Origin of the sequence: Streptomyces sp. NBC_00353, assembly GCF_036108815.1 — a bacterium.
GTDB lineage: Bacteria > Actinomycetota > Actinomycetes > Streptomycetales > Streptomycetaceae > Streptomyces.
Window position 1 is genome coordinate 5494528 of sequence record NZ_CP107985.1, and the last position, 459089, is coordinate 5953616.

Annotated in this window: 394 protein-coding genes, 14 tRNA genes, 6 rRNA genes, 1 other RNA gene, 5 pseudogenes and 2 riboswitches (1 of these 422 running past the window's edge); of the genes and pseudogenes, 238 read left to right on the plus strand and 182 right to left on the minus strand. The window is 69.9% G+C overall.

Annotated elements, in window-relative coordinates; all coding sequences use genetic code 11:
* Positions 1-6: 6 nt before the first annotated feature.
* From OHA88_RS24880 to OHA88_RS24890, 3 genes are all read right to left on the minus strand, one after another.
* A complete protein-coding gene (locus OHA88_RS24880) occupies positions 7-300 on the minus strand; it encodes a Dabb family protein (RefSeq protein ID WP_328627130.1) in 294 nt (97 codons plus the stop codon).
* Between the two features lie 10 nt (positions 301-310).
* On the minus strand, positions 311-475 hold the full coding sequence (locus tag OHA88_RS24885; RefSeq protein ID WP_328627131.1) for a hypothetical protein: 165 nt from the start codon (positions 473-475) through the stop codon (positions 311-313).
* Positions 476-675: 200 nt separating this feature from the next.
* The gene (locus tag OHA88_RS24890; protein ID WP_328627132.1) at positions 676-1242 is read right to left on the minus strand and encodes a nucleoside deaminase; all 567 of its coding nucleotides are present in this window, start codon (positions 1240-1242) and stop codon (positions 676-678) included.
* A 107-nt stretch (positions 1243-1349) separates the two neighbouring features.
* Here OHA88_RS24890 and OHA88_RS24895 point away from each other — a divergent pair, with 107 nt between their 5' ends.
* Together OHA88_RS24895 and OHA88_RS24900 are read left to right on the plus strand one after the other, a co-directional pair.
* Positions 1350-2327 (plus strand): antibiotic biosynthesis monooxygenase, encoded by a 978-nt coding sequence (locus tag OHA88_RS24895; protein ID WP_328627133.1) that lies wholly within the window; start codon positions 1350-1352, stop codon positions 2325-2327.
* A 42-nt stretch (positions 2328-2369) separates the two neighbouring features.
* Positions 2370-3779 carry an FAD-binding oxidoreductase gene (locus OHA88_RS24900; RefSeq protein ID WP_328627134.1) on the plus strand — a complete coding sequence of 470 codons (1410 nt, stop codon included), beginning with the start codon at positions 2370-2372 and terminating at the stop codon, positions 3777-3779.
* Positions 3780-3906: 127 nt separating this feature from the next.
* Here OHA88_RS24900 and OHA88_RS24905 read toward each other — a convergent pair.
* The 4 genes from OHA88_RS24905 to OHA88_RS24920 all read right to left on the minus strand — a co-directional run bounded on the left by OHA88_RS24905 (position 3907) and on the right by OHA88_RS24920 (position 5577).
* Positions 3907-3991 (minus strand) — tRNA-Ser (locus tag OHA88_RS24905).
* A 91-nt stretch (positions 3992-4082) separates the two neighbouring features.
* Entirely contained in the window at positions 4083-4511 is a 429-nt protein-coding gene (gene tadA / locus OHA88_RS24910; protein ID WP_389735527.1) for a tRNA adenosine(34) deaminase TadA, read from the minus strand.
* 81 nt (positions 4512-4592) lie between these two features.
* Positions 4593-5162, minus strand: coding sequence for a tRNA adenosine deaminase-associated protein (locus tag OHA88_RS24915; protein WP_267008050.1), 570 nt, complete (start codon positions 5160-5162; stop codon positions 4593-4595).
* A gap of 187 nt (positions 5163-5349) precedes the next feature.
* Positions 5350-5577: a hypothetical protein gene (locus OHA88_RS24920; RefSeq protein ID WP_267004282.1), complete on the minus strand. Its 228-nt coding sequence runs from the start codon at positions 5575-5577 to the stop codon at positions 5350-5352.
* 103 nt (positions 5578-5680) lie between these two features.
* On the opposite strand from OHA88_RS24920, the gene upp reads away from it, so the two are divergent.
* Positions 5681-6316 carry a uracil phosphoribosyltransferase gene (gene upp / locus OHA88_RS24925; protein ID WP_326604676.1) on the plus strand — a complete coding sequence of 212 codons (636 nt, stop codon included), beginning with the start codon at positions 5681-5683 and terminating at the stop codon, positions 6314-6316.
* Positions 6317-6377: 61 nt separating this feature from the next.
* Here the strand turns inward: upp and OHA88_RS24930 are convergent, their stop codons facing one another.
* Together OHA88_RS24930 and OHA88_RS24935 are read right to left on the minus strand one after the other, a co-directional pair.
* Complete coding sequence (locus OHA88_RS24930; protein WP_267004284.1) at positions 6378-6995, minus strand: LytR C-terminal domain-containing protein; 618 nt, start codon at positions 6993-6995, stop codon at positions 6378-6380.
* Positions 6996-7099: 104 nt separating this feature from the next.
* A complete protein-coding gene (locus tag OHA88_RS24935) occupies positions 7100-7396 on the minus strand; it encodes a type II toxin-antitoxin system VapB family antitoxin (protein ID WP_003955420.1) in 297 nt (98 codons plus the stop codon).
* Between the two features lie 145 nt (positions 7397-7541).
* Here OHA88_RS24935 and OHA88_RS24940 point away from each other — a divergent pair, with 145 nt between their 5' ends.
* Positions 7542-9131, plus strand: a complete 1590-nt coding sequence (locus tag OHA88_RS24940) for a helicase HerA-like domain-containing protein (protein WP_328629786.1) — start codon at positions 7542-7544, stop codon at positions 9129-9131.
* 86 nt (positions 9132-9217) lie between these two features.
* Here the strand turns inward: OHA88_RS24940 and OHA88_RS24945 are convergent, their stop codons facing one another.
* From OHA88_RS24945 to OHA88_RS24955, 3 genes are all read right to left on the minus strand, one after another.
* Complete coding sequence (locus tag OHA88_RS24945) at positions 9218-9817, minus strand: HhH-GPD-type base excision DNA repair protein (protein ID WP_328627136.1); 600 nt, start codon at positions 9815-9817, stop codon at positions 9218-9220.
* A 161-nt stretch (positions 9818-9978) separates the two neighbouring features.
* Positions 9979-10998, minus strand: coding sequence for an LLM class flavin-dependent oxidoreductase (locus OHA88_RS24950; RefSeq protein ID WP_328627137.1), 1020 nt, complete (start codon positions 10996-10998; stop codon positions 9979-9981).
* A gap of 290 nt (positions 10999-11288) precedes the next feature.
* A tRNA-Ser gene (locus tag OHA88_RS24955) sits at positions 11289-11376 on the minus strand.
* A gap of 110 nt (positions 11377-11486) precedes the next feature.
* Here OHA88_RS24955 and ffs point away from each other — a divergent pair.
* The 6 genes from ffs to OHA88_RS24985 all read left to right on the plus strand — a co-directional run bounded on the left by ffs (position 11487) and on the right by OHA88_RS24985 (position 19990).
* Positions 11487-11581: signal recognition particle sRNA small type (gene ffs, locus OHA88_RS24960), an RNA gene on the plus strand.
* A 114-nt stretch (positions 11582-11695) separates the two neighbouring features.
* Positions 11696-13876: a DNA polymerase III subunit gamma and tau gene (locus tag OHA88_RS24965; RefSeq protein WP_328627138.1), complete on the plus strand. Its 2181-nt coding sequence runs from the start codon at positions 11696-11698 to the stop codon at positions 13874-13876.
* 93 nt (positions 13877-13969) lie between these two features.
* Positions 13970-15220: a phosphoribosylamine--glycine ligase gene (purD, locus tag OHA88_RS24970; RefSeq protein WP_328627139.1), complete on the plus strand. Its 1251-nt coding sequence runs from the start codon at positions 13970-13972 to the stop codon at positions 15218-15220.
* A 316-nt stretch (positions 15221-15536) separates the two neighbouring features.
* Positions 15537-17297 carry a hypothetical protein gene (locus OHA88_RS24975; RefSeq protein ID WP_328627140.1) on the plus strand — a complete coding sequence of 587 codons (1761 nt, stop codon included), beginning with the start codon at positions 15537-15539 and terminating at the stop codon, positions 17295-17297.
* Positions 17298-17518: 221 nt separating this feature from the next.
* Positions 17519-18979 (plus strand): N,N-dimethylformamidase beta subunit family domain-containing protein, encoded by a 1461-nt coding sequence (locus tag OHA88_RS24980; protein WP_267004311.1) that lies wholly within the window; start codon positions 17519-17521, stop codon positions 18977-18979.
* Positions 18980-19090: 111 nt separating this feature from the next.
* Positions 19091-19990, plus strand: a complete 900-nt coding sequence (locus tag OHA88_RS24985) for a phosphoribosylaminoimidazolesuccinocarboxamide synthase (protein ID WP_267004312.1) — start codon at positions 19091-19093, stop codon at positions 19988-19990.
* A 44-nt stretch (positions 19991-20034) separates the two neighbouring features.
* Here OHA88_RS24985 and OHA88_RS24990 read toward each other — a convergent pair.
* From OHA88_RS24990 to OHA88_RS25010, 5 genes are all read right to left on the minus strand, one after another.
* Positions 20035-20110, minus strand: a tRNA-Gly gene (locus OHA88_RS24990).
* 22 nt (positions 20111-20132) lie between these two features.
* Complete coding sequence (locus OHA88_RS24995; protein WP_328629787.1) at positions 20133-20735, minus strand: response regulator transcription factor; 603 nt, start codon at positions 20733-20735, stop codon at positions 20133-20135.
* A gap of 340 nt (positions 20736-21075) precedes the next feature.
* Positions 21076-21148 (minus strand) — tRNA-Gly (locus OHA88_RS25000).
* Positions 21149-21229: 81 nt separating this feature from the next.
* Positions 21230-21301 (minus strand) — tRNA-Gly (locus tag OHA88_RS25005).
* 126 nt (positions 21302-21427) lie between these two features.
* Positions 21428-21763: a histone-like nucleoid-structuring protein Lsr2 gene (locus tag OHA88_RS25010; protein ID WP_328627141.1), complete on the minus strand. Its 336-nt coding sequence runs from the start codon at positions 21761-21763 to the stop codon at positions 21428-21430.
* A gap of 381 nt (positions 21764-22144) precedes the next feature.
* Here OHA88_RS25010 and purS point away from each other — a divergent pair, with 381 nt between their 5' ends.
* From purS to OHA88_RS25035, 5 genes are all read left to right on the plus strand, one after another.
* Positions 22145-22405, plus strand: a complete 261-nt coding sequence (gene purS / locus OHA88_RS25015; protein WP_030929711.1) for a phosphoribosylformylglycinamidine synthase subunit PurS — start codon at positions 22145-22147, stop codon at positions 22403-22405.
* Complete coding sequence (purQ, locus tag OHA88_RS25020; RefSeq protein WP_030929707.1) at positions 22402-23082, plus strand: phosphoribosylformylglycinamidine synthase subunit PurQ; 681 nt, start codon at positions 22402-22404, stop codon at positions 23080-23082. Before purS ends, purQ begins: the two co-directional genes overlap by 4 nt.
* Positions 23079-25328 (plus strand): phosphoribosylformylglycinamidine synthase subunit PurL, encoded by a 2250-nt coding sequence (purL, locus tag OHA88_RS25025; protein WP_328627142.1) that lies wholly within the window; start codon positions 23079-23081, stop codon positions 25326-25328. The genes purQ and purL overlap by 4 nt, the downstream gene beginning before the upstream one ends.
* A 204-nt stretch (positions 25329-25532) precedes the next feature.
* Positions 25533-26333 carry a maleylpyruvate isomerase family mycothiol-dependent enzyme gene (locus tag OHA88_RS25030; protein WP_328627143.1) on the plus strand — a complete coding sequence of 267 codons (801 nt, stop codon included), beginning with the start codon at positions 25533-25535 and terminating at the stop codon, positions 26331-26333.
* A gap of 61 nt (positions 26334-26394) precedes the next feature.
* Entirely contained in the window at positions 26395-27195 is an 801-nt protein-coding gene (locus OHA88_RS25035) for an META domain-containing protein (protein ID WP_328627144.1), read from the plus strand.
* Between the two features lies 1 nt (position 27196).
* On the opposite strand, the gene OHA88_RS25040 is transcribed toward OHA88_RS25035, so the two are convergent.
* Together OHA88_RS25040 and OHA88_RS44665 are read right to left on the minus strand one after the other, a co-directional pair.
* Positions 27197-28681 (minus strand): sulfatase family protein, encoded by a 1485-nt coding sequence (locus tag OHA88_RS25040; protein WP_328627145.1) that lies wholly within the window; start codon positions 28679-28681, stop codon positions 27197-27199.
* Positions 28682-28882: 201 nt separating this feature from the next.
* Positions 28883-28975, minus strand: a complete 93-nt coding sequence (locus OHA88_RS44665) for a putative leader peptide (protein WP_443044291.1) — start codon at positions 28973-28975, stop codon at positions 28883-28885.
* A 512-nt stretch (positions 28976-29487) separates the two neighbouring features.
* Between OHA88_RS44665 and purF the strand changes: the two genes are divergently transcribed.
* Positions 29488-31014 carry an amidophosphoribosyltransferase gene (gene purF / locus OHA88_RS25045; protein ID WP_030979951.1) on the plus strand — a complete coding sequence of 509 codons (1527 nt, stop codon included), beginning with the start codon at positions 29488-29490 and terminating at the stop codon, positions 31012-31014.
* Positions 31015-31074: 60 nt separating this feature from the next.
* Entirely contained in the window at positions 31075-32148 is a 1074-nt protein-coding gene (gene purM / locus OHA88_RS25050) for a phosphoribosylformylglycinamidine cyclo-ligase (protein ID WP_267004320.1), read from the plus strand.
* A 164-nt stretch (positions 32149-32312) separates the two neighbouring features.
* On the opposite strand, the gene OHA88_RS25055 is transcribed toward purM, so the two are convergent.
* Together OHA88_RS25055 and OHA88_RS25060 are read right to left on the minus strand one after the other, a co-directional pair.
* Positions 32313-32570 carry a DUF3073 domain-containing protein gene (locus OHA88_RS25055; RefSeq protein ID WP_030929682.1) on the minus strand — a complete coding sequence of 86 codons (258 nt, stop codon included), beginning with the start codon at positions 32568-32570 and terminating at the stop codon, positions 32313-32315.
* Positions 32571-32906: 336 nt separating this feature from the next.
* Positions 32907-33989, minus strand: a complete 1083-nt coding sequence (locus tag OHA88_RS25060) for a Leu/Phe/Val dehydrogenase (protein WP_326604656.1) — start codon at positions 33987-33989, stop codon at positions 32907-32909.
* 175 nt (positions 33990-34164) lie between these two features.
* On the opposite strand from OHA88_RS25060, the gene OHA88_RS25065 reads away from it, so the two are divergent.
* Both OHA88_RS25065 and bldC read left to right on the plus strand, forming a co-directional pair.
* Positions 34165-35010: a hypothetical protein gene (locus tag OHA88_RS25065; RefSeq protein WP_326629071.1), complete on the plus strand. Its 846-nt coding sequence runs from the start codon at positions 34165-34167 to the stop codon at positions 35008-35010.
* 537 nt (positions 35011-35547) lie between these two features.
* On the plus strand, positions 35548-35754 hold the full coding sequence (bldC, locus tag OHA88_RS25070; protein ID WP_003949541.1) for a developmental transcriptional regulator BldC: 207 nt from the start codon (positions 35548-35550) through the stop codon (positions 35752-35754).
* 478 nt (positions 35755-36232) lie between these two features.
* Here bldC and OHA88_RS25075 read toward each other — a convergent pair whose 3' ends face one another.
* The 3 genes from OHA88_RS25075 to hrpA all read right to left on the minus strand — a co-directional run bounded on the left by OHA88_RS25075 (position 36233) and on the right by hrpA (position 40830).
* Positions 36233-36568 (minus strand): DUF6274 family protein, encoded by a 336-nt coding sequence (locus OHA88_RS25075; RefSeq protein WP_328627146.1) that lies wholly within the window; start codon positions 36566-36568, stop codon positions 36233-36235.
* Between the two features lie 139 nt (positions 36569-36707).
* A tRNA-Asp gene (locus OHA88_RS25080) sits at positions 36708-36782 on the minus strand.
* Positions 36783-36897: 115 nt separating this feature from the next.
* Complete coding sequence (hrpA, locus tag OHA88_RS25085) at positions 36898-40830, minus strand: ATP-dependent RNA helicase HrpA (RefSeq protein ID WP_328627147.1); 3933 nt, start codon at positions 40828-40830, stop codon at positions 36898-36900.
* A gap of 422 nt (positions 40831-41252) precedes the next feature.
* Between hrpA and OHA88_RS25090 the strand changes: the two genes are divergently transcribed.
* Together OHA88_RS25090 and OHA88_RS25095 are read left to right on the plus strand one after the other, a co-directional pair.
* Positions 41253-42023 (plus strand): DsbA family protein, encoded by a 771-nt coding sequence (locus OHA88_RS25090; RefSeq protein ID WP_328627148.1) that lies wholly within the window; start codon positions 41253-41255, stop codon positions 42021-42023.
* Entirely contained in the window at positions 42020-42868 is an 849-nt protein-coding gene (locus OHA88_RS25095) for a cytochrome c biogenesis CcdA family protein (RefSeq protein WP_328627149.1), read from the plus strand. Before OHA88_RS25090 ends, OHA88_RS25095 begins: the two co-directional genes overlap by 4 nt.
* 41 nt (positions 42869-42909) lie before the next feature.
* Here the strand turns inward: OHA88_RS25095 and OHA88_RS25100 are convergent.
* The 4 genes from OHA88_RS25100 to OHA88_RS25115 all read right to left on the minus strand — a co-directional run bounded on the left by OHA88_RS25100 (position 42910) and on the right by OHA88_RS25115 (position 44930).
* Positions 42910-42983: transfer RNA gene (locus OHA88_RS25100), tRNA-Phe, on the minus strand.
* Between the two features lie 22 nt (positions 42984-43005).
* Positions 43006-43080: transfer RNA gene (locus OHA88_RS25105), tRNA-Asp, on the minus strand.
* A gap of 38 nt (positions 43081-43118) precedes the next feature.
* A tRNA-Glu gene (locus tag OHA88_RS25110) sits at positions 43119-43191 on the minus strand.
* A gap of 170 nt (positions 43192-43361) precedes the next feature.
* Positions 43362-44930, minus strand: a complete 1569-nt coding sequence (locus OHA88_RS25115) for a metallophosphoesterase family protein (protein WP_328627150.1) — start codon at positions 44928-44930, stop codon at positions 43362-43364.
* Positions 44931-45022: 92 nt separating this feature from the next.
* Between OHA88_RS25115 and OHA88_RS25120 the strand changes: the two genes are divergently transcribed.
* On the plus strand, positions 45023-45373 hold the full coding sequence (locus tag OHA88_RS25120) for a metallopeptidase family protein (RefSeq protein WP_030929660.1): 351 nt from the start codon (positions 45023-45025) through the stop codon (positions 45371-45373).
* 169 nt (positions 45374-45542) lie between these two features.
* Here the strand turns inward: OHA88_RS25120 and OHA88_RS25125 are convergent, their stop codons facing one another.
* Entirely contained in the window at positions 45543-46091 is a 549-nt protein-coding gene (locus tag OHA88_RS25125) for a hypothetical protein (RefSeq protein ID WP_328627151.1), read from the minus strand.
* Between the two features lie 249 nt (positions 46092-46340).
* Here OHA88_RS25125 and OHA88_RS25130 point away from each other — a divergent pair, with 249 nt between their 5' ends.
* From OHA88_RS25130 to OHA88_RS25145, 4 genes are all read left to right on the plus strand, one after another.
* Entirely contained in the window at positions 46341-48623 is a 2283-nt protein-coding gene (locus tag OHA88_RS25130) for a DEAD/DEAH box helicase (RefSeq protein WP_328627152.1), read from the plus strand.
* Between the two features lie 268 nt (positions 48624-48891).
* A complete protein-coding gene (locus tag OHA88_RS25135; protein ID WP_328627153.1) occupies positions 48892-51945 on the plus strand; it encodes an FG-GAP-like repeat-containing protein in 3054 nt (1017 codons plus the stop codon).
* A gap of 124 nt (positions 51946-52069) precedes the next feature.
* Positions 52070-53590 (plus strand): amino acid permease, encoded by a 1521-nt coding sequence (locus OHA88_RS25140; RefSeq protein WP_425900790.1) that lies wholly within the window; start codon positions 52070-52072, stop codon positions 53588-53590.
* Between the two features lie 91 nt (positions 53591-53681).
* Positions 53682-53754, plus strand: a tRNA-Lys gene (locus tag OHA88_RS25145).
* A gap of 123 nt (positions 53755-53877) precedes the next feature.
* On the opposite strand, the gene OHA88_RS25150 is transcribed toward OHA88_RS25145, so the two are convergent.
* Positions 53878-55509 carry an adenosine deaminase family protein gene (locus OHA88_RS25150; protein ID WP_328627154.1) on the minus strand — a complete coding sequence of 544 codons (1632 nt, stop codon included), beginning with the start codon at positions 55507-55509 and terminating at the stop codon, positions 53878-53880.
* 182 nt (positions 55510-55691) lie between these two features.
* On the opposite strand from OHA88_RS25150, the gene OHA88_RS25155 reads away from it, so the two are divergent.
* The gene (locus OHA88_RS25155) at positions 55692-56813 is read left to right on the plus strand and encodes a lipid II:glycine glycyltransferase FemX (RefSeq protein WP_328627155.1); all 1122 of its coding nucleotides are present in this window, start codon (positions 55692-55694) and stop codon (positions 56811-56813) included.
* A gap of 36 nt (positions 56814-56849) precedes the next feature.
* On the opposite strand, the gene cobN is transcribed toward OHA88_RS25155, so the two are convergent.
* A complete protein-coding gene (gene cobN / locus OHA88_RS25160) occupies positions 56850-60449 on the minus strand; it encodes a cobaltochelatase subunit CobN (RefSeq protein WP_328629789.1) in 3600 nt (1199 codons plus the stop codon).
* A gap of 92 nt (positions 60450-60541) precedes the next feature.
* Positions 60542-60638: riboswitch (cobalamin riboswitch) on the minus strand.
* Positions 60639-60720: 82 nt separating this feature from the next.
* On the opposite strand from cobN, the gene OHA88_RS25165 reads away from it, so the two are divergent.
* The 3 genes from OHA88_RS25165 (at position 60721) to OHA88_RS25175 (ending at position 64249) form a co-directional block, all read left to right on the plus strand.
* A complete protein-coding gene (locus tag OHA88_RS25165) occupies positions 60721-62037 on the plus strand; it encodes a cobalamin biosynthesis protein CobG (RefSeq protein WP_328629790.1) in 1317 nt (438 codons plus the stop codon).
* A gap of 68 nt (positions 62038-62105) precedes the next feature.
* Entirely contained in the window at positions 62106-62732 is a 627-nt protein-coding gene (locus OHA88_RS25170) for a precorrin-8X methylmutase (protein ID WP_328627156.1), read from the plus strand.
* Between the two features lie 2 nt (positions 62733-62734).
* Positions 62735-64249, plus strand: coding sequence for a precorrin-2 C(20)-methyltransferase (locus OHA88_RS25175; RefSeq protein WP_328627157.1), 1515 nt, complete (start codon positions 62735-62737; stop codon positions 64247-64249).
* A gap of 9 nt (positions 64250-64258) precedes the next feature.
* On the opposite strand, the gene OHA88_RS25180 is transcribed toward OHA88_RS25175, so the two are convergent.
* Positions 64259-65005, minus strand: coding sequence for a cobalt-precorrin-6A reductase (locus OHA88_RS25180; RefSeq protein WP_328627158.1), 747 nt, complete (start codon positions 65003-65005; stop codon positions 64259-64261).
* 15 nt (positions 65006-65020) lie between these two features.
* Between OHA88_RS25180 and OHA88_RS25185 the strand changes: the two genes are divergently transcribed.
* Complete coding sequence (locus tag OHA88_RS25185; protein ID WP_328627159.1) at positions 65021-66136, plus strand: cobalt-precorrin-5B (C(1))-methyltransferase; 1116 nt, start codon at positions 65021-65023, stop codon at positions 66134-66136.
* A 32-nt stretch (positions 66137-66168) separates the two neighbouring features.
* Here the strand turns inward: OHA88_RS25185 and cobM are convergent, their stop codons facing one another.
* The 5 genes from cobM to OHA88_RS25210 form a co-directional block, all read right to left on the minus strand.
* Positions 66169-66918, minus strand: a complete 750-nt coding sequence (gene cobM, locus OHA88_RS25190) for a precorrin-4 C(11)-methyltransferase (RefSeq protein WP_267004339.1) — start codon at positions 66916-66918, stop codon at positions 66169-66171.
* The gene (gene cbiE, locus OHA88_RS25195) at positions 66915-68204 is read right to left on the minus strand and encodes a precorrin-6y C5,15-methyltransferase (decarboxylating) subunit CbiE (RefSeq protein ID WP_328627160.1); all 1290 of its coding nucleotides are present in this window, start codon (positions 68202-68204) and stop codon (positions 66915-66917) included. Before cbiE ends, cobM begins: the two co-directional genes overlap by 4 nt.
* 206 nt (positions 68205-68410) lie before the next feature.
* Positions 68411-68818: an SSI family serine proteinase inhibitor gene (locus OHA88_RS25200; protein WP_328627161.1), complete on the minus strand. Its 408-nt coding sequence runs from the start codon at positions 68816-68818 to the stop codon at positions 68411-68413.
* A gap of 336 nt (positions 68819-69154) precedes the next feature.
* On the minus strand, positions 69155-69403 hold the full coding sequence (locus OHA88_RS25205) for a hypothetical protein (RefSeq protein ID WP_328627162.1): 249 nt from the start codon (positions 69401-69403) through the stop codon (positions 69155-69157).
* Between the two features lie 67 nt (positions 69404-69470).
* On the minus strand, positions 69471-70856 hold the full coding sequence (locus tag OHA88_RS25210) for an FAD-binding oxidoreductase (protein WP_328627163.1): 1386 nt from the start codon (positions 70854-70856) through the stop codon (positions 69471-69473).
* 149 nt (positions 70857-71005) lie between these two features.
* Here OHA88_RS25210 and OHA88_RS25215 point away from each other — a divergent pair, with 149 nt between their 5' ends.
* On the plus strand, positions 71006-72169 hold the full coding sequence (locus OHA88_RS25215) for a sulfite oxidase (RefSeq protein WP_328627164.1): 1164 nt from the start codon (positions 71006-71008) through the stop codon (positions 72167-72169).
* A 36-nt stretch (positions 72170-72205) separates the two neighbouring features.
* Here OHA88_RS25215 and OHA88_RS25220 read toward each other — a convergent pair whose 3' ends face one another.
* Positions 72206-72622: an SHOCT domain-containing protein gene (locus OHA88_RS25220; protein ID WP_267004345.1), complete on the minus strand. Its 417-nt coding sequence runs from the start codon at positions 72620-72622 to the stop codon at positions 72206-72208.
* A 161-nt stretch (positions 72623-72783) separates the two neighbouring features.
* Here OHA88_RS25220 and OHA88_RS25225 point away from each other — a divergent pair, with 161 nt between their 5' ends.
* From OHA88_RS25225 to OHA88_RS25250, 6 genes are all read left to right on the plus strand, one after another.
* Positions 72784-73005 carry a hypothetical protein gene (locus OHA88_RS25225; protein WP_326604632.1) on the plus strand — a complete coding sequence of 74 codons (222 nt, stop codon included), beginning with the start codon at positions 72784-72786 and terminating at the stop codon, positions 73003-73005.
* 88 nt (positions 73006-73093) lie between these two features.
* Complete coding sequence (locus OHA88_RS25230) at positions 73094-74290, plus strand: SPFH domain-containing protein (protein WP_267004347.1); 1197 nt, start codon at positions 73094-73096, stop codon at positions 74288-74290.
* A gap of 117 nt (positions 74291-74407) precedes the next feature.
* Positions 74408-74481 (plus strand) — tRNA-Met (locus OHA88_RS25235).
* Positions 74482-74719: 238 nt separating this feature from the next.
* The gene (locus OHA88_RS25240; protein WP_328627165.1) at positions 74720-75904 is read left to right on the plus strand and encodes a PP2C family protein-serine/threonine phosphatase; all 1185 of its coding nucleotides are present in this window, start codon (positions 74720-74722) and stop codon (positions 75902-75904) included.
* A 248-nt stretch (positions 75905-76152) separates the two neighbouring features.
* Positions 76153-76305, plus strand: a riboswitch (cyclic di-AMP (ydaO/yuaA leader).
* Positions 76306-76316: 11 nt separating this feature from the next.
* Positions 76317-77435 (plus strand): M23 family metallopeptidase, encoded by a 1119-nt coding sequence (locus tag OHA88_RS25245; RefSeq protein ID WP_328627166.1) that lies wholly within the window; start codon positions 76317-76319, stop codon positions 77433-77435.
* 167 nt (positions 77436-77602) lie between these two features.
* Positions 77603-78547 (plus strand): aldo/keto reductase, encoded by a 945-nt coding sequence (locus OHA88_RS25250; protein ID WP_328627167.1) that lies wholly within the window; start codon positions 77603-77605, stop codon positions 78545-78547.
* A 4-nt stretch (positions 78548-78551) separates the two neighbouring features.
* Here the strand turns inward: OHA88_RS25250 and OHA88_RS25255 are convergent, their stop codons facing one another.
* The 4 genes from OHA88_RS25255 to OHA88_RS25270 all read right to left on the minus strand — a co-directional run bounded on the left by OHA88_RS25255 (position 78552) and on the right by OHA88_RS25270 (position 84065).
* The gene (locus tag OHA88_RS25255; protein ID WP_328627168.1) at positions 78552-80153 is read right to left on the minus strand and encodes a PrsW family intramembrane metalloprotease; all 1602 of its coding nucleotides are present in this window, start codon (positions 80151-80153) and stop codon (positions 78552-78554) included.
* 96 nt (positions 80154-80249) lie between these two features.
* A complete protein-coding gene (trmB, locus tag OHA88_RS25260; protein ID WP_328627169.1) occupies positions 80250-81059 on the minus strand; it encodes a tRNA (guanosine(46)-N7)-methyltransferase TrmB in 810 nt (269 codons plus the stop codon).
* The gene (gene lhgO / locus OHA88_RS25265) at positions 81052-82308 is read right to left on the minus strand and encodes an L-2-hydroxyglutarate oxidase (protein ID WP_328627170.1); all 1257 of its coding nucleotides are present in this window, start codon (positions 82306-82308) and stop codon (positions 81052-81054) included. Before lhgO ends, trmB begins: the two co-directional genes overlap by 8 nt.
* Positions 82309-82469: 161 nt before the next feature.
* Entirely contained in the window at positions 82470-84065 is a 1596-nt protein-coding gene (locus tag OHA88_RS25270) for a sporulation protein (protein WP_328627171.1), read from the minus strand.
* A 1144-nt stretch (positions 84066-85209) separates the two neighbouring features.
* On the opposite strand from OHA88_RS25270, the gene OHA88_RS25275 reads away from it, so the two are divergent.
* On the plus strand, positions 85210-87321 hold the full coding sequence (locus OHA88_RS25275; protein WP_328627172.1) for an asparagine synthase-related protein: 2112 nt from the start codon (positions 85210-85212) through the stop codon (positions 87319-87321).
* 51 nt (positions 87322-87372) lie between these two features.
* Here the strand turns inward: OHA88_RS25275 and OHA88_RS25280 are convergent, their stop codons facing one another.
* Positions 87373-89370 carry a sigma-70 family RNA polymerase sigma factor gene (locus OHA88_RS25280; protein ID WP_328627173.1) on the minus strand — a complete coding sequence of 666 codons (1998 nt, stop codon included), beginning with the start codon at positions 89368-89370 and terminating at the stop codon, positions 87373-87375.
* A 378-nt stretch (positions 89371-89748) separates the two neighbouring features.
* Positions 89749-90630, minus strand: a complete 882-nt coding sequence (locus OHA88_RS25285; protein ID WP_328627174.1) for a TetR/AcrR family transcriptional regulator — start codon at positions 90628-90630, stop codon at positions 89749-89751.
* Positions 90631-90969: 339 nt separating this feature from the next.
* On the opposite strand from OHA88_RS25285, the gene OHA88_RS25290 reads away from it, so the two are divergent.
* Both OHA88_RS25290 and OHA88_RS25295 read left to right on the plus strand, forming a co-directional pair.
* The gene (locus OHA88_RS25290; protein WP_328627175.1) at positions 90970-92376 is read left to right on the plus strand and encodes an NAD(P)/FAD-dependent oxidoreductase; all 1407 of its coding nucleotides are present in this window, start codon (positions 90970-90972) and stop codon (positions 92374-92376) included.
* A 245-nt stretch (positions 92377-92621) separates the two neighbouring features.
* The gene (locus tag OHA88_RS25295; protein ID WP_328627176.1) at positions 92622-94391 is read left to right on the plus strand and encodes an ATP-binding SpoIIE family protein phosphatase; all 1770 of its coding nucleotides are present in this window, start codon (positions 92622-92624) and stop codon (positions 94389-94391) included.
* Positions 94392-94407: 16 nt separating this feature from the next.
* Here the strand turns inward: OHA88_RS25295 and OHA88_RS25300 are convergent, their stop codons facing one another.
* The gene (locus OHA88_RS25300) at positions 94408-95706 is read right to left on the minus strand and encodes an MFS transporter (RefSeq protein WP_328629791.1); all 1299 of its coding nucleotides are present in this window, start codon (positions 95704-95706) and stop codon (positions 94408-94410) included.
* A gap of 133 nt (positions 95707-95839) precedes the next feature.
* Here OHA88_RS25300 and OHA88_RS25305 point away from each other — a divergent pair, with 133 nt between their 5' ends.
* The 4 genes from OHA88_RS25305 to rrf (OHA88_RS25320) all read left to right on the plus strand — a co-directional run bounded on the left by OHA88_RS25305 (position 95840) and on the right by rrf (OHA88_RS25320) (position 102221).
* Positions 95840-96397, plus strand: coding sequence for a MarR family winged helix-turn-helix transcriptional regulator (locus OHA88_RS25305; protein ID WP_267004360.1), 558 nt, complete (start codon positions 95840-95842; stop codon positions 96395-96397).
* A gap of 680 nt (positions 96398-97077) precedes the next feature.
* Positions 97078-98603: ribosomal RNA gene (locus OHA88_RS25310) — 16S ribosomal RNA — on the plus strand.
* A 296-nt stretch (positions 98604-98899) separates the two neighbouring features.
* Positions 98900-102025: ribosomal RNA gene (locus OHA88_RS25315) — 23S ribosomal RNA — on the plus strand.
* 79 nt (positions 102026-102104) lie between these two features.
* Positions 102105-102221: ribosomal RNA gene (rrf, locus tag OHA88_RS25320) — 5S ribosomal RNA — on the plus strand.
* Together the 16S, 23S and 5S rRNA genes form the textbook arrangement of a ribosomal RNA operon.
* Positions 102222-102269: 48 nt before the next feature.
* On the opposite strand, the gene OHA88_RS25325 is transcribed toward rrf (OHA88_RS25320), so the two are convergent.
* Positions 102270-103088 (minus strand): GNAT family N-acetyltransferase, encoded by an 819-nt coding sequence (locus OHA88_RS25325; protein WP_328629792.1) that lies wholly within the window; start codon positions 103086-103088, stop codon positions 102270-102272.
* Positions 103089-103180: 92 nt separating this feature from the next.
* Between OHA88_RS25325 and OHA88_RS25330 the strand changes: the two genes are divergently transcribed.
* Entirely contained in the window at positions 103181-103741 is a 561-nt protein-coding gene (locus OHA88_RS25330) for a GNAT family N-acetyltransferase (RefSeq protein ID WP_328627177.1), read from the plus strand.
* A 104-nt stretch (positions 103742-103845) separates the two neighbouring features.
* Here OHA88_RS25330 and OHA88_RS25335 read toward each other — a convergent pair whose 3' ends face one another.
* The 10 genes from OHA88_RS25335 to OHA88_RS25380 all read right to left on the minus strand — a co-directional run bounded on the left by OHA88_RS25335 (position 103846) and on the right by OHA88_RS25380 (position 113663).
* On the minus strand, positions 103846-105372 hold the full coding sequence (locus OHA88_RS25335; RefSeq protein ID WP_328627178.1) for a type VI secretion protein: 1527 nt from the start codon (positions 105370-105372) through the stop codon (positions 103846-103848).
* Between the two features lies 1 nt (position 105373).
* Positions 105374-106792 carry an ATP-binding protein gene (locus OHA88_RS25340; protein WP_030924913.1) on the minus strand — a complete coding sequence of 473 codons (1419 nt, stop codon included), beginning with the start codon at positions 106790-106792 and terminating at the stop codon, positions 105374-105376.
* 19 nt (positions 106793-106811) lie between these two features.
* Positions 106812-108362 (minus strand): SCO6880 family protein, encoded by a 1551-nt coding sequence (locus OHA88_RS25345; protein ID WP_328627179.1) that lies wholly within the window; start codon positions 108360-108362, stop codon positions 106812-106814.
* Entirely contained in the window at positions 108359-109738 is a 1380-nt protein-coding gene (locus OHA88_RS25350; protein WP_328627180.1) for a hypothetical protein, read from the minus strand. The genes OHA88_RS25345 and OHA88_RS25350 overlap by 4 nt, the downstream gene beginning before the upstream one ends.
* Positions 109728-110597 (minus strand): hypothetical protein, encoded by an 870-nt coding sequence (locus tag OHA88_RS25355; RefSeq protein ID WP_328627181.1) that lies wholly within the window; start codon positions 110595-110597, stop codon positions 109728-109730. The genes OHA88_RS25350 and OHA88_RS25355 overlap by 11 nt, the downstream gene beginning before the upstream one ends.
* Before the next feature lie 188 nt (positions 110598-110785).
* The gene (locus OHA88_RS25360; RefSeq protein ID WP_030924923.1) at positions 110786-111100 is read right to left on the minus strand and encodes a hypothetical protein; all 315 of its coding nucleotides are present in this window, start codon (positions 111098-111100) and stop codon (positions 110786-110788) included.
* A gap of 303 nt (positions 111101-111403) precedes the next feature.
* Entirely contained in the window at positions 111404-112060 is a 657-nt protein-coding gene (locus tag OHA88_RS25365; RefSeq protein WP_328627182.1) for a DUF402 domain-containing protein, read from the minus strand.
* 307 nt (positions 112061-112367) lie between these two features.
* The gene (locus tag OHA88_RS25370; protein WP_328627183.1) at positions 112368-112619 is read right to left on the minus strand and encodes a DUF397 domain-containing protein; all 252 of its coding nucleotides are present in this window, start codon (positions 112617-112619) and stop codon (positions 112368-112370) included.
* Positions 112612-112800: a DUF397 domain-containing protein gene (locus tag OHA88_RS25375; RefSeq protein ID WP_328627184.1), complete on the minus strand. Its 189-nt coding sequence runs from the start codon at positions 112798-112800 to the stop codon at positions 112612-112614. Before OHA88_RS25375 ends, OHA88_RS25370 begins: the two co-directional genes overlap by 8 nt.
* An 11-nt stretch (positions 112801-112811) precedes the next feature.
* Complete coding sequence (locus OHA88_RS25380) at positions 112812-113663, minus strand: helix-turn-helix domain-containing protein (RefSeq protein ID WP_328627185.1); 852 nt, start codon at positions 113661-113663, stop codon at positions 112812-112814.
* Positions 113664-113875: 212 nt separating this feature from the next.
* On the opposite strand from OHA88_RS25380, the gene OHA88_RS25385 reads away from it, so the two are divergent.
* Positions 113876-114349, plus strand: coding sequence for an ATP-binding protein (locus OHA88_RS25385; RefSeq protein WP_328627186.1), 474 nt, complete (start codon positions 113876-113878; stop codon positions 114347-114349).
* 43 nt (positions 114350-114392) lie between these two features.
* Here OHA88_RS25385 and OHA88_RS25390 read toward each other — a convergent pair whose 3' ends face one another.
* Complete coding sequence (locus tag OHA88_RS25390; protein WP_328627187.1) at positions 114393-115895, minus strand: MFS transporter; 1503 nt, start codon at positions 115893-115895, stop codon at positions 114393-114395.
* A gap of 123 nt (positions 115896-116018) precedes the next feature.
* Between OHA88_RS25390 and OHA88_RS25395 the strand changes: the two genes are divergently transcribed.
* Complete coding sequence (locus tag OHA88_RS25395; protein ID WP_328627188.1) at positions 116019-116768, plus strand: TetR/AcrR family transcriptional regulator; 750 nt, start codon at positions 116019-116021, stop codon at positions 116766-116768.
* Positions 116769-116879: 111 nt separating this feature from the next.
* Here OHA88_RS25395 and OHA88_RS25400 read toward each other — a convergent pair whose 3' ends face one another.
* The 4 genes from OHA88_RS25400 to OHA88_RS25415 form a co-directional block, all read right to left on the minus strand.
* The gene (locus OHA88_RS25400) at positions 116880-117473 is read right to left on the minus strand and encodes a DUF4328 domain-containing protein (protein WP_328627189.1); all 594 of its coding nucleotides are present in this window, start codon (positions 117471-117473) and stop codon (positions 116880-116882) included.
* 212 nt (positions 117474-117685) lie between these two features.
* A complete protein-coding gene (locus OHA88_RS25405) occupies positions 117686-118750 on the minus strand; it encodes a type III polyketide synthase (RefSeq protein ID WP_328627190.1) in 1065 nt (354 codons plus the stop codon).
* A gap of 623 nt (positions 118751-119373) precedes the next feature.
* The gene (locus OHA88_RS25410; protein ID WP_328627191.1) at positions 119374-120579 is read right to left on the minus strand and encodes a cytochrome P450; all 1206 of its coding nucleotides are present in this window, start codon (positions 120577-120579) and stop codon (positions 119374-119376) included.
* A 251-nt stretch (positions 120580-120830) separates the two neighbouring features.
* The gene (locus tag OHA88_RS25415) at positions 120831-121835 is read right to left on the minus strand and encodes a DUF1259 domain-containing protein (protein WP_328627192.1); all 1005 of its coding nucleotides are present in this window, start codon (positions 121833-121835) and stop codon (positions 120831-120833) included.
* Between the two features lie 277 nt (positions 121836-122112).
* On the opposite strand from OHA88_RS25415, the gene OHA88_RS25420 reads away from it, so the two are divergent.
* From OHA88_RS25420 to OHA88_RS25450, 7 genes are all read left to right on the plus strand, one after another.
* Positions 122113-122514 carry a hypothetical protein gene (locus tag OHA88_RS25420; RefSeq protein WP_328627193.1) on the plus strand — a complete coding sequence of 134 codons (402 nt, stop codon included), beginning with the start codon at positions 122113-122115 and terminating at the stop codon, positions 122512-122514.
* The gene (locus OHA88_RS25425) at positions 122511-124301 is read left to right on the plus strand and encodes an alpha/beta hydrolase (protein ID WP_328627194.1); all 1791 of its coding nucleotides are present in this window, start codon (positions 122511-122513) and stop codon (positions 124299-124301) included. Before OHA88_RS25420 ends, OHA88_RS25425 begins: the two co-directional genes overlap by 4 nt.
* A gap of 83 nt (positions 124302-124384) precedes the next feature.
* A complete protein-coding gene (locus OHA88_RS25430; RefSeq protein ID WP_328627195.1) occupies positions 124385-124840 on the plus strand; it encodes a hypothetical protein in 456 nt (151 codons plus the stop codon).
* A gap of 228 nt (positions 124841-125068) precedes the next feature.
* Positions 125069-127357: an alpha/beta hydrolase gene (locus tag OHA88_RS25435; protein ID WP_328627196.1), complete on the plus strand. Its 2289-nt coding sequence runs from the start codon at positions 125069-125071 to the stop codon at positions 127355-127357.
* Complete coding sequence (locus tag OHA88_RS25440; RefSeq protein ID WP_328627197.1) at positions 127354-127920, plus strand: hypothetical protein; 567 nt, start codon at positions 127354-127356, stop codon at positions 127918-127920. The genes OHA88_RS25435 and OHA88_RS25440 overlap by 4 nt, the downstream gene beginning before the upstream one ends.
* Before the next feature lie 90 nt (positions 127921-128010).
* The gene (locus tag OHA88_RS25445) at positions 128011-129039 is read left to right on the plus strand and encodes a C40 family peptidase (RefSeq protein WP_267004381.1); all 1029 of its coding nucleotides are present in this window, start codon (positions 128011-128013) and stop codon (positions 129037-129039) included.
* A 320-nt stretch (positions 129040-129359) separates the two neighbouring features.
* A complete protein-coding gene (locus OHA88_RS25450) occupies positions 129360-130082 on the plus strand; it encodes a phosphatase PAP2 family protein (RefSeq protein ID WP_328627198.1) in 723 nt (240 codons plus the stop codon).
* A 60-nt stretch (positions 130083-130142) separates the two neighbouring features.
* On the opposite strand, the gene OHA88_RS25455 is transcribed toward OHA88_RS25450, so the two are convergent.
* Together OHA88_RS25455 and OHA88_RS25460 are read right to left on the minus strand one after the other, a co-directional pair.
* A complete protein-coding gene (locus OHA88_RS25455; RefSeq protein WP_328627199.1) occupies positions 130143-131741 on the minus strand; it encodes an FAD-binding oxidoreductase in 1599 nt (532 codons plus the stop codon).
* Between the two features lie 103 nt (positions 131742-131844).
* Positions 131845-132039: a hypothetical protein gene (locus OHA88_RS25460; RefSeq protein ID WP_328627200.1), complete on the minus strand. Its 195-nt coding sequence runs from the start codon at positions 132037-132039 to the stop codon at positions 131845-131847.
* A gap of 134 nt (positions 132040-132173) precedes the next feature.
* Here OHA88_RS25460 and OHA88_RS25465 point away from each other — a divergent pair, with 134 nt between their 5' ends.
* The gene (locus OHA88_RS25465) at positions 132174-133094 is read left to right on the plus strand and encodes a hypothetical protein (RefSeq protein ID WP_328627201.1); all 921 of its coding nucleotides are present in this window, start codon (positions 132174-132176) and stop codon (positions 133092-133094) included.
* A 153-nt stretch (positions 133095-133247) separates the two neighbouring features.
* Positions 133248-133448, plus strand: a complete 201-nt coding sequence (locus OHA88_RS25470; RefSeq protein ID WP_267004386.1) for a hypothetical protein — start codon at positions 133248-133250, stop codon at positions 133446-133448.
* A 68-nt stretch (positions 133449-133516) separates the two neighbouring features.
* On the opposite strand, the gene OHA88_RS25475 is transcribed toward OHA88_RS25470, so the two are convergent.
* Positions 133517-133882: a metal-sensitive transcriptional regulator gene (locus OHA88_RS25475; RefSeq protein ID WP_267004387.1), complete on the minus strand. Its 366-nt coding sequence runs from the start codon at positions 133880-133882 to the stop codon at positions 133517-133519.
* A gap of 201 nt (positions 133883-134083) precedes the next feature.
* Between OHA88_RS25475 and OHA88_RS25480 the strand changes: the two genes are divergently transcribed.
* Both OHA88_RS25480 and OHA88_RS25485 read left to right on the plus strand, forming a co-directional pair.
* Entirely contained in the window at positions 134084-134704 is a 621-nt protein-coding gene (locus tag OHA88_RS25480) for a DUF47 domain-containing protein (protein ID WP_030924980.1), read from the plus strand.
* A 5-nt stretch (positions 134705-134709) separates the two neighbouring features.
* Positions 134710-135708, plus strand: coding sequence for an inorganic phosphate transporter (locus OHA88_RS25485; RefSeq protein ID WP_328627202.1), 999 nt, complete (start codon positions 134710-134712; stop codon positions 135706-135708).
* Positions 135709-135990: 282 nt separating this feature from the next.
* Here the strand turns inward: OHA88_RS25485 and pstB are convergent, their stop codons facing one another.
* From pstB to mshD, 11 genes are all read right to left on the minus strand, one after another.
* Positions 135991-136767 (minus strand): phosphate ABC transporter ATP-binding protein PstB, encoded by a 777-nt coding sequence (pstB, locus tag OHA88_RS25490; protein ID WP_267004389.1) that lies wholly within the window; start codon positions 136765-136767, stop codon positions 135991-135993.
* A gap of 27 nt (positions 136768-136794) precedes the next feature.
* The gene (gene pstA / locus OHA88_RS25495) at positions 136795-137880 is read right to left on the minus strand and encodes a phosphate ABC transporter permease PstA (protein ID WP_328627203.1); all 1086 of its coding nucleotides are present in this window, start codon (positions 137878-137880) and stop codon (positions 136795-136797) included.
* On the minus strand, positions 137877-138875 hold the full coding sequence (gene pstC / locus OHA88_RS25500) for a phosphate ABC transporter permease subunit PstC (RefSeq protein WP_328627204.1): 999 nt from the start codon (positions 138873-138875) through the stop codon (positions 137877-137879). The genes pstA and pstC overlap by 4 nt, the downstream gene beginning before the upstream one ends.
* Positions 138876-139032: 157 nt before the next feature.
* Positions 139033-140172 (minus strand): phosphate ABC transporter substrate-binding protein PstS, encoded by a 1140-nt coding sequence (gene pstS, locus OHA88_RS25505; protein ID WP_328627205.1) that lies wholly within the window; start codon positions 140170-140172, stop codon positions 139033-139035.
* A gap of 343 nt (positions 140173-140515) precedes the next feature.
* The gene (locus OHA88_RS25510; RefSeq protein ID WP_328627206.1) at positions 140516-140929 is read right to left on the minus strand and encodes an NUDIX hydrolase; all 414 of its coding nucleotides are present in this window, start codon (positions 140927-140929) and stop codon (positions 140516-140518) included.
* Positions 140926-141972, minus strand: a complete 1047-nt coding sequence (locus OHA88_RS25515; protein WP_328627207.1) for a CHAD domain-containing protein — start codon at positions 141970-141972, stop codon at positions 140926-140928. Before OHA88_RS25515 ends, OHA88_RS25510 begins: the two co-directional genes overlap by 4 nt.
* Entirely contained in the window at positions 141959-144205 is a 2247-nt protein-coding gene (locus tag OHA88_RS25520; RefSeq protein ID WP_267004395.1) for an RNA degradosome polyphosphate kinase, read from the minus strand. The genes OHA88_RS25515 and OHA88_RS25520 overlap by 14 nt, the downstream gene beginning before the upstream one ends.
* A 270-nt stretch (positions 144206-144475) precedes the next feature.
* Entirely contained in the window at positions 144476-145468 is a 993-nt protein-coding gene (locus tag OHA88_RS25525; RefSeq protein ID WP_328627208.1) for an ABC transporter permease, read from the minus strand.
* A complete protein-coding gene (locus OHA88_RS25530) occupies positions 145465-146361 on the minus strand; it encodes an ABC transporter ATP-binding protein (protein ID WP_328627209.1) in 897 nt (298 codons plus the stop codon). Before OHA88_RS25530 ends, OHA88_RS25525 begins: the two co-directional genes overlap by 4 nt.
* Positions 146358-146765 (minus strand): GntR family transcriptional regulator, encoded by a 408-nt coding sequence (locus tag OHA88_RS25535; protein WP_030925008.1) that lies wholly within the window; start codon positions 146763-146765, stop codon positions 146358-146360. Before OHA88_RS25535 ends, OHA88_RS25530 begins: the two co-directional genes overlap by 4 nt.
* A 131-nt stretch (positions 146766-146896) precedes the next feature.
* Positions 146897-147820, minus strand: a complete 924-nt coding sequence (mshD, locus tag OHA88_RS25540) for a mycothiol synthase (RefSeq protein ID WP_267004398.1) — start codon at positions 147818-147820, stop codon at positions 146897-146899.
* Between the two features lie 233 nt (positions 147821-148053).
* Here mshD and OHA88_RS25545 point away from each other — a divergent pair, with 233 nt between their 5' ends.
* From OHA88_RS25545 to OHA88_RS25555, 3 genes are all read left to right on the plus strand, one after another.
* Positions 148054-149883, plus strand: a complete 1830-nt coding sequence (locus OHA88_RS25545; protein ID WP_328627210.1) for a bifunctional metallophosphatase/5'-nucleotidase — start codon at positions 148054-148056, stop codon at positions 149881-149883.
* Positions 149884-149978: 95 nt separating this feature from the next.
* Entirely contained in the window at positions 149979-150410 is a 432-nt protein-coding gene (locus OHA88_RS25550; RefSeq protein WP_037822716.1) for a DUF302 domain-containing protein, read from the plus strand.
* Between the two features lie 107 nt (positions 150411-150517).
* Positions 150518-151402 (plus strand): phosphatidylinositol-specific phospholipase C, encoded by an 885-nt coding sequence (locus OHA88_RS25555; RefSeq protein WP_328627211.1) that lies wholly within the window; start codon positions 150518-150520, stop codon positions 151400-151402.
* Positions 151403-151419: 17 nt separating this feature from the next.
* Here OHA88_RS25555 and OHA88_RS25560 read toward each other — a convergent pair whose 3' ends face one another.
* From OHA88_RS25560 to OHA88_RS25585, 6 genes are all read right to left on the minus strand, one after another.
* Complete coding sequence (locus tag OHA88_RS25560) at positions 151420-152829, minus strand: HAMP domain-containing sensor histidine kinase (protein ID WP_328627212.1); 1410 nt, start codon at positions 152827-152829, stop codon at positions 151420-151422.
* The gene (locus OHA88_RS25565; RefSeq protein ID WP_267004400.1) at positions 152826-153557 is read right to left on the minus strand and encodes a response regulator transcription factor; all 732 of its coding nucleotides are present in this window, start codon (positions 153555-153557) and stop codon (positions 152826-152828) included. Before OHA88_RS25565 ends, OHA88_RS25560 begins: the two co-directional genes overlap by 4 nt.
* Positions 153558-153596: 39 nt before the next feature.
* A complete protein-coding gene (locus OHA88_RS25570; RefSeq protein ID WP_328627213.1) occupies positions 153597-153773 on the minus strand; it encodes a hypothetical protein in 177 nt (58 codons plus the stop codon).
* Positions 153774-153784: 11 nt separating this feature from the next.
* Positions 153785-154909: a S1C family serine protease gene (locus OHA88_RS25575; RefSeq protein ID WP_328627214.1), complete on the minus strand. Its 1125-nt coding sequence runs from the start codon at positions 154907-154909 to the stop codon at positions 153785-153787.
* A gap of 103 nt (positions 154910-155012) precedes the next feature.
* Positions 155013-156059 carry a LacI family DNA-binding transcriptional regulator gene (locus OHA88_RS25580; RefSeq protein ID WP_328627215.1) on the minus strand — a complete coding sequence of 349 codons (1047 nt, stop codon included), beginning with the start codon at positions 156057-156059 and terminating at the stop codon, positions 155013-155015.
* Between the two features lie 24 nt (positions 156060-156083).
* Positions 156084-156899, minus strand: a complete 816-nt coding sequence (locus OHA88_RS25585) for a response regulator transcription factor (RefSeq protein ID WP_328627216.1) — start codon at positions 156897-156899, stop codon at positions 156084-156086.
* A gap of 306 nt (positions 156900-157205) precedes the next feature.
* Here OHA88_RS25585 and OHA88_RS25590 point away from each other — a divergent pair, with 306 nt between their 5' ends.
* The 7 genes from OHA88_RS25590 (at position 157206) to OHA88_RS25620 (ending at position 162684) form a co-directional block, all read left to right on the plus strand.
* Positions 157206-158099, plus strand: a complete 894-nt coding sequence (locus tag OHA88_RS25590) for an alpha/beta hydrolase family protein (RefSeq protein ID WP_328627217.1) — start codon at positions 157206-157208, stop codon at positions 158097-158099.
* Positions 158100-158140: 41 nt separating this feature from the next.
* Positions 158141-158395, plus strand: a complete 255-nt coding sequence (locus tag OHA88_RS25595) for a MoaD/ThiS family protein (protein WP_267004405.1) — start codon at positions 158141-158143, stop codon at positions 158393-158395.
* A gap of 10 nt (positions 158396-158405) precedes the next feature.
* On the plus strand, positions 158406-159710 hold the full coding sequence (locus tag OHA88_RS25600; RefSeq protein ID WP_328627218.1) for a hypothetical protein: 1305 nt from the start codon (positions 158406-158408) through the stop codon (positions 159708-159710).
* A 183-nt stretch (positions 159711-159893) separates the two neighbouring features.
* The gene (locus OHA88_RS25605; RefSeq protein ID WP_328627219.1) at positions 159894-160583 is read left to right on the plus strand and encodes an LmeA family phospholipid-binding protein; all 690 of its coding nucleotides are present in this window, start codon (positions 159894-159896) and stop codon (positions 160581-160583) included.
* A 452-nt stretch (positions 160584-161035) separates the two neighbouring features.
* Positions 161036-161881 (plus strand): sulfurtransferase, encoded by an 846-nt coding sequence (locus OHA88_RS25610; RefSeq protein ID WP_267004408.1) that lies wholly within the window; start codon positions 161036-161038, stop codon positions 161879-161881.
* A gap of 50 nt (positions 161882-161931) precedes the next feature.
* A complete protein-coding gene (locus tag OHA88_RS25615) occupies positions 161932-162219 on the plus strand; it encodes a DUF1416 domain-containing protein (protein WP_030925040.1) in 288 nt (95 codons plus the stop codon).
* Positions 162220-162426: 207 nt separating this feature from the next.
* On the plus strand, positions 162427-162684 hold the full coding sequence (locus OHA88_RS25620; protein WP_328627220.1) for a DUF3099 domain-containing protein: 258 nt from the start codon (positions 162427-162429) through the stop codon (positions 162682-162684).
* 9 nt (positions 162685-162693) lie between these two features.
* Here the strand turns inward: OHA88_RS25620 and OHA88_RS25625 are convergent, their stop codons facing one another.
* Positions 162694-163056, minus strand: coding sequence for a DsrE family protein (locus OHA88_RS25625; RefSeq protein WP_267004410.1), 363 nt, complete (start codon positions 163054-163056; stop codon positions 162694-162696).
* 105 nt (positions 163057-163161) lie between these two features.
* On the opposite strand from OHA88_RS25625, the gene OHA88_RS25630 reads away from it, so the two are divergent.
* From OHA88_RS25630 to ygfZ, 6 genes are all read left to right on the plus strand, one after another.
* Positions 163162-164112: a hypothetical protein gene (locus OHA88_RS25630; RefSeq protein ID WP_328627221.1), complete on the plus strand. Its 951-nt coding sequence runs from the start codon at positions 163162-163164 to the stop codon at positions 164110-164112.
* On the plus strand, positions 164109-164921 hold the full coding sequence (locus OHA88_RS25635; protein ID WP_328627222.1) for a hypothetical protein: 813 nt from the start codon (positions 164109-164111) through the stop codon (positions 164919-164921). Before OHA88_RS25630 ends, OHA88_RS25635 begins: the two co-directional genes overlap by 4 nt.
* The gene (locus OHA88_RS25640; RefSeq protein ID WP_328627223.1) at positions 164918-165889 is read left to right on the plus strand and encodes a hypothetical protein; all 972 of its coding nucleotides are present in this window, start codon (positions 164918-164920) and stop codon (positions 165887-165889) included. The genes OHA88_RS25635 and OHA88_RS25640 overlap by 4 nt, the downstream gene beginning before the upstream one ends.
* A 280-nt stretch (positions 165890-166169) precedes the next feature.
* Positions 166170-166742 (plus strand): FABP family protein, encoded by a 573-nt coding sequence (locus tag OHA88_RS25645; protein ID WP_328627224.1) that lies wholly within the window; start codon positions 166170-166172, stop codon positions 166740-166742.
* A gap of 81 nt (positions 166743-166823) precedes the next feature.
* A complete protein-coding gene (locus tag OHA88_RS25650; protein WP_267004415.1) occupies positions 166824-167285 on the plus strand; it encodes a Fur family transcriptional regulator in 462 nt (153 codons plus the stop codon).
* 21 nt (positions 167286-167306) lie between these two features.
* Positions 167307-168272, plus strand: coding sequence for a CAF17-like 4Fe-4S cluster assembly/insertion protein YgfZ (gene ygfZ, locus OHA88_RS25655; RefSeq protein WP_328627225.1), 966 nt, complete (start codon positions 167307-167309; stop codon positions 168270-168272).
* Positions 168273-168321: 49 nt separating this feature from the next.
* On the opposite strand, the gene dtd is transcribed toward ygfZ, so the two are convergent.
* Positions 168322-168771: a D-aminoacyl-tRNA deacylase gene (dtd, locus tag OHA88_RS25660; RefSeq protein ID WP_328627226.1), complete on the minus strand. Its 450-nt coding sequence runs from the start codon at positions 168769-168771 to the stop codon at positions 168322-168324.
* 116 nt (positions 168772-168887) lie between these two features.
* On the opposite strand from dtd, the gene OHA88_RS25665 reads away from it, so the two are divergent.
* The 3 genes from OHA88_RS25665 (at position 168888) to OHA88_RS25675 (ending at position 171871) form a co-directional block, all read left to right on the plus strand.
* Positions 168888-169508 carry an RsiG family protein gene (locus tag OHA88_RS25665; protein ID WP_328627227.1) on the plus strand — a complete coding sequence of 207 codons (621 nt, stop codon included), beginning with the start codon at positions 168888-168890 and terminating at the stop codon, positions 169506-169508.
* 54 nt (positions 169509-169562) lie between these two features.
* Positions 169563-170555, plus strand: coding sequence for an asparaginase (locus tag OHA88_RS25670; protein WP_326629224.1), 993 nt, complete (start codon positions 169563-169565; stop codon positions 170553-170555).
* 62 nt (positions 170556-170617) lie between these two features.
* On the plus strand, positions 170618-171871 hold the full coding sequence (locus OHA88_RS25675) for a GNAT family N-acetyltransferase (RefSeq protein ID WP_328627228.1): 1254 nt from the start codon (positions 170618-170620) through the stop codon (positions 171869-171871).
* Here OHA88_RS25675 and OHA88_RS25680 read toward each other — a convergent pair whose 3' ends face one another.
* Positions 171872-172039 (minus strand): hypothetical protein, encoded by a 168-nt coding sequence (locus tag OHA88_RS25680; protein WP_267004420.1) that lies wholly within the window; start codon positions 172037-172039, stop codon positions 171872-171874.
* 275 nt (positions 172040-172314) lie between these two features.
* Here OHA88_RS25680 and OHA88_RS25685 point away from each other — a divergent pair, with 275 nt between their 5' ends.
* The 3 genes from OHA88_RS25685 (at position 172315) to OHA88_RS25695 (ending at position 175330) form a co-directional block, all read left to right on the plus strand.
* Positions 172315-173262, plus strand: a complete 948-nt coding sequence (locus tag OHA88_RS25685; RefSeq protein ID WP_267004421.1) for a GntR family transcriptional regulator — start codon at positions 172315-172317, stop codon at positions 173260-173262.
* 59 nt (positions 173263-173321) lie between these two features.
* Positions 173322-174071: an HAD family hydrolase gene (locus OHA88_RS25690; RefSeq protein ID WP_328627229.1), complete on the plus strand. Its 750-nt coding sequence runs from the start codon at positions 173322-173324 to the stop codon at positions 174069-174071.
* Positions 174072-174178: 107 nt separating this feature from the next.
* Positions 174179-175330, plus strand: a complete 1152-nt coding sequence (locus OHA88_RS25695) for a phosphotransferase (RefSeq protein ID WP_328627230.1) — start codon at positions 174179-174181, stop codon at positions 175328-175330.
* A gap of 111 nt (positions 175331-175441) precedes the next feature.
* Here the strand turns inward: OHA88_RS25695 and OHA88_RS25700 are convergent, their stop codons facing one another.
* Complete coding sequence (locus tag OHA88_RS25700) at positions 175442-176428, minus strand: zinc-binding dehydrogenase (RefSeq protein WP_328627231.1); 987 nt, start codon at positions 176426-176428, stop codon at positions 175442-175444.
* 99 nt (positions 176429-176527) lie between these two features.
* Here OHA88_RS25700 and OHA88_RS25705 point away from each other — a divergent pair, with 99 nt between their 5' ends.
* A complete protein-coding gene (locus OHA88_RS25705) occupies positions 176528-177184 on the plus strand; it encodes a TetR/AcrR family transcriptional regulator (RefSeq protein WP_328627232.1) in 657 nt (218 codons plus the stop codon).
* Between the two features lie 55 nt (positions 177185-177239).
* Here the strand turns inward: OHA88_RS25705 and OHA88_RS25710 are convergent, their stop codons facing one another.
* From OHA88_RS25710 to OHA88_RS25720, 3 genes are all read right to left on the minus strand, one after another.
* Entirely contained in the window at positions 177240-178670 is a 1431-nt protein-coding gene (locus tag OHA88_RS25710; protein WP_328627233.1) for an FG-GAP-like repeat-containing protein, read from the minus strand.
* 582 nt (positions 178671-179252) lie between these two features.
* Positions 179253-179326, minus strand: a tRNA-Pro gene (locus tag OHA88_RS25715).
* Between the two features lie 111 nt (positions 179327-179437).
* On the minus strand, positions 179438-180376 hold the full coding sequence (locus tag OHA88_RS25720; RefSeq protein WP_328627234.1) for a metallophosphoesterase: 939 nt from the start codon (positions 180374-180376) through the stop codon (positions 179438-179440).
* Between the two features lie 79 nt (positions 180377-180455).
* Here OHA88_RS25720 and OHA88_RS25725 point away from each other — a divergent pair, with 79 nt between their 5' ends.
* Positions 180456-180920: a GatB/YqeY domain-containing protein gene (locus OHA88_RS25725; RefSeq protein ID WP_326604547.1), complete on the plus strand. Its 465-nt coding sequence runs from the start codon at positions 180456-180458 to the stop codon at positions 180918-180920.
* 97 nt (positions 180921-181017) lie between these two features.
* Here OHA88_RS25725 and OHA88_RS25730 read toward each other — a convergent pair whose 3' ends face one another.
* Positions 181018-183276, minus strand: a complete 2259-nt coding sequence (locus OHA88_RS25730; protein ID WP_328627235.1) for a transglycosylase domain-containing protein — start codon at positions 183274-183276, stop codon at positions 181018-181020.
* 397 nt (positions 183277-183673) lie between these two features.
* On the opposite strand from OHA88_RS25730, the gene OHA88_RS25735 reads away from it, so the two are divergent.
* A complete protein-coding gene (locus OHA88_RS25735; RefSeq protein ID WP_030925100.1) occupies positions 183674-184024 on the plus strand; it encodes a WhiB family transcriptional regulator in 351 nt (116 codons plus the stop codon).
* Positions 184025-184054: 30 nt separating this feature from the next.
* On the opposite strand, the gene OHA88_RS25740 is transcribed toward OHA88_RS25735, so the two are convergent.
* Both OHA88_RS25740 and OHA88_RS25745 read right to left on the minus strand, forming a co-directional pair.
* Positions 184055-185437 (minus strand): ArsA family ATPase, encoded by a 1383-nt coding sequence (locus tag OHA88_RS25740; protein WP_328627236.1) that lies wholly within the window; start codon positions 185435-185437, stop codon positions 184055-184057.
* Entirely contained in the window at positions 185434-186420 is a 987-nt protein-coding gene (locus tag OHA88_RS25745; RefSeq protein ID WP_328627237.1) for an ArsA family ATPase, read from the minus strand. The genes OHA88_RS25740 and OHA88_RS25745 overlap by 4 nt, the downstream gene beginning before the upstream one ends.
* A 71-nt stretch (positions 186421-186491) precedes the next feature.
* Here OHA88_RS25745 and OHA88_RS25750 point away from each other — a divergent pair, with 71 nt between their 5' ends.
* The 4 genes from OHA88_RS25750 (at position 186492) to OHA88_RS25765 (ending at position 189042) form a co-directional block, all read left to right on the plus strand.
* Positions 186492-186650, plus strand: coding sequence for a DUF4177 domain-containing protein (locus tag OHA88_RS25750; protein WP_003967454.1), 159 nt, complete (start codon positions 186492-186494; stop codon positions 186648-186650).
* A complete protein-coding gene (locus OHA88_RS25755) occupies positions 186650-187120 on the plus strand; it encodes a RidA family protein (protein WP_030925105.1) in 471 nt (156 codons plus the stop codon). The genes OHA88_RS25750 and OHA88_RS25755 overlap by 1 nt, the downstream gene beginning before the upstream one ends.
* Positions 187121-187324: 204 nt before the next feature.
* On the plus strand, positions 187325-188215 hold the full coding sequence (locus tag OHA88_RS25760) for an NUDIX hydrolase (protein ID WP_326817342.1): 891 nt from the start codon (positions 187325-187327) through the stop codon (positions 188213-188215).
* Positions 188212-189042 carry an MBL fold metallo-hydrolase gene (locus OHA88_RS25765; RefSeq protein WP_328627238.1) on the plus strand — a complete coding sequence of 277 codons (831 nt, stop codon included), beginning with the start codon at positions 188212-188214 and terminating at the stop codon, positions 189040-189042. The genes OHA88_RS25760 and OHA88_RS25765 overlap by 4 nt, the downstream gene beginning before the upstream one ends.
* Before the next feature lie 108 nt (positions 189043-189150).
* On the opposite strand, the gene OHA88_RS25770 is transcribed toward OHA88_RS25765, so the two are convergent.
* On the minus strand, positions 189151-189825 hold the full coding sequence (locus tag OHA88_RS25770) for a Crp/Fnr family transcriptional regulator (protein ID WP_030925113.1): 675 nt from the start codon (positions 189823-189825) through the stop codon (positions 189151-189153).
* Positions 189826-190138: 313 nt separating this feature from the next.
* Between OHA88_RS25770 and nth the strand changes: the two genes are divergently transcribed.
* The 3 genes from nth to OHA88_RS25785 all read left to right on the plus strand — a co-directional run bounded on the left by nth (position 190139) and on the right by OHA88_RS25785 (position 193213).
* The gene (nth, locus tag OHA88_RS25775; RefSeq protein ID WP_328627239.1) at positions 190139-191059 is read left to right on the plus strand and encodes an endonuclease III; all 921 of its coding nucleotides are present in this window, start codon (positions 190139-190141) and stop codon (positions 191057-191059) included.
* Between the two features lie 78 nt (positions 191060-191137).
* Positions 191138-191917 carry an NUDIX hydrolase gene (locus OHA88_RS25780; protein WP_425900376.1) on the plus strand — a complete coding sequence of 260 codons (780 nt, stop codon included), beginning with the start codon at positions 191138-191140 and terminating at the stop codon, positions 191915-191917.
* A gap of 90 nt (positions 191918-192007) precedes the next feature.
* Positions 192008-193213, plus strand: coding sequence for a MarP family serine protease (locus tag OHA88_RS25785; RefSeq protein ID WP_326604540.1), 1206 nt, complete (start codon positions 192008-192010; stop codon positions 193211-193213).
* An 86-nt stretch (positions 193214-193299) separates the two neighbouring features.
* On the opposite strand, the gene OHA88_RS25790 is transcribed toward OHA88_RS25785, so the two are convergent.
* The 7 genes from OHA88_RS25790 to OHA88_RS25820 all read right to left on the minus strand — a co-directional run bounded on the left by OHA88_RS25790 (position 193300) and on the right by OHA88_RS25820 (position 203358).
* Positions 193300-193503 (minus strand): hypothetical protein, encoded by a 204-nt coding sequence (locus tag OHA88_RS25790; protein ID WP_328627241.1) that lies wholly within the window; start codon positions 193501-193503, stop codon positions 193300-193302.
* Between the two features lie 169 nt (positions 193504-193672).
* A complete protein-coding gene (locus OHA88_RS25795; RefSeq protein WP_326604538.1) occupies positions 193673-194635 on the minus strand; it encodes an alpha/beta fold hydrolase in 963 nt (320 codons plus the stop codon).
* On the minus strand, positions 194632-195171 hold the full coding sequence (locus OHA88_RS25800) for a phage holin family protein (protein ID WP_267004439.1): 540 nt from the start codon (positions 195169-195171) through the stop codon (positions 194632-194634). Before OHA88_RS25800 ends, OHA88_RS25795 begins: the two co-directional genes overlap by 4 nt.
* Before the next feature lie 45 nt (positions 195172-195216).
* Positions 195217-196626: a Na+/H+ antiporter NhaA gene (gene nhaA / locus OHA88_RS25805; protein WP_328627242.1), complete on the minus strand. Its 1410-nt coding sequence runs from the start codon at positions 196624-196626 to the stop codon at positions 195217-195219.
* Between the two features lie 227 nt (positions 196627-196853).
* Positions 196854-198851: an acetate--CoA ligase gene (gene acs, locus OHA88_RS25810; RefSeq protein WP_328627243.1), complete on the minus strand. Its 1998-nt coding sequence runs from the start codon at positions 198849-198851 to the stop codon at positions 196854-196856.
* Between the two features lie 113 nt (positions 198852-198964).
* Positions 198965-201664, minus strand: a complete 2700-nt coding sequence (locus OHA88_RS25815) for a bifunctional SulP family inorganic anion transporter/carbonic anhydrase (RefSeq protein ID WP_328627244.1) — start codon at positions 201662-201664, stop codon at positions 198965-198967.
* Positions 201665-202362: 698 nt separating this feature from the next.
* On the minus strand, positions 202363-203358 hold the full coding sequence (locus OHA88_RS25820; RefSeq protein WP_328627245.1) for an ATP-binding protein: 996 nt from the start codon (positions 203356-203358) through the stop codon (positions 202363-202365).
* 102 nt (positions 203359-203460) lie between these two features.
* Here OHA88_RS25820 and OHA88_RS25825 point away from each other — a divergent pair, with 102 nt between their 5' ends.
* Positions 203461-204285, plus strand: coding sequence for an oxidoreductase (locus OHA88_RS25825; RefSeq protein ID WP_267004444.1), 825 nt, complete (start codon positions 203461-203463; stop codon positions 204283-204285).
* A 565-nt stretch (positions 204286-204850) separates the two neighbouring features.
* On the opposite strand, the gene OHA88_RS25830 is transcribed toward OHA88_RS25825, so the two are convergent.
* Positions 204851-205690, minus strand: a complete 840-nt coding sequence (locus OHA88_RS25830) for an HAD family hydrolase (protein ID WP_328627246.1) — start codon at positions 205688-205690, stop codon at positions 204851-204853.
* Positions 205691-206188: 498 nt separating this feature from the next.
* Here OHA88_RS25830 and ssd point away from each other — a divergent pair, with 498 nt between their 5' ends.
* From ssd to OHA88_RS25865, 7 genes and pseudogenes are all read left to right on the plus strand, one after another.
* The gene (gene ssd, locus OHA88_RS25835; protein WP_328627247.1) at positions 206189-207304 is read left to right on the plus strand and encodes a septum site-determining protein Ssd; all 1116 of its coding nucleotides are present in this window, start codon (positions 206189-206191) and stop codon (positions 207302-207304) included.
* The gene (locus OHA88_RS25840) at positions 207301-208449 is read left to right on the plus strand and encodes a TadA family conjugal transfer-associated ATPase (protein WP_328627248.1); all 1149 of its coding nucleotides are present in this window, start codon (positions 207301-207303) and stop codon (positions 208447-208449) included. The genes ssd and OHA88_RS25840 overlap by 4 nt, the downstream gene beginning before the upstream one ends.
* A complete protein-coding gene (locus OHA88_RS25845; RefSeq protein ID WP_425900366.1) occupies positions 208446-209327 on the plus strand; it encodes a type II secretion system F family protein in 882 nt (293 codons plus the stop codon). The genes OHA88_RS25840 and OHA88_RS25845 overlap by 4 nt, the downstream gene beginning before the upstream one ends.
* Entirely contained in the window at positions 209324-210127 is an 804-nt protein-coding gene (locus OHA88_RS25850; protein ID WP_328627249.1) for a type II secretion system F family protein, read from the plus strand. The genes OHA88_RS25845 and OHA88_RS25850 overlap by 4 nt, the downstream gene beginning before the upstream one ends.
* 58 nt (positions 210128-210185) lie before the next feature.
* Positions 210186-210386 (plus strand): DUF4244 domain-containing protein, encoded by a 201-nt coding sequence (locus OHA88_RS25855; protein WP_267004449.1) that lies wholly within the window; start codon positions 210186-210188, stop codon positions 210384-210386.
* Positions 210373-210783, plus strand: a complete 411-nt coding sequence (locus OHA88_RS25860) for a TadE family type IV pilus minor pilin (protein WP_328627250.1) — start codon at positions 210373-210375, stop codon at positions 210781-210783. Before OHA88_RS25855 ends, OHA88_RS25860 begins: the two co-directional genes overlap by 14 nt.
* 146 nt (positions 210784-210929) lie before the next feature.
* Positions 210930-211151 (plus strand): annotated as a pseudogene (locus OHA88_RS25865) (Rv3654c family TadE-like protein); the annotation flags it as partial.
* A gap of 40 nt (positions 211152-211191) precedes the next feature.
* Here the strand turns inward: OHA88_RS25865 and OHA88_RS25870 are convergent.
* The gene (locus OHA88_RS25870) at positions 211192-213768 is read right to left on the minus strand and encodes a DEAD/DEAH box helicase (RefSeq protein WP_328627251.1); all 2577 of its coding nucleotides are present in this window, start codon (positions 213766-213768) and stop codon (positions 211192-211194) included.
* Positions 213769-213846: 78 nt separating this feature from the next.
* Here OHA88_RS25870 and OHA88_RS25875 point away from each other — a divergent pair, with 78 nt between their 5' ends.
* The 15 genes from OHA88_RS25875 to OHA88_RS25945 all read left to right on the plus strand — a co-directional run bounded on the left by OHA88_RS25875 (position 213847) and on the right by OHA88_RS25945 (position 234264).
* Positions 213847-214200, plus strand: a complete 354-nt coding sequence (locus OHA88_RS25875) for an STAS domain-containing protein (RefSeq protein WP_003967428.1) — start codon at positions 213847-213849, stop codon at positions 214198-214200.
* 259 nt (positions 214201-214459) lie between these two features.
* A complete protein-coding gene (locus tag OHA88_RS25880) occupies positions 214460-214933 on the plus strand; it encodes an ATP-binding protein (protein WP_328627252.1) in 474 nt (157 codons plus the stop codon).
* A 284-nt stretch (positions 214934-215217) separates the two neighbouring features.
* Entirely contained in the window at positions 215218-217662 is a 2445-nt protein-coding gene (locus OHA88_RS25885) for a sodium-translocating pyrophosphatase (protein ID WP_328627253.1), read from the plus strand.
* A 321-nt stretch (positions 217663-217983) separates the two neighbouring features.
* Positions 217984-218589, plus strand: a complete 606-nt coding sequence (locus OHA88_RS25890; RefSeq protein WP_326604515.1) for a small secreted protein — start codon at positions 217984-217986, stop codon at positions 218587-218589.
* A gap of 82 nt (positions 218590-218671) precedes the next feature.
* Positions 218672-220180: a class I SAM-dependent methyltransferase gene (locus OHA88_RS25895; RefSeq protein ID WP_326629265.1), complete on the plus strand. Its 1509-nt coding sequence runs from the start codon at positions 218672-218674 to the stop codon at positions 220178-220180.
* Positions 220181-220240: 60 nt separating this feature from the next.
* On the plus strand, positions 220241-221248 hold the full coding sequence (locus tag OHA88_RS25900) for an ArsR/SmtB family transcription factor (protein WP_328627254.1): 1008 nt from the start codon (positions 220241-220243) through the stop codon (positions 221246-221248).
* A gap of 80 nt (positions 221249-221328) precedes the next feature.
* Positions 221329-222414, plus strand: a complete 1086-nt coding sequence (locus OHA88_RS25905) for an ABC transporter ATP-binding protein (RefSeq protein ID WP_328627255.1) — start codon at positions 221329-221331, stop codon at positions 222412-222414.
* Entirely contained in the window at positions 222411-223202 is a 792-nt protein-coding gene (locus tag OHA88_RS25910) for an ABC transporter permease (RefSeq protein WP_328627256.1), read from the plus strand. The genes OHA88_RS25905 and OHA88_RS25910 overlap by 4 nt, the downstream gene beginning before the upstream one ends.
* A 19-nt stretch (positions 223203-223221) precedes the next feature.
* Positions 223222-224037, plus strand: coding sequence for an ABC transporter permease (locus OHA88_RS25915; RefSeq protein ID WP_328627257.1), 816 nt, complete (start codon positions 223222-223224; stop codon positions 224035-224037).
* A 220-nt stretch (positions 224038-224257) separates the two neighbouring features.
* Positions 224258-224455, plus strand: coding sequence for a hypothetical protein (locus OHA88_RS25920; RefSeq protein WP_267004460.1), 198 nt, complete (start codon positions 224258-224260; stop codon positions 224453-224455).
* 347 nt (positions 224456-224802) lie between these two features.
* Positions 224803-227664 carry a type I DNA topoisomerase gene (gene topA, locus OHA88_RS25925; RefSeq protein ID WP_328627258.1) on the plus strand — a complete coding sequence of 954 codons (2862 nt, stop codon included), beginning with the start codon at positions 224803-224805 and terminating at the stop codon, positions 227662-227664.
* 243 nt (positions 227665-227907) lie between these two features.
* A complete protein-coding gene (gene tmk, locus OHA88_RS25930; RefSeq protein WP_328627259.1) occupies positions 227908-231057 on the plus strand; it encodes a dTMP kinase in 3150 nt (1049 codons plus the stop codon).
* Between the two features lie 161 nt (positions 231058-231218).
* Positions 231219-232424 (plus strand): DNA polymerase III subunit delta', encoded by a 1206-nt coding sequence (locus tag OHA88_RS25935; RefSeq protein ID WP_328627260.1) that lies wholly within the window; start codon positions 231219-231221, stop codon positions 232422-232424.
* 109 nt (positions 232425-232533) lie between these two features.
* Complete coding sequence (locus tag OHA88_RS25940; protein ID WP_328627261.1) at positions 232534-234063, plus strand: alpha/beta hydrolase; 1530 nt, start codon at positions 232534-232536, stop codon at positions 234061-234063.
* A 127-nt stretch (positions 234064-234190) separates the two neighbouring features.
* Positions 234191-234264: transfer RNA gene (locus tag OHA88_RS25945), tRNA-Thr, on the plus strand.
* Between the two features lie 483 nt (positions 234265-234747).
* On the opposite strand, the gene OHA88_RS25950 is transcribed toward OHA88_RS25945, so the two are convergent.
* Complete coding sequence (locus OHA88_RS25950) at positions 234748-235428, minus strand: phosphotransferase (protein WP_328627262.1); 681 nt, start codon at positions 235426-235428, stop codon at positions 234748-234750.
* A 398-nt stretch (positions 235429-235826) separates the two neighbouring features.
* Between OHA88_RS25950 and OHA88_RS25955 the strand changes: the two genes are divergently transcribed.
* Positions 235827-236102: a hypothetical protein gene (locus OHA88_RS25955; protein WP_328627263.1), complete on the plus strand. Its 276-nt coding sequence runs from the start codon at positions 235827-235829 to the stop codon at positions 236100-236102.
* A gap of 16 nt (positions 236103-236118) precedes the next feature.
* Here OHA88_RS25955 and OHA88_RS25960 read toward each other — a convergent pair whose 3' ends face one another.
* The 3 genes from OHA88_RS25960 to OHA88_RS25970 all read right to left on the minus strand — a co-directional run bounded on the left by OHA88_RS25960 (position 236119) and on the right by OHA88_RS25970 (position 240932).
* The gene (locus tag OHA88_RS25960) at positions 236119-237813 is read right to left on the minus strand and encodes a bifunctional 3'-5' exonuclease/DNA polymerase (RefSeq protein ID WP_328627264.1); all 1695 of its coding nucleotides are present in this window, start codon (positions 237811-237813) and stop codon (positions 236119-236121) included.
* Positions 237814-237969: 156 nt separating this feature from the next.
* Complete coding sequence (locus tag OHA88_RS25965) at positions 237970-240123, minus strand: ABC transporter permease (protein ID WP_328627265.1); 2154 nt, start codon at positions 240121-240123, stop codon at positions 237970-237972.
* Positions 240117-240932, minus strand: a complete 816-nt coding sequence (locus OHA88_RS25970) for an ABC transporter ATP-binding protein (RefSeq protein WP_328627266.1) — start codon at positions 240930-240932, stop codon at positions 240117-240119. The genes OHA88_RS25965 and OHA88_RS25970 overlap by 7 nt, the downstream gene beginning before the upstream one ends.
* A 106-nt stretch (positions 240933-241038) precedes the next feature.
* Here OHA88_RS25970 and OHA88_RS25975 point away from each other — a divergent pair, with 106 nt between their 5' ends.
* Complete coding sequence (locus OHA88_RS25975; protein WP_328627267.1) at positions 241039-242205, plus strand: DUF2786 domain-containing protein; 1167 nt, start codon at positions 241039-241041, stop codon at positions 242203-242205.
* Between the two features lie 140 nt (positions 242206-242345).
* Positions 242346-244478 (plus strand): FUSC family protein, encoded by a 2133-nt coding sequence (locus OHA88_RS25980; RefSeq protein WP_328627268.1) that lies wholly within the window; start codon positions 242346-242348, stop codon positions 244476-244478.
* A gap of 73 nt (positions 244479-244551) precedes the next feature.
* Here OHA88_RS25980 and OHA88_RS25985 read toward each other — a convergent pair whose 3' ends face one another.
* Positions 244552-245043 (minus strand): hypothetical protein, encoded by a 492-nt coding sequence (locus OHA88_RS25985; RefSeq protein WP_328627269.1) that lies wholly within the window; start codon positions 245041-245043, stop codon positions 244552-244554.
* A gap of 282 nt (positions 245044-245325) precedes the next feature.
* On the opposite strand from OHA88_RS25985, the gene OHA88_RS25990 reads away from it, so the two are divergent.
* Entirely contained in the window at positions 245326-245568 is a 243-nt protein-coding gene (locus OHA88_RS25990) for a DUF397 domain-containing protein (RefSeq protein WP_030972273.1), read from the plus strand.
* A gap of 58 nt (positions 245569-245626) precedes the next feature.
* On the opposite strand, the gene OHA88_RS25995 is transcribed toward OHA88_RS25990, so the two are convergent.
* Positions 245627-246130: an ATP-binding protein gene (locus tag OHA88_RS25995; protein ID WP_328627270.1), complete on the minus strand. Its 504-nt coding sequence runs from the start codon at positions 246128-246130 to the stop codon at positions 245627-245629.
* 327 nt (positions 246131-246457) lie between these two features.
* Between OHA88_RS25995 and OHA88_RS26000 the strand changes: the two genes are divergently transcribed.
* The 4 genes from OHA88_RS26000 (at position 246458) to OHA88_RS26015 (ending at position 250138) form a co-directional block, all read left to right on the plus strand.
* On the plus strand, positions 246458-247339 hold the full coding sequence (locus tag OHA88_RS26000) for a helix-turn-helix domain-containing protein (protein WP_328627271.1): 882 nt from the start codon (positions 246458-246460) through the stop codon (positions 247337-247339).
* A 54-nt stretch (positions 247340-247393) separates the two neighbouring features.
* On the plus strand, positions 247394-248851 hold the full coding sequence (locus tag OHA88_RS26005; protein ID WP_328627272.1) for an aldehyde dehydrogenase family protein: 1458 nt from the start codon (positions 247394-247396) through the stop codon (positions 248849-248851).
* A gap of 103 nt (positions 248852-248954) precedes the next feature.
* On the plus strand, positions 248955-249506 hold the full coding sequence (locus OHA88_RS26010) for a DinB family protein (protein WP_328627273.1): 552 nt from the start codon (positions 248955-248957) through the stop codon (positions 249504-249506).
* Positions 249507-249523: 17 nt separating this feature from the next.
* Positions 249524-250138 carry a PadR family transcriptional regulator gene (locus tag OHA88_RS26015; RefSeq protein ID WP_267004490.1) on the plus strand — a complete coding sequence of 205 codons (615 nt, stop codon included), beginning with the start codon at positions 249524-249526 and terminating at the stop codon, positions 250136-250138.
* Positions 250139-250155: 17 nt separating this feature from the next.
* On the opposite strand, the gene OHA88_RS26020 is transcribed toward OHA88_RS26015, so the two are convergent.
* The 3 genes from OHA88_RS26020 to OHA88_RS26030 form a co-directional block, all read right to left on the minus strand.
* Positions 250156-251580 carry a glutamate decarboxylase gene (locus OHA88_RS26020; protein WP_326814607.1) on the minus strand — a complete coding sequence of 475 codons (1425 nt, stop codon included), beginning with the start codon at positions 251578-251580 and terminating at the stop codon, positions 250156-250158.
* 58 nt (positions 251581-251638) lie between these two features.
* On the minus strand, positions 251639-252262 hold the full coding sequence (gene wrbA / locus OHA88_RS26025) for an NAD(P)H:quinone oxidoreductase (RefSeq protein ID WP_328627274.1): 624 nt from the start codon (positions 252260-252262) through the stop codon (positions 251639-251641).
* A 102-nt stretch (positions 252263-252364) separates the two neighbouring features.
* Positions 252365-253642: an ion channel protein gene (locus OHA88_RS26030; RefSeq protein ID WP_328627275.1), complete on the minus strand. Its 1278-nt coding sequence runs from the start codon at positions 253640-253642 to the stop codon at positions 252365-252367.
* Between the two features lie 148 nt (positions 253643-253790).
* Here OHA88_RS26030 and OHA88_RS26035 point away from each other — a divergent pair, with 148 nt between their 5' ends.
* The gene (locus OHA88_RS26035) at positions 253791-254549 is read left to right on the plus strand and encodes a MerR family transcriptional regulator (RefSeq protein WP_328627276.1); all 759 of its coding nucleotides are present in this window, start codon (positions 253791-253793) and stop codon (positions 254547-254549) included.
* Between the two features lie 44 nt (positions 254550-254593).
* Here OHA88_RS26035 and OHA88_RS26040 read toward each other — a convergent pair whose 3' ends face one another.
* A complete protein-coding gene (locus OHA88_RS26040) occupies positions 254594-254959 on the minus strand; it encodes a YbjQ family protein (RefSeq protein ID WP_267004495.1) in 366 nt (121 codons plus the stop codon).
* 157 nt (positions 254960-255116) lie between these two features.
* Here OHA88_RS26040 and OHA88_RS26045 point away from each other — a divergent pair, with 157 nt between their 5' ends.
* Positions 255117-255830: a DedA family protein gene (locus tag OHA88_RS26045; protein WP_328627277.1), complete on the plus strand. Its 714-nt coding sequence runs from the start codon at positions 255117-255119 to the stop codon at positions 255828-255830.
* A gap of 25 nt (positions 255831-255855) precedes the next feature.
* On the opposite strand, the gene OHA88_RS26050 is transcribed toward OHA88_RS26045, so the two are convergent.
* Both OHA88_RS26050 and OHA88_RS26055 read right to left on the minus strand, forming a co-directional pair.
* Entirely contained in the window at positions 255856-257559 is a 1704-nt protein-coding gene (locus OHA88_RS26050) for a threonine/serine ThrE exporter family protein (protein WP_328627278.1), read from the minus strand.
* Between the two features lie 225 nt (positions 257560-257784).
* A complete protein-coding gene (locus OHA88_RS26055; protein WP_003968257.1) occupies positions 257785-258279 on the minus strand; it encodes an inorganic diphosphatase in 495 nt (164 codons plus the stop codon).
* 86 nt (positions 258280-258365) lie between these two features.
* On the opposite strand from OHA88_RS26055, the gene dacB reads away from it, so the two are divergent.
* From dacB to folE, 6 genes are all read left to right on the plus strand, one after another.
* Positions 258366-259871, plus strand: a complete 1506-nt coding sequence (dacB, locus tag OHA88_RS26060; protein WP_328627279.1) for a D-alanyl-D-alanine carboxypeptidase/D-alanyl-D-alanine endopeptidase — start codon at positions 258366-258368, stop codon at positions 259869-259871.
* Between the two features lie 49 nt (positions 259872-259920).
* A complete protein-coding gene (locus OHA88_RS26065; RefSeq protein WP_267004499.1) occupies positions 259921-261048 on the plus strand; it encodes a zinc-dependent metalloprotease in 1128 nt (375 codons plus the stop codon).
* 198 nt (positions 261049-261246) lie between these two features.
* Entirely contained in the window at positions 261247-262374 is a 1128-nt protein-coding gene (gene tilS, locus OHA88_RS26070; protein ID WP_328627280.1) for a tRNA lysidine(34) synthetase TilS, read from the plus strand.
* Between the two features lie 99 nt (positions 262375-262473).
* Positions 262474-263013 (plus strand): hypoxanthine phosphoribosyltransferase, encoded by a 540-nt coding sequence (hpt, locus tag OHA88_RS26075; RefSeq protein WP_030972308.1) that lies wholly within the window; start codon positions 262474-262476, stop codon positions 263011-263013.
* A 228-nt stretch (positions 263014-263241) separates the two neighbouring features.
* Entirely contained in the window at positions 263242-265278 is a 2037-nt protein-coding gene (gene ftsH, locus OHA88_RS26080; protein WP_326817314.1) for an ATP-dependent zinc metalloprotease FtsH, read from the plus strand.
* A gap of 143 nt (positions 265279-265421) precedes the next feature.
* A complete protein-coding gene (gene folE / locus OHA88_RS26085) occupies positions 265422-266027 on the plus strand; it encodes a GTP cyclohydrolase I FolE (RefSeq protein WP_093777878.1) in 606 nt (201 codons plus the stop codon).
* A gap of 62 nt (positions 266028-266089) precedes the next feature.
* Here the strand turns inward: folE and OHA88_RS26090 are convergent, their stop codons facing one another.
* The 6 genes from OHA88_RS26090 to OHA88_RS26115 all read right to left on the minus strand — a co-directional run bounded on the left by OHA88_RS26090 (position 266090) and on the right by OHA88_RS26115 (position 271039).
* On the minus strand, positions 266090-266572 hold the full coding sequence (locus tag OHA88_RS26090) for a DUF3180 domain-containing protein (protein ID WP_328627281.1): 483 nt from the start codon (positions 266570-266572) through the stop codon (positions 266090-266092).
* A 96-nt stretch (positions 266573-266668) separates the two neighbouring features.
* Positions 266669-267280: a 2-amino-4-hydroxy-6-hydroxymethyldihydropteridine diphosphokinase gene (gene folK, locus OHA88_RS26095; RefSeq protein WP_326604472.1), complete on the minus strand. Its 612-nt coding sequence runs from the start codon at positions 267278-267280 to the stop codon at positions 266669-266671.
* Entirely contained in the window at positions 267277-267636 is a 360-nt protein-coding gene (gene folB / locus OHA88_RS26100) for a dihydroneopterin aldolase (RefSeq protein WP_030972318.1), read from the minus strand. Before folB ends, folK begins: the two co-directional genes overlap by 4 nt.
* A 191-nt stretch (positions 267637-267827) precedes the next feature.
* Entirely contained in the window at positions 267828-268310 is a 483-nt protein-coding gene (locus OHA88_RS26105; RefSeq protein WP_267004503.1) for a nuclear transport factor 2 family protein, read from the minus strand.
* Positions 268307-269167, minus strand: a complete 861-nt coding sequence (gene folP, locus OHA88_RS26110; protein WP_443044292.1) for a dihydropteroate synthase — start codon at positions 269165-269167, stop codon at positions 268307-268309. Before folP ends, OHA88_RS26105 begins: the two co-directional genes overlap by 4 nt.
* 30 nt (positions 269168-269197) lie before the next feature.
* Positions 269198-271039 (minus strand): phosphatidylglycerol lysyltransferase domain-containing protein, encoded by a 1842-nt coding sequence (locus OHA88_RS26115; protein WP_328627282.1) that lies wholly within the window; start codon positions 271037-271039, stop codon positions 269198-269200.
* 139 nt (positions 271040-271178) lie between these two features.
* Between OHA88_RS26115 and OHA88_RS26120 the strand changes: the two genes are divergently transcribed.
* Positions 271179-272300 carry an alpha/beta hydrolase gene (locus tag OHA88_RS26120; RefSeq protein WP_328627283.1) on the plus strand — a complete coding sequence of 374 codons (1122 nt, stop codon included), beginning with the start codon at positions 271179-271181 and terminating at the stop codon, positions 272298-272300.
* A 15-nt stretch (positions 272301-272315) separates the two neighbouring features.
* Here OHA88_RS26120 and OHA88_RS26125 read toward each other — a convergent pair whose 3' ends face one another.
* Positions 272316-273503, minus strand: a complete 1188-nt coding sequence (locus tag OHA88_RS26125) for an ABC transporter ATP-binding protein (RefSeq protein WP_328627284.1) — start codon at positions 273501-273503, stop codon at positions 272316-272318.
* A gap of 131 nt (positions 273504-273634) precedes the next feature.
* Here OHA88_RS26125 and OHA88_RS26130 point away from each other — a divergent pair, with 131 nt between their 5' ends.
* The 4 genes from OHA88_RS26130 (at position 273635) to OHA88_RS26145 (ending at position 277192) form a co-directional block, all read left to right on the plus strand.
* Positions 273635-274348, plus strand: a complete 714-nt coding sequence (locus OHA88_RS26130; RefSeq protein WP_328627285.1) for an ABC transporter permease — start codon at positions 273635-273637, stop codon at positions 274346-274348.
* Positions 274349-274351: 3 nt separating this feature from the next.
* Positions 274352-275026, plus strand: a complete 675-nt coding sequence (locus tag OHA88_RS26135; protein WP_326604466.1) for an ABC transporter permease — start codon at positions 274352-274354, stop codon at positions 275024-275026.
* A gap of 68 nt (positions 275027-275094) precedes the next feature.
* Complete coding sequence (locus tag OHA88_RS26140) at positions 275095-276072, plus strand: ABC transporter substrate-binding protein (RefSeq protein WP_328627286.1); 978 nt, start codon at positions 275095-275097, stop codon at positions 276070-276072.
* A 106-nt stretch (positions 276073-276178) separates the two neighbouring features.
* Entirely contained in the window at positions 276179-277192 is a 1014-nt protein-coding gene (locus tag OHA88_RS26145; RefSeq protein ID WP_328627287.1) for a hypothetical protein, read from the plus strand.
* Between the two features lie 53 nt (positions 277193-277245).
* Here OHA88_RS26145 and OHA88_RS26150 read toward each other — a convergent pair whose 3' ends face one another.
* The gene (locus OHA88_RS26150) at positions 277246-278388 is read right to left on the minus strand and encodes an NADH-quinone oxidoreductase subunit D (RefSeq protein ID WP_328627288.1); all 1143 of its coding nucleotides are present in this window, start codon (positions 278386-278388) and stop codon (positions 277246-277248) included.
* A gap of 125 nt (positions 278389-278513) precedes the next feature.
* A complete protein-coding gene (locus tag OHA88_RS26155; protein ID WP_328627289.1) occupies positions 278514-279545 on the minus strand; it encodes an SAM-dependent methyltransferase in 1032 nt (343 codons plus the stop codon).
* A gap of 96 nt (positions 279546-279641) precedes the next feature.
* Between OHA88_RS26155 and OHA88_RS26160 the strand changes: the two genes are divergently transcribed.
* Entirely contained in the window at positions 279642-280841 is a 1200-nt protein-coding gene (locus OHA88_RS26160) for a sensor histidine kinase (protein WP_328627290.1), read from the plus strand.
* Positions 280842-280883: 42 nt separating this feature from the next.
* Positions 280884-281561, plus strand: a complete 678-nt coding sequence (locus OHA88_RS26165) for a response regulator transcription factor (RefSeq protein ID WP_326604460.1) — start codon at positions 280884-280886, stop codon at positions 281559-281561.
* A 19-nt stretch (positions 281562-281580) separates the two neighbouring features.
* Here the strand turns inward: OHA88_RS26165 and OHA88_RS26170 are convergent, their stop codons facing one another.
* Entirely contained in the window at positions 281581-282693 is a 1113-nt protein-coding gene (locus OHA88_RS26170; protein ID WP_328629795.1) for a DUF5937 family protein, read from the minus strand.
* 104 nt (positions 282694-282797) lie between these two features.
* Between OHA88_RS26170 and OHA88_RS26175 the strand changes: the two genes are divergently transcribed.
* The gene (locus OHA88_RS26175; protein ID WP_328627291.1) at positions 282798-283058 is read left to right on the plus strand and encodes a hypothetical protein; all 261 of its coding nucleotides are present in this window, start codon (positions 282798-282800) and stop codon (positions 283056-283058) included.
* 36 nt (positions 283059-283094) lie between these two features.
* Here OHA88_RS26175 and OHA88_RS26180 read toward each other — a convergent pair whose 3' ends face one another.
* The gene (locus OHA88_RS26180) at positions 283095-284330 is read right to left on the minus strand and encodes a threonine aldolase family protein (protein WP_328627292.1); all 1236 of its coding nucleotides are present in this window, start codon (positions 284328-284330) and stop codon (positions 283095-283097) included.
* Between the two features lie 181 nt (positions 284331-284511).
* Between OHA88_RS26180 and OHA88_RS26185 the strand changes: the two genes are divergently transcribed.
* From OHA88_RS26185 to OHA88_RS26230, 10 genes are all read left to right on the plus strand, one after another.
* Positions 284512-285471 (plus strand): Rossmann-like and DUF2520 domain-containing protein, encoded by a 960-nt coding sequence (locus tag OHA88_RS26185; protein WP_326629332.1) that lies wholly within the window; start codon positions 284512-284514, stop codon positions 285469-285471.
* On the plus strand, positions 285468-286478 hold the full coding sequence (gene panC / locus OHA88_RS26190) for a pantoate--beta-alanine ligase (protein WP_328627293.1): 1011 nt from the start codon (positions 285468-285470) through the stop codon (positions 286476-286478). The genes OHA88_RS26185 and panC overlap by 4 nt, the downstream gene beginning before the upstream one ends.
* Complete coding sequence (locus tag OHA88_RS26195) at positions 286475-288259, plus strand: L-aspartate oxidase (RefSeq protein WP_328627294.1); 1785 nt, start codon at positions 286475-286477, stop codon at positions 288257-288259. The genes panC and OHA88_RS26195 overlap by 4 nt, the downstream gene beginning before the upstream one ends.
* 2 nt (positions 288260-288261) lie before the next feature.
* Positions 288262-289305: a carboxylating nicotinate-nucleotide diphosphorylase gene (nadC, locus tag OHA88_RS26200; protein WP_267004520.1), complete on the plus strand. Its 1044-nt coding sequence runs from the start codon at positions 288262-288264 to the stop codon at positions 289303-289305.
* Positions 289305-290102: a type III pantothenate kinase gene (locus tag OHA88_RS26205; RefSeq protein ID WP_030925312.1), complete on the plus strand. Its 798-nt coding sequence runs from the start codon at positions 289305-289307 to the stop codon at positions 290100-290102. Before nadC ends, OHA88_RS26205 begins: the two co-directional genes overlap by 1 nt.
* Positions 290103-290240: 138 nt before the next feature.
* Positions 290241-290831, plus strand: a complete 591-nt coding sequence (locus OHA88_RS26210; RefSeq protein WP_328629796.1) for a hypothetical protein — start codon at positions 290241-290243, stop codon at positions 290829-290831.
* 61 nt (positions 290832-290892) lie between these two features.
* Positions 290893-291072: a hypothetical protein gene (locus tag OHA88_RS26215; protein WP_267004522.1), complete on the plus strand. Its 180-nt coding sequence runs from the start codon at positions 290893-290895 to the stop codon at positions 291070-291072.
* Between the two features lie 154 nt (positions 291073-291226).
* Positions 291227-291643, plus strand: a complete 417-nt coding sequence (locus OHA88_RS26220; protein WP_326629338.1) for a BlaI/MecI/CopY family transcriptional regulator — start codon at positions 291227-291229, stop codon at positions 291641-291643.
* A 9-nt stretch (positions 291644-291652) separates the two neighbouring features.
* Positions 291653-292210, plus strand: coding sequence for an amino-acid N-acetyltransferase (locus OHA88_RS26225; protein WP_326604451.1), 558 nt, complete (start codon positions 291653-291655; stop codon positions 292208-292210).
* Between the two features lie 144 nt (positions 292211-292354).
* The gene (locus OHA88_RS26230) at positions 292355-292690 is read left to right on the plus strand and encodes a histone-like nucleoid-structuring protein Lsr2 (protein WP_267004524.1); all 336 of its coding nucleotides are present in this window, start codon (positions 292355-292357) and stop codon (positions 292688-292690) included.
* Here the strand turns inward: OHA88_RS26230 and OHA88_RS26235 are convergent.
* Complete coding sequence (locus OHA88_RS26235) at positions 292669-293283, minus strand: SCO3374 family protein (protein WP_328627295.1); 615 nt, start codon at positions 293281-293283, stop codon at positions 292669-292671. The genes OHA88_RS26230 and OHA88_RS26235 overlap by 22 nt on opposite strands.
* Positions 293284-293712: 429 nt before the next feature.
* Here OHA88_RS26235 and OHA88_RS26240 point away from each other — a divergent pair, with 429 nt between their 5' ends.
* Both OHA88_RS26240 and OHA88_RS26245 read left to right on the plus strand, forming a co-directional pair.
* Positions 293713-296241 (plus strand): ATP-dependent Clp protease ATP-binding subunit, encoded by a 2529-nt coding sequence (locus tag OHA88_RS26240; RefSeq protein WP_030925328.1) that lies wholly within the window; start codon positions 293713-293715, stop codon positions 296239-296241.
* A gap of 1041 nt (positions 296242-297282) precedes the next feature.
* Complete coding sequence (locus OHA88_RS26245) at positions 297283-297984, plus strand: M23 family metallopeptidase (RefSeq protein ID WP_328627296.1); 702 nt, start codon at positions 297283-297285, stop codon at positions 297982-297984.
* 36 nt (positions 297985-298020) lie between these two features.
* On the opposite strand, the gene OHA88_RS26250 is transcribed toward OHA88_RS26245, so the two are convergent.
* Entirely contained in the window at positions 298021-298605 is a 585-nt protein-coding gene (locus OHA88_RS26250) for a TetR/AcrR family transcriptional regulator (protein WP_267004527.1), read from the minus strand.
* 122 nt (positions 298606-298727) lie between these two features.
* Between OHA88_RS26250 and OHA88_RS26255 the strand changes: the two genes are divergently transcribed.
* Positions 298728-300365 carry an MDR family MFS transporter gene (locus OHA88_RS26255; protein WP_328627297.1) on the plus strand — a complete coding sequence of 546 codons (1638 nt, stop codon included), beginning with the start codon at positions 298728-298730 and terminating at the stop codon, positions 300363-300365.
* Between the two features lie 107 nt (positions 300366-300472).
* Here OHA88_RS26255 and cseC read toward each other — a convergent pair whose 3' ends face one another.
* The 6 genes from cseC to OHA88_RS26285 all read right to left on the minus strand — a co-directional run bounded on the left by cseC (position 300473) and on the right by OHA88_RS26285 (position 305697).
* Positions 300473-301876, minus strand: a complete 1404-nt coding sequence (gene cseC / locus OHA88_RS26260) for a two-component system sensor histidine kinase CseC (protein ID WP_328627298.1) — start codon at positions 301874-301876, stop codon at positions 300473-300475.
* Entirely contained in the window at positions 301873-302577 is a 705-nt protein-coding gene (cseB, locus tag OHA88_RS26265) for a two-component system response regulator CseB (RefSeq protein WP_267004530.1), read from the minus strand. The genes cseC and cseB overlap by 4 nt, the downstream gene beginning before the upstream one ends.
* Before the next feature lie 79 nt (positions 302578-302656).
* Positions 302657-303349, minus strand: coding sequence for a hypothetical protein (locus OHA88_RS26270; RefSeq protein WP_443044293.1), 693 nt, complete (start codon positions 303347-303349; stop codon positions 302657-302659).
* On the minus strand, positions 303337-303987 hold the full coding sequence (locus tag OHA88_RS26275; protein ID WP_267004532.1) for a SigE family RNA polymerase sigma factor: 651 nt from the start codon (positions 303985-303987) through the stop codon (positions 303337-303339). Before OHA88_RS26275 ends, OHA88_RS26270 begins: the two co-directional genes overlap by 13 nt.
* Positions 303988-304162: 175 nt before the next feature.
* Entirely contained in the window at positions 304163-305065 is a 903-nt protein-coding gene (locus OHA88_RS26280; protein ID WP_328627300.1) for an A/G-specific adenine glycosylase, read from the minus strand.
* Positions 305066-305190: 125 nt separating this feature from the next.
* Positions 305191-305697, minus strand: coding sequence for a phosphatase PAP2 family protein (locus tag OHA88_RS26285; protein ID WP_328629797.1), 507 nt, complete (start codon positions 305695-305697; stop codon positions 305191-305193).
* 220 nt (positions 305698-305917) lie between these two features.
* Between OHA88_RS26285 and OHA88_RS26290 the strand changes: the two genes are divergently transcribed.
* A complete protein-coding gene (locus tag OHA88_RS26290) occupies positions 305918-306727 on the plus strand; it encodes a hypothetical protein (protein WP_328627301.1) in 810 nt (269 codons plus the stop codon).
* 154 nt (positions 306728-306881) lie between these two features.
* Here the strand turns inward: OHA88_RS26290 and disA are convergent, their stop codons facing one another.
* Entirely contained in the window at positions 306882-308006 is a 1125-nt protein-coding gene (gene disA, locus OHA88_RS26295) for a DNA integrity scanning diadenylate cyclase DisA (RefSeq protein WP_030972387.1), read from the minus strand.
* An 80-nt stretch (positions 308007-308086) separates the two neighbouring features.
* On the minus strand, positions 308087-309499 hold the full coding sequence (gene radA, locus OHA88_RS26300) for a DNA repair protein RadA (protein WP_267004537.1): 1413 nt from the start codon (positions 309497-309499) through the stop codon (positions 308087-308089).
* 239 nt (positions 309500-309738) lie between these two features.
* On the opposite strand from radA, the gene OHA88_RS26305 reads away from it, so the two are divergent.
* A complete protein-coding gene (locus tag OHA88_RS26305; protein ID WP_328627302.1) occupies positions 309739-311523 on the plus strand; it encodes a BACON domain-containing protein in 1785 nt (594 codons plus the stop codon).
* Positions 311524-311554: 31 nt separating this feature from the next.
* Here OHA88_RS26305 and OHA88_RS26310 read toward each other — a convergent pair whose 3' ends face one another.
* A complete protein-coding gene (locus OHA88_RS26310; protein ID WP_267004539.1) occupies positions 311555-312424 on the minus strand; it encodes a hypothetical protein in 870 nt (289 codons plus the stop codon).
* A gap of 40 nt (positions 312425-312464) precedes the next feature.
* Between OHA88_RS26310 and OHA88_RS26315 the strand changes: the two genes are divergently transcribed.
* The 9 genes from OHA88_RS26315 (at position 312465) to proC (ending at position 321222) form a co-directional block, all read left to right on the plus strand.
* Positions 312465-313412 carry a Ppx/GppA phosphatase family protein gene (locus OHA88_RS26315; protein ID WP_326604436.1) on the plus strand — a complete coding sequence of 316 codons (948 nt, stop codon included), beginning with the start codon at positions 312465-312467 and terminating at the stop codon, positions 313410-313412.
* Between the two features lie 267 nt (positions 313413-313679).
* The gene (locus OHA88_RS26320) at positions 313680-314507 is read left to right on the plus strand and encodes a sugar phosphate isomerase/epimerase family protein (RefSeq protein ID WP_328627303.1); all 828 of its coding nucleotides are present in this window, start codon (positions 313680-313682) and stop codon (positions 314505-314507) included.
* Positions 314504-315145, plus strand: coding sequence for a TetR/AcrR family transcriptional regulator (locus tag OHA88_RS26325; RefSeq protein WP_328627304.1), 642 nt, complete (start codon positions 314504-314506; stop codon positions 315143-315145). Before OHA88_RS26320 ends, OHA88_RS26325 begins: the two co-directional genes overlap by 4 nt.
* A gap of 168 nt (positions 315146-315313) precedes the next feature.
* Positions 315314-317164, plus strand: a complete 1851-nt coding sequence (ilvD, locus tag OHA88_RS26330) for a dihydroxy-acid dehydratase (protein ID WP_326629362.1) — start codon at positions 315314-315316, stop codon at positions 317162-317164.
* Positions 317165-317318: 154 nt separating this feature from the next.
* Positions 317319-317855, plus strand: coding sequence for a hypothetical protein (locus OHA88_RS26335; protein ID WP_328627305.1), 537 nt, complete (start codon positions 317319-317321; stop codon positions 317853-317855).
* 24 nt (positions 317856-317879) lie between these two features.
* On the plus strand, positions 317880-318644 hold the full coding sequence (locus OHA88_RS26340) for a class I SAM-dependent methyltransferase (RefSeq protein WP_328627306.1): 765 nt from the start codon (positions 317880-317882) through the stop codon (positions 318642-318644).
* 100 nt (positions 318645-318744) lie between these two features.
* On the plus strand, positions 318745-319512 hold the full coding sequence (locus OHA88_RS26345) for an ABC transporter ATP-binding protein (RefSeq protein ID WP_030972406.1): 768 nt from the start codon (positions 318745-318747) through the stop codon (positions 319510-319512).
* Positions 319509-320336 (plus strand): ABC transporter permease, encoded by an 828-nt coding sequence (locus tag OHA88_RS26350; RefSeq protein WP_267004546.1) that lies wholly within the window; start codon positions 319509-319511, stop codon positions 320334-320336. The genes OHA88_RS26345 and OHA88_RS26350 overlap by 4 nt, the downstream gene beginning before the upstream one ends.
* A 76-nt stretch (positions 320337-320412) precedes the next feature.
* Positions 320413-321222 carry a pyrroline-5-carboxylate reductase gene (proC, locus tag OHA88_RS26355; RefSeq protein WP_328627307.1) on the plus strand — a complete coding sequence of 270 codons (810 nt, stop codon included), beginning with the start codon at positions 320413-320415 and terminating at the stop codon, positions 321220-321222.
* A gap of 3 nt (positions 321223-321225) precedes the next feature.
* On the opposite strand, the gene OHA88_RS26360 is transcribed toward proC, so the two are convergent.
* Positions 321226-321813, minus strand: a complete 588-nt coding sequence (locus OHA88_RS26360) for a cysteine hydrolase family protein (RefSeq protein ID WP_328627308.1) — start codon at positions 321811-321813, stop codon at positions 321226-321228.
* A gap of 74 nt (positions 321814-321887) precedes the next feature.
* On the opposite strand from OHA88_RS26360, the gene OHA88_RS26365 reads away from it, so the two are divergent.
* The 12 genes from OHA88_RS26365 (at position 321888) to OHA88_RS26420 (ending at position 335649) form a co-directional block, all read left to right on the plus strand.
* A complete protein-coding gene (locus OHA88_RS26365; RefSeq protein ID WP_328627309.1) occupies positions 321888-322904 on the plus strand; it encodes a GlxA family transcriptional regulator in 1017 nt (338 codons plus the stop codon).
* A 633-nt stretch (positions 322905-323537) separates the two neighbouring features.
* Positions 323538-325063, plus strand: a 16S ribosomal RNA gene (locus tag OHA88_RS26370).
* Positions 325064-325361: 298 nt separating this feature from the next.
* Positions 325362-328486: ribosomal RNA gene (locus tag OHA88_RS26375) — 23S ribosomal RNA — on the plus strand.
* A 79-nt stretch (positions 328487-328565) separates the two neighbouring features.
* A 5S ribosomal RNA gene (gene rrf / locus OHA88_RS26380) occupies positions 328566-328682 on the plus strand.
* A 72-nt stretch (positions 328683-328754) separates the two neighbouring features.
* Complete coding sequence (locus OHA88_RS26385) at positions 328755-329399, plus strand: HAD family hydrolase (protein ID WP_328627310.1); 645 nt, start codon at positions 328755-328757, stop codon at positions 329397-329399.
* Positions 329400-329440: 41 nt separating this feature from the next.
* Positions 329441-330652: an MFS transporter gene (locus OHA88_RS26390; RefSeq protein ID WP_328627311.1), complete on the plus strand. Its 1212-nt coding sequence runs from the start codon at positions 329441-329443 to the stop codon at positions 330650-330652.
* Complete coding sequence (locus OHA88_RS26395) at positions 330621-331793, plus strand: acetoin utilization protein AcuC (protein ID WP_328627312.1); 1173 nt, start codon at positions 330621-330623, stop codon at positions 331791-331793. The genes OHA88_RS26390 and OHA88_RS26395 overlap by 32 nt, the downstream gene beginning before the upstream one ends.
* A 142-nt stretch (positions 331794-331935) precedes the next feature.
* Positions 331936-332751, plus strand: coding sequence for a phosphatase (locus OHA88_RS26400; protein WP_267004552.1), 816 nt, complete (start codon positions 331936-331938; stop codon positions 332749-332751).
* Between the two features lie 128 nt (positions 332752-332879).
* On the plus strand, positions 332880-333092 hold the full coding sequence (locus OHA88_RS26405; RefSeq protein WP_014046653.1) for a helix-turn-helix domain-containing protein: 213 nt from the start codon (positions 332880-332882) through the stop codon (positions 333090-333092).
* A gap of 109 nt (positions 333093-333201) precedes the next feature.
* A complete protein-coding gene (locus OHA88_RS26410; protein WP_003948845.1) occupies positions 333202-333300 on the plus strand; it encodes a 30S ribosomal protein bS22 in 99 nt (32 codons plus the stop codon).
* 189 nt (positions 333301-333489) lie between these two features.
* Positions 333490-334584, plus strand: a complete 1095-nt coding sequence (locus OHA88_RS26415; RefSeq protein WP_328627313.1) for an NAD-dependent epimerase/dehydratase family protein — start codon at positions 333490-333492, stop codon at positions 334582-334584.
* A 15-nt stretch (positions 334585-334599) separates the two neighbouring features.
* Positions 334600-335649 (plus strand): lysophospholipid acyltransferase family protein, encoded by a 1050-nt coding sequence (locus tag OHA88_RS26420; RefSeq protein WP_328627314.1) that lies wholly within the window; start codon positions 334600-334602, stop codon positions 335647-335649.
* Between the two features lie 74 nt (positions 335650-335723).
* On the opposite strand, the gene OHA88_RS26425 is transcribed toward OHA88_RS26420, so the two are convergent.
* From OHA88_RS26425 to OHA88_RS26435, 3 genes are all read right to left on the minus strand, one after another.
* Entirely contained in the window at positions 335724-336914 is a 1191-nt protein-coding gene (locus OHA88_RS26425; protein ID WP_328627315.1) for a DUF5667 domain-containing protein, read from the minus strand.
* A gap of 208 nt (positions 336915-337122) precedes the next feature.
* Positions 337123-337899 carry an ECF subfamily RNA polymerase sigma factor, BldN family gene (locus OHA88_RS26430; RefSeq protein WP_328627316.1) on the minus strand — a complete coding sequence of 259 codons (777 nt, stop codon included), beginning with the start codon at positions 337897-337899 and terminating at the stop codon, positions 337123-337125.
* Positions 337900-338253: 354 nt separating this feature from the next.
* Entirely contained in the window at positions 338254-339210 is a 957-nt protein-coding gene (locus tag OHA88_RS26435) for an HAD family hydrolase (protein ID WP_328627317.1), read from the minus strand.
* A 158-nt stretch (positions 339211-339368) separates the two neighbouring features.
* On the opposite strand from OHA88_RS26435, the gene OHA88_RS26440 reads away from it, so the two are divergent.
* The 6 genes from OHA88_RS26440 to hemB all read left to right on the plus strand — a co-directional run bounded on the left by OHA88_RS26440 (position 339369) and on the right by hemB (position 345956).
* Positions 339369-339644 (plus strand): glutaredoxin family protein, encoded by a 276-nt coding sequence (locus OHA88_RS26440; protein WP_328627318.1) that lies wholly within the window; start codon positions 339369-339371, stop codon positions 339642-339644.
* Positions 339645-339916: 272 nt separating this feature from the next.
* Positions 339917-340684, plus strand: a complete 768-nt coding sequence (locus tag OHA88_RS26445; RefSeq protein WP_328627319.1) for a redox-sensing transcriptional repressor Rex — start codon at positions 339917-339919, stop codon at positions 340682-340684.
* Positions 340681-342177 (plus strand): glutamyl-tRNA reductase, encoded by a 1497-nt coding sequence (locus tag OHA88_RS26450; protein ID WP_328627320.1) that lies wholly within the window; start codon positions 340681-340683, stop codon positions 342175-342177. The genes OHA88_RS26445 and OHA88_RS26450 overlap by 4 nt, the downstream gene beginning before the upstream one ends.
* Entirely contained in the window at positions 342174-343157 is a 984-nt protein-coding gene (hemC, locus tag OHA88_RS26455; RefSeq protein ID WP_267004559.1) for a hydroxymethylbilane synthase, read from the plus strand. Before OHA88_RS26450 ends, hemC begins: the two co-directional genes overlap by 4 nt.
* Entirely contained in the window at positions 343154-344821 is a 1668-nt protein-coding gene (locus tag OHA88_RS26460) for a bifunctional uroporphyrinogen-III C-methyltransferase/uroporphyrinogen-III synthase (protein ID WP_267004560.1), read from the plus strand. The genes hemC and OHA88_RS26460 overlap by 4 nt, the downstream gene beginning before the upstream one ends.
* Positions 344822-344957: 136 nt before the next feature.
* Complete coding sequence (gene hemB, locus OHA88_RS26465) at positions 344958-345956, plus strand: porphobilinogen synthase (RefSeq protein WP_328627321.1); 999 nt, start codon at positions 344958-344960, stop codon at positions 345954-345956.
* Between the two features lie 27 nt (positions 345957-345983).
* On the opposite strand, the gene OHA88_RS26470 is transcribed toward hemB, so the two are convergent.
* The 5 genes from OHA88_RS26470 to OHA88_RS26490 all read right to left on the minus strand — a co-directional run bounded on the left by OHA88_RS26470 (position 345984) and on the right by OHA88_RS26490 (position 351986).
* Positions 345984-346514: a HEAT repeat domain-containing protein gene (locus tag OHA88_RS26470; RefSeq protein ID WP_267004562.1), complete on the minus strand. Its 531-nt coding sequence runs from the start codon at positions 346512-346514 to the stop codon at positions 345984-345986.
* A 94-nt stretch (positions 346515-346608) separates the two neighbouring features.
* Positions 346609-347415 (minus strand): DUF4253 domain-containing protein, encoded by an 807-nt coding sequence (locus tag OHA88_RS26475; protein WP_328627322.1) that lies wholly within the window; start codon positions 347413-347415, stop codon positions 346609-346611.
* Between the two features lie 406 nt (positions 347416-347821).
* Complete coding sequence (locus tag OHA88_RS26480; RefSeq protein WP_326629389.1) at positions 347822-349171, minus strand: MFS transporter; 1350 nt, start codon at positions 349169-349171, stop codon at positions 347822-347824.
* Between the two features lie 61 nt (positions 349172-349232).
* On the minus strand, positions 349233-350888 hold the full coding sequence (locus tag OHA88_RS26485) for an amidohydrolase (RefSeq protein WP_328627323.1): 1656 nt from the start codon (positions 350886-350888) through the stop codon (positions 349233-349235).
* A 198-nt stretch (positions 350889-351086) separates the two neighbouring features.
* Positions 351087-351986, minus strand: a complete 900-nt coding sequence (locus tag OHA88_RS26490; RefSeq protein WP_267004566.1) for an Lrp/AsnC family transcriptional regulator — start codon at positions 351984-351986, stop codon at positions 351087-351089.
* A gap of 218 nt (positions 351987-352204) precedes the next feature.
* On the opposite strand from OHA88_RS26490, the gene OHA88_RS26495 reads away from it, so the two are divergent.
* From OHA88_RS26495 to OHA88_RS26510, 4 genes are all read left to right on the plus strand, one after another.
* Positions 352205-353185: a C-terminal binding protein gene (locus OHA88_RS26495; protein ID WP_328627324.1), complete on the plus strand. Its 981-nt coding sequence runs from the start codon at positions 352205-352207 to the stop codon at positions 353183-353185.
* Positions 353182-353955 carry a class II aldolase/adducin family protein gene (locus tag OHA88_RS26500; RefSeq protein ID WP_328627325.1) on the plus strand — a complete coding sequence of 258 codons (774 nt, stop codon included), beginning with the start codon at positions 353182-353184 and terminating at the stop codon, positions 353953-353955. Before OHA88_RS26495 ends, OHA88_RS26500 begins: the two co-directional genes overlap by 4 nt.
* Before the next feature lie 595 nt (positions 353956-354550).
* Positions 354551-354991 carry a hypothetical protein gene (locus OHA88_RS44670; RefSeq protein ID WP_443044294.1) on the plus strand — a complete coding sequence of 147 codons (441 nt, stop codon included), beginning with the start codon at positions 354551-354553 and terminating at the stop codon, positions 354989-354991.
* Between the two features lie 3 nt (positions 354992-354994).
* Positions 354995-355789, plus strand: a complete 795-nt coding sequence (locus OHA88_RS26510; RefSeq protein ID WP_328627326.1) for a triphosphoribosyl-dephospho-CoA synthase — start codon at positions 354995-354997, stop codon at positions 355787-355789.
* Between the two features lie 154 nt (positions 355790-355943).
* Here the strand turns inward: OHA88_RS26510 and argS are convergent, their stop codons facing one another.
* Positions 355944-357719 carry an arginine--tRNA ligase gene (gene argS / locus OHA88_RS26515; RefSeq protein ID WP_328627327.1) on the minus strand — a complete coding sequence of 592 codons (1776 nt, stop codon included), beginning with the start codon at positions 357717-357719 and terminating at the stop codon, positions 355944-355946.
* 134 nt (positions 357720-357853) lie between these two features.
* Here argS and lysS point away from each other — a divergent pair, with 134 nt between their 5' ends.
* Complete coding sequence (gene lysS, locus OHA88_RS26520) at positions 357854-359614, plus strand: lysine--tRNA ligase (RefSeq protein WP_328627328.1); 1761 nt, start codon at positions 357854-357856, stop codon at positions 359612-359614.
* Positions 359615-359713: 99 nt separating this feature from the next.
* Here lysS and OHA88_RS26525 read toward each other — a convergent pair whose 3' ends face one another.
* The 3 genes from OHA88_RS26525 to OHA88_RS26535 form a co-directional block, all read right to left on the minus strand.
* Positions 359714-361057: a DUF2637 domain-containing protein gene (locus OHA88_RS26525; protein WP_328627329.1), complete on the minus strand. Its 1344-nt coding sequence runs from the start codon at positions 361055-361057 to the stop codon at positions 359714-359716.
* A gap of 208 nt (positions 361058-361265) precedes the next feature.
* Positions 361266-362057 (minus strand): DUF3558 family protein, encoded by a 792-nt coding sequence (locus tag OHA88_RS26530; RefSeq protein ID WP_328627330.1) that lies wholly within the window; start codon positions 362055-362057, stop codon positions 361266-361268.
* 152 nt (positions 362058-362209) lie between these two features.
* Positions 362210-363010: a DUF3558 domain-containing protein gene (locus OHA88_RS26535; protein WP_328627331.1), complete on the minus strand. Its 801-nt coding sequence runs from the start codon at positions 363008-363010 to the stop codon at positions 362210-362212.
* A 170-nt stretch (positions 363011-363180) separates the two neighbouring features.
* Here OHA88_RS26535 and OHA88_RS26540 point away from each other — a divergent pair, with 170 nt between their 5' ends.
* Positions 363181-364374 carry an RtcB family protein gene (locus OHA88_RS26540; protein ID WP_328627332.1) on the plus strand — a complete coding sequence of 398 codons (1194 nt, stop codon included), beginning with the start codon at positions 363181-363183 and terminating at the stop codon, positions 364372-364374.
* 94 nt (positions 364375-364468) lie between these two features.
* Here the strand turns inward: OHA88_RS26540 and OHA88_RS26545 are convergent, their stop codons facing one another.
* On the minus strand, positions 364469-365227 hold the full coding sequence (locus OHA88_RS26545) for an SDR family NAD(P)-dependent oxidoreductase (protein WP_328627333.1): 759 nt from the start codon (positions 365225-365227) through the stop codon (positions 364469-364471).
* A 150-nt stretch (positions 365228-365377) separates the two neighbouring features.
* The gene (locus tag OHA88_RS26550; protein WP_267004578.1) at positions 365378-365713 is read right to left on the minus strand and encodes a YnfA family protein; all 336 of its coding nucleotides are present in this window, start codon (positions 365711-365713) and stop codon (positions 365378-365380) included.
* A 157-nt stretch (positions 365714-365870) separates the two neighbouring features.
* Here OHA88_RS26550 and OHA88_RS26555 point away from each other — a divergent pair, with 157 nt between their 5' ends.
* A complete protein-coding gene (locus tag OHA88_RS26555) occupies positions 365871-366425 on the plus strand; it encodes a hypothetical protein (RefSeq protein WP_328627334.1) in 555 nt (184 codons plus the stop codon).
* Positions 366426-366493: 68 nt separating this feature from the next.
* Here the strand turns inward: OHA88_RS26555 and OHA88_RS26560 are convergent, their stop codons facing one another.
* Positions 366494-367981: an FAD-dependent oxidoreductase gene (locus OHA88_RS26560; RefSeq protein ID WP_328627335.1), complete on the minus strand. Its 1488-nt coding sequence runs from the start codon at positions 367979-367981 to the stop codon at positions 366494-366496.
* 107 nt (positions 367982-368088) lie between these two features.
* Here OHA88_RS26560 and OHA88_RS26565 point away from each other — a divergent pair, with 107 nt between their 5' ends.
* Complete coding sequence (locus OHA88_RS26565) at positions 368089-368664, plus strand: TetR/AcrR family transcriptional regulator (RefSeq protein WP_328627336.1); 576 nt, start codon at positions 368089-368091, stop codon at positions 368662-368664.
* A 39-nt stretch (positions 368665-368703) separates the two neighbouring features.
* On the opposite strand, the gene OHA88_RS26570 is transcribed toward OHA88_RS26565, so the two are convergent.
* Complete coding sequence (locus OHA88_RS26570; protein ID WP_328627337.1) at positions 368704-369456, minus strand: Mut7-C RNAse domain-containing protein; 753 nt, start codon at positions 369454-369456, stop codon at positions 368704-368706.
* A gap of 214 nt (positions 369457-369670) precedes the next feature.
* Between OHA88_RS26570 and OHA88_RS26575 the strand changes: the two genes are divergently transcribed.
* The gene (locus OHA88_RS26575; protein ID WP_267004583.1) at positions 369671-370111 is read left to right on the plus strand and encodes a GNAT family N-acetyltransferase; all 441 of its coding nucleotides are present in this window, start codon (positions 369671-369673) and stop codon (positions 370109-370111) included.
* Positions 370112-370124: 13 nt separating this feature from the next.
* Here the strand turns inward: OHA88_RS26575 and OHA88_RS26580 are convergent, their stop codons facing one another.
* Together OHA88_RS26580 and OHA88_RS26585 are read right to left on the minus strand one after the other, a co-directional pair.
* Positions 370125-370676: a GNAT family N-acetyltransferase gene (locus OHA88_RS26580; protein WP_328627338.1), complete on the minus strand. Its 552-nt coding sequence runs from the start codon at positions 370674-370676 to the stop codon at positions 370125-370127.
* 46 nt (positions 370677-370722) lie between these two features.
* Positions 370723-371529, minus strand: coding sequence for an AraC family transcriptional regulator (locus tag OHA88_RS26585; RefSeq protein ID WP_328627339.1), 807 nt, complete (start codon positions 371527-371529; stop codon positions 370723-370725).
* An 88-nt stretch (positions 371530-371617) separates the two neighbouring features.
* Between OHA88_RS26585 and OHA88_RS26590 the strand changes: the two genes are divergently transcribed.
* The gene (locus OHA88_RS26590; RefSeq protein WP_267004586.1) at positions 371618-372190 is read left to right on the plus strand and encodes a TIGR03086 family metal-binding protein; all 573 of its coding nucleotides are present in this window, start codon (positions 371618-371620) and stop codon (positions 372188-372190) included.
* Here the strand turns inward: OHA88_RS26590 and OHA88_RS26595 are convergent.
* From OHA88_RS26595 to OHA88_RS26605, 3 genes are all read right to left on the minus strand, one after another.
* Positions 372123-372476, minus strand: a complete 354-nt coding sequence (locus OHA88_RS26595; RefSeq protein WP_328627340.1) for a hypothetical protein — start codon at positions 372474-372476, stop codon at positions 372123-372125. The two genes, OHA88_RS26590 and OHA88_RS26595, sit on opposite strands and share 68 nt — an antisense overlap.
* Before the next feature lie 141 nt (positions 372477-372617).
* Positions 372618-373727 (minus strand): hypothetical protein, encoded by a 1110-nt coding sequence (locus OHA88_RS26600; protein ID WP_328627341.1) that lies wholly within the window; start codon positions 373725-373727, stop codon positions 372618-372620.
* Between the two features lie 190 nt (positions 373728-373917).
* Positions 373918-374502 (minus strand): hypothetical protein, encoded by a 585-nt coding sequence (locus OHA88_RS26605; RefSeq protein ID WP_267004589.1) that lies wholly within the window; start codon positions 374500-374502, stop codon positions 373918-373920.
* Positions 374503-374785: 283 nt separating this feature from the next.
* Here OHA88_RS26605 and hemL point away from each other — a divergent pair, with 283 nt between their 5' ends.
* The 8 genes from hemL to OHA88_RS26645 all read left to right on the plus strand — a co-directional run bounded on the left by hemL (position 374786) and on the right by OHA88_RS26645 (position 383103).
* Entirely contained in the window at positions 374786-376093 is a 1308-nt protein-coding gene (gene hemL / locus OHA88_RS26610) for a glutamate-1-semialdehyde 2,1-aminomutase (protein ID WP_328627342.1), read from the plus strand.
* The gene (locus tag OHA88_RS26615; RefSeq protein ID WP_326629425.1) at positions 376090-376776 is read left to right on the plus strand and encodes a histidine phosphatase family protein; all 687 of its coding nucleotides are present in this window, start codon (positions 376090-376092) and stop codon (positions 376774-376776) included. Before hemL ends, OHA88_RS26615 begins: the two co-directional genes overlap by 4 nt.
* 191 nt (positions 376777-376967) lie before the next feature.
* Positions 376968-378218 carry a hypothetical protein gene (locus tag OHA88_RS26620; protein ID WP_328627343.1) on the plus strand — a complete coding sequence of 417 codons (1251 nt, stop codon included), beginning with the start codon at positions 376968-376970 and terminating at the stop codon, positions 378216-378218.
* Between the two features lie 67 nt (positions 378219-378285).
* Positions 378286-378897, plus strand: coding sequence for a TlpA family protein disulfide reductase (locus OHA88_RS26625; RefSeq protein ID WP_328627344.1), 612 nt, complete (start codon positions 378286-378288; stop codon positions 378895-378897).
* Positions 378898-378928: 31 nt separating this feature from the next.
* The gene (locus tag OHA88_RS26630; protein ID WP_078852814.1) at positions 378929-379666 is read left to right on the plus strand and encodes a cytochrome c biogenesis CcdA family protein; all 738 of its coding nucleotides are present in this window, start codon (positions 378929-378931) and stop codon (positions 379664-379666) included.
* 5 nt (positions 379667-379671) lie between these two features.
* Positions 379672-381417, plus strand: coding sequence for a cytochrome c biogenesis protein ResB (gene resB / locus OHA88_RS26635; RefSeq protein ID WP_328627345.1), 1746 nt, complete (start codon positions 379672-379674; stop codon positions 381415-381417).
* Positions 381414-382505 (plus strand): c-type cytochrome biogenesis protein CcsB, encoded by a 1092-nt coding sequence (gene ccsB, locus OHA88_RS26640; protein WP_328627346.1) that lies wholly within the window; start codon positions 381414-381416, stop codon positions 382503-382505. The genes resB and ccsB overlap by 4 nt, the downstream gene beginning before the upstream one ends.
* 58 nt (positions 382506-382563) lie before the next feature.
* On the plus strand, positions 382564-383103 hold the full coding sequence (locus OHA88_RS26645) for an SRPBCC domain-containing protein (RefSeq protein ID WP_328627347.1): 540 nt from the start codon (positions 382564-382566) through the stop codon (positions 383101-383103).
* A gap of 163 nt (positions 383104-383266) precedes the next feature.
* Here OHA88_RS26645 and OHA88_RS26650 read toward each other — a convergent pair.
* From OHA88_RS26650 to OHA88_RS26660, 3 genes and pseudogenes are all read right to left on the minus strand, one after another.
* Positions 383267-383410: pseudogene (locus tag OHA88_RS26650) on the minus strand (2-oxoglutarate and iron-dependent oxygenase domain-containing protein); the annotation flags it as partial.
* Complete coding sequence (locus tag OHA88_RS26655; RefSeq protein ID WP_328627348.1) at positions 383403-383882, minus strand: nucleoside deaminase; 480 nt, start codon at positions 383880-383882, stop codon at positions 383403-383405. The pseudogene OHA88_RS26650 and the gene OHA88_RS26655, both read right to left, overlap by 8 nt.
* A gap of 150 nt (positions 383883-384032) precedes the next feature.
* Positions 384033-384437 (minus strand): PLD nuclease N-terminal domain-containing protein, encoded by a 405-nt coding sequence (locus tag OHA88_RS26660; protein ID WP_313937844.1) that lies wholly within the window; start codon positions 384435-384437, stop codon positions 384033-384035.
* A gap of 88 nt (positions 384438-384525) precedes the next feature.
* On the opposite strand from OHA88_RS26660, the gene OHA88_RS26665 reads away from it, so the two are divergent.
* A complete protein-coding gene (locus tag OHA88_RS26665; RefSeq protein ID WP_326604378.1) occupies positions 384526-385983 on the plus strand; it encodes a menaquinone biosynthesis decarboxylase in 1458 nt (485 codons plus the stop codon).
* Positions 385980-386897 (plus strand): menaquinone biosynthesis prenyltransferase MqnP, encoded by a 918-nt coding sequence (gene mqnP / locus OHA88_RS26670; RefSeq protein ID WP_328627349.1) that lies wholly within the window; start codon positions 385980-385982, stop codon positions 386895-386897. The genes OHA88_RS26665 and mqnP overlap by 4 nt, the downstream gene beginning before the upstream one ends.
* Here the strand turns inward: mqnP and OHA88_RS26675 are convergent.
* Positions 386887-387495 carry a rhomboid family intramembrane serine protease gene (locus OHA88_RS26675; protein ID WP_328627350.1) on the minus strand — a complete coding sequence of 203 codons (609 nt, stop codon included), beginning with the start codon at positions 387493-387495 and terminating at the stop codon, positions 386887-386889. The two genes, mqnP and OHA88_RS26675, sit on opposite strands and share 11 nt — an antisense overlap.
* Positions 387496-387635: 140 nt before the next feature.
* On the opposite strand from OHA88_RS26675, the gene OHA88_RS26680 reads away from it, so the two are divergent.
* On the plus strand, positions 387636-388298 hold the full coding sequence (locus OHA88_RS26680; protein ID WP_030928013.1) for a UbiX family flavin prenyltransferase: 663 nt from the start codon (positions 387636-387638) through the stop codon (positions 388296-388298).
* A gap of 23 nt (positions 388299-388321) precedes the next feature.
* Here OHA88_RS26680 and OHA88_RS26685 read toward each other — a convergent pair whose 3' ends face one another.
* A complete protein-coding gene (locus tag OHA88_RS26685; RefSeq protein WP_267004604.1) occupies positions 388322-388456 on the minus strand; it encodes a hypothetical protein in 135 nt (44 codons plus the stop codon).
* 132 nt (positions 388457-388588) lie between these two features.
* On the opposite strand from OHA88_RS26685, the gene OHA88_RS26690 reads away from it, so the two are divergent.
* From OHA88_RS26690 to OHA88_RS26715, 6 genes are all read left to right on the plus strand, one after another.
* Positions 388589-389044: an Lrp/AsnC family transcriptional regulator gene (locus OHA88_RS26690; protein ID WP_030928011.1), complete on the plus strand. Its 456-nt coding sequence runs from the start codon at positions 388589-388591 to the stop codon at positions 389042-389044.
* 101 nt (positions 389045-389145) lie between these two features.
* The gene (mqnE, locus tag OHA88_RS26695) at positions 389146-390309 is read left to right on the plus strand and encodes an aminofutalosine synthase MqnE (RefSeq protein ID WP_313937840.1); all 1164 of its coding nucleotides are present in this window, start codon (positions 389146-389148) and stop codon (positions 390307-390309) included.
* 140 nt (positions 390310-390449) lie between these two features.
* The gene (locus tag OHA88_RS26700) at positions 390450-390974 is read left to right on the plus strand and encodes a GNAT family N-acetyltransferase (RefSeq protein WP_267004606.1); all 525 of its coding nucleotides are present in this window, start codon (positions 390450-390452) and stop codon (positions 390972-390974) included.
* Positions 390975-391061: 87 nt separating this feature from the next.
* Complete coding sequence (locus OHA88_RS26705; RefSeq protein ID WP_328627351.1) at positions 391062-391358, plus strand: DUF4229 domain-containing protein; 297 nt, start codon at positions 391062-391064, stop codon at positions 391356-391358.
* A 434-nt stretch (positions 391359-391792) separates the two neighbouring features.
* Positions 391793-393142: a dicarboxylate/amino acid:cation symporter gene (locus OHA88_RS26710; protein WP_328627352.1), complete on the plus strand. Its 1350-nt coding sequence runs from the start codon at positions 391793-391795 to the stop codon at positions 393140-393142.
* 270 nt (positions 393143-393412) lie between these two features.
* On the plus strand, positions 393413-394048 hold the full coding sequence (locus OHA88_RS26715; RefSeq protein WP_328629798.1) for a TetR/AcrR family transcriptional regulator: 636 nt from the start codon (positions 393413-393415) through the stop codon (positions 394046-394048).
* Positions 394049-394059: 11 nt separating this feature from the next.
* Here OHA88_RS26715 and OHA88_RS26720 read toward each other — a convergent pair whose 3' ends face one another.
* Positions 394060-394929: a MaoC family dehydratase gene (locus tag OHA88_RS26720; RefSeq protein WP_328627353.1), complete on the minus strand. Its 870-nt coding sequence runs from the start codon at positions 394927-394929 to the stop codon at positions 394060-394062.
* A 5-nt stretch (positions 394930-394934) separates the two neighbouring features.
* Positions 394935-396263: a 3-oxoacyl-ACP reductase gene (locus OHA88_RS26725; protein WP_328627354.1), complete on the minus strand. Its 1329-nt coding sequence runs from the start codon at positions 396261-396263 to the stop codon at positions 394935-394937.
* Positions 396264-396349: 86 nt separating this feature from the next.
* Between OHA88_RS26725 and OHA88_RS26730 the strand changes: the two genes are divergently transcribed.
* The 3 genes from OHA88_RS26730 (at position 396350) to OHA88_RS26740 (ending at position 400755) form a co-directional block, all read left to right on the plus strand.
* Positions 396350-397618 carry an acetyl-CoA C-acetyltransferase gene (locus OHA88_RS26730; RefSeq protein WP_328627355.1) on the plus strand — a complete coding sequence of 423 codons (1269 nt, stop codon included), beginning with the start codon at positions 396350-396352 and terminating at the stop codon, positions 397616-397618.
* Between the two features lie 114 nt (positions 397619-397732).
* Positions 397733-399655 (plus strand): AMP-dependent synthetase/ligase, encoded by a 1923-nt coding sequence (locus OHA88_RS26735; RefSeq protein ID WP_328627356.1) that lies wholly within the window; start codon positions 397733-397735, stop codon positions 399653-399655.
* Positions 399656-399993: 338 nt separating this feature from the next.
* Entirely contained in the window at positions 399994-400755 is a 762-nt protein-coding gene (locus OHA88_RS26740) for a class I SAM-dependent methyltransferase (protein WP_328627357.1), read from the plus strand.
* Between the two features lie 11 nt (positions 400756-400766).
* Here OHA88_RS26740 and OHA88_RS26745 read toward each other — a convergent pair whose 3' ends face one another.
* Positions 400767-401204: a VOC family protein gene (locus tag OHA88_RS26745; protein WP_328627358.1), complete on the minus strand. Its 438-nt coding sequence runs from the start codon at positions 401202-401204 to the stop codon at positions 400767-400769.
* Between the two features lie 279 nt (positions 401205-401483).
* Between OHA88_RS26745 and OHA88_RS26750 the strand changes: the two genes are divergently transcribed.
* The 6 genes from OHA88_RS26750 to OHA88_RS26775 all read left to right on the plus strand — a co-directional run bounded on the left by OHA88_RS26750 (position 401484) and on the right by OHA88_RS26775 (position 409630).
* Positions 401484-402431 carry an LLM class F420-dependent oxidoreductase gene (locus OHA88_RS26750; RefSeq protein WP_328627359.1) on the plus strand — a complete coding sequence of 316 codons (948 nt, stop codon included), beginning with the start codon at positions 401484-401486 and terminating at the stop codon, positions 402429-402431.
* 11 nt (positions 402432-402442) lie between these two features.
* Positions 402443-403228 (plus strand): SDR family NAD(P)-dependent oxidoreductase, encoded by a 786-nt coding sequence (locus OHA88_RS26755; RefSeq protein ID WP_326604366.1) that lies wholly within the window; start codon positions 402443-402445, stop codon positions 403226-403228.
* Between the two features lie 114 nt (positions 403229-403342).
* The gene (locus tag OHA88_RS26760; protein ID WP_328627360.1) at positions 403343-404464 is read left to right on the plus strand and encodes an LLM class flavin-dependent oxidoreductase; all 1122 of its coding nucleotides are present in this window, start codon (positions 403343-403345) and stop codon (positions 404462-404464) included.
* A gap of 153 nt (positions 404465-404617) precedes the next feature.
* Entirely contained in the window at positions 404618-406357 is a 1740-nt protein-coding gene (locus tag OHA88_RS26765; RefSeq protein WP_328627361.1) for an N-acyl-D-amino-acid deacylase family protein, read from the plus strand.
* Complete coding sequence (locus tag OHA88_RS26770; RefSeq protein WP_328627362.1) at positions 406354-407817, plus strand: aldehyde dehydrogenase family protein; 1464 nt, start codon at positions 406354-406356, stop codon at positions 407815-407817. Before OHA88_RS26765 ends, OHA88_RS26770 begins: the two co-directional genes overlap by 4 nt.
* 247 nt (positions 407818-408064) lie before the next feature.
* Complete coding sequence (locus OHA88_RS26775; RefSeq protein WP_328627363.1) at positions 408065-409630, plus strand: APC family permease; 1566 nt, start codon at positions 408065-408067, stop codon at positions 409628-409630.
* Positions 409631-409670: 40 nt separating this feature from the next.
* Here OHA88_RS26775 and OHA88_RS26780 read toward each other — a convergent pair whose 3' ends face one another.
* Complete coding sequence (locus tag OHA88_RS26780) at positions 409671-410402, minus strand: siderophore-interacting protein (protein ID WP_328627364.1); 732 nt, start codon at positions 410400-410402, stop codon at positions 409671-409673.
* A 95-nt stretch (positions 410403-410497) separates the two neighbouring features.
* Between OHA88_RS26780 and OHA88_RS26785 the strand changes: the two genes are divergently transcribed.
* A complete protein-coding gene (locus OHA88_RS26785) occupies positions 410498-413173 on the plus strand; it encodes a GNAT family N-acetyltransferase (protein ID WP_328627365.1) in 2676 nt (891 codons plus the stop codon).
* A gap of 120 nt (positions 413174-413293) precedes the next feature.
* Here the strand turns inward: OHA88_RS26785 and OHA88_RS26790 are convergent, their stop codons facing one another.
* Positions 413294-413944 carry an endonuclease gene (locus OHA88_RS26790; protein ID WP_328627366.1) on the minus strand — a complete coding sequence of 217 codons (651 nt, stop codon included), beginning with the start codon at positions 413942-413944 and terminating at the stop codon, positions 413294-413296.
* Complete coding sequence (locus tag OHA88_RS26795) at positions 413941-414579, minus strand: DNA polymerase ligase N-terminal domain-containing protein (protein ID WP_267004623.1); 639 nt, start codon at positions 414577-414579, stop codon at positions 413941-413943. The genes OHA88_RS26790 and OHA88_RS26795 overlap by 4 nt, the downstream gene beginning before the upstream one ends.
* Positions 414580-414783: 204 nt before the next feature.
* On the opposite strand from OHA88_RS26795, the gene OHA88_RS26800 reads away from it, so the two are divergent.
* Positions 414784-416187, plus strand: coding sequence for an MFS transporter (locus OHA88_RS26800; RefSeq protein WP_328627367.1), 1404 nt, complete (start codon positions 414784-414786; stop codon positions 416185-416187).
* Here OHA88_RS26800 and OHA88_RS26805 read toward each other — a convergent pair.
* Complete coding sequence (locus tag OHA88_RS26805; RefSeq protein ID WP_328627368.1) at positions 416159-417703, minus strand: CehA/McbA family metallohydrolase; 1545 nt, start codon at positions 417701-417703, stop codon at positions 416159-416161. The two genes, OHA88_RS26800 and OHA88_RS26805, sit on opposite strands and share 29 nt — an antisense overlap.
* Positions 417704-417883: 180 nt before the next feature.
* Between OHA88_RS26805 and OHA88_RS26810 the strand changes: the two genes are divergently transcribed.
* From OHA88_RS26810 to OHA88_RS26820, 3 genes are all read left to right on the plus strand, one after another.
* A complete protein-coding gene (locus tag OHA88_RS26810; RefSeq protein ID WP_328627369.1) occupies positions 417884-418729 on the plus strand; it encodes an LLM class F420-dependent oxidoreductase in 846 nt (281 codons plus the stop codon).
* A gap of 420 nt (positions 418730-419149) precedes the next feature.
* Positions 419150-419596 carry an SRPBCC domain-containing protein gene (locus tag OHA88_RS26815; RefSeq protein ID WP_326604354.1) on the plus strand — a complete coding sequence of 149 codons (447 nt, stop codon included), beginning with the start codon at positions 419150-419152 and terminating at the stop codon, positions 419594-419596.
* Entirely contained in the window at positions 419593-419949 is a 357-nt protein-coding gene (locus OHA88_RS26820) for an ArsR/SmtB family transcription factor (protein ID WP_328627370.1), read from the plus strand. Before OHA88_RS26815 ends, OHA88_RS26820 begins: the two co-directional genes overlap by 4 nt.
* 126 nt (positions 419950-420075) lie before the next feature.
* Here the strand turns inward: OHA88_RS26820 and OHA88_RS26825 are convergent, their stop codons facing one another.
* On the minus strand, positions 420076-421668 hold the full coding sequence (locus OHA88_RS26825; RefSeq protein ID WP_328627371.1) for a phosphodiester glycosidase family protein: 1593 nt from the start codon (positions 421666-421668) through the stop codon (positions 420076-420078).
* A 261-nt stretch (positions 421669-421929) separates the two neighbouring features.
* Here OHA88_RS26825 and OHA88_RS26830 point away from each other — a divergent pair, with 261 nt between their 5' ends.
* On the plus strand, positions 421930-424512 hold the full coding sequence (locus tag OHA88_RS26830) for a bifunctional FO biosynthesis protein CofGH (protein WP_328627372.1): 2583 nt from the start codon (positions 421930-421932) through the stop codon (positions 424510-424512).
* Positions 424513-424734: 222 nt separating this feature from the next.
* Positions 424735-425850: an ADP-ribosylglycohydrolase family protein gene (locus OHA88_RS26835; RefSeq protein WP_328627373.1), complete on the plus strand. Its 1116-nt coding sequence runs from the start codon at positions 424735-424737 to the stop codon at positions 425848-425850.
* Between the two features lie 96 nt (positions 425851-425946).
* On the opposite strand, the gene OHA88_RS26840 is transcribed toward OHA88_RS26835, so the two are convergent.
* On the minus strand, positions 425947-427518 hold the full coding sequence (locus OHA88_RS26840; protein WP_328627374.1) for a sodium:solute symporter family protein: 1572 nt from the start codon (positions 427516-427518) through the stop codon (positions 425947-425949).
* A 351-nt stretch (positions 427519-427869) separates the two neighbouring features.
* A complete protein-coding gene (locus OHA88_RS26845) occupies positions 427870-428652 on the minus strand; it encodes an SDR family oxidoreductase (protein ID WP_328627375.1) in 783 nt (260 codons plus the stop codon).
* Between the two features lie 79 nt (positions 428653-428731).
* Between OHA88_RS26845 and OHA88_RS26850 the strand changes: the two genes are divergently transcribed.
* Positions 428732-429571 carry a hypothetical protein gene (locus OHA88_RS26850; RefSeq protein ID WP_328627376.1) on the plus strand — a complete coding sequence of 280 codons (840 nt, stop codon included), beginning with the start codon at positions 428732-428734 and terminating at the stop codon, positions 429569-429571.
* Positions 429572-429677: 106 nt separating this feature from the next.
* Here the strand turns inward: OHA88_RS26850 and OHA88_RS26855 are convergent, their stop codons facing one another.
* From OHA88_RS26855 to OHA88_RS26865, 3 genes are all read right to left on the minus strand, one after another.
* A complete protein-coding gene (locus OHA88_RS26855) occupies positions 429678-429884 on the minus strand; it encodes a DUF397 domain-containing protein (protein ID WP_078852813.1) in 207 nt (68 codons plus the stop codon).
* 290 nt (positions 429885-430174) lie between these two features.
* Entirely contained in the window at positions 430175-431044 is an 870-nt protein-coding gene (locus tag OHA88_RS26860; protein WP_328627377.1) for a helix-turn-helix domain-containing protein, read from the minus strand.
* A 214-nt stretch (positions 431045-431258) separates the two neighbouring features.
* Entirely contained in the window at positions 431259-431981 is a 723-nt protein-coding gene (locus OHA88_RS26865; protein WP_267004648.1) for a GOLPH3/VPS74 family protein, read from the minus strand.
* 194 nt (positions 431982-432175) lie between these two features.
* Between OHA88_RS26865 and OHA88_RS26870 the strand changes: the two genes are divergently transcribed.
* The 6 genes from OHA88_RS26870 to OHA88_RS26895 all read left to right on the plus strand — a co-directional run bounded on the left by OHA88_RS26870 (position 432176) and on the right by OHA88_RS26895 (position 439550).
* On the plus strand, positions 432176-434650 hold the full coding sequence (locus OHA88_RS26870; RefSeq protein ID WP_328627378.1) for a D-alanyl-D-alanine carboxypeptidase: 2475 nt from the start codon (positions 432176-432178) through the stop codon (positions 434648-434650).
* A gap of 184 nt (positions 434651-434834) precedes the next feature.
* On the plus strand, positions 434835-436718 hold the full coding sequence (locus tag OHA88_RS26875) for an MFS transporter (protein WP_328627379.1): 1884 nt from the start codon (positions 434835-434837) through the stop codon (positions 436716-436718).
* Positions 436719-436814: 96 nt separating this feature from the next.
* Positions 436815-437768: an adhesin gene (locus OHA88_RS26880; RefSeq protein ID WP_328627380.1), complete on the plus strand. Its 954-nt coding sequence runs from the start codon at positions 436815-436817 to the stop codon at positions 437766-437768.
* A gap of 66 nt (positions 437769-437834) precedes the next feature.
* Complete coding sequence (locus OHA88_RS26885; RefSeq protein ID WP_326629503.1) at positions 437835-438116, plus strand: hypothetical protein; 282 nt, start codon at positions 437835-437837, stop codon at positions 438114-438116.
* Between the two features lie 64 nt (positions 438117-438180).
* Positions 438181-438726: a hypothetical protein gene (locus tag OHA88_RS26890; RefSeq protein ID WP_443044295.1), complete on the plus strand. Its 546-nt coding sequence runs from the start codon at positions 438181-438183 to the stop codon at positions 438724-438726.
* Positions 438723-439550 carry an isocitrate lyase/PEP mutase family protein gene (locus tag OHA88_RS26895; protein ID WP_328627381.1) on the plus strand — a complete coding sequence of 276 codons (828 nt, stop codon included), beginning with the start codon at positions 438723-438725 and terminating at the stop codon, positions 439548-439550. The genes OHA88_RS26890 and OHA88_RS26895 overlap by 4 nt, the downstream gene beginning before the upstream one ends.
* A gap of 10 nt (positions 439551-439560) precedes the next feature.
* Here the strand turns inward: OHA88_RS26895 and OHA88_RS26900 are convergent, their stop codons facing one another.
* Positions 439561-441006, minus strand: coding sequence for an FG-GAP and VCBS repeat-containing protein (locus OHA88_RS26900; protein ID WP_328627382.1), 1446 nt, complete (start codon positions 441004-441006; stop codon positions 439561-439563).
* 266 nt (positions 441007-441272) lie between these two features.
* Positions 441273-444161, minus strand: a complete 2889-nt coding sequence (locus OHA88_RS26905) for an AfsR/SARP family transcriptional regulator (protein WP_328627383.1) — start codon at positions 444159-444161, stop codon at positions 441273-441275.
* A 237-nt stretch (positions 444162-444398) separates the two neighbouring features.
* Here OHA88_RS26905 and OHA88_RS26910 point away from each other — a divergent pair, with 237 nt between their 5' ends.
* Complete coding sequence (locus OHA88_RS26910) at positions 444399-444974, plus strand: hypothetical protein (RefSeq protein ID WP_328627384.1); 576 nt, start codon at positions 444399-444401, stop codon at positions 444972-444974.
* 145 nt (positions 444975-445119) lie between these two features.
* On the opposite strand, the pseudogene OHA88_RS44675 reads toward OHA88_RS26910, so the two are convergent.
* Positions 445120-445269, minus strand: a pseudogene (locus OHA88_RS44675) (chaplin); the annotation flags it as partial.
* 66 nt (positions 445270-445335) lie between these two features.
* Positions 445336-446529: pseudogene (locus OHA88_RS26915) on the minus strand (DUF7933 domain-containing protein); the annotation flags it as partial.
* Positions 446530-447155: 626 nt separating this feature from the next.
* Between OHA88_RS26915 and OHA88_RS26920 the strand changes: the two are divergent.
* Positions 447156-447518 carry a hypothetical protein gene (locus OHA88_RS26920; RefSeq protein ID WP_328627386.1) on the plus strand — a complete coding sequence of 121 codons (363 nt, stop codon included), beginning with the start codon at positions 447156-447158 and terminating at the stop codon, positions 447516-447518.
* 1966 nt (positions 447519-449484) lie between these two features.
* The gene (locus tag OHA88_RS26930) at positions 449485-450276 is read left to right on the plus strand and encodes a hypothetical protein (protein ID WP_328627387.1); all 792 of its coding nucleotides are present in this window, start codon (positions 449485-449487) and stop codon (positions 450274-450276) included.
* Positions 450277-450586: 310 nt separating this feature from the next.
* Here the strand turns inward: OHA88_RS26930 and OHA88_RS26935 are convergent, their stop codons facing one another.
* Positions 450587-450811 carry a cold shock domain-containing protein gene (locus tag OHA88_RS26935; protein ID WP_266984645.1) on the minus strand — a complete coding sequence of 75 codons (225 nt, stop codon included), beginning with the start codon at positions 450809-450811 and terminating at the stop codon, positions 450587-450589.
* A 361-nt stretch (positions 450812-451172) separates the two neighbouring features.
* On the opposite strand from OHA88_RS26935, the gene OHA88_RS26940 reads away from it, so the two are divergent.
* The 3 genes and pseudogenes from OHA88_RS26940 to OHA88_RS26950 form a co-directional block, all read left to right on the plus strand.
* Positions 451173-451847 carry an AAA family ATPase gene (locus tag OHA88_RS26940; protein WP_328627388.1) on the plus strand — a complete coding sequence of 225 codons (675 nt, stop codon included), beginning with the start codon at positions 451173-451175 and terminating at the stop codon, positions 451845-451847.
* Positions 451848-452351: 504 nt separating this feature from the next.
* Complete coding sequence (locus OHA88_RS26945) at positions 452352-454472, plus strand: SpoIIE family protein phosphatase (RefSeq protein WP_328629800.1); 2121 nt, start codon at positions 452352-452354, stop codon at positions 454470-454472.
* Positions 454473-454651: 179 nt separating this feature from the next.
* Positions 454652-454888 (plus strand): annotated as a pseudogene (locus OHA88_RS26950) (tyrosine-type recombinase/integrase); the annotation flags it as partial.
* A 55-nt stretch (positions 454889-454943) separates the two neighbouring features.
* Here the strand turns inward: OHA88_RS26950 and OHA88_RS26955 are convergent.
* Positions 454944-455019: transfer RNA gene (locus OHA88_RS26955), tRNA-Arg, on the minus strand.
* A gap of 181 nt (positions 455020-455200) precedes the next feature.
* Here OHA88_RS26955 and OHA88_RS26960 point away from each other — a divergent pair.
* Positions 455201-456955, plus strand: coding sequence for a class I adenylate-forming enzyme family protein (locus tag OHA88_RS26960; protein WP_328627389.1), 1755 nt, complete (start codon positions 455201-455203; stop codon positions 456953-456955).
* Positions 456956-456968: 13 nt separating this feature from the next.
* Here OHA88_RS26960 and OHA88_RS26965 read toward each other — a convergent pair whose 3' ends face one another.
* The gene (locus OHA88_RS26965; protein WP_328627390.1) at positions 456969-458246 is read right to left on the minus strand and encodes a M6 family metalloprotease domain-containing protein; all 1278 of its coding nucleotides are present in this window, start codon (positions 458244-458246) and stop codon (positions 456969-456971) included.
* Between the two features lie 276 nt (positions 458247-458522).
* Between OHA88_RS26965 and OHA88_RS26970 the strand changes: the two genes are divergently transcribed.
* A protein-coding gene (locus OHA88_RS26970; RefSeq protein ID WP_326629564.1) for a TetR/AcrR family transcriptional regulator crosses the window boundary here: on the plus strand, positions 458523-459089 show its 5' portion. Its footprint extends 108 nt past the window's final position; the window shows 567 of its 675 coding nt (coding positions 1-567); its start codon is at positions 458523-458525; the stop codon falls past the right edge of the window.

Genomic DNA, 459089 nt, shown 5'->3' on the forward strand with positions numbered 1-459089 from the left:
AGGGGGTCAGAACGGATAGTCGGCGATCACCCAGGTGGCGAAGGCCCGCCACTGTCCGGCGGCGGCCTGATGGGCCGGGTGCTCGACGTAGCGCTTCAGTGCGTCCTCGTCGGCGACCGCGGAGTTGATGGCGAAGTCGTAGGCGATCGGCCGGTCGGTGATGTTCCAGGCGCACTCCCAGAACTCCAGCTCGGGGATCTTTCCCGCCAGCTCCTGGAACGCCTTCGCCCCGGCGACGACCTGCGGATCGTCGCGCCTCACGCCGTCGTTCAGCTTGAACAGGACCAGGTGGCGGATCATGGGGATACTCCTACTTCACGAGCTCGGACATGAAATCACCGACGCCCTGTGCGGCACTCGAAACGCCCTCGAACCCTACCTGGACAAGATCCGCGGCCCGTTCCGGGGACGTGATGATCGTGTACAGCACGAAGACGACAACCATGTAGAGCGCGATCTTCTTCGCTTGCACCATCAGCCCCTGCCACCCCATTCGATCCCCTGTGCAGTCGGGCGATTCTATCCGCACAGATGGCCGTATCCGGTGGGGGTTTCCGACGGGGTTTGCGAGGGGCTTTCCGATCCGGCGCCTCGCGCACGTCTGTCAGGAGGGATGCCTCTTCGGCCCGCTCCGCCGCGCACACTCGCGGCGTGGATCTCCGGGCCCGGCCGACTTCAGTACGCGTGCCGGTCCGGCTTGCTCATCCATGAGTCGTAGGCCTGGGCGCCGATTTCGGGATAAACCTGTTCGATCCTGATCCTGCGTCGGTCGAGCGGCTTCTTGAAGTCCTCGTACTGGTAGGCGTCGTCGAAGCCGATCCGGGCGGTGTCGTCCAGGTCGCAGCTGAAGTACACCGCATCGATCCGCGACCAGTAGATGGCGCTCATGCACATCGGACAGGGGGCACCGCTGATGTAGATCGAGCAGCCTTGGAGCATCCGGGCCCGCTCGGGCACGGGATCCGGCGACCCGTCAGGACGGGGCACGTACTCCAGAGTGCTCTCGTTCTGGTGTTCTTCGGAGATCGACGGAGCCTCGGGGTTGAGTTGCTGCACGGCCTTGCGGATCGTTTCGATCTCGGCGTGGGCCGTGGGGTCGCCGGTGAGGAGCACCCGGTTCTGCCCGCGGGCGATGACGTGGCCGTTGCGGGTGATCACCGCGCCGAAGGGGCCGCCCCAGCCGTTCTCCACCGACTCGGTGGCCAGTCGAACCGCTTCGGTGATGAGCTCTTTGTGTTCCATCCGGGTCTCCGATCGGCATCGATGCCCTTGGCGAAACCAGCGCGTGGAAACGGGCAATCAAATGTCCGATTTGCCCCTAAAATAACGCATACATTAGGCTACTGCAGGTGAGCCCCCGTGCAAGCCGTGAGCCGCCGGCAGAGAACGCCACCGTGGTGACCACGCAGAAGGTGTGCGCGGGTCGCGCCGACGACTATCAGCGCTGGCAGCACAGGATGAACGAAGCGGCCCGCAAATTCGACGGGTTCGAGGCTGTCGAGGTGTACCCGCCCGCGGCAGGCGACGAGAACGAATGGGTGGCGGTCTTCCGTTTCGCCGGTGTCGACCACCTGACGGCCTGGCTGGATTCCGGCAGACGGCAGGAATTGCTCGACGAAGGGCTGGAATTCTTCGAGGGATCTCCGACGCAGGAGGTGCTTCGTGGCGGCGCCCCTGCCGAGCAGGCGCCGGAGACGATCACGGCCGTCGTCTCGCACGAGGTGAAGCCCGGGCGGGAGGAGGAATTCCTGCGCTGGCAGGAGAAGGCCTTCAAGGCACAGGCGAAGGCACCCGGATTCATGGGCTCCGAGCTGTTCAGGCCCGTGAAGGGTGTGCAGGAGCACTGGGTCGCCGTCTTCCGGTTCGACTCCCGCGAGCACCTCGACGACTGGCTCGCCTCCGATGTCCGCCAGACACTGTTGGAGGAGGGCCGCGCCTATTTCGCCTCCTACGACGTACGCAAGGTCCGCTCGGCGTTCAGCGGTTGGTTCCGGTTCGGCGAGGGCAAGCAGGACAGCGCACCGCCCAACTGGAAGCAGGCCATGACCGTGCTCCTGGCCCTCTATCCCACGGTGATGATCCTGAACCTGACCGAGGGGCGCTGGCTGGGCAAGCTCGGCGTCCCCGGGTACATCGGCCTCTTCATCGGGAACATGCTGAGCGTCAGTGCGCTGACCTGGCTGCTGATGCCTCTGGTGAACAAGGCACTCGCCTTCTGGCTGGTGCCCAGCCGCGCAACCACCTGCCGCGTGCACCTGACCGGTGCCGCGACAGTGGTGCTCTGCTACGCACTGGTCCTCGTCATCTTCGGCCTGACCACCCACTGACCGATCACCAGTCGGCGGCAGCCGTGACGCGAGGAGGTCGTGATGCCCGAACGGACGCACGCAGGACCGTTCGAGGGGGCCCTGATCCGACGGGGCGACCCCGGCTACGACCGTGCCCGGGCCGACGCGGTGTGGAACGGGCTGACGCCGGAACGGTTTCCTGAGGTCATCCTGCAGGGCGCCGCAGAGCGGGACATCCCCTTGGCCCTGGCCTGGGCACGCGCCGAGGGGCTGCGCGTCTCCACGCGCTCCGGCGGGCACAACTGGTCAGGTTCCCAACTCCGCGACGGGGGCCTGCTGATCGACCTGTCACGGCTGCGGCACTGCAGCGTCGACCCGGTGTCGGAGACGGCCGAGGTGGGGCCCGCAGTCACCGGGATGGAGCTGGTCGAGGCCCTCGCCCCGCACGACCTGGCCTTCCCCGTGGGGCACTGCCCCTCCGTCGCGGTGGGCGGCTATCTGCTGAGCGGCGGACTCGGCTGGAACTCCCGTGCGTGGGGACCGGCATGTGCCGACGTCCTGGAGATCCGGGCTGTCACCGCCGACGGCCGGACGGTCGTCTGCAGCGAGACCGAGAACGCCGACCTCTTCTGGGCCGCGCGCGGCGCGGGGCCGGGTTTCTTCGCCGTCGTCACCCACTTCCGGCTCGGTCTGCACCCTCACCCCGCGGCAATCACGACCACCGGCCTCACCTTTCCGCTGGTCGACGTCGAGCACGTGACGGGCTGGGCCGTCCGGACCGCACGTGACCTGCCGTCGAACGTCGAGACGGCTCTCGTCCTGGCAGCCTCCGGCGAGGCGACGGCCACGGCCCCGCCGGGGCCGCGGATCACCGTCGGTGCCACTGCGTTCGCCGCGACGTGGGACGAGGCGCTCGCTGCTCTCGAACCCCTGGGCGCCTGTCCGTTCGCCGAGCAAGCCCTGTCCCGGCAGCACCCCGAGCCGACATCCTTCGCCGCACTGCACGACGGCGCCGGTCGGGCGTGGCCGCCGGCGCATCGCTACGCGGCGGACACGCTGTGGTCGGCGGAGAGCTACGAGACTCTGATGACCCGCATCGCCGGCGTCCTCGCGCGGGCCCCCTCCGGCAAGTCCCTGGTGCTCGCGCCCGTGCAGCCGGTCTCCCCGGACCCGGCGCCGCTGCGGAACATGGCCTTCTCGGCGCCCGGCGACTCCTACCTCGCGTGTTACGCGGTCTGGGACGATCCGGCTGCGGACGAGGCGAACACCGGGTGGCTGCGGGAGACGATGGCCGCGGCTGACCCGTCGGGTCGCGGTGGTCACTACATCGCCGAAGCAGATCTGGAAGCCGATGCCGACCGGGCCCGGCGCTCGTACGCCGCCGCCGACTGGGTCCGCCTGCAGGAACTCAAGCTCAAGTGGGACCCGGACGACGTCCTCCACTCCTACCTCGCGCCCGTGTCACGGGGCGCTCGGCTCGAGCGTCCTTGATACGGATCCGGCGCCGATCACGGGGACCGTCACGACGGGTCCTCGCGCAGGGCCGGCGGGTTGCACGCAGGGAAACAAAAAACCGCCCCCGACCTGCTTTCGCAGGATCGGAGGCGGTCTTCCGAAGCGGTAGCGGAGGGATTTGAACCCTCGGTGAGTTTCCCCACACTCGCTTTCGAGGCGAGCTCCTTCGGCCGCTCGGACACGCTACCGAGAGAGAGCTTAGACCATCTCGGCCGTGGGTCGAAATCCGATTCTCCGGCGTACGCGGAAGCCGGGCCGGAGGTGGTGGGTGCCGCAGCGTCAGCGGTCGCGGAAGAACGCCGTCAGCTGGGCGGAACAGGCTTCCTCCAGGACTCCGTGGATCACTTCGGGACGGTGGTTGAGCCGCCGGTCCCGTACGACGTCCCAGAGTGAACCCGCCGCGCCCGCCTTCTCGTCCCGTGCCCCGTAGACCACACGGGCCACCCGGGACTGCACGAGCGCGCCCGCGCACATCGTGCACGGCTCCAGGGTGACCACCAGCGTGCACCCGGAAAGCCGCCATTCGCCGAGCGCCGCGGCGGCCCGGCGGACAGCGAGGATCTCGGCGTGCGCGGTCGGATCACCGGTCGCCTCGCGTTCGTTGTGTCCCGTGGCGAGCAGGGCGCCACCCGGGCCGAGGACGACGGCGCCGACCGGCACATCGCCGGCCCGCGCCGCGTGCGCGGCCTCGTCCAGGGCGCGGCGCATGGGCGCCCGCCACGGGTCCCGTACAGGATCGTGCGGTTCTGGCAGTCGGTGCGGGCCCGGTCGTTCGGTCACCCGCGGACCCTAACGGACGGTTTCCAGGACCTCGGCCGCTCCCAGCGCGTCCGCGATCTCCACCAGTGCGTCCGTCCGCAGCATCAGCAGCTCCTTCTCGGGGAGTCCGAGGTCGGCCAGGACCCCGGTGTCACCGAGCGGACCCGTCGGTACGGCGTCGGCGTCGAGCCCGTCGTCGTCGTTGTCGTCGAGGTCGGTGTCGTTGTTGTTGTCGGGGGTGTGGTCCGGCTCGCCGTCCTCCGTACCGTCGAGGCCGACGAGCTCTTCGAGGGCGGCAATCGAGTCCTCGGCCCCGGGTTCGCGGCCGAGCAGTTCATCGGTGAGCAGGATCTCCCCGTAGGAGGAGCGGGCGGCGGCGGACGCGTCCGAGATGTAGATACGGGGGTCCTCCTCACCGTCCACCCGGATGACGCCGAACCAGGCGTCCTCCTGCTCGATGAAGACGAGCACCGTGTCCTCGTCCACCGAGGCCTCACGGGCCAGATCCGTCAGATCGGACAGGGTCTCCACATCGTCGAGTTCCGTGTCGCTCGCTTCCCACCCGTCTTCGGTGCGCGCGAGCAGTGCGGCGAAGTACACCGTGACTCTCCCACTGGTCATAGGGGTGTCGGTCCGGCGGGAGGACAGTCGGTGATCCGGCTGTCCTGTGCCCCGCCCATCGGAATCGTGGCAGAAACCGAGCGTTCGTGAGAGGAGTTCGACCGTTGCGTCGTCCATGAGTTGTCGACAACACCGCTTCCAGGGGGCCGTCCGGCGGTCCCGGCGGCTACCAGCGGAAGGTCCGCATCCGCATGGCTTGGCGCATTCGGGCCGCTCTGGCCCGGCGTGGCTGGACCCGGTCGCGCAGCGCCTTGGCCTCATGAAGCTCACGCAGGAACTGGGCGCGGCGCCTGCGGCGCTCCTCGTCCGTCTCGGGCGCGTCCAGCGTGTCCCGGCGGCCCTGCGTGTCCTGCGGTTCCAGCTGGTCCCGCTTCTGCTGCTCCCCGTCGGGCATCGGCACATCACCCCAAGGCTGGGTCCGTATGCCCTCACCTTCCCTCCGAACGGGCGATTGATGCCAGCGCACGGGTGCGGGTGGCCCGGCTACTGTTGAGCCCATGCGGATCCACGTCGTCGACCACCCGCTGGTCGCGCACAAACTCACCACCCTGCGCGACAAGCGCACCGACTCCCCGACCTTCCGGCGGCTCGCCGACGAGCTGGTCACCCTGCTCGCCTACGAGGCCACCCGGGACGTGCGCACCGAGCAGGTCGACATCGAGACCCCGGTGACGCCGACCACCGGCGTGAAGCTGTCGCACCCGCGGCCCCTGGTCGTGCCGATCCTGCGGGCCGGTCTCGGCATGCTCGACGGCATGGTGCGGCTGCTGCCGACCGCCGAGGTCGGCTTCCTGGGCATGATCCGCAATGAGGAGACACTCAAGGCGGAGACGTACGCCACGCGGATGCCGGAGGACCTCTCGGGCCGCCAGGTGTACGTCCTGGACCCCATGCTCGCCACCGGCGGCACGCTGGTCGCGGCCATCCAGGAACTGATCAAGCGCGGTGCGGACGACGTCACCGCCGTCGTGCTGCTCGCGGCGCCCGAGGGCGTCGAGGTGATGGAGCGCGACCTGGCCGGTACGCCGGTCACCGTGGTGACCGCCTCGGTCGACGAGCGGCTCAACGAGAACGGCTACATCGTGCCGGGGCTCGGCGACGCGGGCGACCGGATGTACGGCACCGTCGACTAGGGGCTGTCCGGCCCGACGGTTCCGAAGAAGGCTCTCGGCCCTCGCATCCTGTACTGCGGTGTCACCCGCAGGAGGGTGCGGGGGCCGGCTTGTTCAGTGCGGCAAGGGCCGCGGCGGCGTCCTTCGGGGTGTTCAGCTTCTTGAACGCCGTACCGAGGATCAGATCGACATCCGCCGTCTTGCGGGTGTCGGTCTTCGGGGTGGCGCCCGTCAGTTGCGTACCGAGGACCGGGAACGTGCCGTTCGTGGCTGTCGGGGCGCCCAGCAGGATCCCGGCCCCGGGGACCTTCTTGTCGTACGCGGCAGAGGCGTTGCCCACCTTGCCGATGCGGAATCCGCGCTTCTTCAGCTCGTCGGCCGCGGCCTTCGCGAGCCCGCCGCGCGGTGTCGCGTTGTAGACGTTGACCGTGATCCTTGCCGGCTTCGGGAGCGCCTTCGCGGGCGCGGACGGCTTGACGGAGGGGCAGTCGGCCTTGCGGTCGGCGGCGCTGGCCGTCCGGTCGCCGGTGAAGACGTCGATGAGCTGCAGCGTCCCCCATCCGGCCAGCCCGAGGGTCACCACGGAGGCGAGGGACACGAGGACCAGTCTTCGGCGGTGCCGGGGACGCCGCATGCGCGGATATTTGTCGCCCGTGATGCGGTACTTTCCGCCCAGGCCGGGGGGAGTGAGCATGCTCATGGGCGCAGCGTAGTGCGACCCGGTGAAGATGCGTACTAAATGATCAACCGATGGCACCCGTCCGGGTGTGAATGCACCCGAAAGCACCCGATGGGTGCCGTTCGTCAGCCGAGTTCGAGGACCCGGGCGTGCAGCACCTGGCGCTGCTGGAGTGCCGCGCGGACCGCGCGGTGCAGCCCGTCCTCCAGATAGAGGTCGCCCTGCCACTTCACGACATGGGCGAACAAGTCGCCGTAGAACGTGGAGTCCTCGGCGAGGAGGGTTTCGAGGTCCAGCTGACCCTTGGTCGTCACCAGCTGGTCGAGGCGGACCGGGCGCGGCGCGACATCCGCCCACTGCCGGGTGCTTTCCCGGCCGTGGTCGGGATAAGGCCGCCCATTTCCGATGCGCTTGAAGATCACACGGAAAGCCTACCGGCCAAGAGCCTCCGGGCGCAGCCATGGAGCGGTACTGCGATGCTGGCCGGAGCGTCATAAATGCAGACATTCCGGAATAGAGGCCGTGATGAGTGGCAGCGACAGCACGGGCGGGAGCGCGGAATCGGGCATGGGAGACGGCGTCGGAGCGGGCGTGGGGGAGGGCGTCGGCGTGTTGCCGCAGCAGGCCCGGGAGATCGCGGACGGGTACGCCGTCGACGGCGCCGCCCTCGACCTGGGTGCGCTGCTCTGGGACGGTACATGCCTGCCTGCTGCGCAGATCCGGATCCCGCTGGCGATGCTCAACCGGCACGGACTCGTCGCGGGCGCCACCGGCACCGGCAAGACCAAGACCCTCCAGCTCATCGCCGAACAGCTGTCGGCCAACGGCGTGCCGGTCTTTCTCGCCGACATCAAGGGCGATGTGTCCGGCATCGCCGCTCCCGGCGCGCCGGGCGGCAAGGTTGCCGAGCGGGCCGGGCAGGTCGGGCAGCGCTGGGAGGCCAAGGGCTTCCCGTGCGAGTTCTACGCGCTCGGCGGCATCGGTCCCGGTATTCCGCTGCGGGCGACGGTCACCGACTTCGGTCCCGTACTGCTCTCCAAGGTGCTCCAGCTGAACCGTACGCAGGAGCAGTCGCTCGGTCTGATCTTCCACTACGCCGACGCCAAGGGCCTGGAACTGGTGGATCTGAAGGATCTGCGGGCCGTCGTCGCATTTCTCGTCTCGGACACCGGCAAGCCCGAACTGAAGGGGATCGGCGGGCTCTCCACGGCCACGGCCGGGGTGATTCTGCGGTCGCTCACCGTCTTCGAACAGCAGGGGGCGGGCGACTTCTTCGGTGAGCCGGAGTTCGAGACGGCGGAGTTCCTGCGGCAGGCGCCGGACGGCCGGGGGCTGGTCTCCGTGCTGGAACTGGCGGCTGTACAGGACAAGCCGCAGCTCTTCTCGACGTTCCTGATGTGGCTGCTCGCGGATCTCTTCCACGATCTGCCGGAGGCCGGCGACCTCGAGCGGCCCAAGCTGGTGTTCTTCTTCGACGAGGCGCATCTGCTCTTCAACGGGGCGTCGAAGGCGTTCCTGGACTCGATCACGCAGACCGTGCGGCTGATCCGTTCCAAGGGAGTAGGCATCTTCTTCGTCACGCAGACTCCGCGCGATGTACCGGGGGATGTGCTGGGGCAGCTCGGCAACCGGGTGCAGCACGCGCTGCGGGCGTTCACCCCGGACGACGCGAAGGCGCTGCGGGCGACGGTGAAGACGTTCCCGAACTCGTCGTACGACCTGGAGGAGTTGCTGACCCGGCTGGGCATCGGCGAAGCGGTGATCACCGTGCTCAGCGAGAAGGGTGCGCCGACGCCGGTCGCCGCGACCCGGCTGCGGTCGCCGCAGTCGCTGATGGGTCCGCTCGGTGCGGCGGAACTGGACTCGGCGGTGAAGGGATCGTCGCTGTACGGGAGTTATGCACAGGCGGTGGACCGGGAGTCGGCGTACGAGAAGCTCACCGCCGAGCACGAGGCGGAGCAGCGGGCTGTGGCGAAGGCTGCGGGCCGGCCGGAGAAAGGGCCGGCGAAGAGGTCCGGGCAGCCGGAGGACGACGCCTCGCTGGTGGAACAGGTGGTGGGGAGTGGAGTGTTCCGGTCGCTGGCGCGGTCGGTCGGGACGCAGCTGGGGCGGGAGATCTCACGCTCGCTCTTCGGTACGGCGCGCCGCGGGAGGTAGCGGAGGCGGTGGGTGGGAGCCGGACATCGATTCCCACCTGAGAGCAGCTGCCGTCCGCCGGTCGGCGGCATTGCGCCGCCACGGCCTCAGCTCTTCTTTGCTGCCGCCTTCGCCTCCTGTTTGTATGCGCGGACCTTGGCGAGTGAGTCGGGGCCGGTGATGTCGGCGACCGAGCGGTGCGACCCCGCTTCCCCGTACGGCCCTGCCGCGGCCCGCCAGCCGGTCGGCCGCACGTCCAGCTGCTTGCCGAGCAGCGCCAGGAAGATCTGCGCTTTCTGGGCACCGAACCCGGGCAGCGCCTTCAGCCGTTTCAGCAGCTCGGCGCCGGTTCCGGCGTCGCTCCAGACCGCGCTCGCGTCACCGTCGTACTCCGCGACCAGGAACTGGCACAGTTGCTGTACTCGTTTGGCCATGGAGCCGGGATAGCGGTGCAGAGCGGGTTTGGCGGTGAAGAGCTCGGTGAACGCCTCGGGGGCGTAGGCGGCGATCTCATGGGCGTCCAGGTCGTCGGAGCCCATCCGCTGCGCCAGGGTGAACGGGCCGGAGAAGGCCCATTCCATCGGGACCTGCTGGTCCAGCAGCATGCCGATCATGGCCGCGAGCGGGCTGCGGCCGAGAAGCTCGTCCGCCTCCGGCTGTTGAGCGATCCGCAAAGTGACGGCCTTGCTCTTGTTGCTCTGTGTCATGTCTTCGATCATCGCGACAGGGGCGGGCGATGGCGAGTCCAGGAGCCGCCGATGGCCGATCGCCGCCGCTGAAGGGGGACGCATGACGTGACGTCGGAAATCTCTGCTGCGGCAGGCGGGGACGGCTGCCGAGGTCCTCCGAGCACTCGCAGAGACCCGGATCAGACGGACGGTTGCCAGCCGAGAGCCGGGCCGAGCTCGGTGGCGATGTCGGTGAGGATCTGGACGTAGTCGTCGTGGTCGAAGGTGAAGGGCAGTGCGAACGCGACCTCGTCGACCTCCCGGAAGGCGGCGTGCGCTTGGAGCCGTTCAGCGATCTCGGCGGAACTTCCGACGAGGTCGGGCGCGAACATCATGCGGGCCGGCCCCTGCGGCGCGGTGGTGCGCGGCATCCGCTTGTCGGCGTACGCCTCGTACTTGGCACGCTGCTGCGCCGAGGCGGTGTCGGTGGGGATGACGACCAGCCCGTGGGAGACGCGGGCACGCTCGCCATCGGGGTGATGGGCGCGGAAGGTCCGGATGTGCGAGAGCTGGATCTCGGCGAAGTCCTCCGACTCCTCCGCCTTCACGACACTGCTGGTCAGGAAATTCATGCCCTGCTCCCCCGCCCAGCGGGCCGACCGCAGGCTGCCGCCGCCGTACCACATACGGCCGGCCAGGCCGGGTGAGTGCGGCTGGACGCGGTCGGAGTACGCCTCGAACCCCTCCGTACCGCTGAAGTCGGTGGCCGACTCCCCGCGCACGAATGCCAGGAGTCGTCGCACCCGCTCGTAACCGAAGTCCTCGGCGTCGGCGGTGTCGGGGTAGAGCGCGTGCTTCACCCGCTCGTACTGCATCGGTGGGCCGACGCTGACCCCCGGATTGAGGCGGCCCCCCGACAGGATGTCGACGGTCGCCAGGTCCTCGGCCAGCCGCAGCGGATTCTCCCAGCCCAGCGGGGTGACCGCGGTGCCCAGCTGGATGCGGCTGGTGCGCTGGGAGGCCGCCGCCAGAACGACGACGGGGGAGGAGATGCCGTACTGCAGATGCCGGTGCCGCACCCACGCGCTGTCGAAGCCCAGTCGCTCGCCCAGCTCGATGATCGAGAGGGTCGACTCGTGGCCCCGGCGCGGATCGGTCTCGTCGAACAGCCCGATGGTCAGAAAGCCCAGCTTCCGCAGTGGCTTCGAGGTCGGCGGCACAGCATTCCTCCATCGCTCACGGCAGGTACTGCCGTACACCGGCGTTGCCCCGATTGTGGCCGATGGCGAAAGGGCCCCACCGCTCGCGGTGGGGCCCTTCGTAAGGCGTCCGTGAGGTGATCCGGACGAGTCGGCCCAGCCGGAGAAGTGGCAGGTGCTTCCAGGACCCGTACGTCGTCGTGTTCACGTTGTCGCCGGACGAGGACCGGAGGCGGAAAGTGCGACGGACAACGTCGAAGGGCCCCACCGCAAGCGGTGGGGCCCTTCGACGTATTGCCCGGTGAGAGCAATGGCGGAGGATACGAGATTCGAACTCGTGAGGGGTTGCCCCCAACACGCTTTCCAAGCGTGCGCCCTAGGCCACTAGGCGAATCCTCCGCGGCAAACAATACAAGACGTTGAGGAGTGCTCGCGAACACGTTCCCCACCGACGGGGTCGGGACGGCAGCGGGTGGACTTGATCGGGGTGGGATCGGCTAAGGTAGGCATCAGCCCCTCACGTGGCGCTATCTGACTGAACTCCCCCAGGGCCGGAAGGCAGCAAGGGTAGGTTGGCTCTGGCGGGTGCGTGAGGGGCCCTTGCGTGTCCGGGGCCTGCGGAGCTTCCCGGTGTCTTCCGGTGGTGTGGGTTGCCCGGTCCCCGGTGGTGTGCCCGGTCCGGGGCCGGTTGTCAGTCCGCCCCGATAACCTCGTAGGTGTGTCGTCCCTTGCGCTGTACCGCCGCTACCGCCCCGAGTCGTTCGCCGAGGTCATCGGGCAGGAGCATGTCACTGACCCGCTGCAGCAGGCCCTGCGGAACAACCGGGTCAATCACGCGTACCTGTTCAGCGGTCCGCGCGGCTGCGGGAAGACGACCAGTGCGCGCATCCTCGCCCGCTGTCTGAACTGTGAGCAGGGGCCGACGCCGACGCCGTGCGGGGAGTGCCAGTCCTGCCGGGACCTCGCGCGCAACGGGCCGGGATCGATCGATGTCATCGAGATCGACGCCGCATCGCACGGTGGCGTGGACGACGCCCGTGATCTGCGGGAGAAGGCGTTCTTCGGGCCCGCGTCGAGTCGTTACAAGATCTACATCATCGACGAGGCGCACATGGTCACATCGGCGGGGTTCAACGCCCTGCTGAAGGTGGTCGAGGAGCCGCCGGAGCACCTCAAGTTCATCTTTGCGACCACCGAGCCCGAGAAGGTCATCGGCACGATCCGGTCGCGTACGCACCACTACCCGTTCCGCCTCGTGCCGCCGGGGACGCTGCGCGAATATCTCGCCGAGGTCTGCGGCAAGGAGGACAGCTACGTCGAGGACGGCGTGCTGCCGCTGGTCGTGCGGGCCGGCGCCGGATCCGTGCGTGACTCGATGTCCGTGATGGACCAGCTGCTGGCGGGCGCGGGCGACGACGGTGTGACATACGCCATGGCGACCTCGCTGCTCGGGTATACGGACCTGTCGCTGCTCGACTCCATCGTGGACGCGTTCGCCGCGGGCGACGGGGCCGCGGCGTTCGAGGTCGTGGACCGGGTGATCGAAGGCGGAAACGACCCGCGGCGCTTCGTCGCCGACCTGCTGGAACGGCTGCGCGACCTGGTGATCCTGGCCGCTGTGCCGGACGCCGGGGAGAAGGGCCTCATCGACGCACCTGCCGATGTGGTCGAGCGGATGCAGGCCCAGGCGTCCGTCTTCGGCGCTGCCGAGCTGAGCCGCGCCGCCGACCTGGTCAACCAGGGGCTCACGGAGATGCGCGGGGCGACCTCGCCGCGTCTCCAGGTCGAGCTGATCTGCGCTCGGGTGCTGCTGCCCGCGGCCTTCGACGACGAGCGTTCGCTGCAGGCCCGGCTGGACCGGCTGGAGCGCGGCGCCTCCTTCGCGACCGCCGGGTCCGGGCCCGCCATGGGGTACGTGCCGGGACCTCAGGCGCAGGCGCATGCGCCCGCAGCCATGGTTCCGCCGGGTGACGGGGTCGCTGCGGCGCGGGCGGCCGTGCGGGGGGACACCCCCGAGACCGTGCCCGTGCAGCCCGCACAGCCCGCACAGCCCGCCCAGCCCGCCCAGTACGTGGCCCCGGCAGCGCCCGCTGCGCCTGCCGCTCCTGCTCCGCAGCCGCCCGCCGAGGCTCCCACGGGTGGGCAGCGTCCCGGGGCCTGGCCCGCCGCGGCCGCGCCGGAGTCCGGGCGCCGCCCCGGTGGCTGGCCGACCGCCTCCGCCCCGGGTCAGGCACCGGCCCCCGTCGCCCCTGCGGCCCCCGCCCCGGCCCCCGCGGCGCCGGCCCCCGCCCCGGGTGCCGCCCCCCAGCCGAGCCCGGGCATGACACAGGGTGCCGCGCAGGTGCGGAACATGTGGCCGGACATCCTCGAGGCCGTCAAGAACCGGCGCCGGTTCACCTGGATCCTGCTCAGCCAGAACGCGCAGGTCACCGGGTTCGACGGCGCCACCCTGCAGATCGGCTTCCTCAACGCCGGTGCCCGCGACAACTTCGCGAGCAGCGGCAGCGAGGACGTGCTCAAGCAGGCGCTCGCCGAGCAGTTCAACATGCAGTGGAAGATCGAGGCGATCGTCGACCCGTCGGGCGGCGCGGGACAGCCCCCGCAGACCGGCGGTGGCCGGCCGTCCGCCCCGCCCGCACCGCAGCGCCCGGCCGCGCCCGCCCCGCAGCAGTACGAGTCCCGGCCCGCGCCGGCCCAGCATCAGCAGCCGGGCGCCGGCCCCGCCGCGGCCCCCGCCCCGCAGCCCCGGACCGCTCCCGAGCCGCCGCGTCCGGTCGCCCCGGAGGACGACACTCCGGAGGCGGACGACCCGGATCTGGTCGACTCGGCGCTCTCCGGTCACGACCTGATCGTCCGGGAGCTGGGGGCCACGGTCGTCGAGGAGTTCACCAACGAGTAGCGCGGGCCGGGCGGGGCCGCGGTACGCCTCACGGGCTGTCCACGGAGCGGCATCCGTCAAGGCCGCCGCGCCCCGGCGGTTAGGCTGCACCCCGTGAAGGTCCTCGTCATCGGCGGCGGCGCCCGCGAACACGCCCTGTGCCGCTCTCTCTCCCTCGACCCCGAAGTCACCGCTCTGTACTGCGCGCCCGGCAATGCCGGCATCGCGGAGGTGGCCGAACTGCACCCGGTCGACGCGCTCGACGGCGACGCCGTCGCGGGCCTCGCCACCGAACTGGGCGCCGAGCTGGTGGTCGTCGGCCCGGAGGCGCCGCTTGTCGCCGGGGTCGCCGACGCCGTGCGCGCCGCGGGCATCCCCTGCTTCGGCCCCTCCGGTGAGGCGGCCCAGCTGGAAGGCTCCAAGGCGTTCGCCAAGGACGTGATGGCCGGGGCGGGTGTCCCCACCGCCCGCAGCTACGTCTGCACCACCCCCGCCGAGATCGACACCGCCCTCGACGCCTTCGGTGCCCCGTACGTCGTCAAGGACGACGGTCTCGCCGCAGGCAAGGGCGTCGTCGTCACGGGCGACATCGAGGCGGCCCGCGCCCACGCGCTGGCCTGCGACCGCGTGGTCATCGAGGAGTTCCTCGACGGCCCCGAGGTGAGCCTCTTCGCGATCACGGACGGCACGACCGTGCTGCCGCTCCAGCCCGCCCAGGACTTCAAGCGGGCCCTCGACAACGACGAGGGCCCGAACACCGGCGGCATGGGTGCGTACTCCCCGCTCCCGTGGGCCGATCCCAAGCTGGTCGACGAGGTCATGGAGACGGTCCTCCAGCCGACCGTCGACGAGCTCCGCCGCCGTGGCACCCCGTTCTCCGGGCTGCTGTACGCGGGTCTCGCGATCACCTCGCGCGGTGTCCGTGTCATCGAGTTCAACGCCCGCTTCGGCGACCCGGAGACCCAGGTGGTCCTGGCCCGTCTGAGGACCCCACTGGCCGGTGTCCTGCTGGGCTCCGCCAACGGCACCCTCGACGAGCTGCCTCCGCTCAAGTGGCGCGACGATGCCGCGGTCACCGTGGTCATCGCCTCGCACAACTACCCGGACACGCCGCGGACGGGTGACCCGATCCACGGCCTCGACGAGGTGGCGGCGCAGGATGCCCCGCATGCGTACGTCCTGCACGCCGGGACCAGGCGCGACGGCGACGAGATCGTCAGCGCGGGCGGCCGCGTGCTGTCCGTGACCGCGACCGGCAAGGATCTCGCCAGCGCCCGTGAACGTGCCTACACGGCGGCCGCGCGGATCCGGCTCGACGGCTCGCAGCTGCGTACGGACATCGCCCGGAAGGCTGCCGGAGTCTGACCGGGCGGCTCCGGCCGGCCCTGCACATCGCGCCCCCTCAGGCCCGAGGCCCGAGGGGGCGCGGCACGTCCCCGGACGTCCCGGCCCGCTGCCCGAGCGCCTCTGCCCTATGGACACCGGTCCGTCAGCACCTTTGCCCAAAGCCATTCCATCGAGTGACGGCTGAGCCATCCGGATGACGCCCGCCGAGGCCCCAACTAGGGTGCGGCGCAAGCGTTCCGGCACTTGGCCCACCGGCATTGCGATGTCGGTGACGGGTGCCACAGTGGGGGAGTGAGCACTACCGCCGCGGGGGCAGAGGGGGTGACGTCCGGCCGTGTCCGGTACCGGTACTGGTGAGGAGCTGGGTGTGCAGGCTGCGCGCGCCCGAGCTCTTGCCCTGCTGCGCATCCGCAGCAGGGCAACGGCCGTGGCCCTGCTGCCGGCGGCGGTCGCCGTCGTGCTGCTCGTCGCGAGCGCGCAGGGCCGCATCGGCGGTGGCGGTTGGGACGCAGCGCGCTGGGCCGTGACGGCCTGCGCGGCGGTCGTGCTGCTGGGCGCCGCGGCGGTCTCGGTCGCGATCGTACGAGCGAGGCCGGCGGTCAGTCCGACGGTCCCGCTCACCGAGCAGGCCGCCCCCGATCTGTACCGGCTGGTCCGGGACCTCGCCGACCGGCTCGGCGTACCCGCACCGTCGGCCATAGCCCTGACGCCCGACTGCGACAGCTGGCTGGAGGACCGCACACACCCCTCAGCACAGCCCGCTGAGAGCTCGGCGACCCGGCCCGCCGCCTCCGGTGGCCGCCGTCATCGGGTGCCGGTGGCGCCCGTGCTGGTCATCGGGTCGCCGTTCCTGTGGTGGATGCGGGTTGCCGAGCTACGGGCGGTGCTCGCCCCGGTCGTCGCGGGTACGGGCCCCGCCGCCCACCCCGATATAGCCGCCGCCCGCCGTTTCGTACGAGGGCTGGACGGCGCGGTCGCCGATGCGGCCGTCCCCGCCCCCGGACGGTTCGCGCGGCTGCGCGGGCTGCCGCGCGGCCTCGTCGGCTGGATCGCCCGGCTGCTCCTGCGCAGCTGTCGCGGCCATGCCGCCGCGATGGAGCGGGGTGTCGCCGCCGCCGCGTCCGAGCGTGCACAGGCTGTGGATTACGGGCTGCGGATCGCGGCCCAGGAGCAGGTCGGCCTTGCCTACGCGGGCTGGGACCGGCTGCTCACCCGGGTCGCGCTGCCGGCCTGGCGGATGGGCCGCTGGCCGTCCCGGCTCGACGCGGGCGTCGTCTCCGCCCTCACCGAGCTCTCCCGGCGCGATCGCCTCGCCGAGGGCTTCACCTCCCGACTCGGCGAGCGCCCCGCCTGCGACCTCCTCGAGGAGCCGGGCGCGGCCGACGAGGCGGCCTCGCTGCTCGCCGCCCGCCTCTTCCACGGCGGCCCCGCAGAGACCGGTCCCGACTGGTCCCCGGTCGACTGGCAGCAGTACCCGGAAGAGGTTGTCGACCGGAAGTGGCGTACCGAAGCGGCCCGCCTGCTCCGCGTCCTCGATGCGATGGGTGTACGCCCCGCCCCGGCCGGAGGACCCGACGAGGCGGTCGGGGGTGCCGGGGCCGTCCGGGCTTTCGGGGCACACGGCGCCGGTGTCGCCGTGCCCACGCTGGCCCGGGTCGTCGAGCAGCTCTCCGGCCCGGACGGGCGGGGCGAGGAGCTCGCGGCCGGGATCAGCGCGGCGGTGGCCCGCGAGGAGGCCGCAGCCCCGCAGCAGCCCCCGGCAGGCTCGCCCGCGGGCGCCGCCTCCGACGGTGACGCCCTGGACTTCTGGGGCCCCGACCCCCTGCCGCTCTTCCCGCTCCAGCCGCCCCGTACCGGCACGGAGCTGCTCGCCGACCATGTCGCGGCGATGGTCTGCTGCGCCGCCGTGGACACGGCAGGCGCGGCGCCCGGGCTCGACTGGCTCGACGGGCCGGCCCTGCTGGTCGACGGCGAGCGCCGGGCCGATCTGGGCAGTCCCGTGCTCAGCCTGGTCGAGGACGGGGACGCCGGACCGCTGCGTTGCTGGCTCGCCTCGGTCGGCGTCCGTACCGACAAGCCCGTCCGCCTCGTGTGACCCACGGCCCACCCCGTCCCCGCCCGCCACCGGCGGCACGGGCGGGTATCCGGAAGGGTCCGTTCCATTCACGTCAATTCGCGACGAACGGTGACGGAGTGCATGCGTTATGTGATGTGCTGGGGATCGACGCTGACAGCCGTCGCACCACAGGCTGACACTCGGCGCACCACAGTCGGCACATCACCGTTGTCTCGGGGGATTCGAGGGAGGTAAGCGCTATGGGGGCGGAGCAGATTCGTCGGTGGGAATCGGGTGCCCTCGCGCATGCCGTCTCCGACCCCTTCGGCCAGGGCCCCCTGCCCTGGCTGCGCGGCAGTGAGAACTACTTCGACGACACCGGCCAGGTCGTCCCCTGGTACGCGGATCTCGCCCTGGCCCGCGGTACCGGAGGCGGCACCCGTACCGCCGACGACGTACACCGCCAGATCAAGGGCTTCATCTCGACCGGCGCCGCGGCCCCCGGCGAGGCGATCGACTTCCACATCACCGTGGACCCGCCCCAGCAGTTCTCCGTGGACATCTACCGGATCGGCCATTACGGGGGCGACGGCGCCGCCAAGATCACCACCAGCCCGCGGCTCTCCGGCATCGTCCAGCCGCCCCCGCTCACCGCCGACCGGACCGTCTCCTGCCACCACTGGTGGCAGTCCTGGCGGTTGCAGATCCCCACCTACTGGTCGATCGGCGCCTATGTCGCCGTGCTCACCACGGCCGACGGATACCGCTCCCACATCCCTTTCACGGTGCGTGACAACCACCCGGCCGATCTGCTGCTCGTCCTGCCGGACATCACCTGGCAGGCGTACAACCTCTACCCCGAGGACGGCCGCACCGGCGCCAGCCTGTACCACGCCTGGGACGAGCAGGGCCGGCTCCTCGGTGAGGAGGACGCCGCGGTCACCGTCTCCTTCGACCGCCCGTACGCGGGTGCCGGACTGCCGCTCCACGTCGGTCACGCCTACGACTTCATCCGCTGGGCCGAGCGGTACGGCTACGACATCGCCTACGCCGATACCCGCGATCTGCACGCGGGCCGGATCGACGTCAGCCGCTACCGGGGCCTGGTCTTCCCGGGCCACGACGAGTACTGGTCGGTCCCGATGCGCCGCACGGTGGAGGCCGCCCGGGACGGCGGAACCTCGCTGGTCTTCCTCTCCGCCAACACCATGTACTGGCAGGTCAGCCTCTCACCGTCGCCGTCCGGCGTGCCGGACCGGCTGCTCACCTGCCGCAAGCGCCGCGGCCCGGGGAAGCCCGCGCTCTGGCGCGAGGTCGACCGGGCCGAGCAGCAGCTTCTCGGCATCCAGTACGCGGGCCGGGTCCCCGACCCCCACCCCCTGGTCGTACGGAACGCGGAGCACTGGCTCTGGGACGCGACCGGGGCCGACGAGGGCGACGAGATCGACGGCCTGGTCGCGGGCGAGGCCGACCGCTACTTCCCGCGCACCACACTCCCCCAGCACGAGAACCGCATCCTGCTCGCCCACTCCCCCTACCAGGACAGCGAAGGCACGACGCGCCACCAGGAGACGTCCCTGTACCGGGCCCCTTCAGGCGCCCTCGTCTTCGCCTCCGGCACCTTCGCCTGGTCCCCGGCGCTGGACCGCCCCGGCCATGTGGACCCGCGCATCCAGCGCGCCACCGCGAATCTCCTCGACCGCATCTGCAAACACGCCTGAACGACACGTCACCGCCGCCACGTACTGCCGCTGCTCCACCCCGCTCCACCCCACCCCATCCGGATACGGGACAATCGGAACGACTCCTGGATCAACCTACGCGGAGGCAGCGTGTCCGGATTCGTAGAAAAGCCCGAGCCCGTGGTGGTCCCCGGACTCACCCACCTCCACACCGGCAAGGTGCGGGATCTTTACCGGAACGAGGCGGGCGACCTCGTCATGGTCGCCAGCGACCGTATGTCCGCGTACGACTGGGTCCTGCCCACCGAGATCCCCGACAAGGGGCGCGTCCTGACCCGGCTGTCGCTGTGGTGGTTCGACCAGCTCTCCGATCTCGTCCCGAACCACGTGCTGTCCACGGAGCTCCCCGCCGGGGCGCCCGCGGACTGGGCCGGCCGGACGCTGATCTGCAAGTCGCTGCGGATGGTCCCGGTCGAGTGTGTCGCCCGCGGCTATCTCACCGGCTCGGGCCTCGTCGAGTACAACGCGTCCCGTACGGTCTGCGGCCTCGCCCTCCCCGAGGGCCTCGTCGACGGCTCCGAACTCCCGGCGCCGATCTTCACCCCCGCCACCAAGGCGGCCGTCGGTGACCACGACGAGAACGTGTCGTACGAGGAAGTGGCCCGCGAGGTCGGCACGGAGACCGCGGCCCGGCTGCGCCGCACCACCCTCGACGTCTACGCCCGGGCCCGGGACATCGCCCGTGAGCGCGGCATCATTCTCGCGGACACGAAGTTCGAGTTCGGCTTCGACGGTGACGAGCTGATCATCGCGGACGAGGTGCTGACGCCGGACTCGTCGCGCTTCTGGCCGGCCGCCGCCTGGGAGCCGGGCAAGGCCCAGCCCTCGTACGACAAGCAGTTCGTACGGGACTGGCTGACCTCGCCGGCCTCCGGCTGGGACCGCAAGAGCGAACAGCCGCCCCCGGCACTGCCGCAGGAGATCGTCGACGCGACCCGGTCGAAGTACCTGGAGGCGTACGAGCTCCTCACCGGCAACACCTGGCAGTAGGAAACGAAGAAGGCCCCGGTCACGAGGACCGGGGCCTTCTTGCGTGGAGCGAACGACGAGGTTCGAACTCGCGACCTCAACCTTGGCAAGGTTGCGCTCTACCAGCTGAGCTACGTTCGCATGCGCCGAAGCGCGAGAACCACTATACCCATCCTCGTTCCCGCTCGAGACGCACTGCCGCGTGACAGTTTTCCGCGCCGAGCTTCGAGGCGGCCGCGGAGAGGTGGTTCCGTACGGTCCCCTGCGACAGGGGCGCCCGCTCCGCGATCTCCGCCACCGGCGCCCCGTCCGCCGCCAGTTCCCGTACCTCGGCCTTGCGCAAGGTCAGCGGCGAGTCCCCGGCGGAGATCGCGGCGGCGGCCAACTCCGGGTCCACATAACGGTTTCCGGCGTGCACGGTACGGATGATGCCGGCCGGCTGCCGGGCGCTGACCGCCTTCGGCACGAACGCCCGCACACCCGCCGCGAGCGCCCGCTTCAGATGTCCGGGGCGGCCGTGACCGGTCGCGATCATGGTCCGGCAGCCGGGCAGTTCGGCCCGCAGCGATGTGGCCACACTCACACCGTCCGCACCCGGCATCTGCAGATCGAGTACCGCCACGTCGGGGCAGCGGGCCCGCGCCATGGCGAGAGCCTCCGGACCGGCGGCCGCCTCCGCCACCACGACGAGGTCGTCCTCCAGCGCGATCAGCGCGGCGAGCGCACCGCGGATCAGATGCTCGTCATCGGCGAGCAGTACGCGTATCGCGGTCCCGCCGCCCCTCCAGGACCGCCGGACGGGCTTCCCTGCGGGCCGGCGGGACCTTCGCCGTCAGCCTGAACAGCCCGTCGACCCGCGTGCCACGGAGAAGGAGATCCCGGGCACGGCCTCGAAGCCGCCGGCGTGACGTCGCCGCATTCCGTCCGCCTCGATCACGCATTCATCGCCGGTATGCCTTCAGGCTTCCGCCGGATGGCGGCCGCAAGCAGTGCGAGCTGTCACCACTGCCCGTCACAAACGTCATGGGTAGTCACGGAGCAGGGCGCCGGAATACGCCGAAGGCCCTGGTCGATATCGACCAGGGCCTTCGAACAACACGATCAAGAGCGGACGACGAGATTCGAACTCGCGACCCTCACCTTGGCAAGGTGATGCTCTACCAACTGAGCCACGTCCGCATTGCTGCCGCTCAGCTTTCACTGGGCGGTGCGAACACCACTCTACCTGATCCACCGGAGTGGTCCATAAGAGTGATGCAGAGCGGGTGACAGGAATTGCACACTGCGCCTTCCCCCTGGAAGGGGGATGTTCTGCTACTGAACTACACCCGCACGCTGCGTGAGGTTCGGCCTTTTCGGCCTTGCCCCTCGGCGTGCTCCAGACTCTAGCCGACCTGATGGGGTGTCGCGCAAGTCGGTGCCTGCGGGGTGTCGTCGCAGGGTGCGTTCCGGTACCCCTCAACTCGCCTCGCGGAAGGCCTCGTAGACCTTCTTGGGGATCCGGCCGCGGGCCGGTACCTCCATTCGGTGGGACCGGGCCCAGGCGCGCACGGCCGCCGGGTCGGGCGCGAGCGAGGTGTGCCGGTACGACACGGGGGTCTTGCCGTGCTTGCTGGCATTTGTCTGCTTACGGCCGGCTGCCATGTACGGGGCCAGGGCCTTGCGCAGTTTCTTTGCATTGGACGGATTCAGGTCGATCTCGTACGACTTCCCGTCCAGGGCGAAGGCAACCGTTTCCGCCGCTTCTCCCCCGTCGATGTCGTCGGAGAGCGTGACCACTACGCGCTGAGCCACGGATATTGGTCCTTTCCTGCGGCATCGGCGCTTCTGACATGCGCTGATGCCGGCCTTCCGGCTGCTGGGCGGATGGGGCCGACATGTGTCGACTGTTTAGAGGCAATACTGCTTTCCCTGCTAATCATTTGTACAGCGGTAGGCACCGCATTGTGAAGCCCAGCCAATTACCTCCGCGTGTCCGCCTTCTATGCGCGATCCTGTGAGGGTTTTTTTTGCGGGACTTTTCCCGCACGTTGTCACGGCCGATATCTCCGCGTGATCAGGGCCTGGTGATATCTACCCGCGTAGAATTTCTGGCCAGGTAGGCTGAGGTCACCTGCGGGGGTCTGGGGAGCCCCCCGGAGAAACAGCCGCACCACACCACCACCGGGAGTGCCAGTGGCACGCGTCGTAGTCGACGTCATGCTCAAGCCCGAGATCCTCGACCCGCAGGGACAGGCGGTGCAGCGTGCACTGCCCCGTCTCGGCTTCGAGGGAATCGCGGACGTACGTCAGGGAAAGCGTTTCGAGCTCGAGGTCGAGGGGCCGGTCGACGACGCCGCCCTCACCCGCATTCATGAGATGGCCGAGACGTTCCTCGCCAACACCGTCATCGAGGACTTCACCGTGAAGGTGGAGAAGGCCGAGGAGTCGAAGTGACTGCTCGTATCGGAGTCGTCACCTTTCCCGGCACGCTCGACGACCAGGACAGCCTGAGGGCCGTACGCGTCGCGGGCGCCGAACCCGTATCGCTGTGGCACCGCGACAAGGACCTGCACCAGGTCGACGCGGTCATCCTGGCGGGCGGTTTCTCCTACGGCGACTATCTGAGGGCCGGAGCCATCTCCCGGTTCTCGCCGGTCATGGAGACCGTCATCGAGCAGGCGAAGGCCGGAATGCCGGTCCTCGGTATCTGCAACGGCTTCCAGATTCTGACCGAGGCACATCTGCTGCCCGGCGCGATGCTGCGCAACAACCACCTGCACTTCATCTGCCGTGACCAGAAGCTGCGCGTCGAGAACGCGGAGACGGCCTGGACCTCGGACTACTCCGCGGGCCAGGAAATCTCCGTACCGCTCAAGAACATGGACGGGCGCTACGTCGCCGACGAGCGCGTCCTCGACGAGCTGGAGGCGGAGGGCCGCGTCGCCTTCCGCTACCTGGACGTGAACCCCAACGGTTCGCTGCGCGACATCGCCGGCATCACCAATGCCGCGGGCAACGTCGTCGGTCTGATGCCGCACCCGGAGCACGCCGTCGAGCCGCTGATCGGGACCGGTCGCACCGACGGCCTCGGTTTCTTCACCTCGATCATCAAGAAGCTGGTCAACGCATGAGCCTGGATACGGTCAAGCACGCGGCCGAGACCCCGGACGTCGCGCAGCCCTGGAAGGAGCTCGGCCTCAAGGAGGACGAGTACGCCCGGATCCGCGAGATCCTGGGCCGTCGTCCCACCGGCGCCGAGCTCGCCATGTACTCCGTGATGTGGTCCGAGCACTGCTCGTACAAGAGCAGCAAGGTCCACCTCAAGCAGTTCGGCGAGAAGGTCCCCGCCAACGACGCGATGCTCGTCGGCATCGGCGAGAACGCCGGTGTGGTCGACGTCGGTCAGGGTTACGCGGTCACCTTCAAGGTCGAGTCGCACAACCACCCCTCGTACATCGAGCCCTACCAGGGCGCGGCCACCGGCGTCGGCGGCATCGTCCGCGACATCCTCGCCATGGGTGCCCGCCCCGTCGCGGTCGTCGACCCGCTGCGGTTCGGCGCGGCCGACCACCCCGACACCAAGCGGGTCCTGCCCGGCGTCGTCGCGGGCATCGGCGGGTACGGCAACTGCCTCGGTCTGCCGAACATCGGCGGCGAGGTCGTCTTCGACGCCTGCTACCAGGGCAACCCGCTCGTCAACGCCGGCTGCATCGGCGTGATGAAGCACGAGGACATCCACCTCGCCAAGGCCTCCGGCCCCGGCAACAAGGTGATCCTGTACGGCGCCCGCACCGGCGGCGACGGCATCGGCGGTGTCTCGGTCCTCGCCTCGGAGACCTTCGAGTCGACCGGCCCGGCGAAGCGTCCGGCCGTCCAGGTCGGCGACCCGTTCCAGGAGAAGCTCCTGATCGAGTGCACCCTGGAGATCTTCGGCGAGAAGCTCGTCGCCGGTATCCAGGACCTCGGCGGTGCGGGTCTCTCCTGCGCCACCTCGGAGCTGGCCTCCGCAGGTTCCGGCGGTATGCGCGTCGAGCTGGACACCGTTCCGCTGCGCGACTCCTCCCTCTCGCCCGAGGAAATCCTCATGAGCGAGTCGCAGGAGCGCATGTGCGCGATCGTCGAGCCGGACAACGTCGGCCGCTTCATGGAGATCTGCGAGAAGTGGGACGTCATCGCCACCGTCATCGGTGAGGTGACCGAGGGCTCGCAGCTGGAGATCTTCTGGCACGGCGAGCAGATCGTCGACGTGCCGCCGCGGTCCGTCGCCCACGAGGGCCCGACCTACCACCGCCCGTTCGCCCGCCCGTCCTGGCAGGACGCGCTGCAGGCCGACGACGCGAACAAGCTGGCCCGCCCGGCGAACGCCGCCGAGCTGCGCGAGCAGGTCCTCAAGCTGGTCGCCTCGCCGAACCAGGCCTCCAAGGCATGGATCACGGACCAGTACGACCGGTTCGTGCAGGGCAACACGGTGCTCGCGATGCCCGAGGACGCCGGCATGGTCCGGATCGACGAGAAGTCGAACCTGGGCGTGGCCATGGCGACCGACGGCAACGGCCGCTACGCGAAGCTCGACCCGTACACAGGCGCGCAGCTCGCACTGGCGGAGGCGTACCGCAATGTCGCCACCTCCGGCGCCAAGCCGCTCGCCATCTCGGACTGCCTGAACTTCGGTTCGCCCGAGGACCCGGACGTCATGTGGCAGTTCGCCGAGGCCACCCGTGGTCTCGCGGACGGCTGCCTGGAGCTCGGCACCCCGGTCACCGGCGGCAATGTGTCGCTGTACAACCAGACCGGTGAGACGGCGATCCACCCGACGCCGGTCGTGGCCGTGCTCGGTGTGATCGACGACGTGACACGGCGTACGCCGGTCGCCTTCAAGGAAGAGGGCCAGCTCCTCTACCTGCTCGGCGACACGCGTGAGGAGTTCGGCGGCTCGGCCTGGTCCGAGGTCGTCCACAACCACCTCGGCGGTCTGCCGCCCAAGGTCGACCTGGGCCGCGAGAAGCTGCTCGGCGAGATCCTGATCTCGGCGTCCCGCGACGGCATGGTCGACGCGGCGCACGACCTCTCCGACGGCGGCCTGATCCAGGCGGTCACCGAGTCCTGCCTCCGTGGCGGGAAGGGTGCCCGGCTGGTCGTGCCGGACGGTCTGGACGCGTTCACGTTCCTCTTCTCGGAGTCGGCGGGCCGCGCGGTCGTCTCGATTCCGCGCAGCGAGGAGCTCCGCTTCAACGACATGTGCGGGGCGCGGGGTCTACCCGTCACCCGGATCGGTGTCGTGGACGGCGAGGAGATCGAGGTCCAGGGCGAGTTCAGCATTCCGCTGAGCGAGCTCCGCACGGCGCACGAGGCGACGATCCCGGGCCTGCTCGCCTGAGTCGGTTCCGTGTCAGCGCTTTGAGCGAAGCCCCCGTCCGGTCCACCGGGCGGGGGCTTCGGCATCGCGTGCGTACCGGTGCCGGATCGGTCTTCGGTGGTGGTGAGCGGCAGCGCCGGTGCGGCTCGGAGTACCGCCCGGGCTCCTTCGCGACCGAGGCCGACCGGGGCACGGCGCCCGCCGACTGCCCGTAGGCTCGCTGCCATGCCGCCGTCCCAGAAGCGCGCCCGCCGCTACGACCTCGTCCGGACCCGCACCGCCGTTCAGGCACAGTTCTCCCATGTCCGGTCGGCAGTAAGTAGTCTGACGCCGGATCAGCTGGCTCTGCCGACCCGGCTCGGGGAGTGGACGGTGCGCGAGCTTGCCGCCCATCTGGCGATGGCTGTCTCGAACGTCTGCCGGAACCTGGAGCTGCCGGAGCCGCCCGGCGAGAAGCCCGACCTCACACTGCTGGAGTGGCCGTTCTCGACCGCCGGGCGGGCCGGCCGGATCGCCGATGACACCAAGGTGCTCGCCGCGGACCGCCCCGATCTCGACGCGTTGTACGCGGAGGTCGCCGACCGGTTCGAGGCGGTGGTGCCGGGCGCGGGCGAGGACCGGCTGCTGCCCACCCGGGTGGGCGTGATGCGGCTGGGCGACTTCCTCGTCACCCGCGCGGTCGAACTCGTCGTGCACACGGACGATCTGAACGCGGCGACGGGGCTGGACATCCCGTACGACCGGCAGGCCCTTGCCGCCTGCACCCGGTTGCTCACGGACGCCCTCGCGGAGAAGGCGCCCGGCGGTTCGGTCGAGGTGCGCGTCCCGCCGTTCGCCGTCGTCCAGTGCGTCCAGGGTCCGAAGCACACCCGCGGTACGCCGCCCAACGTCGTCGAGACCGATCCGCTGACCTGGATCCGGCTCGCCACCGGGCGTACCCAGTGGTCCCGGGCGCTCGACGAGGCGAAGGTCAGCGCGAGCGGCGAGCGGGCCGACCTGGGCGACCTGCTGCCACTGCTCGGCTGACGGAAGGCGGGGGAACCGGATCGGCCCCTCGTACCGTCACATGACCATGTTCGGACAACGTATGGCTGTCAGCGTCCTGGCCCTCCTCACCCTCGCCGCGTGCGGTACGGAGTCGGGTTCCGGCTCCGGGTCCGGCGACGGCAGCGGCACCGTACGGACGGACCTGCCCGTCACCGGCGTCCACTGGAACGTCGATTCGGTGACGGTCGGAGGGAAGAGGACCGCGGCCCCGGACGGAGCCCACGTCACGATCACGCCCGACGGCAGGGCCACCGGGAACTTCGGTTGCAACCACTTCACCGCCGCGGTCCGCGTGGACGGCGACACGGTCACCGTGAAGCCGGCCACGACCACCGAGATGGGTTGCGAGAAGGATCTTCAGCAGTTCGAGCGGGCCCTGTCCGGCACGTTCAGCGGCAGACTGACCGCCGCGGCGACGGAGAAGCACCTGACCTTGACCACGGCGAAGGGCGACTCCATCGCCTTCACCTCGGAGCCTTCTGCCCCGCTCATCGGCACCACCTGGACCGTCACCGCTCTGGTCTCCGGCTCGGCCGTCTCGTCGCTGCCCGCCGGTGCGGAGAAGAAGGCGCGACTGAGCTTCGGCAAGGACGACTCCGTGCAGGGCACCCCCGGCTGCAACCAGTTCCGCGGCGCCGCGAAGGTATCCGGCTCCGCCATCACGTTCGGCCGGATCAACGGCACCAAGATGATGTGCCCGGATCCGCAGATGAAGGTGGAACGCGCGCTGCTCGCGATCCTGGACGGGAAGACGACGTACAGGATCGATCACCGCACGCTGACCCTCACCGCAGCGAACGGAGAGGGTTTCAGCGCCACGGCACCCGCACCCGGGAAGTGAGTCAGGACCCTGTCGAGTACGGCAGCAGGCCGGCGTCCGTCTTCTCCCAGGACGCCCGCAGCTCGGCCAGCAGCTTCGGCTCGGCCTGTGCCCGGTCCGCCTGTTCCCGCTGGTCATGGGCGAGCTGGAACAGCTGGTCGGCCCCGCCCTTGCCCCGGTAGTACTTCCAGTCGCCGCGTCGCAGCGCCCGCTCCCCGCGTACCCGCCAGAACAGATCCCGCTCCTTCGGCTCCTCGCCCCTGAACAGGTATCCGGCGAGGCTGATGCCGTCCAGCGGGTACGCGGGATCCGGCCGCGCGCCGCCGAGCTCCAGCAGCGTCGCGGTCCAGTCCGGCGAGAACACCGGAAGTCCGCTCACCTGGTGCGGGTCGATCCTGGCCGGCCAGCGCAGCACCGCCGGGACCCGGATCCCGCCCTCCTGCAGCGAGGACTTGTTGCCGGAGAGCGGCCACTGGTACGAGAACCGCTCGCCGCCGTTGTCGCTGGCGAAGAAGACCAGGGTGTCCTCCTCCTGGCCGGACCGCTCCAGTGCCTTCAGCACCTCGCCGACCGAGCGGTCCAGGTCCTCCACCATCTGCTTGTACTTCTCGACCGAGCCGCCGTCCGCGTGGAACAGCCCCGCCAGGCCCCCGGCCCTGATCCTGCGGACGATCTCGGCGCTCTCGGCCGTGTCGCCCTCCGCGATCCACGGCCAGTGCGGGGTGGTGAAGTTGAGATTGAGCAGCCACGGCTTGTCGTGGTCGCGCTGTACGTACTCGCTCGCGCGCTCGGTCAGGATCCGCGTGTAGTAGCGCAGGTCCTTGTACTCGGCGTCCCCCTCGTACAGGTCGTACTCGCCGGCGAGGCCGAGCTTGGAGTAGTACTCCAGCGCCCCGCCGAAGTTCCCGAAGAACTCGTCCCAGCCGGACCTGGTGGGGCTGTAGTCCGGCAGATAGCCGCAGTGCCACTTACCGATCAGCGCGGTGGCGTACCCGACTCCGCGCAGCAGTGAGGCGAGCGTGGGATGGGTGGGTTCGAGACCCACCGACCGGTCCGCGATGGGCTCGGCGAGACCGCCCTTCGTACGGCCCGGGTAGCGCCCGGTGTAGAGGCTGAACCGGGTGGGGGAGCAGGTCGCGGAGCCGGCGTAGGCGTCCGTGAACCGCACACCCTGGCGGCCGAGGCGGTCCAGGTTCGGGGTGTGGATGTGCGGGGAGCCGTACGAGGAGAGGTCGGCCCAGCCGAGGTCGTCGCCGAGGATGAAGAGGATGTTGGGCCGCCGGGAGTGCTTGCCGCGGGCCGCCCGGAAGGGGCGCTCACCAGCGGCCTCGGCGGGAGCCACCGCAGCCGCTGAGAACGGCGTGGCGGCGGAGGCGGGCGTGGCGACGGCCGGGATTCCGACTGCGGCGGTCGCGGCGGTCGCGCCGACGGCGGTCCCGAAGGCGCGCCGGGTCAGCCGCATCGAATCCGTACTTTCGTTCGAACTGCTTGGGTCGCGAGAAGGCATGACTGCTCCAGGGCAGGGCTCGGCCGCGCACGGCGGGGCGGTGGAGGGAAGAGGCCCGGGTGGACCCGTCAGGCGTCACATGCGGACATGCGGACGCCTATGCGGGTACGGGCGAGGGAGAGCGGGAGCGGAGGGCGCCGACGTGGAGGCGGGCTCGGCACCGTCAGCAGGCGTGCGTCGACGGGGTGCGCGTCGCGGAAATCAGGCGCAGCGACAGATGGCGCTCGCGACACGTCCCAGATCGACGTGGCGGCGCTCCACGAGCGTGCCCGAACGGTCACCGAGAGGCTGCATGGGCCAGGAGCCTGCCAAGGGGGCATGCGCCTGTCAACGCCGGTCTCGCACTCCGGACGCCGGCCGATGCGCCGCGGGGCAGCGAGATCCCGAATCCGGGGGCGGCGTGATCCGGAACCTGGACCCGGCGCAATCCGAGAACCGGGGCGTGGCGACAGGGAAAGCCGCATACGGCCCCGTCGGCCCCTCGTCCGGTGTGAGGCTCACCACGAAACGAGCGTTCGGCCAGCGCCCTCCCCCGTCCGCCGGCCGACTCGCCGAGCGCGCGCCCGGCCCTGCAGCCGCCGTGACATCCCCATGGCCGGAACTGGCCGGTAACCCGCCCCCAGGCCGGTCCTCAACCGCCCCGTAGCCCTCCCGCGCCGCCTCCACAGCCCGCCCGCAGCCGAAAGCAATCACTGTCCGTGATCGCTCGATCAGCCCCGGGGACGACGTTTCGTCGCCCTTCCCAGGCGTTCCGGCGAGGTGTCCCCAATTCGGACCAGTGGTCGATCTCGCCTACACTCGGTGGCGTGCCCCGTGGTGATGGACGACTCAACCACGACCTGCTCCCCGGAGAGAAAGGCCCCCAGGACGCTTGTGGCGTCTTCGGTGTCTGGGCTCCGGGTGAAGAGGTCGCCAAGCTCACCTATTTCGGACTGTATGCCCTGCAGCACCGTGGACAGGAGTCCGCGGGCATTGCAGTGAGCAACGGGTCCCAGATCCTGGTCTTCAAGGACATGGGACTGGTCTCGCAGGTCTTCGACGAAACGTCTCTGGGATCTCTCCAGGGCCATATCGCGGTCGGTCATGCCCGCTACTCCACCACCGGTGCCTCGGTGTGGGAGAACGCGCAGCCGACGTTCCGTGCGACCGCGCACGGCTCGATCGCCCTGGGTCACAACGGCAACCTGGTCAATACGGCCCAGCTCGCCGAGATGGTCGCCGACCTTCCCCGCAAGGACGGCCGCGCCACCCAGGTCGCCGCGACGAACGACACCGACCTGGTGACCGCTCTGCTCGCCGGCCAGACCGACGACGACGGCAAGCCGCTCACCATCGAGGAGGCCGCCGCCAAGGTGCTTCCCGATGTGAAGGGCGCCTTCTCGCTCGTCTTCATGGACGAGCACACCCTCTACGCCGCCCGCGACCCGCAGGGCATCCGCCCGCTGGTTCTCGGCCGACTGGAGCGCGGCTGGGTGGTGGCATCCGAATCCGCCGCTCTCGACATCTGCGGCGCCAGCTTCGTCCGTGAGATCGAGCCGGGCGAGCTCGTCGCCATCGACGAGAACGGTCTGCGCACTTCGCGGTTCGCGGAAGCGAAGCCCAAGGGCTGCGTCTTCGAGTACGTCTACCTGGCCCGCCCCGACACCGACATCGCCGGGCGGAACGTGTACCTCTCCCGCGTGGAGATGGGCCGCAAGCTGGCCGCCGAGGCCCCGGTCGAGGCCGATCTGGTCATAGCGACCCCGGAGTCCGGGACCCCCGCCGCCATCGGTTACGCGGAGGCCAGCGGCATCCCGTTCGGTGCCGGTCTGGTCAAGAACGCGTACGTCGGCCGGACCTTCATCCAGCCGTCCCAGACCATTCGCCAGCTCGGCATCCGCCTCAAGCTGAACCCGCTCAAGGAAGTCATCAAGGGCAAGCGCCTGGTGGTCGTCGACGACTCGATCGTCCGCGGCAACACCCAGCGCGCACTGGTCCGGATGCTCCGCGAGGCCGGCGCCGCCGAGATCCACATCCGGATCTCGTCCCCGCCGGTGAAGTGGCCCTGCTTCTTCGGTATCGACTTCGCGACCCGCGCGGAGCTGATCGCCAACGGCATGTCGGTCGACGAGATCTGCACGTCGATGGGTGCAGACTCGCTCGCGTACATCTCGCTCGACGCGATGGTCGAGGCGACGACGATCGCCAAGCCGAACCTGTGCCGCGCCTGCTTCGACGGCGAGTACCCGATGGAGCTCCCGGACCCGGAGCTGCTCGGCAAGCAGCTGCTGGAGACCGAGCTGGCGGCAGGCCCCGCGGCCACCGCCGCGGCCGACGCGCTGCGTCGTCCGTGACCGGCCAGGCACACCGGCCCTGCCATCAGCCCCGTATTTCCACACGAAAGATCCCAGGCAATGTCTGAGACAACAGGTGCTTCCTACGCGGCAGCGGGCGTCGACATCGAGGCCGGCGACCGTGCCGTCGAGCTGATGAAGGAGTGGGTGAAGAAGACGCAGCGCGCTGAAGTCGCGGGCCTTGGCGGCCTGGGCGGATTCGCCGGCCTCTTCGACGCCTCGGCGCTCAAGCGTTACGAGCGTCCGCTCCTCGCCTCCGCCACCGACGGCGTCGGCACGAAGGTCGACCTCGCCCGCCAGATGGGTGTGTACGACACCATCGGCCACGACCTCGTCGGCATGGTCGTCGACGACCTGGTCGTCTGCGGCGCCGAGCCGCTCTTCATGACCGACTACATCTGCGTCGGCAAGGTGCACCCCGAGCGTGTCGCGTCCATCGTGAAGGGCATCGCCGAAGGCTGTGTCCTGGCCGGCTGCGCCCTGGTCGGCGGCGAGACGGCCGAACACCCGGGCCTGCTCGGCCCCGACGACTTCGATGTCGCCGGCGCCGGTACGGGCGTGGTCGAGGCCGACCGGCTGCTCGGCCCGGACCGTATCCGTAAGGGTGACGCGGTCATCGCGATGGCGTCGTCCGGACTTCACTCCAACGGGTACTCGCTCGTCCGCCACGTCGTCTTCGACCGGGCCGGCTGGGCGCTGGACCGCGACGTCGAGGAGTTCGGCCGCACGCTCGGCGAGGAGCTCCTGGAGCCCACCAAGATCTACTCGCTGGACTGCCTGGCGCTGACCCGTACGACCGAGGTGCACGGCTTCAGCCACGTCACCGGCGGCGGCCTCGCCAACAACCTCGCCCGGGTCATCCCGGACGGGCTGCACGCCACGGTCGACCGCTCCACCTGGACGCCCGGCGCGGTCTTCGACCTGGTCGGCAAGGCCGGTCAGGTCGAGCAGCTGGAGCTGGAGAAGACGCTCAACATGGGTGTCGGCATGATCGCGATCGTCCCCGCGGACTCGGTGGACGTCGCGCTGACGACGCTGGCCGACCGTGGAGTCGACTCCTGGGTCGCCGGTGAGATCACGGATCGCGGCACGCATGCGACGGGTGCCGAGCTCACGGGTTCGTACGCGCGGTAGCCGGGGTGGGGGCAGGACGCACCGGAGCCGTCCGGTGCGTTCGCTCTGCCCTCCATCGCCGGGCGGGCCGGGAACGAGCGCATCCCGGCCCGGCTCAGCCTGATCAGGACAGCACAAAACCCGGTCCGGGCAGGCCCGAACCGGGTTGTTGTGTCAGCGCGAGGTCAAGCGCCGCGGCGCTGTGACGACGGACCGGACTGATCGTCCTCGTCCTCGTCCTCGTCGTCGTTGTACAGATCCGCGTACTGTGCGTACGGGTCATCTTCCTCGTCGTCGTCCTCGAACGGCTCTGCGTTCGGTGGTTGACTCGAAGGCGATGCGCCCAGCTCATTGGCCAGACGCGACAGGTCAGTCCCGCCGCTGCTGTACTTCAGCTGGCGGGCGACCTTTGTCTGCTTGGCCTTTGCCCGGCCGCGCCCCATGGCTCGACCCCCTCGGTGACGGGGCTCGACGGCCCCAGAGTCTTGACACGCGTTCATGTTTCAGGACGGACTCTCGGCAGAGAGACCGTGCCCGTAGGGCTTTAACGGTACCTGCTTCCGTGGCCATACGGTACGCCGCCCGCATCACACGCCCCGGAACAGGACCAGCAAGAAGCCCTGTCCTCGCTGGTCAACTGCGATTTTAACCTCTTCTTGGCATGCGACCCGCCGACCGGCGTGAGTCTTGTCTCGCCGGTCGGCGGATCGGTGGGCCGTGAAGCGCCGAGGAGCAGGGAAGACGCCTGGTGAGGCACCTGGGACCCTCGGTTATGGATGTCAGCGGCGGCGCGCCTCGGACATCCGCTGCTCGGCGATCCGGTCGGCAGCCGCGGCCGGCGGAATGCCGTCATCCTTCGCACGTGCGAATATGGCGAGCGTGGTGTCGAAGATCTTCGATGCCTTCGCCTTGCACCGGTCGAAGTCGAAGCCGTGCAGCTCGTCGGCGACCTGGATGACACCGCCCGCGTTCACCACGTAGTCGGGGGCGTAGAGGATCGAACGGTCCGCGAGGTCCTTCTCGACACCCGGGTGCGCCAGCTGGTTGTTGGCCGCACCGCACACCACCTTGGCCGTGAGCACCGGAACGGTGTCGTCGTTCAGCGCGCCGCCGAGCGCGCAAGGGGCGTAGATGTCGAGGCCCTCGGTGCGGATCAGCGCGGCGGTGTCCGCGGCGACCGCGATCTCGGGGTGGAGCTCGGTGATCCGGCGTACCGACTCGTCGCGTACGTCCGTGATGACGACCTCGGCGCCGTCCTTCAGCAGATGCTCGACGAGGTGGTGGCCGACCTTGCCGACGCCCGCGACCCCCACTTTCCGGCCACGCAGCGTCGGGTCGCCCCAGAGGTGCTGGGCCGAGGCCCGCATGCCCTGGAAGACACCGAACGCGGTGAGGACGGAGGAGTCGCCGGCGCCACCGTTCTCCGGGGAGCGGCCGGTGGTCCACGGGCACTCGCGGGCGACGACGTCCATGTCGGCGACGTAGGTGCCGACGTCGCAGGCGGTCACGTAGCGCCCCCCGAGGGAGGCCACGAACCGGCCGTAGGCCAGCAGCAGTTCCTCGGTCTTGATCTTCTCGGGGTCGCCGATGATGACGGCCTTGCCGCCGCCGTGGTCGAGACCGGCCATGGCGTTCTTGTACGACATGCCGCGCGCCAGGTTCAGCGCATCCGCGACGGCCTCCTCCTCGGAGGCGTACGGATAGAAGCGGGTGCCGCCGAGGGCCGGGCCCAGAGCGGTGGAGTGGATGGCGATGACGGCCTTGAGGCCGCTGGCACGGTCCTGGCAGAGCACGACTTGCTCGTGTCCCCCCTGATCCGAGTGGAACAGGGTGTGCAGGACGCCGTCGGTCACATCGGTCACTGTGGTGACTCCCAAGTACGAAGCGGCGGGAGACCCTCCTGAAGGTGGGGAGGGCCCCGGACCGGCCCCACGGCCGGTCCGACTGGGCAAGAGCGTAAGTCCTGCGCGGACGGAGATCTGTTCCAGTGCCGAGGATCACCCCCCGGCGGAGTACGGGCGTGACACGATTTGCTGCATGTCGGTGGTGTCTTCGGTGCTCGTCCCTTACGCGTCCTACCTCCGGGTGTACGAACCGCTGGCCGCCTTCCCGGAGCCGGAACGCACCCACTGGGCCCGGTATGCGGGGCGCGCCCGTATCCCCACGGCCCAGGACGAACTGCGCCGTTCGCTGGCGGACTTGGTGGCCACCCCGCCGGTCGGGGTGCCGGTGCACGAGAGCGGGGACGCGTTCGTCGCCGAGGTGAACGGCGTGGTCTGCGTCTGCCCGTGGCGGACCCGGCTGCGCGGCTGGCTGGCACTGGGGGAGCTGGCGGAGATGTTCCCGGCTCCGGTGCTCGACGCGGTGCTGCCGCCGGTGGTGCGCGGGCAGGCGGTCGCGGACCACGAGCGGTGGGCGGAGCGCAATCCGGACGCCCGGCCGTGGATTCGAACCGCGGTGTGGCAGGTCCCGGTGCGCTGGTTCGTCCTCTTCGCCGACGAGGAGCGCGAGCACACCGGGGCGGCCGCGGACGGGGGAGCGCCGGTGCTGCGCTACCGGACTCCGATGGTGCAGGCGCGGCGCCGGCTGGCCCGGGCGCTGAAGACGCTGCGTGAGAGCGTCGACGAGGGTCCGCTGACCGAGGGGCTGGTGGACGTCGGGCGCTGGCTGGAGGAGTTCCATCCGCGTGCGCTGGTCGAGCTGGACTACGGCGGCCTGGTGCACGCGCTGTCGGCGAAGCAGCTCGCCGAGGACCGGTCGGCCCTGGATGTCGCCGAGGGCATCGCGGCGCTGCGGGCCGGTGACACCGAGGGCGCGGGCGAGGCGTACGGGCGGCTGGCCGAGCGGTGGCGTGCCGTGAGGGACCGTCAGTTCGCGAACTGATCCCGGCCGGTCGGAGAAGGCACTGAACCGCTGCCCCGTGTGACTCGTGAGACCAGTGAGGGCGAAGGGGCGGGAGCGAACTCCAGTGGCTCCAGGACCTACGTCCCGAACCGGGCCTTTGCCTCAAGGGTGACGGATAGCACTAACTGGGCCCTTGCGCCCTTCCCTACTCCTCGTGCCAAAATAGGACAAGGAGTCCGGGGAGGACTCCTTCCGCCCAAGTATGGGCGGAATGCTCAGCATTGCACGCTATGGGGGGTCTGGTGACTCCTGATCGCTCTGTGACTGATCGTCACGGTGGTGTGACTGTCCGCTATGGCATGGTCCATCGGCTTCCGTCGCTGATGAACACCTGGGAGGGCAATTCCATCGGTTTGGCCGACGTGGCTGGACGGATGGTGTAGTTGTAGTGCCGAGGACAAGCCGTTCGTCCTATAACCGACTCGGCCCGCGTCCGCCATTTCGGGCAACGTGGGTCAAGGTGCAGAATTTAGAGGAAAGAACCGAGATGGTTCGGTTCTCCCGAGGAGGCCGCTCATGACCGCTCGCACCCCTGATGCCGAGCCGCTGCTGACCCCGGCTGAGGTTGCCACGATGTTCCGCGTGGACCCGAAGACGGTCACCCGTTGGGCCAAGGCAGGCAAGCTCACGTCCATCCGCACGCTCGGTGGACATCGCCGGTACCGCGAGGCAGAGGTCCGCGCACTGCTTGCGGGTATTCCGCAGCAGCGCAGCGAGGCCTGACACACCCCTGTCGCCGCGCCACAACCGGGCTGCCCGGGTCCCCCAACCCGCGTTTGCCCACCCATAGCTCCACACGACGGGCGTCCGCCCCAACGGGCGCCATACCTATGTCATACGGGTGCGTCGTTCGATCGCGCTGGACTCCGCCGGGTCCAGCGCGATCTTTTTTGTGCCCGCACGGCGGGTGGTCGGTCCTGTGGGGTGACCCGGGATCGGCTGTGCGTCGGCTTCGGTGCCGGCTCGGTGCCGGCCGTCACGCGTCCCTGCCGGCCCTGCTGGACGGTCCCCTGAGTGCTCTTTCGGCGGTCCCACGGTGACCCCGCCCGAGTAGTGCAATTGCACATATTAAATTCGCCAGTTGTAGGAAGGGTGTAAAGTCACCCTTTCTCAAAACTCATGTAGTGACTCCCGTCACACGGTCCATGTCTTGCCGGGATCGAGCCTGCCACTGCCGAGAAAGGGAATTCCGCACCCTTGGTCATGGGGCGACGGGAGTTTCCTCCTCGGCCTTCGCCTCGCCGGCCGACGCGCTGGAGGCATGGGCGGGCGCGGCGACTGCGGCGGTGTCCACAGCGGCCGCTGACGCCTCGCCGGGCAGGACGGGTGGTTCCGGGGGGTGCGTGGCCCCGGAGGCCGTCACGTACTCCAGGAAGCCCGTAATGGGTTCCATGGAGTCGGCCGCGGGCTCCATGGCGAGCCGCAGGAGCCGATGGCAGATCGGGCAGTGCCGGGTGAGATGCCGGTAGCCGGAAGCGGCCGCCAAATGGGCGCGCAACAGTGCGCGGGTCTCGTGCCTCGCTGTGGATGCCGCCATCCGCGCCACCCCCCGGTGGAACGCGCTGCCCCGCGCTGTGGAACAGGGACAGTCCCTGTTGTCTGAGTACTCGTTGGCAGTTGCCGGAGTCAAGACACGCGAAAGCCCGGATCCTTGAGGATCCGGGCTTTCGTTACTGCGGTCCTGACGGGATTTGAACCCGCGGCCTCCACCTTGACAGGGTGGCGAGCACTCCAAACTGCTCCACAGGACCAGGTTTTCGCTGCTGCCTTGCGGCTGGCTGCGAAAACAGACTGTACAGGAGGTTGGAGGCTCTGGTCGACCTCACTCCTGGTGGTGGCTCGGTTACGCCCCCGAGGCCGCCCGGGTCACGGCGCCGCGGCGTCGATCGCCTTCACGATCCGCTTGTCGGAGACGGGGTACGCGGTGCCCAGGGCGTGCGCGAAATAGCTGACCCGCAGCTCCTCGATCATCCAGCGGATGTCCAGGACCTCCTGCGGAACGGGCCTGCCCTGCGGCATCTGTTCGAGCAGCCAGGCGTACTCGTCCTGCATCTCGTGGACCTTCTCCATGCGCGTGGTGTCGCGCTGGACGGCCGTCGGCATCTGCTGCAGCCGGCGGTCCGCGGCGACCAGATAGCGCATCAGGTCGGGCAGCCTGCGCAGCCCGGTCTTCGTGACGAAGCCCGGCGGTACGAGGGCCGCGAGCTGGTCCCGCACATCGGTGACGTTGTTGACCAGGACGAGGCTGTTGGTGGCCTTCAGGCGCCGCTCGCAGGCCTGCCAGGCGGCCAGCACCTGCTGCACCTGGGCGACGGTGTGCTCGGTCAGTGCGACGAGATCGGCGCGGACCTTGTCGTACAGCTTCCGGAACGACTCCTCGTCCCAGGCCGGACCGCCGTGGGCGCCGATCAACCGGTCCGCGGCCGCCGTCGCGCAGTCCTCGAACAGCGCCTGGATGGAACCGTGCGGGTTGCGGGACAGGGCCAGCTTCTGCTGGTTCGTCAGCTTGTCCGAGGCGAACTTGGCGGGGTTCACCGGGATGTTCAGCAGGATCAGCTTCCGGGTGCCGCGCCACATGGACTGCAGCTGCTCGGCCTCGGTGTCGAAGAGTCGTACGGCCACGGTCTCGCCCTGGTCGACCAGCGCCGGGTACGCCTTGACCGGCTGGCCGGCCCGACGGGTCTCGAAGACCCGGTTCAGGGTGCCGATCGTCCAGTCCGTGAGGCCCGACCGCTCGATGGACTCGCCCGACGGGCCCGCGGTGGCCGCAGCGGCCTTGGAGAGGGCCTGACGGGCCTTGGGGCGCAGCTGGAGCTTCAGCGCCTCCAAGTCCTTGTCCTCGGCCACCTTGCGGCGCCGCTCGTCGACGATCCGGAAAGTGATCTTCAGGTGGTCCGGGATCCGGGACAGGTCGAAGTCCTCGGCGGAGACCGGGACGCCGACCATCCGCTGGAGCTCACGCGCGAGTGTGACCGGCAGCGGCTCCTGCAGGGGCACCGCCCGGTCCAGGAACTTGCCCGCGTAGTTCGGCGCGGGTACGTAATGCCGGCGGATCGGCTTGGGCAGCGAGCGGATCAGCTCGGTGACGACCTCTTCGCGCAGACCCGGGATCTGCCAGTCGAAGCCCTCCGAGGTGACCTGGTTGAGCACCTGGAGCGGGACATGGACGGTCACACCGTCCGCGTCCGCGCCGGGCTCGAACTGGTAGGTCACCTTGAACTTGAGCTTCCCCTGCCGCCAGGAGTCCGGATAGTCGTCCTTGGTGACGGCCCCGGCCTTCTCGTTGATGAGCATCGAGCGCTCGAAGTCGAGCGCGTCCGGCTCGTCGCGGCGCTTGTGCTTCCACCAGGAGTCGAAGTGCGCGCCGGAGACGACGTGCTCGGGAATCCGCTGGTCGTAGAAGTCGAAGAGCGTCTCGTCGTCCACGAGGATGTCGCGGCGGCGCGCCCGGTGCTCCAACTCCTCGACCTCGCCGAGGAGTTTGCGGTTGTCGTGGAAGAACTGATGGTGCGTGCGCCAGTCGCCCTCGACCAGCGCGTTCCGGATGAAGAGATCGCGGGACGTCTCCGCGTCGATCCGGCCGAAATTGATCTTGCGCTGGGCCACGATCGGTACGCCGTACAGCGTGACCCGCTCGTACGCCATCACCGCCGCCTGGTCCTTCTCCCAGTGCGGCTCGCTGTACGTGCGCTTCAGCAGGTGCTGGGCCAGTGGTTCGATCCACTCCGGCTCGACCTTGGCATTGACCCGCGCCCACAGCCGGGACGTCTCGACCAGCTCGGCCGACATCACGAACCGCGGCTGCTTCTTGAAGAGCGCCGAACCGGGGAAGATCGCGAACTTGGCGCTGCGCGCACCCAGGTACTCGTTCTTCTCGGTGTCCTTCAGCCCGATGTGCGACAGCAGCCCGGCCAGCAGCGAGGTGTGCACCGCCTGCTCGGGTGCGGCCAGGTCCGCCGAGGGCTCCTCGAGATGCATGCCCATCTGCTTGGCGACCGTGCGCAGCTGCGCATAGATGTCCTGCCATTCGCGGATGCGCAGGAAGTTCAGATACTCCTGCTTGCACATCCGGCGGAAGCTGGACGAGCCGCGCTCCTTCTGCTGCTCGCGGATGTAGCGCCACAGATTCAGGAACGCCAGGAAGTCCGACGTCTCGTCCTTGAAGCGGGCGTGGTGCTGATCGGCCTGCGTCTGCTTGTCCGAGGGCCGCTCCCGCGGGTCCTGGATGGAGAGCGCGGCGGCGATCACCATGACCTCGCGCGTGCAGCCGTTGCGGTCGGCCTCGATGACCATGCGGGCGAGGCGCGGGTCGACGGGCAGCTGTGCGAGCTTCCGTCCCAGCTGCGTCAGCCGCTTCTTCGGATCCTTCTCGTCCGGGTCCAGTGCGCCGAGCTCCTGGAGAAGCTGCACACCGTCGCGGATGTTGCGGTGGTCCGGCGGGTCGATGAAGGGGAACTTCTCGATGTCGCCGAGGCCGGCCGCGGTCATCTGGAGGATGACGGACGCCAGGTTCGTACGGAGGATCTCCGCGTCCGTGAACTCCGGGCGGGTCAGGAAGTCGTCCTCGGAGTACAGCCGGATACAGATGCCGTCCGACGTACGGCCGCAGCGGCCCTTGCGCTGGTTGGCGCTGGCCTGCGAGATCCGCTCGATCGGCAGCCGCTGGACCTTGGTGCGGTGGCTGTAGCGGGAGATCCGGGCGTTGCCCGGGTCGATCACGTACTTGATGCCGGGGACGGTCAGCGAGGTCTCGGCGACGTTCGTCGCCAGAACGATCCTGCGGCCGGTGTGGCGCTGGAACACCCGGTGCTGCTCGGCGTGCGACAGGCGCGCGTAGAGAGGGAGCACCTCGGTGTGGCGGAGGTTCTTCTTGTTCAGGGCGTCCGCGGTGTCGCGGATCTCGCGCTCGCCGGAGAGGAAGACCAGGACATCGCCGGGGCCCTCCGCCTGGAGCTCGTCGACGGCGTCGCAGATCGCGGTGATCTGGTCGCGGTCGGAGTCCTCGCCCTCTTCCTCCAGGAGCGGCCTGTAGCGCACCTCGACCGGATACGTACGCCCGCTGACCTCGACGATCGGTGCATCACCGAAGTGCCGGGCGAAGCGCTCGGGGTCGATGGTCGCCGAGGTGATGACGACCTTCAGATCGGGGCGCTTGGGCAGCAGCCGGGCCAGGTAGCCGAGCAGGAAGTCGATGTTCAGCGACCGCTCGTGGGCCTCGTCGATGATGATCGTGTCGTACGCGAGCAGCTCGCGGTCCGTCTGGATCTCGGCCAGCAGGATGCCGTCCGTCATCAGCTTCAGATACGTGGCGTCCGGGTTCACCTGGTCGGTGAAGCGGACCTTCCAGCCGACCGCTTCGCCGAGCGGGGTCTTCAGCTCGTCGGCGACGCGCTCGGCGACCGTACGGGCCGCGATCCGGCGCGGCTGGGTGTGCCCGATCATGCCCCGGACGCCGCGTCCCAGCTCCATGCAGATCTTGGGGATCTGCGTGGTCTTGCCGGACCCGGTCTCACCGGCGACGATCACGACCTGGTGGCCGCGTATCGCCTCCAGGATCTCGTCCTTCTTCTGACTGACCGGAAGCTCTTCCGGGTACGAGAGAGCGGGCACCCGCGCGGCGCGCCCTGCGAGCCGCTCGGCTGCCTTCCCGGCCTGGGCGGCGATCTCGTCCAGCACGGTCTGCTGGGCCTCGGGCTTACGGATCCGGCGCGCCCCTTCGAGGCGGCGGCCGAGCCGGTGCGCGTCGCGGAGCGAGAGCTGTCCGAGCTGGGACTGGAGATCGGCAAAGGAAGTAGACATACGGGTCCCAGGATCGCACCCGGGCCCGAGGAACGGCGAACATATTTTGCGCGGTCTGCGTCACGGCCGTGGTGACCGTGGGGAAGCCCGGTGTCACAGCACGTACCATTTCGGGCAACCGATCTTCGTACCGCAGTCGAAAGCTGGTCCCCGTGTCCCGTGCGCAGTGGTGCTGCCCGGCGGCGGTGCTCGCAGTCGCACCGGGGTTCTTCTGCGGGGCTGCGACGGCGTCGGGCGGCGGGGCTTCGCAGGAGGCCGGGCCCGCCGGACAGGGGTCGGCCGAGCCGCCCGTACGCGTCGGGTTGCGGGGTCCCGGGCCTGCCGCGCCCACCCCGGTGGAACTCTCGGTACTGCGGGTCTAGACGGCCCTGCGTCGCCCGGTCGTCCCCTCACCACCCCGCATCACGAGCACGGAGCTTGCCATGCCCACGCCCAAAGCGCCCTCGCCGAAGCCGTCCTCCAGGAAGCCGCTGTTCTACGGCACCGGCGTCGTCCTCGCCGCCGCGCTGCTCGGCTACGCCTCCTACCGGGCCACCGCCCCCGACCACTCGGCCTCCGATTCCCCGTACGTCGCCGAGGTCACCGCCGACCCGGATGCCGGCGTCTACCCCGAGCTGGCGAAGCTCGCCCGCCGCGACCCCGGCGACAAACTGGCGCAGGGCCGGGCGGACGCGCCCGTCGTCCTCATCGAGTACGCCGACTTCAAGTGCGGCTACTGCGGCAAGTTCGCCCGCGACACCGAATCCGCTCTGGTGAAGAAGTACGTCGGCAACGGCACCCTGCGCATCGAATGGCGCAACTTCCCGATCTTCGGAGCCGAGTCCGAGGCAGCCGCGCGCGCCGCCTGGGCCGCCGGACAGCAGGGCCGCTTCTGGCAGTTCCACGCGGCCGCGTACGCCGAAGGGGTCAAGGAGAAGGGCTTCGGCAAGGCCCGGCTGAAGGCCCTGGCCCAGCAGGCGGGGGTGGCGGACCTCGACCGGTTCGCCCGCGACGCCGACAGTTCCGCCGCGTCCGCCGCGGTGAGCAAGGACCAGGAGCAGGGATACGGGATCGGCGCCACCTCCACCCCGTCGTTCCTGATCAACGGCCGCCCGATCGCCGGTGCCCAGTCGACGGAGGTCTTCACCCAGGCAATCGACGCGGCGGCAGACCGGGCCAGGAACACCAAGGATGCCAAGGGCGCCGACAAGTGACCCCGGGCATCGGCTACTTCGCCGCCCTGCTCGGTGGGCTGCTGGCTCTGGTCAGCCCGTGCAGCGCCCTGCTGCTGCCCGCCTTCTTCGCCTACTCCATCGACTCCGCCGCACGGCTGCTGGCCCGTACCGGCATCTTCTACGCCGGTCTGGCCACCACCCTTGTGCCGCTCGGCGCCGCCGGCTCGTTTGCCGGACGGCTCTTCTACAGCCACCGCGACCAGCTCGTCCTCGGAGCCGGCTGGCTGATCGTCGTCCTCGGCGTGGCGCAGATCGTGGGCCTCGGCTTCGCCTCGCGCCGGATCGCCGCGCTCAGTGGCCGGATCAGGCCGACGACCGCCGTATCGGTCTATGCCCTCGGCGCCGTCTACGGCCTGGCCGGCTTCTGCGCCGGGCCGATTCTCGGCAGCGTCCTGACGGTGGCGGCGGTCAGCGGCAGCCCCGTCTACGGCGGACTGCTGCTCGCCGTGTACGCCCTGGGCATGGCCGTTCCGCTGTTTCTGCTCGCGCTGCTCTGGGAACGCTTCGACCTCGGTCGCCGGGCGTGGCTGCGCGGTCGGACCTTCCGGCTCGGCCGCTTCGAACTGCACACCACGACCCTGCTGTCGGGGCTGCTCTTCATCGGGCTCGGTGCGCTGTTCCTGGCCTACGACGGGACGACCGCGCTGCCCGGGCTGCTGGATGTGGACGATTCGTTCGCCGTCGAACAGTGGGCCCGGCGCATCGGCGAGCAGGTGCCGGACACGATTGCGCTGGTGACCGCGGTCGCGGTGGTGCTGCTGGTTCTCGGGGTACGGACGTGGTGCCGCCGGGACGTGAACTCCGCGGACCGGGAAGAGGTCTGACACGACGAAGGCCCCATCCGGGGGACGGGGCCTTCGAGAGGTGGCTGGGGCCGGGATCGAACCGGCGACCTATCGCTTTTCAGGCGATCGCTCGTACCAACTGAGCTACCCAGCCACGCAGCACTTACGAGCTGCAGCGGTCCTGACGGGATTTGAACCCGCGGCCTCCACCTTGACAGGGTGGCGAGCACTCCAAACTGCTCCACAGGACCAAGCTGTTGTGCGACTAAGTGTCGCACAAGGTGGTGCGTGCCCCCAACGGGATTCGAACCCGTGCTACCGCCTTGAAAGGGCGGCGTCCTGGGCCACTAGACGATGAGGGCAGAACTGCTACTTCTGCGTCTATCGCCCCCCGAAGAGGGACGTGAGAAGCATCTGACTCCGCTTCCCCTCAAGAGGTTCCGCTTCTTCTTCAACCTCTGGGGTCTCGGAACGGTCAGGCCCTGACCGGCGCCCTTGGGCACGTCGGAGACTGTACTACGGCGTTTCGGTGTCAGCCAAACCGAATAGGCGAAGGGGTCGCTCCGGGTTGCTTCCCCTCCGGCAGATGGCGGCTGACCTCGGCCGTTGTCAGGCCGAGCCCGCCGAGTGTGATCTCGTCCCAGGCCTGCAGACGGCGGGTCGTGCGGTCCAGATAGAGCACCGAGGCGCGCACCTTTTCCGGCTTCTTGTTCTGCAGGGCGCGCAGGCCGCCGCCACCCGTGGAGCCCTCGACCTTGAGCCGGGTGCCGAATCTCATCAGCTCGTTCTGCCGGTGGTGCACATGGCCGGCGAGGACCAGCGGGACCGTGCCGTCCGTCTCGCGGGCCGCGTCCGGCTCGTGGGTGACGGCGATGTCGACCGGCGTGCCGGCCTGCTCCTGGGCGCGCAGCGCGGAGGCGAGCCGCATGCCCGCCATCTGCTCCGCGGCCGCGCCCTGGTCAGGCAGCGAGCGGTCCGGGGTGAACTGGGGGTCCCCCATGCCGGCCACCCGCAGCCCGCCGACATCCACCGCCCGGCCGTCGTCCAGCACGTGCACGTTCTTGAACCGCTCGAGATACATCTGGGTGATGCGCGAGTCGTGGTTCCCGCGGACCCAGACGTAGGGCGCGCCGAGATCGCGGATCGGGTCGAGGAAGCCGTTCTCGACCGCGGAGCCGTGATCCATCGTGTCGCCCGAGTCGATGATCACGTCGATGTCGTACTGCCGGACCAGCGAGCCGATGATCTGCCAGGACGCGGGGTTGAGGTGGATGTCGGAGACATGCAGGACGCGGAGGGTGGCGGGGTCCGGCCGGTAGACGGGAAGCGTCGACGTGGCGTCGTACAACTTGGTCACATTGGTGACGAGCCGGGCCAGTTCGCGCTGGTAGACGTCGAAGTCGGTGACGATCGAGCGGGCGTCACCGACCACCGAGGGAGCGCTGGAGAGCAGCCCGGAGAACTTGGGCTCCAGCACGGACTTCGGGTTCCAGGTGGCGTACGCGCTGACGCCGGACGCGGCCAGGAGCGCCAGCGCGAGCCCGCCGGCGGCCAGGGCGCGGCGCGGCCGGCGGTAGACGGCGAGGCCGAGCGCGGTGGCGCCGGAGACGACGGCTGTGCAGGAGCGCAGGGCGAGATCGCGGGCGCCGGTGGAGACGTCCTCGGTGACTTCCTGCTGGAGACCGGAGAGCCGTTCGGGGTGCTGGACCAGAGCCTCGGAGCGCACCGGGTCGAGGCGGTCGACATCGACGTCGAGACGGACCGGGGCTATGTGGGAGTCCAGTTCCAGAGCGCCGAGCGGGGCCACATTGATCTTCGTGCCGCCGGTGAGGGAGGGGCGCAGGGTCATGGTGGTGTCCATGGGCCCGACGGGCGTACGGACACTCCCGACGATCAGCAGCCCCAGCCAGGCACCGAAGACGACGACGGCGACCAGGCCCAGCGCGCGGGCGTAGGGGTGCGGGGCGCTGCCGAGGGAGGGTGCGAGGGCGGTGGTGTTTCCGGGGGCGGCGGGACGGGAGCGGTGCCGGCGCAGGGCGTCGGCCGCTGCGGTCACTCCGGCCAGGACGGCTGCTGCTGCGCGGAACGGGTCGCGGGGCATTGGGCGCGTATGCCCGGGGACCGGGGCGGCTATGCGGGGCGAGGATGGTGGGGCGCGGCCGCCGGGGGGCGGGGTTACGTGACAATGGCGGGGTGCTGGAGATGACGCGCGAAGAGTTCGAGGAACTGGTCGCCGAGGCCCTGGACCGCATTCCGCCGGAGCTGACGCGGCTGATGGACAACGTCGCGGTGTTCGTCGAGGACGAACCGGACCCCGGCGATCCGGAGCTCCTCGGGCTGTACGAGGGCACGCCGCTGACCGACCGCGGTGAGTGGTACGCCGGGGTGCTGCCGGACCGGATCACGATCTACCGGGGGCCGACGCTGCGGATGTGCGAGTCGCGCGAGGATGTGGTCGCCGAGACGGAAATCACGGTCGTCCACGAGATCGCCCACCATTTCGGCATCGACGACGAGCGGCTGCACGCGCTGGGTTACGGCTGAGCCGACGGGCGGACAGGGAGCGGCCGTTCGGGTCGGGCGGGGCGCAGGGGCGTCCGGGATCGAGGTTCGGGGCGTGTCCCTTGCGGGGGAACGGGAGTTGGGCACAGCGCCCCCTCCCGTCCGTTCCCGCCCCGCTTCGCTCCCCGCCCCGGAGGTGCCGCCCCGTGCGTCAGTCGCCCGCCTTGTCCGTCCCTGTCCGATGGGCAGCCGTCACCGCAGTGACGATCGCCGCGTCCACCGGCTGCATGAGCATCAGCGACGACGGGGGGAAGCCGGTCCCGTCGCAGTCGGCCCGGCCGAAGGGCTCGGTGGGTGAACCGGACGGTTCCACGGTGGCCGGTACGGGGCGGGCCCGTTCCGGAAGCGGCGCGGAGGCGCACTCCGACCGGGAGGCCCCCGAATCGCCGGACCCGAGCGTCTCCGTGGGCGCCTCGGCCGGTCCCGGCGGCGGGCAGACGGCCGCGGGGCCCAGTGATCCGCTGCCGACGCGGGGAGGACACCTGCCGATGCCCTCGCTGCCGGGATCCGGCGGGCCGCAGCAGCCGCCGGGGCCGTCGTCGGAGCCTTCGGGGCCGTCCGAACCGTCCGGGTCGGCCACCCCTGAGCCGTCGAGCACGCCCGATCCGGAGCCGTCGGATCCGCCGCCGGGGCCGTCCGAGTCGCCTGCCGCACAGTTCCGTAGCAACGCGATGAGCCTGCCGGACGGGCTGGAGGCCATGCGGACGCCGGAGGTATCACCGCAGGTGGGGCCGGTGTAGCGGGCGGTTCGGGACGCGCGGTTTGCGCAATGTGGGTGGGGGTGCGTATGGTAGTAGATCGTTTGATCCCATTGCCCGGCGCCGACACAGAAGAGCGCCGTGTGGCGCGTACTCTCCCTTGCCGTGGCTGGACCGCATTGAGGCGGTCGAAATTGCGAATCACGGAGTTATGGGCGCGTGCCGAGACTCCGGAAGGTTTCGCATTTCGCATGTCCAATTTCAGCTCTGACAACACCGTCATGCCCGAGAACGACGAGATTGTCACCGCAGCCGAGGCCGTAGTGGCCGAGGCCGCCGAGGTGTCCGAGTCGACCGAGACCGTCGACTCCACCGAGGCCACCACCACCACCACCGACACCACCTCCGCCGACGCCCCCGTCGACGCCGAGCCGACCGTCACCTTCGGGGACCTGGGCCTGCCCGAGGGCATCGTCCGCAAGCTCGCGCAGAACGGTGTGACCGCGCCCTTCCCGATCCAGGCCGCGACCATTCCGGACGCCCTGGCCGGCAAGGACATCCTGGGCCGTGGCCGTACCGGCTCCGGCAAGACGCTCTCCTTCGGTCTGCCGACCCTGGCCACGCTGGCCGGCGGCCACACCGAGAAGAAGAAGCCCCGCGCGGTCATCCTCACCCCGACCCGTGAGCTCGCGATGCAGGTCGCGGACGCGCTGCAGCCTTACGGCGACGTGCTCGGCCTGAAGATGAAGGTCGTCTGCGGCGGTACGTCGATGGGCAACCAGATCTACGCGCTGGAGCGCGGTGTCGACGTCCTCGTCGCCACCCCGGGCCGGCTGCGCGACATCATCAACCGGGGCGCCTGCTCCCTGGAGAACGTCCAGGTCGCCGTCCTCGACGAGGCCGACCAGATGTCCGACCTGGGCTTCCTGCCCGAGGTCACCGAGCTGCTCGACCAGGTTCCGGTCGGCGGTCAGCGCATGCTCTTCTCCGCCACGATGGAGAACGAGATCGGCACGCTGGTCAAGCGCTACCTGAACAACCCGGTGAGCCACGAGGTCGACAGCGCCCAGGGCAACGTCACGACCATGTCGCACCACGTCCTCGTCGTGAAGCCGAAGGACAAGGCGCCGGTCACCTCCGCCATCGCCGCGCGCAAGGGCCGCACGATCATCTTCGTCCGTACCCAGCTGGGAGCGGACCGCATCGCCGAGCAGCTCATCGAGTCGGGTGTGAAGGCGGACGCGCTGCACGGCGGCATGACGCAGGGCGCCCGTACCCGCGTTCTTGAGGACTTCAAGAAGGGTTACGTCAACGCGCTCGTCGCGACCGACGTCGCCGCCCGCGGTATCCACGTCGACGGCATCGACCTGGTCCTGAACGTGGACCCGGCCGGTGACCACAAGGACTACCTGCACCGCTCGGGCCGTACCGCCCGGGCCGGCAAGTCCGGTGTCGTCGTCTCGCTGGCGCTGCCGCACCAGCGCCGCCAGATCTTCCGCCTGATGGAGGACGCGGGCGTCGACGCCTCCCGCCACATCGTGCAGGGCGCGGGTGTCTTCGAGCCGGAGGTCGCCGAGATCACCGGTGCCCGTTCGCTGACCGAGGTCCAGGCCGACTCCGCGAACAACGCCGCCAAGCAGGCGGAGCGCGAGGTCGCCGACCTGACCAAGCAGCTGGAGCGCGTCCAGCGCCGCGCCGGTGAGCTCCGCGAGGAGGCCGACCGTCTGGTCGCCCGTGCCGCGCGCGAGCGGGGCGACGACCCCGAGGCAGCGGTGGCCGAGGCGGCCGCCGAGGCGGAGGCCGCGATCGAGGCCGCCGTCTCCGTGCCGGAGCAGCCCGCAGCGCGCGACGACCGTCGTGACGACCGCGGCAACTTCGACCGTCGCGGTGGCGACCGGGGCGGCGACCGCGGTGGATACCGTGGCGGCGACCGTCGGGACGACCGCGGTGGTGACCGCGGTGGTTTCCAGCGTCGTGACGACCGTTCGTCCGGTGGCTTCCGCCGCGACAACGACCGTCCGTCGTTCAACCGTGACCGTCGGGACGACCGCGGTGGTGACCGTGGTGGTTTCCAGCGTCGTGACGACCGTCCGTCGGGCGGCTTCCGTCGTGACAACGACCGTCCGTCGTTCAACCGGGACAACGACCGTCCGTCGTTCAACCGTGACCGTCGGGACGACCGCGGTGGTGACCGCGGTGGTGACCGTGGTGGTTTCCAGCGTCGTGACGACCGTCCGTCGGGCGGCTTCCGTCGTGACAACGACCGTCCGTCGTTCAACCGCGACAACGACCGCCCGTCGTTCAACCGCGACCGTCGTGACGACCGTCCGGCCGGTGGCTTCCGCTCCGGTGGCAGCGACCGTCCGTTCAACCGCGACCGTCGTGACGACCGTCCGGCCGGTGGCTTCCGTTCCGGTGGCAGCGACCGTCCGACCGGCCGCCGCGACGACCACCGCGGTGGCACGGGCACCGGCACCAACACCGGTACCTTCGGCCGTCGTGACGACAAGCCGCGCTGGAAGCGCAACGGCTGAAATTAGCTGATCTGTCAGACCGAAAGGCCCTGCCCGATGCACCGCATCGGGCAGGGCCTTTCGGCGTTTCATGATCAGGCCATGCCAACGCGTGCATCCACTGATAGCCTCCGCTTCTTATATACGTGGTTCTGACACACGTACCCACACACACGTACTTTCTTGTTTCCCGTGCCCACGCACGGGACCACCAGAGGGCCCCACACCTCTTCGCTGCCCGGAACGCGCCATGCAGCTTTCCGGCCTCCGCAGATTTGGGGGTCCCTCTATGGGCCGTCATGTCCTGGCACGCCCTCGTACGATCAGAAACGTCGCTACTGCAGTAGGCGTCGCAGCAGCTCTTGTCGGGACCCTGGGGCCGCTGGGCGGCCCGGCCGGCGCCGCCGTCCCGGCGCCCGAGGCGGTACTCGAGGCACCCACGAGAACGATCAGCCTCGTCTATCCCGTGGTCGCGGGACGCACCGGCTTCGCGTATCGTACGGCCGGCGGTGCCGGCTATCAGTGGACGGATTACGCGAGCGGTGCGACCTCCGAACTGCACCTGAAAGACAATTACGTCCAGCCCGTCAACACCATGTCGGACGTGATCGCCTATCCCGTCACCGCCGGCGCAGTCAATCTGGTCGATGCGCCGGGCGGCACCACACGGACCGTGCAACTACCCGCGGGATTCCGCTATCTGACGGTGCACGGTGAGACTGTTGTGGCCGCCGCGACGACGGGAGACGCAACAGGCGAGTGCCACCTGTTCCGCTTCGACGGTCCGGTTCTCACCGACCGCAAGGTGGTCGGGTTGCCCTCCGGTGCCGTCTGCACCGCTGCCTTCACGTCGGTGTACGGGGTCGGTGACCCTTCCAGCACGGTTGTCGGATATACGCTCGGAACAGTCCGTCACTACGGGCTCGTCGATCTGGATGAAGCCACGTTCACCGAGCTGCCGTTCACCGGCGCGCCGAAAGATCTTCAGGTCACCAAGGACTCCGTATCCTGGTTCGAAGCGTCCAAGAGCGTCAAGGTGCTCTCCCGTGCCGATCTGCAGGCAGCCCCTCGCAGCGTACCTATCGTCGGTCCGGTCTCGAATTCCTACGTGAAGACGTTCCTGGTCGGCGATCAGGTGGTCTGGGCGAACGGCGGGGGCGGTGCGCTTACGGCCATCGCCCCCGACGGCAAGACCACCACGTTGCTCTCCTACGCATACGCGGACCACGCGCTGTCCGGCCCGGACGGTAGCCTGCTCGTCCTGGGCAAGGACCCCTCGGGCGACTACGCAGTACACCGCTTCACCGCGGGCCCGGACGGCGCACCTCTGCGTAGCGAGGTACTCACCGTGCCGTGGCAGCCGTCTCGGAGTGCGAGGCTCGCTCTGAACGGGAACCGGCTCGTCACGTACGAGACGGATCCGACGGGCGCGGGCCTCGGCTTCTTCGAGCGGCAGCCGGCCCTGACGGGCACACCGACGGTGAGCGGCCAGACGTATCTCGGACCGGCGTCAGTCCAGTACAGCGCGGTATGCAAGGACGTGCAGAGCTGCCCGGAGCTGTACCCGGCAGCCGACGGCTCCGCCGTGTACACGACGCTCGAGGACAACGGATACCGGATCCACGTGGTCGACAAGGACGATCCCGCCCCAGGAAGTCAGGTAACCGTGGGCACCGCAGCGCCGAAGGTCTACGGCGTGTCCGGCCACTACATCGCTTACGGGACGGGGACCGGTACCGCGGCACGCACCGAAGTACGCGACCTGGACTCCCTCGCGGTGGTGCGCACAGCGCCCGCCGGGGCCTCCGCCCTCTGGGGCAACACGCTCTGGCAGCTGTCCGCCACGGGCAAGCTGACGGCCACCGACGTAGCGAAGGGCACGGTAACCCGCACGCTCACCACCGGGGCATCCTGCGCCGCTCCTGCCCTGCAGGCTTCCGCGCGGTACCTCTACTGGGAGTGCGGTGCAGCGCCGACCGCCGCCGGAGTCGTCGATCTCGCCGACGGAAGGGCCAGGACGATCGGCGTCGGCGTCACTCCCGGCCGACTCGGCGACGGTTTCGTCTCCCGACTGGACGCCGACGACCGGGTGGTTGTCACGGACCTCACTGGCGCGTCTCCCGCCGACCTGGTGATGGGAACAGCCAACTCATCTGTTCCTGGCGCCGGTTGGACGGCCGACCCGCACAGTGGCCTCGTGGCATATGCCGGCAAGGATCAGAAGGTGCACCTCGCCCCGACCGGGATCGGTTCGGCCCCGCTCGCCCAGATCGACTCATCGGTGCCGGCCACCAAGAATGTGGACGACGAGGGCCGTCGCTGGACCCCGAAATGGTGGCTGTCGAAGGCGGCGGCGTCGTGGAAGCTGTCGCTGAAGAACAAAGCCACGGGCATCACGGTGGCGACGCTCTCCGGAGGGGAAACCGGCGGGCTGATCGAAGCCTCTTGGGACGGTGTGCCATCGGCCGGCCACCCTGTGGCCAACGGTGCATACACCTGGACACTGACGGCGCAGCCCGCCGACGGTTCGGGCGCACCGCTGACGAAGTCCGGAACGGTGCAGGTGACAGGCGGTGGTGCGGTGCAACGCGACTACACCGGTGACGGCATCGGAGATGTACTGACCCTGAACTCCAAGGGCCAGTTCACCTTCCAGCACGGCGACGGGACGGGGAAGCTCTCCGGGAAGACCTCGGGCAGCGGCTGGTCGACGTCGGCGGTCGCGGTCCCGTTCGGGGACCTCAATGATGATCACTGCAACGACGTGCTGGTGCGCATGACGGACGGATCGCTGCGGGGCTACAAGCCTGCGTGCGGGAAGGCCGTGACGCCCACCACCTCCTACACGAAGCTCGGTACCGGCTTCCAGGCGTACAAGACCCTCACCACCGCCGGTGACCTGACCGGGGACGGCCGTGCGGATCTGCTCGGCTGGAAGACATCGACCGGTGACCTCTACCTCTTCGCGACGAAGAGCGACGGGACGATGGCGGCCGGGAAGAAGATCCGTTCCCACTGGACCTACACCAAGGTCATGGGGGTGGGCGATCTGAACGGCGACGGGTACGGCGACCTGCTGGCCAAGGACAAGTCGAACGAACTGTGGCGCTACAACGGCACGGCGTCGGGCCAGTTCAAGGAGCGAGTGCTGGTCTTCAAGGACTGGGGTGCCTCGTACAACACCGTTGTCGGAGTCGGTGACATCACCGGTGACGGCAAGGCGGACATCGTCGAGCGGGACGGCTCCGGCAATCTCTACCGCAACAACGGCGACGGCAAGGGATCGTTCGGCTCGCGCACGAAGATCGCCACCGGGTGGCAGGGCTACAAGGGAATCTTCTGACCCGGATGCGGGTGAGGGCAAGGGCGCGGCCTCCGGGCCGCGCCCTTGCGTCGTATGCCATGTTTTCCCAGTCGTAACCACGCCGGCGGCATGCGTACGCCGGGGCGAGGGCATCGCTGGGGTCATGACAACAGACATCAGCGAGGACAAGCCGCCACCGGGCGTTTCCGACGAGGAGCGTCTGGCGCAGCTCGGGTACACGCAGACGCTCGCCCGGCGTATGTCCGCCTTCTCCAACTACGCCGTCTCGTTCACGATCATCTCGGTGCTCTCCGGCTGCCTGACGCTGTATCTGTTCGGCATGAACACCGGCGGTCCCGCCGTCATCACCTGGGGCTGGGTCGGCGTCGGCCTCATGACGCTGTTCGTCGGGCTGGCGATGGCGGAGATCTGTTCGGCGTACCCGACCTCCGCGGGCCTCTACTTCTGGGCGCACCGGCTGGCTCCGCCGCGCTCCGCGGCGGCCTGGGCGTGGTTCACGGGCTGGTTCAACGTCCTCGGCCAGGTCGCCGTCACCGCGGGGATCGACTTCGGGGCGGCGTCCTTCCTCGGGGCGTATCTGAATCTCCAGTTCGACTTCGAGGTGACGCCCGGCCGCACGATCGTGCTGTTCGCCGCGATCCTGCTGCTGCACGGACTCCTGAACACGTTCGGCGTCCGCATCGTCGCGATCCTGAACAGTGTGAGCGTGTGGTGGCACGTTCTGGGGGTCGCCGTCATCGTCGGCGCGCTGACCTTCGTACCGGACTCCCATCAGTCGGCGTCGTTCGTCTTCACCGAGTTCGTGAACAACACGGGCTGGGGCAGCGGCTTCTACGTCGTGATGATCGGGCTCCTGATGGCCCAGTACACGTTCACCGGCTACGACGCGTCCGCCCACATGACGGAGGAGACCCACGACGCGGCGACGGCGGGCCCGCGGGGCATCGTCCAGTCGATCTGGACCTCCTGGATCGCCGGCTTCGTCCTTCTCCTCGGCTTCACCTTCGCCATCCAGTCGTACGACGGAGCCCTGAGCTCCCCGACCGGCGCCCCGCCCGCCCAGATCCTCCTGGACGCCCTCGGCGCCACCACCGGCAAGCTCCTGCTGCTGGTCGTCATCGGTGCGCAGCTGTTCTGCGGGATGGCGTCCGTGACCGCCAACAGTCGCATGATCTACGCGTTCTCCCGGGACGGCGCACTCCCGTTCTCCCGCGTCTGGCACACGGTCAGCCCCCGCACCCGCACCCCCGTCGCCGCGGTCTGGCTGGCCGCGACCGGCGCACTGGCCCTCGGCCTCCCGTACCTGATCAACGTCACCGCGTACGCCGCGGTGACCTCGATAGCGGTGATCGGCCTCTACATCGCGTACGTCATCCCCACCCTGCTCCGCCTCCTGCGCGGCGACGACTTCACCCCGGGGCCGTGGCATCTCGGCCGCTGGTCCCGGCCCATCGGGATCGTCGCGGTGGTGTGGGTGGCCGTCATCACAGTCCTCTTCATGCTGCCGCAGCTGTCCCCGGTCACCTGGGAGACGTTCAACTACGCCCCGATCGCGGTCCTGGTGGTTCTGGGGTTCGCGGCGACGTGGTGGTTCGCTTCGGCGCGCCACTGGTTCCTCGAACCGGATCACAAACGCACGAGCGCGGACATGTCGGCGGACTGACGACCTCCTGCTGACGGCTCGACGGGCCCGGCGGCCGATACCCGATCGGCGGCCGGGCCGCGGCGGGCTATGCTCAGGGGTGATTCGCCGAGGGCCGTTAGCTCAATTGGCAGAGCAGCGGACTTTTAATCCGTTGGTTGTGGGTTCGAGTCCCACACGGCCTACGTGTTGCGGGGCGAGGTTTCGGCCTCTGACCTGCAAAGGAGCGCCCCGCCCGGTTCCGACCGGGCGGGGCGCTCCGTCGTTGGCAGGCGCCCGTGGTGTCAGGACCGGGTGCCCCGGGTCCGTCAGTCTGCCCTGGTGGTGGCGAAACGCCGCTCGAAGGCCACGAACGCGGCCTCCTGACGCCACTGGACCTGAGCCTTGGCGCTGGTGTTCAGGAGTCGTCGGCACTGCTGCGGGGGGTTGTCCGCGCCGGGGCTGGTGTGGCGGCAGTGGCCGGTGAGCCGGTAGCCGTCGCGGGTCGGGTTGCCCTGCCAGAGGCCGGCACCCGGCAGGAAGGCGTACTCCAGGGAGGCTCGTGCGAGGTCCTTCAGTTCGCGGTAGCCGAGGTCGTACGTCCTGGCGGCGTACCGGTACTCGTGGCTGATGTCGATCCGGGAGACGCCGGGGTCATCGGTGGCCAGCACGACGGGCACACCGTAGGCGCGATAGGTCGTGAAGGGGTGGTCGGCGCCCTTGACCCCGAGAATCTGCGCGTTGCTGGTGAACGGCACTTCGACCGCGATCTGCCGGTCGGCCATGGTGCGGGCGAGCCGCTGCCAGTTGTCCTCGTGGACCAGGTCGACACCGTGGCCGATGCGCTCGGCGTGGCCGATGTCCACGGCCTCACCGATGTGGAAGGCCAGGTCCTCGGGCTTGACCAGGCCGGGCCACAACTCGCCTGCGTGCAGGGTGATGTGCGCCTTGGGATACACGCGGTGCAGGTAGTCGAGCATCCGCATCTGGAGGCTGTAGTTCCGCAGGGAGCTGTCCCAGTCCTCCGGCTGCACCAGATTCACGGCGACGAACCGCTTGTCCCGTTCGGCAAGGCGCAGTCCCAGGGCCACCTGGGTGAAGACCCGCTCGGGTGAACTGCCGCGCGACACCTGGGAGATCCACCGCACCGGCACCCGGCAGCCGGCCTCCGCGCGGGGCGTGCCGCACCGTGCCGCCGTGCGGAACTCGGCGTCGGACTCGTCCGTCTCCCGGCTCGCCTCGGCGACCAGCTCGTCCAGCTTGCCGCCGGCCAGCAGTTTGCTGTGCAGCTTCGCCAGGTCCTCGTCCCAGCCGACCGAGTCGGCCAGGATCCGCGCGCCGTCGGACGCCGGGGTCACCATCGTCTCCAGATAGAACTGGTTCTGCCGCGCGACGGTGTCGGCCACGTCGGCGAGCAGCTTGCCCCGGTGGCGCCAGGTGACCTCGCCGAACTTCCCGAACGTGTCGAAGAAGTGGTCGTGCCCCGACTGGCCCGGCGGGAAGTCCTGCATGGACCACGCCTGCAGCACCGCGCGGCGGAAAGCGGCATCGGTCAGGGCGTCGGACGCCGGTCGTCGGCCCGGACCGCACGGCGGCGGCACCGCAGTCAGCGTCTGTTCGTCGATGCACAGACCGTCGTCCGCGGCGAGCGAGATCAGGTACTCGGTCGAGACGGCGCCCGACAGGTGGTTGTGCAGGTCCCCTCCCTTCGGCAGTGCCGTGAAGAAGGCACTCAGCGCGGCCGGATCGTTCCGGATCGCGGTGAGCCGCGCGGAGGCCAGGTACTCCCCGCGGGTGGGCGGAGGCAGGGGCACGGCGGCAGGGGGCTGAGCGGCGGCCACCGGCTGCGCGGCGGCGGGCAGCGTGCCCGGCAGCAGGGACAGGACGGCGAGGGCCCCGAGACCGATCGGGGCCAGGGGACCGCGCGGGCGGCGCACGGAGCGGCGGTTCACGAAGATCACCTGCGCATGATCCCGAGTACCTCGGGCGCTCGACGCGCGACGGGCGGTCGCCCGGCCGGGTCCACCCGGCCGAGTGATCACACCTGCGTCCTGCTGCCTCTTCTCCGCGGCGGCGAGCCGGTTGCCGTTGATGTGAGGTGCATCTCAGTAGGCTGATGCGCCCGGACGAAGGAGCATTGCGCATGAGTCTGCGCCTGAAGGCGATCACCCGCGAGGAGCACCTGGCCTTCGTCAGCGACCGGCCCTCCGCGAGCCACATGCAGCTTCCGTCGTGGGGGGAGGTGAAGCCGGACTGGCGGGCGCGGAGCCTGGGCTGGCTCGACGAGAGCGATCGGCTCGTCGGCGTGGGGCTGGTCCTGCTCAGGCCGTTGCCGAAGCTCCGGCGATACCTCGCCTATCTGCCCGAAGGGCCGCTCATCGACTGGTCCGCGCCGGATCTGGAACGGTGGCTGCAGCCGATGCTCGACCACCTGAAGGCGCAGGGCGTGTTCTCGGTGAAGATGGGCCCGCCCGTCGTCGCCCGCCGCTGGAGCGCGGAGGCCGTCAAGGCCGCGATCGCCGACCCGCGGGCCGGACGGCTGGGGGACGCCGAGGCCACCGTCCGCGAGCCACGGGCTTTCGACGTCGCCGACCGGCTGCGTGCGATGGGCTGGCGGCAGACCGAGCCCGGCAGCGAGGACGGCTTCGCCGCCGGCCAGCCGCGGTACGTATTCCAGGTCCCGTTCGCCGGCAAGTCGCTGGATGAGGTCCAGCGAGGTCTCAACCAGCAGTGGCGCCGCAACATCAAGAAGGCCGAGAAGGCCGGCGTCAAAGTCGTCCGGGGCGGCTACGAGGACCTGCCCGCCTTCCACCGGCTTTACGTCGAGACCGCCCGGCGGGACCGGTTCATCCCCCGCCCGCCGGCCTACTTCCAGCGGATGTGGACCGCACTCACGGCCGAGGACCCGGACCGGATGCGGCTCTACCTCGCCCATCACGAGGGCGAGGTGCTTGCGGCGGCGACGATGCTGACCGTGGGCGAGCACGTCTGGTACTCGTACGGCGCCTCCACCGACCGCAAGCGCGAGGTCCAGCCCAACAACGCCATCCAGTGGCAGATGATGTCCGACGCCCACGAACTCGGTGCGAGCGTCTACGACCTGCGTGGCATCACCGACACCCTGGACGAGGGCAACCATCTGCTCGGCCTGCTCCGCTTCAAGGTCGGCACCGGCGGTGAGGCCGTGGAGTACCTCGGCGAATGGGACTTCCCTCTCAACAGGTTCCTGCACAAGGCACTCGACCTGTACATGTCCCGCCGCTGAGGCCGGGTCCGGGAAGTCCCACCACGCACGTCGGGGTCAGTCCTCGCCCTCCAGGTCCCCCTCCGTCTCCAGGAACACCTGGCGCAGCGCCTCCAGGACCGCCGGGTCGGGCTTGGACCACATGCCGCGGGACTCGGCTTCCAGGAGGCGTTCCGCGATGCCGTGGAGGGCCCAGGGGTTGGCCTGCTGGAGGAACTCGCGGTTGGTCGGGTCCAGGACGTACGTCTCGGTGAGCTTGTCGTACATCCAGTCGGCGACCACGCCCGTCGTCGCGTCGTAGCCGAAGAGGTAGTCGACCGTCGCGGCCAGCTCGAAGGCGCCCTTGTAACCGTGGCGGCGCATCGCCTCGATCCACTTGGGGTTGACCACGCGTGCGCGGAAGACCCGGGACGTCTCCTCGACCAGGGTGCGGGTGCGGACCGTCTCCGGGCGGGTGGAGTCGCCGATGTACGCCTCGGGGGCCGTGCCGCGCAGGGCGCGGACGGTGGCCACCATGCCGCCGTGGTACTGGAAGTAGTCGTCCGAGTCCGCGATGTCGTGCTCGCGGGTGTCCGTGTTCTTGGCGGCCACGGCGATCCGCTTGTAGGCCGTCTCCATCTCGTCGCGGGCCGGCCGGCCGTCGAGTTCGCGGCCGTAGGCGTAGCCGCCCCAGACCGTGTAGACCTCGGCGAGGTCGGCGTCGGTGCGCCAGTCGCGGCTGTCGATGAGCTGGAGGAGGCCCGCTCCGTACGTACCGGGGCGGGAGCCGAAGATACGGGTGGTGGCGCGGCGTTCGTCGCCGTGTTCGGCGAGGTCGGCCTGGGCGTGGGCGCGGATGTGGTTGTGGTCGGCGGGTTCGTCGAGGGACGCGGCGAGGCGTACCGCGTCGTCGAGCAGCCCGATGGTGTGCGGGAACGCGTCGCGGAAGAAGCCGGAGATGCGCAGGGTCACGTCGATGCGCGGGCGGCCCAGGTCGGCGAGGTCGATCGGTTCCAGGCCGGTGACGCGGCGTGAGGCGTCGTCCCAGACCGGGCGGATGCCGAGCAGCGCCAGGGCCTCGGCGACGTCGTCGCCCGATGTCCGCATCGCGCTGGTGCCCCACAGGGAGAGGCCGACCGAGGTGGGCCATTCGCCGTTGTCGGTGCGGTAGCGCTCCAGGAGCGAGTCGGCCAGGGCCTGGCCGGTCTCCCAGGCGAGCCGGGACGGGACCGCCTTCGGGTCCACGGAGTAGAAGTTGCGGCCGGTCGGCAGGACGTTGACCAGGCCGCGCAGCGGGGAGCCGGATGGGCCCGCGGGGACGAAGCCGCCGTCCAGGGCGTGGACGGTGTGGTCCAGTTCCGCTGTCGTGGCGGCCAGCCGGGGGACCACCTCGCGGGCTGCGAAGTCGAGGATGTCCCTGACCGGTTGAGGGTGGGCCGCGGCCACGGTCGCAACGGCCGACGGGTCCCAGTCCGCGTCCTCCATCGCCTGGACCAGGGCGCGTGCCTGCTCCTCGGCCTCGTCCGCCGTGGTGCGGGTGGCGGCGGACTCGTCGAGGCCCAGGGCCTCGCGCAGCCCCGGCAGCGACGCCGTACCGCCCCAGATCTGGCGGGCGCGCAGGATCGCCAGGACCAGGTTGACCCGGTCCGGACCGGCCGGGGCGCCGCCCAGGACGTGCAGCCCGTCGCGGATCTGGGCGTCCTTGATCTCGCAGAGCCAGCCGTCCAGATGCATGATGAATTCGTCGAAGCCCTCGTCGTCCGGGCGGTCGTCGAGCCCCAGGTCGTGGTCGAGCTTGGCGGCCTGGATCAGGGTCCAGATCTGGGCGCGGATCGCAGGCAGCTTCGCCGGGTCCATCGCGGCGATCTGGGCGTGCTCGTCGAGGAGCTGCTCCAGGCGTGCAATGTCGCCGTAGCTGTCCGCGCGGGCCATCGGCGGTACGAGGTGGTCGATCAGGGTGGCGTGGACGCGGCGCTTGGCCTGCGTACCCTCGCCCGGGTCGTTCACCAGGAACGGGTAGACGAGCGGGAGATCGCCCAGCGCCGCGTCCGGGCCGCAGGCGGCGGACAGGCCCGCGTTCTTGCCGGGCAGCCACTCCAGGTTGCCGTGCTTGCCGAGGTGGATCATCGCGTCGGCGCCGAAGCCGCCGTCGTCCCGGTCGGCCGCGATCCAGCGGTACGCGGCCAAGTAGTGGTGCGAGGGCGGCAGATCGGGGTCGTGGTAGATCGCGATCGGGTTCTCGCCGAAGCCGCGCGGCGGCTGGATGAGGATCAGGAGGTTCCCGCGGCGCAGGGCGGCGAGCACGATGTCGCCCTCGGGGTTGCGGGAGCGGTCCACGAACATCTCGCCGGGCGGCGGGCCCCAGTGCTGCTCGACGGCGGCGCGGAGTTCTTCCGGCAGCGTGGCGTACCAGCGCCGGTAGTCGGCGGCCGGGATCCGGACCGGGTTGCGGGCCAGCTGCTCCTCGGTCAGCCACTCCTGGTCGTGGCCGCCGGCCTCGATCAGGGCGTAGATCAGCTCGTCGCCGTCGCCGGAGACCAGGCCGGGGAGGTCGGCTTCGGGGCCGAAGTCGTAGCCCTCGGCGCGCAGCCGGCGCAGCAGGGCGACGGCGCTGGCCGGGGTGTCGAGGCCGACCGCGTTGCCGATCCGGGAGTGCTTCGTCGGGTACGCGGAGAGGACGAGCGCCAGGCGCTTGTCCGCGGCCGGGATGTGGCGCAGCCGCGCGTGGCGTACGGCGATTCCGGCGACCCGGGCGGCGCGCTCGGTGTCGGCGACGTACGCGGGCAGGCCGTCCTCGTCGATCTCCTTGAAGGAGAACGGGACGGTGATCAGCCGGCCGTCGAACTCGGGGACCGCGATCTGGCTGGCCGCGTCGAGCGGGGAGACGCCCTCGTCGTTGTCCTCCCAGTCGCTGCGCGAGCCGGTCAGGCAGAGCGCCTGCAGGATCGGTACATCGAGGCCGGTGAGCGCGCCGGCGTCCCAGGACTCGTCGTCGCCGCCCGCGGACGCCTCGGCGGGGCGGGTGCCGCCCGCGGCGAGGACGGTGGTGACGATGGCGTCGGCGGCGCGCAGTTCGTCGATGAGTTCGGGTTCCGGGGTACGCAGCGAGGCGACGTACAGGGGGAGGGCGCGGGCCCCCGCGTCCTCGACCGCCCGGCAGAGCGTGTCGATGAACGCGGTGTTCCCGCTCATGTGGTGGGCGCGGTAGTAGAGCACCGCGATGGTCGGGCCGTCGGTGGCGCGCGCGGTGCGCTCCAGGGGGCCCCAGGACGGGGCGGGCGCCGGGGGTTCGAAGCCGTGGCCGGTCAGCAGGACCGTGTCGGAGAGGAACCGGGCCAGCTGGTCCAGGTTGGCCGGGCCGCCGTGCGCCAGGTAGGCGTGGGCCTCGGCGGCGATCCCGATCGGCACGGTGGAGGCGGCCATCAGCTGGGCGTCGGGCGCCTGTTCACCGGTGAGGACGACAACCGGCCTGCCGGTGGCCAGGACTTGGTCGAGCCCCTCCTGCCAGGCACGGACACCGCCGAGGAGGCGTACGACGACGAGGTCGGTGCCGTCGAGGAGAGCCGGGAGGTCGTCGAGCGGCAGGCGCGACGGGTTGGCGTAGCGGTAGGTCACCGGACCGTCCGCGGCGCGGGCGCTGAGCAGGTCGGTGTCGGACGTCGACAGGAGCAGGATCATGCGGCGTCGGGCCTTCCTCGGGGTGTCCACGCCCCGGGCGGTGTCGGAATGGGGTCTCCCCTGCTCGAGCTGGGTCGAGAGGTCGGGGAAGGGAGTTCCTGACTCGCCCGGCCGTTGCGGCCGGACTCACAGTGGCGGGACCGCGCCGGATTCGCACCGGGCTTCCTCCCCTGTCGCCGTCTCCGGCGATGCCGGGCCGGGTGGCCCGCTGCTAGGCATAGTAAGGGTCATACATCGGATGGGATTCATACAGCTCAGGATGATGGTCGGTATGCTCGCCGCCATGTCCACTTCGCCCACTCCGCCGTCGGCCCCGGGGGAGCCCCCGTCCCGGGACCGTGGCGATGCCTGCCCGGGGTCGCTGCGGCTGCACCGGGCGGACGACGGCGCGCTGGCGCGGGTACGGATCCCCGGTGGTGTGCTGAGCATCGGGCAGGCGGACGTGCTCCTGGAGGCCGCACGGGAGTTGGGCGACGGTGAGCTGCATCTCACTTCGCGGGGCAATGTCCAGTTGCGCGGGCTCGGCCAGGAGTGCGGCGGACGGCTCGCCGAACTCCTCGGCGGGGCAGGGCTGCTGCCGTCCCGGCGCCATGAGCGGATACGTAACGTGGTGGCCTCCCCGCTCTCCGGGCTCGACGGCCGGGGCCGGTCGGACGTCCGGCCGTGGCTGACCGCGCTGGACGGGCTGTTGTGCGGAAGTGACAAAGCGGCCGGGTTGTCCGGCCGCTTTCTGTTCGCGCTCGACGACGGCCGCGGTGACGTGGATGCCCTGGGTGCGGATGTGACGTCGCTGGCGTGGAGCGACGGGAGCGCGCTGCTGCGGATCGGGGCCGCGGGTGCGGTTCTGAGGGTCTCCGGGGCGGATGCGCCCCGTGCCGCGCTCATCGCCGCCGAGACGTTTCTGGACGTGGCGCGGGAGACGGGCGCCTGGCGGGTGAGCGAACTTCCGCTCGCTTCCGAGGAGTTGCTGGGGACGGTGGAAACGGCGTTGCGTGCGGCCGGAGTTGACGCGGCCCGCCACGTGGAGCACGTACCACCGCCGATGGCGGCGCAGGAGCCCGGGTACGGGCTCGTCGGCACCTCCGGCCCGGCCGCGCTCTGTGTGGGTGTGCCGTTCGGACGCCTCACCGGTGCGCAGTGGGAGAGCCTGACCCGCGCGGGCGGTGAGGTGCGGCTGACCCCCTGGCGGAGCGTCGTCGTGACAGGTGTGGCACGCGGCGGGGCGGCGGCGCGGCTGGCCGAGTGGGGCGCGGCCGGACTGGTGGCCGGACCCGACTCCGCGTGGACCGGCGTCGGAGCCTGCATCGGCCGGCCGGGCTGTGCGAAGTCCCTGGCCGATGTACGGGGGGACGCGGAGGCCGCGGTGACGGCGGGGGAGCCGGGCATCGCGCGACTCCCCGTGTACTGGTCCGGCTGTGAACGCCGGTGCGGCCACCCCAAGGGCAGCTGGGTCGACGTCGTCGCCGTCCCCGGCGGGCACCAGGTGTCCCGGGTGCGCGGAGACGTGCGGGGCGCGCCGGCGACGGTCCACGGCAGCCCGTCCGACCTGGCCGCCGCAGTGACGGCCGCCCGCAGCACCTGTAGCTGAACCACCGGCCCCAGGGCCCCACCGTTTGTCAGCCCGATCACCCACCGACCGGAGAGAGCGAAACCACCGTGTTCCAGTACGAGAAGGACGGACCGGCGATCTACCGCCAGTCCTTCGCCACCATCCGCGCCGAGGCGGATCTCGCGGGCCTGCCCGCCGACGTCAGCCAGGTCGCGGTCCGCATGATCCACGCCTGCGGCATGGTCGACCTGGTACGCGACATCGACTTCACCCCGGGCGTCGTGGCCGACGCCCGCCGGGCGCTGCGCTCCGGCGCGCCGATCCTGTGCGACGTGGCCATGGTCGCCAGCGGTGTCACCCGCAAGCGGCTCCCCGCCGACAACGAGGTCATCTGCACCCTGTCGGACCCCTCGGTCCCCGATCTCGCCGCGAAGCTGGGCACGACCCGCAGCGCCGCCGCGATGGAGCTGTGGCGGGACCGCATGGAAGGGGCGGTGGTGGCCGTGGGCAACGCGCCGACCGCGCTGTTCCGGCTGCTCGAGATGATCGAGGAGGGTGCTCCCCGCCCGGCCGCAGTCATCGGTGTGCCCGTCGGCTTCGTCGGAGCAGCCGAGTCCAAGGACGCCCTGGCCGACCATCCGTCCGGTCTGGAACACCTGGTCGTACGGGGCCGTCGCGGCGGCAGCGCCATAGCCGCGGCCGCGCTCAACGCGATCGCCAGCGAGGAAGAGTAAGAGTGAGCGAACAGAACACGGGCCGGCTGTACGGGGTGGGACTCGGGCCCGGCGATCCGGCACTGATGACCGTACGCGCGGTGCAGATCATCGCCGAGGCCGATGTCATCGCCTATCACAGCGCCCGCCACGGACGGTCCATCGCGCGCTCCATCGCCGCCGAGCACATCCGCGCGGACCACATCGAGGAGAAGCTGGTCTACCCGGTCACGACGGAGACCACCGACCACCCCGGGGGCTACCGGGGCGCGATGGAGGAGTTCTACGGCGAGGCCGCGGCCCGGCTGGCGGTGCACCTGGACGCCGGGCGGACGGTGGCGGTGCTCGCCGAGGGCGACCCGATGTTCTACGGCTCGTACATGCACATGCACAAGCGGCTCGCCGACCGCTATCCCACCGAGGTGATCCCCGGGGTCACTTCGGTCAGCGCCGCCGCCGCCCGGCTCGGCACCCCGCTCGCCGAGGGCGAGGAAGTGCTGACTATCCTGCCCGGCACCCTGCCGGAGGAGGAGCTGACCGCCAGGCTGGCCGCCACCGACGCCGCCGTGGTGATGAAGCTGGGGCGTACGTTCCCCGCGGTGCGCCGCGCCTTCGAGGCGTCGGGGCGGCTCGACGAGGCGCACTACGTGGAGCGCGCCACGATGGCCGGGGAGCGTACCGGCGATCTGGCGGACACCGACCCGGACTCCGTGCCGTACTTCGCCGTCGCGGTGCTGCCCAGCCGGATCGACGCACCCCGCCCGGAAGCGAGTGCGGACGCGGCAGGCACCGGTGAGGTCGTGGTCGTCGGCACCGGTCCCGCCGGACCGCTGTGGCTGACCCCGGAGACCCGCGGGGCGCTGGCCGCCGCCGACGACCTCGTCGGCTACACCACGTACCTGGACCGGGTTCCGATCCGCCCAGGACAGGCCCGCCACGGCTCCGACAACAAGGTGGAGTCGGAGCGCGCCGAATTCGCCCTCGACCTGGCCCGCCGCGGCCGCCGCGTGGCCGTGGTGTCGGGCGGCGATCCGGGGATCTTCGCCATGGCGACCGCCGTGCTGGAGGTGGCCTCGCAGGACGTGTACGCGAAGGTGCCCGTGCGGGTGCTGCCGGGTGTGACCGCGGCCAACGCGGCCGCCGCCCGTGCGGGGGCACCGCTCGGCCACGACTACGCCACGATCTCGCTCTCCGACCGGCTCAAGCCGTGGGAGGTGATCGCCGCCCGGCTGCGCGCGGCCGCGGCGGCGGATCTGGTGCTGGCGCTGTACAACCCGGGTTCGCGGACCCGCACCGAGCAGGTCGGCAAGGCCCGTGACCTGCTGCTGGAGCACCGTTCGCCGGATACGCCGGTGGTGGTGGGCCGGGATGTGGGCGGACCTTCGGAGAGCGTACGGATCGTCACCCTGGCCGAGCTGGATCCGGCCGAGGTCGACATGCGGACGATCCTGCTGGTCGGTTCCTCGCAGACGCGGTCGGTGCGGCGGGGGGACGGCCGGCAGATCGTGTGGACGCCACGGCGGTACCCGGAGGCCTGAGGTCCGGCCTCAGCGACGCAGGCCGGCCAGCCAGTCCACGGCGAGTTCCGGCGTACCGACCACGGGTACGCCCTCCGGGACCGGCGGCCGGCGCACCACCACCACCGGGATGCCGGCCTCCCGGGCGGCGGCCAGCTTCGGTGCGGTGGCGTCACCCCCGCTGTCCTTCGTGACGAGGACATCGAGGCGGTGACGGCGGATCAGATCGCGCTCGCCGTCGAGGGTGAAGGGTCCCCGGTCCAGCAGGACCTCCATCCGCGCCGGGTGCGACCCGTCGGGGGCGTCCACGGACCGCATCAGGAACCACAGGGAGTCGAGGCCGGCGAAGGCGGCGAGTCCCATCCGGCCCGTGGTCAGGAAGACGCGGCGGCCCAGCCCGGGCAGGGCGGCGGCCGCCTCGTCCAGCGATCCGACCGGATGCCAGCGGTCGCCGTCGACGGGCACCCAGCCGGGCCGGCGCAGCGCGAGCAGGGGAACATGGGCGGCGGCGGCGGCCGACGCCGCATGGAAACTGATCGTCCCGGCGAAAGGATGGGTGGCATCGATGAGCGCGTCGACCCGGTGCGTACGCAGCCACTCGGCGAGCCCGTCGGCTCCGCCGAACCCGCCGACCCGCACCTCGCCGGGTGGCAGCTTCGGACTGGCCACCCGGCCGGCGAGCGAGCTGGTGACCCGGGCCCCGGCCGGGAGCGCCTCCGCCAGGCTCTCGGCGAGGCGGCGGGCCTCCGTCGTGCCACCGAGGACGAGTACGTGCATGGGATCGGTCCAGACATGAGTGAGGCGAAGGGCGGGCGCAGCGCCCAACTCAAACACACCGGTCTGCGGCCCGGCTGGACGACCGGCGCCTGTGCGACCGCGGCCACGACCGCGGCGTACACGGCCCTGCTGACCGGCGACTTCCCCGACCCGGTGTCGATCACCCTGCCGAAGGGCCAGACCCCCGCGTTCGCGCTGGCGGTGGAGGAGCTCGACGGGGAGCGGGCGACGGTCGGTGTGGTCAAGGACGCGGGAGACGACCCGGACGTGACGCACGGCGCGCTGGTGCGGGCCACCGTGCGGCGGCTGCCGCCCGGTTCGGGTGTGGTGTTCCGGGCCGGTCCGGGGGTGGGCACGGTGACCCGCCCCGGTCTGCCGCTCGACGTCGGCGAGCCCGCGATCAACCCGATGCCACGGCAGATGATGCGCGACCACATCGCGCGCGTTGCCGCGGACCACGGGGCTACGGGCGACGTCGAGATCACCGTGTCCGTCGATCACGGTGAGGAGATCGCCCGTTCCACATGGAACCCGCGCCTGGGCATCCTGGGCGGTCTGTCGATCCTCGGCACGACCGGGGTCGTCGTCCCGTACTCCTGCTCGGCGTGGATCGACTCGATCCGCCGCGGCGTGGACGTGGCCCGAGCGGCGGGACACACGCATGTGGCGGGGTGCACGGGGTCGACCTCGGAGAAGACCGTGGTCGCCGAGTACGGCCTGCCGGAGATCGCCCTGCTGGACATGGGGGACTTCGCGGGAGCGGTGCTCAAGTACGTACGCAGGCATCCGGTGGACCGGCTGACGGTCTGCGGCGGGTTCGCGAAGCTGTCGAAGCTCGCCGCGGGCCATCTGGATCTGCACTCGGCCCGCTCCCAGGTCGACAAGAGGTTCCTCGCCGAACTCGCCCGGCAGGGCGGCGCGGACGCGGCCCTGGTCGCCGAAGTGGCGGACGCCAACACGGGCCTGGCCGCCCTTCAGCTGTGCGCGGCGGCCGGGGTCCCGCTGGGTGACCTGGTCGCGGTGGCAGCGCGCGACCAGGCGCTGTCGGTGCTGCGTGGGGCGCCGGTGGCGGTGGACGTCATCTGTATCGACCGGGCGGGCGCGGTCGTCGGGCGCAGCGCAGTCCACTGACCGCTTGTTTTCCCGACCCCGCCCTTCCGGGGTCAGCAGGCGTGCCGGTCGCGCTCCGCCGAGTACAGGTGGCTGTCGCGGAACTGCTCGGCGCCCAGCGTGCGGCCGACCATGATGACGGCGGTACGGATCACTCCGGCGGCCTTCACCTGCTCGGCGATGTCGCTCAGCGAACCGCGCAGGATCAGCTCGTCAGGGCGGGACGCCATGGCCACCACGGCGGCCGGGCAGTCGGCCCCGTAGTGCGGCAGCAGTTCCTCGACCACCCGGTCCACGTACCGGGCGGCCAGGTGCAGCACGATCAGCGCACCGCTGCGCCCGAGCGTCGCCAGGTCCTCGCCGTCCGGCATGGCCGTGGCGCGGTGGGCGATCCGGGTGAGGATGACGGTCTGGCCGACGGTCGGCACGGTCAGCTCCCGCTTCAGCGCCGCGGCGGCCGCCGCGAACGCCGGTACGCCGGGCACCACTTCGTACGGCACGCCTGCCGCGTCGAGCCGCCGCATCTGCTCGGCGACCGCACTGAAGACGGACGGGTCGCCGGAGTGCAGCCTGGCGACGTCGTGCCCGTCCTCGTGGGCGCGTACCAGCTCGTCGGTGATCTCGTCGAGGTTGAGCTGCGCGGTGTCGACGAGAAGGGCGTCCGGCGGGCACTCGGCGAGCAGTTCGCGGGGGACCAGGCTGCCCGCGTACAGACAGACCTGGCAGGCGGCGAGCGTCCGGGCACCGCGCACCGTGATCAGGTCGGCGGCGCCGGGCCCGGCGCCGATGAAGTACACGGTCATCTGCTCTCTCCTGATGAGGACGGTGAGGACGGTATCGGGGAGGTGCCGACGGGCTTGCACACGGACCACTGGGTGACCGGCATGGCCTGCCGCCAGCCGGTGAAGCCGCCGACCGGCACGGCGTGCGCCACCGCGAGCCGCACCAGCTCGCCGCCGTGGCGCCGGTACCGCTCGGCGAGCAGCGCCTCGGACTCCAGCGTGACGGTGTTGGCGACCAGCCGTCCGCCGGGTGGCAGTGCGTCCCAGCAGGCGTCGAGCAGCCCCGGTGCGGTCAGCCCACCGCCGATGAACACGGCGTCCGGCACCGGCAGTCCGGCGAGCGCCTCCGGGGCCCGGCCGGTGACCACGCGCAGCGCGGGGACGCCGAGCCGGTCCGCGTTACGGGCGATGCGGCCGGCCCGTACCGGGTCGCGCTCGACGGTGACGGCACGGCAGGACGGGTGCGTACGCATCCACTCGACGGCGATCGATCCGGAACCGCCGCCGATGTCCCACAGCAGCTCGCCGGGCGCCGGGGCCAGTGCCCCGAGGGTGGCGGCGCGGACATGACGCTTGGTGAGTTGTCCGTCGTGCTCGTACGCGCCGTCCGGCAGCCCGGGTACGGCGCCGAGCCGCAGTGCGTCCGGGTCCCGACGGCACTCGACCGCAATGACGTTGAGCGGATCGCCCGCCGGATGCGCCCACCCGTCGGCCGTCCCCGTGACACAGTCCTCGGCCTCGCCGCCCAGCTGTTCCAGCACCCGCATAGGGCTGGGCCCGAAGCCGCGTTCGCGGAGCAGCACGGCCACTTCGCCGGGGGTTCCGGCGCCCGCGCTCAGCACCAGCAGCCGCCGGCCCTCGTGCAGGGCGGCGGCCAGCCGGGCGGTGGGTCTGCCCACCAGCGTGACGACCTCGGTGTCCTCCAGCGGCCAGCCGAGCCGGGCACAGGCGTAGGAGACGGACGACGGATGCGGAAGGACGCGGAGGTTCGCGGCACCCAACTCCTCGCAGAGCGCGCGCCCGATGCCGTAGAACATGGGGTCGCCACTGGCCAGCACGGCGACCCGAAGCCCCCGATGCGCGGCAAGGAGACCGGCCACGGCGGGCCGCAGCGGAGAAGGCCAGGGCACACGGCGCCCCGTACAGACCGGCGGCAGCAGGTCCAGCTGGCGCGCACCGCCGATCACCGCCTGCGCATCGAGCAGCACCGCGCGCGAGCTCTCCGGCAGCCCCGCCCACCCGTCGGCGCCGATCCCCACCACGGTCGGCGCAGGTGGCGGGGGTATTGCGGGCTCTGCGGGGATCACGGCCGGTACCTCGGTGTTCGGGGGCTGACGCAGCCGAAACTCTACTGTTCGCGCTGACCGGCGAGATCGTTCCGGCCGGGTGAGCATCGCCATACGTACGCCGGAACGCCCTCTGCCGGACGGGGCTTCTCCCCGGGCCGTAGGACAGCGGAACGCCCCCGCCCGGCGCGTCGGCCGGGCAGGGGCGTTCGGAGTCGAAGCCCGGGTCAGAATTCGAAGACGGGTCCCGCGGCCGCCTCCATGGCGCAGGCGTTCGGGTAGGTGCGCTGCCAGTCCACCGTGTCGCCGTCGTACATGCCCTTCGCGGTGACCGTGACGGGGTCGTGGATCAGCGGGCACAGGTGCGGGTCGCCGGGCAGATTGTCGAAGTCGCCCCCCGCCTCGTCCAGCGCGGCGCACGCCTCCGCCGCCTTCGGGTGGTGGCCCTGGGAGGTGGCCGGACACTGGAGGGCGATGCCGCGGATCCAGGTGTTCTCGCTGCCGGAGACGGTCAGGAAGAGGATGGATTCCGGCGAGTCGGCGTGCGCGGTCGGGGACATGAGCAGGGGTGCGGCCAGGGCGGCTGCTGTCAGCGAGGCGGCGGCCAGGCGCCCGGCGACGGTAGAGATGATCACGGTGGGGGTAACGAACCGCCGGTCACGAGGACACGAGCGGTGTTCCTTCCAGGTGGGGTGAACGGAAGGTTCCGGCATGCCGTTCGACCCGTCGGCGGCAGCTCGTGTCCGCAGGGCTGCCGCACTCCGCCCGTGCAGGACGGAAACTGCACGCCCGCGGAGCAGATCCTCATGGGCGTGGGCATCATCCCCGCACCACCGAGTTGATGCGGACATGGAAGCGGCCCCGATGGTCTCGCCACCGGAGCCGGCCCTTCCAGGGCGCCACACGTGAGAGTGTGCGTCCTTGCTCCCAGAATACACCGCAAATCGGTCTATAGCGGATTCTTTTTCCGTCTATTCCGTGCTGCCGTGCCACTGCCCCTCGACGCGGAACCACAGGTCCGGCGCGTACACCGCATGGACGACCGGCGCTTCTCCCCTCGCCACCTGCAGGATCCTCAAGGCGCCGCTGGGGAGCAGGTCGTACTCGTAGACCATCGCGGAGTCGCCCTCCGTGACGTCCGCGTACGAGATGTCCGCCACCCCGCGCTCCGCGTATTCCTTGGGAGGACGATCCTCGACCAACTTGACGAAAACACCCATACTTTGACGATAGGACCGCTGAAGCCGTCGCGCTCGCCGGACGTCACGACCGAGGAGCCGGGAGCGGTCAGTGCTGCTCGGCCGGCGTGATGTTCTGGTTGGCGTGGAAGAAGTTGTCCGGGTCGTAGGCGTGCTTGATCTTCGCGAGCCTGTCGTAGTGACCGCGGTAGGTGGCCTTCACCCGGTCCGGCGTCTCACCCGCGCCCATGAAGTTCACGTACGCGCCACCCATCGAGTGCGGATGCAGCTCCTCCCAGTAGTCCACGCACCACTGCCTGAGCTTCTCGGCGCTGTCCGGGTCCGGGTCGATGCCCGCGATGACACCGGACCAGACCGCGTCCCGGTAGGCCCATGCCGTGTCGTCGGGGCCGAGTCGGTGGGCGGCTCCGTCGACCGGGTACAGATGCATGGTCGACAGATCGGTGGGGAGGTTCTCGGCGTACTTGGTGTGTACGTCGATGGCGCCGTCCGTGATCCGGTCGAAGAGGTTGCCGCGCCAGTACCACTGCAGACCGGCCGGGAGTAGTTCGTCGAACATGCCCTGCAGTGCGGGGTACGGCATCGGTGCCGTGAAGTGGAAGGCCGGCGGACCCGGTTCGTTCACGACCTTGAGGGTCTCTTCGAGGAGTTCGGGGTCGCCGGTCCAGCACCAGACGACGCCGCACACCTTCTGGCTGTGCAGCTCCTCCGGGAACGGCGGTCCGGGCGGCACGCTGAGCGCCGCGAAGAAGCCGTTCAGCTTCTCGGGCGCCTGCGGCAGGAAGTCCCGGTACCACTCGAGGACTTCGCGGGTCCGGTCGACCGGCCACACGGTGATCGCCACACCCACGGTGTCCACCGGGTGCAGCCGGAAGCTGAACGAGGTGACGACGCCGAAGTTCCCGCCGCCGCCACGCAGCGCCCAGAACAGGTCGGCGTTCTCGCTCTCGTTCGCGGTGACGAAGCTGCCGTCGGCCAGTACGACGTCCGCCGCGAGCAGATTGTCCACCGTCAGGCCGTAGCTGCGGGTGAGATGACCGTGGCCGCCACCGAGGGTGAGGCCGCCGATGCCCGTGGTGGACTGGATCCCGGCCGGGGTGGCCAGCCCGAAGCCGTGGGCGGCGTGGTCGAGGTCGGCGAGCCTGCTGCCGCCGCCGACGCGGGCGGTCCGGGTGCTCGGATCGATGTGCGCCCAGCGCATCGGCGACAGGTCGAGGGTGACGCCGTCGTCCACCAGGCAGAGTCCGCCACCGCTGTGTCCGCCGCCCCGGACGGCGAGTTCGAGACCTTCGTCGCGGATGAAGCGGACCGCGGCCATGACGTCCGCCGCGTCCGCGCACCGCACCACGGCAGCCGGACGCCGGTCGATCATGGCGTTGTAGATCGTGCGGGCCTCGCGGTACTCCGGGTCCTGCGGACCGATGACCGGGCCGCGCAGCGCGGTTCGCATCGCTTCGAGAGTGGTGCCGTCCATGGTCGTCTCCTTGTCGGGCGCGCGGACCGCCGATGCATCCACGCTCCCGCCGGGCGGGGGGCGGTGCAATCGCGCAGGGCCGCGCAAAGAGCGACATGCGGTGTCGGGGAGCGGTGGGCGCCGGGCGCCGGCGGGCGCACCATGAAGCCATGGATGGAGGGCCAGGGCCTTTTGCCGGCGACATCAGCCCATCGGCGCGCCTCGCCGGGCCCGGCGAGGGAATCAGCCCGGAGGAACTCGCGCTCGCGGCCCGCAACCACGGACTGCCGCTGGAGGCGCTGCGCTACGACCTCACCCCGCCCGGACTGCACTACGTACTGGTCCACTACGACATCCCGTACGTCCCCGACATCTCCGGCGCGCGCTCCCACGGCTGGCAGCTCACCGTGCACGGCCGGGTCCGCAGACCGCTGGCACTGGACGTGGCGGCCCTGCGGTCGTTCCCGGCCGTCACCCTCCGCGTCACGATGGAGTGTGCGGGCAACGGCCGGGCCCTGCTCGCACCGCGCCCGGTCAGTCAGCCGTGGCTGGTCGAGGCGGTCGGTACGGCGGAGTGGACCGGGGTGCCGCTGCGGCTGCTGCTCGCCGAGGCCGGAGTCGAGCCGGACGCCGTCGAGGTTGTCTTCTGCGGGGCCGACCACGGGGTCGAGCGGGGCGTCGAGCAGGACTACCGGCGGAGCCTGCCGCTGGAGGTGGCCACCGGAGACGACCCGGAAGTGCTGGTGGCGTACCGGATGAACGGCGGGCCACTGCCGCCGCAGCACGGCCATCCGCTACGGCTGGTGGTGCCCGGCTGGTACGGCATGGCGCATGTGAAGTGGCTCCGCGAGATCCGGCTCACCGGCACCCCGTTCACCGGTTTCCAGCAGGCGACGGCCTACCGCTACCGCCAGGAGCCCGGTGATCCGGGCCAGCCCGTCACCCGTATGGCCCCGCGGGCGCTGATGATCCCGCCGGGGTACCCGGACTTCATGTCCAGGATCCGTTTCGTACGCCCCGGCCGCGTGCTGCTGGAAGGAAGGGCCTGGTCAGGGTGGCCGCCGGTCACCCGGGTCGAGGTGACCACGGACGACTGCCGTTCCTGGTACGACGCCGAACTCACCCCGCCGGACAGGAGCGGGGCCCACCTCTGGGCCTGGCAACGGTGGCAGTCGTTCTGGATAGCCACGCCCGGAGACCATGTCCTCGCCGCCCGCGCCACCGATGCGGCGGGCCGGGTCCAGCCCCTGACCCAGCCGTGGAACCGCGGCGGCTTCGGCAACAACCGCATCCAGCGGATCCCGGTCCATTGCGGGCCGGGACGGCTGGGATGAGGAGTACGCCCCCGGGGGCCGGAGGGGCGATGCGGCTCAGATGAGGAGCTTCGTCTTCGCCTGCCGGAACTCCTCTTCCGTGATGGCGCCCCGGTCCTTGAGGTCCGCGAGTTTCGCCAGCTCCTCGACGCTGCCGCGGCTCTTCGGTGCACCGCCACCCGTGTCACCGGGGCCTGCGGCCTCGCGTACGTACGCCTTGAAGGCGGCTTCTCTCTCCTGGGCCTCCTTGAGGTCGCGCTTCCCCATGGATTTGCCGCGCGCGATCACATAGATGAGGACGCCGAGATACGGCAGCACCAGGGCCAGGATCAGCCAGCCCGCTTTGGCCCAGCCGCCCAGGTCGTCGCTGCGGAAGATGTCCGCGATGACCTTGAAGAGGAGGAACAGCCACATGATCCAGAGGAAGAACCAGAGCATGGTCCAGAACAGATTGAGCAGGGGGTAGTCGTCCATGTTCGGCTCCCTGGTCGTCGCTGTGGCGCAGCGTCGAATGTCTGAATTCTGAATCAGTCATATCACCACATATAGACGCCTGCTCGTCGTCGTTCGTGGCCGTTCCCCCGGGGGTGGTGCGGAGTACCTTGGAATCATGAGGGAGGCGTGGGCGAGGGCGTATGAGAGCCGCAGATGAGTCCGCCCTGAGTCCGGTCGGGGCGATCGGACGCGTGACCGTGCCGATCCCGCAGGGCGGCCCGGGCGAAGTGCTGGTGGCCGTACGGGGTGGGTCGGAGGCCTACACCGCATGGTCGACGACGTCGATCGACAGGGACGAACGCGTGGTTGTCGTCGACTCGGTCTCGGCGCGCAGCGTGATGGTCGAACGGCTACCGGCCTGAACGCAGGAAACGGAGCCGAGACCCGACGCCACTGACCGACGCCGAGAACCGACGCCGAGATGAAAAGACGTACGGCAGGAGTTCGCTCATGTTGTTCTGGCACGTTCCCGCCCCCAACGAGGCGATGCTCATCTCCGGATCGAAGCGGCAGACACAGGACACCCAGTTCCGGATCGTCACCGGGCACGGCAGTTTCGTCGTACCCGTGAAGCAGAAGGCGCGCATGCTCTCCCTGGCGCTGCGCGAGGCGGAGATCACCGAGGACTGTGTCACCCAGCAGGGCATCCGTCTCAACGTCCGCGCAGTCGCCGTCTTCAAGGTCGGTGACGACGCCGTCTCCATCGCCAACGCCGCACGCCGCTTCCTGTCCGAGCAGGAGCAGATGGAGGAGCTCGCCGGCCGGATCTTCGCCGGTCACCTGCGTTCCATCATCGGCGGGCTGACCGTCGAACAGATCATCCGGGAACGGAACCGGGTCTCGCAGGAGGTCATCGCGGGCAGCCACGGCGAGATGGAGAAACTCGGCATCGTCGTGGACGCCCTCCAGATCCAGGAGATCGACGACGCCACCGGCTACATCAACAACCTCGCCGCCCCGCACGCGGCCGCCGTCGCCAGCCAGGCCCGGATCGCGCAGGCCCGGGCCGACCAGGAAGCGGCCGAGCGCGAGCAGCAGGCCGCGGCGCTCAAGGCCGAGTACGAACGGGACACCGCGATCAAGCGGGCCGGCTTCCTCGCCGAGACCGAGCAGTACAACGCCCGCGCCGCCCAGGCCGGACCGCTGGCCCAGGCCAGGGCGTCGCAGGAGGTCATCGAGGAGCAGACGGCTCTGGCGGAGCGGCAGGCCGCGCTGGCCGCACAGCGGCTGGAGGCGGAGGTCAGGCGTCCGGCGGACGCCGAGGCGTACCGGCAGCGCACGCTCGCCGAGGCCGCCCGGGACCGGGCGAAGTTCCAGGCCGACGGCAACGCGTACGCCGAACGGACCCTGGCCCAGGCGCAGGCCGACGCCAACACCGCCCGCGCCACCTCGCTCCGGGACGGCAACCAGGAACTGATCGCGGCCAATCGCATCGTGGAGAACCTGCCGACGCTGGCCGACGCGGCCGCCCGCGGGATGAAGGGGGCCAACCTCACCGTGCTCAACGGCACCAACGGGGTCAACGAGATGGCGGCCGGGGTGGTGGGCCAGGGGCTGGCCATCCTCCACTCGCTCCAGCGCAGCGCGAGCGCGGGGAAACCGGCGGTCGACGCGAAGCGGGCGCCGCACATCACCGACTCGAACTGACCTGCCCATGGCAGGTGCGGGAAAGGTGCGGGAAAGGCGTCGGGGCCGTTGGATCGGGCAGCCATTTCATTGGTGGTCAGCAGTCCGTTCCTGATGGCGTAGAGTTGTGTTTACCGACGCGGGGTGGAGCAGCTCGGTAGCTCGCTGGGCTCATAACCCAGAGGTCGCAGGTTCAAATCCTGTCCCCGCTACTGAAGAATCAGGCCCGGCATGCATTAAGCGTGCCGGGCCTGATTCGTGTTTTCCGTCCCCCCTTCGGCCGATGTGGAGTCGCCGCGCGACGCCGCTCCGGCAAGCCTGGGAAGCGGGCCCATGCCCGCAGCCGTGCGCGTGCAGGTCGGGACAGCCGTGCGTGCACGGGGCAGGAGACCACAGGGCGCACCGCCCAGGACAGCACAGGGCGCGCCGGGCAGGAGACCACAGGTGGGGATGGCGACGAAGCTGCGCGGGGGGCGGGTCAGGGGGCGGGCCGTGGTGCGCGGCTGGGCCTGGTGGTTCGTGCGTGCGCTGCCGATTCTGATGATCGTCGGTGGGTTCGTCTTCGACTACCTCAGCCCACCCCCCTTCACCGCCGTGCCGATGTTCGTGGCCGCTCCGCTGATCGCCGCACCGTTCTTCTCGCCGGCCAGCACCGTCCTTACGGGCCTCGCCGCGGTCTTCTCGATCCTCTCGCTGCGGTTGCCCGGCGACGGTCTGCTGCACGTCGTGCCGTTCATCGAGCTCGTCACCGTGTTCACGGTCGCGGTCCTTGCCGTCGTCATCAACCGGGTCGTACGGCGCAGCAACGAGCAGCTGGCTTCGGCGCGGGTCATCGCGGAGACCGCCATGCGGGCCGTGCTGCCGACACCGTCCGAGCGGATCGGGGGGCTCCATGTCGCCGCGCGGTACGAGGCGGCCCAGGCGGACGAATTCGTCGGCGGTGACCTGTTCGCCGTGGCGGAGAGCTCGTACGGGGTACGGCTCGTGGTCGGGGACGTGCGGGGCAAGGGGCTCGAAGCGGTCGGGACGGTGGCGGTGGTCATCGGCGCGTTCCGGGAGGCCGCCGAGCAGGAGGATTCGCTGGAGGGCGTGGCTCGGAGGCTGGAGCGGGCGCTGGCGCGGGAGGGGGCGAGGCAGGGCGGGATCGATCCGGTCGAGGGGTTCGTCACCGCCGTGCTCGCCGAGATCCCGCCCGGTGCGGCCGAGGTACGGATCGTCAACCGCGGCCACCCCGAACCGCTGCTGCTCCACCCCGACGGCTCACTGGAGGTGTTGTCGCCGACCGTGCCCGCGCTGCCGCTCGGCATGGACCTGGGGGTGTGGACGGACCGGGCCGACGTATGGGAGCTGGCCGCCGGGATGACGCTCCTCACGTACACGGACGGGCTCTCCGAGGCGCGCGACACCCAAGGGGACTTCTACGATCCGGCGGCCCGGCTGCGCGGGCGGATCTTTCCCGGGCCCGAGGAGCTGCTGTCCGCGCTGGCCGACGACGTACGGCTGCACACCGGCGGCAGGTCCACCGACGACATGGCGCTGCTCGCGGTCGCACGTCCCGCGCGGGGGCAGCCGAAGCGGCGCAGGACTGTGAAGATCGTGGGCCGGGACGCGAGTGAGGAAGAGCTGAGTCGGTGAAGGGGTTCTGCAGGGCGATGCCACCGTGCGTAATCGAAGGGCCTCGCTCCGCATAACATTTGATACAACGTCAGAAAACGGGTGGTGGCTGAGTGGCGATCAACTCGCCCGTTTCCGCCCGATTGTGTCCCGTAAAGTCCAGGCCAAGGCCGTTAACGATCAGTGGGAACGGCTTGGAATCGGACCCGTCCGTCTATTAACGTTCGATAACGCAGCGCGGTTGTCCCAGCCGTCGTCAGTGGCGGCACCGTGCGCGAGCGCCGAATTCCGCAAGGGAACCGGGGAACCACCTACATGGGGTGAATCGGACACCTGTGTCTCGTGAGAGGCAGAGGGATCCGTAGGAGACCTTCCTGCTCCGAACCCGTCAGCTAACCCGGTAGGCGAGAAGGAAGGAAAGGAGTGCGCCCCCGTGGCGTCCAACAAGCCTGCCCCCGAAGCCCCCTCCCGGTTCGGCTCCGACTTCACGACCGAGTACGGAACCGAGCAGCGGACCGATTTCGGCGCCGAGTTCACCACTGAGTTCGCGACCGACGGTTTCGGTGGGACCGAACGGACGTGGGAGGAATGGAACCCCACGGAGGAGTCCGTTCGCCCCGTACGCGGCAGGCACCGCGTCGTCAAGCAGCGCAACGGGCTGGCCCGCAGCTCCACGGTGCTCGGAGTCGGCGTCATCGCGGCCGTGGGCGCGGGTGGCATGGCCACCGCGCAGAGCAAGCCGCCGGTCTCCATCTCCCTTCCCGATTCCCTCGCGGACAACCTCCCCGACGCCAAGTCCCTTCCCGGCGTGGGCGCCCTGTTCTCCGACGAGTCCGCCACCGACCAGGCGAAGTCCGCGGCTGCCACCGCCCCGCTCACCAGCGCCGGCATCACCACCGCCGAGGCCGAGCAGGGCACCACCGACGCCGGCGAGGCGCTGCGCGCCCGCATCCTCCAGCAGGCCGAGCAGCAGCAGAACGCCGCCGACGCGGAGGCCAAGGCCGCTGAGGAGAAGGCTGCCGCGGAGAAGGCTGCCGCCGAGGCCAAGGCGAAGCAGGACGTCGCCGAGGCCAAGGTCGCCGCCGAGAAGAAGAAGGCGGAGGAAGAGGCGAAGGCGAAGGCCGAGGCCGCACGGCTTGCCAAGCTCGCCGCCTCCTACGCCATCCCCACCTCCTCGTACACGATCACCTCGACCTTCGGCCAGGCCGGTTCGATGTGGTCCTCCGGCTACCACACCGGACTCGACTTCGCGGCGCCGACCGGCACGCCGATCAAGGCCGTCCACAGCGGCACCATCAAGTCGGCGGGCTGGTCCGGTTCGTACGGCTACCGCACGGTCCTGGAGCTCGAGGACGGTACGGAGCTGTGGTTCTGCCACCAGTCGTCGATCGACGTCAGCGTCGGCCAGAAGGTCACCACCGGTGACACCATCGGCCGTGTCGGAGCCACCGGCAACGTGACCGGACCCCACCTCCACCTGGAGGTCCACACCCCGGACGGCACGGGCATCGACCCGATGACCTGGCTGCGCGACAAGGGCCTCACCGTCTGAGCCCGCGCCGGTTCTCCGGCCCCTCGAACCCGGCAGTCCTGACGCTCACCCCCCGACGTCAGGGCTGCCGGTCTGTTCATATCCCGGTCCTTGCGACGCCGGTGCGGATACCCGTGTGGACCCCCCGGTACGGAATAGCGGGCGCGGCGGAGTCCGTTGATCCATTTATGACTTCTCTTCGTAAGCTCGGCTCTTCCGACCTCCAGGTCTTCCCGCTCGCGCTCGGTGGCAACGTCTTCGGCTGGACCGCCGACGAGGCGCAGTCGTTCGCCGTACTCGACGCGTACGTCGCGGCGGGCGGCAACTTCCTGGACACCGCCGACGCGTACTCCGCGTGGATCCCCGGCAACGAGGGCGGCGAGTCGGAGACGGTCATCGGCAAGTGGCTCGCCGCACGCGCCAACCGTTCCGACATCGTCGTCGCCACCAAGGTCGGCGCCCACCCCGCGTACAAGGGGCTCTCCGCCGCCACCATCAAGGCCGCGGCCGAGGAGTCGCTGCGCCGGCTGGGCACCGACCACATCGACCTCTACTACACGCACTTCGACGACGAGACCGTTCCGGTCGAGGAGATCGTCACCGCCCTCGACCAGCTGGTGAAGGAGGGCAAGGTGCGCGAGATCGCCGCCTCCAACATCAGCCCGGAGCGGCTCCAGGCGTCCCTGGACTTCTCCGAGCGCGAGGGGCTCGCCCGTTACGTCGCCCTGCAGCCGCACTACAACCTCGTCTCCCGCGACACCTACGAGGGAGAGCTCCAGGAGACGGCCGCCCGCGCCGGTCTCGCCGCCGTCCCGTACTTCGCCCTGGCCTCGGGCTTCCTCACCGGCAAGTACCGCCCGGGCGCGTCGGTGGAGAGCGCGCGGGCCGAGAAGGCCGGCCAGCACCTGGCGTCGGAGCGCGGACAGAAGGTCCTGGCCGCACTCGACAAGGTCGCCAAGGAGCGCAGCGCCGAGATCGCGACCGTCGCCCTGGCCTGGCTCGCCGCCCGTCCGACCGTCGCCGCGCCGATCGCCTCCGCCCGTACGGTCGAGCAGGTGCCCGCCCTGGTGGCCGTGGCCGACCTTCAACTGACCGAGCAGGAACTGGCGGAGCTCACCGAGGCATCCGCCTGAGCCCTCACCAGGGGCGCGGAGGCGGGCCGCTGCCGTACGGCGGCCGGGCATACGGCTGCTGGGCATGGGGTGGCAGATACGGGTTCGGGCTGTAGCCGCCGTACTGCGGGTGCGGGGCCGGCCCCGCAGGTATGTACCGGGGGCGCAGGCGGCCCGTCGCCTGCGCCGCGTACGTCAGCGCGGGTCCGGCCACCTCCCTGCGCTGCCAGAGATGGTGCAGCAGCTCCAGCTCCCGCGCCACGAAGTCCGGGTCCGCGGCCCCGCGGCGGGCCCGGCGGCGCAGGAACGCCAGCGACGTCGCGAACGACTCGTACTCGGCGACCGCACGGGCGGCCGCTCTGCCGCGCGCCTTGGCCTGCGCCTTGGCATGACTGCGGACCTGCGCCACGACCCGGCTGCTGCCGTACGCCGGCGAGTGGGCCGGTGGCGGGCCGGGCGCGGGGTAGCCGTAGCCGGGGCTTGTGTACGGCACTCCGTACGAGGTGCTGTAGGCACTCGCGCTTCCGTGGGCACTCGCGTGCTGGTGGCGCGCCATGTCCCGGGCCATACCGCGGGCCCGCATCGAGGAGAGCGCGAGCGGCTCCGCCGGGGTGAGCCAGCCGGCTGCCGCATAGGCGGGCAGCTCGGTGGCCAGTGTCCGCAGCTCCCGCTGGCGCGACCAGATCACCAGCCAGGTGACCAGCCCGAAGACCGGGACCATGAACACGCCGTACACGACGTAGAAGCCGTACGGAACGAACGCCCCCGAGCCGTTCCACAGAGCGTGCATGCCCATCGCGAGGATCAGCCCGAGCAGCGGCAGCAGGATCCGGCGGAGGCGGTGGCGACGTGCGCAGAGCGCCGCGAATCCGAAACCCAGGCCGGTCAGCACGGTGAAGAGGGGATGCGCGAACGGCGTCATCACGACGCGTACGAAGAACGTCGCGGCCGTCACCGACGCGAAGCCCGAGGTGCCTATCTGCTGGTCCTCGCCGAAGGCATTGCCCAGATAGAGGATGTTCTCGGTGAAGGCGAAGCCCGTCGCGGTGAAGCCCGCGATGACGACGCCGTCGAGGATGCCGCTGAAGTGGCGCCCTCGGAAGAGGAAGATCAGCAGGACGGCCGTGGCCTTCGCGCTCTCCTCGACCACCGGTGCTATCACCGTGGCGCCGAGGGTGTCCGCGCTCGCCGGATCGGCGGTGGCCGTCGCGATCCAGCGGGTCGCGAACGAATTCGCGATGATCGCGATCAGGGCGGCGGCGCACGCGCCCCAGGCGAAGGCGAACAGGAGATTGCGCCAGGTCCACGGCTCGACCCGGTCCAGCCAGCGGAACGCCGCCATCAGCAGCGGTACGGGCAGTACCGCGAGGCCCAGACCGACCAGGAACCCCTCCGTACCCGTCTGATCGCGGACCAGCGCGAGGATCACCAGCCCGCAGAGAGCCAGCACGGTGAAGACCGCGCCGACACGGAACGTCTTGCTCCGCCAGACCAGGCCGACCCGGCGCGGCCGGTAGCGCCACTGGCCCCGCTCCGGTACGGCCGCCAGGATCTCGCCGACCCGCTGCTCCTGGAGAAGCGGGACGGCCGGCTGCGACTGTTGCTGCTGCACAGACCCGTCGGACACCCGATGACCCTAACGAGAGGGACTGACAACTGACCATGGGGCGACGGGGGATGTGTACCGATCCGTCAGCAAATCAGCAGCTCAGCGGCTCACGGCTCAGCGGCGGGCGAACAGCAGGTCGTGCACGACATGGCCCTTGTCCAGGCCCTGTCCCTCGAACCGGGTCAGCGGCCGGAACGCGGGCCGCGGTGCGTAGCCGCCGTCCGCCCGGGTGTTCTCGAAGCGGGGATGCGCGGTCAGCACTTCCAGCATCTGCTCGGCGTACGGTTCCCAGTCGGTCGCACAGTGCAGCACGGCCCCCGGCTTCAGCCGCTGCGCCACCAGATCGAGGAACTCGAGCTGGATCAGCCGCCGCTTGTGGTGGCGCTTCTTGGGCCACGGGTCGGGGAAGTACACCCGCAGCCCGTCGAGCGAGTCCGGCGGCAGCATCTCGCGCAGCAGGATGATCGCGTCGCCGTTGGCCACCCGGATGTTGGACAGTCCGTTCCGGTCCGCGAGACCGAGCAGGTTGCCCTGGCCCGGGGTGTGCACATCGACGGCGAGTATGCCGGTGCCCGGGTCGTCGGCCGCCATCCGGGCGGTGGCCTCACCCATCCCGAAGCCGATCTCCAGCACGACCGGGAGCCCGTCGAAAAGCTCCGGCAGGTCGAGGACCGACTGCCCGTCGATGTCCAGACCCCACTTCGGCCAGAGGCGCTGCAGAGCGTCCTCCTGGCCGGGTGTGACACGGCTGCGGCGCGGCTGGAAACTGCGGATCCGGCGCTCGTGGTGCGAGCCGGCCGGATCGGCGGCGGGCCCGCCGGGGAAGCGCGGCTCCTGACGCAGCCTGCGCTGCCGCTCGAAGGCGGCGGCACGCAGATCGTGGGACTCGTCGGTCTCGGGGGCGGGATTCAAGGACTCAGACACAATGCCCCGATTCTACGGCGGGCGGCTTCCATCCCGTCCCGCGTGCCCGGAGCAGCGCCCTGCGTGCCACCTCCTGCCCGATGGGCAGCGAGGCCGTGGCGGCGGGCGACGGAGCGTTCAGTACGTGCACGGTGTGCGGGGCCTCGCGGATCAGGAAGTCGTCCACCAGCGTGCCGTCGCGCAGCACCGCCTGGGCCCTGACACCGGCCGCGGCGGGACGCAGATCGTCCTCGGTGACCTCGGGCAGCAGCCGCCGCACCGCCGCCGTGAACGCGCGCTTCGACAGCGAACGGTGCACCTCGCCCGCCCCGTACCGCCAGTGCCTGCGTGCGATCCGCCAGGAGCCGGGCCAGGCCAGCGTGTCCAAGAGCTCGTTCGGGCGTACGACCGGCCAGCCGTACCCCTCGCGGGCCAGCGCCGGCACCGCGTTCGGCCCGACGTGGACGCTGCCGTCGTGGCCCCGGGTCAGATGCACCCCGAGGAACGGGAAGGCAGGGTCGGGGACCGGGTAGACCAGCCCGCGCACCAGTTCCGGCCTGGCCAGCTCGTAGTACTCCCCGCGGAAGGGCACGATCCGCATGCCCGGGTCGTCGCCCGCGAGGAGCGCCACCCGGTCGCACTGCAGCCCCGCGCAGTTGACCAGGACCCGGGCCCGCACCACCCGTCCGTCCGCCGTCCGCACCGCCACACCCCAGGGGCGGCGGTCGATCGCCGTGACCTCCGCCCCGAACCGGATCAGCCCGCCCGCGCCACGCACCTCGGCCGCGAACCGCTCGGTGACCGCTTTGAAGTCGCAGACCCCGGTCGTCCCGACCCGGATCGCCGCGAGCCCGCGCACCTGCGGCTCGTACTCCGCGATCTGCGCAGGTCCCAGCTCCCGCACCGGCAGCCCGTGATTGCGGCCGCGCTGCACCAGCGCGTGCAGCCGGGGCAGCTCGGACCGCTCGGTCGCGACGATCAGCTTGCCGGTCACCGCATGCGGGATGCTGTGTTCCGCACAGAAGTCGATCATCTCCGCGGCGCCGCGCACCGCATAGCGGGCCTTCAGCGAGCCCGGGCGGTAGTAGATACCGCTGTGGATCACTCCGCTGTTGCGCCCCGTCTGATGGCGCGCCGGGCCCCACTCCTTCTCCAGCACCGTGACCCGCGTGCCCGGAGCGGTCCGCGTGATCGCATACGCCGTCGACAGGCCGACGATCCCGCCGCCGATCACCAGCACATCGCAGTCGTACGCCGCGTGCGTCATCATCACGCCACCTCCCACCCCGATAGTGCACTGACCCACTGACAACGCACTCAAACCAGCGGGGCCCAGCGTGGCGCCGAGATTTCGGCCGGCGGCCGCCTGTGCGTCGCCCGGAGGACTCCGCGCAGGCATCCGAGGTGGCGGGCCTCGCCCGGGGGAGGCTGCTACGCGGGCGCCACCAGCAGCGGTCGCGCCCGCTCACGCAGCTCGGCGACGCGCGGCTCGTCCCCGTACGGTTCGAGGCGATGCAGCAGGTCCCGTACGTACTCGGTCGTGCGCGCCGATGAGATGCGGCCCGCCACCTCCACCGCCCGGGTGCCCGCCGCGCACGCCGCGTCGAGGTTGCCCGACTCCAGTTCGGCGACCGCCGAGACCACCAGTCGCAGCCCGTGCGAGCGGACGAACTCCTCGGTCGGCCGGGACAGCGCCTGTTCGGTGAAGCGCCGTACCTGCCGGGGCGCCTTCAGGTCGCGGTAGCACTCCGCGGCGTCGGCGGCGAACCTGTCGTACGAGTAGAAGCCCAGCCACGACGGGTCGGCGTCGCCGTCCCGGGAACGCTCCAGCCAGCTCTCGGCGGCCTTGAGCGCCGCCCCTGCGGCCGCTGCGTCGCTCGCCTTCGCGTGGGCCCGCGCCTCGACAAGACGGAAGAAACTCATGGTGCGGGCGGTGGCGAGCCCGCGGTTGCGTTCGACAGCGGCCTGCGCGAGGTCGACCCCCTCGTCGGCGAAGCCGCGGTAGGTCGCCTGCAGCGACATCGAGGCGAGGACATAGCCGCCGAGCGGTACGTCGGCGGCGGCCCGGGCCAGCCGCAGCGCCTGGATGTAGTACCGCTGCGCGGCTTCCTGCTGGCCGGTGTCGAATGCCATCCACCCGGCGAGTCTGGTCAGTTCGGCGGCAGCGCCGAATAGTGCCCGGCCCACCTCGTCGCTGTACGAACCGAGGAGCAGCGGCGCCGCGTCCACCCGTAAGCACTCCGGGACCATGGAGGAGCGCCAGTCGCCGCCGCCGTACTTGGAGTCCCAGCGGCGGGCGTCCTGGGCCGCCTCGCGGAGCTTGGTCACGTCGCTGTGGCCGACCCGGAGCGGCGAGATGTCGTTCACGGAGTCGGGCCCCGGCTGTACGGGAAGGGCGGGAGCACTCGGAGCGCCAGGCGCGCCCTCCGTGCTCGGAACGCCCGGTGCTGCGCCCGCTGATGCGCCCCGTTGCGCGCCCGGCGTACTCGGAGCGCTCTGTGCAGCCGGCGCACTCTGCGTGCCGAGGATCGCCGCCTCCGCGGCCGACGAGTCGCGTGCCACCGACGCGTCGGCGGGGGATATCAGCCAACGGGACGCGGGTGTCGCGTACGCGCTGACCGAGAACGAGCCCGCCAGCGACTGCCAGATCCCGCCGCCGCCCGCCCGCCGCCCGGCCAGATCCAGCCGGTACAACTCGGTTGCCGAACGCACCGCCTCACCCACATCGCGCGGGAAGGCAAGACCGACCTCCGGCGCCGGATCGGCGTCCGCGAGCCCGATCTCGTGCAGCGGGACCGGGCGGCCGAGTTTGGCGCCGATCGCCGCGGCGATGAGATGGGGCGCGGCGCCCTGCGGCACCATGCCCTTGGAGACCCATCTCGCCACCGAGGTCTTGTCGTAGCGAAGTGTCAGGCCGCGCTGCGCCCCGAGGTCGTTGACCCGCCGGGCGAGCCCGGCGTTGCTGATTCCCGCGAGGGCGAGAACGGTTCCGAGCTTCTCGTTCGGCCCGCGTTGCTCCCTGGACATGCGCCACCCCTCGACACACAGACGGCCGCCGCGTCACCCGTCGAGGCGCGCGGCATTCGTACCGTGTCCTCCCCAGGGACGGACCCCGGCACTCCGGCCGCACAGGCATGTGGCCGAGCCCCGAGGGATATGCCTCCTGCCGAGAACCTCAGTGAACCCAGCGTAGTTCGCCGCATCCCTACCGTTAAGGGGCAGACGTCCGTATGGCGGGATTGTTGCCCGTGCGGACGGTCGCGGACGGACGGTGGAGGGAGCGCGGCGGGACGGAGGGGAGGCGGGAGGGCCCGAGGGGCGGGAGGGGAGCGTGAGGCGGACGGCCGGTGGACGCGAGGCGGGCGGGGAGCGAGCCCGCCGTGACGATCCGGTCGCCCTGCCGGACCTGCCGGAATGCCGCTCCGGGCCCCGCGGGGGCTAGCTCCCTCGTGCTCCTGCCGTGTGGCCGTGCGCCCGGCCGTGCGCTGTTGTCCGGCCGTCGAGGGAGCGCTTCCATGGGTGCTGCGTGGGTCGGCCCACTGCACTGGACTCAGTGGGCTGGGGGACACTGCCGCCTCATTCCCCGCAGGCGGCGGACCGGTCCGGGAGGCGAACCGCGCCTCCCGGACCGTGCGCGGAGCCGATGGGCGGCCGGCGGGGGGAGCCGGTGGCGGAACCGGTGCAGGAGCCGGTACGCAGTGGGTGCGGATCCGGCCCGACAGCCTTGCTCCAAAATGGAATATAACGGTGTATTACATGCGACGCTCTTCGCGCCCAGCGGCCGATGCGCCCTCCGAGAATGGCCGAATGACGTCGGTCGGTCGGGGTTGGGCCGAGCGATTCGCGGACACCCGACGGGCTGTTGACGGGCGGACCGGAGGGTGGCCGGATTTCAGCCGGTACGGTCCGGGTGCGGCGGGGAACGCAACACGCGGAACCTTTGCGTCCGTTGCCCCGCAGTCCGCCACGCCGTCCGCGCGGCCGAGACCGGGCGCCCACCATCTGCCCTCCGGCCTTTGCCAGGGGCGCATGCGCTTCCGACGTGCGCCCTCCGTAGCCACTCCTGCGCGCCGTTGTCGTGGCAGCATGTTCGCAACGGCGCTGAATGCTCACGCAGTTCTCCCGGCATGTTCCGGGCGCGCCGTTTTGTCCACAGCCTGTGGAGGCGGCGATGCGTTGGTTGGTGGGGTGGAGCAGTATCGCCGCGAGTTTCGGCACGGTCGGCGCGGTCGGCGGGGGTGACGAGGGGCGCACGGTGCACCCCGTGGGCTCCCAGCTCCTGTGGGGCGACCCGGATCCGCTCTGGGCCGTCGGTGACTGGCGGCCCGACGAGATCCGGATCAGCACCCTGGAGACCGCCGAGGGCACACCCACCGCCCGCCTCGCCGTCCTCGGCTGCTGCGGCGCCACCGACGAACAGCTCCGGCTCGGCCTCCTCGCCGCCCGCGGCGGCGCGCTGCGCCATCTCACCGCCTGGGCGGGCAGTTACACGGCCGTCGTCCAGATAGGCCGACGGGTCACCGTCGTCGGGGACCTCGCCGGAGCCCGCCCGGTCTTCTACACACCTTGGGCCGGCGGCACGGCGTACGCGACCGCCGCACTCCCGCTCGCCGACCTGATCGAGGCACAGCTGGACATCGGCCACCTGGCCGCGCTGCTCGCCTGCCCCGAGACACCGGAGGCGCTGCGCGACGGCACTCCGTACGTGGGTGTGAAACGCATCCCGCCGGGGCACGCGCTCATCCTCCGCGAGGGCTCGCGCGAGATCACCGGGTACGAACCGGTGGCCTCCCTCGCTGTTGCGGCGCCCCAACTCGACCCGGTGAGCGCCGTGGACGGGGTGCGCGATGCGCTGGTCGAAGCGGTACGCGCCAGGCTCACGGCCCCGCGCCACGCCCCCGAGACCCTGCCGCCCGACCCGGGCCCGGTCCCCGGCATGGGCCCTGCCGAACGCCGCGCCGCCCGTGGCGCACCCGTCCCCGGCATCGGCGCCGACCTCTCCGGCGGCAGCGCCTCCGCCACCCTTGCCCTGCTCGCCGCGGGGCTGCCGGGGCTGCCCGGCACGCTCCTCGGCCACGGCACGGGAGCGGGCGAGCGGCTGCTCGCCGTCACCTTCAACGACCTCACCACCCGCGACCACGAGGACGAACTCGAACGCGCCGCGGTCATCGCCGCCAACCCGCGCCTGCACCACATCGTCGTCGCCGCCGGCGAGGAGGCCCTGCCCTACGCCGATCTGGGCAGCGGCCCGCTCACCGACGAACCGGCCGCATCCCTCGTCGTCGCCGAACGCCACCGCCGCCGGCTCGCCGCGGGCAGCGCCGACCATCTCGTCGGTGACGGCGCCCGGCAGGTCCTCGACGCCCACCCGGCCCGCCTCGCCGACCTCCTGATGGATCGGCGCCGACGCCACCTCCTGCGCCCGGTCGCAGCCCTGGCCAGAGCCGAACGGCCGTCGGCGCACTCGTTGTTCGTCCCGCTGACCGTCTACCGCGCCGCGCGCCGCCTGGCCCGTACGTCGTACCGCACCGGCCTCGAAGCGGCGGCCGACCGGCTCCCGGACGCCAATCGCCACACCCCCGGCCTCGACACCCCCGCCGACGCCTCGCTCGCCGCGCTCACCTGGTCGCGGCCCGGCCCGGCCGCACGCTGGCTGACGGGGGAGGCGCTCGCCGAGGTCTCGGTTCGTCTGCAGGAGGCGGCGATCCGCCCCACCTCCGTGCAGCGCCCCGGTGAGGCGCGCGCCCGGGCCGCGCTCGCCCGGCACGCCGCCGACCACCGGATCCTGGAGCAGGCCGCCGAGATCCGCAGCCAGCGGCTGCACGCCCCGTTCCTCGACAATCAGGTGGTGCGCGCCGCCCGTGCCCTGCCCGAATCGCTGCGGGTCCAGCCCGGCGCCCGCGCCGCGATCCTGCGCCGGGTCCTCGCCGGTGCGGGCATCCATGAACTGCCGCCGGGCTGGGGCACCCCCTCCCAGGCCACCTCGACCGCGGTCAGCCGCACCGGCCTGCGCACCGCGCTCCCCGACCTGATCGCGCTCTTCGACGCCCCGCTGCTCGCCGACGCGGGCCTGATCGAGGCCCGGGTCGTGCGGAAGGCACTGCGCGCGGCCTCCGAGGGCGAACCGCTGCCCCTGGACGGCCTCGCCGACCTGGCGGCCACGGAACTCTGGCTCCGCCGCCTCGTCTCGCGCCGCGGCACCTGCTGGACAGGCACGGCGGCGCCCCGACAGCGCGCGGTGGCGGGCGGGGTGGCACCGGCGCGACGCACCCTGCAACGCTGACAGCCGGCCGCCGGCGCCGTCACCTGCCGCCCGGCCCCGAACGGCCGCGCCTCAGCCGCAGCTGATTCTCGACTCCGCCCAGTCGGCCGGCGCCGCCCCGTCGAACGGCGTGTGCGGTTCGACGACGAGCCGGATCCGCTGCTGCCCCGCGATACCGAGGTTCACCGGCACGGGCGGATGGTTGCCGTTCAACACCGGGGAACGCCACAGCCGTGCCCCGTCACCGTCGAACACGGAGAAGCGCACCGAGCCGAGCCCCAGTGCCAGATCGTCGACGCCGACCATCGCTTCGTAACGGCTGCACGGCCGGTTCAGCTCGATGGTGACTGAGGACCTGCTCTGCACGGTCACCCCGTGCGCGTACCACGTACCGCCGATGGACATACCGGAGCGCTTCCAGACCCAGCTGCTCTCGCCCGTCACAATCTCAGGCTCGGTGTGGTCGCCGAGGACGGAGTAGCGCAACTCGCTGACCCGGTAGACGGTCGGCGGCGCGGGCGGCGGTGGCGGGGCAGGAGTGGCCGTCGCGGACGGCTCGGGCTTCGGCGGTGCGGGGACCGGGGGCTTCGGCTTGGGCTTCGGCGTAGGTGTGCGGGTAGGCGTGGGCGCAGGCGTCGGAGGCTGCGGGGACCCGGTCGGCGCAGTGGCCGGCAGGACGGGAGTGCTCGGCGGCTCGGGCGTGGGTGTCGGCTTCGAAGGTGGGGGCGACGGCACCGCGGGCGCCACCACCGGCGGCCTGGCCACAGGCCTGGCCTCCGGCTTCGGCGACTCGCCACCGGCCAGCGCCCACACCAGGCCGGCCGCGGTCGCGACGGCCACCGCTGCCGCGATCCCGGCCTTGACCGGCGCACCCAGGCCTTCCGAGGCCGCCGCGCCACCGGCCGAGCCGCCGGACGAACTTCCGCCCGTCGTCGCCGCGGCGGCACCCGCACCTGCCGCACCCGCGGCGCCACCCGCCACGATCCCGGCGGTCTTGAGCGCGTACCCGGCGGCGAACCAGCCGATGACCGCGACCGGAAGCAGTGCCGGAATCCCGGCGTTGACATGTGCCAGTTCGCCCGCGGCGACCCGGCACTTCGCGCACTCGTCCAGATGCTTGCGCAGCCCGCGCTCGGCCCGGATCCGCAGTCCGCCCCGGGCATACGCGCCGAGCCGGTCCGCGTAGCGGGCACAGTCGCCGCCGGAAGTGAGCGACTGGCTCACATGCGCCTGCAGATATGCCTGCTTCAGCCCTTCGCGGGCCCGGCTGGCCAGCACCGCAGTGGCGTTGGCGGTGAGCCCGAACAGCGGCGCGATCTCGCTCGGCGACTCCTCCTCGACGGTGGTGTGCCACAGCACCGCCTGCCAGCGTTCCGGCAGACTGCGGAACGCCTTCATGGCCATCGACTGCTCGGCCTCGTGCATCGCCAGGACGTCGGCGCCCAGATCCAGCGTGTCCGCGTCCGACACCTCGGAGAAGCCGGCCGCCTGCGCGGCGAACACAGCGAAGTCGTCGACCAGTTGCTCCCGTTTCGCCGTCTTTGTCCAAGCGGCTGCGACATGCCGGACGGCCGTCATCAGATACGCACGTACGGCTTCCTCGGGCCCCTTGCCGCCCCGAACCGCCTGCAGGGTGCGGGCGAAGACCTCGGCCGTCAGGTCGTCGGCGGTGTGGGCGTCCCGGCAGCAGCTCCGCGCGTAACGACGCACACTGCCCGAGTGGCGCCGGAACAGCTCCTCGTACGCGAGATCGTCGCCGCCCCGCATCTGCAGGATCAACTGAGCGTCGGAGGGGGCGAGTGCGGCGGTGCCGGAACCGCTGCCGCCCGCTCGCTGCATCGGTACGGCGGCTTCGGCTCCGATCCCGCCCTCCGGCTCCACCGGCCCGCTGCCGCCGGGCGCGGGCGGCCGGGGGCCGGGCAGCACATTGCCGCCTTCGGCGTCGTCGCCCGACCGCCCGGGGCCGGCCTGACTCGGCACCTGCCGGGCGGACGTCCCGCCGGCCTCCGTGCCACCGCCCACGGTCGAGATGCTGTCGAGCGACTCTTCCTGCTGCCCGTCACCGCTCATCGCGGAAGCCCCCGTATGCGCCTTCGGACCCGAACACCGGGCAAGAGTGTCACATGGCGCAATGACGACGGTCGTTCAGTTCCGGCAACCACTCATCCGGGGCGTTTTCCCGAAAGCGAGCACTAACAGCCACTCGAACAGGGAAGGAACAACGCGTCCGAGAGGCAGGTGAGTCGTCGAGCGCGACCCCGCACACACGGGTCGCACCGACTCCCCACACCACCCTCACCCGCCCGAGACGCCACCCTCACAGCGGCGAAGACCCCGGGCGCACAGAAGGCCGCCCGGTGGACGCACGGATCGTGCCGGAGCAGGCACTCGGTCCGCCGGAGCACGCACCGAGCCGACGGCCCCGCTCGAACAGCCCGAACAGCCCGCTCACGCCGGGCGTGAGCGCAGCCCCTCCAGCAGGATGTCCAGCAGCCGGGCCGAAGCGGCGGCCTGCTGAGCCGCATCCGGCAGCGAGGGTGCCGCCGTGGCGATGACGAGCAGCACGTCCGCCACTGTCACATCGCGGCGCAGTTCACCCGCCGCCCGTGCCCGGTCGACCAGCCGGCCCACGACCTCCAGCAGTTCGGCCGCGCCCATGTCGTCGTCCGCGAGCCCGTCCTCGTCGGTGGAGCGCCGGCCGACGACCCGGAGGTCGGCCTGCGCCACTCCCTGCCGCTGGTGAGGCACCCGAGCCTCATCCCGGACGTCACCGGAGCCGGAGCCCTGACCCGGGGCCGCGCCGCGTGCGGCTCCCGGCTCTCCGACGACGGTCGAGTCGTCCACATCGACACCGACCCGCAGCACCTGCGGCGGCAGCAGACGACCCGCGCCCGAGGACACGGACGTGCGCAGGAAGCGCGAGAGCGCCGACCACGGCTCGTCCTCCTGCCCCAGTGCGGCCCGCGCCTGGTCGGTCAGCCGGGAGGTCTCCTCCTCGGCTATCCGCCGCACCAGCACGTCCTTGCTCGGGAACCGCCGGTACACCGTGCCGACCCCGACCCGGGCGCGGCGCGCCACGTCCTCCATCGGGGCCCCGTACCCCAGCTCGCCGAACACTTCGCGCGCGGCGCGCAGCACATGCTCGAGATTGCGCTGTGCGTCCACGCGCAGCGGCGCCGAGCGGGCGCCGCCGCCGGACCCGACCGTGGTTCCCACCGCAGTTCCGGCTCCGGCGGAACCCACCGAGCCGACTGTCCCCACTGTGCCGATTCGTCCGTTTCCTTCGGACGAGACAGCAGCAGTCTGCCAATGCGATTCCTGAATGTGCATAACTTTTCCCCCGGTTATGACGTCTCCCCCCGGAGACTCCCGCCGTGTCAGCCGGGGAGTGGATCATCATCCCAACCCGACACCCCGACGACATACGAACATAGTTGAGCCCGGGTCAATTCAGAAGGGGGTAGTTCCGCACGGAGCGCCCCCCGATCGGAGCAAGGACCGGTTGGTTCCTGTTTCCGCCCCACCCCGCCACCCCCGCTGCAACGTCTGACCTGCGCGCCTTCCGTGCACCCGCAGGGATCGACGACACCGGTCCCTGGAAAACCTCCGGTCACACAATTTGCCGAGGCTGTGGACAAATATCGGAGCACGATGCGTCATGGGGAGGTGATGGCTTCAGATTCCCGGGGGACACCCCCCGGCCCGCCGCCGGGTGAGCGCATTCTCGTCATCGGCGGCGGCTACGTCGGGATGTACACAGCGCTGCGTCTCCAGCGGAAGCTGAAGCAGAGACTCAAGTCCGGCGAGACCGAGATCGTCGTCGTCACGCCCGAGCCCTATATGACGTATCAGCCGTTCCTGCCCGAAGCCGCAGCCGGCTCGATCTCGCCGCGCCATGTCGTGGTGCCGCTCCGTCGCGTCCTGGCGCACTGCACCATCGTCATCGGCGAGGCGCAGCAGATCGACCACGCCAAGCGCACCGCGACCGTCACCACCCTCGCCAGCGGTGAGGACGGCACGGGCGCCGTAGAGATCCCGTACGACGAGATCGTCATCGCGCCCGGTTCCGTCTCGCGCACCCTCCCCGTCCCCGGCCTCGCCGACCACGGCATCGGCTTCAAGACCATCGAGGAGGCCATCGGCCTGCGCAACCACGTCATCGAGCAGATGGACATCGCCTCCGCCACCCGCGACCCGGCCATCCGCGACGCCGCCCTGACCTTTGTCTTCGTCGGCGGCGGCTACGCGGGCGTCGAGGCGCTCGCCGAGCTCGAGGACATGGCCCGCTACACCGCCCGCTACTACCACAACATCAAGGCCGAGGACCTGAAATGGATCCTCGTCGAGGCCTCGGACCGCATCCTTCCCGAAGTCGGTGACGCGATGGGCACGTACGCCATCCGGGAGCTGCGTGGCCGCAACATCGACGTACGCCTCGACACCCGGCTGGACTCCTGCGAGGACCGGGTCGCCGTCCTCAGCGACGGCTCCCGCTTCCCGACCCGCACGCTCGTGTGGACGGCGGGCGTCAAGCCCGCCCCGATCCTTGCCGCCACAGATCTGCCGACCGACGAACGCGGCAGGCTCAAGTGCACGGCGCAACTCACCGTGGAAGGCGCCGAACACGCCTGGGCCGCCGGGGACGCCGCGGCCGTTCCCGATCTGACCGCGGAAGAACCGGGCAAGGAGACCGCTCCCAACGCGCAGCACGCGGTGCGTCAGGCCAAGGTCCTCGCCGAGAACATCCTCGCGGCGATCAGCGGCGAACCGCTCAAGGAGTACCGGCACAGCTACGCGGGCTCCGTCGCCTCGCTCGGCCTCCACAAGGGCGTCGCCCATGTCTACGGGCGCAAGCTCAAGGGCTATCCGGCCTGGCTGATGCACCGTACGTACCACCTCAGCCGGGTGCCCACGTTCAACCGGAAGGCCCGCGTCCTTGCCGAATGGACCCTCGCGGGACTCTTCAAACGCGAGATCGTCTCCCTCGGCTCACTGGAACACCCGCGCGCCGAATTCGAACTCGCCGCGGGGGGAAGACGTACCGACGGCGGCGGCCCGCCGAAGAAGGATGGCTGACTGTCAGTACGGTCGGTCACACTGGACGTGTGACCATAGGTGGGCTCACACCTGCACAGAGTGACCCGGCCGGCAGTGACCAACAGTGACCAGTACGACGAGGCCCGGCTGCGCCTCCCCGGGGGTCCGGCCCCCGGTTCCCCCGACCCCGGCGAGAGAGAACCGGTAGAAGAACCGGAAGCAGATCCGGCAGAGGAAGCAGCCCGCCCGAGCGGACCAGACCGACACACGAGGCCAGAAATTCCGTGAACTTCACGCGTTGGAGCGCCCGCCTACCAGGAACGCGCCGCGCCGCCGCCCGGGACGACCGCAGTTCCGTGCCCGCGGCCCGCGCCGAGTACGCCAGGCCCGAGCCCGGGTCCGGGCCGGCGGACGGCGACACCCCCGAGGCCTCCCCCGGGGCATCCGTAGAGATCTCCGAGGAGATCGCCGGCCTGACCTCCGGCCGGCCCGCCGAGCAACTCTCCGGCCCCGCCCTGCTGGAGGATCTCTCCGCCCGCGAGATCCTCGGCCGGCTGCCCGCCCTCGTCGCCCTCGTGCACGGCCCCGACCACCGCATCGCCTACGTCAACGACGCCTACGCAGCCGCCTTCGGCCCCAGACCCACGGGCGCCACCGCCGCCGAGGTGATGCCCGAGCTCGACGAGCTGAGCCTGCTGCCCCTCATGGACCAGGTCCTGCGCAGCGGCACGCCCCGCACGGTCAAGTCCCGCAAGGTCCGCAGCGGCAACTCGTACACCGTGACCTGCACCCCCGTCGCCACGCCCGCCGGTCTCCCCGCGAACGGCAGGAGCAAGAACAAGAACGGCAGGAACAAGGGGAGCGAAGGCGGTGTCCTTTTGTACGCCGCCGATGTCACCGACCACGCCGAAGCGGCCGAGCGCCTGCGTACCAGCGAACGCCGCCACCGCGAAACGGCCGTCACCCTCCAGCGCTCCCTGCTCCCGCAGGAGCTGGAGCAGCCCGACGACCTGCGGATCGCCGCCACGTACCAGCCCGGCGGCACGGACGCGGCGGTCGGCGGCGACTGGTACGACGTCATCACTCTCGGCGCGGGCCGCACCGCCCTCGTCATCGGAGACGTGATGGGCCGCGGGGTGCGCGCCGCCGCGGTGATGGGCCAGCTCCGCACGGCCGTGCGCGCCTACGCCCGTCTCGACCTCCCGCCGCACGAGGTGCTCCAGCTGCTCGACGGGCTCGCCGCGGAGATCGACGCCAGCCAGATCGCCACCTGCGCCTACGCGGTCCACGATCCGAACGAGGGCCGGCTCGTCTACGCCTCCGCCGGCCACCTCCCGATCCTCGTGCGCGACCAGGACGGCACGGTCCACCGTGCAGAGGACCCGACCGGACCGCCACTCGGCACCGGTGGCTGGATCCACACCTCCGGCACGATCGCGCTGCCGCCCGGCTCCACCGCCGTCCTCTACACGGACGGTCTCGTCGAACGCCGCAGCGAGGACATCGACGAAGGGGTCGCCGCCCTGGAGCGCGCCCTCTCCGGTGCCAAGGGGTCCCCGCAGGTGGTCTGCGACCGTCTGATCCGCTCCCTCGGAGTCACGGCCGAACACGACGACGACGTGGCCGTGCTGGTGGTCCAGCACCCGGCCCGCACAGGGACGAACGCGGAGCTTTTCCACAACGCCTCGCTCGATCTGCTCGGCGGCATCGAAGCGGCCCCGCGCGCCCGCGCCTTCGCGACCGGCGTCCTCACGTCGTGGCGCTTCCCGGTCGAGCTGTGCGATCTGGGCGTCCTGGCCGCCAGCGAACTGGTGGCGAACTCCCTCCAGCACGGAACCCCGCCGATGCGCCTGGGCCTGCGCCGCACCGACCGCCGCCTGATCATCGAGGTGACCGACGGCGACGACCACCTGCCGCGCCGCCGCCGCGCCGAACCGGCGGACGAGTCGGGCCGCGGCATCTCCATCGTCGCGACGATCGCCTCGTCCTGGGGCAGCCGCCGCACACCGGGCGGCGGCAAAGCGGTCTGGTGCGAGTTCGCGCTGCCTCAGTGAGCGTCAGCGGGTGACGTCACCGAGCTGCAGCGGGCTCGGCCACCATCCCGGCCTCCGGCAGTGACACGGCCACCACCCGCGACGGCGTCGCCGCGAGCGAAGGCTGGTCCTGTACGGGGGTGAGTTGGCGGCCCAGCCGCAGCGCGAGCACGGTGATGCCCAGCGAGAACAGCACGAACGTCACGATGTACGGCCCGTGCAGCGAAGCCCCCATCGGCCCGCCCACAGCCGGGCCGACCGCCAGTGCAAGCTGCTTGACCAGGGCGAACGCCGAGTTGTACTGACCGACCATCGACTCCGGGGCAAGATCGGCGACCAGCGGCGCCACCGTCGGCGACAGCATCGACTCGCCGAGTCCGAACAGTGCGTACGTCGAGATCATCGCGGCCGTCGCCATGGTCTGGCTGCCGTGCCCGAGCCCCGCGTACCCCGCCACGATCCAGGCGAACGCCCAGATCAGGCCGACCGAGGCGATGACCCGGCTGCGCTTGCGTCGCTCGACCAGCCGCAGCACGACGAACTGCGCCACGACGATGACCGCGGTGTTGGCAGCAAGGGCGATACCCAGCGTCGAGGGCTCGATCCCGGCAGCCTCGGTGCCGTACGCCGCGAGACCGGACTCGAACTGCCCGTAACAGGCGAAGAACAGCACAAAGCCCAGCACACACAGCTGAACCATGGCCCGGTGCGACAGCAGCGCCTGCAGCCCGCCCTTCGCGGTGGACCCGTCGGTGGGCCGGGCGTCCGCGATCGCAGGAGTACGAGGCATCCGCACCGTCACGGCTACGACGCCGAGCACGATGAACATCGCCGCCTCGATCAGGAACAGCAGCGTGAAGGTCTCCGGCCGACGCGTGTCCACGATCTGCCCGCCGACCAGTCCACCGATGCCGAGCCCCAGGTTCTGCAGAAAGAACTGCATGGCGAAGGCTCGTGTACGGGTGGCTGTGCTGGAGCACCAGACGAGCATGGTGGCGAGCGCCGGCGACATGACGGCCGTGCCCGCGCCGAGCACGGCCGCAGACAGCACGGCGGTCGTCACATTCGACGAAAGGCCGAGGGCCGCCGCCCCCACGGACGCGACCACGGCGGCGACGATCAGCACCGGCATCGGACCGCGCCGGTCGATGGCCCGTCCGGTGAACGGCAGGACAGCCAGCGCAGCCATGGCGAAGACCGCCAGCACGACTCCCGCCGTACCGGCGCCCAGATCCCGCACCTGCGCCACGTAGACGTACAGATACGGAACGGTGAACCCCACACCGAACGCGCTCAGCGCGCTCCCCAGCTGGATCCGCCGCAGCGCTGCGCCCATTTCCCTGGTCACACTCACCTACCTCAAGCTCACGAAGGACTCACGTCCAAAGACTTCAACAGTAAAGTTAGAGCTTCAACAGTACAGACCGAAGGACTTCGACGCCAATGAAAGGCGTGCCATACTGCCCGCCATGTCTGACACCACCGAGCCCTCCGGCCTCCAGGAGCCGAGCCTCGACGAGCAGATCGCGGCCTATCAGCGCGAGTTCCGGGACCTGGACCCCCAGGTCGAGCAGGTCGTCTCGGCCCTCGGCCGGCTGAACCGTCGGATGAACGTCGGCTACGGACGCCAGCTGGCCGACCTCGGCATCAGCAACGCCGAGTGGGAGGTCCTCAAGACCCTGGTCGTGGCGGGCTCCCCCTACCGGCTGGGCCCGGGCGAGCTGGCCAAGCGCCTCGGCCTCACCCCGGCCGCGATGACCCACCGCATCGACCGCATGGCGGGCGAGGGCCTGGTCACCCGGGACAGGGACGAGAGCAACCGGGTGCGCGTCATCGTCGAGCTGACCGACGAAGGCCGTACGAAGTGGCTGGAGGCGATGCGCATGGCGTCCGCCTTCGAGGAGGACCTGCTCCAGGACCTCTCGGGCGACGAACGCGGAGCCCTCGGCGAGATGCTGATCCGCCTGCTGCGCCGGGTGGAACATGCCCAGCCGGACGCCGGCGGCCGCCTCACCGACCTGGACTGAACCCACGCCGGGCGAGGGGGAAAACGGCTTGACCTGGCGGAGTTGACACACCCCCCGCCGATCCGTAAGGTTCTTCGAGTTGTCACGGAGCCGGAACGGTTCTGCGGCAGCCGATCCCGCCGCAAATGCGGCAACCAAAACTCTGCACGATCTCCCACTCGGGACGATTTCGGCATGCCGGAATTCATTTCGAAGGCTCGATTATGAGCCGCCGGGAAAATCCGCTAGAGTTTGGACGTCGGAACGGCCCAACAGCCGGGAAGACAAATCCCGCTGACTGGGAATCAGGCCCGAAAGGATCTGATAGAGTCGGACTCGCCGGAAAGGGAAACGCGAAAGCGAAAACCTGGAAAGCAGAACCCGCTTCGACCGGGAATCGGACACGAAAGAGTCTGATAGAGTCGGAAACGCAAGACCGAAGGGAAAAGCCCGGAGGAAAGCCCGAGAGGGTGAGTACAAAGGAAGCGTCCGTTCCTTGAGAACTCAACAGCGTGCCAAAAGTCAACGCCAGATATGTTGATACCCCGGCCTGCTTCGGCAGGTTGGTGGTTCCTTTGAAAGTCCTGCCGGGCTCTTGTGGTTCCGGTAGGCAATTACACAGCGAGGACGCTGTGGACGGTCGGTCTTATTCCGGCTGATCGTCCCGCTCTCGTGATGTGTCTCCCGATTACGGGAAAACATTCACGGAGAGTTTGATCCTGGCTCAGGACGAACGCTGGCGGCGTGCTTAACACATGCAAGTCGAACGATGAAGCCCTTCGGGGTGGATTAGTGGCGAACGGGTGAGTAACACGTGGGCAATCTGCCCTTCACTCTGGGACAAGCCCTGGAAACGGGGTCTAATACCGGATAACACTCTGTCCCGCATGGGACGGGGTTGAAAGCTCCGGCGGTGAAGGATGAGCCCGCGGCCTATCAGCTTGTTGGTGGGGTGATGGCCTACCAAGGCGACGACGGGTAGCCGGCCTGAGAGGGCGACCGGCCACACTGGGACTGAGACACGGCCCAGACTCCTACGGGAGGCAGCAGTGGGGAATATTGCACAATGGGCGAAAGCCTGATGCAGCGACGCCGCGTGAGGGATGACGGCCTTCGGGTTGTAAACCTCTTTCAGCAGGGAAGAAGCGAGAGTGACGGTACCTGCAGAAGAAGCGCCGGCTAACTACGTGCCAGCAGCCGCGGTAATACGTAGGGCGCAAGCGTTGTCCGGAATTATTGGGCGTAAAGAGCTCGTAGGCGGCTTGTTGCGTCGGTTGTGAAAGCCCGGGGCTTAACCCCGGGTCTGCAGTCGATACGGGCAGGCTAGAGTGTGGTAGGGGAGATCGGAATTCCTGGTGTAGCGGTGAAATGCGCAGATATCAGGAGGAACACCGGTGGCGAAGGCGGATCTCTGGGCCATTACTGACGCTGAGGAGCGAAAGCGTGGGGAGCGAACAGGATTAGATACCCTGGTAGTCCACGCCGTAAACGTTGGGAACTAGGTGTTGGCGACATTCCACGTCGTCGGTGCCGCAGCTAACGCATTAAGTTCCCCGCCTGGGGAGTACGGCCGCAAGGCTAAAACTCAAAGGAATTGACGGGGGCCCGCACAAGCAGCGGAGCATGTGGCTTAATTCGACGCAACGCGAAGAACCTTACCAAGGCTTGACATATACCGGAAAGCATCAGAGATGGTGCCCCCCTTGTGGTCGGTATACAGGTGGTGCATGGCTGTCGTCAGCTCGTGTCGTGAGATGTTGGGTTAAGTCCCGCAACGAGCGCAACCCTTGTTCTGTGTTGCCAGCATGCCCTTCGGGGTGATGGGGACTCACAGGAGACTGCCGGGGTCAACTCGGAGGAAGGTGGGGACGACGTCAAGTCATCATGCCCCTTATGTCTTGGGCTGCACACGTGCTACAATGGCCGGTACAATGAGCTGCGATGCCGCGAGGCGGAGCGAATCTCAAAAAGCCGGTCTCAGTTCGGATTGGGGTCTGCAACTCGACCCCATGAAGTCGGAGTTGCTAGTAATCGCAGATCAGCATTGCTGCGGTGAATACGTTCCCGGGCCTTGTACACACCGCCCGTCACGTCACGAAAGTCGGTAACACCCGAAGCCGGTGGCCCAACCCCTTGTGGGAGGGAGCTGTCGAAGGTGGGACTGGCGATTGGGACGAAGTCGTAACAAGGTAGCCGTACCGGAAGGTGCGGCTGGATCACCTCCTTTCTAAGGAGCATCTAGATTCCGCAAGGAATCCAGAGCCACTACGTCGGCAAATGTTCGACGGTGGTCAGCTCATGGGTGGAACGTTGACTATTCGGCACGACAGGTTTTTTTCACTAGTACTGCTTCGGCGTGGAACGTGAGGAATGGTCGGTCGTGTCGGGCACGTTGTTGGGTATCTGAGGGTACGGCCGTGATGGTCGCCTTCAGTTGCCGGCCCCAGTGAACTCGCCCTTAGGGGTGGGGTGATGGGTGGCTGGTCGTTGTTTGAGAACTGCACAGTGGACGCGAGCATCTGTGGCCAAGTTTTTAAGGGCGCACGGTGGATGCCTTGGCACCAGGAACCGATGAAGGACGTGGGAGGCCACGATAGGCCCCGGGGAGCTGTCAACCGAGCTTTGATCCGGGGGTGTCCGAATGGGGAAACCCGGCAGTCGTCATGGGCTGTCACCCGCTGCTGAACACATAGGCAGTGTGGAGGGAACGAGGGGAAGTGAAACATCTCAGTACCCTCAGGAAGAGAAAACAACCGTGATTCCGGGAGTAGTGGCGAGCGAAACTGGATGAGGCCAAACCGTATGCGTGTGATACCCGGCAGGGGTTGCGCATGCGGGGTTGTGGGATCTCTTTTTCACAGTCTGCCGGCTGTGAGGCGAGTCAGAAACCGTTGATGTAGGCGAAGGACATGCGAAAGGTCCGGCGTAGAGGGTAAGACCCCCGTAGCTGAAACATCAACGGCTCGTTTAAGAGACACCCAAGTAGCACGGGGCCCGAGAAATCCCGTGTGAATCTGGCGGGACCACCCGCTAAGCCTAAATATTCCCTGGTGACCGATAGCGGATAGTACCGTGAGGGAATGGTGAAAAGTACCGCGGGAGCGGAGTGAAATAGTACCTGAAACCGTGTGCCTACAAGCCGTGGGAGCGTCGCTGTTGTTCTTCGGAGCAACAGTCGTGACTGCGTGCCTTTTGAAGAATGAGCCTGCGAGTTTGCGGTGTGTTGCGAGGTTAACCCGTGTGGGGAAGCCGTAGCGAAAGCGAGTCCGAATAGGGCGTTTTAGTAGCACGCTCAAGACCCGAAGCGGAGTGATCTAGCCATGGGCAGGTTGAAGCGGAGGTAAGACTTCGTGGAGGACCGAACCCACCAGGGTTGAAAACCTGGGGGATGACCTGTGGTTAGGGGTGAAAGGCCAATCAAACTCCGTGATAGCTGGTTCTCCCCGAAATGCATTTAGGTGCAGCGTCGTGTGTTTCTTGCCGGAGGTAGAGCACTGGATAGGCGATGGGCCCTACCGGGTTACTGACCTTAGCCAAACTCCGAATGCCGGTAAGTGAGAGCACGGCAGTGAGACTGTGGGGGATAAGCTCCATGGTCGAGAGGGAAACAGCCCAGAGCATCGACTAAGGCCCCTAAGCGTACGCTAAGTGGGAAAGGATGTGGAGTCGCAGAGACAACCAGGAGGTTGGCTTAGAAGCAGCCACCCTTGAAAGAGTGCGTAATAGCTCACTGGTCAAGTGATTCCGCGCCGACAATGTAGCGGGGCTCAAGCGTACCGCCGAAGTCGTGTCATTCCAGCATTAAGGGCCAACGCCTGCTGGGATGGGTAGGGGAGCGTCGTGTGCCGGGTGAAGCAGCCGCGGAAGCGAGTTGTGGACGGTTCACGAGTGAGAATGCAGGCATGAGTAGCGATACACACGTGAGAAACGTGTGCGCCGATTGACTAAGGGTTCCTGGGTCAAGCTGATCTGCCCAGGGTAAGTCGGGACCTAAGGCGAGGCCGACAGGCGTAGTCGATGGACAACCGGTTGATATTCCGGTACCCGCTTTGAAACGCCCAGTACTGAATCAGGCGATGCTAAGTCCGTGAAGCCGGCCCGATCTCTTCGGAGTTGAGGGTAGTGGTGGAGCCGACGAACCAGACTTGTAGTAGGTAAGCGATGGGGTGACGCAGGAAGGTAGTCCAGCCCGGGCGGTGGTAGTCCCGGGGTAAGGGTGTAGGGCGTGTGATAGGCAAATCCGTCACACATTAAGCCTGAGACCTGATGCCGAGCCGATTGTGGTGAAGTGGATGATCCTATGCTGTCGAGAAAAGCCTCTAGCGAGTTTCATGGCGGCCCGTACCCTAAACCGACTCAGGTGGTCAGGTAGAGAATACCGAGGCGTTCGGGTGAACTATGGTTAAGGAACTCGGCAAAATGCCCCCGTAACTTCGGGAGAAGGGGGGCCATCACTGGTGATTGGATTTACTCCATGAGCTGGGGGTGGCCGCAGAGACCAGCGAGAAGCGACTGTTTACTAAAAACACAGGTCCGTGCGAAGCCGTAAGGCGATGTATACGGACTGACGCCTGCCCGGTGCTGGAACGTTAAGGGGACCGGTTAGCTGACTTTCGGGTCGGCGAAGCTGAGAACTTAAGCGCCAGTAAACGGCGGTGGTAACTATAACCATCCTAAGGTAGCGAAATTCCTTGTCGGGTAAGTTCCGACCTGCACGAATGGCGTAACGACTTCTCGACTGTCTCAACCATAGGCCCGGTGAAATTGCACTACGAGTAAAGATGCTCGTTTCGCGCAGCAGGACGGAAAGACCCCGGGACCTTTACTACAGTTTGATATTGGTGTTCGGTTCGGCTTGTGTAGGATAGGTGGGAGACTTTGAAGCAGCCACGCCAGTGGTTGTGGAGTCGCCGTTGAAATACCACTCTGGTCGTGCTGGATGTCTAACCTGGGTCCGTGATCCGGATCAGGGACAGTGTCTGATGGGTAGTTTAACTGGGGCGGTTGCCTCCTAAAGAGTAACGGAGGCGCCCAAAGGTTCCCTCAGCCTGGTTGGCAATCAGGTGTTGAGTGTAAGTGCACAAGGGAGCTTGACTGTGAGACCGACGGGTCGAGCAGGGACGAAAGTCGGGACTAGTGATCCGGCAGTGGCTTGTGGAAGCGCTGTCGCTCAACGGATAAAAGGTACCCCGGGGATAACAGGCTGATCTTCCCCAAGAGTCCATATCGACGGGATGGTTTGGCACCTCGATGTCGGCTCGTCGCATCCTGGGGCTGGAGTCGGTCCCAAGGGTTGGGCTGTTCGCCCATTAAAGCGGTACGCGAGCTGGGTTTAGAACGTCGTGAGACAGTTCGGTCCCTATCCGCTGCGCGCGTAGGAATATTGAGAAGGGCTGTCCCTAGTACGAGAGGACCGGGACGGACGAACCTCTGGTGTGCCAGTTGTCCTGCCAAGGGCATGGCTGGTTGGCTACGTTCGGAAAGGATAACCGCTGAAAGCATCTAAGCGGGAAGCCTGCTTCGAGATGAGTATTCCCACCCCCTTTGAGGGGTTAAGGCTCCCAGTAGACGACTGGGTTGATAGGCCAGATGTGGAAGCCCGGCAACGGGTGGAGCTGACTGGTACTAATAGGCCGAGGGCTTGTCCTCAGTTGCTCGCGTCCACTGTGTTAGTTCTGAAATAACGAACGGCCGTGTTGTTGCCCGGTGTTGGTTAATTTCATAGTGTTTCGGTGGTCATTGCGTTAGGGAAACGCCCGGTTACATTCCGAACCCGGAAGCTAAGCCTTTCAGCGCCGATGGTACTGCAGGGGGGACCCTGTGGGAGAGTAGGACGCCGCCGAACAATTATTCCGGGAAAGCCCCGCACCTCTGGTGCGGGGCTTTTCTGCGTTTACGGGCCGGCCGTTTCCCGCCGCGGCGACCATACATAAGGGGTCGTGGTGGTGACTGCGTGGAAGCCCAGGCGGCGCAGGATCGGTGCGCTGTCGCTGGACGCGTCCACTTGCAGATATCTGACTCCGCGGGCTGCGGCGATGTGGGCGCGGGCGGCGACCAGAGCGCGGTAGATGCCCCGTCCGCGCCAGGCGGAGAGTGTCGAACCGCCCCACAGGCCGGCGAATTCGGTGCCCGTGCGGAAGACCAGCCAAGCCGCGGAGACGACTTCGCCGTCCGCCTCGGCGACCAGGACGACGAGGTCGTCCGGGGCAGCAGCGACGCGGCCCGCCAGGTCGTCACCGATCATGGTCAGGTCCTGGCCCCAGACAGTCGTTTCCAGTGCCGCAATGCGGTGCGTGTCCGCGCGTTCCGTGACCTGGCGGAGTACAACGCCGTCCGGGAGTACGGGCGGTGATGCCATGTCCTTGGCGCGGCCGATGAGGACGGTCTCCTCCGCCTCCGCTGCGAAGCCCGCGGCGCGCAGGCGATCGGTGAGGTCGGACGGCAGGTCGTGGCCGCGTATCTTCCACTCCACCGCCTCTCCCCGGGCGGCGAATCTGTCACGCTGACGGGCGATCAGTGCGTCGAGTTCGGCGCCGCGCACCTGCACGTCGCGCGGGGCGCTGATGAAACCGCGGAACTGGCCGACGGTCCGGGTCAGGGGGCCGTCCTGTTCGTAGGTGACCCCCGATGGAGGGGTGGGCGGCACACCCCTCATCTGATCGTCATAGGCCGAGAGCAGGCCGGCCATCTCGTCGTCGAACTTGTCATCCATGTCTGTCACGGGAGTAGACGGTACGAGCCGAGGTGCGGGGCGGGGGCAGGAATTCGATTGCTGGGAGACACGGGGAGGGGCAGGATCCGTGTATGAACTATGCGATTCGGCCCGTACGCGCCGAGGAATGGGCACTCGCCAAGGAGCTCCGGCTCGCCGCTCTGCAGGATCCTGTGGCGCCGGTGGCTTTTCTGGAGACGTACGAGCAGGCCGTGGCCCAGCCCGACGAGTTCTGGCAGGGCCGCACGGCCGGTGGGGCCGAGGCCAGTGGTGACGAGGTGCGTCAGTTCGTCGCCGAGGCACCCGACGGGAGCTGGGCGGGGTCGATCACCGTGCTTGTCGAGCGGCCGGACGATGATCTGCGGTTCGGTGAACCGGCCAAGGTCCACCAGGCTCATGTGGTCGGTGTGTTCGTGAGGCCGGAGGCGCGGGGCGGCGGACTGGCCGAGCAGTTGTTCCGGGCCGGGGTCGAATGGGCGTGGTCACTGGGCGAGCCGCGGATCGAGCGGGTGCGGCTGTACGTGCACGAGAACAATCCGCGGGCCGCTGCCTTCTACCGGCGGTTCGGTTTCGCACCGAGCGGGGAGACCGTTGCCGTACCGGGCGATCCGACGGCGCTGGAGCTCGAGTACGAGATCGTCCGCCCTGTCTGACGTCCTCAGTGCTGGTTCGGCCCGCTGTCGCCCCGGACCGGATTCGGCCGGTTCAGGGGCTGCCGTCTGAAATCCCGGTCCTGGCCGCAGGTCCGGCCACCGTGTTACGGCTGGAGCGGGGACGTCCAGCGGGCTCGGGCCTGTTCCTGCGAGCGGAGCAGGACCAGCGTCGGGAGGGCCTGGTCCTGGTTCGTCGAGACCAGCTCCGGGAGCTGGGGGAGAGGCGCCACAGCCGCGACGTCGTCGAGGACGAGCGTCATTGGTGGGTCGAGCCGACCGTCGGTTGACCGTGCGGCCATGCGGCGGCCGTGCTCGACCACGTGTGAGGCGAGGGCGGTGAGCAGCGGCATCGCACCCGGTCCGGAGCGAGGATCCTCGATGGGTTCACCGACCACATAAAGAGTGCCCCCTTCGCCCGCAAAAGATTCCAGCGCGAGCGAATCGGATCGGTTCGGCGTGCAGGCGTCGCGGATGTGGACCGAGGAGAGTGCGGCGAACGCCCGTACCGTCAGCTCCTGTGCCATTTCCCGGCGTTCGGGATGGCCGGTGAGCGCGGACTCCAGCAGGCCGGCGAGTCCGGAGGCGGCCTTGGTGTGGGTGCGGAGGAGTCGTACCGGTTCATGGGCGTTGCCACCGAGGGCCCAGCGGTGGACCTGGCGGAACGGCCGACCGTCTATGGCGGCGGCGTGCAGCCAGCACTGGAGGAGGGTCTCCGCGGTCTCGGCCGTCATCGCGTCGATACGGGCCTGCGGCCGGACCGGGGCGAGGAGGGCGATGGCGCGGGCGGCTGCGGTGTCCGGTGCTTCGCACCCGGCGGTGGGGGACCAGTGGAGGCGGGCCGGGGTGTCGCAGAGGTGGCCCGGGTCGTAGACGAGGACCGGGCCGAGCTTGGCGCGGGCGTCCTTCGTCTCCTCCCAGACGGTGGGGTCGGATGTGACGACGAGGGCGGGTCCGTCGGCCTCCCGGATGGCCTGCACGACGGTGGGGCGACGGGTGGCGGCCGGGCCGTAGACGACGAGGGGCGTGCGCGGGGAGGGGACGACCGGGGTGAGGGGGAGGAGCTCTGTCCGGGGAGCGGCCTCGGTCGGCGCTTCTGTTGCTGTGGCCGTGGTCGCGGGGGCCGGCTCAGGGGCAGGGGCAGGGGACGGCATCGCGGGGGCGATTGCTTCCACCGATTCGACCGCGGCGGGCTCTGCGCGCTGAGCGTGCTCCGCGTAACGCTCGGCATGACGTTCCTGACGGCGCTCTTCCCGCCGACGTGCGCGTACCACTCGCCAGCGGGTCACCACGCCCATCACGAACACCGTCAGCACCATGAGCACCATGAGCTCGCCGATGAACAGGCCCCAGAACAGCCCGTATCCGGAGAGATCGCCCGCCGGTGTGCCGGGCCAGGCGGCGGTCATGTCGTGCGGGGACGCCGCCAGCCGGCGCATAGCCAGTGGGGTCTCGGTGAAGGTGACGCCCTTCGGCCAGGCGCCGTGCGTGAACAGTCCGGACAGGCCGGTGGCCGTCCAGACGAGGATCGTCAGCCCGAGCAGGAAGCCCAGCAGGCCGACCAGCAGACCGTCCGGGACACCGCCGGTGCCGCCGGTGCTCGTCCCGGCCTGCTGTTCTGTGCGTCCCGCCATGTCATGCCACCGTTGACTCGGACGACTCGTTCAGTCGTTGCTGGTGCTCGATGCGTGCCGCGCGCTGCTCCGCCTCCAGCTCCGCGGCTCGTACGTCCTCCGGCAGGAGATCTGCGGCCGAGGACTCGGTCATGGCGCGGTCGGTGTAGACGAGGGGGCGCTCCGCCTCGGTGATCAGGTGTTTGACGACCTGGACGTTGCCGTTGACGTCCCATACCGCGATGCCGGGGGTGAGGGTGGGAATGATCTCGACCGCCCAGCGGGGCAGGCCGAGTACGCGCCCGGTCGCTCTGGCCTCGTCGGCCTTCTGCGCGTAGATCGTCCGGGTCGAGGCCATCTTCAGGATCGCCGCGGCCTCGCGTGCCGCGGCCCCGTCGACCACGTCGCTGAGGTGGTGGACCACGGCGACGAACGACAGGCCCAGCCGTCGGCCGAACTTCAGGAGGCGCTGGAAGAGCTGGGCGACGAACGGGGAGTTGATGATGTGCCAGGCCTCCTCGACCAGGAAGATGCGTTTCTTCCGGTCGGGCCTGATCCAGGTGTGTTCCAGCCATACGCCGACGATCGCCATCAGGATCGGCATGGCGATCGAGTTCCGGTCGATGTGCGACAGGTCGAAGACGATCAGCGGAGCGTCCAGGTCGATGCCGGCCGAGGTCGGGCCGTCGAACATGCCACGCAGGTCACCGTCGACCAGCCGGTCCAGGACAAGGGCGACATCGAGGCCCCAGGCCCGTACGTCGTCTATGTCGACGTTCATCGCCTCGGCGGACTCGGGCTCCGGGTGGCGCAGTTGCTCGACAATGTCGGTGAGCACCGGCTGCCGGTCGGTGATCGTCTGGTTGACGTAGGCGTGCGCGACCTTCAGCGCGAAGCCGGAGCGCTCGTCGAGGCCGTGGCCCATCGCGACTTCGATGATCGTACGGAGCAGGGCGAGCTGACCGGTCGTGGTGATCGAGGGGTCGAGCGGGTTGAGCCGGATGCCGCCGTTCAGGGCCGCGGTCGGGTCGAGCCGGATGGGGGTGAGGCCGAGCTCCTGGGCGATGAGGTTCCACTCGCCGACGCCGTCCTCGCCCTGCGCGTCGAGGACGACGACCTGGCGGTCGCGGAACCTGAGCTGGCGGAGCACGTACGTCTTCTCCAGCGCGGACTTGCCGTTTCCGGACTCCCCGAGCACGAGCCAGTGCGGGGCGGGGAGCTGCTGTCCGTACAGCTGGAAGGGGTCGTAGATGTAGCCCTTGCCGGAGTACACCTCGCGGCCGATGATCACGCCTGAGTCGCCGAGGCCGGGGGCCGCGGTGGGCAGGTAGACGGCCTGGGCCTGCCCGGTCGAGGTTCGTACGGGCAGCCTGGTCGTCTCCACCTTCCCGAAGAGGAAGGAGGTGAAGGCATCCGACAACGCGGACAGAGGATCTCGCATGGCGTGACTGCCCTCTCGGTTAGCGACGGATGCCGGTGGCGAACGGCAGCGTGTTCACAAAGGCGCGGTGGTGCTCGCGGTCGCACCACTCCAGCTTCAGGTACGACTTGCCGGCCGAGGCCCGGATCGTCCGCTTGTCGCGGGCGAGAGCCTCGGGTGATCGCGACGACACGGTGATGTACCCCACGAGATTCACGCCGGCCGCGCCGCTCGCGAGATCTTCACCCCGCTGGTCGAGCCTGCCGTGGGCGGCGATGTCGCGCGGGTCGACGGTCCGGTTCATCTTGGCCTGGCGGCTCGCCTCGGCCTCGTCGTTCGTCTTCTCCGTGAGCATCCGCTCGATGGCGACCTCGGTGGGTTCGAGGTCCATGCAGACCGCGACGGTACGGATGACGTCCGGGGTGTGTACGAGGAGAGGGGCCAGGAAGTTGACGCCGACAGGCGTCATCGGCCATTCCTTCACCCATGCCGTGGCGTGGCACCAGGGCGCGCGGGTCGTCGACTCGCGGGTCTTGGCCTGCAGGAACGTCGGCTCGACGGCGTCCAGCTCGGCGGGCCAGGCGTTGCGCTTCGTCATCGCCTGGATGTGGTCGATGGGGTGGTCGGGGTCGTACATCGAGTGCACGAGCGAGGCGAGCCGGCTCTGGCCGAGCGGCTGGCGTACCCGGATGTCCGCCTCGGCGAGGCGGGCGCAGATGTCGGTCAGTTCGCGCGCCATGACGACGGCGAGGCCAGCGTCCCGGTCGAGCTTGCGGCCGGCCTGCGGGCGGGCGGCGCGGGCCATGGCGTTCGCCTCGGCGGCCAGTTCGCGGTTGAAGTGCATGCAGGCGACGAGGTAGGCACGGTGCTGTTCGCTGGAGGTGGAGACCATCGACTGGAGCTGGTCGTACGACTCCTGCAGCCAGCCCGGGGCCGCCTTGTCGCCGCGCTGGGCGACGTCCTTGGCGTGTGCGTCGGGGTCGGCGGGGAGGGTGCGGGCCAGCATCTGAATGCGGGTCACGAAGCCGTCGCCGTTGGCCACATGCTTGAGGAGTGTGCCGAAGCGGTCGACCAGTGCCTCCTGGTCCTCGCTGTCGCGCAGCCCGACGCCGGGCCCCTCGATCTCGATCGCCGCGGTGACGGTGCGGCGGTCGGCGTGCAGCAGTACGGCGATCTCGTCCGGGCCGAAGGGCGCGGCAAGCCAGTTGATCCGGCCGATGCCGGGGGGCGGCCCGATCTCGACCTCGCGGCCGTCGGCCCGTACGCCCGCTTCCATGGCGGCGGAACGGTATGTGGTGCCGCGGCGCAGGGACCGCTTGAAGCTGCGGTTGATCTCAAACCATTTGTAGAAGGTGCGGTGCTTGTACGGGACGTACACCATGGCCAGCGCCATCAGCGGGAAGCCCGTGAGCAACACGATCCGCAGGGACAGGACGGGGACGATCAGCCCGCTCATCATGCCGAGGAACGCGCCGACGATGATCAGCGCGATCTCGCCGGTCTCGCGGTTCTTGCCGACGATCGCGTTCGGCCGGGCCCGGCCGATGAGATACGTACGGCGAGGCGTGACCGGATGGGACTGGGTCGTCAACGCCCTCCACCTCCTGTGCGGTTGTTACCTGAGTTGCCTGTACCGCCGCCTCGGGTGGCGCGGCTGCTGTGTGGGGTGCCCGAGGTGGGTCCCGATCCGCTGCGGGGCGGAGGTGCGGCGGAGGAGACGGATCCGCCGCCGACCCCGCTCCCGGCGCTGTTACGGGAGCTGTGTGCGGCAACCCCGCCGCTGACCGGGTTGGCGGGCCTGCCACCACTGTTGCCGCCGCCCTGTCCACCGCCGTCTCCGCCGCTGCGGCTGCTGTGGGTCTTGATGCCCTGGGAGACGAGAGCGGCAGGGGAGCTGATCAGGGCGGCGGCCTGGGCGCCGTCGGTGGCCTGCTTACGGTTGGTGCGGGCGCCCTGGATCTCGTCGCCGAAGCCAGGGACGAAGCGGTAGATCATTGCCGAGGCGAAGATTGCGAGCAGGATGATGGCGAGGCCGGAGACGACGGCGGAGAACGCGTTCGGTCCCCCGTCGGAGGAGAGCGCGCCGGCCAGCCCGAGCACGATGACGATGACCGGCTTCACCATGATCACCGCGATCATGATGCCTGCCCAGCGGCGGACGTGGCCCCACATGTTCTTGTCGACGAGACCCGAATAGACGACTACGCCGAGCAGGGCGCCGACGTACAGCAGGGCTGCCCGGATCACGAGTTCCAGCCAGAGCACGCCCGCGGCGAGGATCGACACGAGCGAGACGACGATCAGCATGATCGGCCCGCCGCCGATGTCGGAGCCCTTGCTCAGCGCCTCGGCGAACGACCCGAAGAAGACATCGGTCTGCCCGCCGGAGGAGGACGCGATGACGTCGGTGACCCCGTCGGTCGCCGAGACGACCGTGTAGAGGATGAGCGGCGTGAACGCGGACGCGAGCACGGTCAGCCAGAGGAACCCGACAGCCTCGGAGATCGCGGTGGCCACCGGAACGCCACGGATGGCGCGCTTGGCGACGGCGAGCAGCCAGAGGACGAGGGTGAGCACGGTGGAGGCGGCGAAGATGACGGCGTACTGCTGCAGGAACTTGGGGTTCGTGAAGTCGACGTTCGCGGTGCCTTTGACTGCGTCGCTGAGCTTGCCGACGATCCAGGCTGCGGCGTCGGCGCAGCCGCGGGCGAGGGAGGACAGGGGGTCGAGGGCGTTGGCGGCGTCGTCGGGAGAGGTGGTGCTGGGGCTGCCGGCGTCGCCGTTTTCGCAATACTGCTTGGCAGGCCCGATGAGCAGGTCGCAGGCCTTGTTGCTCGCGCTTGGTGAAGGGGTCGGCGACGGACTGGGTGCCGCTACGGCGCGAGCCGAGAAGAGGACTGCAGCGGTCTGTACGGCCGTCAGCACGGTGATGAGGGAGCGGGCGCGAAGACGAGGCCTACCTGGCATAAGTGAAGCCCCCATACTCCTCGACAGCCTTGCTGATCTCGTCCGAACTGGAGGCTGTGACATCCCCTGGGACAGGGGCTGGGCCATCCTTCTGGGAGTCACTGGTCGCCCTCCAGCCGTCGGCCGTCCACGTCAGTTCGACGGTCCAGGTCTTCCAGGTAGTACTCACGGGATCTGTCGACCCGGGTCCGGACATACCGATCAGTCCCGTGTACCAGACGGCGACCTTGGCTGTGTCGTCGCTGTAGGACTCCAGCTTCGTACCAACGGGGATTGTTCGTGAGACGAAGGTGCTGCCCTGCGGCGCGTTCCCATCAGCATCGAGACCGAGCTTTGCGAGGAAGTCACCCGAGTACGCGGCATCCTGCGGGTCTCTGAGCTTTCCGGCTGCCTCAGTTGTGTAGATGGCGTCCACGATCGCGTGGCGACTGTCCTTCTTGAACATGTCTACGGAACCGAGCGCCACCGCGAAGTTGGACGCCGCGCTCTGCGCACCCTGCTCATCGTGCGCGAACCCCGAAGGGACCTCGCCGTTCTTCCCCGTTACCGGCTTCGTGCCCGTCGCCGCGGTGGGGGCCGCCCCCGCCTTGTTGCCTCCGCTCCTGCCCGAGGAGCCGCCGTCGTCACCGCCCCCGCCCCGGTTCGCGAACGCGATAGCCGCGACGAGCAGAACGACCACACCGACCACCGTGATCAGGGATCGCGAGCTGCGGGCCGGGCGGCGGCTGCCGTATCCGTCGCCGCCTGTGCCGTCGGCGAATCGGGTACGAGTCTGGCGCGTACCGCCGAGGGTGCTGTATCCATCATCTGTACGGCCCGAGCGCGAATCGCTGCCGTAGCCGTCGTCGCCGAGACTCATGCCGCGTAGGCCCCCTCAACCATGTGCGATTCCGCGTGGTACGACGGTAGCCGTACTGGTTCCCGCGTGGGCGCGGTGTGGTGACTCGACATCAGGGAGACGCAACCTTTGTCGGTGGGCACGACGGACGGGTGGTGTGGGAGCGGAACCGGGGCGAGGACGGAGCACCCGGGCAGGCTGACGGGTGGTTAGATGGCCATGCCGTAGACGATGGTGAACAGGGTCCCCAGCGATCCGATGATGAACACACCGGTCAAACCGGCAACAATCAGACCCTTGCCCTGCTCCGCGCTGAACGTGTCGCGCAGTGCCGTCGCGCCGATGCGCTGCTTGGCCGCTCCCCAGATGGCGATGCCGAAGCAGAGCAGGATGGCAACGGCCATGACGACCTCGATCATCACCTTGGCTTCGTCGCCCAGGGCTCCGAACGGCCCCCACTTGGGTGCGATGCCGTTGATGATGGTGCTGATACCGCCCTTATCAGTGTCAGCTGCCAGGACCATGTAAGTCACCGCCCCTGTTGGGTAGTTCACTGCCCCTGCCACATGGCACGGGTCGCTCTCTATCTTCGCTGATGAAACCGTCCTGGTACGACGACTTGGCGGCTCTCTTTCATGGGATCTCGCACGTTTGACCGGTCCGACCGCTCTGACCTGCGGATCGAATCCGTGTGTGACCACATATATATGGTTACTCTGTGTATCACGGAGGGTGACCCCGGGCAACGATCGGCATCCCGCCACCCTGGCCGAGGCCCCCCTCCCTTCCGTAACTGCACCCATCAGGGCAGGCAGTTTGAGGGGTGGTCAGAGAATGGGGCGGCGGGGACCCGGCGGACGGGGCGGTGTCGTCCAGGTCCTCGGCGGCCGGAAGTCGCACCAGGAGCCGTCGAAGGGAAAGGTTCCGGCCTCGGCGAGCCGTGCGACTCGTGTGCCCTCGGCGCGGATGGCCGCCGCTTCATCGGCCGACCAGTAGACGGGGTGGCCGGTCTTCTCGGCGAAGGACTCCTCGTCCTTCCACTGCCACGACCGGTCCGGCGCCACATTGATGTCGAGCTCGTGGTCGGCGATGTCGATGTCGTCGCCGTGGTGGACGCGGCGCTCCAGATTCACGTACCAACCACGGAACTTCCCCCTGCGGCCGAAGAGCCAGAGTACGGAATGTGCGGCTCCGGTGGGCTGGTAGAACAGGGCGCTGCCCATCGGCCAGCGGCCGGGGACCACTGGGTATCCGGCGGCGGGTCGGTCGTCCGGGGCGATGTCGCGAAGATGTGCGCCGCCCGGGAGCTCCGTGCGCCACATGGGCGCGCCTGTCTCCATCCACACCAGCTGGCCCTCGTCCGTGCGCTCGACGAGGCGTACGGGTACCGAGGCACTCAAGTGCCCGCCGATGAAGAAGTTCCAGTGCAGAATCTGGCCCGGTACGTCTTCCGTGATGTTTATCGAGCGCGCGAGACGGTTCATGGATCAGTCCTTGCTGCCGGGGCCTGACGGTGACGATGTGCTCTGTTGTGCCCGGACAGCAGCGAGTTCAATGCGCGGACGGGTTCGTTGCGTAGTGAATATGCGCTGGTCGGGCGAACAGGGAACAGTCCCGAACAGTTCCGGAGACGCAGCCAGTGGGTGGCGCATTGCCGTCAGGAGAAGTAACGCTCCTGGTACCACCGGTACCCCTGCCGCCGGGACTCGGCGATCGGACCCGGGCACGCTGCCACCCGGCAAGCTGTTCCGCACGCCGGTTCGCGCGGTCCGGCAGGCCGGCGCCGAGCAATCAGGACGGCTCGGCCGGGCCCTGGTTGTCGAGTGCGGCGAAGTGGTCGAACTCGCCGGCTACGACGCCCTTGGTGAAGGCCTCCCATTTCGTCCGGGTGGTCGTGACGATGTTGGTCGGGTCGCTGGTCTCTCGAAGGTGGACGAGCCCGTCGGGGCCGAAGGCGAGCTCGATCCAGGGGCCGGGGCCCTCTTCGCCCTCGGGGGCGGCGCGGACCCAGGCGAGTTCGGCGGGAATCGCCCGGTCAGTCATGGTGCGCGGTGTCCTTGACCGTCCGGACGAGGGCGGCCCAGGCGGCGGGGGTGGTGCGGAGTATCGCGCCGGTGGGGTCGCTGCTCTCCGTGACATTGATCGTGTCGTCGTGGGCGGCGACGTGTATGCAGGCCTCGCCTTGCGCGCAGTAGGACGACCTCTGCCAGGTGGATGTGGCCATCTCTGTTCCTTTCACAGGTCTTGGGCGATGTTGTGGACAAGTTCTCGCGACTGCTCAGGGCTCAGCGCAGCCGCGTCGAGCCGATCGAGTAGGAGGCGGTACTGCGACAGCTGGGCCTCGGAGTCGATGAACACCGGGCCGTGGGACTGGTCGAGCTGGGCGGTATCGAGTGCGGGCACCGGTCCGCGTACGTAGTACAGCGACTGTCCCGATCCGGGGTAGTACGTGGCTTCGAACGGGATCGCGCGCATGGTCACGTGGGTTTGTTCGCTCACCTTCAGCAAGTGCTGAAGCTGGGCGCGGGCCACATCTGGGCCCCCGAACCGCATGCGGAGCGCAGCTTCATGAATGACCGCGTGGTAGGGGGCGGCGTCCTGCCCGTACAGCACCGCTTGGCGTTTGATGCGGTACGAGACGCGGTGCTCGATCTCAGGCGGTGACATCTCGGGCACGGCCTGCCGGTAGATCTCCCGAGCGTGATCGACCGTCTGCAGCAGCCCAGGGATGTGGATGCTGTGCGCCGCGTGGAGGCTGGTGCCGTGGTGCTCGATCTCGGCGAGGTCGAGGAGTTTGGGCGGCAGGATGTCCCGGTACTCCTCCCACCAGCCACGTTTGCGGTCACCAGTCATGGCGACCAGAGCTTCGATCAGCGTTGGATCCGTGCACGAGTAGGTCTGGGCCATGACCCGTACGCGGTCGGCGCTCACCCCGAATCGCGCCACTTCGATGTTGCTCAACTGCCCGGAACTGGTGCCGAGGAGATCTGCTGCCTGCGTGGTGGTCATCCCGGCCCGCTCCCGCAGTTTGCGCAACTCGGCGCCGAGTCGGGTGCGGCGCGCGGTAGGGGCGGCCCTGCCTGCCATCTCGAACTCTCCTCAGAAATCTATCGAGTTGGTCTGTCACTCACACGAGTGGATCTCTTCAAGGATTCCGGTCAACGGGTGCAAAGAATCCTTGCGAAGCCTAGTCTCTGATCCAGGCCACCCGCCCGGAAGTACCCCGCTCGACGGAGCGGCCTCGTCACCGGGCAACCAGAAACGCACGATCCAACTTCCCTCCGCGATCGGAGACTTCCATGGTTCCGGCCACCGTAACGCCGCCCTGGACGTACACCCTGCAACTCCCACAGGATCCCCGTGCCCCCGGCGTAGCCCGCACCACCCTCCGTACCGTCCTGCGCGTGCACGGCATGAGTGAACTCACCGAAACTGCCGAGCTCCTGGCGAGCGAGCTGGTCACCAACGCGTACCTGCACTCCAAGGGCCCGTACTCCCTACGTCTGCGCGATGCCGGGCGGCATCGGATCAGGCTGAGCGTCTGGGACACCAACCCGCACATCCCGGCACCGTTCGAATGGAGCGCGGAGGCCCCGGCGGAGCTCGTCGAACGTGGGCGTGGGCTCTACCTCGTGACCCTCTGGGCGGACAGCTGGGGCGCGCACCCGATGTGCGGCGGCCTGCCGGGTCAGGGCGGGAAGCTGCTGTGGGTGGAGTGCGCAGCGAAGGCGGAGGGAGAGAGGGAGCACGGACAGCGGGGTCTCATCCGGTGAAGTGGATGGGACCCCGCTGGTGGGCGCCGGCCGTTTGGCGACGTCAGGCGACGAGTTCGGACTCCTCGGCCGGGGCGGCTGCGGCAGGTTCGGGCTTGGTGTCGCGCATGACCAGGGTGGCCAGGAGGGCGGCGGCCAGGACGCCGATCGCGCTGACGGTGAAGGTGGCCGACATCGAGGCGGCGAATGCCTCCCGGGCGGCGTGGACCAGTCCGGCGTCGCCCTGGGCGACGGCCAGTGCGCCGGCGATCGACTGCTTGGCCTGCTCGGGTGCGTCGGCGGGCATCTCGCTTCTGAAGCCGCTCGTCAGGAGCGAGCCGAGGATCGCGATGCCGAGCGCGGTGCCGGACTGCTGGATGGTGTCGTTCAGGGCCGAGCCGACGCCGGCCTTCTCCGACGGGATGGTGCCCATCAGTGCGCCGACCGCGGCCGGCATCGCGAGGCCGGCGCCGAGGCCGAGCAATCCGAGCGCGACCGCAGGGACGGTGAAGCCGGAGTCTGCCGAGACGGTGGTCAGCAGCGCGAAGGAGGAGGCCATGACGAGCATCCCGGCCAGCACCAGGAAGCGGTTGCCGATCTTCGCGGCGAGTCCGGCGCCGGCGCCGTTGCCGATCAGTGCCGCGACGGCCAGCGGCACGAACGCGAGGCCCGCCTTGACCGGCGAATAGCCGAGAACGAACTGCAGGTACTGCGTGAGCACCAGCAGCAGGCCGCCGTTGCCGATCTGCACGAGGGTCAACGAGAGCGAACCGCCGCTGAAGTTGCGGTGCTTGAACAGGACCAGCGGCACCATCGGCGCGGGGGTGACGTTCTCCCAGACCACGAACCCGCCGAGGGCGATCACCGCGACGGCCAGGGTGATGGCGGAGCGGCCGCCGAAGGCGCCGTGCTGCGGGAGCTCGATGATCCACCAGATGAGGGCGGTCATGCCGGCCGCGGACAGCACCGCGCCGAGAGGGTCGGGCTTCTGCCACGGCCCCTTCGACTCCGGCATGAGGACGAGGGCCGCCAGGACGGCCAGCGCGACGACCGGGACGTTGATGAAGAAGATCGAGTGCCAGGAGAAGTGGTCGATCAGTACGCCGCCGAGCACCGGGCTGCCGACCAGGCCGAGCATCGACACCGAGCCCCACGCCGCCATCGCCTTGGGGCGTTCCTCCTCGTCGAAGACGGTGATGAGGATCGACAGTGTCGAGGGCATGATCAGCGCCCCGCCGACGCCCATCGCGACCCGCGCTGCGATCACCTCGCCGGGGTTCGTGCAGAAGGTCGCGGCCAGCGACGCCGCCCCGAAGAGCAGCAGGCCGATGATCATGATTTTTCGGCGGCCGAACCGGTCACCGAGGCTGCCGGAGGTGAGCAGGAGCCCGGCGAATACCAGGATGTAGGAGTCGAGGATCCACTGGATGTCCTGGGCGCTCGCGCCGATGTCCTCGGTCATCGACGGCACCGCGACGGTCAGCGCCATGCTGTCGATCACCAGGACCAGCGTGCTCAGGCACAGCACGATGAGGATCCACCAGCGGCGGGGATTGCGGGTTTCCATGGGATTTCCTTTCGGCTGCGCACGCTGTTCCTTCGGTGCGAACACTGTACGCAGCAGGGAACGGTGTTCGCAACCCTTCTTCATGTACGCTGGATGCGAACGGTGTACGCACTAGGAGGCGCCATGACCGCCAGGACGAACCCGATCCCGTCCGTGTGGGCCCGGCAGCAGCCCGCGCCCGACCAGCCCGCACTCAGTCGGGCCGCGATCGTCCGCGAGGCGATCGCCATGCTGGACGCCGACGGCATCGAGGCACTGAGCATGCGCAAGCTCGGCGCCCGTCTGAACGCCGGCGCGACCTCCCTCTACCGGCACGTCGCGACCAAGGACGAGCTGATGGAGCTCGCGGTGGACGAGGTCGCCGCCGAGATCACCGTCCCCTCCCCGGACTTCGTCCGGGGGGACCCCGAGGCCGACAGCCCCGGCTGGCGCGCCGCCGCCACGGAGGCCGCCCGGTCCTTCCGGGCGACGGCCCTGCGCCACCCGTGGCTGTCCTCGGTCCTCGGCCAGGCGGGCCTCGCCTACCTGGGCCCCAACCTCATGTCCTTCTCCGAGCGACTGGCCGCCCTGTTCACGGCCGCCGGCTTTCCCGAGCCGAGCCGTGCGATCGACACCGTCCTGTCGTACGTGATCGGCATGAGCACCACGGAGGCGGCCTGGCTCACCACGGTCGCCCGCTCCGGCGAGACCGAGGCCGATTTCATCGCCCGCCTCATGCCCGCCGCCCAGCGGGCCGCGGCCGACCACGATCACCTCGCCGACGCCTACGCCGCTCCCGTGGCCCTCGACCCCGTCGAGATCCGCGAAACCAAGTTCGCCTACGGCCTGGAAGTGGTCCTCGACGGCCTCGCGATGCGGCTTCCGCGCGACTGAATCCGAACCCGTGAAGTCGGGTTACGCAGGTGCCGGCGGGTGTCAGATGCGGCCCTCGGGCCGGTCGGCCCAGCACTCGGTGCCGACCGACGCGTAACCGTTGCAGGGCGCTCAGGCAGCCGGTACCCGGGTCGGTACGTACGTGGCGACGGCCCTCGTCTGCGCGGCGGTGATCCGCTGGATGACCAGGATGACGAGCACCGCAGCGATCAGATACAGAGCCTGGCTCGCCACTGAGAGAACGACGGAGTCGGCGTAGCTCGCGGAGGTGGCCATCACGGCTCCCACCATGTGCGCGATCCACGCCGCCCACCAGGCGTTGATGAGCGTGACAGTGGTGTCCGGGGCGGGGTCGTGGCCGACGGCCCGGTGGATGTCGAGAGCTGTACGACGGGGCCGCCACCACATCAGTACCGGCGTGAACCAGGCGCCCACCGCCCAGCCCGGTGTGTGGGCGAACGGGCCGACCGACAGCGCCTGGGCGTTGTACCGGCACCGGCGGAACCAGAGCAGGAAGGTGACGAACGTGGCGAGCCCCACCAGGAAGGAGGCCGACACGTAGCGGGAGTAGAAGAGCCCGTCGTCGGTCGCGTCGAAGAGCTTCGGCCGCGTGGGGTCGAGCAGGGCGTACAGCCCTATGAGGATCTGTGCAGCCCGTGCGAGCGATTGAGGGCTGCGGGGGACGGCATCGGACGGTCTTGTCATGGCCGGTGAATGTAGACCATCGGGACCAGCCGGATTTCGGCAGGATGGCTGCCGGAACGGGGCTCCCGAGCCCGCAGGCGATGGGCTGTCCCGCACGTACTGCCCCCGGTCCTCAGGCTGCGGAAGGCGCTTGAGGACCGGGGGTCGGGGCGGTGTGGTTGCGGGGCTTCCAGGCCGGGTTGCCGGGCGCGCACACCATGCTGTTGTGCGGCTCAGTCCTCCGCCTCGGGCTCCGAGGTCCAGGTGCCCAGGGAGATCTCGGCGGTGATGCCGGGCCCGAAGCCGGCCATCATGCCGCGCTGGCCGTGGAGGGCTGATGCCTCGTCGAACATGCGGGCCAGGGCGTCGAGTACCACCGCGCTGGCTATGTTGCCGTACTCGGTGAGCGTCGCCCGGCTGAAGCGGAACGCCTCGGGCGGCACGTCGAGGAAGAGGCTCAGGTCGTCCAGGATGCGCGGACCACCCGCGTGGATGATGTAGAAGTCCAGCTTGCTGGCGTTCCACTGGTGCTGCTCCGCGACGGCTTTGAGGGCCGGGGCGAGTGGCTCCATGGTCCCGGGCACGCGCTTGTCGAGCTGGAAGTGGAAGCCCGTGGACCGGACGGCGTAGGAGATCCAGTCCTCGGTGTCCGGGATGATGTACGAGCCGTTGCGTTCCAGGCGGATCCCGGTGCCGCCGTGGCCCCGTACCACTGCCGCGGCGATTCCGTCGCCGAACAGGCCGTTGGAGAGCAGGGATCCCACACCCAGATCGGTGGGCTGATAGCACAGCGAGCAGAACTCGCAGGCGACGATGAGGACGTTGCCGTCGGGGTAGGCCGTGCAGAAGTCGTGGGCCCGGTTGACGGCCGCACCGCCTGCGGCGCAGCCGAGTTGGGCGATCGGCATCTGTCGTGTCTCCGGCCGGAAGCCCATCTTGCCGATGAGCCATGCAGTCGGCGGAGGCATCATGAAGCCGGTGCAGGAGACGTAGATGATCAAGTCGATCTGTGACGGCTCGAGTTCCGCCTGGTCGAGTGCCTGGCGGACAACGGCCGGCACTCGGTCCTTGGTCTGCGCCTCGTAGACGATGCTGCGGGCGTCGAACCCCGGGTGCTCCAGAACCTTTTCGATCGGCTGGATCAGGTGCCGTTTCTGCACACCGGTGTTCTCGATCAGACGGAGGACGAGACTGAGTTGCGGATGGTCGCCGTGCAATCGTTGTGCCAGTTCCAGAGTTTCGTCCTTGGTGATGACGTACTCGGGAACTGCGATTGCCGGCTTGCAGAGTACCGCCATGGATCTCCTCCTAGCGGACGGTGGTCCACACGGCCGAGCCCTGAACAGATCCGGGACATCGGCCGGCGGACGGCCGCCACTGCGGCGCGGTACGCGCGGGATTGCGCGAAGCGGGTCGTTGGTGGTTGCGGTGCCGCGATTCGATGCCCCTGGAGTGGGCGCGGACGGGCCGACCGACGAAAGGCCAAGTTCTCACCGTATGGACAGAGGGTTTTCCGCCACACCTTGGCTGGCCCTCGCATCACGCTACGGCAGGCCGATGAGGGTCGCATTTCGGGCAGAACGCGCTGTCGGGACAGCCCTGATTGTTCCGGGGTCTGCCGTCCTCCCGGGGGTGACACCGGGCCGGTCACGGCCCCTTCCGGGGTCGATGAGAGCCCTTTCCCCGGTCGCGGCGAGCGAGCCCCGGCACCGGGTGCTGTCCGGCCCGCACGCGACCTGTCCCGCCGCCCCTGGCGACGCGTCCCGTGCGGGGCGGGGACACATCGCGCCGTGCGGGGCGGGCACCACACCGGCGGGGCGGCCCCGCCGGTGTCCGCATGTCGTTGTGGTGCTGCTTCACCTGATCGGCGCCGCCCTCGTTGCCGGACGTGAGGGGGCGGTGCCTTGCTGGAATATCGACGTCACCAGGTGACGGGAAGTGCGAGCGGATAGCGCCAGATCGACGTCTTGTTCCAACGGACTTCTTCGGCCGGCTTCGCCAGCCTGAGGTCCGGGAAGCGTTCCAGGAGGGTTCCGAGTGCGACTTGGAGTTCCGTGGCGGCGAGCGGGGCGCCGAGGCAGTGGTGGCCACCCCAGCCGAAGGTCATATGGGACGGACCGTTGCGTTCCAGATCCAGCTCGTCGGGCCGGTCGAACTTCCGGCCGTCGCGGTTGGCCGTCAGGTAGGAGACGTGCACGATGTCCCCGGCTCGGATCTTCACCCCGCTCAGCTCCGTGTCCTCCAGGGCGACGCGAGGAATGCCGACGCCCTTGCGGAAGGGGATGAAGCGCAACAGCTCCTCGATGGCCTGCGGGAGCATCTCGGGACGCTCGCGCAGCATGGCGAGTTCCTTGGGACGGGTGAGCAGGGTGTAGGCGATGTTCCCGATCTGATACGTGGTGGTGTCCTGGCCGGTGATGAGCAGGACCATGGCCATGACGGTCAGTTCCTGGTCGTTGAGGAGCTCGTCCCCGTCGCGTGCGGTGGCCAGCGCACTGATCAGGTCGTCGCCCGGGTTCTCGCGCCGGTCCGCCGTCAACGTCTTGAAGTAGGCGCGGAGGTCGGCCTTGGCCCGTACCGCGTCGTCCTTGTTGTCGATGGTGGTGTCCATCATGGTCCGCGCGTGAGCACGCAGTTGCGAGCGGTCGTCCTCGGGAATGTCGAGGACCTCGCAGATGGTCGTCAGGGGCAGCGGGGCGGCCAGGTGTTCGAAGAGGTCGGCGGGCGAGCCGTGCTCCTCCATCCGGTCCAGCAGCTCATCCACGACATGCTGGGTGCGGACCTGCATGCGTTCCATGTGGCGCGGCGCGAAACCCTTGGAGATCAGGCTGCGCAGGCGACTGCTGGCCGGTGGGTCCATCACGTTGATCGCCTCGTCCTGAACGATGGGTTCAGGAGTCATGCGCGGGAAGTCCTTGCCGATGATGGCGCTGCGGCTGAAACGCCGGTCGGTGGTCACTGTGCGCACGTCGTCGTAGCCGGTGACGAGCCATGCCTCTCCGTCGCCGTGGGGCAGCCGGATGCGGGCAACGGGTTCTTCGGACTGCAGCTGCCTGAGCAGCGGGTCGAATTCGAGGGCCTCGGCATAGTCGAACGGGCAGTTCCGCGGGGTGGTGACTGGTTCCATACGGAGCTCCAGATATGGGTTCTGAGGGGTGATGCAGCACCTACCGGGATGAAGTAGGGCATAGGTATGTCGTGGGTACCCCGCCGACTGCCGGGGCACGCACCGCTGTGGGGTAATTGGCCCACATGTAGGGGTCGCGCCCCGCCCCCGGATATGGCCCGCAGGGCCGGTGGGGGCGGGGCGGCCGACAGCGAGGAACCGTCACCGGCAGTGCAGGGATGCCGTGGGGGCGGCAATCCGCCGTCCCCTCGTCACACGCCGCTGGTCGGCACCACGTTGGTGGCATCCAATGCGGGACGCAGCCCTTTGGCGAGCTCGACAGCGTCGCCCACGGCCCAGAAATGGGTGAAGAACAGGCGGGGGCTCTCCGTCAGGTGGTGGTTGTGCAGCTCGACGAGATCGATCCCGCCCCGCCGCAAGGCTCCCAGTACGTTCTGGACCTCCTCGGCGAGCATGACGCAGTCGCCGCTGAGCGCTGCCCTGCCGTTTCCCAGCGGCTGGAAGATGAACGCGCTGGTCGCGCCCAGACCGGAGGGCAGTACCAGATGGCCGTCGCAGATCGTCTCGCGGCGGGCGAAGACGGCCTTGTAGACCACGCCGTCGCTGGAACCCTTGGCGCCCAGCGCAGCTTCGATTCCGGCAATGTCCAGGTCGACGGGGCTCGGCGGGCCGGACGGTCTTGCCGGCGGGATGCCGGTGCGTTCGAACCCTGCGCGCAGGCCGCGCGCCAGGGCCAGTTCGTCATGGCCGTGTCCGTGGACGTGGACCCACCACATGTCGGGGCAATGGGCGGGCAGATGCTTGTGGAGCGCGGTCTGCGCGATTCCATTCGCCTGCCAGGCGTCGATCACCCGCTGCAGTTCGCTCTCGGTGACCGCCACATCGCCCATGCACATCGTGCTGCCGTCGGCGTAGCGGACGAAGGCCACGTGCGCACCCAGTGCGAGCTCCGGTGTGATGACGATGTCGTCCTCGACGACGACGCGAAGATCGTCGCGTGGGAAGGGGGTGTGGTACGTCGTCCCTCGCAGCAGGTTGCCGCTGCGGCCCAGTACCTTCGCTACGGCCGCCCAGTCCGCCTGGGTGGTGGTCACCGGCCTGACCCGCTGGTGAGTATGCCCCCCGGCGGGCATCGCGCGAGCGACGGCCGAGCCCGGCCCGCCCAGCACCGGTGCCAGGGCAGCAGCGGCCAGCAGCCGCCGCCGGGACGTGGCCGCCTGTCGGTAGGTGTCCTGCTGTCGGTCTCCAGTCATCATCTGATCTCCTCCATGGCGAGATGGAACCATGCGAGACAGTGTGAAACGGGGTATCTCGCCAGCAAGTGGGACTAGATGGGCTATATGTTTCTTTCTGAACTGGTCCCGGGTCCTCGGCCGCGGTCCGACGGCCCATCATTCGGGTGAATGTGGCTACGGGCGTGGCGGGGTTACGGCCCTGGAATTCAGGGCCTCAAGCCCGCCACGGGGGCTGCTGCGGTCGGCGTGTCGGGCACGCCGGATTTGGCACAGTGCCGCTCCACGATCAAGGAGCGGGGTGAGCGGCGTGGCCGTGGTGGGCGGGCAGAGGCAGAGGCTGCGTGATCTGGGCGGGGCAGGGGGAGGTGGCGGTGGCGGTGGCGGGGATGAGCTGAAGCACAGCGATGGACCCTGGATGCGGGCCGCCGGGGGAGCGCAGGCGCTGCACACGCAGCTGGGTCCGGTGAAGGCCGAGCTGGAGACCGCGCACGAGGGCGTCGTGGCGGGCACCGCCGGGCTGGAGGCGCTGACCGAACTGGGCGCCGTACGGGAGTCGTGGCAGCGGCGGATCGAGGTCGCGCGCGGTGAGTGCCGGAGCCTCGCCGGGAATCTGCGGGACGTCGCACGCGCCCAGGGTGAGACGAACGAGGCCGTGAGGCAGTCCTTCGCGCCGGTGGCGGCGCGCGGCGGTGGGCAGTGACTTCGGCGCTCACCTGGGCGCAGTTACGTGATCTGAAGTGCGCCGAGCTGGAGGGCGCCGCCGACGGGTGGGGCCGGGCGAGTAACCGGGCCGATGCGGGCCGGGACAGTATCGACAAGCAGCTGATGAACGGCTTGCGCGGTACGCAGCAGGGCGAGGCTGCTGATGCGGCTGTGGCGCGGCTGCGGCAGCTGAGCCGGAACTTCCAGTACGTGTACACGGAGTGCGGCCTCCTCCGTACCGCACTGAACAGCCTCGCGCACGAGATGCGAGTCCAACAGCGGGCGTTGCAAGAGGCGTTGGGCGATGCGGATGCCCTGAAGTTCACGGTGCACGCGGACGGGTCGGTGACATACCCCGAGGCCGGCGAAGGCCTGATCAACGGGAAGCCGTTGCCGGGCGGGACCGCGACCGGGCGGGGGTTACCGGGACTGGTGCCGCCCTCGGGGCTCGTCGCACCCAACCCGCATGCGGCGAAAGCGCAGGAGATCGCGGACCGCGTGGGGAAGGCCGTACGGACGGCCAGGGAGATCGACTGGCGGTACGCGCGGATCCTGCGGAAGTTGAAGGCCGAGGCGGGTCTGAAGGTCCCCGACGCCACTTGGACGGACGCGGCGACGGACGCGGCAGCCGTACGGGGAGCGGCGCGCGGATACCTGAAAGACGCCATCCCGCTCGATGCGAGCCCGGCCGAACGGAAGGCGTGGTGGGCCGGTCTGACGCAGGAACAGCGGGAGGAGTACCTCGCGGTGTACCCGGACCGGATCGGCAACTTGGACGGGATCCCGGCGGTGGTACGGGATGCGGCCAACCGGGACAACCTTCAGCTGCTGATCGGGAAGCTGGAGGGGCGGGACGACGAGATGGCGGAGACGCAGTTGGCCGGGCTGCGGGAGATCGATCGGCAACTGCACGATGACCGGAAGCCGCCGATGTTCCTGCTGGGGATCGGGGATGAGGGGAATGGGCGGGCGATCGTCTCGTACGGGAATCCGGATACGGCGAGGAATGTGTCGGCGTATGTGCCGGGACTCAATACGTCTCTGGATGAGGAGTTCGCGAAGGGGGACCTTAAGCGGGCTCGCGACACTGCGATGGGCACCCTGAATCACGACCCTTCCAGTGCAGCGATTGTCTGGCTCGGTTATGACGCGCCTCAGACGCCTGACGGACTGGGGAGCCTGGCGGTTATGGGAGACGAGCGGGCCGAGAGGGGTGGTGGTGCATTCAACGGATTTATGCGTGGCTTGGTGGCTACGAACGAGAATGAGAACCCGCACCTGACGGCCATTGGGCATTCGTATGGATCGCGCACTGTCGGCGCCGCCACGCAGGAGGGTGGAGGAATTCCCGGAGTGGACGACATCGTCTTGGTCGGCAGTCCCGGTGTCGGCGTGGATCACGCCGAAGATCTCGGGGTCGGGAAGGGACACGTGTTCGTCGGGGCGGCGGAGCACGACGTTGTGACGATGCTCCCCTCAAAGCGGCAGATTGCTTTTGGTGCTGTGGGTCTCGTCGCCGCGGGTCCTCTCGCCTCCTACGTTGCTGGAGACCTCGCTGACCGAGGCGATGACGATCTTTGGTTCGGGAAAGACCCGGCGAGCGAGGGATTCGGTGCGAGACGTTTCCCCGTAGACGACGGCCCACGGCTGATCGGCAGTGAGGGGGTCTCTATCGATGCACATTCCCAGTACTTCGATCCTCGCAAGGACGCTTCGTCTGCGAACAGTATTGCGCTGATCGCTGCTGGACACTCGCAAAGGGTCCAGGTGGAGGAGTACCGATGAGTCGCCGTTTCGTGACCATGGCTGTAGCGCTAACGCTTTGTGTATTGCTCGCAGGCTGTGTGATTCATGGAAAGAGGACAGATATGAACATGCAAGGAGCAGCCGACCATTCCGACGGAATCCTTGATGCCGTGTTTAACGAGATCAAACCGGAAGTTCAGTGGGCGCATGCGCCGACCACCACGGGAAGTTGTGATGTGACTCGAAGGCGCACAGTCATGACCATCGTGTCGGCAGAGCGCCGGGGCAGCTTTCTGGGCGTGGTTGACCGCTTTTGGCGGAAGAGTGGGTACAGGATCAAGGCGATCAACAACGACGTGGACGCACCGGCAATCTACGCTCAGACGAAGGATGGTTTCGGGGTCAGCCTCATCATCGGCTTCAAAGGCCAAGCCTTCTTCGAAGTTGACAGCCCCTGCGTCAAGGAGTCTGAGGTGGCCGAGTCCACCACCCCGCCCAACGGTCCCGCCTACGAGGACGTTTATCCCCTCCCCCGTCCCAACGTCCACTCCGACTTCTGGTCGGCCGGCGCTTCCTGACGTTGCGGAATTTGAGACTCATTTTGGGCCCTGGGGCCCATGCCCCGTCCGGTGCCTGTGTGGTCGCATACGTGCAGTGGCGGACCGGCCGCTGATCACTGCGCCCACTCACAAGGTAGGGGAATTGCCGTGTCTGGAATTCAAGGGTTAGCGGTTCCGGGTGGTGTTGGTGCGGGTGCTGTGATCGCCCGCCCGGGCAGGCGGCCGCCGCCGAGTGTTCTGCAAGCGGTGCTGATCCTTGTCCGCGTGCTCTTCGTGGTCACCGTGGTGGGCACGATCGACGTGTTGACGGTGGCGTCCTCGGTCGATGCGGTGGACGGCCGGTTGCTGGGGATGCTGCTGTACGCGGCGTTGCCGGGCACCGCCGGATTCGTACTGTCGCTGTATGTACGGACCGGCGGCGTCTGGATCTGGCGTGGCCTTCTTGCCGTGCATGTCTGGCTTGCCATTGGCGCGTTGGCATCGCTGAGCGGAGACGGCGACGGCCAAGGCGTGCCTCAACTGGTGATGCCGATCGTCGTCGCCGTTCTTCTTTTTCATCGAAGTCTACGCGCGTGGTTCGAACTCGGTGTCGAACAGCGTGGCCCGCAGAAGCCCTTCATCCTCTTGCGGTTGATCACGTCCCGCCGGGACCGCGGCCAGAGCGCGATGGAGTATCTGGGAACGGTCCTGGTGGTCGTCGCTCTGGTCGGCGCACTCATGGTGACGGAGGTCGGTGGACAGCTGACCGGCGAGATCCGGAGTGCGATCTGCCAATTGACCGGGAGCGCCTGCCCGGCATCGGGCGGGGACGTGGTGGCCGGCCATGGTGCCGGTGTCGGCGGTGGGACATCGAGTGGTGGTGGAACGGGCTCCGGTGATGCGGACTCGGGCGGTTCCGCAGTATCCGGTGGGTCGGATTCGGGCGGGTCGAACTCAGGTGGATCGGTCTCGTCCGGTGGCACCGACTCCGGGGGGTCGACTGCTTCCGGGGGTACGGACTCCGGTGGCGGCGCCGCCTCAGGAGGCGCCGGGGGGACCGGCAGTGGTCCCGGCAGCGGCGACTTAGCCACCCAGGCCGGCAAGGACAGTGGCCGGCCGAACGGGACCGAGCGGGCCGCCGCGGGCGGTGGGTTCTTCACTGGGCTCGTCGGTGACGGCCTGTGGGGTGATGTCACCGGCGCTGCCGATACCGTTCGTCACCCCGTCGCAAGCGGCAGGAACCTGGGTGACCAGGTGGTCCGGTACGCGCAGAGCGCTAAGGACAAGTGGTCCCGGGGCGACCGTGCCGGTGCGGCCGGGGACCTGATCAGGGCTTCGACCGGCGCCGGTCGCGTGGGGGTGGGGCTGCCCGGCTCCGGTTCCCGTGTCGGGGCGGTGGTGCAGCAGGCCGAGCGCGACTACCTCAACGCCCGCATCCCGCTCGATGCCGCGCCGGCCGGGCGCAAGGCGTGGTGGGACGGACTGACGCAGGATCAGCGCGATCGGTACCTCGCGGTCTCCCCGGACCGGATAGGCAATCTGGACGGGATCCCGGCGACGGCACGGGACGCGGCGAACCGGGACAACCTGCGTGACCTGATGGGCAAGTTGGAGGGTCAGGACGACGCGAAGTCGAAGGATCGGCTGGCGGGGTTGCGGGAGATCGACCGGCAGTTGAAGGAGAACGGGAAGCAGCCGCCGATGTTCCTGCTCGGTATCGGGGACGAGGGCAACGGGCGGGCGATCGTCTCGTACGGGAATCCGGACACGTCGAAGAACGTGTCGGCGTATGTGCCGGGGCTGAATACCTCCCTGGACGAGGAGTTCGCGAAGAACGACCTCAAGCGGGCCCGGGACACGGCGATCGGTGCCCAGGGGTACGACCGGTCCAGCGCGGCGATCGTCTGGCTCGGTTACGACGCGCCGCAGACCCCGGACGGGCTGGGGAGCCTGGCGGTGATGGGCGACGGCCGGGCGGTGAAGGGCGGGGCCGCCTACAGCGACTTCATGGGCGGCATCGCAGCCACCAATCAGAACAAGGATCCCCATCTGACGGCCATCGGCCATTCCTACGGCTCACGGACCGTGGGCGCTGCGACGCAGCGGCCCGGTGGGATTCCGGGCGTCGACGACATCATCCTGGTCGGCAGTCCCGGTGTGGGTGTGGACCATGCCGTGGACCTCGGGGTGGGCGCCGGCCATGTCTTCGTCGGGGCCGCGGCGAACGACCCGGTGACCAAGCTTCCGTCCAAGCTGCAGTCGGCCGTGGGCGCCGCGGGGTTGGTGCTGGCGGGGCCCGCCGGGGCGTACCTCGCCGGGGATCTGGCGGACCCGGGGGACGACGATCTGTGGTTCGGCAAGGACCCGGCGAGCAAGGCGTTCGGGGCCAGGCGTTTCCCCGTGGCCGATGGACCACCGGTGATCAGCGGTTACGGCCTGAGCGTGGAGGCGCACTCCCAGTACTTTGATCCGGTGCGGGACGCCATGTCGGCGGACAGCATCGCTCTGATCGTGTCGGGCCACTCCAACCGGCTCAAGATGGAGGAACAGCGATGAAGCGGATGTTCCAGATCGTTGCGGTGGCCCTGGCTCTCGGCTTCTCGCTGTCCGGCTGTGGGAACGATCCCCTGCGGACGGGCGGAGCGGGAGGGAAGAAGGGCGCCATGGACATGCAGGGAGCGGCCGAGCGGTCCGACGACATGCTCGACGCCGTGCTGAAGGCCATCGAGCCCGAGGTGCAGTGGGCGCACGGCCCGACGACGACGGGAAGCTGCGACGTGACCCGCAGGCGCACCGTGATGACCATCGTGTCGGCCGGGCGGCGCGAGGAATTCCTCGACACGGTGGAGAAGTTCTGGCGGAAGAACGACTACCGGATCAAGGGGATCAACAACGACAAGGAGTTCCCGGCGGTCTACGCGCAGACGAAGGCCGGGTTCGGCATCAGTCTGAGTTTCCGCGGAGAGGGGCAGGCGTTCTTCGAGGCGGACAGCCCTTGCGTGAAGGAGTCGAAGGTCGCCGATTCCACCTCCGAGCCGAACGGCCCGTCGTACGAAGGTGTCTACCCACTGCCGCGTCCCGACGTCCGCTCCGACTACTGGTCCGCCGGGGCGTCCTGATGGCCGGTCAGTGTCACCGACGGCACCCCTGACCGTGGTGATCCGGACAACTCGCACACACCCGCGAAACTGCCCTTGAACCCTGCCCCGATGGGGGATGGTTGTGGGGTGCGGAAATTCTGGGTGGCCGGTGGGATCGGCATCGGGTTGGCCATGTGCTTCATGGCGCTGCTCGTCGTCGGTACGTACTCCGCTGCCGCCGGCCTCGGCGGCGCCGGCAGCAACGGGGCCGTCGGCTTGGCCAAGGGGGCGGTGCCGGCGAAGTTCCAGCCGCTCGTCCAGAAGTGGGGCAACCTCTGCCCGGCCATCAACCCTGCTCTGCTGGCCGCCCAGCTCTACCAGGAGAGCGGGTGGAACCCGAGGGCCCAGAGTCCGGCCGAGGCGCAGGGAATCGCGCAGTTCATCCCCGGGACCTGGGCCGGTCACGGGATCGACGGGGACAACGACGGGGACCGGGACGTATGGGATCCGGCCGACGCGATCCCGTCCGCCGCCAGCTACGACTGCGAACTCGCCGGGTACGTGAAGAAGGTGCCGGGGGATCAGACGGACAACATGCTCGCCGCGTACAACGCCGGTGCGTACCGGGTGATCAGGGCGGGCGGCGTACCGCAGATCTCCGAGACACAGAACTACGTCAAAATCATCCGGTCCCTGGAGAAGAGCTTCGCCCGGCCGGTCGGGCGGGTCGAGCCGTCGCGGCAGGCGGCCGGGGCGATCTACTTCGCGCAGAAGAAGCTCGGTACGAAGTACCTGTGGGGCGGGAACGGCACGGCCGAGCAGGGCGGGCGGTTCGACTGTTCCGGGCTGACGCAGGCCGCGTACCGGACCGTCGACATCGAGCTGCCGCGCGTGGCGAACGATCAGTACAACGCAGGCCCGCACCCGTCACGGGACGAGCTGCTCCCCGGTGACCTGGTGTTCTTCTCGGACGACCTGACCAACTCCCGGGCCATCCACCATGTGGGGCTGTACGTCGGCGGCGGATACATGATCAATGCGCCGTACACAGGGGCCGTGATCCGGTTCGACAAGATCGACACGCCCGACTACTTCGGTGCGACACGCGTCACGAAGGACGGGGCCGCGGCGCTTCCGACGGCGCTTCCGACGGTATGACGCAGGGTCGGACGTGGCCGGAACTCTCTGTGAAGTCTGGGCCCTGAGCTGCGACGATGAGTCACTCTTCGATAACGTCATGGTGATCATTCGGTGGAGAGTGGAACGTACGCCCGGAGCGTGTCGTTCCCTGGACTGGGACAGCATGCGCACTGACCATGTGGCACTGACCGGCACAGTCACACGCATCACGCAGTAGCGATCGCTGCAGGGATCGAAGTAGCGATCGACGCAGTGGTCGAACCGAACACGGGGGTTCGTCATAAGCGGTGCACACGGGCGTGCACCGCGGCAGCAGACAAGGCAAGGGGCCGCAGCAGATGGCTGGACTCGCACTGGATGGGTCGAACCCCGACGTCAGCCTGCTCTACGACATCAATGGGCTCGCGAAGTCCGCTCCGACCTGGTTCGACCGGGTCATGGAGTTCGTCGGCGAGTACGGGATCATGCTCGGCATGGTCCTGGTGGTCCTGTGGTGCTGGTGGAGCGTTCGCCGGCGCGGCACGGCCGAGGACTCGGTGACGGCTGTCACCGGGATCGTCTGGGCGCCGCTCGCCGCCGGTATCGCACTGCTCGTCAACATTCCGATCCGGGGCTTCGTGGAGCGGCCGCGTCCGTTCCGCGACCACCAGGGGCTGGACGTCCTCGTGTCGGGGAAGGACGACTTCTCCTTTGTGAGCGATCACGCGACCATGGCGATGGCTCTGGCCGTCGGGCTGTTCGTGGCCAACCGCAGGTTCGGCTTCGCGGCGATCGCCCTCGCGCTGCTGGAGGGGTTCTGCCGGATCTACATGGGAGTCCACTACCCCACCGACGTCGTCGGCGGATTCGCGCTCGGCACGGCCACCGCGCTGCTGCTCGCGCCGCTCGCGATGGCGCTGCTGACTCCGGTGGTGACGGCCGTCTCCCGGTCGGAACGGGTGGGTCGGCTGGTGCGGTCGCGCCGGCCGGTGCCGGCCAAGGCCGAGGGCCGGGGCGGGGCGCTCGGGATCCCCGAGCCGCGCCCGGGATCGGGCGGCGGCGAGAAGGATCTGGCCGCGTAAGCGGTAGATGCAGACGTCCGACGGCGGGCCGCGGTTCGTTCCGCGGCCCGCCGCCCCACGTCACAGCGCCTGCGGGAACGTGAACAGCCGCCCGGGGTCGTACTGCCTCTTCAGGCGGGTCAGACGGCCGGCCGCCGTGCCGTAGTACGCCTGCCGCCAGTCGTTCAGCTTCGGGTCGGTGTAGTTCTGGTACGCCGCCCCGGACGCGTAGGGGTGGAGCGCCGCGTGGGTCCCTTTCAGCCAGTTCTGTTGGGCGGTGCCCGCCGTGCCGGGGCGCCAGGAGCCGATGTACTGGGCGAGCATCCGGGAGCGCCGGTGGACAAAGGCCGTCGAGCCCGGGGCGACCCGGTTGATCGCCCCGCCCAGCGCCGTCAGCGCGATCGATCCGCCGCCACCGCTCGGGTGCACGCCGATCCGGGTGAACGCCTCGGCCCGGTGGAGCAGGGCGCGAACGCCCGCCGGGGGCAGGGAGTGGTCGAAGAAGTCGGACGCGGCGGCGTACGTCTCGCGCTGGAGTGTGCCCTGCGGGGTGCGGCCGGGTGTCCTGCCCGGCAGATGGCACTGGGCCTCGGTGATGGTCGAGCAGCCCGCGTACACGAGCATCGAGTCCTGGTAGCTGCGGCGGCGCAGCGAGACCGAGGTGGCCGATGCGCCGATCCGGTCGGCGAGGCGGTCGACGGCATTCTGCAGGTCGCCGTAGGTGCCGAGGCTGAAGGCGGCGATCGACACCGTCGGTCTGCCGCCGCCCGGACCGGCCGCCAGATGTGCGGATGACCAGATCTCGTCCGGCTGGTCCGGGCCCCATGCCTGCCATGCCGTGATCACGGACTGGGCGCGTGACCAGGGCCACGACATGTACGCCATCACGGTCTGCGGGGCCGGGCGGGTGCGGAACTTCAGCTCGGTGACCACACCGAAATTGCCGTTGCCCGCGCCGCGCAGCGCCCAGAAGAGGTCCGGATGGTGCTTGGCATCGGCGGTCACGGTCTTGCCGTCGGCCGTGACGAGGGTGGCCGCAGTGAGGCTGTCGCAGGTAAGGCCGTATGCGCGGGACGCGACACCGTGGCCGCCGCCGAGGGTCAGGCCGGAGATGCCGACCGTCGGGCAGGAGCCGCCGGGGATCGTCAGGCCGTGCCGGGAGAGACCCCGGTAGACGTCGACGAGCTTGGCGCCCGCGCCGATGGTGCCGTCCCGGTCGACGCGGGAGAGTGACGAGACGTCAATGACCAGGCGGCCGTTGCCACTCGACCAGCCCGCGTAGGAGTGGCCGCCGCTGCGGATGGAGACGGGTGTGGCGCTGCGGCGGGCGAAGGCCAGGCACTCGCGGATGTCCGCCTCGTGCCGTACGTAGGCGACGGCCGCGGGTTTCAGGTTGTCGAACCGGGTGTTGTAGAGCTGGCGGGCCGTCGGATAGGTGGCGTCGCCAGGGCGTACGAGCGTGCCTTCGAGGCTCTTGGCCAGGGCGGACCAGTTCGCCGGACCCTTCGGAGTGGCGGAGGCGGATGAGGCGGGTGGTTTCGACGGGGTGCGGGTCGTGGTGGTGGAGCTGCTGCCGGAGTCGGAGCCGGAGCTGGAGTTGACCTTGTTGCATGCGGCGACGCCGGCGAGGGCTGTTGCCGCGCCCACGGTGAGCAGGGTGCGCCGGTTCGGCAGGTTCATCGGACCTCCGGGTGATGGCCTCGTCGCGGGTCGGGGTGATCGGCGACCGGGGAGGTGATCGGCGACCGGGGAAGCGATCGGCGATCAGAGGGGTGATCGGTGATCAAAGGGCGGAGCGGTGCTCTTCGGCGTCCGTGCGGGCGCGGTCGCGCGAGCGACGGGCCGGACCGGTCCAGCCGCAGCTGCAGCGGGCTATGCAGAACGAGCCGCGATCGATGGTGAACGGCTCGTGTGCGGGGGGTGCGGTCGCTGCGCTGGGAGCGGCCGGCGGTGCCTCGTCGGTGTGCTGGTCATACACGCGTCCACGGTACTGGGGACGGCCACCTGGCGGTGAGGCCGACGGGCACGGCGTGACGGGGGACACGGGTGGTCGTTATGCGAAGCGGGCGGGGTGCTCGGGCAAGCAGTTACGTCGTTGGGGGTTGGCAGGCGATGGTGGTGCAGCAGCACAGGTCCGGAGGCGGGGCGCGCGCTGTCTGCGCCCTCGCCGTGGTGGGCGTGATGGCGGCGACCGCCGGATGCTCGGCCGGCGGTGGAAGCGGCGGTGTCGTCGGTGGCCGGGCCGTCGCGGACGAGCGGGGCGGGGCCGATTCCGTCGATGTCGTCCGCCGGGCGGCCGAGGTACTCGCCGGAGGCGACGGGAGGGGCGGAAACCAGCCAGGGGGGCGGGCCGTTGCCGGAAGCGCCGAGGTGCGTACGTCGATGGAGACCGCGGCCGGCGGGACGCGGGTGACGATCACCGGCCGCGGCACGTACGACTTCCGCGAGCAGCTGGGCCGGCTCACGCTCGTGCTGCCGAAGGACGCCGCGGGCGAGGAGGAACACCGTCCCATCACCGAGCTCTTCACCCCCGGCGCGCTGTACATGAAGAACCGTGGCGCCGGAGTGCCCGACAGCAAGTGGGTCAGGGTTGATACGACGGCTCTGGAGGACGGCAACCTGGTCACCGGCGGGGCCACCGACCCGATGGCCGCCGCCGAACTGTTGCGCGGGGCGCGCGAGGTGACGTACGTGGGGCGGAGCGAGCTGGCCGGGGTGCCGGTCCGGCACTACCGGGGGACCGCGGACATCGGGCGGGCGGCGCGGGCCGCCTCGCCGGGATCACGCGATGCGCTGGCCGCGGCGGCGCGAGGGTTCCGCACGAACGCGGTGCCGTTCGACGTGTATCTGGACGAGGCGGGGCGGTTGCGGAAGGTACGGCACCGGTTCAGTTTCGCCAACGGGGGCAACGGCGGCCCGACGGTGCAGGTGGTGTCGACGACGCTGCTGTCCGGGTTCGGGGCGCCGGTCACCGTACAGCTTCCGGACGATCGGGACATCTACACCGGGAAGATCCAACAGGGGCAGCGGTAGCGGTGCGGGCGGGGTCGGTGGCACCGGGGGTCGGCGGCGCGGTCGGGGCGCGTAGGCATCCGGCGGGGCCGAAATGGTCCGTCCGTGCCATGCGCGGCGCGTGCTCCGCTCCCTACGCTAGGAAGTCGGCGACGGCAGTGAGAGGTGACGTACGTGGTGACGCTCAGCGCTCGGACCGATCACGACCATGTGGCCCTTGCCGAGATCGAGCTGTGTGGTGAGCTGATGATCGCGGCATCGGCGGCGATCGGGGAACGGCTCAGTGCGGACCGTATCGACGAAGTGCTCAACGTCAAGGTGACTGCCACCGCCGAACGCACCACCGTCCCCCGGCAGACCGACCACCGGGGATGAGACGAAGCGGGCCGGTCGGGAGAGCGGTGCAGAAGGGGTGACGGAAGCCCGCGTCAGGTGGGGTCACCTCAGGTACGGAGGAGGCGGGCGATCGCCTTCGTGGCTTCCTCGACCTTCGCGTCGATCTCCTCGCCGCCCTTGACCGCCGCGTCGGCGACGCAGTGCCGCAGATGCTCCTCCAGGAGCTGGAGCGCGAACGACTGGAGGGCCTTCGTGGACGCCGAGACCTGCGTCAGTATGTCGATGCAGTAGACGTCCTCGTCGACCATCCGCTGCAGGCCGCGGATCTGGCCCTCGATCCGGCGCAGCCGTTTGACGTGCTCGGCCTTCTGGTGGTGGTAGCCATGTATGCCGCGGTCGTGGTCGGTGACGATCGATGTGGGGTCCGTCGCTTCCGCAGGACCCGTGGCCTCTGTGGCCTCGGTGGTGCTCATTGCTGCCTCCCGTTTTCCCTTTACCCTGCCGTTTTATATACCCCTGGTGGGTATATCCTAACGAATTGAGCTGAAACGTGACCGGGGGCCCGTGCTGATCACTGTGTCCGATGCGCGACACTGAAGAACGCCGGTTAGCCGTGGCCGGATGATGCGCCTAGCATCAGCCTGACCGAATCCAAAGCATCCCGAGGACCCCACGTGCGCTTTCGTCTGACCCCCAGGGAGACGAGCTTCTACGACATGTTCTCCGCATCCGCGGACAACATCGTCACGGGCTCGAAACTCCTGATGGAACTGCTCGGGGCGGACTCTGCCTCCCGAGTCGAGATCGCGGAGCGTATGCGGGCAGCGGAGCACGCAGGGGACGATGCCACCCACGCGATCTTCCACCAGCTGAACTCCTCTTTCATCACGCCGTTCGACCGCGAGGACATCTACAACCTCGCATCGTCACTCGACGACATCATGGACTTCATGGAGGAGGCCGTCGACCTGGTCGTGCTGTACCAGGTCGAAGAACTCCCCAAGGGTGTCGAGCAGCAGATCGAGGTGCTGGCGCGGGCGGCCGAGCTGACCGCCGAGGCGATGCCGAGTCTGCGGACGATGGACAACCTCACCGAGTACTGGATCGAGGTCAACCGTCTGGAGAACCAGGCCGACCAGATCCACCGGAAGCTGCTCGCCCATCTCTTCAACGGCAAGTACGACGCCATCGAGGTGCTGAAGCTCAAGCAGATCGTGGATGTGCTGGAAGAGGCGGCCGACGCGTTCGAGCACGTCGCCAACACGGTGGAGACCATTGCGGTCAAGGAGTCCTGAACCACGTGGACACCTTTGCGCTGGTCGTGACCATTGCTGTCGCGCTCGGCTTCACCTATACGAACGGCTTCCACGACTCGGCGAACGCCATCGCCACCTCGGTATCCACCCGGGCACTGACCCCGCGGGCGGCCCTGGCGATGGCCGCCGTGATGAACCTCGCCGGCGCCTTCCTGGGCCAGGGGGTCGCCAAGACCGTCAGTGAGGGCCTGATCGCGACGCCCGAGGGGCAGAAGGGGATGGGCATCCTCTTCGCCGCGCTCGTCGGCGCGATCATCTGGAACCTCGTGACCTGGTACTTCGGGCTGCCGTCGTCGTCCTCGCACGCCCTGTTCGGCGGCATGGTCGGTGCGGCGCTGGCCGGCGGAACGTTGGTGCACTGGGACGGGGTGCTCGACAAGATCGTCATCCCGATGTTCGTCTCGCCCGTCGTCGGTCTGATCGTCGGCTATCTGGTGATGGTCGCGATCATGTGGATGTTCCGGAATTCCAACCCGCACAAGGCCAAGCGCGGCTTCCGGATCGCGCAGACGGTCTCGGCTGCCGGGATGGCGCTCGGGCACGGTCTGCAGGACGCGCAGAAGACGATGGGCATCGTGGTGATGGCGCTGGTCATCGCCGATGTCGAGGGTCCGAACGACCCGATCCCGGTCTGGGTGAAGCTCGTCTGCGCGCTGATGCTCTCGCTGGGTACGTACGCGGGTGGCTGGCGGATCATGCGGACGCTCGGCCGGAAGATCATCGAGCTGGACCCGCCGCAGGGTTTCGCCGCCGAAACGACCGGGGCGTCGATCATGTTCGGCTCGGCCTACCTGTTTCACGCGCCGATCTCCACGACGCATGTGATCACCTCGGCGATCATGGGTGTGGGGGCGACGAAGCGGGTGAACGCCGTGCGGTGGGGGGTCGCGAAGAACATCATCCTCGGGTGGTTCATCACGATGCCGGCTGCGGCGTTGGTGGCCGCGGCCAGTTATGGGCTCGTTGTGCTGATGTTCGGCTAGGGCGGGTAGGCACCGGGGTCGTCCCGTGGCCGCTCTGTCCCCGGTCCCCGGACGGGCATGATGTGCCCCTCCGACCGGTCTCCGATCGGTCCTGGCCGGTCTGCCGAAGAGCTTGATCCGCCCGTCGGCCCGGCTTGGACGAATGGCCGGTCGGCCTCGATGTGCCGGTCGGGTGGTTCGGGTCTCGTAATTGGGTCCGCCCCCGCTCCCTTGTGAGGAGCGGGGGCGGACCCTTTGCCTTGTGGGTGGCACCGCCATGCAGCACCCCAAGGCTGTCCTTGATCACCCAAAGCGGCCGGAGATGTAGTCCTCCGTGGCCTGGACCGATGGGTTGGAGAAGATCCGTTCCGTCTCGTCGATCTCCACGAGCTTGCCGGGCTTGCCGACCGCCGCGAGGTTGAAGAACGCCGTACGGTCCGAGACCCGGGCCGCCTGCTGCATGTTGTGCGTCACGATGACGATCGTGAAGCGCTCCTTCAGCTCGCCGATCAGGTCCTCGATGGCGAGGGTGGAGATCGGGTCCAGTGCGGAGCACGGTTCGTCCATCAGCAGCACATCCGGCTCGACCGCGATCGCGCGGGCGATGCACAGGCGCTGCTGCTGGCCGCCGGAGAGGCCGGAGCCGGGCTTGTTCAGGCGGTCCTTGACCTCGTTCCAGAGGTTGGCGCCGCGAAGGGACTTCTCGACGACGTCCGACAGCTGGCTCTTCTTGTACGAGCCGTTCAGCTTCAGGCCCGCCGCGACATTGTCGAAGATCGACATCGTCGGGAACGGGTTCGGGCGCTGGAAGACCATGCCGACCGTGCGGCGCACGGTGACCGGGTCGACGTGGGAGCCGTACAGGTTCTCGTCGTCCAGCAGCACCTTGCCCTCGACGCGGCCACCGGGGGTGACCTCGTGCATCCGGTTCAGGGTGCGCAGGAAGGTGGACTTGCCGCAGCCGGACGGGCCGATGAAGGCGGTCACGGAGCGGGGCTCCACGGTCATCGAGATGTCCTCGATGGCGAGGTGGGAGCCGTAATAGGCCGACAGGCCGCTGACGTCGATGCGCTTGGCCATCTGAATCACTGCTTCTTTCGTGCCGCGTCAGCGGCCGGTCTTCGGGGCCTTCCAGCGGGCGATGCCGCGGGCCACCAGATTGAGGATCATGACGAAGGCGATCAGGACCAGAGCAGCGGCCCAGGCGCGGTCGTACGACGCCTCGCTGCCGATCTTGTACTGCTCCCAGATATAGAAGGGGAGCGACGACTGTGCGCCTTGGAAGGGGTTCGGATTGATCAGCTGGCTGCCGAAGACCAGCAGCATGATCGGTGCGGTCTCGCCGGCGATCCGGGCGATCGCGAGCATCACACCGGTGGTGATGCCGCCGATCGCGGTGGGCAGGACCACCTTCAGGATGGTGCGCCACTTGGGGATGCCGAGGGCGAGCGATGCCTCACGGAGCTCGTTCGGGACGAGCTTGAGCATCTCCTCGGTGGAGCGGACCACGACCGGGATCATCAGGATCGTGAGCGCCAGCGAACCCATCAGGCCGGACGGCTGGAGCTGCGTCAGCAGCATGATCGACAGGATGAAGAGGCCGGCCACGATGGACGGGATACCGGTCATCACGTCGACGAAGAACGTCACGGCCTTGGCGAGCGCGCCCTTGCCGTACTCCACCAGGTAGACGGCGGTCAGCAGGCCGATCGGGGCGGAGATCAGGGTGGCGAGGCCGACCTGCTCCAGGGTGCCGATCAGTGCGTGGTAGACACCGCCGCCCGGCTCCGTGCCGAGCACGCCGGCCATGGAGTGGGTGAGGAAGTAGCCGTCCAGGACCTTCGCGCCGCGGCTGACCGTCGTCCAGACCAGCGAGGCCAGCGGAACGACGGCGAGGAGGAAGCACACCCAGACGATGCTGGTGGCGAGGCGGTCCTTGGCCTGGCGCTGGTTCTCGACGACCGACGTCGTGACGTACGAGATGACGACGAAGAGCACCGCGGAGAACAGGCCCCACTGGATGCGGCTCTGCCAGCCCGCCGCCGCGCCGATGCCGACGCCGAGCACGACCGCTGCGGCCGCGAAGGCGAGCGGGGCCCAGCGGGGGAGCGCCCGGCTGCTGAGGCTGTTCCTGGAAGCGGCCGCCGTGGGGTTGGGGCGTTCCTGAATGCCGGTGTTGGCTGCCTGGCTCATGCGTTGGCCCCCGAGTACTCCTTGCGGCGGGCGATGATGAGCCGGGCCGCGCCGTTGACCAGCAGGGTGAGGATGAAGAGGACGAGACCGGAGGCGATCAGGGCGTCACGCCCGAACTGGTCGGCCTCGTCGAACTTCGCGGCGATGTTCTGGGCGAACGTTCCGCCGCCGGGATTCAGTACATGCGCCGAGATGAGGAAGCTCGGCGACAGGACCGTGGCGACGGCCATCGTCTCGCCGAGCGCGCGGCCGAGGCCCAGCATCGACGCGGAGATCACGCCGGAGCGGCCGAAGGGCAGCACCGAGAGGCGGATGACTTCCCAGCGGGTGGCGCCGAGGGCGAGGGCGGCTTCCTCGTTCATCCTCGGGACCTGGAGGAAGACCTCGCGGCTGACGCTCGTCACGATCGGCAGGATCATGATCGCGAGCAGGATGCCGACGGTGAAGAGCGAGCGGGCGACGCCGACCTCGGTCTTGTCCAGCACGTACGTCCAGCCGAAGAACTGGTCGAGCCAGAGGTTCAGGCCCTCCAGGTACGGGACCAGGAAGAGGGCGCCCCAGATGCCGTACACGATGCTCGGCACTGCGGCGAGCAGGTCGACGACGTACGCGAGGGGCGCGGCCAGCCTGCGCGGTGCGTAGTGCGAGATGAAGAGGGCGATACCGACAGCGATCGGAACCGCGATGGCCATCGCGATGATCGAGCTGACGACCGTGCCGAAGAGCAGGACCGCGATACCGAAGACCGGCTTGTCGCCGACCGGGTTCCAGTCCAGCGTGGTGAAGAAGTTGCCCTGGTCCTTGGAGACGGCGAGGGTCGCGCGGTACGACAGGAACACGGCGATCGACGCCATGATCACGAGCAGCAGAATGCCTGAACCCCGTGAGAGGCCCAGGAAGATTTTGTCGCCTGCGCGTCCGGGGGCCTTGGGCCTGGCGCGCTTGCGCTGCACCGGGCGCGCCGGTGGCGTGTCTATCGGTGTGGTGGAAGCCATGGTCTTTCCGGTCTGTGTGGGGGAGCGGTGTCGCTCCCCTGGCGGCGGTGCACCGGATGGGGTGGGGCGGCGGGCCGGCCCGGAGGGGTGCACCGGGCCGGCTGCCGTGTGTTGCCTGTGGAGCTGATTCAGCTGGTGTTACGGGTGTTGCTTCTGGTTACGAGAGGGAACCGATGGTCTCGCGGACCTTGGCGTTGATCTCGGCCGGGATCGGCGCGTAACCGGCGTCGGTGAGGAGCTTCTGGCCCTCGTCACCGGCGGTGTAGTTCAGGAAGGACTTGACCGTGGGGAGCGTCTCGGCCTTGTTGCCCGTGTCGCAGACGACCTCGTACGTCACCAGGACGATCGGGTAGGCACCCTCGGCCTTGGTGGTGTAGTCGAGGTCGAGCGCCAGGTCCTTGCCGGTGCCCGCGATCTTGGCGGCGGCGATGGCCTTGGAGGCGTTCTCCGAGGAGGCCTTGACCGGGGTGGAGCCACCGGTGTTGATGTCGACCGTGGAGATGGACTGCGAAGAGGCGTACGAGAGCTCGAAGTAACCGATCGAGCCGTCGACCTGCTTCACCTGGGCGGCGACACCGGCGGAGCCGGACGCGGCCTGGCCACCGGGGGCCGGCCACTTCTTCTCGGGCTCGTACTTCCAGTCGCTCGGCGCGGTGGCGGCGAGGTACTTGCCGAGGTTCTGCGTGGTGCCGGAGTCCTCGGAGCGGTGGAAGGCCTGGATCGCCTTGCTCGGAAGCTTCACGCCGTCGTTGAGCTTGGCGATCGCGGTGTCGTTCCACTTCTTGATCTTGCCGTCGAAGATCTTGGCAAGAGTGGGGGCGTCCAGCGTCAGGCTGTCGACACCCTCGAGGTGGAAGCCGATCGCGATCGGACCGCCGACCATCGGGAGGTTGATGCCCTGGCCGGTCTTGCAGATCTTCTTCGAGTCGGCGACCTCTTCGGGCTTCAGCGCCGAGTCGGAGCCGGCGAAGCCGACGGTGCCCTGGTTGAAGGCGATGATGCCTTCACCGGAGGACGACGCCTTGTAGTTGATCTCCACGCCCTTGCAGCCGGCCATGTAGTTCTTGACCCAGAGGTCCATGGCGTTCTTCTGTGCGCTGGAGCCGGAGGCGAGCAGCTGACCCTTGGCGTCGTCACACTTGACGTCCGACGCGGCGCTCGTCTTCTCGCCGGTGCCACCGGTGGCGCTGCTGCCGCTGTTGTTGTCCGAACCGCACGCCGTGAGGACCAGGGCGCTGGAGACGGCGAGGGCACCGAGCGCGGTGGCACGAAGCCGGTTCTTGCGCTGAAGCTTCACTTTCGGGTTTTTCCTTCCAGGAGCCGCCGAAGTCTTGTTCGTTCTACGACGGCGTGCGATGTGGTGGGTGGTGCGGCGTTTCGCCGCGCACCGTGCACTGCCGAAATTAGGCAGAACAGGTGAAGCGGCCTACGGGGGAGAGTGAACGGAAGGTGAACCGTGGCGGGCGGTGCGGTGCGGCGCTCGCGCTGCGGTTGCGTGATGTGCGCGGAGCGTGTGGTTACCGGGGGTTGGTGGCCCCTCTGCCGTCAATCGCCGGGTGGCTCAAAAGTGCCGTCGACCGCCGGGCGGGCTCGCATCCGCCGGGCGGTGCCGAAGTGCGCCGGACCGGCTCGAAAGCGCCCTATGCCGTCGGCAGGGCGGTCAGCATTGCGTCCAGCAAGGCGCGGTCGCGGGGCTGGGTGAGGCGGGTGCGGGCCGCTTCCGGGGAGAGCCAGAGGATGCGGTCGACCTCGTCTCCCGGGATGAACGCGCCCTCCGTCGCCTCGGCCGCCCAGTACGTGACTTCCTTGGGACGGCCGTTCGCGACGTACCGGACGGTGGGCAGCGGGGCACCCGGTACGCAGTGGTGCCCGGTCTCCTCAAGGACCTCGCGCAGGGCGGCGTCCCTCGCCGGCTCGCCGCGCTTGAGCTTGCCCTTCGGGTGCGACCAGTCGTCGTAGCGGGGCCGGTGGACCAGGCAGATCTCCAGCTCTCCGGAGTGCGGCGCCCGGCGCCACAGCACGCATCCCGCGGCCTGCACGGTGGTGCCGGTCATGGCGCGGTCACGGCCGCCGCGTACGGCCAGGTCTCCCGGAACACCCCGCGGGCCGCCTCCACCTCGTGCCGCTGGTCGGCGTGGAGCACCCCCAGGGCGTACGCCGTGGCCGGCGCGATCCGGGGTGTGCGGGCCGCCGATGCCGCCGCCGCTGCCGCCTCCGCCGCGTCCCGGTGCAGGTCGAGGGCGTGCCCCGGCGCGGCCAGGACCTCGTCGGGGGCGCCGCGTACCACCTCGTGGGCGTACCGGTGCAGTCGCAGCAGAAGGCGGGTCTGGTGCCAGGGCGCGTCGTACGCCTCGTTGTACGGCTCGACCGCGTCGTCCGACGGGAGCGCGGCCACCGCGCCGAGCAGCCGCTGTTCGGCACGGTCGGCGGGCCCGTGCAGCATCTCGACGGCCGGGGCGTCGGCCGCGGCGGAGAGCGGGACCTCGGAGGCGAGCAGGGCGACGGCGTCGGCGACCGCGTGGAACCGGGACGAGCCGAGCGCCTGGAGCGCCGCCGAGTGCGCGCGGGTCCTGGCGAGGGTCAGCTGCCGCTCCAGCAGCGCCCCGGCCCGCGCCGCGCCGACGTCGAGCGCGGCACGTTCCTTGGCGTGGACGACGGCCTGCTGGGCGGGCTCGTGCTGGGCGGCATCGGTATCGCGGGGTGCGGTGCCCGTGGCCTTCGCCCGGGCCGCGGGCAGCGCGGTGCCCGACAGGGCGTGCAGCGCATCGAGGAGCCGGGTGAGCCGGGTCGCGTACGCGTGCTCGCGGGCCAGGGTGCCGGAGAGCCAGGCCAGTTCCGTACGGAGCTGTTCGGCCCAGCCCGGTTCGAGTGCCGAGCGGAAGGTGTGCAGGGTGCCGCTGATGCGGCGGGCCGACCGGCGCAGGGCGCCGGCGGCCTCTTCGGCGGCGAGTGTCCCGGCGTCCGTGGGGGCGCTGTTCTCGTGGTGCAGCCGCAGGCTCCGCAGGAAGTCCGCGGCCTGTTCCTGCAGGTAGGGGCCGAGGACCGCGCCCGCGGACACGTCCGTCCGGGTCGTCGTCTGGTGGTCAGGGCGTCGCACGCCGGCGCCTCCGGGCGTCAATGAGCATTTCCTGTACGTGCCGCAGCGGCTGGCCGTCCGCGTCCGTGGCGTGCCGGGTCCAGTTCCCGTCGGGACCGAGGTGCCAGGAGGAGGTGGTGTCGGCCATACCTGTCTCCAGGAGTCGGCTGAGCGCGACGCGGTGGGCGGGGTCGGTGACTCGGACCAGTGCTTCGATCCGGCGGTCGAGGTTGCGGTGCATCATGTCGGCGCTGCCGAACCACACTTCGGGTTCGCCGCCGTTGCCGAACGAGAAGACCCGGGAGTGTTCGAGGAAGCGGCCCAGTATCGAGCGGACCCGGATGTTCTCGGAGAGGCCGGGGACGCCGGGGCGGATCGCGCAGATGCCGCGTACCCAGATGTCCACCGGCACGCCCGCCTGGGCGGCCCGGTAGCAGGCGTCGATGATCGCTTCGTCGACCATCGAGTTGACCTTGAAGCGTACGTAGGCGGGGCGCCCGGCCCGCTGGTGCGCGATCTCCTTGTTTATGCGGGAGATCAGCCCGTCGCGCAGGGACTTCGGGGCGACGAGCAGCCGGCGGTACGTCTCGCGGCGGGAGTAGCCGGAGAGCCGGTTGAAGAGGTCGGAGAGGTCCGCCCCGACCTGCGGGTCCGCGGTCAGCAGGCCGAGGTCCTCGTACAACCGCGCCGTCTTCGGGTGGTAGTTGCCGGTGCCGACGTGCGAGTAGCGGCGCAGCGTGTCGCCCTCCTGGCGGACCACGAGCGAGAGCTTGCAGTGCGTCTTCAGCCCGACGAGGCCGTAGACGACATGGCAGCCGGCCTCCTCCAGCTTGCGCGCCCACTTGATGTTGGCCTGCTCGTCGAAGCGGGCCTTGATCTCGACAAGTACGAGGACCTGCTTGCCGGACTCGGCGGCGTCGATCAGTGCGTCGACTATCGGCGAGTCGCCCGAGGTCCGGTACAGCGTCTGCTTGATCGCGAGCACGTCCGGGTCGCCCGCCGCCTGCTCCAGGAACGCCTGGACGGAGGTGGAGAACGAGTCGTACGGGTGGTGCAGCAGCACATCGCGTTCGCGCAGCGCGGCGAAGATGTCCGGTGCGGAGGCGGACTCGACCTCGGCGAGATCGCGGTGGGTGCCCGCGATGAACTTGGGGAACTTCAGCTCCGGCCGGTCCAGCGACGCTATGCCGAACAGTCCGGTGAGGTCGAGCGGTCCGGGCAGCGGGTAGACCTCGGCGTCGGACACCTTGAGCTCGCGGACCAGCAGGTCCAGGACGTACGGGTCGATGGACTCCTCGACCTCCAGGCGCACCGGCGGGCCGAAACGGCGCCGCATGAGCTCCTTCTCCAGGGCCTTGAGGAGGTTCTCGGCGTCGTCCTCCTCGACCTCCAGGTCCTCGTTCCGGGTGACCCGGAACATGTGGTGGGCAAGGACCTCCATGCCCGGGAAGAGCTCTTCCAGGTGCGCGGCGATGATGTCCTCGATGGGGACGTACCGCTGCGGAGACGCCTCCAGGAACCGGGTCAGCAACGGCGGCACCTTGACGCGGGCGAAGTGCCGGTGGCCGCTGACCGGGTTGCGTACGACGACCGCGAGGTTGAGCGAGAGGCCCGAGATGTACGGGAACGGGTGCGCCGGGTCGACGGCCAGCGGCGTCAGTACGGGGAAGACCCGCTGCCGGAAGAAGGTGAACAGGCGGGCCTGCTCCTTCTCGGTCAGCTCCGGCCAGCGGATCAGCTGGATGCCCTCGTCGGAAAGTGCGGGCGCGATGTCCTGCTGGTAGCAGGCGGCGTGCCGGGCCATGAGCTCGCGCGACCGGGTCCAGATCAGGTCGAGGACCTCGCGGGGCTGCAGACCGGAGGCGGAGCGGGTGGCGACGCCGGTGGCGATACGGCGCTTGAGACCCGCCACCCGGACCATGAAGAACTCGTCCAGGTTAGAGGCGAAGATGGCGAGGAAATTCGCCCGTTCGAGGAGGGGCGTAGCAGGGTCCTCGGCCAGTTCCAGTACGCGTTCGTTGAACGCGAGCCAACTGCGCTCCCGGTCCAGGAACCGGCCATGGGGCAGCTCGTCGCCGTCGACATCGGGTTCGTACGCATCCGCGTCGGCGTCGAGATCCGGATCGAGGTCGGCGGCGGTGGAAATACCGCCGTTCGCCGACGCGACGGCATGCGGGCGGTGCGCGGCGAGAGAGCCGATGGACGGCTGCGCGGCGGGCTGGACCGGGACCTCGGAGCTGGGGTGCTGGCTCATGGCCCTATTGTTCCGCGCGGAAGGCCCGTGGGGCGCGTCGGACAGTGCGGAGATCGCGGGAATCGCACGGTCTCCGCCGGGATTTCTCCCGTTGCGGGGGGTCGGCACAGCTGGCTGCATCCTGAGAGGGTCGCAAGCGCGTCTGAATGGCCGGTAACGGCGACATGACGTGCAGGAAGCGGTGTGCGGGTGCGCAGTTGCGGCGACGGGGCGCCTGTGCGGGGTCCGGGCCGCCCCCTGTGCGGCCCGGACCCCGGTGGTCGGGGCGGATCAGCCGTGGCGGCGGCGCAGCACGCGGAAGGCGAGCGCGACGGCAGCGGCGGCGAGGACGAGCAGGATGCCGGTCTCGACCAGCTGGAGCGGCCAGAAGTGCGAGGCGGGGTGGTAGTCGATGAAGCCCTTGATGCCGCCCCGGTTGCGCAGGCAGCTTGTGAAGGACTCCGCCGAACCGGCCGGGATGCAGTCCTTCGAGTAGATCTCCTTGCCCGAGGCGGTGAGCATGCCCGACTCGGTGTACCAGGCGTCACCGCTCGGGTAGTCGCCACCGAGCGCGCGGACGGTCGGCCAGAGCTCGTAGCGGCGCTTGCCGAACCCGAGCATCACCGTGCCCAGGACGAGGGCCGTGAGGCTCATGGACAGGACGGTACGGCGTACCACCACGGCGCACAGGGCACCGACGGCCACGGCCAGCAGGGCGTAGGCGACGGCGGTCGGGCCGAGCGCGGGGTGGATACCGCTCTGGAACCAGCTCAGTCCGGAGGCGCGCGGGTTGCTCCCTATGCCCGACCAGCCCCATCGGTAGACGAGGACCAGAACGGTCATCCCGGCGGTCGCCAGGGCCGCAGGCAGGGCGAGCCGGGCCGCCAGCCACTGGGCCGGGGAGGCCGACTGGGCCCAGGCGAGCCGGAACGTACCGCTCTCCAGCTCGCGGGCGATCAGCGGTCCCGCGACGAAGACGCCGATGAGCCCGGCGAGCAGCAGGACAGCGGTACCGCCGTCCGCCAGATAGGTCTCGGTGGCTGTGCGGGCGTAGGTGGGCAGGTAGGAGCCGTCGCCACAGCGGGTGGTGTCGCCGTCGGCGCAGCGTTCGGCCGAGCTCGCGACCGCGACCCAGATCCGGAGCCCGACCACGATGCCGATGCCCAGCACCAGCAGCGCGCAGGCCGCCCACAGGGAACGGCGGTGCTGGCGGAGGAGGACGCGGACGGGGCCCCGCAACCCGGCGGCGGGTGTGACGGGCACACGCAGACCGATGGTGCTCATACGGCAGCCACCTCCCTGCCGGCCTCGGCGCTCGGCATCAGCAGCTCAGGTGCCTGCGGCGACCGCAGATGCGCCAGCAGCAGCTCCTCGAGCGACGGTTCCGCGATCTCCCAGGCCGAGTCGTCCACCGGGCCCTCCCTCCGTACCAGTGCGGTCAGCCGCCGTCCCGTCGTGCGGGACTCGACGACGGTGTGCGGTGCCAGGTCCCGTACCGGACCCGTCAGCAGGGCGTGCGCGGCGAGGATGTCCTCCGTCTCGCCGCCGAGGCGGACCCGGCCGCCGTCGACGAGCAGGAGGTAGTCGCAGGCGCCCTCCAGCTCGGTCAGGATGTGCGAGGACATCACGATGGTGGTCGCGTGCTCGGCCGCCTCCGCCATCAGGACGCCCATCAGCTGGTGGCGGGCGAGCGGGTCGAGGTCGGCCATCGGCTCGTCGAGCAGCAGCAGTTCGGCACGCTTGCCGAGTGCGAGGGCGAGCGCCAGGCGGGTGCGCTGTCCGCCGGAGAGCGTACGGACCCTGGCGTCCTTGGGCAGGTCCCCGATGACGCGCTCGGCGGTGGCCCGGTCCCAGGTGGCGGGGTTCAGCTCGGCACCCGCCCAGAGCGTCTCGGCGACCGTCAACTGCGGGTACAGCGGCTTGTCCTGGGCCACGAACGCCATCCGGGAACGCGCCTCGGCGGGCGTGGTGCCCAGGATCCGGACCGTTCCCTCGACCGGCCGCAGGAACCCGGCGGCGAGGGCGAGCAGGGTGGACTTGCCTGCGCCGTTGGGCCCGACGAGCGCGCACACGCGCCCCGTGGGCAGCCGGAAGGAGCAGTCTCGCAGCGCCCACCCCCCTGCCCCGCGCCGGTACTTCATACCGAGGCCGTTCGCCTCGATCGCAGCGCCTGTCATGTGTGGCTGTCCCCCTTGAACGTGCTGTCCAGTACGGCGGTGAAGAGCGCGTTCATGTCGTCGCGTTCCAGCCCCGCCTCCCGCGCTCGGCGGGCCCAGTCGGTGAGTTCCCCCCGCAGGGGCGTGTCCGTGGTGGCCGTGGAGCCGAGGGTCCGGCGCACGAACGTGCCGAGCCCGCGCCGGGCCTCGACGAGACCTTCGCGTTCCAGCTCGCGGTAGGCCTTGAGCACGGTGTTCGGGTTGATGGCGGTGGCCTCGACGACCTCGCGTGCGGTGGGCAGCCGGTCGCCGGGCTCCAGCAGGCCGAGACGCAGGGCCTGTTTGGTCTGCTGGACGATCTGGAGGTACGTGGCGACGCCGCTGCGCCGGTCGATGCGGAACTCGACCGCTGCGGACTCTGCCATGTTCACCCCTTTCACTAATTGAGTAGTGAAAGGGTGTCGGAAAGAAGGGGCGGCGTCAAGCGACGCCGCCCCGGGGAGAGCTGTGCCGCCCAGGACTCCGGGCGGGCTGCTCAGGACTCCGTACCGGCTGCTCAGGACTCCGTGCGGTACATCAGGTCCACCTCGTGGGTGGCGAAGCCCATCCGTTCGTACACCGTCAGGGCCGCCTTGTTGTCCGCGTCGACGTAGAGCATCGCGGTCGGCAGCCCCTCGGCGGCGAGATGGCGCAGCCCGATCGCGGTGAGCGCCTTGCCGAGGCCGCCGCCCTGTGCGTCGGGCCGGATGCCGAGGACGTACACCTCGCCCAGCTGCTCCTCGGCGTGCACTTTCGTCCAGTGGAAGCCGATCAGCTCGCCGCCGCGCTCGGCCAGGAAGAAGCCCTTCGGGTCGAACCACGGCTCGGCCTTGCGGTCGTCCAGGTCGCGCTGGGTGAGCGCCCCCTGCTCGGGGTGGTGGGCGAAGGCGGCACTGTTCACCGCGAGCCAGGCGGCGTCGTCCTGGCCGGGCACGAAGGTGCGGACGGTGACGCCCGGCGGCAGCACGGGCTCCGCCATGTCCAGCGGGCTCAAGGTGCGGCGCAGCTGACGCAGTTCACGGAAGAGCGAGAGGCCGAGGACCTGGGCGAGGTGGCGCGCCGCGGACTTCCCGCCGTGCGCCCAGACGCGCAGCCGCTTCCCGGTCGCGGCGAGCAGCGCGGCGCCCAGTGCCCGTCCGTGCCCCTGGCCGCGGTGTGCGGGGTGTACGACCAGCTCGGCGGCCGGCGCCTCGACGGGGTCGGTGTCCTCCAGCTGCGCGTACCCGACGAGGGTGCCGGAGCTGGTGAGCAGAAGGTGCCGCACACCCTCCCGGCGCCCGCCCCTGAGCTGCAGCCGGCCCTGCTCGGAGACCGCGGGCCTGCCGTCGGCGCGGGTCGCTTCGTCGAGCAGATCGAGGACGGCTCCGGCCTGGTCGGCGGAGAGCACGTCGAGCGTCCGGATCTCACGCCCGGGGGCGGGGAGGGGTACATCAGTCGTCATGCGTACGAGCGTACGGCGGGGCGGGGCCGTGAGGGGGGCAGTGAGGTGTCGCGGGGCTCGGCCATTGCCGTGACGTTTTCGACCGGATAGGTGCGAGATGCGGGCGGTGCGGGGGAGTTGATCCCCTTACCGACCACATGGCAACCGGTTCGTAACGCGAAACACCTGTCGCGCTACGCGCGTTGACTCTAGGCTGCGGGCCGAACCCTCCCGCTGAACTCACAAGGGGACCGATGTCAGCGACACCGCAGAAGAACCGTGCGTCACGGCGGGTGCTCGCCGCCGCGGCCGGGCTGGCCACCGTCGGCGCGCTCGTCGCGGCGATGCCGGCCGGCGCCCAGGACCGCGGTCACGGGCACCACACGCCGGCCAGCACCGTCGACGTGCAGCTGCTGTCCTTCAACGACCTGCACGGCAACCTGGAGCCGCCGGCCGGTTCGGCCGGCAACGTCACCGAGAAGCAGGCCGACGGCACGACGAAGACGATCCCGGCCGGTGGTGTCGAGTACCTCGCCTCCTCGCTGCGCACCGCGCGCAAGGGCCACCCGTACTCCATCACCGCGGCCGGCGGCGACATGGTGGGCGCGAGCCCGCTGCTGTCCGGGCTCTTCCACGACGAGCCGACCATCGAGGCGCTCAACAAGATCGACCTCGATGTGACGACCGTCGGCAACCACGAGTTCGACGAGGGCGCCGTCGAGCTGGCCCGCCTCCAGAACGGCGGCTGCCACCCGGTCGAGGGGTGTTACGAGAAGGACAGGACGTTCCAGGGCGCGGACTTCCCGTACCTCGCAGCCAATGTGACGGACGAGAAGACCGGCAAGCCGATCCTCAAGCCGTACACGGTGTGGAAGAAGAACGGCGTCAAGATCGGCTTCATCGGGGTGACCCTGGAGGGCACGCCGAACATCGTCACCGCCAACGGCGTCAAGGGCCTGAAGTTCCACGACGAGATCGAGACGGTCAACAAGTACGCCAAGGAGCTCGACCGGCAGGGCGTGAAGTCCATCGTCGCGCTCATCCACGAGGGCGGGGCCCCGGCCTCCTCCTCGTACAACTACAACTGCGACAGCCCCGGCGCCGGTGACGGCATCTCGGGACCGATCGTGGACATCGCCAAGGGCATCAGCCCGAAGGTCGACGCGCTGGTCACGGGCCACACGCACCAGGCCTACGTGTGCACCGTGCCGGACCCGGCGGGCAACCCGCGCCTGGTCACCTCGGCGTCGTCGTTCGGCAAGCTGTACACGGACACGACCCTCACGTACGACCGCCGCACCAAGGACATCGTGCGTACGTCGGTGAAGTCGTCGAGCTCCTCGAACCCGACCTCGGCGAATCACGTCGTCACCCGGGACCAGCCCAAGGCCACCGACATGACGGCCCTGATCGCCCGCTGGAACACCCTCGCGGCTCCCATCGCGAGCAAGCCGCAGGGCTTCATCAGCGCCGACATCAACGGCCGCGGTTCCACTGCCCCCGAGAAGCCGCTCGGCAACCTGATCGCCGACGCGCAGCTGGAGGGCCTGGCCCCGGCGGACAAGGGCGGGGCGGTCGTCGCCTTCATGAACCCGGGCGGCATCCGCGCGGACCTCGTGTACAAGTCGACCGGCAGTGAGGGCGACGGGGTGGTGACGTACGGCGAGTCGTTCACCGTGCAGCCCTTCACCAACATGATGAATGTCGTCGATCTGACCGGCGCCCAGCTGATCAGCGCGCTCCAGCAGCAGGTCAGCGGCGCCAACGAGGCCAGCCCGAAGATCCTTCAGGTGTCCAAGGGCCTCACGTACACCCTCGACATGACGAAGACGGGCGCGGCCCGCGTCGTCGTCGACACGATCAAGCTGAACGGTGCGGCGATCGACCCGGCCAAGACGTACCGCGTCGCGATGAACGAGTTCCTCGCGGGCGGCGGCGACGGCTTCGCGGCGCTCGGACAGGGCACCAACAAGCTGGTCGGCGCATCCGACCTGGACCTGTTCAACGCGTATCTGGCGGCGCACTCGTCGGCCGCGGCGCCGCTGGCCCCGCCGGCCACGGACCGGATCACGGTCATTCAGTAGCTCCGGCGATCGAGTGAGCGGGGCGGTGGGCCATCCGGCCCACCGCCCCGCTGTCGTCACGGGTTCGGGCCCGGGCCTCGCCTAGTGTCGGAAACATGACTGCAGAAGCCGAAGCAGACGCAGACGACGGCCTGGTCACCGTCGCCTGCAACGGGTCCGTCCGCGAAACGATCGACCGGCTCCAGGAGGCGATCACCGCCTCGGGCTTCCAGGTGTTCGCACGGATCGACCATGCGGACCATGCCGCCCGCATCGGCCTGGAACTCCGGCCGACCGAACTGCTCATCTTCGGCAAGCCGGAGGGCGGCACGCAGCTGATGCAGGACCGGCAGACCGCCGGGATCGACCTCCCGTCGAAGGCACTGGCCTGGCAGGACGCTGCCGGCGACACCTGGGTGACGTGCAACGACGCCTCATGGCTCGCCGCCCGCCACGGCCTGGGGCCGGCGAGCGAAGCGGGCGTCGCCGCGGTGGAGGCGAGCACGGTGGCGGCGGTACGCCAGGCGACGGGCCCGGCCACGGTCTAGGGGCGGCCGGGCGCCCCTGTCCCGGCGATGCGGCCCCGTTCCCGTTATGGCGTGTACCCGTCATACTCCGAAGGCTGACCCCCCACACAGCCGACGGAGGCACCCGCATGAGCACCCGCAGAACCTTCTTAACCGGCGCACTCGCCCTCTCCGCCACCGCTCTCGTCGGGACGGACCCCGCGACCGCCGCAGCCCGCCGGGCAGCTCTCACCACGCAGGACTGGATGGCCGGCCTCGCCGACGCCATCCCCGTGCAGCGTCTGACCATCCCCGGAACGCACGACTCCGGCGCCCGCTACGGCGGCCCGTGGACCGAGTGCCAGAACACCACCGTCGCCGAACAGCTCAGCAGCGGCATCCGCTTCCTCGACGTACGGTGCCGGATCACCGGCGACTCCTTCGCGATCCACCACGGAGCCTCGTACCAGAACCTGATGTTCGGTGACGTCCTCGGCGCCTGCTGGGACTTCCTGGCCGAGCACCCCACCGAGACCGTGCTGATGCGGGTCAAGCAGGAGTACTCCGAGGAGAGCGACGCCGCGTTCCGGCGGATCTTCGACCTGTACCTCGACGCCAAGGGCTGGCGGCCGCTGTTCCGGATCGACCCCGCGCTGCCCGCGCTGGGCGAGGCCCGCGGCAAGGTCGTGCTGCTCGCCGACAACGGCGGACTGCCCGGCGTCCGCTATGCCGATCCCGCACTCTTCGACATCCAGGACGACTACATGGCGGAGCCGTTCGCCAAGTACCCGAAGATCGAGTCCCAGTTCCGCAAGGCCGCGCAGCAGCCCGGGAAGCTGTTCATGAACTACGTGAGCACGGCGGCCCTGATGCCGCCCCGCTGGAACGCGGACCGGCTCAATCCGCAGGTGCAGTCGTTCCTCGACGGCTCCGCGGCGTCCGGCTGGACCGGGCTCGGGATCGTCCCGCTGGACTTCCCCGCCACCCGGCCCGGCCTGGTCGCATCACTGATCCGGCACAACCCCGGGGCCTGACCGGTCGCCGGGGCGGCTCAGGAAAACTCCGGCGGCGGCTGCGGGGCGCCCGGCAGGCGGATCGAGGCCTCAGTGCCACCGGTCGACGCCGGGCGCAGGACGATCTCGCCGCCCGCCTGCTGGACCGTGCGCGCCACGATCGACAGGCCCAGCCCCGAGCCCGGCAGCTGGCGGGCGGACGGCGAGCGCCAGAAGCGTTCGAAGACGTACGGGAGTTCCTCTTCGGGGATGCCCGGGCCCTGGTCCGTCACGGTCAGCTCCCCGCCGTGCAGGGCCACGGCGATCGTGCCGTGCTGCGGGCTGAACTTCACGGCGTTGTCGAGGACGTTGACGACCGCCCGCTCCAGTGCCCCCGGCTCGGCCCGTACGTACCAGGGTTCGAGGTCCGCGGTGATGGTCAGCTCCGGGCCGCGGAGCCGTGCCCGCTCCAGCGCGGCCGAGGCGATGTCGTGCAGGCCGACGACCTGGAGCGGGCCGGGCTGGGCCGCGTCCGGGCGGGCCAGTTCCTGAAGGTCGCCGATGAGCGACGCCAGCTCGGTCATCTGCGCCGTGACCGACTTCATCAGCGCCCTGCGGTCGTCCGGCGGGATCGGCCGGCCGGTCTCCTCGCTGCGGGCGAGCAGTTCCACGTTCGTACGCAACGAGGTCAGCGGCGTGCGCAGCTCGTGCCCGGCGTCCGCGATCAGCTGCGCCTGCCGGTCGCGGGAGGTGGCGAGGGCGGCAGTCATCGAGTTGAAGGAGCGGGACAGCCGGGCGATCTCGTCCTCGCCCTCGACCGGGATGCGGAGTGTGAGGTCCTCGGTGCGGGCGACATGCTCGACGGCCTCGGTGAGCTCGTCGACGGGGCGCAGGCCGGTGCGGGCGACCCACAGCCCGGCGGCGCCCGCGCCGATGACACCGATGCCGGAGACGGAGAGGAGGACGAGCGCCAGCTGGTCGAGGGGGTCGGTGACCTGTTTCATGGGCAGGGCCACGGATACGGCGATCCCGGGCTGACTTCCCGGACCGTGAACGGTCGAGGTGTAGACGCGCATCTCGGTGCCGTCCTTCGCCTCGGTGGTGTGCACCGCGTCGGTCCGCACCCCGGCGGCTACGGCCCGGTCGGCGAGCTGCACCGGGATCGGGGACTTCTCCGGCTGGGTGCAGGGCGTCGTACTCGTCGCCAGCACCAGCTGGAGCGTGTAGGGCGTGGGCAGGATCCGGACTCCGTCCGGCTCGGCGCAGGCCCGCGTGAGAACGTCGACGTCGGCCCCACTGGGACGGACCTGTTGCAGGCTCGAGTCGAGCTGCTCGATCAGCCGGTCCCGCGTGGTCAGCCAGCAGGCCAGGGCCACCGCCGCCACCGCGACCGCCACGGCGGTCGCGACCAGCATCGCCAGCCGGGAGCGCAGCGGCAGCGCGCGGATCCGGTGCAGCGGGCCCGTCACCCGTCACCCCCGCCGGCCCGCAGCGCGTACCCGACGCCCCGCACCGTGTGCACGAGCCGCGGTTCACCGCCCGCTTCCGTCTTGCGGCGCAGGTACATCACGTACACGTCCAGGGAGTTGGAGCTCGGTTCGAAGTCGAAGCCCCAGACCGCCTTCAGGATCTGCTCGCGGGTCAGCACCTGCCGCGGGTGGGCCAGGAACATCTCCAGCAGGGTGAATTCGGTCCGGGTCAGCTCGACGCGGCGCGAGCCGCGGGTGACCTCGCGGGTGGCGAGGTCCATCCGCAGATCGGCGAAGGACAGCACATTGTCGTCGGGGACGTCGCCGCCCGCCGCGGCCGCGTACGAGCTGCGGCGCAGCAGGGCCCGGATGCGGGCGAAGAGCTCGTCCAGTTCGAAGGGCTTGACCAGATAGTCGTCGGCGCCGGCGTCGAGCCCGGTGACGCGGTCGCCGACGGTGTCGCGGGCGGTGAGCATCAGGATGGGTGTGGTGGCGCCGGTGGAACGGATGCGGCGGGCGGCGGTCAGGCCGTCCATCCGCGGCATCTGGATGTCGAGGACGATCAGATCGGGGGCGTACGACTCCGCCTTGGCCAGCGCGTCGATTCCGTCGACGGCGACCAGCGTGCCGTATCCCTCGAAGGCGAGACTGCGCTGCAGGGCCTCGCGCACGGCCGGCTCGTCGTCGACGATCAGGATGCGCTGCGGATCGTCTTCGGCGGGACTCATCGCTCGTCGTCCTCTTCTCTCTGCTCTGCCGGGGTGCCTTCAGCCTGTCACGGCCGTGGCGCGGCGTCGCGCGGCCCGGCGCCTGCGGCCGGTGGTGACCGTGGTGGTCGCACGGGGTTCCGGGGCGTGCCGGGCCGTCGCGGCGGACCGGGCCGTCGGCGCGAGCGGCAGCGCCAGGTCCGCCGGGCCGATGGGGGTGTCGGACGGGTGGTTCATGGCTGATCTCCTCAGGAGCCGTTGCCGGCCCGCAGTGTGTCCAGGTCGGCCTTGAGCGTGTTCACCGGGATGGCGAAGCCGAGACCCACGCTGCCCGCGCCGGAGCTGCTCGATCCACCGGACGAACTCGCGTTGTACATAGCGGAGTTGATGCCGATGATCTCGCCGTTCATGTTGATGAGCGCACCGCCGGAGTTGCCGGGGTTGAGCGAGGCGTCGGTCTGGATGGCCTTGTACGTGGTGGTGGAGTTGCCGGTGTCGCCGTTGAACTGTCGTCCGCCGAACTCGAACGGCCAGTCACTGCCGCCGCCCTGCTGCCCCTGCCCCTGACCGTCCTCACTGTCCTTGGCGACGGTGACATCACGGTTCAGCGCGGAGACGATGCCGCTGGTGACGGTGCCGGTGAGGCCCTCGGGCGAGCCGATCGCGACGACCTGGTCGCCGACCTTGATCCCGGAGGAGTCGCCGAGCGTGGCCGTCTTCAGCCCGCTGGCGCCTTCCAGATCGATCAGCGCCAGGTCCTTGTCGGCGTCGGTGCCGACGACCTTCGCGGTGTACGTCCTGCCGGTGCTCAGCGTCACCTTGATCGACGAGGCGCCCGCGATGACGTGGTTGTTGGTGACGATCTCACCGTCGGACGTGATGATCACGCCGGAGCCGGTGGACTCGCCCGCGGTCGACGTCGCACCGATCTCGACGATCGTCGGCGACACCGCCTTCGCGACACCGGCGACGGTGCCCGCGCTGCTCTGCGAGACGGTCGTGCCGCTGACCACCGAGCTGCTGTCGGTGCCGCTGGAACCGGTGCCGGTGAACTGACCGACGGCGGTGGCGGTGACACCGCCGACGACCGCCGCCGCGACGGCCACGGCTGCCAGCAGGGCGACCGGCCGCTTGGCCCGGCGCTTGTGCCCGGACGGCTGGGGGGCGGGCTGCGGCAGCCCCTGACCGAAGCTGCCGTAGCCGTCGCCACCACCGTGGCCGGCGCCGCCGCTGCCGGGCCACACGGTCGTTCCGGGGCCCGTGGAGATCGGCTGCGCGGGCTGGTGCGCAGGCGGCGGCGGGTAGGCCGCGTCGCCGTTGCCGTACGAGGGGTACATCGGGTACTCGCCGCTCGGGCGCTGGCTCTCAGTCATGTCCCCGACTGTGTCCAGCGAACATGAGAGAAGCCTGAGCACGTCCTGAGAAGCCCGGCAGAACCTCGTATGCCCGATATAAAGGCTGTACAGGCGTCGCCGCCTACCGCCCCTGACCGGCCGCCGGCTCCCCGCACCCGCACGATTGCCGCACCACCAGCGCCGACGGGAACTGCTTGAGCCGCTCCCGCCGGGACCCCGACACCCGCAGCGAGTCGTCGAGCACCAGGTCCACCGCGGCCCGTGCCATCGCCGGGCGGTCCGAAGAGATCGTGGTCAGCGGCGGATCGGTCAGACCCGCTTCCTTCACGTCGTCGAAGCCCGCCACCGCGAGCTCCCCGGGCACATCGATCCGCAGTTCGCGCGCAGCCCGCAGCACCCCGATGGCCTGGTCGTCCGTCGAGCAGAAGATCGCCGGCGGGCGGTCCGGGCCGGCGAGCAGCCCGAGCGCCACCCGGTAGGCGTCGTAACGGTTGTACGGGGCCTGGAAGAGCCGGCCCTCCGTCGACCGTCCCGACTCGTGCATCGCCCGCCGCCAGCCCTCGACGTGGTCGGCGACCGGGTCGCCGACCGCCGGGGTCGTCTCCATGCCGCCGAGGCACGCCACGTACGCGTTGCCGTGTTCGAGCAGGTGCCGGGTGGCCAGCTGTGCGCCGCCGATGTCGTCCGTGACGACCGCGACGTCGTCGATCGCCTCCGGCCGCTCGTGCAGCAGCACGACCCGCGCGTCCCACGCCTCTATCTCGGCCGCCGCCCGCTCGCTGGGGCCCTGGCTGACCAGGATCAGCCCGGAGACCCGCATTCCGAGGAAGGCCCGCAGGTAATGGACCTCGCGTTCGTCGCGGTAGTCGGAGTTGCCGACGAGGACCATTTTGCCGCGCTCGGCCGCGGCCTGTTCGACGGCGTGCGCCATCTCTGCGAAGAACGGCTGCCGGGCGTCCGGAACGATCATTCCTATGAGATCGGTCCGCCGCGAAGCCATCGCCTGCGCGACCCGGTCGGGCCGGTAACCCAGCTCTTTGATCGCGCCGAGTACCCGCTCGCGCGTGGCCGGGGCGACCGGCCGGGGTCCGTTGTTGATGACGTAGCTGACGACCGCGGTCGACGTCCCCGCCAGTCTCGCCACATCGTCCCGCGTCACCTTGGCCACGCGCGGCAGTCTACGCGGATGGAACTACCTCTTGGCAGGCCGGACCGGGGCTTCTTCCGTGACCTCGGCTACCTCCGAGTGCCCCGGACGGGTGACGGGTTCGGCCGGTGCGGCCGCCGCAGTCCTCTCCGCCGCCTGGGCCTTGGCCTCGCCGGCCGCACGCTCCACCTTTTCCGGTGCGACGAAGCGGTAGCCGACGTTGCGGACCGTGCCGATCAGCGACTCGTGCTCGGGGCCGAGCTTGGCGCGCAGCCGCCGGACATGGACGTCGACCGTCCGCGTACCGCCGAAGTAGTCGTAGCCCCAGACCTCCTGGAGCAGCTGGGCGCGGGTGAAGACCCGTCCCGGGTGCTGCGCGAGGTACTTGAGGAGTTCGAATTCCTTGAAGGTCAGGTCGAGGACCCGGCCCTTCAGCTTCGCGCTGTACGTCGCCTCGTCGACCGACAGGTCGCCGTTGCGGATCTCCATCGGGGAGTCGTCGGAGGTGAGCTGCTGCCGGCCGGTGGCGAGCCGCAGCCGGGCCTCCACCTCGGCCGGTCCCGCCGTGTCCAGCAGCACGTCGTCGATGCCCCAGTCGGCGGTGACGGCCGCGAGACCGCCCTCCGTCACGACGAGGATCAGCGGGCAGCCCGGTCCGGTGGACCGCAGCAGCTGGCACAGCGACCGCACCTGCGGCAGGTCGCGGCGGCCGTCCACCAGGATGACGTCGGCACCGGGGGTGTCGACGAGAGCGGGTCCTTCGGCGGGGGCCACCCGCACGCTGTGCAGAAGCAGACCGAGGGCGGGAAGCACCTCCGTCGACGGCTGGAGGGCATTCGTCAGAAGCAGCAGTGAACTCATCGCCGCCCACCTGCCCGGGTCGTCGGTCGATGATCGTGCACGGTTTGCTCGCCTTGCTCGCCCATTACGTCGGTCCTCCTCGTTCCCTGCGAGAGGGGCACTCCCGGGCGGGGCCCGGGGGAGTATGCGGCACTTCTTCGTACGGTTCGGTGCGGCCGTACGACATCTGTCATACGGGTTTTACGGTGCGGCCCCACGCCCTGGGACCGCTGAGCTTGTCGAAACGTCGTCGTAACAACGCGCGGAAAGCACAAAAGGACCCGGGGGCTGCATTGCCCGGATCCTCTTCCCAGCAGAATAGCCCACATGAGTTCTGTGTCCGAGAGTTCGTTTCGGAGTTCTTCTGTTTGCTTGATCACCCCGGGAGCCCGGCGTACGACATTGCGGACGGATGACGGGCTGTCGATCGAGGCGGTGTACGAACCGTGTACGGCCGGTGCCGGACCTGCCGCCGACCCGGCCGCCGCCGATACGGCGATCGTGGTCGCGCACGGTTTCACCGGATCGGTGGACCGGCCCGCCGTGCGGCGCGCGGCGGGTGTGTTTTCCCAGCGTGCGGCCGTGGTCACGTTCTCCTTCCGGGGGCACGGGGGGTCCGGCGGCCGGTCGACGGTGGGTGACCGCGAGGTGCTGGACCTGGCCGCCGCGGTGGCCTGGGCGCGCTCCCTCGGGCACCGCCGGGTGGTTACGGTCGGATTCTCGATGGGTGGTTCTGTAGTGCTTCGGCACGGCGCGCTGTATACGGCACCGGGCACGACTGCGGCCACGGAACAGCTGCCCCGTACGGTTCCCGCGCACGGGGGGCGCACAGAAGCGCACGCGGATGCAGTGGTTGCTGTGAGTGCTCCCGCCCGTTGGTACTACCGGGGTACGGCTCCGATGCGACGTCTGCACTGGGTGGTGACCCGGCCCACCGGCCGGCTGGTCGGCCGGTACGGATTCCGCACGCGGATCGACCACAAGGAGTGGAACCCCGTGCCGCTCTCCCCGGTCGATTCGGTCCCGCTCATCGCCCCGGCCCCGCTGCTGATCGTGCACGGCGACAAGGACCCGTACTTCCCGCTCGACCACCCGAGAATGCTGGTGGACGCGGCACAGGGCCGCGCCGAGCTGTGGCTGGAGCGGGGCATGGGGCACGCCGAGAACGCAGCGGACGAGAACTTGCTCACCCGTATCGCGGACTGGTCGGTCGCCGCGTGATTCATGATGGACAGCTGACGCGAGACGAAGGGAGCGCCGCCATGCCAGCGGGAACGATCCGCTACTGGGCCGCCGCCAAGGCGGCCGCCGGAACCGCGGAGGAGCCGTACGCGGCTGCGACGCTCGCCGAGGCGCTCGACGCGGTGCGTGAGCGGCACCCCGGTGAGCTCACCCGAGTGCTGCAACGGTGCTCGTTCCTGATCGACGGTGACCCCGTCGGGACCCGCGGCCATGAGACCGTACGCCTTGCCGAGGGCGGCACGGTCGAGGTGCTCCCGCCGTTCGCAGGAGGGTGAACCGCAGAACATGACCAGCAGCGATCAGCAGCAGCCGTACGGACAGGAGTCCGGGGCCGGGTACGGTCACGCGTACGGACAGGGGCAGGGGCCGCAGACGTACGGCGAGCAGCCGTACGGGCAGCAGGCCCCGTACGACCCGGACAACCAGGCGTTCCAGGACCCCGGTGCCACGCAGACGTGGGAGGGGCAGACCTGGGACACCCAGTACCAGCCGACCGTCCGGCCCGCACAGCACCGGCCGCAGTACCAGCAGCCGCCGTACGACCAGCAGCAGCACGACCAGCAGTACGGGCAGCAGCAGTACGAGCAGCCGTATGCCCAGCAGCACTACGAGCAGCCGTACCCGGTCCGGCCGGCGCAGCCGCAGCAGCCGGTCGCCACGGCCGCCGCCGACGCCCGTCCCACTCCGCAGGGCGCCTCGGGCTCGTATCCGCTGCCCCCCGAGGCCCCGGCTGTCGCGGTTGCCGAGGCGGCCGCGGCCGATGTCACCCCGGACACCGCGGCGGGGCCCGACACCTCCGGTTACAGCGCGCCCACCACTCTGGGCAACAGCCGTGTCACCGATGCCCAGCGCGCCCGCGCCGAGGGCCGTTCGCCGATCATCGCGCCGGGCATGCAGCCGGCCGCGATCACCGCGGGTCTCGGGCTGCTGCTCGCCCTCGGTGCCGCGATCGGGCAGTACGCCCTGTTCGTGCCGCTGGTGCTGCTCCAGGCCGTGACCGCGGCGGGCTGGTTCCGGCTGAACGGCATGTGGCCGGCCCGGCAGGGCATCGCACTCGCCTTCGCCGGTGGGTTCGTCGCCGATGTCGTACTGCTCGCCGCAGGGCGGGCCAACGCCCCTGCGGCGATCCTCGGCACCCTCGGCATCTGGGTGCTGCTCACCGTCGTCCTCCAGCTCCGCAGCCACGCGGGCGCCGACGAGCGGATGTACGGGCTGATGGCCACCGTGGCCTCGGCGGCCCTGGCGATCCTCGCCGCCGGGCATCTCGCGGCGGTGCCGGACGCGGTGACGGTGGGCGGTGCGGCCGTCGCGGTCGCCGTGCTCGCCCGCGCGCTGCCGCTGCCCGGGCCGGTCTCGGTCGTGGTGGCGCTGCTCGCCGCCGCGGGCGCCGGTGCCGCGGCAGGCGGGCTCACGGACCTCGGCGCGAAGGGTGCCCTCCTCGGGCTCGCGGCCGGCGGCTGCGCGCTGATCGGGCTGCGGGTGGCCAGCTATGACTACCCGTCACGTTTTGTGCACATGACCGCCGGCGTGGCGCTGCCGCTGACCGCAGCGGCGCCCGCCGTCTATCTGATCGGCCGGGCGCTCTCCTGACCCGGCACGACCCCTGCGTCCCACACGCCCCGGCGTGTCCCGGGCCGATACCTGTGTATCGGCCCGGGAACCGGGGAGAGCCCCGGCTCGTCGATCACCCCGGGGGTGCCGTGCAGCCGCAGTAGGCTCACGGACACCAGGCGGGTCCGGCCGGATCGGATGCAGGGTGGGGGAAGAACAGGCATGCGCGCACTGCGAATACTGCTGGTCATGGTGGTGGTGCTGGGCGGCATCTTCATCGCCGTCGACCGGGCGGCGGTGTACTTCGCCGAGTCGGAGGCCGAGGGCAGGGTCGAGATCAGCGGCTCCACGGTCGACTCGACGGACATCTCCATCAAGGGTTTCCCGTTTCTGACGCAGGTCGCCGGATCCGCGCTCGACGAGGTCGACATCAAGCTCACCGGCATCGAGACCGACGCCGGCGGCCGCAGGATCCGGATCAGCGAGATGAACGCCGAACTCCACGACGTCACGCTGGCCGACGGCTTCTCCAGCGCCACCGCCGCCCGGGCCACCGGCACGGCGACCGTCTCGTACGAGGACCTGACGCACGCGGCCGACGACGGCGTCGTCGTCCAGTACGGGGGCAACGGCAAGGTGAAGGTGACCGGCGCCGTCGAGATCCTCGGCCGCACGCTCACGCGCAGCGTGACCTCCACCGTCACCCTGGTCGACGGCCACACCATCCGGGTGCACGCGGACAAGGTGCCGGGTGAAGGCATCCCCGGCCTCGAGGGCCTGGTGCGCAGGAAAACCGACTTCGAGCGGGAGATCGGGGCCCTGCCGAACGGCCTGAAGCTGCAGAGGATCGAGCCGACGAAGACAGGCCTGGAGATCTCCGTGACGGGCTCGGACATCCCGCTCGGCGGATAGGCGGTCCGATACGTAAGGCGTGCCGCGGCCGGGTAGGAGCCCCGACAGTCACTGCGCCACATAATGAGACGGACGCGTCCGGCCCGTAGATGACCGAGGGGTCCGCTCGGCCCCGGTCCGGTCCGCGCGGCGCGGCAAGCTTGCTCTTGTCCCGCATTGTGGACGATCGTGTCTCATGATACGACACAACGGTGACATGCCCGCCGGTACGTCCCTACGATCGGACCCATGAAGCGACAGGCGGATCTCACGAAGCGGCGGGCAGTAGACCTGTGCCGCATCGCCGCCATGCTCTGTCGCACCATCTGAGCGGGATCGTCGCATCCCGCATTCCCGGCCCTTCGACCACTGTCAGGGCCCACCCCCGTGCATGTGTGTACGCGCAAATACTGCGCCCCGTACATCTCGCATCACGCACCATCTCGCCGCAGACTGCCCCGGAGGAGAACAGAATGAGCCGCAGTGACGTCCTGGTAGACGCCGACTGGGTCGAGGCCCACATCGACGACCCGAAGGTCGCCCTCGTCGAGGTCGACGAGGACACCTCGGCATACGAGAAGAACCACATCAAGAACGCCATCCGGATCGACTGGACCAAGGACCTCCAGGACCCGGTCCGCCGTGACTTCATCGACCAGGCCGGCTTCGAGAAGCTGCTGTCCGAGAAGGGCATCGGGAACGACACCACGGTCGTCCTCTACGGCGGCAACAACAACTGGTTCGCGTCCTACGCGTTCTGGTACTTCAAGCTCTACGGTCACCAGGACGTCCGCCTGCTCGACGGCGGCCGCAAGAAGTGGGAGCTGGACTCCCGCGACCTGGTCGACGGCGACCAGATCCCGTCCCGCCCGGCCACCGAGTACAAGGCCAAGGCCCAGGACGAGTCGATCCGCGCCTACCGCGACGACGTCGTGGCCGCGATCGGCAACCAGAACCTGGTCGACGTGCGTTCGCCCGACGAGTTCAGCGGCAAGCTGCTCGCCCCGGCGCACCTCCCGCAGGAGCAGTCGCAGCGCCCCGGCCACGTGCCGAGCGCCCGCAACATCCCGTGGTCGAAGAACGCCAACGACGACGGCACGTTCAAGTCGGACGAAGAGCTCAAGGCCCTCTACGAGGCCGAGCAGGTCGACCTGGCGAAGGACACCATCGCGTACTGCCGCATCGGTGAGCGTTCCGCGCTCACGTGGTTCGTGCTGCACCAGCTGCTCGGAGTCGAGAACGTCAAGAACTACGACGGCTCCTGGACCGAGTACGGCTCCCTCGTGGGTGTGCCGATCGAGCTCGGCGCCAACAAGTAACTCCGCACGACCTGGACCAGCACGACCCCCGACCAGAAGGACAGAACACCATGTGTGGAGCAAAGGCCGGCGGCCCCGACGCTTCGACCATCAAGCCCGGTGAGACCACCATCCAGGGCAGCGTGACCCGCGACGGCGAGCCCGTCACCGGCTACGTCCGCCTCCTGGACTCGACCGGCGAGTTCACCGCGGAGGTCCCGACCTCGGCGACCGGGCAGTTCCGCTTCTACGCGGCCGAGGGCACCTGGACGGTACGCGCCCTCGTCCCGGGCGGAAGCGCCGACCGCACAGTCGTCGCACAGACCGGTGGCCTCTCCGAGGTGGCCATCGCCGTCTGATTCGCGGCACAGACCGGCCGGAGGGCCGTACCCCAGGGGGTTGGACGCCTTCTGAACCGGGGTACGGCCCTTCGCGCCGTTCACGGTGGTCTCGGCGGTGGCGTTCATGGGCCCGGGCGCAGTGGTGCTCGCAGGGGTGTGCGCAGCGCGGTCCGCAGGGCCGTCCGCGCTGTTCGCGTGCGCCCGGATCGGGCCTACGCTTGAGTTATGTACGCCCGGCGCCGTCGCAGCTATTTCCTGCTGATGGGCGGATGCATCGTTCTGTTCGTGTCCGCCTGGGCCGTCGTACGGCTCTGGTCGATGCCCGTCGCCATAGGAATGTGCGTGGTCGCCATGGTCATCCCGCCGATCGCGGCGATGGTCGCCAACCGGCGGGGACCGGAGGACCGCTGGTGGGACGACCCCTCGGGCGACCCGAAGTCGGACGAGTGGTGGGACGAGCTCGACGGCAAGAAGCGCCAGTAGACAGCTGCTTCAGTAGACGAGGGCCTGGACGCCGTCGGCCATGATCTCGCTGACGAAGACCTGGGCGCCCGCGATCCGTACGCCTTCGAGGACATCGTTCTCGGTGATGTCGCGACGCGCGGCGCACTGCGTGCAGAGGGTGATCAGGCCGGCCGCCTGAATCGACTCGATCAGATCAGGCAGCGGTGCGGCGTGCGGCAGTTCGAACTCGGCGGCGCGGCCCGGCAGGGCGAACCACGAGGATTCGCCGGTCAGCCAGAGCGAGACCTCCACACCGCTGGCGACGGCGACCGCCGCCACCGTGAACGCCTGTGAGCAGCGCTCGGGGGAGTCGGCACCTGCGGTCACCTTGATCACGAGCTTCTTCTGCATATGCCGAACTGTAATCGCCGCCGGTACAACCCCACCCCCTTGCGAGGGGTCAGTTGTGTGCGCAGGTAATGGAATCTGCGCCTCAGGTCTCGTGGGGGGACCCTCTTGGAACCGAAAGACACCATTCCTGACGGGCCGGCCGAGCCGCCCGTGCAGGTCGAGGCGCAGGTTCAGGCCGTAGAGCCGTCCGCGCCCGCGCCGGTGGTCGCGCCCGCGACCGAGCCGGTCGTGGAGCCCGCGCCCGTGCCGGTGGCGGTGGCCGAGCCGGTCGTCGAGCCCGCGCCCGCTCCGGTGGCCGAGTCCGGTGCGCCGGCGACACCGGGCAAGCCGCGGCCGCGTGGTCGCACCTCTCTGCTGATCGCTGCCGCCGCGGTGCTCGGGATCGCCGGCGGCACCGCCGTCGGTTACGGCGTGCAGGCCGACCGCGCCCCGACCCCGTTGCCCGCCCTGTCGCAGCCGAACCTGGCCTACCCGGCGAAGGCGCTGCCCGCGGACAAGGTCCCGGACCCGCTGCCCGTGTCGCAGGACCGGCAGCGGAAGACGGAGGGCGATCTGCGCGAGCTGCTCGTCAGCAAGCCGTCGGGGGCGCGCAACGCCAGGTTCCCGTTCCCGACCAGGGGCTGGATGTCCCTTGACGCGTACGCGCGGGAGTTCAAGAGCGAGGACTACATGTTCGAAACGCTCGCGGAGGCCGACGTCCGCCGGATAGCGGCCGCCAACTGGTTGCAGGGGCAGTACCGCGATGTGGGCATCCGCCTCGTGCAGTTCCGCTCCGGCGCAGTGCTCGGGGCGTCCGACCATGCGAACGACCAGCTGGACTACATGCCCTACGCCAAGGAAGGCGCAGGCAACGCGGGCGATCCGATCAAGGGCAGCGGCAACGGCCGCTACTTCCTGTACAAGGCCGTGAACAAGCCGGGCTACCTGCCTGTCTACCAGGCACGGGCCATCGCCCAGCGCGGCGACGTCATGTTGGACATCAACATCTTCGACACCGTGCCGATCAGCAAGAAGGACATCCGGACCCTGGCCGAGCGACAGCTGGAGCGGCTGTGAACGACGACAACATGACAACCGACACCGCCCCGCCCGCCGACACCGCCCCACCCGCCGAGTCGGCCCCGCCCGCCCGGAAGGGCCGGACCCGGCGCGTGGTGCTCGCCGTGCTTCCCGCGGTCCTGGTCCTCGGCGCCGTCGGCGGTGCGGCCGCCTACACCAAGGTCACCGTGGACAGCGCCGACCGCACCGTCACCACCAAGGTGTGGGGCGAGGGCGCGCACAAGCCCGCCAAGGACCCCGCCGGGGACGTCGGCCGGGGCAGGGCCGATACCGAGCTCAGCAAGCTGCTGCTGCCGGTCCCCGAGAACTACCGTCTCGGCCCGGACATGGGTGAGTACGGAAACGACGACGAGATCAGCGGCAAGAAGGCCACGGCCCAGATGAAGGAGGGCGGCCGGGGGATCGCGGGCAAGCAGCGTCGCGAACGGGACCGGCGCATCGACCGGCTCCACCTCCAGGGCGTCGCACAGCGCTCGTACACCTCGGACGACAACGATCTGACGGTCGAGATCGAGATCGTGAAGATGAAGGACAAGAGGGCTGTCCACGACATGTTCGGCTTCCAGACGGAGCTGATGGACACCGTTGGCCGCAAGGGGCCGAAGATCGAGGGCCACAAGAAGGCCAGGTGCTTCCGGGAGCCGCAGACCAAGGTGAAGCTCGACGCCCTGTCCTGCTTCGCGTACGACGGGGAGCTGTTCCTCACCGTCGACGCGTACGGCACCAAGCCGCTCAGCGCGTCCGACGTCGCCGATCTCGTGAAGGACCAGCTCGACCACATCGAGTCCCCGGGGGAGTACGTATGACCGAGCAGACGGCGACACCGACCGCGCCGACCGAGGAGCCCGCCGGCCCGGAGCAGGAGCTTCCGCCGACGGGAGCGGTGCCCGCAGCGGCTGCCGGGCCCGTCCCGGCCGCGGAGCCCGTAGCGGCCACGCAGCCCGGCCCGGCCGCCGAGCCCCCGGCGGCCCCCGGGCAAGCACTTGCGGTGGCGGAGTCCGTACCGGCTCCGAAGTCGTCCCGCCGCGTCCTGCGGGCCGTCGCCCGCTGGACCGCCGCCGTGCTGGTGCTCGGCGGTCTCGGCACCGGTACGGCCCTCGGCATCACTTCGATGGAGCGCACCGACGTACCGGGCCTGGCCACCGAGGGCGACGGGCGCTGGGACTACCCGGAACTCAGCCTGCCCGCACTGCCGGCCGGTTTGCCGCGCCCGTTCAACGAGGCCAATGTCGCCGAGGTCCACCACGCGGACGTGCGGAAGTTGCTGCTGCCGGCCCCGGCCGGAGCAACGGCGGACAAGAAACTCGCCGGTGGCTGGGTGAGCACATCGCAATACCTCTCCGTCTACCAGAAGAGCAAGCGTGCCGAGCTGGGGCAGGTGCTGAAGGACTCCGCGCTGCGGCACATCACGGCGCGCGGCTGGACCATGCCGGACGGCACCTCGTCCCGGATCTATCTGCTCCAGTTCAATTCGACGGCCTTCGCCGAGGCGTTCCGGGACGAGATCTCCGACAACACGTCCATCGGTGCTCAGCTCATCGGGGCGCCCCGAACGGACCTCGACGAGACCTGGTCGAGTGGCGGGCGGGTGGAGAACACAGCGACCTACGCGTACGCCGAGGACAAGCCGTACGGCTCCGAGCAGGTCCGCCACGGATATGTGCTCTCCGGCGACACGCTCGCCCTCGTGGTCCAGTCCCGCAAGGGGAAGGCCGGTACGGAACGCATCCCGTTCCACCAGACGCTGATCCTGCAGAACCAGCTGCTGGGCTGATCCGCACGCCGGGGAGCCCCGCTTCCTCGGCAAGCCCCGAACCATCGCGCCGGGCCCCTACCCATTAGGCTGGGGCCCGGCCCTGTACTGCCGCCATACCGCTCGTTATCGCTCGTCCGAGGAGCTCCCGTGCTTGAGGCATTCTTCTCCACCCTGCTGGTCCTGGTCTGCGTCGGTGTTCTCGCCTTCGCCGGCCTGACCGTGAAGAAGCTGTACCAGGGCCAGCGCTGACCCGCGTCCGCACCGCTCATCACCCCCTCACAGATCGTCTGAGCCGCTCATGATCGAGATCCCGTCCGACCTCCACCCGGACCTCGTCCCGCTTGCCTTCCTGCTCGGCAACTGGACGGGCGCGGGCGTGTCCGACTTCCCCGGCGCCGAGAAGTGCAACTTCGGCCAGGAAGTCTCCTTCAGCCACGACGGCCGGGACTTCCTGGAATACGCCTCGCACTCCTGGGTGCTCGACGCCGAGGGCAACAAGGTCAAGCCGCTGGAGTCCGAGTCCGGCTACTGGCGCGTCGACAAGGACCGCAAGGTCGAGGTCGTCATGGTCCGCGACCAGGGCGTCATCGAGATCTGGTACGGCGAGCTCGCCCACCAGAAGCCGCAGATCGACCTGGTCACCGACGCGGTGGCCCGGACCGCGGCCTCCGGCCCGTACAACGGTGGCAAGCGGCTCTACGGCTATGTGAACAGCGACCTGATGTGGGTCGGCGAGAAGGCCACCCCCGAGGTGGAGCTGCGCCCCTACATGTCGGCGCACCTGAAGAAGGTCGTCACCCCCGAAGAGGTCGAGAAGATGGCCAAGGGCCTCGGCGACCTGCCGGACGACGGCATCGCGTTCTTCAAGTAGGCGCACCACCCGCACGCAGCCGGACGGCCGAGTAGTCGTGCGGCCTGCGGGCGGGTGCTCGTCCGGTCCTACACTGGGCCTGTGGTGAGCACCGACTGGAAGAGCGACCTTCGGCAGCGCGGCTACCGGCTGACGCCGCAGCGGCAGCTTGTCCTGGAAGCGGTCGACAGACTGGAACACGCGACGCCGGACGACATCCTCTGCGAGGTGCGCAGGACGGCGTCCGGTGTGAACATCTCCACCGTCTACCGGACCCTGGAGCTCCTGGAGGAGCTGGGGCTGGTCAGCCATGCCCATCTGGGGCACGGGGCACCGACGTACCACCTGGCCGACCGCCATCACCACATCCATCTGGTCTGCCGGGACTGCACGAATGTCATCGAGGCCGATGTCGACGTCGTCGCCGAGTTCACCATGAAGCTGCGGGACACATTCGGGTTCGAGACCGATATGAAGCACTTCGCGATCTTCGGCCGTTGCGCCGACTGCACGGCGAAGGCGGCGGCGGCCGGACCTGCCCCTGCTCCTGGTTCCGAGCAGTAAATCGAGTCGTACGCTGGTCGCATGAAGAGCCCTCTGCTGTCCCTGCCCGGCGCCGTTCCCGCCGAAGGCCGCGACGAAGGCGTCGCCGCGCACTACGGTGACCTGTTCCGCGAGCAGCGTGCCCTCGCCGACGGCACCGGCCTCGTCGACCTCTCGAACCGTGGCGTCGTCACCGTCACCGGAAGCGACCGGCTGGCCTGGCTCCACCTGCTGCTCACCCAGCACGTCAGCGAACTCGCCCCCGGACAGGCCACCGAGGCGCTGATCCTCACCGCGAACGGGCACATCGAGCACGCCCTCTACCTCGTCGACGACGGCGAGACGGTGTGGGCGCACGTCGAACCGGACACCCAGGGTGAACTGGTCGCCTATCTGGAGTCGATGAAGTTCTTCTACCAGGTCGAAGTCGCCGACCGTACCGAGGACTTCGCCGTCGTGCACCTGCCGGCCGGCTCCATCGAAGAGGTGCCGGAAGGCGTCGTCGTGCGGGAGGCGCCGCACGGCCGCGATCTGTTCCTGCCCCGTGCCGACCTGGAGAAGTACGCGGCCGAGCACGGCCCGGTGGCCGGCATCCTGGCGTACGAGGCGCTGCGCGTCGAAGGACACCGCCCCCGGCTCGGCTTCGAGACCGACCACCGCACCATCCCGCACGAGCTGGGCTGGATCGGCACCGCCGTCCACCTCCAGAAGGGCTGCTACCGCGGTCAGGAGACCGTGGCCCGGGTGCAGAACCTGGGGAAGCCGCCGCGCCGGCTGGTCTTCCTGCACCTGGACGGCAGCGATGTGCTGCTGCCCGGGCACGGCACGCCGGTGCGGCTCGCCGCGGACGGGCCGGACGGCCGCCAGCTCGGCTTCATCACCACGTCCGCCCGCCACCACGAGCTGGGCCCGATCGCCCTGGCGCTGGTCAAGCGGAACGTGGCGGTGGACGCGGAACTGCTCGCGGGGGACACCGCTGCGGCCCAGGAGACGGTCGTCGAACCGTAGATCTTCCGCGGGTTTCTGCGCGCGCGTCCGGCTCCCCGCCGGAGTCCGCTCAGACCTCGACCAGGACGGTGAACGGGCCATGGTTCGTGAGTGAGACCCTCATGTCCGCTCCGAACCGGCCCGTCTCCACATGCGCCCCCAGCGCCCGCAGCTGCGCCACCACCTCGTCGACCAGCGGTTCGGCGACCTCGCCGGGTGCCGCGGCGTTCCAGGTGGGCCTGCGGCCCTTCCGGGCGTCCCCGTAGAGAGTGAACTGCGAAATCACCAGAAGCGGCGCATTCACGTCGGAGCAGGACTTCTCGCCCTCCAGAATGCGGACCGACCAGAGCTTGCGGGCGAGCTGCGCCGCCTTCTCCACGGTGTCCCCATGGGTGACTCCGACCAGCACACACAGTCCCTCGCCGACGATTTCGCCCACCACCGCGGGCCCGCTTCCGTCGCCCGCGCCGTCGGCCACCGTGACGCTCGCGCCGTACACCCTCTGTATCACTGCACGCATACAGACCAACCTATCTTGGGCTGAACGGGTACAGAGCACCTGCGTAGTCACCGTACGGAATGGCACGATGCACGGAGGCGGTGTGCCGACGCACCGGTCGAGGGGATGGACAGAGCATGAGTACATATGGAGCCAGGCAGCCAGCCGGTGCCGTACCGGTCACGCGTGTCACAACCAGTACCGGTACCACCGCCGGCGCCATGCGACCACCCGTGCAACGGACCGGTCCAGGCATCGACGAGGGCCTGCCGGGGCAGTCACCGCCCGAGCTGGGTGCCCTCCGGCTGCCGGAGCTGCGCAACCTGCGCCGTGACTCGCAGCGCGACGAGGCCGACCTCAGTTACGTACGCCGTCTGGTCCAGGGCCGCATCGACATCCTGCGGGCCGAGCTGGCCCGCCGCCGGGACCCCGAGACACCGGTCGTGGACCGGCTCTCCGAGATCCTCACCGACACCCCGTCCCGGCACCGTTCCTCCGCCCGGCATGTCACGCTCACCACACCGCGCGGCGACGAGTTCCGCCGGCTGGCGGCCGAGACGCTCGCCGAGGTCGAACTCTCCGACCTCGACGCCCGCACGGACGAAGAGCTGTACAGCGCGATGGGGCGGCTCGTCCGCTACGAGCGGCAGGTCTCCCGCCGCCGTCACCAGCTGCAACGTACCGCTGACGATTGCAGCGCCGAGATCGCCCGCAGGTACCGTGATGGGGAAGCACAAGTAGACGACCTGCTCGCCTGAAGCGACCCTTCCGGGCGGGGCCGGTCACTCGCCCCGCCCGGAAGGCCGCCCCCCATGACCTCCACACCTCTCATATCCCCGGCGTCCCCCGCGCTGCCCGCCGGCCCCGCTCTTCCCGTTCTGGCCGAGGTCGTGCGGTCCGGCTTCGTGGAGGGCCACCACCGGGGCTCCCTGGTCGTGCTGGCAGCGGACGGCAGTGTGGAGCGGACCCTCGGAGACCCGGACGCGCCGGTCTTCCCCCGCTCCTCCAACAAGCCGATGCAGGCCGCCGCCGTGCTGCGGGCCGGGCTCGACCTCTCCGGGGAGCGGCTGGCGCTGGCCGCCGCGAGCCACTCGGGCGAGGTGTTCCACCTCGACCTCGTACGCAAGATGCTGGCCGAGCACGGACTGACGCCCGAGGATCTGCAGACCCCGCCCGATCTGCCGCTGGACCCGGCAGAGGCGGAGACGTATCTCGCCGCAGGCCAGGTCCGCGAGCGGATCACCATGAACTGCTCCGGCAAGCACGCCGCCATGCTCGCGGTGTGCGCACTCAACGGCTGGGACCGGGCGACCTATCTGAACCCGGCGCACCCGCTCCAGCAGCTGATCCACCAGGTGGTCGAGGAGGCGGCGGGCGAACCTGTCGCGGCGGTCGGTACGGACGGCTGCGGGGCGCCGCTGATGGCGATCAGCCTGGTGGGTCTGGCGCGGGCGTTCCGCTCGTTCGTGCGGGCGGAGGAGGGCACCGCGGAGCGCCGGGTGGCGGACGCGATGCGCGCCCACCCCGAGTACGTCGCGGGCACCCGGCGGCCCGACACCTGGCTGATGCGCGAGGTGCCGGGCACGCTCTCCAAGATGGGGGCGGAGGCGGTCCAGGCGGTGGCGCTGCCGGACGGCCGGGCGCTGGCATTCAAGATCACCGACGGCGGGGGCCGGGCACTCGGTCCGGTGCTGGCCAGGGCGCTGGAACTGCTCGGCGTCGACGGCCCGGTCGTGGACCGGATCGGACGGGCGCCGCTGCTGGGCGGCAGCGCGGAGGTGGGCGAGATCCGGGCGGCTTTCTGACCGGCTCCGTGGCGGCGGAAAACCGGGCGACATTCCACGGACCGCATGCCTAGCGTGGGGGCATGAGCCTTGAGGTCCGCCCCGTCACCGCATCGGAGTTCCCCGGCTGGCTGCGCGCCGTGAACACCGGCTTTCTGCGCCCGCCGACGGTGACGGAGGGGGAGGTCGCGAGCCGCCTCCCGCACATGGATCTGGCCCGGACCCAAGGGGTGTTCGACGCCGGCCGGTGTGTGGCGACGTTCCGCTCGTTCGCGCAGGAGCTGACGATGGTCGGCGGTGCCGCGGTGCCGTCCGACGCGGTCACCAACGTCACGGTGTCGCCCACGCATCGTCGGCGCGGGCTGCTCAGCCGGATGATGGCCACGGACCTGGCGGCGGCCAAGGACCGCGGTGACGTCGTCGCCACGCTGATCGCCGCCGAGTACCCGATCTACGGGCGGTACGGGTTCGGCCCGGCCGCCTGGACCACCGAGTGGGAGATCGACGTCCCCCGGGCGGGCCTGGACCCGCGCTGGTCGGGCCCGTCCGCTGCGGACGGCGGCGGCCGGATCGACCTGGTGGACGGCGCGGAGGTACGCAAGCTCGGCCCGGCCCTGCACGACCGGCTGCGCGCCCGGCAGCACGGCGTGGTCAGCCGTGGCGACCGCTGGTGGCAGCTGAACACCGGCGAGGACGTGCCCGTGCCGGGATCATGGACGGAACCGTTCCACGCGGTGTACCGCAACGCGCACGGTGAGGCCGACGGTCTGCTCGTCTACCGCGCCGACGACAAGTGGGGCGATGCGAAGCAGCCGCTCAACCGGGCGTCCGTCCTCGGCCTGATCGCCGAGACCCCGGCGGCGGAACGGGCGCTGTGGCACTTCGTCTGCTCGATCGACTGGATCACCACGGTCCGCTCGGGCCACCGTGCCCCCGACGACCTGCTCCCCCTCCTCCTCCCGGACCCGCGCGCGGCCCGCATCGTGACGCAGGCGGACTGGATGTGGGTGCGGGTCCTGGATGTCGTACGAGCCCTGGAGTCCCGTACCTACGCGGCCCCGGCCTCCCTGACCCTGGACATCCACGACCCGGCGGGCCTCGCCGGCGGCCGCTTCCGCCTGGACGCATCCCCGGACGGTGCCTCGTGCGCGCCGACGACGCGGAGCGCGGATCTGGCCCTGGACGTACGGGAGCTGGGGACACTCTGCCTCGGCGACGAATCGGCGCTGCGGCTGGCTGCGCTGGGCCGGGTCGAGGAGCTCACGCCGGGTGCGGCGGCGGTGGCGGACGGGGCGTTCCGGGCGGGGCGGCGGGCCTGGTGCCCGGACGTGTTCTGATCAGGAATCGGTCGGGACGAGGAGCAGCGCGAGGATGAGTGCTCCCGCCCCCGCGCAGTTGGGGCTGCCGGTCTTGAGGCCCAGGGTCAGCAGGGTGAAGCCCACCGTGCCCATGAGGCCGTACTTCCACTGAACGAACTGCTCGAGTCCCAGCGTGATGAATGGCATGGCGGTCACTCCTCCGGTGGTGAAGGGGCGTCTGCGCACGCACGCCTTTGTGCCGCTCGGACGCGATACCTGTGACTCCCGGCAACCACTCAACTCCCTTATGAATTTGACTGGTTGGCCTGTGGCTATGGTTCCCAGTGGAGTGGAGTTCGCAAACTTGTCTGGTTGTGTAGGTAAGTTGATGACCGTGCGATGACGATTCAGTTGGTTGCGAGCTCCATCTCTTGTTGTGTGGCTGGTAGTTGTATGGTTGAGAGGTGACGAGCCATGGACCTGTGCCAGGTGGAAACAGTGCGCATCAGTACAAGCGGATCGCCGATGAGCTGCTGAAAGGGATCAACAGCGAGGTGTGGCGGCCCGGCGACCGGCTGCCCACACATGAGCAGCTTGCCGACCGTTTCGATGTCTCGCGTGCGACGGTCAAAGAGGCGCTGAAGCTGCTCAGCAGCAAGGGGCTGATCGTCACCCGGCAGGGCAGTGGGACCTTCGTCAGCGAAGGTCCGAAGTCCGGTGTCGTCCCGCAGCGCAACAGTCCCTCCGTCGAGAACGGTGACGACGGCGGGGACGACGACGGCGACGACGTGTGGGCGGTCGTCTCGGAGCGCGTCCCTCCGGTGCTGCTGAAGCCCTACCTGGAAGAGGCGTTCGAGGCCACGCAGGTGAAGCTCGATGTCTTCTCGATGACCACGGAGTCGCTGGCGGCCCGGGTGTCGGACCAGAAGAACCGCATCATGACCGGGGAGATCAGGCCGCCCCGCAGCATCACGGCCCGGCTGATGCTCCCCGACTGCGACTTCCCTCATCTCGCCATCCCCCGCCCGGTGGACGGGACGGACGATCCGCGGGTGCGGCGGCGGCTGAAGGGGATCCTGCAGAGCCACGCGACCATGCTCCGGGAGGCCCTGTTCGAACTCCGCTACCAGGGGTTCGTGCCCGAAGTCGATGTCGAGGTGCGGTTGGTGCCGTTCGCACCGCAGATGAAGCTGTACATTCTGAACCGCCGACTGGCGCTGCAGGGCTTCTACGTGACCGAAGAGGGCACCATCCCGCTCCCTCCGGACCGCGAGGAAGTCGCCATCTACGACGCCTACGGTACGGGGGCCACCCTCTTTCCGTATCGCGCCTCGGCCGACTCCACACCCGACCAAGCCGGCATTGTGCGCACGTTTCAGGCATTTTTTGACTCGAACTGGGACAAACTAGCCACAAGGGCGGATTTCTGATCGTGCCGCACGCCACGACCACCCCTGCGTCTCCCCTGAGCAAGACGGCCCTGCCGGCCGTGTCCGTCGAGAGAGCGACGGACCTGCTGTCCCGCGCCACCTGCGTGGTGCTCGACTTCGACGGACCTGTCGCCCGGCTCTTCGCCGGTGGCCATGAAGGCAAGGAGAGCGTGGCCGGCCGCATCGCCGAAGAGCTGCTGGACATCGCCGCATCGCACCGTCTGGAAGTGGACGAGGCGCGCGGATGCACCGACCCCCACGCGATCTTCAGCCGCTACGCGGAGCGCGCCGCCCACCGCGTCGAGTCCGAAGCGTGGGGCTCAGCCGCCGCGGAGATGCAGGGTGTCCTCGCCGCCTGGGAGATCAAGTCGGCCGAGCATGCGGAGCCGACACCGGGCGCCGCGGAGTTCATGAAGGCATGGGCCGGAGCGGGCCGGCGGCTGGCGGTGGCGTCCAATAATCACCCTGACGCCATCAAGCGCTACCTCGAGCGTGAGTCGCTGTCGAAGTACTTCGCACCCTCCTCGGTGATCGGCAGGAACGAGGGGGACGCTGCGCTCATGAAGCCGAATCCATGGGCTCTGAACGAGGTCATGCGGGACTCTGCGGCCGGGGTCGCGGCGCACTTGATGATCGGTGACTCGGCCACCGACTGGCAGGCCGCGAACGCGGTCGGGATGCCCTTCATCGGGTTCCACCGCAAGCCCGAGAAGCGAATGGCGCTGTCGCGGGGCGGAGCGGTTCCCGTCCTCGACTCGATGCAGGTACTCGCCGATGCGGCGAACGGACTGTCGGCACAAGTGCGGTAGTACAACAGGAAGTTGTACCTTCCTTGTATGGATCGCGACGAGTTGGCCGCACCGGGCTGCGGGGCCCGCGGCAGGCGCACGGCAGCCGCGACGGGCCGGGTCCTCCCGTGACGGCGCTCCCGGTTTCCGTCGCCGCGCAGCCGTCGGACCGGGCGGCCGCGGCCCAGGTGCCCCCGGCGCGGGCGTCCGAGGCGCGGATGCGTGCTGCCGCGCTCGTCGCGGACGAGAGCCTGCTGGTGGGCCCATTGAAGGGTTACCACCACGAGACGTACGCCTTTCCGCTTCCGGCGGGCGGCGGCTCCACCGCGCAGACCTGGTGGAAGTGTCGGGATCCGCGGGCGGGGCTGCTCTGGTTCGATCTCCGCTGGTTCCCCTCGGAGAAGGAACTCGTCCGGGCCCTTCAGGGGTGCATCACTCGTATCCCCGCGGTCGTCGAGCGCGAGGCGGTCTCCCTCTACACATTCATCGAGGGGCGGACACTCGGCGAGGTCTGCCCTCCCGGGCGACCGCTGTCGGCGCGCCATGTGCGTCAACTCGGGCTGCTGTTCCGCGAACTGGTCTCGGTCGACCCCGACCGGATCAGCCGGGCGGGCGGTCCGGGGCAGGGCCGGTGGCCCGAGGGCCCCGGCGACGACTCCACCGCCTTTCTGATGCGCCTGATCCACTTCACCGAGCACCAGGTCTACCGTCGGCACGCACCGCGATACGGCTCCCTCTTCCGGGAACTCGGCCTCCGCGACGACGGACTGGACCGGCTGCGGCGGGTGGGCGGCGCGCTGACGCCGCGCCCGTTCGCCCTCATCCACGGTGATCTGCACCGGGAGAACTTCATCGTCGACCCGGACGGCGATCTGTGGACCATCGACTGGGAGCTGGCGATGTTCGGCGACCCGTTGTACGACCTGGCGACGCACCTTCATCTGATGCGCTACCCGGCGGCGGAGCAGGGGCGGATCGCGGCGATCTGGCGGGACGCGGTCGAGCGCGCCCGGCCCGGCAGCTCGGACGGGTGGGAGCGTGACCTGCCGGTGCTTCTGGCGTACAAGCGTGCGCAGTCCGTCTACACGGATGTGATCCGCACCGCGCTGGCCCTGGGGCCCGGACCGGAGCCGCAGTGGCGGCTGCTGTCGCAGGCGGCCCGACGGATACGGAAGGTGCTGGCGTCGGCCGCGGAGCCGCTGGGGCTGCCCCGCGTGCCGACGGTCCAGGAGGTCGTTGGTGCGTACGTCCACTGGTTCGCCGCGAACCGGCCGGCGTAGACCGTACTGCCTGAGGCACCGGCCCGAGGGCGGGCAGGGAGGGGCGCAGGACGGGCTGGGCGGGGGAGAGCGGTGCCGTTCTCCTGCGTCCCGTCCCCTGGCCCCGACCGGTCACTCCTCCCGTGTGCTCAGCAGCACCTTGCCCAGCAGGCTGCGCTCCTCGATCGCCGTATGCGCTTCGGCCGCCTGCTCCAGCGGGTAGACGTGCCCGATCACCGGACGCAGCCGTCCGGCCGCTGCCTCCCCCAGTGCGTGTCCGGCCAGGCGTACGTACTCCGCGTCGGTCAGCTGTACGTCCCCGATGCCGCGCAGCGTGATGCCGCGCCGCGCCGCCTCCTGCGGGTCGATCGGGGCGAAGCCGCCCGTCGGTGCTCCGTGGGCGGAGAAGCGGCCGCCGTCGGCGGTCAGGGTGAAGGCGGCCGCTCCCATGGCACCGCCGACCCCGTCGAGGACCACATCGGCCGGGCCGCCCGCTGCTGCCAGGGCCGTACGCGCCTGTTCCACCCACCCCGCGTCCGCTCCGTCGATCACGTCGTCGGCGCCCAGTTCCCGTACCAGCGCCGTCTTCCGGTCGCCGCGGGCCACCGCGACGACATGTGCGCCGGCCGCGTGCGTCAGCTGCACGAGGAGGGTTCCCATGCCGCCGGAGGCGCCGAGGATCAGCACGCGTTCGCCGGGGCCGGGGGCGGTCGCCTCCATCAGCGCGGCGGCCGTCACCCCGTCGTGCGTGAGGGCGGCGGCCTCGCGCAGCCCCAGTCCGTCCGGTACCGGCACCAGGTGGTCGGCTGAGGCCGCCGCCTGCTCGGCGTAGCCGCCGGTGAAGCCGACGGAGGCGATGACCCGGCGGCCGGCCCACCCCGCGTCGCCGCCCTCGCCGACCATGCGCACCGTCCCGGCGATCCCGCCCCCCGGTACGTACGGGGGCCGGACCGGAAAGTAGTCGCTGAACGCTCCCGACCGGATCTGGGTCTCCACGAAGAGCGTGTCAACGTGGCTCACGTCGATCACCACCTCGCCGGCCCCCGGCACCGGGTCGGGCATCTCGGCCGGAACCAGTACCGCCGGGCCGCCCAGCTCCCTGACCAGCGCCACACGCATGCGGATCACACCTCTCCGTCGCCGGGCGGCCAGCCTGTCCGGCGCCCGTGCGACCACTCTCGGACGTCAAGTCCGGTTGAGGTCAAGGGCGTACCCTTCATGGTCATGAGCGGAGAGAACACCGGAACCGGGCCGGCTGCGCAGGCACCGATCAGTCTGCGTGAGCGGAAGAAGCAGCTGACGTACCAGGCGGTCTCCGATGCCGCGATCGCCATGTTCCTGGAGCGGGGCTTCGACAAGGTCTCGGTGGCGGAGGTGGCGGCCGCCGCCGACATCTCCAAGCCGACGCTGTTCCGGTACTTCCCGGCCAAGGAGGACCTGGCGCTGCACCGGTTCGCCGACCACGAGGACGAGGCGGCCCGGGTGGTCGCGGCCCGCGGGCAGGACGAATCGCCGCTCGACGCCCTGCGCCGCCACTTCCTGGACGGTCTGGAGCGCCGCGACCCGGTGACCGGGCTCTGCGATCACCCGCAGGTGCTGGCATTCCACCGGATGCTGTACGGGACACCGTCGCTGGTGGCCCGCATGTACGGCTACCAGGGCCGCTCGGAGGCGGCGCTCGCCCGCGCGCTGGGCGACGGCGTACCGGACCGGCTGGCGGCGGGGCAGATCATCGCCGTACAGCGGATCCTGGCGTTGGAGAACTGGCGGCGCATCGACGCGGGGGAGAGCGCGGACGAGGTGTACGAGGACGCGGTGCGGGCGGCCGAACTGGGCTTCGTGCAGCTGAGGTCGGGGCTGGAGAAGGAACGGTAGGACAGCCGGCCGCGCGAGTCCGCCGGGCCGCTCGAACCGGAAACGCTCGCCCGGCTCAGTCGAGCAGCGACTCCCCGAGCCGCGATCCGTTCGCGAGGCCGTAGTCGTCGGAGCCGAAGACCTTGGAACCGGAGCCGGTGAGGCCGGACGAGGTGCCCAGCAGGGTCCACAGGGCTCCGTTGCGGCCGTTCTCGAAGGGTGCCGTGACGGCCAGGTCTGCCTTGCCGTTGTGGTTGTAGTCGGCGAGCCGGACCTGGCCGCCGAAGAGGTCGTCGGTCTCGGGGCTGCCCGGCACGCCGGTGGTGCCCTGGGAGATGCGCACGACCCCGGACATCGACACTCCGGAGGCGGAGCCGCGGAACACCGCCACATCGCCGGCGTTCTTGGTGCTGCCGAGGTCCTCGCCGTTGGCACCGACCACCAGCTCGGCCCGTCCGTCAGCGGTGATGTCGCCGATCGCCAGCGAGCTGCCGAAACCGTCGGCGTCCTCGTTGGCGCCGGGCACGCCGGCGCTGTTCTGGTGGATGACCACCGGATCGCCCACGCCGGACGCGCTGCCGTACCGCACGGTGACATAACCGGCGCCGGCGCTCGGATCGGCGGCGGAGTAGTACTCGGGCCAGGTGAGGGACGCCGCCATGTCGTCGTAACCGTCCCCGTTGATGTCGCCGAGGGCGACTGCCGTGCCACCGCCGGTCACCCGCGGCCCCGTCCGCGGCCTTCCTGCCGCCCCGTAGAAGACGTCGACGGCCGGTCGGTCGTACCCGGGGTCGCTTCCGGTCACGGCCAGGTCGTCCTTGCCGTCCCCGTTGATGTCGCCCACGGCCGCCTCGCTGTTGCCGAGCTGCCCCCCAGGCCCGGTCAGGCCGGTGTACGTCGGTTTCGGCTGGCTCCCGCGGGCGAAACCCCCCTCGTACACGGCGACGGACTCCGACTCGATCACGGCGAGGTCCGCACCGCTGTCCCCCGTGAAATCCCCCACCGCGACATCCCAGCCGTGGGCCTGCCACGGGTGCGGGTCGGTCACCACGGTCGTGGTGCTGCTGGTGAACGGCTTGGTGCCGCCCCAGAGGATGGTCACGCTGCCCTGGCCCTCGTTGCTGCCCACACCCTCGTGATCGGCGCCCACGACGAGGTCCGCGTATCCGTCCCCGTCCAGGTCGCCGCCGGCGATCGAGATGCCGAAGCGGTCGCCGTCCTCCGGCGTCCCCGGAACCCCGGCCGAACTCTGGTTGAGCCCGACCCGCTTGGTGGTCAGACCGGTTGCGGAGCCGAAAGTCACGATCACGCCGCCCGCGGCCGGGGCGCCGTTGATGGTCTTGTACGGCATGCCGATCGCGAGGTCCCGGTGTCCGTCGCCGTTGAAGTCGTCGGCGTACTTGGCGGGGGCGGCGACCGCCGGCGCCGCGGTGACGGCGGTGAGCATGCCACCGGTCAGCGCGGCTGCGGCTGCGATGGCGACGACGGTGCGGAGCTGCAGAGACATGGCGGCGTTTCCCCCCTGGGACAGGTCCAGACAGTTCCGTAGACGACCCAGGGGGCTGAAGGGTTGCACGAGACAGGCGTGACGCGCACAGCCTGACCGATGAGTCCTGCTTCGCCGACTCCGGCTCCGGCGTCGCCGTCTCCCCCGCGCAATGGTTCCCGGATACGGCAGAGGCCACCTACTCCAGCGAGGAGGCGGCCTCTGACCTGCGTCTCTGCTGTCGGGGTGGCGGGATATGAATCCACGGCTTCTTCGTCCCGAACGCGATCGCGCGTGCAAGTGGCCTTGTGCGTCTGCCATTTGACCTGGACCGACGCGCAAGGTCCTGTCAACGGTCGGCACGGCGTCACCTTGCGGATGTGCCGGTACGGGTGCCCGCATGCGCCCGTCGCTACCTTCCCGCCGGTCGCAGAGGCTTCGGGCATCCGGTGCTCTCGGTGTGGCAGACCGACATCATTTGCTACGGGCTGGATCCGCCGAACTACGTGCGCCGACCGTCCGACCTCGATGCCTGCGCCCCGGAACAAGGAAGAGGCCCATTCGCGATCAAGCGAATGGGCCTCTGACCTGGTGTTTCAGCTGTCGGGGTGGCGGGATTTGAACCCACGACCTCTTCGTCCCGAACGAAGCGCGCTGCCAAGCTGCGCTACACCCCGATCGCCGCCGGTGTCCTGGCGACATCGATTACTTTAGCCCACCCACGGCCGGAGACGAAATCCGGTTTCTGCCCCGGCGTGCGCCACGTCCCGGGAGGCGGCGTGGGGCCGTCAGTCGCGGGGTGTCAGCGTCAGCAGGGTCGCCTCGGGCGGGCAGGCGAAGCGGACCGGGGTGTAGCGGTTGGTGCCGCAGCCCGCCGAGACGTGGAGGTAGGCGCGCCGGTCGCCGACCGTGTGGCAGGAGAGGCCCTTGACCCGGTCCGTGTCCAGGTCGCAGTTGGTGACCAGGGCCCCGTAGAAGGGGATGCAGAGCTGGCCGCCGTGCGTGTGGCCCGCCAGGATCAGGGGGTAGCCGTCGGCGGTGAAGGCGTCGAGGGAGCGCAGGTACGGGGCGTGCACGACGCCGATCGAGAGGTCGGCGCCCATCTCCGGGCCGCCCGCGACCTCCGCGTACCTGTCCCGCTTGATGTGCGGGTCGTCGAGGCCGGTGAAGGCGATCTCCAGGCCGTCGACCTTGAGGCGGCCCCGGGTGTTGCTCAGCCCCAGCCAGCCCGCTTCGTCGAACGCGTCGCGCATCGGCTCCCACGGGTTGTGGACGACGCCGACCGCCGGGGCATTCCCGTTGAGACCGTGCTTGCCCTGGGTCTTCTCGAGGAGGTAGCGGGCCGGGTTGCGGAGCTTGGGGCCGTAGTAGTCGTTGGAGCCGAAGACGTACACACCCGGGAACTCCATCAGCGGACCGAGTGCGTCCAGCAGCTCCGGCACGGCCTTCGGGTCGGAGAGGTTGTCGCCGGTGTTCACGACGAAGTCGGGGCGCAGGCCGGCCAGCGAGTGCAGCCAGCCGCGCTTCTTGCGCTGGCCGCTCACCATGTGGATGTCGGAGACCTGCAGTACGCGCAACGGACGTGCCCCGTGCGGGAGTACGGGGATCGTGACGCGGCGGAGCCGGAACGATCGGGCCTCGAAACCTGCCGCGTAGACGAGACCGGCGGCGCCGACCGCTGCGCCGACTGCCGTGACTTTCAGGGGTACTCCGTAGCGTGCGCGCATGCGCCCATCGTCGCAGACACCGCGCGGTCCGCGGAAAACCGGCGGGCGTTCCGCACCGCGCACCTGCCACAATCAGCACATGACCACGCTCAAGTCCAAGCTCAAGGAAGACCTCACGACGGCCATGAAGGCGCGTGACGAGCTGACCTCGTCCACGCTCCGGCTGACCCTCACCGCGATCACGAAGGAGGAGGTCAGCGGCAAGACGGCGCGTGAGCTCTCCGACGACGAGGTGCAGAAGGTGATCGCCAGGGAGGCGAAGAAGCGCCGTGAGGCGGCCGAGGCCTTCGCCCAGGGCGGCCGGACGGAGCAGGCCGAGCGCGAGCGGGCGGAGGGCGAGCTGCTCGACGCCTACCTGCCGAAGCAGCTGAGCGACGACGAGCTGGGTGCGATCGTGGCGGCGGCCGTCGACGAGGCGAAGGCCGCCGGCGCCGAGGGGCCGCGGGCCATGGGCGCCGTCATGAAGATCGTGAACCCGAAGGTCGCGGGGCTCGCCGACGGCGGCCGGGTGGCGGCCGCTGTGAAGAAGCTCCTCGCGGGCTGAGGCGGCAGTTCCGTACCTGCGCGAAGGCGGGGTGGACCGGATGTTCCGGTCCACCCCGCCTTCTGTCTTCTGCGTGGTCGGGTGCTGCGTCCAGAGGTCAGGGGCCGGTCTGGCCGCCGTTGGTCTGGCCGCGAGGGGTCCCGTTGTCTCCGACGGTCGTGCCCGGCGTGATGCTGATGCCGGGGAACGGGTTGGTGTTGCCGGGCTTGTTCTTGCCGTCGTCGCGGTTGTCGTGTCGGCCCCTGCCCCTGCCCCTGTCTTCGTCGCCGCCCTCGTCCTCGTCCCTCGGGGGGTCCGGGATGTCGACGGTGTTGAAGGGCGGTGCAGGCTGGCCGTTGAGGGCGTTCGTCATGGCGTCGCGCCAGATCGGTCCGGGGACCTCACCGCCGTACACCTTGTCCCGGTACACGCCACCGATGGTGATCTGCTCCATCTCGACGCTCTGGGACGGGCTGCCGACCCAGACCGCACCGGACATGTTCGGCGTGTAGCCGACGAACCAGGCGTTCTTGCGGGCGTCGGTCGTACCCGTCTTGCCCGCGTTGTCGCGGCTCTGGAGACCGGCCTCACGGCCCGTGCCGGAGTCGACCACGCCGCGCAGCAGGGTGTTGACGGTGTCGGCCGTCGTCTGCGACATCGCCTGCGTGCAGGTGGTCTTCGGCACGGGGAGGGAGTCGCCGTTCGCCGTCTTCACCGACTCGATGGCGATCGGCGTGCAGTACGTGCCGCGGTTGGCGAACGCGGCGTATGCGCTGGCCATCGTCAGCGGCGAGAGACCGTTGGAGCCGAGGGTCAGCGCGGACGGGTTCTGCGGCAGCTTGGTGCCGTCGCCCTGCACCACGCCCAGCTTGTCGGTCATGTGTGAGACCGGGCACATGCCGATGTCCTGGAGCATCTGGACGAAGTAGGTGTTGACCGACATCTCCATCGCTTCCTTCAGCGCGTACGGCCCCTCCTCCGACTCGCTCTCGTTCTCCAGGTGATACTTCGGCACGCTGTTGTTGACCCACGGCTTGCCGCAGGTCTGGACCGTGTCCGGGTAGTCCATCTCGTACGGCGCCGAGTACATCTGCGTCGCCGGCTTGCCACCCTCTATGGCCGCGGCGGCGAGGAACGGCTTGAACGTCGATCCGGTCGGGAAGCCGAAGTTCGAGCCGCCCATGTCCTTGTTGACCGAGTAGTTGTACTGGGTCTCGTTCGGCCCGAGGCCGTACGGCTTGGACTGGCCCATGCCCATGATCCTGCCGGTGCCCGGCTGGACCAATGTCACGGCGGTGGCGACCTTGTCCGTCTTGTAGACGTGACTCTTGATCGAGTCCTGCACGCCCTGCTGCGCCTGCGGGTCGAGCGTGGTGCGGACCGTGAGGCCGCCCCGGTTCCAGATCTTGGCGCGGTCCTCCTTGGTCTTGCCGAAGGCCGGGTCGGTGAGGAAGACCTGGCGCACGTAGTCGCAGAAGAAACCGGCCCCGCTGACGGCGGTGATGCAGCCGTTCTTCGGCTTGCTGACCTTCAGCTTGATCGGCGTCGACTGCGCCTTCTCCGCCGTGGCCTGCGAGATGTCCCCGACATCCGCCATGCGCTGGAGCACGGTGTTGCGACGCTTGGTCGCCTCCTCCGTGTCATTGACCGGGTCGTAGCGGCTCGGCGACTGCACGAGACCGGCCAGCAGCGCGGCCTCCTCCAGCTTCAGGTCCTTCGCCGACTTGGAGAAGTACCGGTGGGAGGCGGCCTCGATGCCGTACGCCTGCTGCCCGAAGAAGGTGATGTTGAGGTAGTTCTCCAGGATCTTCTTCTTGCCGAGCTCTTCCTCGACCTGGATCGCGTACTTCAGCTCCTGGACCTTGCGGCCGATCGTCTGCTGGGTGGCCTGCGCGACCTTGTCCGGGTCGTCGCCCGCCTCCTCGACGAAGACGTTCTTCACGTACTGCTGGGTGAGGGTCGACGCGCCCTGCGCGGTCCCGCCCGACTGCACGTTGCGGTTCATCGCGCGCAGGATGCCCTTGAGGTCGACCGCCCCGTGCTGGTAGAAGCGCGCGTCCTCGATCGCGACGATCGCCTTCTGCATGTACGGGGAGATGTTCTTCAGCGGGACGACGGTGCGGTCGCGCGAGTAGACAGTGGCGATCGCGCCGCCCTTGCTGTCCAGGATCGTGGTGCGCTGGCTCAGCGGCGGCGTCTTGAGATTGGCCGGGATCTCGTCGAATCCCTCGACCGTCCCCTTGGCGGCGAGCCCCAGAGCCCCGGCGGCCGGCAGCGCGATGCCCGCGAGCACGACTCCGGAGAGTGCGGCGACACCGAGAAACTTGGCGGCCTGCTGGGTCGCGGTGAGACCCCCGCCCGAGCGGTTCTTTGGCATGGGGGCAGCCTACGTTCTCATTCGCCGGACAGGCGTATATGCGTTGGCCTAAGCTGCTCCCAACTGTCACAGCAGTCCCGTTGCGTATCAACCCCCGTGCATGACCCGGCGTTGGTCCGTTCGCGACCCGAGGCGCTCCCGAATTCGCCTGGTGTGTCATCGAACGTCCGTTGTGACCCAGGCGAACTGTCCCGATTTTGACGGGATAGTCACGGATGTCGCCACCTCACTCCCCTGGGTGATCTGCCGCGTACGCATAGTCCGTTCGGGCCATTCAAGATTGGGCCCGAAGGGGGTGTTGTGCTGTCACCACTTTCCGTAACGTCCTCAACTGGCAGCGGTGAATATGCCGCTACCGCCGTGGGGGAGCCTCGATTCGGGAGAGGACGGCGCCGTGATGGGCTGGGTAACCGACTGGAGTGCGCAGGCAGCCTGCCGCACTACCGATCCGGATGAACTGTTCGTACAAGGGGCAGCGCAGAACAGGGCCAAGGCGGTGTGCACCGGATGCCCGGTGCGGACCGAATGCCTGGCCGATGCGCTGGACAATCGCGTCGAGTTCGGCGTGTGGGGCGGAATGACCGAGCGGGAGCGTCGCGCACTGTTGCGCAGACGGCCCACCGTCACGTCCTGGCGCCGGCTGCTGGAGACCGCTCGCAGTGAGTACGAGCGGTCCACGGGCATCCTGCCGGTGGCCATCGGTCTGGATGACGACGAACTGCACGAGACGTACGCCGCCGTGGGGTAGCCGACGAGGGCGGCTAGGCCTTTCAGGTGGTCACGCAGCTCCGGCCGGAGCAGAACCGGTCGCGAGCCGGTCCCCGATGGCCCGCAGCCCTGCGAGGTCATGGACATCACCGGGCAGCGCGGCGACTTCGGTCACGGCGACCTCGGGGTGCAGTGCGGTGAAGCGGTCGCGGGTGCGCTGCTCGCGTGCGACGACCTGCATGCGTTCAGCATGCAGTCGCAGCAGACCTGCGGTCAGCTGCTCCACGGAGACGGCTTCAGCCTCGGGCTCGGGTTCGGACTCGGGTGCGTGCTCAGGGGCTTCGGTGTGCGCGGAACGGGCGGGGGAGGGCGGCGACTCGGGGTCTTCGGGAGAGGCGACTGCCGAGCCGGCCGGGTCACGAAGTCCAGCCTTCCCGGTCGCCTGATCCACAATGCCGATGTCGTCAAGATTTTCTGCGGCCGCCAGGGCGCGCTCGGCGGAGAGCCGGGCGGCATCGCTGCCATGGACCCGGTTGAGGACCAGACCGGCCAGCGGCATCTTCTCCGCGGCCAGCCGCTCCACGAAGTACGCGGCCTCGCGCAGCGCATCGCGCTCCGGTGTCGCGACGACGAGGAACGCCGTGCCGGGGGCCTGCAGCAGTTTGTACGTGGCATCGGCCCGGGTCCGGAAGCCACCGAACATGGTGTCCATCGCCGCGACGAACGTCTGTACGTCACGCAGGAACTGACCGCCCAGCAGCTTTCCGAGGGTCCCGGTCATCATCGACATGCCGACGTTGAGGAACTTCATCCCGGCCCGGCCGCCCATCTTCGCCGGAGCCATCAGCAGCTTGATGAACTTCCCGTCCAGGAACGAGCCGAGCCGTTTCGGCGCGTCCAGGAAGTCCAGTGCGGAACGCGACGGCGGAGTGTCGACGATGATCAGGTCCCACTCGTTGCGCGCCCTCAGCTGCCCGAGCTTCTCCATCGCCATGTACTCCTGCGTGCCCGCGAAACCGGCCGACAGGGACTGGTAGAAGGGGTTCTCCAGGATCGCGCGGGCCCGCTCGCCGTCCGCGTGCGCCTCGACGATTTCGTCGAAGGTCCGCTTCATGTCGAGCATCATGGCGTGCAGTTCCCCGGCGCCCTCGCCGTCGATGCCCGGCACCCGTCGCGGGATGTTGTCCAGCGAGTCGATTCCCATGGACTGGGCGAGCCTGCGAGCCGGGTCGATGGTGAGGACGACGACCTTCCGGCCGCGCTCGGCCGCCCGTACGCCCAGCGCCGCCGCGGTCGTGGTCTTGCCGACTCCGCCCGAACCGCAGCACACGACGATCCGGATGTCCTGGTCGTCGAGCAACGCGTCGGCGTCCAGGGCGGGGGCGGCCGGTGCGGGCGCGGCTGTGCCGGTGTCCGTGCCCTTGACGGCCCCCGTCTTCGTACTCGCTGTCATGAACCCACCCCTTGCCCCGCCCATTCGCCCACGCCCTGTTTGCGGAGTTCGACCGCCAGGTCGTACAGCCCGGGCAGGTCCACGCCTTCGCCGATCAGCGGGAGTTCGTTCGTCGGCAGATCGAGATCCGTGAGCACCGCACGTTGCTCGCGCTCCAGCTCCACCCGCTGGGCATGCTCGGCGGCCTGCTCGACCAACGGTCTTACGAGCGCCGCGGAACCGGTCACACCGGCCCGGGTCAGCGCCTTCGCGATCTCCCTGCGGCGACCGCCCGACGCGGTACGCAGTGCGTCCTCGTCCAGCAGATGCGGCCGCACCATGTTCACGATGACCCTGCCCACCGGCAGTTCGGCCGCCCGTAGCTCCGCGATGCCGTCCGCGGTCTCCTGGACCGGCATCTCCTCCAGCAGCGTCACCAGATGGACCGCCGTCTCGGGAGACTTCAGCACCCGCATCACGGCCTGCGCCTGATTGTGTATCGGTCCGATCCGGGCCAGCCCCGCCACCTCGTCGTTCACGTTGAGGAAGCGCGTGATGCGGCCGGTCGGCGGCGCATCCATGATCACGTAGTCGTAGCTGTACCGGCCCTGCTTGTCCTTGCGGCGCACGGCTTCGCAGGCCTTGCCGGTCAGCAGCACGTCCCGCACACCGGGCGCGATGGTGGTGGCGAAGTCGATCGCGCCGAGCTTCTTGAGCGCCCGCCCCGCGCTGCCGAGTTTGTAGAACATCTGGAGGTAGTCGAGGAGCGCGCGCTCGGCGTCGATCGCGAGGGCGTACACCTCGCCGCCGCCCGGCGCGACGGCGATCTTTCGCTCCTCGTACGGAAGGGACTCCGCCTCGAAGAGCTGGGCGATGCCCTGCCTGCCCTCGACCTCGACGAGGAGGGTGCGCCTGCCCTCGGTCGCGAGGGCGAGCGCGAGTGCGGCGGCGACCGTGGTCTTACCGGTACCACCCTTGCCGCTGACGACCTGGAACCTGCTCACGTATTCGAGCCTAACCAGTCGAGCCGTGGGCTACGCACGAGGCCGTGCGTGCCAGGCATTACAGTCGGCCTATGACCAAGTGGGAATACGCGACCGTGCCCCTTCTCGTGCACGCGACCAAGCAGATTCTGGACACCTGGGGCGAGGACGGCTGGGAGCTGGTCCAGGTCGTTCCCGGCCCGAACAACCCCGAGCAGCTCGTGGCGTACCTGAAGCGGGAGAAGGCGTAGTGGCGAGCGCCGTCGAGGCGAAGCTCGCCGAACTCGGACTGACGCTGCCGGACGTCGTACCGCCGCTCGCCTCGTACCAGCCGGCCGTCCAGTCCGGGGTGTATGTGTACACATCGGGCCAGCTGCCCATGGTGGACGGCAAGCTCTCGGTCACCGGCAAGGTCGGTGCGGAGGTCACGCCGGACGAGGCCAAGGAGCTGGCGAAGACCTGCGCGCTCAACGCGCTGGCCGCCGTGAAGTCGGTCGCCGGCGACCTGGACCGGATCAAGCGGGTCGTGAAGGTCGTGGGCTTCGTCGCCTCGGCCGCCGACTTCACCGGGCAGCCCGCCGTGATCAACGGTGCGAGTGAGCTGCTGGGCGCGGTGCTCGGTGACAAGGGCGTGCACGCGCGCAGCGCGGTGGGCGTCGCGGTGCTGCCGCTGGACGCACCGGTCGAGGTCGAGGTCCAGGTCGAGCTGACCGGGGCCTGAGCCGCCACGGCGTAGGACGAGCGTTTCCGTGATCCCGCCCGGTCGACACGACCGGGCGGGATCGTGCGTACGGGCCGGATCGTGGGCGGTGTGCGGACGGGGCAGGGCGTGTGCCGGGCCGGAACGCGGGCCTGCCCGGGGGGATCGCGGGATGCGTGATCGGCACCTCTCGAACATCGGCGCGGTTCCGGATAGCCTCCGGCCATGTCCAATGGTCAGTGGTACCCACCGGAATGGCCCGATCGGATCCGGGCGCTCGCCGCGGGCGAGCTGACGGCCGCGACTCCCCGGCGGGCCGCCACCGTGATGCTGCTCCGGGACCCCGCTGACATCGGCGGCCGGCCCGACGTCCACATGCTGCGTCGCCGTGCCTCCATGGCTTTTGCCGGAGGCGCGTACGCCTATCCGGGGGGCGGGGTCGACCCGCGCGACGACGACCGCCTCGTCGAGTGGGCCGGACCCGCGCTGGAGAGCTGGGCCGAGCGGCTCGGTGTCGGCACGGCGGCCGAGGCGCAGGCCATCGTCTGTGCGGCCGTTCGCGAGACGTACGAGGAGGCAGGCGTCCTCCTCGCCGGGCCGACCGCCGACACGGTCGTCAGCGACACCACGGGCGCCGACTGGGAGGCCGACCGCGAGGCCCTGGTCGCCCGCGAGCTGTCCTTCGCCGAGTTCCTGGACCGGCGGGGTCTGGTGCTGCGGTCCGATCTGCTCGGGGCGTGGGCGCGCTGGATCACGCCCGAGTTCGAGCCGCGCCGCTACGACACCTGGTTCTTCGTCGCCGCGCTCCCCGAGGGCCAGCGCACTCGAAACGCGTCCACCGAGGCCGACCGAACGGTGTGGATCGCCGCCGGGGACGCCGCCGACGGGTACGACCGGGGCGAGCTGCTGATGATGCCGCCGACCGTGTCGACGCTGCGTCAGCTGCGGCCGTACGGGACCGCCGCCGAGGCCCTGAAGGCCGCGTCCTCCCAGGACCTCACCCCCGTACTCGCACAGGCCCGGCTCCACGGCGACGAGTTGGTGCTGAGCTGGCCGGGGCACGACGAGTTCACCAAACACATTCCGACCGGCAGCGCGGGCGGTGAGGCCGTATGAGCCAGGCAGCAGCCCTTCCAGGACAGCCGCGCGGCGGGGTCCTGTCCGGCCCCGCCACCACCCGTACCGTCAACGTCCTCGCCCCCAACGCCTCGGCGATGACGCTCGACGGAACCAACACCTGGATCGTCGCCGAACCCGACTCCGACCTCGCGGTCGTCATCGATCCGGGCCCGCTGGACGACGGCCATCTGCGGGCCGTCATCGACTCCGCCGAGCGTGCGGGCCGGCGGATCGCGCTCACCCTGCTCACCCACGGACACCCCGACCATGCCGAGGGAGCGGCGCGCTTCGCCGAGCTGACACGCACGAAGGTGCGCGCCCTGGACCCGGCGCTGCGCCTGGGCGAGGAAGGCCTTTCCACCGGCGATGTGATCACGGTCGGCGGCTTGGAGATGTACGTCGTGCCGACCCCCGGGCACACCGCGGACTCGCTCTCCTTCCATCTGCCCGCCGACCGGGCGGTGCTGACGGGCGACACCATCCTCGGGCGAGGCACGACGGTCGTCGCGCATCCGGACGGGCGGCTCGGCGACTACCTCGACTCGCTGCGGCGGCTGCGCTCGCTGACGGTCGACGACGGGGTGCACACGGTGCTGCCGGGGCACGGGCCGGTGCTGGACGACGCGCAGGGCGCGGTCGAGTTCTACCTGGCGCACCGCGCGCACCGGCTGGCGCAGGTGGAGACGGCGGTGGAGGCGGGGCACCGTACGGCGTCGGAGGTGGTGGCGCAGGTCTACGCGGACGTGGACCGGACGCTGTGGCCGGCGGCGGAGCTCTCGGTGCTGGCTCAGCTGGAGTACCTGGGCGAGCACGGGCTGATCTGACGCGCGGATGCGATGCGGTCGTACGTCGCCCTGATACGCGGTCCTGATACGCGTGGAGGGCCCCGCCTGGCGGCGGGGCCCTCCACGTCGTGAGGAGATGGTGTCCGGCTAGCGCGAACGCTTCGCCAGGCGCTCCACGTCCAGCAGGATCACGGCACGCGCCTCCAGGCGCAGCCAGCCGCGGCCCGCGAAGTCGGCGAGCGCCTTGTTGACCGTCTCACGGGAGGCGCCGACCAGCTGGGCCAGCTCTTCCTGGGTCAGGTCGTGGACGACGTGGATGCCTTCCTCCGACTGGACGCCGAACCGGCGCGACAGGTCGAGGAGGGCGCGGGCGACACGGCCCGGCACGTCGGAGAAGACCAGGTCGGACATCTGGTCGTTGGTCTTGCGCAGTCGGCGGGCGACCGCGCGCAGCAGGGCCGTGGCCACCTCGGGGCGGGCGTTCAGCCAGGGCTGCAGGTCGCCGTGGCCGAGGCCGAGGAGCTTGACCTCGGTGAGCGCGGTGGCGGTGGCGGTGCGAGGGCCCGGGTCGAAGAGCGACAGCTCGCCGATCAGCTCGCCGGGGCCGAGGACCGCGAGCATGTTCTCGCGTCCGTCGGGGGACGTGCGGTGGAGCTTCACCTTGCCCTCGGTGACCACGTACAGCCGGTCACCCTGGTCGCCCTCGTGGAAGAGAGCGTCGCCGCGTGCGAGGGTCACCTCACTCATCGAGGCGCGGAGCTCCGCGGCCTGCTCATCATCGAGCGCCGCGAAAAGCGGGGCGCGCCGCAGAACGTCGTCCACGAGTTCTCTCCTTGTCGGCCTGTTCAGGGAACCGTGGTCCCCATCATGCCGGACGGTAAAACAGTGCGATCAATCACAAACCAGTTTGACGCACGGGCGCAGCTCACCGTGCGGCAGGGGGCCGATTGGGGGTGGATCCGCGGCGACCGGGGCGGATGTCAGTGCCTGGCTCTAGGCTGGCCGGGTGTCCAAATCGCCGGTGAGAGCGCAGGCCAAGGGGGCTGATGAGGTGTCGGAAGGCCGAAATTCCGCTGTGGGCGAACAGGGTATCAGTCGCTCGGCAAAAGCGACAAAACGCCCCTCGGGGGAGTCGGTGAAACAGGGGGAGCCGGTGAAGTCGGCGAGGTCGAGGAAGCCTGCGAAGGCAGCCGAGGCGAAGTCCGGGAAGCCTGCGAAGGCAGCGGAGGCGGCGAAGTCCGCGAAGCCCGGGAAGGCAGCGGAGGCGGCGAAGTCCGGGAAGCCCGGGAAGCCGGAATCCCACCTCGCGATGGTCCGCCGCGCCCGCCGGATCAACCGCGAGCTCGCCGAGATCTACCCGTACGCCCACCCGGAGCTGGACTTCAGGAACCCCTTCGAGCTCCTCGTCGCGACGGTCCTGTCCGCCCAGACCACCGATCTGAGGGTCAACCAGACCACCCCCGCGCTGTTCGCCGCCTACCCCACCCCCGAGGACATGGCGGCGGCCGTCCCGGAGGAGCTGGAGGAGCTCATCCGGCCGACCGGCTTCTTCCGGGCCAAGGCCAAGTCGCTGATAGGCCTCTCCGCGTCGATCAGGGACAACTTCGGCGGTGAGGTACCGGGCCGGCTGGCGGATCTCGTCACGCTGCCCGGCGTGGGCCGCAAGACCGCCAACGTCGTCCTCGGCAATGCCTTCGGCGTCCCCGGCATCACGGTCGACACCCACTTCGGCCGGCTGGTCCGGCGCTGGAAGTGGACGGAGCAGGAGGACCCGGAGAAGGTCGAGGCGGAGATCGCCGCGATCTTCCCCAAGAGCGAGTGGACGATGCTCTCGCACCGCGTCGTCTTCCACGGCCGCCGCATCTGCCACGCCCGCAGGCCTGCCTGTGGCGCCTGTCCGATCGCCCCGCTCTGCCCCTCGTACGGTGAGGGCGAGACGGACCCGGAGAAGGCCCGGAAGCTCCTGAAGTACGAGATGGGCGGCCAGCCGGGCCAGCGTCTCAGCCCGCCGCCGGACTACCCGGGCAGGCCCGCGCCCGCGCTGGGAGCCGGGTGACGGAGGCGGGGGCCGGCTGACAGGTGCGTCCGCTCCGGAACGAAATACGTGGCGACAGGCGTTGTGGGACGACGAGGGGTGCCGATGAAGACGCACGAACAGAGCCACGTACAGGCGGACGGGCAGACGCCCGACCGGAGCGACGTGGAGAAGCGCGAACACAACCGCACCGCGGGCGCGGGCCGTGACGACGCGATCGCCGTCACGGCCGACGGGCTGCCCGGCTGGCTCGACCCTGTCGTCCGCGCCGCGCGGACCATCGAGCCCCGGCAGCTCAGCCGCTTCCTGCCGCCCGAGAACGGCGCCGGGCGCCAGTCCGCGGTGCTGATCCTGTTCGGCGAGGGCGAGCGCGGCCCCGAGCTGCTCCTGATGGAGCGCTCCGGATCCCTGCGTTCCCACGCGGGGCAGCCTTCCTTCCCCGGTGGCGCCCTGGACCCCGAGGACGGCGATCAGGCGACCACAGGGCCGCTCAGGGCCGCTCTGCGGGAGGCCGAGGAGGAGACGGGCCTCGATCCGCGCGGCGTCCAGCTCTTCGGCGTGCTGCCCCGGCTGTACATCCCGGTGAGCAGCTTCGTGGTGACGCCGGTGCTCGGCTGGTGGCGGGCGCCGAGCCCGGTCGGAGTCGTCGATCCGGCGGAGACGGCCCGGGTCTTCACGGTTCCCGTGGCGGATCTCACGGATCCGGCCAATAGAGTGACGACGGTGCACCCCAGCGGTCACCTCGGCCCGGCATTTCTGGTCGAATCCGCCCTGGTCTGGGGTTTCACGGCCGGGGTCATCGACCGCATTCTGCACTTCGCAGGGTGGGAGCGCCCCTGGGACAGGTCCAGACAGGTGCCGCTCGACTGGCGCGCATGACAGGCTGACGTCCGTGCCGGGCCCTTCCGGGCCGGCCCGGCCTCAGCCGAACGAACGGGTCCGGCGACGAATCTGCGAGGGCAATAGACGGTGAACGTGCTGGACATCCTGCTGCTGGCCGGCGCCGTGTGGTTCGCAGTGATCGGCTACCGCCAGGGCTTCGTCGTCGGCATCCTGTCGGTGATCGGGTTCCTCGGCGGCGGCCTCGTCGCCGTCTATCTGCTTCCGGTCCTGTGGGACCAGTTGACGGACAGCTCCGAAGTGTCCTCGACTGCCGCGGTCGTCGCGGTCATAATCGTGATCGTGTGCGCCTCCGTCGGTCAGGCCTTTACTACGCATCTCGGCAACAAACTCCGCCGCTACATCACCTGGTCGCCTGCGCGCGCACTCGACGCGACCGGCGGCGCGCTGGTCAATGTGGTCGCGATGCTGCTGGTGGCGTGGCTGATCGGGTCAGCCCTCGCGGGTACGTCGCTGCCGACGCTGGGCAAGGAGGTCCGCAACTCCTCGGTGCTGCTCGGCGTCTCCCGGGTGATGCCCTCCCAGGCCTCCACCTGGTTCACGGACTTCTCCTCGGTCCTCGCGCAGAACGGCTTCCCGCAGGTCTTCAGCCCCTTCGCCAACGAGCCGATCACCGAGGTCAAGGCCCCGGACCCGGCACTGGCCGGCAGCCCGGTCGCGAAGCGCGCCAAGCAGTCCATCGTCAAGGTCGTCGGTACGGCTCCGAGCTGCGGCAAGGTCCTCGAGGGCACCGGCTTCGTCTTCTCCGACCGCCGGGTGATGACCAACGCGCATGTCGTCGGCGGCGTCGACGAGCCGACCGTCCAGATCGGCGGCCAGGGGCGGCTGTACGACGCGAAGGTCGTCCTGTACGACTGGCAGCGCGACATCGCCGTACTCGACGTCCCGGGCCTCGACGCGAAGCCGCTGAAGTTCACCGACACCAACCACGACGCGGCCTCGGGGAACAGCGCCATCGTCGCGGGCTTCCCGGAGAACGGCTCCTACGACGTACGCGCCGCGCGCGTACGCGGCCGCATCGACGCCAACGGCCCGGACATCTACCACCGGGGCACGGTCCGCCGCGACGTGTACTCGCTCTACGCGACGGTCCGTCAGGGCAACTCCGGCGGCCCGCTGCTGACCCCCGACGGCAAGGTGTACGGAGTCGTGTTCGCCAAGTCGCTGGACGACCCCCAGACGGGCTACGCCCTGACCGCCGACGAGATCCGTCAGGACATCACGACCGGCCGCACCGCGAACCAGCAGGTCGACAGCCAGGCGTGCGCGCTGTAGGTCGCGGAGAAGGCGAGGGAGTGCGGGGCAGCCGCCCCGCACTCACCCCCTGGCGTCTTTCTCCGTGTGATCGGGTGAGAGGCGCGTCATCCGCGGGGATGCCGCAGCCGCGCCGAGACCCAGCGGGCCCGGCGGCTGAGGATGCGCGGAATGCCCAGCCGGGGATCATGTAGATCATGCGCACTGCGCACCCGGCCCTGGGGGCCGTCCCCCTCATGAGTGCTCGGATCCGCCGTAGCGGTCGAGCGTCGATTGCGTGCTGCGTCACCGAAGTCGTGCGTCCAGCCCATACCCCGACGTCTGCCCGTGCCTCATGGTCGGTAATCGCCCATGCGCCAGCCAATTGGCCTATGCGCCGGGCAATTGGCTGTTCGTCAGACAACTGTGCTGTTCCGGCCACCGATTGGCCGCGCCGGGTCAGCCCGGCCGCCCGCAGAGCCGGTCGCGTGGCTGCCGGGGCTACCGGTCCGGCTCAGGATCCTTGAGCCAGTTGATGAGTTCGGTCGAGAACCCGACCGGATCCTCCTCGTGCGGGAAGTGCCCCAGACCATCGAAAAGTCGCCAACGGTACGGCGCTTCGACGTACTCGCCGGACCCCGCCGCACTCCGCGTACGGACCGCCGGATCGAGCGAACCGTGCAGATGTAGCGTGGGCACCCGCACCGGACGCTTCATCCTGCGGTTGAACTGGATGCCGTCCGGGCGCGCCATGGACCGCACCATCCAGCGGTACGGCTCGATCGAGCAGTGCGCCGTCGACGGGATGCACATCGCGCGCCGGTAGACGTCCACCGCCGCGTCGTCGGGGAACTCCGCTGCCCGCGGCCCCGACCAGTCGCGGATCAGTCGGCCCACCAACGCCGCGTCGTCCGCGACGAGCTGACGCTCCGGCACCCACGGCCGTTGGAAGCCCCAGATGTACGAACCCGCCCGGGACTGTGCGAAGTCGGACAGCATGGAGGACCGCCAACGGCGCGGATGCGGCATCGAGGAGACCACCAGCCGGCGCACCAGCTTCGGCCGCATCACTGCGGCCGTCCAGGCGAGGTAGCCGCCCATGTCGTGGCCGACCAGCGCCGCGTCCGGCTCGCCGAGCGAGCGGATCACGCCGGTGATGTCGAGGGCCAGGTTGGCGGGGTCGTAACCCCGCGGCGTGCGGTCGCTGCCGCCCACCCCGCGCAGATCCATCGCGACGGCACGGAAGCCGGCGTCGGCGAGTGCGGTCAGCTGATGGCGCCAGGTCCACCAGAACTGCGGGAAGCCGTGCAGCAGCAGTACGAGCGGCCCGTCACCCAGCTCGGCGATGTGGAAGCGCGCCCCGTTGGCCGCCACGTCGCGGTGGGTCCAGGGGCCGTCGAGGCGTACGGGACTGCCTGAGCCGGGGCCTGTGGGGCCGAATGCGCTGGAATCGGGGACGGTCATGTGGACGAGCGTGCCACAGCGGACGCCTTGTCCTGGACCGAGGACTTCACCACGGCCTTGTCCGCCGGGGTGCTGACCGAGGCCGTGACGGCCGGACGGCTCGCACCCGCGGTGACGGCGGGCCGCGGATGCGGCTTGACGCCCTGCAGCACGGCCGCTGTCTGCTTGGCCGACGCGATGGACTTCTCCGGCGGCTTGACCTTCTTGAACTTGGCGATGGCGATCAGCGCGAGCACGATCGCAAGCAGAATGAACGCGGCGCCCACGATCAGGAACGACCACGCGAGCCCGAGTCCCAGGTTGTGGATTCCGTACGCCGCCGCGAAGCTCAGCACGGGCAGCGCGAACAGAATCAGCACGCCTGCGACGATGAACGCCACACTGCCGGCCACGCCCCGCTTGACGTCCTGCCGCACCTCGGCCTTGGCCAGGGCGATCTCGTCGTGCACGAGTGCGGACACCTCGGCCGTCGCCGAGGCGACCAGCTGCCCGAGACTGCGGTCGGCGCTGCCCGCGTAGTTGCCGGGGTCGCTCATCCCTGACTCCCTCTTCTGCTCCAGCTCAACACATCTGGTGTCAGATCATGCCGGACTGTCCGGCTTGCTGCGCGCTGCCCCCGCCAGTTCGGCAAGGCGGCGGTGTTCCGCGGCCTTCTTCTCGTAGATCGCGGCCATCCGAAGGTGGTACGCCGGATCGTCCTGCTCGTAGATGTCGGGAACGCCGTCCTGGTCCTCGTCGAGCTCCTCCGCCTCGTAGAGCGTCCGGTATCTGCGTACCCGGAGTTTGAGCAATGCACCGGAGAACACGGCCGCGATCAGGGATCCCATCAGCACCGCGGCCTTGATCTCGTTGGTGAGGCCGGCGTTCCCTTCGAACGCGAGCTCGCCGATGAGCAGCGAGACGGTGAAGCCGATCCCGGCGAGCGCGGCGACCGCGAAGACGTCCGCCCATGCCAGGTCCTTGTTCAGCTCGGCCTTGGTGAAGCGGGCGGCCAGCCACGTACCGCCGAAGATGCCGATCGTCTTGCCGGCGACGAGCCCCAGTACGACACCGAGCGTCTCGGGCCGGGTGAAGACCCCCGCCAGCGCGTGACCGGAGAGCGAGACCCCGGCCGAGAAGAGCGCGAACAGCGGCACGGCGAGACCGGCCGACAGCGGGCGTATCAGGTGTTCGATGTGCTCGCCGGGGGAGTGCTGCTCGCCCTCGCGCCGGGTGCAGCGCAGCATCAGGCCCATGGCGACGCCGGCGATGGTGGCGTGGATGCCGCTGTTGTACATCAGTCCCCAGATGACCAGGGCGAGCGGTACGTAGACGTACCAGCCGCGCACGTTCTTGCGCAGCAGCAGATAGAAGACGACGAGGCCGACGACGGCGCCGATGAGCGCCATGAAGTCGATGTCCTCGGTGAAGAAGACGGCGATGATCAGGATCGCGAAGAGGTCGTCGACGACGGCAAGGGTGAGCAGGAAGGCGCGGAGCGCGGACGGCAGCGAGGTGCCGATCACCGCGAGGACGGCGAGCGCGAAGGCGATGTCGGTGGCGGTGGGGACGGCCCAGCCGTCCGTGGAACCGCCGCCGACCACAGTCACCAGCGTGTAGACGATGGCCGGCGCGGCCATGCCGCAGAGGGCGGCGATGACCGGCAGGACGGCCGCCTTGGGGTCGCGCAGGTCACCCGCCACCAGTTCTCGCTTGAGCTCGACACCCGCGACGAAGAAGAAGATCGCGAGCAGCCCGTCGGCCGCCCAGTGCTGCACGGAGAGGTCCAGCCCCAGGGAGTGCGGCCCGAGGTGGAAGTCGCTGACGGCCCGGTAACTGGACCCGAAGGTGTTCGCCCAGGTCAGCGCGGCCACAGTGGCGACCAGCAGGATGACTCCGCCGACGGTCTCGGTGCGCAGGGCGTCCGCGAGGTAGTTCCGCTCGGGGAGGGAGAGACGCCCGAGAAAGGTGCGGCGGGACGGAGAGGGGGGTGTGGGGGCGGGCGCGGCCACGAGTGGAGACCTCCGGGTCGGTACGGCAGCAATGGCATGGCTGATGCACTTGCCGACCAGACTTCCCGGCACACCCTGTGGAGATTTTTTGATGAGTTGTTGATGCAGCTGCCACTGTACCCGGGGTGTGCGGGGCCGTATGCGGTGATCTTCACTTTAAATGCCCGAGGGGCACCCGGCGCGTTGCCGGGTGCCCCTCGGGGTCGTATCTGCTCGTGCCTACTGCCTCAGTCCTCGGAGGACGACGACGGCAGCTGCGTCTGGATGAGGTCCATGACCGAGGAGTCGGTGAGCGTGGTGACATCACCCAGCTCGCGGTTCTCCGCGACATCGCGCAGCAGGCGGCGCATGATCTTGCCGGAGCGGGTCTTCGGCAGCTCGGCGACCGGCAGGATCCGCTTGGGCTTGGCGATCGGGCCGAGCGTGGCGCCGACATGGTTGCGCAGATCGGCGACGAGGCTGTCGGAGGCGGACGCCGAACCGCGCAGTATCACGAACGCGACAATGGCCTGGCCGGTCGTCTCGTCGGCCGCGCCGACCACGGCGGCCTCGGCGACCGACGGGTGCGACACGAGCGCCGACTCGACCTCGGTGGTCGAGATGTTGTGCCCGGACACGAGCATCACGTCGTCGACCCGGCCGAGCAGCCAGATGTCGCCGTCCTCGTCCTTCTTGGCGCCGTCGCCCGCGAAGTACTTGCCTTCGAAGCGCGACCAGTAGGTGTCGAGGAAGCGCTGGTCGTCGCCCCAGATGGTGCGGAGCATCGACGGCCACGGCTCGGTGAGGACGAGGTAGCCGCCCCCGCCGTTCGCCACCTCGTTGGCCTCGTCGTCGACGACGGTGGCGGAGATACCGGGCAGGGCGCGCTGGGCCGAACCGGGCTTGGTCTCCGTGACACCGGGAAGCGGCGAGATCATCATCGCGCCGGTCTCGGTCTGCCACCAGGTGTCCACGATCGGGCACTTGTCGGCGCCGATGTGCTTGCGGTACCAGATCCACGCCTCGGGGTTGATCGGCTCACCGACCGAACCGAGAATCCGCAGCGACGACAGGTCGAACTTGGCGGGGATGTCGTCGCCCCACTTCATGAACGTACGGATCGCGGTCGGCGCCGTGTAGAGGATCGTGACGCCGTACTTCTGGATGATCTCCCAGAAGCGCCCCTGGTGAGGGGTGTCGGGCGTGCCCTCGTACATCACCTGCGTCGCGCCGTTGGCCAGCGGTCCGTACACGATGTACGAGTGTCCGGTCACCCAGCCGATGTCGGCGGTGCACCAGTAGACGTCGGTCTCCGGCTTGAGGTCGAAGACGGCGTGGTGGGTGTACGCCGCCTGCGTGAGGTAGCCGCCGGAGGTGTGCAGGATGCCCTTCGGCTTACCCGTCGTACCCGAGGTGTAGAGGATGAAGAGCGGGTGCTCGGCGTCGAATGCCTCGGGGGCGTGCTCGGCGGACTGGCGGCCGGTGATCTCGTGCCACCAGACGTCGCGGCCCTCGGTCCACGGGGTGTCCTGGCCGGTGCGCCGCACCACGAGGACGTGCTCGACGGTGTCGAGACGGGAGACGGCGTCGTCCACGGCGGGCTTCAGCGCGGACGGCTTGCCGCGGCGGTAGCCACCGTCGGCGGTGATGACGACCTTGGCGTCCGCGTCCTGGATGCGGGCGGCGATGGCGTCGGCGGAGAAGCCGCCGAAGACCACCGAGTGCGCGGCGCCGATGCGGGCGCAGGCCAGCATCGCGACGGCGGCCTCGGGGATCATCGGCAGGTAGACGGCGACCCGGTCGCCCTTGCCGACGCCGAGCTCGGCGAGGGCGTTGGCGGCGCGGGAGACCTCGTCCTTCAGTTCCGCATATGTGATTGCGCGGCTGTCGCCGGGCTCGCCCTCGAAGTGGATGGCGACACGGTCGCCGTGGCCCGCTTCGACGTGCCGGTCCACGCAGTTGTACGCGACGTTCAGCTTGCCGTCCGCGAACCACTTGGCGAAGGGCGGGTTGCTCCAGTCGAGCGTCTCGGTCGGCTCCGTGGCCCAGGTCAGGCGCCGGGCCTGATCGGCCCAGAAGCCCAGCCGGTCCGCCTCGGCCTGCTCGTACGCCTCGGCTGTGACGTTGGCGTCGGCGGCCAGATCGGCGGGTGGTGCGAACCGGCGATCTTCCCGAAGCAGATTGGCCAAGCTTTCGTTGCTCACGACATCTCCCATTCCCAGGGTGTCCGTTGTGTCCCGGGGCATAGCTCATCAGGCCAAGGGCCGGGTGACAAGTGTCTGCCGGGAATTGGTTTAGACCTGTGTTTCGTGTATGGAGGAACGACCACAAGGTCTCACGGACCCGAGGCGCAAGTGGTTCAGGCGCTCGTACGTTCCAACTCGCCGGAACCAGAGGGATCGGCAGGGTCGGCCGCCGCGGCGGGGGCGGAAACAGCTGCGTGATCACCGGGATCACTGAGACCTGTGGGGTCACTGAGGTCGGTGATGTCGTACGGGCGGGCGTGGTTCGGGTCGCCGGGGCCCACCCGGTCGAAGACCTCGTCGATCCCGCTACCGGCGCTCGCGCCCTCGGCCAGCAGATACGCCTGCGCCTCGCCGACGTGGAAGTACATCCCGTGCAATTGGAGTGCACCCTCGGCGAGTCTCCGCGCCACCGATCCATGGGCCCGCAGATGGTCCAACTGCTGGACCACATTGGAGAGGCAGAGCTGCTCCACCTCATCGGCGGGCAGCCGGCCGGAGATCCGTGCCCAGGCATGATGCCGGGACCTCATCCGTTCCAGGCTCGGCAGGCCGTGCCGCAGCCAGCGCCACAGGGACGTCTGCGGGGCGTCCGGCCCGGTGCTCATCAGCGCCTGCATCGCGCCGCAGCCGGAGTGGCCGCAGACGGTGATGGACTCGACCTTGAGCACATCCACCGCGTACTCGATCGCGGCGCCCACCGAGTCGTCACCGGCCTCCGCGCCCGGCGGGGGCACGAGGTTGCCGACGTTCCGAACGGTGAACAGGTCGCCCGGGCCGCTCGCCGTGATCATGCTGGTGACCAGGCGGGAGTCCGCGCAGGTGATGAAGAGCTGGGAGGGACGCTGACCCTCGCGGGCCAGCCGGGCGAGCTCGTCGCGCACCAGCGGAGCCGTATTGCGCTGGAACGAACTGAGCCCGCTGGCCAGCCGGTGCGCGCCGGACCGGCGCGGAACGGCGGATCCGTCGCCGGGGGTGTCGAACCCGCCGGTGGGGTCGGCGGTGGCGGCGGCATTGGCCCCCGGGGCGTCGGCCTCGGCGCGGCCTGAGCCCGTGGGCCCCTGGTCGGCGGTGGGGTGTTCGCCGGAGGGGAAAGCCACCCAGGTGGCGGCGGCATGGCGGGCGTCGACCGGCCGGCCGGGCTGGTCGTGGCAGTGGTGGTTGCGCCACGGTGTCCAGGGGCGGCAGCAGGAGTGGGCCGCCGAGGCGGGCTCGGCGATCCGGCCACCGGATCTGCCGGTGAAAACGACCCGGCCGCCCTGCGCGGTCTGGGCATCGCTCCAGTGCTGGATCGTCTCGTACGCCGCATGGTCCATGAAGAATCCGTCCAACTCGACCACCGCGTCCGCGCCTCGGGGCAACTGGCCGAGCGCCCGGCTGAGCCGCGGCACCGCGAGGAACGTCAGCTGGCCCCGTACGACCACCAGATGCTGGCCGTTCTGATCGGTCACCGTGATCCTGGTGCGGGCCAGCCGGTGCAGGGCGACGGCCACGGCCACGGCGATGCCGATGGCCACACCCTCCAGCACACCGAAGAGCACCACACCGGTGATCGTCGCCCCGTACACCAGGAATTCGCGGTGCCTGTGGACATTGCGGATGTGGGCGAAGCTCACCATCTGGAAGCCGACCACCATCACCAGAGCGGCGAGTGCGGCCAGCGGGATCCACTCCAGGGCCGTGACCAACAGTCCGGCGGCGAGCAGCACCCAGACGCCGTGCAGCACGGTGGCGGCTCGGCCGGTGGCCCCGGCCCGTACGTTCGCCGAACTCCGCACCGCGCCACCGGACACCGGCAGTCCGCCGAGCAGCCCGGACAGTACGTTGGCGATGCCCTGGCCGCGCAGTTCGCGGTCGAGATCGGAGCGCTGGACCGGCGGGGCGGCCGGGGCAGGAGTGGCGGAATCGGCGGTTCTCCCGCCGGCGCGGTCGGCGGTCAGCTTGTCCACCGCCACTGCGGCGAGCAGCGATTCGAGGCTGGCCACCAGCAGCACCGTGAACACGGCGGTGGCCAGGGCCAGGACGGGACCCTGCGGCAGCTCGGGCAGGGCGTGCGAGCGCCAGGAGGGCAGGTCGACCCGGGCGATCCCGGGAGCTGCGACCGCTGCCACCGCCGTTGCGATCGCCACCGAGGCGAGGGCCGCGGGCAGCCGTCGCACCGCTCGCCCGATCCGCCCGGGGAGCCGCGGCCACACCATCAGTACGGCGATGGTCAGTGCACCGATCAGCGGCGCGGCCGGACTCGACCGGCCCAACTGTTCAGGAAGTGCCAGGGCGTTGGCGGCCGCCGAGCTCAAGGGCGAGCCGCCGAGCACGATGTGCAACTGGGCGAGCGCGATGGCTACGCCGATACCGGCGAGGGTGCCGTGCACGATGGCGGGGCTGACAGCGAGGGCGCCGCGGGCCGCTCGCAGCGAGCCCAGCAGGATCTGCAGAAGTCCGGCGCCGATGGTGATCGCGCAGGTGGTGCGCCAGCCGTAGATCTGGATCAACTCGGCTGTGACCACGGTCAGACCGGCGGACGGGCCGCTGACCTGGAGGGGAGTGCCGCCGAGCAGTCCGGCGACGATGCCGCCGATCGCGGCGGAGATGAGTCCGGCTTCCAACGGGGCGTCCATGGCGACGGCCAGGCCGAGCGACATGGGGACGGCGATGAGGAAGACAGTGATCGATGCGGACAGGTCGGCGCCCGCGATGCGGAATCGCCCGCCGCGGCGCGGCGGTGGCGGGCTGTGAGGGCGTTTGATTCCCGAGGCGCGGGAAGGTGGCGAACTGCGGGCTGTGTGGTCATGACGGATGCGGACGCAAGCAGACATGTTCCCGTCTCCTCCGGGGCAGCGCGGTCGCGGAACGTGGGGACGCGGCCGTGGGTCACGGCGTGCAGCGGCGGGATTTCTCAACTCTCGGTAAATGAATCGTAATGGAGAGTAAAGATTTACGTCCATGATTCAGGGCAAATGGGCCATTGAGTCACTCATTCAAGTGAATAGTCAGCTTTTTGCATGGTCTGTCATGCGGATGTTTTCAGGGCGGCATGCGACCTCGACCGTGCTGCGTCGGCAGATTTCGTACAAATTATCCGAAAAGGAAGAGAGTGGGGCCGATGATGGCCGCCACGAAAGGGGATGCCGGGCCCGAGTGGAACGCGCGCGCCCCCGGCGTCGCTTCTTCCTCACCGGCGACGGCTCCACCACATCTTCACCGAAAGTCGGCCGAAGCGGCTCCGGCCGGAGCGCCTGTTGCCTGGTCAGAAGCTGCCGCAGTGCGTGGTGTTCTCCTGGGACGGCGCCGGCGAGGGCGCACTCGGCGTCGGCGAGGTGCCGCGGGAAGGGGCGGGCGGCCCGCCTCGCCCACGGGTCCCGGGGCTGTCCGACGGGAAGTGGGCGGAGCGCCAGGGGTGTCCGGCCCCGTCACCGCGCCGGTCGCCGAGTCGTGGGCGACCGGTTGGATCGCAGGTCAGGGGCCGGGTGGGTCAAGGGGCCGAGCGATGGAGGGGCGCGGCGTCGCAACCCGTTCACACGGGCTGAGCGACGCCGACCTGTGCGCTCCGCTCGTCGAGCACGAAGGAGGGGTCGACCTGGGCAGCCAGATCGGCGCCCGTCTTCTCGTTGCCCCAGCTCTCTGCGTTCTTCAGGTGGAAGTGCACCATCTGCCGCGTGTAGCGCTCCCAGTCGCGCTGCCCGTACGAATCCTCCGCCGCGTCCTGCAGGGCCTGCAGGGCCATCCGGTTGTCCGCCTCCAGTAGCTCGAAGCGGGCCGGCCGGCCCTTTTCCATCGCCCGCACCCAGTCGGAGTGACCGACGCTGACCAGAAGGTCGTCACCGACCTCGGCCCGCAGGAAGTCCAGGTCGTCCTGGCCCTGCACCTTGTTGCCGACGACCTTCAGGGCGACCCCGAAGTCCCGTGCGTACTCCTTGTACTGGCGATAGACCGAGACGCCCTTGCGGGTCGGTTCGGCAACCAGGAATGTCATGTCGAAGCGGGTGAACATTCCTGACGCGAAGGAGTCCGAACCCGCGGTCATGTCGACGACCACGTACTCGTCGGGACCGTCGACGAGATGGTTGAGGCAGAGCTCGACCGCGCCGACCTTGGAGTGGTAGCACGCCACCCCCAGATCCGATTCGGCGAACGGTCCGGTGGTCATCAGCCGGATGTCCCCGTCGTCCAGCGTGATCGTGCGGGCGCACGCGTCATAGACCGGGTTGTCCTCGCGGACGCGGAGCAGCCGCGAGCCCTCGCCGGGCGGAGTTGTCTTGATCATCGTCTCGACGGAGGCGATACGGGAGTTGCTGCCTCGCAGATACTCCTTGATCAGTGGCAGTTGCGCACCCATGGCGGGCAGCGCCGCCGCCTCCTCGTCATCGAGGCCGAGTGCGGCCCCCAGATGCTGGTTGATGTCGGCGTCCACCGCGACGACATGGGCTTCATTGGCGGCAAGGTGGCGGATGAAGAGCGAGGACAGCGTGGTCTTGCCGCTGCCGCCCTTCCCTACGAAAGCGATCTTCATGTTCACCTAGGGTAGCTGCACAACTGCGCTCCGTTGTCGAACTTCGTGAAGAAGGCCACTCCGGGACGGTATGGGTGTAGGGGGCGCGTAGCCTCGCTACCTATGAGTACGACTGCCCCAGACCCGCTCGCCACCCTGGGCGCCCTGCCGGGGGTCGCCGACGCGGTGGACTCCGTACGCAAGGCCGTCGACCGCGTCTACGGTCACCGAGTCATGCGCCGCCGCAGCAACGAGGTCACCGCGGAGGCGGCGCTGCGCGGCGCGCGTGGATCCGCCGCGCTCTCCGGCGCCGACTGGAACCTGGAGGAGGTGCGGCGGCGCACCGACTTCAGCGGTGACGACGAGTCGCAGGTGATCGGAGCCGCCCTCCGGCTCACCGCGGAAGCAGGTCAACTGCTCTCCATCTGGCGGCAGTCGCCGCTGCGGGTCCTTGCCCGGCTGCATCTGGTGGCGGCCGGCGGGGCCGCGCCCGATGACGCGGTCGGCCGGCCCCGGCTGGCGGGCGAGCCGGTGGACGAGCCGCTGATCGAAGCGCCGCTGCCGGACGCGGACGAGGTCGCCGGGCGGCTGGAAGGTCTCTCCGGACTGATCCTTGCGGGGAGTGCGGCGCCCGCGCTGGTGACGGCCGCGGTCGTGCACGGCGAACTGCTGGCGCTGCGCCCCTTCGGTTCGTACAACGGGCTGGTCGCGCGGACCGCCGAACGGATCGTGCTGATCGGGAGTGGACTGGACCCGAAGTCCATCTGTCCCGCCGAGGTCGGCCATGCGGAACAGGGCCGGGCGGCGTACGTCGCAGCGTTCGAGGGCTATCTGTCGGGGACGCCGGACGGCATGGCCGCCTGGATCGCGCACTGCGGGCGCGCGGTGGAGCTCGGTGTCAGGGAGTCGACGGCGGTCTGTGAGGCGCTGCAGCGCGGGGCTGCCTAGCTCCCGCCCGGCGGCTCGTCCGTCAGGGCCGTCCATCAGTTCGGCCGCCAACTCCCCGGCCCGACTGCTGACTTCACTGCCCGATCAAAGGGTTGCGGCGGTACCGTCCTCGGTACCGCCGCTGGCACGTCCACCCAGTTACCATGCGTCCTCGATACATGCCCATCAGGTCGGGAACTCAGCCCGTTACCTGGTGCGGCTGGCCCGTAATCGACGGGTCGACGTCGCGTGGGTGCTCGGTTTTCATGCTCGGTCCGTGGGGCCTTCTCTGCGTTACAGGTAATCCTCTCGGATGTCCTTGGTCTCGCGGGCCGTTGACTCCTTTCTACTCCACACCTGGGGTAAGCGGTAGTGCTGGCCATGCTTCTTTACTTTTGGGTTCAAATATGGACGAACCGAACATGCTGGTCAGGGCCGGAATCCGGCATGCGGCAGAGCCGTTCGACGCGGACCGGGACCGCTGTCCGGAGGCAGGCTCCGGACAGCGGTCGCGTGGTGACCCGGGCGGCGGGCTTCGCGCGGCGAGGGCTGAGTTCTCCCGGTGCGCGGGTGCAGGTGCGGGATGTCAGGCGGTTGTCGCGGCCGCGCGTCGGCGCGAGGTGTACCAGACGAGTCCCGCGGTGACGGCTGCTGCGCCCACTGCTGCGGCGGCGACGAGCGCTGGGCGGGGTGGCATCGAGAGCGCGGGCAGCCGCTGCTTGAGCCGAACCGGGCGGTTGAAGACGAGAATCGGCCATTCCCGGAGCGCTGCTTCGCGCCGCAGTGCGCGGTCCGGGTTGACCGCGTGCGGGTGGCCGACGGCCGCCAGCATCGGTACATCGGTCGCGGAATCGCTGTAGGCGTAACAGCGCGAGAGGTCGTATCCCTCCGAGACGGCGAGTGCCTGGACCGCCTCGGCCTTCGTCGGCCCGTACGCGTAGTACTCCACCTCGCCGGTGAAACAGCCGTCGTCGCCGACGACCATTCGAGTGGCGACGACCCGGTCGGCGCCCAGCAGCTCGCCGATCGGCTCGACGACTTCTGCGCCCGAGGTGGAAACGATGACGACATCGCGTCCGGCGGTGTGGTGCTCCTCGATGAGGGTCGCCGCCTCGTCGTAGATGATGGGGTCGATCAGATCGTGCAAGGTCTCGGCGACGATTTCCTTCACCTGCTGGACGTTCCAGCCCTTGCAGAGCGCGGAGAGATATTCGCGCATCCGCTCCATCTGGTCGTGATCGGCGCCCCCGGCGAGGAACACGAACTGTGCGTACGCGGTGCGCAGTACGGCACGGCGGTTGATCAGTCCGCCTTGGTAGAAGGACTTGCTGAAGGTCAGAGTCGAAGACTTCGCAATGACCGTCTTGTCCAGGTCAAAGAAGGCTGCTGTGCGCGGCAAGGAGTGGTTTTCCACAAGGCAGAGCATAGGGGCCCACCATTCGGCGTAAACTCTGGCGCGTGGGTTTGCCTGAGAAGGCTCTCGGGTACACCATGGAAGTCACGGATCGTTCGCGACCGTGCTAACCCGGTCCGACTCCTCCCCCCCCGAGTCGGCCGTGGGGACGACCCCCGCTCTCCCCCCCGGCGGGGGTCGTCGCATGTCCGGACGCATTTCTGGCGCTCGGAATCAAGCATTCTGTCTCCTTCTCGGCCGCGACGGCCCGTTTTTCTGCGCTCTCGAACCACCATGACTCGTCACAGTCTGTAGTGGAAGTGCTGCTCTCCGGAAGTCGCCGGTATGGGTGACGGAGATATTCACAGCGGTGGAGTTGTCCACAGTTTTTGAGCAAGATCCACACGATTTCCCGAAGCGTTGCACGGTGATTCCACCCGCGAAGTCCGCGGGTTCCGGATATCGCCGATCTCGGAAGCCTCCGAGATCGCCGCGAAACCGCGGTGAAGGTGCAGGGAGAAGGGGGAGATCGTGGCCGAATCCATCGCACGGGATCGTCTGCCGGTCGCCGAAGAGCGGAGCGGCGGACCGCTGATCGTGACCGAGGATGTGGAACTGCTTGACGATCTGCTGCGGCTGTGCGCGGCCGCCGGAGCGGAGCCTGAGGTTCACCACACGCTGCCGGAAGGCAGAGGCGGCTGGGAGCGGGCTCCGATGGTTCTGGTGGGCGACGACGCGGCCCCGCGGTGCCGTGGAGTCGCGCGCAGGCAGGGCGTGATGCTCGTGGGGCGCGACCAGGACGCCCCGGACGTCTGGCGGCGGGGCGTGGAGATCGGGGCGGAATATGTGCTGCGGCTGCCCGACGCGGAGAGCTGGCTCGTCGATCAGATCGCCAATGCGGCGGAGGGTGTGGGCAGGCCCGCGCTCACCGTCGGAGTGATCGGCGGACGGGGCGGAGCCGGCGCGTCGACATTGGCCTGCGCGCTGGCCGTGGCTGCGGCCAGGAGCGGGCGGCGGACCATGCTGATCGACGGCGATCCGCTGGGTGGGGGCATCGATGTGCTGCTCGGCGGCGAGCGCGCCGAGGGGATGAGGTGGCCGGATTTCGCCCATTCCAAAGGGCGGGTGGGCGGTGGCGCCCTGGAGGAGTCGCTGCCCGCATTGCACGGGTTGCGGGTGCTCAGCTGGGGGCGCGACGACTGGGTGGTCGTTCCGCCACCGGCCATGGCGGCGGTGCTGGCGGCCGCGCGCAGGCTCGGTGGGGTGGTGGTCGTCGATCTGCCGCGCCGGGTCGACGAGTCGGTGGCCGAGGCGCTTGCCCAGCTGGACCTCGGGCTGCTGGTCGTCCCCGGCGAGTTGCGGGCGGTCGCGGCGGCGAAGCGGGTGGCGTCCATGGCCGGGATGGTCCTGGGCGATCTGAGGGTGATGGCACGCGGCCCGTACGCGGCAGGTCTGGACGAGCGCTGGGTGGCGGATGCGCTGGGGCTGCCGCTCGCCGGTGAACTCCCGCTGGAGCCGGGGCTGCTCGCCGCTCAGGATGGCGGGACGCCGCCCGGCGGCAGCGCCCGTTCCCCGCTGGCCAGGTTCTGTGCGGCGTTCTGGGACCGCGCGCTTGCCGGAGGCGTCGCCGGGGGAGCGGTGTCATGACCGAAGCATCGCTCGACGCCGTGCGGCAGCGGCTGGCGCAGAGCGGCGCCGCACCGACCCCGGCCGGGGTGGCGGCCGCGCTCCGGGCCCAGGGACGGCTGCTCGGCGATGCCGAAGTACTCGGAGCCGCGGAGGAGTTGCGCGGCGAACTGGTCGGCACCGGGGTGCTGGAACCGCTGCTTGCCGATCCCGCGGTCACTGACGTGCTGGTGTCCGCGCCGGACCGGGTGTGGGTGGACCGGGGAGGCGGGCTCGAACTCACCGGGGTGACCTTCCGGGACGCCCCGGCGGTGCGCAGGCTGGCGCAGCGGCTCGCCGCGGTCGCCGGGCGGCGGCTGGACGACGCCCGGCCCTGGGTGGACGCCCGGCTGCCGGACGGGACGCGGATGCACGCGGTGCTGCCGCCGGTGTCCGTCGGTTCCACGTGCCTGTCGCTGCGGGTGGTGCGCCCCAGGGCCTTCTCGCTGGCGGAGCTGGTTGCGGCGGGGACCGTACCGCCGGGCGGGGACCGGGTGTTGCGGGCGCTGGTGGAGGCCCGGGTCTCGTATCTGATCAGTGGTGGCACGGGCGCGGGGAAGACCACGCTGCTGTCGAGCCTGCTGGGCGCCGTCGGGGAGCGGGAGCGGATCGTGCTCGCCGAGGACTCGGCCGAGCTGCGGCCGGACCACCCGCATGTGGTGCGCCTGGAGTCGCGTCCGGCCAACCAGGAAGGGGCGGGCCGGGTGACCTTGCAGGACCTGGTGCGTCAGGCGTTGCGGATGCGGCCGGACCGGCTGGTGGTGGGGGAGGTGCGTGGTTCCGAGGTGACGGTGTTGCTGGCCGCGCTGAACACGGGCCACGAGGGCGGCTGCGGCACGGTCCACGCGAACGCCGCCGAGCATGTCCCCGCCCGTCTGGAGGCCCTCGGCACGGCGGCCGGACTCGACCGGGTGGCGCTGCACAGTCAGTTGGCGGCGGCGCTGTCGGTGCTGGTCCATCTCGTACGGGACCGGGCCGGGCTGCGGAAAATCGCCGAGGTGCACGTGCTGGAGCGGGATGCGGCCGGTCTGGTGGTGACGGTGCCCGCGTTGCGCTGGGGCGCCGACGGCTTCGTCCGGGAGCGGGGCTGGGAGCGGCTGCGGTCGCTGATCGGGGGTGCGATGTGACCGGTGGGTTGTCGGCGGGGGCGGCGGAGTACGCGACGTACACGATGGCCGTGTGTGCGGGGACGGCTGCCTGGTTGGCGGTGGGGCAGGACCAAGGGCTGCGGCGGGCCAGGGTGTTGTTCGTCGACGGGGTGGGTGAGCCGGCGTCGCGGAGCTGCTGGGAGCGGGTCCTGGAGCGGTGCGGCGGGATGTTCCGGGGGCGCAGGGAGTGGCTCTGTCTGCCGGTGGCGCTCGTGCTTGCCGTGCTGGGGGAGTCCCTGCTGCCGGTGGTCGCGGGGGTGGTGGCGGTGCCGCTGGCGCGGCGGTGGCTGCGCAGGCGGGCTGGGCGGCGGGAGCGCGAGCGCCGGGCCGACGCGGTGGTGGCGCTGTGCGGTGCGGTGGTGGGTGAGCTGCGGGCCGGGCACGAGCCGGGGCAGGCGCTGTTGGTCGCCGTGCGCGGCACCGGCGCGATGGGTGCGGCGGAGGCCGCCGTGTCGGCTGCTGCGCGGTTCGGTGGCGATGTGCCGGCTGCGCTCGGGCAGGCGGCGCGTGAGCCGGGCCTGGAAGGGCTCGCCGGGGTGGCGGCGTGCTGGCGGGTCGCGGTGGACGGAGGGGCCGGGCTGGCGGCCGGTCTGGACCGCCTGGAGGGAGCGCTGCGGGCCGAGCGGCGCCGGCGGGAGGAGTTGCGGGCGCAGCTGGCGGGTGCCTGGTCGACGGTGGCCGTGCTGGCGCTGCTTCCGGTGCTGGGTCTGGGGCTGGGGGCGGCGCTCGGGGCCGACCCGTTGCGGGTGCTCCTGCACGGTCCGGCCGGGCTGGTCTGCCTGACGGTCGGCGGCCTGCTGGAGACGGCCGGTCTCCTCTGGGCCGGCCGGATCGTACGGGCGGGGGAAGCCGCATGAGCCGGGTGGCAGGCGAGGTTGTGCACCTTGTCCACGGGTTGGGTCTGCTGGGGGTGGTGCTGGGCGCGGTCGCGTATCCGGCTCTCGCCCTGGCCGGGCGGCGGCGAGAGCGGACGGTGCTTCGCCGGGGCGCGTTGCTGCTGGCGGTCGACCCCGGGAAGCGGCGGCGCAGGCGGTCGGTGTCCGGGGCCCGGGTCAGGGATCTGGCCGCGCTGCTGGGCGCAGTGGTGACCGGCTGGATTCTGGTCGGCGGTCCGCTGGGGTGTGCGGTCGGACTGGCGGCCGCGTACGGCACCTGGCGGTGGCAGCGGACGCGCGATCGGCGCAGACCCGGCGTGCCCGCAGCGGAGGCGGCGGAGATCGCACAGCAGCTCCCGCTGGCAGCCGATCTGCTGGCGGCCTGCATCTCGGCCGGAGCCGGGCCGCGTGAGGCGGCCGAGGCGGTGGGGGAGTCGCTGGGCGGTCCGGTCGGCGAGCGGCTGGCTCGGACGGCGGCGGAGATCCGGCTGGGCGGCGAACCGGCCGTCTCCTGGGGGAGGTTCGGCGAGATACCGGGCGCCGGTGCACTGGCCCGCTGTCTGGAGCGGGCGGGCTCGACCGGGGCTCCCGCGGCGGAGTCGGTCTCCCGCCTGGCCGAGGCGATGCGGGCGGAACGGTCGAGTGCGGCCGTGGCGCGCGCCCAGCGGGCCGGCGTGCTGATCACGGCGCCGGTGGGGCTCTGCTTTCTGCCCGCCTTTCTGGCGGTCGGGGTGGCGCCCGTGGTCATCGGCCTGGCGACCGGACTGCTGCACACCGGTTGAGGCAAAGGTGGCAATAGTTATTCATTCGATCTAAATCGAACCATTCTCGGGGGTTGAAATGGCACAGCGAATCAGGAGCTGGGTGCGGGGCATGGTGCGCCGAGCCCGGTCGGACGGCGGAATGACGACGTCCGAATATGCGGTGGGGACGATCGCGGCCTGCGCGTTCGCGGCGGTGCTCTACAAGGTGGTCACCAGCCCGCCTGTCATGACGGCGCTGCAGTCGCTTCTCAAGGACGCGCTCGATGCGAAGTTCTGAGGGGCGGCGTCCCGGCAGCGGGAGCGGCGAGGCCAGGGGTGGCGGAGGGGGAGACGACCGGGGCGCGGTGACGGCGGAGGCGGCCATGGTGATTCCGGTACTCGCGCTGTTCGCCCTGGCCCTTGTCTGGGCGCTGATGGCCGTCTCCGCCCAGATCCGGTGTGTGGATGCGGCGAGGGCCGGGGCTCGGGCGGCGGCCCGCTCCGAACCGGAGGCGCAGGTGTTGGCAGTCGCCCGTTCGGCGGCACCCGACCGGGCCCGGATCGATCTGGAACGGGCCGGGGAGCTGTGGCGGGTACGGGTCGCTGCACCGACGCCCGGACCCGGCCCGCTGACCCTGACGCTGAGCGCGGAGGCGGCAGCGCTGGCCGAGGACACGGTGGGGGTGGCGCCGTGACGGGGGAGGGTGCCGGCTCGGGGCAGGCGGCTCGGCGGCGGATGCGGCAGGCACGGCGGGCATGGCAGGTGCGGCGAGTGCGGCGCTTGTCGGGGGCGCGGCGGTGCGGGGGAGGGGATCGGGGAGTGGCGACTGTGTGGGTGGCGATGACCACGACCACGTTGTGTGCGGTCTTCGCGATCGTGCTCGCGCTCGGACAAGTGGTGGTCGCCCGGCACCGGGCCGGTGGGGCGGCGGACCTGGCGGCCCTGGCAGCCGCCGACCGGGCCCTGCGGGGGGCGGAGGCGGCGTGCCGGGCGGCCGAGGAGGTGGCCGGGGCTCAGGGGGCGGTGCTGGTGCGGTGTGCAGTGCAGGGGGAGATCGCCGATGTGGCGGCCCGGGTGCGGTTCGGGCCGTACACGCCCACGGTCAGGTCCCGGGCGGGCCCCCCGGAGGCCGTTCCGGGTCCGGCCGGCTCTCCGCGGACCGCTCCGGGGCCGGGCTCTCCGGCTCCCGCAGCTCCTCCGGCTTCCCCGGCTTCCCCGGCTCTTCCGGGTCCGCCGGGGCGGACCTGAGGAGTTCGCCGAGGAGGCGGACGGCGCCTCGCTTGTGCAGCGGATCGTTGCCGTTGCCGCACTTGGGGGACTGGATGCAGGACGGGCAGCCCGCCTCGCACTCGCAGGACGCGATGGCCTGGCGGGTGGCGGTGAGCCAGCCACGGGCGGTGTGGAAGGCCCGCTCGGCGAATCCGGCACCGCCGGGATGGCCGTCGTACACGAAGACGGTCGGCAGCAGCGTGTCCGGATGGAGCGGCACGGAGACACCGCCGATGTCCCAGCGGTCGCAGGTGGCGAAGAGGGGCAGCATTCCGATCGACGCGTGCTCGGCCGCATGCAGCGCGCCGCCCAGGATCTCCGGGTTGATGCGGGCGGCGTCCAGTTGGTCCTGGGTGACCGTCCACCACACGGCGCGGGTGCGCAGCGTGCGGGGCGGCAGGTCCAGCTTGGTCTCGCCGAGGACCTCGCCGGTGATCAGTTTGCGACGCAGGAAGGAGACGACCTGGTTGGTGACTTCGACGGAGCCGTAACAGAGCCGCCCGTCACCCCACGGGATCTCGGTGTCGGTCTCCAGGACGGTGATGGAGGTGGTGTCTCGGGCGGTTGTCGAGTACGGCGGGTCGGCCTGTTCGACCAGGGCGACCGAGTCCTCCAGATCCAGTTTCCGGACCAGATAGGAGCGGCCCTGGTGGAGGTGGACGGCTCCGTCGTGGACGGCGGTGTGTGCGGCCGACTCGTCGACGGTGCCCAGCAGCCGGCCGGTTCCCTCCTCGACGATCTGGACCGGGCGGCCGCCCTCGCCACGGATGTCGGTGAGATCGGCGGCCCGCTCACGGCGGGTCCAGTGCCAGCCCGACGCCCGCTTGCGGAGCAGTTTCGCGGCCTCCAGCTGCGGCAGCAGCTCGGCCACGGCGGGCCCGAACAGCTCCAGGTCGGTCTCGGTGAGCGGAAGCTCCGCGGCTGCCGCGCACAGATGGGGGGCGAGGACGTACGGGTTGTCCGGGTCGAGGACGGTCGACTCCACAGGCTGCTGGAACAGCGCCTCGGGGTGGTGGACGAGGAAGGTGTCCAGCGGGTCGTCGCGGGCCACCAGGATGGCCAGGGCGCCCTGCCCGGCGCGTCCGGCCCGGCCGGCCTGCTGCCACAGCGACGCCCTGGTGCCGGGATAGCCGGCGATGACGACGGCATCCAGGCCCGAGACATCGATGCCGAGCTCGAGGGCGGTGGTGGCGGCCAGGCCCAGCAGCCGGCCGGAGTGCAGGGCGCGCTCCAGGGCGCGGCGTTCCTCGGGGAGGTATCCCCCGCGGTAGGCGGCGACCCGGGCGGGCAGTGAGCGGTCCACCTCGGCGAGTCGCTCCTTGGCGATGACGGAGATGAGCTCGGCGCCGCGCCGGGAGCGTACGAAGGCGACGGAGCGGATGCCCTGGACCGTCAGATCGGTGAGGAGGTCGGCGGTCTCGGCGGTGGCCGTGCGGCGTACGGGGGCGCCCTTCTCGCCGTGCAGCTCGGTCAGCGGCGGCTCCCACAGGGCGAAGACCATTTCGCCGCGGGGTGAGGCGTCGTCGGCGACCTCCCTGACAGGGAGACCGGTGAGACGGCCCGCAGCCACCGAGGGCTGCGCCGCGGTGGCCGACGCGAGCAGGAAGACCGGATCAGCCCCGTAACGGGCGCAGAGACGACGGAGCCGGCGCACCACCTGGGCGACATGCGAGCCGAAGACGCCGCGGTAGGTGTGGCACTCATCGATGACGACGAAGCGCAGGGCGCGCAGGAAGGAGGACCAGCGGGGGTGGGACGGCAGAATCCCGCGGTGCAGCATGTCGGGGTTGGTCAGGACGTAGTTGGCGTACTGGCGTACCCACTCGCGTTCCTCGACCGGTGTGTCGCCGTCGTAGACCGCCGGCCTGATCCCGTTGGAGAGCGGCGCCGCGAGTTCCTTCACCGAACGCCGCTGATCGGCGGCCAGGGCCTTGGTGGGTGCGAGATACAGAGCGGTCGCGCCGCGGCCGTTGGGGGCTTCCGAGCCGTCGAGCAGGGCGCTGAGGACCGGGGCGAGGTAGGCGAGCGACTTGCCGGAGGCCGTTCCGGTGGCGATCACAACGGATTCGCCGTCCAGGGCGTGCTCCGCAGCGGCCGCCTGATGCGCCCACGGGTGGTCGATGCCGGCTTTCTGGATGGCGGCGATCACTTCTGGCCGGATGCGATCCGGCCAGATGGCATGGGTTCCCGTGCGCGGGGGCAAGTGCTCCGTATGAGTGATGCGCGCGGACCGGCCCGCCCCTGCGGTGAGCCGGTGGAGGATCATGGCGGGAGAGGGGCGGGAGTCCCCGCTCACGGGTGGTCGACTGGGGCGGTGATTCTTGGCCATCAGCACCGAGTGTGTCACCGCTGTGACGGACAATGGTCCCAAGGCGTCGTGCATGGCTGCTGGTAAGTGATTGAATGCCATCGCGGCTGGCGATCCGTCCCCTGGCTCCGTCGGGGAGACCGAGGGGCGACCGCTCGATAGCAAGGTGCTGGAGGATCCGTGGACCTGTCCTTGTCGACTCGCAATGTGTCCGGCCCTGGTGGCGACCGTACGGTCGTCGAGGTCGGTGGCGAGATTGATGTGTATACCGCGCCCAAGCTGCGCGAGCAGTTGGTCGAGTTGGTGAATGACGGCAGCTACCACCTGGTTGTCGACATGGAAGGTGTCGACTTTCTCGACTCCACCGGCCTCGGCGTGCTTGTGGGCGGCCTGAAGCGTGTCCGGGCCCATGAGGGCTCGCTGCGCCTGGTCTGCAACCAGGAGCGCATTCTCAAGATCTTCCGGATCACTGGTCTGACCAAGGTGTTCCCGATTCACACCACGGTCGACGAGGCTGTCGCGGCCACCGACTGAGGTCGGTCCGCGGCTGGATCGGCCGTAGGCCGGTCCGGCAGGCAGCCCGTTCGGCGGACAGGCGGTCCATTGGGCCGCCGGTCCGCCGGGCCGGGCCGTCGGCTGCCGGTGGCCGGTGGCCGGACCGGGGTTTCGGCGGCAAGCTGTCGGCTGTTGGTCGGCCGGTGGCTCCGCCGGCGTCCGGAGGAAGAGAGCCAGGGGTACCGGGCGGCACGCCCGGGCCCTTGAGATGCACGCCCGTACGTCTGAGGGGGATCGCATGGCCACCGTTGAACTCCGCTTCAGCGCCCAGCCCGAACACGTCAGAACGGCCCGCCTCGTGGCGGCCGCAGTGGCGCGCCGGGCCGGGGTCGACGAGGCAGCGCTCGACGAGGTCAGACTCGCCGTCGGTGAGGCCTGCAGCCGCGCTGTCGGGCTGCACCGCAGTCATGGCATCACCGCTCCGATCAAGGTCGTCCTGACCGAGGAGGAGAAGTCCTTCTCCATCGAGGTCGGCGACGAGGTGCCCGGCCCGGGCGGCGAAGCCGGGTCCGCAACAGCGTCCGGGACACGCGGCGCCACGCCCGGCGGGGGGCTCGATGAGCCGGAATCCGAGGTTGACGCGGACGGCGAGGACGAGATGGGTCTCGCGGTCATCAGCGGCCTCGTCGATGATGTGGAAGTCAGATCGGCAGCTGACGGCGGAGTGATCCGGATGAGCTGGCCGAAGACCCCCGCACCGCTGACTCCCTGAGGCGGCGCAGGCGCGACGGCCGGTCGACCCGTCCCGGCCCACCCGCTGCACAACGCTTGATCCATTCTTCGAGGCCCTGCTGAGCAGGGCCTTTTTCATTTGTGCTTGATAAACGATCAACGGACAATGTGTCTGCCCCATTACTGCATTCGGTTCAATCCGAGAATGCGATCTTTCGCTGATCCGGGGTAGAAGGTCAATTACATTTCCCGCGCACTGTTTTGATCAGGTTCCGCTCCCTACAATCCGTCCACGTCTTGAGCGCTGAGCGTCGAGGAGGACGTATGGCGGGGTTCTTCAACACATCGCTGGCAGAACTGCCCGAAGTTTCCGCACTTTCCGACCGGCCCACCTCACTCGCGGCCGCGGTACTGACCGATGACAACCGCGTCATCGTGATCGTCGTTGCTGCCGTGGCCGTCGCCGCACTGATCGTTGCCAGGCTGCTGGTACGCCAGGTGCTGGCGGCCGGTGAGGGCACCGACCGTATGAAGGAGATCGCGGCAGCCGTCCAGGAGGGCGCGAACGCCTATCTGGCCCGGCAGCTGCGGACCGTCGGCGTCTTTGCCGTCGTGGTCTTCTTCCTGCTCCTGCTGCTGCCGGCCGACAACTGGTCGCAGCGTGCAGGCCGTTCAGTGTTCTTCCTGGTGGGTGCGCTTTTCTCGGCGGCCACCGGATACATCGGCATGCGTCTTGCCGTACGCAGCAATGTGCGCGTGGCTGCGGCGGCCCGTGAGGCGACGCCGGCTGAAGGTGAACCGGAAAAGGATCTCACCGCCGTGTCGCACCGGGCGATGAAGATTGCTTTCCGTACGGGCGGCGTGGTCGGCATGATCACGGTGGGGCTCGGGCTGCTCGGTGCCTCCTGCGTGGTCCTCGTCTATGCCGCCGACGCGCCCAAGGTGCTGGAGGGCTTCGGTCTCGGTGCCGCACTGATCGCCATGTTCATGAGGGTCGGCGGTGGCATCTTCACCAAGGCCGCCGACGTGGGTGCCGACCTCGTCGGCAAGGTCGAGCAGGGCATCCCGGAGGACGACCCGCGCAACGCCGCCACCATCGCCGACAACGTCGGCGACAACGTCGGTGACTGCGCGGGCATGGCGGCCGACCTCTTCGAGTCGTACGCCGTGACCCTCGTCGCCGCGCTGATCCTCGGCAAGGCCGCCTTCGGCGACGCCGGACTGGCCTTCCCGCTGATCGTGCCGGCGATCGGCGTGATCACCGCCATGATCGGGATCTTCGCGGTCGCCCCGCGGCGCGCCGACCGCAGCGGGATGACCGCCATCAACCGCGGCTTCTTCATCTCCGCGGTGATCTCGCTCGTCCTGGTGGCGGTGGGCGTCTTCGTCTACCTGCCGTCCTCGTACGCCGACCTGAACGGCGTCACCGACCGCGCCATCACCTCGCACGGCGGCGACCCGCGGATCTTCGCCCTGGTCGCCGTTGCCATCGGCATCGTGCTGGCCGCGCTGATCCAGCAGCTCACCGGCTACTTCACCGAGACCAACCGGCGCCCCGTCCGGGACATCGGCAAGTCCTCGCTGACCGGCCCGGCGACCGTTGTGCTCGCCGGTATCTCCATCGGTCTGGAGTCCGCCGTCTACACCGCGCTGCTGATCGGCCTCGGTGTCTACGGGGCGTTCCTGCTCGGCGGTACGTCGATCATGCTGGCGCTCTTCGCGGTGGCCCTCGCCGGGACCGGGCTGCTCACCACCGTCGGGGTGATCGTGGCCATGGACACCTTCGGTCCGGTCTCCGACAACGCCCAGGGCATCGCCGAGATGTCCGGTGATGTCACCGGCGCCGGTGCCCAGGTCCTCACCGACCTGGACGCCGTCGGCAACACCACCAAGGCGATCACCAAGGGCATCGCCATCGCCACCGCCGTTCTCGCGGCGTCGGCGCTGTTCGGCTCGTACCGCGACGCCATCGCCACGGCGGTCGACGACGTCGGGGCCAGTGCCGGAGAGATGGGGCTGAGCCTCGACATCTCGCAGCCCAACAACCTGGTGGGGCTGATCCTCGGTGCCGCGGTCGTCTTCCTCTTCTCCGGTCTGGCCATCAACGCGGTGTCCCGGTCCGCGGGGGCCGTGGTCTACGAGGTGCGGCGGCAGTTCCGCGAGCACCCCGGGATCATGAACTACACCGAGAAGCCCGAGTACGGACGCGTCGTCGACATCTGCACCAAGGACGCGCTGCGCGAGCTCGCCACGCCCGGACTGCTCGCGGTGCTCGCACCGATCGCGGTCGGCTTCACCCTCGGCGTCGGGGCCCTCGGTTCGTATCTCGCGGGCGCGATCGGCACCGGGACGCTGATGGCGGTCTTCCTCGCCAACTCCGGAGGCGCCTGGGACAACGCCAAGAAGCTCGTGGAGGACGGTCATCACGGCGGCAAGGGCAGCGATGCCCACGCCGCGACGGTGATCGGCGACACGGTCGGCGACCCGTTCAAGGACACGGCGGGACCGGCGATCAACCCGCTGCTCAAGGTGATGAACCTCGTGGCGCTGCTCATCGCCCCCGCGGTGGTGCAGTTCAGCTACGGGGCGGACGCGAGCGCGGGTGTGCGGACGGTGGTGGCGGTGCTCGCCATCGCGGTCATCGTCGGCGCGGTGTATGTCTCCAAGCGGCGTGGGATCGCCGTGGGCGAGGAAGGTGCTTCCGGCGACGACGACGACGAGGACGGCGGCAGGACCGCCGAGACGACCGATCCGGCGGCCGTTTCGTGAGGCGGGTGCCGGGAACGGCACGGCAGCCCGCAGGCAGCGGCTGATCGGTAGCCGGCCGGCCCGTCAGCGGCAGCCGGCCGAAGGATGAAGGGGCGGGCGGCACATCTGATGTGCCGCCCGCCCCTTCATCTGTCCCGCCCCTTCATCCGTCGCGGCGTTCGCCCGTTCGACTTGTTCACCCGTTCGCGTGCGAGTGGTATCTCCCTCATTTCCCTTGGTGCAAATGGCTGCAAAAGGTCACCCACTGGACGCTCGACACCCGGATGGAGGTCTTCCGGCGTGTAAGTTCCGGGGCCGAGAGCCTTGGAAGGGACCGATCCGGTGAACAAGAAGCTTGCAGCCGCACTGTCCGGCGGTGCGGTACTCGTACTCGCGCTGTCGGGCTGCAGCGACGACAGCAGCAGCGACAACAAGGTCAACGACTGGGCCAAGAAGGTCTGTGACCAGGTCAAGCCCCAGCTGCAGAAGATCGCGAACGCCAACGCCGCCATCCAGCAGCAGACCGCCGACAACAGCAAGCCCGCCGACGTCCAGGAGACCGACTCGGCCGCCTTCCAGCAGATCTCGCAGGCGTACAAGGCGCTGGGCGCAGCGGTGGAGTCGGCGGGCGCGCCGCCGGTCGACGGCGGCGAGGCCACGCAGAAGGAGGCCGTGAAGGAGCTCAACGCCTCCTCGGTGGCGTACGCGAACCTTCAGAAGAAGGTCGACGAGCTCAACACGAAGGACCAGGCGAAGTTCGCCGACGGTCTGAAGGGCATCGCCGACGAGCTGAACAAGATCAGCACCAACGGTGACGAGGCGCTGAGGAAGCTCCAGTCCGGCGAGGTCGGCACCGCGATGGCCAAGCAGCCCGGCTGCCAGAAGCCGAAGGCTTCGGTCGCGCCCACCGCTCCTGCGCCATCCGCCTCGCCCAGCAAGAAGTCGTAACCGGCGGCCGTACGACCGGCCCGGCGGCCCAGGTGGCTGCCGGGCCGGTGCCGTTGTCAGCGGGAGCGGCCACAATGGGCGGGTGAGTACGACCAGCCTCCCCGCGCCCGACCGTTCGCCCCGGCTCCGCGAAGCCCTGCTTGCCGCCGCCTTCACCGCCGACGGGCTCCTCGACCTGCTCGGTGCGCCCGCCTACGCCGCGCTCGCCCGCAGCGAGACGGTTCCGGCGCTGCGTGCCACCCGTGGCGGCTCGCCGCTCGACACGCTGGTGCGGCTCTTCCTGCTCCAGCGTCCCGTCCCGTACGAGCGGGCCCGCGCCGCACTCCCGCTGGCCGAGTGCGTCGAGGACGGCTGGGTGATCCGCGAGGACGACGAGGTGCGGGCCACCGTCGATGTGCGGCCGTACAGCGGACCGGAGGGTCAGGACTGGTTCATCGTCTCCGATCTGGGCTGCGCGGTCGGCGGTGCCGGTGGCATCGGTTCGCACGAGGAGGGGGTCGTCCTCGGTGTCGGTGGGGCGTCCAGCACACTCGCCGGGATCACCGTCCGTACGCCGGTCGCCTCCGCGCTCGACGTCGGTGCGGGCTCCGGCATCCAGGCGCTGTACGCCTCGCAGCACGCCACCCGGGTCACGGCCACGGACCTCAACCCCCGAGCCCTCGTCTTCACCCGGTTGACCCTCGCCCTGTCCGGTGCCACCCCGGCCGATCTGCGCGAGGGTTCCCTCTTCGAGCCGGTCGGCACCGAGACGTACGACCTGATTGTCTCCAACCCGCCGTTCGTCATCTCGCCCGGCGCCCGCCTCACGTACCGCGACGGCGGCATGGGCGGCGACGACCTGTGCCGGACGCTGGTGCAGCAGGCCGGCGACCGGCTGAACGACGGGGGGTACGCGCACTTCCTCGCCAACTGGCAGCACGTCGACGGCGAGGAGTGGCAGGACCGGCTGCGTTCCTGGGTGCCGCGCGGCTGCGACGCCTGGATCGTCCAGCGGGAGATGCAGGACATCACGCAGTACGCGGAGCTGTGGCTGCGCGACAGCGGCGACCACCGCACGGACCCCGCGCAGTACGCCGCGCGGTACGACGCCTGGCTGGACGAGTTCGAGGCCCGCAAGACCAAGGGGGTCGGCTTCGGCTGGATCACGCTGCGGAAGTCGGAAGCGACCGCGGAGAACCCGTCGATCGTGATCGAGGAGTGGCCGCATCCGGTGGAACAGCCGCTCGGCGAGGCGGTGGAGGCCCACTTCGCGCGCCAGGACTACCTGCGGACCCACGACGACGCGGCTCTCCTCGCCGATCACTTCACGCTGGCACCGGAGGTGATGCAGGAGCAGGTCGGGCTGCCCGGCGCGGAGGACCCCGAGCACGTGGTGCTGCGTCAGAACCGCGGCATGCGGCGCGCGACGAAGGTCGACGCGGTCGGCGCGGGCTTCGCGGGCGTCTGTGACGGGACACTGCCCGCGGGCCGGATCCTGGACGCGATCGCCCAGTTGATGAACGAGGACCCGGTGCTGCTGCGCGATCGCACCCCGCAGGCGATCCGGCTGCTGGTGGGGGAGGGGTTCCTGGAACCGGCGGGGCAGGCCTGATCGGGTGCACGTCGACGGGCGGGGGGATTCGATGAGGCCGGAGGGGACGGTGGGGGCGCGGTGATCCGGATCGAGCTGGACGAGGCGACGCTCGGCGCGACCCGGATCGCCATCAGCCCGCTGTGGGACGCCTTCTGCAGCCTGCATCTGGCCCGGCCGCACCGCACGCCCTCCTGGCCGTACGAGGAGTGGGCCGTACGGGCCCGCGAGGTGCTGCGCGAGGACGACCGGACCGCGGCACTGCAGTTGCTGGTCGACGGCCCGGCGAACTTCCCGGACTTCCTGCTTCCGCTTCCGGTCGGGGCCTCGTCCGTCGAGACGGAGCTGGACACCGTCCGGGCGACGCCGCCCGAGGTTGTACGGGCCGGGGTCGAGGAGCACTATCCGGGGCTGGAGGACCATCCCCGCGTCCGCCCCTACCTGGACGACCCCGAGGCGGCCTGCGCCGCACTCGCCGATGCGTACGCCGCGTACTGGGAAGGCGCACTGGAGCAGCACTGGCCGACCATGCGTCGCCTGGTCGAGGACGAAGTCCTCATCCGCGCCCGGACCTTCGCGACCGAAGGGGTCGACGCGCTCTTCGCCGGGCTGGAGGCACGGGCCAAGTGGACACCGCCCGTCCTTGAACTGACGAAGCACATCGACGCCGAGTACCGGGCGGGCGAGCGGCGGCTCCTGCTCGTACCGCTCGTCTTCGCCGAGGGCTGCCGGCTCTACTCCACCGACGATCCCGAGGTCCTCGCCGTCTCCTTCCAGGCCCGGGGTGCGGGCGCGCTGCGCGAGCGGGCCACGGCCGGGCCGGAGCCCACCGACCGGCTCGGTGTGCTGCTCGGACGGGGCCGGGCATCGGTCCTGCGCCAGCTCGGCGGGCCGCTCACCACGGCAGGGATAGCCGACCGGCTCGGCCTCGCACCGAGCACGGTCTCGGAACATCTGTCCGTCCTCGCCGACGCGGACGTCGTCACCCGCCACCGGATCGGACGCAGCGTCTACTACCAGCTCACCGACACCGGCAGGGCGCTGCTCGCGCTGCTGTCGGGCGAGGACGTGCTGCACGCCGTGTCCTGACCGGACCGGGACGTGAACGACGATTCGGCAGCCCCCGAATTGATGGCGGGTGCCGTACGGGCGGGCCTAGCGTCCCCGCCATGCTTGCGATCGAGGCGAAGAATCTCCGCCGCACCTACACCAGCCGCACCGGCTTTCTGCGCCCCCGCCGCACCACGACCGAGGCCGTGCGCGGCGTCAGTTTCGAGGTGGCGCGCGGCGAGCTGTTCGGACTGCTCGGCCCCAACGGCGCGGGCAAGACCACGACCATCAAGATGCTCAACACCCTGCTGCTGCCCACCTCCGGCACGGCTCGTGTCCTCGGCCATGACGTGGCGTCCGACCCCGTGGCCGTACGCCGCAGGATCGGCTACGTCTTCGGCGGCGACCGGGGCCTGTACGACCGGCTCTCCGCTCTCGACAACCTGCGCTACTTCGCCGAGCTGTACGGGGTCGAGCCGCGCGAGCAGAAGCGCCGGATCGCCGAACTCCTAGACCTGGTCGGCCTGGCCGGCCGGGAGAGGGAACGTGTCGAGGGCTACTCGCGCGGGATGAGGCAGCGTCTGCACATCGCCCGCGGTCTGCTGCACAAGCCCGATGTCCTCTTCCTCGACGAGCCGTCCATCGGTGTCGACCCGGTGGCCGCGCGCGATCTGCGTCGTACGGTCGCCGATCTGCGGACCGGTGGCACCACCGTCCTGCTCACCACCCATTACATGGCCGAGGCCGACGAGTTGTGCGACCGGATCGCGGTGATCGCGGGCGGCACGATCCGGGCGCTCGGCACCCCGGACCGGCTCAAGTCCCGGGTGCAGGAGCGCGACATCCTGGAGATCGAGGCGTACGGGGCGGCCGACGAGCACCTGGACCGCATCAGGGAACTGCCGGGAGTGCGCGGGGTGGCGGCCGAGGACCGGGGCAGCCGGCAGGCCGTCATGGTGCAGACGGAACGAGGGGCGGAGCTGCACGCGCAGGTCCTGGCGGCGCTCGACGGGATCCGGATCGGACGGGTCGTCACCCGGGAACCCACCCTGGAGGACGCGTACATCGCGATCGTCGAAGAGGCTGAGCAGGCCGGGGAGACGGAGAGCGGTACCGGCGGTGGCGCGGACACCGGTACGGACGGCAGCGGGGGCGACGGCTCCTGCGCCGCGACGGCCGGCCGGTCCGAGGAGGCCGTCGTATGACCGTGTCGCGGGCTCTTCGCCTGACCGTCGTCGGAGTGCGGACCCATGTCTCGTACATGAGCCGCTCACCGCTCGAAATCACCTTCGCCGTCCTTGTACCCCTGGTGTACGCGACCCTCGCCGTCTACCTCTTCCGCGCCGCCGACGACCCCGACATGCTGCTCACCGCAGCCGTCGGCGCGGGACTGATGGGCATCTGGTCCTCGGTGCTCTTCGGGTCGGGCGGAGCCGTGCAGAACCAGCGCTGGCTCGGCACCCTGGAGACGCTGGTCAGCTCGCCCACTCCGCTCTCCCTCGTCCTTCTGCCCATCACCCTGGCCACGGCCGTCATCGGTACGTACGCCATGGGCGCGACCGTGGTCTGGGGCGCCGTGCTCTTCGACGTGCCCCTCGACTTCGCGCACCCGCTGCTCTTTCTGGTGGCCGTACCGGTGTGCGTGCTGTCGCTCGGGATGATGGGGCTGCTGCTCGCCGCCACGTTCGTTCTGCTGCGCAACGCCAACGCGCTCGCCAACCCGCTGGACGCGCCCGTGTGGCTGCTGTCCGGGCTGCTCGTGCCCGTCACCGTGCTCCCGGACTGGACGCGTCCGGTCTCCTGGGCGCTGCCGACCACTTGGGGTGCGCGGGCCGTGCACGCGGCGACATCGGGTGGCGCGGCCGTCGGTGAGGTATTGACCCCGATGGCCGTCGCCCTCGCCCTCGGCGCGGTCTACGCGCTGGCTGCTGTCCTCGTCCTGGGGCGGGTCGAACGCCGTGCGCGGGCCGCTGCCACCCTCTCCCTCGCCTGAAGCCCAGGAGTTTCGACGCATGCTCTACCGGATTCCCCACCTCGCTCGACGCATCGTCCGCGCGCTGCGACTCGTCGTCGTCGGTGGTGCCCTCTCGTACCGGGCACTGTTCAACTGGACGACGCCGCCCATGTTCATCGGCACGTTGCTGGTCGGCCCGCTGCTGCAACTGCTGTTCTTCGTCTTCCTCGGGCGACAGCTGGGTGTCGCCGACGACCGCTTCTACCTGCTGGGCAACGCCGTTGTCGCCGCCTCCACGGCTTGCGTCTACGGCGGCACCATGGCCATCGCCAACGAGCGCCGCTACGGCACCCTCGGAGCGGTGTTGCTGAGCCCTCGGCACCGGGCTCCGCTCTGGTTCGGGCGGGCTCTGCCCTATGTACTGAACGGCCTCCTCATCAGCGTCTTCACGCTCACTGCTGCCTGCCTCCTGCTGGGACTGCGGGTTCCGGTTGGCTCGCTGCCCGGTCTCGGAGCGGTGCTACTCGCCGCCGCGGCCGGCTGTTCCGCCTTCGGGCTCGCCCTGGGGGCGCTCGGCCTGCGTTTCCGCGATGTGTTCCTGGTGTCCAACGTGGCGAGTTCCGTACTCCTTCTGCTCACCGGGGCCAATGTGCCGCGCGAGACCCTCCCGGGATGGATGCGGGCCTTCGGGGACGTACTCCCGCTGACCCATGCCGCCGAGGCCGCCCGGCAGTTGTCCGCGGGCGGCGGGCTCGACCGGGGGCGGCTCGGTGCCGAGCTGGCGACGGGGGCCGGGTATGCGGTGCTCGCCGTCGTCCTGCTGGCGCTCTTCGAACGCGGCAGCAGACGACGCGCGACGCTCGACGTGATGTGAATCCGGCCATCACGCACGACCGTCACGCATGGCCGTCGGGTGCGGCCCCGGCACCGGCCGGTGCCGCGGCGCGCCCTCGCTGACCACCGCCACGGGCCGCGGTGCTGGAGTTCACCCGGGGTTCGTGTCGACGATGCCCGTGCGTGGCAGCCTCCCCTGGCGAGGCGACTCGACGCGGGCACCGGCTCGGCGCCGGGCGCAGACAGAGAGGCGTACGGACATGGAGAGCGGACCTGCGATCTTCGCCGGGACGGCGTTTGCGCTGTTCGGGGCCGCGCTGCTGGTATGGACGGGGGCGCGCGTCGTCCATCGCGCGCCGGTTGCGCACGGGGTGAGCCCCGTCGTCTCCACCGCACTCGCCACTTTGTTCGGCGTACTTTTCCTCGCTCTCGGCGTGTGGTGCTTCACTCACATCTGATCCATTCCCCTGCCCGGCGCCACCGGGTTCCCACTGCCTCCTCGACCGTGCGGCCACCGGGTCCGGACCCGCGAACACGCCCGGCGGCACCGCCTCTCTCCCCCGGTGATCACAGCGCGGCCACCGGGCCCCGAAACCCGCAGGCAGCGACCGTGCGCGCCGCGTAACGGGCACTCCGGGCGGCAGGAATGGCGGAAGTCGGGTTACCGTTCGAGTGGCCGTTGCGGGCTTTTGCCGTTTGACACGGGGGCGGGTTGTACCGTCACACTCCGCAGCGACAGCACCGTCGGCAGCGCCATCGCGCTGCCCGGATGCCCACTGAGTGTCGACCGGAGAGAAGAGCGAAGTTGTCCCCGACCAGCGAGACCGCACAGGGCGGCCGCCGACTCGTCATCGTCGAGTCGCCTGCCAAGGCGAAGACGATCAAGGGCTACCTCGGCCCCGGATACGTCGTCGAGGCGAGCGTCGGGCACATCCGTGACCTGCCGAACGGCGCCGCAGAGGTGCCGGACGAGTACACCGGCGAGGTCCGTCGGCTCGGCGTCGACGTCGAGCATGACTTCCAGCCCATCTACGTCGTCAACGCGGACAAGAAGGCGCAGGTCAGGAAGCTCAAGCAGCTGCTGGCCGAGTCCGACGAACTCTTCCTTGCGACCGATGAGGACCGCGAGGGCGAAGCCATCGCGTGGCACCTGCAGGAAGTGCTCAAGCCGAAGGTTCCGGTCCACCGGATGGTCTTCCACGAGATCACCAAGGACGCGATCCGGGAGGCGGTGGCCAACCCGCGCGAGCTCAATCAGCGCATGGTCGACGCCCAGGAGACCCGCCGTATCCTCGACCGTCTCTACGGCTACGAGGTCTCGCCGGTCCTGTGGAAGAAGGTCATGCCGCGGCTGTCGGCCGGCCGCGTCCAGTCCGTCGCCACCCGCCTCGTCGTCGAGCGGGAGCGCGAGCGCATCGCCTTCCGCTCCGCCGAGTACTGGGACCTGACCGGCACGTTCGCCACCGGCCGAACCGGTGACGCCTCCGACCCGTCGACGCTGACGGCCCGGCTGAGCGCGGTCGACGGCCGCCGGATCGCCCAGGGCCGCGACTTCGGTCCGGACGGGCAGCTGAAGTCCGGCTCCGGCCAGGTGCTGCACCTGGACGAGACGAACGCCCGGGCCCTGGCCGCCGCGCTCGCCGACTCCACGTTCGCCGTACGGTCCGTCGAGTCGAAGCCGTACCGCCGCTCCCCGTACGCCCCGTTCCGTACGACGACCCTCCAGCAGGAGGCGAGCCGCAAGCTGGGCTTCGGGGCCAAGGCCACCATGCAGGTCGCGCAGAAGCTGTACGAGAACGGCTTCATCACCTACATGCGTACCGACTCCACGACCCTCTCCGACACCGCGATCTCCGCGGCGAGGGCGCAGGTCACGCAGTTGTACGGCGCCGACTACCTGCCGGACAAGCCGCGCACGTACGCGGGGAAGGTCAAGAACGCGCAGGAGGCGCACGAGGCGATCCGCCCCTCCGGCGACCGCTTCCGCACGCCCGCCGAGACCGGCCTGACCGGCGACCAGTTCCGGCTCTACGAGCTGATCTGGAAGCGGACCGTCGCCTCCCAGATGAAGGACGCGGTCGGCAACTCCGTCACCGTGAAGATCGGTGGCCGGGCCAGCGACGGCCGGGACGCCGAGTTCTCCGCGTCCGGCAAGACGATCACCTTCCACGGCTTCATGAAGGCGTACGTCGAAGGCGCCGACGACCCGAACGCCGAGCTCGACGACCGTGAGCGGCGGCTGCCGCAGGTCGCCGAGGGCGACGCGCTGTCCGCCGAGGAGATCTCGGTCGACGGCCACGCGACCAAGCCGCCGGCCCGTTACACCGAGGCCTCGCTGGTCAAGGAGCTGGAAGAGCGCGAGATCGGCCGCCCGTCGACGTACGCCTCGATCATCGGCACCATCCTCGACCGCGGCTATGTCTTCAAGAAGGGCACGGCGCTCGTCCCGTCGTTCCTCTCCTTCGCCGTGGTCAACCTGCTGGAGAAGCACTTCGGCCGGCTCGTCGACTACGACTTCACCGCGCGGATGGAGGACGACCTCGACCGCATCGCGCGGGGCGAGGCCCAGTCCGTGCCGTGGCTGAGGCGCTTCTACTTCGGTGAGGGCGACGACGCTGTCAGCGGCGCGGCCTCCGCTGCGGGCAACGGCGACGGCGACCACCTCGGCGGTCTGAAGGAGCTCGTCACCGACCTCGGCGCGATCGATGCCCGGGAGATCTCCTCCTTCCCCGTCGGCAACGACATCACGCTCCGAGTCGGGCGGTACGGCCCGTACATCGAGCGTGGTGAGAAGGACGCCGAGGGCCACCAGCGCGCGGATGTGCCGGAGGAACTGGCGCCCGACGAGCTGTCCGTCGAGTACGCGGAGGAGCTGCTGGCCAAGCCGAGCGGCGACTACGAGCTCGGCGCGGACCCGGTGACCGGGAACCAGATCATCGCGAAGGACGGCCGGTACGGTCCGTACGTCACCGAGGTGCTGCCCGAGGGCACGCCGAAGACCGGCAAGAACGCGGTGAAGCCGCGGACCGCGTCGCTCTTCAAGTCGATGTCGCTGGACACGGTGACGCTGGCCGACGCGCTCAGGCTGATGTCGCTGCCGCGGGTCGTCGGCGAGGACGCCGAAGGCGTCGAGATCACCGCACAGAACGGCCGCTACGGCCCGTACCTGAAGAAGGGCACGGACTCGCGTTCGCTCACCTCCGAGGACCAGCTCTTCGACATCACGCTCGAAGAGGCCCTCGCGATCTACGCCCAGCCGAAGCAGCGCGGACGGGCCGCCGCCAAGCCGCCGCTGAAGGAGCTGGGCACCGACCCGGTGAGCGGTGCTCCGGTCGTCGTCAAGGACGGGCGCTTCGGTGCGTACGTCACCGACGGCGAGACGAATGCGACGCTGCGCACCGACGACAGTGTCGAGGACATCACGCCGGAGCGCGGCTACGAGCTCCTCGCGGAGAAGCGCGCCAAGGGACCCGCCAAGAAGAAGACGGCGAAGAAGGCCCCGGCGAAGAAGACGACGGCCGCGAAGAAGACGACGGCCGCGAAGAAGACGACTGCGACGGCGGCCAAGAAGACCGCGGCGAAGAAGACGACGACCGCGAAGAAGGCGACGACGGCGAAGAAGGCCGTGGCCAAGAAGGCGACTGCGACGTCCCCCGCCGAGGACTGATGACAGTCGGCTGACGGCCGAGCACGTGTGAGCGCCAGGGCCCGGCACCTCTCCAGGTGCCGGGCCCTGCGTTTTCGGTCCGCCCGGCGTCCGAGGAGCGGGGGCGGCGCCCCGGTTTCGGGAAGGGGTGAGTGGGGGGACAAGCCCGCCTCAGGCGCCCGAACCCCGCACCACCCCGCGCCCGGCGCCCATATGTTCGGACGGGGCCACCGGTGACCGCGCCGCTCCGGATAGGCTGGGCGGATGACGCGAGCCGAGCAGCCAACGGTCGTGAGCCCCACCTCCGACACACTTGCCGCAGACTCACGCGAGCGCGCCGTACGAGCCCTGTTGCATGTTCCCCCGCTGAAGCGGTTGTGGAGCGCGCAGCTCGTCGGTGGAATCGGCGATGCACTCGCCCTTCTCGTGCTGGTGCTGCTGTCGCTGCAAGCGGCGGTCCTTGAGGGCTCATTCGGATCCGGATACCGCGGGGCGGCCTTTGCCGTCGCCGCTGTCTTCGGTGCCCGAATCCTTGCCACGCTCCTCTTCGGAGCCGTACTCCTGGGGCCGCTGACGACGCTCAGCGCGCCCGGCGGACCGCTGGACCGGCGGTGGCTGATGATCGGAGCGGACGGGCTGCGGCTCGCACTGCTCGTCGTCGCACCGCTGTGGATCGACTGGATGCCCGACAAGGCGCTCATGATGATCCTCATCACCGTCTTCGTCACCGGCGTCGGCGAACGGCTGTGGACCATCGCCAAGGAGAGCGCCGCGCCCGCGCTGCTGCCCGCCCCGCCCGCGGAGGGCGCCGCGGTACGCCCGCTGCCGGACCACCTCGACGCCCTGCGCCGGCTCTCCCTGCGTACGGACTTCGCCGCCGTTCCCGCCGCGGCCGCCGTCCTGCTGATTGCCACGCTCATCGGCAATCTGCTGGGTTCGGGGCTGGAGTGGTTCTCCTTCCATCAGGCGGCCCTCGGCTCGTACGTCGCGGCCGGGCTGTTCTCCGCCTCGATCTCCACCCTGTACTTCCTCGAACTGCCCGGTTCGCCGACGCCCCGCCCGCGCTCGCCCCTGGAGGGCCTGCGCCGGCCGTCCACGGCCGGCGGCCCGGACAGGGGCCGTACCGGCGCCGTCCCGCTGATCGTCGGCGCCTGCGCCGCGGTCGCCGGAGCGATCGCCGCCGCGGCCGCCGTCGCCGTACTGCACGCGGCCGACCTCGGTGGCGGCCCCGTCACCTTCGCCCTGCTGGTCCTCGCTCTGACCGGCGCCACCGGGACCGGCATACGGACCGCCGAGAGGGTGCTGCCCACCCTGTCGCGGCGCCGGCTGCTCGCCCTCGCCACCGCCGTCACCGGGGTCGCGCTCCTCGCGATGGGTCTGGTGCCGGACACGGCGACCGTGGTGTTCATCGCGGTCCTCGCCGGATACGCGGCGGGTGTCGCCGCGTACACCGGACACACGCTCGTGGACCAGGAGACCGAGGAGGTCCGCCGGGCCAGGACCACCGAGCACCTCCAGGCCGTCGTCCGGGTCCTGATCGCGCTCGGCGCGGTCGGGGGCCCGCTGCTGGCCGCTGCCATCGGCACGCACCGGCTGACCGCCGGTGACTTCGTCTTCGCGCACGGCGGCGCCGCCTTCGCCCTGATGCTCATCGGCGCCCTGCTGCTGCCGGTCGCCGCGATCGTCCTCGCCAGGACGGACGACCGGTCCGGGGTGCCGCTGCGCCGCGATCTGCGCGAGGCCCTGCGCGGCGGCGAACCGGCCGTGGCGCCCGCAGCGACGGGCTTCTTCCTGGTCCTGGAGGGCGGCGACGGGGCCGGCAAGTCCACCCAGGTCGAGGCGCTCGCCGAGTGGATCCGCGCCAAGGGCCACGAGGTCGTCGTCACCCGTGAGCCGGGGGCGACCCCGGTCGGCAAGCGGCTGCGTTCCATCCTGCTCGACGTGTCGTCGGCCGGTCTTTCGAACCGGGCCGAGGCCCTGCTGTACGCCGCCGACCGTGCCGAGCACGTCGACTCGCTGGTCCGTCCGGCGCTGGAGCGCGGCGCGATCGTCATCTCCGACCGTTACATCGACTCGTCCGTCGCCTACCAGGGCGCCGGCCGCGACCTGTCCCCGACCGAGATCGCCCGGATCTCGCGATGGGCGACGAGCGGCCTCGTACCGCATCTGACGGTGCTGCTCGACGTCGACCCGGAGACCGCGCGGGAACGGTTCACCGAGGCGCCCGACCGGCTGGAGTCCGAGCCGCCCGAGTTCCACGCCCGGGTACGGTCCGGCTTCCTGACCCTCGCGGCAGCCGACCCGACCCGCTATCTGGTGGTGGACGCAGGCCAGGAACCGGAATCGATCACCACCGTCGTACGCCACCGGCTCGACCAGCTCCTGCCGCTCTCCGAGGCCGAGATCAAGGCCCAGGCGGAGGCGCGCAAGGCGGCCGAGGACGAGGCCCGGCGCAAGGCCGAGGAAGAGGCCGCCCGCAAGGCGGAGGAGGAGCGACTGGAGCGCGAGCGCCAGGAACAGCTCGCCAAGCTCCGTGCCGAGGAGGAGGAGCGTCAGCGCCGCGAGCTGGAGGAGGCGCGGCAGCGCGAGGCCGAACGGCAGGCGGAGGAAGCCCGCCGGCAGGCCGAGGAGGCCCGCAGGATCGCCGAGGAGGAGCGGGTCAGGCGGGAGGCCGAGGAGCAGGCCCGCGAGGCCGAGCAGGCCCGGCTGCGCCGGCAGGCCGAGGAGGAGGCCAGGCTCCGCAAGGAGGCCGAGGCGCGGCGGCTGGAGAAGCAGCGCAAGGCCGAGGAGGCTCTGCTGCGGGCCGAGGCGGCCCGGCGGCAGGCGGAGGCCGAGGCAGCTTCGGCTTCGGCGGCGCAGGCTGCCCGAGCGGGGTCCGCGTCCTTCCCGGACAACGAGCTGACGGTGCCGACGCCGGTGGTCGGCCCGAACGAGGTGACCCAGGCGGTGCCGTCGCCGGTTGCCACACCGTCGCCCGAGGACGAGACGGCGATGCTCCCGAAGATCTCCGACGCGACAGACCGTTCCGAGGGGTCGGAGCGGTCGGGGCGTCCTTCGGCACGGAACGCTGCGGGCGCCGCTGACGAGACGACGGTGCTTCCGCCGGTCCGGGACGTACGGGAGGCTCGTGACGAGCACCCGGCGGACCGGGTCCCGCGCGGCATCTTCCGTGACGAGCGCCCGGCCGGCGCCGCAGCGGAGAGGGAGAACGAGCGCACCCGGGAACTGCCGCAGGTCAGCGATCCGCACGCCGCCGAGGAGCGGCGGCAGCGCGGTCGGCGTCCTCGTCCGGACTGGGCCGAGGAGACCCCGCTGGACGATCTGCCGACGCTGGCGGACGAGCTGCTCGGCGATCACGACAGTGACGACGAGGACCCCGGCACCTCCGGACGCGGCCGCCGCCCGCGCCGCTGAGCGGAGCCGGCTGACGGGCCCCGGCCGGATCTCCGGCCGGGGGTCCGGATCCCGGCCGCCGGTCCCAGGACCGAGGACGAACCGGATCGCCGGGATTGTCAGACCCTTCCCCCACAATGGGAAGCCGGAGCCGTACACGACCACCGGAAGGGCGGTGACCCATGTCCGTATGGGACGACCTGGTCGGCCAGGACCGAGTGCAGGAGCAGCTCGGGGCCGCCGCTCAGGACGCCGATGCGCTGGTCACCGCAGTCTCTGTGGGGGAGCGGGTGCCGCCGGGGTCGAGGATGACCCACGCCTGGCTGTTCACCGGACCGCCGGGCTCCGGGCGGTCCACCGCCGCCCGCGCCTTCGCCGCCGCCCTCCAGTGCACCAGCCCGGACCGCGCCCTGGGCGGCGCGCCGGGGTGCGGCTTCTGCGACGGCTGTCACACGAGCCTCGTCGGTACGCATGCCGACGTCGAGGTGGTTCGCACGGACCTGCTCTCCATCGGTGTGAAGGAGACCCGTGAACTGGTCCGCCGCGCCCAGCTCTCCCCGGCCGTGGGCCGCTGGCAGGTGATCATCCTGGAGGACGCCGACCGGCTCACGGAGGGCGCGGGGAATGTGCTGCTGAAGGCGGTCGAGGAGCCCGCGCCGCGCACGGTGTGGCTGCTCTGCGCCCCCTCTCTCGAAGATGTGCTGCCCACCATCCGGTCCCGCTGCCGTCATCTCACGCTGCGCACCCCGTCGGTCGATGCCGTCGCCGATGTGCTGATCCGGCGCGACGGCATCGATCCGGAGCGGGCCGCGTCCGCCGCGCGCGCCACGCAGGGGCACATCGGCCGGGCCCGCCGCCTCGCCACCGACGAGAAGGCCCGTGCGCGCCGCGCTGCCGTGCTCAAGCTTCCGCTCAGGGTCGAGGACATCGGCGGCTGCCTGAAGGCGGCTCAGGAGCTGATCGACACCGCTGCCGACGATGCGAGGCAGGTCTCCGAAGAGGTCGACGTCAAGGAGACGGAGGACATGAAGGCCGCGCTCGGCGCGGCCGCCGGAGGCCGGATGCCGCGCGGCACGGCGGGGGTGATGAAGGAGCTGGAGGACAAGCAGAAGCGCCGCAAGACCCGCACCCAGCGCGACAGCCTGGATCTGGCGCTCACCGATCTGACCGGCTTCTACCGCGACGTACTGGCACTCCAGCTGGGTTCGCAGATCGCGCTCTCCAATGTCGATGTCAGGGACGCACTCGACCGGATCGCCCGCTCCTCCACACCCGAGCGCACCCTGCGCCGGATAGAGGCAGTGATTGCCTGCCGCCGGGCGCTGGACCGCAATGTGGCGCCGCTGCTCGCGGTGGAGGCGATGACGATGGCACTACGCGCGGGCTGACACGGACTTCCGACACGAAGCTCCGGCACGGATCGCCGACACGGATCGCTGATTCATCCGATTGGGTAATGAATCGGGCGAGTCGTCGCATGGCGGCTACGCTCCGGGGATGGACACCAGGCGCCTGCTCCGTACCTTCGGCACCCTGCTCGGCAGTGCCGGCCTACTCATCTCCGGCTGCAGCAGCGGCAGTTCGACGACGAGTGCGTCGAGTCCCGCGCCTGCCGCGCCCACGGAGCTTCTGCCGTACTACACGCAGCATCTGACCTGGCGGGACTGCGGCGTCTCCGGATTCCAGTGCGCCACCATGAAGGCGCCGCTCGACTACGCGAAGCCGGGCGCCGGCGACATCAAGCTGGCCGTTTCCCGCAAGAAGGCCACCGGCCCGGGCAAGCGGATCGGCTCCCTCCTGGTGAACCCGGGAGGCCCCGGCGGCTCGGCCATCGGCTACCTCCAGAGCTACGCGGCCGCGGGCTACCCCGCACCGGTCCGTGCCCGCTACGACATGGTCGCCGTCGACCCGCGCGGCGTCGCCCGCAGTGAACCCGTCGAATGCCTCACCGGACCGCAGATGGACGCGTACACCCAGGTCGATCAGACCCCCGACGACGCCGCCGAGGTCACGCAGCTGAGCGACTCCTTCGAGAAGTTCGCGGACGGTTGCGAGCAGCGCTCCGGCAAGATCCTCCCGCACGTGTCCACCGTCGAGGCGGCCCGCGACATGGACATCCTGCGGTCCCTGCTCGGTGACGAGAAGCTGACGTACGTCGGGGCGTCGTACGGCACCTTCCTGGGTGCGACGTATGCCGAGCTCTTCCCTGCCCGGACCGGCCGCCTCGTCCTCGACGGTGCGATGGACCCGTCGCTCTCCTCGATCGAGATGAACCGCGACCAGACCGCGGGCTTCGAGACCGCATTCCAGTCCTTCGCCGCTGACTGCGTGAAGAAGTCGGACTGCCCGCTCGGCACCACCTCCACCGCCGATGCCGCCACCCACCTCAAGCAGCTCTTCGCCGACCTGGACGCCAAGCCAATCCCCACCGGCGAGACCCGCAAGCTCGGCGAGTCCCTCGCCACCATGGGCGTCGTCGCCGCCATGTACGACGAATCGACCTGGCCCCAGCTGCGTGAAGCCATCGCGGGCGCCCAGGCGGGCGACGGTTCCGGCCTGCTCGCCCTCGCCGACAGCTACTACGAGCGTCAGCCGAACGGCACGTACGCGAACCTGATGGCCGCCAACGCAGCCGTGAACTGCCTCGACTCGCCCCCCGCCTTCACCGGCCCGAGCGCCGTCGTGCAGGCCCTCCCCAGCTTCGAGAAGGCGTCCCCGGTCTTCGGCAAGCCTCTCGCCTGGGCCTCCATGAACTGCGCCGACTGGCCCGTCGGCGCCACCGGCACCCCGCACCGCATCAAGGCGAAGGGCGCTTCCCCGATCGTCGTGGTCGGCACCACCCGCGACCCGGCCACCCCGTACAAGTGGGCCCAGTCCCTGGCCGGCCAGCTCTCCTCCGGAAGGCTCCTCACCTACGAGGGTGACGGCCACACGGCCTACGGCCGCGGCAGCGACTGCATCGACACGGCGATCAACACATACCTCCTGAACGGCACCCCGCCTGCTGCCGACAAGAGGTGCTCCTGACTCCCCGATCCGCCGAACCTCCCCCCTGACCAGCGGATACGGCTCCGGGGGAGGGCGGTACGGAGCACTCTCCGAAACTGTGTAGACTTGGCGACGCCGCTGATCGCACCATGGTGCGACGGGGCGTGCCGCCTTAGCTCAGTTGGCCAGAGCAACGCACTCGTAATGCGTAGGTCTCGGGTTCGAATCCCGAAGGCGGCTCAGAGAAACCCCAGGACTCACTCGCCGTGACCTGGGGTTTTTCCTTTTTTTGGGCTCGGCGTCGACGTCCGGCTCGCTTGTGGCCGCCGCAAGGCGGACAACAGCGACTGATTCTTACCCGCTTCTTCTCTTGACTACGGACAAATAAGGAGGAAGCTAGCTAATACACCAGGCAACCGGTGAGAGCCGCACCGCCGATGAAGACGTTCATCGACCCGAGTGACACCCACCTCGGCCACTGGCTAGGCTCCCGGTAGAGCTACGTATCGGCATCGGAGTCGTCAGCGACGACTGACGCTTACGCACCGATATGGGGCACCGGGGGCCACCGTTTGTGCGGTCCGGATCCCTGGCAGCCCCCAGAACTCGAGCAACCCCAGAACCCACGCGCCGTGATCCGGGGCTTTTTCATGCCCGGGGTCGGCCGCCGGGATCGCGATGGTCTCCGCGCCGGCGGCGGGCCCGGCTCGTGCGTCGAGGGGCTCACCCGGCCAGTTCGCTGATCAGGTCCGCGGCTTCGTCGATGAGGGCCAGTTCGTCCGGGCTCAGGTTCGAGTCCGTCGCGCGGCGCCGCTTGGCCTGGGCGAGGTGGGGAGCGGGGACGCCTCCCTGGTCGGCGAGGTGCGGGAGCAGGGCCCTGAGCAGAGAGCGGGCGCCCGCTGCCGACGGCGATGCGGGGTCCACCGCCACCTGGGCCAGGATCAGCGACGACATGGCCCGGTCCAGGGCCGGCGGGCCTTCCGCGGTGGTCCGCCAGTCGATCACCACCGGGCCGTCGGGCGTCAGCATCACATTGTCCGGGTGCAGGTCGAGGTGGAGGATCCGGTCCTCCGGGTCCTGGGAGACCCTGGCCGGGATCGTGTGCAGGTCGGTGAGGAGGCCGGCGATCATGGCGCCGGCCTCGTCCTCGGCGAGCGCACCGGAGAGCAGCGACTCCAGCATCGTCGGGCCGGTCAGACGTTGCAGCACCAGGTCGGAGGAGGTGGCGGTGGCCGGGCTCGGGCCGAGGCGGGGGACGGGGTAGCCGCACGCCGAGAGGTAGGACATGACGGCGAGTTCCGGTGTGGCATCGCTGCTGTCGCGGTACCGGCGCAGGACCCAGGCCTCGTCGATCGCGTACACGTCGGCAGATCGTCCCGTACCCAGCAGTTGGCCTATTCGCATGAGGGGAACCTACTGGTGCGGTCCTCGGCCGGGGAGATCTCCCACGCATATCGGAGGGGCCCATGACGCGAAGCGAGGAGCGGCCGGGATCTCCTGAAGGTGTCGTGCGCGTGGCTGCGGTGTCGGCAATTCCCCCTGGCCGCCGCGACCGGCGTGGCCGTCGGCGTGGCAGCCGGCGCGCTTGTGCTTGCCGGGCTGACCTCCGGCATCACGTCCGCCGACCTCGCCGTCCCTCGTCCTCCATGGCCCGGTGCCGGGACGAAAGCGTTCCCGGTCCGGGCTTTTTCCGCGGAGTAGCCTGGGAATGTCGAGAACGATCCGTACGCCGGTTCGTCGGTCTGCGTCGTTCCCGGCGCTTCTTTTCTTTCGGCCTGCGCGTTCGAAGGGGGCCGTCTCTTATGGACACCTTGATCATGGCGGCGGTCGTCGTGGCGATGATCGCGCTGACCGTGTTCTTGATTCATCTGCTCAATTCGCGGCACCGGCATCAGCATCTGCGAGCGGTGCATTACGACCACGGTCTGGCCGGGTTCGGCGGGTTCGGGGGGCCGGGCTCGGGCACCGGGCGTGTCGTTCCGCCGGTGGAGACCGTGCAGCCCACGCAGTCCTTGCGGAAGGGAGAGCCCCGGGCGGCCGATCGGCCCGGTGAGTCCGGTTCCGGTTCCGGGGAGTGACCTCTCCTGATCGGCCCTACTTGGCGTCGGAGTAGCGTTCCACGACCGCCGTCGTGAAAGGGAAACGCACCGGTGTCTCGCCGAAGGCGGTCCGCCCGGCCCGTTCCCCGGCCGCCCGGATCGCCTCCACCACCGCGTCCGCCTCTTCCTGGGGGCAGTGCACCATCACCTCGTCGTGCTGGAAGAAGACCAGCTCGGCCCGGAGACCGGCGGCCGTCAGGGACTGGCGCAGCGCGGCCAGGAACAGCAGTGCCCAGTCCGCGGCACTGCCCTGCACCACGAAGTTGCGGGTGAAGCGGCCCCGCGCGCGGGCGTTCGACGAGGCGTAGCCCGGGGTGAAGCCGCCGTCGCCGGACGACTGCTCGTCGCTCTCCTGCGGGATACCCGCCTCGTCGTCGTCCCCGCTTCCGGCGGCCGGCGGGCTGGTTCTGCCCAGCCACGTCCGTACGAGACGCCCCTCCTCGCCCTCCTTCGCCGCGTCGTCGACATACGCCACGGCCAGCGGGAACCGGCGCCGCAGCGCCGCCAGATTCTTCAGGCCGTCGCCCGACGTCTGGCCGTAGATCGCACCCAGCAGCGCGAGCTTGGCATGCTCGCGGTCGCCGTGGAACGCGCGGTCCGACAGTGCCGTGTAGAGGTCGCCGTCGTGGCCCGCCACCTCCATCAGGCCGTGGTCGCGGGAGATCGCGGCCAGGACCCTCGGCTCCATCTGATCGGCGTCCGCGACGACCAGCCGCCAGCCGTCGTCGGCGACGACCGCCTGCCGGATCACCTTGGGGATCTGCAGCGCCCCGCCGCCGTTGGTCGTCCAGCGGCCGCTGACCGTGCCGCCCGGCTGGTACTCGGGGCGGAACCGGCCGTCCCGCACCCAGTCCTGGAGCCAGCTCCAGCCGTGCGCCGTCCAGATCCGGTACAGCTTCTTGTACTGGATCAGTGGCTCGACCGCCGGATGGTCCAGCTCCTCCAGCTCCCAGCGGCGCGTCGACTTCACCTTGATGCCGGCCTGCGCGAACGCCTTCACCACGTCGGCGGGGAGGTCCGGGCGGACACGGCGGCCGAACGCCGCCGACACCTCGTCGGCCAGCTCGGCCAGTCTGCGGGGTTCGCCGCCGCCGGCGTAACGGTCGCCCAGCAGGTCGTGCAGCACTTCCCGGTGCACGTCGGCCCGCCAGGGCAGGCCGGCCCGGTTCATCTCCGCGGCGACCAGCATGCCGGCCGACTCGGCGGCCGTCAGCAGGCGCATCCTGCCGGGGTGCGCGGTGGCGTCGTGGCGGCGCAACTGTTCCGCGTAGACCTGGAGGAGCGCCTCGAACGGGATGTCCGTGCCGGACGGCGGCTCGAAAAGGGAGGACTGCGAGCCGGGTTCGGCGGACCGGGACGGGGGATCCGGAGGCACGGGGGCGTTACGGAGGCGGGCATGGGCGGCCGCGGCGGAGCGCGGCTCGCCCAGCCGTCCCTCGTGTGCGAGGAGGAGTGACTCGGCGACCTCGATGTCGTAGCAGCGGCTCACCCGTACGCCCGCTGCGAGCAGGCGTGGGTAGATCTCGGCGGTCGACCGCCACACCCAGCGGGTGACGTCCGGGCGGGAGCGGACGGCCTCCACCAGGTCGGGCTCGGTGTGGAACGGGGCCGCGGGCAGGCCCGTGGGGGCCAGCGGGGCGAGGTGGGCTCCGCCGGTCTCTGTGGCGGTCAGAGCCCAGCGCTCGGTCATGGGTTTGAGTTTGGCAGGTGGGACTGACAGTGGGGGTGGGGCCGTGCGGGGCGGCTGCGCGGTCCCACCCCGCCTCTTCCCGAAATCCGGGGGATCTGCCCCCACCTGCCCCAGTCCTCAATCGCCTGACGGGCCGAGGGGGTGGGGAGCGGCGGTTCACCCGTGTCGAACGGCCTTCGGCGCCATGGCCGCCGCCACCGCGACCACTGCACACGCCCCGGCCGCACCCCCCACCACCGGCCACTGGACCGCCACCGTGACCGGCGCGGACAGCGTGGCCAGCGCGGCGCCGAGTCCGGCCAGATTCACCGCGGTCACGGCCATGCCGAGCACCGCGCCGAGTCCCACGGCGAACAGCGTCTCCCCGGCGACGACCCCGAGCACCTGTGGCCGGGTGGCCCCGGCCAGTCGCAGTGCGTTCAGCTCCGCGGACCGCACGGACCCGGCCATCAGCAGGGTGTTGGCGAGCGCGAGCGCCGTGTACACGAGCGCGATGCCCAGCACCACGATCAGGCCGAGCCGCGTCTGCGGGCTCGTGCGCGGATGGGTCGCGGCCAGCCACTGATCCGTCGACCGCACCGTCCTCCCGGTGCCCTGCAGGACGGCCGTGACCGCCGCCCTGTCCGCGCCGGGGGCGAGGCGTACGTCGATCCGGTCCACCGGAGCCGTCGGCGCGTTCGCCGCCGTGACGTACACCCCATTGTTCCCCGTCCCGATGGCCAGTACCGCCGCGATCCGCAGTGACACCGGCCGCCCGTCGCCGAGCCACACCCGTACCGTCGCGCCGACCGCGCGCTGCTCCCACTCCTCGTTCACGACGATCGAGCGGTCGTCGAGATCGCGCAGGTCGCCCGCCACCACCGGCAGCCGCTCGACGGCCGCCAGAGTCCTCGCGTCGTCGACCGCCCGCGCCTGCGATCTGATGACGGCGGTGCCCTCCTCCCGTACGAAGACCGCGGTCGACGCCGAAGCGGACAGCATCGCCCCGGGAACCGGCCGCGCCTTCAAGTCCTCCAAGCCCTTCAGGTGCTCGCCCGTCACGACCAGATCGGCCCGGGTGTGTTCGCGCGCCTCGGCAGCCTTCGCCTGCGACACCGTCGTCGCGGCGCCCAGCACCGAACCGGCCAGCGCCACCGTGATCAGTACAGGAGCGGCCACCGCGGCGGTGCGGCGCAGGGACGCTGCCGTATTCGCCCGTACGAGCATCCCTGTTGCCCCGGGAAGACGGAGCAGCCGGGTCAACGGGCGTACGAGCAGCGGCGCGAGCAGGGCCGCGGCCGTGATCAGCACCATCGGCTGGGTGGTGTACGTCTTCCGTTTCAGCAGCCCGGACGCGTCCGTGACCAGCGATTTCGTCATCAGGAACGCGGCGCCGGCGAGCAGCGCGAAACCCAGCAACCGGCGTACGGGCGGCAGGACGCCCATATCGACGTCGGCCTCGCGCAACGCCTCGGCCGGGCCGGTTCTGCCCGCTCGTCGCGACGCCGCCCATACGCCCGCCAGCGCCACGGCCGGGCCGGTCCAGAAGGCCACGTGCAGCGGCCAGGCCACGGGGCGGATGGTGAACCAGGAGGGTGCCGCCTCGCCGTCGACCAGCAGTTGCGCGAGATGCGGTGCGCCCCAGTGGCCCAGCGCGCACCCGGCCGCCGAGGCGAGCGTGCCGACCACGGCCGCCTCCGTCAGCAGCAGCCGCCGCAGCTGGCCGGGGGTGGCGCCCGCCGTGCGCAGCAGGCCGAACTCGCGGCGGCGCAGTGCCACCGTGAACGCGAACGTCGATGCGACGACGAAGACCGAGACGAATGCGGTGATGCCGCCCGCCGTGCCGAGCAGGGCGTTCACGGTCAGCAGCGCCTCGGCGTCCCGCTCCGTCGCAGGGTCGGCGCGGCGGCGGTCGTCGCCGGTGAGGACCTGGGCGCGGTCGCCGACGACGCGGCGTACCTCGGAGACGGGGGCGTCCACGCCGACGGCGTCCGGGCCGCCGCTGCCGGTTGCCTGCCCGGCCAGGGTCACCGGGCCGAGCGCCCGAAGGTCGTCCAGGAGTTCGTTGTCCACAGGCTGTGGATGAGCCAGTCGCCGCGTGACCTGCGCGGTGGACGCTCCGCGTCGCACCGGCACGGTCAGCGTGTCGGTGCCCATCACCACCACCCGGGAGGCGGCGAACCGTTGGGGCTCACGGTCGGGGGCGTCGAACGTCGAGGCCAGTCCCAGCCCCATCGTCGCGATCAGCCCGACGCCGAGCGCGAGGGCGACGAACGTGCCGATGAGGGCGGTCCAGCGGGTCCGCAGCGCGGCCAGGGCGACGGTCAGCACGACGCCGCCTCCGTGTGAGCGGGAAGGACGGGGGCCGTCCGGCCGGAGATCTTCCGCCGGGTGTCTGTTCGTCCTGTCGCCGTCCAGGTCGCGATGCGTTCCGCGGTGAGGCCGGTCAGGTCGTCCGCCACCTGCCCGTCGACCAGGAAGACCACCCGGTCCGCATACGCCGCCGCCACCGGATCGTGCGTGACCATCACGATCGTCTGCCGTTCCCGGTCGACGAGTTCGCGCAGCATCACCAGCACCTGCCGGCTCGTCCCGGTGTCCAGCGCGCCGGTGGGTTCGTCGCCGAAGAGCACCGCGGGCCGGGTGATCAGCGCCCGCGCCAGCGCCACCCGTTGCTGCTGGCCGCCGGAGAGTTCGGTGGGCCGGTGGTCCGCCCGGTCGGCGAGCCCGACCCGGGCGAGCGAGGCGCGTACGTCGGTACGGGACGGGCGGCGGCCGGCCAGTCGCAGCGGCAGCGCGACGTTCTGGGCGGCCGTCAGCGAAGGGACCAGGTTGAACGACTGGAAGACGAAGCCGATCCGGTCCCGGCGCAGCAGGGTCAGTCGGCGCTCACTCAGCCCGGTCAGCTCCGTACCGCCCACCTCGACGGTGCCGGATGTCGGCCGGTCGAGTCCGGCTGCGCAGTGCAGGAGCGTCGATTTGCCGGAGCCGGACGGTCCCATGACGGCGGTGAACGTGCCGGGGCGGATGGTGAGGTCGATGCCGCGGAGGGCGTCGACGTCTCCGTGGGCGCGTCGTACGGAGCGGAGCCGCACGGCGTCGGCGGCATCGGTGGGGTCGGTCGCGGGGGCGGAAGTCATGGTTTCGATCGAACCGTGGCAGGGCCCGCCGGACACGACCACCAGAACCCGTCTCCGGGGTAGGGCCAGGCATACCCCGGAGCCCGGCCCTGCCTACCCTGACCTCATGGAACCGGTGATCGACCAGGCATTCGCGGCAGCCCTCTACTCGGACGGCGACGCCGCTCTCGACACCGGTGCCTCCCTTCTCGCCGCCGATCCGACGGCGGATGCGGAACTGTTCCGGCGCGGCGAGGAGTTCGTCCGGCGTGCCTGGGAGCGAGGCTGGCAGCCCGCCGACGTCGTGCGGATCGTCCGCCGCGAACTCGACGAGACGGGGGCCGGCCTCGCCGCCGACCTGATCACCACGGAGACCGGACGGTACGAGCAGTTGCCGTCCCGCTGGCGGTCCCAGCTCGCCGAGCTTCCCGCGCCGCCGCCGCGGAACCGGCCCGACCGGTTCTCGTACGCCTCCGCCCTGCTCGGTCTCTACCGGCTGCTGCTCCGGCTCCCCGCGATCGAACCGGTCGGCCCGCCGCCCGGCGCCCCCGGCCACCGGCTCCGTCTGCCGCCCGCCCACGACGAACCCCGCATGCTGACCCGGATCCGCGCCCTGCTCGCGAAGGCGGAGGCGACTGGTTTCCCGGAGGAGGCGGAGGCCCTGACCACCAAGGCGCAGGAGCTGATGGCCCGGCACTCCATCGACGAGGCCCTTCTTGCCGCGCGTACGCACAACAAGGAGGCGCCGGGCGCCTGCCGGATCGGGGTCGATGCCCCGTACGAGACGGCGAAGGCGATCCTGCTCGACGCCGTCGCCTCGGCCAACCGCTGCCGCGCGGTGTGGAACAGCGACCTCGGCTTCTCGACGGTCGTCGGCTTCGAACCGGACCTGGAGGCCGTGGAGTTGCTCTACACCTCCCTGCTGGTCCAGGGCACGGCGGCGATGGCGAAGGCCGAGGCGGGACAGCGGGCCGGCGGACGCAAGCGGACCAAGACGTTCCGTCAATCCTTCCTGATGGCGTACGTCCAGCGACTGGGCGCTCGTCTCGCGGCCGACACCGCCCGGGTGACCGCGGCCTCGGTCTCGGAGGAGGGGGCTGCCGCCGGCGATCTGCTCCCGGTTCTTGCGGCGCGGGACGTGGCGGTCACGGACGCCGCGGACCGGATGTTCCCGGAGACGACGAGCACCCGGGTGCGCGGAGTGTCCGACGGCGAGGGCTGGGCGCACGGTACGGCCGCCGCCGACCGGGCCCGGATGGGTGAGCGGAGGCCGGGCATCGACGGTTCCCGGTAGAGGTGGGCGCGAACGTGACACCTCGCAGCCGGGTGCCACGTCCGTGAGCGGGGGACGGTGTACCTGCTCCCGAGGTGGCGTCCGGAGAGTCGCTATGACCGAAAAGTTCCGATGGTGGGCATTCCGGTTAGGCTCGGGGCATGAGCTGGCTCCGGGCGCTGAAGGAGACCGCCCGCTCGGGGTTGAAGATCGAGCGGCGGCGCCTCGAACCGCTCATCGCGATCCGCGGTGCCGCCGGCCTCGCCCTGGTGATCGGGGTCGGACTCGCCTTCTTCGGGCCGGTGGTCGCCGCCAGCTCCGCGTTCGGCGCGTTCCAGGCGGCCATCGCCACGTTCCAGCGCAGCTGGCGCCCCAGGCCGGTCCTCGCCCTGGTCTCCGGCGCGAGTCTCGCCGTATCGACGTTCCTCGGTTATCTCACCGGTTCCCACGTCCTGCTGTTCATGGCCCTGCTCGTGCTCTGGACGTTCGTGGCCGGGCTGGCCTGGGCGGCGGGGCCGACGGCCGGCATCATCGCGTCGTCCAACGTCGCGATCATGTTGGTCACGATCACCCTGCCCACCTCCGTCGCCGAGGCTGCCCTGCACGGCACGATGATCGCGTTCGGCGGCGTGGTCCAGGCGACGCTGATCGTCCTCTTTCCGGTACGCAGATGGGGCGCCCAGCGCGACGCCCTCGCCGACGCGCTGGCGGCCGAGGCCGACTACGCCCGCAGACTGCGCCACGACCCGGTGGCCGAATTCGACCCGGTCCCGCTGATGACGGCCCGCAGTGCCGCCGCCGTCACCCCGCGCCAGGCCCGCCGCCGCCCGGCCGAACTGCGCGGCTCCCGCGGCGTGGCCGAACGGATCAGACCGGTGCTCGCCTCACTCGCCGACCCGGGGACGGGCGTCCCGGACGAAGGTCCCGAACGGGACCGGGTCCGCGAACTCCTGGCCGCCGCCGGATCCGTACTGGACGCGGCGGCCTGTGCGATCCGTCACGGCGACCCGGTGCGGCTCGCCGCCCCCGCCGTCGCGACCCTGAAGACCCCTGACACGAGGGAGCTTCTCGGCGGCCCGGCCCGCCGGGCCGCCGACCGTCTCGGCGTGCTGCTCGCCGATGTCATCGAGACGGCCGAGGGTGAGGGCACGAAGGAGGAGCGGGCCGAGGCCACCGAAACCGCCGACGCGATCGCCCCGCACCGCCGCCGCCCCACCCTGCTGCGACTGGTCCCCGTCGTCCTGAGGTCGATGCGTGCCGAGATGCGCCCCGGTTCGCCGATCCTCCGGCACGCCGTCCGGGTCGCCGTCGTCGTCGCCGTCGGCTATCTCCTCGGCGCCGCGCTGCCGTTCGGGCACGGCTACTGGGCGCCGATGGCCGCCGTCATGGTGATGCGGCCCGAGTTCTCCCAGACGTACGCACGTTCCGTGGCCCGGTTCGGCGGCACCGTCGTCGGGGTCTTCCTCGCCACCGCCATCGTCCAGGCCGCCCACCCCGGCGTGGGTCTCGCCGCCGTCCTCGCCGTCGTCTGCGCCCTGCTGATGTACCTGCTGATGCGCACCGGCTACGCGGTCGCCCAGGCCTGCATCTCCGCGTACGTCGTCTTCCTGCTCGGCATGGCCGGCGAGGACTGGTCGCAGACCGTACTCGAACGCGTCGTCCTCACCCTCGTCGGCGGGCTGCTCGCGATGGTCTCGTACGCCGTCTACCCGGCCTGGGAGACCCCACGGCTCCGCAACCGGCTGGGTGACTGGCTGGCCTCCGGCGGGCGGTACGCCGCCTCCGTCGTCGACCAGTACGCCGACCCGGCGGAACGGGGCCGCGACGACGTCCGGGCCGCACTCCTCGCCACCCGCGAGGCCCGCATCGCCTGGCAGGAAGCGGTCGCGACCGCCCAGCACGAACCGGTGCGCAACCGCGGTCTGTCCCGCGCCGCCGCCGACGACACCCAGCACGCGCTCGCCCAGTTCAGCCGCGCGGCCATGCTGATGGAGGCTCACCTGCCGGAGGGCGGCGCCACCCCCGTACCCGCTGCCGCACACTTCGCCGACGCGCTGCGCGGTACCACCGAGAAGGGCGCGCAGGACGTGCGGGAGCGTCGCGTACCGCGCTGGGACGCGGTCCGTGAGGCGCTCGCGCAGTGGGACGAGGAGGACCGCATGCACGGGCAGGCGGCCAATCCGGTCGTGCGGAACGGGGTCGATCTGCTGCTGGAAACCCTGGAGGAGTTCTCCCGGGGCCTGGACGACTCCACGGCCGGCTCGGCCGGAGCCCGCAGTGCCGGACGGAACTGAACGACGGACCGTCCGGCACTGCCCCGTACGCAGTCCTGCTTCAGGGGCTCGGCCCTGTCCCGGTGACGGGCACTCAGGGGGTGGGCAGGCCCGGCAGCCCCGTCGGCAGCGCACCCGGATCGGTCTTGGCCAGGGTGTCCTTGCCGCCGGCGTCCCACGACACGGTGATCGTCTTGCCGTTGTTGGACTCGATCGATCCCATGGTGCGGTCGGTGTTGCCGTCGGTGCACTTCAGCTCCAGCATCACCTTGCCCATGTCCTTCACCTCGCCCGAGCAGACGTGGGCGTCGGCGACGAGCGCCGCCTTCCCGGATGCGACGGACAGGGCGACGGCCTTGCCGTCGGTCAGCCCGGCCCAGGTGCCCTCCAGCGCCGAGGCGTCGGCGGCGGAACCGCTGTCGCCACTGTCCCCGGAATCGCTGCCGCCACCGGTCGCCGACGCCTGTCCGCCGGTGGCGTCCTTGCCCGAATCGCTCTTCGCGCTGTCGCTGCCGCAACCGGTCAGAGTGACTGCGGCGACCAGACCCGCGACGAGGACGGCGCCGGTGCGTACGAGATTCTGCACGTGAAATTCCCCCTTGTTGACGAAAGACCGCGCAAAACTACCAGGGAGCATGGAGCGGATCACGGGTCGACCCATGGCGCAACTTCCGGCCAACTGCGCGGAGCGGGAGCCAAATAGACGGTCCGTTCGTCCATCTCCTGTGAGGGCGGGAAGACGGGGAAGGTAAAGCTGTAATCAAAGGAACACCCCGCGTGCACGTGCATCTGCTCATGCATAGGCATATGAACACAGCTATGATCCGAGACAGTTGACACTTGCACCTTGCAACTCGGGGAGCGTCCTGTGCACCACGTGTACAACGGCATGGCGGCCACAGAGCTTCGCGGAGTCGTCTGGCAGAAGAGCAGACACAGCAACTCCCAAGGATCTTGCGTGGAGTTCGCAAAACTGCCCGACGGGGATGTGGCGATGCGGAATTCACGCCATCCCGACGGGCCCGCCCTGGTCTATACGCCGGCCGAGATAGAGGCGTTGCTGCTCGGCGTGAAGGACGGGGAGTTCGACCACCTGATAGCGGAAAACTGACCGTCGCGGCCGCGCGCGCGAGCCTGCGCCCCGCAAACTGGCCCGGGGCTCGTTTGCGTCACGCGTCGCCGGACAGCCTGAACAGCGCCCAGACCACCTTGCCGCGCGGCGCCGACGCGCCCGCCGACGGGTTCTCCGCGCCCGGCACGGGGGACGGATGCCAGCCCCAGCTGTCGCTGAACGACTCCACCAGGAACAGTCCCCGGCCCGACTCCGCGGAGTCCGCGGCCTCGGCGGCGACAGGGCTCTCCTGGCTGGGGTCGCGCACCGCGCACACCAGTCGCGAGGTCCAGCGCATCAGGTGCAGCCGTACGGGAGGGTCCTGGGGGTCTCTCGGGGCGTCCGCCGGCAGTGCGTGCCGCAGGGCGTTGGTGACGAGTTCGGAGACGACGAGCGCGACATCGTCGAAGCGGTCGCTCAGCTCCCACCGGTTCAGCGTCGCCCTGGTGAACTGCCTGGCCCCGCCCACGGCTTCGTACCGGGCCGGAAGGGTGCAGGTGGCTGATCCGGAGACGGCTGAGGGATCGATGGGGGGAAGCCCCTGCCGTAACGGCTCGAGCATCGTCGATCCATTCGTCCCCATGCGAGGCACTCCCGGGATTCGCGGCTGTAGCGGTACTGCGGTGGTACAGCGGCACAACACGAACGAGCACGCAGGTGCGCGGGGTCCATGGTTCCGAATGCGCTGAGCAGATGCAAGGGCAGATGCACGTGCACGCGCCGGACCTGTCCGATCCCGTGCCGGTTCTTGGTCATTTCTTCCTGCGGGCAGTTTCATGGCTTTCTGGAAGTCTTCTCATTTCCGTAATCGAATGAGTACGGGCTGAAGCGTTTTGATGGCAGAATCCGGCTCTTGGGGTTCAGGGGGAGCCCCGATGCCCAGGAAGCGATGGGGAGGGTTGGACCAGTGGCGGCAGGCGAGTCGAGTGGATCTGTGGTGCGGCGCATCCTGCTGGGCTCACAGCTCAGGCGGCTGCGCGACTCGCGCGGCATCACCCGCGAGGTGGCCGGCTACTCCATCCGGGCTTCCGAATCGAAGATCAGCCGCATGGAGTTGGGACGGGTGAGCTTCAAGGCCAGGGACGTCGAGGACCTGCTCACGCTCTACGGCGTCACGGACGAGGCGGAGCGCGACTCCCTGCTCGGCCTGGCCCGCGAGGCCAATGTGGCGGGGTGGTGGCACAGTTACGGAGATGTGCTGCCCGGCTGGTTCCAGACCTACATCGGTCTGGAGGGGGCGGCCTCGCTCATCCGGATCTACGAAGTCCAGTTCGTTCACGGTCTGTTGCAGACCGAGGCCTACGCCCATGCCGTCGTCTCCCGTGGCATGCGCGGCGCCCCCGCAGCCGAGATCGACCGCCGGGTCGCGCTCCGGCTGGAGCGGCAGAAGGTCCTCGTCTCCGAACGGGCGCCGCGCTTCCACGCGGTGCTGGACGAGGCCGCGCTGCGCCGCCCGTACGGCGAACGTGAAGTGATGCGGGCGCAATTGCGGCATCTGATCGAAATGTCGGAGCAGCCGAACATCACGCTTCAGGTGATGCCCTTCAGTTTTGGCGGGCACGCGGGCGAGAGCGGTTCCTTTACGATGCTGAGTTTTCCGGAATCCGATCTGTCGGACATTGTCTATTTGGAGCAGCTGACAAGTGCGCTCTATCTGGACAAGCGCGAGGAAGTCGCGCAGTACGAAAAGGCCATGGCGCGGCTCCATCAGGACAGCCCTGGGCCCGAAGAGAGCCGTGATCTGCTCCGCGGCCTGCTCCAACTGACCTGAGACATCAGTACGATGACGCCTCAACAGGAGTCTGCACCTGCAGTAAGGGATCGCATGTCCTTCTTCAATGAGCTGGCCAACCAGTACATCGACGGTGAGTGGCGGACCGGTACCGGCTCCTGGGACATCATCGATTTCAATCCGTACAACGGCGAAAAGCTCGCCGCGATCACCGTCGCCACCGCGCAGGAGGTCGACGAGGCCTATCGCGCCGCCGAGCGCGCCCAGCGGATCTGGGCCGACACCAATCCGTACGAACGCCGCCTCGTCCTCGAACGCGCCCTGCGCATCACCGATGAACTCACCGAGGACATCATCGGCGCGATCATCGACGAACTGGGCGGCACCCGGCTCAAGGCGGAGTACGAGATCCGCTGCGCCAAGGACTTCCTGCGCGAGGCGATCCAGCAGGCGCTGCGCCCCGAGGGCCGGATCCTGCCGTCCCCGGTGGACGGCAAGGAGAACCGCGTCTACCGGCTGCCCGTCGGCGTCATAGGCGTGATAAGCCCCTTCAACTTCCCCTTCCTGGTGACGATGAAGTCGGTCGCCCCGGCTCTGGCGCTCGGCAACGCGGTCGTCATCAAGCCCAACCAGAACGCCCCCGTGGTCGGCGGCGGACTGATCGCCAAGATCTTCGAGGAGGCCGGGCTGCCCGCCGGACTGCTCAACGTCCTGGTCACCGACATCGCGGAGATCGGCGACGCGCTCATAGCGCACCCCGTGCCCAAGGTGATCTCCTTCGCCGGCTCGGACCGGGTCGGCCGCCATGTCGGCGCGACCGCCGGCGGGCTCTTCAAGCGGGCCGTCCTCGAACTCAGCGGCAACAGCGCCCTGGTGGTGCTGGACGACGCAGACATCGACTACGCGGTCGACGCGGCGGTCTTCAGCCGCTTCGTCTACCAGGGGCAGGTCTGCATGGCCGCCAACCGCATCCTGGTGGACCGCTCCGTCGCGCCGGAGTTCACCGAGAAGTTCGTCGCCAAGGTGGCCGCGCTCAGGACCGGCGACCCGCGGGATCCGGCCACCCAGATCGGCCCCGTCATCAACACCTTCCAGGCCGACGCGCTGACCGCCCTGGTCGACCAGGCGATCGCGGAAGGCGCCACGGCGCTCGTGCGGGGCCGCACCCACGGCAATCTCGTCGAGCCGACCGTCCTCGCCGGGCTGCCGGACGACTCCCCGCTGCTGGCCCAGGAGATCTTCGGCCCGGTGGCGCTGCTGATGACGTTCGACGGCGAGGAGGACGCCGTACGGATCGCCAACGACTCCCCGTACGGACTGAGCGGCGCCGTGCACACGGCCGACGCGGAACGCGGGGTGCGGTTCGCGAAGCGCATCGTCACCGGGATGTTCCACGTGAACGACTCCACCATCCAGGACGACCCGCTGGTGGCCTTCGGCGGCGAGAAGTTCTCCGGATCCGGACGGCTGAACGGCGATGCCACCGTGGAGGCGTTCACCACCCAGAAGTGGATCTCGATCCAGCACGGGCGGACCGAATTCTCGCTCTGATGCCTGCCTGTTGAGGACGGAAGCTGTCCGCAAGGGTCCGTAGCTTGGTCGGTGTCAGGAAGACACCGGGCGCAAGCCCGAACGGTTCCGAAGGGCGGACACCATGGTCACTCACGTTCCCGCAGAGGCCCACGGCGACGAGCGCGGCGCGCTCCTCTCCTTCGTCGAGGCGCAGCGCGGCGCGATCCGGCGCTCGCTGATCGGGCTGACCGAGGAGCAGGCGGCGAGCCGGCCCAGCGCCGGCGAACTCTCCCTCTCCGGGCTGCTCAAGCATGTCGCCGAGACCGAGTTGAACTGGTTGCGTCTCGCTCAGCAGCGCCCCAATGAGAAGGCCCGCACCGAGGAGACGTGGGCGGACAGCTTCCGGCTGGTCGGGGACGAGACCGTCCCGCAGATGCTGGAGTTCTGGGCGAAGGTCGCGGCGGAGACCGAGGAGTTCATCCACTCGGTGGAGAGCATGAACGACACGTTCCCGCTGCCCGAGGCGCCCTGGTTCCCGGAGGACGAGAAGTGCTCGATGCGCTGGCTGCTGGTCCATCTCGTCGAGGAGATCGCCCGGCACGCCGGGCATGCCGACATCATCCGGGAGTCCCTGGACGGCCGTACCGCGTTCGAGCTGATCGCGCAGGAGGCGGGCTACCCTAGTCAAAGTTGAATAGGAAGGGTGAGTCGATGTCCGCGATCCGGCTGCTGGTCCTCGGTGCCGTGCGGCAGCACGGCCGGGCGCACGGCTATCAGGTCCGCAACGACCTGGAGTACTGGGGCGCCCACGAGTGGTCCAACGCCAAGCCGGGCTCGATCTACCACGCCCTGAAGCAGATGGCGAAGCAAGGGCTGCTGGTCGCCCATGAGACCGCTCCGAGCACCGCGGGCGGCCCGCCCCGCACCGAGTACGAGATCACCGAGCGGGGCACCGAGGAGTACCTCGCGCTGCTGCGCGCGGCGCTGACCGCGTACGACCAGAAGATGGACGTGCTGTCGGCGGGCATCGGCTTCATCGTCGACCTGGAGCGGTCCGAGGCGGTCGCGCTGCTGCGGGAGCGGGTGGCCGGGCTGGCGGCCTGGCGGGCCTCGGTCACCGAGTACTACACGCCGGAGGACGGGCCCGAGTCGCTGGGCCACATCGGCGAGATCATGAACATGTGGGTCCACTCGGCGGACGCCGGGGCCGAGTGGACGAGGGAGCTGATCACACGGATCGAGGGCGGCGCGTACACCTTCGCGGGGGAGGGTGATCCGTTCGTCGGCGTACTCGCCGAGGGCGAGGAGAACCCGTACGGCCGGTAGCCCGCCGGCGTGCCCCGTCAGTGGTGGAAGGCCGTCGCGACCTCCCGGTCATGACTCAACGGGTGCCGCTGGCTGCGCAGTTCGGGCAGCAGCAGGCGGAGGTCCTCCAGGAGCAGTTCCGCGAGGTCCGAGGAGAAACCGTTGCGGCACACCACCCGGAGCACCGAAAGATCCTGCCGGTTGGCGGGGAAGGTGTACGCGGGCACCAGCCAGCCGTGCTCGCGCAGCCGCCGCGACACGTCGAAGACGTCGTACGCCTGCACTTCGGGGGCGGTGGTCAGGGCGAAGACAGGCAACTCCTCGCCCCTGGTGAGGAGTTGGAAGTCGCCCAGCTTCTCGATCTGTGCGGCGAGCCCGCTCGCCACATCGCGGGAGGCCTGCTGAACGGCGCGGTAGCCGTCCCGGCCCAGCCGCAGGAAGCAGTAGTACTGCGCCACCACCTGCGCGCCGGGCCGGGAGAAGTTCAGCGCGAAGGTCGGCATGTCGCCGCCCAGGTAGTTGACCCGGAAGACGAGCTCCTCGGGGAGATCCGCGGGCGAGCGCCACAGCACCCAGCCGACGCCCGGGTAGACCAGACCGTATTTGTGCCCGGAGGTGTTGATGGACGACACCCGGGGAAGCCGGAAGTCCCACACCAGGTCCTCGTCCAGGAACGGCGCCACCATCGCACCGGACGCGCCGTCGACATGGACGGGGATGTCGAGGCCGGTGCGTTCCTGCAGGGCGTCCAGGGCCGCGCAGAGGTCGGCGATGGGCTCGTACGAACCGTCGAAGGTGGAGCCCAGGATCCCGACCACGCCGATGGTGTTCTCGTCGCAGAGTTCGGCGGCGGCCTGCGGGTCGAGATGGAAACGGCCGCCCTCCATCGGGACCTGCCGGGCCTCGACCTCCCAGAAATTGCAGAACTTGTCCCAGCAGACCTGCACATTGATGCCCATGACCAGATTGGGCTTGGCGCTCGCCGGGTAGCGGTCGGCGTTCCTGGCCGCCCAGCGGCGTTTGAGCGCCAGGCCGGCGAGCATGCAGGCCTCGCTGGAGCCGGTGGTCGAACAGCCCACCGTCGTCGAGGGGTCGGGCGCGTTCCACAGGTCGGCGAGCATCGCCACACAGCGGCGTTCCAGCTCGGCGGTGCGCGGGTACTCGTCCTTGTCGATCATGTTCTTGTCCCGGCACTCGCCCATCAGCACCCCGGCCTCGGGCTCCATCCAGGTGGTGACGAAGGTGGCTAGATTGAGCCGGGAGTTTCCGTCGAGCATCAGCTCGTCATGGACCAGGCCGTACGCGGTCGAGGGCGGCAGCGGTCCGTCGGGCAGCCGGTGCCGCGGCGGCGCGGACGTCATCCCGACCGTCGGATCCGCCTCCCCGAAGAACGGGTTGAAGGCACGCCTGCGCCGCTCTTTGGACGGTTCCTTCTCGTGGTTCGAACCCTTGTGGAGAGGCATCGGCGGACAGTCCTTCTCAGCTCGTGGCGGTGATGACGGTGGCGGTGGCCTGCTCGGTTCAGCTCCCGGACGCGAGGCCGGACTTGATGGCGCGGGTGAACTTCACGACCCGCTCGGCCTGCACCCGGGCCGCGGTCAGGGTCTGCTCACCGACCGGGATGTCACCCTGCCCGGCGACGTGCGAGGTGCCGTACGGATTGCCGTCGACGAACTTCGTCGGGTCCGTGTAACCGGGGGCGACGAGGATGCCGCCGAAGTGATGGATCGAGTTGTAGAGCGCCAACAGCGTGGACTCCTGACCGCCGTGCGCGGTGCTGGTGGAGGTGAAGCCGCTGTAGACCTTGTCCGCGAGCTGACCCGCCTGCCAGAGGGCGCCCAGCCGGTCCAGGAACTCCTTGAGCTGGGCGGCGACATTGCCGAACCGGGTCGGCGACCCGAAAATCACGGCATCCGCCCAGATCACGTCGTCCTTCGAGGCCTCGGCGATGCCGGCGGTCGCCTTCGCGTTGGCGGCCCAGGCCGGGTTGGAGTCGATGGCCGCCTGCGGCGCGAGCTCAACCGTCTTGCGCAGCCGCACCTCCGCGCCGGCCTTCTCGGCGCTCTCCGCAATGGTCTTGGCGATGGTCGCGACGGTGCCGGTGGCGGAGTAGTAGACGACGGCGACGTGGACAGGCATGGGCATACGGGAACCTCCGACGGGCAGACCGGGACGTGGCCATACGAATGTGACGATACGGACAACTGTCGCGACCGGCGCGTCGGACAGGCACGGTGCGGGTCCGGTTCACCTCAGTGGTGTGCCGTCCTCGTGGAGCTGCATCTGCGGCCGCCCGGTCACCAGCAGCCAGCCCGGCAGCGAGGCGACGCACAGAAGCGGCAGCACGGCCGCGTCGCTGACCAGCACCGCCGCCGTGAACAGGCTCAACCAGCCCTGCCGGGTGATGGCGAGCAGAACCCCCAGCACCGCGCACGGCACCGCGAGCGCCGGCGGCACCGTGTCGACCGCGGCATGGGCGCACACCCCGAGCGCTACGCCGACGAACACAGCAGGGAAGATCCGGCCGCCCCGGAAGCCGCAGGTCGCGGCGGTCACCAGCGCGGCCGTCTTCACCGCCGCCATGGCGGCGAACTGGCCGGCCGACCAGCCGTTCGGATCGGCGCCGAGCTCCTTCACCTCGTCCAGTCCCTTGAAGAGCGTGAGATGCCCGCCGAGTGCGCCGAGCAGACCGAGCACCAGACCGCCGCAGGTCAGCATCAGGACCGGATGACGCAGTGTGCGAAAGGCGCGGTGCACGTACGGGAACGCGTACACCGCCGCCAGTCCGAGCAGCGCCGCGGCCGACGTGATCACGACCGACGAGAGCAGATCGCCCCAGTGCGGGCCGGGGTACGGCGGCAGTGACAGGCCGAAGCTGGGGTGGGCCAGCAGCGACATGGTGAGTGCCCCCGCGGCGCCCGCCGCGAGCGGACCGAAGAGCCGGTCCCAGAGTGCGCCCGGCGTGCCCCCGTCGGCCGCGAGCGACTCGGAGAGGATCAGGGCCGCGGCGATCGGGGTGCCGAACAGCGCGCCGATGGTGCCGGCCGAGGCGAGCGCGATCCACAGGGCGGCCGGAGTCCGTGGGGCGACCCGGCGGCCCAGCCAGAAGGTGAGCGCGATATTGGCGGCGGTGATCGGGTTCTCGGGCCCCAGGCTGACCCCGCCGGCCAGCGCCAGGACCGTCACGACCAGCAGCCCGGGGATGACGTCCGGCGGCAGGGGCGGATCGACCAGCCCGGTGGTGGCCGGGTCGGGTCCGGCGTGACCGTGCACCGTACGGATGACCAGGCCGGTCGCGAGGCCGGTGGCAGTGAGCATCACGATCATCCACAGCGAGGAGTACCTGCCGATGGAGAGCGCCTCGGGAAGCGTCTCCCAGAGCACGTCCTGGAACTGCTCCGCGACGAGACTGATGCCGAGCAGGACGAGCGCCGACGCCACACCCACGACCAGGGCGGGCACGATGAGAAGCAGCAGCCGACGTGCGGAGGCGGACTCGGCGAGCGCGGGGGAGTCGGAGACCATCGGCTCACCCTAGCGACGCAAAAGCCGCATAATTCGCCGATCGGATCCAGGTGTGAGGGCAATTCGGGCTTGCACCTCACGTCACGTCAGGGCTCAGGCTCGGACACGTACCGACGTACAGAGCGAAGAGAAGAAGGGGCGGGGAACCGTGGATCACTCCGTGGGGCAGGTCGCCGGTTTCGCCGGAGTCACGGTGCGCACACTGCACCACTACGACGGCATCGGACTGCTCTCGCCCAGCGGGCGCAGCCACGCGGGCCACCGGCGCTACGACGACGGCGACCTCGACCGGCTGCAGCAGATCCTGTTCTACCGGGAGCTCGGCTTCCCGCTCGAAGAGATCGCGGTGCTGCTCGACGACCCGGACGCGGATCCGCAGGACCATCTGCGCCGCCAGCACGCTTTGCTGTCCGGCCGGATCGCCGAGCTCCAGAAGATGGCCGCCGCCGTCGAAACAGCCATGGAGGCACGGAAGATGGGCATCAATCTCACGCCCGAGGAGAAGTTCGAGGTCTTCGGGGCCAAGGACCCGGAGGAGCACGCGGAGGAGGCCGAGCGCCGCTGGGGCGGAACGGCCACGTACGCGGAGTCGCAGCGCCGGGTGGCCCGCTACACCAAGGACGACTGGAAGCGGATGCAGGCCGAGGTCGCCGCATGGGGCGAGGCGTACAGCGCTGTGATGGAGGCGGGCGAGCCGGCCGGCTCGGAGGCCGCGACGGAGCTGGCCGAGGCGCACCGGCTCCACATCTCCACATGGTTCTACGAATGCACCTACGAGATCCACCGCGGGCTCGGCGAGATGTACGTGTGCGAACCGCAGTTCCGCGCGTACTACGAATCGATCCGGCCCGGTCTGGCCGAGCACCTCCGGGACGCGATCGACGCCAACGCGGAGCGCCGGGCGTAACTCCCTGAACGGGGGCCGAAGGCGCCTCGGCCCCCGTCGGGCGGTCAGGTCTTGCTGATCACTGCCGCCGTGCCGTACGCACAGACCTCCGTGCCCACATCTGCCGCCTCCGTCACATCGAAGCGCATCATCAGCACCGCATTGGCGCCGCGGGCCATGGCCTGCTCGACGAGCCGCTCCATGGCCTGGTTGCGGGTGGCGACGAGGGTCTTGGTCAGCCCCTTCAGCTCGCCGCCGATCATCGACTTCAGCCCGGCGCCGATCTGGCTGCCGAGGTGACGCGAGCGCACCGTCAGGCCGAACACCTCACCGATCACCTGGGTCACCTGGTAGCCGGGGACGTCATTGGTGGTGACGACCAGAACCTCGGACCGCGCGGTCTGACCGCCGCCGTAATCTTCAATGCCCATCGTGTGGCACCTCCTGGGGACAGCTTTGTCCCGGTTCACCCCCTGTGCATCCTCGCGGCATCCTCGCGTGGGCCACTGGAACCCGGAGGCGCCTTGTGGCGTTGATAGCTTTGGGCGGCCACGCAGCCACCATCGACCGATCCTGGAGCCCGGACCCTTGAATACGCTTGCGCTCGGACCGAGCTGGCTGGACCCGGACCATCTCATCGGGCAGTTCGGCCTGCTCGGTGTGCTGGTCATCGTCTTCGCCGAGTCCGGGCTGCTGATCGGTTTCTTCCTGCCCGGTGACTCCCTGCTGTTCACCACGGGCCTTCTGGTGACGACGGACAAGCTGCACACCCCGCTGTGGCTGGTCTGCGTCCTGGTGGCGCTGGCGGCGATCATCGGCGACCAGGTGGGCTATCTCTTCGGCCGCAAGGTCGGCCCGTCGCTCTTCAAGCGGCCGGACTCCCGCCTCTTCAAGCAGGAGAACGTCGAGAAGGCCCACGAATTCTTCGAGAAGTACGGTCCGAAGTCGCTGATCCTGGCCCGCTTCGTGCCCGTCGTGCGTACGTTCACGCCGATCATCGCCGGTGTGAGCCGGATGAACTACCGCTCGTTCATCACGTTCAACATCATCGGCGGCGTGCTCTGGGGCGTCGGCGTCACACTGCTCGGTGCCGGGCTCGGCCAGATCGAGTTCGTCCGCAAGAACATCGAGGCGATGCTCGTCCTGATCGTGCTGATCTCGGTGGTGCCGATCGCGATCGAGTTCCTGCGCGCCCGCAGCAAGGCGAAGAAGGAAGCGGCCGCCCAGGGCGAGGGCCGGGACCAGATCGCCGGAGGCGGCAGCCCGGCTCCGGGCCAGCGCGGCCGCCACGCCAAGCGCTGACCCGACTGGGTACCGGCAGAGGGCGTCAGAAGCCGCGCGTCCGCTTGGCCGCGCGGCGGTTCGCCCCGCCGACCGCTCCCGGCACCCGCATGAACAGCCGGGAGATCTCGCTCCCCAGGTTCACCCCGATCGCGATGGCCAGCGCCGTCGCCACCGCGGTCGACAGCGAGGCGAGCCCCCGGTCCAGCTCGTTCTGCGCGACACCCAGCAGACCGAAGTACGTGGCCGAACCAGGCAGCAGCGGACCGATCGCCGCCGTGATGAACGGCAGCGACGAGGTGTACCGGTACCGCGAGAACAGCTGCCCGAAGAGCCCCACCAGACCCGCCGCCACCGCCGTCGCCGCCACCGGCGAGATACCGGCGGTCCGGGCCATCGCCCCGTAGATCACCCAGGCCACACCGCCGTTGAGGGTCACCGCGAGCACCGTGGACCGTTCCTGCTGGAGCAGGATCGCGAAGGCGAAACAGAGCGCCATCGACGCCAGGATCTGCACCACCGGCCGGTCGTGGGCCACGAACCGCTCCTCCGGATTGAGCTGGGCGCCCAGCTGCACCCCCAGATACAGGACCAGCAGCACACCGGTGACGATGGCGATGAAGAAGTACATGACTTCGAGGAGCCGGGCCGCCGCGGTGATGTAGTAGCCGGTCAGACCGTCCTGGACGCCCGCCACCAGAGCCCGCCCGGGCAGCAGGGCGAACAGCCCACCGGTGATGACGGCGGACGGCCGGATGCCCGTCGAGTGGGTCAGGGTCAGTGCGACCCCTATCGCGGCCGGAGGCATCGCCGCCACCACGAACTGGTAGAACTCCGGCATCCCGCGCCCCGCGAAGAGCCAGGCGAGCCGGTCGCCGAGCATCGCGCCGGCCGCCGCCACCACGAAGACCAGCGCGTTGCCGCCGACCAGCACCGACGCCGCACCGGCCAGCCCGCCGCCGGCCAGCGTCAGCACCCAGCCGGGGTACGGATGCCGGTTGCGCCGGATCTCGGCGAGCCGCCGGTACGCCTCCTCCAGGGAGACCTCGACATCCTCGGTGGTGATGTCGTCGACGAGCCGGAAGACGGCCGCCAGCCGGGTGTAGTCGGTGCCGCGGCGGCGTACGGTGCGGCTCGCCGTCACCGGATCGTCGACCAGCGACGGCTGGTGCGAGATCGACAGCAGGGTGAAGGTGACCGTCGGCTCGCAGCGGTCGAGACCGTAACTGCGGGTCACCGCGAACATCGCGGCCTCGACGTCCTCCGCGCCCTCGCCGCCCGCGAGCAGCAACTCCCCGATACGCAAGGTCAGGTCGAGCACGCGCGGCACCGCGGGACCCGCTTCGTCCGGCTTCTGCACCGGCTCGGGCGCCGGCCGCTCGGCGACGGGCATCCGCAGCATCGTGCGCATCCGGTCCTGCCAGGGGGCCTCCTTGGTCAGCTGGACCATCGGAATGCCGTGCGCCGGGGTGAAAGCGGGCGGCGACTGCCTGGCGCCGTGGGTGCGCGGCGGGGCGAACGCGGAACCGATCGTGTCCGAGCCGCTGCCCGAACCCGATCCGGAGCCGGAAGCGGAACCTGTGCCAGGTGGCTCGGGCGTCAGACCGGCCGGAATGGCGAACTCCGAGGTGGGATGGTCGTCCTCCGACGGAGTCGCGGACTTCCCCACCCCCTCCGGCGGGACGAAGGCGCTGCGCGCCTCGTCGGACTGGGGCTTCTGGTCCTCAGGACCGCCCTGTTCCGCCACCACTCGACCTCGCTCCTTCTTGGCTGCGCGTCTTCGGTTGCGCTTGTGCCCAGTATGGGCACGGACATGGGTGCACACGCGAAACGGGCGGCACACCGGTGAAAGGTGTGCCGCCCGTTCCTTGCGCGGAACTGCAAACGGACCTTGCGCTGGACCGTACGGACCGTGCGCAGGACCGCATACGTAATCGGCGTCGAGCCTGTCCGACGACTGCGGGGACCGCAGGCGTCAGTGCGCGCCGCCCTGCGCCTCAAGGCGCTTGTAGGAGGCCTCGATCTCGGCCTCCGCCTCGGCGCGGCCGACCCAGTCGGCGCCCTCGACGGACTTGCCGGGCTCCAGGTCCTTGTAGACCTCGAAGAAGTGCTGGATCTCCAGGCGGTCGAACTCCGACACGTGGTGGATGTCGCGCAGGTGCTCCACCCGGGGGTCGGAGGCCGGGACGCACAGCAGCTTGTCGTCGCCGCCGGCCTCGTCCGTCATGCGGAACATGCCGATGGCGCGGCACTTGATGAGGCAGCCGGGGAAGGTCGGCTCGTCCAGGATGACCAGCGCGTCCAGCGGGTCGCCGTCCTCGCCGAGGGTGTTCTCGACGAAGCCGTAGTCCGCCGGGTAGCTGGTCGAGGTGAAGAGTCGACGGTCCAGGCGGATCCGACCGGTCTCGTGGTCCACCTCGTACTTGTTCCGCGAACCCTTCGGGATCTCGATGGTGACGTCGAACTCCACGGGTGGCTCCTCCATGATCAACACATACGACTGGTGATTAAGTGTCCCCCACGGAGATGTGTGCTCGCGAAAGGGGCTGGTCAACGGTGGCCGAGCCGGTGAAAAGACCGTCGATCAATCCGTTGAAAGCGTTCCGCGGGCCGACCGGAGCGGCCCGCCTGAACAAGTTGCACGGACTGAGCAACTGGCAGTTCACGGCAGGCTCCGCCGTCCTCGGCCTGGCGCTCGCAGCCGGCGCCGTCCTCGCCGCCGGTCCCTGGGACTCGGGTCAGCGTAAGGCCGAGCAGGAGTGGGCGGCCGCCAGGAGCCGTACAGGTGGTGCACATCACGAGGCCGCCGCACCGTCAGGACCGGCCCCGGCCCCCAGTGCCCCGGCGGTCCTCGCGGGTCTGAGCACCGGGGTCGACAAGTCCGCCCCGGATGCCCCGGACGCCCCGGACGGAGCAACGGCCGACCTCCGGGACACCCTCACCCCGTTGCTGAACGCCTCCTCGCTCGGCACGGTCCGTACCGCCGTCGTCATCGACACCGCCACCGGCAAGCGGCTGTACGGGAAGGGCGCCGACACCGCCATGACGCCCGCCTCCACGATCAAGATCGCCAGCAGCGTCGCCGCGCTCTCCGCCCTCGGCCCCGGACACCGCATCGCCACGACGGTCCAGGCGTCCCCGGACTCCCGCAGCCTCACCCTCGTCGGCGGTGGCGACCCCACGCTCGACAAGGCGGCGCTGCGCGAGCTGGCCGCGGACACCGTGCACGCGCTGCGCGACCGCGGCATCGACACCGTCCGGCTCGCGTACGACACGTCCCGGTACTCCGGCCCCGCACTGCACCCGATCGGCCCCAACGAGAACATCGCCCCGGTCAGCGCCCTGATGGTGGACGAGGGGCGGCTCGACGGTACGGACCGCGGACCCGCCCCGCGCAGTGGCGACCCGGCCGGTGACGCCGCCCGCGCCTTCGCCGGACTGCTGAACGACGCGGGCATCGACACCGGGTCCGGCCCGGTGTCCGGCCGCCCGGCCGCCAAGTCGCGGCCCGTCGCCAAGCACCTCTCCGACCCGCTCTCCGCCCTTGTCGAACGAGCCCTGACCAACAGCGACAACGACATCGCCGAGGCGCTGGCCCGGCAGACCGCCCTGGCCACGGGCAAACCTGCCGACTTCGACGGCGGCCGACGGGCCGTCACCGCGCAGCTGAAGAAGCTGCATCTGCCGCTGGACGGCGCAACGTTCGCCGACGGCAGCGGACTGAACCGGCAGGACAAGGTCACCGCCGGGCTGCTGGCCGGGCTGCTGGCCCGCGCCGCCGACCCGGACCATCCCGAACTGCGCCCCGTCCTCACCGGCCTCCCGGTGGCCGGCTTCAGCGGCACCCTCAGCAAGCGGTACACCGAGACATCGCGCGGCACCGGCCTGATCCGCGCCAAGACCGGCACCCTCACCGGGGTGAACACCCTCGCCGGGACCGTCGTCGACGGGCAGGGGCGACTGCTCGCCTTCGCCTTCATGGCATCCGGTACGACCTCGCCGTCCGAGGCCCAGTCCTCGCTCGACGCCCTAGCCGCGAGCCTCGCCGCCCGCACCCGATGAGCCGGTCAAGAGCTCACCGCGGAGCGACCCGAGCACGTACGGTTGACGCATGACGAGCATCGGTGGTGCCGAGATGGTCGACTGGAATCTGGCGGTTGCGACCGCGACCCGGCTTGTACGGCCGGGCCCCGACATCAGCCGCGAGGAGGCCCGCGAAGTCGTCGCGGAGCTCCGCCGGCATGCCAAGTCCGCGGAGGAGCACGTCCGCTCCTTCACGCGGATGATCCCCGAGGGGACCGAACCGGAGGACACCCCGGTCCTGGTCGTCGACCGGGCCGGCTGGATCAGGGCGAACGTCGCGGGCTTCCGCGAACTGCTCCGCCCCCTCCTGGAGAAGATGCAGGACCGGCGCGGCAACAGCCCCGGCGGCGCCGTACTCGGCGCGGTCGGCGGCAAGGTCACCGGTGTCGAACTGGGCATGCTGCTGTCGTTCCTGGCCTCCCGGGTGCTCGGCCAGTACGAGACGTTCGCCCCGGCCGGCCGCGACCTCCCGGCCTCGGCCAACGGGGGTGGCAGGCTCCTGCTCGTCGCCCCGAACATCGTCCACGTCGAGCGTGAACTGGAGGTCGACCCGCACGACTTCCGGCTCTGGGTCGCACTCCACGAGGAGACCCACCGCACCCAGTTCACCGGTGTGCCGTGGCTCCGCGACCACCTGCAGGGTGAGATCCAGTCATTCCTCGACGAGACCGACGTCGACCCGATGACCGTGCTGGAACGGCTCCGTGAGGCCGCCCAGTCGCTCGCCGGCGGCCGGCCCGAGGGCGAGGAGGGCGAGGACCGCAGCCTCGTCGAGATCGTCCAGACCCCTGCCCAGCGTGAGATCCTCGGCCGGCTCACCGCCGTGATGTCCCTGCTCGAAGGGCACGCCGACTATGTGATGGACGGCGTCGGCCCCGAGGTCGTGTCCTCCGTCGGTGAGATCCGGGAGAAGTTCCAGCAGCGCCGGGCACGCGGCGCCTCGCGGCTCGACCAGGCGCTGCGCAAGCTCCTCGGCCTCGACGCCAAACTGCGCCAGTACCGGGACGGCGAACGGTTCGTACGCGCCGTGGTCGACGAGGTCGGGATGGACGGCTTCAACCGGGTCTGGACGTCCCCGAACACCCTCCCCACCAAGGCCGAGATCGCCGCCCCGGCCGACTGGATCGCGAGGGTGCACCGTAAGGCAGAGTCGTGATCATGAGGCGGCCGACGGGGGAAGACGACAGAAGTACGCGCCGGTAATCACCCATCCGAGGGACCGTAGGGGCATGGAAAGGCGTGCAATGCTCGATGGACGGCCCGGCTCTGTCACCATCGACGCACTCTGAGTGACGGCACTTGTCCGTGCCGACGCTTCGAAGCAGCCCCCAAAACTTCACGAAGGGCACCGGACATGGGTCCCCATCCTGCGGTCGCGGCGATACGCCTGGCGGTCCGCCGCGTACTCCACGACGTACTCAACGAATTCGCCGAACGCACCGATCACAACGGAAACACCGCACACATCGCACATGGCGAACGCGCCTCGCGCCCCGAGTTCGCCGAAGCCGGCACGGGCAGGTGCGGCGCCGCACTTCCCGACCGTCCCGCGCTCCCCGAACGGCCCGACACCCCGCTGGTGCTGGTCGCCTGTTCCGGCGGCGCCGACTCCATGGCGCTCGCCTCCGCCCTCGCCTTCGAGGCCCGCAAGCTGGCCGTCCGGGCCGGCGGCATCACCGTCGACCACAACCTCCAGGACGGGTCCGACGTCCGCGCCGCGGAGGTCGTCGCCCGGCTCAGGGACATGCACCTCGACCCGGTCGAGGCCGTCGCCGTGCACGTCGGCAGCGAGGGCGGTCCCGAGGCAGCCGCCCGTGACGCCCGCTACGCCGCCCTGGACGCGGCGGCCGAGCGGCACGGTGCCGCCGCGGTGCTGCTCGGCCACACCCGCGACGACCAGGCGGAGACGGTCCTGCTCGGCCTCGCCCGCGGCTCCGGTATCCGCTCGCTCTCCGGCATGGCCGCCGCATCCGGTCCGGCCGGCCGCTACCGCCGCCCCTTCCTCCAGCTCGACCGGCAGACCGCCCGCAAGGCCTGCCTCGTCCAGTCCCTGCCCGTCTGGGACGACCCGCACAACATCGACCCCGCCTACACCCGCTCCCGGCTGCGTCACGAGGGCCTGCCCGCCCTGGAGAAGGCCCTCGGCAAAGGCGTCGTCGGGGCCCTGGCCCGTACCGCGCAGCTCTCCCGCGACGACGCCGACGCCCTGGACACCTGGGCCGCCGAGGCCGACTCCGCCGTCCGCGACGACGCCGGGCAGCTGGAGTGCGCCAAGCTGTACGCGCTGCCGCCCGCCGTCCGCCGCCGGGTACTGCGCCGTGCGGCCGTGGAGGCGGGCGCTCCGGCCGGTTCGCTGTTCGCCCGGCACATCGAAGAAGTCGACCGGCTGATCACCGGCTGGCGCGGCCAGCAGGCCATCAACCTCCCCGGCCGAGTCGAAGCCCGGCGCCAGGGTGGCAGACTGGTGATTCGGCAGAGCTGACGCACAAGCGGCTGACATGCAGGCGAGCGGCCGCGCAGGTCCGGGACACCACTCCGGGCCGGGCAGGCAGAGAAAGAGACGCGGGTGAACGAGAAGGACATGGGCACCGACCTTCAGGCGGTGCTCCTCACCAAGGAAGAGATCGACGCAAAGCTCGTCGAGCTGGCCGCGAAGATCGACGCGGAGTACGCGGGCAAGGACCTGCTCATCGTCGGCGTCCTCAAGGGCGCAGTGATGGTGATGGCGGACCTGGCGCGCGCGCTGTCCACCCCCGTCACCATGGACTGGATGGCTGTCTCGTCGTACGGCGCGGGCACCCAGTCGTCCGGTGTCGTCCGGATCCTCAAGGACCTGGACACCGACATCAAGGGCAAGCACGTCCTGATCGTCGAGGACATCATCGACTCGGGTCTGACGCTGTCCTGGCTGATGTCGAACCTGGGCTCGCGTGAGCCCGCCAGCCTGGAGATCTGCACCCTGCTGCGCAAGCCGGACGCGGCGAAGGTCGCGCTCGACTGCAAGTGGGTCGGCTTCGACATCCCCAACGAGTTCGTCGTCGGTTACGGCCTGGACTACGCGGAGAAGTACCGCAACCTGCCGTTCGTCGGGACGCTCGCCCCGCACGTCTACGGCGGCTGACCGGCCGCAACCCCTCCTTCCCGGGCCCGCATCCGACGCGGGCGGGCTGCCGGGGAACGCTTGACCGCCGCTCGGCGTTGAAGCCTTCGAAGGCACGTTTGACAGACGTCCTCGGCGGTCACGGGTGACAATGCTGGGGTACCGTCCGAAGAACAGTCTTTTCTCACAGCAGCATTCAGCAGCATTTACCTACGGGCAGGAGGGACGGGGCGACTTCGCTCCGTATGGATGGACGTGAAGCGATACTTCCGTGGGCCGGTCATGTGGATCGTGCTGGCCGTCCTCGCCGTGGTCGTGCTGATGCAGGTCGTCGGCTCGTCGGGCGGCTACAAGACGGTGGACACCGGCAAGGTGATCCAGGCGATCAGCAAGGACCAGGTGGAGCAGGCCAAGCTGACCACCGGTGACGAACAGATCCTCAAGATTGAGCTGAAGGACGGCCAGAAGCTCCCGGGCGAGTCCGGCAGCAAGTTCCAGGCGAGCTACATCGGTGACCAAGGTGTCCAGCTTGCCGACACACTGCAGAAGAAGTTCGAGAGCGGTGACATCGAGAAGGGTTACACCGTCTCGCCGTCGAAGCAGTCGCCGTTCATCTCGATCCTTCTCTCGCTGCTGCCCTTCGTCCTGATCGTGGTCGTCTTCCTGTTCCTGATGAATCAGATGCAGGGTGGCGGCTCCAAGGTCATGCAGTTCGGCAAGTCCAAGGCCAAGCTGATCACCAAGGACACCCCGAAGACGACGTTCGCCGATGTGGCGGGGTCCGACGAGGCGGTCGAGGAACTCCACGAGATCAAGGAGTTCCTCCAGGAGCCGGCGAAGTTCCAGGCAGTCGGGGCCAAGATCCCCAAGGGCGTCCTGCTGTACGGGCCTCCCGGTACGGGCAAGACGCTGCTCGCACGCGCCGTCGCGGGCGAGGCGGGCGTCCCGTTCTACTCGATCTCCGGTTCCGACTTCGTCGAGATGTTCGTCGGTGTCGGTGCCTCCCGGGTACGTGACCTGTTCGAGCAGGCCAAGGCGAACGCCCCGGCGATCGTCTTCGTCGACGAGATCGACGCCGTCGGCCGGCACCGCGGTGCGGGTCTCGGCGGTGGTCACGACGAGCGCGAGCAGACCCTGAACCAGCTGCTCGTCGAGATGGACGGATTCGACGTGAAGGGCGGCGTGATCCTGATCGCCGCCACGAACCGGCCGGACATCCTCGACCCGGCGCTGCTGCGTCCGGGCCGCTTCGACCGGCAGATCGCGGTCGACCGGCCGGACATGCAGGGCCGTCTCGAGATCCTCAAGGTGCACCAGAAGGGCAAGCCGGTCGCCCCGGACGTCGATCTCGGCGCCGTGGCCCGTCGTACGCCCGGCTTCACCGGTGCCGACCTGTCGAACGTGCTGAACGAAGCGGCGCTCCTCACGGCGCGCAGCAACCTGAAGCTGATCGACAACGAAATGCTGGACGAGGCGATCGACCGCGTCGTGGCCGGCCCGCAGAAGCGGACCCGGATCATGTCCGACAAGGAGAAGAAGATCACCGCGTACCACGAGGGCGGACACGCCCTGGTCGCGGCGGCTTCGCCGAACTCGGACCCGGTGCACAAGATCACGATCCTCTCCCGCGGCCGCGCCCTCGGTTACACGATGGTGCTGCCCGAGGAGGACAAGTACTCCACGACGCGCAACGAGATGCTCGACCAGCTTGCCTACATGCTGGGCGGGCGCGCGGCCGAGGAGCTGGTCTTCCACGACCCGACCACCGGCGCTGCGAACGACATCGAGAAGGCCAGTGCCACGGCCCGCGCGATGGTCACGCAGTACGGCATGACGGAGCGGCTCGGCGCGATCAAGTTCGGCGGCGACAACACCGAGCCCTTCCTGGGCCGGGAGATGGGCCACCAGCGCGACTACTCGGAAGAGGTCGCGGCGCTCGTCGACGAAGAGGTCAAGAAGCTCATCGAGACGGCGCACAACGAGGCCTGGGAGATCCTCGTCGAGAACCGCGACGTTCTCGACAACCTGGTCCTCCAGCTGCTGGAGAAGGAGACCCTCGGCAAGGAGCAGATCGCCGAGATCTTCGCCGGAATCGTGAAGCGTCCGGCTCGCCCGGCGTGGACCGGCTCCGCACGGCGTACGCCGTCGACGCGGCCTCCGGTGCTCTCGCCGAAGGAGCTCGCTCTCACCAACGGCGTCACCACGGCCAACGGGTCGACGCCGACGGACACCGCCTCGGCCGCTCCGGCCACCGAGGCGATCCCGGAGGAGCGTCCGGAGAGCTAGTACGGACCCGGTGTGGCCCCCGTCACGGGGCTCCACCGACCCGGAATGGATGCCGTGCCCCCCAGGTTTTAGCCTGGGGGGCACGGCTTTTTGGTATGCCCGCGCGATGCCGCGCAGGTGACAGCTGAAGGAACGAGGCACAGATGACCGACCCGGTAACGCTGGACGGCCAGGGTTCGATCGGTGAGTTCGACGAGAAGCGGGCCGAGGCCGCGGTGCGTGAGCTTCTCATCGCCGTCGGGGAGGACCCGGACCGGGAGGGGCTGCGGGAGACACCGGGACGGGTGGCGCGGGCGTACAAGGAGATATTCGCGGGCCTGCACCAGGCGCCCGAGGACGTCCTGACGACCACGTTCGACCTCGGTCACGACGAGATGGTGCTGGTCAAGGACATCGAGGTGTTCTCGACCTGTGAGCACCACCTGGTGCCGTTCCGGGGGGTCGCGCACGTCGGGTACATCCCGGCGACCACCGGAAAGATCACCGGTCTGTCGAAGCTGGCCCGGCTGGTCGACGTCTACGCCCGACGCCCGCAGGTCCAGGAGCGGCTCACCACGCAGATCGCCGACTCGCTGATGAGGATCCTGGAGCCGCGCGGAGCCATCGTCGTCGTCGAGTGCGAGCACATGTGCATGTCGATGCGCGGGATCCGCAAGCCGGGCGCGAAGACGCTGACCTCGGCGGTACGCGGCCAGCTGCGCGACCCCGCCACGCGCGCGGAGGCAATGAGCCTGATCATGGCGCGCTGAGGGCCGGTTGCGGTGCCGGTGCTGCCGTGGGTGGTGCCGGTGTGCCGGACGGGCACGGCGCGTCAGGCGGAAGCGGCGCTCTTGTCGTCGTCCTTGTCGTCCGGGAGCTTGCAGACGCGCTCCAGGAACAGGGCGGCGGCAATCACTCCGATGCCCGCCAGCACCGCCAAGCCGGCGTAGATCGCCTGGTCGCGGCGGGCAGGAACGTCGAGCGAGCCGAGCAGGAAGACTCCCACGCCGCCGTACAGGCCGGCGACCAGTGAGACGACCAGGGCGCTGGCCTGGCCGAACACCACGGCGCGGGCCGCCATCAGCGGCTCGACGCCCTTCGCGCCCGGGCGGCGCTCACGCTGGGCGCGCAGCCGGGAGCGGATGGAGAGCGCCGTCGCGAGCAGGATGACGGCGATCACCGCGAGCACGACGGGTGCGGCGAGAGGCACGCTCGGCAGCGTGTCGAGCGAGTCCCAGAGGCGGGCACCGCCCCAGGACAGCACGCCTGCCGCGACGAAGATTCCGGCCAGTACCCCGAGCCGTAGTTGCCTCACCGCGAGAGCCGCCCTTCGCCGCCGGTCGACCGATCGTCGGTCTCTGTGTCCGTCTGTCTGTTCTGTGCCGTTGCCAGCCTGCCCTGAGCCTAACGACTACTCGGGCAGGCGGAGTTCCAGATCGGGCCGGGGCTGTATGCCCTCGCGTCCGACGCCGTTGAGCAGGTCGGCGACCGGACCGCGGCCGGGCAGCTGGGCCTCGGGGTCGATGTCGTGCCACGGGGCGAGGACGAAGGCGCGCTCATGGGCCCGGGGGTGGGGGAGGGTGAGGACCGGGTCGTCGGAGACGACGTCCGCGTACGCCACGATGTCGACGTCGATGGTGCGCGGGCCCCAGCGCTCCTCACGGACCCTCTCGAAGGCTTCCTCGATGGCCTGGCCGCGCTCCAGGAGGGAGGACGGGGGAAGCGTCGTCTTCACGACGATCACCGCGTTGAAGTACGACGGCTGGGAGCCGGGGGCGACGCCCCAGGGCTCCGTCTCGTACACCGGGGAGACCGCCTTGACCCGGAGGCCGGGGGTGTCCTCCAGCGCGTCGATGGCGCCCTGCAGGGTCTCCAGCCGGTTGCCGAGGTTGGAGCCGAGGGAGAGCACGGCTCGTTTGGGGTTCGAGAGAGTGATGTCCGCGGCGTCCACCTGCTCGACCACGGAGGCGGGAACCGGCTGTACGGTCGGGTCGCTCTGCCCCTCGGTAGAAAATGCAGTCATGCTCGGCTCCGGGTGATGGTGATGGTCACATCGTCGAACGGAACGGTGATCGGCGCATCCGGCTTGTGGACGACGACCTCCACCTCCTCGACACCTTCGTGGCCCAGGCATTTCTGGGCGATGCGTTCCGCGAGTGTTTCGATCAGATCGACCGGGTCTCCCTGCACGATCTCGACGACTTCCTCCGCGACCACGCCGTAGTGCACGGTCTTCGTCAGGTCGTCGGCGGCTGCCGCGGGACGGGTGTCGAGGCTGAGTACCAGGTCCACGATGAAGGTCTGGCCCTCTTCCCGCTCCCGCGGAAAGACACCATGGTTCCCACGGGCCCTGAGGCCGCGCAGCGCGACACGATCCACGCGAATCACTCCTGCTGTCGTTGGTCGTAGAGGCCCGGGGCCGCGTGCGGGCGGCGAGGTGCCCTCATTCGAATCTACCTGCGAGCACCGACAGTGCTCGCCCGCGGGGCTATGGACGAGGCCGTGCAGGGCTGGTAGCCGCCTCCCTTACCCGCGGTCCCGGATTCCATTCCCTTCGGAGGCATACCCGCTCAGGAGGGCGTGTCCTCGTCGTCGTCTTCATCGGAGTCGGCGAGCACCGGCGACCCGTGGTGGGACCACAGCTTCCAGCCGTCCACGGTGCGGCGGAACACATTGGTGGCGACGACGAGTTGGCCGACCAGCGGCCCGAGCTCGCCGCCGTCCTCCGCCGGGCCGCCGCTGAGGATGTTCTCGGTGCAGGTCACCAGGGCCGTGTCACCGGTCATCGAGACCCCGACATCGGTCAGGAAGAACTGGATGTACTCGGTGTTCGCCATGATCAGCGCATAGCTGCGCAGCACCTCGCCGCGGCCGCTGAGCACCGGCCAGCCGGGGTGGACGCAGGAGATGGTGAGGTCCTCGCCGGGCAGCCAGAGCCCGGAGAGCTCGTCCAGATCGCCGCGTTCCATCGCCTCGTAGAAAGCGGTGTTGGCCTGCTCGACCGCCGCGATGTCGGCGGCGGCCTCCGCCTGGTCGTCGTGGCGCTCGCTCACGCGGCTCCCTCGACGGCGCGGGCGACCCGTACGGCGTCGGCGGTGGCCCGGACCTCGTGGACCCTGACCGCCCAGGCGCCCGCCCGGGCGGACAGGGCGGAGATCGCGGCGGTGGCCGCGTCGCGTTCGCGGGCGGGCGGCGGGGCGGCGCCCTCGCGGGCCAGCACATGGCCGAGGAACCGCTTGCGGGAGGCGGCGACCAGCAGCGGACGGCCGAGGGCGCGCAGCTCGTCGAGGTGGGCGACGAGGGCGAGGTCGTGGGCGGCGTCCTTGGCGAAGCCGAGGCCCGGGTCGACCACGATCCGTTCGGGGGCGACACCGCCCGCGACCACGGCGTCCATCCGCATCCGCAGCTCCGCGACGACCTCGGCGACGACGTCCTCGTACACCGCGCGGCTGTTCATGGACTCGCTGAAGCCGCGCCAGTGCATGACGACGAACGGCGTGCCGGACGCGGCGACGACCGGGATCATGTCCGGGTCGGCGAGCCCGCCGCTCACATCGTTGACCAGGGTCGCACCGGCGGAGACGGCCTGTTCGGCGACGCGCGCCCGCATGGTGTCCACGGAGATCGTGACGCCTTCCCGGGCCAGCTCCCGGACGACCGGGACCACGCGCCGCAGCTCCTCGGACTCGTCCACCCGGCTGGCGCCGGGGCGGGTCGACTCGCCACCGACATCGACCAGGTCGGCGCCCTCGGCGACCAGGTCGAGGCCGTGCTTGATCGCAGCCGTGGTGTCGAACCAGCGGCCCCCGTCGGAGAAGGAGTCCGGGGTCACATTGACGACGCCCATGACCGCACAGCGGTCCCACTCCGGCAGGCCTTGGACCGTGCCTCGTCCACGCAACGTACTCATGCGACCAGCGTAGGCCCGTACCGAGCAGTGTTATGCCGTGCGGGCACCGTGCTCCTGGCCGACGGCCGGTGCGTGGGCGCAGGGGAGGGGCCGGGCGGACGCGAAGCGGCGGGCGAACGGACGGGGCAGTCCGACGTTGACGAAGCCCTCGGCCTGCATTGCGGCGAACGAGATCCGGGGCAGGTCGCGGCTGGTGCGGTAGACGACGAAGCGGGGCTCCCAGCGGGGCCGGAACTTGGCGTTGAACTTGTACAGCGACTCGATCTGGAACCAGCGCGACAGGAAGATCAGCAGGCCGCGCCAGCCCCGGAGCACCGGGCCCGCACCCAGTCGCTCGCCGCGGGCCAGCGCCGAGCGGAACATCGCGAAGTTCAGCGAGATGCGCTCGATGCCGAGCCGGGGCGCGTCCTGGAGGGAGGCGACGATCAGCAGCTCGTTCATGCCGGGGTCGGCGGAGCGGTCGCGGCGCATGAGCTCCAGGGACATGCCGTCCGTACCCCACGGGACGAAGTGGATCACGGCCTTCAGGTCGCCGTACGGGGAGTCGGCGGTGCGCTCGTCGGTCTTGTGGGCGGTGGCGATGACGCAGTCGCCGTCGGCCGGGTCGCCGATCCGGCCGAGCGCCATGGAGAAGCCGCGCTCGGTGTCCGTGCCGCGCCAGTCGGCGGCGGCCCGCCGGATGCGGGCCAGCTCTGTCTCGCCGATGTCGCGGACGCGCCGGACGCGGGTCTCGTAACCGGCCCGCTCAATGCGCTTCACCATCTGGCGTACGTTGCGCATCGCGCGACCGGCGAGGGAGAAATCCGCGACATCCACCACCGCCTCGTCACCGAGCTCCAGGGCGTCGAGCCCGGTCTCGCGGGTCCAGACCTCGCCGCCGGTCTCGCTGCAGCCCATCACCGCGGGCGTCCAGGAGTGCGCCTTGGCCTCGTCCATGAACCGCTCGATGGCGCCCGGCCAGGCTTCCACGTCGCCGATCGGGTCGCCGCTGGCCAGCATCACGCCGGACACGACGCGGTAGCAGACGGCGGCCTTGCCGCTGGGGGAGAAGACGACGCCCTTGTCGCGGCGGAGTGCGAAGTGGCCGAGCGAGTCGCGGCCGCCGTGCTTGTCGAGGAGGGCGCGCAGCCGGACCTCGTCCTCCGCGGTGAGGCGGGCGGCCGGATGTTCGGGGCGGAACGCGAGATAGATGGTGGTGACGGCGGTCAGCAGACCGAGTGCGCCGAGCGAGTACGCCACGGTCGAGGAGGTCACCCCGGCGTACTCGACGGGACCCTCGAAGCCGAACATTCCGTACAGGACGTGCTGGAGCCGGTCGGCGATGGAGGGGTTCCCGACGACCCGGCCTGGGTGGACGGAGACGATGACCAGCCCCAGTCCGAGCGAACCCGCCCCGAGGAGAACGAAGTTGGCCAGTGCCCACCAACGGCTCCGCGGGTCGGGGAGTGCGGTGAATTCATTCCGGTGGCGGACCAGCAGGTAGCACAGCGCCAGTGAGACGACGGTGCCGATGACCGAGTGCCGGTAGGCGAACTGCGCGGCCGCACCGGCCGGCAGGAGGGCCACGGCGGCGCGCCAGGCCCGCCGCTTGCGCCGCTTGAGGCCGTGTGCGAGGAGCAGCAGCAGCACTCCCGCGCTCAGCGACAGCGCGGCGGCGAAGGGGCCGAGGGCCCCGGGGAGCACTTCGGCGAGCGTGTGCATCCGGCTGTGCCTGAAGCGTGGGAACACGCCTGCGGCGACGTCGATCAGGCCGACGAACGTGCAGGCGGTGCCGACGAGCGCCGGAACGGCCTCCGGGCGCGGTCCGCGTACGAGCTTGCGTACAGCACGCGGAACCAAACCCGATTTATCCCCATCTAGCGTGACAGACATCGCTTCCCGTGGCTCCGCGAGAGATTCCTGAGTCCGTCGGCCGAAGCGCCCCGGACGATGTGCGACCTCTAGGACGAGGCTTCCGGGCAGCGGGTTCACCCGCATCCCGGAAATTTCCTGACAAGAAAGCTCACCCACTATGGGGCTCACCAGTAAGGCAGTTCTGGCCCTGGCCATCGGGCTGGCTGTCGTCCTGTTCGCCGCCACGGTCTGTTTTTGGCCGCGGCTCGCCCGCCGCGGTGTGTCCGCGGTGTTCGGCCGGGTCGGCCTGTTGCTGGCCACCCAGGTGATGCTCTTCGCATCGGTTGGCCTGCTGGCAAACAACTCCTTTCAGTTCTACGGCTCCTGGGCCGATTTCTTCGGCCGGCAGCAGGAACCGGGCGTGGTGGCGGACGGTGCCACCGGGGCGTCGGCATCGCAGAACATCGTCCGGGTCGGGATGGAACGGCCCGATGTCCCGGGCGAATCGCGGACCACGGCCGTCGGCCGGATCGACAAGGTGGTCGTCGCGGGACGGCGGTCGGGAATCGAGAGCTCGGCGTATGTGTATCTGCCGCCGGAGTACTTCCAGCCCGAGTACGCCCGCCGGACGTTCCCCGCGGTCGTCGTCCTCACCGGCTACCCGGGTACCTCGGAGAACCTCCTGAAGGGTCTTCAGTACCCGCGGACGGCACTCGATCGGGTGAGAGCCGGCCGGGCGCAACCGATGATTCTGGTGATGCTGAGGCCGACGGTCGCGCCGCCGAGGGACACCGAGTGCGTGAACATAAAGGGTGGTCCCCAGACCGAGACGTTCTTCGCGAAGGACCTGCCGCAGGCGGTCTCGGACGCGTACCGGATCGGGAAGCGGGCACGGAACTGGGGCATCATCGGCAACTCGACCGGTGGCTACTGCGCGCTGAAGATCGGCCTGCACCACCCGGACAGGTTCTCGGCCAGCGCCGGTCTGTCCGCGTACTACAGGGCGGCCGAGGACCCGACGACCGGTGATCTCTTCCACGGGAGCCGGCAGGCCCGTGAGCGCGCCGATCTGCTGTGGAGCCTGGACCATCTGCCGCAGCCCGACTCGTCCTTCCTGGTGACCACGTCGCGGCACGGCGAGGGGAACTACTGGGGTACGCGGCACTTCATGGCGAAGGTGAAGGCACCCGCGCAGGTGTCGTCGATCGTGCTGGACAGTGGCGGGCACAACTTCAACACGTGGCGGCGGGAGATCCCTTCGGCGCTGGAGTGGATGAGCAGCCGGCTGAGTGAGAACTGAGCGTTCGTCGCCGGCTCAGCGAGTGCCGGTCCTGGCGACGGTCGCCACGGTTTCCACAGCCACCTCGGCGCGGGGCACGTCCTGGGCGTCCGCGTCGATCGAGCGGCGCAGCGCTTCATGGAGACGAGCCGGGGTGAGCACCCCGAGGAACCGGCCGGTGCTCTCCTTGTCGATGACCGCTATCCAGCCCGCGTCGTGCTGGAGCATGGTGGCGAACGCCTGCTTGAGCGGGGCGCCGACGGGGAGCCAGGCCTCCATGCGGCGGGCGTGTTCACGGACCGTGCCCCTGGCCTCGGTGGGGGCGGTGCCCGCCGGGATCCAGCCGTGCAGTTTGTCGTCGCGGTCCAGGACTACGGCCCAGCGCGCGCCTTCCGCGCGCAGCCGCTCGGTCGCCCGGGAGAGCGGGTCGTCCAGATGCACGACGGGAGGCTGGTCGAGGTCGCTCTCCTCGATGGGGGTGACGGAGAGCCGCTTGAGACCGCGGTCCGCGCCGACGAAGTCCGCGACGTACGGGGTGGCGGGTGCGCCGAGTACGGTCGCCGGGGAGTCGAACTGCTCGATGGAGCCCTGTCCGTAGACGGCGATCCGGTCGCCGAGCCGGACGGCTTCCTCGATGTCGTGGGTGACGAAGAGAACGGTTTTGCGGACCTGCGCCTGAAGCCTGAGGAATTCGTTCTGCAGGCGTTCACGGACGACCGGGTCGACCGCGCCGAAAGGTTCGTCCATCAGCAGTACCGGCGGATCCGCGGCCAGTGCCCTTGCCACTCCGACGCGTTGGCGCTGACCGCCGGAGAGCTGGTCCGGATATCGGTCACCGTAAACGGACGGATCGAGTCCCACGAGGTCGAGGAGTTCGGCGGCGCGCTCCCGGCCCTTTCCCCGTTTCCAGCCCAGGAGATGGGGAACGGTCGCCGTGTTTTCCAGCACCGTCTTGTGCGGGAAGAGACCGACCTGCTGGATCACATAGCCGATACGGCGGCGCAGTCGGACGGGGTCGATGGCGGATATGTCGTCCCCGTCGAGGAATATCCGGCCCTCGGTCGGTTCGATCAGCCGGTTCACCATCTTCATGGTGGTGGTCTTGCCGCAGCCCGACGGCCCCACGAGCGTGACCAGTTCACCCTCGGCCACGTCGAAGGAGAGATCGTCGACGGCGGTCGTGCCGTCCGCGTACCGCTTGGTGACGTGCTCGAATCGGATCATGGTTCCCCATTGTGGCGCGTGTTCTGTGAAGGACATGTTGCTGGAATACAACGGCCTCGGCGATTGTCAGTGGTCGAGGATAGGGTCGCCAGACATCGGTCCGACACGGCAAACGGGAGGTGGGGGGACGGATGGCCGGACAGAACTGCCTGGTGGCGAACGACTGGATCTGTGGGGAGTATCTCCGCTCCCGCAGCCAGGAGTTGACCGATGCGACCGTCCAGCACGTCTGGATCACCGTGGTATCGGTGGTGATCGGACTCCTGGTGGCATTTCCGCTGGCGCTGCTCGCGCGCCGCAGCCGGCGGCTGGCGGGACCGGTGCTCGGACTGACGACGGTGCTCTACACCGTGCCTTCGCTGGCGATGTTCTCGCTGCTGCTGCCGCTGTTCGGACTTTCCGCCGCGCTGGTCGTCACCGGCCTTGTGCTGTATTCGCTGACCATTCTCGTACGGAACATCCTGGCCGGGCTCGAAGCGGTGCCGCAGGAGGCGAAGGAAGCCGCGAAGGGCATGGGGTACGGGCCGGGGAGACTGTTGTGGGAGGTCGAACTCCCGCTGGCGCTGCCCGCGTTGATGGCCGGGGTCCGGATCGCCACGGTATCCACGATCGCACTGACGACCGTCGGATCGATCGTGGGCCGAGGCGGCCTCGGCAACCTCATCGAGGATGCCCTGCCGAGCTTCTTCAAGGCGCAGGTGCTCACCGCGTCGGTGCTCTGCGTCCTGCTCGCGGTGGTCGCCGACCTGCTGCTGCTCGGGGTGCAGCGGCTGCTGACGCCCTGGACCCGGATACCGAGGGCCCGCGACGCCGTGGGCACGGGCGCTACGGCAGAGGCGGTCTGACGCATGGGAGTTCTCGGAGAGGCCTGGACCTGGCTGACCACCGGCGCCAACTGGTCGGGGGAGAGCGGGGCGGGTCACCGGCTCGGCGAGCATCTTTACGTCAGCGGGGTGTCGCTCGCGCTGGCCTGCGTGATCGCGCTGCCGTTGGCCCTGTATCTGGGGCACATCGGGAAGGGGGGCGCGCTGGCCGTCAACATCTCCAATGTGGGGCGGGCGATCCCGGTCTTCGCGGTGCTGGCCCTGTTCATGGTGTCGCCGCTGCGCAACGCCGGATATGTGCCGACGGTCATCGCGCTGGTGCTGTTCGCCGTGCCGCCGCTGCTGACCAACGCCTATGTCGGGATGGCGGAGGTGGACCGGTCGGTGGCGGAGGCGGCGCGAGGCATGGGGATGTCCGGCGGCCAGCTCTTCGTACGGGTCGAGCTCCCGCTGGCCTATCCGATGATCATGACCGGCCTGCGCTCGGCGGCGGTCCAGGTCGTCGCCACGGCCACGATCGCCGCGATGGTCGGCCAGGGCGGTCTCGGCCGGATCATCACCGCCGGATTCAACACGTACAACACACCGCAGGTGGTCGCGGGCGCGCTGCTCGTCGCCGTGCTCGCCCTGCTCGTCGAGGCGGTGCTGGTGGGGCTGGACCGGGCCCTGTCGCCGCTCCGCCGCCGGCGGACCGCCTGATCAGCTGATCCCATTCATATGCCCAACGCACCTCGCAAACAGCCCTGTTGCTGTGGACGGAGAACAACATGAGCAAGACCTCGCGCATAGCGGGCGCGGTCATCGGCATGGTCGTGCTGGCCGGCTCGCTCGCAGCCTGCGGCGGCGACAGCCTGGAGAAGGACAAGGGTGGTTCCGCCGCGTCCGGTGATTCCGGGAAGAAGGGCTCACTCGTCGTCGGCGCCGCCGCCTTCACCGAGTCCAAGGTGGTCGCAGAGCTGTACGCGCAGATTCTCGGCGACGCCGGATACAGCACCTCGGTCACCACCGTGAAGAACCGGGAACTGTACGAGCCGTCCCTGGAGAAGGGCGAGATCGACGTTGTACCGGAATACGCCGCGACGATCGCCGAATTCCTCAACGCCAAGGTGAACGGGGCGAAGGCGGCCGAGGAGAAGCCGGTTGCCTCCGGGGATTCGGCGGCCACCGTCGCCGCGCTGGAGAAGCTCGCCACCCCGCGCGGACTGAAGGTGCTTCCGGCCGGTGACGCCGTCGACCAGAACGCCTTCGCGGTGACCAAGGAATTCGCCGACAAGAACAAGCTGAAGACTCTTTCGGACCTCGGCGCATCCAAGCTGAGGGTGAAGATCGCGGCGGGTGACGAGTGCGAGGTGCGGCCGTTCTGCGCACCGGGTCTGAAGAAGACGTACGGCATTGATGTCACCGGTATCGACCCCAAGGGAGTCGGTACCCCGCAGGCCAAGCAGGCCGTGAAGGACGGCAAGGACCAGCTGGTCCTCACCACCACCACGGACGCGGTGCTGGACAGCTACGGCCTGGTGTTCCTGGACGACGACAAGAACCTCCAGAACGCGGACAACGTCCTTCCGGTTCTCAATGCCAAGGACGCCGGCGCACCGGACATTGCCGATGCACTCGGCAAGCTCACCAAGGTGCTCACCACGGAGGACCTCGCGGAACTGAACCGCAAGGTCGACGCCGAGCGTGCCAAGCCCGCCGATGTGGCCAAGGACTATCTGCAGTCGAAAGGCCTGATCAAGAAGTAGCAGATGACGACTTAGGAGGCCGCCGGTAAGCCCGTCAGGTAACTGCCGGGGAACAGATTGCCGGGCGGCCTCCCAAGTGACCCCTACGCACGGTAAATTTCAGGCCATGCCACGTGGACGTCATCGCCATTCGCCACCTCTGCACAGAATCCTTCCTCCTTCGGTCGTCGCCGGAGCGGCAGTCGTCTGTGCGGCGGGTGCCTGGCTTCTCGCCGAACCCCTGGTCCTGCGCGCGCTGGTCGCCGCCGCGGCGGCCGCCGCCGTCACCGGGGCGTATCTGATGCGCGCCTGGGACCGGGAAGCGGGCCGCCGCGTCGCGGATCTGACGCGCGCCCGTGCCAGCGACGAATGGAAGACCGAGGAGCGCATAGCGGAGCTCGAGGCCGACCTCGACGAGTCGCGGACGCTGCGCGTCCGGCTCGAGACGAAGCTTCGCCGCAAGCGCGTGGAGCTCGCCGGTCTGCGCGGTGAGCACGCCGCACTGCTGCGCCGGTATGCCAACGCCGAGACCGAGCGGGCCAGCGCGCTGGAGGGCCGCAGGCAGCTCGCGATCGAAGCGGCCGCCACGCCCCGGGAGCTGCCCACCGCCCGCTCCACGCCTACGCCGGCCGCGTATCTGCGGGCCGCCCAGGCCCTGCAGGACCTCAGCCGCAACGCCGCGCTCCAGGAGGCCCGCCGCACCGCCGAGCAGGCCAGGAAGCGCGACCTGGAGGAGCGCGCCCGGGAGGCCGAGGAGCCGCAGGGGAAGCATGCGGCGACCGCGGCACCGGGCACCGAGCAGCGCCGCCCGCAGGCCGCCCTGCCCCCGGCCCGCCGCCCGTCGACGGTGCTCCCGGCGCCGCGCACGGTCCCGGCCGCCAGTGCGGTCGTTCCCTACGCCGCGTCCCGCCGTCATCCGGTGCCGCAGGGAAGCTTCGACTTCTTCGGTACGCAGAAGGCGCACGCCGCGATCGAGTCCGTGCAGAACGAGGACCTCGCGGACGTGGTCGGCGAGGAGGCGCTGGCCGCGCACCGCACGGGCACGGCCGAGAACCGCACGGTCGGCAAGGTCATCGACCTGACGGCGCACGACGAGACCGAACAGCTGGACGTCGCCGGACTGCGCAGCGCCGTCTCGTAGCGGGCGGCAGATCTCGTAACGGGTCGGCGGCAGCGGTCCCGTGGCCCTGCCGGCTACTTGTCGATGTCGCCGACCACGAAGAACAGCGAGCCCAGGATCGCCACCATGTCGGCGACGAGCGTCCCCGGCAGCAGCTCGGTGATCGCCTGGATGTTGTTGTACGAGGCGGAGCGGAGCTTCAGCCGGTACGGGGTCTTCTCGCCCTTGGACACCAGGTAGTAGCCGTTGATGCCGAGCGGGTTCTCGGTCCAGGCGTAGGTGTGGCCCTCGGGGGCCTTGAGCACCTTGGGGAGCCGCTGGTTGATCGGACCGGGCGCCAGGTCGGCCATCCGGTCCAGGCAGGCGTCCGCCAGCTCCAGCGCGTTGTGGGTCTGTTCCAGCAGGCATTCGAACCGGGCCAGGCAGTCGCCCTCGGTGCGGGTGACGACCTTGAGGGTGTCCTGCAGCTCCCCGTACGCGAGGTACGGCTCGTCGCGCCGCAGATCGAAGTCGACCCCGGAGGCGCGGGCGATCGGACCGGACACCCCGTACGCGTGCACGGTCTCGGCGGACAGCACACCGACACCGCGGGTTCGGCCCCGGAAGATCTCGTTGCCGAGCACCAGCCTGTCGTACACGTCCATCCGCGAGCGGACCGACGCGACGGCGTCCCGCGCGCGGCCCAGCCAGCCCGCCGGGAGGTCCTCCTTGAGGCCGCCGACCCGGTTGAACATGTAGTGCATCCGGCCGCCGGAGACCTCCTCCATCACGGCCTGGAGCTCCTCGCGCTCCCGGAAGGCGTAGAACACCGGGGTGATACCGCCCAGTTCGAGCGGGTACGAACCGAGGAACATCAGATGGTTCAGCACCCGGTTCAGCTCGGCGAGCAGGGTCCGCGTCCAGACCGCGCGCTCCGGGACCTCCATGCCGAGCATCCGCTCGACGGCCATCACGACGCCCAGCTCGTTGGAGAACGCCGACAGCCAGTCGTGGCGGTTGGCGAGCATCACGATCTGCCGGTAGTCGCGGGCCTCGAAGAGCTTCTCCGCGCCGCGGTGCATATAGCCGATGACCGGCTCGGCGTGCTGGATCCGCTCGCCGTCGAGGACGATCCGCAGACGGAGCACGCCGTGGGTCGAGGGGTGCTGGGGCCCGATGTTGAGCACCATGTCGGTGCTCTCCGCCGCGCCGCCGATGCCGACTGTCGTCTCCGTCATACGGCCAGTATTCCCTGAGCGCCGGGGGTGGTGCGGGGTGGGGCGCCTGCCGGGGGCCCGTCCCCTACGCGCCCCTTCCCGCCCCGGACCCCGGTCCGCGACACCGGGCGGGCAGAAAGATGCACTCAATCGCCGGACGGGCCGGTCGTGCCGGACGAGCCCGCCGGATACGGCCGCCGTGTCACCCGTTGCAGCAGCCAGCCGAAGTCGCCGAGCCCGCCCCGCGCGGTCAGCTCAGCCGCCTCACCCGCCGACGCGAGCGCGCGCACGTATCCCGCCGGATCGGTCGAGGCCAGGGCGAGCGACGGTCGCTCCCCGCTGATACCCAGCCCCCGCAGCGCCTCCCGCTGATCCACCACCTCGGGCTCCTCGCCGCCCACGGTCCCGGCCGCCGCGCACGCGTCCAGCGCCACATGCGAGGTGAGGTCGCAACTGCCGTCCGGCACCGGCCGCACCTCGCGCCCCGCCCGGAAGCCGGTCAGCGTGCCGAACGGCGGCCGCGCCTCCCGTACGTGGGCGTAGTCGACAGCCACCGCGAGCCCTGCGGACAGGGTGGAGACCGCCCGCGCCCACGCCTCGTCGCGCGGCCGGCCGATCTCCGCGCGGCTGCCCGGCCCGGCCGACGGCCACCAGCGCCGCAGCCAGGCGGCGTCCGCCCCGGTCACCGGTTCACCCAGCCGCTCCGCGCCGTCCGCCGTCCTGACGAGGACATAGCGGTCGATGCCGTCCGCATCGGTCTCCGCGACCGGCGTCGGGACGTTGTCCAGCCACTCGTTGGCGAAGAGCAGCCCCCGCGCCCCCGGCGGCGGCTCGGCGCACCACTCGATCCGGGGGTCCAGGCCGGCCGGCCGGCCGGCGATCTCCACGGCGTACGCCCGTACCGAAAGCCCCGCCGGGGCGAGGCCGGGCAGCGCCGCGAGCACCCCCGTCACCAGCTCTCCCCGCCCGGCCCCCAGATCCACCAGGTCGACCGCGTCCGTCCCCAGCTCCCGCGCCGTCCTGACCAGCAGCCGGGCCACGGCGGCGGCGAACAGCGGAGACGCGTGCACGGACGTACGGAAGTGTCCGGCCGGCCCTTCGAAGCTCCGGTAGAACCCCCCGTCCCCGTACAAAGCGGCCTCGGCCGCCTCCTGCCACCCACGCCACTCATCCGTCACGGGGCCAAGTCTCCACCTTGGGGAGTACGGTCCCTGGAACCGGATCGGCCCTCCGGCTGACCCACCCACCTGCCGCCTGTCCCTACGCTGGGTTACGTGCAGCGCCTCTACGACTTCATCCGCAGACACCCGACGGGCGTCGACATCTTCTGGGCTGTCGTCCTCCTCGGGCTCTCCGGCGTGTCCGTCGTGGGCGACCAGGGCCGCGGCACACCGCGGCTGGCTGCCGTGCCGGTCGCCATCGGCCTCTGCCTGGTCGTCGCGCTGCGCCGCAGGGCGCCGGAGAAGATGCTGCTGCTCGCCGTCGCGGCGGGCGTCGCGCAGCTGATCCTCGACGTCAGGCCGAACGTCGCGAACTTCGCCATGCTGGTGATCACCTTCACGGTGGCCACGGTCGGCGAGCGATGGGCCTCACGGCTCGCACTGGTCTGCAGCCTGTGCGCGGCCGGTCTCTCGCAGCTGCGCTGGCCCAACGACACCCGGGGCGGCTGGGTCCAGGATGTCTTTGTCGTCGTCGTCATGACCGTGCCGTTCGTCCTCGCCTGGGTGCTCGGCGACTCGATGCGGACCCGGCGGGCGTACTTCAGTCAGCTGGAGGAGCGGGCCGCCCGGCTGGAGCGGGAGCGCGAGGCGCAGTCGAAGGTCGCCGTGGCCGCCGAGCGGGCCCGTATCGCCCGCGAACTGCACGATGTCGTCGCGCACAACGTCTCGGTGATGGTGGTGCAGGCCGACGGGGCGGCGTACGTGATGGACGCGGCGCCCGACCAGGCCCGGCAGGCCCTGGAGACCATCTCCAGCACCGGCAGGCAGGCCCTCGCCGAGATGCGCCGGCTGCTCGGCGTGCTGCGCACCGGCGACAGCCAGGAGAGCGGGGAGTACGTCCCGCAGCCCGATGTCGGGCAGATCGAGGACCTGATCGAGCAGGTCCGCCGGACCGGTCTGGCGGTGGACTTCAAGATCGAGGGCACGCCGCGCCCGCTGCCCAGCGGCGTCGAGCTGACGGCGTACCGCATCGTGCAGGAAGCCCTGACCAACACCCGCAAGCACGGCGGCCCGGATGCCGGGGCCAGCGTGCGGCTGGTCTACTTCGACGACGGGCTCGGTCTGCTGGTCGAGGACGACGGCCGGGGCGCGGCGCACGAACTGTACGAGGACGGCGGCGCCGACGGCGCAGGTCACGGGATGATCGGTATGCGCGAGCGGGTCGGCATGGTCGGCGGCACGCTGGACGCCGGTCCGCGGCCCGGTGGCGGCTTCCGGATCAGCGCACTGCTGCCGCTCAAGCCCGCCCACTAGCCCACTGCCCTTGCTGGACAGGAACAGGAGACAAGGACCCTCATGGCGATCCGCGTGATGCTCGTCGACGACCAGGTACTGCTGCGCACCGGCTTCCGGATGGTGCTCGCGGCGCAGCCGGACATGGAGGTCGTCGCCGAGGCCGGCGACGGCGCAGAGGCGATCGAGAACCTTCGCTCCACCGCCGTCGACGTGGTGCTGATGGACGTGCGCATGCCGAGGCTGGACGGTGTCGAGGCGACCCGGCGCATCTGCGCCCGGCCCGATGCGCCCAAGGTGCTCATCCTGACCACGTTCGACCTGGACGAATACGCCTTCTCCGGTCTGAAGGCCGGGGCCAGCGGTTTCATGCTCAAGGACGTGCCGCCGGCCGAACTGCTCGGCGCGATCCGTTCGGTGCACAGCGGCGACGCGGTCGTCGCCCCGTCCACCACCCGGCGGCTGCTCGACCGCTTCTCGTCCATGCTGCCGAGCAGCACCGACGAACCCAAGCACAAGGACATCGGCAAGCTCACCGAACGCGAACGCGAAGTGATGCTGCTGGTCGCGCAGGGCATGTCGAACGGCGAGATCGCGGCGCGGCTGGTGCTCTCCGAGGCGACGGTCAAGACGCACGTCGGCCGCATCCTCACCAAGCTGAACCTGCGCGACCGGGTGCAGGTCGTCGTGCTCGCGTACGAGACGGGGCTGGTGCGGGCCGGCGGAGGCGGGGCGGGCTGACAAGCGCGCGCCGGTCACCTCACCGCAGCACGCCCTCCAGGAAGTCGCTGCCGAGCCGGGCCACCACCGTCAGGTCCAGCTGGTGCAGTACGTACCGGCCGCGCCGCCGCGTGGTGACCAGACCGGCCTTCTTCAGTACCGAAAGATGCCGGGAGACCTCGGGCGGCGTGATGCTGTGCGAGTCGGCGAGCTCACCGGTCGTGTACGGAGAACGGGCGAGGTTGCGGCACAGCCGCATCCGCATGGGGTGGGCCAGCGCCTCCAGCCGCAGCTGGAGCATTTCGACGGAGGCGGGGGAGGGCAGTTCGGGGCGGCGCACCGGATAGTGGATCACCGGGCGCCAGCCCGGCGCGTGCAGCACCATCAGATGTGGCCAGCCGAAGCTGGTCGGGATGAGCGTGAGCCCGGGGCCGACGGCCGGGTCGGTCGCGGTGGTCGAGCCCTCCGTCATCTTGTCGGCGCTGATCCTGCACGCGCCCTCGTCGAGCGAGAGTGCGGCGGACACCGCGCCCAACGCCTCACCGGCCCCCTTGCGCCGCAGCAGATCCGTCTTGTGCCGGGCGTCGGCGACCAGCTGGACCTGGACCCGCCGCCAGGTGTCCGCGAAGAACGCCTCGTCGCAGTCCTCGAAGAGACGCCGGACCCAGCGGCGTACGGGGACCGGGTCGGCCAGCAACTGCCGGGTGAACTCCACCTGCCGCGGACCGCGCGCCGCCGCCATGTCCAGTGCGCGGGCGCGCATCAGAGGGTCGCTGAGCGGGGAGGGTGCGCCGGTCCCGTACAGGCTGGCGCAGGTGAACTCCAGGGCGGCGGCGACGAACCGTTCGTCGTCGAGCCGGTCGAGGATGTCCAGATCCTCGGCGAGCGTCGCCCCGGTCCGGCCGTCCCCGCCGCGCACCCCGGCGAACGGCATGAAGACGTCGGAGAACGTGTTGCGCCACAGGAACTCGGCCTCGTGCAGCCGGTCGGCCAGGTCGGGCTCCAACGAGGCGGCGGTCGCCGTCGCCCAGCCGTGAAGTCCGGGATGGTGCCCCGGCTCGGAGAGCGCATGCAGAGCCAGCCCCAGCTCGGCGAGGGGCGAGGTCTCGAAGACGATGCGCTCGGGCGGCAGTCCCGCGATGTCGATGTTCACGCTCACCCCTCAATAGTGCGGGGTGCGGCGAAGGCGTCAGGCGCCATTTGACGGTGGTCGTCAATCGTCGCGCGGGACCGCCGGGACCGGCCCACGCTGAGTTCATGGACGCCATTCAGCAGCACATGATCGACAGCTATCGCGCAGCCCAGCACGGGGAACTGCCGCCGCCGCTGCCCGGCCGGCACGACTGGGCGGTGGTACGGGACGTACGCGACCGGCGCCGCTTCGACGCGGTGACAGCGGGCCTCCGGGCACGCCGCCGCCGGCGCACGGCACTACGAGAACTGTTCACCCACGGCCACCACTCCGCCCCGCCGGACAACTCCACCCCGCCGGGCAACTCCAGCCGCCCCGGCACTTGAGGACAGGGCGGCCGCCGGACGGCCCCGGTGCCCCCGCTAACCCAGTCGCTTCACGAACTCCCCCACCGCCACCCGCACATCCCGCGCGGTCCACTCCAGCCCCGCCTCCGACACCGTGACCTCCGTGTAGGACATCCCGGGCGGTCCCGCCGAAGCCGGGTGCCACCTGCGGAAGAGCGCGACGCCCGTCTCCTCCGCCTGCCGTACCGCCGCCTCGGTCAGGGCCTCCGCCCCGTACGGCAGCCATACCTGGAACTGGTGCGTGTGCGGCGGTTCCGGATGTACCCGGAACCACGGAACAGCGGACTCCGTAAAGCCCTCGGCCAGGGCGCCGGCCACCACCTTCGCCTGCGCCACGTAGGAGGACAGCTTCGGCAGCTCCCGGTCCAGGCCGACCAGCGCCGAGAGCGCCGCCGGGAACTGCTGGTAGAGCTGGCCGCCGTACCGGTGGCGCCAGGTGCGGGCCTCCTCGATCAGGGACTCCGGACCGGCGAGCGCGGCTCCGGACAGTCCGCCGAGCGTCTTGTAGAACGACACATACACGCTGTCCGCGAGCGCTGCGATCTCCGGCAGCCCGCGCCCGAAGCGGGGGGCGCACTCCCACAGTCGCGCGCCGTCGAAGTGCACCACTGCATCGCGTTCGCGGGCGGCCGCCACCACGGCCTCCAGCTCCTCCCACTCCGGCAGTACGAAACCGGCGTCGCGCAACGGCAGCTCCAGCATCAGCGTGCCGAAAGGTTCGGCGAAGTCGCGGATCTCCTGCGCGGTGGGCAGCCGCGGCTCGGACGTCGGGTGGACGGTACGCAGCCCGCTCACCGCCCCCAGAGCACCGCGCTCGTGCACCTCCGGATGCGAGAGCGGGTGCAGTGCCACGGTCGGGCTGCCGGTGCGCCCCGCCCAGCAGCGCAGCGCGACCTGCTGAGCCATCGTTCCGGTCGGGAAGAAGGCCGCGGACTCCATTCCGAGCAGATCGGCGATGCGCTGCTCCAGTACGGCGACGATCCCGTCGCCGTAGATGTCCGCAGGCCGGTCCAGATCGGCCACGGAACCGGCGTACGCGCCCAGGTCGGCAAGTTGCTCGCCGAGCGTCCGGTCGACGGGCGGCCGCCAAAGGCTCCGCTCGGCCCGGCGCCAGGCGGCGATCCGCCGGAACCGTGCAGCCGTTTCGCGGTCCGGCTCACCGTCCCGTATCCCGTCCCCCGCCCGGTCCCGGACCTCGTCCCGGATCTCGCCCTGCGCCTGCGCTCGTGCCTGCTCATGCCTGTCTGCCATGGGACGATCATCACGCAGAAGGCGGCCCTCGCCCACACGGTTTCGCGGTCCCTGCCCCGGCGGCCGTCCACGCATTCGTCCACAGCCTGTGGACGGCCAGGAGTCTGCACGAAACGCTGGCGTAGCATGCAGAGAAATCGTCCGGTACCCCCCGCGGACTGGAACGGAAGGCCATCGCCGCGTGAACGCAACAGCACCCAAGGAGCCCCTCGACGCGAGGGACCGCCCCGCCCGCCTCACCGTGGGTGTCGTGGGCGCGGGCAGGGTCGGCCCTGCCCTTGCCGCGTCCCTGCAGCTCGCCGGGCACCGCCCGGTCGCCGTGTCGGGCGTCTCCGACGCGTCGGTGCGCCGGGCCGCCGCGCTCCTGCCCGACGTGCCCCTGGTATCGCCCGCCGAGGTGCTCGCGCGTGCCGAGCTGGTCCTGCTGACCGTGCCCGACGACGCCCTGCCCGGCCTCGTCGAGGGCCTCGCCGAGACCGGAGCGGTCCGCCCGGGGCAGCTGATCGTCCACACGTCGGGGCGGTACGGGACACGGGTCCTGGACCCCGCCCTGCGGGCCGGTGCGCTGCCGCTCGCCCTGCACCCGGCGATGACGTTCACCGGCACGAGCGTCGACGTCCAGCGGCTGGCCGGCTGCTCCTTCGGCGTCACCGCGCCCGAGGAGCTGCGGCTCGCCGCCGAGGCACTCGTCATCGAGATGGGCGGCGAGCCCGAATGGATCGCGGAGGAGTCCCGTCCGCTCTACCACGCGGCGCTCGCTCTCGGCGCGAACCACCTGGTCACGTTGGTCGCCCAGTCGATGGAGCTGCTGCGCACGGCAGGGGTCGAGGCCCCCGACCGGATGCTCGGCCCGCTCCTCGGCGCCGCTCTCGACAACGCCCTGCGTTCCGGTGACGGCGCGCTGACCGGCCCGGTCGCCCGCGGCGACGCGGGCACGGTCGCCGCTCACATCGGCGAGCTGCGCAGGCACGCCCCGCAGACCGTGGCCGGTTACCTCGCGATGGCCCGCGCCACCGCCGACCGGGCGCTGGCGCACGGCCTGCTCAAGCCGGAACTCGCGGAGGACCTGCTCGGCGTCCTGGCCGACGGGGCCACGGGTGCGGGTACCACGGGCAGCACCGGACCGGGAGAGACCCGATGACCGAAACCTCCACCACCCTGCTCCGTACGGCCGCCGAGCTGGACACGTCCGGTGGGCGCAAGGGACCGCGGGCCGTCGTCATGACCATGGGCGCCCTGCACGAGGGGCACGCCGGCCTGATCCGTGCCGCCCGCGCCGCCGCGGGCCCGGACGGTCAGGTCGTCGTCACCGTCTTCGTCAACCCGCTCCAGTTCGGGGAGGCCGCGGACCTCGACCGCTACCCCCGTACCCTCGACGCCGATCTCGCCGTCGCGGGCGCGGCCGGTGCCGACGTGGTCTTCGCCCCGTCCGTCGACGAGGTCTACCCCGGCGGTGAGCCGCAGGTCAGGATCGCCGCGGGCCCTATGGGCGAGCGGCTGGAAGGGGCGTTTCGTCCCGGCCATTTCGACGGGATGCTGACCGTCGTCGCCAAGTTCCTGCACCTCACCCGCCCCGATGTCGCGTTCTTCGGGCAGAAGGACGCCCAGCAGCTGGCGCTGATCCGCCGTATGGTGCGCGATCTGAACTTCCCGGTGGAGATCGTCGGCGTGGAGACGGCCCGTGAGCCGGACGGCCTCGCGCTCTCCAGCCGCAACCGTTTCCTCGACGCCCAGGAGCGCCACACCGCCCTGGCCCTGTCCCGGGCCCTGTTCGCGGCCCGCGACAGGCTCGCCGCCCAGCAGGCGCTGCACGCCCGCGCGCAGACCACCCCGGCGACGACGGGCCGGGCCGCCGCACTCACCCGGCTCGGCGAGGCCCGTGCGGCCGCGGACACCCAGGCGGTGGCCCGGGCCAGGCCGGACGACGGACCCGCTGCGGTGCGCGCCGCCGCGCGCATGATCCTCGACGACGCGGCCGCCGAACAGCCCCCGCTCGCCCTGGACTATCTGGCGCTCGTGGACCCGGCTGACTTCACCGAGATCCCCGACGACCGGACCACCGGTGACGCGATCCTCGCCGTCGCCGCGCGGGTGGGCGCCACCCGCCTCATCGACAACATCCCGCTGACCTTCGGAGCCGACACGTGACCGGAATACGGCTGACCGCCCCCGCCCCCGGCTGGGCCATCGACGCGGATGTCGTGGTGGTCGGCTCCGGCGTCGCCGGCCTCACCACCGCGCTGCGCTGCGCGGCCGCGGGCCTCGCCACCGTCGTCGTCACCAAGGCCCGGCTCGACGACGGCTCCACCCGCTGGGCGCAGGGCGGTATCGCGGCAGCCCTCGGCGAGGGCGACACCCCGGAACAGCACCTGGCCGACACCCTCGTCGCGGGCGCGGGCCTGTGCGACGAGTCGGCGGTACGGACCCTGGTCACCGAGGGCCCCGACGCCGTACGCCGTCTGATCAAGACCGGCGCGCACTTCGACACCACCGACACCGGCGACATCGCGCTCACCCGCGAGGGCGGCCACCACCGCCGCCGGATCGCGCACGCGGGCGGGGACGCGACGGGCGCCGAGATCTCCCGCGCCCTGGTCGAGGCGGTCCGCTCCGCGGCCCTCCACACCGTGGAGAACGCCCTGGTCCTGGACCTGCTGACGGACGCCGAAGGCCGCACCGCCGGCGTCACCCTGCACGTCATGGGCGAGGGCCAGCACGACGGCGTCGGCGCGGTCCACGCCCCCGCGGTGGTCCTCGCCACCGGCGGCATGGGCCAGGTCTTCTCCGCCACCACCAACCCGCCGGTCTCCACGGGCGACGGCGTCGCCCTCGCGCTGCGGGCCGGCGCGGAGGTCTCCGACCTCGAATTCGTCCAGTTCCACCCGACGGTGCTCTTCCTCGGCGCCGACTCCGAGGGCCAGCAGCCCCTCGTATCGGAAGCGGTACGGGGCGAGGGCGCCCACCTCGTCGACGCGTCCGGAACCCGGTTCATGGTCGGGCAGCACGAACTGGCGGAACTGGCGCCGCGCGACATCGTCGCCAAGGCCATCACCCGCCAGATGCAGCTGCACGGCACCGAGCACATGTACCTCGACGCCCGCCATTTCGGCGCCGAGATGTGGGAACAGCGCTTCCCCACGATCCTGGCGGCCTGCCGCGCCCACGGCATCGACCCGATCACCGAACCGATCCCGGTCGCCCCCGCCGCGCACTACGCCTCCGGCGGCATCCGTACCGATCTGCGCGGCCGGACGACGGTCCCGGGGCTGTACGCGTGCGGCGAGGTCGCCTGCACGGGCGTGCACGGGGCGAACCGGCTGGCGTCCAACTCGCTCCTGGAGGGCCTGGTCTTCGCCGAACGCATCGCGGCGGACATCGTCGAGGACCGGCCGCGCGCGACGGAGGCGGCAGCCCCTGTGACGAAGGCAGCGACCCTGGTGGCGGACCGGGACACCGAACGGGACACCGACCCCGCCCCCTCGCCGCTGCTCGCCCCCGAGGCACGGACCACGATCCAGCGGATCATGACCAGGGGCGCCGGAGTCCTGCGTTCCGCCGCCAGTCTCGTCACCGCCGCAGACGATCTCGAGGCCCTGCACAACAGTGCGGCCGCCGACGCCTGGGCGACCGGGCCGAAGCGCGCGGAGCCCGGCGTGGAGGCGTGGGAGGCCACCAACCTGCTCCTCGTCTCGCGCGTCCTGGTCGCCGCCGCCCGGCAGCGCGAGGAGACCCGCGGCTGCCACTGGCGCGAGGACCGGCCCGAGCGGGACGACGAGACCTGGCGCCGCCACCTCGTCGTGCGGCTCACCCCGGACCGCCGGCTCGTCCTCAGCCGTACGGAATCCGAGGCATTCCCGCCCGTACACCCGGCGGGGGCACCAGACTGCGCAGCAGCAACCACGACCCACCCCACCCCCGAGGAGCCGTAACCGTGAGCACGCCCGAAGAGAATCCGCGCCCCACACCCGTGGACGTACCGCTGATCCAGATCGGCGCGCCCGCACCGTCCGCGGGCGGCTGCGGGGACGCCTGCGGCTGCGGCGGGGACGACGGCTACGAGCTGGACCCGCTGGAGTGCGGCCTCGACCCCGACCTTGCCCAGCTCATCGCCGACGCGGGCCTCGACCCCGTTCAGGTCGAGGACATCGCGCACGTCGCCATCGAGGAGGACCTCGACCACGGCGTGGACGTCACAACCGTCGCCACGGTCTCCGAGGAGGCCATGGCCACCGGTGACTTCACCGCCCGCGAAGCCGGTGTCGTCGCCGGTCTGCGGGTCGCCGAGGCCGTCCTCTCCATCGTCTGCACGGCCGAGTTCGAGGTCGAGCGCCATGTCGAGGACGGCGACCGCGTCGTCCCCGGCCAGAAGCTGCTGACGGTCACCACCCGCACCCGCGACCTGCTCACCGGCGAGCGCAGCGCGCTCAACCTGCTCTGCAGGCTCTCCGGCATCGCGACCGCGACCCGCGCCTGGGCCGACGTGCTCGAAGGCACGAAGGCCAAGGTCCGCGACACCCGGAAGACCACTCCGGGACTGCGCGCCCTGGAGAAGTACGCGGTGCGCTGCGGCGGCGGCGTCAACCACCGGATGTCGCTCTCCGACGCCGCGCTGGTCAAGGACAACCACGTCATCGCGGCGGGCGGTGTCGCCGAGGCGTTCAAGCGGGTGCGGGACGAGTTCCCGGACGTCCCGATCGAGGTCGAGGTCGACACCCTGGACCAGGTCCACGAGGTCCTGGCGGCGGGCGCCGACCTGATCCTGCTGGACAACTTCACCCCGGCCGAGACCGAGGAGGCCGTAGCGGTCGTCGGCGGCCGCGCGGCCCTGGAGTCCTCCGGCCGTCTCACCCTCGACAGCGCCCGCGCCTACGCCGACGCGGGCGTCGACTACCTCGCCGTCGGTGCGCTCACCCACTCCTCACCGATCCTCGACATCGGCCTGGACTTCCGCGACACCGACGGGGCCGGCGTCTGATGCTGCTCACCATCGACGTCGGCAACACCCACACCGTCCTGGGCCTGTTCGACGGTGAGGAGATCGTCGAGCACTGGCGGATCTCCACCGACGCCCGGCGCACCGCGGACGAGCTCGCGGTGCTGCTCAACGGCCTGATGGGCATGCACCCGCTGCTCGGCGAGGAGCTGGGCGACGGCATCGAGGGCATAGCGATCTGCGCCACCGTCCCGGCGGTGCTGCACGAGCTGCGCGAGGTCACCCGTCGTTACTACGGGGATGTCCCTGCCGTACTCGTGGAGCCCGGCATCAAGACGGGGGTGCCGATCCTGGTGGACAACCCGAAGGAGGTCGGCGCGGACCGCATCATCAACTCGGTCGCCGCCGTCGAGCTCTACGGCGGTCCGGCGATCGTCGTCGACTTCGGCACCGCCACCACTTTCGATGCGGTCTCCGCCCGTGGCGAGTACGCGGGCGGGGTCATCGCCCCCGGCATCGAGATCTCCGTCGAGGCACTCGGCGTCAAGGGCGCCCAGCTCCGCAAGATCGAGCTGGCCCGGCCGCGCAGCGTGATCGGCAAGAACACGGTCGAGGCCATGCAGGCGGGCATCGTGTACGGCTTCGCGGGCCAGGTCGACGGCGTCGTCGAACGCATGAAGAAGGAGCTGGCGGCCGACCCGGACGACGTCACCGTCATCGCGACCGGCGGCCTTGCTCCGATGGTGTTGGGCGAGTCCTCCGTGATCGACGAGCACGAGCCCTGGCTCACGCTCATCGGCCTGCGTCTGGTGTACGAGCGCAACGTGGCCCGGATGTAGGCGCAGCGCCGGGCACCTGCGGGAACGGTGCGGCGGCGGGACGGCCGCCGCCGCGCCGCCGTCGGCCAGCTAAGCCGATTTTGTCCATTTAGCACGTATTGTCGCGTTATGCCCACGCCTTACGGATCACGCGGCGGTATGGCGTTCAGCGCGGACGAGCTGCGAGTGCTCCGACGCGCCCTCGCCAACGCCCTCCACCCCGCGCCCCTGCCCGACGACGATGTCCAGGACTGCCTGCGGCTTGCGGGCTCCGTCGACGAGGTGGCCGGCGAGGCGGGACGGCTGCGCGCGTTCCTCCTCGCCGACCTCGCCCGCTACCGAGACGCCCTTCCCGGCTCCGCCACCGGCTATCTGGAACTGCTCCAGGACGCCCTGGCCGCCGGTTACGACCCCCGCCCGGAGGATCTGGCGGCACTGCGCCTCCAGCGCGGCAGACCGGTCGCCGCAGCGCTCCTGGAGCGCTGCCAGGTGCTCGCCGAGCGGTCGGTAAGGGCGCGGCTCGCTGGCCGGGCCGTACCCGCGACGACCCCCGCCCCGCGCAGCCGCCTGCTGGCGCTGCCCGGCGGCCGGGCGGCGGCCCCCGAACCCGAACGGCCGAAGGCCCCGCCGACCCCGGCTCGTCCGGTGCCACAGCCCGAGCGCCCCGCACCGAAGCCCTCGGAGGTCTTCCCGCCCCGCCGCCGCCCGGCCCCGCCGACCCCGCCTGCGCAGCAGCGCGCCGCGGGATAGCCACGCCGGACGGCGGAGGGGGCACGCGGAAGTCCGTACCGGGCTCGCTACTCTGGACGCCATGGACTACGTATCCGCGCTCGTGCCCCCCGTGGTGATGGCTGCCTTCTTCATCGGCCTCGTCGTGACGATCGTCAAGAGCCAGGGCGGCCCCAACAAGGCCAAGGAGGACGCGGCCGTGGACTCGGCGATCAGCCGCGCCGAGGCGGTGCGGAAGACCCCGCGGACCGACGGGGTCTGACCGGTACCTCGCGTACTGCCACTGCACAGCACTGGATCGCACCGCACCGCACCGCACTGCACTGAGCGAAGGGCGTACGACTCATCATGAGCCGTACGCCCTTTTGCTGTGTAAATAACCTGCCATTCCAGACATCTAGCACTATGGTGACGCTGTGCCCCGCCAATTGGGAGAGCTGGAAGACGCCGTGATGACGCGGGTCTGGCAATGGAACCGTCCGGTCACCGTGCGGGAAGTCCTTGAGGACCTTCAGCAGGAACGGTCCATCGCGTACACGACCGTCATGACGGTAATGGACAATCTCCATCAGAAGGGCTGGGTGCGCAGGGAAGTCGAGGGCCGCGCATATCGATATACGGCGGTCTCCACCCGCGCCGCCTACTCGGCCGCACTGATGAACGAAGCCTGGTCGCACAGTGACAACCCGGCCGCCGCTCTTGTCGCCTTCTTCGGCATGATGTCCGCCGAGCAGCGCGACGCTCTCCGCGATGCGATGCGGATCGTATCCCCGGACGCCCCGGAGGTCGGGGATCACCCGGCTGATGACGCGGGCCCGGAGACCGGGCGATAGCGTCGGGGCATGTCCTCAGAGCTTCCGCATACAGATTTCCGTACCGAACCGTCGGTTATAAACGCAGCCATCACTGTCCGGCGTGCCAGGACGAGCGATGTGCCCTCGGTCCGCCGTCTCCTCGACGGGTACGTACGCGAAGGCATCCTGCTCGACAAAGCGACGGTGACGCTTTACGAGGACATCCAGGAGTTCTGGATCGCGGAACGCGACGCGGATGCCCGGGTCATCGGCTGCGGTGCACTCCATGTGATGTGGGAAGACCTCGCCGAAGTCCGTACTCTCGCGGTCGATCACAGCATCAAGGGTGCCGGAGTGGGGCATCAAGTACTGGACAAGCTGTTGCAGACCGCCCGCTGGCTGGGTGTGCGCCGGGTTTTCTGTCTCACCTTCGAAGTCGACTTCTTCGCCAAGCACGGCTTCGTGGAGATCGGAGAGACACCGGTCGACACAGATGTCTACAGCGAGCTGCTGCGTTCCTATGACGAGGGCGTAGCAGAGTTCCTCGGTCTCGAACGAGTGAAGCCGAACACCTTGGGCAACAGTCGGATGCTTCTGCACCTGTGACCGCCGGAAGAACCCGGAACCCTATGTCCGAATCGCGCATGTTTCCCGCGTTCTTGCACTCCTGAACCTCTCCCAGGGGTTTGTGTTTTCCGGAGAAAAGCGGTTTCCTTTCCGCGTACTGCATTTTCGATGAAAGGAAATCCGGTGGCACAGAAGGTTCAGGTCCTTCTTGTCGATGACCTCGACGGTGGCGAGGCGGACGAGACAGTGACGTTCGCTCTGGATGGCAAGACGTACGAGATTGACCTCACCACGACCAACGCGGACAAGCTCCGCGGTCTTCTTGAGCCGTACACCAAGGGTGGCCGACGCACCGGTGGCCGTGCCGCGGCCGGCCGTGGCAAGGGTCGCGCCGTTCCCGGTGGCAACAAGGACACCGCCGAGATCCGTAAGTGGGCGCGCGAGAACGGTCACAATGTGAATGACCGCGGTCGTGTTCCGGCAGAGATCCGCGAGGCTTACGAGAAGGCCAACGGCTGAGCCGTCGACTGATCGGCCGTGCATCCCGTTGCCGGCCATCCTGTTCCGGCACGCATCAACCGGGCCCGGTGGCATTCCGTTGCCATCGCGTCCACGAGCCGTACGAGATCGGGAGCATCCCCACCCCTGCTCCCGAGGCCGGCGAGGGCCGGGAGCTCCGCCTCTCCCTCGTGCCGCAGCTCGGGGGGCCGCAGCCATACGGCGGCCCCCGGCGAGCCGGCCGCCCAGCCGGGCGGTGCCGGCGCGATGATCCGCCCGCCCGTACCGACGGCGGTCAATGTGAGGGCCACCCCGCCCCACTCCAGCCAGTCGAGCAGCCCCGGCAGCTCGTCGGCGCTCCCCGGGGCCACCAGTAGCCCCATGGTCTGCCCGGTCAGTGCCACCGGCCCGGTCCGTCCCACCCGCCGCAGTGCGGCGTGACCCGCGACCGCGGGCAGTTCCAGGACGTCGAACCGCAGCCCGGTCAGCAGCCGGACCGGAGCGGTGCCCGTCGTCACCCAGTCGAGCTCGCGCTCGTACCACTGCGCATGGTCGCCATGGCCGTCGCGGTCGTCGGCGAGCGGCGAGCGCGGGGGCGGGACGGTGAGGGCCATGCCGGAAGAACTGCCGAAAGGCCCCCGGAGTTACGCAGAGTCTTCAATTGCATGCGCAGCGTGTCCGAAATGGAGGCGCACGAGTGCATTTCGCAGTGCAAGGATGTTCGCCCGTAGCGGAGGGAACCGGCGTGCGCCGCATGGACTGTCTGTAATTGCGGGTAAGACATCCCTAGTGGGGAGGGGCGACACGCAGGCCGAGACGTCTCACGTTCGCCGTCGGCGTACTGGCGATAGGGGTATCTGCCTGGCCTGCGGGAACATCGTCTCGCACCATCGGGTTGGAGCAGTTGTCGGCGTTCGGGGCAGGAGGCCAAGGACGGGTGTCGGCAGTTGGAATGAGCGGTCCCCGCTTGCGGGACTAAGCTGCGGAAGGACAGGGAGGGGACCGACCCCTTACTGCCTGACCGCTCTGAGGAGCGATTAACGATGTTCGAGAGGTTCACCGACCGCGCGCGGCGGGTTGTCGTCCTGGCTCAGGAAGAAGCCCGGATGCTCAACCACAACTACATCGGCACCGAGCACATCCTCCTGGGCCTTATCCACGAGGGTGAGGGTGTCGCCGCTAAGGCCCTGGAGAGCCTCGGGATTTCGCTCGAGGCGGTCCGCCAGCAGGTGGAGGAGATCATCGGTCAGGGCCAGCAGGCCCCGTCCGGGCACATCCCCTTCACTCCGCGAGCCAAGAAGGTCCTGGAGCTGTCGCTCCGCGAGGCTCTTCAGCTCGGCCACAACTACATCGGTACCGAGCACATCCTGCTCGGCCTGATCCGCGAGGGCGAGGGCGTCGCCGCCCAGGTCCTCGTGAAGCTGGGCGCCGACCTGAACCGCGTGCGGCAGCAGGTCATCCAGCTGCTCTCCGGGTACTCGGGAGGCAAGGAGGCGGCCACTGCAGGCGGCCCCGCGGAGGGCACGCCCTCCACGTCCCTGGTGCTCGACCAGTTCGGCCGGAACCTCACCCAGGCCGCTCGCGAATCCAAGCTCGACCCGGTCATCGGGCGCGAGAAGGAGATCGAGCGGGTCATGCAGGTGCTGTCCCGCCGTACCAAGAACAACCCGGTTCTCATCGGCGAGCCCGGCGTCGGCAAGACGGCGGTCGTCGAGGGCCTGGCGCAGGCCATCGTCAAGGGCGAGGTGCCCGAGACCCTCAAGGACAAGCACCTCTACACCCTCGACCTCGGCGCGCTGGTCGCCGGCTCCCGCTACCGCGGTGACTTCGAGGAGCGCCTGAAGAAGGTCCTCAAGGAGATCCGCACCCGCGGCGACATCATCCTGTTCATCGACGAGCTCCACACCCTGGTGGGTGCGGGCGCCGCCGAGGGCGCGATCGACGCGGCAAGCATCCTCAAGCCCATGCTGGCGCGGGGCGAGCTCCAGACGATCGGTGCGACGACGCTCGACGAGTACCGCAAGCACCTGGAGAAGGACGCGGCCCTCGAGCGCCGCTTCCAGCCCATTCAGGTCGCGGAGCCGTCGCTGCCGCACACCATCGAGATCCTCAAGGGTCTGCGCGACCGCTACGAGGCCCACCACCGCGTCTCCATCACGGACGAGGCTCTGGTCCAGGCCGCGACGCTGGCCGACCGCTACATCTCGGACCGCTTCCTGCCGGACAAGGCGATCGACCTGATCGACGAGGCCGGTTCCCGGATGCGCATCCGCCGGATGACCGCGCCGCCGGACCTCCGCGAGTTCGACGAGAAGATCGCGGGTGTCCGCCGCGACAAGGAGTCGGCCATCGACTCCCAGGACTTCGAGAAGGCAGCGTCTCTCCGCGACAAGGAGAAGCAGCTGCTGGCGGCGAAGACCAAGCGGGAGAAGGAGTGGAAGGCCGGCGACATGGACGTCGTCGCCGAGGTCGACGGCGAGCTGATCGCCGAAGTCCTGGCCACGGCCACCGGTATCCCGGTCTTCAAGCTGACGGAGGAGGAGTCCTCCCGTCTGCTGCGCATGGAGGACGAGCTCCACAAGCGCGTCATCGGCCAGAAGGACGCCATCAAGGCCCTCTCGCAGGCGATCCGCCGTACGCGAGCCGGTCTGAAGGACCCGAAGCGCCCCGGTGGCTCGTTCATCTTCGCCGGCCCGTCCGGTGTCGGTAAGACGGAGCTCTCCAAGACGCTCGCCGAATTCCTCTTCGGTGACGAGGATGCGCTGATCTCCCTCGACATGTCGGAGTTCAGCGAGAAGCACACGGTTTCCCGCCTCTTCGGTTCTCCCCCCGGTTACGTGGGTTACGAAGAGGGCGGCCAGCTCACCGAGAAGGTGCGCCGCAAGCCGTTCTCCGTCGTCCTCTTCGACGAGGTCGAGAAGGCCCACCCCGATATCTTCAATTCCCTGCTCCAGATTCTGGAAGACGGTCGCCTGACCGACTCCCAGGGCCGGGTCGTGGACTTCAAGAACACGGTCATCATCATGACGACCAACCTCGGGACCCGGGACATCTCCAAGGGCTTCAACCTGGGCTTCGCCGCCCAGGGCGACGTCAAGACCGGCTACGAGCGGATGAAGAACAAGGTCAACGAAGAGCTCAAGCAGCACTTCCGGCCCGAGTTCCTCAACCGTGTCGACGACACGGTCGTGTTCCACCAGCTGACCGAGGAAGACATCATCCAGATCGTCGACCTCATGATCGCCAAGGTGGACGAGCGCCTGAAGGACCGCGACATGGGCATCGAGCTCAGCGCGGAGGCCAAGTCGCTCCTGGCGAAGAAGGGCTACGACCCCGTGATGGGCGCCCGGCCGCTGCGCCGGACGATCCAGCGCGAGATCGAGGACATCCTCTCCGAGAAGATCCTCTTCGGTGAGCTGCGTCCCGGTCACATCGTGGTCGTGGGCACCGAGGGCGAGGGTGAGGAGAAGAAGTTCACCTTCCGTGGCGAGGAGAAGTCGGCACTGCCCGACGTCCCGCCGATCGAGCAGGCGGCAGGCGGCGCCGGCCCGAACCTGACGAAGGACGCGTAAGGGCGCATCGAGCGTCTGAGCATGTGAGGGGGCTGCCCCGGACCGTTCCGTACGGTTCCGGGGCAGCCCCTTTTCCTGTGCGGTTCGGGATCAGCGGGTGATGCGGAGGCCGTCGGTGTCCTCGACCTCGACATCGAGACCGGGCAGGACCTGGAGCGGCGCGCGGCCGGGCGGCGCCGACGACCGCTTCCTGTCCTGACACCGGTCGCCTCCCTCCCCGGCCTGTGCCAGGTGAAGCTTTCACACGTGCCCGCGTACGGGCTGGACAGCGCCCCCACGTACGCGGAGGTGAGCCGACTGGGTCCGGGGCCTCACACGACGTCTCAGGGGACGGCCTCGGCGCCCGGACGGGCCTCACGCCGCTCTGCGTACACACCCTCGCTCTGCCGGCGGCCCTCTTCCCCGTTCTGCGCCGGACGCCTGCCGTCGCCGCGCTTTGGCCGGCCGAGCCCGTGCCGTACGGCCTCGCCGCCGAAGCGGCTTCGCCCGACGCCAGGCCCTCGACATCGGGCAGGGCAGCCCCGTAGACCTGCACAGAGCGGTCTCCGGGAGGTGCTGAAGGTCCGGGCCGGCTCCGACGGACCGGGCGCCGCGGCCGGCGGGGCCGGCTCCTGGCGGTCGGCGTCGGAGGGTTGCTGCCGAAGGTCCCGAATCGGACAGCCCTTGGTCCCACCGCGGGTGACAAGGCGCACAGCCCTTTCGGGCCCTACTACGAGGCATAGGGGACATGGCCGTGATCGCGGGAGGGGTCTCTGCCCCGGGGGCGACCGGGACCTTCGGGGCGGCAGTGGGAGATGCCTGGAACGCTAAGCAATGTCCGTTTAGGGCGGTTTGGAACTGGGGTTAAACCTGCCCGGCCGAAGAGATCCGGCGGGGTGCGGTGCGGGCGGCGCGGGGCCCGCGGGAGTGGATTCCCGCGGCGTCGGCTACGGCTTTTGTTCGTAGATGGGGTGTTTGAGCATTGGTGGGAGTCCGGGTTACCAAGGGATGGCCAGCCCGGCGGACAAGCCGGGACGACTCACCTCCGGAGGATCTCCGCATATGTCGAAGCGCGCTACGTTCCAGCACTCCCGCCGCCCGTCCGTGTCCCGTGTTCGTGGCGCCGTGGTGGCAGCCGGCCTGGGGACGACGATGGTTCTCGGTGCGGGCGCTGCGTTCGCGGCCGGTGCGGCGGCGAGCACCCCCGACGCGGCGGGCCTGGTCAATACCGCCGCGGCCGAGTCGGTCGCCAAGCAGGCGACCGTGCAGGGCAAGGCGGCCCAGGTCGCCAAGCAGGCGGTGGCCAAGAAGGCTGCCGAGGCGAAGAAGGCCGCGAACCTGGCGACCTCCTGGGAGGCGCCGGTCAGTCACTACCAGCTGAGCGCCAGCTTCGGCAACGACGGCTCGCGCTGGGCCCACAAGCACTCCGGCCAGGACTTCGCCGTGCCGATCGGCACCAGGGTCGAGGCCGCGCACAGCGGTGTTGTCGTGAAGGCCGGCCCGAACGGCGGCGGCGACGGCCCCGCGTACGGCAACGCCATCGTGATCAAGCACAGCAACGGCATGTACTCGCAGTACGCCCACCTGTCGCAGATCGACGTGCGCATAGGCCAGGCCGTGCAGACCGGAGAGAAGATCGCCCTCTCGGGCAACACCGGTAACTCCAGCGGCCCGCACCTGCACTTCGAGATCCGGACCACCGCGAACTACGGTTCCGCGGTCAACCCGGTCATGTTCCTGCAGAAGGAGGGCGTCACGGTCTGACCCGACCGGACGAACCCGCCACGGCCCGGGATCCCGCTACTTCGCGGGGCCCGGGCTGTGGGCTTGGGTGACCAGATCGACGGCGACTTCGAGGATGGCCTTGCGCTTGTCCTCGATGTCGCCGTCGACGTCTTTGAGGACGAACATCCCGGCGTGCATCGAGAAGAGCGCGCTGACACAGCGGACCTGGTCGGCGAGTGGGGCGTCGGGGTCCTTGAGCAGGTCGAGCAGCTCCAGGAACCGGCTCTTCGAGGTCTGTCCGATGCTGAGGTCGCGCATGGCCGCCTGGTTCTCCTGCATGAAGCGGAACAGCGGGGCGGCGCCGATCAGGGCGTCGCTGTAACGGATCAGGAGCTCCTTCTTCGTCTCCAGGGTGCGCGGCTGCTCCTTGCCCCAGGCGATCAGCTTCTCGACGGGCCGGTTGAGGTCGTCGAAGATGCTGACGAGGATGTCTTCCTTGGTCTTGAAGTGGTAGTACAGCGCCGCCTTGGTGACGTCCAGCTTCTCGGAGATCTCGCGCAGTGAGGTCTTCTCGTAACCCTGCTCGGCGAAGAGCTCCAGGGCGACGTCCTGGATGCGCTGGCGCGTGTTGCCCCGGCGTGGCTGCGGCGTGCTGCCCATGGTGCTCTCCCAAAAACTTACTTGACGCCCGGCTAGTTACGGGTTCTACTGTCCCCAGTGTAGTCAACTAGCCGGGCGGCAAGTAAGTGGCCGGTGTACAGGGGATCAGGGAGTTGGGGATCATGGCGGACCTGAAGAAGGCGGCAGACGGGAAGGCGGGCGGAAGAGCAGCCGGCAAGGCTGCCGACGAGCCGGCCGCCGCGCCCGGGCCGCGGCAGCGCAGCGTCCGGGTGGTGATGCTCGCCCTGATGATCACGATGCTGCTGGCCATGCTCGACAACCTGATCGTCGGCACCGCCATGCCGACCATCGTCGGCGACCTCGGCGGCCTGGAGCATCTGTCCTGGGTCGTCACCGCGTACACCCTGGCCACCGCCGCCTCCACCCCCATCTGGGGCAAGCTCGGCGACATGTACGGACGCAAGGCCATCTTCCTCACGTCCATCGTGCTCTTCCTGATCGGCTCCGTACTGAGTGGCATGGCCCAGGACATGGGCCAGCTGATCGGCTTCCGGGCGATCCAGGGACTCGGCGCGGGCGGCCTGATGGTCGGCGTCATGGCGATCATCGGTGACTTGGTGCCGCCCCGTGAGCGCGGCAAGTACCAGGGCCTGATGGCCGGTGTCATGGCGATCGCCATGATCGGCGGACCGCTGGTCGGCGGCACCATCACCGACCACCTCGGCTGGCGCTGGAGCTTCTACATCAACCTGCCGCTGGGGGCGGTCGCCCTCGCCATGGTCACCGCCGTGCTGCACCTGCCGAACAAGGAGCGCACCAAGGCGAAGGTCGACTACCTCGGTGCCGGGCTGCTGACTCTCGGCATCACCGCGATCGTGCTGGTCACCACCTGGGGCGGTTCGGAGTACGCCTGGGACTCCGCCGTGATCATGGAGCTCGCCGCGATCGGTGTCGTCTCCCTCGTCGGCTTCCTCTTCGTCGAGACGAAGGCTGCAGAACCGATCATTCCGCTCCACATCTTCCGCAACCGCAACTTCACGCTGATGTCCCTCGTCGGCTTCATGTCCGGCTTCGTGATGTTCGGCGCGGTGCTCTTCCTGCCGCTGTTCCAGCAGTCCGTCCAGGGCGCGTCCGCGACCAACTCCGGGCTCCTGCTGCTGCCGATGCTGCTGTCGATGATGATCGTCTCGCTGATCGCCGGACGGGTCACCACCAGCACCGGAAAGTACAAGATCTTCCCCATCATCGGCTCCGTCCTGATGGTGGCCGGTCTGTTTCTGCTCTCGCAGATGGACACCGACACCACCCGCTTCACCTCCGGCGTCTACATGGCGGTGCTCGGCGCGGGCATGGGCTTCCTGATGCAGATCACGATGCTCGTCGCGCAGAACAGTGTCGAGCTGAAGGACATGGGCGTCGCCTCCTCCGCGACCACCCTCTTCCGTACGCTCGGCAGCTCCTTCGGTGTCGCGATCATGGGGGCGCTGTTCACCGGACGGGTGCAGGACGAGATGGCGGCCCGCGGCGGCGGAGCGGCCACCGCGAGGTCCGCGCAGCTGGACGCGGCGAGCCTGGCGAAGCTGCCGGACCCGGTGCGTGAGGCGTACCAGTTCGCAGTCTCGTCCGGGACGCACATCGCCTTCATGGTCGGCGCTTCGGTCGGCGTGATCGCGCTGTTGGCGGCGGTGTTCGTCAAGGAGGTGCCGCTGCGCGGAGCCGGCCCGGAGGCCAAGGCGGAGGCCGACGGGGAGGCCCCCGTGGACGCCGTTGCCGACGCCAAGCAGGGCCAGACCGTCTGATCCGGCCGACCCGGCAACAACGGCAAGGCCCCTGGGGCGCGCGGACCGCGCACTCCAGGGGCCTTGTCCGTCTTCTGGCTCAGCTCGGCTCAGGCGCTCAGCCCACCTCAGCCGCCGAACTGTGTGCCGTCCGGCGCCGCGTTCGCCCCCGGACCGTCCGTGCCGCCCGGTTCGGCCTTGGCTGCCCTGCGCTGTTCGGCGAGCTGAAGGACGGGGAAGCTGCCCGTGTTCGTCGGGGCGTGCTCCGGCAGCCACAGCACGGCGATCGCCCCGCCGGCCCCCTCCGCCGCGCCCTGCGGCGCCGCGTTCCGGAAGGTCAGCCGGGCGCCGAGGACCCGGGCCTGACCGGCGGCGATGGTCAGGCCCAGACCGTGCCCGTGCCCGGAGCGGTCGCTGCTTCCGGTACGGAACCTGCTCGGGCCCTCACGCAGCAGCGCCTCCGGGAAACCGGGCCCGTGATCGCGGACGCGCACCACCCGACCCTCGACCGTGACCTCCACCGGAGTGGAACCGTGCTTGGCCGCGTTGCCCAGCAGATTGCCGAGAATGCGCTCCAGCCTGCGCGGATCGGTGTTGACCCACGACTCGTGCACCACCTGGACCCGCACGTCCGGGTCCAGCAGAGCGACCCGTCGGCTGACGAACTCGCCGAGCGCGATCTCCTGCAGCTCGGCCCGCTCCGACGCACTGTCCAGCCTGGCCACCTCCAGCACGTCCTCGACGAGTGTGCGCATCGCCTGTGCCCGGTCCCGTACGAGCTCGGTGGGGCGGCCCGGCGGGAGCAGCTCGGCCGCCGTCAGCAGCCCGGTCACGGGGGTGCGCAGCTCGTGCGCGATGTCCGCGGTGACCCGGCGCTCCGCCTCGATCCGTTCGTTCAGCGCGTCCGTGAGGGCGTCCACCGCACGGGCCAGGTCGTCGGTCTCGTCCCGGATGACGCCGCCGATGGCGTCCCTGACCCGCACCTCCGTATTGCCCTGCGCGACCTTCCCGGCCGCGGCTGCCGCCTTGCGCAGCCGGCGCGACAGCTGACCGCCGATCAGCACACCGAGCGCGCAGCCCCCGAAGACCACCGAGACGGAGCCGATGATCAGCGCGCGGTCGAGATCGCCCATGATCGTGGCGCTGCGGTTGGCGAAGCGGGTGTGCAGCGACAGCACGTCACCGTTGGCCAGCGGCACGGCCGCCCACACATCGGGCACCCCGTTCGCGTACTCGTCGACATGCGTGGCGCGCCGGTTCCTACGGGTCTCCGCGCGCAGGCTCTGCGGCATCGTCGGGTCGTTGAGCTTGGCGCCGAACTTGGGGTCGGCCTTCTTCGTCTTCGTCGCCTCGTACAGCAGCTGCGCGTACGTCAGCCGCTCCAGCTGGACCTCACGGGCGTTCTCCAGCATCGAGACGCGGGCGGCGTTGTGGACGACGAGGCTCAGCGCGACCGCGATCAACGCGCCGACCGCCGCGATCGCGATGCTGATCTTCCAGCGGACGCCTGTCCGCAGAGCCGGCCGCGTCATGCCTTGAGCTTGTAGCCGAAGCCGCGGACCGTCTCGATCCTGTCCTGCCCGATCTTGGTGCGAAGCCGCTGCACATGGACGTCCACGACCCGGGTGTCGCCGCCCCAGCCGTAGTCCCAGACCCGTTCGAGCAGCTTGTCGCGGGAGAGGACCGTGCCGGGCGCGGACGAGAACTCCAGCAGCAGCCGCATCTCGGTCGGGGTGAGCGCCACCTGCTCGCCGCCCTTGCGCACCTCCATGCCCTCGGTGTCGACCTCCAGATCACCGAAGACCAGCACCCCGCCGACGGGCTGCGACTCCGTCTCCGTACCGCCCGGCTGTCCGCCCGACGCATGACCGAAGCGGCGCAGCACGGCGCGGATCCTGGCGACCAGCACGGCGCCGTCGAAGGGCTTGGTGACGTAGTCGTCGGCGCCGGCCTCCAGGCCGAGCACCACGTCGATCGAGTCGGCGCGGGCCGACAGCATGATCACCGGGACCGTCGACTCGTCCCGGATGCGCCGGCACAGACTGACCCCGTCCAGACCCGGCACCATCACGTCGAGCAGGGCGATGTCCGGCCGGTCGGCCCGGAACGCCTCCAGGCCGGAGAGGCCGTCGGGCATCGCGGTGACCACGAATCCGTCCCGCTCCAGCGCCAGCTGGGTGGCCTCGCGAATGACATCGTCGTCCTCGACGAACAGGACGTGGGTCTCGGCCATCGACTGCTCTCAGCTCTCGCTTCTCGGGTTGGCGGCTCTTCGCCGGCTGGTCCGCGCCGGTCTCGGTCGTTCGGCGGTCTCAGTTCGTCGTCGGCTCGGCGGGCTCCGGGAACTCCGCTTCCCCGTTGCCGACAGCTCTGTTGAAGTCGTTGTGCACCCGGTCGTGCTCGTTGAACCGGTTGCCGGCCCACCGGTACGTGACCACTTCGTCGCCGGACGGGTATGCGACCGCGTCCTTCTTCTCGTACACCTGCGTCGTCACCACCAGGTCACCCCGATCGATGGTGCCGTAGACCGCGGGCTGCTCGGTGGTGAAGACGTTCTGGTACGTGCCGTTGCTCCGCGCGCGGTACACATAGGTGCCGACCCCTACCGAGTCGCCGCAGGTCATCACATTCACCACGACGTCCGCCGACGCGCCGCCGGTCAGTGTGCCGTACGAGGCGTCGACCGGGTACTCGTCCCCCGTGCAGGGCTTCAGGTCCGTCCTGACCCGCTCGCTCACCTTGGGGTCCTGCTTGACCAGCTGGACGGCATCGACCCTCTGGACGGACTTCCCCGTGGGCGGTGTGGTGGCCGACGGTGTGACCTGGGCGACCGGCTGCGTGCCGGCCGGTCCCTCGTCGCGGGTGCCCGTGCCACCGGTGGAGCAGCTGACCGTGAGCAGCCCGAAGGCGGCGAGCCCGGCCATTGCCGTGCTGCCCGCCGCCCACCCGGTGAGACCGCCTCCGCCTCTGCCGGTCGCCCTGCTTCTGCCTGTCAGGCCGCGCACCGCTCCCGCCCCCGTTCCTCATGCCGCCGGTCCGCCTGCCCGCGAAGCTGCGCCGGTACCCGTGCACGCCCCGGAGCACCGGCGGCCGGAGCCCGGTTGCCCGCCGTGCTGCCCTGGGCCTCACGGATCGTGGCTTCCCTGCTCATCGCCTCGCGGCTCTCCAGCTCCTGGCGCAGTCGCGCCAGCGCCCGGTGCAGCGTGCTCTTCACCGTACCGGCCGACATTCCGAGCGCCGCGGCCGTCTCCTCCGTGCTCATCTGCTCCCAGTGTCGCAGCACCACAACGCTGCGCTGCTTGGGAGCCAGCACGCTCAGGACGTCCATCAGCAGAGCACGGTCGGCACGCTGCTCGGTGCCGTCCTCGACGCTGGCGTCGGGCAGCTGCTCGGTGGGGACCTCCTCCAGCTTGCGGGCCCGCCACCACTCCGTACGCGTGTTGATCATGACGCGACGCAGGTAGGCGTCGGCGAGGGACTTGTCGGCGATGCCGTCCCAGCGGCCGTACGTACGGGCCAGGGCGGTCTGCAGCAGGTCCTGCGCGTCCACCGGGTCGGGGACCAGGCGGCGCGCACTGCGCAGCAGGGCCTCCTGCCGGGTGCGTACGTACTCTTCGAATTCGAGCACCTCGCCATGCGCCATTCCAACCGCCTCCGTCCCCGTAGATCCCCGTCTGACCTCTGCCAGCCACTGGTCGCGTGAGCTGACGGTCGGAGACGTTACGGAGCGGTTGTCACGGCGCTGTGCGGAGCAGCCATACGCAGACGCACGGCTGTCCATCGGTTGTGTAACAGCGGGCTGGGAGCCCTCTTGCCTCCTAGCCCTGCGGCAGCTGGTACTGGCCGCCCGGAAGTGGTTCGACCAGGCCGTCGGCCACCAGGCCGTCCAGCGCCCGGGCCCGTTGTGCCGGCTCCTCCCATACGGCGTCGAGCGCCGACTGCGGAACCGGGGCCACCGCCTCGCGCAGCACGGCGAGCAGCCGGCCGCGCACCTGCCGGTCCGTACCGGCATAGGTCTGACCGCGACGCGGGGGCCCCTGATGCTCCGGCTTCCCGGCCAGCCGCCAGGCGCACTGGGTGGCGATCGGGCATCGCGTGCAGTCCTCGTTCTTGGCGGTGCAGACCAGCGCTCCGAGCTCCATCGTCGCGGCCGCCCAGCGGGCCGCCCGTTCGTCCTCGTCGGGCAGGAGCGCGCGGGCGAGCTTCCGCTCGGCGGCGGTGGTCGCATTCGGCGGGTACTGAATGCCGGTCGCGGCCCGGGCGAACACCCGGCGGACGTTCGTGTCGAGTACGGCATGCCGCTGTCCGTACGCGAACGAGGCCACGGCCGCCGCCGTGTACTCACCGATCCCGGGCAGCGCGAGCAGCTGACTGTGCTCACTCGGTACGTCGCCGCCGTGTCGTTCAGTTATTGCCTGCGCGGCTCCGTGCAGGCGCAGCGCTCGCCGCGGGTAGCCGAGCCGGCCCCAGGCGCGGACCGCTTCACCGGGCGGCTCGGCGGCCAGATCGGCGGGGCGCGGCCAGCGGGCCAGCCACTGTTCGTACACCGGGAGGACCCGGCTGACGGGGGTCTGCTGCAGCATGAACTCGCTCACCATCACACCCCAGGCGCCCGCTTCGGGGCGGCGCCAGGGCAGATCGCGGGCGTGCTGGTCGAACCACCCGATGACGGGCGCGTGGAGGGATGTGGGGGGCGTCTGTGTCGCAGTCATGGCAGTCATCGCAAGCCGATCCTGGCACGGAAGGGCAGACAACGGTCATGGCAACGGGGGTGTCGCCCGTCATGGGGGCCCATGGAGTGATAATGCCACCCGTCTGTCCCCACAGTGGGCCTCAGCCGGCGTCTTCATCCGGGCTCGGTGCGGGCTCGGCCGTCCGCTCCAGGGCCCGGTATCCGGACCGCGAGGGGCACCCGGCCGTTCCTTGCCGTCGGGGTGAGCGACCGCGCGGGGCGGGACAGCGGGACGATCACCGGCGCCGCGACCGATCCCCCCGCGAGCAGGGCCACCGCCACGTCGTGCGGGAGGCGGACCCCGGCAAAAACCCGCGGGAACGCCATCAGCAGCGCCGACGGCACCGTGCACCAGGCCGGGCGCGGCCGGGCGAACGCGAGAGCGACGGCGGTCGGGCCGGCTGTAGCTGTGTGGTTGCCGGGAACCGACCGGTGGCCCGTCGGCGGGCACGGCACCGGTGAGGCCGCCATGGCAACGACCGACCGGTATGGACGCTCCTCGTCCAGGATCGACTTGAGAAGCTCACCGGCGACGTGGGCGACGGCTGTCGGGAGTGGCGCGAGCGGAGACAGGGACAGGGCTCCCGCATCCGCGCCGGGCGCACGTGCCGTGTGCGAAATCGGTGATGTCGCTGTGCAGGAAGGAGAAGGGAGTTGAACTCCTCATGTGACAGACCGTAGGCAACGAGGCGGGGTTGTCACGGTGGGCGATCGTCAGGGGGCACGCCTGACGAAAGTCGGGGTCGGAACAGGCCACTGCATGATGATGATCCGCAAAACTTGGGGATCAGAGCGGCGGGTGGGGCGGGAGTTGGCGCGGATCTCTCGTACAGTTTGGGCCGTGGGATCTCTGCGCAATCCGATCGGGCCGCTTCCCTCCAGCATCTATTGGCGACGGAGGGCCGTAGCGGCGATGCTGATTGTGCTGCTCGCGCTCCTGATCGCATGGGCCGTCACTTCCGGTGGCGGCAAGGGCAACATGGACGACTCCCGGCCCAACGGGTCCGGCCCCGCACACTCGATCACTCCGGGACCCGCCAGTTCCGGCCCGGCCATAAGTCAACAACCGGGCGGGCGCGACGATTCGGACGACTCCGGTGGGGGCGGCGACAGCGGCAGCGGCACGGACGCGGGTTCCGACGGCGCCGCCGACGGTGGTTCCGGCACCGATGCCGGATCCGGATCGGGTTCCGGCAGTGCGTCCGGTGGCGGAAGCGAGGGTCAGCAGGTTCCGGCCGGCTCCTCGATCCCCGACTGCACGTCCTCCGCACTGCAGTTGACCCTGCGCACCAAGCTCAACTACAGCCCCGGCGAGAACCCGAAGTTCGAACTGGTCGCCAAGAACACCTCGTCCACCGCCTGCAAAGCCGACTTCGGGCCGAAGAGTGCGGTGGTGACGATCACCGAAGCCGGTGGCGACGATGACGAGGTGTGGTCCTCCAAGGACTGCCCGCGCAATGCGGGCAGTGTGCTGCTGGAGGTTCCGGCGGGCGCGACCGTCGTCCACACCGTGGAGTGGGACCGGAAGAAGAGCGTCCCGCAGTGCGCGACGCCGCCCGCGGGGGCTGCGGGGGCCGGTACGTATCTCGTCGAGGCGAAGGCTCCCGGCGAGCCGGTGCAGCGCGCCTCGTTCGTCCTTGCGAAGGACTGAGCGGGGCCCGCGCGAGCGGTTCCGGACCGGTGCGCGACCACTGTCGGGTTCACGGGCGCTGCCGCGATCGCGATCGCGGTCCGAAACGTACTTCGGGGCCCGGTCCACCGACCGGGCCCCGAGACATGTACTGCTCCGCGCGAGCTGCCTACCGCTACACGTACCGCTCAAGAATCGACGACTCGGCCAGTCGCGACAGCCCCTCGCGCACGCTCCGCGCCCGCGCCTCGCCGACTCCGTCCACCGTCTGAAGGTCGTCGACGCTCGCCGCGAGCAGCTTCTGCAGTCCGCCGAAGTACTCCACCAGCCGGTCGATGATCGCCCCGGGGAGCCGCGGCACCTTCGCCAGCAACCGGAAACCGCGGGGCGAGACCGCCGAGTCGAGGGTCTCGGGTGAGCCGCTGTACCCCAGGGCCCGTGCCACCACCGGGAGTTCGAGCAACTCGGTGTGGGAGAGCCCGTCCAGCTCGGTCAGCGCCTCCGCGACCGTACGCGACCGCTTGGCGGTCGGCTCCGGCACGTAGTCACGCACGACCAGCTCTCGCTCCGGCTCGACTCCCGCGATCAACTCGTCGAGCTGGAGGGAGAGAAGCCGGCCGTCGGTGCCCAGTTCCACCACATATTCGGCGATTTCGGTCGCGATCCGGCGGACCATCTCCAGACGTTGTGCGACAGCCGTCACGTCCCGCACCGTCACCAGGTCCTCGATCTCCAGCGCGGAGAGCGTGCCCGCGACCTCATCGAGGCGGAGCTTGTATCGCTCCAGGGTGGCGAGGGCCTGGTTGGCACGGGAGAGGATCGCGGCGGACTCCTCCAGGACCCGGCGCTCCCCGTCCACGTACAGCGCGATCAGACGCATCGACTGCGAGACCGAGACGACCGGGAAGTTGCACTGCCTGGAGACCCGGTCCGCCGTGCGGTGGCGGGTTCCGGTCTCCTCGGTGGGGATGGAGGCGTCCGGGACCAGCTGCACGCCGGCCCGCAGGATCTTCGTCATGTCCTTGTCGAGGATCAGTGCCCCGTCGAGCTTGGCCAGCTCGCGCAGCCGCGTCGCGGTGAACTCCACGTCCAGCACGAAGCCGCCGGTGCACATCGACTCGACGGTCTTGTCCATGCCGAGCACGATCAGCCCGCCGGTGTTGCCACGGAGGATGCGCTCCAGGCCGTCGCGCAGGGCCATTCCGGGCGCGACGGCGCTCAATGAGGCGCGCATCAGCGCCTCGTTACCGGTGCCTTGGCCGGACTTTCCGGGCGATGCTGCCCGGTCGCTGGCTGCCACTGCACTCCTCCGGTCACAGGTTTGCGGTGCCCTTATGTCCCTCATACCGTTCGTACGGACGGGCGAGACCAGGGCAAAGTCTACCGGCGTGCGTCGGCCTCCCGTGGGGCCTCTGTACGAGACCGGCGCGGGAGCACTCTGAGCGCGTCGCCCATGTTGGCGACTTCCGTGACCTTCATACCGGATGGAACCCTCCCCGGGTCGGTCGGGACCAGCGCGTGGGTGAAGCCCAGACGGTGTGCTTCGGCCAGTCTCCGCTGCACCCCCGTGACCCTTCTGACCTCGCCCGCGAGGCCCACCTCGCCGATCGCCACCAGGTTCTTGGGCAGCGGTGTGTCGCTTGCCGCGCTGGCCAGCGCAAGCGCGATCGCAAGGTCCGCGGCGGGTTCGGAAAGCTTCACGCCGCCGACCGTGGCGCTGTAGATGTCCCGCTTGCCGAGTGCGCTGATCCGGCCGCGCTGCTCCAGAACCGCCAGCATCATCGAGACCCGGGACGTCTCCAGACCGGAGGTGGTGCGCCGCGGGGAGGGGATCTGCGAATCGACCGTCAGCGCCTGCACTTCGGCGACGAGCGGGCGCCGCCCCTCCAGCGTGACCGTCAGACAGGTGCCCGGCACGGGCTCGTCGCGCCGGGTGAGGAAGAGACCGGACGGGTCGGCGAGGCCCGTGATGCCCTCGTCGTGCAGTTCGAAACAGCCGACCTCGTCGGTCGCCCCGTACCGGTTCTTCACGCCCCGGACCAGCCGGAGGCGCGCATGCCGGTCGCCCTCGAAGGACAGCACCACATCGACGAGGTGCTCCAGCAGCCGTGGCCCGGCGATGGCGCCGTCCTTGGTGACATGGCCGACCAGCAGCGTGGACATGCCGCGCTCCTTGGAGGCGCGGATGAGCGCACCGGCCACCTCCCGGACCTGCGCCATCCCGCCGGGTGCGCCCTCGATCTCGGGCGAGGCGACGGTCTGCACGGAGTCGAGGACGAGCAGGGACGGCTTGACCGCGTCCAGATGGCCGAGGACCGCGGAGAGGTCGGTCTCGGCGGCGAGGTAGAGGTGGTCGTTGATCGCCCGGATCCGGTCGGCGCGCAGCCGCACCTGGCTCGCGGACTCCTCCGCGGTGACATAGAGGGTGCGGTGCTCGTCGCTGGCGGACTTGGCGGCCACGTCCAGCAGCAGCGTCGACTTGCCGACGCCCGGCTCGCCCGCGACCAGCACCACGGCGCCGGGGACCAGCCCGCCGCCGAGCACCCGGTCCAGCTCGTCGACCCCGGTCGGCCGGGCGGTGGCCTGCCGGCTGTCGACCTGGCCGATGGGGAGTGCGGCCGAGCTGACGCGGCCGGCCGCCGTCGTCCGCACGGCAGGGGCGCCGCCGAACTCCTCGACCGTCCCCCACGCCTGGCATTCGGGGCATCGGCCGAGCCACTTGGCGGTCGTCCAGCCGCACTCGGTGCAGCGGTAGGACGGCCGGTCCTTCGCGGATTTTGTACGGGCAGCCATGGCGCCACCGTATAGGTGAGGACTGACAGCGCCGCCCGGCGCGGGTACGCGGGAGCTCGTGGCGGTGTCTGTGGTGTGTGTGGGCGAAGCGCGGGGGAGTGCGGGGAGAGGGGCGACCGGTCACGAAGTCCGACGGAATTGACGATTCCTGTCCCCTTTCAAGGGATACGTTCACCCGTAAGGGTTAAATGTGCGAAAGGTGAGCCAAGGTCACGCTCTGCCTTGCTTACGGTCGCAAGGTGACGAGCAGCAGGCTGGAGACACCCAGGCACACCACCGGCGCACACCGGGCGCAGCGCCGTGCGCCCCAGGCGTCGCCGAGGCGAACGCCTGCCCGTTGCGACGCGTATCTCGACGGCCTGTTCACCTACTGCCTCTCCGTGCTCTGCGATCACGACGGAGCCATCGAGGCGCTGGGCGCCGTACTCGCCATTGCGGAACGGCAGGACGGGCGGTGCCCCAGGGGGGAGGAGGAACGTAAAACCTGGTTGTACGCGCTGGCCAGGTGGACGTGCCTGCGCAAGCTCGCGGAGCAGAAGAACCACAAGCAGAATCGGGGCCGGCAGGCGCACCGCCACCATGTGGCCGGACAGCCGGGCGGTACGACCGCGGCCGCCCGGGGGGCGCACTCACAAACCTGTCTGCCCCCCGATGCCACCGCCCTCGCCACTGACGCTACGGACGCCTCCGAGACCGCCGCGGCAGCCGAAGCGCACCGCCGCGAACTCGCGCAGCTCGCCTGGCCCGAGGCCGCCGGCACCACGCCCGAACAGCGCGAAGCGCTCGAACTGGCCGTACGCCACCGCCTCACCCCGCGCGCCGTCGCCTCCGTCCTCGGCCTCGACCCCGCGACCGCCCGTGAGCTCCTGGCCGCCGCCGCCTGCGAAGTGGAACGCACCCGGGCAGCCCTCGCCGTCGTCGAGACCGGCAACTGTCCCACCGTCGCCCGGCTCTTCGGCGACCGTCGCGTCCTGTTCTCCGCCGCCCTGCGCAGCGAACTCGTCCGTCACGTCGACGACTGCCCCCGCTGTCGTCACGCCGCCGAGCGGGCGGGCGCCGAAGGTCCCTGGCCGGGCGCGTCGGTCAGCCCGGGTGCCGCACTTCCGGTCGTCGAGGCCCCGCGACCCTCCGCGTACGTGGCGATGGTGCATGCCCAGAGGAATCGGTCCGCCACTCCGCGCTTCGACCGGACGGGCTTCCCGATGGACCCGAAGGACCACGCCGCGCGGCGGGACCGGCTGCGGGCGAGAGTCGTGACGACGACGTTGGTGGCGACGGTCGTCGCCGCCCCCGTGATCGCACTGTGGTCCGCCTACCGGGGCGCGCCGCTGACCGGCGAGGGGCACGACGGCTCCGCGGTCACCGCGACCGAGACGGACGGCCGGAGCGAGTTCGACGACGACCCGTACGACCGCTACCAGAACGCCGGCAATGCCAGCCCCGACCCCGGCTCCCGTTTCAAGGACGGCAGTGGTACGCCGGATGTCTCCGCCGAAGTCATCAGCTCCGGGACGGGGCAGCACGGCCCCGGCCGGTTCGCCGTCACGGCCCGCTCGTCCGGCGGCACCACGCTGATCACACTGACCGCCTCAGGCGGTGCACCCGTGGCCTGGTCGGCACGGACGGATGCGCCCTGGCTCCGCCTCAGCAGGCACTCAGGAACCCTCGCCGCGGGGCAGAGCGTCACGATCCGCGCCTACGTGGACCATGCGCGGGAACCGGCCGGGGCCTGGAGCGCGAGCATCCGTCTCGCCCCGTCGAGCTCGACAGTGCTGGTCCGCGGGCACAGAGCGGCGCCGGCACCGTCCGGCGGCCCGACCGCGCCGTCCCACCCGAGCCATCCGTCCGTCCCACCATCGGCCTCGCCCGCGCCGACGGGTCCGACCCACCCGACACACCCCACACCGTCACCGACGGGCCCGGCGCCGTCCCCGGACCCGTCGAATCCGTCCACCCCCTCCGACCCGTCCCCCGACCCCTCCGATCCGGGGACAAGCCCGAGCGACCCGGCGTCGACGGGCTGAAAGACGGCTTCAGCCCGTCGCCCCGGCCGCGTCAGGAGCCCGCAGGCCCGGACGGCTGCACCGGAGGATCCGCAGGATGCGGGGCCATGGGCAGCAGCGAGGACAGCCGCTCCTCGCACAGCTCGACCAGCCTCTCGTACGCCTCCTTGCCCATGAGCTCGGTGAGCTCGGGCCGGTACGACACATAGACCGGCTCCCCGGCACCGTGCGCCGACGTCGCCGACGTGCACCACCAGTGCAGATCGTGACCGCCCGGACCCCAGCCCCGCCGGTCGTACTCACCGATCGAGACCTGGAGCACACGCGTGTCGTCGGGCCGGTCGATCCAGTCGTACGTACGCCGGATCGGCAGCTGCCAGCACACGTCCGGCTTGGTCTCCAGGGGCTCCTTGCCCTCCCGGAGCGCCAGGATGTGCAGCGAACAGCCGGCTCCCGCCGCGAACCCCGGCCGGTTCTGGAAGATGCAGGACCCCTTCCAGCGGCGCGTCTGGCGCTCCCCGTCGTCGTCGACCTCGACCCAGCCCGTCTCCGTACCGACGTCATGGAACTGCCACAGCTCCGGGGTCAGCCGGGAGACATGGTCCGCCACCCGCTTCTCGTCGTCCTCGTCCGAGAAGTGCGCGCCCAGCGTGCAGCACCCGTCGTCCGCACGGCCCGCCTGGATTCCCTGACAGCCACTGCCGAAGATGCAGGTCCACCTGGAGGTGAGCCAGGTCAGGTCGCAGCGGAAGATCTGTTCGTCGTCCGCGGGGTCGGGGAACTCGACCCAGGCACGTGCGAAGTCGATCCCCTTCTCGTCTTCGGACCGGTCCGGCCCGTTCACTTCCGGCTGCTGCATCTCCTGCTTCGTTTTCTGCTTCTTGGTGACTTTGCCCGGCTTCGCCTTTTTCGTCTTTGGCACGGGCCAAGAGTAAGTCCGCGGGAGCAGTAGCGTGCCAGGTATGAGACTCGGAGTCCTCGACGTGGGGTCGAACACGGTTCATCTGCTGGTGGTGGACGCGCACCCCGGCGCCCGCCCGCTGCCCGCGCATTCGCACAAGGCGGAGCTGCGCCTGGCCGAACTGCTGGACGCGGACGGGGCGATCGGACCCGCCGGCGTGGACCGGCTTGTCATGACGATCACCGATGCGCTGCAGGCCGCCGAGGACAAGGGCTGCGAGGACGTGCTGCCGTTCGCCACGTCCGCGGTACGCGAAGCGAGCAACGCCGACCAGGTGCTGGCCCGGGTACGGGAAGAGACCGGCGTCGACCTCGCTGTCCTCACCGGCGAGGAGGAGGCACGGCTCACCTTCCTCGCCGCCCGCCGCTGGTTCGGCTGGTCGGCCGGGAGGCTGCTGGTCCTGGACATCGGTGGCGGCTCGCTGGAGATCGGTTTCGGCATCGACGAGGAGCCCGACACCGCGGTGTCGCTGCCGCTCGGGGCCGGACGCCTCACCTCCGGCTGGCTGCCGGGCGATCCGCCGGACCCGGCGGAGGTGAAGGCGCTGCGCCGCCATGTGCGGGCCCAGATCGCCCGTACGGTCGGCGAATTCAGCCGCTTCGGCCGTCCTGACCATGTCGTGGCGACCTCCAAGACGTTCAAGCAGCTCGCCAGGATCGCGGGCGCCGCGCGCTCCGCGGATGGCCTGTACGTACAGCGCACCCTGACCCGCAAGGCGCTGGAGGAGTGGGTGCCGAAGCTGGCGGCGATGACCGCCGACCAGCGCGGGCGTCTGCCCGGGGTCTCCGAGGGGCGGGCCGCGCAGCTGCTGGCCGGGGCGCTGGTCGCCGAGGGGGCGATGGACCTCTTCGGGGTGGAGGAGTTGGAGATCTGCCCGTGGGCGCTGCGCGAGGGAGTGATCCTGCGCCGCCTGGACCACCTCCCGACGGCGTCCGCAGCCCTGAACTGACCCACGCCACCCACCCCTCACCCAGCCCCCCTCCCCGCAGACCGGACGACGCGGAGGAGCCGTCCGGAAGCAGTCCGGAAGCCGTCCGGAGCCAACCGGAAACAGGTCGGCGCCGACCGAAACCGTCCGGCGCCGACCGAAAGCCGCCCGCAACCGACCGAAGCGCGGCCGAGGGCCGATCGGAAGCACGTGGAGCCGACCATGGCCCTGCTCACTTTCCGCCTCGGCCCCTCGGTGGCGCGCACAGCCGCCCCGTACCCTGTCTCCGTGGCAGAACCAGTGGTGCGCATCCCGGATGCGAAGGTCGCCCTGTCGACGGCTTCCGTCTATCCGGAGTCGACGGCGACGGCCTTCGAGATCGCCGCGCGTCTGGGCTACGACGGCGTCGAGATCATGGTCTGGACCGACCCTGTCAGCCAGGACATCGAGGCGCTGCGACGGCTCTCGGACTATCACCAGGTGCCGATCCTCGCCGTTCACGCGCCCTGTCTGCTGATCACGCAGCGGGTCTGGTCCACCGATCCATGGGTGAAGCTCCAGCGGGCCCGGGCGGCCGCGGAGAAGCTCGGAGCGTCGACGGTCGTCGTCCATCCGCCGTTCCGCTGGCAGCGGCAGTACGCCCGCGATTTCGTCACCGGTATCTGGCGCATGGCGGACGAGACGGACGTGCGGTTCGCCGTCGAGAACATGTACCCGTGGCGGTACCGGGATCGCGAGATGCTTGCGTACGCCCCCGACTGGGACGTCACCAACGACGACTACCGTCACTTCACCGTCGACCTCTCGCACACCGCGACCGCCCGTACCGACGGCATGGCCATGGTCGAGCGGATGGGTGACCGGCTCGCCCACGTCCACCTCGCCGACGGCAAGGGCTCCAACAAGGACGAGCACCTGGTGCCCGGCCGCGGCGACCAGCCCTGTGCCGAACTGCTGGAACGGCTGGCCCGTACCGGCTTCGACGGCCATGTGGTCATCGAGGTCAATACCCGCCGTGCCATGTCCGCCGCCGAACGTGAGGCCGACCTGGCGGAGGCGCTGGCCTTCACCCGCCTCCACCTGGCGTCCGCGACGGCGCAGGTGCCGCGCCCATGACCACCGACGGGGGCAGTGGCCCGCACGACCCCGCCGAACGCCCCAAACGCCGCGGCCGCCCCGCCCGTACGGCCGGGGCCACCGGCCCCGGCGCCCGCGAACGCATCCTGGAGGCGGCCCGTACCGAGTTCGCCGAGCGCGGCTACGACAAGGCGTCGATCAGGGGAATCGCCAAGAAGGCCGGGGTCGACGCCGCGCTCGTGCACCACTACTTCGGCACGAAGGACGAGGTCTTCGCAGCGGCGATCGAGGTCTCCTTCGAACCCGCGCTGGTGATCCCGGCCATCCTGAGCGGCGGCACGAACGGCCTGGGGGAGCGGCTGGCCCGCTACTTCATCGGCGTGTGGGAGAACCCGGCGTCCAGAGCCCCCTTGCTGGCGATCATGCGGTCCGCGCTGACACATGAGGCGGCGGCCAAGGTGCTGCGCGGCTTTGTGCTGCGACGGCTGCTGGAACGGATCGCGGAATCACTGGACGTACCGGACGCGACGTTCCGCGCGGAGCTGGCCGCCTCGCACATGATCGGGATCGCGATGCTGCGGTACGTGATCAAGGCGGAGCCGCTGGCCTCGGCGGAGCCGGAGAAGATCGTCGCGATGGTCGCACCGACGCTGCAGCGCTATCTGACGCAGGCCTGACCGATCTTCCGGGCATCATCGCCCGGCCCGTCCGGCATTCAGGCACGGGAGCAGGGCGCCCCGCTCGCACAGCGAGCACGCCGTCCCGCATTCCGGACAGAGTGTCCAGATCTTGGAGCCGAGGCGTACCCTCGGAGGGAGTCATATCTGTCGAAGGAGCGAGCGACGATGCCCCAGCTGAGGTCCCGCACTGTCACCCACGGCCGCAACATGGCGGGCGCCCGCGCCCTTATGCGGGCCTCGGGCGTAGCGAGCGAGGACATCGGCAAGCCGATCATTGCGGTCGCCAACTCCTTCACCGAGTTCGTCCCCGGCCACACCCATCTCGCACCGGTGGGCAGGATCGTCTCCGATGCCATCAAGGCCGCGGGCGCGGTGCCGCGCGAGTTCAACACCATCGCCGTCGACGACGGCATCGCGATGGGCCACGCGGGGATGCTCTACTCGCTCCCCTCCCGAGACCTGATCGCCGACTCCGTCGAGTACATGGTCGAGGCGCACTGCGCGGACGCGCTGATCTGCATCTCCAACTGCGACAAGATCACGCCCGGCATGCTGATGGCCGCGATGCGTCTGAACATCCCGACGGTCTTCGTCTCCGGCGGCCCGATGGAGGCCGGCCGGGCCACCCTGGTCGACGGTACGGTCCGCAAGCTCGACCTGATCAACGCGATCAGCGACGCGGTCAACGAGAACGTCTCGGACGAGGACATCCTCCGTATCGAGGAGAACGCCTGTCCCACCTGCGGCAGCTGTTCCGGCATGTTCACCGCCAATTCGATGAACTGCCTGACCGAGGTCCTCGGCCTCTCCCTCCCCGGCAACGGATCCGTCCTGGCCACGCACACCGCCCGCAAGGCGCTGTACGAGGAGGCCGGCCGTACGGTCGTCGAGATCACCAAGCGCTACTACGAGCAGGACGACGCGACGGTCCTGCCGCGCTCCATCGGCACCCGCGCCGCCTTCGACAACGCCATGGCGCTGGACATCGCCATGGGCGGCTCCACCAACACGATCCTGCACCTGCTCGCCGCGGCTCAGGAGGCCGAGCTGGCCTACGACCTCGACGACATCAACGAGGTCTCCCGCCGCGTCCCCTGCCTGTCGAAGGTCGCGCCCAACGTGGCCCCCGGCGGCACGTACTACATGGAGGACGTCCACCGGGCAGGCGGCATCCCCGCCATCCTCGGTGAGCTCCACCGAGGCGGCCTGCTCAACGAGGACGTGCACTCGGTGCACTCCGCCACCCTCGCCGAGTGGCTGAAGAACTGGGACGTCCGTGGCGGCTCTCCGTCCCCCGAGGCCGTCGAACTGTGGCACGCGGCCCCCGGCTGCGTCCGTTCCGCGACCGCTTTCTCGCAGTCCGAGCGCTGGGAGACCCTCGACCTGGACGCGGCGGGCGGCTGCATCCGCGACATGGAGCACGCGTACTCCAAGGACGGCGGCCTCGCGGTCCTCAAGGGGAATCTCGCCGAGGACGGCTGCGTCGTGAAGACGGCGGGCGTCGACGAGTCGATCTGGACCTTCGAGGGCCCGGCGGTCGTCTGCGAGTCGCAGGAAGAGGCCGTCGACAAGATCCTCCGCAAGGAGATCAAGGAGGGCGACGTGGTCGTCATCCGTTACGAGGGTCCGCGCGGCGGCCCCGGCATGCAGGAGATGCTCTACCCCACCTCCTTCCTCAAGGGCCGTGGCCTCGGCAAGAGCTGCGCCCTGGTGACCGACGGCCGCTTCTCCGGCGGTACGTCGGGTCTGTCGATCGGCCACGCCTCGCCGGAGGCGGCATCGGGCGGCACGATCGCGCTCGTCGAGGACGGCGACCGGATCAGGATCGACATCCCGAACCGGTCGATCGACCTCCTCGTCCCTGAGGCCGAGCTGACCGCCCGCCGTGAGGCGCTGAACGGCGTGTACGCGCCGAAGAGCCGCGAGCGCAAGGTCTCGGCGGCGCTGCGGGCGTACGCGGCGATGGCGACGAGCGCTGACCGCGGCGCGGTGCGCGACGTCTCCAAGCTCGGCTGACGCACACACCTCGGCCTCTTTCGGCCCCCGGCGACCCAGTGGTCGCCGGGGGCCGACGCACACCCGCTGCGGATCAGGCCGGCCTCGCCCCGTCCGCCCCGCACGGGGACGGTGCCGCCGCAGCCACCGTCGCCGTCCGGGGATAATCGACCTCGTGAGCGAGAACAGCGAAGCACCCAGCGGCCCGGAGCCCGGATCCACCGCCCCGGGCCCGCAGCCCGAGCCCATCCGGTTCTTCGGTACGTCCTGGGTCGAGCACGACGGTCAGTACGGGCTCCGCCGCGTCGGCGTCGCTCTCGGCTCCCTCGCCGCGGCCGTCGCTTCCTGCTTCGTGCTCCGCTTCGCCTACCAGGGCCTGGAGATCGCCGATGTCGGCAGTCTCGTCGGCATCCTGGTCATCCTGATGTTCGCCGTCTGCAGCGCCGTCGCCTTCCGCAAGACCTGGGAAGGATTCAGCCAACGCCCCGCCGACCAGGCCCGTGAGGACAACCTGCGCGGTCTCAAGACGATCGGCTTCATCGGCTCGCTACTTGCTTACTTCGTCCGCTCGTTCCTGGAGGCGCCGGGCGAGAAGCTGCGGCGCACGGAGTACGAGACGGCCGTCGCCCGGTACGCCAAGCGCCGCGCGACGAGGACCGGAAACCCGGCGGGCCGCAAGACGCCCAAGGCCAGGAAACCCCGGCGCAAGTAGTTCCACCCGGGCGACGATGGCCCCATGCCCCACACGGACCCGCCCGCCCCCCGTCCCCGCGCCCTCTCCTTCGACCGCGCCGCCGCCCAGTACGCCGCGGCCCGGCCCGGCTACCCGCCCGCTCTCTTCGCCTCGGTCGAAGAGCTCACCGGTCGCCCCTTGCGCGGTGCCCGCACCCTCGACATCGGGGCGGGCACGGGAATCTCCACCCGCCTCCTCCACGACCGGGGCGCCCACGTCACGGCCGTCGAGCCGGGCCCCGGCATGGCGGCGGAACTCCACCGGGCGCTCCCGCAGATCCCGATCGTGCGCGGTGACGGCAACCGCCTCCCCTTCGCCACCGCCTCGGCCGATCTGATCACGTATGCCCAGTCCTGGCACTGGACCGACCAGGCCCTCGCCGCCCCCGAGGCCCTCCGCGTGCTGCGCCCGGGCGGCGCGCTTGCGCTCTGGTGGAACGTCTCCGACCACTCCGTCCCCTGGATCGCCGAGCAGGACGCCCGCCTCCGCCGCTTCTTCGGCGCCGACCACAGCGCCCACGGTTCGCCCGTCCACTCCCGCGACCTGCCGGCCGGGCTCCGCTTCGCACACCGCACGCTGCCCTGGACCCGCCGGGTGCCGCTGGACACGCACCTCGCCAACCTCGGCAGCCACTCCGCATTCCTCGTCCTCGGTGAGGAACCCACCCGCCGGTTCCTCAACGAGGAGCGCGTCCGCCTCGCGGAGCTCTTCCCTGACGGCGCGGTCGAGGAGAGCTACGTGGTCGACCTCAGCGTGGCGACGCGCTGACCGTCATGCCGAAGCGGGGGTACCACCCGTCCCCGACGGCCCTGCGTCCGTATCGCCGGGTCCCTTGACGCGGGGGCGCCACGGGATCAAAATTCATCGCATGATGAATTCTTCGGGCGTCGCCATCGAGGCCCGCGGCCTCACCGTCGTACGAGGCGATCGAACCGTCCTGCGCGGACTCGACTTCACCGTCGAACCAGGCAGGATCACCGGACTCCTCGGACCCTCGGGCTGCGGCAAAACCACCCTGATGCGAGCTGTCGTCGGCACCCAGGCCAAGGTCACCGGCACCCTCGACGTCCTCGGCACTCCTGCGGGCCACCCCACCCTCCGCCCGCGCATCGGGTACGTCACCCAGGCACCGTCGGTCTACACCGACCTCAGCGTCCGGCAGAACCTCGACTACTTCGCGGCCATCCTCCAGCCGGGCCGCAGCCACCGGGACGCCCGCAGGGCCACCGTCGCCCGGGCCATCGCCGATGTGGACCTGACCAGCCACGCGGACGCTCTCGCCGGCACTCTCTCCGGCGGCCAGCTCACCCGCGTCTCCCTCGCCGCCGCCCTGCTCGGCACCCCCGAACTCCTGATCCTCGACGAACCCACGGTCGGGCTCGACCCGGTACTCCGCCGCGATCTGTGGAACCTCTTCCACAGCCTCGCCGCCGACCACGGCACCACGCTCCTCGTCTCGTCCCACGTCATGGACGAGGCCGAGCGCTGCCACCGCCTGCTCCTCATGCGCGAGGGCGAGATCCTCGCCGACGGCACCCCCGAGGCGCTGCGCACCGACGCCCGTACCGCCACCGTCGAAGAAGCCTTCCTTCACCTGGTCGACGAGGCCGCCACCCGTCAGGAGAACGCCCGATGAGCTCGACGAACACGCCGCAGCAAGCCCCCGCCACTCCGCAGGCAACCGCCGGCCCCCACCCCCACGCGCAGCGCGGGCCCCAGGCACTCAGCCCCGCCCGCACCCTCGCCACCGCCGCCCGCGTCCTGCGCCAGCTGACCCACGACCCGCGAACCGTCGCGCTGCTGCTCCTCATCCCGGTCGTGATGATCACGCTGCTGCGGTACGTCTTCGACGGCAGCCCGCGCACGTTCGACGCGATCGGCGCCTCGCTGCTCGGCATCTTCCCGCTGATCACGATGTTCCTGGTGACGTCGATCGCCACCCTCCGCGAACGCACCTCGGGGACCCTGGAACGCCTCCTCGCCATGCCGCTGGGCAAGGGTGATCTGATCGCCGGTTACGCCCTCGCGTTCGGCGCCGTCGCGATCCTCCAGTCCCTCCTGGCCACCGCGCTCTCGGTCTGGGTGCTCGGCCTCGACGTGGTCGGCTCCCCCTGGCTGCTGCTCCTCGTCGCCCTGCTCGACGCCCTGCTCGGCACGGCACTCGGCCTGTTCGTCTCCGCCTTCGCCGCATCCGAGTTCCAGGCCGTCCAGTTCATGCCGGCCGTGATCTTCCCGCAGCTCCTGCTCTGCGGCCTGTTCATCGCACGAGACCGGATGGCGCCCGTCCTCGAAGCCATCTCGAACGTCCTGCCCATGTCCTACGCGGTCGACGGCATGAACGAAGTCCTCCACCACACCGACGTCACCGGCAACTTCGTCCGTGACGTCCTGATCGTGGCGGGCTGCGCCCTCCTCGTCCTCACCCTCGGCGCAGCCACCCTCCGCCGCCGCACCGCCTGACGTCCCGGTGCGAGGATGGCGGCGACGACGTACCACCAGAACCGCGTACCACCGCACCGTCCGGAGGGTGAACCGCATGACCCAGACAGTCGCAGTCCTCGGCACCGGCAAGATCGGCGAGGCCCTGCTCAGCGGCATGATCCGGGCGGGCTGGCGCCCCGCCGACCTGCTGGTCACCGCCCGTCGCTCCGAGCGTGCCGAGGAACTCCGTACCCGCTACGGCGTCGAGTCCGTCACCAACGCCGAGGCCGCCAAGTGCGCCGACATCCTCATCCTCGCGGTCAAGCCCCAGGACATGGGCCGGCTCCTCGAGGAGCTCACCCCTCACATCACCGCCGACCGCCTGGTCATCAGCGCCGCCGCCGGCATCACGACCGGCTTCATCGAGGACCGCCTCGCTGCGAGGACTCCGGTCGTACGTGTCATGCCGAACACCCCCGTCCTCGTGGACGAGGGCATGTCCGTCATCTCCGCGGGCAGTCACGCCACCATCGACCATCTCGCCGCCGCCGAGGCGATCTTCGGCGGCGTGGGCAAGACCCTTCGCGTCCCCGAGTCCCAGCAGGACGCGGCGACCGCGCTCTCCGGCTCGGGACCCGCGTACTTCTACTTTCTTGTCGAGGCGATGACCGACGCGGGCATCCTGCTCGGCCTGCCGCGCGCCCAGGCCCACGACCTGATCGTGCAGGCCGCCATCGGCGCCGCGGTGATGCTCCGCGACAGCGGCGAACACCCGGTCAAGCTCCGCGAAGCCGTCACCAGCCCGGCCGGCACCACCATCAGCGCCATCCGCGAGCTGGAGAACCACGGCGTACGGGCCGCCCTGATCGCCGCCCTCGAAGCAGCCCGCGACCGCAGCCGCGAGCTGGCCTCGGGCAACGGCTGACCCTCACTTCCCCGCGGCCGCCACCAGCTCCGCACTGGCCACGACCTTCGCGAACCCACCGCTGTGCAGCGTCACAGCGGTGGCCCGCGCCAGCTGGTCCGCGCTCAGTTCCCACCCCCAGGGTCCGATCGCGTCGAACGTGTACGTCGCATCGAACGCGAAGAACACCTCGTACCCGAGATTCCCGCCCATTCGCGCCGTCGTCTCCGCGCACATGTTGGTCTGGATCCCGGCCACCACGATCTGCCGTACTCCGGCCTCGTTCAGCCACGCCCCCAGATCGGGCGTCCCGTAGAAGGCTGAATTGACCGTCTTCGTCAGGAACAGCTCGGGCCCACTGCCCTTTCCCCGCCGTTCCTCCACGTATCCCTTGAACGCGTTCCCCGAGTACCCGGGCCGCAGCGGCGAATCCGGCTTCGCCGAGTCATGCCGTACGAATACGACGGGGCGCCCGCTCTCCTGCCACGCATCGATCAGTTCGGCGATGTTCCGATCAGCCTCGGGATTGTTCCGCGGCCCCCAGTACCCCTCCTCCTCAAAGCCCTCCTGCACGTCCACCACGACCAGCGCTGCGTTCTCTGCAATCTCCATGGGAACGATGCTGCCGCCTGGCACCGGCATGGCCCAGAGGTCGAAAAGTCATCGATCGATGTTTTACTGCCACCATGGCGACCGGACCCGCACCCACCCCCACTCGCATCGCCCTGGTCTCGTTCCCGGGCGTCCGGGCGTTCGACGTCTCGGTCATCACCGAGGTGTGGGGCGTGGACCGCACCGACCGTGGCGTCCCGCCCTTCGACCTGCGCCGCATCGCCGCCGACCCGGCCCCCATCCCCCTGCGCGGCGGCCTCTCCCTCACCCCTGACCGCACCCTCTCCTGGCTGACCCGCGCCGACCTGATCGTCGTCCCCGGCCTCGACGACCACCTGACACCCGCCCCCGCCCCGGTCCTGGAAGCCCTCCGTCGCGCACACGCCCGCTCCACTCCGATCGCCGCGCTCTGCGGCGGCGCATTCACCCTGGCCCAGGCAGCCCTCCTTGACGGCCGCCGGGCCGTCACCCACTGGAACCTCACCGATCTCCTTCGCGCCCACCACCCCCGCGTGACGGTCGTCCCGGATGCGCTGTTCCTCCACGACGACAACATCTGGACGTCAGCGGGCACTGCGGCCGGCATCGACCTCTGCCTCCATCTCGTCCGTACGACCCATGGCGCCGAAGCCGCAGCAGCGATCGCCCGTTCGATGGTCACGGCCCCGTTCCGCACCGGAACCCAGGCCCAATTCATCGAGCACCCCACCCCGCACACCGACCGGGATGCCGACACCCTCGCCGCCGTACGGGCCCACGCCCTGACCCACCTGGCCGAACCGCACACGGTGACCGGCCTCGCCGCCCGTGCCCGCATGTCCCCCCGCTCCTTCGCCCGCCACTTCCAGGCGACCACGGGCACCACACCCCTGCGCTGGCTGATCACTCAGCGCATCGCCGCAGCTCAAAAGCTTCTGGAGCGCACCGACCTCCCCCTCCCCGAGGTGGCCCGCCGTACCGGCTTCGGCAGCGAGATCACGATGCGCCAGCACTTCGCCACCCAGCTGGCCACCAGCCCTCGCGACTACCGCCTGGCCTTCCGGCACACCCTGGGCCAACCGGAGGTTGACATGGAACGCCCGCATCCGTAATGTGCTCCGAGTTGTCCGACGTGAGTGCCGACCCCGGTCGGTCCCCGGACAACCATTCCGCAGTAACCACAACAAGCGAGCGACGCCTGTCGCCCCGCTTTGCGTGCGCATTTGCGAAATGAAGAATCCGCGTTCGAAGGAGCGTGACCCCGATTAGCGTCGGGGCGCAGGATTCGCTAAAGTCTCACTCGTCGGAACGGCCCAACAGCCGGGAAGGCAAATCCCGCTGACTGGGAATCAGGCCCGAAAGGATCTGATAGAGTCGGACTCGCCGGAAAGGGAAACGCGAAAGCGAAAACCTGGAAAGCGGAACCCGCTTCGACCGGGAATCGGACACGAAAGAGTCTGATAGAGTCGGAAACGCAAGACCGAAGGGAAAAGCCCGGAGGAAAGCCCGAGAGGGTGAGTACAAAGGAAGCGTCCGTTCCTTGAGAACTCAACAGCGTGCCAAAAGTCAACGCCAGATATGTTGATACCCCGGCCTGCTTCGGCAGGTTGGTGGTTCCTTTGAAAGTCCTGCCGGGCCTTTGTGGTTCCGGTAGGCAATTACACAGCGAGGACGCTGTGGACGGTCGGTCTTATTCCGGCTGATCGTCCCGCTCTCGTGATGTGTCTCCCGATTACGGGAAAACATTCACGGAGAGTTTGATCCTGGCTCAGGACGAACGCTGGCGGCGTGCTTAACACATGCAAGTCGAACGATGAAGCCCTTCGGGGTGGATTAGTGGCGAACGGGTGAGTAACACGTGGGCAATCTGCCCTTCACTCTGGGACAAGCCCTGGAAACGGGGTCTAATACCGGATAACACTCTGTCCCGCATGGGACGGGGTTGAAAGCTCCGGCGGTGAAGGATGAGCCCGCGGCCTATCAGCTTGTTGGTGGGGTGATGGCCTACCAAGGCGACGACGGGTAGCCGGCCTGAGAGGGCGACCGGCCACACTGGGACTGAGACACGGCCCAGACTCCTACGGGAGGCAGCAGTGGGGAATATTGCACAATGGGCGAAAGCCTGATGCAGCGACGCCGCGTGAGGGATGACGGCCTTCGGGTTGTAAACCTCTTTCAGCAGGGAAGAAGCGAGAGTGACGGTACCTGCAGAAGAAGCGCCGGCTAACTACGTGCCAGCAGCCGCGGTAATACGTAGGGCGCAAGCGTTGTCCGGAATTATTGGGCGTAAAGAGCTCGTAGGCGGCTTGTTGCGTCGGTTGTGAAAGCCCGGGGCTTAACCCCGGGTCTGCAGTCGATACGGGCAGGCTAGAGTGTGGTAGGGGAGATCGGAATTCCTGGTGTAGCGGTGAAATGCGCAGATATCAGGAGGAACACCGGTGGCGAAGGCGGATCTCTGGGCCATTACTGACGCTGAGGAGCGAAAGCGTGGGGAGCGAACAGGATTAGATACCCTGGTAGTCCACGCCGTAAACGTTGGGAACTAGGTGTTGGCGACATTCCACGTCGTCGGTGCCGCAGCTAACGCATTAAGTTCCCCGCCTGGGGAGTACGGCCGCAAGGCTAAAACTCAAAGGAATTGACGGGGGCCCGCACAAGCAGCGGAGCATGTGGCTTAATTCGACGCAACGCGAAGAACCTTACCAAGGCTTGACATATACCGGAAAGCATCAGAGATGGTGCCCCCCTTGTGGTCGGTATACAGGTGGTGCATGGCTGTCGTCAGCTCGTGTCGTGAGATGTTGGGTTAAGTCCCGCAACGAGCGCAACCCTTGTTCTGTGTTGCCAGCATGCCCTTCGGGGTGATGGGGACTCACAGGAGACTGCCGGGGTCAACTCGGAGGAAGGTGGGGACGACGTCAAGTCATCATGCCCCTTATGTCTTGGGCTGCACACGTGCTACAATGGCCGGTACAATGAGCTGCGATGCCGCGAGGCGGAGCGAATCTCAAAAAGCCGGTCTCAGTTCGGATTGGGGTCTGCAACTCGACCCCATGAAGTCGGAGTTGCTAGTAATCGCAGATCAGCATTGCTGCGGTGAATACGTTCCCGGGCCTTGTACACACCGCCCGTCACGTCACGAAAGTCGGTAACACCCGAAGCCGGTGGCCCAACCCCTTGTGGGAGGGAGCTGTCGAAGGTGGGACTGGCGATTGGGACGAAGTCGTAACAAGGTAGCCGTACCGGAAGGTGCGGCTGGATCACCTCCTTTCTAAGGAGCACTTCTTACCAAGCTTGCTTGGTCAGAGGCCACTACGTCGGCAAATGTTCGACGGTGGTTGCTCATGGGTGGAACGTTGACTATTCGGCACGACAGGTTGTTTTTCACTAGTACTGCTTCGGCGTGGAACGTGGAGGATGGTCGGTCGTGTCGGGCACGTTGTTGGGTATCTGAGGGTATGGCCGCAAGGTTGCCTTCAGTTGCCGGCCCCAGTGAACTCGCCCTTAGGGGTGGGGTGATGGGTGGCTGGTCGTTGTTTGAGAACTGCACAGTGGACGCGAGCATCTGTGGCCAAGTTTTTAAGGGCGCACGGTGGATGCCTTGGCACCAGGAACCGATGAAGGACGTGGGAGGCCACGATAGGCCCCGGGGAGCTGTCAACCGAGCTTTGATCCGGGGGTGTCCGAATGGGGAAACCCGGCAGTCGTCATGGGCTGTCACCCGCTGCTGAACACATAGGCAGTGTGGAGGGAACGAGGGGAAGTGAAACATCTCAGTACCCTCAGGAAGAGAAAACAACCGTGATTCCGGGAGTAGTGGCGAGCGAAACTGGATGAGGCCAAACCGTATGCGTGTGATACCCGGCAGGGGTTGCGCATGCGGGGTTGTGGGATCTCTTTTTCACAGTCTGCCGGCTGTGAGGCGAGTCAGAAACCGTTGATGTAGGCGAAGGACATGCGAAAGGTCCGGCGTAGAGGGTAAGACCCCCGTAGCTGAAACATCAACGGCTCGTTTAAGAGACACCCAAGTAGCACGGGGCCCGAGAAATCCCGTGTGAATCTGGCGGGACCACCCGCTAAGCCTAAATATTCCCTGGTGACCGATAGCGGATAGTACCGTGAGGGAATGGTGAAAAGTACCGCGGGAGCGGAGTGAAATAGTACCTGAAACCGTGTGCCTACAAGCCGTGGGAGCGTCGCTGTTGTTCTTCGGAGCAACAGTCGTGACTGCGTGCCTTTTGAAGAATGAGCCTGCGAGTTTGCGGTGTGTTGCGAGGTTAACCCGTGTGGGGAAGCCGTAGCGAAAGCGAGTCCGAATAGGGCGTTTTAGTAGCACGCTCAAGACCCGAAGCGGAGTGATCTAGCCATGGGCAGGTTGAAGCGGAGGTAAGACTTCGTGGAGGACCGAACCCACCAGGGTTGAAAACCTGGGGGATGACCTGTGGTTAGGGGTGAAAGGCCAATCAAACTCCGTGATAGCTGGTTCTCCCCGAAATGCATTTAGGTGCAGCGTCGTGTGTTTCTTGCCGGAGGTAGAGCACTGGATAGGCGATGGGCCCTACCGGGTTACTGACCTTAGCCAAACTCCGAATGCCGGTAAGTGAGAGCACGGCAGTGAGACTGTGGGGGATAAGCTCCATGGTCGAGAGGGAAACAGCCCAGAGCATCGACTAAGGCCCCTAAGCGTACGCTAAGTGGGAAAGGATGTGGAGTCGCAGAGACAACCAGGAGGTTGGCTTAGAAGCAGCCACCCTTGAAAGAGTGCGTAATAGCTCACTGGTCAAGTGATTCCGCGCCGACAATGTAGCGGGGCTCAAGCGTACCGCCGAAGTCGTGTCATTCCAGCATTAAGGGCCAACGCCTGCTGGGATGGGTAGGGGAGCGTCGTGTGCCGGGTGAAGCAGCCGCGGAAGCGAGTTGTGGACGGTTCACGAGTGAGAATGCAGGCATGAGTAGCGATACACACGTGAGAAACGTGTGCGCCGATTGACTAAGGGTTCCTGGGTCAAGCTGATCTGCCCAGGGTAAGTCGGGACCTAAGGCGAGGCCGACAGGCGTAGTCGATGGACAACCGGTTGATATTCCGGTACCCGCTTTGAAACGCCCAGTACTGAATCAGGCGATGCTAAGTCCGTGAAGCCGGCCCGATCTCTTCGGAGTTGAGGGTAGTGGTGGAGCCGACGAACCAGACTTGTAGTAGGTAAGCGATGGGGTGACGCAGGAAGGTAGTCCAGCCCGGGCGGTGGTAGTCCCGGGGTAAGGGTGTAGGGCGTGTGATAGGCAAATCCGTCACACATTAAGCCTGAGACCTGATGCCGAGCCGATTGTGGTGAAGTGGATGATCCTATGCTGTCGAGAAAAGCCTCTAGCGAGTTTCATGGCGGCCCGTACCCTAAACCGACTCAGGTGGTCAGGTAGAGAATACCGAGGCGTTCGGGTGAACTATGGTTAAGGAACTCGGCAAAATGCCCCCGTAACTTCGGGAGAAGGGGGCCATCACTGGTGATTGGATTTACTCCATGAGCTGGGGGTGGCCGCAGAGACCAGCGAGAAGCGACTGTTTACTAAAAACACAGGTCCGTGCGAAGCCGTAAGGCGATGTATACGGACTGACGCCTGCCCGGTGCTGGAACGTTAAGGGGACCGGTTAGCTGACTTTCGGGTCGGCGAAGCTGAGAACTTAAGCGCCAGTAAACGGCGGTGGTAACTATAACCATCCTAAGGTAGCGAAATTCCTTGTCGGGTAAGTTCCGACCTGCACGAATGGCGTAACGACTTCTCGACTGTCTCAACCATAGGCCCGGTGAAATTGCACTACGAGTAAAGATGCTCGTTTCGCGCAGCAGGACGGAAAGACCCCGGGACCTTTACTACAGTTTGATATTGGTGTTCGGTTCGGCTTGTGTAGGATAGGTGGGAGACTTTGAAGCAGCCACGCCAGTGGTTGTGGAGTCGCCGTTGAAATACCACTCTGGTCGTGCTGGATGTCTAACCTGGGTCCGTGATCCGGATCAGGGACAGTGTCTGATGGGTAGTTTAACTGGGGCGGTTGCCTCCTAAAGAGTAACGGAGGCGCCCAAAGGTTCCCTCAGCCTGGTTGGCAATCAGGTGTTGAGTGTAAGTGCACAAGGGAGCTTGACTGTGAGACCGACGGGTCGAGCAGGGACGAAAGTCGGGACTAGTGATCCGGCAGTGGCTTGTGGAAGCGCTGTCGCTCAACGGATAAAAGGTACCCCGGGGATAACAGGCTGATCTTCCCCAAGAGTCCATATCGACGGGATGGTTTGGCACCTCGATGTCGGCTCGTCGCATCCTGGGGCTGGAGTCGGTCCCAAGGGTTGGGCTGTTCGCCCATTAAAGCGGTACGCGAGCTGGGTTTAGAACGTCGTGAGACAGTTCGGTCCCTATCCGCTGCGCGCGTAGGAATATTGAGAAGGGCTGTCCCTAGTACGAGAGGACCGGGACGGACGAACCTCTGGTGTGCCAGTTGTCCTGCCAAGGGCATGGCTGGTTGGCTACGTTCGGAAAGGATAACCGCTGAAAGCATCTAAGCGGGAAGCCTGCTTCGAGATGAGTATTCCCACCCCCTTTGAGGGGTTAAGGCTCCCAGTAGACGACTGGGTTGATAGGCCAGATGTGGAAGCCCGGCAACGGGTGGAGCTGACTGGTACTAATAGGCCGAGGGCTTGTCCTCAGTTGCTCGCGTCCACTGTGTTAGTTCTGAAATAACGAACGGCCGTGTTGTTGCCCGGTGTTGGTTAATTTCATAGTGTTTCGGTGGTCATTGCGTTAGGGAAACGCCCGGTTACATTCCGAACCCGGAAGCTAAGCCTTTCAGCGCCGATGGTACTGCAGGGGGGACCCTGTGGGAGAGTAGGACGCCGCCGAACAATTATTCCGGGAAAGCCCCGTGCCCTTGTGGCACGGGGCTTTTCTGCGTTCTGAGCGTCTAGGCTCGAACCATGCGCTACGAACTGGTCATCTTCGACAACGATGGTGTGCTCGTCGACAGTGAGCCGATCTCCAACACCATCCTCTCCGGCTACCTGACCGAGCTCGGTCACCCCACCTCGTACGAGGAATCGCTCCGTGACTACATGGGGTCTGCCGTGCACCGGATCCACGACCTCGTCGAGGAGAGGACCGGGGAGAAGCTGCCCGCGGACTTCGACGAGACGCTCCACTCCCGGATCTTCGCCGCGTTCCAGCAAGAGCTGGAGCCGGTCGAAGGGGTCGCCGACGTGCTGGGAAAGCTCGTCGCCGACGGGGTTCCGTACTGCGTCGCCTCGTCCGGGAACCACGATCGGATCCGGGTCGGGCACCGAAAGACCGGGCTCGACCAGTGGTTCGAGGAGGAGTGGATCTTCAGCGCGGAGGACGTGGGTCAGGGCAAGCCGGCGCCCGACCTGTTCCTCCATGCCGCTGAGCGGATGGGCGTTCCGCCCGAGAGGTGTGTCGTCATCGAGGACAGCCCGCTCGGTGTGGAGGCGGCCCGGGCCGCGGGGATGGATGTGTACGGGTTCACGTCGATGATGCCCGCCGACCGGCTCGCCGGGGTGACCGGCTGCTTCTCCGACATGGCTCAACTGCGGGAATTGCTCGCCTGATCCATCTACCCACGGGTAGGCCAGGGCCCTACGCTGCGGCCATGAAGGATGCGCGGTTGCGGCACGGTAGGGCCTCCTTGGCGTTGAGTTTCTTCGTGCAGGGAGTCACCTTTGCCCTGCTCGTGACGCGTATTCCTGCCATTCAGGACCGGTACGGGATATCCGACGGTCTGCTGCCCGTGTTCCTTGCCGCCGTGCCCATCCTGGCCGGCGTGGGCAGCGTGGTCACCGAGAAGGTGGTCGCGCGGGTACGGCCCCGGGGCGTGCTCAGGTGGGCGCAGCCCGTCGTACTGCTGGCGCTGCTCGGTGTCGGGGCCGGCAGCGAGCTGTGGCAAGCGGCCGTGGCGCTCGGTGTGTTCGGGCTGTCCGTCGGGGCGCTCGATGCTTCCATGAACATGATGGGGGTCAGCCTCCAGCGGGCGTACGGGCGCAGCATCATGCTCGGGTTCCATGCCGCGTACAGCCTAGGTGGGATCGCCGGGGCGTCGATGGCGTGGGCCGGGGCGCACTGGGATCTGACGCTGCTGGTCTCGTATCTTCCGGCGGTCGTCGTGCTGCTGCCGGCCGCGTTCATCGCGAGCCGGTGGTACGTCGAGGGTGCCGAGGGGAAGGCGGAGGGCGACGGGCCGCCGGGAGAGGTCTCCTCGGGGGTCTCGGTCTCGTTCAAGCTGCTGATGCCGCTCTGTCTGGTGATGAGCTTCGCGTACATCGGGGACTCGACGGTCTCCAACTGGAGCGCGAAGTATCTGCAGGACGTGCTGGGGAGCTCGGAGCAGCTGTCGACCGTTCCGTACAACGTCTACATGGTGACGACGCTGCTGGGGCGGGCCGTGGGGGACTTCGGGGTGCGGCGGTTCGGCGCCGTGGCTGTCGTGCGGTTCGGGAGTGTGCTGGCCGCGGCCGGGTTCGGGGTGGTGGCGGTTGCTTCCGGTGCGTGGATCGGGATGCTGGGGTTCACCATGCTGGGGCTGGGGCTCTGTGTGATCGTGCCTCAGACGTTCGCGGCGGCGGGGCGGATGTTCCCCGGTGCGAGCGATACGGCGATCGCGCGGCTGAACGTCTTCAACTATGTGGGGTTCCTGGTGGGGTCGCCGTTGGTCGGGGCGCTGGGGGACGCGTGGAGTTACCGGGGCGCGATGCTCGTCCCGATGGTGCTGGTGCTTGCGACGCTCGTGTACGCCAAGTCGTTCGGTCCGGAGCCTGCCCGATACGGTGGCGGGCATGAGCGGCCGCGCACAGTTGATGTGGGATGACGCAGTAACGGGATACGACTTCGGGAACAGTCATCCGATGGACCCCGTCAGGCTGGCCCTGACGATGGGTCTGGTGCGGGCGTACGGGCTCGACGGTGCGGTGGATGTGGTGGCTGCCAAGCCGGCCGGGGATTCCACGCTTCGGCTCGTGCACCGCGAGGACTATGTGGCGGCCGTGCGCGCGGCCTCGGCGGACCCCAGGGCGGCCGATCAGAACTACGGGCTCGGGACGATGGACGATCCGGCGTTCGCGGGGATGCACGAGGTGTCGGCGCTGATCGCCGGGCAGTCGGTGGCGGCGGCCGAGGCGGTGTGGCGCGGGTCCACGGCGCATGCGGTGAACTTCGCGGGCGGGCTGCACCATGCGATGCCGGGTAGTGCGTCGGGGTTCTGTATCTACAACGACCCGGCGCTGGCGATTGCCCGGCTGCTGGAGCTGGGTGCGGAGCGGGTCGCGTACATCGATGTGGATGTGCACCACGGTGACGGGGTGCAGGCGGCGTTCTGGGAGGACCCGCGGGTTCTGACGGTGTCGCTGCACGAGCATCCGCGGACGCTCTTTCCGCAGACCGGCTGGCCGGAGGAGACCGGTGCCGGTGCGGGGGAGGGGGCCGCGGTGAATGTGGCGCTGCCTGCCGGTACAGGGGACGCGGGGTGGCTGAGGGCGTTCCATGCGGTGGTGCCGGAGCTGCTGGCGGACTTCCGGCCGCAGGTGCTGGTGACCCAGCACGGCGCCGATACGCACTTCGAGGACCCGCTCGCGCATCTGGCGGTGTCGCTGGACGCGCAGCGGTCGGTCATGGAGTCGTGTCACGAGTTCGCCCATGAGTACGTGGCGGACGGGCGATGGGTGGCGCTCGGCGGCGGGGGGTATGCGGTCGTCGACGTGGTGCCGCGGTCCTGGACGCATCTGGTGGGGATCGCCGCGCATGCGCCGGTGGACCCGGAGTCGGTGATTCCTGCTTCGTGGCGGGACGAGGTCTATGCCCGGACACGGCAGTTGGGGCCGGGCCGGATGACGGATGGGCGTACGCCTTCGTGGCAGCCGTGGGAGGGCGGGTACGACCCGGCGGACCGGCTCGACCAGGCGGTGCTCGCGACCAGGCGGGCGGCGTTCCCGTTGCGCGGGCTGCTGGCCTGAAACGGGCGGGGACGGTCCCGGTGCGGCCGATTCCGTGCTGACGTGAGGAATGGTTGCGCCAACTGAGGAATGGTTACGCCAACTGTGGGGCGTAGTCGGGCTTCTGTCCCCCCGTCCGGGTGGTTGGGGGAGCATCGGCAGGGTGTTGAGCACCGGAGCGCTGCGTGCGCATCTGCTGGCGGCCCGGCTGGCCGGGCCCGTGGCCACCTCGCGGGAGGTGAGCTTGCGGAGCTATCGGCTGTTCGCGGCGAGGGACCCGCGGGTGCTGCTCGGGCTCAACCCCGAATGGGGGTGGGAGGAGTGCGATCTGCTTCGGTTGATGGCCGACAAGTGCGGAGTCTCGGACGATCCTGCTCATGTTTCGGGTCCCGATGTGATCGATCCGGAGCGCACCTTGGCTGGTCTGGACGCGTTTGCCGAGCGGTTGTCGAATGTGGCCGCCCGGCGGGCACCGGTGCTGTTCGGGACCGGCCATCCGCACCGGCTGCTCGGCTTCTACGCCGCGTTGGCAGACGCTTTGTCGGCGGCCGGCTGCGTCGTACTCACCCCGGCGCAGGGGCGATGTATCGACATAACGACCCGGTTCGGCGTACGCACCTACAACCTTGATTACGTACGGGGAGTCGCTCTGGTGCGCGAACCCGGCGTGCGGGACCGTGGTAGTGAGCCGGGCGCACATACCCACTCGCCGCTGCCGGTTCGGGTGGCGCTGGAGGCTGCGGTGGCTGCCCACGGGCGGCTGCCCGAACTGGTCGTCGGGGACCACGGATGGGTCTGCGGGGCAGGTCAGCTGGGTATTGAGGCGATCGGCCTGGCGGATACGGACGATCCCGCGCTGTTCGTCGGCGAGGCCGAGGGGCAGGTGTCGGTCGCCGTTCCGCTTGATGACGCCGTTCAGTCCGCCTACTACCGGCCGCTCACTCGCTATGTACTCAATCGGGCGTGTCTGTCACAGTAGGCGGCCGATGGTCCCTCCTCTTCCCCACTCGCATCACCCGCCCCTAATCTGGGGAGTGAGCGCACAACGACGAAGAGTCACCGGAGGGGAAGCCGGTGCGCGTCTCGTGCGGAAGGTACAGGTGGGTCATGGCTGCTGGCAGCGAGAGGCCTCTCAACGAGGTCAAGTTTCTGACCGTGGCGGAAGTCGCCTCGGTCATGCGGGTGTCGAAGATGACCGTGTACCGCTTGGTGCACAGTGGTCATCTGCCGGCGATCCGGGTGGGCAGGTCCTTCCGGGTCCCGGAGCAAGCGGTTCACGAGTATCTCCGCGAGTCCTTTGTGGGGGTGGAGTCGGCCTGAGGTTGGCCTCGGATTACGTCCCTCACCCCGTGGCGGGTAGGCTAGGCCGACGTAGGTCGTGTGGGCCCAGACGCCCCGCACCAGTGAAGAGAAGTGAGCGAGGGTAGTCGTGGGCTCTGTTATCAAGAAGCGGCGCAAGCGGATGGCCAAGAAGAAGCACCGCAAGCTGCTCAAGCGCACGCGCGTTCAGCGTCGCAACAAGAAGTAAGCGAACGCAGTTCGTGAATCCGCAGCCCTCCCGCCGACATGGCGGGAGGGCTGCGGTGCGTTGTGCGGGCGGCCTTGCACATATTTGGGCCAAAGACTCGGCAGAACGCCGCCGTGCAGTCATCACAGGGCAACATCCACCCGCTACGGTGACGGCCAGGGGAAACCTCTTCGACGGAAGGCGCTGATCTTGGGGAAGGTCGTGCTCGTCACGGGAGCGGCCCGGCAGCTGGGCGGCCGATTCGTGCGGCGCATCCAGCGTGACCCGGAGGTGGACCGGGTGATCGCCGTCGACGCGATCGCGCCGGGGCACCAATTGGGTGATGCCGACTTCGTCCGCGCGGACATCCGCCAGCCCGCGATCGCCAGAGTCCTCGCCGAGCACACCGTCGACACGGTCGTGCATCTGGACGTCAGCGGCAAGGCGCTCGGGGCCGGTGGCCGCACCACGGTCAAGGAGACCAATGTCATCGGCACCATGCAGCTGCTCGGTGCCTGCCAGAAGTCGCCGACGGTGCGGCGGCTGGTGATCAAGTCCAGTACGGGTGTGTACGGCTCCGCCCCGCGCGATCCGGCGGTCTTCACCGAGACCACCCCGCCCAAGTCCCTGCCGAGCGGGGGCTTCGCGAAGGACGCGGTGGAGGTAGAGGGGTACGTACGGGGCTTCGCGCGCCGCAGACCGGACGTCGCCGTGTGCGTGCTGAGGTTCGCGAACATCCTGGGGCCGGACGCGGACTCGCCGCTCGCCGACTATCTGTCGCTGCCCGTCCTGCCGACCGTGTTCGGGTACGACCCCCGGCTCCAGTTCGTCCACGAGGACGACGTCATCGACGTACTGAGGATCGCCTCGCACGAACCGCGGCGCGGGACGCTGAACAGTGGCACGTTCAATATCGCGGGCGACGGGGTGCTGCTGCTGTCGCAGTGTTCGCGGCGGCTCGGGCGGCCGACGATGCCGGTGCCCCTGCCCGCCGTCACCTGGGTGGGCCAAGCCCTCCGCACCGTCGGCATGACGGACTTCTCACCGGAGCAGATCCGGCTGCTGACGCACGGCAGGGTGGTCTCCACCGTGCAGATGCGCGAGACGCTGGGCTTCCACCCGGGATTCACCACCGCGGAGACGTTCGCGGACTTCGCGCGGAACCAGGCGCCGGGACTGCTGCCGCCCGAGATGGTCGGCAGGGCCGTCGACCGGCTGGCGGCGATGCCGTTCGCCGGTGGGACCGGCGAGGTTCCGGGGATCACCGGGGCCGACGACACACAACCGACCCACAGCGCGAGATAGAGGAGCGCACCGACGATGGCGGATGCCAAGGTCATTCCGTTCGACGACGACCGTTCGCGGTCGGGTGGCGCGCCGCGGTCGGCGCGGCGGCGGTCCGGGGCGGGTCCCGCGGTGGGCACTGCGGCCCTGAGCGCCCTGCCCGGGCAGTTGGACGCCGCGCCGGTCCATGAGGCGGTCCAGAGGGGCGGGGAGCCCGTGGAGGGTGTGCAGGACGAGGTGCGGCGCGGCAGCTGGGACCGGCGGATCGCGGGTGGGCTCGCGTTTCTTCGTCGGCGGGTCACGGGTGAGTACGAGGTCGACGAGTTCGGGTACGACAAGGAACTCACCGATCAGGTTCTGATGTCGATGCTGCGGCCGATGTACGAGAAGTACTTCCGGGTCGAGGTGCGGGGCATCGAGAACATCCCGTCGGACGGCGGGGCGTTGATCGTGGCCAACCACTCGGGGACGTTGCCGCTGGACGGGCTGATGCTCCAGGTTGCCGTGCACGACAACCATCCGGCGGGCCGGCATCTGCGGCTGCTCGCTGCGGATCTGGTCTTCGTGCTGCCGGTGGTGAACGAGCTGGCCAGGAAGGCCGGGCACACACTGGCCTGCGCGGAGGACGCGGAGCGGCTGCTCAGGCAGGGCGAGGTCGTCGGTGTGATGCCGGAGGGCTTCAAGGGCATCGGGAAGCCGTTCGGCGAGCGGTACAAGCTGCAGCGGTTCGGGCGGGGCGGCTTCGTGTCGACGGCGCTGCGGGCCGGGGTGCCGATTGTGCCGTGCTCGATCGTGGGTGCGGAGGAGATCTATCCAATGATCGGCAACGCGAAAACGCTGGCGCGGGTGCTGGGGGTTCCGTACTTCCCGATCACGCCCACGTTTCCTTGGCTGGGGCCGTTGGGGGCGGTGCCGTTGCCGACGAAGTGGACGATTCAGTTCGGGGAGCCGATTCCCACGGAGGGGTATCCGGTGGAGGCGGCGGAGGATCCGATGCTGATGTTCAACCTGACGGATCAGGTGCGGGAGCAGATTCAGCACACGCTGTACAAGCTGTTGGTGCAGCGGAGGTCGGTGTTCTTCTGACGGCGGGTGTCCTCAACCGCCGGAAGGGGTGAGCGACCGGCGGACGGGCTTGGGGGAATCCGTCCGCCGGTCAATCACTGGTCTTCGTCCTCGCTGTTGAATCCCAGGCCCGGGAGCAGGCCGGGGAGCAGGGGCGGCAGTGTCACGTCCGGGGTGGGTGGGGTGCTGTCCCTGCCTGTTGTGGGCGGGGTGGTGCCCGGGGACGGTGTGTCCAGGAAGCCGTCCGTGCCGCCTGCGATCAGGTTGTCCTCCGGGGTGGAGGCGGAGCCGGACGGGTCCGGGGTACCGCTGCTGCCCGTCTGGCCCTGTGAGACCTCGGGGGAGGAGGGGGCCGGGTCGTCCGTGCCGGGCGACCCGTCGGTCTGCTGCGAGGAGCCGGACTCCTGGGAGTCGGTGCTCCCGTCCGGGCTGCTGGGAAGCAGGGACTGCAGCGGCGCGACCTCTTCGTCTATGGCCTCGAAGACCGAGCTCACCTCGTCCCCGACATCCGTCAGCTGGACCGGCAGACGGTCGCGCATGGTGCTCCAACTGCCGCGATGGGAGCGGGAGAAGGAATCCAGGGTCTGGATGGGTCCGAGTGCTCCGTCGCGCTGGTACGCGGCGTGGAGCAGGCGGTGGCCCTCGGTGGCGTCGTGCGTCATGCCGTTGAGGGTGCGTCTGATCTCGCCGAGTGATTCGTGGTCCAGATCGCCCGCGCGGCCGCGCTCCATCAGCCTGCGGGCTTCGCTCAGCCGGGTCGACGCCTGGTCGAGGTAGACCTCGCCGCGGTCGGCGTCGCCGTCGGCCATGCCGAGGTTGATGTCCTCCATGCCGCGCTTCAGCCCGTACAGCGAATCACCCGGCAGGGCGTCGGAACTGGCAGCGGCCACTCCGCCGAAGGCTCCCGCGGCCACGCCGACGGTGAGCCCGCCGGCCGCGATGCCCTTCGTCCAGCGGGAGCGGGGGCGCAACTTCCTGAGCGGGGAGGCTCGGTGAGCCCCCCTGCTCCGTTGTTCGGGCACCGTAGGGCCCGTGGACGCGCCGCCCTCGGCAAACATGGCCTCCATGGCGGCGACGAGCTGGGCTCGCTGCACCACTTTGACCTCGGGATCCAACTTCGGCCTCGGTAGCTCACCGAGGCCGTTCGCCAGGGCCAACAGCGTTCCGTGGTCGGCCGGTTCGGCCGGGTCCTCGGGCTGTACGGCCGCCGCACCCTGGAGCTCCTGCTCCTCCAGGGCCTGGGCGAAGGCGTTCGCCCGCCGGTGTGCCGAAACGTTTGCGATCACTGGCGGCACCTCCTCTCGTCATGACGGTCGACTCCCCTGGGGGTCCGGAAGGTTGCACACCTTGAGCGCTTCCACACGAAAGAGTGAGTGTCGGCGGACATGGAGTGACGACAGGGGGCCTGCAACCGGCACAACGAGTGGCGCGGCACATGGGTTACGCACGAAAGATGATCGGACCAGTGCGTGAGGGGCGTGTCGCAGAGCGTGTTCAGCGGACGTCGTCCGGCAGGAGCCGGGCCAGCGTGCGGACAGCGCGGTACTGCAAGGTTTTGATCGCGCCTTCGTTCTTTCCCATCACGCGGGCCGTCTCGGCGACCGAGAGGCCCTGCAGGAAGCGCAGCGTCACGCACTCCTGCTGCTGGGGGTTGAGTCGGCGCACGGCTTGCAGCAGTGCGGCGTTGGAGAGGGACTCCAGGACGGAGTCCTCGGGGCTGCGCTCGACCTCGTTGGCGTCGAGCATTTCGCCGGTGGTCACTTCCAGTCGGAAACGACTGGACTTGAAGTGGTCGGCGACCAGGTTGCGGGCGATCGTGACCAGCCAGGCGCCGAAGTCGCGGCCCTGCCAGGTGAACGTGGAGATGCGGCGCAGGGCGCGCAGGAAGGTCTCGCTGGTGAGGTCCTCCGCCGTCGCCTTGCCGCCCACGCGGTAGTAGATGTACCGGTACACGGTGTCGCTGTACTGGTCGTAGAGACGGCCGAAGGCGTCAGCCTCACCGGCCTGTGCGCGCTCGACGAGATCCATCATGCGCGCGCTGTCGCTGTCGGCGGTCGGCCGACGAACGGTGGACGTGGTCGTTGCGCCGCGGTTGCTGCGTCTTCCGACCGCTGCACCGCGTTCGGCCAGGGCATAGCAAGGGCCGACAGGTGCAGGGGCGGCAAAAGCGGGTACGGCGTACGCGGTGGGGACGAAGCCGCGCAAGCGGTCGACGACCGTTGCGCGCAGCGTAGCCAGGCCCGAGGCGTCAACCCCGACGTGTGGGTACACGGGACTCCCAGAGGCAGAGCTTCCATCACGTGCAGTGCGAAACCGTCACTCGTCGTAGTGAGTGGTGGGTTCCGGAATGCGTCTGAGGAGAATAACGCTTCGTACAGGCAGTGCTACACCCAGTTGCTCAAATCATCGGTTCCGTCGCTTCTGTAGCGACTATGAGGCGCATCCAGTAGCACATCGTGACCGGTTATTGATCGGATTACTTCGTGATCTGCCTGCGGCCGCAACGGGTTGTGGTCGGGTGCGAGCAATCCGACTGGCGGGAGCGGTCGGCGGGTAGGGGCTCCCGATTGGCGGCAGGGAGCCGGGCGTGGCTCGGCCCCCTGCGCGGGGAAGGTCCGCGTGCGGTCAGCGGCGGCGGCGGTGCAGGGCGACGGCGGCGGCGGTGCCGCCCGCGAGGGCGCCGACACCGGCCGCGGCCGGGATGCCGACCTTGGCCGCCTTGCGGCCCGTGCGGTAGTCGCGCAGCCGCCAGTCGAGGGCCCGGGCGTGCTTGCGGAGCTTTGTGTCCGGGTTGATCGCGTAGGGGTGACCGACCAGGGACAGCATCGGGATGTCGTTGTGCGAATCGCTGTACGCCGCGCAGCGGGCGAGGTCGAGGCCCTCGGCGGCGGCCAGGGCGCGGACCGCCTCGGCCTTCGCGGGCCCGTGCAGCGGCTCGCCGACCAGGCGGCCGGTGTAGACGCCGTCGACGGACTCGGCGACCGTGCCGAGCGCGCCGGTCAGCCCGAGCCGACGGGCGATGATCGTGGCGGTCTCCACCGGGGCGGCGGTGACCAGCCAGACCTTCTGTCCGGCGTCGAGGTGGGCCTGGGCGAGGGCGCGGGTGCCCGGCCAGATGCGGTCGGCCATGTACTCGTCGTAGATCTCCTCGCCGATGGACATCAGCTCGGAGACGCGGTGGCCCTTGACGATGGACAGGGCGCTGTCGCGGGCGTCCTGCATGTGTTCCGGGTCCTCCACGCCGGCCAGCCTGAACCAGGCCTGCTGCCAGGCGAACCGGGTCAGTTCGCGGCGCTGGAAGAACTTCCGTTTGTACAGCCCGCGGCCGAAGTGGAAGATCGCCGCGCCCTGCATGACGGTGTTGTCCAGGTCGAAGAAGGCGGCAGCCCGGTCGTCGCCGACGACCGGGAACGCCGGCTCCGGCTCCGCGGTCGTGGCGGGGGTCTCGTCGGTGAATCGTTCGGCGGGCTGTTCGGCGTGGAGTGACGACTTCCGCGCTGCCTCGGCTGCTGCCTCGCCTGCCAGCACGCTCCGTGCTGTCGCGGAACGCCTACGTGGTGTGAGCCATCCAAGAGCGGCCATGTCGTGAGCATAGCCAGTCTGTTGAGCCCTTCCCGACCTGCCGGGATGCGGTGGCGTGAACTCTCGGCGGCCGAATTGTTAAACGGGTGATTCGGGGCGTACCGGATCAGTGCCGGATGAGTTACGGAAAGGGCGGGCGGTCGGCGCAGAATGAAGGCATGAGTGCCTTGTTGCGTCGTACGAAGAAGAAGCCCGCGGACCGGGTGGTGACCCTGGTCGGGAAACCGGGGTGTCACCTCTGTGACGACGCGAGGCTGGTGGTGCGGGAGGTCTGCGAGGAGACCGGTGCGTCCTGGGAGGAGAAGGACATCACTCAGGACGAGGGGCTGCACCGGGAGTACTGGGAGCAGATTCCGGTCGTCCTCATTGATAACGAACAGCACACGTTCTGGCGGGTGGATCCGGCGAGGCTGCGCAGCGCGCTGCTTTCCTGAGTGAAACCCGGTTACCATCGTGGGCGTTTTGAGTGATCTCGGGGGCGTAGTCGTGAGGAGTGTGTACCGCTTTGCCCCCTTCGGGCCTGCAACGGGCTGATGCGATCCAAGGTTCCGGGATCGCGCGACGGATGTGCGTGACCCCGGTCACTTTGACCGGACAAAACGGACACCATCTTTGTGCACGCGTTCACAAAGACATAGCCTGCATTCGACGGGGCGGTCTTGGAACATATGGCCGCCTGCAGCCCCGCTCATCCCGCAGGAGCACCGTGGCAACTGGCCGAACTCACCGACCGGCGACCCGTAGCCGAGGAATTCCCGAGGCCACCGTCGCCCGGCTTCCGCTGTATCTCCGCGCACTGACCGCGCTCTCCGAGCGCTCGGTCCCCACGGTCTCGTCCGAGGAACTCGCCGCGGCGGCGGGAGTCAACTCTGCCAAGCTGCGGAAGGACTTCAGCTACCTCGGCTCCTACGGGACGCGTGGCGTCGGGTACGACGTCGAGTACCTCGTCTACCAGATCTCCCGCGAGCTCGGGCTCACCCAGGACTGGCCGGTCGTCATCGTCGGTATCGGTAATCTCGGCGCCGCGCTCGCCAACTACGGCGGCTTCGCCTCCCGCGGTTTCCGGGTCGCCGCGCTGATCGACGCGGACCCCGCGATGGCCGGTACGCCCGTCGCCGGGATTCCCGTCCAGCACGCCGACGAGCTGGAGAAGATCGTCAGCGACAACGGCGTGTCGATCGGTGTCATCTCCACCCCGGCCGGTGCCGCCCAGCAGGTCTGCGACCGCCTCGTCGCCGCGGGCGTCACCTCCATCCTGAACTTCGCGCCGACGGTGCTCTCCGTGCCGGACGGCGTCGACGTCCGCAAGGTCGACCTCTCGATCGAACTCCAGATTCTCGCCTTCCACGAGCAGCGCAAGGCCGGCGAGGATGCCGGGGGCGACGTCGACCAGGCCGCACCGCCCGTGCGCGCCGCCACGAGCAGCAGCCGGAAGGGACCCGACGGGGACATGCCCGCCGTGATGCCGGCATGAGTCTCCTTGTCGTAGGGCTGAGCCACCGCAGCGCCCCGGTCTCCGTACTGGAGCGGGCGTCGCTGGCTGCCGAGACGCAGGCCAAGCTGCTGCAGGACGCCCTGGCAGCGGAGCCCGCGGCCGAGGCCGCCGTCCTCGCCACCTGTAACCGCATCGAGCTGTACGCCGACGTGGACAAGTTCCACGCGGGCGTCGCCGAGCTGTCCACGCTCCTCGCGCAGCACAGCGGGGTCGGGCTGGACGAACTCACTCCGTATCTCTATGTGCACTACGAGGACCGGGCCGTCCACCACCTCTTCTCGGTGGCGTGCGGGCTGGACTCGATGGTCGTCGGCGAGGGCCAGATCCTCGGCCAGATCAAGGACGCGCTGGCGCTGGGGCAGGAGAGCCACACCGCGGGCCGGCTGCTGAACGACCTTTTCCAGCAGTCTTTGCGGGTCGGCAAGCGCGCGCACAGCGAGACCGGGATCGACCGGGCCGGGCAGTCGCTCGTCACCTTCGGCCTGCAGCAGCTCGCGGGCGGCGCCGACACCGCCGACTGGGCCGGCGGCAAGCGCGCTCTGGTGATCGGCGCCGGTTCGATGTCGTCGCTGGCCGCCGCCACGCTGGCCCGTACCGGTGTCGCCGAGATCGTCGTCGCCAACCGGACCCGGGCCCGCGCCGACCGGCTGGTCGAGATCCTGAGCCAGGCCGGTGGCACGGGAGTGACCGCCCGGGCCGTCGAGATGGCCGCGGTCTCCGACGAACTGACACGTGCCGATGTCGTCGTCTCCTGTACCGGTGCGACGGGACTCGTCCTGACCGGTGAGACCGTCGCCGGTGCGCTCGGCCTGCCGTTCGACGCGGCCTCCACCGCCGTCGAGGCGCCCGCCGTGCCCGCCGCCGACCTGGACCAGCACGCCGCGTGGGTGGAGAACGGTTCCGCCGCCACGACCGCGCAGGCCCAGGCCGTGCGCCAGGCCACCGTGCCCGCGCAGTCCACCGGCCCCGTCCGGCTCGCCCTGCTCGACCTCGCCATGCCGCGCGACATCGACGGCGCGGCGGCCCGCCTCGCCGGTGTGCGCCTCGTCGACATCGAGTCGCTCGCCGAGGCGTCCGCGGATGCTCCGATGGCCGCCGATGTGGATCAGGTGCGCACCATCGTCGCCGACGAGGTCGCCGCGTTCGGCGCCGCCCAGCGCGCCGCCCACATCACCCCGACCGTGGTCGCCCTGCGCACCATGGCCGCCGATGTGGTGGCCGGCGAGATCGCGCGGCTCGACGGGCGTCTCCCCGACCTGGACGAGAAGCAGCGCGCCGAGATCACGCAGACCGTGCGCCGCGTCGTCGACAAGCTCCTGCACGCGCCCACCGTGCGGGTCAAGCAGCTCGCCAGTGAGCCCGGCGGCGCCGGGTACGCCGATGCGCTGCGGGAACTCTTCGACCTCGACCCGCAGACGGTCGCCGCCGTCTCCCGGGCAGACCTGAACGACCCGAATCGAGGGCGGTCATGACCGACAACTCACCCCGCGCGCAGACCGGCGCGCCGCTCCGGCTGGGCACCCGGCGCAGCAAGCTCGCCATGGCGCAGTCCGGCCTGGTCGCCGACGCGGTCAGCGAGGTGACCGGGCGCGCCGTCGAGCTCGTCGAGGTCACCACGTACGGAGACATCTCCAAGGAGCATCTCGCGCAGATCGGCGGCACCGGCGTGTTCGTCGCGGCGCTGCGTGAGGCCCTGCTGCGAGGCGAGGTGGACTTCGCCGTCCACTCGCTCAAGGACCTGCCGACCGCACAGCCCGAGGGCCTCGTGCTTGCTGCCGTACCGCGGCGCGAGGACCCGCGCGACGTGCTGGTGGCGCGGGACGGGCTGACCTTCGAGCAGCTGCCGTCCGGCGCCCGCATAGGCACCGGCTCGCCGCGCCGCATGGCGCAGCTCAACGCGTACGCCCGCAGCCACGGCCTCGACATCGAGACCGTGCCGATCCGTGGCAACGTCGATACGCGTATCGGATTTGTACGAAGCGGTGAACTGGACGCGGTGGTTCTCGCCGCGGCCGGGCTCAGCCGCCTCGGCCGGACCGGTGAGGTGACCGACTTCCTGCCGGTCGACACCGTTCTGCCCGCTCCCGGTCAGGGAGCACTGGCGATCGAATGCGCTGCAACCAGCGCGGACCTCGCCGCCGCGCTCGCCGAGCTCGACGACCCGTACACCCGGGTCGCCGTGACCGCCGAGCGTTCCCTGCTCGCCGCCCTGGAGGCCGGCTGCTCCGCACCTGTGGGTGCGCTGGCCGACCTCCTGGTCGACGGACAGGCTGTCAACGAACTGCGCCTGCGCGGTGTCGTCGGTTCCACCGACGGCGCCTCGCTGGTACAGATGTCCATCACCGGTCCCGTCCCCACGTCGCACGACGACGCGGCGGCCCTCGGTCGCGAGCTCGCGACCGAGATGCTTGCCAAGGGTGCGGCCGGTCTTATGGGGGAGCGAGCACTTTGAGCCCCACCGGCCCCGCCGTATCCGACTTTCCGGTCCTGTCCGCAGGGCACGTCACCTTCCTCGGCGCCGGTCCCGGCGATCCGGGACTGCTGACTCTGCGCGCTGTCGAGGCGCTCGCGAGCGCGGACGTTCTTGTCGCCGAGCCGGACGTGCTCGGCGTTGTTCGCGGCCATGCGCGGGCAGGCGTAAGCACGCCTGAGCTGGCGGTTGTTGACGTGTCATCAACACCCGCCGGTGTGCCCGTTCTCAGGGACGCGGCCAATCTTGTCATGGAGGCCGCGAAGGGCGGCAGGCGGGTCGTCCGTGCCGTCTCCGGTGACCCCGGCCTGGACGGGTCCGCGGGCGCGGAGATGCTGGCCTGCGCCGCCGCCGGCATCCCCTTCGAGGTCGTCCCCGGTGTCGCGAACGCCGTGGGCGTGCCCGCGTACGCCGGTGTGCCGCTGCGCGACGCGCAGGGCGCCGACGTCCGGTTCGTCGACGCCCGCACCGCCTCGGACCGCTGCTGGACCGAGATCGGCGCGAGCGACGCAACGGCTGTCGTCTCGACGACGCTGGACTCGGTCGCGGCCACCGCGGGCGAGCTGGTCTCGGCGGGCCGCAAGCCCGACACCCCGCTCACCGTCACGGTCGCGGGTACGACGACCCGGCAGCGCACCTGGACGGCGACCCTCGGGACGATCGCCCAGGTTCTCAAGCAGGCGAAGGTGCTGCCGTCGCCGGAGGGGCACCAGCCGGTCATAGCCGTGGTCGGTGAGCGCAGCTCCGCCGCCCAGCGCGACCAGCTCTCGTGGTTCGAGTCCAAGCCGCTCTTCGGTTGGAAGGTGCTCGTGCCGCGTACGAAGGAGCAGGCGGCGTCGCTCTCCGACCAGCTGCGTTCGTACGGCGCCGTGCCGCACGAGGTCCCGACGATCGCCGTCGAGCCGCCGCGTACGCCGCAGCAGATGGAGCGCGCGGTCAAGGGCCTCGTCACGGGCCGCTACGAGTGGATCGCCTTCACCAGCGTCAACGCGGTCAAGGCCGTCCGGGAGAAGTTCGAGGAGTACGGGCTCGACGCCCGTGCCTTCGCCGGCATCAAGGTCGCGGCGGTCGGCGAGCAGACCGCCGCCGCGCTGATCGACTTCGGTGTGAAGCCGGACCTGGTGCCGTCCGGTGAGCAGTCCGCTGCCGGTCTGCTGGAGGACTGGCCGCCCTACGACCCGGTCTTCGACCCGATCGACCGTGTCTTCCTGCCGCGCGCCGACATCGCCACGGAGACGCTGGTCGCCGGGCTCATCGAGCTGGGCTGGGAGGTCGACGACGTCACCGCGTACCGCACGGTCCGCGCCTCGCCGCCGCCGTCCGACACCCGTGAGGCCATCAAGGGCGGCGGTTTCGACGCGGTGCTCTTCACCTCGTCGTCGACCGTCCGGAACCTGGTCGGCATCGCGGGCAAGCCGCACAACGTGACTGTCATCGCGTGCATCGGCCCTGCCACGGCGAAGACCGCCGAGGAGCACGGTCTGCGGGTGGACGTGCTGTCGCCGGAGCCGTCGGTGCACAAGCTGGCCGCGGCGCTCGCCGAGTTCGGCGCGCAGCGCCGGGACGCGGCGAAGGAGGCCGGTGACCCGGTGACGCGGCCGAGCGAGCGGCGTCCTGGGGCGCGGAGGCGTCGTACGACGACCTGACCCGGCCCGTTCGGGAGTGTTCAGGAGCCTCAGGGGCCCGGCTGTTTCGGCAGCCGGGCCCCTGCCCGTTCTCCCGTTCGTTTTTCCGGCACAGGTGTCGGTAAGACGGTGATGTGTACGGGTCTATCGTCGAAGGATGACTGTGTACGGAAACTTCCCCGGCTCCCGCCCCCGGCGGCTGCGGACGACCCCGGCGATGCGGCGGATGGTCGCCGAGACACGGCTCGACCCGGCGAACCTGATCCTGCCCGCGTTCGTACGCGAGGGCATCACGGCGCCCGTCGCCATCTCGGCCATGCCCGGTGTCCAGCAGCACACCCTGGACACCCTCCGGAAGGCCGCCGTCGACGCGGTCTCGGCCGGGGTCTCCGGGATCATGCTCTTCGGCGTTCCGGCGGACGAGAACAAGGACGCCCGGGGAACCGCGGGCACCGACCCGGACGGCATCCTCCAGGTCGGTCTGCGCGCGGTGCGCGAAGAGGTCGGCGACGATCTCGTCGTCATGTCGGACCTGTGCCTCGACGAGTACACGGACCACGGTCACTGCGGTGTCCTGACCGCCGACGGCCGCGTCGACAACGACGCCACTCTCGAGCGGTACGCCGAGATGGCCCAGGTCCAGGCGGATGCGGGCGCCCATGTGGTCGGCCCCAGCGGCATGATGGACGGCCAGGTCGGCGTGATCCGCGACGCGCTCGACCAGACCGGGCACGAGGACGTGGCGATCCTCGCCTACACGGCGAAGTACTCGTCGGCCTTCTACGGGCCGTTCCGAGAGGCGGTCGGCTCCTCGCTGAAGGGCGACCGCAAGACGTATCAGCAGGACCCGGCGAACGCTCGCGAGTCCCTGCGCGAGCTGGCACTCGATCTCGACGAGGGCGCCGACATGGTCATGGTCAAGCCGGCCGGACCGTACCTGGACATCCTGGTGAAGGTCGCCGACTCGGTGGACGTGCCGGTCGCCGCGTACCAGATCAGCGGCGAGTACGCGATGATCGAGGCCGCCGCGGAGAAGGGCTGGATCGACCGCGACGCGGCGATCATGGAGAGCCTGACCGGGATCCGCCGCGCGGGTGCGCAGATGATCCTGACGTACTGGGCGACGGAGGTCGCCGAGCGGCTGCGCCGTTCGTAGCAGCCGTCCCCTGGAGCCCGCGTCGCCTCACGCCGCGGGTTCCAGGCCCCAGGACGAGAGGATGCGGACCGCCTCGTGGCCGAGCGTGGCGTCCGCGGACAGCCGGTGCAGCAGCTCGATCCGCTTGTCGCTGGGGCCCGCCTCGTCGAGCGCCGCCAGGGCGTTGTCCCGCACGAGCCGGTCGAAGTCGTCCATGATGGCGGCGGCCAGCACTTCGTGGACCTCCGGGTCGTCCGCGTAGGGACCGAGCGCCATGGCCGCGTACTGGCGGACCAGATCGTCGTCGGGGCCACGCACCACGGCCACCAGCGCCCGGCCCGCGTGGAGCCGTGACTCGGCCTCGGCCGGTGGCCGCAGGCGCAGGACCGTGGTGGCTTCGACCCGTGCGAGGTCGTACTCCTCCGAGTCGGCGGTCACCGAGGCGAGGAAGGGCACGGCGTCCGGATGGTCCGGGCGGTCCGCGAGTACGTCGCCCATTGCGGCGATGAGTTCGCGCTTTTCGTCGCTTTCGGCAGGCAGTGCACGGAACTGCTCGATGAGGCTGTCTGTCCGGTCCATGAAGTGTGCGCTGCCCTGTGCGCGGTGAAGTATTCCTTCGGCGGAAGTGTCCGGCCCCGGCGGGAGTCGGCCGGGGAACGGACGAGGCGCGTCCTCAGTCCCACCAGAACGACCAGGAATCCTCGCCCAGCACGTACTGGTCCGCGTAGGCGCGCAGGGTGTCCGGGGTGGTGTGGGCGATGTTGTCCGGGCAGAACGCGAAGTGCTCGGCGGCGACCGCCACCGCTTCGTCGACAGTGGTCGGCGGGGTGGCCACCGAGACGATCAGATGGTCGAAACCGAGCGCCACGACCCGTATGCCGAAGCGGTCCTCCCAGGACCGGAGCACCGCGCAGAGCCGTGCCACGTCGTTCTCGTAATTGAGCGGCCCCGTCCAGCCGATCGCCGCCGGTATGTCCGCGCTGCGCCGCGCGGGGACCAGCGCCGCCCGGGCTCCCGGCATGCGGCCGTCCGCGTCGGTGAGCCGGGCGGCGATCTCCGCGGCCCGTTCCTCCGCGTCGGCGGGGTCGCTCACGGACGGGGTGGGGGCGAGGCCCGGCCACTCCGGGCCGAACGGCTCGATCGCCGCCCCTTCCAGCTCGTCCTCCGCGTACTCCTCCCAGAGCTCGCCCAGTACGTCCTCCGCGTGGTGGTCACCCGGGTACGACGTCATGCCGGGGCTGAGCTCCCACTTCTCGGGCCACTCGCCGCGTATCCCGCCGTCGAGGAGGACAGGGAGGAGCCCGACCGCTCTGCCCTCGTCGAGCAGTCGGGGCCAGGTGTCCGGGGTCGCGGATCCGTCCGCGTACCAGAGCAGGGGTTCGTGCCACGGTCCGTCGTGCGTCGCGTCGACCAGCGTGCCGGGCGGGAGCTGGAGCCCGGAAGTGGCCAGTGACGGAAGGGGGTTCGGGAGTGTCGCCATGCGGTGACCCTAGAGGCCGCCACGGACGGTCGACGGTCCGGCCCCCGGCGTCGGCGCGCCCGACGTGACCGGTGAAAGCGGCCCGGGCGGTGGGGGCGGCGGCGAGGCCACGCGGGCCGCCGTGCCGGGCGAGTTCGCGCAGCCACTGGTGGGTGAGGGTGTACGAAGGAAGGACGGGGAAGCGGAAGAGGCCCCGCGATCCGTCGCGGCCATGGCTGACGGCCCGTATCCCGGAACGTCGGATGCGGGCGGCATTCGCCGTGGGTGTCAGGTGCGGCCGATGCCAGTTGCTGTGGCCGCACGGCTCGACCGGGTCCGTCCGGTTGCCGTTGTGTCCTCGATCGCCGGACGGGCTTGAAATTCAAGGCCGTCCGGCGAATTGAGGACACGGCGTGGCCGCAGGTCCTTACGAGGCGGCCTGTACCGCCTGCCGGGCCGGGTCCGGCGTCCGCTCGCCGGCCGGCGGTGTGCCGAGCCGGCGCAGGCGTGCCGTGCAGACGATGCCGATCGCCGAGATCACCATCAGCATGACGGCCGGCGGCCAGTAGTGGCCGCCGGCGGCCGCCGCGAGGGAGACCGCGGCGAGCGGTGCCAGGCCGCCGAAGACCATGTTGCAGAGCTGGTAGGAGAGGGAGATGCCGGTGTAGCGGACGTGCGTGGCGAAGCCCTCGACGAGGATCGACGCGATGGGTCCGTACAGCGCGGACATCACCAGGCGCATGGCCAGCATCATCAGCCAGATGAGGAAGACGCTGCCGGTGCCCAGCACCATGAACTGCGGCAGGGCGAGGACGATGACGCCCACGAGGCCGGCGATCACGACCTTGTGCGGTCCGACCCGGTCGGCGAGCCAGGACAGCCAGGGGGTGACGAGGAGTTCCAGGAAGGCTGCCAGGGTGAGGCCGTTGAGCAGCATGGACTCCGACAGGTGGAGGTCCCCGGTGCCGTAGGAGAGCAGGAAGCTGGTGACGACGTAGTACCCGCCGGTCGCGGTGGCCAGCGCGAAGACGCCGATGAGGACCGTTCGCCAGGCCTTCTGGAAGACCTCCACGACAGGCAGCTCGGCCGCCCCTTCCTCCTTCGCCTCCTGTTCCTTGCGCACCTCCTCCATGACTGGGGACTCCTCCAGCTTGACCCGGACGATGAGCCCCACGATCACCAGCACGGCGGAGGCCAGGAAGGGCACGCGCCAGCCCCAGCTCATGAACGCGTCGTCGCCGAAGAGGTTCATCAGGCTGAAGGCGCCGGTCGACAACAACGCGCCGACCGAGGAGCCGAGTTGGGCGAACGAGCCGAAGAAGGCGGCCTTGCCGCGCGGGGCGTTCTCCACGGCGATGAGTACCGCGCCGCCCCACTCCCCGCCGATCGCGATGCCCTGGACCAGGCGCAGCACGATCAGCAGGATCGGGGCGAGCGCGCCGACCTGGGCGTACGTGGGCAGCAGGCCGATGGCGAAGGACGCGACGCCCATCATCACCAGCGTGATGACCAGGGTCTTCTTGCGTCCGACGCGGTCACCGATGTGTCCGAAGACGATGCCGCCGAGCGGGCGCAGCAGGAAGCCGATGGCGAAGGTCGCGAAGGCGGACAGGGTCCTGAGGTACGGCGACATGTCCGGCGGGAAGAACACGTCGTTGAAGACGATCGCCGCTGCGGTGGCGAACGCGTAGAAGTCGTACCACTCGATGGAGGTCCCGGCCAGCGCCGCGAAGGCGGCTCTGTACGGGCTCTTTCCGGTGCTGGACTGCGGGGACATGGGGCCTCCGGGGGCGGGAGGGGTGGCGGGGAAGGGGGTGGGGCGAGCGGGCGGGAGTGGGTCAGCGGCCGGGGGCGGACCAGGCGCGGGTGCCGCCGATCCAGGTCTCGCGTACGCCGATGGAGGCGAGTCCGGCCGGGTCCGCGGTGAGCGGGTCGCTTTCCAGGACGACGAAGTCGGCGAGCATGCCCGGGGCCAGCGCGCCCACGGCGTGTTCGCGGTGCAGGGCGCGGGCGGCCGACTCGGTGTGCGCGCGCAGACCGTCCGCCACGGGCATCCGCAGCGAGGCGTCGCCGAGGACGGTGCCGAGGACGGTGCGCCGGGTCGCGGCGGCGGAGACGGCCTCCAGCGGGGCGGGCGGGGCGACGGGGGCGTCCGAGCTGATGGCGACGGGGACGCCCGCGGTGAGGCAGGCGCCTGCCGGGTTGTAGCGGTGGCCGAGGTCACCGACGGCGGTCAGTGTGCCGTCGCCGGTGCGCAGGTGGTGCTGGGGCTGCATCACCGGGATGACGCCCAGCCGCCCCATGCGGGCGATCTGTTCGTCGGTGGGCAGGCCCGCGTGCTCGATCCGGTGGCGCATGTCGGGGCGCTCCCGGTCGGCCTGTGCCTTCTCGACGGCGTCGAGGACCATACCGATGGCGTACGGGGACTGGGCGTGCGTGGCGGTCTGGAGCCCGGCGCGGTGGGCGCGGGTGACGAGCTCGGCGTACTCCTCCGCCGAGTGGTACAGCTGCCCGTGGTGGCAGCAGTCGGCGGCGTAGCCGTCGGGGAAGTACGCGGTCCAGCCGCCGAGCGTCCCGTCGGCGTAGAACTTGACGCCCTGGACGCGGAACAGGTCGTCACCGAAGCCGTTCACCACGCCCAGGTCGAGCGCGGTGTCGAGGAGCGCGGAGGTGAGGTACGCGGAGACCCGCATGCGCAGGGAGCCGTCGGCGCGGGCGCGCAGATACGTCTCCATCTCGCGGCGGGACGCCTGGGCGTCGCCGACGGTGGTGACTCCGGCGGCGAGGAAGACCTCCTGGGCGCGCTGGAGGTGGTCAGCCATGATGGCGTCCGGCTCGGAGAGGTGGAAGTTCGGACCGTGGTTGCCGATCTTCACTCCGCCGGGGCCGGTGAGCAGGTCGCAGGCGGCGTCCCAGAGTTGGCCGTCGGGCTCGCCGGAGGTGAAGCGGCCGATGCTGCCGCCCTCGGGGTCGGGGGTGCCTGCGGTGACGCCGCAGGTGCGCAGGGTGTGGGAGTTGACGACACCGCCGTGACCGGAGGCGTTCATCACGTACACCTCGCGGTCGGTGGCGACGCGGTCGAGGTCGTGGCAGGTGGGGTGGCGTTGCTCGGCGAGCCTGCGGTGCTCGTAGCCGAAGCCGCGCACCGGGACTCCGGCGGGCAGTTCGCGGGCGGCGTCGGTGAGAACGGTGACGAGCGTCTCGATGTCGGGTACGCGTTCGGGCCGGCAGTCGACCCAGGCGAGCGCCTGCCCGTACATCACCGGGTGGCAGTGGGCGTCGACGAATCCGGGGTGGACGAGGCCGCCGTCGAGGTCGAGGGCCTCGTCGGGCCGGCCGCCGAGCGCGGCGCGGGCGTCTTCGGCGGTGCCGACGTGGACGACCCGGCCGCCACGGACGGCCAGCGCCTCGGCGCGTACGGAGGTGCCGGGTGCGGCGACGGCCGCGCCGGTCACCAGGAGCGTGCGGTCGGCGTCGTCGAGGGGGTGGTGCATGAGGGGCCTGCTTTCGACCGGGGGACGTCCATGAGAAGCCGTACGCACCGAGAGGTCGCAACGGCTGATTCGTTCGCATGGACGATATGCAGCAGTCGATGCCTTGCCTAGACCCCTCGCTCACAAATTTTTCGGAATGTGATGGCGTATTTGACTTACGTATCGTCCGACGCGGCCGCAGTGGGGCGAAGTTTCTCGTCAGGGCGTGTGGTTGGTCAGGTCGTAGCGCTCCTTGATCAGTTCCAGATGGATCCAGCTCTCCACTGCGCGCACACCCGCACAGGCCCGCATGTCCTCCAGCGTGTCGCGCACCGCCGTGAGGGACTCCGCGCTGATCGTTCCGACGAGCTCCGCGCGCCCCATGCAGGCGGAGAGGAACGAGACCCGGTCCCAGGCAGCCATGCGTCGCGCAACCGCATCCCGCTCGCCGTCCAGCCGTACGGCGAAACCGCACAGAAGACCCAGCCCCAGCAGCTCCGGCCGCACCAGTGCGAGCACCTTGGCGACACCGCCGTCGAGGAGGCGCAGCGTGCGGGCGCGGGCGGCGCCGGGGGAGAGGCCCACGCGCTCGGCGAGTTCCGCGAAGGGCAGCCGCCCGTCGCGTTCCAGCTCGTCCAGGATCAGCCGGTCCGTCTCGTCCAGCTCCGGCACCTCGGGCCGGCCCGCCAGCAGATACGGGTCCTTGAGGTGCTCCAGGGAGATCAGTGGATCCACCACGTCCACACCCTTCAGGGAGCGGATGGACTCCACGGCCCGGTCCAGCTCGGCCAGTCCCTTGGTGCGCAGCTCCGCCATGACTGCGCGGCTGCCCGCGGTGAGCGTGACGAACGGCGCCTGTGGCATGGCGGCGATCGCACGGGCCACCGGCTCGGCCGGGCCGCTCACGCCGATCGACAGGTGGGCCGATGCGGTCAGCTCCCGTACGGCGGGATGCACGACGGCCACCACCCGCACGCCGCCGCCCGCGAGCAGCCGCTGCACCCGGGCGCGGGTGGCGGGCCGGGAGAGGCCGACGCGCTGCGCCAGCGTCTCGTACGTCAGGCGGCCGTCCGTCTGCAGTTCGCGGACGACGGCCAGATCGGTGTGGTCCAGATCCACCTGAGCGCTTCCCCTCGGCTCGACTGCCCGGGCGGGAGCGCCCGGGGTGGGGTCCATTGTCGACCACGGGGGTGCGGGGGCCGGACCCGGATGGTGTGCGTCATCGACGATCGCATCACTATCTCTGGACAATTTTGCCGAATGAAACGTAGGTTCTGCGCGAGTGTTGCGAACGAATCATCATTGCGCGGCGCTCTGAGGAACTTGAGGAGGATGGGATGAGCCGGCCCCTGGTGGTGTTCACGGACCCCGAGGAACTCGACGTCGGTCCGGGCGCACGGCTGCTGGCCGACGCGGGATTCGACACGCGCGTCGTCGGCAGTCGCGACCCGGACGCGATCGCCGCCGTCGCGCGTGACGCCGTCGCGCTGATCGTCGGCTACGCGCCCGTGGATGCCGGGCTGCTCGACCGCCTCCCCGGTGTGGGGATGCTTGCCACCATGTCCGCCGGGTACGACATGATCGACACGGCGCAGGCGCGTCGACGCGGACTGTGGGTGAGCAACCTTCCGCATGCCGCGACCGAGGACGTCGCCGTGCATGCGCTCGCCGGCGCGCTCAGTCTGGTGCGCGCGCTGCCCCAGGCCGACGCCACCGTGCGCGGCGGCGGATGGAACACCGAGTTCGCCGAAGTCCCGCGCAGGGCCGGTGAGCTGACGCTCGGACTGCTGGGCTTCGGGCGCATCGCGAGGGCTCTGGCCCGGATCGCGGCCCCCGTCTTCGGCCGCGTCGCCGCGTACGACCCGCACGCCGACGAGGCAGGGTGGCCCGACGGTGTCGAGCGGCTGAGTCTGGACGAGCTGGTCGCCGCCTCCGACGTGCTCTCCCTGCACACACCGCTGACTCCGCAGACCCGCGGCATGGTCGACGCGGTGCTGCTCGCCCGGATGCGACCGGGCGCCTTCCTCGTGAACGTCGCCCGCGGCGAACTCGTCGACACCGTGGCCCTGCTGGCCGCCCTGGACGGCGGTCGGCTCGGGGCGGCGGCACTGGACGTGTTCCCGGTGGAACCCCCACCGCTCGACGACCCGTTGCGCAGTCACCCGCGCATCCAGCTGTCGCCGCACAGCGCCTATCTCTCCGACGCATCGCAGCGGGCCTACGTGTGCGCACCCGCCGAGAACGTCATCGCCTGGCACCGCACCGGACGACCCCTCACCCCGGTGGTCGACCCGACCCTCGAAGGAGCCCCCTCATGACCGATGTGCAGACCGCCGACGCGACTGTCGACGAGGAGACGCGGCTGCGGTGCGAACTCGCCGCCGTATACCGGCTCGTGGCGCACTTCCGGATGACCGACCTGATCTTCACGCACATATCGCTGCGGCTTCCGGGACCTGATCACCACTTCCTCATCAACCCCTACGGCCTCCTCTTCGAGGAGATCACCGCCTCCAACCTGGTCAAGATCGATCTGGCGGGCAACCCGGTCGAGCCCACCCCGTATCCGGTCAACCCCGCGGGCTTCGTCATCCACAGCGCGATCCACGCCGCGCGCGAGGACGCCCACTGCGTGCTGCACACCCACACCAGGGCCGGCTGCGCCGTCGCGGCGCAGAGCGACGGACTGCTGCCGCTGAATCAGATGTCGATGGAGTTCTACAACCGCGTCGGCTACCACGACTACGAGGGGGTCGCCCTCAACCTCGACGAGCAGAAGCGCCTGGTCGACGACATCGGCAGCCACCCGGCGCTGATCCTGCGCAACCACGGTCTGCTGACGGTCGGCGAGAGCGCGGCCCAGGCCTTCCTGCGCATGTACTACCTGGAGAAGGCCTGCGAGATCCAGGTCACCGCGCAGGCGGGCGGCGGACCGCTGACCGTCCCCTCCCCCGAGACCTGCGAGTACACCGCCCGTCAGCTCGCGAGCGAGGCGGACGCGGACTTCCAGGACGACGGGGCCTACGAGTTGGCGTGGGCGGCCATGCTGCGCCTGCTGGACCGGGTGGCCCCGGACTACCGGGACTGAGCGGCGCCCAGGGGGTGGCTCAGATGCGACGGCCGTGATGGCGGAGAGGCACAGTCGTCGCACAGCTCCGGGCGAGGGGACTGCCAGGTTGACGTCCTACGGTCGGGAACCATGACAGCGAAACACGCGGACAAGGCGGTGACCAGGCGCAAGGCGCTGGCCATCGGTGGTGGAGTGGTAGCCGGGGTGGGAGTGGTCACCGCGGTCGGCGTCAACGCCTTCGGCTCGGACGCCACCGGGGCAACGGCGACCACCGCCGGCTCCTCGTCCGCCTCCAGCGGTCAGTGCGTGCTGATGTCCAGCGTCACCGAGGGGCCGTACTACCTGGACGGTGCGCTTGTACGGAAGGACATCACCGAGGGCAAGGACGGGGTCCCGCTCCACCTGAACATCAGCCGTCCAGGACACCACCGACTCCTGCAACCCGGTCAAGGGTGCCGCTGTCGAAATCTGGCACTGCGACGCCTGGGGCTACTACTCCGGCTACACCACGGCCAACCCCGGCGGCAGCGCGCCCTCGGAGAGCGAGGACGGCTCCACCGCGAACGACCAGACGTATCTGCGTGGCTACCGGATAGCCGACGGGAACGGTGTCGTGAAGTTCGAGACGATCATGCCTGGCTGGTACACCCCGCGTACCTGTCACATCCACGTCAAGGTGCACACCGGTGGTGAGAAGGAGGACGGCACCTACGAGGGCGGCAAGGTGAACTACACCGGCCAGCTCTTCTTCGACGACGAGACCGCCAAATCCGTCTTCGCCCTGGAGCCTTACTCCCAGCACTCCGGCTCGTACACCGCCCTGGACGACGACATGGTGTACGAGGGCAGCGGCGCCGCCGGCGGGCTGCTGACCCTGGAGCCGATCAACAAGAACAAGATCGAGAAGGGCTTCACCGGCACCATCGTCCTCGGTATCGACCCGGACGCCGAGAATGACGGCGCCGGTGGCGGTACGCCCCCGAGCGGCGCGCCCACCGGTACGCCCCCGAGCGGCGCCCCGAGCGGTTCGCCCGAGCCGACCGCGTCCTCGTAACCGATGGGTCGCGAGGAGGAGAGACTTGCGCGGACGGCGGTGGACGCACTGCTCGCAGAGGTCGAACTGACCCCTGAGCCCGGCCTCCCGGACGCCCGCAATGCGGACATCAGCGCCCTCCGCTGGTCGGCCCGCTCGCTGGCGCCCGGCCTCGCGGCGATGGCCGCCGCCGCCCGCCGCACCGGTGAGCCCACCCGTACGCTGCGCGAGGAACTCGGCGCGATCGGCCGGTGCACGGAACGGTCCATGACCGTGGCGAACGGCGGCACCCCCCTTCACCATGGGGCCGTCTGGCCGCTCGGCCTGCTCGTCGCCTCCGCCGCCCTGGTCCGCGGAACGGACGTGAAGGACATCACCGCTGTGGCCCGGCAGCTCGCCACGTTCCCCGACCGCCGCGCGCCGCGCCGCCCGACGACCGGATCGGCGGTCGCCACCCGCTACGGCGCGGCGGGCGCGCGGGGCGAAGCCCGAGCCGGCTTTCCGCACGTCCGCAGGGCAACGGCTGCCCTCGGCAGGGCCCGCGGTGCCGGGCTGCGCGAACCGCAGGCGCGGCTCGACACGCTGCTCACCGTGATGAGCACCCTTCAGGACACCGGACTCCTCTACACCGGGGGCCCGCACGGCCTGCGCGAGGTGCAGAACGGTGCCCGTGCCGTCCTCGACGCGGGCGGTACGGGCACCGAGGCAGGGTGGCGGGCCCTGCGGGACTTCGACCGGCACCTGCGTGGCCGGAACCTGAGCCCCCGGGGTAGCGCCCAGCTCCTGGCGGCCGCCCTCTTCGTCGACTTCCTCACGTGACTCATGCGCCCGAATGCCGGGGTCAGAGTCTTGGCCTCGGCCTTGGACACGGCCCAGAGGGGGGTGGACGCCGGCTATTGACCGGCCGAGGAGCACATGGAGGAGGCCCGGCACGCATGCGCGCCGGGCCTCCTCCATCGTCGTCCGGCCGTGCTCAGAGACGCTCGGGGGTGCGGATGCCGAGCAGCGCCATGCCCCGGTGCAGGGTGCGGGCGGTCAGGTCGCAGAGGAAGAGCCGGTTCTCGACCACCTCGGCGGGGTTGTCGTCGCTCAGCACGTGGCACTGGTCGTAGAACGTCGTGTAGTGCGAGGCCAGCTGGTAGAGGTACGCGGCCAGCTTGTGCGGCTCGTACGTGGACGCCACCTCGGCGAGGTTTTCGCCGAACTGGTCCAGGTGCAGGCCCAGCGCCCGCTCGGCCGGGGCCAGCTCCAGCTCCGGGTGCGCGACCGGCCGGATCTCGCCCGCCTTGCGCAGGATGGACTTGATACGGGCGTACGCGTACTGGAGGTACACGGACGTGTCGCCGTTCAGCGACACCATCTGGTCCAGGTCGAACTTGTAGTCCCGCACGGCGGACGTGGAGAGGTCGGCGTACTTCACCGCGCCGATACCGACGTACTCGCCGTTCTCGACGATCTCCTGCTCGGTCAGGCCGACCTTCTCGGCCTTCTCGCGCACGACGGCCGTCGCCCGCTCGATCGCCTCGTCCAGCAGGTCGACCAGCCGGACCGTCTCGCCCTCACGGGTCTTGAACGGCTTGCCGTCCTTGCCGAGCACCGTGCCGAACGCCAGCTGGTGCGCCTTCACGTCCTCGTTCAGCCAGCCTGCCCGGCGGGCCGTCTCGAAGACCATCTTGAAGTGGAGCGACTGCCGGGCGTCCACGACGTACAGCAGGGTGCTCGCCTTGAGGTTCTGGACCCGGTCGCGGATCGCGGAGAGGTCGGTCGCCGCGTAGCCGTACCCGCCGTTCGTCTTCTTGACGATCAGCGGGACCGGGTTGCCGTCCGGGCCCTTCACGTCGTCGAAGAACACGCAGAGCGCGCCCTCGGAGCGGACGGCGACGCCCGTCTCCTCCAGGATCCGGCAGGTCTCCTCGAGCATGTCGTTGTAACCGGACTCGCCGACGATGTCGGGGTCGCGGATCTCCATGTCGAGCTTGTTGAAGACCGAGTAGAAGTAGATCTTCGACTCGTCGACGAACCGCTGCCAGAGCGCGACCGTCTCCTCGTCGCCGGCCTGGAGCGCGACGACCCGGTCCCGGGAGCGGGCCTTGAACTCCTCGTCGGAGTCGAAGAGTGCCCGCGACGCCTTGTAGAGCCGGTTCAGCGAGGACATGGCGGCCTCGCCGTCCTGCTCCTCGCCGCCCCGGTGGTCGAGCTCCTGCGGGTGCTCGATCAGGTACTGGATGAGCATGCCGAACTGGGTGCCCCAGTCGCCGATGTGGTGGCGCCGGACCACGGTCTCGCCGGTGAACTCCAGGACCTCCACCATGGCGGCACCGATCACCGCGGACCGGAGGTGGCCGACGTGCATTTCCTTGGCCACGTTCGGCTGCGCGTAGTCGACGACCGTCGTGCCCGCGTTCTGCCCGTACGGCACACCGAGCCGGCCCTCGTCGTCCGCGGCGCGCGCGGCCAGGGTCTCGATGATCGCCTTGTCGCTGAGCGTGATGTTCAGGAAGCCGGGGCCGGAGACCTCGATCTCCTTGATCAGGTCGCCGGCCGGCATCGCGGACGTGACCTGGGACGCGAGCTCGCGCGGATTGCCCTTCAGCTTCTTGGCGAGGGCCAGGATCCCGTTGGCCTGGAAGTCGGCCCGGTCGCTTCGGCGCAGCAGCGGGTCCGCGGTGCCGGCATCCGGCAGAGCTGCCGTCAGGGCGTCCGCCAGCTGCTGCTGGAGCGTGGAAGCGAGGGAATTGACCGAGGCCATGGGACGGCTGCCGTTTCCGTAGGGGTACAAGGGATCACGCCCAGTATCCCACGCACTGTAAAGCCGTTTTCGCGCTGCCGGTGGGACCTGGGAGAATGGGCGGTGCCCCTACGAGCCCTACCAGAGAGAAGGACGTGCCGACCGTGGCTCAGAGTCAGAGCAGCACCGAGGCCGACTGGGTCTCCCGCTTCGCGGACGAGGTCATCGCCGAATCGGAGCGTCGTGCGCCTGGCAAACCGGTCGTCGTCGCGTCCGGTCTTTCGCCGTCGGGCCCGATCCACCTGGGCAACCTCCGCGAGGTCATGACCCCGCACCTGGTCGCGGACGAGATCCGCCGCCGGGGGCACCAGGTCCGGCACCTCATCTCGTGGGACGACTACGACCGCTACCGGAAGGTCCCGGCAGGCGTCCCCGGTGTCGACGAGTCGTGGGCCGAACACATCGGCAAGCCGCTGACGTCCGTGCCCGCCCCGGCCGGGTCCGCGTACCCCAACTGGGCGGAGCACTTCAAGGCCGCCATGACGGCTGCGCTGGACGAACTGGGTGTCGAGTACGACGGCATCAGCCAGACGGAGCAGTACACGGCGGGGGCCTACCGCGAGCAGATCCTGCACGCGATGAGGCACCGCGCCGACATCGACGCCGTCCTCGACCGGTACCGCACGAAGAAGGACCCGGCGGCCGCGGGCAAGGGCAAGAAGCCGCAGCAGCAGAAGAAGGTCGACGACGCCGAGCTCGAGGCCGAGGCGGGCTCCGGCGCGGCGAGCGAGGACGACGGCAGCGGTGGCTCCGCGGGCTACTTCCCGTACAAGCCCTACTGCGGCAACTGCGAGAAGGACCTCACGACCGTCACGTCGTACGACGACGAGACGACCGAGCTGAACTACACGTGCGTCGCCTGCGGCTTCGCCGAGACCGTCCGGCTCAGCGAGTTCAACCGCGGCAAGCTGGTCTGGAAGGTCGACTGGCCGATGCGCTGGGCGTACGAAGGCGTGATCTTCGAGCCCAGCGGTGTGGACCACTCGTCGCCCGGCTCGTCGTTCGTCGTCGGCGGCCAGATCGTCCGCGAGGTCTTCGACGGTGTGCAGCCGATCGGCCCGATGTACGCCTTCGTCGGCATCTCCGGCATGGCGAAGATGTCCTCCAGCAAGGGCGGCGTGCCGACCCCGGCCGACGCGCTGAAGATCATGGAGGCGCCGCTGCTGCGCTGGCTGTACGCGCGCCGCAGGCCCAACCAGTCCTTCAAGATCGCCTTCGACCAGGAGATCCAGCGGCTGTACGACGAGTGGGACTCGCTGGCCCGCAAGGTCGCCGAGGGCTCCGTGCTGCCCGCCGACGCCGCTGCGTACGCCCGGGCCATCGGCACGGCCGCCGGTGAACTGCCGCGTACGCCGCGCCCGCTGCCGTACCGCACGCTCGCGTCCGTCGTCGACATCACGGCCGGGCACGACGAGCAGACGTTGCGCATCCTGAGCGACCTGGACCCGGAGAACCCGCTGACCTCGCTCGACGAGGCGCGGCCGCGGCTCGACCGCGCGGAGAACTGGATCACCAGCCAGGTTCCGGCCGAGGCCCGCACCGTCGTCCGCGACGAGCCGGACAAGGAGCTGCTCGGCTCGCTGGACGAGCAGGGTCGCCGGTCGCTGCAGCTGCTCCTGGAGGGGCTGGAGTCGCACTGGTCGCTGGACGGGCTGACGACGCTCGTCTACGGCGTACCGAAGATCCTGGCGGGGCTGGAGCCGGACGCCAAGCCGACGCCCGAGCTGAAGACAGCGCAGCGGTCGTTCTTCGCGCTGCTGTACCGGCTGCTCGTCAGCCGGGACACCGGGCCGCGGCTGCCCACGCTGCTGCTGACCGTGGGTGCGGAGCGGGTGCGGAAGCTGCTGGGCGCGTAGCTGCCCGCTGTACGGAGGGCCGTCACCCGGTGATGCGGGTGACGGCCCTCCGTCCTGCCGGTTCCGGTCCGTCCTCGAGCGGTGACGGGCCCGGATTGCTCACGCGATGTGGTTCTCGGCCATCTCGTTGTCGAAGCGCTGCTTGAAACCCGGCAGCAGACGGCGGAGCAGGGCCGCGCTGCGCGGGTGCCTGACGTTGTGGCCGTCCGAGAGATGTATGTCGAGGACCTCGACGCTCGGGTAGTCGTTGTGCTGGTGCGTGTACGCGCTGAACACCTCGTACGCGATTTCGCCGAACTCCGCGTCCTCCTGTGCCCACTCGACCGGGTCCGCCTCGGGCTCCTGGGGCTGCTGGGGCTGCTCCGGCGCCCCCGGCAGGGGCTCTTCGCTGCGGGGGTGGGGGACCGCACCGATCGTGCCCACGTTGCCCAGCGGGCGGGTGCGGCCGCCCGGGCCCGACGGGATCATGACCGGGGTGGGCTCAAGGCCCTCGACGTACGTCGGGTTGTACGTACCCTCGTACGCGCCCTCCGGGACCTGCGGCGCCGCGAACCACGGGCTCTCGTGCGAGCCGGGGCCCTCCTGAGGCCATTCCTCGGCGGCCGGGTCGGAGGGGTGGGCGTGCGGCTGTTGCGGCTGTTGTGGCTGGTGCTGTTGGGGCTCCGCGTACTGCGGCTGCGGGGCGTACGGCAATTCGGCCTGGTGGTGGACCGTCTCGACGGCGGCCGGGGCCGGCGCCGGGGGCAGCAGGACCGGTTCGATGCCCGCTGCGGCCAGCCCGGCCGGGCCAGTGTCGGCCAGCGGAACGCCGAACTTCGCCAGCCGCAGCGGCATCAGCGACTCGACGGGGGCCTTGCGGCGCCAGTTCCGGCCGAAACGCGCCTGGAGCCGGGCCTGGTAGATCAGCCGGTCCTGTTCGAGCTTGATGACCTGCTCGTACGAACGCAGCTCCCACAGCTTCATCCGGCGCCACAGCTTGAACGTGGGGACGGGGGAGAGCAGCCAGCGGGTGAGCCGGACACCCTCCATGTGCTTGTCGGCCGTCAGGTCGGCTATCCGGCCGACCGCGTGCCGGGCGGCCTCGACCGCGACCACGAACAGCACCGGGATCACCGCGTGCATGCCGACGCCGAGCGGGTCGGGCCAGGCCGCGGCGCCGTTGAAGGCGATCGTCGCGGCGGTCAGCAGCCAGGCCGTCTGGCGCAGCAGCGGGAACGGTATCCGCATCCAGGTCAGGAGCAGGTCCAGCGCCAGCAGTACGCAGATGCCCGCGTCGATGCCGATCGGGAAGACCAGGGAGAAGTTCCCGAAGCCCTTCTGTTCTGCGAGCGCGCGCACCGCGGCGTACGAGCCCGCGAAGCCGATCGCGGCGATGATTGCCGCGCCGGCGACGACGACCCCGATGAGTACCCGGTGCGTGCGTGTCAGCTGCATCGCGGCCACCCGCGATCCCCTCCCTGTGTCCCCTTCTTCGACTTCTGGCGGGCACAGCCTGGCACATGTGTGTGGAGTGCGTTGCGCGGGGAGGGGCGAAGCCCGGTCCTCAGGGCAGGACCGGGCTTCGTAAAACTGCTTCCGGGCAGGGGGGTTGGGGATCGGGGCGGCTGCCGGGCGAGCCGGCGCCGGGTCCGTTTCCGGTTCCCTGCGACGCCTAGTTCGACGACGACTTGGACGACGACTTGGCCGACTTCGACGGGCTCGCCGACGGGCTCGACTGCTTGTCGTCGGCGTTGGCGTTCGCGTCGGCGACTGCGGTGACGGCTTCCTTGGCGGCCTTCTCGGCGTCCTTGAGGATGTCGGCGCCGGACGGCGTCTTCGCACCCGCGTAACCCGCGCCGTTGTAGGTCAGAGTGACGACGACGTTCCCCGTACGCGCCACGATCGTCGCGTACTTGAAGTCCTCACCGGTCTTGGTGAGGTCGTACGTGACCTTGGTGGCCTGCTCGCCGATGCCGCTGACGGGGGCCTCCACGATCTTCTTCGCGCCCTCGGCCGTCCTGGTCTTGGCGAGCTGCTTCGTGAAGTCGTCCTCGGCACGCTTCGCGCCGCTGCCGAGGGCCTGGTCCGAGTCGAAGCGAGTGAAGCCGACGTCGAGCCAGCGGTACTGCGAGCCCTTGACGCCGTTGTCGTCGAGGCCGTTCCAGGAGCAGCCGGCGCGCGCGGAGGTGTCGCTGGACGTGGCCGGCGAACCGGCCTTGCTCTTGGCCTTGGGGACCAGCGAGGTGATCGTCTTCGTGGAGATCGCCTTGCACGGGTCGGGCAGCTCGGCGAACTTCGCCGGCGCGACCGCCGGCACCGACTTCTTCGCGCCCGGGGCGGAGGAGGACGAGCCGCCCGACTCCTTCTTGCTGCCGGAGTCCGACGAACAGCCGGCGACGACGAGCATCACCGGGACGGCGGCGCAGGCGAGTATGCGGGTGAGTCGCGAGGCTGATCGGTGCATGGTTCCTTCACTCGGGTGGCGCGGGCGGCGCGGGTGGGCGGTCGGGCGGGTGTTCCGGAGGGCCACGGTACGACGGACGGCGGCCGGATGCCGCCTCGGCCGGGTGGGCCGGCGAGGGTGGCCGGCGCCGGTCCGGGGCGATCGGCGCGGGACTATTCGCTGAACTTGTCGACCAGCTTCCGGGCCAGCGCCTGGGCTTTCTCCTGCAGTTCCTTGCTGTCGGGGATCTCCGTGGAGAGGGCGGGCTGCTCGGTGTACCGGACGGTCACGATGACGTTCGATGTGCGGAATACCACGCTCACCGTGCGGTGCTGTGCGGTGGAACCTGCCTGGATGAGTAGATCGTCCAGAAATGCGGCATCTCCGAGGTTGTCGAGGACGCGCGGTTGAAGGTCTTCGGTGGCTGCGTCGCCGCTCTTTCCGTCGGTCTCACCGTCGGTCTCCTCGTCGCTCGGTGCCGAGCCCGACGGGGAGTCCGAGGGGGAGTCCGAGGGGGAGTCCGAGGGGGAGTCCGATGCGGAGGACGGCAGATGGGCGGCGGCCTCCTTCTTCCCGTACACCTCGTCGGCGCGGTCGTCGTCGCTCACGGAGGTGTCGTACGAGACGACCCGCTCGAAGTCGAGGGAGAGGCTGCGGGACGAGTCCGGGGCCTCGGCCTTCCATGTGCAGCCGACGCGGCGGTCCGTGTCGTAGGTCACGGAGGCCGTTCCCGCGTACGCCTTCTCCTGCTGGTCCTCCGGCAGTTCGGCGACACCCGGAAGCAGGTCCTTCAGGGTGGAGTGCGCGACCGAGCGGCAGGGGTCGGGAAGTGTGCGGTACTTGCCCGCTGGTGCGGCGGGGGAAGCTGTCGGGCCGCCGGGCCTGCTGTCGGCGGCGGAGCCGTCAGTTCCGGTGCCGGCGCTACAGCCGACGACAAGCGCTGCGAGGAGCGCGGCGCCGGGTACGTACGCCATTCGTCGCACGATCCTGGGCTCCCTTCGTGCGAAAAACGGTTGCCGCTCGATGGCGGCCGGTGGACACAATGTGTATCGCACGCGCCGCTGTGAATGCCGGTCGACCGACTCAATTGCCGACCTTGGCACCGGTTTTGCGCTTTCAGACTTTTCGGGGGAATCGAGGAACTATGTCGTATGTAGAGGTGTCGGGGGCCAAGGTCCCCATCCGGATGTGGGCCGACCCGGCTTCGGTCGAGGGCGGCGCGATGCAGCAGCTGCAGAATGTGTCCACCCTGCCCTGGATCAAGGGGCTCGCCGTCATGCCCGACGTGCATTACGGCAAGGGTGCGACCGTCGGCTCGGTGATCGCGATGCACGGTGCGGTCTGCCCGGCTGCGGTGGGGGTGGACATCGGCTGCGGAATGTCCGCGGTGAAGACCTCCCTGACCGCCAACGACCTGCCGGGAGATCTGTCGCGGCTGCGGTCGAAGATCGAGCAGGCCATCCCGGTCGGGCGTGGGATGCACGACGACGTCGTGGACCCCGGGCGGCTGCACGGCTTCCCGACGGCGGGCTGGGACGACTTCTGGGGACGGTTCGAGGGGGTGGCCGATGCGGTCAAGTTCCGTCGGGAGCGTGCCACGAAGCAGATGGGAACGCTTGGGTCGGGCAACCACTTCATCGAGTTCTGCCTCGACGAGTCGGGTTCGGTCTGGCTGATGCTGCACTCCGGATCCCGGAACATCGGCAAGGAGCTCGCCGAGCACCACATCGGGGTGGCGCAGAAGCTGACGCACAACCAGGGACTGGTCGACCGCGACCTGGCCGTCTTCATCGCGGACACACCGCAGATGGCGGCCTACCGCAACGACCTGTTCTGGGCCCAGGAGTACGCGAAGCGCAACCGCGCGATCATGATGGGGCTCTTCCAGGACGTGGTCCGCAAGGAGTTCAAGAAGGCCCGGGTGACCTTCGACCCGGTCATCTCCTGCCACCACAACTATGTGGCGGAGGAGCGGTACGACGGCATGGACCTGCTGGTCACGCGTAAGGGTGCGATCCGGGCCGGGTCGGGGGACCTCGGCATCATCCCTGGATCGATGGGCACCGGCTCGTACATCGTGAAGGGCCTCGGGAACGCGAAGTCGTTCAACTCGGCCTCGCACGGAGCCGGCCGGAAGATGAGCCGCAACGCGGCCAAGCGGCGCTTCTCGACACGGGATCTCGAGGAGCAGACGCGGGGTGTGGAGTGTCGTAAGGACTCCGGCGTCGTGGACGAGATTCCGGGGGCGTACAAGCCGATCGAGCAGGTCATCGAGCAGCAGCGGGACCTCGTGGAGGTCGTCGCGAAGCTGAAGCAGGTGGTGTGCGTGAAGGGCTGAGTGCCTCTCGCGCCGATGAACGGAAGCGCCCCGGACCCTGTGGTGGTGGTCCGGGGCTCTTCTGCGTGTGCGCGTCGATGCCGGCTGTCAGCGGTCAGAGGGTTCGGTGGACCTTGGAGTTGGAGGCCTGGGCGCGGGGGCGGACCACCAGCAGGTCGATGTTGACGTGGCTGGGACGGGTGACGGCCCAGGTGATCGTCTCGGCCACGTCGTCGGCGGTGAGGGGGGCGTCGACGCCCGCGTAGACCTTGGCGGCCTTCTCGGTGTCGCCACGGAAGCGGGTGGTGGCGAACTCCTCCGTCTTGACCATCCCGGGGGCGACCTCGATGACGCGGACCGGGGTGCCGACGATCTCCAGGCGGAGGGTCTCGGCCAGGACGTGCTCGCCGTGCTTGGCGGCCACATAGCCACCGCCGCCCTCGTACGCGGCGAGGGCCGCCGTCGAGGAGAGGACCACGATCGTGCCGTCCCCGCTTGCGGTGAGGGCGGGGAGCAGGGCCTGGGTGACGTTGAGGGTGCCGATGACGTTCGTCTCGTACATCTGGCGCCAGTCGGCCGGGTCGCCGGTGGCGACGGGGTCGGCGCCGAGGGCGCCGCCCGCGTTGTTGACGAGGACGGCGAGGGTGCGGAAGGCGGTGGCGAACGTGTCGACCGCCTCGCGGTCCGTGACGTCCAGGGCGTACGCCGTGGCCTCGTGGCCCGCTTCGTTGATCTCGGCGGCGAGTGCCTCGATCCGGTCCTTGCGGCGGGCGGTCAGGACGACGCGGTAGCCGGCGGCGGCCAGTTGGCGGGCAGTCGCGGCGCCGATGCCGCTGCTCGCTCCGGTGATCACGGCGATGGGGGTGGCGGCCATGCGGACTCGACTCCTCGGACAGCTGATCGGTACGGGATCAGGATAGGCAGGCGGGACGATCGGCCGTTGGTCGGCCGACAGCGGGGGCGGCGCGGTGAGCGGCGCGGGCGGTCCGATCGGGTGTGGTCATCGGGGCGATCGGCGGCGCGGTCAGTGGTTGCGGGGGGCGTACATGATCACGGCCATGCCGGTCAGGCAGATCAGTGCGCCGATCACGTCCCAGCGGCCGGGGCGGTAGCCGTCGGCGATCATGCCCCAGGCGATCGAACCCGCGACGAAGACACCGCCGTACGCGGCGAGGACGCGGCCGAACTCGGCGTCCGGCTGAAGTGTGGCCACGAAGCCGTACGCGCCGAGGGCGATGACTCCGGCGCCGATCCAGATCCAGCCCCGGTGCTCGCGCACGCCCTGCCAGACGAGCCAGGCACCACCGATCTCGAAGAGCGCGGCGACGACGAACAGTGCGACTGAGCGGGCGACGACCATGGGAGCAGCGTTTCACGCGGGCGGGGCGGAGCGGGATGAGGCGGGTGGGGAGGCCGGGCGGGGGAGGTGATCCGGACGGTGGGGCAGGCGGGTGGAGTTGGTGTGTCGAGCCGGTGTGTAAATAAGGACGATTCGGCGCGATCAGTATCTTCGGGGCATGGTACTGACGCGTAGGGCTCGACTGATGGTCTTCGTCGCGATGGCGACTGCGGCGACGGTGTCGACCGTGATGTGGGGGGCCGGAAAGGCGACCGGGGCGATCCCGGTGCCCGTGCCGATGGCCGCAGTTGCGGCCGTGCCGGTTCCGGCGCACCGGTCGGTTGCACCGGAGGCGGACATCTCCCACCACGGACATGTCTCGCTGTGGGGCGAGGCGCTCGGAGTCTGGCTGCTCAGCGAGAATCATGGGCCGTCGGACGTGATGCGCTCGACCGTGCGGCTGCGCTTCTCGGTGGCCCTCACGGGCCGGCAGGAGATGCCGGGCGCCTGTCTGCAGTCCGACGCCCGCACCGTGCTGTGTCGGACAGGACCGTTGCGTGCGGGCGGGGCGGCTGGGCGGCAGATCGCGCTCGAACTGCAGCTCGCGGAGCGGCCGAACGAGGTGGTCGTACGGATCGACACCGGGTGGGACGGCGGCGTGACCGACCGGAACCCGCAGAACAACCGGCATGAGGTGCTGGCGCCCGCCACCGGGGACGAATACGTCTTCTGACCGCCGGTAGCGCGTGTCCGGCGTGGCCGGACACGCGGCTGCTGCTGCGGTGGTGGCGGGTGCGCCGGTCATCGAGTGAGGGCGGCCCTCAGTGCCGCGGGGTCGGGCCGGTCGCTCGCCCAGGCGACGTAACCGTCGGGGCGGACGAGCAGCACGGTCGAGCGGTCGTCCGTCCAGTGCGTGTGCACCAGCGGGGTCGGCGACACCGGCGTGGGCGTGTCGGCGGGAGTGACGAGGACGAACTCGCCGTCGCGCAGCACCTCCTGGAGGCGGCCCTCCACCAGTCCCAGGTCGGGAGCGCGCTTTCCGGTGAGGGGATGCGAGCCGCGCGGCGCCGCGTACGCGATGTCGATGCCGGAGATCATGCCCATCGCCTTGTCGCGGGCCGGCCGCGCCATCGACAGGAGGCGGGTGGCGGCCGCGCGGACCGCTCGCTGCCGCAGGGTGCGGGCCATGGCGAGGCGGACCAGCGCACCGCTGCTGCGCAGCACCTTGGTGCCGACCGGGTGCCTCTCGGCGTGGTAGCTGTCGAGGAGCGCCTCCGGTTCCGTCGCGTATCCCCTGAGCACGGTCGCGAGCTTCCAGGAGAGGTTGGCGGCGTCATGGAGGCCGGTGTTCATGCCCTGGCCGCCCGCGGGGGAGTGGACATGGGCGGCGTCCCCGGCGAGGAAGACCCGGCCCGTGCGGTAGGCGGGCACCTGGCGCTCGTCGCTGTGGAAGCGGGAGATCCAGCGGGCGTCATGCATGCCGTGGTCGCTGCCCAGGGCGAGACGGACGATCTCGCGCAGCTCGTCGAGCTCGACGGGGTCGGTGTCGTCGGCCTGGTGGTTGCGGTTCCATCCCATGACCCGGTACCAGCCGTCGCCGAACGGGGCGATGAAGGCGAAGGCGTCCCCCACGCCGTTGGCCGTGAGGAGGGCGGCGGGTTCCTCCGTCAGCCGGACGTCGGCCAGGATGATGGACCGGATCACCGGCTTGCCGGGGAACGGGAGCCCGAGCGCCTCGCGGACGGCGCTGCGCACGCCGTCGGTGCCGACGGCGTAGCGGGCGGAGAGGGTGGTCCGCGTCCCGTCGGCGTCCTGCACCTCGGCGGTGACCTCGTCGGCGGACTGGTGCAGACCGGTCAGCTTCGTGCCGTGACGGAAGTGCACCCCCGCGGACAGTGCGCGGCGCTCCAGCAGATGCTCGATCTCGTACTGCGGGGTGATCAGCACGAACGGGAAGCGGGACCGGAGCCGGGAGAGGTCGAGCGAAAGGTTGCCGAAGAGCCGCAGCCTGGTGAGGCGGGAGCCCGTCTTGAGCAGCTCGTCGGCGAGGCCGCGGGCGTCGAGCACTTCGAGGGTGCGGGCGTGAACGGCGAAGGCACGCGTCATGTTGCTCGCGCTGCGCCGCCGGCGCTCGATGACGGTGACCGACAGGCCGCGCGCGGCGAGGTCGCCCGCGAGCAGCAGCCCGGTGGGCCCTGCACCCACCACGAGGACATCGGCAGTGGTGGCGTCGCGCGGTACGTCGGGGGTGGAGTCGGCGTTCGTACGGGTGCTGGGCTTGCCGGTCATGGCGGCCTCCTGGAGCCGGTTGCCAACGGGCGTGGGTCAACGCTTGTTGGCAAATGTAGATCCGGCGGATATGGCATGTCAACACGTGTTGGCCTACGATTGTTGGCATGACGACGAAAGCCCCCGGCACGCCCCGCCGCTCGGACGCCACGAAGGCCGCGATCCTCGAAGCCGCCCGCGAGCGGTTCGCGGCCGACGGCTATGAGCGCGCCACCATCCGGGCCATCGCCCGCGACGCGAACATCGATCCGTCGATGGTGATGCGCTACTACGGCAACAAGGAGGGACTGTTCGCCGCCGCGTCCGTGATCGATCTGCGCCTGCCCGCGCTCGGGGCGCTGCCCGGCAAGCACATCGGTGCCGTACTCGTCGCACACTTCCTGGACCGCTGGGAGGAGGACGACGTGCTGACGGGGCTGCTCAGGGTCGGTGTCACCAATGAGGCAGGGGCCGAGCGCATGCGGGCGGTCTTCGCCGAGCAGCTCGGTCCGATAGCTGCCGGGGTCTGCCCCGACCCCGCCGACGCCCCACGCCGTGCCGCGCTCGCCGCATCCCAGATTCTGGGGATGGCGCTCGCGCGATACGTCCTGCGCATCGCGCCTGCCGCCGCCATGTCCCGCGACGAGGTGATCGCCTGGCTCGCGCCCACCGTCCAGCGCTACTTGACCGCCGAGCGGCCGTAACGGCCCCGCTCACCTCGGCGGGGCTCGGCCGGACACCGTCTACACGAGTGGGCCGGCCTGATCGGAGGCGTCACCGAACTCGTGGACCGCGCAGGCGACGATCTTCTCCAGGTGTGCGTGGTGGGCGCCGCGCCAGTACACCCGGCCGCACTCCACGCACTGCGCGAAGACGTCGTACGACCGCTGCGTACCGTGCTCCAGCTGCCCGCTGACGGAGTCCTTGTCGGCCTCGGTGAGCTGCCCGTTGCATGCGGTGCACCGGCTCCACGGGGCCAGCACCGGTGCGAACCGTTCGAGTACGTCGCGTAGCTGGTCGTCCGGCCGGTCGCTGTAGATGTAGGCACCCGCCCAGATCTCCCGCCGCCGCAGCAGCCCCCGGTCGCGCGAGAGCAGCACCCGTTGCTCCCTCGCCGACAGCGCGGCCAGCGCCGGATCGCCGATGTCCGCGCTCTCGTACGCGGCGTCGACGCCCAGCAGCCGCAGTCGCCGGGCGAGCGTGCCGAGGTGGACGTCGAGGAGGAAACGCAGCGGCGCGCCTTCGATGCGCTGGGGACGTGCCACCGCGCGCACCTCCACGAGTTCGCCCGCGCCGGGGATGTGCGAGACCGGAACGGGTCGGCCGTCGACGAGCAGTTGGCCCGCCTCGGTGAGCGGGACTCCGAGGGACTCCACGACATGGCCGAGTGTCGAGGCGCCGTCGGTGATCACGACCGTGCGCCCGTTGCGGCGCTCGTGCGCGACGAAGAGCCGCAGTTCGGGGTCGACCTCGAGGTGGATCTCCGGTCCGTTCACGTCGCCAGGATGCCATTGAGCGGTCCGCGGCAGCCAGGGGATTCGTGGGGGAGAGGTGGTGGCGCGGACGCGGAACGCGGCAGTGCGTCCGGGCAGGTCTGCGCAATATTTAGTTGCATTATGCAGAAGCTGCGCATTACAGATGAATTGCCTCGGCAGGGTCCGCCCGGCGGAGCGTTTTCGGGCCCCCGGGCGACCGACCTAGAGTTCCCCCATGAAAATTCTCGATCTCGAACCCGGCGATGCCCGACTGGCCGACGACCTGCTTCCCGTCCTGCGTGAACTGCGTCCGCATCTGACGGAGGACCTCTTCCGCGAGGTGTACGGGAAGGGATACGCGCAGGGGCTCCGCTTCACCGCCTGCTACGACGACGGCGTATGCGTGGGCGCGGCCGGATGGCGCATCGTCGACAACACCAGCCAGATCCGCAAGCTGTACGTCGACGATCTGGTCACGGCCGAGCACGCCCGCTCCACCGGCGTCGGCCGCCGGCTTCTGGGGTATCTGGAGCAGCGCGCCCAGGAGTCGGGATGCCTGGAGTTCAGTCTGGACTCGGGGACCCACCGCACGGATGCCCATCGCTTCTATCTGCGGGAACGACTGGCCATCGTCGCCTTCAGCTTCACCAAGCGGCTGGTCCGGGACCGGGGCTGAGCTCCGGGCCGAGCTACGGGGCGGACTCCGGGGCGAGTTCCAGCCGCCAGTTGTTCGTCAGCAGCACATGGCCGGGCGGGTACTCGAAGTCGCACATGCCGAGCAGGGTGAAGCCCGCCTTGCGGCAGACCGCGTTCGACGCGGCGTTGTCCACGGACGGGTAGGCGTGCAGATGGCGGTGCTTGTGCTCGGCCCGGGCCTGCTCGGCGACGGCCACGGCCGCGGTCGCCGCGATGCCCCGCCCCTGGTATCCCGGGAGGACGGCCCACCCCGTCTCGTACACCTCCTGCCCTCGCCAGGTCCGCTCCCAGAACCCGATGGTCCCCACGGCCTCGTCCCCGGCGTCGGCGGTCAGGGCGATTCGGTACATCCTGCCGCGGCCCGTCCGGTCCTCGCTCAGCGCGACATAGCGGTCGTGGCGCGCCATGAGCTGTTCCTCGGACTCGGGGCCGCCCAGGTGGTCCATGAGCTCCGGCGCATTGGCACGGCGGAGCAGCTCCAGGTCGCTGTCCGACCAGGGCACGATCCGCACGACGGGCGCCGGCGATGACGAGGTGCGTTCCATACCGAAGACAGTAGGCCGCACTACTGACAACCACCGGCACCGACCGTCAACGGGTGACGAGTGCTGTCGGTGGGGCACCGATCGTCGACGTGAAGTCCCTGGTCAGGTGGGCCTGGTCGCTGTAGCCGAGGTCCGCGGCCAGCTCCGCCCAGTCCACTTCGGGGTCCGACTCGGCGCGTTCCAGCGCCTCGTGGATGCGGTAGCGGAGGATCACCCACTTGGGGCCGACGCCCACGTACGTGGCGAAGAGCCGCTGCAGCGAGCGTGCCGACAGCCCTTCGGCGCGGGCGAGTTCGTCGACCCGGCGCACCGTGCGGTCGGTGCGGACGCGCTCGACCAGGGCCATGGCGCGCTCGGCCTGCGGGTCCGGTTCCGGGGCGAGTGCCAGCAGGTACGCGTCCAGCGCGGCGACCCGAGCGTCCTCCTGGGCCGGGTCCAGCACGGCCGCCACAGGAGCGGGTACGGCGAGGACCTCGTGCGCCAGGAGCCGTCGGCCCGTCCACTCCGACACGGGGTGGCCCGGTGCGAACGGCCGGAAGCCACCCGGCCGGAACTTCACCGCGCACACTCGTCCCCGGCCCTCCAGTTTCTGGGTGAAGAGTCCGAGTCCGATGCCCGCGACCTCCGCGAAGGCGGCCTCGCCGCTGCTCTCGTGGTGCTGGAAGACCAGGTTCACCGACGGGTGCGGCACCACGTGCGAGGTGTACGGCTCCGGCAGGTCCCAGTCGATCAGCCAGTAGAACGCCACCTGCGTCCGCAGTCCGGGCGCGGGCTCGCGCCGGCGGAAGTGCACATGCGAGAAGAGTTCGCGGGCGTCGACGATGCCCCGGGTGTCGCGTCGAGGAGCAGACATGGCAGCGATCCTATGGCGAACGTACGTTCGTATCGATGGTGTCGCATTTATTCAAGACACGGGCCGCTGCCGGGCGGACGGTCGCAGCATGAAGAAAATCAGTGAACTGCTGGCTGCGGCCGCTGACGGCGCTGCTCCCGTCGTGCGTGGGATCGACGACGGCCGACTGGGCGACCCCACGCCGTGCACGGAGTACGACGTGCGGGCCCTGATCGACCATCTCTTCCAAGTGGTCGTCAACTTCCAGGCCCTGGCGGCCAGAGAGGAGCCGGACTTCGGTGCGAAGCCGACCGCGGTCACCGGGGACTGGCGGGGCCGCTTCGGCGAGGAGACGGCCAAGCTGGTGGCGGCGTGGGACGCGCCGGGTGCGGACGAGGGGACCGCGGGTTCCATGGGGTTCCCCGCCAGAACCGTCGCGCGGATGGTGCTCGGCGACCTGACCGTGCATGCGTGGGACCTGGCACGGGCCACCGGTCAGGAATATGTCCCGGACGAGGCGGTGGTGAGCGAACTCGGTCCCGGGCTCGCCGAGATGGCTCCGAATGCGCGGAAGGCGAAGGTGTTCGGTGAGCCCTTCCCCGTACCGGACGGTGCTAGCCCCTTCGAGCGGATGCTGGCTGTGACCGGGCGCGACCCTGGGTGGCAACCGCCCCGGGCGTGAGCCCCGGGGCGCCGGTGGCTCCCGAGGCACCCATGACTCCGGTGGCCCCCGTGGCCGGAATCGTCCCTCCTGAGGTGCCGTAGAGCCCCTCCAGCCTCGTGTGCGCCCCGTCGACGATCTCCTCGGCGGCCGCGACCATCTCGCGCTCGGAGAGGCGCGCCGCCTGATGGGTGTACGGGGACGGCGGCGCCGGATGCCGGCGCCGCCACCACGTCTCGCACCCTGCGTAGATCCCCACGGCGAAGACCAGTACGGGGATGGACAGGGTCAGCAGAATGTCGCCCATGGGCGGGCCTCCTCGATGTCGATGCCTCGCACACCGACCGCACCGGCGGTATCGGCTGTATGGGGTACATCGGCAGGGCCGGCACGTCTGCTGAAGATCATTCTTCGGCCAATGAATGGCCGAATACGGGCGTATTCCGGTCTATGTGTCCAAGGCCCACAGGTGCACGGCGTCGCCACTCCCGGACACCGTGTACCAGGTGCCGTCGCCGAGAGCCGTGGGAGTACCGGAGACCGGGAACGGGTACGCGACCTGACCGGCCGGGCGCATCCCCGCCGCGTCCAGCAGCCAGTGGCGCACCGGCCCGTACTCCTCCTCCTGATCCGTGCTGGAGATGGCTGTCTCCTTGTCCACGAACCCGCACTCGTAGTCCCACATCACGTCGTCGGCGTCGAAGTCGTCCGGATCCGCGTCGGGGTGACGGGGCACGGCATCCGCGGCCTCCAGCTCGGCCACCACCGCACCGTCCGAGACCCGGTGCAGAGCCAGCGAGTCCAGATCGTGAGCCACTGTGAGGAAGTGCTCGCCCGTGGGGCTCACGGAGGTCAGGATCCGCTCCTCCTCGCCGAAGTGCTCCACGGACAACTCCGCCCCGTCCCACCGCCCCCACAGCAGCGGCGCCCCGTCCTGGCCCTCGCCGACGCTCAGCCCCATCTGTGCCGGATCGGGATGCGGTACGTGCTCCGAGCCCGCCGCCACGGTCTCCGCGTCCGCCCGCCCCAACACCCGCCCGTCGGCGGCATCGATGACCAGCCACTCGTCGAGCGCCTCCGGATCCGGACCGGCCGTCGCCACAGGGCCGCGGATGTGGGCCCACACGAGCGAACCGTCCGCCGAGAACACCGCCGAGCCGCTGTCCGCGTACAGATGTGACCGGCTGTCCGCGTACTCCTCGACCGACTCGTGCAGGATGCGGCAACCGCCCTCCCAGCAGCCGTGCCGAACCTCCCAGCGCACCGCCCCCGCCGGATCCACCGCGCGTACCGAGTGCACCCCGGCGAAGACCGCGAGATCCCTGCCCGGCGCCACCGTGAACGTACCGAAGCGACGCGGCCAGGGGGCCGGGAAGCGGGTCTGCGGGGCGGACGGGTCGTCCAGGTCGACGGCGACCGCCTCGAAGTCGCCGCGCTGAATCAGCAGGCGTCGATCCGGCCACCGCAGGACGGACGGCGCGTACGCGGCGTCACGATCCCGGTCCAGGGGTGCGGTGAGCGTGGCGACGAGGCGAGCGGATGCGGCACTGGTGGTCATGGGTCCCCTCCCGAACGTGCAGCGTGCAGCGTGCACGAGAACAGGGGAGAACCGTAGAGCCCCGGGGTGACAGCCGCGCTACGGGGTGGCGTCGGGACCGGCTCAGGACCAGGTCAGGACGGGACCGGGACGAGGGCAGGGCAGGTTCGGGACCGGATCGGGACCGGCTCGGGGCCGGGTCCGGATCGGCTCACGGCCACACCAGGCAGTACGCCTGATGCCCCGCGTCATGCAGACGATGGCTGAAATCCTGCCACTCGTGGAGCAGTTGGTAGACGTTGAACGCGTCGCGCGGGCCGCCGCGGTCCGGGACCGTGGACCAGATGAAGGCCGCAGCACCGACCGACTCCTCGCCGACGTCGCGGAGCGGGTCGACGACCGTCATGGGGAGCTTGACCACCGCGTAGTCGGGGTGCAGGACGACCAGTTCCAGCGGGGGGACCTTGTGCAGGGGTATGCCCTGTATGCCGGTGAGCACCATGGCCGCGACCGTCTCCGGCTTGATCTTGCTGAACATGCCGCCCATGCCCAGCTCGTCACCGCCGAGCTCCTCGGGGCGCATCGAAATGGGCACGCGTGCGGCAGTGGCCCCGTCGGGGGCCCCGAAATATTTGTAGGTCACCCCCACCCGACCACCACTCCTGCTTCCGGCCTGTGCACTGCCGGCCTGATGTATGCCCTGCTTACGCTCAGCCCCACGCCGGTGCCGACCTCGCCGGGCAGGCTCGGGCCCCAGGTCGTCGGTCCCTTCGCCCACTCCGCCACCGCGATGCATATCTCATCCACCCGACTACTACTTAGGAGACACAGCCCCCGCCGCGCAACCCGATCATCGTGTCAGTGACCTCCCCCGCGGGCGTGGTGTGAAACACCCGTCCGCAAGACCGTCGGTGGCTCTGACACCATGGCTGTGTGAGCTTTCCCTATGACGCCCCAGTTTTGCAGACGCGGGAGGGCTGACGCCTTTCGTCATACGAGGAGATCACGCTTCCTGCTCACTGGCGGCCGGATTTCCGGCCCGGCCCCCCCGACCCCCCGAATCGCAGATCAGGACCAAAGTGCCGTATTCATACGAAGCCCCAGTTTCGCAGACGCTTTTCGACCGCGCGTCCCTCGTGACGCCCGGCGGCGTGAACTCTCCCGTACGCGCCTTCCGGGCCGTGGGTGGTACGCCCCGCTTCATGGTGTCCGGTACCGGTCCGTACCTCACCGACGCCGACGGTCGTGAGTATGTCGACCTCGTGTGCTCGTGGGGGCCGATGATCCTCGGCCATTCCCACCCCGAGGTCATCGCCGCAGTCCAGGAGGCTGTCGCCCGCGGCACCTCGTTCGGTACGCCCGGTGAGGGCGAGGTCGCGCTCGCCGAGGAGATCGTGGCCCGGATCGAGCCGGTGGAGCAGGTGCGGCTGGTGTCGTCCGGCACCGAGGCGACCATGTCCGCGATCCGGCTGGCGCGCGGGTTCACCGGCCGCGCGAAGGTCGTGAAGTTCGCCGGCTGCTACCACGGGCACGTCGATGCGCTGCTCGCCGCCGCCGGGTCCGGGGTCGCGACCTTCGGTCTTCCGGACACCCCCGGGGTCACGGGCGCGCAGGCCGGCGACACGATCGTGCTGCCGTACAACGACCTGGAGGCCGTGCGGACCGCGTTCGCCGCGCACCCCGGCGAGATCGCCTGCGTGATCACCGAGGCGTCGCCGGGCAACATGGGCGTCGTGCCGCCGCTGGACGGCTTCAACGCCGGGCTCAAGGAGATCTGCGCCGCCAACGGTGCGCTGTACATCTCCGACGAGGTCATGACCGGATTCCGTACCTCGAAGGCCGGCTGGTTCGGCGTCGACGGGGTGCGGCCCGACCTGATGACCTTCGGCAAGGTCATGGGCGGCGGCTTCCCGGCCGCGGCCTTCGGCGGGCGCGCCGATGTGATGGCGCACCTCGCCCCGGTCGGCCCCGTCTACCAGGCGGGCACCCTCTCCGGTAACCCGGTCGCCACCGCCGCCGGGCTCGCCCAGCTGCGGCTGCTCGACGATGCTGCGTACGCGAAGGTCGACGCGGTCTCCGCGGAGATCCAGGCCTTGGTGAGCGAGGCGTTCACCAAGGAGGGCGTCGCGCACACGGTGTCCGCGGCCAGCAACATGTTCTCCGTGTTCTTCACGGACCAGCCGGTGCGGAACTACGAGGACGCCAAGAAGCAGGAAGCCTTCCGCTTCACCGCCTTCTTCCACTCGATGCTGGCGCAGGGCGTCTATCTGCCGCCGTCCGCGTTCGAGTCCTGGTTCGTCTCCACCACCCACGACACACAGGCCGTCGAGCGGATCGCCGCCGCGCTGCCCGCCGCCGCCCGCGCCGCATCGGAGGCCACCGCATGAGCCCGGCCGACAAGGACATCACCGTCGTCCACCTGATGCGTCACGGGGAGGTGCACAACCCCGAGGGTGTGCTCTACGGGCGCCGCCCCGGCTACCACCTCTCCGAGCTCGGCCGGCAGATGGCCGACCGGGTGGCCGAGCACCTGGAGCAGCGCGACATCACCCATGTCGTCGCCTCCCCGCTGGAGCGCGCCCAGGAGACGGCGACACCGATCGCCAAGACGCACGGCGTCGACCTGGCCACGGACGAGCGGCTGATCGAGGCGGCCAACGTCTTCGAGGGCAAGACCTTCGGGGTCGGCGACGGCGCGCTGCGCAAGCCGGACAACTGGAAGCACCTCACCAACCCGTTCCGCCCGTCCTGGGGCGAGCCGTACATCGAGCAGGTCGTACGGATGATGGGCGCCCTCGACGCCGCGCGCGACGCGGCCCGCGGGCACGAGGCGGTCTGCGTCAGCCATCAGCTGCCGATCTGGATCGTCCGGAGCTTCGTCGAGCGGCGGCGGCTCTGGCACGACCCGCGCAAGCGGCAGTGCACGCTCGCCTCGCTGACCACCTTCACGTACCAGGGCGACAAGATCGTCTCCGTCGGCTACACCGAGCCGGCCCGCGATCTGGTGCCTGCGCATCTGCTGGCAGGTGCCAAGCCGGTGAAGGGGAAGTCCAAGGCGTTCGGAGCCTAGATCCTTCTCTCTGCCAACTCTGCGGGCCCCGCCGATCGTTCGGCCGGGGCCCGCGCCGCGTCCGGCCGGCGTCGGGTCGGTTCGCGCCAGGAGCCATGTGCCGATCGGCGGAACCGCCGTGCTGTTTCACCCATCTAAGCCTTTGCCAGTTTGTATGGAGTTGGGCCAAAACGACCGCAGATGGGGACGCCATGCGCGATATCAGCCGAAGGAGTCTGCTCGCAGCCGGACTGGGAGCAGCGGCTGCCATCGGGATGGCGGGCTGCGGTTCCCCGGACTCCGCCGTGAGGGGCGGGTCGGGCTCCGGCCCCGGGGAACGGGCGGGCGGCAAGGCCGAGGGAAGCGGTGCCGGGGACGACGACGTACGGGAGATCGGGGACGGTTCCACCGCTGACACCGGAGAGCAGCCGAACCAGCCTTCCGCGCCGGTCCCGCTGGAACCCGGGCAGACCCCGCCGCAGTTCGTGATCTTTTCCTGGGACGGGGCGGGCGAGGTCGGCACCGGGCTCTTCGCGCGTTTTCTCGAACTCGCCAAGGACCACGACGCGTCGATGACCTTCTTCCTCTCCGGGCTCTATCTGCTGCCCGAGTCGAAGAGATCCCTGTACCGACCGCCGAACAACGCCATCGGCGCCTCCGACATCGGGTATCTCACCGATGACCACATCAAGGCGACGCTGGACCAGGTTCGCCGGGCCTGGCTCGACGGTCATGAGATAGGCACGCACTTCAACGGGCATTTCTGTGCCGGCTCCGGATCGGTCGCCCACTGGACGCCCGGCCAGTGGGAGAACGAAGTCGATCAGGCGGTCTCCTTCGTCACCGAATGGCGCACCAATACCGGTTGGACCGATCTCGACCCGCTGCCTTTCGACTACCGCAAGGAACTCATAGGCGCGCGCACGCCCTGTCTGCTCGGCCAGGACAATCTGCTGCCCACTGCGCGCAAACTGGGTTGGCGCTACGACGCGAGTTCGCCCGGCGGCACCCAGATCTGGCCGGAGAAGCGCCAGGGGCTGTGGGATCTTCCGCTCCAGGGCATACCGTTCCCCGGGCACTCGTTCGAAGTGCTGTCGATGGACTACAACATCCTTGCCAACCAGTCGAAGAACTCCACCCAGGGAATACCGTCGCGCTTTCCGGCCTGGCGTGAGCAGGCCATACAGTCGTACCTCGCCGGTTTCGAGCGGGCGTACAAGACGAATCGTGCGCCCTTCTACATCGGCAACCACTTCGAGGTGTGGAACGGCGGCATCTATATGGACGCGGTCGAGGAGACCATCAAAAGGATCGCGGGGAAGCCGGATGTGCGGCTCGTCTCGTTCCGGCAGTTCGTCGACTGGCTCGATGTCCAGGACCCGGCCGTGCTTGCGAAGCTCCGTACCCTCGAGGTCGGCGAGTCGCCCGGCGGTGGCTGGAACACCTTCTTTAAACAGGCCTGACAACGGTCTTTACGGGCACCGAGGGGGGTGCGCAAGATCCCCGAAACCGCCATGCGAAACTTTTCACATGAGCTTTGGCCGCGCACCCCGACGCCGCTTCACCCTGCTCGCCGCCCCCGCCGCGGCCGCCGCACTGGCGTTGCCCCTGACCGCCTGCGGTGGTGACGGCAACAAGGCCGGCGGTGGCGGCAACTCCCACTTCGTCACCGGCAGTGGCGGGATCTCCACCGTGGCCAAGGCGGACCGCCAGGACGCGCCGAAGCTCGACGGGGCGACGCTGGACGGCAAGCCCCTCGACGTCGCCGACTACAAGGGCAAGGTCGTCGTGCTGAACGTATGGGGCTCGTGGTGCGGCCCCTGCCGGCTGGAGGCCAAGCACTTCGCGAAGGTGTCGAAGGAGACCGCGAGCCAGGGTGTCCAGTTCATCGGGATCAACACCCGGGACGCCGAGAAGGGCCCGGCGGTGAACTTCGAGAAGGACAACAGCATCACCTACCCGAGCTTCTTCGACCCGATCGGCAAGCTCATCCTGCGCTTCCCCAAGGGCACGCTGAACCCGCAGGCCATTCCGTCGACCGTGGTCATCGACCGGGACGGGAAGATCGCGGCCCGCACCCTCGTCGCCCTCGACGACGTCAAGCTCCACAAGATGATCGACCCGCTGATCGCGGAGAAGTGATCACGTGCTCACGCTCGCCGCGACCACGGGCATGAACACGACCGTGTTCAACGGGGCCCTTCTGGTGGCCCTGCCCATCGCCGTACTCGGCGGACTGGTCTCGTTCTTCTCGCCGTGCGTGCTGCCGCTGGTGCCCGGCTACCTCTCGTACGTCACCGGGGTCAGCGGGACCGATCTGGCCCAGGCCAGACGGGGGCGCATGGTCGTCGGCGCCTCGCTCTTCGTACTCGGCTTCTCCGCCGTGTTCGTCTCCGGTGGCGCGCTCTTCGGCTATTTCGGGCAGCGGCTGCAGGATCACAGCGAGGTCATCTCCAAGATTCTCGGCGTCCTGATGATCCTGATGGGCGTCTTCTTCATGGGGCTCATGCCCTGGATGACCCAGCGTGAATTCCGCATCCACAAGCGGCCGGTGTCCGGCCTCGCCGGAGCGCCGCTGCTCGGGGTGCTGTTCGGGGTCGGCTGGACGCCGTGCCTCGGCCCGACGCTCACTTCTGTGCAGACGCTCGCCCTCGAACAGGGAACCGCCGGGCGCGGGGCCGTACTGACCCTGGCGTACTGTCTCGGACTCGGCCTGCCGTTCGTGCTGGCCGCAGTCGCCTTCCGCAAGGCGCTCGGTGCCTTCGGATGGGTCAAGCGCCACTACGTATGGGTCATGCGGATCGGCGGCGCAATGATGATCGTGACCGGACTGCTCCTGCTGACCGGTGTGTGGAGCAGCATGATGCAGGAACTGCAGGGCTGGTCCAACGGCTTCACGGTGGGGATCTGAGTTCCATGAGCAACACCAAGACCGACGCGGCCGAAGAGCGCGCGAACGAGCGCGAGCGCGAGAGCCGACAGGAGCGGGAGAACGCGGCCGAGCTCGGCGCGGCCGGCTCGCAGCTCTCCACGGCACCGCGCGAAGAAGCCCTGGCCGCACTGCCCGCCATGGGCGTCATCGGCTGGGCGCGCTGGTTCTGGCGCCAGCTCACCTCGATGCGGGTCGCGCTGATCCTGCTCTTCCTGCTCTCGCTCGGGGCCATCCCCGGCTCGCTGATCCCGCAGAACAGCGTGGACGAGCTGAAGGTGCAGACCTTCAAGGAAGCCCACACCACCGTCACGCCGATCTACGAGAAGCTCCAGTTCTTCGACGTCTACAGCTCGGTGTGGTTCTCCGCGATCTACATCCTGCTGTTCGTCTCCCTCATCGGCTGCATCGTGCCGCGCACCGGCCAGTTCATCGGCCAGCTGCGCAGCCGGCCGCCGGGCGCCCCCAAGAGGCTGACCCGGCTGCCCGCGTACACGACGTGGCGCACCGACGCCGAGCCCGAGCAGGTCCGCGAGGCCGCGCTCGCGATCATGCGCAAGCGGCGCTTCCGGGCGCACGCGGACGGCGATGCGGTCGCCGCCGAGAAGGGCTACCTGCGCGAGGCCGGGAACCTGATGTTCCATGTCTCGCTGATCGTCATGCTGGTGGCCTTCGCCACCGGGCAGCTCTTCAAGTCCGAGGGCGGAAAGCTGATCGTCGACGGCGACGGCTTCTCCAACACGCTGACCCAGTACGACGACTTCAAGTCCGGATCGCTGTACGACACGGACTCGCTCGCCCCGTTCAGCTTCACCCTCGACAAGTTCGTCGGCACGTACGAGCGCAACGGTCCGCAGATCGGCACCCCACGCAAGTACGAGGCCCACGTCACGTACTCCGAGGGCGCGTACGGCAAGCCGAAGAAGGCCGTCATCAAGGTCAACGAGCCGCTGGTGGTCGACGGCTCCAAGGTCTATCTGATCGGGCACGGCTACGCCCCGGTCGTCTCCGTCAAGGACGGCAAGGGCAAGGAGGTCTACAAGGCCGCCGTTCCGCTGCTGCCGATCGACAGCAATGTCACCTCGACCGGTGCGATCAAGGTGATGGACGGCTACCGCGACAAGAACGGCAAGAAGGACCAGCTGGGCTTCCAGGCGTTCTTCGTGCCGACGTTCGCGGGCAACGGCAAGGGGACGATGTTCTCCCAGTTCCCGGCCGCGGACTTCCCGGTACTGGCCCTCAACGGGTACCACGGCAGCCTCGGTGTCGACTCCGGTCTGCCGCAGAACGTGTACCAGCTGAACACCTCGAAGATGGAGGCGTTCAAGGACAGCAAGGGCGACAAGCTGAAGCAGCGGCTGCTGCCCGGCGAGACGATGAAGCTGCCGGACGGCGCCGGATCGATCACCTTCGAGGGCATCGAGCAGTGGGCCAGCTTCCAGATCTCGCAGCAGCCCGCCAGCGGCTGGGCGCTCACCGGAGCCATCGGGGCCATCGCCGGTCTGGCCGGGTCGCTGTTCATCCAGCGGCGCCGGGTCTGGGTCCGGGCCGTACGCGGAGCGGACGGCGTCACCGTCGTCGAGATGGCGGGCCTGGGCCGCAGCGAGTCCGCGAAGCTTCCCGAGGAACTGGCCGATCTCGCGGTCACACTCCATGACATGGCGCCCACCGCGCCCGACGACGCATCCGCCGAAGCACTTTCCGAAGAACCTGCCGAAGGGGCTGAGAAGTGAATCTCGCCGCCGCAACCAACGAGAATCTGGCGCACACCAGCAATGTGCTGATCTATTCGTCGATGGCCGTCTACACCATCGCCTTCTTCGCGCACATCGCGGAGTGGGTGTTCGGCAGCCGCAGCAAGGTCGGCCGCACCGCCGCCGCGCTGACCGGGGCCGGAGCCGCCGGCGCCTCCTCGGCGAAGATCCAGGTCCAGGTCGCGCAGAAGGGCGGCGCCACCGCCGTACTGGACCGTCCGAAGATCATTACGCGTTCCGCCGCCGGTTCGCGTGACGTCCCGGACGGGCCCGGCGCAGCCGGTGGCACGTTCAAGGGCGATCTGTGGGGGCGGATCGCGGTCTCCATGACCGTGCTCGCCTTCCTCGTCCAGGCCGCCGGGGTCGTCGCCCGCGCGCTGTCCGTGCAGCGTGCCCCCTGGGGCAACATGTACGAGTTCTCGATCACCTTCTCCACGGTGGCCGTCGCCGCGTACCTGATCCTCCTCGGGCTGAAGAAGAACGTCCGCTGGATGGGCCTGCTGCTGGTCACGACCGTCCTGCTGGACCTCGGCATCGCGACCACCGTGCTCTACACCTCCAGCGACCAGCTGGTGCCCGCACTGCACTCGTACTGGCTGTGGATCCACGTCTCCACCGCCATCATCTGCGGTGCCGTCTTCTACATCGGTGCGGTCGGCACACTGCTGTACCTGTTCCGCGACAGCTACGAGAGCAAGCTCGCGAACGGCGTCGAGCCCGGCTCGTTCGCCCAGTCCGTGCTGTCCCGGCTGCCCGCCGCGGCGACCCTCGACAAGTTCTCGTACCGTGTCAACGCCGCCGTCTTCCCGCTGTGGACGTTCACGATCATCGCGGGTGCGATCTGGGCCGGCGACGCCTGGGGCCGCTACTGGGGCTGGGACCCCAAGGAGGTCTGGTCCTTCATCACCTGGGTCGCGTACGCCTGCTACCTGCACGCCCGCGCCACCGCAGGCTGGAAGGGCCGCAAGGCCGCCTACCTGGCGCTGATCGCCTTCGGCTGCTGGCTCTTCAACTACTACGGCGTGAACATCTTCGTCACCGGCAAGCACTCCTACGCCGGCGTCTGAGCCTCCCGCCCTCATCCGTACGGGTGCGGAACCCGCCCCATCGGGCCACGCTGGAATCATGAGCGACACGCACACAGTGGTCGAACGTGGTGCCGCAGAGACCGACGGCGACCGCCACATCCTGCGGTTCACGCTCCGGCTGCCCCACTCCGTGTCACGGGTGTGGGCAGCCGTTGCCAGTTCCGACGGGCTGCGGGACTGGCTCGCCGCCGCCGAACCGTTCGAACCGCGCATCGGCGGTGCGATCACGCTGCGCTGGCTCAACACGGACCGGGACGGGAACGCCACGGTCGCCTCCGGCACCGTCACCGCCTGGGACATCGAGCGGGTCGCCGAATACACCCTCGAAGGGGTGCACGGCCGGATCCGCTTCCACTTGGAGCCGCCGCGCGGCGACCATGTGGTGCTGCGCTTCACCAATGAGTTCCGCGGCGACGACGGGCTGCGACTGGACTGCCTGGCGGGCTGGCACAAGCACTTCGAGTACCTGGTGGAGGCGCTGGACGGGCGTCCCGCCGACTGGTCCGCGTGGACGCTCACGCGATGGCAGGAGCTGCGGGACGGCTACGCGGCGGACGGCGGCCGGGGCGGGGACTGACGGTCCGGGCGGCGGTGGGCGGTCAGGGTGCGGCCGACGGGGGCAGGCAGTTCCGCGCCGGGGGCTTGCCCTCCGGCCAGGTGATCGCCACGAACCGCTGCGAGGCGTCCTCCCGCGCCGGCTCCACCACCGGCACCGCCTTGTTGTACGGGTTGCCGTGGTCGGGGTCCATGCCGTGCCCGGTGACCAGCAGGAAGCCCGCCGCCCGTAGCGCCGCGTCGACAGTCGCGGCGGTCTCGCGGCGGACCTGGGTGTCGCCGGAGAGCCACGGCCGCAGATCGATGGTGGGAATCCTGGGCTCACTCATCGCCGATGTCCTCGTTCCATACATCCGGGTGGTCCTGGATGAAGGCGCGCATCATGGCGGTGCACTCGGCGTCGTCGAGGAGCACGACCTCGACGCCGTGCCGGGCCAGCCAGTCGTGCCCGCCGTGGAAGGTGGCCGCCTCACCGATGACCACCCTGGAGATCCCGAACTGGCGGACCAGGCCGCTGCAGTACCAGCACGGCGAAAGAGTGGTCACCATCGTCGTGCCACGGTACGAGCGCTGCCGCCCGGCGGCACGGAAGGCCGCGGTCTCCGCGTGCATGGACGGATCGCCGTCCTGGACGCGGCGGTTGTGCCCGCGGCCGAGGAGCGAGCCGTCCGCCCCGTACAGCGCGGCGCCGATCGGAATGCCGCCCTCGGCCAGTCCGGCGCGGGCCTCCGCGACGGCGGTCGCGAGGCGCTCCCTGTCGACGTCACGGCCGGTGCCCCCGGCGGCGCCCCTGCCCTTCATGCCGTTCACTCTCCCGGTCACGGAACAGCGGGGCAACATGCCGTCCCCGGTCGCCCTTCGTCCTCGGCCGCCGGACGGGCCCGATTTCCGAGCGGGGCCCGGCCCTGGAACGCGAACCGACAGCTGCTGTATCCGTGAACCCGCGTGCGGTTACGAGGCGGGCGGAGCGGACTCCTCCGGCCCGGCCCCGCTCTCGCGGCGCTTGAGCTCCTCCTCACGGCGGCGCAGATCCGCCTCCCAGTCCTTGAGGAGCGACTCGTCCTTCTTGTTCTCCTCCTTCAGCGCCTTCAGGAATTCCGGATTGTCGTCCGGCGCCACCCACTCATGGCGGTGGTTGCGGTGCCATTCCGACGGCGTACGGCCCCCGGCGGGCGCGTGGCGCATCTTGCCCGCGCCGAGCCACACGAGCGGGCCCACGATCCAGAACAGCAGAATGATGAAGACCCAGGCGATCTTCGGCAGATGCTTGGCCTCGTCCTCCGGGGTGTTCAGACAGTCGATGAACGCGTAGATCGTCAGTGCCAGAGGCAGGAGATAGATCAAGGCCCGGAACATGGTGAAGGGTCCCCCCGCGAAGAGATGGCGGGGCGCTGTCCCGCCCCGGTGACGGGGCCAGGGTAGCCCGTGGCCGATACTTGTCCGCATGGCTTACGACGATCTTCGTTCCCTCCTCCGGGCGCTGGAGCGCGAGGGCGAGCTCAAGCGCATCAAGGCCGAGGTCGACCCCTATCTGGAGGTCGGCGAGATCGTCGACCGGGTGAACAAGGCGGGCGGGCCCGCGCTGCTCTTCGAGAACGTCAAGGGCGCGTCCATGCCCTTGGCCATGAATGTCTTCGGGACCGACCGGCGGCTGCTGAAGGCGCTCGGGCTGAAGTCGTACGCCGACATCAGCGACAAGATCGGCGGCCTCCTCAAGCCGGAGCTGCCGCACGGCTTCGTCGGGGTGCGCGAGGCGTTCGGGAAGCTCGGCTCGATGGTGCACGTACCGCCGAAGAAGGTGAAGTCGGACAACGCCCCCGTGCAGGAGGTCGTCCTCACCGGCGACGACGTGGACCTGGATCAGCTGCCTGCGCTCTTCACCTGGCCCGAGGACGGCGGCTCCTTCTTCAACCTGGGGCTCACCCACACCAAGCACCCGGAGACCGGCGTACGGAACCTGGGGCTCTACCGGCTCCAGCGTCACGACCGGCGCACCATCGGGATGCACTGGCAGATCCACAAGGACAGCCGCAACCACTACCAGGTCGCCGCCAAGCGCGGCGAGCGGCTGCCCGTCGCGATCGCGTTCGGGGCGCCGCCCGCGGTGACGTACGCCTCCACGGCCCCACTGCCCGGGGACATCGACGAGTACCTCTTCGCCGGGTTCATCCAGGGCAAGCGGATCGAGATGGTCGACTGCAAGACCGTGCCGCTGCAGGTCCCGGCGCACGCGGAGGTCGTCATCGAGGGGTGGCTGGAACCAGGGAAGATGCTTCCCGAGGGGCCGTTCGGCGACCACACCGGGTTCTACACGCCGCAGGAGCCCTTCCCCGCGCTCACCATCGACTGCGTGACCATGCGGAAGCGTCCGCTGCTCCAGTCGATCGTGGTGGGCCGGCCGCCGACCGAGGACGGCCCGCTGGGGCGGGCCACCGAGCGGTTCTTCCTGCCGCTCCTGAAGATCATCGTGCCGGACATCGTGGACTACCACCTGCCCGAGTCCGGCGGCTTCCACAACTGTGCGATCGTCTCGATCGACAAGAAGTACCCGAAGCACGCCCAGAAGGTGATGAGTGCCATCTGGGGCGCGCACATGATGTCGCTGACCAAGCTGATCGTCGTCGTGGACTCCGACTGCGACGTCCACGATCTGCACGAGGTCTCCTGGCGGGCGCTCGGCAATACCGACTACGCCCGGGACCTCACCGTCACCGAAGGCCCGGTCGACCATCTCGACCACGCCTCCTACCAGCAGTTCTGGGGTGGCAAGGCGGGCATCGACGCGACGAAGAAGTGGCCCGAGGAGGGCTACACCCGGGACGGGGGCTGGCCGAACATGGTCGAGTCCGACCCGGAGACGGCGGCGAAGGTCGACCGCCGGTGGAAGGAGTACGGGCTGTGAGTGCGGCCGAAGCGGCGCTGGGCCCCGGGCCCGCGCAACCGACCGGCAGGGTCAAGGCGTTCTTGCGGCTCGTGATGATCGAGCACTCGGTCTTCGCGCTGCCCTTCGCCTACATCGCCGCGCTGAGCGCGATGTTCCAGCTCGACGAGAACATCCACTGGGGGCGGCTGCTGCTCATCACCGTCGCGATGGTCGGGCTGCGCACGTTCGCGATGGCCGCGAACCGGATCATCGACCGTGAGATCGACGCCCGGAACCCACGTACCGCCAACCGTGAGCTGGTCACCGGTGCCGTCACCGTGAGGTCGGCGTGGACGGGCGCGCTCGTCGCCGTCGTCGTCTTCCTCGGGGCCGCCGCCCTGCTGAACCCGCTCTGTCTGGCGCTCGCGCCGATCGCCGTCGTACCGATGGTCGTCTACCCGTACGGCAAGCGGTTCACCCACTACCCGCACGCCATCCTCGGTATCGCGCAGGCCATGGGGCCCATCGGCGCCTGGCTCGCGGTCACCGGCGGCTGGTCGTGGGACGCGGTGATCCTCGGTCTCGCGGTCGGTGTCTGGATCGGTGGCTTCGACCTGATCTTCGGCTGCCAGGACGTCCAGGCGGACCGCGCGCACGGCGTGCTCTCGGTCCCGGCCCGCTTCGGCATCCCTGCGGCGCTCTGGGGTGCCCGGGTCTGCCACGCGGTGACGACCGGCCTGCTGGTCTGGTTCGGGCTCGCGACCGGTGCGGAGCTCTTCTACTGGATCGGCATGGTGATCGTCGCCGTGGCGTTCGTGTACGAGCACCGCGTGGTGCGGCCGCACGACCTGTCCCGGCTGAACCGGGCGTTCTTCTCCGTCAACGGGTTCATCGGGATCGCGCTGTTCGCATGCGCCCTGCTGGATCTGCTGGTGCGCGGCCTCACACCGTAGAAGCAGGGGGCACGGGGTGGGTGGCGCGCCGCGGGCGGCGGAACGCGAACGCCGCGCCCACCCCTCCGATCAGCCCGAACAGATGCCCCTGCCAGCTGATCCCGGAGTCGGTCGGCAGGACGCCCCACAGCAGTGAGCCGTAGACCACGGCGATCACGACGCCCACCACTATGTCGAGCGGTCTGCGGTCGACGAAGCCGCGGACCAGCAGGTAGCCGAAGAGGCCGAAGACGACGCCGGACGCGCCGAGCGTGACCGTGTGCGGCGGCGCGGTCAGCCAGACGCCGAGGCCGCTGGCAACGATCACGGTGAGGACGACGGCGGCGAAGCGGCGTATCCCGCCGAGGGCGGCGATGAAGCCGAGGATCAGCAGCGGGAGGGTGTTGGAGGCGACATGCTCCCATCCGCTGTGCAGGAACGCGGCGGGCACGATGTCGAGCAGTTCGCCCGGCTCGCGCGGGGTGATGCCGTAGGTGTCGAGCGCCTGGCCGGTCGCCATGTCGATGGATTCGAGCACCCACAGCAGTGCGATCCAGCCCAGCATCAGCGCGCCGGCCGTCAACGCCCGTGCGGAGGTGCCTGTACGGGTACCGGTCATGGCCGCCCCCCTGTCCGTTCACAGCTGTCCGCGGCCCTGTCCCTGGCCTGTCCTTCATCTGTCGGAACGCCCGAAACCCCTCGCTCGGTTCCGCAGGCCGTGCGCCGGATAGGCTCGGGTGTGTGGAATCCGGGACTTCAGTGAGTCAGCAGCAGCGGCAGCCTTGGATTGTCGGGGTTTCCGGTGCTTCGGGTACACCATTCGCCGCTGCCGTGCTGCGTGGTCTGCTGGCCGCGGGGGAGAGCGTCGATCTGGTGGTGAGCCGGGCCTCGCGGCTGACGCTGCTGGACGAGACCGGGATCGCCTTCCGTGACGCGCACTGGCAGGAGGACCTGCGGAGCTGGCTGGCGCGGGGGGCGGACGGGAAGCCGCACACCTTCGATGTGGAGGTCGACCGGGTGCGGCACTGGGCGGCCGGTGATCTCGCGGCCGGGCCGTCCTCGGGCTCGTACCCGGCGAAGGGGATGCTGATCGTGCCGGCCTCGACGGCCTGTGTGGCCGGAGTGGCGCTCGGGCTTTCGAAGGATCTGCTGCAGCGGGCCGCGAGCGTGACGCTCAAGGAGCGGCGGAAGCTGGTCGTCGCGGTGCGCGAGACTCCGCTGAACGGTCAGACACTCAAGCATCTGGTGGCCCTGGACGAGGCGGGCGCCGTGGTGCTGCCCGCCTCTCCGGCGTTCTATGCGGGCGCGACGCACATCCAGGACCTGGTGGACTTCGTCGCGGGGCGGGTGCTCGACGCGGCAGGGGTGCCGCATCGGCTGTACCGCCGGTGGGAGGGGGAGCTCGGTGGCTCCCGTGACTGAGGCCGGGCCGGTGGGGCCGGGGGTCAGCGCTTCTTCGGGGCGCGCTGGATGCGGGTCTTGTCGACCTCTCGCGCGGCGGCGGGCTGGTGGGCACGCGAGCGGTTGGCCAGGTCCTGCAGCTCGCGCATCCGGGCGTAGGCCATCTCGATCGTGTACACGGTGTCTTCACTCCTGAGGATTCGAAAGAACTTCTTTGAAAATCTGAAAGATCTGCAGGGCGTGGACCCTGTATGCCTTAGATTCTATACGTAAACTCGCGGTACTGCTGAACAATGGAAGGTTTCAGTCATATGGACGCGGTGGACAGGCAGCTCATCCAAGCCCTCAGGGAGAACGGCAGGGCCTCGTACGCCGAGCTCGGGCGGCTCGTCGGGCTCTCCGGGCCCAGCGTCACCGACCGCATCAACCGGCTGGAAACCGCCGGTGTCATCACCGGCTACCGCGCCACCGTCGACGCCGCTTCGCTCGGTCTCGGGGTCACCGCCCTGATCGGCATCTCGCTCTCCGACGCCGCCGACCACGAGGACGTCGCTCGCCGGCTCAAGGACCTCGCGGAGATCGAGGACTGCTGGTTCATCGCGGGCGACGACTCGTACATGCTCAAGGTGCGCGTCGGTGACGTCGACGGCCTGGAGAAGACCATTCGCAGGCTCAGCGGTACGAAGGGCGTCTCCCGCACCCGCACCACGATCGTGCTCTCCACCAAGTGGGAGAACCGGGTCGGGGAACTCCCCGAGGAGTCGTAGGCGTAACGTGGTGGAGCCCCCGGGTGACCGGGGGTCCACCGGGTGTCCCGGGGGAGCGTACGTATCGCACAGCACGTCAGAGACATCTGGGAGGCAGCCGCATGGACGTCGGGCTCAAGCGCGAGCTGGAGGAGAAGGTCCGCGCAGGGGAGCGGCTGACCCGTGAGGACGGCATCGCCCTCTACGCGTCGGACGATCTGGCCTGGCTCGGCGGCCTCGCCCACGAGGTGCGCACGCGCAAGAACGGCGACGTCGTGCACTTCAACGTCAACCGGCACCTCAACATGACGAACGTGTGCACCGCGTCGTGTGCGTACTGCTCGTTCCAGCGCAAGCCGGGCGAGAAGGACGCGTACACCATGCGCATCGAGGAGGCCGTCCGTCTCGCGAAGGCGATGGAGGGCGAGAACCTCACCGAGCTGCACATCGTCAACGGGCTCCACCCCACGCTGCCGTGGCGCTACTACCCGCGCTCCCTCAGTGCGCTGAAGGAAGCCCTTCCGCAGGTCTCCCTCAAGGCGTTCACCGCCACCGAGATCCACCACTTCGAGACCATCTCCGGGCTCTCCGCCTCCGAGATCCTCGACGAGCTGATCGAAGCCGGTCTGGAGTCGCTGACCGGCGGCGGCGCGGAGATCTTCGACTGGGAGGTCCGCCAGCACATCGTGGACCACAACACCCACTGGGAAGACTGGTCGCGCATCCACCGCCTCGCGCACGAGAAGGGTCTGAAGACCCCGGCGACGATGCTGTACGGGCACATCGAGGAGCCGCGTCACCGCGTCGACCATGTGCTGCGGCTGCGTGAACTGCAGGACGAGACCGGCGGCTTCCAGGTCTTCATCCCGCTGCGCTACCAGCACGACTTCGTCGACATGAAGGACGGCAAGGTCCGCAACAAGCTGCAGGCGCGGACGACGATGGCGACCGGCGCCGAGGCGCTGAAGACGTTCGCTGTCTCGCGTCTCCTCTTCGACAACGTCCCGCACGTCAAGGTCTTCTGGGTGATGCACGGGGTGCAGACCGCCCAGCTCGCGCTCCAGCACGGCGCGGACGACATGGACGGTTCGGTCGTCGAGTACAAGATCACGCACGACGCGGACAACTACGGCACGCCGAACAAGCTCGGTCGCGACGACCTGCTGGACCTGATCCGGGACGCGGGCTTCCGCCCCGTCGAGCGGAACACCCGGTACGAGATCATCCGCGAGTACCCGGGGCCGGACGCGGAGCGCCGCGAGTCGCCGCAGCCGATGCGGGTCTGACGCGGCCGGTTCGCTCCGCCGTCGAACTTCCCGGCGCGGATCTCTCTGTACGAAAGCCCCGGCCGCCGTCCCCGGCCGGGGCTTTCTCGCGTTGTGGACGGTGTTTGAGGCAACGGTGCTGTAATAGCTAATCTGCCGCTATGGCGCTTACATTTGAGGTGGATCCGAAGTTCGACAGCACTCTGCGGGACGGCATCTGCGCACTCTGGGCCGATGTCTCCAACGCGGGTGGTGCCGTCGGCTTCGTGCCACCCGTCACCACCGAGGACGTCCGGCCCGAGCTGGTCAAGCACCTCGTCTCGATGGCCGAGGGCCGCACCCGGCTGCTGGTCGGCTACGACGAGAAGGGCGCCGTCGCCGCCACGGCCTTTCTCGTCCGCAACACCCACCGGCTGATGTCCCACTGGCTCTGGCTCTACACGGTGATGGTCCACCCCGGTCACCAGGGCAAGGGCTACGGCCGCGAGCTGATGACCGCCGCGGCGGATGCCGCCCGCGGGACCGACGGGATAGAGGCCATCCGCCTCACCTGCCGGGGCGGCACCGGGGCCGACCGCTTCTATGCGACGTGCGGATACAAGGAGGTCGGCCGGGTGCCCGGCGCGATCCGGGTCGCCGACGGGGACGACCGCGACGACATCATCATGCTGCTCCCACTGGGGTGACTCGCGGGCCCGCCCGCCGAAGTGATCGAATTCGGGGCATGCTTCACTGGTCGGGCAGGGTTGTCGTACGTAGAGAGAAGGCCAGCCGTGTCCGCTGCCAAGCCGAGCGCAACGATCCGGTACACGCTGATGCGCCTCAGCATCTTCGTCGGCTGTCTCGCCGTCGTCGCGGTGGCTGTCACCTACGGTCTGCTGCCCTCCGGGCTCGGCGGATCCAACGTCATGTGGATCATCCTGCTCGCCCTGCTGCTCTCCGCGCCCCTCAGCTACATCCTGCTGCGCAAGCAGCGCGACGAGATGTCCGCACAGATCGCCCCCAAGATCGACCGCGCCAAGGCCCGGCTGGCGGCGAACCGGGACCAGGAGGACGGCGTCGCCCCGTAGTGCCGCGGTGTCGCGGTACCGCGTGAAGCCCCCGTGAGGGCGGGGTAAGGGTTACGTAAGGTTCCTCACACGCGCACCGTATTCGTTCGAAGCCCCAGTGCCGGAGCACGCGCTCCTGTGCTGGGGTTTCCGCGTTCCGTCGCGTGGCGCGGGGGTGCATTCTCGCCAAGGGTTCTCAAAGAACACCTTTGAGGTTCTCAAAGTTCAAGTGTTAACGTGTTCGACATGAAGACAGCTGTGCGCCCCCGCCATCGAGCCGGCATTGAGCTCGTGGTGCGCCTGCATGTCGATCTCTGCCGCTGTATGTCCGCGGTCTGTTGCCGCAACGTCTGAACCGGCACCATGCAGCGGCGCCGCCCCTGACGCGGGCGCCGCACCCCCGTCCCCCCGCCCCGTCCCCGTGCGCCCCGATGCGTCACATCTGGAGTGTGTCCGTGTCCGCGAATCCCGCGTCCGCCACCGCCGGCACCGACCGGCAGTCCGGCTCCGGTTTCCGTATACCCAAGGTCCCGTTCTGGGCCCAGATCGTCGCCGGTCTGGTCCTCGGCGTGCTGCTCGGGTGGCTCGCCCGCAGCTATGACATCGGCTGGCTCTACACCACGCTCGACAAGGTCGGCCACATCTTCGTCCAGCTGCTGAAGCTGGCCGTCGCGCCCCTCGTCTTCTTCGCGATCCTGGTGTCGATCACCAACCTGCGCAAGGTCAACAACGCCGCCCGGCTGGCCACCCGTACCCTGCTCTGGTTCATGATCACTTCGCTGATCGCGGTCGCCATCGGCCTGGCGATCGGCCTGATCACCAACCCGGGCGCCGGCACCGGCCTGACCCCGAAGGACGGCGCCAAGCCTGACCACGCAGGCTCCTGGCTCGACTTCCTGACCGGCATCGTCCCGGAGAACGTGATCACCCCGTTCACCGAGCTGAACGTCCTGCAGATCGTCTTCATGGCCGCCGTCGCCGGTATTGCCGCGCTCCAGCTCGGCGAGAAGGCCCAGCCGATCCTCACTCTCAGCGAGTCGATCCTGGAGCTCCTCCAGAAGGCCCTGTGGTGGGTCATCCGCCTTGCCCCGCTGGGCACCGTGGGCCTCATCGGCTACGCGATCGCCGACTACGGCTGGGACCTGATCGGCAAGTACGCGACGTTCACCGTCGACGTCTACGTCGGTTGCGCCCTGGTGCTGTTCGGCGTGTACCCGCTGCTGCTCGCCACGGTCGCCAAGGTCAACCCCCTCCAGTTCTTCAAGGGCGCCTGGCCCGCGATCCAGCTGGCCTTCGTCTCCCGCTCCTCGGTCGGCACGATGCCGGTCACCCAGAAGGTCACCGAGCGACTCGGCGTCCCGAAGGAGTACGCCTCGTTCTCCGTTCCGTTCGGGGCGACGACGAAGATGGACGGCTGCGCCGCGATCTACCCGGCGCTGGCGGCGATCTTCATCGCGCAGATCTTCGACGTCCAGCTGGGTGTCGGTGACTACGTCCTGATCGCGTTCGTCTCGGTGATCGGCTCGGCGGCCACCGCCGGTCTCACCGGTGCGACCGTCATGCTGACCCTCACGCTGTCCACGCTGGGGCTGCCGCTGGAGGGCGTGGGCCTGCTGATGGCCATCGACCCGATCCTGGACATGATGCGTACGGCCACCAACGTGGCCGGCCAGGCGCTGGTCCCGGTGATCGTCTCGGCACGCGAGAAGATCCTCGACCTCGACGCGTACAACTCGGCCTCGTCCTCCCCGGTCGACGACGAGGTGCGCGACGCGGAGCCGGTGAGCGTGCCGGTCGCCGCGTAACGGCCACACCTTCGGCGAGCGCCCCCGGTCCTTCGAGGACCGGGGGCGCTCGCCGTTGTACGCGTACGAACCGGCCGGCATCGATGCCCCACCGCAGGGGCAGCAGGAGCGCGGGAAGACGTGACTTTCGGTGGAGGGTGAAACCGGCCACTGGACGGCCCGGGAAGGCTTCTCCGTACGACGCGTGAGGAGCCTGCGCCGTAGTCTTACCGAGGAGTGGCGCAGTGGGGTGGGAGGAAGTCGGACGTGGGTGCTGTGAAGAGCAAACGGATGCCGCGTGCCGTGCGCGAGCAGCAGATGATGGACGCCGCGGTGCAGACTTTCGGGCAGCGTGGCTACCGGGCCGCCTCGATGGACGAGATCGCGGAGCTGGCCGGCGTGTCCAAGCCGTTGGTCTATCTGTACCTGAATTCCAAGGAGGAGCTCTTCACCTCCTGTATCCAGCGCGAGGCAAAGGCGCTGGTCGCAGCGGTGCGCTCGGGGGTGGAGCCGGGGCTGCCGGCGGACCGGCAACTGTGGGCCGGGCTACGGGCATTCTTCACGCACACCGCGGAGAACCCGGACGGCTGGGCGGTGTTGCACCGGCAGGCACGTACGCACGGGGAGCCGTTCGCCACCGAGGTCATGGTGATGCGGGACGAGATCGTTGCGTTCGTGACGGGTCTGATCGGCGCCGCTGCGCGCGAGGCGCACCACGATCCGGCGCTCCCCGACCGCGATGTGTCGGGCCTGGCGCAGGCGCTCGTGGGGGCCGCGGAGTCGCTCGCCGGCTGGGCGAACGACACCCCCGGCGTCTCGGCGAAGGAAGCCGCGGCCACGCTGATGAACTTCTCGTGGGCGGGCCTGGAGAACCTCATGCACGGCCGCCCGTGGGCGCCGCGGGCCCAGGCGGCCGCCCGCACATAGCGGCCGGCCGGTCAGGACCGCGGCTGCGCACCGTCCCGTGCCGTCGACCCGGTGAGGTGGACGCGGCCGCCGCTGCGGAGCTGGAAGGCGGTGCCTGCGCCGTCCACCGCGTACGTCACGGTCGCCGGGAGCAGGACGGGGGCCCTGAAGTCGGCCCGGACGTAACTGATCCTGCCCGGTTCGGCGGACTCGGCCAGACAGCGGGCGACCGTCCACATGCCGTGTGCGATGGCCCTCGGGAAGCCGAACAGCCGGGCGGTGAGCGGATACAGGTGGATCGGGTTCCGGTCACCCGAAGCGGCGCCGTAGCGACGGCCCAGATCGCCGGGCAGCCGCCACTCGGCGACGGCGGGGAGTTCGACCGCGGGGAGGGCGGGGGGCCCGGCCTCGGGAGCGGGCGAGGCCCCGCGTGTCGAGTGGCGGGAAAGATAGCCGCTGCGGGACTCCCACACCAGCTCGCCGCCCGACCGGGCCTCGGTCACCATCGTCACCTCGGTGCCCCGCCGATGGGGCGCCAACCCATCGGCGTACACGCTGAGTTCAAGCATTTCCGTGGGGTGCGGCGGCCGGTGCCGGGTGATCTCGATCCATGTGTGGACCAGCCCGACAACGGGAAGCGGGAAGCTCCGTCCGGTCATCAGTCGCATCGCGAGCGGGAAGCCCAGCACATGGGGGTACGTCAGCGGCAGCGGGCCCGACTCGGAGAAGCCGCAGATCCTGCTGTACGCGGCGAGGGGGCCGGGTGCGATCCGTACGTCCCGGGCGACCAGGCGGTCGGCAGGCAGCGCGGCGCCGGGCCGGCCCGCCCGCTTGAATGGGGACGTGACGGCGCCCCGCACCAGTGATGCCGTCAGACCCCGGGAAGTGGCAGTGGCCGACATCGCCGTCACGCCCCGAGCAGGCTCTGGCCGCAGACCCGCACGACCTGGCCGTTCACGGCCGCCGAAGCGGGCTGGGCGAACCATGCGGTCGCCTCCGCGACATCGACCGGAAGGCCGCCCTGGGCGAGGGAGTTCATCCGGCGGCCCGCCTCCCGGATGAAGAGGGGGACGGCGGCGGTCATCTTGGTCTCGATGAAGCCGGGGGCGACCGCATTGACCGTGACGCCGTGGTCGGCGGCGGCTCGCGGGGCCAGGGAGCGGACCAGGCCGATGATGCCCGCCTTGCTGGCCGCGTAGTTCGTCTGACCGTTGTTGCCCGCGATGCCGGCGATGGACGCGGTGGCGACGATCCGGCCGCCCCGGTTGATGGTGCCCGCCTCGAGCAGCGCATCCGTGGTGCGCAGCACGCTGTCGAGGTTGACCTCGACGACCTGGGCCCAGCGGTCGGCGGGCATGTTGGCGAGCCGCCGGTCGCGGGTGATGCCCGCGTTGTGGACGAGAATGTCCAGGCCGTCGGGGGCCGCGGCGGCGATCCGCTCGGCGGCGTCGTCCGCGGTGATGTCGAGCGGCAGCGCCGACGCACCGAGCCGGTCGGCGGTACGCGCCAACTCGTCCCGGGACTGCGGGATGTCGAGGCAGATGACCTGCGCTCCGTCCCGTGCCAGGACCGACGCGACCGAGGCGCCGATGCCGCGCGCCCCACCGGTGACCAGCGCGGTGCGTCCGGCGAGCGGCGCGGCCGGGTCGGCGGCCGGACCGGGTGCGGCGCCGGTGAGTTCGACGACCTGGCCGTTGATGTACGCGGACCGGGGGGAGAGCAGGAACCGGAGGGTGGATTCCGCCGAGGCGGCCGCATCCGGTTCGATCCGGAGCAACTGGACGGTGGCGCCCCTGCCGATCTCCTTGCCGAGCGAGCGCACGAACCCTTCGAGAGCCTGCTGGGCGGCCGCCTGATGATGGTCGTCCGCCGACGGCCGTACCCCGACGATCACGATCCGGCCGCCCGGCGCCAGCGAACGCACGACAGGATGCAGCGCGGCGTGCACGTCCCCGAGCCCGGCAGCGGTGGCGACTGCCGTCGCGTCCACCACGATTCCCGCAGGGCGGGGTGCCTGTCCGGCGCTCCGGACCACCGTGAGGCCGGTCGTGGCGAGGACCGCACCCAACTCCTGTGCGACGGCGGAGTCCCCGGCCGTGAGGTGCAGCAGCGGGCCGTCCAGTGACTGCGTCTCCAGCGACCAGCGGCGCAGCCGCGCCGGCTGCGGAAGACCGAGCTTCCGGGTCAGAAATCGGCCGGGTGCTGTGCCGGTGAAGTGCAGATAGTGGTCGGCCATTGTCCAGACTCCCTGCGCGGTCGTAGATTTTACTGCGGAGTAAGGTTACTCAAGAGTCAGGAGCAGGTCGAGATGAGTTGGTCGAGATGATCCCCCTTGCTCTCCCGCAGCCGCGCAGGGTCGCGGTCATCGGCGGCAGCCGCATCCCGTTCGCGCGCTCCGACGGCCCGTACGCACACTCCTCCAACCAGGAGATGCTCACCGCCGCGCTGAACGGTCTGGTCGAGCGGTTCGGGCTTCAGGGGCAGCAGGTCGGCGAGTTCGTCGCAGGCGCCGTCCTCAAGCACAGCCGGGACTTCAACCTGGCCCGCGAGACCGTCCTCGGCTCGGCGCTCGACCCGCGCACCCCGGCGTACGACATCCAGCAGGCCTGCGGCACCGGCCTCCAGGCCGTCATCGCCGCCGCCAACAAGATCGTGCTCGGCGCGGTCGACTCCGCGATCGCGGGCGGCACGGACACCACGAGCGACGCACCCCTCGGCGTCAACGACCAGCTGCGCAGACTGTTGCTGGCGGCCCGGCGGGCAAAGTCGACCGGCGGACGGATCAAGGCACTTACGGGGATACGGCCCCGGCATCTCGTCCCCGACATCCCGCGGAACGCTGAACCCCGCACCGGGCTCTCGATGGGCGAACACGCGGCGATCACCGCGCGTCGGTGGGACATCGGGCGCGCCGAGCAGGACCTTCTCGCCGCCACCAGCCACCAGCGGCTCGCCGCCGCGTACGAACGGGGCTTCCTGCACGACCTGGTCGTCCCCCATCTCGGCCTGGCCCGCGACCAGAACCTCCGCCCCGGCTCCACCGTGGAGAAACTCGCCACCCTGGAGCCGGTATTCGGCGCCGACCACCCCGACGCGACGATGACCGCGGGCAACTCGACCCCGCTCACCGACGGCGCCGCCACCGTGCTGCTGGCGAGCGACGAGTGGGCCGAGGCGCACGGCCTGGAGCCGCTCGCGTATCTCTCGCTGTACGAGACCGCCGCCGTCGACCACGTGGGCGGCGATGACGGGCTGCTGATGGCTCCGGCGTACGCCGTGCCGCGGATGCTGGAGCGCGCCGGGCTCACCATCGAGGACTTCGACCTCTTCGAGATCCACGAGGCCTTCGCCTCCCAGGTGCTCGCCACCCTGGCCGCCTGGGAGAAGCAGGGGCTCGCCCCGGTCGACCGGGACAGGCTCAATGTGGCCGGATCGTCCCTCGCCACCGGGCATCCGTTCGCCGCGACCGGAGCGCGGATCGTCGCCACCCTCGCCGAACTGCTCGCCGAGCGGGAAGCCCCGGGCCGCGGGCTGATCTCGATCTGCGCCGCGGGCGGCCAGGGAGTCACCGCGATCCTGGAACGCCCCTGATTCCCAAGCCCTTTCAGCGATCGAGGACAACTTCAAGCCCGCTGGGCGGCCGAGGACGAAACGGCCGCCGGACGGACCGGCCGAACCGCCGTTCCCCCTGTTGAGGAGCCGCTCGTGTCCACGCCAGCCTCTGCCCCCGCACCTGCCGCGACGCCCGCCGTACCCGCCCTGGTCGAGCCGACGAAGGTCAGGGCGGCGGACGGATCGGTACGGCAGGTCTCCGTACCGCCGATCGCGCCGCCCGTCCGGCGCGGATCGCTCGCCGAGATTCCCTTCGACAACGCCCGCGAGGCCCCGGGCGACGCCGTCCTCAGTCGCAAGCAGCCGGACGGCAGCTGGCAGGACGTGACGGCCGAACAGTTCGCCGGCGAGGTGCTCGCCGTCGCCAAGGGCCTGATCGCGGAGGGCCTGCGGGCCGGCGACCGGATCGCGATCATGGCCCGTACGACGTACGAATGGACGCTGCTCGACTTCGCGGGCTGGGCCGCCGGACTCGTCACCGTCCCCATCTACCCCACGTCGTCCGCCTTCCAGGCCCGCTGGATCCTCCAGGACTCGGGCGCCGTCGCCTGCGCCGTGGAGACGGCGGACGAGGGCCGGCTGATCAGCCAGGAACGCAAGCAGCTCGGCGATCTCGCCCACCTGTGGCAGTTCGACACCGGCGCACTCGGCCGGCTGAAGGCGCTCGGCAGGGACGTCCCCGACGAGGCGGTCGCCGCCCGCCGGGCCACCCTGGAACCGGAGACACCCGCCACCCTCATCTACACCTCGGGCACCACCGGACGCCCCAAGGGCTGCGTCCTGACTCACGGCAACTTCTTCGCCGAGGTCGACAACGCCATCGAACTCCTCCACCCCGTCTTCAAATCGGTCAGCAAGGAACCGGCCTCGACCCTCCTCTTCCTGCCCCTGTCGCACGTCTTCGGGCGGATGGTCGCGATCGGCTGTCTGCGCGCCCGGGTCCGGCTCGGTCACGCCCCGTCCATCCGGACCGAGGACCTCCTCGCCGACCTGGCGGGCTTCCGTCCCTCGTTCCTGCTGGCCATCCCGTACGTACTGGAGAAGGTCTACAACACCGGCCGGGCCACCGCCGAGAAGATGGGCCGCGCCTCGTCGTTCGACCGCGCCGCGAGGATTGCCCAGCGGTACGGACAGGCCGTCGAGGCCGCCGAACACGGCACCGGACCCGGACCGGGCTGGGGCCTGCGGGCCGCCCGGGCCCTGTACGACCCGCTGGTCTACCGCCGCATCCGGGCGGCCCTCGGCGGACACGTCCGGTACGCGATCTGCGGCGGCTCCCCGCTGGGGCGCCGGCTCGCATCCTTCTACGCGGGCGCGGGCATCGAGATCTTCGAGGGGTACGGGCTGACGGAGACCACCGCCGCCGCCACCGTCACCCCACCGCTCAAACCGCGCCTCGGCACGGTCGGCTGGCCGCTGCCGGGCACCGCCGTGCGGATCGCGGACGACGGCGAGGTGCTGCTCAGCGGCGGGCAGGTGTTCCGCGGCTACTGGGACACCGAACGCGGCGCGCCCGTCCCCGCGCTGGACGGCGGCTGGTTCGCCACCGGCGACCTGGGCGCCCTCGACGAGGACGGCTACCTCACCATCACCGGCCGCAAGAAGGAAATCATCATGACGACGGGCGGCAAGAACGTCGCCCCGGCGCCGCTGGAGGACTGGCTGCGCGCCCACCCGCTGGTCAGCCAGTGCATGGTGGTCGGCGACAACCGCCCGTTCATCACCGCCCTGGTCACCCTGGAGCCTGACGGGCTCCTGCACTGGCGGCAGATGCGCAAGAAGCAGGACGTGCCGATGCGGGAACTGGTGGCGGACGAGGAGCTGCGCGGTGCGCTCCAGCGCGCGGTCGACGAGGCCAACCGCCTGGTCTCGCGCGCCGAGTCGATCCGCAAATTCGTCGTGCTGCCGGTGGACTTCACGGAGGAGGGCGGACATCTGACGCCGTCGTTGAAGCTGAAGCGGGATGCGATCCTGCGGGACTTCGAGGCGGAGATCGAGGCGCTGTACCGGAGGTAGGCGGACGATCCCGGCGGGGCGGACCGGGCAGGCCGGGCGGCCGGGCAGGCCGGGTCGGGACGAGGCGGAGCGGCTGCGAGGGCCCGGCGGGGTACCGAGCCCGACGACGCGTGGCTGCCATGGAATTCGTTGAGAAACCTGCGTGAGCGTGACCGGGAATGCCACCGTGACGGCCTTCGGCAGGGGCGTGGGCGACCGTGCGGGACGGTTGTGGGTGAGGCCCCCGCCGCTCCCGGACGGCCCGCCCGGACGTCCCTTCATGACCTTTCCAGATGGCCGCTGAGCTGGGCTTTTGTGCCGTTCAGCCCTACCGTTTCCCCATCGTGGAAGGGGATCCGATGGACCGGAACATACGCACGATCGACGACGTCCTGAAGCTGATGGACGGCCTGTTCGCGCCGGAGGCCGATCGCTGGACGGCGGACGGGGCCGGCTGGTGGGACGGGTTCTACGGCGACCGCTCGAAGCCGGTGCCGTTCTTCGTGGCGAAGCCGGACGAGAACCTGGTCTCGTACCTCGACCGGTCCTTGATCACGCCGGGCCGGGCGCTCGACCTCGGGTGCGGTCCGGGCCGTAACGCTCTCCATCTCGCCTCTCTGGGCTTCCAGGTGGACGCCGTCGACCTCTCCCCGGCAGCCATCTCCTGGGCCGAGGAGCGCGCCCGTGAGGCCGGTGCCGACATCCGGTTCCGCTGTGGTGACGCCTTCGTCCTCACCGAGGCCGAGTCGGGCGGCCCGTACGACCTGATTCATGACTCCGGCTGCTTCCACCACCTGCCGCCGCACCGTCGCATCAGCTATCTCGCCCTGCTCGACCGTGTCCTCGCCCCCGGCGGCCACCTCGCCCTCACCTGCTTCGCAGCCGGAGGGATGGGCTCCGAACTCTCCGACGCGGAGTTCTACCGCCAGTCCGGCCTCCACGGCGGACTCGCCTACACGCCGGAGTCCCTGCGCCGGATCTTCTCCGACCTGACGGAGGTCGAACTGCGCCGCATGCATGACGAGCCGCCCGAGTCGCCGTACTTCGGCGAGCCGTTCCTGTGGACGGCCCTGTTCCGCCGCGACGCGCAGACATCGGCAGGTGGGTCACCCACGGTGTGACGGAGCCGGAGTCAGAGCACGCAGAACTCGTTGCCCTCCGGGTCGGCCATCTCCACGTGATCGGGGCGGCCGTCCATGTCGTGCTCGCGCACCACGGTCGCGCCGGCGGCGGTCAGGCGCGCGACCGTCTCGGTCACGCGCGGCCACCGCACCTCCCACGGGGTCTCGCGGCCGCCGCCGGCCTGTACGTCCAGGTGCACGCGGTTCTTCGCCACCTTCGGCTCCGGCACCTTCAGGAAGGACAGTGTCGGCCCCACCCCGTCCGGATCGGACAGGTAGGCGCCGTCGTCCCACTCCTCCTCCGGGATGCCGTGGTGGGCGAACCACTCCTCCCAGCTCCCGAAACCGGCGGGCGGAGGCTTCGGCACGTAGCCGAGGGCGAGCGCCCAGAATTCCGCCAGCCTGGCCGGGTGCGCGCAGTCGAGCGTCACGGTCCACCTGGTCGACATGGTTCCTCCTGGGTTCGGGGCGATGAAGGGGACCGTATCGCGCGCCTCTGACACCCGGGCGGCGCCGGCCTCGCGCCGGGCGTGATCTCGATCGACCGAGGGCGGTACCGGTTTCGACTGCCGGCCACGGCTGTCCGGCCACCACCCCGGGCGATGGATCCGCTGTTCTCCCCTTCCTCTTGTCTGATGCACCGTCAGGTACGACGATGGCACCCGCCTCGAAAAATGACGGAACGTCAGATCCGGTCGGGGCGGACACGGAGGAAGGGAGGCGACCCGGTGCCGATACTGCCCGCCGGGCGGCTGTCGTACGGGATGCAGCTCCCGGTCCAGTCGCAGAGCACCATCTATACGGAAGCGTGGGAGGCCTCGGCCGGGCCCGGTGATCTCGCCGAGATCGCCCGCACCGCCGACCGCACCGGCTTCGCCTATCTGGCGAGCTGCGACCACGTCGCGATCCCTCGGCGGCTCGCCGAGGTCATGAGCACCGTCTGGTACGACCCGGTGGCCACCCTCGCCTTCCTTGCGGGGATCACCGAACGCGTTCTGCTGATGAGCCATGTCGCCGTCGTCGGGCTGCGCCACCCGCTCGCCACCGCGAAGCAGTACGCCACCCTCGACCATCTGTCCGGTGGCCGGCTGATCCTCGGGGTCGGGGCCGGGCATGTGCGGGAGGAGTTCGAGGCGCTCGGGGCGGACTTCGACGGGCGCGGCGGTGTGCTCGACGAGACCATCGACGCGCTGAAGGCCGCGCTCGGGCCGGAGGAGTACCCGGAGTTCGCCGGGGAACGGTTCTCGTTCAGCGGGCTGGGGCAGCGGCCGCGGCCCGCGCAGGAGCGGGTGCCCGTCTGGGTGGGCGGTTCCTCGCCCGCCGCCGTGCGCCGGGCCGCGCTGCGCGGGGACGGCTGGCTGCCGCAGGGGGATCCCAGGGACCGGCTGCCGCAGCAGATCGCGGGCGTGCGGGCGTTGCGCGAGGAGGCCGGTATCGAGGAGCCACTGGTCGTCGGTGCCATCACCGAGCCGCTGTACGTGGGGGAGCCGGCGTGGGCCGTGGGGCGGCGCACGCTCAGCGGGAAGCCGGAGGCCCTTGCCGAGTCGCTGCGCGCGTACGGGGCGATGGGCGTGCACCAGATCCAGGTGCGGTTCCGTAGCCGTAGCCGTAGCGAACTGACCGATCAGATGGCGGCGTTCGCCGCCGATGTCGCTCCATACCTCGACCAGCAGTAGGGAGTAGGGACATGGGCAAGCTGGATGGGCGCACCGTTCTCATCAGCGGCGCGGCGCGCGGGCAGGGCGAGCAGGAGGCGCGGCTCTTCGTCGCCGAGGGCGCCCGGGTGGTGATCGCCGATGTGCTCGACGACCAGGGGGAGGCCCTGGCGAAGGAGCTGGGGGAGGGGGTCGCCCGGTTCGTGCATCTCGATGTGAGCCGCGAGGAGGAGTGGCAGCGCGCCGTGGCCGCCGCCAAGGACGCCTTCGGGAGGATCGACGGTCTGGTCAACAACGCGGGGATCCTGCGGTTCAACGAGCTGGTGTCCACGCCTCTGGAGGAGTTTCAGCAGGTCGTGCAGGTCAACCAGGTCGGCGCCTTCCTGGGGATCAAGAACGTCGCGCCCGAGATCGAGGCCGCGGGCGGCGGGACCATCGTCAACACCGCCTCGTACACGGGGCTCACCGGGATGGCCTTCGTGGGGGCGTACGCGGCGACCAAGCATGCCGTGCTGGGGCTGACCCGGGTCGCGGCGGTCGAGCTCGCGGCGAAGGGGATACGGGTCAATGCCGTCTGCCCCGGGGCCGTGGACACCGCCATGACCAATCCGGCCGCGCTGGACCCGGCCGCGGACCCGGAGGAGTCCAGGGCGGCGGTGGCCGGGCTCTACAAGAAGCTCGTGCCCCTCGGGCGGATCGGGAAACCGGAGGAGGTGGCGGCCCTGGCGCTCTTCCTGACCTCGGACGACTCCTCGTACATCACCGGGCAGCCGTTCGTCATCGACGGCGGGTGGCTGGCAGGTGTCAGCCTTTTCTGAGGGCGTCAATATCTGACGGGACGTCAGCTATTGACGGGTCGGACCGTCGGTGGAACAGTCGGTCGCATCACAATCTGACGATGTGTCAGAAATGATTGAGGACGGTGAACCCCCTTGGAATTCGGGCTGTTTGTACAGGGGTACGTACCCGCCGCGCGCGCCGAGGTCGACCCCGAGGCGGAGCACAAGGCGCTGATCGAGGAGACCGAGTACGTCATCCAGGCGGACAAGTCCGGCTTCAAGTACGCCTGGGCCTCCGAGCACCACTTCCTGGAGGAGTACTCGCATCTCTCGGCCAACGACGTGTACCTGGGATACCTCGCGCACGCCACCGAACGGATCCACCTCGGCTCCGGCATCTTCAACCCCCTCGCCCCCGTCAACCACCCCGTGAAGGTGGCCGAGAAGGTCGCCATGCTCGACCATCTGTCGGAGGGGAGATTCGAGTTCGGCTCGGGGCGCGGGGCCGGCAGCCACGAGATCCTCGGGTTCATGCCGGGCATCACCGACATGAACCACACCAAGGAACTCTGGGAAGAGACCATCGCCGAGTTCCCCAAGATGTGGCTCCAGGACGAGTACGTCGGCTTCCAGGGCAAGCACTGGTCGCTGCCGCCCCGCAAGATCCTGCCGAAGCCGTACGGGAAGTCGCACCCGGCGATGTGGTACGCGGCCGGGTCGCCGTCCTCGTACGCCATGGCCGCCAAGAAGGGGCTCGGCGTACTGGGGTTCAGCGTGCAGAAGGTCTCCGACATGGAGTGGGTCGTCGATTCGTACAAGACGGCCGTCAAGGACGCGGAGCCGGTCGGTGACTTCGTCAACGACAACGTCATGGTGACGTCGACGGCCATATGTGCCGAGACGCACGCCGAGGCCGTGGAGATCGCGGTCGGCGGCGGGCTCAACTATCTGCAGTCGCTGCTGTTCCGCTACCACGACACGTTCCCGAGGCCCGAAGGCATTCCGGAGTGGCCGGAGCTGCTGCCGGAGTACAGCGAGGAGATCATCGAGCTGCTGATCGCCGAGGAGCTGATGATCTGCGGTGACCCGGACGAGGTGCTGCGCCAGTGCCGGCGGTGGGAGCAGGCGGGGGCGGATCAGTTGAGCTTCGGGCTGCCGATCGGGATCAGCCGTGAGGACACGATGAACTCGATCCGGCTGATCGGTGAGCATGTGATTCCGAAGATCGATACGGATCCGGTGCACCGGACGACGCGGTTCCGCACGGCGGCGTAGGCGGGGGGCTGCCCCCGGATCCCCGCTCCTCGATCGCCGGAGGGGCTTGAGCTGGAGCGGCGTCTTCCCGGACCGCCGCTCCGCGAGCCGGGGTGCGTACCGCGGTCGTACGCACCCCGGCTGCATCCCGTACAGATCAGAAGGGAACCCGACATGCTCGACCACCTCATCCGCGGAGCGACCGTCGTGGACGGCACCGGTGCTCCCTCGTACGTCGCCGACCTCGGCATCCGCGACGGGCGCATCGCCGTCATCGCCGAGCCCGGCAACCTCACCGAGGAGGCCGTGACCTCGGAGGACGCCACCGGACTCGTGCTCGCCCCCGGCTTCGTCGACCCCCACACCCACTACGACGCCCAGCTCTTCTGGGACCCGTACGCCACCCCGTCCATGAACCACGGCGTCACCACCGTCGCCGGTGGGAACTGCGGGTTCACCCTCGCCCCGCTCCACCCCGACCGGCCCGACGACGCCGACTACACCCGCCGCATGATGTCCAAGGTCGAAGGGATGGCCCTCAAGGCCCTGGAGGAAGGCGTCGACTGGTCCTGGTCCACCTTCCGCGAATACCTCGACGCCCTCGAAGGGCGGATCGCCGTCAACGCCGGGTTCATGGTCGGCCACTGCGCCCTGCGCCGGCACGTCATGGGCGCCGACGCGGTCGGCGGACAGCCCGGGCCCGCCCAGCTCGACGCGATGCTGCGGCTCCTCCACGACGCCATGGACGCCGGGGCATGGGGGCTCTCCACCACCCGGTCCGCCACCCACTCCGACGGCGACGGCAAGCCCGTCGCCTCCCGGCACGCACTGCCCGAAGAGCTCCTCGCTCTCTCCCGCGCCGTCGGCGAACACGAGGGCACCCAGCTCGAAGCGATTGTCGCGGGCTGCCTCGACCAGTTCTCCGACGACGAGATCGACCTCCTCGTCGACATGACCGCCGCCGCCGGCCGCCCCCTCAACTGGAACGTCCTCACCGTCGACGCAGCCGTCCCCGAACGCGTACCGCGCCAGCTCGTCCCCAGCGAACGCGCCCGCCGGGCGGGCGGCCGGATCGTCGCCCTCACCATGCCGATCCTCACCCCCATGAACATGTCGCTCGGCACCTTCTGCGCCCTCAACCTCATCCCCGGCTGGGGCGAGATCCTCTCCCTCCCCGTCCCCGAACGGATCGAGCGGCTCCGCGACGCCTCCACCCGCGCCGAGATGCTCCGCCGCGCCGACAGCAAGGAGGCCGGTGTCTTCCGGCGCCTCGCCGACTTCGGCCGGTACGTCATCGGAGACACGTACAGCGCGGCGAACGAAGGCATCGGCGGGCGCGTCGTACGCGACATCGCCGCCGAGCGCGGCCAGGACCCGTTCCACTGCCTCGTGGAGATCTGCGCCGCCGACGAGCTGCGTACGGTGCTGTGGCCCATGCCCACCGACAACGACCCGGACTCGTGGGCGCTGCGGCAGCAGACCTGGCAGCACGAGGACGTCCTGCTCGGCGGTTCCGACGCGGGCGCCCATCTGGACCGGATGTGCGGCGCCCCGTACACCACCCGCTTCCTCGGTGACTGCCTGCGCGGCCGGCAACTCGTCCCCCTCGAACAGGCCGTCAGGATGCTCAGCGACGACCCCGCCCAGCTCTTCGGGCTGCGCGACCGGGGCAGGATCCAGGAAGGCTTCCACGCCGACCTCGTCCTCTTCGACCCCGAGCGCATCGACGCCGGGCCCGCCACCCTCGTACACGATCTGCCCGGCGACAGTCCACGCCTCGACTCCAAGGCCATCGGCATCGTGTCGGTCCGCGTCAACGGCGTCGAGACGCTGCGCGACGACAAGGTGACCGGCGCGGTCCCCGGCACGGTGCTCCGCTCCGGCCGCGACACCCGGACGGTGAGCACGCAATGACCACCGCACCCCAACGCCTCTTCATCGGCGGAGAGTGGACCGAACCCGACCACGGCCACTACGAGGTGATCAACCCGGCCACGGAACAGGCGGTCGGTCTCGCACCCGAGGCGAGCCGCGAGCAGGTGTACGCGGCGGCCGCCGCGGCCCGCGAGGCCTTCCCCGCATGGTCCCGCACCCGCCCCGAGGAGCGGGCCGCGATCCTCGACCGCGCAGCCGACCTGATGCACCGCGACTTCGCCGCCAACGCCGCACTCGCCCGGGCGGAGAGCGGCGCGACGACGGGAACGGCCCGGTCCATGCAGGTCGCCGTCGGCGCGGCCCGCTTCCGGCGGTACGCGAGGGGCGCCCTGGAGCCGGTCGAGGAGGCGATCGCGCCGCAGATCAACGAGGCCGGTCCGATGGGCCGGGCCGGTGTCTTCGGCGCGGTCGCCGTACGCCAGCCGGTCGGCGTCGTCACCTGCATCACCTCGTACAACAATCCGTGGGCCAACCCGGCCGGCAAGGTCGCCCCCGCGCTCGCCATGGGCAACACGGTCGTCGTGAAGCCCGCCCCGCAGGACCCGCTCTCCGTCTACCGGATGGCCGAGGCCCTCGCCGAGGCGGGCGTGCCGCCGGGTGTCGTCAACGTCGTCACGGGTTCGGGCCCCGAGGCCGGAGAGGCGGCCGTCGACTCACCGGACGTCGACATGGTCAGCTTCACCGGCTCCACGTCCGTCGGACAGCGCATCGCCGAGGTGTGCGGGCGAGGGATGAAGCGGCAGTTGATGGAGCTGGGCGGCAAGGGCGCCGCGGTCGTCCTCGACGATGCCGACCTGGACGCGGCGGTGGCGGGCATCGGCACGACGTTCTCCTTCTACAGCGGACAGATCTGTACGGCTCCGACGCGCGTCCTCGTCCAGCGCGCCGGCCACGACGCGCTGATCGAGAAGCTCGTCGCCTATGCGGGTCGTCTGGCGGTCGGCGACCCGGCGGCGCCGGGCACGGTCGTCGGGCCGGTCATCTCCGCCGCCCACCGCGACCGCATCGAGTCGTACGTCGAGCTCGGCCGGAAGGAGGGGGCGCGGGTGGTCACGGGCGGTGAGCGGCCCTCCCACGTCGACCGCGGCTTCTACGTCGCGCCGACGCTCCTCGCCGGCTGCACCAACGACATGCGTGTCGTCCGGGAGGAGATCTTCGGCCCGGTCGTCGTGGTCGTCCCCTTCGACGACGAGGAGGAAGGCATCGCACTCGCCAACGACAGCGACTACGGGCTGATCGACTACGTGTGGTCCGGGGACGTGGCCCGGGCCTTCCGGGTGGCGCGGCGGCTGCGCGCCGGCGGGGTCGGGGTGAACACGATCGGCCGGAACATGGAGGCCCCGTTCGGCGGGTTCAAGAGGAGCGGAGTCGGGCGCGACGTCGGCTCGTACGCGCTGCACGCGTACAGCGAACTGCAGGGGATCGTCTGGCCGGGCTGAGCATCGACGCGGCGCGGCCGTCCGTTATGCGGACGGGTGCGGGAAAATTTTGAACCGGCACAAAGCGGACGGTGCTGCGGTTCTCGCACGGGATTCCGATCGAGGGTCGGCCCTCTATTGGCAGGCGCAATACTCGATTCACCTTCAATTCATGGAGTCGCAGCCGTAATTCGGTCGATGATCCAAGAGGGAAGTCTCGGAGTTCAGCCCTCCGGATGTGGATATCGCAGCGCATACCGTCCCCTGTATGACTCAGCTGGACGCGCGGCCCCGGGCCGGAGACGCGGGACGGGGCACGGCCCCGGCCGACGGCGGTGTACGCGGCAAGGGACTCGGCGGGAACTCCGTCGGCCTGATGGGCAGCGCCGTCATCGGCATCTCGACCGTCGCTCCCGTCTACTGCCTGACCTCCACCCTCGGCTCCACCGCGGGCGAGGTCGGCGTCCAGATGCCCGCTGTCTTCCTGGCCGGCTTCCTGCCGATGCTGCTGGTCGCGTTTGCGTACCGCGAACTCAACAAGGTCATGCCGGACTGCGGCACCTCCTTCACCTGGACGGTGAAGGCGTTCGGCCCGCGCATCGGCTGGATGTGCGGCTGGGGCCTGGTCATCGCGACGATCATCGTCCTGTCGAACCTGGCAGGCGTGGCGACCTCGTACTTCTGGCTGCTCGTCGGCGAGATCACCGGCAGTGGATCGATCGCCGCCCTGGACGACAGCAAGCCCGTCCACATCCTCACCTGTCTCCTCCTGATCGCGGCCGCCACCGCGATCAGTTACCGCGGGATGACCACCACGAAGGGCATCCAGTACGCGCTGGTGGGACTCCAACTCGTGGTCCTCGCCCTGTTCGTGGCGATGGCGGTACAGAAGGGAGCTAGCGGCGACTTCGCGACGCCGGTCGACTTCTCGTGGTCGTGGCTGAACCCGTTCGCCGTGAAGTCCTTCGCGGCCTTCACCGCCGGCCTGTCCCTCTCGATCTTCATGTTCTGGGGCTGGGACACCTGTCTGACCGCCAATGAGGAGACGACCGGCAGCGAGAAGACGCCGGGGCGCGCCGCCCTCATCGCGATGGTCGTCCTGGTCGGCTCCTACCTGGCGACCGGCGTCGCCGCCCAGATGGCCGTCGGCTCCGGCACCACCGGTCTCGGCCTGGCCGACCCGGACACCTCCGACAACGTCTTCGCCGCACTGGCCGGCCCGATCATGGGCCCCGGCCTCGGCATCCTGCTGTTCGTCGCCGTCCTCGCCTCGGCCGCCGCGAGCCTTCAGACCACCTTCATCCCGGTGGCCCGTACGGTGCTGGCGATGTCCACGTACGAGGCCCTGCCCGACTCGTACGCGCGGGTGCACCCGCGCTTCAAGACGCCCGGGAAGGCGACGGTCACGGCGGGTGTCGCGACCGGCGTCTTCTACACGGTCATGACCCTGGTCAGCGAGCACGTCCTGGTCGACACGATCTACGCGCTCGGCCTCATGATCTGCTTCTACTACGCGCTGACGGCGTTCGCCTGCGCCTGGTACTTCCGCACCGAACTCACCCGTTCCGCCCGGGACCTGGTCTTCAAGGGCCTCTTCCCGATCGTCGGCGGCATCCTGCTCACCGCGGTGTTCTCCAAGACCCTCTACGACATGTGGGACCCGGCCTACGGCTCCGGCTCGTCGGTCCTCGGCGTCGGCTCGGTGTTCGTGATCGGCGTCGGGCTGCTGCTGCTCGGCGTGGTCCTGATGCTGGTGATGCAGCGCAGGAGCCCTTCGTTCTTCCGCGGCGAGGTGCTGACGAAGGAGACTCCGGCGTTGGTCGTCGAGGACTGAGAGGCTGCCCGCCGGCGCATACGGCGCGGGCGGGCGGTTCTCAGGCAGCCGTGCGCCAGTAACCCAGCGCGTTCACCCGCTCCTTGGCGACGGCCAGTTCTTTGCGTACGTACGTGGCCAGCGAGCGCGTCGTCGCCGTGTCGCAGGCGATCCAGATGTACGCCTCCGAAGGGTCGCCGAGCAGCGCGGGCAGCGCGGCCCTCACCTCTTCCACCAGGTGGGCGCCCGCCTCGCGGCGCGGGACCCTGTGCAGGGTGTGGCAGTCCGGGTCCAGCCGGAACGGCAGTTCCTCGTCGGAGTCGTGCGTCGTCTCGAACCAGATCGTCGCAGGGGTCCGCGGGACCGCGTCCAGCAGGGAGTTGATCGCGGGCAGGGAGGCCGGGTCGCCGATCACGAAGAGGCGGGCGGGCCGTGTCTCGGGCAGGGTGAAGCCGGTGCCCTGGAGCGTCGCCTCGATCGTGTCGCCGGGCTGAGCCTTTCGTGCCCAGTCGCTCGCGGTGCCCTCGTGCAGGGCGAATTCGAGACTGAACGTCCCGGCGGCCGGGTCCGGGTCGACCAGGGTGTAGGCGCGCTGGTGCGGTTTGCCCGCCTGCTCGAACCAGATCCTGACCCACATCGTCGGGTGTGCGCCGCCGGTCGCGGCGAGCAGGCCGCCGTCGGTCAGGTGCACCCGGCGGAAGTCGTCGGTGACCTGTTCGGCCCCGGTCACGGTGAACTCGAAGTCCCTCCCGCGCATCAGCTTGAGGACGACGCCCTCCCAGCCGTGCCCCACAACTGTCTCCTCCCCGGGGAACCATCTCGGATCGCTTTTAGGTTAGGCTAACCTAAATTTTGGGGGCTGAGGCGACGAGCGAGGGCGGGAACGGCATGCGCAACGAGGTCTACCGGGACGACTGGGGCATACCCCATCTGCGAGCGGCCGGTGTCTGCGAACTCGCCCATGCCCAGGGGCGCAACGTCGCCCTGGACCGCGCCTGGCAGATCGAGGTCGAACGGCACCGGGTACAGGGCACGACGGCTGCCTTCCTCGGTGCGGAGGCCGTGGAGTGGGACCGGTTCGCCCGCCGGGCCCGGCTGGACGACACCGCCCGCCGCTGCTTCGAACGCCTCGCTCCGGAGACCGCCGACTGGGTGCGGGCGTACGTCGACGGCGTCAACGCGGGACTGGGCGAAGGAGCGCGAGAGGCGCCCGAGTTCGCCGCTGTCGGCCTCGCCCCGGGCACCTGGCAGCCGTGGACCCCGCTGGGTGTCTGGCTCGCCACCCATATCCTGTTCGCGGGCTTCCCCACCAAGCTCTGGCGTGAGGAGGTCGCCCGCCGGCTGGGCGACGACGCGATCGAACTCTTCGCCACCGACGGTCCCGGCACCTCCGGCAGCAACGGCTGGCTCGTCACCGCCGAGCGCACCGCCACCGGGGCGGCGATCATCGCGGGCGACCCGCACCGGTTCATCGAGGACCCCGGCGTCTACCAGCAGATCCGGCTCGCCTGCCCCGAGTTCGACGTGGTGGGCCTCGCCGTACCCGGCGTTCCCGGCATCGCGCACTTCGGGCACACCGGGGAGGTCGCCTGGGCGATCACCAACGCCATGGCCGACTACCAGGACCTCTACCGGGAACGGCTGCGGCGTACGCCGGCCGGTGGGGTGCAGGCGCTCGGCCCCGACGGCTGGGAGCCGGCCGCCGCCCACACCGAGACCATCGAGGTGGCGGGCGCCGCCCCCGTGACCGTCGAGGTCGTCGAGACCGGCCGCGGCCCGGTGATCATCGGTGGCCCGGACACCGGAGAGGAAGCCGTCAGCCTCCGCCACCCGCCCCGCGTCACCGGTGAACTCGGCTTCGACGCCCTGCCCGCGCTGCTCCGCGCCCGCACGGTCGCCGACCTCGACGTCGCCCTGGACCGCTGGGTGGAGCCCGTCAATGTGGTCCTGGCGGCGGACACGGAGGGCGCGACGCTGCACCGGGTCGCCGGACACGTGCCGCTGCGCCCGCACACGAACCGGCTGCGCACCGTGCCCGCCTGGGACGCCGCGTACGCCTGGCGGAGCGACCACGCACCGATGGCGCGCGCGGACGTCCACGGCACGGCGGTGATGGCCAACCAGCGGGGGATCGCCGCCCCGCTCGGCGTCGAGTTCGCGCCCCCGCACCGCGCCGACCGGATACAGGAACTGCTCGACGAGTCCGCCCGCTGGACCGCCAAGGACATGGCGGCTCTCCACATGGACACCCATCTCGCCTCGGCCGGGGCCCTGTTGAGGCTGCTGGAAGAGGTGGCGGGGCTCGACGGCCCGGAGGCCGTACGGCAGCGCGACCGGCTGCTGCGCTGGGACCGGAGGATGGACGCCGACAGCACGGACGCCACGCTGTACGCGGCGCTGCGCGCCGAGGTCGTGCACCGGCTGGCGGCCCACCCGGCGCTCGCTCCGCTGCACGGTTCGGCGCACTTGGATCCGTACCCGGAACTGTTCCACCCGTGGCTGGCGACGGTGCCGAGGATCGCGTACGCCCTGGAGGGCCTGCTGACGGGGGAGGACGGGCTGCTGACGCACGCGGAACGGGTGGCGGTGGTCGCGGGCGCGATGGAAGGCGTCGCCGGCGCGGAAGTGAGACGTCCCTGGGGCGAGTTGCACCGGCTCTCGTCCTGGCAGGCGCTGCCCGGCACCGGCTCCGACCCCGACGAGAGCCGGCCGGGGCTCGCGGGCGACCACGACTGTGTGCTGTCCACGTCCAGCGTCCCCGGCGTCACCGACCGCAGCGCCCGCGGCCCCGCCGCCCGCTACGTGTGGGACCTGGCGCGGCGCGAGGACAGCCTCTGGGTGGTCCCCTTCGGGGCGTCCGGAGTCGCCGGAGGTGCGCACCACTGTGATCAACTGCCGCTGTGGGTACGGGGGGAGCTCGTCCCCGTCGTCACGGACTGGAATCTGCTGCACCGAGAAGAGGAGAGACTTGACGTGAGTGCCGGGACAGGCGCCGGGGCGAGAGCCGAGTCCGCCGTGTTCGAACGGAAGGTCGACGGCTTCGGCACCGTATCCCTCGTCCCCGTCGACCCGGCCCGCGACCTCGACGTGCTCCACGCCTGGGTCACCGAGGACCGCGCCCGCTTCTGGGGCATGGGCGGGTACAGCCGCGAACAGGTGCTGGAGACCTATGAGTTCCTGGACTCGCTCACCACGCACCACGCCTACCTCGCGTACCGCGGCGGCGTCCCGGTCGCGCTCTTCCAGACGTACGAGCCGGACGCCGACCCGCTCGGCGAGTGCTACGACGTACAGCCCGGCGACCACGGTGTCCACCTGCTGATCGGGCCCGCCGGCCCCGCCGGACCCGAACCGGGCTTCACCGGTGCGCTGTTCTCCGTGCTCATCGAGTACGTCTTCAGCGACCCCGCTCATCTGCGGGTCGTCGTCGAGCCCGACGCCCGCAACGCGAAGGGGGTCGCCCGGATGGTCCGGGCCGGTTTCGAGCTGGGCCCGGAGATCGACAAGCCGGAGAAGCGGGCCCGGCTCGCGTTCCTGAGCCGGACGGCTGCCACGGGGGCGTAGAGGCGTAGGGGGTCGACGGGCTGCCGGCCGGCCCACCCCGCCCGAAACGGGTGCCGGGCCCGCGCCGGCGGGACGCCCTCGGGCAACATGCGCTCAGGGCCCGCGCCGGCGGGCCGCCCGTCAGGCCCGCACTCCGGCCTCCTCGACGATGTGCTTGTCCAGCGCGGCGCGCACCAGAGCCGCTGCGAGCACGGCCGGGCCGCGGTCGTCGACCTGCTCCGCCAGCCGTGCGAGCTCTGCGGGCGAGGCGGGCAGCCCGAGTTTCTCGGCGCCCTGAAGAGCCTTCGCGTCCAGGAACGGTGCCGTCTCCGGCCACACGGCCTGCACTTCGCGCACGAAGATGTCCGCACCGGCCGGGCCCATGCCCGGGGTTCTGCGCAGCCCGGCCCGCAGGATGTCCAGGTCGCCGTCGGCCTCCTTGCGCAGCCGCCGCAGATCACCGCCGTACTCGACCAGCAGGAGCTGTGCACCGTCGCCGAGCTGGGTGGCGGTGCGTTCGTCGTAGCGCTGGTAGCCGCCCTCGCCCAGCGCGTCGACGCGCTGCTGCCATGTCGACCCGATCATCCGTTCCGGCGACCGCATGCCGTGGTCGAACAGCGCGCGTGCCGCCGCCACCGCCGCGGACGCCCGGATGCGGGCGCTCAGCAGATCGCTGAGTACGAGGAGTTGGTACAGCGACTGCGGTGTGTTCCGCAGCTGGATGCCGGCCTCGGCGGCATAGGTGGTGCCGTAGCGGCTGAGAAGGAACTCCATGGTCCTGCGGGCGGTCATGAAGGCCCGCCTCCTTCCTCGGCGGCGACCTGCTGCAGAGTGCGCCCCGTACGGGCCGAACGTGCCCGGTAGGGGTCGGGTGTGCCCGGCCCGTCATGGGTGGCGCGCCCGTCCCTGGCCTTGATCAGCAGCCATATCTCCTCGCCCGGGGCATCGCTCCCACCGCCTCCCTTGAAGCGGGTGAGGGCGAACTCGCCGTGCAGCTTGGTGCCGTCGAGCCAGAAGGTCGCGTGCCCGTCCTCCAGGGACTGCTCGAACGGCACAGGTGCGCCCCAGCGGTCGTGACTGAGCGGCCGGTAGGTGCCCTGGTCCCAGACGATCACCGTGCCGCCGCCGTACTCCCCCTTCGCGATGACTCCCTCGAACGTGCGGTACTCCAGCGGGTGGTCCTCCGTAGGGACGGCCAACCGCTTCTCGCGCGGGTTCTCCGAAGGGCCGCGCGGCACCGCCCATGACTTCAGTACGCCGTCGACCTCCAGGCGGAAGTCGAAGTGCATGCGCCGCGCCTGGTGGATCTGGACGACGAAGCAGGGTGCCGTACCCGTCCGCCCGTCGTCGCCGCGTGGCTCCGCAGTCGCGTCGAAGTGCCGTTTGCCGCGGTAGTCCCGGAGCCGGTCGTCGTTTTCGCCGGTCATGTCCGGACACCTCCTCCCGGCAGGCCCGCCCGGTGTCCCCCTTCCACTGTGTCGCGCCCGGCGGTGAAGCGCACAGGGACGGCGTGGGCCGGCACGTGCATGTATGTTGACATCAAGTATCTTGACATCGAGATGAATCTCCCGCAGGCTCCTCTCTTGACTCATTGATCTCTTGATGTCGAGGCATATCCGAGAGGGCATTCGATGCGGCGCGGCAACGGGAGCGGGGAACCGGAGACCCGGAAGGGCCGGCAGGGTCTGCCGGCCCGGCTGCGCAATCCGCCGGGCGGCCGCAACGCGCGGGTCATGCTGCTCGCCCTGGCCCTGGACCGGACCGGCTCCGGGCTGTGGGCCGCGTCCTCGGTCCTGTATCTCACCTTCGTGACGCAACTGAGCGCCCAACAGATCGGCGTGCTGCTGGGCGTGGCCGGAGTGGCGGGCATCGCCGGCTCACCGCTGGCCGGACGCCTGGCCGGCCGCTTCCCGGTGCGCCGGCTGCTGATCGGCTGCCACCTGCTCCGTCTGGTGACGCTCGTCCTGGTGCTGGTGTGCACCGGCTTCGAGGCGCTGCTGCCCGTCATCGCCGTCACATACCTGGGCGACAGGGCGGCGAAGATGCTGGAGATGCTGTTCGCCACCAGGACGGCGGGCGAGCGGCGCGTGGCCTACCAGGCGCTGTCCCGCAGCGTGGCCAACGGGGGATATGCCCTCGGCGCGGGGATTGCGGCCATCGGCCTGGCCGTGGGGACCACCGACGCCTACCGGGCCCTGATCCTGGGCAACGCGCTGTCCTTCGTCATCGCCGCGGCGCTGGTATGGCGCACGAGCGAGCCGCGGGACAAGGCCATCGAGGTGGCACGGTCCGACGGCTCGGCGGCCGAGGCCCCGGCCGGGAAGCAGCCGCCCGTCCGCAGGGCCACCCCGTGGCGCGACCGCGGTTATCTCAGGTTCGTGCTGCTGGACATCCCGATGAACCTCGACGACTCCATCCTCAACGTCGGCCTGCCGCTGTGGCTGGTGAACCACACCTCGGCGCCGCACGCCCTCGCCCCGGCCTTCCTGATCACCAACACCGTGACGGTCGTGGTGCTGCAGATCAGCGTGTCGGCGCGAGCCGAGGGTCCGCGCCGGGCCACCCGGGCGGTACTGCTGTACGGGGCCATGATGTTCGTGTGCTGTGCGTTCCTGGCAGCGGCCACCCGGGGCGGGACCTGGGCGGCCACTGCCGCCCTGCTCGCCGCGGCGCTGGTGGTCACCCTGGCGGAGCTGATGCGCTCGGTGAGTTCCTGGGAGCTGGCGGTCCTCCTCGCGCCCCAGGACGCCCGCGCCGCGTATCTGGGGGTGGCGGGGATGTCCCAGTCCATCCAGAAGTCCGCCGGGCCACCGCTGCTGACCGGCGCGGTGATGGCCGCCGGACCCGCGGGCTGGCTGGTGCTGGGTGCGCTGGTCGCGGGCCTCTCGGTGGTCCAACGACGAGCCTGCACGCGAAGGCTTCGTACTCTCGCGCCGCCTGTCCTGAATCGGACCGCCCCCGCGCCGACCCCTGAGGCCTGTCCGGCGGATCAGGGTCGGACAGACCCTACCCGCCCAGGAACACGGGATTGGTGAGCGCCGCCGGCGCTCCCGGCAGCCCCGGCACGGTCGACGGGTGGCGGATCTCGGCGCGGACATAAGCGGCGTACGCCGGAGTCGTACGCCACTCGACCGTGCCCGAGCCCGACTCCGGCAGCGCTGTGGTGAACAGCGTGCCCTGGTCCGTGACGAAGTGGACGGTGCAGCCGGGAGCCCCGGTCACCTCCAGCCGTACGGTGACCGGGCTGTCCGCGTCGGCCCGCAGCCGCTCACCGATGCCCGTGTGTCCGCCGCGCCCGCCCGAGGCGCCGAAGGAGAGGCTGACGGCGGACGACTCGGCGATGTACGAGTGCCCGGACCGGATGCCCGCGACGATCGCGTCGCGCGAGAGTTCCTCGGCGAGGACGACGGTCTGCGGCAGCCCCACCTTGTCCGGCTCGCGGTGCGCGTCGCTGTTGCCCATCGCCGGGACCCAGGGTTTCGACGCGCGGACGGCCGCCACGAGGGAGTTGTCCCACTCGGCGAGCGCGATCTCGTCCTCCGGGGTGTACGGCCCGTTCCACACCTCCACCGCGTCCGCCTCGCCGAAGCCGAACTTCCAGTGGCAGCCGATGCAGGTGGCGTGCGGATGGGCGGGGACGACCAGGCCACCCGCCCGGCGGACGGCCTTCGCGTAGTGCCCGAAGCGGTTGTCGCGGGCCCGGTAGCGCCAGTCGACGAAGGTGCCCGGGTCCGTGGCGAGCGCGATCACATGACCGTTGCGGGTGGTGATCTCCTCACCCGTCAGGATGAGGAGGTCGTCGCCCCACAGCCCCTGCCACGCGCTGTGCGCGGTGTGGGTGTTGTGCTCGCTGCTGTTGATGAAGTCGAGCCCGGCGGCGCGCGCGGCGGTGGCGATCTCGGCGGGGGTGCGCTTGCCGTCCGAATGGACGGAGTGCAGATGGCAGTCGCCGCGGTACCAGGCGCGGCCCCGGCCCTTGGCGCGCTCGGGCGGGTACCCGGGCGCCGGCGTGGTGCCGGGCTCGCCGAAGCGGAGGGTGATCGTCACCTCGTACGGGAGCCCTTCGGGCGCGACGGTGTACGGGCCCAGCGCGATGTTCCAGGTCCCGGCCCGTACCGGACCCGCGACATAACCGGGTGTCGCCTCGTCCGCCCGGATGAAGAAGCCGGCACGCGCCCCGCCGGACCAGCCACGGAATCCGCGCCCGCCCAGTTCCGTGCCGCGCTCGTCGAAGATGCCGATGTCCAGGGCGTTGCCCTGGGTGCCGGCCGGGACGGGCGTCTTCTCGTACGTGTACGAGACGGCGATCTCCCGTACCCCGCGCGGCACTTCGACGGGCAGGTAGACGAAGTCGGGCGACCCGGTCGGCAGGGTGCCGCGCACGGTCTTCGTCAGATCGGCCTGGTCCGTACCGCCACCCTTGCCGTTGTCCTCGCCGGGCGCGGCGTTCGCGAAGCTCACAGTGGACAACGTTAGGGCGGTGGCGGCGGTCCCGACGAGAAGGCCGCGCCTGCCGAGCGGGCCGTTCTGCGGGGTGTGCGATCCGGTCATGCGAGTGACTCCCCGGGTGTCGTGAGTGACGAGGGTGACGGACCCGAACCCTGCTATGGGGCCATGAACTCACGGCAAACGGAAGAAGGTTGACGGACAGGAACCGGAACCCGAGGGGCCCTGGGCGTCCTGACCGGCACCGCATAGGTTGGGGCCAGACGACGACGGAGGTGCCCTCGCATGCGGATCGCCACAACGATCTTCCTCACCGACGAGACGATCACGCCGGTACGGCTCGCGCGCGAACTCGAACAGCGCGGATTCGCCGGGCTCTATCTGCCCGAGCACACCCACATCCCGGTGACCAGGGACACCCCCTACCCGGCGGGCGGCGAACTTCCGCCCGAGTACGGCCGCACCCTCGACCCGTTCGTCGCCCTCGGCCAGGCCGCCGCGGTCACGGAACGCCTCACGCTCGGCACCGGCATCACGCTGATCGCCCAGCACGACCCGATCGACCTGGCGAAGCAGATCGCCACGCTCGACCATCTCTCCGGCGGCCGGTTCACGCTCGGCCTCGGCTTCGGGTGGAACGTCGAGGAGGCCGCGGACCACGGGGTGACCTGGTCGACGCGGCGGGAGCTGGGCCGCGACCGGATGGCGCTGATGCGCGCCCTGTGGGCGGACGAACCCACCGCGTACGAGGGCGAGTTCGGATCGGTTCGGGCCAGTCGTGCGTACCCGAAGCCGGTCCAGAAATCGCGCGGCCCGGTGTCCGGTCCGCGCACCCTGATCGGCGGCGCGGCCGGCCCCAAGCTGTTCGCCCACATCGCGGAGTACGCGGACGGCTGGCTGCCGATCGGCGGCCGGGGGCTCACGGAGTCGGTGCCCGTGCTGCGCGCGGCCTGGGAGTCGGCGGGCCGCGACCCGGAGCAGCTCCAGGTGGTGCCGTACGCGGTGCTGCCGAGCGCGGGGAAGCTGGCGCACTACGCGGAGCTGGGCATCGAGGAGGTCGTGCTGCAGCTGCCCCCGGCGGGGGAGGCGGAGGTACTGCGCACGCTGGACGACTACGCGCAGTACCTGTGACCTCGGTAGGCCTGCACGGACGACCTCCACTTCGACGCTCATGGCGGGGAGGGAGTTGTCGGTTGTCGACGCCGTCGGGCGGTTGCTGCCTCACCGCCGCCGCACGGGCCACGCGAGCGGCTCGGCCACCAGCAGCGCGACCGAGGCGGTCGCCCGCTGACCGGGCAGGGGAAGCGTCAGCGGTACGTATGCAGAAGGAGGCGCCCCACCGGTGGTGGGGCGCCTTTTCGCGTCAGGTCGGTGAGGCCGGACCAGCGTTCGCCCATGGTGACGGGATGGGTCCCATGGCTTACAGCAGCCCCGGAGCAGGTTGCCGCCCGGAAGCGGCACTCGACCCAAGTGCAACCCTCGGGTTGCGATTGGAGGATCGATGTGCAACTCTGGGGTTGCATTCAATGGCGGCGATGAAGGAGTCCCCTCATGAGCGAACAACGGATCGAGCGCGAAACCCTGATCGCGGCATCCCTGGAGCGGGTCTGGTCGCTGGTGACCGAACCCGGGTTCTGGGTGGCGGACCCGGCGAGCCTCCACGGCACCGTGGCCGAAGAAGGCGAGTCGGTGCTGGCGAAGAACGCCGAGTACGGCGACTTCCCGGTGCGCGTGGAGAAGGTCGAGCCGCCGACGTACGTGGCGTACCGCTGGGCCAGCGCGTTCCCCGGGGAAGAACTGCGCGAGGACAACAGCACCCTCGTGGAGTTCACGTTGACTCCGGAAGGCGACAAGACCAGGCTCCGCGTCGTCGAGAGCGGTTTCGAGGCGCTGGCCGGGTCCGAGGAGCTGCGCACCCAGGCACTGAAGGACAACAGCGGCGGCTGGCCACAGGTGTTCGACGCGCTCAAGACGCGCGCCGAACAGTCATCCGTGTGACGGACGAACGCCGCAGCCCTGGCGAAGCGGTCGACAGCGTTCTCGGCGCGCTGGCCGACCCGATGCGACGTCAACTGCTCGATCTGCTCGCCGCGCAGGGCGAGGTCAGCGCGACGACGCTCGCCGAACGAGTGCCCGTGTCGCGGCAGGCGGTGGTCAAGCACCTCGCCGTCCTGGACGCCGCCGGACTGGTCTCCGGCAGACGGGTCGGGCGCGAGGTGCGGTACGCGGTGCGGCCCGCGGCGCTGGACGCGACGGCGCGGTGGATGGCCGCGCTCGCGGCCGACTGGGATCGGCGCTTGGCGCACATCAAGCGCGTCGCTGAGGCGGCGGAGCGGGACTCGCGCCAGTAGCGCGGCGCGGCGTGCGCCGGACAGGCCGGATCGGCGCCGGTCACGGCGGATGGGGGGCGGCGGTCACGCGTGACGACGGGGCCGTCGGCCCGGTCACGCGTGACCGGGCCGACGGCCGCCGCTGGGTCAGGGCAGCACCAGGATCGCGTCGCCGACCGGGCGCTCGCCCGCCGCGTCGGACGGGTGGTTGATCATCTTGTCGCCGACGACCATCGTCGTCGAGCCACCGCCGTCCAGGTTGACGGCGCTCTCCATGCCGAGGGAGTCGGCCACCGCGGCGCTCTCCGCGATGGACAGGCCGAGGCTGTCGACCGCGCGGCCGTCGACCGTGGCCAGCATGATCCGGCCGTGCCCGTCCACGCCGGCGATCGTGCGCGGGTTCCGCTTGGCCGCCCAGCCGTAGTAGAAGCTCGGGTCGCCGGGCCGGACCATGCCGTCGGCCTGCGGCGTCACATGGGGACGGCCGTCGCGGACGAGTTCCGGGCCACCGTTGACGGCCATCTGCGGTACGTGGGCCGGTCGGCCCCGCTGGTCGGTCAGGTGGCCGCTGACGGCGAGGCGGGCGCCCAGGGGGGCCATCGCGCGCAGGGCGGCTGCCTGGGTACCGGTGCCCTGGACCGAGCGGGCGCCGGCCGGGAGCGCACCGCCACGGGGCTCGCGGACCTCGGTCACCCGGCCCTGCCGGTCGAGGACGGCTTCCACGCCGGGGCCGGACGGGGTGCCGGTGCCGTAGTCCGCGGTGAAGGCGACGAGTTCGTCGGTGTCCGTGCAGGTCGTGTCGTGGAGCGGGTGGCTGGTGGGCCGGTCGTCGTGGGTGCCGCCGCAGTTGCGGATGAGGCCGGGGACGCGGTTGATTCCGTCGAGCGCCAGCGCGGTGCCGCCCCTGCTGACCTTGCCGGTCCAGCTGTACCGGTCGACGGCGGCGTGCTGCGCGTCGGCGGTGAACGTGAACACCGGCCGGCCGTTGGTGGACTCGCTCAGCAGCCTTCCGTCGTAGACACCCAGACCTGCCGGGTCGCCGGGCGCGCCGGCGGCGGGGTCGAGCACGAAGAACCCGGCGTTGACTCCCGCAGTCGCGTTCCGGGCCCGGGCGAGCACGCTGGTGGTCTCGCGCCGCTCGATGTCCGGCCCGAAGTCGCCGACGAGGTCGCCGCGGAACTTCTTGGGGTCGATGGTGAGCACCTGAACGCGCCACGGACCGCGGTCGGTCGAGGCGCCGTCCCACCCGGTGAAGACGGCGGAGGCGGTGAAACCCGCGGCCCGCACCCGTGCGAGGAGCGTGTTGGCGGCTGCCTTGTCGGTGTCCAGCCCGATCCGCACCCGGAAGCCGAGGCTGCCGCCGGCGAAGTCGGCCACGGCAGGGGTCGTGACCTCCTCGACGCGAGCGGCGAATCCCTTGCCGGACAGGGCGCCGGCGAGAGCGTCGGCATGCGCCCGGTCGGCCACGGCGGTGGGCGGCGCGTCGGGGTCGGGGTCGTTGCCGCCACCGGGGACGGCGACCTCGACGGTCCAGCCGTCGGCCGGATCGGACTCGCCGCGAACGATCGTGGTCAGGGTGACGCCCGGCTGGAGCGTCTCGACAGTACGTGTCTCGGGAAGGCCGCGCGGGCCGAGCGGCAGCCCGTGGTCCCGATCGGCGGCCGCCGTCGGCCCGCCGACGGTCCCGGCCACGAGGGCTATCGCTGCTACGACTGCGAACTTCCTGGGTCCGAACCGCATATGACACCTCGTCCTTGATCCGTGATGGCGGCCTCACCTAAACACGGGAGCCCATGGCCCGGTAAGCCCTTTCCGGGATCGGATGCGCTTCGAGCCGGGTCCGGTCCGCGACGGTTCCGGCAACGGTCCCGTCCTCGGTCGCCCGCCGCGCCGGACGGGTGCCGGCCGCGTCGGCCGGGAGCGGCCGTCACGCGGGGCAGGGGGCCCGGCCGCCCCGCAGGCGTCCGTCCCGCTCGCCCGCATCGCTCGTATGCTCGGTTCATGACCGATCTTCAGCGCGGACGCCCGACCACCAACTCCATGCGGCGCGCTCTCAAGCGGGCCCGTGACGGGGTCGCTCTCGATGTGACCGAGGCCGCCGTCCTGCTCCAGGCGCGCGGCGACGACCTGACGGACCTCGCCGCGTCCGCCGCCCGGGTGCGGGACGCAGGCCTGGAAGCCGCGGGCCGGCCGGGCGTCATCACGTACTCGCGCAAGGTCTTCATCCCGCTGACCCGGCTGTGCCGCGACAAGTGCCACTACTGCACCTTCGTCACCGTCCCCGGCAAGCTCCGCAAGGCCGGGCACGGGATGTTCCTATCGCCCGACGAGGTGCTGGACATCGCCCGCAAGGGCGCCGCGATGGGCTGCAAGGAAGCGCTGTTCACGCTCGGCGACCGGCCCGAGGACCGCTGGCCGGAGGCGCGGGAGTGGCTGGAGGCCGAGGGTTACGACGACACCCTGGCGTACGTACGGGCCATGGCGATCCGGGTCCTGGAGGAGACCGGACTCCTCCCGCACCTCAACCCCGGCGTGCTGACCTGGACCGATCTGCAGCGGCTCAAGCCCGTCGCCCCCTCCATGGGCATGATGCTGGAGACGACGGCCACCCGTCTGTGGTCCGAGCCGGGCGGCCCGCACCACGGCTCCCCGGACAAGGAGCCCGCGGTGCGACTGCGGGTGCTGGAGGACGCGGGCCGTTCCAACGTCCCGTTCACCACCGGGATCCTGATCGGGATCGGTGAGTCGTACGAGGAGCGCGCCGACTCCCTCTTCGAGCTCCGCAAGACCGCCCGCGCCTACCACGGCATCCAGGAGGTCATCGTCCAGAACTTCCGCGCCAAGCCCGACACGGCGATGCGCGGGATGCCGGACGCCGAACTGGAGGAGCTGGCCGCGGCCATCGCCGTGGCCCGCCACATCCTCGGCCCGTCCGCCCGCATCCAGGCCCCGCCGAACCTCGTCGACGCCGAGTACGCACTGCTCATCGGCGCCGGGATCGACGACTGGGGCGGTGTCTCACCGCTCACCCCGGACCATGTGAACCCCGAACGGCCCTGGCCACACATCGACGAACTCGCCGCGAAGACCGCCGAGTCGGGCTTCTCCCTGCGCGAACGGCTCACCATCTACCCGGAGTTCATCCAGCGCGGCGAGCCGTGGCTCGACCCCCGCCTCCTCCCGCACGTCCGGGCGCTCGCCGACCCGGAGACGGGTCTCGCGAAGGAAGGGACGATCCCGGCCGGGCTGCCCTGGCAGGAGCCCGACGAAGGCTTCAACGCCTCCGGCCGCACCGATCTGCACCGCACCATCGACACCGAGGGCCGCACCGGCGACCGCCGCGACGACTTCGACGAGGTGTACGGGGACTGGGAGGCGCTGCGCGAGGCCGCCGCGCCCGGCATGGTCCCGTCCCGGATCGACACGGATGTGAAGTCCGCGCTGGCCACCGCCGCCGCCGATCCGACGAAACTCACCGACGACGAGGCACTCGCCCTGCTCCACGCCGACGGGCCGGCTCTCGACGCACTGTGCCGGATCGCCGACGAGTTGCGGCGCGACGTGGTCGGCGACGACGTCACCTACATCGTCACGCGGAACATCAACTTCACCAACGTCTGCTACACCGGCTGCCGATTCTGCGCCTTCGCCCAGCGGCGCACGGACGCCGACGCGTACACCCTGTCGCTGGACCAGGTCGCCGACCGGGCCGCACAGGCGTGGGACGTCGGCGCCGTCGAGGTGTGCATGCAGGGCGGTATCCACCCGGACCTGCCCGGCACCGCGTACTTCGACATCGCACGCGCGGTGAAGGAACGCGTGCCCGGCATGCATGTGCACGCCTTCTCGCCGATGGAGGTCGTCAACGGTGCCACCCGCACCGGGATGTCCGTCCGCGACTGGCTGACCGCCGCGAAGGAGGCCGGGCTCGACTCCATCCCCGGCACCGCCGCCGAAATCCTCGACGACGAGGTCCGCTGGGTCCTCACCAAGGGGAAACTGCCGACGGCCACCTGGCTCGACGTCATCAGGACCGCCCACGAGGTGGGGCTGCGATCGTCGTCGACGATGATGTACGGCCACGTCGACCAGCCCCGCCACTGGCTCGGTCATCTGAGGACCCTGGCCCGCCTCCAGCAGGAGACCGGTGGTTTCACGGAGTTCGTGACACTGCCGTTCATCCACACCAACGCCCCCGTCTACCTCGCGGGCATCGCCCGGCCGGGCCCGACCGACCGCGACAACCGGGCCGTCACCGCCATGGCCCGACTCCTCCTGCACCCGCACATCACCAACATCCAGACCAGCTGGGTCAAGCTCGGTACGGAGGGCGCGGCCGAAATGCTGCGTTCGGGCGCGAACGACCTCGGCGGCACGCTGATGGAGGAGACCATCTCCCGGATGGCGGGGTCGAGTTACGGCTCGTACCGGTCGGTCCGGGACCTGGTCGCCATCGCGGAGCTGGCGGGCCGGCCGGCGAAGCCGCGTACGACGCTGTACGGGGAAGTGCCGCAGGAGCGGGTGACGGCCGCCGCCGCCTCGGACGGGCATCTGCCGGAACTGCTGCCGGTCCTGTCGGACTGACCCGTGGTTCCGCTGCGCGAGCACGTTGCGAGCGAGACGTTGCCACGGCCCATGGACGACTGTTGTCCCGCGGTACGGAAATCCCCGGAGATTGCCGTTCAAAAGTGACCGCGAGAGCCACTCCGTACATACCGTTCCGGTCCTCAACCGGCCGTTCCCCGTTCGATTACAGTGCTGCGGAGTCGGAGCTGCGCAGCCGTACGAGGACGGGGAAGGGGCACGGTGAGCACAGGAGCCACAGCTGTCTGGGGCCGTGTCGAACAGCAGGACTTCCGCAGCCGGGTACGTGGCTGTCTGCTGGGCGGTGCCATCGGTGACGCGCTCGGTGCGGCCGTCGCCGGTCTCTCGCTCGAAGAGATCCGCGCGGCCCACGGCGCCGACGCCGTCACCGACTTCGTCCCCGTCCACGGCAGACGGGGCGCGGTCACCGCGGTCACCCAGCTCAACCTGTTCACCGTCGACGGGCTGATCCGCGCCCAGGTCCGCCGCGACACCGGCGCCTGGCACCCGCCCACCGATGTGCACCGTGCCCATCTGCGCTGGGTCGCCACCCAGCACGACTGGGGGCCCGACGAGCGCCGCCAGGAGAACGGCTGGCTCGCCCAGGAGGAGTGGCTGTACGCGCGCCGCGCCCCCACCCGGGAATGTCTCACCGGGTTCGGCGACGCCACGATGGGCACCCTCGACCGGCCCAAGAACCCCACCGCACGCGACTCGGCGGCCCTCACCCGGTCCGCCCCGTTCGGACTGCTGGTCGGGTGGGAGCCGCAGCTCGTCCTCCAGCTGGCCGTCGAATGCGCCGCCCAGACCCACGGTCACCCCACCGCCCTGCTCTCCGCGGGCGCCCTCGCCGTCATGGTGCACGGCCTGGCCCGCGGCGAGACCCTGGACGGCGCCGTGCAGCAGGCCCTCGCGCTGCTCGCCGAGCGTCCCGGCCATCAACAGGTCACCGAGGCGCTCAAGCAGGCCCTCGGCTCCGTACGCCAGGGGATCCCGGGCCCGGCCCTCATCGAGGCGCTGGGCGACACGGACTCCGCGGAGGAGGTGCTGGCCGTCGCTGTGTACTGCGCCCTGGTCGGCGAGGACGTGCGGCACGGGCTGCGGCTCGCGGTGAACCACGGCGGCCCTTCCGCGGCCACCGGGGCCCTGTGCGGGGCCCTCCTCGGCGCGCTGCACGGCGAGACCGCGCTGCCGCCGGCCTGGCTCGCCGAACTGGAGGGCAGGGCCACCCTCCTCGAACTCGCCGACGACTTCGCCATGGAGATGACCCAGGGTCCGGCCCTGCACAGCCCGTCGGCCGCCGCACCGGGCTGGCTGACCCGCTACCCGCGCGGGTGACCACCGCGCCGCGGGCCGACCCGCGGAGCACGTACGAGGGGCGGGGTACGGACACCGCCGTGTCCGTACCCCGCCCCTCGGCTCCGTGCGGGCGGATCAGTCCTTCACGCCCTCCGCGACGGTGGTGTCGCCGGCACCGGCCTGCGCCGGAACCGTCGCGCCGGTCGACGAACCGTCGCCGTCCGTGTTGATCTGCTCGATCAGCGCGTCGCGCTCCGGGGTGTCCTCCGGCTTGATGAAGCCGATCGCGATGTAGAGCACCAGCGAGATCGCCAGCGGCAGCGCCACCTGGTACTGGAGCGCGACATTCGTCTTCACCGAACCGTCGAAGTTGTAGTTGGTGAAGTAGAACGCCAGCAGACCCGCAGCCCAGCTGACGAGCGCCGCCGTCGGACCCGACTTACGGAACCTGCGCAGCAGGCCCAGCATGAACGGGATGGCGATCGGACCCATCAGACCGGCCACCCACTTGATGACGACGGAGATGATGTCCTTGAACGTCGGCGAGTTGATCTGGGTGGCGAGCGCCATCGACAGACCGAGGAAGCCGAGCGTGGACACCCGGGCCGCCAGCAGACCGGTGCGGCTGCTCCAGGTGCGGGCCGCCTTCGAGAGGACCGGGGCGATGTCCCGGGTGAAGACCGCCGCGATGGCGTTGGCGTCCGAGGAGCACATGGCCATCGTGTGCGAGAAGAAGCCGACGACGACCAGACCCAGCAGGCCGTGCGGCAGCAGCTGCTCGGTCATCAGGGCGTAGCTGTCGGAGGCGTCCGGCTTCTGGGCGTGGACCAGCAGCGGGGCGCACCACATCGGGAAGAACAGGACCGTCGGCCAGACCAGCCACAGAATGGCGGAGAGCCGGGCGGAGCGGGTTGCGGAGGCGGCGGAGTCCGTGGCCATGTAGCGCTGGGCCTGGTTCCACATGCCGCCGTTGTACTCGAACGTCTTGATGAAGAGGTATGCCAGCAGGAAGGTCACCGTGTACGGGCCCGCCGTGGGGTCGGTGTGGCCCTCGGGCAGTTTGTCCCAGACCGTCCACAGCGTGCTGATACCGTCCAGCTTGGCCATGGCGGTGACGAGCATCGCGATCCCGGCGAAGAGCTGGATGATGAACTGCCCGAGCTCTGTGAGCGCGTCGGCCCACAGTCCGCCGACCGTGCAGTACACGGCGGTGATGCAGCCGGTGATGAAGATGCCCTGGGTGATCGAGATGCCGGTGAAGACGGAGAGCAGGGTGGCGATGGCCGCCCACTTGGCGCCGACGTCCACGATCTTCAGCAGCAGGCCCGACCAGGCGAGCGCCTGCTGCGTCGGGATGTTGTAGCGGTTCTTGAGGTACTCGAGCGGCGAGGCGACGTGCAGTCGCGAGCGCAGCCGGTTGAGCCGCGGTGCGAAGAGCTGGGCGCCGATGCCGATGCCGATGGCGATCGGCAGCGACCAGGTCACGAACGACGTGACGCCGAACTGGTACGCGATGCCGGCGTACCCGGTGAACATCACCGCGCTGTAGCCGGACATGTGGTGCGAGATGCCGGACAGCCACCACGGCATCTTGCCACCGGCCGTGAAGAAGTCGCTGACGTTGTCCACACGCTTGTGGGACCAGAGTCCGATCGCGATCATCACGCCGAAGTAGCCGATGAGCACGACCCAGTCGAGACTGTTCATGTGCCCCCTCCTGGGGTCCGCCTTATGAACGGGGTTACGCACTTCGTCAGTACGGCCGCCCAGCGGGGCCCCGTGCGGGAGCGGGGACATCGGGGATTGAACCGCTTGTTCGGTACCTCGGTCAAGGTTTTTCGCGATCAGGGATGTGAACGCCAATCAGCAAGTCGAACGATTTTACTTGTTCTTGACGCACGGAGGCGTTGTCGTGAACGTGACGGCGGCCACACGATGAGCGGGCACTTCGTCAGGCTGTGCAGAGCAATCACGAGCACCGGAGAGCGCAGAAAGACCGCACGGGATGCGGGTCCCGTGCGGCCGAGAAGGAGGAGAACTGCCCTTAACGACAGTGGATCAGCGCATCAGCTCGCCGGCGTTGACCAGCAGGGACTGCCCGGTGATCGACCGGGCACGGTCGGAGGCCAGGAACACCGCGGCCTCCGCCACGTCACCGTCCGTGGCCAGCTCGGGCAGTGCCATCCGTTCGGCGAGCCTGCCGAGCACGTCGGCCTCCGGTACGCCCTCGGAGTGCGCGGTGAACCGGACGTACGCCTGCACCGGCGGGCCCCACATCCAGCCGGGCAGCACCGTGTTGACCCGGATCCGGTGCGGGCCGAACTCCCGCGCCATGGAGTACATCGCCGAGGTGAGCGCGCCCTTCGACGCCGCGTACGCCGCCTGCCGCACCTGGGACGGTGCGGCGACCGACGACTGCGTACCGATGACGACCACGGAGCCTCCCCGTTCCTTGAGGCCGGGCAGGCAGGCGCGCGTCATCCGCAGTGTTCCGAGCAGATTGACGTCGATCACCGACTGCCAGGTGGCGAGGTCGGCGTCCTCGACGCCGCCGAAGTAGCTGTCCCAGGCGGCGACATGGACCACCGCGTCGATCCGCCCGAACCGCTCCAACGCCAGCGCGGCGAGTGCCTCGCACTGCGCCTCGTCGGTGATGTCGGTGGCCAGATGGGCGGTGTGTCGGCCCTCGGGATCGATCTCGGCGGCCGACTTGGCGAGCCGCTCCGCGGTGCGCGCCCCGAGGACCGCACGGCCGCCGTCCCGTACCACCGTCTCCGCTATCCGGTGCCCCAGTCCGGCCCCGACCCCGGACACCACGACGGTCTTCCCCGCGAGCAACATCGGTGCCTCCCGGCCCTGGCAGTTTTCCTGACGGGGCGTCAGAGTAGGACGCTGCGGCGGAGTGCGGAAGGGGAATGGCATGAGCGACGAGACACGCAGCGACACGTACGCCGAACTGGCCGCGCTGGGGCCGTACGGAGTCCATCCCGGCCACGCGCTGATCACCATGGTGGAACCGCACCCGGGTCATGAGTACGCGTACAACCGCTGGTACGAAGACGATCACTACTACGCGGGCGCGATGGCGATGCCCTGGATGTTCGCCGGGCGGCGCTGGGTGGCCACCCGGGAGCTCCAGGAGCTGCGCTACCCGGAGAAGTCCGCGGTCGCGCAGCCGGTCGGCGCCGGGTGCTACCTGTCCACGTACTGGGTGACGGACGGGCGCTACGACGATCACATGAAGTGGACCGTCGGGATCAACAAGCGGCTGAACCGGGACGGCCGGGTCTACCAGGACCGCACCCATGTGTTCACCGCGTTCCAGGACCACGAGGTGACGGTCTACCGGGACGGCGCCGCGGGCCCCAGGGACTATCACGCACTCGACCACCCGTACCGCGGACTGGTGCTCCAGGTGATCGACGCCGAAGGCGCCGGGCAGCGGGCCGAGATGCTGGAGTGGCTGCGCTCCCGGCATCTGCCGAAGCGGCTCAGCGGCTCGCCGGCGGCGATGGTGACCGTCTTCCGCCCGACGCCGCTGCCGGGCGACCGGATGACCTATGTGAAGCAGGTCGAGGGCGTCGACACCCGGCTGACCCTGCTCTGGTTCCTCCAGGAGGACCCACGGGACTGCTGGGCGGAGCATTTCACCGGGCTCGACGCGGCGGTCGCGGAATCCGGCCTGGGCCGGGTCGAGCTGGTGGCGCCGTTCATTCCGACCGTGCCCGGCACCGACCGGTATGTGGATCAACTGCGTTGACCGGATCTGCTGGAGGAGCCCCCTCGGCCGGGACGGCGGACCAGTCGAGAGGGCTTCCGGCGGCACCGGTATCGGTGCCGCACCCCGGTCTGTGGAAGGGCATCGGTCAGGCGTCGACGGAGCCCTTGGCGATGTCGGAGACGAAGGCGTTCCACGCACCGGGCACGAAGGTGATCGAGGGGCCCTCGGGGGCCTTCGAGTCACGCACCGCGATCGCCTGGGCGAGAGGGGACTTGACCTCGACGCAAGCGCCGTTGCCCCCGGAATACGACGACTTCGTCCAATTGTCCGTAGCACCCTGACGAATGGCCATGTTCACTCCGGTTCAGAGAGTTGTGTGAGAGGTGCCAACCGCAAAACCTGTTGGCGTGATCGACGCTACTCGCCAACATCGTTGCGTGAAGGGGCCGTTCACTCGACCGGATGGCATATTCCATTCGGGCCTTCCACTTTGAGGTGGCGACGGTGTACCGTGCCGTCGCCCCACCCGTAACATCACTCCTTTTCCCGCATAACGGACTTTGCGGAATACCGGCTCCGAGCTGCCGCCGGCTGCTGTTCGGCCGGCATTCGGCCGGTGTTCGTCCTGCGTTCGGCCACCGCTCAGTCGGTGCTCAACCGGGCGTACTTCTTTGCGATGTCGGCGATGAAGTGCCGGGTCTGCTCCACATTCAGCGCCTGCGCACGCAAGTGCTCGTACATGACGCTGTATCGCTGCACATCATTCGCTTTCTCCAGATAGAGATCGCTGGTGACACCCTCGATATAGACCACGCTGGAGTCCGCGGCGTCCGGGAATTCCAGAATGGCGTACTGCCCGTTGATGCCCGGATGCGCACCCATCTCGAAAGGCAGCACCTGCACGGTCACATGCGGCAGGTGCGACAGATCGACGAGCTGCTCCAGCTGCTCGATCATCACCTGCCGTCCACCGACCTGCCGGCTCAGCGCGGCCTCGTCGATGACCGCCCAGAGCCGCAGCGGGTGCTCCTGGTCGGTGATCCGGTCCTGGCGCCGCGCCCGGACGCTCACGCGCTTGTCGATGTCGTTCGGCGGCGCCTCCGGAAGCGCGCCGTTGATCAGCGCCTCGGCGTAGCTCCGGGTCTGCAACAGGCCCGGGACGACCTGGGGTTCGTACACCCGCAGCGACTCGGCATCGGTCTCCAGGCCGATGTAGACGCTGTACGGGATGTCGCCGAAGGCGTGCCACCAGCCCTGCTGGCGGGAGTCCTTGGCCATCTGCATGAGCGAGTCGACGATCCGGTGGTCCTCGACCTCGTACACCCCGCAGAGATCGCGGACGTCGCGCTGACTGATGGACCGACGGCCGTTCTCCAGGCGGCTGATCTTCGACTGCGAGACCAGCAGCCGCTCCGCCACCTCCTCGGCCGTCATGCCCTTGAGTTCGCGCAGGCGGCGCAATTCCTGACCCAACCGGCGTCGCCTGACGGTGGGATTGACGTTGGTCGGCACGGAAACGGCACCTCCGGCTGTGTAGCTGTGCGTATCTACTGCTCAGCAGATTGCCACCCATGGGTCGGGTCGCGCTGGGAAATGGCCACACGCAGGCGCGCGGGGCAGCCGGTGGACCGGCTGCCCCGCGCGTGGTGCGGCTCCCGAACCGGGTCTTGGGGACGTCGGCGCGGCGGTATTCGGTTGTCCCGTCGGTGCGGTGCGGTCCGCTGCCCTAGTGGGCCGCGGTGTGCACCATGCTGTCGCGGCGTGACTGCGACTGCACTTGCGGTTGCAACGGCGCTCCCGCCACCTGGTTGCGGCGCGGCTGTGCGACCGCCCCGTTCTGGACGTCCATCACGGCGTGCGCCACGAGGCCGCCCATCGGGTCGTGTCTGATCAGATCCCGGAGCCGGGAGCGCGATGAGCGCCCCTCGTTCCCGGGGTAGAGGTGCTTGCCGAGTCCGACCGCGTGGGCCAGTGCGGCGAGCGCCGCGGTCCGCGGGTCCGGCGGTACGCCGGTGCGGATCGCACTGTCCAGCCGGGATCTGATCTCCCGGCTGATTGCCGTGTCCGTCGCCTGGTAGCGAGTCGTCGGCAGCACCCCGCACATCTGTCCCGCCACGGCATGCACCATGCCGCAACGCTCCAGATGCGAGAGATAGGTCTGACGCAACCCCAGCCGGGGCCCGCCAATCCAGTGGACGGCCCGGACCGGGCTGCCGCGTCGGCGCAGCAGTTCCAGTGCGGAGTCCAGTGTCGGATCTCCTGTCGGCCGTGGCATCACCACGGCGATACGATCCCCGTCAGGGGCTATCCGTCCTGCCAGAGCCAGCTCCACTAGCTGAGCTCCGGCGAGGCCGAGGTCGAGCGACTGCGGCTGCGCTGTGGTACCCGTGGTCGGGTCCAGAGCGAGCAGCAGAAGCTCCTCCGGAATTGTTCTGCGGCTCCTGCCCATCCATGCCTCCCCGCGTGGATGAATGACAGGGTGACCCCTCTCACATTGGTCTGTCGAGAGCGCCTGGGTACTTCGTACGGGAACCAGTAGGTATGTCGTTCTCGTCTAGCAGCCCGGCCGAGGGTTCACACAGGACACTGGTAGCTGGTTCGGACAGTGCGGGGGCGTCCCCGCGGCGCATGGAGGAGGCATCGGTGGCGGGCGAGTCCCCCGACAGGTCGGAGCAGCAGAAGTCGTCGGGCGCGGCTCGGAGCGAACGCGATCCGCGGCTGACCGTCTTCCGTGAAGCGGCAGCCGCGGCGGCGGATGCCGGAACCGCGACGGGAACCGGCGGCAATCCGGATACGGCAACGGCGGTGTTCCGTACGAAGCCTGCGGAGGCCGGTGAGGACGAGGGACAGGACTCTCGCGACGGCCTCGGCAGGAGCCTCGACGGTTCGAGGAACGGCTCCCGCGGTCCCGAGAGGACCGAGAAGGCCCCTGAGGCCCCGGAGACGGCCTCCGCGCCGGAGGAGCCGGAGGAGTCCGAGGAGGGCGCCCGGGCCGCGGAGACGGCCGGGTCGGCCGACGGGGCGGGAACCGGGACCGCACCCGAGGAGAGCGACGCGCGGTTGCGTGCCGCGGTCGCCGCGTGGGTGGGGAAGGGCACCGCCGGCGCGAAGACGGCCGAGCAGGACGAGAAGGGCGAGAAGTCCGACACGGTCGCGGTCACCGAGAGTGACGACGTCACGGGGAGCGACACCCCCGAGCCCGTCGACGAGGCGGGTGACAGCGGGACGACGTCGGTCGGCGCGACCGGGGACGCGCAGGACGAGCCGGTCGCGTCGGGCGCAGCCGATGCCGGCGCCGAGGACGAGGACGACGCCGACGAGGCGCGTGCTGAGGGTGCCGGGAAGCCTTCGGCGTCCGACGACGCCGAAGCAGCGGACGAGGGTCCGGGCGAGAACGCGGACGAGGCCGAGGAATCCGACGGCGCTGCCGACGAGGCCCGGGTCCCCGGTGCCCCCGAGGGCGCGGAGAGCGTCAAGGCGGCCGATGCCGCCGAGACGTCCGAGCCCGCCGAGTCTGCCGGGCCCGCCGAGGAAAGGCGCACAGTCGATCAGCCCACGGCTGTCTTCAGGACGGTCCGGCCGGACCGGGTCGACCAGCCGACGACCGCGCTGAAGATCACCCCGCCCGCGTCGAAGCCGGGGCAGAAGCCTCAGCAGAAGCCGGAGGCCGAGCCCGGGAGTGCCGCCGAGCGCACCAGCCAGTTCGTGCCGCTGCGCCGTGACGAAGCGCGGCCCGCCCCCGCCGTCCGCAAGCCCGAGACACCCGCAGCCGCACCCGTGCCGGCCGCCGCCCCCTCGCTCAGCGGCGCCGAGCGGACCCGGCAGCAGCCGATGCCGCCCCGGCCGCCGCTCGACCTGCTGGCCGAGCTGACGAACACGCCTCCGCCGCCGGAGACGCCCGTCCGTACGGCCGTGCGCCGGGTCAAGATCTGGACCCCGCTCGTGCTCCTCCTGCTGATCGTCTTTGCGATCGTGCAGGCGGCGCGCCCGCTGCCGACGCCCGAGCTCCGGCTGACGGCGCAGCCGACGTACACCTTCGAAGGCGGCAAGCCGTCACTGCCGTGGCCGAACGAGGGCCAGGGCTACATGGCGGCGACCGGCCTCGGCACGGTGGACTCGTTCGGCGAGCAGAAGGCTGTGCCGATCGGCAGTGTGGCCAAGGCGATGACCGCGTACGTCGTGCTCAAGGACCACCCGCTGAAGAAGGGCCAGGCCGGTCCGTCCATCACGGTCGACGCCAAGGGGGAGTCGGACGGCAAGCTGGACGCCGCGGGCGAGTCGACGCTCAACACCGTGAAGGCGGGGGACAAGCTCACCGAGCAGGAGGCCCTCTCGGCCATAATGATCCCGTCCGCGAACAACATCGCGCGGCTGCTGGCGCGTTGGGACGCGGGTTCCGAGAAGGCGTTCGTCAAGAAGATGAACGACACCGCCAAGTCGCTCGGCATGAAGAACACCACGTACACCGACCCGTCCGGACTCACCGCGACCACGGTGAGTTCGGCCGAGGACCAGGTGAAGCTCGGCCAGAAGCTGGTGGAGATCCCGGCGCTGATGGCGATCACCAAGCTGCCGTCGTGGACCGACCCGTCGGGCAAGAACTGGCGGAACTACAACACCCTCGTTCCGTACAACGGCGCCCTCGGCATCAAGACCGGCTCCACGAGCAAGGCGGGCGGCAACCTGCTCTTCGCCGCGCACAAGATGGTCGGCGACACCGACCAGCTGATCGTCGGCGCGGTGCTGGGCCAGCACAAGGCGCCCATCATCGACACGGTCAACGCGGTCAGCAAGGACGTGATGGTCGCGACCGAGGACCTGCTGAAGAGCGGGAAGGTGGTCAAGAAGGGCGATGTCGTCGGCGCGGTCGACGACGGGTTCGGCGGTACCACCCCGGTCGTCGCGACCGAGGACGTGGCGGCGGTCGGCTGGCCCGGTCTGACGGTCAAGCTCGAACTGACCGACGACGGGAAGATGCTCCCGCACTCGGCGGCCGCCGGAACCCACGTCGGCACGCTCACCGTCGGCGAGGGCTCCAGTCAGGTGAAGGTGGCGGTGGCGCTGCAGAGCGATCTGACGGACCCGTCCTTCGGCGAGAAGCTGACCCGAATCAGCTGACGCGGACGGGGGAGGGGGTGCCGTTCCGCGGCATCCCCTCCCCCTTTTTTCGGTGCCGTACCGGCACCGCCTTCCCCTTTGCGTACGTGTTAGCGTCCCCGGACAACCGGGGAGCGCCGGACGGCGTCCTCACAGGTGGTACGGAGACGGGGAACGGGGCCGGCGGAGACGGGGAGAAGCCGTAGTGACCACCGCGGAGCCGAGACCCGGCCGTGAGGCGGCCGGGAACAGCGATGTGCGAGGCGACGTGACGAGCGGCAGTGGTGGCAGCATGAATGTCCGGCTGCCCGCCCCGCGTACCCCGGAACCGCGGGCCGCGGCGCCGAAGCCGCCTGCGCCGACCCGCAGTCGGCAGGGCCGCGCCCGGCAGCTGCTGCGCCACCCCGTCACCGTTGCGACGGCGGCCGCCGCGGTTACCCACATCCTCTGGTTCTTGTTCTTCGCGAACAGTGGCGGCGACCTCGCGGCCCAGGACGCCTGGGCCGAGTTCGTCGGCCGGCATCCCGGTACCGCGTACAACCTCGCCTGGTACGGGGGCATGCACCCCGTCTCGTACAGCGTGGTCTCGCCGTATCTGATGTCCGTGCTCGGCGTCCGTACGACGATGATGATCGCCGGGACGGTGTCGGCGGGACTTACCGCGTTGATCGTGGTGCGGGTCCGGGCCGTACGCAACCCGCTCGCCTGCTCGCTCGCCGGAGTGTTCGCGTATCTGTGCAACGCGCTGTCCGGGCGGGTGACGTTCGGGCTCGGAATGATGTTCGCGCTGGGCGCGGTGGCCGCGGTGTTCTGCTGGCCGTACCGGTGGCGCCACAAGCGCTGGGCGAAGGCGGCCGTCGCCGCGCCGCTCGCCGGGCTGGCCACGGCGGGCAGCCCCGTCGCGGGGCTGTTCCTCGGTGTGGTGGCCGCCGCGCTGTTCCTGAACAAGCGGCGCCCCGGCGCGTACGCGCTGGGCCTGGCGCCGGTCGTCGTCGTCGCGCTGTCGGCGTGGCTGTTCCCGTTCTCCGGTACGCAGCCGATGTCGCTCGCGACGCTGTCCCTGCCGTTCGTCTTCGCCGTTCTCGTCCTCGTCCTCGTGCCGAACGAGTGGCGCACGGTCCGCACCGCTGCCGCCGTCTACGGGGCCGGGACGCTGCTGACCTATGTGGTCGACTCGCAGATCGGCTCGAACGTCACTCGGATGGCGATGCTGTTCGCCGGAGTGGTGCTGCTCGCCGCGCTGCCGTACACCGTGCCGCGTTCGCGGCGCTGGTACGCACTGATCCTGGCATTCGCCGGCATGAACATCTGGATCGGCGTCAAGGGCGTCGACGACATCGTCCGTACCGCCCCCGCCGCCTCCTGGACGCGAGAACTGGCCCCGCTGGTCAACGAGCTCCAGGAGGTCGGCGCGGAACGCGGCAGGGTCGAGGTGGTGCCCGCCAGCAGCCACCGCGAGGCGTCCGCGCTCGCCCCGTACGTCAATCTGGCCCGCGGCTGGAACCGGCAGGCCGACATGGAGCGCAACCCGCTCTTCTACGACGACACGCTGGACCCCGTGAACTACCGCCAGTGGCTCGACCGCTGGGCGGTGCACTACGTGGTGCTGCCCAAGGGGGAGCCGGACTCCACCGGCGCGGTACAGGAGGCGGCGCTGGTCCAGAAGGGCCAGCCGTATCTGAAGGCCATCTGGTCCGACTCCAACTGGCAGCTCTTCGCGGTCGACAGCCCGGTGCCGCTGGCCGACCCGCCGGCGACGGTGGACCGGGCCGGTGCGGGTGAGCTGACCATCCATGTGAAGCGGGCGGGCCGGGTGCTGATCCGGATCCCGTACTCGCGCTGGCTCGCCCTGGTCGACGGCGACGGCAAGAGCGTGGAGCGGCCGCAGGAGACCGAGGAGTCCAAGCGGCGCGCGGACCAGGACAGCCCGCGGACCTTCGTCAACACGAACGGTTGCCTGCTCAAGGTGGACGAGGACGAGGACGGCGACGAGTGGACGGAACTGCTCGCGCCGCGCCCCGGGGTGTACCGGCTGGCGGCCCCGTACCAGCTGTCACCCGGTACACCGTGCCCGGAGGAGCTGCGCTGAGGAGGGCGCCGACAGGGAGCCGCGGACAAGGAGAGAGCGAGCAAATCGTGCAGGGTCTCTCCCTCCGGGGGCGTAGCCCTGGCATGGTGTGCTGCCATGAGGTGCCAACGGTGCGGCAGTGAACAGCGAGGTGTGCTGCCGGGATTGGTCTGTCCGGACTGCGGATCGGTGGCCCGCACGGTCGGCGGGGACGGTTCCTGGATCGCCCGTGAGACGTTCGCGGGCCGGGTCTCCACGCTGCCACGGAGCAGAAAGGCCCTGCTGGTGGCCGGAGTCGTGGTGGTGGCCGGCTCGCTGGTCACCGGCGCCTCGCTGCTCGCTTCGGGCGGCGACGACAGCGGCCGCCGTACGGGAGCGGTGGGGCGCGTGGGTGTCCCGCCGGACGGCATCGGGGGCGGCGCCCCGACCCGGATCGGCCCGTCCGGAACGGAGAGTCCGGACCCGGCGCCCGCCTCCTCGAATTCGTCGTCACCACCGTCGCCTCGGCACCCGGTACCCAGCCCGTCCCGTACCTCCGAATTCCCATCGGGCAAGGGTGGTTACACGTACACCGCCTGGGCCGGGCCGGGCTGCTCGACGGGCGAGTACCACGAGCACGGCCGGTTCGAGGACGGTGACGACGGCTGGTACACGGTCGACTCCGGCGGCTACCGGGGCAGTACGTGCGACGGGCGGTTCAGTGCCGTGCCGATGTCGGGCAGCACGACCCAGGACCGGGGCAACACCGCCACCTGGTCCTGGCACCTGGGCGGCGGCTACCGCGAGTGCGCGCTGACCGTCTTCGTGCCGGACAGTGGCCGCGACCGCGATGTGGCGGGGAACCCCACCGTGTACCGGGTGCTCTCGAATCCGGACGACGCGGACTCCGCGTACACGGGCTTCGCCGTACGCCAGACCGTGCACCGCGGCACCCCCGTCGATGTGAGCAGTTACCCGGTCAAGGGCAACACGTTCGCGGTGCAGCTGATCGACCGGGGGCGCGACTGGGGCGACGCGGAACTGGTGGGCGCGCATCACGCCGCGGCGCAGTTGAGGGTGAACTGCCGCTGAGGCCGACTGCCGAGGTGTCGAGCGGAACGGCAGGCATCCATCCGACTCGGGAGCCATAGTGGACGCATGAGCCTGACCACCGACGGAGAGCCGCCCGGCCCTGTACGGTTCCACCTTTTGTGCGATCGCCGGGGTTGCCAGGCGCGGACCGTGTTCGACATGGTCATCGCGGACCCGCCGCCGGACATCGAGTCCGACCTGTTCGGCCACGTCCTCCACAGCGCGACCACTGCCTCCCCGTACATCGAGGAGCTCGGCTGGAAGTACGTCCAGCAGGAGGGCTACTGGTGCCCGAGCTGCGCCGCCCCGGGCCGTCGGCCGAGACCGAGGGGCGTCACGTCGTCCTGAGGGGCACAGCGCATCGCGGCACGGTTCGGCGACCACCGAAGAGTCCTGCCTCTAGCGTCGGACCATGACGACGACGACCGGCTCCACCTCCGGCACCGCACCCGACTCCACCCCGGCGACCGACGACCGCGACCCCGCCGGGGTCGTCGCGGACATGGTCGACCACGTGCTGGCCCTCGCCGCGACCTGGACGGCCTGGGACGGGCGCCCCATCCCCGCCGACGACCGCGTCCACACCCCGCACAAGGCGATCCGCCGCGTCGCCGACCATCTGGTCGACCACCTTGCCGAGATGGAGGCGCGGCTGGTGGGGGAGGAGACGCAGCCGGACCACTGGCACGCCTCGGCGGCCACCACCGAGGCGGACCTCGCCCCGTTCACCGGGGCCGATCTCGACGAGGCCCGCAGCCGGCTGACCCGACTGGCCAGGATCTGGGTGAACCGCCTCGACGCGCTGACGCCCGAGCAGCTGGACCGTTCTCCCGGTGTCGGCTGGACGTTCCGCCAACTCGCCTTCCACATGGCGGAGTCGACCTATTACGCGGAGGCCGTAGGAGACCTCACACCCGACCGCATGCCCGAGCGCGCCGAACGGACCCCGACACCATGACCGACCACGCCGCCTTCACGGCGTTCACTTCCCTGCACCGTGCGACGACCGCGTCACCGTTGCTGCTCCCCAACGCCTGGGACCACGCCTCGGCGACGGCCCTGTGCGAGCAGGGCTTCCCCGCCGTCGGCACCACAAGCCTCGCGGTGGCCGCGGCGGCCGGACTGCCCGACGGTACGGGAGCGACCCGCCCGGAGACCGTGCTTCTGGCCCGGCGACTGGGCGCCGGGCCGTACCTGCTCTCGGTGGACGCCGAAGGCGGGTTCAGCGACGACCCGGCCGAGGTGGCCGAGCTGGCCCGTGAGCTGGCGGCGGCAGGAGCGGTCGGTATCAACCTGGAGGACGGCAGAGGCGACGGCACCCTCACCCCGGTGGAGCTGCACGCGGCGAAGATCGCGGCGGTGAAGGCCGCCGTCCCGCATCTCTTCGTGAACGCCCGCACCGACACGCACTGGCTCGGCGGCCGGGAGGCAGCGGTGGCCGGAACGACGGGCCGGCTCGATGCGTATCAACAGGCGGGCGCGGATGGCGTGTTCGTCCCCGGCCTGACCGACCCCACCGCGATCGCCGCCCTGGTGAAGAGCCTGGAGGCGCCCCTCAACATCCTCTACTCCCCGTCCGGGCCCACGGTCGCCCAGCTCGGCGAACTGGGGGTGCGCAGGGTGAGTCTCGGCTCGCTGCTGTACCGGGCGGCGCTGGGGGAGGCGATGGCCGTGGCGGCGAACATCCGGTCGGGCCGGCTGGTGGACGGGGACGTACCGACGTACGCCCAGGTGCAGAACCTGAGCGTACGTGGGCACGACCCGGGCCCGGGCTCGCGCTGAGCCCGGGCGATCAGTTGGCGAAAACGTCGCCGAAGTAGGAGATCCCGGCAGGCCCGCCGACCGATCCCGGGCCGAAGGCCGTCGATCCGGTCGCCGTGATGCCGCTGGTCCCCGTCTTGAACAGCCAGACCGAACCGACGCCGTTGTTCTCAGCGGAAGCACCGGCCACCAGTTCCGCGCGGCCGTCGTTGTTGCTGTCCGTGACCCATACGGAGCCGCCGAACTCGTCACGGGCCTCGGCGGCGCCCGGGACCCCCGCCGTGTCCTGGGAGAAGCTCTTCGAGCCGGTGCCGGTCAGTCCCTTGGCCGAGCCGCGCAGCACGGTGACCGAGCCGGCCGACTGCTTGGATCCGAGGGCTTCGCCCGAGGCGCCGACGGCGACATCGGCGTACCCGTCGCCGTTGGTGTCACCCGCGGACACGCTCCACCCGAAGCGGTCGTTCTTCTCGGCGGTGCCCGGGACCGAGGCGGTGTCCTGGGTGATCCGGACAGGGGTCCGGGTGGACAGTCCGGAGGCGCTTCCGTACGTCACGGTGACCGCACCGCCCGGACCGCCGTTCGGCTCCTCGGCGGACTTCTCCATGAAGTTGCCGGTGATGATGTCCCCGTAACCGTCCTTGTCGACGTCGGCGATGGCCGCCGCGTAGCCGCCCGCGAGCTTGCTCGACGCCTTGAGGCCGGTGGAGCTGCCCTTGTAGAGGACGCTGCGGGTGGCGTACACGTTGCCGCTCTCCTGCTGGCCCATGACGAGGAGGTCGGCCGCACCGTCCCCGTTGACGTTGCCGGCGACGAGCTTGTCCGGGTAGATGCCGGTGGCGGCGGTGGTGTCGATGCCGACGAGGGCAGCGGCATTGCCGGTACGGGAGATGGGGCCCTTGAAGATGTTCAGGCTCGGGGTGGAGTTGTTGCCGGCGGCGAGGTCGGTGTGTCCGTCGCCGTCGAAGTCGCCGGCCGCCAGGGCCCAGCCGAGTTCGTTCCGGTACTTGGGCAGCGGGGACGCGATGTCGGTGCCGGTCGTGAGGCCGGTCGCCCCGCCCCAGATGACGGTGAGGACACCGAACGAGTCGGTGGAGCCGATCCGCTCGGAGTGCACGCCGACCACGAGGTCGGTGTACCCGTCGCCGTCGAGGTCGCCCGTGGTGAGCCGGTCACCGATGTAGTCACCGGCCTCCGGAGTACCGGGGATGCCCGTGGTGGCCTGGCTGATGACCTTGTGCTTGGACTTGTCGAGGCCGCTCTTGGTGCCGTAGACGACCGTGACGTAACCGGCCCCTTCCCTGCCCGAGATCTTGCCGATGGGCGCGGCTATGACGAGGTCGCGGTAACCGTCGCCGTTGAAGTCGCCCTGCAGCCCGGAAGGCGCGGCGGAGGCGCTGCCCGCGTCGGCGACGAGCAGCGCGCCGGTGAGCGCGGCCGCGGCGGCGGTAGCGGTGACGATACGGAGGCTCTGGTGCATGCGGGTCTTCTTCTCCTGCGGCAGGCCCGATGCCGGTGGTACGGCATCGGAATTCGATTGATCGGTCGGCGCCGGTGCACGTGTGGACAGGCGTTCAGGCGCGTGCGCGTGCACTCACGTCGCTCGGTGCAGATGAGGACTGCTGGAGGGCCTCCAGGGTTGTACGGGACAGGTGTGCCGTCACGTATCCCTCAGCCGGGCATCCCTCAGCCGGCCGGAACCCGCCACCTCGGCGCGGCGCGACTGTCCGTCCGTGGCGTGAGCCGCTACCGGGGCTCGCGGTCTTCGATCCCCTCGGTCGCCCGTGCACGGTCGGCGCGGTGCGCACGGGAGCCGTGCACGTCGAGCACGGCCTGGAACTGTTTGCCCGCCTCGCGGACGCGGCCTGCCGCCAGGTAGGCGCGGCCCAGGCGGCTACGGATGTCCATCTCCAGCCAGTCGTAGCTGGGTTCGGTGAGCGGGGACAGCAACTGGAGCTGTACGAGGGCCTGATGATGGAGGGCCATGGCCGCGCTCAGGTTTCCCTCGCCCTGCTCCGCCGTGCCCAGCCGGGTCAGGCTGCGCGCGCAGAGGAAGATGTCCCCGGCCTGCTCGACCAGGTGGACCGCCTCGCGGAGCGAGCTCTTGGCCTCACCGTAGTGGCCGAGGCGGAGGTGGACGTCGGCCGCACAGCTCAAGGGTCTGCCGAGCATGCGCGGCCTGCCGTCCGTCTCGGCATGGGCGTAGGCGTCGGCGAAGCAGGCCAGCGCCTCCTCGTTCCGTTTCCCGAAATAGTGGGCGAGGCCGAGGATGACGAGTGCCATCGAGGCGACCCAGTCCCTGCGCAGTCGCTTGGCCAGGTCCACCGCTGCGGTGACATGGCGAATCGCCCGGTCGCCCTCGCCCACACTCAGGTCGAGAGCACCCAGCCCGGCGTGGGTCCGGGCCTCTTCGCACGGGTAGGGGCGGCGCCGGCCGAGGTCCAGTGCCTCGGTGAAGCAGGTGCGCGCCTGCGCGTACCTGCGTTGGTGTACGGCGGTGTAGCCCAAGCAGTTCCGCAGTGCGAGGGCCATCCGCTCGTCGGTGGCCCCGTCCACGTGGTCGAGCGCGATCTCAAGAGCCGTCTGGCACTCGTGGTAGCGGCCCTGCCGTACGAAGTAGTCGACCAGCGCCTCGGCAATCCAGCAGGCGTAGTCGGCCTCGCCGAGGGCCGCGGCGTGTCCGACGACGTCGGCGAGCTCGCCACCGGCCGCGTCCAGCCAGGCCTCCGCCTCCTGCCAGGTCGTGAACGGTGCTCCATCGGGCCGAGGTCCGGTGGGGAAGCCGCGGGAACCCCAGTCACTGGCGATCCGGGCCGCGTCCAGGTGAAGGCGGAGCGCGGCTGTGCGCGCGGCGGCGGCTTCGTCGGGCGCTGCTTCCGCGAGATGTCGTGCGTGCATGCGAACCAGGTCGTGCAATCGGTAGCGGCCCGGACGCGGCTGCTGCAGAAGACTCGTGTCGACCAGGCTTTCCAGGATCTGCTCGGTGGCGTGGGACGGCCCATGGAGCATGGCCGCCGCCGTCAGCACGTCGAACTCGACCGTCGGCGCCAGGCCCAGGGCGCGGAAGACGCGCTGCTGCTCGGGTGCGAGATGTTCGTACGACAGGCTGAAGGCCGCCTCCACGCTGCGATCCCCGACGCTCAGTTCGCCGAGCCGGTGCTCATCGCCCGCCATACGGCCCGCCAGGTACCCCACCGTCCAGGTGCTGCGGTTCTGCAGCCGCGACCCGGCGATGCGCAGTGCCAGCGGCAGCCCGTCGCAGAGCCCGACCAGCTGCTGCGTCGCCTCCGGCTCTCGGCCCGCGCGCTCCTCTCCGATGATGTGCGCGAGCAGGGACACCGCGTCCCCGCTGTCCAGGGGCTCCAGGGTGACCCGTCGGTCGGCGTCCACTTCGGCCAGCCGCCGTCGGCCGGCCACCAGCACCCTGCTTCCCGCTCCGGCCGGCAGCAGCGGTCGTATCTGGTCGGCGTCCAAGGCGTCGTCCAGCACGAGGAGCAGTCGCAGCGGGCTGGTTGCCGCACGCCAGACGGCGGTGAGCTCCTCGAGGTCGCTCGGCAACTCGCCTTTGGCTGCGCCGAGCGAGCGGAGCAGTCGCTGCAGAGCCTGCTCCGGCGATTGGCGGCGCTGTCTGCTGTGCGCGCGCAGGTCCACGAAGAGGCAGCCGTCCGGGTAATGGGCGCTGAGCTCCCGGGCCGCGCGCACGACGAGCGCGGTCTTGCCGACCCCGGCCGTACCGTCCACCGTCACGATCGATACGGATCCGGGCGCGGAAGGCGCGATCAGCTGCGCCAGCTCGGCCTCCCGCCCGATCAGGCGACCGGCGTCGCCCGGCAGTTCATTGACAGTGCGGCGGAGCCGGGGCCGGGTGGAAGGAGCGGCGGAGCGCGCCGTGGCCGGACCGAGGAGGCGTTCGTCGTCCCGGCGCAGCACCGCTTCATGTACGCGACGGAGCTCATCGCCGGGATCGACCCCGAGCTCGTCGCGCAGCCGCTCGCACGTGTCCTGATAGACGGTCAGTGCCTCCGCCTGACGTTCGCTGCCGTACAGGGCGCGCATGCGCAACGCCACCAGCGACTCGTCGTACGGACTGGACGCCGACAGGGCGGCGAGGCCGTCCAGGGCATCGGGGTATCGGCCGAGCAGAACCAGGCACTCGAGCCGTTCCACTCGAACCCTGAGTAGGCGCTCCAGCAGCCGCTGCCGTTCGACGTCGGCGAATGGTCCGGGCAGCCCGGCCAGCGGCTCGCCGTCGAACAGGGCGAGTGCGGCCGACAACCGGTCCACCGCGGTGGCCGGATCGCCGGACGCCTTCGCGCGCCGAGCGCCGTCGATGTGCTCGGCCAGGTCTGCCGCATCGAGCTGGACACCGTCGGCGACGAGGCGGTACCCGCCCCCTTCCCCGCGGATCAACGAATCCGCCGGCCCGGTGCCCTCCGCGTCGAGCACCCGCCGCAACTCGTAGATGTAGCTGGGCAGCACCTTGCGGCCGGTCTTCGGTGGCTCGGCCCCCCAGATCCCGTCGAGCAACTGCTCGTGGCTCACCAGGAAGCCCGGACGCAACGCCAGCGCGGTCAGCACGGCCTGTCGCCGGACGGGCCCCAGGGGCAGCTGCGCCCCGCCACGCCAGGCCCGCACCGGCCCGAGCACGGCAAGCCGGAGCCGTCGACAAGAACCCGCGCCCACCCGAAGCCTCCGCTCCGCTCCGCGCATCATCAGAATTTCATTCGCATTGCAGCGTGTGCCGCCATGGTTTGCAAGTGCCCATCGAAACCCCGGGGTTCAACCGCAGGGGAGCACCGGAGGGCGCGCTGTGCCGGGCGGCGGCCGTTGGCGGGGGAAATGGCCGCCGCCCCCCGAGGAAGGAACACGGACGTGACCGTCATCGACAGGTCTCTCACGAGGTTGCTGAAACAGCGGAGGCTCTTCCTCACGCGCGAGCGGAGCGATGCCGCGGAAATCGTGTACGTATGCGTGGACGACGGGCTCCCCGGTGGCTATCCGGTCGGCTACGTCATCCCGTCCCGTGCGGGGACCTGGTTCGCGTACGCCCGAGCCCGTCCCGGCCGCGTCTTCGCCAACGACCAGGTGGACGCCGGACTGCTGAGTGTCGAGGAGGCCGTGCGCGCCGTCCTCGATCACGCCCGCTACGGGGACGTCCTGTTCGCCCTGGAACAGCGAGCCGGCTCAGGCGCCACGTACACCGCCGAGGTGCACCGGGCCCACGCCACCTGGCTCGCCACGCTCGCCGAGCCCGAAGGCATCACTCACCTCGGCAACGGCAGGGTCCGCTTCACCGGCCCCGCCGTCGCGTATCTGCGCGGTCTTCCGGAACGCCTCGGCTGCCACGTGGACGACGAGGACCGGATCCGGCTGGCGGGGGAGTCGTACCGGTTGGTCCGCGAGACCCGGCACACCGGCGAAGCACGCCCTGACGGAGGAACGGGCTGACCGAGGCCGAGTTGGTGGCCGCGGCCCCGGCCGCGGGGTGGCGGGGGTCTCGGACATTGCATGCGGAGCTGTCCAAGAACTCCGGGCCGGCCGCGCGAGGCCGCAGGGGTCCGCCGGGTTCCGGCTCGGTGAGCGACCTGGCCGGCTAGTCGTTGACGCAGGTGTTGCCCGCCGCAGGATTGAGCACTCCGATGACGTTCACCGTGTTGCCGCACACGTTGACGGGGATGTCCACCGGGGCCTGTACGACGTTGCCGGACAGCAGACCGGGCGAGCCCGTCGCGGTGCCCACGGCTGAGTCCTTCGCCTCGACGGTCAGGGTCGTGGGGTCCGGGAGATTCAGGCCGACCGTGGTGATCCCGGCAGGGCGGTTGACGTAGGTTCCCGCCTCGTCGGCGGTGACATTCACCGTGACCGTGCAGGACTCCGTGCCGACGGCCAGGTCGCCGCCGTCCAGAGCCACCGACGAGCCGCCCGGCTCAGCGGTGACGGTGCCGTCGCCGCAGGTCGTCGACGCGTTCGCGTCCGAGGCCACGCTCACGCCGTCGGGCAGGCTGTCGGTGAAGCCGAAGTCGTTCTTCGCCGCCAGTTCACTGGTGTTGGTCACCGTCATCGTGAGCGTCGAGGTGTCACCCTCGTCGATGGTGGCGGGACTGAACGCCTTGTCCAGCTGCGGAGTCGCATCCAGGATCCGAATGTTGTCGAAGGCGTGGTCATTACCGCCCCAGCTGCCTTGCCCATTGACCATCTTGATGCCCAACTCGGTGCCGTTGAAAAGTACGGCCCTGTCGCTGGCGAACGACCCGGCCATGAGCCCACTTCTTCCTCCCGGGTAGGGGTGGGAGTTGGGGTCGGTGCAGGGATTGATGGGGGTGGTGAAGGTCGGGATGTCCGGACCGCCGCCAGTGAGGTAGAACTTCAGCAGCGAATCCTCGTAATTGCAATTATCTGCCGCTACGTCCACCGCGAAGGTGAAGTAGCGGTTCGGCTTCGCGATCGGGATCGGCTGCTCGGTCCGGAATTCCACCCGGTCGGCACCAGGGTCTACATTGTCGCTGTACGCCGATACTGCGTGGTTGGCCGGCGGATTCGTCCCGCCGATCTGCCCCAGCACATCGGCCATGTCCTTCAGCTGCGGCACCCACCGGCAGCCAGGCTGATCAGCACCGGTCCGGCTCAGGATGATGCCGTTGCACTGTCCGTGGTCAAGCCACGCTGGGTCGGCCGTGTACGTCTCGTTCAGCGGTGGAGCCCCGACGTAGTCCTCCAGGAAGACCGGGGTCTCGCCTGCCTGCTCGAAGTCCTCGAGGAACACCGTGGCCGGAGCCTGCGGGACCCCCGGAGTGCCGGGGGCGTGAGTGACGTTCACACCCGCCGGCGTGACCACGGCCTGGGCCTGACCGGCCGGCGGAGCACTCGCGATCGCGAGAGCCACCACAGACACCGATGCAGCGCTCCAGGAAAGCTTCACTGCGGAAATTGCCACCACCTCGTTTCCAATCACCACAGCGCATAGGGAACAACGGTGGACATGGACAGTCCAATCCACTTGCATGCACGCTGAAATACAGGGCGTTCAAATTTCAGCACACGCACCCCGGAACCCGAAGGCCGGCGAGCTGGGCGATTGCATTCCTCACTGCATTGGTCGAGCTGAGAATTAACCCTATGAGGCGATATCGGAATTCCATAAATGCAACGAGCGGGACCTTTCTTGGGCCCTTCCCCTTCTCCGTGGGATAAATAGGATTTTTCTCCTGGCGGCGGCCCGGATTGCCGTCCGGCAAGCGGGGCGTACCGCCGTATGGCCCACGTGGGGTTTTGGGAAGGGAAAGGCGGGCTGCTTGGGTGGTGGCGTCGCCCGGACCACGGGACATGCGCCCCCGGCCGGCCACGGCCGGGCGACAATCCGCCCCCCGACTCGGGAGGGGGCGGACGGCTGGGTTTGCCCGCACTGCAGGCCGGGATGCGCGGGGCCCAGTCCGGCAAGAGGATCGGTGTGCGAGTGAACGGGATTCGTTGTTCGACGACTTTGGGAGTCACTTCGCATACTGCGACGGTGATCAATGTCGATGAGTTCGGGAGTCACTCACCGCCCCTGGCGGTATCAGCGCCTAGCTTCGTCACAGGGCCCGGTGCCGGATTCCGGGTTCGACTCCCATCGAAAGGATTCAGCCCTTCATGGATGACGACAGCTGGGTCGAACGAGGCCAGAAGATCGGCACCACGAACGAGCTGCGGGAGTACGTCGCCGCGATCCGCGCAGAGGTGCACCACATGCAGACGGGGCTGGGCCGCGCCGCGTGGGGCGTGCTCAAGGGGCGTTCCTGGCTCGACACTCCACGTGACGAGCGCTTCGACCACGCCGACGTTCTGCGCGAACAGTTGGACATGACCGTCACCCCGGCCGGGATGGCCGCCAAGGACGCCGTGTACCGGCAGTCGCTCGCGGCTCTCCTCGTCGCCCTGGACGCGGTTGAACGCGTGACCCTCACCGCCTGGCTCGCCGACATCAACGCCAAGGACCCCGACCGGCCGGTGTGAGCCTCGCCCCGGGTTCTCCCCGTGGTTTCAGGACGGACCGCGCGGGGTCCGCCCTCGATGTCGAAGATTTCGGGTGTCAGCAACCCGCATCGCGTAGCGGTCTCCCGCTTGTCGCCCGAGGCCATTGCCGTCAAAACGCTCCGGACCATCCCGGTCCGAGGCGTTTTCCCTGGTCACGCTTGTGCGCCCGGCAGGGTTCGAACCTGCGACACCCGCTTTGGGAGCGTGGTGGGGCGGGTTGGGGTCTGACCTGCGGGATGCAGACTTCGGCGTCTGCTGGTCGTGGCCCCCGTCAACGGCCGCAGTTCCCCGTGAGTCCCCGCCCGATCTGGCGCGGTTGTGGCACGAGGCACTTCTGACCGGTGCGTTGGTCTCTGTGAGTCCGTGCTCGTCCGACGCGGTGTGCTGCGGTTGTCACGCAGTTGGACCACGCGGCTCTATGAGCGAGATTGTGCTCTCGTTCGTCGGCCAGATCATCACCGCATGCAGCCTCGCCCGGTCTACATGTGCTCGGCAATGCGGACAGCGAGTTACCCACCGATGATGCCGGAGGTGGTCACCGAAAAAGGGGAGGGTCGCTGCTTGAAGTACGTCCACCCGCCCGTCGCATACTCGGCATCGCCAGCCGCGTCCCCACTCGGTGAGCATCACCCCGAACAACTCTTCGCGGGTCCACGGAGCAGCACCGCTTCCTGCGTCGGGCAGTTGCGACAGTTCAGGCCAGACCGCGATATAGGGCAACAGTGAGTCACTTCTTCTCACATGCAGCAGAGCGGGCCGAAAGCGATCGTTGCACCGCAACTCGTCGGGGATGGCGAGACCCGGGTTGATGGGCAGGCTGTCACCGGATGCGTAAATGGTCACGTCCGCCCAGGGGCCCAGAACAACCGTCTGCATACTGACCCCCTTCCTGTTGGGGCTCGGGATTGGAGCCTCGTCCCTACCAGGTCGATCGTGGGGGCCTGTCGATGTCGGTCAGCCCGCTCCGTACTTCGGCCGGCGGGCTACTGAGGTTCGGCGTTGACCAGCATCGTTCGTGCCGGTTGGTGTCAGGCGCTGCTGTCAGGAATCGGGCTGCCCTTGACGTGCGTCCGTATCCCCGTTTGTAGTGCGTCGAGCTCTCACAGGCCTGCCGAGGACCTGAAGCACCGCGCCGAGCACGACGAGAATCAGGGCGACGGTGGCGAGGCCGGCGGCCACTTGATAGGACCATCCGACCAGCCTTGGTACTCCGTTCAAGGCCAGGCCGCCACCCATCGCGATGGCACCCCAACCAGCCATCAGGTGATGCCGGTACTGCGCTGCTCTCCAACCGCTCAAGGTCAACGTTCCCGCGGCTGCCATCAAGCATCCGCAGGCCAACATGATCCACGCTGTCATGGCACTCCTCCGCCGGGAGGGTACCGCGCGGTCGGCGGAGTCTTGATGCCACCCTGACCGCCGCCTCAACTCCTGGCGAAACCGCGAACTTGCGCGAGAGAACCGCACCGAACTGGAAGCCTTCGACACCGTGGGGGAGTGGTGACCGTGGAACGGTTGCTCACGCGTCCGTATTCGTCGCGTAAGTCTGCTCAGCACTGCGAAGCTGCCCGGTCGCAGGGTCGCGGTATCGAGCCTGCCAAGGACCGGACTTGAGTTGCCGGACCGAACCAAAGCGCCGACGGTTGCCCTTCCTGTTGGCCATCAGACGGCCCTCCGAAGGCCGGCCGAGCGAGGAGTGACCGGCTCAAAGGTGTGGGCGTCGATGAAGGCGGTGACGGCTCTCTCGGGGATGCGGATGTGTCGGCCTGGCCCCCTCGGACCAGCCAGGTCTGCGGGGCGACGGCCCGGACGGGCTGGGGCTCACATCTCAAATCGGTTCAGGCGAAGGGCATTTAGCCAGTCCCCGTTAGGCTCCCTCAGCCTCGGCACGCGCCGGGGCTTCTTGTGCGGGGTGCTCCCAGGCGGGGCACCGGGGGGTGGGCGAATGATGAATGCTTCTGCGGTCGGAAGACGGGTCGTTGCGGCGGCGGGTGTCGTGTCGGTGCTGGCGCTGACCGGCGCGTGCGTTGCGGACAGCGGGGACGATGCTGGGGGACGTAAGAAGTCTGCGACCGCCGGGTCCGCCTTGCCTGCGAGCTCGGCGCCGCAGCAGGCATCCGGATCGCTTGCCTCCGCGGCCGGGAAGGGGCTCGACCAGAAGGGCCTCGACCGCCTGGCGCTGACCGCGCACGACGTCCCCGGCTATACCGTCGACACCGTCACGGGCAAGGGCAGCCCGGTGGACCACGACGTGCTCGCGACCTACCGCGCCGTCACGCCCGCGCTTTGCCGACCTGTCTACGCGGCCGCACAGCTGGGCAGCCTGCACGACTTCACGGCCCAGGTCAGCCAGGACGTCGTGTCCGCCTCCGACGATCTCGGGCAGCACGCGAGTGTCGACCTGACGTCCTACACCCTTGCCGACGCCCGAACGGTGATGACCGAACTGCGCGCAGCGCTTCCGAAGTGCGCCACCGCCGAGATGCGCCCGTCCGCTGCCCACCCCGGTGCTGGGCTGGGGTATTCCGGTACCCGGTCCCGGTCCGTTTCCGGTTTCGGCGACGAGACACTCGCTTTCGACGCCACCCAGTTCGTCGATGGCGGGGGACCCAGCATCCCCGTCACCGTCCTGGTCGTCCGCCAGGACTCCACCATTGCCACCTTCCTGTCCCTCGACCCCTTCCAGCCCTCCATTCCCCAGGACATCGTCGACGCGCAGCTGAAGAAGCTCGCCTGACCTCGTCGGGCGGGGGGATGACGTACGCACCGCGGTTCACAGCACACCTTCGGCCAGGGGATCCGGCCTCCACGCAGCTGTAATGGCACGGGTGTGGCACGACCCCGGATACGACGAAGGGCCGGCCCGGGAGGAAACCTCTCCTGAGCTGCCCCTTCTCTCTGTGCCCCCGGCAGGATTCGAACCTGCGACACCCGCTTCAGGAGTTCGATCAACCGGGAGCTACTGCATGTTGTGGTGAAGAGTGCGGTGGCGTTGCGGACTGCTGGGAATCGTGGAGGTACGCCGTCGTTGATGTCAGCTGTGGATGTCAGGCAGTCCGGGGCACGATGCTCACCGCGCGGTAGTCGTACCCGTCCTGCTTGAAGCCAGGGGCTTCCCATGTGAGGTCGACCTGCTGTCCGGCCGACAGCGTGCGGAAGCCGGTCGCCTGGATGTCGGCGTAGTGGCCGAAGCAGCCGCCGGGGGTCTCGGGGGAGTCGAGAACGCCCCACCCCTGCTCGTCGTCCCACTCGCGGACAGTCGCAGTCACCATGGAGGGAAGCCTACGGCTTCCACCACGCAGACGCGCCTGGCGCATAAGCCTGGGAATCACCGCGCTTCTGACGGCCATTGACCATCCGAACAGCAGCAGCGGGCGCCAAGAGATGTCCTGGGGCTCGCCCCTGACACCCGCTGTTGACCGTGGTTTACCGGCTTGACGGGCACGGATCGGGCACGCCGGTGAGCACCGCTTTAGGAGCGAGGCGGGGCGATCACATGCGTGACCTGCGGATTCCGTACCCGTGGGCAGAGTCCGGCCGAGGTCACCCCTGGGGACCCCGGTTCCCCGTGAGTCTCCGTCCGTTCTGGCACGCGAGTGGCACGGCCACAGGACCGTTCCTTGGGCTCCCGCGATGCGAACTGCGGGCGGTGCGGTCGCTGAGGGCTGCTCGGCTGACCATGATCGGCTCGTAGACAGCACGGTCAAGATCCGGCAGGATCGGCGGATGTTGAGGTGGGAACGGCCGGTGGTGGTCGCCGTATGCGGGTCCCCGGGGGCCGGAAAGACCACCGTTGCCTGCGCAACGGCGCGTCGCCTCGGTGTGCCGTTCCTGACCCGGGATGAGATCAAGGTCGGTCTCGGGCTGTCCTCCGCCTCCGTCGGCAAGGGCGGCGGTGTTCAGCTCAACCCGGACTTCCACATCGCCGGCGGTCCTGTGAGCCTCCGCGCTGAGGCCGTGATGGTCAACGCAGCCCGGCTCTTCGCCTCCTCAGGGGTGAGCTTCGTCGTGGAGTCCTCCGTGTTGTCGCACAAGCTGCTGGATGCGCTACTCGCATCTGACGCCCGAGTGCTCGCTGTTCACGTCGTCGCCCACGAATCGGTCATCGACGAGCGCCTCCGCGCCCGAGCGGCCGAAGGCGGGGCAGTCGACCGACAGCTCTCATCTCAGTTCCAGCGAGGCGAGATGAAGCGGTCGATTTTCGATCCGCCGGGTGGAGTCGATGTCGTCGTTGAAGTCGACACCTCAGATGATGGTGATCCGGACATCGAACCCATCGAGGCAGCCGTCGTCGCCCTGATTCGGTGACCGAACGCCGCTCAAAGGTCCCTAGTTTGGAAGACCTCGTATGCGGACGGGGCCTGACCTGCGGAGACGCTGACCTGCGGCTGAGCTGCCAGGTCCCCGTGGTTCCCCGCTGCGTTCCTTTGGTTCGGGCACGCGGCGGGCAGGCTTACATCAGCTTGTTGATCAGGGGCGTGAGGGCTGTGATGACGCCAGCTGCGGCCGTAAGCCCGTCTGTAACGGGGCACCCCGGACAGCTCTCATTTTGACTGTCCGGGCGGTTGTCGCAGGTCAGCGCCCAAACCGGACAGGCGGACAGCTGGGACACTGGTTATCCCTGGTCGAAGCCCATGAGTGGCTTCGATCAACGCGGGTGGCGGGAGCGAAGCCGTGGGAGCACCGACCGTCTGGTGGTCCGTATTCGTGCCGGGGGCTGTTCGGGTACCCGACGTGGCGTGACGGTCCATCGGCACGCCGCTCGGGCAGTCTGGGTGGTGGAGGTGGATCTTTGTGGCGGACGAGGACGCGATGCGCCGAACGCCGGCGGGTGGGGACTCGGTGGGTGGGGCGATCTTGGATGCCTTGTTCACTCAGTCACCGGTGGGGCTGCATGTTCTGGATACGGAGCTGCGGGTTGTGCGGGTCAACGCCGCCGCGTGGGCCATACGCGGTGTGCCGGTCGAAGGCCTGGTCGGGTTGCATTTCACCGAGGCATATGCCGGCCTGTCCGCGCCCGACGAGGTGGAGGCAATGCTCCGCGGTGTGCTGGAAAGCGGTGTGCCCGTGCGCGAGCATCTGGTCCGCAGGCGGTTGGCAGCCGAACAGGGGCGGGAAGGAATCGGGTCGGTGTCGGTGTTCCGCCTGCAGGACCCGCAAGGGACGGTCCTGGGACTGGCTGCCACGGCGGTCGACGTCACGGAACAGGAACAGGCGCGTGCCCGGAAGCGTGTCCTGAATGCCGTGCGCGAGCGTGTGGGCCAGACCCTGGACGTGATCGCCACCTGCCAGGAGCTGGTGGACACCTTGGTGCCCGGCTTTGCCGACATCGCCATGGTGGACATCGTGGATGCCGTGGTACACGGCGAGGAGTCCCCGACCGGGCCACTGGCTGAGGATGTTGCTCTGCGCCGTGCCGCCTACCGCGCCCGCGACGGCCTGCAGGCACAGGACCATCCGGTGAGTGACGTGCGGAGTCTCAACTTGCTGCCCCCCTACGCGCAGGCCATGAGCGACTTTCGCCCCCGCCTCGTGCCCGTGAGTCCCGGCATCCCGTGGCTCGATGCTGCCAGGGCCGGGGGGGTCCGCGCAGTCGGAGCGCACACGCTCATCGTGGCGCCGCTGGTTCTGCGCGGAACGGCCCTGGGAGTGCTGAGCCTCATCCGCGCTGGCGGGTCCGATCCCTACGACGAGGACGATGTCGGCCTTGCTGCCGATGTGGCTTCCCACACCGCCTTGTGTATCGACAACGCCCGCCGGTTCACCCGCGAGTACACCATCGCCGCGACAGTCCAGCGCCACCAGCTCCCCCGCTGTCCCGCCTCACACAGCACCCTCGAAACCGCCCACCTGCACGTGCTCGGAGCCAGCGGCGGGGGTGGCTGGTTCGACACGATTCCCTTGTCCGGCGCCCGCACCGCCCTGGTCGTCGGAGAGGTCACCGGCCGCGGCATCCAAACCGCCACCACCATGGGGCAACTGCGCACCGTCATCCGCTCTCTGGCCGCACTGGATCTGCAACCCGACGAGCTCCTCGCACGCCTCAACGACACCGCAGCCTTCCTGGCAGCAGAGCGCGCGGCTCTGCACCCCAGCGACCCCCCGCACCCGCAACCGCTCTCCGCGAACTGCGTCTACGCGGTCTACGACCCGGTCACCCGCACATGCACCTTCGCACGGGCCGGGCACACCACACCCGTGATCATCCGCCCCGACAGCAGCACCGAGGTCCCGGACAGCACCCCAGGGCCGCTCCTGGGCAGCGCGGAAGGTCCCCCCTTCGCCGCCACCACCACCGACGTCCCCCACGGCAGCATCCTCGCCCTCTACACCCCCGCGATCCTGCCCGCACCCCCCGCCGATTCCGACGGTGCCCCCGCACGCCTGCACGACGTCCTCGCTCAACCCGACCGGCCACTCCAGCACCTGTGCAACGACATCCTCTACACCCTGCGCAGCAAGGACCGCCCCGGCGACGCCGTCCTCCTCCTCGCCCGCACCCGGCCCTTCCCCGCCCACTCCCTGGCCACCTGGCTCCTCGACCACGACCCCACAGCAGCCGCCACCGCCCGCGCACACACCCGCCGGACACTCGCAGACTGGAACGTGAACGAAGACACCGCTTACGCAGCCGAACTGATCGTCAGCGAACTCGTCACCAACGCGATCCGCTACGGCGCCCCACCCCTGCAGCTACGCCTCATCAAGAACCGCACCCTCACCTGCGAAGTCCACGACGACAGTGCTACTTCCCCCCGCCTGCGCCACGCCCGCACAGTCGATGAAGGGGGACGCGGCCTGTTCATCGTCGCTCAACTCGCCCAAAGATGGGGCACCCGCTACACCACCGAAGGCAAGACAGTCTGGAGCGAACAGACCCTCCCCACTCCGGCCTCCCCGCACTCTGAGCCGACAGCCGAGTCCGTCCAATAAACGGTGATCCGTCCCTGCCGGGCATGATGCGAAGCCGCACGGACGGGTGGATGCAGAGGTCATCGATAGCGGCCGATGTTCGTTTCGCGCCACGGTGGGGTTTGCCGCTGCTGACCGTGGTTCTCGCCGCAGATGGTGCGACGTGGTGCGCGTGCTTCGGTCATTCGGCTTCCGCCGCAGCCGACTCCGCCGTCCTCCGCGTCGTCCGGCTGCACGATGCCCGGCACGGCTGCGCGAGGCTCCTCACCGCGGCCGGGGTCGCGCCCCGCGTCGTGATGGCGATCCTCGGGCACAGCCAGATCAGCATCACCATGGACGTCTACACGCACGTCGTCCACGACACGCAGCGCGAGGCCATCAGCCACATGGACCGGCTGCTCAAGAGGCGCCCGGCCGTGAGCGACCGCCCTCGTTGATGTCAAAAACTGATGTCAAAGGCCCCGGACCATGATCGGTCCGGGGCCTTTTGCCTGGTGCCCCCGGCAGGATTCGAACCTGCGACACCCGCTTTAGGAGAGCGGTGCTCTATCCCCTGAGCTACGAAGGCGGGACGGCAGTCCAGGACAGGGTAGCGGATGAGGCGCAGGGGTGATGGAGGCAGGCGGGCGGTGTATCGGCAAAGGCGCTGCCGGGCGCTCGCACGGTGTAGGGAGCGGGGTGTCTTGACGGGGCATGGGGGCGGGCATAGCGTCACGAAAGTACTGAGCAAGCGCTTAGAGAGGTCGTTCGTGCCGCACACCGACCCGATCCCCGCCGGCCCGGCCCCCGACGCCGGTGCCTTGTCCGCTGCCGCCCGCATCGAGGCGGCGCTGACCGGACCCGGAGCCCCGTTCGCCGTCGTGCGGTTGCAGGACGGCCCGCAGGCCGGGGCGCTCGTGTACGCGGACGGGCCGAGGACCCTCCGCGAATTCGTGGAGACCACCTGGGCCTTCGGGGACCAGCCGTTCCTGATCGCCGCCGGGCGCAGCTACTCGTACGCGGAGTTCTTCGCCGCCGCGTCCGCGCTGGCGTGCCGGCTGACCGAGGTGTACGGGCTCCGCCCCGGCGACCGGGCCGTCGTCGCGATGCGCAACCACCCCGAGTGGCAGATCGCCTTCTGGGCCGCGCAGCTGGCCGGTCTCGTCGCCGTGCCGCTCAACGCCTGGTGGACCGAGGACGAGTTCACGTACGCGCTCGACGACTGTGGACCGAGGGTGCTGCTGGTGGACGGGGAGCGGCTGCCGCGCGTCTCCGCGTGGGCGGAGAAGACCGAGGCGCGCGTGGTCGTCTTCCACCACCGGGACGGCGAGGTTCCGCAGGGGGCCGAGCGATACGAGGACCTGCCCGCGCCCGACCCGCTCGCCGCGCCGCCCGAGGTGGAGATCCGCCCCGAGGACGATGCGACCATCATCTACACGTCGGGCACCACCGGACGGCCCAAGGGCGCCGTGGCCACCCAGCTCGCCCAGGTGGGCGCGGCACTCAACCCGCGGTTCCATGCGACCGCTTCCGCACTCCGCCGCGGGATCATTCCGGGACAGGGGCCCGCGCCGGTCACCCTGATGACCTTTCCGTTCTTCCATGTCGCCGCGTTCACCTCTTTCTACGCGGCCATGGCGGCGGGCGGGGCGCTCGTGCTCATGCGGAAGTGGGACGACCAGGAGGCGCTGCGGCTGATCCGCGAGCACGGCGTCACGCACTACGCGGGCGTCCCGGCCACGGCGCTCCAGCTGCTCGCCGCCGCCGAGCGGGCGGGCGACGAGCTGGCGAGCCTGCAGATGCTGAACACCGGCGGGGCCGCCGCTCCGCCCGACCTGGTGGCGCAGCTCACCGCCCGGTACGGCGAGCGGATCGAGCCGCGCAACGGCTACGGCCTGACCGAGACCTGCGGCGGTGTCCTGGCGAACTTCGGCGCCGACTACCGGCTGCACCCGGGCAGTGTCGGCCGGCCGACCCCCACCACCGAGGTGCGGATCGCCGGTCCGGCGGGTGAGGCGCTGCCCGAGGGGGAGATCGGCGAGCTGTGGCTGCGCGGCCAGTCACTGGTCCGCGGCTACTGGCACAACGAGGCGGCGACGGCCGAGGCGTTCACGGACGGATGGTTGCGGACCGGCGATCTCGCGCTGGTGCGTGACGGGCGGGTGAGCGTCGTGGACCGGCTCAAGGACATGGTGATCCGCGGCGGTGAGAACGTGTACTGCGTGGAGGTCGAGGCCGTGCTCCACGATCATCCGGACGTCGAGGACGCGGCGGTGCTGGGCGTGGCGCACCCGGTCCTCGGCGAGGAGGTCGCCGCTGTCGTCCGGCTGCGGCCCGGTGCCACGGTCACGGCCGACGAGCTGCGGGCGCACGTAGGGCGGAGCCTGGCCGCGTTCAAGGTCCCGGCCCATGTCCTCGTACGCGAGGAGCCGCTTCCGCGTAACCCGACCGGGAAGATCCTCAAGCGTGAGCTGCGCGGGCCGGTCGACGACGAGGTGCGGGGGAGGGGGGCGAAGAGCGGGTAGCAGGGGGATGTGATCAGGAGCGGGTGATGCGGACCCGGTAGTTGCCCTTGGAGTCCTTGCCGACCACCGATATGCGTATCCCTTCGATCGGGTCGGTGAACGTCTGGCCGGGCTGGAACGGGGCGTCGGAGAGCTCGGCCTGCACATTGGGAGAGCGTGTGCAGCCTCTGCTGCCCTTGGTGCTGTCCGCGACGGAGATCGGCCCCTGGCCGGTGTCCACGTCGGAGCGCACCTTGTAGATGAGTACGCCGGGCCTGCAGACCGCCCCGTCGTTGCCCGCCTGGGTGCGTACCTCCACCGCGTAGCCCGACTCCGCGCTGAGCGGTACGAAGGCCAGCTTCAGGCCGCCCCGGGTGGCCAGCGGCCCGAGGACGCGATCGGTGGTGCCGGATTTGGAGGCGCAGCTGATCTGGTTGTTGTCGAGCCAGCCGAGCTTCCACTTGTGCCAGCCGAGCAGATCGTTGTTGGCCCCCCAGTCCTCGGACATGATGTCCCAGTGCCCGACCGAGCCGCCGCCCTCCATGGTGTAGAGGTCGGGCAGGCCGAAGACATGACTGTTCTCGTGCGGCAGGACGCGGTAGCCGGTCTGCGCGTACGACCCGGAGCCGTCGTCCTGGCGGCTGTAGATGAAGGACGTGTTGGCGAGCGGGACGCCGTCCGCGAGCGGGGCGTCGGCGTTGCCCGAGAAGGTCACGGACAGGACGGTGTCCAGTGCGGAGGGTCCGGCGTTCGGTGTGACCAGGACATTGACCAGGTCGTACTCGCGGAAGTCCACCTTCTGGTCGGCGATGGCCACGATGTCCTGGACCAGATGGCGGTAGCCCGGTTCGTACGGTGAGCCGCGTTCTATCCCGTACGCCGAGAACGGCAGGGGCATCCGCAGCCAGCTCTTCACGGGGGCTTCGGGCCGGTAGATGAGCCGGCCGTACGAACTGGTCCGGAACCAGGCGGTGGTCTGCGGGAAGAATTCGGCGAGCCGGTCCATCGCCGACCCGAGTCCCGGCGCGTCCGGGAAGTCGATCATCAGGTTGAGCGCGTGCACCTCGCCGGTGGACCGGGAGTAGCCGGCCTGGGTCGGCATGCCCTCCGACATCTGCACGCCCATCGTCGCGGTTATCCGGCACGGCCCGAGCCCAGCCTGCTCCGCGGTGGCCACCGGTCCCGCGGAGGCGGGGCCGGAGAGGGAGAGCGTGCTGCTGGCCGAGGCTGTGGCGGCGATGACCAGCGTGGTTGCCCCGGCGAGTGCGAGGGTGCGGCGGCGACTGGGTATCCGGTGGCGGGGCTGCTGCATAGAGTCGCCTTCCGGGGGTCCGCGGCAGCCGACGGGCCCTGGCTGCGCTCTGCTGATCACCCTCTGGCGGGCGGTGCGCGGCCGCGCGTTGGGTGCGCCGATCGGTGGATTCTCCGCTCGATCGATGTGACGCAGGTCACATCAAAGGTGGGAAATAACCGGGGACCCATTCCCCGTTTGAACCCGTGTCCCCGCGAAACGGGGAGGCGCTCCCCGGTTGTACGCATCCGGGTCGCGCAAGAGCCAACAAGAGCCGGAAGGGAAGGGGCTGCCGTCGTGGAGACCGTCACTCGCATCGCCGCCGACACCGACACCGGGACGGCGGCGCGCCGCACGTCCCGCCCGCGGGCGGACGCGCTGCGCAACCGGGAGCGGATCGTGACGGCGGCGCGCGAGATGTTCGTCGAGTTCGGACCGGACGTGCCGCTCGACGAGGTCGCCCGCCGTGCAGGCGTCGGCAACGCCACGCTCTACCGGAACTTCCCCGACCGGGCCGCGCTGACCCATGAGGTCGTCCTCGCGGTCACCTCCCGCATCACCGGCCGTGCGGAGGAGGCGGTGGCCGAGGAGGCCGACCCCTTCGCTGCGCTCAGCCGCTTCGTCCACGCGGCAGCCGACGAGCGCATCGGGGCGCTCTGCCCGATGCTGTCCGGCGGCTTCGACAAGTGCCACCCCGAACTGCTCGCCGAGCGTCGCCGCCTCGAAGAGGCCGTCGAAGGGCTCGTGGCGCGCGCCATGTCCGCGGGGCGCCTGCGCACCGACATCGCCGTCGGTGACGTACTGGTCGGCCTCTCCCAGCTCACCCGGCCGTTGCCAGGCACCGCGTGCCTGGACATCGACCGG

What these genes read in the sequence shown, in the direction of transcription:
- OHA88_RS24880 (WP_328627130.1), bottom strand. Translation starts at nt 300, where the DNA reads ATGATCCGCCACCTGGTCCTGTTCAAGCTGAACGACGGCGTGAGGCGC.
- OHA88_RS24885 (WP_328627131.1), bottom strand. Translation starts at nt 475, where the DNA reads ATGGTGCAAGCGAAGAAGATCGCGCTCTACATGGTTGTCGTCTTCGTG.
- OHA88_RS24890 (WP_328627132.1), bottom strand. Translation starts at nt 1,242, where the DNA reads ATGGAACACAAAGAGCTCATCACCGAAGCGGTTCGACTGGCCACCGAG.
- OHA88_RS24900 (WP_328627134.1), top strand. Translation starts at nt 2,370, where the DNA reads ATGCCCGAACGGACGCACGCAGGACCGTTCGAGGGGGCCCTGATCCGA.
- tadA (WP_389735527.1), bottom strand. Translation starts at nt 4,511, where the DNA reads ATGCGCCGCGCCCTGGACGAGGCCGCGCACGCGGCGCGGGCCGGCGAT.
- OHA88_RS24920 (WP_267004282.1), bottom strand. Translation starts at nt 5,577, where the DNA reads ATGCCCGACGGGGAGCAGCAGAAGCGGGACCAGCTGGAACCGCAGGAC.
- upp (WP_326604676.1), top strand. Translation starts at nt 5,681, where the DNA reads ATGCGGATCCACGTCGTCGACCACCCGCTGGTCGCGCACAAACTCACC.
- OHA88_RS24930 (WP_267004284.1), bottom strand. Translation starts at nt 6,995, where the DNA reads ATGAGCATGCTCACTCCCCCCGGCCTGGGCGGAAAGTACCGCATCACG.
- OHA88_RS24940 (WP_328629786.1), top strand. Translation starts at nt 7,542, where the DNA reads ATGGGAGACGGCGTCGGAGCGGGCGTGGGGGAGGGCGTCGGCGTGTTG.
- OHA88_RS24945 (WP_328627136.1), bottom strand. Translation starts at nt 9,817, where the DNA reads ATGACACAGAGCAACAAGAGCAAGGCCGTCACTTTGCGGATCGCTCAA.
- OHA88_RS24980 (WP_267004311.1), top strand. Translation starts at nt 17,519, where the DNA reads ATGGGGGCGGAGCAGATTCGTCGGTGGGAATCGGGTGCCCTCGCGCAT.
- purL (WP_328627142.1), top strand. Translation starts at nt 23,079, where the DNA reads ATGAGCCTGGATACGGTCAAGCACGCGGCCGAGACCCCGGACGTCGCG.
- OHA88_RS25030 (WP_328627143.1), top strand. Translation starts at nt 25,533, where the DNA reads ATGCCGCCGTCCCAGAAGCGCGCCCGCCGCTACGACCTCGTCCGGACC.
- OHA88_RS25035 (WP_328627144.1), top strand. Translation starts at nt 26,395, where the DNA reads ATGGCTGTCAGCGTCCTGGCCCTCCTCACCCTCGCCGCGTGCGGTACG.
- OHA88_RS25040 (WP_328627145.1), bottom strand. Translation starts at nt 28,681, where the DNA reads ATGCCTTCTCGCGACCCAAGCAGTTCGAACGAAAGTACGGATTCGATG.
- OHA88_RS44665 (WP_443044291.1), bottom strand. Translation starts at nt 28,975, where the DNA reads ATGCAGCCTCTCGGTGACCGTTCGGGCACGCTCGTGGAGCGCCGCCAC.
- purM (WP_267004320.1), top strand. Translation starts at nt 31,075, where the DNA reads ATGTCTGAGACAACAGGTGCTTCCTACGCGGCAGCGGGCGTCGACATC.
- OHA88_RS25055 (WP_030929682.1), bottom strand. Translation starts at nt 32,570, where the DNA reads ATGGGGCGCGGCCGGGCAAAGGCCAAGCAGACAAAGGTCGCCCGCCAG.
- OHA88_RS25065 (WP_326629071.1), top strand. Translation starts at nt 34,165, where the DNA reads ATGTCGGTGGTGTCTTCGGTGCTCGTCCCTTACGCGTCCTACCTCCGG.
- bldC (WP_003949541.1), top strand. Translation starts at nt 35,548, where the DNA reads ATGACCGCTCGCACCCCTGATGCCGAGCCGCTGCTGACCCCGGCTGAG.
- OHA88_RS25075 (WP_328627146.1), bottom strand. Translation starts at nt 36,568, where the DNA reads ATGGCGGCATCCACAGCGAGGCACGAGACCCGCGCACTGTTGCGCGCC.
- hrpA (WP_328627147.1), bottom strand. Translation starts at nt 40,830, where the DNA reads ATGTCTACTTCCTTTGCCGATCTCCAGTCCCAGCTCGGACAGCTCTCG.
- OHA88_RS25090 (WP_328627148.1), top strand. Translation starts at nt 41,253, where the DNA reads ATGCCCACGCCCAAAGCGCCCTCGCCGAAGCCGTCCTCCAGGAAGCCG.
- OHA88_RS25115 (WP_328627150.1), bottom strand. Translation starts at nt 44,930, where the DNA reads ATGCCCCGCGACCCGTTCCGCGCAGCAGCAGCCGTCCTGGCCGGAGTG.
- OHA88_RS25125 (WP_328627151.1), bottom strand. Translation starts at nt 46,091, where the DNA reads ATGGCCTCCAGCCCGTCCGGCAGGCTCATCGCGTTGCTACGGAACTGT.
- OHA88_RS25130 (WP_328627152.1), top strand. Translation starts at nt 46,341, where the DNA reads ATGTCCAATTTCAGCTCTGACAACACCGTCATGCCCGAGAACGACGAG.
- OHA88_RS25135 (WP_328627153.1), top strand. Translation starts at nt 48,892, where the DNA reads ATGGGCCGTCATGTCCTGGCACGCCCTCGTACGATCAGAAACGTCGCT.
- OHA88_RS25140 (WP_425900790.1), top strand. Translation starts at nt 52,070, where the DNA reads ATGACAACAGACATCAGCGAGGACAAGCCGCCACCGGGCGTTTCCGAC.
- OHA88_RS25155 (WP_328627155.1), top strand. Translation starts at nt 55,692, where the DNA reads ATGAGTCTGCGCCTGAAGGCGATCACCCGCGAGGAGCACCTGGCCTTC.
- cobN (WP_328629789.1), bottom strand. Translation starts at nt 60,449, where the DNA reads ATGATCCTGCTCCTGTCGACGTCCGACACCGACCTGCTCAGCGCCCGC.
- OHA88_RS25165 (WP_328629790.1), top strand. Translation starts at nt 60,721, where the DNA reads ATGCTCGCCGCCATGTCCACTTCGCCCACTCCGCCGTCGGCCCCGGGG.
- OHA88_RS25180 (WP_328627158.1), bottom strand. Translation starts at nt 65,005, where the DNA reads ATGCACGTACTCGTCCTCGGTGGCACGACGGAGGCCCGCCGCCTCGCC.
- OHA88_RS25185 (WP_328627159.1), top strand. Translation starts at nt 65,021, where the DNA reads ATGAGTGAGGCGAAGGGCGGGCGCAGCGCCCAACTCAAACACACCGGT.
- cobM (WP_267004339.1), bottom strand. Translation starts at nt 66,918, where the DNA reads ATGACCGTGTACTTCATCGGCGCCGGGCCCGGCGCCGCCGACCTGATC.
- OHA88_RS25205 (WP_328627162.1), bottom strand. Translation starts at nt 69,403, where the DNA reads ATGGGTGTTTTCGTCAAGTTGGTCGAGGATCGTCCTCCCAAGGAATAC.
- OHA88_RS25210 (WP_328627163.1), bottom strand. Translation starts at nt 70,856, where the DNA reads ATGGACGGCACCACTCTCGAAGCGATGCGAACCGCGCTGCGCGGCCCG.
- OHA88_RS25215 (WP_328627164.1), top strand. Translation starts at nt 71,006, where the DNA reads ATGGATGGAGGGCCAGGGCCTTTTGCCGGCGACATCAGCCCATCGGCG.
- OHA88_RS25220 (WP_267004345.1), bottom strand. Translation starts at nt 72,622, where the DNA reads ATGGACGACTACCCCCTGCTCAATCTGTTCTGGACCATGCTCTGGTTC.
- OHA88_RS25225 (WP_326604632.1), top strand. Translation starts at nt 72,784, where the DNA reads ATGAGAGCCGCAGATGAGTCCGCCCTGAGTCCGGTCGGGGCGATCGGA.
- OHA88_RS25230 (WP_267004347.1), top strand. Translation starts at nt 73,094, where the DNA reads ATGTTGTTCTGGCACGTTCCCGCCCCCAACGAGGCGATGCTCATCTCC.
- OHA88_RS25240 (WP_328627165.1), top strand. Translation starts at nt 74,720, where the DNA reads ATGGCGACGAAGCTGCGCGGGGGGCGGGTCAGGGGGCGGGCCGTGGTG.
- OHA88_RS25250 (WP_328627167.1), top strand. Translation starts at nt 77,603, where the DNA reads ATGACTTCTCTTCGTAAGCTCGGCTCTTCCGACCTCCAGGTCTTCCCG.
- lhgO (WP_328627170.1), bottom strand. Translation starts at nt 82,308, where the DNA reads ATGATGACGCACGCGGCGTACGACTGCGATGTGCTGGTGATCGGCGGC.
- OHA88_RS25270 (WP_328627171.1), bottom strand. Translation starts at nt 84,065, where the DNA reads ATGTCCAGGGAGCAACGCGGGCCGAACGAGAAGCTCGGAACCGTTCTC.
- OHA88_RS25275 (WP_328627172.1), top strand. Translation starts at nt 85,210, where the DNA reads ATGCGTTGGTTGGTGGGGTGGAGCAGTATCGCCGCGAGTTTCGGCACG.
- OHA88_RS25280 (WP_328627173.1), bottom strand. Translation starts at nt 89,370, where the DNA reads ATGAGCGGTGACGGGCAGCAGGAAGAGTCGCTCGACAGCATCTCGACC.
- OHA88_RS25285 (WP_328627174.1), bottom strand. Translation starts at nt 90,630, where the DNA reads ATGCACATTCAGGAATCGCATTGGCAGACTGCTGCTGTCTCGTCCGAA.
- OHA88_RS25290 (WP_328627175.1), top strand. Translation starts at nt 90,970, where the DNA reads ATGGCTTCAGATTCCCGGGGGACACCCCCCGGCCCGCCGCCGGGTGAG.
- OHA88_RS25300 (WP_328629791.1), bottom strand. Translation starts at nt 95,706, where the DNA reads ATGGGCGCAGCGCTGCGGCGGATCCAGCTGGGGAGCGCGCTGAGCGCG.
- OHA88_RS25305 (WP_267004360.1), top strand. Translation starts at nt 95,840, where the DNA reads ATGTCTGACACCACCGAGCCCTCCGGCCTCCAGGAGCCGAGCCTCGAC.
- OHA88_RS25325 (WP_328629792.1), bottom strand. Translation starts at nt 103,088, where the DNA reads ATGGATGACAAGTTCGACGACGAGATGGCCGGCCTGCTCTCGGCCTAT.
- OHA88_RS25330 (WP_328627177.1), top strand. Translation starts at nt 103,181, where the DNA reads ATGAACTATGCGATTCGGCCCGTACGCGCCGAGGAATGGGCACTCGCC.
- OHA88_RS25335 (WP_328627178.1), bottom strand. Translation starts at nt 105,372, where the DNA reads ATGGCGGGACGCACAGAACAGCAGGCCGGGACGAGCACCGGCGGCACC.
- OHA88_RS25340 (WP_030924913.1), bottom strand. Translation starts at nt 106,792, where the DNA reads ATGCGAGATCCTCTGTCCGCGTTGTCGGATGCCTTCACCTCCTTCCTC.
- OHA88_RS25350 (WP_328627180.1), bottom strand. Translation starts at nt 109,738, where the DNA reads ATGCCAGGTAGGCCTCGTCTTCGCGCCCGCTCCCTCATCACCGTGCTG.
- OHA88_RS25355 (WP_328627181.1), bottom strand. Translation starts at nt 110,597, where the DNA reads ATGAGTCTCGGCGACGACGGCTACGGCAGCGATTCGCGCTCGGGCCGT.
- OHA88_RS25360 (WP_030924923.1), bottom strand. Translation starts at nt 111,100, where the DNA reads ATGGTCCTGGCAGCTGACACTGATAAGGGCGGTATCAGCACCATCATC.
- OHA88_RS25365 (WP_328627182.1), bottom strand. Translation starts at nt 112,060, where the DNA reads ATGAACCGTCTCGCGCGCTCGATAAACATCACGGAAGACGTACCGGGC.
- OHA88_RS25370 (WP_328627183.1), bottom strand. Translation starts at nt 112,619, where the DNA reads ATGACTGACCGGGCGATTCCCGCCGAACTCGCCTGGGTCCGCGCCGCC.
- OHA88_RS25375 (WP_328627184.1), bottom strand. Translation starts at nt 112,800, where the DNA reads ATGGCCACATCCACCTGGCAGAGGTCGTCCTACTGCGCGCAAGGCGAG.
- OHA88_RS25380 (WP_328627185.1), bottom strand. Translation starts at nt 113,663, where the DNA reads ATGGCAGGCAGGGCCGCCCCTACCGCGCGCCGCACCCGACTCGGCGCC.
- OHA88_RS25385 (WP_328627186.1), top strand. Translation starts at nt 113,876, where the DNA reads ATGGTTCCGGCCACCGTAACGCCGCCCTGGACGTACACCCTGCAACTC.
- OHA88_RS25390 (WP_328627187.1), bottom strand. Translation starts at nt 115,895, where the DNA reads ATGGAAACCCGCAATCCCCGCCGCTGGTGGATCCTCATCGTGCTGTGC.
- OHA88_RS25395 (WP_328627188.1), top strand. Translation starts at nt 116,019, where the DNA reads ATGACCGCCAGGACGAACCCGATCCCGTCCGTGTGGGCCCGGCAGCAG.
- OHA88_RS25400 (WP_328627189.1), bottom strand. Translation starts at nt 117,473, where the DNA reads ATGACAAGACCGTCCGATGCCGTCCCCCGCAGCCCTCAATCGCTCGCA.
- OHA88_RS25405 (WP_328627190.1), bottom strand. Translation starts at nt 118,750, where the DNA reads ATGGCGGTACTCTGCAAGCCGGCAATCGCAGTTCCCGAGTACGTCATC.
- OHA88_RS25410 (WP_328627191.1), bottom strand. Translation starts at nt 120,579, where the DNA reads ATGGAACCAGTCACCACCCCGCGGAACTGCCCGTTCGACTATGCCGAG.
- OHA88_RS25415 (WP_328627192.1), bottom strand. Translation starts at nt 121,835, where the DNA reads ATGATGACTGGAGACCGACAGCAGGACACCTACCGACAGGCGGCCACG.
- OHA88_RS25430 (WP_328627195.1), top strand. Translation starts at nt 124,385, where the DNA reads ATGAACATGCAAGGAGCAGCCGACCATTCCGACGGAATCCTTGATGCC.
- OHA88_RS25440 (WP_328627197.1), top strand. Translation starts at nt 127,354, where the DNA reads ATGAAGCGGATGTTCCAGATCGTTGCGGTGGCCCTGGCTCTCGGCTTC.
- OHA88_RS25445 (WP_267004381.1), top strand. Translation starts at nt 128,011, where the DNA reads ATGGGGGATGGTTGTGGGGTGCGGAAATTCTGGGTGGCCGGTGGGATC.
- OHA88_RS25450 (WP_328627198.1), top strand. Translation starts at nt 129,360, where the DNA reads ATGGCTGGACTCGCACTGGATGGGTCGAACCCCGACGTCAGCCTGCTC.
- OHA88_RS25455 (WP_328627199.1), bottom strand. Translation starts at nt 131,741, where the DNA reads ATGAACCTGCCGAACCGGCGCACCCTGCTCACCGTGGGCGCGGCAACA.
- OHA88_RS25465 (WP_328627201.1), top strand. Translation starts at nt 132,174, where the DNA reads ATGGTGGTGCAGCAGCACAGGTCCGGAGGCGGGGCGCGCGCTGTCTGC.
- OHA88_RS25475 (WP_267004387.1), bottom strand. Translation starts at nt 133,882, where the DNA reads ATGAGCACCACCGAGGCCACAGAGGCCACGGGTCCTGCGGAAGCGACG.
- pstB (WP_267004389.1), bottom strand. Translation starts at nt 136,767, where the DNA reads ATGGCCAAGCGCATCGACGTCAGCGGCCTGTCGGCCTATTACGGCTCC.
- pstA (WP_328627203.1), bottom strand. Translation starts at nt 137,880, where the DNA reads ATGAGCCAGGCAGCCAACACCGGCATTCAGGAACGCCCCAACCCCACG.
- pstC (WP_328627204.1), bottom strand. Translation starts at nt 138,875, where the DNA reads ATGGCTTCCACCACACCGATAGACACGCCACCGGCGCGCCCGGTGCAG.
- OHA88_RS25510 (WP_328627206.1), bottom strand. Translation starts at nt 140,929, where the DNA reads ATGACCGGCACCACCGTGCAGGCCGCGGGATGCGTGCTGTGGCGCCGG.
- OHA88_RS25520 (WP_267004395.1), bottom strand. Translation starts at nt 144,205, where the DNA reads ATGAGCCAGCACCCCAGCTCCGAGGTCCCGGTCCAGCCCGCCGCGCAG.
- OHA88_RS25525 (WP_328627208.1), bottom strand. Translation starts at nt 145,468, where the DNA reads ATGAGCACCATCGGTCTGCGTGTGCCCGTCACACCCGCCGCCGGGTTG.
- OHA88_RS25530 (WP_328627209.1), bottom strand. Translation starts at nt 146,361, where the DNA reads ATGACAGGCGCTGCGATCGAGGCGAACGGCCTCGGTATGAAGTACCGG.
- OHA88_RS25535 (WP_030925008.1), bottom strand. Translation starts at nt 146,765, where the DNA reads ATGGCAGAGTCCGCAGCGGTCGAGTTCCGCATCGACCGGCGCAGCGGC.
- mshD (WP_267004398.1), bottom strand. Translation starts at nt 147,820, where the DNA reads ATGACGACTGATGTACCCCTCCCCGCCCCCGGGCGTGAGATCCGGACG.
- OHA88_RS25545 (WP_328627210.1), top strand. Translation starts at nt 148,054, where the DNA reads ATGTCAGCGACACCGCAGAAGAACCGTGCGTCACGGCGGGTGCTCGCC.
- OHA88_RS25550 (WP_037822716.1), top strand. Translation starts at nt 149,979, where the DNA reads ATGACTGCAGAAGCCGAAGCAGACGCAGACGACGGCCTGGTCACCGTC.
- OHA88_RS25555 (WP_328627211.1), top strand. Translation starts at nt 150,518, where the DNA reads ATGAGCACCCGCAGAACCTTCTTAACCGGCGCACTCGCCCTCTCCGCC.
- OHA88_RS25565 (WP_267004400.1), bottom strand. Translation starts at nt 153,557, where the DNA reads ATGAGTCCCGCCGAAGACGATCCGCAGCGCATCCTGATCGTCGACGAC.
- OHA88_RS25570 (WP_328627213.1), bottom strand. Translation starts at nt 153,773, where the DNA reads ATGAACCACCCGTCCGACACCCCCATCGGCCCGGCGGACCTGGCGCTG.
- OHA88_RS25575 (WP_328627214.1), bottom strand. Translation starts at nt 154,909, where the DNA reads ATGACTGAGAGCCAGCGCCCGAGCGGCGAGTACCCGATGTACCCCTCG.
- OHA88_RS25585 (WP_328627216.1), bottom strand. Translation starts at nt 156,899, where the DNA reads ATGAGTTCACTGCTGCTTCTGACGAATGCCCTCCAGCCGTCGACGGAG.
- OHA88_RS25590 (WP_328627217.1), top strand. Translation starts at nt 157,206, where the DNA reads ATGAGTTCTGTGTCCGAGAGTTCGTTTCGGAGTTCTTCTGTTTGCTTG.
- OHA88_RS25595 (WP_267004405.1), top strand. Translation starts at nt 158,141, where the DNA reads ATGCCAGCGGGAACGATCCGCTACTGGGCCGCCGCCAAGGCGGCCGCC.
- OHA88_RS25600 (WP_328627218.1), top strand. Translation starts at nt 158,406, where the DNA reads ATGACCAGCAGCGATCAGCAGCAGCCGTACGGACAGGAGTCCGGGGCC.
- OHA88_RS25605 (WP_328627219.1), top strand. Translation starts at nt 159,894, where the DNA reads ATGCGCGCACTGCGAATACTGCTGGTCATGGTGGTGGTGCTGGGCGGC.
- OHA88_RS25610 (WP_267004408.1), top strand. Translation starts at nt 161,036, where the DNA reads ATGAGCCGCAGTGACGTCCTGGTAGACGCCGACTGGGTCGAGGCCCAC.
- OHA88_RS25615 (WP_030925040.1), top strand. Translation starts at nt 161,932, where the DNA reads ATGTGTGGAGCAAAGGCCGGCGGCCCCGACGCTTCGACCATCAAGCCC.
- OHA88_RS25620 (WP_328627220.1), top strand. Translation starts at nt 162,427, where the DNA reads ATGTACGCCCGGCGCCGTCGCAGCTATTTCCTGCTGATGGGCGGATGC.
- OHA88_RS25625 (WP_267004410.1), bottom strand. Translation starts at nt 163,056, where the DNA reads ATGCAGAAGAAGCTCGTGATCAAGGTGACCGCAGGTGCCGACTCCCCC.
- OHA88_RS25640 (WP_328627223.1), top strand. Translation starts at nt 164,918, where the DNA reads ATGACCGAGCAGACGGCGACACCGACCGCGCCGACCGAGGAGCCCGCC.
- OHA88_RS25645 (WP_328627224.1), top strand. Translation starts at nt 166,170, where the DNA reads ATGATCGAGATCCCGTCCGACCTCCACCCGGACCTCGTCCCGCTTGCC.
- ygfZ (WP_328627225.1), top strand. Translation starts at nt 167,307, where the DNA reads ATGAAGAGCCCTCTGCTGTCCCTGCCCGGCGCCGTTCCCGCCGAAGGC.
- dtd (WP_328627226.1), bottom strand. Translation starts at nt 168,771, where the DNA reads ATGCGTGCAGTGATACAGAGGGTGTACGGCGCGAGCGTCACGGTGGCC.
- OHA88_RS25665 (WP_328627227.1), top strand. Translation starts at nt 168,888, where the DNA reads ATGAGTACATATGGAGCCAGGCAGCCAGCCGGTGCCGTACCGGTCACG.
- OHA88_RS25670 (WP_326629224.1), top strand. Translation starts at nt 169,563, where the DNA reads ATGACCTCCACACCTCTCATATCCCCGGCGTCCCCCGCGCTGCCCGCC.
- OHA88_RS25675 (WP_328627228.1), top strand. Translation starts at nt 170,618, where the DNA reads ATGAGCCTTGAGGTCCGCCCCGTCACCGCATCGGAGTTCCCCGGCTGG.
- OHA88_RS25680 (WP_267004420.1), bottom strand. Translation starts at nt 172,039, where the DNA reads ATGCCATTCATCACGCTGGGACTCGAGCAGTTCGTTCAGTGGAAGTAC.
- OHA88_RS25700 (WP_328627231.1), bottom strand. Translation starts at nt 176,428, where the DNA reads ATGCGTGTGGCGCTGGTCAGGGAGCTGGGCGGCCCGGCGGTACTGGTT.
- OHA88_RS25705 (WP_328627232.1), top strand. Translation starts at nt 176,528, where the DNA reads ATGGTCATGAGCGGAGAGAACACCGGAACCGGGCCGGCTGCGCAGGCA.
- OHA88_RS25710 (WP_328627233.1), bottom strand. Translation starts at nt 178,670, where the DNA reads ATGTCTCTGCAGCTCCGCACCGTCGTCGCCATCGCAGCCGCAGCCGCG.
- OHA88_RS25720 (WP_328627234.1), bottom strand. Translation starts at nt 180,376, where the DNA reads ATGCGCGCACGCTACGGAGTACCCCTGAAAGTCACGGCAGTCGGCGCA.
- OHA88_RS25725 (WP_326604547.1), top strand. Translation starts at nt 180,456, where the DNA reads ATGACCACGCTCAAGTCCAAGCTCAAGGAAGACCTCACGACGGCCATG.
- OHA88_RS25730 (WP_328627235.1), bottom strand. Translation starts at nt 183,276, where the DNA reads ATGCCAAAGAACCGCTCGGGCGGGGGTCTCACCGCGACCCAGCAGGCC.
- OHA88_RS25735 (WP_030925100.1), top strand. Translation starts at nt 183,674, where the DNA reads ATGGGCTGGGTAACCGACTGGAGTGCGCAGGCAGCCTGCCGCACTACC.
- OHA88_RS25740 (WP_328627236.1), bottom strand. Translation starts at nt 185,437, where the DNA reads ATGACAGCGAGTACGAAGACGGGGGCCGTCAAGGGCACGGACACCGGC.
- OHA88_RS25750 (WP_003967454.1), top strand. Translation starts at nt 186,492, where the DNA reads ATGACCAAGTGGGAATACGCGACCGTGCCCCTTCTCGTGCACGCGACC.
- OHA88_RS25760 (WP_326817342.1), top strand. Translation starts at nt 187,325, where the DNA reads ATGTCCAATGGTCAGTGGTACCCACCGGAATGGCCCGATCGGATCCGG.
- OHA88_RS25765 (WP_328627238.1), top strand. Translation starts at nt 188,212, where the DNA reads ATGAGCCAGGCAGCAGCCCTTCCAGGACAGCCGCGCGGCGGGGTCCTG.
- OHA88_RS25790 (WP_328627241.1), bottom strand. Translation starts at nt 193,503, where the DNA reads ATGGGCTGGACGCACGACTTCGGTGACGCAGCACGCAATCGACGCTCG.
- OHA88_RS25795 (WP_326604538.1), bottom strand. Translation starts at nt 194,635, where the DNA reads ATGACCGTCCCCGATTCCAGCGCATTCGGCCCCACAGGCCCCGGCTCA.
- OHA88_RS25800 (WP_267004439.1), bottom strand. Translation starts at nt 195,171, where the DNA reads ATGAGCGACCCCGGCAACTACGCGGGCAGCGCCGACCGCAGTCTCGGG.
- acs (WP_328627243.1), bottom strand. Translation starts at nt 198,851, where the DNA reads ATGCCCCGGGACACAACGGACACCCTGGGAATGGGAGATGTCGTGAGC.
- OHA88_RS25815 (WP_328627244.1), bottom strand. Translation starts at nt 201,664, where the DNA reads ATGTCTGCTTGCGTCCGCATCCGTCATGACCACACAGCCCGCAGTTCG.
- OHA88_RS25820 (WP_328627245.1), bottom strand. Translation starts at nt 203,358, where the DNA reads ATGAAGATCGCTTTCGTAGGGAAGGGCGGCAGCGGCAAGACCACGCTG.
- OHA88_RS25825 (WP_267004444.1), top strand. Translation starts at nt 203,461, where the DNA reads ATGAGTACGACTGCCCCAGACCCGCTCGCCACCCTGGGCGCCCTGCCG.
- OHA88_RS25830 (WP_328627246.1), bottom strand. Translation starts at nt 205,690, where the DNA reads ATGCTCTGCCTTGTGGAAAACCACTCCTTGCCGCGCACAGCAGCCTTC.
- OHA88_RS25840 (WP_328627248.1), top strand. Translation starts at nt 207,301, where the DNA reads ATGACCGAAGCATCGCTCGACGCCGTGCGGCAGCGGCTGGCGCAGAGC.
- OHA88_RS25850 (WP_328627249.1), top strand. Translation starts at nt 209,324, where the DNA reads ATGAGCCGGGTGGCAGGCGAGGTTGTGCACCTTGTCCACGGGTTGGGT.
- OHA88_RS25855 (WP_267004449.1), top strand. Translation starts at nt 210,186, where the DNA reads ATGGCACAGCGAATCAGGAGCTGGGTGCGGGGCATGGTGCGCCGAGCC.
- OHA88_RS25860 (WP_328627250.1), top strand. Translation starts at nt 210,373, where the DNA reads ATGCGAAGTTCTGAGGGGCGGCGTCCCGGCAGCGGGAGCGGCGAGGCC.
- OHA88_RS25870 (WP_328627251.1), bottom strand. Translation starts at nt 213,768, where the DNA reads ATGGCATTCAATCACTTACCAGCAGCCATGCACGACGCCTTGGGACCA.
- OHA88_RS25880 (WP_328627252.1), top strand. Translation starts at nt 214,460, where the DNA reads ATGGCCACCGTTGAACTCCGCTTCAGCGCCCAGCCCGAACACGTCAGA.
- OHA88_RS25885 (WP_328627253.1), top strand. Translation starts at nt 215,218, where the DNA reads ATGGCGGGGTTCTTCAACACATCGCTGGCAGAACTGCCCGAAGTTTCC.
- OHA88_RS25905 (WP_328627255.1), top strand. Translation starts at nt 221,329, where the DNA reads ATGCTTGCGATCGAGGCGAAGAATCTCCGCCGCACCTACACCAGCCGC.
- OHA88_RS25910 (WP_328627256.1), top strand. Translation starts at nt 222,411, where the DNA reads ATGACCGTGTCGCGGGCTCTTCGCCTGACCGTCGTCGGAGTGCGGACC.
- OHA88_RS25915 (WP_328627257.1), top strand. Translation starts at nt 223,222, where the DNA reads ATGCTCTACCGGATTCCCCACCTCGCTCGACGCATCGTCCGCGCGCTG.
- OHA88_RS25920 (WP_267004460.1), top strand. Translation starts at nt 224,258, where the DNA reads ATGGAGAGCGGACCTGCGATCTTCGCCGGGACGGCGTTTGCGCTGTTC.
- tmk (WP_328627259.1), top strand. Translation starts at nt 227,908, where the DNA reads ATGACGCGAGCCGAGCAGCCAACGGTCGTGAGCCCCACCTCCGACACA.
- OHA88_RS25935 (WP_328627260.1), top strand. Translation starts at nt 231,219, where the DNA reads ATGTCCGTATGGGACGACCTGGTCGGCCAGGACCGAGTGCAGGAGCAG.
- OHA88_RS25940 (WP_328627261.1), top strand. Translation starts at nt 232,534, where the DNA reads ATGGACACCAGGCGCCTGCTCCGTACCTTCGGCACCCTGCTCGGCAGT.
- OHA88_RS25950 (WP_328627262.1), bottom strand. Translation starts at nt 235,428, where the DNA reads ATGCGAATAGGCCAACTGCTGGGTACGGGACGATCTGCCGACGTGTAC.
- OHA88_RS25955 (WP_328627263.1), top strand. Translation starts at nt 235,827, where the DNA reads ATGGACACCTTGATCATGGCGGCGGTCGTCGTGGCGATGATCGCGCTG.
- OHA88_RS25960 (WP_328627264.1), bottom strand. Translation starts at nt 237,813, where the DNA reads ATGACCGAGCGCTGGGCTCTGACCGCCACAGAGACCGGCGGAGCCCAC.
- OHA88_RS25970 (WP_328627266.1), bottom strand. Translation starts at nt 240,932, where the DNA reads ATGACTTCCGCCCCCGCGACCGACCCCACCGATGCCGCCGACGCCGTG.
- OHA88_RS25975 (WP_328627267.1), top strand. Translation starts at nt 241,039, where the DNA reads ATGGAACCGGTGATCGACCAGGCATTCGCGGCAGCCCTCTACTCGGAC.
- OHA88_RS25980 (WP_328627268.1), top strand. Translation starts at nt 242,346, where the DNA reads ATGAGCTGGCTCCGGGCGCTGAAGGAGACCGCCCGCTCGGGGTTGAAG.
- OHA88_RS25995 (WP_328627270.1), bottom strand. Translation starts at nt 246,130, where the DNA reads ATGCTCGAGCCGTTACGGCAGGGGCTTCCCCCCATCGATCCCTCAGCC.
- OHA88_RS26000 (WP_328627271.1), top strand. Translation starts at nt 246,458, where the DNA reads ATGGGGAGGGTTGGACCAGTGGCGGCAGGCGAGTCGAGTGGATCTGTG.
- OHA88_RS26005 (WP_328627272.1), top strand. Translation starts at nt 247,394, where the DNA reads ATGTCCTTCTTCAATGAGCTGGCCAACCAGTACATCGACGGTGAGTGG.
- OHA88_RS26010 (WP_328627273.1), top strand. Translation starts at nt 248,955, where the DNA reads ATGGTCACTCACGTTCCCGCAGAGGCCCACGGCGACGAGCGCGGCGCG.
- OHA88_RS26015 (WP_267004490.1), top strand. Translation starts at nt 249,524, where the DNA reads ATGTCCGCGATCCGGCTGCTGGTCCTCGGTGCCGTGCGGCAGCACGGC.
- OHA88_RS26020 (WP_326814607.1), bottom strand. Translation starts at nt 251,580, where the DNA reads ATGCCTCTCCACAAGGGTTCGAACCACGAGAAGGAACCGTCCAAAGAG.
- wrbA (WP_328627274.1), bottom strand. Translation starts at nt 252,262, where the DNA reads ATGCCCATGCCTGTCCACGTCGCCGTCGTCTACTACTCCGCCACCGGC.
- OHA88_RS26030 (WP_328627275.1), bottom strand. Translation starts at nt 253,642, where the DNA reads ATGGTCTCCGACTCCCCCGCGCTCGCCGAGTCCGCCTCCGCACGTCGG.
- OHA88_RS26040 (WP_267004495.1), bottom strand. Translation starts at nt 254,959, where the DNA reads ATGGGCATTGAAGATTACGGCGGCGGTCAGACCGCGCGGTCCGAGGTT.
- OHA88_RS26065 (WP_267004499.1), top strand. Translation starts at nt 259,921, where the DNA reads ATGACGAGCATCGGTGGTGCCGAGATGGTCGACTGGAATCTGGCGGTT.
- tilS (WP_328627280.1), top strand. Translation starts at nt 261,247, where the DNA reads ATGGGTCCCCATCCTGCGGTCGCGGCGATACGCCTGGCGGTCCGCCGC.
- hpt (WP_030972308.1), top strand. Translation starts at nt 262,474, where the DNA reads ATGGGCACCGACCTTCAGGCGGTGCTCCTCACCAAGGAAGAGATCGAC.
- ftsH (WP_326817314.1), top strand. Translation starts at nt 263,242, where the DNA reads ATGGACGTGAAGCGATACTTCCGTGGGCCGGTCATGTGGATCGTGCTG.
- folE (WP_093777878.1), top strand. Translation starts at nt 265,422, where the DNA reads ATGACCGACCCGGTAACGCTGGACGGCCAGGGTTCGATCGGTGAGTTC.
- folK (WP_326604472.1), bottom strand. Translation starts at nt 267,280, where the DNA reads ATGACTGCATTTTCTACCGAGGGGCAGAGCGACCCGACCGTACAGCCG.
- folP (WP_443044292.1), bottom strand. Translation starts at nt 269,167, where the DNA reads ATGAGTACGTTGCGTGGACGAGGCACGGTCCAAGGCCTGCCGGAGTGG.
- OHA88_RS26115 (WP_328627282.1), bottom strand. Translation starts at nt 271,039, where the DNA reads ATGTCTGTCACGCTAGATGGGGATAAATCGGGTTTGGTTCCGCGTGCT.
- OHA88_RS26120 (WP_328627283.1), top strand. Translation starts at nt 271,179, where the DNA reads ATGGGGCTCACCAGTAAGGCAGTTCTGGCCCTGGCCATCGGGCTGGCT.
- OHA88_RS26125 (WP_328627284.1), bottom strand. Translation starts at nt 273,503, where the DNA reads ATGATCCGATTCGAGCACGTCACCAAGCGGTACGCGGACGGCACGACC.
- OHA88_RS26130 (WP_328627285.1), top strand. Translation starts at nt 273,635, where the DNA reads ATGGCCGGACAGAACTGCCTGGTGGCGAACGACTGGATCTGTGGGGAG.
- OHA88_RS26135 (WP_326604466.1), top strand. Translation starts at nt 274,352, where the DNA reads ATGGGAGTTCTCGGAGAGGCCTGGACCTGGCTGACCACCGGCGCCAAC.
- OHA88_RS26140 (WP_328627286.1), top strand. Translation starts at nt 275,095, where the DNA reads ATGAGCAAGACCTCGCGCATAGCGGGCGCGGTCATCGGCATGGTCGTG.
- OHA88_RS26145 (WP_328627287.1), top strand. Translation starts at nt 276,179, where the DNA reads ATGCCACGTGGACGTCATCGCCATTCGCCACCTCTGCACAGAATCCTT.
- OHA88_RS26150 (WP_328627288.1), bottom strand. Translation starts at nt 278,388, where the DNA reads ATGACGGAGACGACAGTCGGCATCGGCGGCGCGGCGGAGAGCACCGAC.
- OHA88_RS26165 (WP_326604460.1), top strand. Translation starts at nt 280,884, where the DNA reads ATGGCGATCCGCGTGATGCTCGTCGACGACCAGGTACTGCTGCGCACC.
- OHA88_RS26175 (WP_328627291.1), top strand. Translation starts at nt 282,798, where the DNA reads ATGGACGCCATTCAGCAGCACATGATCGACAGCTATCGCGCAGCCCAG.
- OHA88_RS26180 (WP_328627292.1), bottom strand. Translation starts at nt 284,330, where the DNA reads ATGGCAGACAGGCATGAGCAGGCACGAGCGCAGGCGCAGGGCGAGATC.
- panC (WP_328627293.1), top strand. Translation starts at nt 285,468, where the DNA reads ATGACCGAAACCTCCACCACCCTGCTCCGTACGGCCGCCGAGCTGGAC.
- OHA88_RS26205 (WP_030925312.1), top strand. Translation starts at nt 289,305, where the DNA reads ATGCTGCTCACCATCGACGTCGGCAACACCCACACCGTCCTGGGCCTG.
- OHA88_RS26210 (WP_328629796.1), top strand. Translation starts at nt 290,241, where the DNA reads ATGGCGTTCAGCGCGGACGAGCTGCGAGTGCTCCGACGCGCCCTCGCC.
- OHA88_RS26215 (WP_267004522.1), top strand. Translation starts at nt 290,893, where the DNA reads ATGGACTACGTATCCGCGCTCGTGCCCCCCGTGGTGATGGCTGCCTTC.
- OHA88_RS26225 (WP_326604451.1), top strand. Translation starts at nt 291,653, where the DNA reads ATGTCCTCAGAGCTTCCGCATACAGATTTCCGTACCGAACCGTCGGTT.
- OHA88_RS26235 (WP_328627295.1), bottom strand. Translation starts at nt 293,283, where the DNA reads ATGGCCCTCACCGTCCCGCCCCCGCGCTCGCCGCTCGCCGACGACCGC.
- OHA88_RS26240 (WP_030925328.1), top strand. Translation starts at nt 293,713, where the DNA reads ATGTTCGAGAGGTTCACCGACCGCGCGCGGCGGGTTGTCGTCCTGGCT.
- OHA88_RS26245 (WP_328627296.1), top strand. Translation starts at nt 297,283, where the DNA reads ATGTCGAAGCGCGCTACGTTCCAGCACTCCCGCCGCCCGTCCGTGTCC.
- OHA88_RS26250 (WP_267004527.1), bottom strand. Translation starts at nt 298,605, where the DNA reads ATGGGCAGCACGCCGCAGCCACGCCGGGGCAACACGCGCCAGCGCATC.
- OHA88_RS26255 (WP_328627297.1), top strand. Translation starts at nt 298,728, where the DNA reads ATGGCGGACCTGAAGAAGGCGGCAGACGGGAAGGCGGGCGGAAGAGCA.
- cseC (WP_328627298.1), bottom strand. Translation starts at nt 301,876, where the DNA reads ATGACGCGGCCGGCTCTGCGGACAGGCGTCCGCTGGAAGATCAGCATC.
- cseB (WP_267004530.1), bottom strand. Translation starts at nt 302,577, where the DNA reads ATGGCCGAGACCCACGTCCTGTTCGTCGAGGACGACGATGTCATTCGC.
- OHA88_RS26275 (WP_267004532.1), bottom strand. Translation starts at nt 303,987, where the DNA reads ATGGCGCATGGCGAGGTGCTCGAATTCGAAGAGTACGTACGCACCCGG.
- OHA88_RS26280 (WP_328627300.1), bottom strand. Translation starts at nt 305,065, where the DNA reads ATGACTGCCATGACTGCGACACAGACGCCCCCCACATCCCTCCACGCG.
- radA (WP_267004537.1), bottom strand. Translation starts at nt 309,499, where the DNA reads ATGGCTGCCCGTACAAAATCCGCGAAGGACCGGCCGTCCTACCGCTGC.
- OHA88_RS26315 (WP_326604436.1), top strand. Translation starts at nt 312,465, where the DNA reads ATGAGACTCGGAGTCCTCGACGTGGGGTCGAACACGGTTCATCTGCTG.
- OHA88_RS26325 (WP_328627304.1), top strand. Translation starts at nt 314,504, where the DNA reads ATGACCACCGACGGGGGCAGTGGCCCGCACGACCCCGCCGAACGCCCC.
- ilvD (WP_326629362.1), top strand. Translation starts at nt 315,314, where the DNA reads ATGCCCCAGCTGAGGTCCCGCACTGTCACCCACGGCCGCAACATGGCG.
- OHA88_RS26340 (WP_328627306.1), top strand. Translation starts at nt 317,880, where the DNA reads ATGCCCCACACGGACCCGCCCGCCCCCCGTCCCCGCGCCCTCTCCTTC.
- OHA88_RS26345 (WP_030972406.1), top strand. Translation starts at nt 318,745, where the DNA reads ATGATGAATTCTTCGGGCGTCGCCATCGAGGCCCGCGGCCTCACCGTC.
- OHA88_RS26350 (WP_267004546.1), top strand. Translation starts at nt 319,509, where the DNA reads ATGAGCTCGACGAACACGCCGCAGCAAGCCCCCGCCACTCCGCAGGCA.
- proC (WP_328627307.1), top strand. Translation starts at nt 320,413, where the DNA reads ATGACCCAGACAGTCGCAGTCCTCGGCACCGGCAAGATCGGCGAGGCC.
- OHA88_RS26360 (WP_328627308.1), bottom strand. Translation starts at nt 321,813, where the DNA reads ATGGAGATTGCAGAGAACGCAGCGCTGGTCGTGGTGGACGTGCAGGAG.
- OHA88_RS26365 (WP_328627309.1), top strand. Translation starts at nt 321,888, where the DNA reads ATGGCGACCGGACCCGCACCCACCCCCACTCGCATCGCCCTGGTCTCG.
- OHA88_RS26385 (WP_328627310.1), top strand. Translation starts at nt 328,755, where the DNA reads ATGCGCTACGAACTGGTCATCTTCGACAACGATGGTGTGCTCGTCGAC.
- OHA88_RS26390 (WP_328627311.1), top strand. Translation starts at nt 329,441, where the DNA reads ATGAAGGATGCGCGGTTGCGGCACGGTAGGGCCTCCTTGGCGTTGAGT.
- OHA88_RS26395 (WP_328627312.1), top strand. Translation starts at nt 330,621, where the DNA reads ATGAGCGGCCGCGCACAGTTGATGTGGGATGACGCAGTAACGGGATAC.
- OHA88_RS26405 (WP_014046653.1), top strand. Translation starts at nt 332,880, where the DNA reads ATGGCTGCTGGCAGCGAGAGGCCTCTCAACGAGGTCAAGTTTCTGACC.
- OHA88_RS26420 (WP_328627314.1), top strand. Translation starts at nt 334,600, where the DNA reads ATGGCGGATGCCAAGGTCATTCCGTTCGACGACGACCGTTCGCGGTCG.
- OHA88_RS26435 (WP_328627317.1), bottom strand. Translation starts at nt 339,210, where the DNA reads ATGGCCGCTCTTGGATGGCTCACACCACGTAGGCGTTCCGCGACAGCA.
- OHA88_RS26440 (WP_328627318.1), top strand. Translation starts at nt 339,369, where the DNA reads ATGAGTGCCTTGTTGCGTCGTACGAAGAAGAAGCCCGCGGACCGGGTG.
- OHA88_RS26450 (WP_328627320.1), top strand. Translation starts at nt 340,681, where the DNA reads ATGAGTCTCCTTGTCGTAGGGCTGAGCCACCGCAGCGCCCCGGTCTCC.
- hemC (WP_267004559.1), top strand. Translation starts at nt 342,174, where the DNA reads ATGACCGACAACTCACCCCGCGCGCAGACCGGCGCGCCGCTCCGGCTG.
- hemB (WP_328627321.1), top strand. Translation starts at nt 344,958, where the DNA reads ATGACTGTGTACGGAAACTTCCCCGGCTCCCGCCCCCGGCGGCTGCGG.
- OHA88_RS26470 (WP_267004562.1), bottom strand. Translation starts at nt 346,514, where the DNA reads ATGGACCGGACAGACAGCCTCATCGAGCAGTTCCGTGCACTGCCTGCC.
- OHA88_RS26475 (WP_328627322.1), bottom strand. Translation starts at nt 347,415, where the DNA reads ATGGCGACACTCCCGAACCCCCTTCCGTCACTGGCCACTTCCGGGCTC.
- OHA88_RS26480 (WP_326629389.1), bottom strand. Translation starts at nt 349,171, where the DNA reads ATGTCCCCGCAGTCCAGCACCGGAAAGAGCCCGTACAGAGCCGCCTTC.
- OHA88_RS26485 (WP_328627323.1), bottom strand. Translation starts at nt 350,888, where the DNA reads ATGCACCACCCCCTCGACGACGCCGACCGCACGCTCCTGGTGACCGGC.
- OHA88_RS26495 (WP_328627324.1), top strand. Translation starts at nt 352,205, where the DNA reads ATGAGCCGGCCCCTGGTGGTGTTCACGGACCCCGAGGAACTCGACGTC.
- OHA88_RS26500 (WP_328627325.1), top strand. Translation starts at nt 353,182, where the DNA reads ATGACCGATGTGCAGACCGCCGACGCGACTGTCGACGAGGAGACGCGG.
- OHA88_RS26510 (WP_328627326.1), top strand. Translation starts at nt 354,995, where the DNA reads ATGGGTCGCGAGGAGGAGAGACTTGCGCGGACGGCGGTGGACGCACTG.
- argS (WP_328627327.1), bottom strand. Translation starts at nt 357,719, where the DNA reads ATGGCCTCGGTCAATTCCCTCGCTTCCACGCTCCAGCAGCAGCTGGCG.
- OHA88_RS26530 (WP_328627330.1), bottom strand. Translation starts at nt 362,057, where the DNA reads ATGCACCGATCAGCCTCGCGACTCACCCGCATACTCGCCTGCGCCGCC.
- OHA88_RS26535 (WP_328627331.1), bottom strand. Translation starts at nt 363,010, where the DNA reads ATGGCGTACGTACCCGGCGCCGCGCTCCTCGCAGCGCTTGTCGTCGGC.
- OHA88_RS26540 (WP_328627332.1), top strand. Translation starts at nt 363,181, where the DNA reads ATGTCGTATGTAGAGGTGTCGGGGGCCAAGGTCCCCATCCGGATGTGG.
- OHA88_RS26545 (WP_328627333.1), bottom strand. Translation starts at nt 365,227, where the DNA reads ATGGCCGCCACCCCCATCGCCGTGATCACCGGAGCGAGCAGCGGCATC.
- OHA88_RS26550 (WP_267004578.1), bottom strand. Translation starts at nt 365,713, where the DNA reads ATGGTCGTCGCCCGCTCAGTCGCACTGTTCGTCGTCGCCGCGCTCTTC.
- OHA88_RS26555 (WP_328627334.1), top strand. Translation starts at nt 365,871, where the DNA reads ATGGTACTGACGCGTAGGGCTCGACTGATGGTCTTCGTCGCGATGGCG.
- OHA88_RS26560 (WP_328627335.1), bottom strand. Translation starts at nt 367,981, where the DNA reads ATGACCGGCAAGCCCAGCACCCGTACGAACGCCGACTCCACCCCCGAC.
- OHA88_RS26565 (WP_328627336.1), top strand. Translation starts at nt 368,089, where the DNA reads ATGACGACGAAAGCCCCCGGCACGCCCCGCCGCTCGGACGCCACGAAG.
- OHA88_RS26575 (WP_267004583.1), top strand. Translation starts at nt 369,671, where the DNA reads ATGAAAATTCTCGATCTCGAACCCGGCGATGCCCGACTGGCCGACGAC.
- OHA88_RS26580 (WP_328627338.1), bottom strand. Translation starts at nt 370,676, where the DNA reads ATGGAACGCACCTCGTCATCGCCGGCGCCCGTCGTGCGGATCGTGCCC.
- OHA88_RS26585 (WP_328627339.1), bottom strand. Translation starts at nt 371,529, where the DNA reads ATGTCTGCTCCTCGACGCGACACCCGGGGCATCGTCGACGCCCGCGAA.
- OHA88_RS26590 (WP_267004586.1), top strand. Translation starts at nt 371,618, where the DNA reads ATGAAGAAAATCAGTGAACTGCTGGCTGCGGCCGCTGACGGCGCTGCT.
- OHA88_RS26595 (WP_328627340.1), bottom strand. Translation starts at nt 372,476, where the DNA reads ATGGGCGACATTCTGCTGACCCTGTCCATCCCCGTACTGGTCTTCGCC.
- OHA88_RS26600 (WP_328627341.1), bottom strand. Translation starts at nt 373,727, where the DNA reads ATGACCACCAGTGCCGCATCCGCTCGCCTCGTCGCCACGCTCACCGCA.
- OHA88_RS26605 (WP_267004589.1), bottom strand. Translation starts at nt 374,502, where the DNA reads ATGCATCGCGGTGGCGGAGTGGGCGAAGGGACCGACGACCTGGGGCCC.
- OHA88_RS26615 (WP_326629425.1), top strand. Translation starts at nt 376,090, where the DNA reads ATGAGCCCGGCCGACAAGGACATCACCGTCGTCCACCTGATGCGTCAC.
- OHA88_RS26620 (WP_328627343.1), top strand. Translation starts at nt 376,968, where the DNA reads ATGCGCGATATCAGCCGAAGGAGTCTGCTCGCAGCCGGACTGGGAGCA.
- OHA88_RS26625 (WP_328627344.1), top strand. Translation starts at nt 378,286, where the DNA reads ATGAGCTTTGGCCGCGCACCCCGACGCCGCTTCACCCTGCTCGCCGCC.
- OHA88_RS26630 (WP_078852814.1), top strand. Translation starts at nt 378,929, where the DNA reads ATGAACACGACCGTGTTCAACGGGGCCCTTCTGGTGGCCCTGCCCATC.
- resB (WP_328627345.1), top strand. Translation starts at nt 379,672, where the DNA reads ATGAGCAACACCAAGACCGACGCGGCCGAAGAGCGCGCGAACGAGCGC.
- OHA88_RS26645 (WP_328627347.1), top strand. Translation starts at nt 382,564, where the DNA reads ATGAGCGACACGCACACAGTGGTCGAACGTGGTGCCGCAGAGACCGAC.
- OHA88_RS26655 (WP_328627348.1), bottom strand. Translation starts at nt 383,882, where the DNA reads ATGAAGGGCAGGGGCGCCGCCGGGGGCACCGGCCGTGACGTCGACAGG.
- OHA88_RS26660 (WP_313937844.1), bottom strand. Translation starts at nt 384,437, where the DNA reads ATGTTCCGGGCCTTGATCTATCTCCTGCCTCTGGCACTGACGATCTAC.
- OHA88_RS26665 (WP_326604378.1), top strand. Translation starts at nt 384,526, where the DNA reads ATGGCTTACGACGATCTTCGTTCCCTCCTCCGGGCGCTGGAGCGCGAG.
- OHA88_RS26675 (WP_328627350.1), bottom strand. Translation starts at nt 387,495, where the DNA reads ATGACCGGTACCCGTACAGGCACCTCCGCACGGGCGTTGACGGCCGGC.
- OHA88_RS26690 (WP_030928011.1), top strand. Translation starts at nt 388,589, where the DNA reads ATGGACGCGGTGGACAGGCAGCTCATCCAAGCCCTCAGGGAGAACGGC.
- mqnE (WP_313937840.1), top strand. Translation starts at nt 389,146, where the DNA reads ATGGACGTCGGGCTCAAGCGCGAGCTGGAGGAGAAGGTCCGCGCAGGG.
- OHA88_RS26700 (WP_267004606.1), top strand. Translation starts at nt 390,450, where the DNA reads ATGGCGCTTACATTTGAGGTGGATCCGAAGTTCGACAGCACTCTGCGG.
- OHA88_RS26715 (WP_328629798.1), top strand. Translation starts at nt 393,413, where the DNA reads ATGCCGCGTGCCGTGCGCGAGCAGCAGATGATGGACGCCGCGGTGCAG.
- OHA88_RS26720 (WP_328627353.1), bottom strand. Translation starts at nt 394,929, where the DNA reads ATGTCGGCCACTGCCACTTCCCGGGGTCTGACGGCATCACTGGTGCGG.
- OHA88_RS26725 (WP_328627354.1), bottom strand. Translation starts at nt 396,263, where the DNA reads ATGGCCGACCACTATCTGCACTTCACCGGCACAGCACCCGGCCGATTT.
- OHA88_RS26730 (WP_328627355.1), top strand. Translation starts at nt 396,350, where the DNA reads ATGATCCCCCTTGCTCTCCCGCAGCCGCGCAGGGTCGCGGTCATCGGC.
- OHA88_RS26740 (WP_328627357.1), top strand. Translation starts at nt 399,994, where the DNA reads ATGGACCGGAACATACGCACGATCGACGACGTCCTGAAGCTGATGGAC.
- OHA88_RS26745 (WP_328627358.1), bottom strand. Translation starts at nt 401,204, where the DNA reads ATGTCGACCAGGTGGACCGTGACGCTCGACTGCGCGCACCCGGCCAGG.
- OHA88_RS26755 (WP_326604366.1), top strand. Translation starts at nt 402,443, where the DNA reads ATGGGCAAGCTGGATGGGCGCACCGTTCTCATCAGCGGCGCGGCGCGC.
- OHA88_RS26765 (WP_328627361.1), top strand. Translation starts at nt 404,618, where the DNA reads ATGCTCGACCACCTCATCCGCGGAGCGACCGTCGTGGACGGCACCGGT.
- OHA88_RS26770 (WP_328627362.1), top strand. Translation starts at nt 406,354, where the DNA reads ATGACCACCGCACCCCAACGCCTCTTCATCGGCGGAGAGTGGACCGAA.
- OHA88_RS26775 (WP_328627363.1), top strand. Translation starts at nt 408,065, where the DNA reads ATGACTCAGCTGGACGCGCGGCCCCGGGCCGGAGACGCGGGACGGGGC.
- OHA88_RS26785 (WP_328627365.1), top strand. Translation starts at nt 410,498, where the DNA reads ATGCGCAACGAGGTCTACCGGGACGACTGGGGCATACCCCATCTGCGA.
- OHA88_RS26790 (WP_328627366.1), bottom strand. Translation starts at nt 413,944, where the DNA reads ATGACCGCCCGCAGGACCATGGAGTTCCTTCTCAGCCGCTACGGCACC.
- OHA88_RS26795 (WP_267004623.1), bottom strand. Translation starts at nt 414,579, where the DNA reads ATGACCGGCGAAAACGACGACCGGCTCCGGGACTACCGCGGCAAACGG.
- OHA88_RS26800 (WP_328627367.1), top strand. Translation starts at nt 414,784, where the DNA reads ATGCGGCGCGGCAACGGGAGCGGGGAACCGGAGACCCGGAAGGGCCGG.
- OHA88_RS26805 (WP_328627368.1), bottom strand. Translation starts at nt 417,703, where the DNA reads ATGACCGGATCGCACACCCCGCAGAACGGCCCGCTCGGCAGGCGCGGC.
- OHA88_RS26810 (WP_328627369.1), top strand. Translation starts at nt 417,884, where the DNA reads ATGCGGATCGCCACAACGATCTTCCTCACCGACGAGACGATCACGCCG.
- OHA88_RS26815 (WP_326604354.1), top strand. Translation starts at nt 419,150, where the DNA reads ATGAGCGAACAACGGATCGAGCGCGAAACCCTGATCGCGGCATCCCTG.
- OHA88_RS26825 (WP_328627371.1), bottom strand. Translation starts at nt 421,668, where the DNA reads ATGCGGTTCGGACCCAGGAAGTTCGCAGTCGTAGCAGCGATAGCCCTC.
- OHA88_RS26830 (WP_328627372.1), top strand. Translation starts at nt 421,930, where the DNA reads ATGACCGATCTTCAGCGCGGACGCCCGACCACCAACTCCATGCGGCGC.
- OHA88_RS26840 (WP_328627374.1), bottom strand. Translation starts at nt 427,518, where the DNA reads ATGAACAGTCTCGACTGGGTCGTGCTCATCGGCTACTTCGGCGTGATG.
- OHA88_RS26845 (WP_328627375.1), bottom strand. Translation starts at nt 428,652, where the DNA reads ATGTTGCTCGCGGGGAAGACCGTCGTGGTGTCCGGGGTCGGGGCCGGA.
- OHA88_RS26850 (WP_328627376.1), top strand. Translation starts at nt 428,732, where the DNA reads ATGAGCGACGAGACACGCAGCGACACGTACGCCGAACTGGCCGCGCTG.
- OHA88_RS26855 (WP_078852813.1), bottom strand. Translation starts at nt 429,884, where the DNA reads ATGGCCATTCGTCAGGGTGCTACGGACAATTGGACGAAGTCGTCGTAT.
- OHA88_RS26865 (WP_267004648.1), bottom strand. Translation starts at nt 431,981, where the DNA reads ATGGGCAGGAGCCGCAGAACAATTCCGGAGGAGCTTCTGCTGCTCGCT.
- OHA88_RS26880 (WP_328627380.1), top strand. Translation starts at nt 436,815, where the DNA reads ATGAGGTGCCAACGGTGCGGCAGTGAACAGCGAGGTGTGCTGCCGGGA.
- OHA88_RS26885 (WP_326629503.1), top strand. Translation starts at nt 437,835, where the DNA reads ATGAGCCTGACCACCGACGGAGAGCCGCCCGGCCCTGTACGGTTCCAC.
- OHA88_RS26890 (WP_443044295.1), top strand. Translation starts at nt 438,181, where the DNA reads ATGACGACGACGACCGGCTCCACCTCCGGCACCGCACCCGACTCCACC.
- OHA88_RS26895 (WP_328627381.1), top strand. Translation starts at nt 438,723, where the DNA reads ATGACCGACCACGCCGCCTTCACGGCGTTCACTTCCCTGCACCGTGCG.
- OHA88_RS26900 (WP_328627382.1), bottom strand. Translation starts at nt 441,006, where the DNA reads ATGCACCAGAGCCTCCGTATCGTCACCGCTACCGCCGCCGCGGCCGCG.
- OHA88_RS26920 (WP_328627386.1), top strand. Translation starts at nt 447,156, where the DNA reads ATGGATGACGACAGCTGGGTCGAACGAGGCCAGAAGATCGGCACCACG.
- OHA88_RS26930 (WP_328627387.1), top strand. Translation starts at nt 449,485, where the DNA reads ATGATGAATGCTTCTGCGGTCGGAAGACGGGTCGTTGCGGCGGCGGGT.
- OHA88_RS26935 (WP_266984645.1), bottom strand. Translation starts at nt 450,811, where the DNA reads ATGGTGACTGCGACTGTCCGCGAGTGGGACGACGAGCAGGGGTGGGGC.
- OHA88_RS26940 (WP_328627388.1), top strand. Translation starts at nt 451,173, where the DNA reads ATGCGAACTGCGGGCGGTGCGGTCGCTGAGGGCTGCTCGGCTGACCAT.
- OHA88_RS26945 (WP_328629800.1), top strand. Translation starts at nt 452,352, where the DNA reads ATGCGCCGAACGCCGGCGGGTGGGGACTCGGTGGGTGGGGCGATCTTG.
- OHA88_RS26965 (WP_328627390.1), bottom strand. Translation starts at nt 458,246, where the DNA reads ATGCAGCAGCCCCGCCACCGGATACCCAGTCGCCGCCGCACCCTCGCA.